At 51.7% G+C, this 461373-nt stretch carries 340 protein-coding genes, 9 tRNA genes, 3 rRNA genes, 9 pseudogenes, 2 riboswitches and 4 other annotated features (2 of these 367 cut by a window edge); of the genes and pseudogenes, 293 read left to right on the top strand and 68 right to left on the bottom strand.

Features of this window, described 5'->3' with window-relative positions:
- Positions 1–682, bottom strand: the 5' portion of a protein-coding gene (locus tag B9T62_RS25840; RefSeq protein WP_087917909.1) for an aminotransferase class I/II-fold pyridoxal phosphate-dependent enzyme. It extends 620 nt beyond the left edge of the window; 682 of the gene's 1302 nt are visible here — the first part of the coding sequence; the start codon lies at positions 680–682; its stop codon lies beyond the left edge, outside the window.
- Positions 683–1535: 853 nt separating this feature from the next.
- On the opposite strand from B9T62_RS25840, the gene B9T62_RS25835 reads away from it, so the two are divergent.
- From B9T62_RS25835 to B9T62_RS25825, 3 genes are all read left to right on the top strand, one after another.
- Positions 1536–2321: a helix-turn-helix domain-containing protein gene (locus B9T62_RS25835; RefSeq protein ID WP_087917908.1), complete on the top strand. Its 786-nt coding sequence runs from the start codon at positions 1536–1538 to the stop codon at positions 2319–2321.
- A gap of 419 nt (positions 2322–2740) precedes the next feature.
- Positions 2741–3490, top strand: coding sequence for a 2,3-diphosphoglycerate-dependent phosphoglycerate mutase (gpmA, locus tag B9T62_RS25830; protein ID WP_087917907.1), 750 nt, complete (start codon positions 2741–2743; stop codon positions 3488–3490).
- A 912-nt stretch (positions 3491–4402) separates the two neighbouring features.
- Entirely contained in the window at positions 4403–4909 is a 507-nt protein-coding gene (locus B9T62_RS25825; RefSeq protein ID WP_157794012.1) for a DUF2569 domain-containing protein, read from the top strand.
- Between the two features lie 107 nt (positions 4910–5016).
- Here the strand turns inward: B9T62_RS25825 and asd are convergent, their stop codons facing one another.
- Both asd and B9T62_RS25815 read right to left on the bottom strand, forming a co-directional pair.
- Positions 5017–5808 (bottom strand): archaetidylserine decarboxylase, encoded by a 792-nt coding sequence (asd, locus tag B9T62_RS25820; protein ID WP_087917905.1) that lies wholly within the window; start codon positions 5806–5808, stop codon positions 5017–5019.
- Between the two features lie 105 nt (positions 5809–5913).
- Positions 5914–7056 (bottom strand): YheC/YheD family endospore coat-associated protein, encoded by a 1143-nt coding sequence (locus B9T62_RS25815; RefSeq protein WP_245864066.1) that lies wholly within the window; start codon positions 7054–7056, stop codon positions 5914–5916.
- Between the two features lie 152 nt (positions 7057–7208).
- On the opposite strand from B9T62_RS25815, the gene B9T62_RS25810 reads away from it, so the two are divergent.
- The 16 genes from B9T62_RS25810 (at position 7209) to wsfD (ending at position 30417) form a co-directional block, all read left to right on the top strand.
- Positions 7209–14312 carry a WIAG-tail domain gene (locus B9T62_RS25810; RefSeq protein WP_087917903.1) on the top strand — a complete coding sequence of 2368 codons (7104 nt, stop codon included), beginning with the start codon at positions 7209–7211 and terminating at the stop codon, positions 14310–14312.
- A gap of 263 nt (positions 14313–14575) precedes the next feature.
- Complete coding sequence (locus tag B9T62_RS25805) at positions 14576–15418, top strand: glycosyltransferase family 2 protein (RefSeq protein ID WP_245864063.1); 843 nt, start codon at positions 14576–14578, stop codon at positions 15416–15418.
- A gap of 7 nt (positions 15419–15425) precedes the next feature.
- Positions 15426–16373 carry a glycosyltransferase family 2 protein gene (locus tag B9T62_RS25800; RefSeq protein WP_087917901.1) on the top strand — a complete coding sequence of 316 codons (948 nt, stop codon included), beginning with the start codon at positions 15426–15428 and terminating at the stop codon, positions 16371–16373.
- Positions 16370–17107: a glycosyltransferase family 2 protein gene (locus B9T62_RS25795; RefSeq protein ID WP_087917900.1), complete on the top strand. Its 738-nt coding sequence runs from the start codon at positions 16370–16372 to the stop codon at positions 17105–17107. Before B9T62_RS25800 ends, B9T62_RS25795 begins: the two co-directional genes overlap by 4 nt.
- Before the next feature lie 71 nt (positions 17108–17178).
- Positions 17179–17910, top strand: a complete 732-nt coding sequence (locus tag B9T62_RS25790; protein ID WP_087917899.1) for a sugar phosphate nucleotidyltransferase — start codon at positions 17179–17181, stop codon at positions 17908–17910.
- Between the two features lie 242 nt (positions 17911–18152).
- A complete protein-coding gene (locus B9T62_RS25785; RefSeq protein WP_087917898.1) occupies positions 18153–20285 on the top strand; it encodes a YDG domain-containing protein in 2133 nt (710 codons plus the stop codon).
- A 585-nt stretch (positions 20286–20870) separates the two neighbouring features.
- Entirely contained in the window at positions 20871–21158 is a 288-nt protein-coding gene (locus tag B9T62_RS25780) for a nucleoside-diphosphate sugar epimerase (RefSeq protein WP_087920426.1), read from the top strand.
- 29 nt (positions 21159–21187) lie between these two features.
- On the top strand, positions 21188–21538 hold the full coding sequence (locus B9T62_RS25775; RefSeq protein ID WP_087917897.1) for an alpha-helical endospore appendage domain-containing protein: 351 nt from the start codon (positions 21188–21190) through the stop codon (positions 21536–21538).
- Positions 21535–21846 carry a hypothetical protein gene (locus B9T62_RS25770; RefSeq protein WP_087917896.1) on the top strand — a complete coding sequence of 104 codons (312 nt, stop codon included), beginning with the start codon at positions 21535–21537 and terminating at the stop codon, positions 21844–21846. Before B9T62_RS25775 ends, B9T62_RS25770 begins: the two co-directional genes overlap by 4 nt.
- A complete protein-coding gene (locus B9T62_RS40285; protein ID WP_087917895.1) occupies positions 21843–22268 on the top strand; it encodes a FliH/SctL family protein in 426 nt (141 codons plus the stop codon). Before B9T62_RS25770 ends, B9T62_RS40285 begins: the two co-directional genes overlap by 4 nt.
- Positions 22269–22437: 169 nt before the next feature.
- Positions 22438–22962: a GNAT family N-acetyltransferase gene (locus B9T62_RS25760; RefSeq protein WP_087917894.1), complete on the top strand. Its 525-nt coding sequence runs from the start codon at positions 22438–22440 to the stop codon at positions 22960–22962.
- Positions 22963–23218: 256 nt separating this feature from the next.
- Positions 23219–23317: riboswitch (purine riboswitch) on the top strand.
- 112 nt (positions 23318–23429) lie between these two features.
- Positions 23430–24767 (top strand): 5'-deoxyadenosine deaminase, encoded by a 1338-nt coding sequence (locus B9T62_RS25755; protein WP_087917893.1) that lies wholly within the window; start codon positions 23430–23432, stop codon positions 24765–24767.
- Positions 24768–25060: 293 nt separating this feature from the next.
- Positions 25061–25630 (top strand): RNA polymerase sigma factor, encoded by a 570-nt coding sequence (locus tag B9T62_RS25750; RefSeq protein WP_087917892.1) that lies wholly within the window; start codon positions 25061–25063, stop codon positions 25628–25630.
- Positions 25630–26847, top strand: coding sequence for a hypothetical protein (locus B9T62_RS25745; RefSeq protein WP_087917891.1), 1218 nt, complete (start codon positions 25630–25632; stop codon positions 26845–26847). Before B9T62_RS25750 ends, B9T62_RS25745 begins: the two co-directional genes overlap by 1 nt.
- Positions 26848–27057: 210 nt before the next feature.
- Positions 27058–28983, top strand: coding sequence for an LTA synthase family protein (locus B9T62_RS25740; RefSeq protein ID WP_087917890.1), 1926 nt, complete (start codon positions 27058–27060; stop codon positions 28981–28983).
- A 9-nt stretch (positions 28984–28992) separates the two neighbouring features.
- Entirely contained in the window at positions 28993–30417 is a 1425-nt protein-coding gene (wsfD, locus tag B9T62_RS25735) for a glycan biosynthesis hexose transferase WsfD (RefSeq protein ID WP_087917889.1), read from the top strand.
- Between the two features lie 724 nt (positions 30418–31141).
- Here the strand turns inward: wsfD and B9T62_RS25725 are convergent.
- On the bottom strand, positions 31142–31900 hold the full coding sequence (locus B9T62_RS25725; RefSeq protein ID WP_087917887.1) for an AAA family ATPase: 759 nt from the start codon (positions 31898–31900) through the stop codon (positions 31142–31144).
- Between the two features lie 203 nt (positions 31901–32103).
- Between B9T62_RS25725 and B9T62_RS25720 the strand changes: the two genes are divergently transcribed.
- The 9 genes from B9T62_RS25720 (at position 32104) to B9T62_RS25680 (ending at position 41020) form a co-directional block, all read left to right on the top strand.
- Entirely contained in the window at positions 32104–33189 is a 1086-nt protein-coding gene (locus tag B9T62_RS25720; protein WP_087917886.1) for a CgeB family protein, read from the top strand.
- Between the two features lie 32 nt (positions 33190–33221).
- Positions 33222–34361, top strand: coding sequence for a CgeB family protein (locus B9T62_RS25715; protein ID WP_087917885.1), 1140 nt, complete (start codon positions 33222–33224; stop codon positions 34359–34361).
- 132 nt (positions 34362–34493) lie between these two features.
- Entirely contained in the window at positions 34494–35987 is a 1494-nt protein-coding gene (locus B9T62_RS25710) for a glycosyltransferase (protein WP_087917884.1), read from the top strand.
- 57 nt (positions 35988–36044) lie between these two features.
- A complete protein-coding gene (gene wecB, locus B9T62_RS25705) occupies positions 36045–37130 on the top strand; it encodes a non-hydrolyzing UDP-N-acetylglucosamine 2-epimerase (protein WP_087917883.1) in 1086 nt (361 codons plus the stop codon).
- Complete coding sequence (locus B9T62_RS25700) at positions 37120–38106, top strand: polysaccharide biosynthesis protein (protein ID WP_087917882.1); 987 nt, start codon at positions 37120–37122, stop codon at positions 38104–38106. The genes wecB (B9T62_RS25705) and B9T62_RS25700 overlap by 11 nt, the downstream gene beginning before the upstream one ends.
- On the top strand, positions 38103–38939 hold the full coding sequence (locus tag B9T62_RS25695; protein ID WP_087917881.1) for a dTDP-4-dehydrorhamnose reductase family protein: 837 nt from the start codon (positions 38103–38105) through the stop codon (positions 38937–38939). Before B9T62_RS25700 ends, B9T62_RS25695 begins: the two co-directional genes overlap by 4 nt.
- Positions 38936–39949, top strand: a complete 1014-nt coding sequence (locus B9T62_RS25690; RefSeq protein ID WP_087917880.1) for an NAD-dependent epimerase/dehydratase family protein — start codon at positions 38936–38938, stop codon at positions 39947–39949. The genes B9T62_RS25695 and B9T62_RS25690 overlap by 4 nt, the downstream gene beginning before the upstream one ends.
- Complete coding sequence (locus tag B9T62_RS25685; RefSeq protein WP_087917879.1) at positions 39946–40662, top strand: glycosyltransferase family 2 protein; 717 nt, start codon at positions 39946–39948, stop codon at positions 40660–40662. The genes B9T62_RS25690 and B9T62_RS25685 overlap by 4 nt, the downstream gene beginning before the upstream one ends.
- Positions 40663–40693: 31 nt before the next feature.
- Positions 40694–41020, top strand: a complete 327-nt coding sequence (locus B9T62_RS25680; RefSeq protein ID WP_087917878.1) for a hypothetical protein — start codon at positions 40694–40696, stop codon at positions 41018–41020.
- Between the two features lie 128 nt (positions 41021–41148).
- On the opposite strand, the gene B9T62_RS25675 is transcribed toward B9T62_RS25680, so the two are convergent.
- Positions 41149–42216, bottom strand: coding sequence for a glycosyltransferase family 4 protein (locus B9T62_RS25675; RefSeq protein WP_087917877.1), 1068 nt, complete (start codon positions 42214–42216; stop codon positions 41149–41151).
- Positions 42217–42422: 206 nt separating this feature from the next.
- Here B9T62_RS25675 and B9T62_RS25670 point away from each other — a divergent pair, with 206 nt between their 5' ends.
- Positions 42423–43163 (top strand): YhcN/YlaJ family sporulation lipoprotein, encoded by a 741-nt coding sequence (locus B9T62_RS25670; protein ID WP_157794011.1) that lies wholly within the window; start codon positions 42423–42425, stop codon positions 43161–43163.
- Positions 43164–43597: 434 nt separating this feature from the next.
- Here the strand turns inward: B9T62_RS25670 and B9T62_RS25665 are convergent, their stop codons facing one another.
- The 5 genes and pseudogenes from B9T62_RS25665 to B9T62_RS25650 form a co-directional block, all read right to left on the bottom strand.
- The gene (locus tag B9T62_RS25665) at positions 43598–44014 is read right to left on the bottom strand and encodes a hypothetical protein (RefSeq protein WP_245864061.1); all 417 of its coding nucleotides are present in this window, start codon (positions 44012–44014) and stop codon (positions 43598–43600) included.
- A pseudogene (locus B9T62_RS25660) lies at positions 44002–44421 on the bottom strand (glucosamine-6-phosphate deaminase); the annotation flags it as partial. The pseudogene B9T62_RS25660 and the gene B9T62_RS25665, both read right to left, overlap by 13 nt.
- Positions 44352–44513 carry a hypothetical protein gene (locus tag B9T62_RS41530; protein WP_342746096.1) on the bottom strand — a complete coding sequence of 54 codons (162 nt, stop codon included), beginning with the start codon at positions 44511–44513 and terminating at the stop codon, positions 44352–44354. The gene B9T62_RS41530 and the pseudogene B9T62_RS25660, both read right to left, overlap by 70 nt.
- Positions 44514–44581: 68 nt before the next feature.
- Positions 44582–44797 (bottom strand): MurR/RpiR family transcriptional regulator, encoded by a 216-nt coding sequence (locus B9T62_RS41525; RefSeq protein WP_342746095.1) that lies wholly within the window; start codon positions 44795–44797, stop codon positions 44582–44584.
- 161 nt (positions 44798–44958) lie between these two features.
- A complete protein-coding gene (locus tag B9T62_RS25650; protein ID WP_087917875.1) occupies positions 44959–45936 on the bottom strand; it encodes a LacI family DNA-binding transcriptional regulator in 978 nt (325 codons plus the stop codon).
- 497 nt (positions 45937–46433) lie between these two features.
- Between B9T62_RS25650 and B9T62_RS25645 the strand changes: the two genes are divergently transcribed.
- Entirely contained in the window at positions 46434–46658 is a 225-nt protein-coding gene (locus B9T62_RS25645) for a helix-turn-helix domain-containing protein (protein ID WP_019908812.1), read from the top strand.
- 225 nt (positions 46659–46883) lie between these two features.
- Here B9T62_RS25645 and B9T62_RS25640 read toward each other — a convergent pair whose 3' ends face one another.
- Entirely contained in the window at positions 46884–47069 is a 186-nt protein-coding gene (locus tag B9T62_RS25640; RefSeq protein WP_087917874.1) for a hypothetical protein, read from the bottom strand.
- Positions 47070–47596: 527 nt separating this feature from the next.
- Between B9T62_RS25640 and B9T62_RS25635 the strand changes: the two genes are divergently transcribed.
- The 18 genes from B9T62_RS25635 to B9T62_RS25545 all read left to right on the top strand — a co-directional run bounded on the left by B9T62_RS25635 (position 47597) and on the right by B9T62_RS25545 (position 77295).
- Positions 47597–48556: a carbohydrate ABC transporter permease gene (locus tag B9T62_RS25635; protein WP_087917873.1), complete on the top strand. Its 960-nt coding sequence runs from the start codon at positions 47597–47599 to the stop codon at positions 48554–48556.
- The gene (locus B9T62_RS25630; protein ID WP_087917872.1) at positions 48556–49404 is read left to right on the top strand and encodes a carbohydrate ABC transporter permease; all 849 of its coding nucleotides are present in this window, start codon (positions 48556–48558) and stop codon (positions 49402–49404) included. Before B9T62_RS25635 ends, B9T62_RS25630 begins: the two co-directional genes overlap by 1 nt.
- 832 nt (positions 49405–50236) lie before the next feature.
- Positions 50237–51967 (top strand): sensor histidine kinase, encoded by a 1731-nt coding sequence (locus tag B9T62_RS25620; RefSeq protein WP_245864059.1) that lies wholly within the window; start codon positions 50237–50239, stop codon positions 51965–51967.
- Between the two features lie 2 nt (positions 51968–51969).
- Complete coding sequence (locus tag B9T62_RS25615) at positions 51970–53559, top strand: response regulator transcription factor (RefSeq protein WP_087917870.1); 1590 nt, start codon at positions 51970–51972, stop codon at positions 53557–53559.
- 112 nt (positions 53560–53671) lie between these two features.
- The gene (locus B9T62_RS25610) at positions 53672–55018 is read left to right on the top strand and encodes an ABC transporter substrate-binding protein (RefSeq protein WP_087917869.1); all 1347 of its coding nucleotides are present in this window, start codon (positions 53672–53674) and stop codon (positions 55016–55018) included.
- A 213-nt stretch (positions 55019–55231) separates the two neighbouring features.
- Entirely contained in the window at positions 55232–60406 is a 5175-nt protein-coding gene (locus B9T62_RS25605) for an S-layer homology domain-containing protein (protein ID WP_087917868.1), read from the top strand.
- Positions 60407–60542: 136 nt separating this feature from the next.
- Positions 60543–62606, top strand: coding sequence for a glycosyl hydrolase 115 family protein (locus tag B9T62_RS25600; RefSeq protein WP_087917867.1), 2064 nt, complete (start codon positions 60543–60545; stop codon positions 62604–62606).
- Positions 62607–62846: 240 nt separating this feature from the next.
- Positions 62847–63407: a DUF6320 domain-containing protein gene (locus tag B9T62_RS25595; protein WP_087917866.1), complete on the top strand. Its 561-nt coding sequence runs from the start codon at positions 62847–62849 to the stop codon at positions 63405–63407.
- A 475-nt stretch (positions 63408–63882) separates the two neighbouring features.
- Complete coding sequence (locus tag B9T62_RS39480; RefSeq protein ID WP_157794010.1) at positions 63883–64362, top strand: hypothetical protein; 480 nt, start codon at positions 63883–63885, stop codon at positions 64360–64362.
- Between the two features lie 414 nt (positions 64363–64776).
- Entirely contained in the window at positions 64777–65793 is a 1017-nt protein-coding gene (locus B9T62_RS25585) for an ABC transporter substrate-binding protein (protein ID WP_211296353.1), read from the top strand.
- Positions 65774–66550, top strand: coding sequence for an ABC transporter ATP-binding protein (locus tag B9T62_RS25580; RefSeq protein WP_087917864.1), 777 nt, complete (start codon positions 65774–65776; stop codon positions 66548–66550). The genes B9T62_RS25585 and B9T62_RS25580 overlap by 20 nt, the downstream gene beginning before the upstream one ends.
- Positions 66544–67296: an ABC transporter permease gene (locus tag B9T62_RS25575; RefSeq protein WP_087917863.1), complete on the top strand. Its 753-nt coding sequence runs from the start codon at positions 66544–66546 to the stop codon at positions 67294–67296. Before B9T62_RS25580 ends, B9T62_RS25575 begins: the two co-directional genes overlap by 7 nt.
- Positions 67297–67511: 215 nt before the next feature.
- On the top strand, positions 67512–69905 hold the full coding sequence (locus tag B9T62_RS25570; protein WP_087917862.1) for an S-layer homology domain-containing protein: 2394 nt from the start codon (positions 67512–67514) through the stop codon (positions 69903–69905).
- 236 nt (positions 69906–70141) lie between these two features.
- Positions 70142–71797: an extracellular solute-binding protein gene (locus B9T62_RS25565; RefSeq protein WP_087917861.1), complete on the top strand. Its 1656-nt coding sequence runs from the start codon at positions 70142–70144 to the stop codon at positions 71795–71797.
- 230 nt (positions 71798–72027) lie between these two features.
- Positions 72028–72933 carry an ABC transporter permease gene (locus B9T62_RS25560; RefSeq protein WP_087917860.1) on the top strand — a complete coding sequence of 302 codons (906 nt, stop codon included), beginning with the start codon at positions 72028–72030 and terminating at the stop codon, positions 72931–72933.
- A 17-nt stretch (positions 72934–72950) separates the two neighbouring features.
- Complete coding sequence (locus B9T62_RS25555) at positions 72951–73838, top strand: carbohydrate ABC transporter permease (protein WP_087917859.1); 888 nt, start codon at positions 72951–72953, stop codon at positions 73836–73838.
- 11 nt (positions 73839–73849) lie between these two features.
- The gene (locus tag B9T62_RS25550; protein WP_087917858.1) at positions 73850–75607 is read left to right on the top strand and encodes a sensor histidine kinase; all 1758 of its coding nucleotides are present in this window, start codon (positions 73850–73852) and stop codon (positions 75605–75607) included.
- Complete coding sequence (locus tag B9T62_RS25545) at positions 75604–77295, top strand: response regulator transcription factor (RefSeq protein WP_245864673.1); 1692 nt, start codon at positions 75604–75606, stop codon at positions 77293–77295. Before B9T62_RS25550 ends, B9T62_RS25545 begins: the two co-directional genes overlap by 4 nt.
- Positions 77296–77543: 248 nt before the next feature.
- On the opposite strand, the gene B9T62_RS25540 is transcribed toward B9T62_RS25545, so the two are convergent.
- Positions 77544–78371 carry a TerC family protein gene (locus tag B9T62_RS25540; RefSeq protein ID WP_087917856.1) on the bottom strand — a complete coding sequence of 276 codons (828 nt, stop codon included), beginning with the start codon at positions 78369–78371 and terminating at the stop codon, positions 77544–77546.
- A 517-nt stretch (positions 78372–78888) separates the two neighbouring features.
- Between B9T62_RS25540 and nifB the strand changes: the two genes are divergently transcribed.
- The 19 genes from nifB to B9T62_RS25435 all read left to right on the top strand — a co-directional run bounded on the left by nifB (position 78889) and on the right by B9T62_RS25435 (position 109214).
- Positions 78889–80265 carry a nitrogenase cofactor biosynthesis protein NifB gene (nifB, locus tag B9T62_RS25535; RefSeq protein ID WP_087917855.1) on the top strand — a complete coding sequence of 459 codons (1377 nt, stop codon included), beginning with the start codon at positions 78889–78891 and terminating at the stop codon, positions 80263–80265.
- Between the two features lie 6 nt (positions 80266–80271).
- Complete coding sequence (nifH, locus tag B9T62_RS25530; protein WP_087917854.1) at positions 80272–81138, top strand: nitrogenase iron protein; 867 nt, start codon at positions 80272–80274, stop codon at positions 81136–81138.
- A gap of 82 nt (positions 81139–81220) precedes the next feature.
- Positions 81221–82684, top strand: a complete 1464-nt coding sequence (gene nifD / locus B9T62_RS25525; RefSeq protein ID WP_087917853.1) for a nitrogenase molybdenum-iron protein alpha chain — start codon at positions 81221–81223, stop codon at positions 82682–82684.
- Positions 82681–84222 (top strand): nitrogenase molybdenum-iron protein subunit beta, encoded by a 1542-nt coding sequence (gene nifK, locus B9T62_RS25520; RefSeq protein ID WP_087917852.1) that lies wholly within the window; start codon positions 82681–82683, stop codon positions 84220–84222. Before nifD ends, nifK begins: the two co-directional genes overlap by 4 nt.
- A gap of 41 nt (positions 84223–84263) precedes the next feature.
- On the top strand, positions 84264–85628 hold the full coding sequence (gene nifE / locus B9T62_RS25515; RefSeq protein ID WP_087917851.1) for a nitrogenase iron-molybdenum cofactor biosynthesis protein NifE: 1365 nt from the start codon (positions 84264–84266) through the stop codon (positions 85626–85628).
- Positions 85618–86946, top strand: coding sequence for a nitrogenase iron-molybdenum cofactor biosynthesis protein NifN (nifN, locus tag B9T62_RS25510; RefSeq protein WP_087917850.1), 1329 nt, complete (start codon positions 85618–85620; stop codon positions 86944–86946). Before nifE ends, nifN begins: the two co-directional genes overlap by 11 nt.
- Entirely contained in the window at positions 86921–87325 is a 405-nt protein-coding gene (gene nifX / locus B9T62_RS25505; RefSeq protein WP_087917849.1) for a nitrogen fixation protein NifX, read from the top strand. Before nifN ends, nifX begins: the two co-directional genes overlap by 26 nt.
- Positions 87309–87878, top strand: a complete 570-nt coding sequence (locus tag B9T62_RS25500; RefSeq protein WP_157794009.1) for a DUF269 domain-containing protein — start codon at positions 87309–87311, stop codon at positions 87876–87878. Before nifX ends, B9T62_RS25500 begins: the two co-directional genes overlap by 17 nt.
- 269 nt (positions 87879–88147) lie before the next feature.
- Positions 88148–88897 carry a HesA/MoeB/ThiF family protein gene (locus B9T62_RS25490; protein WP_087917846.1) on the top strand — a complete coding sequence of 250 codons (750 nt, stop codon included), beginning with the start codon at positions 88148–88150 and terminating at the stop codon, positions 88895–88897.
- A gap of 3 nt (positions 88898–88900) precedes the next feature.
- Positions 88901–90076: a homocitrate synthase/isopropylmalate synthase family protein gene (locus B9T62_RS25485; RefSeq protein ID WP_087917845.1), complete on the top strand. Its 1176-nt coding sequence runs from the start codon at positions 88901–88903 to the stop codon at positions 90074–90076.
- Between the two features lie 1115 nt (positions 90077–91191).
- The gene (locus tag B9T62_RS25475; protein ID WP_087917843.1) at positions 91192–92232 is read left to right on the top strand and encodes a LacI family DNA-binding transcriptional regulator; all 1041 of its coding nucleotides are present in this window, start codon (positions 91192–91194) and stop codon (positions 92230–92232) included.
- Positions 92233–92316: 84 nt separating this feature from the next.
- Positions 92317–94728 (top strand): hypothetical protein, encoded by a 2412-nt coding sequence (locus tag B9T62_RS25470; RefSeq protein WP_087917842.1) that lies wholly within the window; start codon positions 92317–92319, stop codon positions 94726–94728.
- A 180-nt stretch (positions 94729–94908) separates the two neighbouring features.
- On the top strand, positions 94909–96318 hold the full coding sequence (locus B9T62_RS25465; RefSeq protein WP_087917841.1) for an extracellular solute-binding protein: 1410 nt from the start codon (positions 94909–94911) through the stop codon (positions 96316–96318).
- A 33-nt stretch (positions 96319–96351) separates the two neighbouring features.
- On the top strand, positions 96352–97329 hold the full coding sequence (locus B9T62_RS25460) for a carbohydrate ABC transporter permease (protein ID WP_087917840.1): 978 nt from the start codon (positions 96352–96354) through the stop codon (positions 97327–97329).
- Positions 97329–98210: a carbohydrate ABC transporter permease gene (locus tag B9T62_RS25455; protein WP_087917839.1), complete on the top strand. Its 882-nt coding sequence runs from the start codon at positions 97329–97331 to the stop codon at positions 98208–98210. Before B9T62_RS25460 ends, B9T62_RS25455 begins: the two co-directional genes overlap by 1 nt.
- 16 nt (positions 98211–98226) lie before the next feature.
- The gene (locus B9T62_RS25450) at positions 98227–104616 is read left to right on the top strand and encodes an S-layer homology domain-containing protein (RefSeq protein WP_087917838.1); all 6390 of its coding nucleotides are present in this window, start codon (positions 98227–98229) and stop codon (positions 104614–104616) included.
- Between the two features lie 628 nt (positions 104617–105244).
- The gene (locus B9T62_RS25445; RefSeq protein ID WP_087917837.1) at positions 105245–106936 is read left to right on the top strand and encodes a glycoside hydrolase family 13 protein; all 1692 of its coding nucleotides are present in this window, start codon (positions 105245–105247) and stop codon (positions 106934–106936) included.
- Between the two features lie 151 nt (positions 106937–107087).
- Positions 107088–107822: a class I SAM-dependent methyltransferase gene (locus B9T62_RS25440; protein ID WP_087917836.1), complete on the top strand. Its 735-nt coding sequence runs from the start codon at positions 107088–107090 to the stop codon at positions 107820–107822.
- The gene (locus tag B9T62_RS25435; RefSeq protein WP_245864057.1) at positions 107823–109214 is read left to right on the top strand and encodes an MBL fold metallo-hydrolase; all 1392 of its coding nucleotides are present in this window, start codon (positions 107823–107825) and stop codon (positions 109212–109214) included.
- Positions 109215–110217: 1003 nt separating this feature from the next.
- Here B9T62_RS25435 and B9T62_RS39475 read toward each other — a convergent pair.
- Together B9T62_RS39475 and B9T62_RS25425 are read right to left on the bottom strand one after the other, a co-directional pair.
- On the bottom strand, positions 110218–110382 hold the full coding sequence (locus tag B9T62_RS39475; protein ID WP_157794007.1) for a hypothetical protein: 165 nt from the start codon (positions 110380–110382) through the stop codon (positions 110218–110220).
- A 357-nt stretch (positions 110383–110739) separates the two neighbouring features.
- A complete protein-coding gene (locus B9T62_RS25425) occupies positions 110740–111342 on the bottom strand; it encodes a phosphatidylglycerophosphatase A family protein (protein ID WP_087917834.1) in 603 nt (200 codons plus the stop codon).
- 198 nt (positions 111343–111540) lie between these two features.
- On the opposite strand from B9T62_RS25425, the gene B9T62_RS25420 reads away from it, so the two are divergent.
- From B9T62_RS25420 to B9T62_RS39470, 6 genes are all read left to right on the top strand, one after another.
- Positions 111541–112656: a GerMN domain-containing protein gene (locus tag B9T62_RS25420; protein WP_087917833.1), complete on the top strand. Its 1116-nt coding sequence runs from the start codon at positions 111541–111543 to the stop codon at positions 112654–112656.
- A 166-nt stretch (positions 112657–112822) separates the two neighbouring features.
- Positions 112823–113581, top strand: coding sequence for a ribonuclease PH (gene rph, locus B9T62_RS25415; RefSeq protein ID WP_087917832.1), 759 nt, complete (start codon positions 112823–112825; stop codon positions 113579–113581).
- A gap of 1 nt (position 113582) precedes the next feature.
- The gene (locus B9T62_RS25410; protein ID WP_087917831.1) at positions 113583–114209 is read left to right on the top strand and encodes an XTP/dITP diphosphatase; all 627 of its coding nucleotides are present in this window, start codon (positions 113583–113585) and stop codon (positions 114207–114209) included.
- Between the two features lie 250 nt (positions 114210–114459).
- Entirely contained in the window at positions 114460–114894 is a 435-nt protein-coding gene (locus B9T62_RS25405; protein ID WP_087917830.1) for an NfeD family protein, read from the top strand.
- A complete protein-coding gene (locus B9T62_RS25400; protein WP_087917829.1) occupies positions 114894–115829 on the top strand; it encodes an SPFH domain-containing protein in 936 nt (311 codons plus the stop codon). The genes B9T62_RS25405 and B9T62_RS25400 overlap by 1 nt, the downstream gene beginning before the upstream one ends.
- Before the next feature lie 54 nt (positions 115830–115883).
- Positions 115884–116057 (top strand): hypothetical protein, encoded by a 174-nt coding sequence (locus B9T62_RS39470; RefSeq protein ID WP_157794006.1) that lies wholly within the window; start codon positions 115884–115886, stop codon positions 116055–116057.
- Positions 116058–116061: 4 nt separating this feature from the next.
- On the opposite strand, the gene B9T62_RS25395 is transcribed toward B9T62_RS39470, so the two are convergent.
- The 5 genes from B9T62_RS25395 to B9T62_RS25375 are packed head-to-tail and all read right to left on the bottom strand — an operon-like array spanning position 116062 to position 119442.
- The gene (locus B9T62_RS25395) at positions 116062–116697 is read right to left on the bottom strand and encodes a hypothetical protein (protein WP_087917828.1); all 636 of its coding nucleotides are present in this window, start codon (positions 116695–116697) and stop codon (positions 116062–116064) included.
- Positions 116633–117898, bottom strand: coding sequence for an ABC transporter permease (locus B9T62_RS25390; RefSeq protein ID WP_087917827.1), 1266 nt, complete (start codon positions 117896–117898; stop codon positions 116633–116635). The genes B9T62_RS25395 and B9T62_RS25390 overlap by 65 nt, the downstream gene beginning before the upstream one ends.
- Complete coding sequence (locus B9T62_RS25385; protein ID WP_087917826.1) at positions 117895–118611, bottom strand: ABC transporter ATP-binding protein; 717 nt, start codon at positions 118609–118611, stop codon at positions 117895–117897. The genes B9T62_RS25390 and B9T62_RS25385 overlap by 4 nt, the downstream gene beginning before the upstream one ends.
- On the bottom strand, positions 118589–118861 hold the full coding sequence (locus B9T62_RS25380) for a hypothetical protein (RefSeq protein WP_087917825.1): 273 nt from the start codon (positions 118859–118861) through the stop codon (positions 118589–118591). Before B9T62_RS25380 ends, B9T62_RS25385 begins: the two co-directional genes overlap by 23 nt.
- Positions 118858–119442 carry an RNA polymerase sigma factor gene (locus tag B9T62_RS25375; protein WP_157794004.1) on the bottom strand — a complete coding sequence of 195 codons (585 nt, stop codon included), beginning with the start codon at positions 119440–119442 and terminating at the stop codon, positions 118858–118860. The genes B9T62_RS25380 and B9T62_RS25375 overlap by 4 nt, the downstream gene beginning before the upstream one ends.
- 139 nt (positions 119443–119581) lie before the next feature.
- Between B9T62_RS25375 and B9T62_RS25370 the strand changes: the two genes are divergently transcribed.
- The gene (locus B9T62_RS25370; RefSeq protein WP_087917823.1) at positions 119582–120418 is read left to right on the top strand and encodes an aldo/keto reductase; all 837 of its coding nucleotides are present in this window, start codon (positions 119582–119584) and stop codon (positions 120416–120418) included.
- A 112-nt stretch (positions 120419–120530) separates the two neighbouring features.
- Here B9T62_RS25370 and asnB read toward each other — a convergent pair whose 3' ends face one another.
- Complete coding sequence (gene asnB / locus B9T62_RS25365; RefSeq protein WP_087917822.1) at positions 120531–122375, bottom strand: asparagine synthase (glutamine-hydrolyzing); 1845 nt, start codon at positions 122373–122375, stop codon at positions 120531–120533.
- Between the two features lie 246 nt (positions 122376–122621).
- On the opposite strand from asnB, the gene B9T62_RS25360 reads away from it, so the two are divergent.
- Positions 122622–122978 carry a hypothetical protein gene (locus B9T62_RS25360; RefSeq protein ID WP_087917821.1) on the top strand — a complete coding sequence of 119 codons (357 nt, stop codon included), beginning with the start codon at positions 122622–122624 and terminating at the stop codon, positions 122976–122978.
- 225 nt (positions 122979–123203) lie between these two features.
- Positions 123204–123277: transfer RNA gene (locus tag B9T62_RS25355), tRNA-Arg, on the top strand.
- 1725 nt (positions 123278–125002) lie between these two features.
- On the opposite strand, the gene B9T62_RS25350 is transcribed toward B9T62_RS25355, so the two are convergent.
- The gene (locus B9T62_RS25350; protein ID WP_087917820.1) at positions 125003–126880 is read right to left on the bottom strand and encodes an arginine--tRNA ligase; all 1878 of its coding nucleotides are present in this window, start codon (positions 126878–126880) and stop codon (positions 125003–125005) included.
- A gap of 47 nt (positions 126881–126927) precedes the next feature.
- Positions 126928–127145, bottom strand: a binding site (T-box leader).
- Between the two features lie 834 nt (positions 127146–127979).
- A complete protein-coding gene (locus B9T62_RS25345) occupies positions 127980–131312 on the bottom strand; it encodes a DEAD/DEAH box helicase (protein ID WP_245864056.1) in 3333 nt (1110 codons plus the stop codon).
- A 428-nt stretch (positions 131313–131740) separates the two neighbouring features.
- Here B9T62_RS25345 and B9T62_RS25335 point away from each other — a divergent pair, with 428 nt between their 5' ends.
- The 4 genes from B9T62_RS25335 to pstA all read left to right on the top strand — a co-directional run bounded on the left by B9T62_RS25335 (position 131741) and on the right by pstA (position 136034).
- Positions 131741–133168 carry a stalk domain-containing protein gene (locus B9T62_RS25335; RefSeq protein WP_087917818.1) on the top strand — a complete coding sequence of 476 codons (1428 nt, stop codon included), beginning with the start codon at positions 131741–131743 and terminating at the stop codon, positions 133166–133168.
- 85 nt (positions 133169–133253) lie between these two features.
- Positions 133254–134111 (top strand): phosphate ABC transporter substrate-binding protein, encoded by an 858-nt coding sequence (locus B9T62_RS25330; RefSeq protein WP_087917817.1) that lies wholly within the window; start codon positions 133254–133256, stop codon positions 134109–134111.
- Positions 134112–134196: 85 nt separating this feature from the next.
- On the top strand, positions 134197–135156 hold the full coding sequence (gene pstC, locus B9T62_RS25325) for a phosphate ABC transporter permease subunit PstC (protein ID WP_087917816.1): 960 nt from the start codon (positions 134197–134199) through the stop codon (positions 135154–135156).
- Positions 135153–136034, top strand: coding sequence for a phosphate ABC transporter permease PstA (gene pstA / locus B9T62_RS25320; protein WP_087917815.1), 882 nt, complete (start codon positions 135153–135155; stop codon positions 136032–136034). The genes pstC and pstA overlap by 4 nt, the downstream gene beginning before the upstream one ends.
- A 1929-nt stretch (positions 136035–137963) precedes the next feature.
- Here the strand turns inward: pstA and B9T62_RS25315 are convergent.
- A tRNA-Arg gene (locus tag B9T62_RS25315) sits at positions 137964–138037 on the bottom strand.
- A 189-nt stretch (positions 138038–138226) separates the two neighbouring features.
- Here B9T62_RS25315 and B9T62_RS25310 point away from each other — a divergent pair.
- From B9T62_RS25310 to lonB, 7 genes and pseudogenes are all read left to right on the top strand, one after another.
- Positions 138227–139195 (top strand): hypothetical protein, encoded by a 969-nt coding sequence (locus B9T62_RS25310; protein WP_425436604.1) that lies wholly within the window; start codon positions 138227–138229, stop codon positions 139193–139195.
- A 98-nt stretch (positions 139196–139293) separates the two neighbouring features.
- Positions 139294–140643, top strand: a complete 1350-nt coding sequence (tig, locus tag B9T62_RS25305) for a trigger factor (protein ID WP_087917814.1) — start codon at positions 139294–139296, stop codon at positions 140641–140643.
- A 483-nt stretch (positions 140644–141126) separates the two neighbouring features.
- On the top strand, positions 141127–141717 hold the full coding sequence (clpP, locus tag B9T62_RS25300) for an ATP-dependent Clp endopeptidase proteolytic subunit ClpP (RefSeq protein WP_087917813.1): 591 nt from the start codon (positions 141127–141129) through the stop codon (positions 141715–141717).
- A gap of 12 nt (positions 141718–141729) precedes the next feature.
- On the top strand, positions 141730–142983 hold the full coding sequence (gene clpX / locus B9T62_RS25295; protein ID WP_087917812.1) for an ATP-dependent protease ATP-binding subunit ClpX: 1254 nt from the start codon (positions 141730–141732) through the stop codon (positions 142981–142983).
- Between the two features lie 113 nt (positions 142984–143096).
- Positions 143097–144239 carry a flavodoxin-dependent (E)-4-hydroxy-3-methylbut-2-enyl-diphosphate synthase gene (gene ispG, locus B9T62_RS25290; RefSeq protein ID WP_087917811.1) on the top strand — a complete coding sequence of 381 codons (1143 nt, stop codon included), beginning with the start codon at positions 143097–143099 and terminating at the stop codon, positions 144237–144239.
- Positions 144240–144510: 271 nt separating this feature from the next.
- A pseudogene (locus tag B9T62_RS40935) lies at positions 144511–144715 on the top strand (hypothetical protein); the annotation flags it as partial.
- A 177-nt stretch (positions 144716–144892) separates the two neighbouring features.
- On the top strand, positions 144893–146602 hold the full coding sequence (gene lonB / locus B9T62_RS25280; RefSeq protein WP_087917809.1) for an ATP-dependent protease LonB: 1710 nt from the start codon (positions 144893–144895) through the stop codon (positions 146600–146602).
- A gap of 502 nt (positions 146603–147104) precedes the next feature.
- Here the strand turns inward: lonB and B9T62_RS40930 are convergent.
- Positions 147105–147356, bottom strand: a pseudogene (locus B9T62_RS40930) (hypothetical protein); the annotation flags it as partial.
- 223 nt (positions 147357–147579) lie between these two features.
- On the opposite strand from B9T62_RS40930, the gene lon reads away from it, so the two are divergent.
- From lon to tnpB, 26 genes are all read left to right on the top strand, one after another.
- Positions 147580–149952 carry an endopeptidase La gene (lon, locus tag B9T62_RS25270; RefSeq protein ID WP_087917808.1) on the top strand — a complete coding sequence of 791 codons (2373 nt, stop codon included), beginning with the start codon at positions 147580–147582 and terminating at the stop codon, positions 149950–149952.
- Positions 149953–150051: 99 nt separating this feature from the next.
- Positions 150052–150705 (top strand): ribosome biogenesis GTP-binding protein YihA/YsxC, encoded by a 654-nt coding sequence (gene yihA, locus B9T62_RS25265; RefSeq protein WP_087917807.1) that lies wholly within the window; start codon positions 150052–150054, stop codon positions 150703–150705.
- Between the two features lie 166 nt (positions 150706–150871).
- The gene (locus B9T62_RS25260; RefSeq protein WP_245864054.1) at positions 150872–151654 is read left to right on the top strand and encodes a tyrosine-protein phosphatase; all 783 of its coding nucleotides are present in this window, start codon (positions 150872–150874) and stop codon (positions 151652–151654) included.
- A gap of 151 nt (positions 151655–151805) precedes the next feature.
- Positions 151806–153812: an S-layer homology domain-containing protein gene (locus tag B9T62_RS25255; protein ID WP_157794002.1), complete on the top strand. Its 2007-nt coding sequence runs from the start codon at positions 151806–151808 to the stop codon at positions 153810–153812.
- Positions 153813–153916: 104 nt separating this feature from the next.
- Positions 153917–154696 (top strand): YveK family protein, encoded by a 780-nt coding sequence (locus tag B9T62_RS25250; protein ID WP_087917805.1) that lies wholly within the window; start codon positions 153917–153919, stop codon positions 154694–154696.
- Entirely contained in the window at positions 154677–155363 is a 687-nt protein-coding gene (locus B9T62_RS25245) for a CpsD/CapB family tyrosine-protein kinase (protein ID WP_087917804.1), read from the top strand. Before B9T62_RS25250 ends, B9T62_RS25245 begins: the two co-directional genes overlap by 20 nt.
- Positions 155364–155407: 44 nt before the next feature.
- Positions 155408–157240: a polysaccharide biosynthesis protein gene (locus B9T62_RS25240; RefSeq protein ID WP_087917803.1), complete on the top strand. Its 1833-nt coding sequence runs from the start codon at positions 155408–155410 to the stop codon at positions 157238–157240.
- Positions 157241–157266: 26 nt separating this feature from the next.
- Positions 157267–157971, top strand: coding sequence for a hypothetical protein (locus tag B9T62_RS25235; protein ID WP_087917802.1), 705 nt, complete (start codon positions 157267–157269; stop codon positions 157969–157971).
- Between the two features lies 1 nt (position 157972).
- Positions 157973–159010: a copper amine oxidase N-terminal domain-containing protein gene (locus B9T62_RS25230; protein ID WP_087917801.1), complete on the top strand. Its 1038-nt coding sequence runs from the start codon at positions 157973–157975 to the stop codon at positions 159008–159010.
- A 100-nt stretch (positions 159011–159110) separates the two neighbouring features.
- Entirely contained in the window at positions 159111–159740 is a 630-nt protein-coding gene (locus B9T62_RS25225) for a sugar transferase (protein WP_087917800.1), read from the top strand.
- A gap of 1 nt (position 159741) precedes the next feature.
- Positions 159742–160626: an NAD-dependent epimerase/dehydratase family protein gene (locus B9T62_RS25220; protein ID WP_087917799.1), complete on the top strand. Its 885-nt coding sequence runs from the start codon at positions 159742–159744 to the stop codon at positions 160624–160626.
- Entirely contained in the window at positions 160623–161387 is a 765-nt protein-coding gene (locus B9T62_RS25215) for a glycosyltransferase family 2 protein (RefSeq protein ID WP_087917798.1), read from the top strand. The genes B9T62_RS25220 and B9T62_RS25215 overlap by 4 nt, the downstream gene beginning before the upstream one ends.
- Before the next feature lie 384 nt (positions 161388–161771).
- Entirely contained in the window at positions 161772–163097 is a 1326-nt protein-coding gene (locus B9T62_RS25210) for a glycosyltransferase family protein (RefSeq protein WP_087917797.1), read from the top strand.
- The gene (locus tag B9T62_RS25205) at positions 163078–164316 is read left to right on the top strand and encodes a glycosyltransferase (RefSeq protein ID WP_169834435.1); all 1239 of its coding nucleotides are present in this window, start codon (positions 163078–163080) and stop codon (positions 164314–164316) included. The genes B9T62_RS25210 and B9T62_RS25205 overlap by 20 nt, the downstream gene beginning before the upstream one ends.
- A gap of 1 nt (position 164317) precedes the next feature.
- Positions 164318–165397, top strand: coding sequence for an EpsG family protein (locus tag B9T62_RS25200; protein WP_087917795.1), 1080 nt, complete (start codon positions 164318–164320; stop codon positions 165395–165397).
- Positions 165398–165448: 51 nt separating this feature from the next.
- Positions 165449–166471, top strand: a complete 1023-nt coding sequence (locus B9T62_RS25195) for a polysaccharide biosynthesis protein (RefSeq protein ID WP_087917794.1) — start codon at positions 165449–165451, stop codon at positions 166469–166471.
- A complete protein-coding gene (locus tag B9T62_RS25190) occupies positions 166472–167356 on the top strand; it encodes an SDR family oxidoreductase (RefSeq protein WP_087917793.1) in 885 nt (294 codons plus the stop codon).
- A complete protein-coding gene (wecB, locus tag B9T62_RS25185; RefSeq protein ID WP_087917792.1) occupies positions 167344–168471 on the top strand; it encodes a non-hydrolyzing UDP-N-acetylglucosamine 2-epimerase in 1128 nt (375 codons plus the stop codon). Before B9T62_RS25190 ends, wecB (B9T62_RS25185) begins: the two co-directional genes overlap by 13 nt.
- Before the next feature lie 24 nt (positions 168472–168495).
- Positions 168496–169725: a glycosyltransferase family 2 protein gene (locus B9T62_RS25180; protein WP_087917791.1), complete on the top strand. Its 1230-nt coding sequence runs from the start codon at positions 168496–168498 to the stop codon at positions 169723–169725.
- Between the two features lie 134 nt (positions 169726–169859).
- Positions 169860–171206 (top strand): lipopolysaccharide biosynthesis protein, encoded by a 1347-nt coding sequence (locus B9T62_RS25175; protein ID WP_087917790.1) that lies wholly within the window; start codon positions 169860–169862, stop codon positions 171204–171206.
- A gap of 1171 nt (positions 171207–172377) precedes the next feature.
- A complete protein-coding gene (rfbA, locus tag B9T62_RS25170) occupies positions 172378–173256 on the top strand; it encodes a glucose-1-phosphate thymidylyltransferase RfbA (protein WP_087917789.1) in 879 nt (292 codons plus the stop codon).
- Positions 173257–173274: 18 nt separating this feature from the next.
- The gene (gene rfbC, locus B9T62_RS25165) at positions 173275–173829 is read left to right on the top strand and encodes a dTDP-4-dehydrorhamnose 3,5-epimerase (RefSeq protein WP_087917788.1); all 555 of its coding nucleotides are present in this window, start codon (positions 173275–173277) and stop codon (positions 173827–173829) included.
- A gap of 41 nt (positions 173830–173870) precedes the next feature.
- Positions 173871–174866 carry a dTDP-glucose 4,6-dehydratase gene (gene rfbB, locus B9T62_RS25160; RefSeq protein ID WP_087917787.1) on the top strand — a complete coding sequence of 332 codons (996 nt, stop codon included), beginning with the start codon at positions 173871–173873 and terminating at the stop codon, positions 174864–174866.
- A 3-nt stretch (positions 174867–174869) separates the two neighbouring features.
- Positions 174870–175514 carry a YdcF family protein gene (locus B9T62_RS25155; RefSeq protein WP_087917786.1) on the top strand — a complete coding sequence of 215 codons (645 nt, stop codon included), beginning with the start codon at positions 174870–174872 and terminating at the stop codon, positions 175512–175514.
- A 174-nt stretch (positions 175515–175688) separates the two neighbouring features.
- Positions 175689–177872, top strand: coding sequence for an S-layer homology domain-containing protein (locus tag B9T62_RS25150; RefSeq protein ID WP_169834433.1), 2184 nt, complete (start codon positions 175689–175691; stop codon positions 177870–177872).
- Between the two features lie 261 nt (positions 177873–178133).
- Positions 178134–179213 (top strand): IS200/IS605 family element RNA-guided endonuclease TnpB, encoded by a 1080-nt coding sequence (tnpB, locus tag B9T62_RS25145; protein ID WP_087917784.1) that lies wholly within the window; start codon positions 178134–178136, stop codon positions 179211–179213.
- A 171-nt stretch (positions 179214–179384) separates the two neighbouring features.
- Here the strand turns inward: tnpB and B9T62_RS41880 are convergent.
- A pseudogene (locus B9T62_RS41880) lies at positions 179385–179480 on the bottom strand (Rpn family recombination-promoting nuclease/putative transposase); the annotation flags it as partial.
- Between the two features lie 257 nt (positions 179481–179737).
- Here B9T62_RS41880 and B9T62_RS25135 point away from each other — a divergent pair.
- Both B9T62_RS25135 and B9T62_RS25130 read left to right on the top strand, forming a co-directional pair.
- Positions 179738–181252, top strand: a complete 1515-nt coding sequence (locus tag B9T62_RS25135) for a peptide MFS transporter (RefSeq protein ID WP_087917782.1) — start codon at positions 179738–179740, stop codon at positions 181250–181252.
- Positions 181253–181309: 57 nt separating this feature from the next.
- Positions 181310–183532: an alpha-galactosidase gene (locus B9T62_RS25130; RefSeq protein WP_087917781.1), complete on the top strand. Its 2223-nt coding sequence runs from the start codon at positions 181310–181312 to the stop codon at positions 183530–183532.
- A gap of 86 nt (positions 183533–183618) precedes the next feature.
- On the opposite strand, the gene B9T62_RS25125 is transcribed toward B9T62_RS25130, so the two are convergent.
- The gene (locus tag B9T62_RS25125) at positions 183619–184680 is read right to left on the bottom strand and encodes a hypothetical protein (protein WP_245864051.1); all 1062 of its coding nucleotides are present in this window, start codon (positions 184678–184680) and stop codon (positions 183619–183621) included.
- A 131-nt stretch (positions 184681–184811) separates the two neighbouring features.
- Entirely contained in the window at positions 184812–185669 is an 858-nt protein-coding gene (locus tag B9T62_RS25120; RefSeq protein WP_087917779.1) for a helix-turn-helix domain-containing protein, read from the bottom strand.
- 185 nt (positions 185670–185854) lie between these two features.
- On the opposite strand from B9T62_RS25120, the gene B9T62_RS25115 reads away from it, so the two are divergent.
- Both B9T62_RS25115 and B9T62_RS25110 read left to right on the top strand, forming a co-directional pair.
- Complete coding sequence (locus B9T62_RS25115) at positions 185855–188134, top strand: beta-L-arabinofuranosidase domain-containing protein (protein ID WP_087917778.1); 2280 nt, start codon at positions 185855–185857, stop codon at positions 188132–188134.
- A 36-nt stretch (positions 188135–188170) separates the two neighbouring features.
- The gene (locus tag B9T62_RS25110) at positions 188171–189250 is read left to right on the top strand and encodes a M24 family metallopeptidase (protein ID WP_087917777.1); all 1080 of its coding nucleotides are present in this window, start codon (positions 188171–188173) and stop codon (positions 189248–189250) included.
- Between the two features lie 189 nt (positions 189251–189439).
- Here B9T62_RS25110 and B9T62_RS25105 read toward each other — a convergent pair whose 3' ends face one another.
- From B9T62_RS25105 to B9T62_RS25090, 4 genes are all read right to left on the bottom strand, one after another.
- Positions 189440–190840, bottom strand: coding sequence for a helix-turn-helix domain-containing protein (locus tag B9T62_RS25105; protein WP_087917776.1), 1401 nt, complete (start codon positions 190838–190840; stop codon positions 189440–189442).
- Positions 190841–191398: 558 nt separating this feature from the next.
- The gene (gene hpt / locus B9T62_RS25100; RefSeq protein ID WP_087917775.1) at positions 191399–191956 is read right to left on the bottom strand and encodes a hypoxanthine phosphoribosyltransferase; all 558 of its coding nucleotides are present in this window, start codon (positions 191954–191956) and stop codon (positions 191399–191401) included.
- An 18-nt stretch (positions 191957–191974) separates the two neighbouring features.
- A complete protein-coding gene (locus B9T62_RS25095; RefSeq protein WP_087917774.1) occupies positions 191975–193486 on the bottom strand; it encodes an IMP dehydrogenase in 1512 nt (503 codons plus the stop codon).
- A gap of 51 nt (positions 193487–193537) precedes the next feature.
- Positions 193538–194098, bottom strand: coding sequence for a phosphoribosyltransferase (locus B9T62_RS25090; RefSeq protein WP_087917773.1), 561 nt, complete (start codon positions 194096–194098; stop codon positions 193538–193540).
- Positions 194099–194217: 119 nt separating this feature from the next.
- Positions 194218–194320, bottom strand: a riboswitch (purine riboswitch).
- Between the two features lie 296 nt (positions 194321–194616).
- On the opposite strand from B9T62_RS25090, the gene hemA reads away from it, so the two are divergent.
- The 9 genes from hemA (at position 194617) to B9T62_RS25045 (ending at position 208957) form a co-directional block, all read left to right on the top strand.
- Positions 194617–196017, top strand: coding sequence for a glutamyl-tRNA reductase (hemA, locus tag B9T62_RS25085; RefSeq protein ID WP_087917772.1), 1401 nt, complete (start codon positions 194617–194619; stop codon positions 196015–196017).
- Between the two features lie 5 nt (positions 196018–196022).
- Complete coding sequence (gene ccsA, locus B9T62_RS25080) at positions 196023–196847, top strand: cytochrome c biogenesis protein CcsA (protein ID WP_087917771.1); 825 nt, start codon at positions 196023–196025, stop codon at positions 196845–196847.
- Between the two features lie 668 nt (positions 196848–197515).
- Positions 197516–198187, top strand: a complete 672-nt coding sequence (locus B9T62_RS25075; protein ID WP_245864049.1) for a precorrin-2 dehydrogenase/sirohydrochlorin ferrochelatase family protein — start codon at positions 197516–197518, stop codon at positions 198185–198187.
- 56 nt (positions 198188–198243) lie between these two features.
- The gene (hemC, locus tag B9T62_RS40920) at positions 198244–199443 is read left to right on the top strand and encodes a hydroxymethylbilane synthase (protein WP_245864047.1); all 1200 of its coding nucleotides are present in this window, start codon (positions 198244–198246) and stop codon (positions 199441–199443) included.
- A gap of 5 nt (positions 199444–199448) precedes the next feature.
- Positions 199449–200996: a uroporphyrinogen-III C-methyltransferase gene (gene cobA, locus B9T62_RS25065; RefSeq protein WP_087917770.1), complete on the top strand. Its 1548-nt coding sequence runs from the start codon at positions 199449–199451 to the stop codon at positions 200994–200996.
- A 1662-nt stretch (positions 200997–202658) separates the two neighbouring features.
- Positions 202659–203657, top strand: a complete 999-nt coding sequence (gene hemB / locus B9T62_RS25060; protein WP_087917769.1) for a porphobilinogen synthase — start codon at positions 202659–202661, stop codon at positions 203655–203657.
- Between the two features lie 66 nt (positions 203658–203723).
- Positions 203724–205025, top strand: a complete 1302-nt coding sequence (gene hemL, locus B9T62_RS25055; RefSeq protein ID WP_087917768.1) for a glutamate-1-semialdehyde 2,1-aminomutase — start codon at positions 203724–203726, stop codon at positions 205023–205025.
- Positions 205026–205087: 62 nt separating this feature from the next.
- Positions 205088–206527: an RluA family pseudouridine synthase gene (locus B9T62_RS25050; protein ID WP_425436602.1), complete on the top strand. Its 1440-nt coding sequence runs from the start codon at positions 205088–205090 to the stop codon at positions 206525–206527.
- A gap of 993 nt (positions 206528–207520) precedes the next feature.
- A complete protein-coding gene (locus B9T62_RS25045; protein ID WP_087917767.1) occupies positions 207521–208957 on the top strand; it encodes a LysM peptidoglycan-binding domain-containing protein in 1437 nt (478 codons plus the stop codon).
- A gap of 309 nt (positions 208958–209266) precedes the next feature.
- Here the strand turns inward: B9T62_RS25045 and B9T62_RS25040 are convergent, their stop codons facing one another.
- A complete protein-coding gene (locus B9T62_RS25040; RefSeq protein ID WP_087917766.1) occupies positions 209267–209683 on the bottom strand; it encodes a GNAT family N-acetyltransferase in 417 nt (138 codons plus the stop codon).
- Positions 209684–210158: 475 nt separating this feature from the next.
- Positions 210159–210438 (top strand) — a binding site (T-box leader).
- Between the two features lie 159 nt (positions 210439–210597).
- On the opposite strand from B9T62_RS25040, the gene B9T62_RS25035 reads away from it, so the two are divergent.
- The 43 genes from B9T62_RS25035 (at position 210598) to B9T62_RS24825 (ending at position 253076) form a co-directional block, all read left to right on the top strand.
- Positions 210598–213234 carry a valine--tRNA ligase gene (locus B9T62_RS25035; protein ID WP_245864669.1) on the top strand — a complete coding sequence of 879 codons (2637 nt, stop codon included), beginning with the start codon at positions 210598–210600 and terminating at the stop codon, positions 213232–213234.
- A 5-nt stretch (positions 213235–213239) separates the two neighbouring features.
- Positions 213240–214610 (top strand): bifunctional folylpolyglutamate synthase/dihydrofolate synthase, encoded by a 1371-nt coding sequence (locus B9T62_RS25030; protein ID WP_087917764.1) that lies wholly within the window; start codon positions 213240–213242, stop codon positions 214608–214610.
- A 7-nt stretch (positions 214611–214617) separates the two neighbouring features.
- Positions 214618–215994, top strand: coding sequence for a UDP-N-acetylmuramate--L-alanine ligase (gene murC, locus B9T62_RS25025; protein ID WP_087917763.1), 1377 nt, complete (start codon positions 214618–214620; stop codon positions 215992–215994).
- A 208-nt stretch (positions 215995–216202) separates the two neighbouring features.
- Positions 216203–217384 carry a GGDEF domain-containing protein gene (locus B9T62_RS25020; RefSeq protein WP_087917762.1) on the top strand — a complete coding sequence of 394 codons (1182 nt, stop codon included), beginning with the start codon at positions 216203–216205 and terminating at the stop codon, positions 217382–217384.
- Positions 217374–218525 (top strand): GGDEF domain-containing protein, encoded by a 1152-nt coding sequence (locus B9T62_RS25015; protein ID WP_087917761.1) that lies wholly within the window; start codon positions 217374–217376, stop codon positions 218523–218525. Before B9T62_RS25020 ends, B9T62_RS25015 begins: the two co-directional genes overlap by 11 nt.
- 200 nt (positions 218526–218725) lie before the next feature.
- Positions 218726–219904: a glycosyltransferase family 4 protein gene (locus B9T62_RS25010; protein WP_087917760.1), complete on the top strand. Its 1179-nt coding sequence runs from the start codon at positions 218726–218728 to the stop codon at positions 219902–219904.
- Between the two features lie 181 nt (positions 219905–220085).
- On the top strand, positions 220086–221261 hold the full coding sequence (locus tag B9T62_RS25005) for a glycosyltransferase (protein WP_087917759.1): 1176 nt from the start codon (positions 220086–220088) through the stop codon (positions 221259–221261).
- 75 nt (positions 221262–221336) lie between these two features.
- The gene (locus B9T62_RS25000; RefSeq protein ID WP_087917758.1) at positions 221337–222914 is read left to right on the top strand and encodes an SPOR domain-containing protein; all 1578 of its coding nucleotides are present in this window, start codon (positions 221337–221339) and stop codon (positions 222912–222914) included.
- Positions 222915–224464: 1550 nt separating this feature from the next.
- Positions 224465–224710, top strand: a complete 246-nt coding sequence (locus B9T62_RS24995) for a DUF4321 domain-containing protein (protein WP_087917757.1) — start codon at positions 224465–224467, stop codon at positions 224708–224710.
- A 36-nt stretch (positions 224711–224746) separates the two neighbouring features.
- Positions 224747–225355, top strand: a complete 609-nt coding sequence (locus B9T62_RS24990; RefSeq protein WP_087917756.1) for a Maf family protein — start codon at positions 224747–224749, stop codon at positions 225353–225355.
- A gap of 23 nt (positions 225356–225378) precedes the next feature.
- A complete protein-coding gene (gene radC / locus B9T62_RS24985; protein ID WP_087917755.1) occupies positions 225379–226068 on the top strand; it encodes a RadC family protein in 690 nt (229 codons plus the stop codon).
- 39 nt (positions 226069–226107) lie between these two features.
- The gene (locus B9T62_RS24980) at positions 226108–227142 is read left to right on the top strand and encodes a rod shape-determining protein (protein ID WP_087917754.1); all 1035 of its coding nucleotides are present in this window, start codon (positions 226108–226110) and stop codon (positions 227140–227142) included.
- Positions 227143–227200: 58 nt separating this feature from the next.
- A complete protein-coding gene (gene mreC / locus B9T62_RS24975) occupies positions 227201–228082 on the top strand; it encodes a rod shape-determining protein MreC (protein ID WP_087917753.1) in 882 nt (293 codons plus the stop codon).
- Positions 228082–228612, top strand: coding sequence for a rod shape-determining protein MreD (gene mreD, locus B9T62_RS24970; RefSeq protein WP_087917752.1), 531 nt, complete (start codon positions 228082–228084; stop codon positions 228610–228612). The genes mreC and mreD overlap by 1 nt, the downstream gene beginning before the upstream one ends.
- A gap of 79 nt (positions 228613–228691) precedes the next feature.
- Positions 228692–229351 carry a septum site-determining protein MinC gene (gene minC, locus B9T62_RS24965; RefSeq protein WP_087917751.1) on the top strand — a complete coding sequence of 220 codons (660 nt, stop codon included), beginning with the start codon at positions 228692–228694 and terminating at the stop codon, positions 229349–229351.
- Between the two features lie 5 nt (positions 229352–229356).
- Positions 229357–230151, top strand: coding sequence for a septum site-determining protein MinD (gene minD, locus B9T62_RS24960; protein ID WP_087917750.1), 795 nt, complete (start codon positions 229357–229359; stop codon positions 230149–230151).
- Positions 230152–230331: 180 nt separating this feature from the next.
- Positions 230332–231192, top strand: a complete 861-nt coding sequence (locus B9T62_RS24955; RefSeq protein ID WP_157794000.1) for a M23 family metallopeptidase — start codon at positions 230332–230334, stop codon at positions 231190–231192.
- Positions 231185–232027 (top strand): M50 family metallopeptidase, encoded by an 843-nt coding sequence (locus B9T62_RS24950; RefSeq protein ID WP_087917748.1) that lies wholly within the window; start codon positions 231185–231187, stop codon positions 232025–232027. Before B9T62_RS24955 ends, B9T62_RS24950 begins: the two co-directional genes overlap by 8 nt.
- 25 nt (positions 232028–232052) lie before the next feature.
- Positions 232053–233294: an Rne/Rng family ribonuclease gene (locus B9T62_RS24945; RefSeq protein ID WP_087917747.1), complete on the top strand. Its 1242-nt coding sequence runs from the start codon at positions 232053–232055 to the stop codon at positions 233292–233294.
- 61 nt (positions 233295–233355) lie between these two features.
- Positions 233356–233441, top strand: a sequence feature (ribosomal protein L21 leader region).
- A gap of 14 nt (positions 233442–233455) precedes the next feature.
- On the top strand, positions 233456–233767 hold the full coding sequence (rplU, locus tag B9T62_RS24940; RefSeq protein ID WP_087917746.1) for a 50S ribosomal protein L21: 312 nt from the start codon (positions 233456–233458) through the stop codon (positions 233765–233767).
- Positions 233768–233779: 12 nt separating this feature from the next.
- On the top strand, positions 233780–234115 hold the full coding sequence (locus B9T62_RS24935; RefSeq protein ID WP_087917745.1) for a ribosomal-processing cysteine protease Prp: 336 nt from the start codon (positions 233780–233782) through the stop codon (positions 234113–234115).
- 18 nt (positions 234116–234133) lie between these two features.
- Positions 234134–234445: a 50S ribosomal protein L27 gene (gene rpmA / locus B9T62_RS24930; RefSeq protein ID WP_087917744.1), complete on the top strand. Its 312-nt coding sequence runs from the start codon at positions 234134–234136 to the stop codon at positions 234443–234445.
- 171 nt (positions 234446–234616) lie between these two features.
- On the top strand, positions 234617–235357 hold the full coding sequence (locus tag B9T62_RS24925) for a Spo0B domain-containing protein (protein ID WP_087917743.1): 741 nt from the start codon (positions 234617–234619) through the stop codon (positions 235355–235357).
- A gap of 15 nt (positions 235358–235372) precedes the next feature.
- Complete coding sequence (obgE, locus tag B9T62_RS24920; RefSeq protein ID WP_087917742.1) at positions 235373–236683, top strand: GTPase ObgE; 1311 nt, start codon at positions 235373–235375, stop codon at positions 236681–236683.
- Between the two features lie 165 nt (positions 236684–236848).
- On the top strand, positions 236849–238009 hold the full coding sequence (locus tag B9T62_RS24915; protein ID WP_087917741.1) for an SPFH domain-containing protein: 1161 nt from the start codon (positions 236849–236851) through the stop codon (positions 238007–238009).
- 11 nt (positions 238010–238020) lie between these two features.
- Entirely contained in the window at positions 238021–238767 is a 747-nt protein-coding gene (locus B9T62_RS24910) for a hypothetical protein (RefSeq protein ID WP_087917740.1), read from the top strand.
- A 13-nt stretch (positions 238768–238780) separates the two neighbouring features.
- Positions 238781–239557: a zinc ribbon domain-containing protein gene (locus B9T62_RS24905; protein WP_087917739.1), complete on the top strand. Its 777-nt coding sequence runs from the start codon at positions 238781–238783 to the stop codon at positions 239555–239557.
- A gap of 99 nt (positions 239558–239656) precedes the next feature.
- A complete protein-coding gene (locus tag B9T62_RS24900; RefSeq protein ID WP_087917738.1) occupies positions 239657–240094 on the top strand; it encodes an ACT domain-containing protein in 438 nt (145 codons plus the stop codon).
- A gap of 129 nt (positions 240095–240223) precedes the next feature.
- Positions 240224–241510 (top strand): homoserine dehydrogenase, encoded by a 1287-nt coding sequence (locus tag B9T62_RS24895; protein ID WP_087917737.1) that lies wholly within the window; start codon positions 240224–240226, stop codon positions 241508–241510.
- 59 nt (positions 241511–241569) lie between these two features.
- Positions 241570–242550, top strand: coding sequence for a homoserine kinase (gene thrB / locus B9T62_RS24890; protein ID WP_087917736.1), 981 nt, complete (start codon positions 241570–241572; stop codon positions 242548–242550).
- Positions 242547–243434: a prephenate dehydratase gene (gene pheA, locus B9T62_RS24885; RefSeq protein WP_087917735.1), complete on the top strand. Its 888-nt coding sequence runs from the start codon at positions 242547–242549 to the stop codon at positions 243432–243434. The genes thrB and pheA overlap by 4 nt, the downstream gene beginning before the upstream one ends.
- A 4-nt stretch (positions 243435–243438) precedes the next feature.
- Positions 243439–244320: a branched-chain-amino-acid transaminase gene (ilvE, locus tag B9T62_RS24880; RefSeq protein WP_087917734.1), complete on the top strand. Its 882-nt coding sequence runs from the start codon at positions 243439–243441 to the stop codon at positions 244318–244320.
- Between the two features lie 294 nt (positions 244321–244614).
- Complete coding sequence (locus B9T62_RS39460; protein ID WP_157793999.1) at positions 244615–246090, top strand: LysM peptidoglycan-binding domain-containing protein; 1476 nt, start codon at positions 244615–244617, stop codon at positions 246088–246090.
- A gap of 453 nt (positions 246091–246543) precedes the next feature.
- Positions 246544–248101: ribosomal RNA gene (locus B9T62_RS24870) — 16S ribosomal RNA — on the top strand.
- A gap of 414 nt (positions 248102–248515) precedes the next feature.
- Positions 248516–251444, top strand: a 23S ribosomal RNA gene (locus B9T62_RS24865).
- A gap of 135 nt (positions 251445–251579) precedes the next feature.
- A 5S ribosomal RNA gene (gene rrf, locus B9T62_RS24860) occupies positions 251580–251696 on the top strand.
- Together the 16S, 23S and 5S rRNA genes with 7 tRNA genes alongside form the textbook arrangement of a ribosomal RNA operon.
- Positions 251697–252176: 480 nt before the next feature.
- Positions 252177–252251, top strand: a tRNA-Glu gene (locus B9T62_RS24855).
- A 67-nt stretch (positions 252252–252318) separates the two neighbouring features.
- Positions 252319–252394 (top strand) — tRNA-Val (locus tag B9T62_RS24850).
- 24 nt (positions 252395–252418) lie between these two features.
- Positions 252419–252492: transfer RNA gene (locus B9T62_RS24845), tRNA-Met, on the top strand.
- A 5-nt stretch (positions 252493–252497) separates the two neighbouring features.
- A tRNA-Asp gene (locus B9T62_RS24840) sits at positions 252498–252575 on the top strand.
- A gap of 45 nt (positions 252576–252620) precedes the next feature.
- Positions 252621–252695, top strand: a tRNA-Gly gene (locus B9T62_RS24835).
- A gap of 7 nt (positions 252696–252702) precedes the next feature.
- Positions 252703–252779, top strand: a tRNA-Arg gene (locus B9T62_RS24830).
- A 215-nt stretch (positions 252780–252994) separates the two neighbouring features.
- Positions 252995–253076: transfer RNA gene (locus B9T62_RS24825), tRNA-Leu, on the top strand.
- 159 nt (positions 253077–253235) lie between these two features.
- Here the strand turns inward: B9T62_RS24825 and B9T62_RS24820 are convergent.
- The 5 genes and pseudogenes from B9T62_RS24820 to B9T62_RS24800 form a co-directional block, all read right to left on the bottom strand.
- Positions 253236–253589: a tyrosine-type recombinase/integrase gene (locus tag B9T62_RS24820; protein WP_245864044.1), complete on the bottom strand. Its 354-nt coding sequence runs from the start codon at positions 253587–253589 to the stop codon at positions 253236–253238.
- A gap of 819 nt (positions 253590–254408) precedes the next feature.
- A complete protein-coding gene (locus B9T62_RS24815; RefSeq protein WP_087917733.1) occupies positions 254409–255650 on the bottom strand; it encodes a CynX/NimT family MFS transporter in 1242 nt (413 codons plus the stop codon).
- 23 nt (positions 255651–255673) lie between these two features.
- Positions 255674–256695: pseudogene (locus B9T62_RS24810) on the bottom strand (ABC transporter ATP-binding protein); the annotation flags it as partial.
- A 318-nt stretch (positions 256696–257013) separates the two neighbouring features.
- Positions 257014–257685: a FadR/GntR family transcriptional regulator gene (locus B9T62_RS24805; protein ID WP_087917732.1), complete on the bottom strand. Its 672-nt coding sequence runs from the start codon at positions 257683–257685 to the stop codon at positions 257014–257016.
- Positions 257686–257888: 203 nt separating this feature from the next.
- Positions 257889–258044 (bottom strand): annotated as a pseudogene (locus tag B9T62_RS24800) (helix-turn-helix domain-containing protein); the annotation flags it as partial.
- Positions 258045–258828: 784 nt separating this feature from the next.
- Here B9T62_RS24800 and B9T62_RS24795 point away from each other — a divergent pair.
- The 7 genes from B9T62_RS24795 to B9T62_RS24760 all read left to right on the top strand — a co-directional run bounded on the left by B9T62_RS24795 (position 258829) and on the right by B9T62_RS24760 (position 264799).
- Entirely contained in the window at positions 258829–259350 is a 522-nt protein-coding gene (locus B9T62_RS24795) for a MarR family transcriptional regulator (protein ID WP_087917731.1), read from the top strand.
- Positions 259331–260110 carry a Fe-S cluster assembly ATPase SufC gene (sufC, locus tag B9T62_RS24790; RefSeq protein WP_087917730.1) on the top strand — a complete coding sequence of 260 codons (780 nt, stop codon included), beginning with the start codon at positions 259331–259333 and terminating at the stop codon, positions 260108–260110. Before B9T62_RS24795 ends, sufC begins: the two co-directional genes overlap by 20 nt.
- Positions 260111–260133: 23 nt before the next feature.
- Positions 260134–261441 carry a Fe-S cluster assembly protein SufD gene (gene sufD, locus B9T62_RS24785; RefSeq protein ID WP_425436601.1) on the top strand — a complete coding sequence of 436 codons (1308 nt, stop codon included), beginning with the start codon at positions 260134–260136 and terminating at the stop codon, positions 261439–261441.
- Positions 261442–261494: 53 nt separating this feature from the next.
- On the top strand, positions 261495–262892 hold the full coding sequence (gene sufB, locus B9T62_RS24780; RefSeq protein ID WP_087917728.1) for a Fe-S cluster assembly protein SufB: 1398 nt from the start codon (positions 261495–261497) through the stop codon (positions 262890–262892).
- Positions 262893–263213: 321 nt separating this feature from the next.
- On the top strand, positions 263214–263453 hold the full coding sequence (locus tag B9T62_RS24770) for a NifU family protein (RefSeq protein WP_038596501.1): 240 nt from the start codon (positions 263214–263216) through the stop codon (positions 263451–263453).
- Between the two features lie 117 nt (positions 263454–263570).
- Positions 263571–264221, top strand: coding sequence for an aminotransferase-like domain-containing protein (locus tag B9T62_RS24765; protein ID WP_087917726.1), 651 nt, complete (start codon positions 263571–263573; stop codon positions 264219–264221).
- 59 nt (positions 264222–264280) lie between these two features.
- Complete coding sequence (locus B9T62_RS24760; RefSeq protein WP_087920420.1) at positions 264281–264799, top strand: methyltransferase family protein; 519 nt, start codon at positions 264281–264283, stop codon at positions 264797–264799.
- Positions 264800–264802: 3 nt separating this feature from the next.
- On the opposite strand, the gene B9T62_RS39445 is transcribed toward B9T62_RS24760, so the two are convergent.
- Positions 264803–264979, bottom strand: coding sequence for a hypothetical protein (locus tag B9T62_RS39445; protein ID WP_157793996.1), 177 nt, complete (start codon positions 264977–264979; stop codon positions 264803–264805).
- 301 nt (positions 264980–265280) lie between these two features.
- Here B9T62_RS39445 and B9T62_RS24755 point away from each other — a divergent pair, with 301 nt between their 5' ends.
- The gene (locus B9T62_RS24755) at positions 265281–265637 is read left to right on the top strand and encodes an ATP-binding cassette domain-containing protein (protein WP_087917725.1); all 357 of its coding nucleotides are present in this window, start codon (positions 265281–265283) and stop codon (positions 265635–265637) included.
- 23 nt (positions 265638–265660) lie between these two features.
- Here B9T62_RS24755 and B9T62_RS24750 read toward each other — a convergent pair whose 3' ends face one another.
- The gene (locus B9T62_RS24750; RefSeq protein WP_087917724.1) at positions 265661–265909 is read right to left on the bottom strand and encodes a hypothetical protein; all 249 of its coding nucleotides are present in this window, start codon (positions 265907–265909) and stop codon (positions 265661–265663) included.
- 487 nt (positions 265910–266396) lie between these two features.
- Here B9T62_RS24750 and B9T62_RS24745 point away from each other — a divergent pair, with 487 nt between their 5' ends.
- The 9 genes from B9T62_RS24745 (at position 266397) to B9T62_RS24705 (ending at position 274925) form a co-directional block, all read left to right on the top strand.
- A complete protein-coding gene (locus B9T62_RS24745) occupies positions 266397–267065 on the top strand; it encodes a hypothetical protein (RefSeq protein WP_087917723.1) in 669 nt (222 codons plus the stop codon).
- On the top strand, positions 267055–267918 hold the full coding sequence (locus B9T62_RS24740; RefSeq protein ID WP_087917722.1) for an ABC transporter ATP-binding protein: 864 nt from the start codon (positions 267055–267057) through the stop codon (positions 267916–267918). Before B9T62_RS24745 ends, B9T62_RS24740 begins: the two co-directional genes overlap by 11 nt.
- The gene (locus tag B9T62_RS24735) at positions 267911–269119 is read left to right on the top strand and encodes a hypothetical protein (protein ID WP_087917721.1); all 1209 of its coding nucleotides are present in this window, start codon (positions 267911–267913) and stop codon (positions 269117–269119) included. Before B9T62_RS24740 ends, B9T62_RS24735 begins: the two co-directional genes overlap by 8 nt.
- An 18-nt stretch (positions 269120–269137) precedes the next feature.
- Positions 269138–270283: a hypothetical protein gene (locus B9T62_RS24730; RefSeq protein ID WP_087917720.1), complete on the top strand. Its 1146-nt coding sequence runs from the start codon at positions 269138–269140 to the stop codon at positions 270281–270283.
- Between the two features lie 378 nt (positions 270284–270661).
- The gene (locus tag B9T62_RS24725) at positions 270662–270910 is read left to right on the top strand and encodes a hypothetical protein (RefSeq protein ID WP_087917719.1); all 249 of its coding nucleotides are present in this window, start codon (positions 270662–270664) and stop codon (positions 270908–270910) included.
- A gap of 69 nt (positions 270911–270979) precedes the next feature.
- Complete coding sequence (locus B9T62_RS24720; RefSeq protein WP_087917718.1) at positions 270980–271672, top strand: response regulator transcription factor; 693 nt, start codon at positions 270980–270982, stop codon at positions 271670–271672.
- Complete coding sequence (locus tag B9T62_RS24715; protein ID WP_087917717.1) at positions 271656–272822, top strand: sensor histidine kinase; 1167 nt, start codon at positions 271656–271658, stop codon at positions 272820–272822. Before B9T62_RS24720 ends, B9T62_RS24715 begins: the two co-directional genes overlap by 17 nt.
- A gap of 134 nt (positions 272823–272956) precedes the next feature.
- A complete protein-coding gene (locus B9T62_RS24710; protein WP_087917716.1) occupies positions 272957–273316 on the top strand; it encodes a BlaI/MecI/CopY family transcriptional regulator in 360 nt (119 codons plus the stop codon).
- A 10-nt stretch (positions 273317–273326) separates the two neighbouring features.
- Entirely contained in the window at positions 273327–274925 is a 1599-nt protein-coding gene (locus tag B9T62_RS24705) for a M56 family metallopeptidase (protein WP_157793995.1), read from the top strand.
- Between the two features lie 861 nt (positions 274926–275786).
- Here B9T62_RS24705 and B9T62_RS24700 read toward each other — a convergent pair.
- Together B9T62_RS24700 and B9T62_RS24695 are read right to left on the bottom strand one after the other, a co-directional pair.
- Positions 275787–276707 carry an aldo/keto reductase gene (locus tag B9T62_RS24700; protein WP_087917714.1) on the bottom strand — a complete coding sequence of 307 codons (921 nt, stop codon included), beginning with the start codon at positions 276705–276707 and terminating at the stop codon, positions 275787–275789.
- Between the two features lie 242 nt (positions 276708–276949).
- Positions 276950–278005: a glycoside hydrolase family 88/105 protein gene (locus B9T62_RS24695; protein ID WP_087917713.1), complete on the bottom strand. Its 1056-nt coding sequence runs from the start codon at positions 278003–278005 to the stop codon at positions 276950–276952.
- A 125-nt stretch (positions 278006–278130) separates the two neighbouring features.
- Here B9T62_RS24695 and B9T62_RS24690 point away from each other — a divergent pair, with 125 nt between their 5' ends.
- Positions 278131–279039 carry an AraC family transcriptional regulator gene (locus tag B9T62_RS24690; RefSeq protein ID WP_087917712.1) on the top strand — a complete coding sequence of 303 codons (909 nt, stop codon included), beginning with the start codon at positions 278131–278133 and terminating at the stop codon, positions 279037–279039.
- Between the two features lie 113 nt (positions 279040–279152).
- The gene (locus tag B9T62_RS24685) at positions 279153–279560 is read left to right on the top strand and encodes an RrF2 family transcriptional regulator (RefSeq protein WP_087917711.1); all 408 of its coding nucleotides are present in this window, start codon (positions 279153–279155) and stop codon (positions 279558–279560) included.
- A 528-nt stretch (positions 279561–280088) separates the two neighbouring features.
- Here the strand turns inward: B9T62_RS24685 and fabV are convergent.
- Positions 280089–281285 carry an enoyl-ACP reductase FabV gene (gene fabV, locus B9T62_RS24680; protein ID WP_087917710.1) on the bottom strand — a complete coding sequence of 399 codons (1197 nt, stop codon included), beginning with the start codon at positions 281283–281285 and terminating at the stop codon, positions 280089–280091.
- Positions 281286–281455: 170 nt separating this feature from the next.
- On the opposite strand from fabV, the gene B9T62_RS24675 reads away from it, so the two are divergent.
- The 15 genes and pseudogenes from B9T62_RS24675 (at position 281456) to yajC (ending at position 299581) form a co-directional block, all read left to right on the top strand.
- Positions 281456–282430 (top strand): ornithine cyclodeaminase family protein, encoded by a 975-nt coding sequence (locus tag B9T62_RS24675; RefSeq protein ID WP_087917709.1) that lies wholly within the window; start codon positions 281456–281458, stop codon positions 282428–282430.
- A 14-nt stretch (positions 282431–282444) separates the two neighbouring features.
- Positions 282445–282972: a membrane dipeptidase gene (locus B9T62_RS41875; RefSeq protein ID WP_087917708.1), complete on the top strand. Its 528-nt coding sequence runs from the start codon at positions 282445–282447 to the stop codon at positions 282970–282972.
- Between the two features lie 12 nt (positions 282973–282984).
- A pseudogene (locus B9T62_RS41870) lies at positions 282985–283608 on the top strand (dipeptidase); the annotation flags it as partial.
- A 13-nt stretch (positions 283609–283621) separates the two neighbouring features.
- A complete protein-coding gene (locus tag B9T62_RS24660) occupies positions 283622–285748 on the top strand; it encodes a CocE/NonD family hydrolase (RefSeq protein WP_087917706.1) in 2127 nt (708 codons plus the stop codon).
- A 1067-nt stretch (positions 285749–286815) separates the two neighbouring features.
- Entirely contained in the window at positions 286816–289554 is a 2739-nt protein-coding gene (locus tag B9T62_RS24655; protein ID WP_245864041.1) for a beta-glucosidase, read from the top strand.
- A 126-nt stretch (positions 289555–289680) separates the two neighbouring features.
- Positions 289681–291165 (top strand): glycoside hydrolase family 30 protein, encoded by a 1485-nt coding sequence (locus tag B9T62_RS24650; RefSeq protein ID WP_087917704.1) that lies wholly within the window; start codon positions 289681–289683, stop codon positions 291163–291165.
- A gap of 83 nt (positions 291166–291248) precedes the next feature.
- Positions 291249–291680 carry a serpin family protein gene (locus tag B9T62_RS24645; RefSeq protein ID WP_087917703.1) on the top strand — a complete coding sequence of 144 codons (432 nt, stop codon included), beginning with the start codon at positions 291249–291251 and terminating at the stop codon, positions 291678–291680.
- A 100-nt stretch (positions 291681–291780) separates the two neighbouring features.
- The gene (locus B9T62_RS24640; protein WP_157793994.1) at positions 291781–292524 is read left to right on the top strand and encodes a BofC C-terminal domain-containing protein; all 744 of its coding nucleotides are present in this window, start codon (positions 291781–291783) and stop codon (positions 292522–292524) included.
- Between the two features lie 209 nt (positions 292525–292733).
- Positions 292734–293237: a crossover junction endodeoxyribonuclease RuvC gene (gene ruvC, locus B9T62_RS24635; protein WP_087917701.1), complete on the top strand. Its 504-nt coding sequence runs from the start codon at positions 292734–292736 to the stop codon at positions 293235–293237.
- Positions 293234–293857, top strand: a complete 624-nt coding sequence (gene ruvA, locus B9T62_RS24630; protein WP_087917700.1) for a Holliday junction branch migration protein RuvA — start codon at positions 293234–293236, stop codon at positions 293855–293857. Before ruvC ends, ruvA begins: the two co-directional genes overlap by 4 nt.
- 28 nt (positions 293858–293885) lie before the next feature.
- A complete protein-coding gene (gene ruvB, locus B9T62_RS24625; protein ID WP_087917699.1) occupies positions 293886–294893 on the top strand; it encodes a Holliday junction branch migration DNA helicase RuvB in 1008 nt (335 codons plus the stop codon).
- A 39-nt stretch (positions 294894–294932) separates the two neighbouring features.
- Positions 294933–297035, top strand: a complete 2103-nt coding sequence (locus B9T62_RS24620; RefSeq protein WP_245864040.1) for a SpoIID/LytB domain-containing protein — start codon at positions 294933–294935, stop codon at positions 297033–297035.
- Between the two features lie 9 nt (positions 297036–297044).
- Positions 297045–298073, top strand: coding sequence for a tRNA preQ1(34) S-adenosylmethionine ribosyltransferase-isomerase QueA (queA, locus tag B9T62_RS24615; RefSeq protein ID WP_087917698.1), 1029 nt, complete (start codon positions 297045–297047; stop codon positions 298071–298073).
- Between the two features lie 20 nt (positions 298074–298093).
- Positions 298094–299230 carry a tRNA guanosine(34) transglycosylase Tgt gene (gene tgt, locus B9T62_RS24610; protein WP_087917697.1) on the top strand — a complete coding sequence of 379 codons (1137 nt, stop codon included), beginning with the start codon at positions 298094–298096 and terminating at the stop codon, positions 299228–299230.
- 45 nt (positions 299231–299275) lie between these two features.
- Complete coding sequence (gene yajC, locus B9T62_RS24605; RefSeq protein WP_087917696.1) at positions 299276–299581, top strand: preprotein translocase subunit YajC; 306 nt, start codon at positions 299276–299278, stop codon at positions 299579–299581.
- A 637-nt stretch (positions 299582–300218) separates the two neighbouring features.
- Here yajC and B9T62_RS24600 read toward each other — a convergent pair.
- Both B9T62_RS24600 and B9T62_RS24595 read right to left on the bottom strand, forming a co-directional pair.
- A complete protein-coding gene (locus B9T62_RS24600; protein ID WP_245864039.1) occupies positions 300219–301058 on the bottom strand; it encodes a phosphatase PAP2 family protein in 840 nt (279 codons plus the stop codon).
- A gap of 96 nt (positions 301059–301154) precedes the next feature.
- The gene (locus B9T62_RS24595) at positions 301155–301547 is read right to left on the bottom strand and encodes a TIGR04086 family membrane protein (RefSeq protein WP_087917695.1); all 393 of its coding nucleotides are present in this window, start codon (positions 301545–301547) and stop codon (positions 301155–301157) included.
- Between the two features lie 215 nt (positions 301548–301762).
- Between B9T62_RS24595 and B9T62_RS24590 the strand changes: the two genes are divergently transcribed.
- Positions 301763–302539, top strand: coding sequence for a YetF domain-containing protein (locus B9T62_RS24590; protein WP_087917694.1), 777 nt, complete (start codon positions 301763–301765; stop codon positions 302537–302539).
- Positions 302540–302541: 2 nt separating this feature from the next.
- Here B9T62_RS24590 and spoVB read toward each other — a convergent pair whose 3' ends face one another.
- Complete coding sequence (gene spoVB / locus B9T62_RS24585) at positions 302542–304143, bottom strand: stage V sporulation protein B (protein ID WP_245864038.1); 1602 nt, start codon at positions 304141–304143, stop codon at positions 302542–302544.
- 192 nt (positions 304144–304335) lie between these two features.
- Between spoVB and B9T62_RS24580 the strand changes: the two genes are divergently transcribed.
- The 6 genes from B9T62_RS24580 to B9T62_RS24555 all read left to right on the top strand — a co-directional run bounded on the left by B9T62_RS24580 (position 304336) and on the right by B9T62_RS24555 (position 311070).
- On the top strand, positions 304336–304587 hold the full coding sequence (locus B9T62_RS24580) for a post-transcriptional regulator (protein WP_087917692.1): 252 nt from the start codon (positions 304336–304338) through the stop codon (positions 304585–304587).
- A 220-nt stretch (positions 304588–304807) separates the two neighbouring features.
- A complete protein-coding gene (secD, locus tag B9T62_RS24575; RefSeq protein ID WP_087917691.1) occupies positions 304808–306058 on the top strand; it encodes a protein translocase subunit SecD in 1251 nt (416 codons plus the stop codon).
- Positions 306048–306950 (top strand): protein translocase subunit SecF, encoded by a 903-nt coding sequence (gene secF / locus B9T62_RS24570; protein ID WP_087917690.1) that lies wholly within the window; start codon positions 306048–306050, stop codon positions 306948–306950. Before secD ends, secF begins: the two co-directional genes overlap by 11 nt.
- A gap of 152 nt (positions 306951–307102) precedes the next feature.
- Entirely contained in the window at positions 307103–308053 is a 951-nt protein-coding gene (locus tag B9T62_RS24565; protein WP_087917689.1) for a cation diffusion facilitator family transporter, read from the top strand.
- Positions 308054–308082: 29 nt separating this feature from the next.
- Entirely contained in the window at positions 308083–310488 is a 2406-nt protein-coding gene (gene recJ / locus B9T62_RS24560) for a single-stranded-DNA-specific exonuclease RecJ (RefSeq protein ID WP_087917688.1), read from the top strand.
- Between the two features lie 63 nt (positions 310489–310551).
- Positions 310552–311070: an adenine phosphoribosyltransferase gene (locus tag B9T62_RS24555; RefSeq protein ID WP_087917687.1), complete on the top strand. Its 519-nt coding sequence runs from the start codon at positions 310552–310554 to the stop codon at positions 311068–311070.
- Between the two features lie 132 nt (positions 311071–311202).
- Here B9T62_RS24555 and uraA read toward each other — a convergent pair whose 3' ends face one another.
- Entirely contained in the window at positions 311203–312507 is a 1305-nt protein-coding gene (gene uraA / locus B9T62_RS24550) for a uracil permease (RefSeq protein ID WP_087917686.1), read from the bottom strand.
- A 304-nt stretch (positions 312508–312811) separates the two neighbouring features.
- Here uraA and B9T62_RS24545 point away from each other — a divergent pair, with 304 nt between their 5' ends.
- The 14 genes and pseudogenes from B9T62_RS24545 to B9T62_RS24485 all read left to right on the top strand — a co-directional run bounded on the left by B9T62_RS24545 (position 312812) and on the right by B9T62_RS24485 (position 334709).
- The gene (locus B9T62_RS24545) at positions 312812–314995 is read left to right on the top strand and encodes a RelA/SpoT family protein (RefSeq protein WP_087920417.1); all 2184 of its coding nucleotides are present in this window, start codon (positions 312812–312814) and stop codon (positions 314993–314995) included.
- 21 nt (positions 314996–315016) lie between these two features.
- Positions 315017–315460 (top strand): D-aminoacyl-tRNA deacylase, encoded by a 444-nt coding sequence (gene dtd, locus B9T62_RS24540; protein WP_087917685.1) that lies wholly within the window; start codon positions 315017–315019, stop codon positions 315458–315460.
- A 168-nt stretch (positions 315461–315628) separates the two neighbouring features.
- Positions 315629–315784: a hypothetical protein gene (locus B9T62_RS39440; RefSeq protein WP_157793993.1), complete on the top strand. Its 156-nt coding sequence runs from the start codon at positions 315629–315631 to the stop codon at positions 315782–315784.
- A 185-nt stretch (positions 315785–315969) separates the two neighbouring features.
- A pseudogene (locus B9T62_RS24535) lies at positions 315970–316245 on the top strand (DJ-1/PfpI family protein); the annotation flags it as partial.
- Between the two features lie 48 nt (positions 316246–316293).
- A complete protein-coding gene (locus B9T62_RS24530) occupies positions 316294–316758 on the top strand; it encodes a hypothetical protein (RefSeq protein WP_087917684.1) in 465 nt (154 codons plus the stop codon).
- Positions 316759–318091: 1333 nt separating this feature from the next.
- Entirely contained in the window at positions 318092–319345 is a 1254-nt protein-coding gene (hisS, locus tag B9T62_RS24525) for a histidine--tRNA ligase (protein ID WP_087917683.1), read from the top strand.
- Positions 319346–319449: 104 nt separating this feature from the next.
- Positions 319450–321228 carry an aspartate--tRNA ligase gene (aspS, locus tag B9T62_RS24520; RefSeq protein WP_087917682.1) on the top strand — a complete coding sequence of 593 codons (1779 nt, stop codon included), beginning with the start codon at positions 319450–319452 and terminating at the stop codon, positions 321226–321228.
- 64 nt (positions 321229–321292) lie between these two features.
- The gene (locus B9T62_RS24515; protein WP_087917681.1) at positions 321293–322048 is read left to right on the top strand and encodes a tRNA threonylcarbamoyladenosine dehydratase; all 756 of its coding nucleotides are present in this window, start codon (positions 321293–321295) and stop codon (positions 322046–322048) included.
- A gap of 141 nt (positions 322049–322189) precedes the next feature.
- Positions 322190–323488 carry an NCS2 family permease gene (locus B9T62_RS24510; protein WP_087917680.1) on the top strand — a complete coding sequence of 433 codons (1299 nt, stop codon included), beginning with the start codon at positions 322190–322192 and terminating at the stop codon, positions 323486–323488.
- A 205-nt stretch (positions 323489–323693) separates the two neighbouring features.
- The gene (locus tag B9T62_RS24505) at positions 323694–325883 is read left to right on the top strand and encodes a HelD family protein (RefSeq protein ID WP_087917679.1); all 2190 of its coding nucleotides are present in this window, start codon (positions 323694–323696) and stop codon (positions 325881–325883) included.
- 416 nt (positions 325884–326299) lie between these two features.
- On the top strand, positions 326300–326581 hold the full coding sequence (locus B9T62_RS24500) for a CD3324 family protein (RefSeq protein WP_087917678.1): 282 nt from the start codon (positions 326300–326302) through the stop codon (positions 326579–326581).
- Between the two features lie 222 nt (positions 326582–326803).
- A complete protein-coding gene (locus B9T62_RS24495; protein WP_087917677.1) occupies positions 326804–328108 on the top strand; it encodes a replication-associated recombination protein A in 1305 nt (434 codons plus the stop codon).
- 889 nt (positions 328109–328997) lie between these two features.
- Positions 328998–331694: a glycoside hydrolase family 9 protein gene (locus B9T62_RS24490; RefSeq protein WP_245864668.1), complete on the top strand. Its 2697-nt coding sequence runs from the start codon at positions 328998–329000 to the stop codon at positions 331692–331694.
- Positions 331695–331724: 30 nt separating this feature from the next.
- On the top strand, positions 331725–334709 hold the full coding sequence (locus B9T62_RS24485; protein ID WP_087920416.1) for a glycoside hydrolase family 48 protein: 2985 nt from the start codon (positions 331725–331727) through the stop codon (positions 334707–334709).
- Positions 334710–334847: 138 nt separating this feature from the next.
- Here the strand turns inward: B9T62_RS24485 and mnmA are convergent, their stop codons facing one another.
- Positions 334848–335969: a tRNA 2-thiouridine(34) synthase MnmA gene (gene mnmA, locus B9T62_RS24480; protein WP_087920415.1), complete on the bottom strand. Its 1122-nt coding sequence runs from the start codon at positions 335967–335969 to the stop codon at positions 334848–334850.
- Between the two features lie 276 nt (positions 335970–336245).
- Here mnmA and cymR point away from each other — a divergent pair, with 276 nt between their 5' ends.
- Positions 336246–336665: a cysteine metabolism transcriptional regulator CymR gene (gene cymR, locus B9T62_RS24475; protein ID WP_087917675.1), complete on the top strand. Its 420-nt coding sequence runs from the start codon at positions 336246–336248 to the stop codon at positions 336663–336665.
- A 711-nt stretch (positions 336666–337376) separates the two neighbouring features.
- On the opposite strand, the gene B9T62_RS24470 is transcribed toward cymR, so the two are convergent.
- Positions 337377–338258 carry a glycosyltransferase family 2 protein gene (locus B9T62_RS24470; RefSeq protein ID WP_087917674.1) on the bottom strand — a complete coding sequence of 294 codons (882 nt, stop codon included), beginning with the start codon at positions 338256–338258 and terminating at the stop codon, positions 337377–337379.
- Between the two features lie 469 nt (positions 338259–338727).
- Positions 338728–338949 (bottom strand): helix-turn-helix domain-containing protein, encoded by a 222-nt coding sequence (locus tag B9T62_RS24465; protein ID WP_087917673.1) that lies wholly within the window; start codon positions 338947–338949, stop codon positions 338728–338730.
- Between the two features lie 128 nt (positions 338950–339077).
- Between B9T62_RS24465 and B9T62_RS41865 the strand changes: the two genes are divergently transcribed.
- The 6 genes and pseudogenes from B9T62_RS41865 to B9T62_RS24440 all read left to right on the top strand — a co-directional run bounded on the left by B9T62_RS41865 (position 339078) and on the right by B9T62_RS24440 (position 344153).
- The gene (locus B9T62_RS41865; RefSeq protein ID WP_425436600.1) at positions 339078–339254 is read left to right on the top strand and encodes a DUF7667 family protein; all 177 of its coding nucleotides are present in this window, start codon (positions 339078–339080) and stop codon (positions 339252–339254) included.
- 473 nt (positions 339255–339727) lie between these two features.
- A complete protein-coding gene (locus B9T62_RS24460; protein WP_087917672.1) occupies positions 339728–340153 on the top strand; it encodes a MarR family winged helix-turn-helix transcriptional regulator in 426 nt (141 codons plus the stop codon).
- Positions 340154–340774: 621 nt separating this feature from the next.
- Positions 340775–341419 carry an SDR family oxidoreductase gene (locus B9T62_RS24455; protein WP_087917671.1) on the top strand — a complete coding sequence of 215 codons (645 nt, stop codon included), beginning with the start codon at positions 340775–340777 and terminating at the stop codon, positions 341417–341419.
- Between the two features lie 133 nt (positions 341420–341552).
- Positions 341553–341696, top strand: a pseudogene (locus tag B9T62_RS24450) (oxidoreductase); the annotation flags it as partial.
- An 82-nt stretch (positions 341697–341778) separates the two neighbouring features.
- A complete protein-coding gene (locus tag B9T62_RS24445; RefSeq protein WP_087917670.1) occupies positions 341779–342801 on the top strand; it encodes an NADH:flavin oxidoreductase/NADH oxidase in 1023 nt (340 codons plus the stop codon).
- Positions 342802–343394: 593 nt separating this feature from the next.
- Positions 343395–344153: a carbohydrate-binding protein gene (locus B9T62_RS24440; RefSeq protein ID WP_245864667.1), complete on the top strand. Its 759-nt coding sequence runs from the start codon at positions 343395–343397 to the stop codon at positions 344151–344153.
- Positions 344154–344681: 528 nt separating this feature from the next.
- On the opposite strand, the gene B9T62_RS24435 is transcribed toward B9T62_RS24440, so the two are convergent.
- The 6 genes from B9T62_RS24435 to B9T62_RS24410 all read right to left on the bottom strand — a co-directional run bounded on the left by B9T62_RS24435 (position 344682) and on the right by B9T62_RS24410 (position 351611).
- On the bottom strand, positions 344682–344861 hold the full coding sequence (locus B9T62_RS24435) for a hypothetical protein (RefSeq protein WP_087917668.1): 180 nt from the start codon (positions 344859–344861) through the stop codon (positions 344682–344684).
- Between the two features lie 244 nt (positions 344862–345105).
- Positions 345106–346206 (bottom strand): GerAB/ArcD/ProY family transporter, encoded by a 1101-nt coding sequence (locus tag B9T62_RS24430; protein WP_087917667.1) that lies wholly within the window; start codon positions 346204–346206, stop codon positions 345106–345108.
- Between the two features lie 30 nt (positions 346207–346236).
- Positions 346237–347415, bottom strand: coding sequence for a Ger(x)C family spore germination protein (locus B9T62_RS24425; RefSeq protein WP_087917666.1), 1179 nt, complete (start codon positions 347413–347415; stop codon positions 346237–346239).
- Between the two features lie 9 nt (positions 347416–347424).
- Entirely contained in the window at positions 347425–348942 is a 1518-nt protein-coding gene (locus B9T62_RS24420; RefSeq protein WP_087917665.1) for a spore germination protein, read from the bottom strand.
- A gap of 292 nt (positions 348943–349234) precedes the next feature.
- Positions 349235–350941 (bottom strand): GMC family oxidoreductase N-terminal domain-containing protein, encoded by a 1707-nt coding sequence (locus tag B9T62_RS24415; RefSeq protein ID WP_087920413.1) that lies wholly within the window; start codon positions 350939–350941, stop codon positions 349235–349237.
- A gap of 10 nt (positions 350942–350951) precedes the next feature.
- A complete protein-coding gene (locus B9T62_RS24410) occupies positions 350952–351611 on the bottom strand; it encodes a hypothetical protein (protein ID WP_087917664.1) in 660 nt (219 codons plus the stop codon).
- Positions 351612–351893: 282 nt separating this feature from the next.
- Here B9T62_RS24410 and B9T62_RS24405 point away from each other — a divergent pair, with 282 nt between their 5' ends.
- From B9T62_RS24405 to B9T62_RS24385, 5 genes are all read left to right on the top strand, one after another.
- Positions 351894–352982, top strand: a complete 1089-nt coding sequence (locus B9T62_RS24405) for a nucleotidyltransferase domain-containing protein (protein WP_245864037.1) — start codon at positions 351894–351896, stop codon at positions 352980–352982.
- 290 nt (positions 352983–353272) lie between these two features.
- Complete coding sequence (locus B9T62_RS24400; protein ID WP_211296351.1) at positions 353273–355552, top strand: AraC family transcriptional regulator; 2280 nt, start codon at positions 353273–353275, stop codon at positions 355550–355552.
- A 217-nt stretch (positions 355553–355769) separates the two neighbouring features.
- On the top strand, positions 355770–356705 hold the full coding sequence (locus B9T62_RS24395; protein ID WP_087917662.1) for an ABC transporter permease: 936 nt from the start codon (positions 355770–355772) through the stop codon (positions 356703–356705).
- A 15-nt stretch (positions 356706–356720) separates the two neighbouring features.
- On the top strand, positions 356721–357593 hold the full coding sequence (locus B9T62_RS24390) for a carbohydrate ABC transporter permease (protein WP_087917661.1): 873 nt from the start codon (positions 356721–356723) through the stop codon (positions 357591–357593).
- 76 nt (positions 357594–357669) lie between these two features.
- Positions 357670–359331: an ABC transporter substrate-binding protein gene (locus tag B9T62_RS24385; protein WP_087917660.1), complete on the top strand. Its 1662-nt coding sequence runs from the start codon at positions 357670–357672 to the stop codon at positions 359329–359331.
- 157 nt (positions 359332–359488) lie between these two features.
- Here B9T62_RS24385 and B9T62_RS24380 read toward each other — a convergent pair whose 3' ends face one another.
- Positions 359489–359779, bottom strand: a complete 291-nt coding sequence (locus B9T62_RS24380; RefSeq protein WP_087917659.1) for a DUF4003 family protein — start codon at positions 359777–359779, stop codon at positions 359489–359491.
- 155 nt (positions 359780–359934) lie between these two features.
- Here B9T62_RS24380 and B9T62_RS24375 point away from each other — a divergent pair, with 155 nt between their 5' ends.
- Both B9T62_RS24375 and B9T62_RS24370 read left to right on the top strand, forming a co-directional pair.
- On the top strand, positions 359935–363378 hold the full coding sequence (locus B9T62_RS24375) for a glycoside hydrolase family 2 TIM barrel-domain containing protein (RefSeq protein ID WP_087920411.1): 3444 nt from the start codon (positions 359935–359937) through the stop codon (positions 363376–363378).
- 95 nt (positions 363379–363473) lie between these two features.
- Positions 363474–364049, top strand: coding sequence for a hypothetical protein (locus B9T62_RS24370; protein WP_157793992.1), 576 nt, complete (start codon positions 363474–363476; stop codon positions 364047–364049).
- 65 nt (positions 364050–364114) lie between these two features.
- Here the strand turns inward: B9T62_RS24370 and B9T62_RS24365 are convergent, their stop codons facing one another.
- Both B9T62_RS24365 and B9T62_RS24360 read right to left on the bottom strand, forming a co-directional pair.
- Positions 364115–364333 carry a hypothetical protein gene (locus B9T62_RS24365; RefSeq protein ID WP_157793991.1) on the bottom strand — a complete coding sequence of 73 codons (219 nt, stop codon included), beginning with the start codon at positions 364331–364333 and terminating at the stop codon, positions 364115–364117.
- A 29-nt stretch (positions 364334–364362) separates the two neighbouring features.
- Positions 364363–365034 (bottom strand): SOS response-associated peptidase, encoded by a 672-nt coding sequence (locus B9T62_RS24360; protein ID WP_087917656.1) that lies wholly within the window; start codon positions 365032–365034, stop codon positions 364363–364365.
- A gap of 169 nt (positions 365035–365203) precedes the next feature.
- Between B9T62_RS24360 and B9T62_RS24355 the strand changes: the two genes are divergently transcribed.
- The 6 genes from B9T62_RS24355 to B9T62_RS24330 all read left to right on the top strand — a co-directional run bounded on the left by B9T62_RS24355 (position 365204) and on the right by B9T62_RS24330 (position 376006).
- The gene (locus B9T62_RS24355) at positions 365204–365686 is read left to right on the top strand and encodes a 2-thiouracil desulfurase family protein (RefSeq protein ID WP_087920410.1); all 483 of its coding nucleotides are present in this window, start codon (positions 365204–365206) and stop codon (positions 365684–365686) included.
- A 519-nt stretch (positions 365687–366205) separates the two neighbouring features.
- Positions 366206–367363, top strand: a complete 1158-nt coding sequence (locus B9T62_RS24350) for a cysteine desulfurase family protein (protein ID WP_087917655.1) — start codon at positions 366206–366208, stop codon at positions 367361–367363.
- 95 nt (positions 367364–367458) lie between these two features.
- Complete coding sequence (locus B9T62_RS24345) at positions 367459–367980, top strand: PRC-barrel domain-containing protein (RefSeq protein ID WP_087917654.1); 522 nt, start codon at positions 367459–367461, stop codon at positions 367978–367980.
- Positions 367981–367994: 14 nt separating this feature from the next.
- Entirely contained in the window at positions 367995–368204 is a 210-nt protein-coding gene (locus B9T62_RS24340) for a hypothetical protein (RefSeq protein WP_087917653.1), read from the top strand.
- Between the two features lie 253 nt (positions 368205–368457).
- A complete protein-coding gene (locus B9T62_RS24335) occupies positions 368458–372960 on the top strand; it encodes a carbohydrate binding domain-containing protein (protein ID WP_087917652.1) in 4503 nt (1500 codons plus the stop codon).
- Positions 372961–373039: 79 nt separating this feature from the next.
- Positions 373040–376006, top strand: coding sequence for a GH36-type glycosyl hydrolase domain-containing protein (locus tag B9T62_RS24330; protein ID WP_087917651.1), 2967 nt, complete (start codon positions 373040–373042; stop codon positions 376004–376006).
- A gap of 56 nt (positions 376007–376062) precedes the next feature.
- On the opposite strand, the gene B9T62_RS24325 is transcribed toward B9T62_RS24330, so the two are convergent.
- Entirely contained in the window at positions 376063–377676 is a 1614-nt protein-coding gene (locus B9T62_RS24325; RefSeq protein WP_087917650.1) for a response regulator, read from the bottom strand.
- Positions 377654–379384, bottom strand: coding sequence for a sensor histidine kinase (locus B9T62_RS24320; RefSeq protein ID WP_087917649.1), 1731 nt, complete (start codon positions 379382–379384; stop codon positions 377654–377656). The genes B9T62_RS24325 and B9T62_RS24320 overlap by 23 nt, the downstream gene beginning before the upstream one ends.
- 123 nt (positions 379385–379507) lie before the next feature.
- On the opposite strand from B9T62_RS24320, the gene B9T62_RS24315 reads away from it, so the two are divergent.
- The gene (locus tag B9T62_RS24315) at positions 379508–381106 is read left to right on the top strand and encodes an extracellular solute-binding protein (protein ID WP_087917648.1); all 1599 of its coding nucleotides are present in this window, start codon (positions 379508–379510) and stop codon (positions 381104–381106) included.
- A 44-nt stretch (positions 381107–381150) separates the two neighbouring features.
- Here the strand turns inward: B9T62_RS24315 and bglS are convergent, their stop codons facing one another.
- Positions 381151–381828: a beta-glucanase gene (gene bglS / locus B9T62_RS24310; protein WP_245864666.1), complete on the bottom strand. Its 678-nt coding sequence runs from the start codon at positions 381826–381828 to the stop codon at positions 381151–381153.
- Positions 381829–382072: 244 nt separating this feature from the next.
- Here bglS and B9T62_RS24305 point away from each other — a divergent pair, with 244 nt between their 5' ends.
- A complete protein-coding gene (locus tag B9T62_RS24305) occupies positions 382073–383140 on the top strand; it encodes an AI-2E family transporter (protein ID WP_087917646.1) in 1068 nt (355 codons plus the stop codon).
- Between the two features lie 76 nt (positions 383141–383216).
- Positions 383217–383440: a binding site (T-box leader), on the top strand.
- A 98-nt stretch (positions 383441–383538) separates the two neighbouring features.
- Positions 383539–385989 carry a leucine--tRNA ligase gene (leuS, locus tag B9T62_RS24300; protein WP_087917645.1) on the top strand — a complete coding sequence of 817 codons (2451 nt, stop codon included), beginning with the start codon at positions 383539–383541 and terminating at the stop codon, positions 385987–385989.
- A gap of 710 nt (positions 385990–386699) precedes the next feature.
- Here leuS and comER read toward each other — a convergent pair.
- Positions 386700–387551, bottom strand: coding sequence for a late competence protein ComER (gene comER / locus B9T62_RS24295; protein ID WP_087917644.1), 852 nt, complete (start codon positions 387549–387551; stop codon positions 386700–386702).
- 203 nt (positions 387552–387754) lie between these two features.
- Between comER and B9T62_RS40915 the strand changes: the two genes are divergently transcribed.
- From B9T62_RS40915 to B9T62_RS24275, 4 genes are all read left to right on the top strand, one after another.
- A complete protein-coding gene (locus B9T62_RS40915) occupies positions 387755–388543 on the top strand; it encodes a ComEA family DNA-binding protein (protein ID WP_245864035.1) in 789 nt (262 codons plus the stop codon).
- Positions 388544–388700: 157 nt separating this feature from the next.
- Positions 388701–389219: a deoxycytidylate deaminase gene (locus tag B9T62_RS24285; RefSeq protein WP_087917643.1), complete on the top strand. Its 519-nt coding sequence runs from the start codon at positions 388701–388703 to the stop codon at positions 389217–389219.
- A 123-nt stretch (positions 389220–389342) separates the two neighbouring features.
- On the top strand, positions 389343–392081 hold the full coding sequence (locus tag B9T62_RS24280; RefSeq protein ID WP_087917642.1) for a ComEC/Rec2 family competence protein: 2739 nt from the start codon (positions 389343–389345) through the stop codon (positions 392079–392081).
- Positions 392082–392134: 53 nt separating this feature from the next.
- On the top strand, positions 392135–393151 hold the full coding sequence (locus B9T62_RS24275; RefSeq protein ID WP_087917641.1) for a LacI family DNA-binding transcriptional regulator: 1017 nt from the start codon (positions 392135–392137) through the stop codon (positions 393149–393151).
- Between the two features lie 72 nt (positions 393152–393223).
- Here the strand turns inward: B9T62_RS24275 and B9T62_RS24270 are convergent, their stop codons facing one another.
- Entirely contained in the window at positions 393224–394174 is a 951-nt protein-coding gene (locus B9T62_RS24270; protein ID WP_087917640.1) for a sugar kinase, read from the bottom strand.
- Between the two features lie 347 nt (positions 394175–394521).
- On the opposite strand from B9T62_RS24270, the gene B9T62_RS24265 reads away from it, so the two are divergent.
- The 6 genes from B9T62_RS24265 to holA all read left to right on the top strand — a co-directional run bounded on the left by B9T62_RS24265 (position 394522) and on the right by holA (position 400729).
- Positions 394522–395163, top strand: a complete 642-nt coding sequence (locus tag B9T62_RS24265) for a bifunctional 2-keto-4-hydroxyglutarate aldolase/2-keto-3-deoxy-6-phosphogluconate aldolase (RefSeq protein WP_087920408.1) — start codon at positions 394522–394524, stop codon at positions 395161–395163.
- 598 nt (positions 395164–395761) lie between these two features.
- A complete protein-coding gene (locus tag B9T62_RS24260; protein ID WP_087917639.1) occupies positions 395762–395998 on the top strand; it encodes a hypothetical protein in 237 nt (78 codons plus the stop codon).
- A gap of 64 nt (positions 395999–396062) precedes the next feature.
- Entirely contained in the window at positions 396063–396560 is a 498-nt protein-coding gene (locus tag B9T62_RS24255; RefSeq protein ID WP_087917638.1) for a hypothetical protein, read from the top strand.
- Positions 396561–396660: 100 nt separating this feature from the next.
- On the top strand, positions 396661–397209 hold the full coding sequence (locus B9T62_RS24250) for an RNA polymerase sigma factor (RefSeq protein ID WP_087917637.1): 549 nt from the start codon (positions 396661–396663) through the stop codon (positions 397207–397209).
- The gene (locus tag B9T62_RS24245) at positions 397206–398519 is read left to right on the top strand and encodes an anti-sigma factor family protein (RefSeq protein WP_087917636.1); all 1314 of its coding nucleotides are present in this window, start codon (positions 397206–397208) and stop codon (positions 398517–398519) included. Before B9T62_RS24250 ends, B9T62_RS24245 begins: the two co-directional genes overlap by 4 nt.
- 1190 nt (positions 398520–399709) lie before the next feature.
- A complete protein-coding gene (gene holA / locus B9T62_RS24240) occupies positions 399710–400729 on the top strand; it encodes a DNA polymerase III subunit delta (RefSeq protein ID WP_087917635.1) in 1020 nt (339 codons plus the stop codon).
- Positions 400730–400883: 154 nt separating this feature from the next.
- On the opposite strand, the gene rpsT is transcribed toward holA, so the two are convergent.
- Positions 400884–401156, bottom strand: coding sequence for a 30S ribosomal protein S20 (rpsT, locus tag B9T62_RS24235; protein ID WP_087917634.1), 273 nt, complete (start codon positions 401154–401156; stop codon positions 400884–400886).
- A 181-nt stretch (positions 401157–401337) separates the two neighbouring features.
- On the opposite strand from rpsT, the gene gpr reads away from it, so the two are divergent.
- The 10 genes from gpr to dnaJ all read left to right on the top strand — a co-directional run bounded on the left by gpr (position 401338) and on the right by dnaJ (position 413281).
- Positions 401338–402336 carry a GPR endopeptidase gene (gene gpr, locus B9T62_RS24230; protein WP_087917633.1) on the top strand — a complete coding sequence of 333 codons (999 nt, stop codon included), beginning with the start codon at positions 401338–401340 and terminating at the stop codon, positions 402334–402336.
- A 149-nt stretch (positions 402337–402485) separates the two neighbouring features.
- The gene (locus B9T62_RS24225) at positions 402486–403820 is read left to right on the top strand and encodes a stage II sporulation protein P (RefSeq protein WP_087917632.1); all 1335 of its coding nucleotides are present in this window, start codon (positions 402486–402488) and stop codon (positions 403818–403820) included.
- 44 nt (positions 403821–403864) lie between these two features.
- The gene (locus B9T62_RS24220) at positions 403865–404329 is read left to right on the top strand and encodes a hypothetical protein (RefSeq protein WP_087917631.1); all 465 of its coding nucleotides are present in this window, start codon (positions 403865–403867) and stop codon (positions 404327–404329) included.
- Between the two features lie 129 nt (positions 404330–404458).
- Positions 404459–406270, top strand: coding sequence for a translation elongation factor 4 (gene lepA / locus B9T62_RS24215; RefSeq protein ID WP_087917630.1), 1812 nt, complete (start codon positions 404459–404461; stop codon positions 406268–406270).
- A gap of 91 nt (positions 406271–406361) precedes the next feature.
- A complete protein-coding gene (gene hemW / locus B9T62_RS24210; RefSeq protein WP_087917629.1) occupies positions 406362–407534 on the top strand; it encodes a radical SAM family heme chaperone HemW in 1173 nt (390 codons plus the stop codon).
- Between the two features lie 193 nt (positions 407535–407727).
- Positions 407728–408219 (top strand): N-acetyltransferase, encoded by a 492-nt coding sequence (locus tag B9T62_RS24205; protein WP_087920407.1) that lies wholly within the window; start codon positions 407728–407730, stop codon positions 408217–408219.
- A 180-nt stretch (positions 408220–408399) separates the two neighbouring features.
- Positions 408400–409431 carry a heat-inducible transcriptional repressor HrcA gene (gene hrcA, locus B9T62_RS24200; protein WP_087917628.1) on the top strand — a complete coding sequence of 344 codons (1032 nt, stop codon included), beginning with the start codon at positions 408400–408402 and terminating at the stop codon, positions 409429–409431.
- 48 nt (positions 409432–409479) lie between these two features.
- Positions 409480–410067 carry a nucleotide exchange factor GrpE gene (grpE, locus tag B9T62_RS24195; protein ID WP_087917627.1) on the top strand — a complete coding sequence of 196 codons (588 nt, stop codon included), beginning with the start codon at positions 409480–409482 and terminating at the stop codon, positions 410065–410067.
- 73 nt (positions 410068–410140) lie between these two features.
- The gene (gene dnaK / locus B9T62_RS24190) at positions 410141–411988 is read left to right on the top strand and encodes a molecular chaperone DnaK (RefSeq protein ID WP_087917626.1); all 1848 of its coding nucleotides are present in this window, start codon (positions 410141–410143) and stop codon (positions 411986–411988) included.
- A 174-nt stretch (positions 411989–412162) separates the two neighbouring features.
- Positions 412163–413281 carry a molecular chaperone DnaJ gene (dnaJ, locus tag B9T62_RS24185; protein ID WP_087917625.1) on the top strand — a complete coding sequence of 373 codons (1119 nt, stop codon included), beginning with the start codon at positions 412163–412165 and terminating at the stop codon, positions 413279–413281.
- Positions 413282–414034: 753 nt separating this feature from the next.
- Here the strand turns inward: dnaJ and B9T62_RS41335 are convergent.
- Positions 414035–418633, bottom strand: coding sequence for a S8 family serine peptidase (locus tag B9T62_RS41335; RefSeq protein ID WP_169834432.1), 4599 nt, complete (start codon positions 418631–418633; stop codon positions 414035–414037).
- 314 nt (positions 418634–418947) lie between these two features.
- On the opposite strand from B9T62_RS41335, the gene B9T62_RS24175 reads away from it, so the two are divergent.
- From B9T62_RS24175 to B9T62_RS24165, 3 genes are all read left to right on the top strand, one after another.
- Positions 418948–419310: a hypothetical protein gene (locus tag B9T62_RS24175; RefSeq protein ID WP_087920406.1), complete on the top strand. Its 363-nt coding sequence runs from the start codon at positions 418948–418950 to the stop codon at positions 419308–419310.
- A gap of 37 nt (positions 419311–419347) precedes the next feature.
- Positions 419348–419527 (top strand): YfhD family protein, encoded by a 180-nt coding sequence (locus tag B9T62_RS24170; protein ID WP_087917623.1) that lies wholly within the window; start codon positions 419348–419350, stop codon positions 419525–419527.
- 175 nt (positions 419528–419702) lie between these two features.
- Positions 419703–420800, top strand: coding sequence for a GntR family transcriptional regulator (locus B9T62_RS24165; protein WP_087917622.1), 1098 nt, complete (start codon positions 419703–419705; stop codon positions 420798–420800).
- A gap of 111 nt (positions 420801–420911) precedes the next feature.
- On the opposite strand, the gene B9T62_RS24160 is transcribed toward B9T62_RS24165, so the two are convergent.
- On the bottom strand, positions 420912–421985 hold the full coding sequence (locus tag B9T62_RS24160; RefSeq protein WP_087917621.1) for an LCP family protein: 1074 nt from the start codon (positions 421983–421985) through the stop codon (positions 420912–420914).
- A gap of 279 nt (positions 421986–422264) precedes the next feature.
- On the opposite strand from B9T62_RS24160, the gene araD reads away from it, so the two are divergent.
- From araD to B9T62_RS24100, 12 genes are all read left to right on the top strand, one after another.
- On the top strand, positions 422265–422954 hold the full coding sequence (araD, locus tag B9T62_RS24155; RefSeq protein ID WP_087917620.1) for an L-ribulose-5-phosphate 4-epimerase: 690 nt from the start codon (positions 422265–422267) through the stop codon (positions 422952–422954).
- Positions 422955–422981: 27 nt separating this feature from the next.
- Positions 422982–424655: a ribulokinase gene (locus B9T62_RS24150; protein ID WP_087917619.1), complete on the top strand. Its 1674-nt coding sequence runs from the start codon at positions 422982–422984 to the stop codon at positions 424653–424655.
- A 293-nt stretch (positions 424656–424948) separates the two neighbouring features.
- Positions 424949–426439 carry an L-arabinose isomerase gene (gene araA, locus B9T62_RS24145; protein ID WP_087917618.1) on the top strand — a complete coding sequence of 497 codons (1491 nt, stop codon included), beginning with the start codon at positions 424949–424951 and terminating at the stop codon, positions 426437–426439.
- 97 nt (positions 426440–426536) lie between these two features.
- On the top strand, positions 426537–427712 hold the full coding sequence (locus B9T62_RS24140; RefSeq protein WP_087917617.1) for a sn-glycerol-1-phosphate dehydrogenase: 1176 nt from the start codon (positions 426537–426539) through the stop codon (positions 427710–427712).
- 278 nt (positions 427713–427990) lie between these two features.
- Positions 427991–428902, top strand: coding sequence for a methyl-accepting chemotaxis protein (locus B9T62_RS41330; protein ID WP_157793990.1), 912 nt, complete (start codon positions 427991–427993; stop codon positions 428900–428902).
- A 190-nt stretch (positions 428903–429092) separates the two neighbouring features.
- A complete protein-coding gene (locus B9T62_RS24130; protein ID WP_087917616.1) occupies positions 429093–429440 on the top strand; it encodes a PadR family transcriptional regulator in 348 nt (115 codons plus the stop codon).
- Entirely contained in the window at positions 429437–429994 is a 558-nt protein-coding gene (locus B9T62_RS24125; RefSeq protein ID WP_087917615.1) for a DUF1700 domain-containing protein, read from the top strand. The genes B9T62_RS24130 and B9T62_RS24125 overlap by 4 nt, the downstream gene beginning before the upstream one ends.
- Positions 429995–430338: 344 nt before the next feature.
- Entirely contained in the window at positions 430339–431391 is a 1053-nt protein-coding gene (prmA, locus tag B9T62_RS24120) for a 50S ribosomal protein L11 methyltransferase (RefSeq protein WP_087917614.1), read from the top strand.
- 2 nt (positions 431392–431393) lie between these two features.
- Positions 431394–432080, top strand: a complete 687-nt coding sequence (locus B9T62_RS24115) for a site-2 protease family protein (RefSeq protein ID WP_087917613.1) — start codon at positions 431394–431396, stop codon at positions 432078–432080.
- Between the two features lie 761 nt (positions 432081–432841).
- Positions 432842–433606 (top strand): RsmE family RNA methyltransferase, encoded by a 765-nt coding sequence (locus B9T62_RS24110; protein WP_087917612.1) that lies wholly within the window; start codon positions 432842–432844, stop codon positions 433604–433606.
- A 3-nt stretch (positions 433607–433609) separates the two neighbouring features.
- Positions 433610–434947: a tRNA (N(6)-L-threonylcarbamoyladenosine(37)-C(2))-methylthiotransferase MtaB gene (gene mtaB, locus B9T62_RS24105; protein WP_087917611.1), complete on the top strand. Its 1338-nt coding sequence runs from the start codon at positions 433610–433612 to the stop codon at positions 434945–434947.
- A 208-nt stretch (positions 434948–435155) separates the two neighbouring features.
- The gene (locus B9T62_RS24100) at positions 435156–437399 is read left to right on the top strand and encodes an AraC family transcriptional regulator (RefSeq protein WP_087917610.1); all 2244 of its coding nucleotides are present in this window, start codon (positions 435156–435158) and stop codon (positions 437397–437399) included.
- A gap of 690 nt (positions 437400–438089) precedes the next feature.
- Here B9T62_RS24100 and B9T62_RS24095 read toward each other — a convergent pair.
- A complete protein-coding gene (locus B9T62_RS24095; RefSeq protein WP_087917609.1) occupies positions 438090–438974 on the bottom strand; it encodes a carbohydrate ABC transporter permease in 885 nt (294 codons plus the stop codon).
- A gap of 305 nt (positions 438975–439279) precedes the next feature.
- Here B9T62_RS24095 and B9T62_RS24090 point away from each other — a divergent pair, with 305 nt between their 5' ends.
- The 5 genes from B9T62_RS24090 to B9T62_RS24070 all read left to right on the top strand — a co-directional run bounded on the left by B9T62_RS24090 (position 439280) and on the right by B9T62_RS24070 (position 447476).
- On the top strand, positions 439280–440215 hold the full coding sequence (locus B9T62_RS24090) for an ABC transporter permease (RefSeq protein ID WP_087920404.1): 936 nt from the start codon (positions 439280–439282) through the stop codon (positions 440213–440215).
- A gap of 87 nt (positions 440216–440302) precedes the next feature.
- Positions 440303–441838 carry an extracellular solute-binding protein gene (locus tag B9T62_RS24085; RefSeq protein ID WP_087917608.1) on the top strand — a complete coding sequence of 512 codons (1536 nt, stop codon included), beginning with the start codon at positions 440303–440305 and terminating at the stop codon, positions 441836–441838.
- A gap of 105 nt (positions 441839–441943) precedes the next feature.
- Complete coding sequence (locus B9T62_RS24080) at positions 441944–443095, top strand: glycoside hydrolase family 88/105 protein (protein ID WP_087917607.1); 1152 nt, start codon at positions 441944–441946, stop codon at positions 443093–443095.
- 422 nt (positions 443096–443517) lie between these two features.
- A complete protein-coding gene (locus B9T62_RS24075; protein WP_087917606.1) occupies positions 443518–444975 on the top strand; it encodes a glycoside hydrolase family 28 protein in 1458 nt (485 codons plus the stop codon).
- 275 nt (positions 444976–445250) lie between these two features.
- Positions 445251–447476, top strand: coding sequence for a hypothetical protein (locus B9T62_RS24070; protein WP_087917605.1), 2226 nt, complete (start codon positions 445251–445253; stop codon positions 447474–447476).
- A 197-nt stretch (positions 447477–447673) separates the two neighbouring features.
- Here B9T62_RS24070 and B9T62_RS24065 read toward each other — a convergent pair whose 3' ends face one another.
- On the bottom strand, positions 447674–448660 hold the full coding sequence (locus tag B9T62_RS24065; RefSeq protein ID WP_087917604.1) for a Na/Pi cotransporter family protein: 987 nt from the start codon (positions 448658–448660) through the stop codon (positions 447674–447676).
- A gap of 100 nt (positions 448661–448760) precedes the next feature.
- Between B9T62_RS24065 and B9T62_RS24060 the strand changes: the two genes are divergently transcribed.
- The 6 genes from B9T62_RS24060 to B9T62_RS24035 all read left to right on the top strand — a co-directional run.
- Complete coding sequence (locus B9T62_RS24060; RefSeq protein WP_087920403.1) at positions 448761–450137, top strand: class I SAM-dependent rRNA methyltransferase; 1377 nt, start codon at positions 448761–448763, stop codon at positions 450135–450137.
- Between the two features lie 189 nt (positions 450138–450326).
- On the top strand, positions 450327–451337 hold the full coding sequence (locus B9T62_RS24055) for a helix-turn-helix transcriptional regulator (RefSeq protein ID WP_157793989.1): 1011 nt from the start codon (positions 450327–450329) through the stop codon (positions 451335–451337).
- Between the two features lie 151 nt (positions 451338–451488).
- A complete protein-coding gene (locus tag B9T62_RS24050) occupies positions 451489–453270 on the top strand; it encodes an ABC transporter ATP-binding protein (protein WP_087920402.1) in 1782 nt (593 codons plus the stop codon).
- Positions 453267–455006, top strand: coding sequence for an ABC transporter ATP-binding protein (locus tag B9T62_RS24045; protein ID WP_087917602.1), 1740 nt, complete (start codon positions 453267–453269; stop codon positions 455004–455006). The genes B9T62_RS24050 and B9T62_RS24045 overlap by 4 nt, the downstream gene beginning before the upstream one ends.
- Positions 455007–455242: 236 nt before the next feature.
- Positions 455243–458773, top strand: coding sequence for a helicase-exonuclease AddAB subunit AddB (addB, locus tag B9T62_RS24040; protein WP_087917601.1), 3531 nt, complete (start codon positions 455243–455245; stop codon positions 458771–458773).
- Positions 458770–461373 carry the 5' portion of a UvrD-helicase domain-containing protein gene (locus tag B9T62_RS24035; protein ID WP_087917600.1) on the top strand. The gene runs 1464 nt beyond the window's last position, so only the first 2604 of its 4068 coding nucleotides appear in the window; its start codon is at positions 458770–458772; its stop codon lies off the right edge, out of view. Before addB ends, B9T62_RS24035 begins: the two co-directional genes overlap by 4 nt.

Genomic DNA, 461373 nt, shown 5'->3' with positions numbered 1-461373 from the left:
TTCCTGCTTCGGCAGCTTTCAGGATGGCGGCAACGATCTCTTCGCCTTCTTGTGCACCCGGAGTGTAGCCCGTAGGGTTGTTAGGGAAGTTCAGCAGTACAATTGCTTTGCCGCGGTCCTTCTGGGCCAGCAGCGCATCCAGCAAGCCGGCGCTGTTGAAGCTCATGTCCTCGGTGAACAGCGGGTAGTTGATGCATTCGCCCAAACGGCGGATTCCGAAGGTTAATTCGTAGTTCTCCCAGTTCTTGTCCGGATAAATAATGGCATCACCCTGTTCGGTGAACAGGTCGGCGACAATGCTGAGGCCATGCGTCAGCGCGTTGGTTACGATCGGGTTGCCGATGGATTTGTCAGCCAGCGAGGGGTTCTCGCGCAGCATCTTTTCCCGCCATACGGTGCGCAGCTCGGGCTTGCCCGCAGGTGGCGCGTAGCCGTACAGATCCTTGGGACTGTAAGCGGAGAGCTTATCCTGAATGACTCCGAGATGCATCGGCATTCCGCCCTCGGTGGCAATTCCGATCGTTGCATTGTATTTCTTGGCATGAGCTGTCGCTTCGGCGGATTGGCTCAGAATGCCCTCCTTCGGGAAATAAATCGCTTTGCCAAGATTGGAGAGCATATCATATACATGTTCGTTGCCTGCTTTGATGCTTTCGTTCAATTGTCCAGCCAGTGAATTCATCAGTTTCATCCTTCCATGGTCGCTTGGGGATACATACTGTTAACATTGCCTAACATTATATCATCGTGGCTTGCAGCCGTCACTGTGGAAAGCCGCGTTTTTAAAAATACTTTAAGTACATTTCCTTGTGATTTCAGCGGGTGCTTAAGAGGGGGTGCCCGCTTAACTGCACTTCGTACATTTATTCCGCTGAATTGTCTGTGAAAAGTTACTTTAAGTGTATTTCGTACATCTATTTACCTCCAATTGGCTGATTAAGCGCATTTGCAGGAATAATAGCTGCAGTGAATACAATTAAAAGCCAAATTGGCGCCCAGAATGGTATTTTAAATGTATGAAATACATTTATTCTAGTTGTGCCTGTTCATGCAGAGGCTGAAGCGAAGGCTGCTGCTCTTGTGCGGAACAAAGTGCAAAATCCTGCGTGACAAGGTATGATGGAGAAATAAGCTATATTGGTGGAGAGTATGCTTACGAAGTGAGTTTTGCGAAGTAATTCAAGTAGTTTATGCTATCAAAACTTAGGCTTATGCTTACGAAGTGAGTTTTGCGAAGTAATTCAAGTAGTTTATGCTATCAAAACTTAGGCTTATGCTTACGAAGCGAGTTTTGCCGAAGGGATTCTAAGTAGTCTATGCTATCAAAACTTAGGGTTATGCTTACGAAGCGAGTTTTGCGAAGGGATTCTAAGTAGTTTATGCTATCAAAACTTAGGGTTAGGCTTACGAAGCGAGTTTTGCGAAGTAATTCAAGTAGTTTATGCTAACAAAACTTAGGCTTATGCTTACGAAGTGAGTTTTGCCGAAGTAATTCTAAGCAGTCTATGCTATCAAAACTTTTAGGAGGGAAAAATATGCTGCACGCATCGCCGTCCTCTTTTGTAATCCTGCCTGCCTTGGCGAAAATTGTATGTGAACCGGGCTGGAAATGGCAGAAAAGAGAGAAGCCGCTGCAAAATTATGATCTATTCTATGTGTGGAGCGGGGAAGGCACGGTTGTGCGCAATGGGGTGCCGTTTGAGGTAGGTAAAGGAAGCTGCTTCCTGTTCCGTCCGGGAGACCATACCAGCGCGCTACATAATCCACAGAAACCGCTTGTGCTTACATATATCCACTTCGACGTCAGCGAAGAGGTGACGGATATTCCGCAGCCCTACCGCCAGCTGAATGAAACGGTGGAATTTGAACATCTGCTGGCCCGTTACGTCCGGCTCTTCCTTGTGAAGACGTTCGCTGCGGAAGCGGAGGGCCAGCTGATCCTGAAGCAGCTGATGATCCATCTGCTGCGGGAGGACCGCGTGCTGCCGGTGGAACGCAATGTCAGCAATCATCTGGCCGAGATTATCCACGAGGTGGCCAACTATGTCAGCCAGCATCCCGGAGCTTCGCATCGGGTGGAGGATCTGGCGGCACGGGCAGGGCTGTCACCGCGTTATTTCTCGATCAAGTTCAAGGAAATTACCGGCTCGTCCGTACAGTCCTATGTGATCCATGCCCGGATTGAACGGGCCCAGCATCTGCTGCTGTATGCGGGGATGAATGTAACGGAGGTGGCCGATGCGCTGGGTTACCGCGATATTTTCTTTTTCAGCCGCCAATTCAAGCAACATACCGGCAAAAGCCCGTCAGAAATCCGCTGAGTCCGGGTAAATGTTTCAGCTATTTCGTGAGTGGGTATATACCTTTCAACCTGGAGTTTACAGAGAGTTTACATAACGTCTTGGAAGGGGAATAGCTGGACCATGATGATCAGACGCCGGATCTGCAACACGGAGTGCAAGGGTGGAGGCGGAGGTATCTTTAGAAACCGCATGAGACGACTGAGACGGGCAGGTAGCTCCGCTACCGATTGCTGGTTCTAATCACATACAAGCAGCATAGCGAAACCGGAGCCTTGGGGCATCCGGTTTTTTTTCTAACTTCACAGCCATTAGACCACTCCGGCAGCCTTGAAAGTCTGCCCGGGTTTATCTGGAGATACTGCAGGAGTATACTAGCTGTATACAAAGAAGAGGCTGCCACTTATATATCCGCTTATAAGCCAAAGGAGAGTGAACGTATGTATGAGATCGTATTAATCCGGCATGGAGAGAGTGAATATAACCGCCAGAATCTGTTTACAGGCTGGAGTGATCCTGATCTGACGGAACAAGGGGTCCGGGAAGCGAAGGATGCGGGCAAGCTGCTGAAGGATGCGGGTTATACCTTTGATCTGGCTTTTGCGTCGGTGCTGAAACGTTCGATTAAGACACTTGATTATATTCTGGATGAGATGGACCTGCTGTGGATACCGGTGCAGAAATCCTGGAAGCTGAACGAACGGCATTATGGTGCGCTACAGGGGCTGAGCAAAAGCGATACGGCGGTACAGTACGGAGAAGAGCAGCTGCATATCTGGCGCCGCAGCCTGTCGGTGCGTCCGCCGCTGCTGGAGCCGGATGACCCGCGTTATGCGCGCAACGACATCCGCTACAAGGAGGTCCGGCCGGGAGATATCCCGCGCGGGGAGAGCCTGGAGGACACCGTCCACCGGGTCGGTGATTTCTGGAACAAGCGGATTGTGCCGCTGATCCGCAAGAAGGAGCGGGTACTGATCTCGGCGCACGGGAACACCCTGCGCGCACTGATCAAATATATGGAGGATATCGACGAGACAGCCCTGCTGGACCTTAATATTCCCACAGGCGTACCGCTGGTCTACAAGCTGGATGATGATGTGAAGCCGCTCAGCCGCTTCTATCTCGGGGTGCCGGAGGAAGTGCAGGCCAAAGCGCGTGAGGTTGCGAATCAGAGTAATGTTACGGAGTAGCCTGGTGTGTTAACTATATTGCCAAAACATCAGCTCTGCAGATGATCTCTGCAGGGCTTTTTGACGTTTGTGTGACCGTTTTTATTCGAAAAATGAAAAACAATAGGATTGAAGGGCCAAAAAACTACAACTATCTCTATCAGAGAGGCATGTCTAAAGTGGTATATTTCATTATATGTTCTAATTCGACAATATATAACATAATAATCCAAAAGTAGCGGTGGAGGAGATTCCGTTTAAGATTTATACTTTCTAAGTGGAATTTTAGGAAGAGAAATCGTTACTACTTAGTAAACAATACCCCATGTGTTACTCTCCTGACCTCTGAACTAGCATCACGCCACGGAGGCTAACGAATAACAAAGGAAGGTCGTCGTCCGTAATCCTTGTTTCTATTTCAGACTTTTACGGACTGAGGAGCCTCTATTTGCTGTAAACATGCCGTTTTGTAGATCGAACGGACTGAGGAGCCTTTATTTTAGAGAAAATCCTCGGTTTAGAGCCTCTTTTGACAACTTAGCGGCTATACAGTCCGCAAGATTTAGAAATATGGAAGAAATGAGGATATAGCGGTTATGCGGTCCGTTAGGAAGTGGGCTGCTTCAAGTCTGAAGTTTGAAAAGCACCAATGATGCCGTCAGTGAAGTCTTATCCGCAATTACAGTAACAGAGGATACATACAGTAAAGGCTTACGAGGAAGATATTTAGTCAGTTTAAAGAAAGGATTATCCGGTAAGCGTTCCTAACGTGGTATACAGTGTATGCTCTGACACCAGTCCAATCGGAGAAAATGATATCAGTATCAGCCGATCAAAGAAAGCTCGCAGACCCTTCCGTGGGACTGGCAAGAGCCGTTAATGAACAATTAGAAGCCATGGCGGCTTCGCCATAAAATAAGGAGGAAGAGGAAATTGGAAATTGATGTTAAGCAGGAATCCAAAGCCTATATTCCATTTGGCCCTTCAGGTCTCGGGGGCTGGCTGGTGCTTGTGCAGATCGGATTGATCATAACGCTGTTTAGGGTGACGTTACAGCTTCTGAACTATAACCTCCCAAGCTTTAACGCGGAGTACTGGGATGTGCTTACATCCAAACAGGGAGAGCTGTACCATCCACTTTGGGGCCCGATGATTGTATTTGAGACTGCTTCGAATTTGCTGTTGCTGCTGTTCTCTGTCTTTTCTTTGGTGTTGTTCTATCGGAAAAAGGCTACATTGCCCCGCATGATCATTCTGTTATTTTGCGGCAATCTGCTGATAGGGATTATTGATTATATTTTCCTGCTGAATATACCGCTTTTAAGAGAGACAGGCCAAGGAAGCAGCATCCGTGATCTTGTAAGAGCAGCCCTTATCTGCGCGACCTGGGTGACTTATTTCCGGAAATCGGAGCGGGTAGAGAACACATTTGTGCGGTAAACGTAAATTATACAGACTTTTGGGAGAGATTTATAATACAAATCAAAGCCCCGTCCAAGGAATCGCTCGCGAGCCTTAGGACGGGGCTTTGATATTTGCCAGGCGTGTTAAGTAGGAGGCCGCAGCGTACCGAGCAGCTCGCCCATCTTGACCTTCGTATTGGTGCGCAGGCCGGGACGGGGAACAAAGGTACCGCTTTCGAGCAGCAGTACGACGGTAGAGCCAAATTCGAAGTAGGCGAGGTCGTCGCCTATATTCCAGCTGCTGGCGTTGTCGTCGGTATAACGGATGCTGCTGACGTTCATGGCGCCTACCTTCACTACAGCCGTCTCGCCGCTGCTTCCGGCAATATAGGTAATCAGCCGCTCATTGCGGCTAAGCACAGCTTTCATATGTCTCATGCCGAATTCATTCACCGGATAAGCCCGTCCGCGGATATGATCGCTCTCTGCCTTGGTGCCGCTGACAGGAGCATGAATGCGGTGATAATCCGTCGGACTCAAATATAACACGAAGAAAAAGCCCTTCTTGTACAACTCCAGATGGGGAGAATGATTCAGCAGCTCTTCGAGCTTATAATCCTGTCCTTTGACATTCATCAAGGTTCCACAGTTGATGTCGCCCATGGCGGTGATCATCGCATCTACGGGACTGGCCACAACGTCCTCACCAGTGGCGATTGGACGCATGCCCGGCTTCAGACGGCGGCTGAAGAAATCGTTCAGCGTAACATACTGCCGGGGGTTCTTCTCCGCTTCAGCGGCGGGAATATGATAAGTTCGAATAAATACCGGGATAAGAAAGCGGCTGATTCTGCTATGGGAAAGAAAACCCATCACACGGGAAAGCCATCTATGCGAGGATAGCTCAGTCATCAGCCGCAGCAATTGTTTAACCATGCCTAATCTCCCTTCCATAATAGAGCCGACTGCCATCGTCCTTAAGGCCGGACCGTCACCGCTCTGCATTATATTGACATAGAACAGGAGACAAATCAATAACAGTTATGTCTTGACGCCACTTTCCAGCAGGTAACGCGCATACCCCATAGGCCGGCGGTAGCTGTCTTTCCAGGCCTCGGTTAGGCCGGCCTTCTGGAACCCGTAGCGCTGGTCGCGGCCGTTGCATTCAATGAAATACAATCTGCCGTCGCCTGCGATTCCGATATCCAGTCCGATGTCAGCTAGTCCGGGAAGGCTCTGCTCCAGCGCACTGGCTATTCTCAGACTGAGTGCGCCGACAGACATGCGGATGCGGGCCGCCTCTGCGCCGGAGAACACCTTCTCCAGGGCAAAAGAGGAGCTGATCGCTTCCCCGCCCCGGGCGATATTGGAGACAAAGCCGCCCGGGGCTGCCAGCTTGGCGAACAGGCCGGTCAGTTGCCATTCGCCGCCCCAGCCGCGCTGCACGGTAACACGGAGATCAAAGGGCCGGCCGCCGATTTCAGCCAGTTGGATGCGCTCCTGCACCAGGTAAGGTACTGCGGCCAGCCGTGAACGCAGCACCCGGGGCAGGTTCTCCGGGTCAACCGGCAGGGTGATCCAGCGTCCCCTGGAAGGCGAGCGGTAGCTCCAGCTCCAGTGCCGCGGGGTTCTGCGGACCAGGCGCATCACGCCCTGGCCGACACTGCCCCGGCACGGCTTGAGAATCAGATCGTCGTAGGCGGCCATCATGGACCGCAGCCCTGCAGAACCCTTGGCTGTAGCCGGCAGATAGGCGCGCAGTCCGGCATGCTGCTCCAGCAGCGAATGAATTTCGTCCTTGCCATACCGGTTGCAGGCATTGAACAGGAGCGGCCCATGCTGGAGCAGCCGTGCAAGACCCGGACTGTCCTCGGTATAGATCGCCCGGTTATGAATAATTGCGGGTGTGGCGATCAGGGTTCTCTCGTAACCCTTTTCGCTTTTTATATAAGCGCTGCTTAAGCCTGAGTCAGTATCGATGTCACCCAGCTTCAGGAAGCAGGGAGTTAGGCCGTAAGCGGTGGCTGCCTCTTCATAGTTGGCAAGAGACTCCTGTCCTGTTTTGAGCCGGGGAACGCCCCGGTGCATAGCGGCATTTAACAGTATTCCAACGAGCCTGTGCCCCATGTTCGTTCCTCCCGTTTCTTCTGTCGCTTGACCCGCGCTTAGGTCTTCTCTACTCATTGTATGTTTGTACCTGCGTGTCAGGATGGACGAATGCGCGGCGGCAGATGCCCTTTTTTGAAATAGAAGGTAGTGGGGGAAGGGGTGTCAGAAGCCTATGGGGCTGCATATGATGCCTAGAAGAAACATTAGATGGAAGGAGGAGACTGCTTGTGAAGAGTCCCAAAAAAAGGCAGCCGCGCAACTCGAAAAAACGGCTCTATGTGGTGGATAATCCAAATATGAAAGAACTGAGTCTGTTGGAGAGCAGTCCCAGAGGATCAATCAGAAGAGAGGTCGTCCAGTGGGAAGAGGAGCAAGTGCCGTCGCTTGAGCTTGAGCCAGCGGAGACCTTGCAGGTTAGCGGGGTCGAAACAGCGGAAGCGCCGAAGGTAGAGATAGCTGCAGAATCTGTAAATTCTACTGATGCTACAGATGCTACAGATGCTACAGATTCTGGAGTGACATTGGAGACGGAGCCAGGGATTGAGGTTGAGCTGCAGCAGAGCGTGCAGGCTGAAGCCCCGGCTTCAGAGGATATAGCCGAATTCACTGCGGATAAGGAGCGGCTGCAGCCGGTCTATACGGATGATCTGAGCGATGCTGCCGTTACCGGAGCCAAGATTGCCCCGCGCACGATTGACGGCTCCAAGCTGAAATATGGCATTATTGGCACGCCGTGGCTTCAGGATTACGCGGTACAGAGTATAAATATCGCGGACAAGGCGGTAACATCGGCCAAACTCGCTGCAGAATCGATCTCCGGCGAGCATTTGGCGGAAGCAAGCATCAGCGGCAGCAAGCTGCTGGACCACTCGATTGGCGGCGAAAAGCTAAAGAACGGCAGCATCGGCCCGGAAAAGCTGGCCGACCGGATTATCGGAGGCGGCCAGCTGGCGGATAAGGCAATTGAAAGCCGCCATCTGAGCGACTGGCTGATTACATCCGAACTGCTGGAGGACGGGGCTGTGACCGGTGACAAAATCGCCAGCGGCAGCATCACCGGCCGCCATCTCGGGAACGGCAGTATCGACCGCTCCAAGCTGGCTGAGGCCTCCATATCAGCTGACAAAATCGCTGACGGAGAAATCATTGGCGTGAAGCTGGGGGATGCCGTGATCGAAGGGCGTCACTTGACCGAAGGTCTGGTGACGGCGAAGCATCTAGCCCCGGGAGCAATTGGCCGCAGCCAGCTTGCCAACCAGCTGATTGGCAAGGAACAGCTGCAGTCCGGCGCTGTGGACAGCAGCATTCTGGCCGAGGGTGCGGTAGGTTCCCGGCAGTTGGGTGCGGAAGCTGTGAAGAGTCGTCATCTGGCGCAAGACAGCGTGAATGCGGGCCATATTGCGGATGGAGAGATCGGCACCCGCCACCTGACCGACCGCAGCATTACTTATGTGAAGCTGGCGGAAGGCGCAGTGGGCACAGCGCAGCTGGTGGAGCAGGCTGTGACTTCCTCTAAAATTGCCGACCAGAGCATCGTTGCCACCAAGCTTGCCGATGAGGCAGTAACCACACGGCATATTGCCAAGTCCGCGATCCGCGGGCCTCAGTTGGCGATGCAGTCGGTATCTTCGCAGCATCTGCAGCGGGAGGTCGTGGAACATTCGCATCTGGCAGCGGAGGCGGTAGGGTCTGAACAGCTTAAAGGGGGAGCTGTGCAGTCCCGCCATCTAACCGATGGGGCGGTTACAGGAGAGAAGCTGAGTATTTCAGCCGTATCCGCTGAACATCTGGATGCGTACAGCGTGGGCACCGCCAAGCTGGCGGATGGCGCGGTCAACTCCGCGAAGCTGGCAGCTGGCGCAGTGAACGGTCCGGCGCTTGCCCGTGAAGCAGTCAGCGGGGAGCATATTGCCTTCTGCACTGTGGAGGAGCAGCATCTGGCAGATGCCAGCGTCAGCGGCCGTGTGCTGCAGGGCGCGGTCGTCGATGCCGAGCATCTGGCCCCCGGTGCGGTGGAACGCCGCCATCTTGGCCAGAACAGCGTTACCGCATCCGCGCTCCAGGCCGGCTCGGTGTCAGCGGATAAGCTGGCCTCCGGGGCTGTCAGCGAGGTGCATCTTGCCGCAGGAGCGGTGCAGCCGCACCATCTGGCCGATCATGCGGTCACCTCACTGAAGCTGTCGCCGGAGAGCGTGTCGACAGACAAAATCAGCGATATGGCCGTAACCACGGCTAAACTTGCCGAAGGCAGCATCGATTCCGGCAAGCTGGCCGAAGCCGCTGTGCTGGCCGAACATCTGTCTACCGGAGCTGTGGGGGCGGATGCCCTCGGGGCAGGAGCCGTCGAGAGCAGGCACCTGACTCCAGGAAGCATCGGCGGAGCGAATATCCGGCCATTCTCGATCGGCAACGGCCATATTCTACCCGGAGCGGTCTCAAACGTACAGATCCAGGAGGGTAGCATTAGCAGCACGAAGCTCGGGGAAGGAGCGGTCGGCTCCCGCCATCTTTCTCCCGGCAGTGTAGATGGCAGCCACCTGGCGCTGGAAGCGGTGGAAGGCTGCCATATCGGAGCCGGTGAGATCACGATGGCCCATCTGGCCGACGAGACGCGCAGCGCCAAGCTGCTGCCGGAGGGCAGCATCACCGGCGACAAGCTGGCCGAAGGGGCTGTCGAGTCTCGTCATCTGGCGTCGAAGAGTGTGACCGGCGCGCATCTGGCTGCTGGCATTGTGGGGCAGCGCCACCTGCAGCCCGGTATTGTCCGGATGGCCCATCTGGCCGACGAGACGCGCAGCGCCGAGCTGCTGCCGGATGCCAGCATTACGGGCAACAAGCTGGCCGAAGGGGCTGTCGAATCCCATCATCTGGCGCTGGAGAGTGTGATCGGTGCGCATCTGGCAGCTGGCATTGTGGAGCAGCGCCACCTGCAGCCCGGTATTGTCCGGCTGGCCCATCTGGCCGACGAGACGCGCAGCGCCGACCTGCTGCCGGATGCCAGCATTAGCGGCAACAAGCTGGCTGAAGGGGCTGTCGAATCCCATCATCTGGCGCTGGAGAGTGTGATCGGCGCGCATCTGGCAGCTGGCATTGTGGAGCAGCGCCATCTGCAGCCCGGTATTGTCGGGCTGGCTCATCTGGCGGACGAGGCGCGCAGTGCTGACCTGCTTCCGGATGCCAGCATTACGGGTGACAAGCTGGCCGAAGGCGCTGTCGAATCCCATCATCTGGCGCTGGAGAGTGTGATCGGCGCGCATCTGGCAGCTGGCATTGTGGGGCAGCGCCACCTGCAGCACGGCATTGTCCGGCTGGCCCATCTGGCGGACGAGGCGCGCAGCGCCGACCTGCTTCCGGATGCCAGCATTACCGGCGGCAAGCTGGCCGAAGGCGCAGTCGAATCCCATCATCTGGCGCTGGAGAGCGTGACTGGCGCACATCTGGCAGCTGGCATTGTGGGACAGCGCCACCTGCAGCCCGGCATTGTCCGGCTGTCCCATCTGGCGGACGAGGCGCGCAGCGCAGACCTGCTGCCGGATGCCAGCATTACCGGCGACAAGCTGGCCGAAGGGGCTGTCGAATCCCATCATCTGGCGGCGGAGAGTGTGATCGGCGCGCATCTGGCAGCTGGCATTGTGGAGCAGCGCCACCTGCAGCCCGGTATTGTCGGGCTGGCTCATCTGGCGGACGAGGCGCGCAGCGCCGACCTGCTGCCGGAGGGCAGCATTACCGGCGACAAGCTGGCGGAGGGGTCGGTGGGCTCCTCCCACCTGGCTCCGGCCAGTGTGTATGGCGGCCACCTGGCCCCGGCCGTGGTGGAATCCCGGCATATCCGGCCGGGCGGCATCCTCCTCGGTCACCTGGCCGAGGAGGTGCGCAGCGGACGGCTGTTGCGGGATGCTAGCGTCACGGGCGACAAGCTGGCCGAAGGGGCTGTCGAATCCCATCATCTGGCGCTGGAGAGTGTGATTGGCGCGCATCTGGCTGCTGGCATTGTGGAGCAGCGCCACCTGCAGCCTGGCATTGTCCAGCTGGCCCATCTGGCGGACGAAGCGCGCAGCGCCGACCTGCTTCCGGATGCCAGCATTACGGGCAACAAGCTGGCCGAGGGCGCAGTCGAATCCCGTCACCTGACGGTGGAGAGTGTGACTGGCGTGCATCTGGCTGCTGGCATTGTGGAGCAGCGCCACCTGCAGCCCGGCATTGTCGGGCTGGCCCATCTGGCGGACGAAGCGCGCAGCGCCGACCTGCTGCCGGATGCCAGCATTACGGGCAACAAGCTGGCCGAGGGCGCAGTCGAATCCCGTCATCTGGGGGCGGAGAGCGTGACCGGCGTGCATCTGGCTGCTGGTACTGTGGAGCAGCGCCACCTGCAGCCCGGCATTGTCCAGCTGGCCCATCTGGCGGACGAAGCGCGCAGCGCCGACCTGCTGCCGGATGCCAGCATTACGGGCAACAAGCTGGCCGAAGGGGCTGTCGAATCCCATCATCTGGCGCTGGAGAGTGTGATTGGCGCGCATCTGGCTGCTGGCATTGTGGAGCAGCGCCACCTGCAGCCCGGCATTGTCGGGCTGGCCCATCTGGCGGACGAAGCGCGCAGCGCCGACCTGCTGCCGGATGCCAGCATTACGGGCGACAAGCTGGCCGAAGGCGCAGTCGAATCCCATCACCTGGCGGCGGAGAGTGTGACTGGTGCGCATCTGGCTGCTGGCATTGTGGAGCAGCGCCACCTGCAGCCCGGCATTGTCGGGCTGGCCCATCTGGCGGACGAAGCGCGCAGCGCCGACCTGCTGCCGGATGCCAGCATTACGGGCAATAAGCTGGCCGAAGGGGCTGTCGAATCCCATCACCTGGCGGCGGAGAGTGTGACTGGTGCGCATCTGGCAGCTGGCATTGTGGAGCAGCGCCACCTGCAGCCTGGCATTGTCCAGCTGGGCCATCTGGCGGATGAGGCGCGCAGCGCCGACCTGCTGCCGGATGCCAGCATTACGGGCAACAAGCTGGCTGAGGGCGCAGTCGAATCCCATCACCTGGCGGCGGAGAGTGTGACTGGTGCGCATCTGGCTGCTGGCATTGTGGAGCAGCACCACCTGCAGCCCGGCATTGTCGGGCTGGTCCATCTGGCGGACGAGGCGCGTAGCGCCGAGCTGCTTCCGGATGCCAGCATTACCGGCAACAAGTTGGCCGAGGGCGCAGTCGAATCGCGTCACTTGGCGGCGGAGAGTGTGACCAGTGCGCATCTGGCTGCTGGCATTGTGGAGCAGCACCACCTGCAGCCCGGTATTGTCGGGCTGGCCCATCTGGCGGACGAGGCGCGTAGCGCCGAGCTGCTGCCGGATGCCAGCATTACGGGCAACAAGCTGGCCGAGGGCGCAGTCGAATCCCGTCACCTGACGGTGGAGAGTGTGACCGGCGTGCATCTGGCTGCTGGTACTGTGGAGCAGCGCCACCTGCAACCTGGCATTGTCGGGCTGGTCCATCTGGCGGACGAAGCGCGCAGCGCCGACCTGCTGCCGGATGCCAGCATTACGGGCGACAAGCTGGGCGAAGGCGCAGTCGAGTCCCGTCATCTGGCGGCGGAGAGTGTGACCGGTGCGCATCTGGCTGCTGGCATTGTGGAGCAGCACCACCTGCAGCCCGGCATTGTCGGGCTGGCCCATCTGGCGGACGAAGCGCGTAGCGCCGAGCTGCTGCCGGATGCCAGCATTACGGGCGACAAGCTGGCCGAAGGCGCAGTCGAGTCCCGTCATCTGGCGGCGGAGAGTGTGACTGGTGCGCATCTGGCTGCTGGCATTGTGGAGCAGCGCCACCTGCAGCCTGGCATTGTCCAGCTGGGCCATCTGGCGGATGAGGCGCGCAGCGCCGACCTGCTTCCGGATGCCAGCATTACGGGCGACAAGCTGGCCGAAGGCGCAGTCGAGTCCCGTCATCTGGCGGCGGAGAGTGTGACCGGTGCGCATCTGGCTGCTGGCATTGTGGAGCAGCACCACCTGCAGCCCGGCATTGTCGGGCTGGCCCATCTGGCGGACGAAGCGCGCAGCGCCGACCTGCTTCCGGATGCCAGCATTACGGGCGACAAGCTGGCCGAGGGCGCAGTTGAATCCCATCATCTGGCGGCGGAGAGTGTGACCGGTGCGCATCTGGCTGCTGGCATCGTGGAGCAGCACCACCTGCAGCCCGGCATTGTCGGGCTGGCCCATCTGGCGGACGAGGCGCGCAGCGCCGACCTGCTGCCGGATGCCAGCATTACGGGCAACAAGCTGGCTGAGGGCGCAGTCGAATCCCATCATCTGGCGCTGGAGAGTGTGATTGGCGCGCATCTGGCTGCTGGCATTGTGGAGCAGCACCACCTGCAGCCCGGCATTGTCGGGCTGGCCCATCTGGCGGACGAAGCGCGCAGCGCCGAGCTGCTGCCGGATGCCAGCATTACCGGCGACAAGCTGGCTGAGGGGGCGGTGGGCTCCTTTCACCTGGCTCCGGCCAGTGTATATGGTGGCCACCTGGCCCCGGCCTCGGTGGACTCCTGGCATATCCGGCCGGGCGGCATCTTCCTCGGCCACCTGGCCGAGGAGGTGCGCAGCGCCGACCTGCTGCCGGATGCCAGCATTACCGGCGACAAGCTGGCCGAAGGCGCAGTCGAATCCCATCATCTGGCGCTGGAGAGTGTGACCGGTGCGCATCTGGCTGCTGGCATTGTGGAGCAGCACCACCTGCAGCCCGGCATTGTCGGGCTGGTCCATCTGGCGGAAGAGGCGCGCAGCGGCGAGCTGCTGGCTGACGGCAGCATTGCCGCAAGCAAGCTGCAATTTGGCAGCATCAGCTCGGTGCATCTGGTCGAGGGCGCCGTGGGCACGGCAGAGCTGCAGGATGAATCCGTCGATTCAGCCAAAATCAGCTCCTTCGCCATCCAGTCCCGCCACCTGGAAGAAGAAAGTATTCAGGATTATCATCTCGCGTCCGGTGCCGTGAAAGGAACCCATCTTGCCCCCGGCTCGGTGAGTCAGGAGCATCTGGATTTCAGCCCAGTGTTCAGTGCAGGCAAACGGGAGGCACTGCAGCAGTTTGGCATGACCGCTTTTATGTTCAACGGGGATGCTGAAAGTGTCGAGGTGAAGGTAGCATTCGATGAGGGCTTCGGCCATACCGGCTATGTGCTTGTGGCGATGACGAACCAGCCTTACTTCTATGCTTCGCTCAAAAGCAGAGCCAGCGGAGAGGCCGTAATCCAGGTGGTGCGCCTACGCGACACTCCCCATTTCTACGGCGTGATCTCTTGGATCGCCATTGGCCCGCCGATGACCAAACCGCTGGCGGATGACCGGGTGTTTGATTAGGCACGATACCGATGTAGATGTACTTTTACCATTAAAGCTTCAGGTTTGCGTTCATTTGAAACCCGGCAAGCTCCTTTATAGGGAGTCTGTCGGGTTTTTAGTCTGAGGCGTCCCGCAGACCGTCGAATTGTCAGAGAGCCTATTTGTCCATGAAATCTGAACCAGGGGAGACAATGGCCGTTACCCGGCTTACAGGATTACATAAACTGTGATGTAACCCCCAGCCCGAATCCAACAAGCACCTGCAAGAAAGGTGGATGAGCATGAAGCAGAAACGTACTTCTGCCCGCCGCACGGTGCGGCGGGCATCAAGAACAACGCGGCGGACCGCGCATCCGGTGCGGCCTGCCGCTATAGAACCTGTAGCTAATCACCCCGATCCTTATGTATCGGTCATTATCCCGGCAATGAATGAAGCGCAGACAATCGCCAAGGTTATCGCCTCTGCCCGGGCTGTTCATCCGCGCTGTGAGGTGATTGTCATTGTCAACGGCTCTGCCGACAGGACAGCCGAACTTGCTCAATCGGCAGGTGCATACGTGATTACCTATGAGCAGCCGCTTGGACATGATGTGGGCCGTAGTAGGGGGGCAGAAGCGGCCAAAGGCGAGATTCTGCTGTTCACTGACGGGGATATGGTGATCCCGGCTGTCCGGCTGCGTCCCTTCGTGGAGGCTGTGGGGCACGGCGCGGATATTGCGCTTAACCATTATTCCGGTCCGGTCCGCAGCACGGTTCCCCATCCGGTCGTGCTCTCCAAATATGCGCTGAATCTTCTGCTCAGCCGCCCGGATCTGCGCGGCTGCTCCATGACTGCAGTGCCGCATGCCATCAGCCGCAGAGCGCTGGAACAGCTGGGCAGTGCGGTTCTGAGCCGTCCGCCGCTCGCACATGCCCGTGCGGTGCTGGAGGGACTGCAGGTACAGACGGTAGATGAAGTGCCCGTCGGGAAGCTGAATGCAGTCCGCCGCAAGGTGGGCAGAGAGGACCCGCTGCAGCACGTTATCGTCCAGGATCATCTGGCAGCGGTGCAGCTGCTGCTTGAGCGCCGAGGCAGCAGAGCTGGCCTCAGCGACGGTATCCGGCGCAGGGAACTAGTGAGGTGATGAGGCAATGAACAGCAGCATGAAGACATCCGCCCTTGGTCGCGCCGTCGCCCGCCGCCGTCCGGCGGCAGTTCGGGCGGCGGGGCGGCGGTCCGGCACCCGGCGGAAGGGCGTTGCCCGTAGGGGAACCCTGCGCCGCTCCGCGCGCAAGCCGCAGGACAGCCGGGCTGTCCAGGCGCTGCCAGCCGTGCGCGGCTCGCTGTCCGTGATCATCTGCGCACGCGATGAGCAGCATACCCTGCAGCGGCTGCTGGAGCAGGTGGTGCGGCTGCAGCCGGCAGAGATCATCGTCGTGCTGAACGGCTGCAGCGACCAGAGCTTCCAGCTTGCGCGACAGGTGAAGCAGGCCGTGATTGTGCATTGCCCGCAGCCTGCCGGACATGATGTGGGCCGGGCTATCGGCGCCAAGTTAAGCCGGGGCGACATCCTGCTGTTCCTGGACGGGGACATGGTGATCCCTGCCCGGCAGCTGGCTCTGTTCACCGCAGCGGTGGATCAGGGGCTGGATGTAGCCCTGAATAACCTTGATCCGCTGCTGCCGCCATTTGGGCTAGCCGATGATGTGAGCCGCAGCAAGCTTTACCTGAACGATGTGCTGGGCCGCCGTGATCTTGGTGTCAGCTCGATGACTGCAGTCCCACATGCGCTCTCACGCTATGCTCTGAAGACGATCGGATACCGCGAGCTGATGGTTCCGCCGAAGGCCCACGCGATCTCACTGCTTGAGCAGCTGCGTGTCGGAACAGCCGGGACAGTCAATGTGATTAAACACAACCGTCTGCGGCAGGGGAACACCGGCATCGGCAATCCCATGGAGCAGCTGATTACGGGAGACCATGCCGAAGCGCTGCAGGAGATTCTGTCCCGTCGGGAGGCAAGCGGTCAGCCTCCACTGCTTAATGAAACGTTAAGCGAGCAGCGCCGCCAAATGGCTGCCTGGAGGAATGGACTATGACGAAGACCAGCATCATTATTCCGACTTACAATGCTCTGGGTCTACTGCAGACCTGCATAGAGTCCATCAGGGCGTATACGCCGGAGGCTTACGAGATTATTGTTGTCGACAATGCCTCGGACGACGGGACGGCAGATTACTGCCGCACCCAGGGCATCACTTTTCTCTCCCTCCCGGAGAACCGGGGATTTCCTGTTGCCTGCAACCTGGGTCTGCTGCTGGCTTCCGGCGATGAGCTGCTGCTGCTGAACAATGATGTTGTAGTCTCCCGGGGCTGGCTGCACAATCTGAAAGCCGCTCTGTACAGCTCGCCTGCTGTGGGCATCGTTGGGCCTGTAACCAATTATGCGAGTGGCAGACAGCAGGTGCCCGTGCTGTACGAAGGACTGGAGGGTTATCATCAGGCGGCCGTGACCGCCAATCTTCCCAACCCGGCGAAATGGGTGGAGACACGGCGGCTGGTGGGCTTATGTTTTTTGTTCAAAAGAGAGCTGCTGGACGCCATAGGTCTGCTGGATGAGCGTTACTCTCCAGGGCATTACGAGGACGACGATTTCTGCTACCGGGCCAGGCTGAAGGGCTACCGGCTGCTGATCGCAGGAGACTGTCTGGTACATCATGAAGGAAGCGCCAGCTTCAAGGAGATCTATTCCACCGGGCTGCAGGAGCTGGTGGAGCGCAACCGCCGGATGTTTATGGAGAAATGGCAGGTGAATCCGGTTGATTTCTTCTAAGTAGTATAAGGGTTGAACAGCCAAACTGCTGGCCTATGGCTCAAAGACGCAGATAAAGAGGAGGAAAGTAAGTGAAGGGAGTCATACTGGCGGGCGGAACAGGGTCAAGACTATATCCGCTAACCCGGCTTATGAACAAACATTTGCTTCCGGTCGGCAAATATCCTATGGTATGTTACGGTATAGACCGGCTGCGCCGGGCGGGAATCACCGATATTCTTCTGATTATCAGCAAGCAGTCCGCAGGGCTGTACACTGATTTTCTGGGCAGCGGTGCCGCATTTGGCGTATCTCTGACCTACAAAATCCAGGAGGCCGCCGGAGGCATTGCCGAAGCGCTGAAGCTGGCGGAAGGTTTTATTTTTACGGGAGAACGGTTTGTGGTGCTGCTCGGTGATAATCTGTTTATGGATGATCTTACGCCTTACGTGGAGACCTATCTGCTCCAGCAGGCCGGGACGGCCAAGGTGCTGCTGAAGCCGGTGGACGATGCGCGCAGATACGGCGTGCCTGTGTTCGACGCCAAGGATTCATCGCTGATTGCTTACATTGAGGAGAAGCCGAATCGGCCGAAGAACAAATTATGCGTAACCGGCATTTATATGTACGACACCGCAGTGTTTGAGCTGATCGGCAAGGTGTCTCCTTCGAAACGGGGAGAGCTGGAGATTACCGATGTCAATAATTTGTACGCCGCAGTCCGCAGGCTGAGCTATGATGTGCTGAAGGAATGGTGGAGTGATGCCGGCACCTTCCAGTCCCTGAGCGAAGCGGGAGAGAAGCTGAAGGACCTGCTGCCTTAAACGCATAGTGTTGCCCGAAGTGCTCCTTGGCTTTTGCCAAAGGGGCACTTTTGGTGTAGGTCTGACCTTGAGTTGATTCATAAAATATGAATATTTAATATATTAGATTTAATTTTATTCATTGTATGTTACTATTATCTCATTTAGAAAATCATGGAGAATTGGATGCTGATATAAGGAGGTTTCTTGGCAGTGGCCGGCTTGCGTTGAACCTATAAAATATAGTATCTGGGGGACTAATATTGAAGAATAGACCTGCTAAATTTACCCTATCTTCTCTGCTGGCGTTTATTACCTTATTCTCATCCTTTCATTTGGCTTTTGGCGCTGCTGCAACGGCATCGTCCGATATCAAAGGGCATTGGGCTGAGAATGAAATGAATGCATGGATGGACAAGGGGTTCATTCATGGATACCAGGATGGTACCCTCAAACCGGATTCCAACATTATTAGAACGGAATTCATGGCTCTGATTAACCGGTCTTTTGGATTCACTGAGACGGCAAGCATTTCATACACAGACCTCACTCCTTCTAATTGGGCTTATACCGAGGTTGCCAAAGCTAAGAAAGCAGGATATATCCAGGGTTATACGGACGGAACTATAGGTGTTAACAAGTATGTCAGCAGACAGGAAGCAGCTGTTATTATTCATCGTTTGCTGGACCTGGATCTATCCGGAAATACAACGAGTTCGTTCAAGGATTCAAGCAGCATAGCCTCTTGGGCTCAGGTTTCGGTTGATTACATTGCAGCTCAGGGGATTATGACAGGTTATACGGCAAGCAACAGCTTCAAACCAACCCAGTTTATTACTCGTGCTGAAGCTATAGTGGCTTTAGAGCGAGCTCTAAATGTCCGAATGGACACGGATAATGATTCTGCCACACCTGCGGTCACGTCTGCAGCCACCCCCATACCCACGCCTATACCTACAGCCACACCACCAGCCATACCGGCTGTACAAACTTCAGAAGCAACTCCTTTACCGACCTCAACCGCCAATCCTGTCGTCACTCCAACACCAACAAGCACACCAACCAGTGGAGGTATCGCTGATACAACAGCTCCAGTTCTATCGAGAGTATCCGTGGGTCCGATAACCGTTGGGGATAATGTATATGGTGAAAGCAGTGAAGAGGGTTACCTATATCTGGTTCCTAGGGCGACACTGCAGACCATAGCTAGTCTGGATGATGCTGTGAAGGCTACAATGGGACAGCGATCTGCAGTCACAGCATCTGTGTATTCCTTTTTTAGCTCCCAAGGCTTGTCGGCCGGTACTTATGTGGTATATGCCGTGGATGGTTCCAATAATATATCTGCAGCCTCAACCCCTATCGTGGTAGATGGACTGCAGTTAACTATTGCTGCTCCAGCATTGCTGCTGGATACCAAAATGTATAATGGCACTAAAGAAGCAGCAGTCACGGCAAGTTCACTTGTCGGAGTGATGCAGGGAGATCAGGTAGAGGTACATGCCACAGCAACCTATAGCAGTGCCTCACCTGGAACAAATAAAGCAGTAACCGTGGTATATACATTAAGCGGGGCCCATGCCGCGAGCTATATAGCACCCGTTAATTACTCGGTAAATAATGGGAGTATTACAGTTGCCCAGTTGACTATTGAGCTTCCGGACCTGACTCTTGCGAAGTTCAAAGACGGAACAACAACCGCAGCCGTGACCGCAGGCTCACTGATCGGAGTAGTCAGCGGGGAGGATGTTACGGTACAGGCTGCAGCCAACTATGATTCAGCTGATATTGGTACCCACAAAACGATTACCGTAGTGTATACGCTAAGTGGAGCGGATGCAGGGAATTATAAGGCACCGGTCAACTACACCGTGACGACAGGCGAAATTGACAAAGATCGAATCACAAGAACCAAGGTATACGATGGAACCGCAGTTGCAGCTGTGACCTTAGGCCAAGTGTCCGGTATTATTGATGGAGACGACGTAACGGTTAATATTGCAGCGTCTTATACGGATGCTAAGGTAGGTACGAACAAAACGATAATGATAGAGTATACATTATCGGGTGCAGACGCGGGAAATTATTTCCCGCCAACCCCCTATACCGTCCTAACGGGTACAATCACTGCACTACAGTTGGCGGTTTCACCGCCGCTACTTACCGAATCCAGGATCTTCAATGGTTCAACGGCAGCTGCTGTAACGGCAGGCCAGTTAAGCGGGGTGGTTGCAGGAGATGACGTAACCGTTACTGCGGCGGCGAGCTACAGTGATGCAGACATAGGAACCAACAAAACCATAACAGTGGTCTATACCTTATCTGGAGCCGATGCGGCGAATTATATTACACCGGCAAATGATATTGTAACAACAGGTAGAATTACAGCCCCGTAAGGATAAGAACAGGAATAGAGCCGCCTCGTGCTTACGGGGCCACTGAGAAACACATCGCTTCTGTGAGTGACAAAAGTGGAAGCAGTAAAAAAGACGACTTTCATTCTTTATTTTTGAATGAATGGTCGTCTTTTTTGTTCCCTCCCCCATCCGCCATTTCAAGTAACAGGGTCTGTAATGAACATCTAAACTCTGATGTAAGTCCAAATGGGCATGCATGGTGGGGGCGACATGTGTTTAGTAGTGCTAGTTGGCGCTAAGGGACTGCATAGCCTATATTGAGCTCAAAACCGCCGAATCGAAGGGTGTTTGGAGCATATTAGGGCCATGGAGTCCGTAATTCCCGCAATAGTGGCGTCAGCAACGGAGGGCGCTGGGGTCCGTAACTCTCAGCATGATGGGGTTAGCCGTGAACTAGCGGTAGAATTTCCTGCCTGGACCTATGAACTTTAGATGTCTGTATTGGGGTCTGGTCGAAATGCGTGGAAGGTTCAGCCGTCTCCGCTACTTACTGCATAACCCCGCACCGTCAATGCTCCTGCCGCATATGCTGTAGCAGGGCGTTTGAGCAAAGGAGACATGAAGGTGCAGAGTAAAATAACGAAAGTCCTGCAGCACATGGCCCATACGCACGAACAGATGGCGCGGATTCTCGATGCCGAGCGCCACGTGGCTGTCCGTATGTCGCAAATTGTCCATGATCTGCCGGATGCGGAGCCTGATTTTGACGGGATCAGCGGGATGATTGAAAGTACGGGTCAAGTAAACAAGAACATTATTGCTTACTTAAACGCACTAGCCGATCTAGAAGAAGCGATGGCTGAAGGGGTAGGCAGAGTAATCAAGGAACTCAACGGTCAGGAAGAAGAGTAGCCGGTTTCTAAGTGGTAAGGAGGCGGATGATGAGCAGAGAAAAGGCCTATCTGCAAATGCTGGAGTCGACCGCCGTGATCCAGTGGAATATCGCGATGATTCTGGAAGCCAAGGCGGTGGAGGCGGAGAAGGTGAAGCAGTGGACGCAGCATCATATCCACGCTAGAGCGTTCGATTCGCATGAAGAGCAGCTGAAGGAATCGCTTTCGATTCATGAGGTGATCGTGGAGATGGTTGAGGGACTGACCAAGCTGGAGAACGGGCTGTACAGCAACCTTAAGGCGGTACTGGGCAGCGGTGAGGATGGCGGCGGAGGCGAAGGCGAAGGGTTTGGCGGCATGAGCGGCGATGGTTTCAACTTCGGGGATGACAGCAAATGAGCGGCGGGCTGCACTCCGAGCACGCCGTCAAGCTGGAGATGATCCGCTCCATTGCCCGCAGCCAGGCCGCGCTGGCGGCGATTCTGGAGAGTATCGCCGAGCTGACGGGGCAATCGGAGCTTACAGCCCGCAAGCTGAGTGACAACATTCGCGTCCTGAGCGGTTATCAGAGCGCCATGTGCCGGATGATGACCGGCATTTCACTAAACCGCCCGAAAAGGGGGATACCTGCCGCGCCCTGGCTAAGCCGGGCATCCTCCCCAAGGGCAATTCAGAAGACAGGCAGCACAGGAGGAATAGTTAAATGAAGAAGAGCCATAGATTGCAGCGTTCCGGCAGAACGGCCCGCAGACGCCCCTTGCTGCTGGTACGGCGGGCCAAGGTCCGCAAGAAGCTGGTTCGCAGATGGATTGTCAGGAAAACCCGCAGAGGCAGCGGCCTGAAGGCAGGCCGTTACAGCACAAGAGGTTTGCTGCTGAGCCGCAAAAGAAGACTCCGCCGCCGTCTGGCCCGCAGACGCCATAAAGTTCAGCCTGCCGTGCAGGTAATACCGGTAGTGGATGCCCAGCAGGCTCCCCAGGTGATTCCGCTCCCCCCGGAGTTGGGCGTCCCGCCGGAAACGCCCCCGGCAGACGCCTTTCAGCAGGGGTACACCGAAGCGTACAACGTGGGGTTCGACGCCGGTTTCGCCAAGGGCTTCGAGGACGGGCATAAGCATGAGCTAGGCTAGGGCGCTGGCAATACTACCTCCGGCTGTAGCACCCGGCAGCATCTATTGACCCTGTTGCCGGGTCTGCGGCACCTATTCCTTCCATTTGTTCACTGGACTGGCGATATGGTAGACTTCATTACAGAAACTTGAATGAGGTTCTAAATGTCGACAGGAAGGGATGTACACCATGAGCAGCAGGATACGCCAAGCAGTACAGGAAGAGTTGGACGAGATTATGGAGCTTATCGCCCTATGTGTGCAGGTAATGCAGGCCGGTGGAAGTGACCAGTGGGATGAGACATACCCGAACAGGGACATTATCGGAGCGGACATAGCGCAGGGCAATTTGTATATATATCAGGAGGGGGCCGCAATTGCCGGCATTCTGGCCCTAGATGAGAATCAGGCTGAGGAGTATAAGGCTATCGATTGGAGCGTAACCGAAGGGCCGCATCTGTTGATGCACCGGCTGGCCGTCCATCCGCAGGTGCAGGGCAAGGGCATTGCCCGCAAGCTGATTAATTTTGCCGAGGATTACGCCTTGCAGGGAGGCTACACCAGTATGCGTATGGATACCTATGCCAAGAACGAGAAGATCCTGGCGTTATATCCACGGCTCGGCTATGAGCGCAGAGGGGAGTTTTTCCTGAGTGAACGGAAGCTGGCGTTCCCTGTATTCGAGAAGCGGCTTAGTCAAAAGGACAAGCTATAGTTAGGTGGAACGTTACCCTTAGGTATCCATTATTTCCCAGTGTTACTCGCCGCTCTCCCGGTGAGGGCCTAAGTAATAACGGTAGAACTTTGATTGTATATTTGCGTTAAAAAGACTACATACGTCACCTTATATGACATACAAAAGGGATTCCAGTCTTTATTTCGGATGATAATAATCGTGAAAGAATAATTTATGTTAACTATATTGACATAGCTATTGTCCATCCTTTAAGATGAGGTTATTCAGATTGAATTGAATAACCTTTTTTTATTTTCGTATATCCTTAATAATCGGGTTAAGGGTCTCTACCGGGAACCGTAAATTTCTGGCTACGAGAATATGCAGGCAAGCTGAACTTAGGGCAGGGGTCGATCCTCAGATTCCGGGTTCAATTGCGGAGCATATTTTTGTGGCCTTTTTGTGTTATCCAAGATGAAGCTAAGAATGAGGGGGCGTAATAGACGATGGCGAACATCCTGATCAAACATGCGCAGATCGTAACCATGAATAAACAAGAGGAAATCATTACCGGGGACATCCGGATCAAGGATGATCTGATCGTAGAAATGGGCAGCGGACTGGTGCCGCAGGAAGGGGAGAAGCTGATTGATGCCAGCAACCGGACGGTGATTCCCGGGTTCATTCAGACTCATATTCATCTATGCCAGACGTTGTTCCGCGGCAAAGCGGATGATCTGGAGCTGATGGATTGGCTGCGCAAGCGGATCTGGCCGCTGGAGGCGGCGCATGATGAGGAGTCGCTGTATTATTCCGCCATGCTGGGGATCGGCGAATTAATTACCAGCGGCACGACAACGATTGTGGATATGGAGACGGTCAACCATACGGATTTTGCCTTTCAGGCGATTGCCGCAAGCGGGATTCGCGCCCTCTCCGGCAAAGTGATGATGGATCAGCGCGGCGGCGATGTTCCCGAAGCCCTGCAGGAGGACACGGCAGCCTCTCTGCAGGAGAGCGTCGATCTGCTTGAGAAGTGGAACGGGTATGGCAACGGGCGTATCCAGTATGCTTTTTCTCCGCGCTTCGTTATTTCCTGTACAGAACCGCTGCTCAGAGAAGTGCGTGATCTGTCCGCCCGCTACAATGTGAAGGTGCACACCCATGCCTCCGAGAATCTGGGAGAGATTGAGATTGTGCAGGCGATGACCGGCATGCGCAACATCGTCTACCTGGACCACCTTGGACTGGCGAATGACCGCCTGATTCTGGCCCATTGTGTATGGCTGGATGCCGAGGAACGGCGTATCCTCCATGAGCGCGGCGTTCATGTCAGCCATTGCCCCGGCTCCAATCTGAAGCTGGCCTCCGGGATTGCCGACACACCGGGTATGCTGGATCAGCATATTTCACTCAGTCTCGGAGCCGACGGCGCTCCCTGCAACAATAACCTTGATATGTTCAACGAGATGCGGCTGGCCGCGATTATGCAGAAACCCCAGCATGGGCCGACAGCGATGGATGCCCGCACGGTCTTCCGGATGGCAACGATCGGCGGCGCGAAAGCAGTTGGCATGGAGCAGCAGATCGGCAGCATTGAGGTCGGCAAGAAGGCCGATCTGGCGATCCTGAACCTGTACAATTTTCACACCTTTCCATCCTATGACGTAGATCCGATCTCGCGTATTGTCTACTCGGCCACCCGCGCCGATGTGGAGACGACGATTATTGACGGTGAAATTGTGATGGAGAAGGGGATGCTGAAGACGATTGACAAGGAAACGGTGCTTAGAGAAGCGAATGTTTCCATTAAAAGACTGCTGGCCCATACGCCGCTAGGCTGAGCTAGGCCAGGATGCGAGTTCTGCGAAAACGGATGTCCCCTGTAAAGTTGGGGCGTCCTTTTTTGTGCGAATATAAGAATTTATAGGTTCCACGCTATAATTTATCCTGCTCTAAGAGGGAATTTGCCCGGAGGTTGTTAAGGCGGACGGAGGCTGCTGCGATATAGATTAATGTTGGTGTTGTGGATGATTTGGAGTAATCTGGAAATGTATGAATGCCTTGTGCGATCAAAGTAAGGATAAAAGGGAACCCATCTTCTATTTGCGCAGTCATATTAAGTGAGGTGAAGCCAGTGGAGCTGGAGAGTCTTCAATACGCAGAAGAAATGAACGAATCGCAGCTAAGGGAGATCATGAATATTTATGGTGAGGATGTCTGGCATTATATCTACTATTTGACCAAAAACACCGGGCAGGCCGATGATCTGGCACAGGAGGTATTTATTAAATGCTATTACCGGATCTGCACCTACCGGGGAGAGTCATCGTTCAAAGCCTGGTTGCTCACCATAGCGAGAAATACGGTGTTCACGTACCGTAAATCCCGCTTCTACCGCACAAGTCTGTGGGGAGGTGTGCAGCCGTTGGTAGCAGGTACGGAGGAGCAGGAGCTCCCGCTGGAGCAGCTGGGGACAACCCGTTCGGCGGAGATGGAGTATCTTGGAAACTCCCAGGCCCAGGATATCTGGGCAGTGATTATGGCGCTGCCGGATAAATACCGTGAGGTGCTGGTGCTGGACCTCAAGTATGGGCTGACGATCAAGGAAATCGCGGGAATGGCTGGGCTGCCGCAGGGAACCGTCAAGTCCAGACTGCACCGCGCACGCCAGAAAGTGCAATCCAAATTGAGAGGGGCAGAATAATGGAGAGTAAGAAGCCAGAATGGTACGAAAGAGCGGATCACAGTCCTTTTGCACAAAAAAAATTCACAGACGTGCATGCTGATCAGGTTGTACGCGCACTGCACAGGAGAGATGCGGGCCGGAAACCGGCGAGAGCGAAGATGCTGCGGCTCAAAATGACGGCAGCCGCCAGTTTCGTGCTGCTTGCGGGCGTTGCTGCTGTAACCTGGGGCGGGGCAGGCCTGGAGCAGAGCGGCGAAACGGCGAAGCTTGCAGAGTCCCAGCTCTCTAAGGTGCAGCAAGCTGCCAAAGCGCCTGCAGCGGTCACCGAACAGACGATGCTAAAAAACGCCGAGGACAAGGTGGAGGAATTATACGGCAAACGTCTAACGCTGGTGAAGGATAATGAGGGCAGCAGTAAAGACATAACGATGTTCACTATTATAGAGAATAATGTTTCGGCTAATGTTATGGTCGACAATCAAACTGGAAAGGTCAGCTCAGCTAATGTCAGTTCCATCATACCTGTAGCAGAGGTGAAGCCACAGATAATTGAAACGGCGAAGGCCAAACTGAAGCAGTACGGGTATAAAGGAAAAGGGGAAATCAGTGATGTTAACTTGTCTAAGGTATATGACTTGCAATTGGCCAAGAATGCGAAAAGCGCAATATCATTGACTGTTGATAAAAATAAAGCGCATGTTCAATTTATTGATGAAACATTTTACAGCTTAGCGTTATACCTGGAAAACTCACAAGTAAACAAGGAAGCCGTGACGGCTGCACAAAAGGCATTAAAGCAATTTGCGGGAAAACAGGGCGATGAGCTGTTGCGCGGCACACGAAATATCTATAATAAATCGGATACGCTGATGCTTTTGTACAAAAAGTCCTACACGGTAAGATATGATAACAAGACCAAACGGGTTATTGCAGTTTCGGACCTTTCTTCGATGGCGCGAAATAATGAAGATATTGCCAAGCTTACTGCACTGGAGAAGGATCTGCTGAAGAATGGCGGAGCCAAGCTGCGCAGCAAAGTTGAGCCGCTCGCCAAAGGAGTATTCGGGCAGGATATCAAGAATTATAAGCTGGCAAAGGAAGATAATACACGGGTGGGTTACGTTGTTTTCTATACTGCAGGACAACCAGAAATAAGAGTGAATTATGACATTAATTTGAAGATTCTCGAGCTGGAGCAGCTTCCGGCGGGCACCGCCAAAATAACTGCTAAATAAAATTATACTGTCTAAATTTAATGTCTGAATACAGTATCGGCCGCCCCTAAAGGGGTGGCTTTTTTTGTTATGGCGAACAAGCCGATGCCAGCGGTTTTGATTAAAAAATCAAAGCTTGTTATACTAAGCGGATGTGAGATTTTACAGAAAGTGTTATTCTATTTTACGTAAGAAGACATTTGATACTATAAAAGTCTAAGAGGCGATGAGATGAAGGAAAGAAGATATTTTTCAGTCGGGAGTACGTTTTATATTGTAGCGGGGCTGCTGTGGGTCAAGCTGCTGCTGCTGCGGTATTTGTTTTTTGACAACATTGCCTGGGAATGGATCACGGCGGATATTGCGCCAGTGCTGTTCCTGATGGGTATCTTCACGCTGCTGACGCCTGTGCGGATGAGAACGGCGGTCTACTGGATCTTTAATGGACTGCTGTCGCTGCTGCTGTTTGCCGCCAGTGTGTATTTCAACCACTTTGGTTCGGTGCCTACCTATCTGGCGTTGACGGAACTAGGGCAGGTGGGCCAGGTGAAGGAAAGTGTGGAGTCAACGATTCAAAGGGTGGATTTGCTGTTCTTTGCCGATTTGGTGATTATAGGCGGCTACAGCCTGTTCCGCCGCTGGAAGCAAGGGAAACGGTCGTATGGATACCGCAGTAACCATGGCAGGTATGAGCTGTCAAGCGAGCCGTCCAAGGCACGATTCGTCCATCTTACTGTGCTGCTGGTAGCGATCATTGGCGGTTTTGCTCTGTCTGCCTATTCGGTTCAGGCCGCGCGCGACATCACCAATGAACTGGTACAGGCGGAGAGCGCCGGCTTCCTCAGCTATGAGGTGGCAGCGGCGCTGAAGGTTCAGGAAGATAACGGGCTGCATGGTACCGGAGATATCAACGATACGATTGCCCGAATAGATGCTCTGGAGCAGACCTACCCTTACAGCGATAAGACTCCAGGAGCGGCACCGGATGATTTCGGCTCATTTAAGGGTAAGAATGTCATTGTGATCCAGATGGAGGCCTTTCAGAACTTTCCACTGCACGAGTCGCTGGATGGGCAGGAGCTAACACCGGTGCTGAACAAGCTGGCGGATGAGGGATACTATTTCCCGCATGTCTATCAGCAGATCGGGCCCGGAAACACCTCGGATGCCGAATTTATAAGCAATACGTCAATTTACCCCATCGCCACGCTGGCGATGTCCACCGGTTTCGGGGACCGGAAGATTCCAAGCCTGCCAAGGCTGCTGCGTGACAAAGGGTATGAGGCCTACACTTTCCATGTGAACAATGTGGCTTTTTGGAATCGCAATGAGATGTATCCGGCACTGGGCTTTAACGGGTATTATGACAAAAAGTCATTTACCAATGACCATTTCAACTCCTTCGGTGCTTCGGATGAGCAATTGTATCGTACAGCCGTGGAGAAGCTGGCTGCGCTTAACCAGAAGGGCACTCCTTTCTATGCACAGATGGTGACAGTCTCCAGCCACCACCCGTTCAAGGTCAAGGACGAGTTTAAGAAAATCACTATCCCCGACAATCTGAAGGATACCATGCTGGGCGATTATCTGGCAGCCATCAATTATACGGATTATGCGATTGGGACCTTGATTGAGGAGCTGAAGAGCAGCGGACTGTGGGATAACACGGTGCTTGTGATGTACGGGGACCATTTCGGACTGCAGCCCAAGGATGTTCCCGAAGAACAGGTGGAGCAGGCGCTGGGTATTTCCTATGATTCGCGGGTCAGCCGCTTCAACATCCCTTTGATCATTCATGCTCCTGGTATGAAGCAGGGGATGAAGGTGGAGCGGACCGGCGGCCAACTGGACATCCTCCCTACGCTGGCCAATCTGCTTGGGGTTTCGCTTCAGGAGGAAGGATTCACTGCTTTTGGGCATGATCTGCTGAACATTGACCGCAATGTGGTCGGGATGCGTTATTATTCGCCTACAGGCTCGTTTTTTAATGATGAAATTATGTTTGTTCCCGGCAAGGATTTCCAGAATGGAGAAGCGGTATCGCTGGATAAGCTGGAGCCGGTGACAGACTTCAGCCGCTATCAGCAGGATTACGATTATATCCTGAAGCTGATGCGCTTGTCGGATGAATACGTGAAGCTGCTTCCGCAGCGGTAGGAGGAATCAATGAAAAAACTGCTGAAACCCGAGATTCTGGCAGCTGTCGCCGGATGCGGGATCATTCTCTATCTGCTCTTTATTCAGCCGTTTGTCGGAGTTGCCGACAATGGCGATTTCCTGCGCATGATGAACACGGTCGGGTTAAATTATTATGATGCCGCTGAAGCGTACGCGGACCGCTTCTTCAGCTTCAGTCATTCCAGGTTCGCTTATGATGATTTTTTCCAGGGCTTCTACCCCTCCTCGCAGATCCTGCTGGTGCTCGTTCCCAGGCTGATCGGCGGACTGTTTCATGGCAGCTATTTCGATATCCGCTTGCTGGGCACGGTGTATGCATTACTACTGCTGGTAGCCACTTGGCTGCTTGTGAAGCATAATGCCCGCGGGTCTTATGTGACCGGGCTGCTGCTGGGTGCGATGCTGCTGTTCGTTTTTTATGACATTGGATATCTCGCTTATTTCAACTCACTCTTCGGCGAGCCGGTATCACTGGTGTTCCTGCTGCTGACTTTTGCACTCGGATTAAGGCTTACAATACAGGAACATCCTACTTCGAAGGGGCTGACGCTCTTCTTCGTGGCGGTGATCTTCCTGGTCTGCTCCAAAATCCAGAACGCGCCGATCGGCATTGCCTTTGGCCTCATCTTCCTGCGTTTCTCGGTACTACAGGGGACGGGGAACTGGAGAAAACTGGCGCTGCGCTTCGCTGCCGCTATCTGCTTGATTTCAGTGCTGCTGTATGTGACGGCACCCAAGGAATTGAAGCATATCAACCTCTATCAGACGGTATTCTTCGGGATTCTGAATGAATCGCCGGATGTGTTGGGAGATCTGGAGGATTTGGGTCTGCCGGAGCGGCTGGAGGTGCTGGCGGGAACAAACTACTTCCAGACAGATACTGCGATCAAGCAGGACGATCCTTCGCTGCAGGCCGATTTCTATGACCGTGTCTCGCACAAGGATGTGCTGTTCTTCTATCTGAAGAATCCTGGCCGGCTGATCGACAATATGCAGTATGCGGCCAGCAACAGTATGGCTATCCGCCCCTACTATCTTGGAAACTATGAGCAGGGGGAGCAGAAGGCGGGTGCGTTGTCCTTCGCTTACAGCGGCTGGAGCCAGTTTAAGAACAACCATCTCCCGCACAGTCTGGGATTTCTGGCAGGGTTCTACGTGATCTATTACGCAGGGGCATTGTTCCAGTATTTCCGCAGCCGCGACAGGCGCGAAAGGGTTGCGGGAGAGCTGATGATGCTGCTGGGCCTGATTGGCCTGTTCTCCTTCCTGGTGCCGATCCTCGGCGACGGACGGGCGGATATCGGCAAACATCTGTTTATGTTCAACGTAAGCTTCGACATGATGGCTGTGGCCATGGTCGGCTGGGTGGTTTACCAGCTGTCGGCCTGGGCGGCCAACCGGAGCCGCAGATAGTTTTGCGCTGGAAGCTATAGAAAAAGGGTGTCCCAAGAGCCACGGTGGCTGTTGGGACACCCTTTTTTTGCTGTAGTGTGCTGTGCTGTGGGGGCGGGCCGCGTGGCGGGGATAATAAATTCCGCCTGAGGTGGCTGCTTAACCTTAACACAGGAATGGCATTTGCTCTTAATTATGAATAACTTATCTATACCTTTCAAATATTGCTGATGATTAGAACTATTCATAGCCTTCCTCCTAAACTTTGTGAGAAATCCCTGCAAAAGTACATCTTTTCTGGATGATAGCACCGCCGAATCTCAAATCCCTGCAAATGTACATCTTTTTTCAGGCCAAAGCGGCTTTTGGAGTAACCTGATTCTGAAATGCCTGCACATTTGCAGGTATTTTTCTTTTTAGGCAGAAATTCTGAGAAAAACCTGCACATTTGCAGGTTTTACCGCTCGGATATCCTTAACGACTGACTACTCGTACGGTGGCGTTGCGTATTCTCCTACGGACGCGCAGGGGTTTCCCAGAAGCCATGAAGTGGCTGCTTGCGGCGCTCCTCGTTTTTTGAGCAAGATGGACTGAGGGACTTGGATAACGCCCTGCGAACGGACGAACCCATCCCCTTCATGTGGCTGGCCGGGCGGCAATTGGCAACATCTTGACTTCCGTACCCTGACTGCCCACTGAAGGAGCGTTCGGGGGTTCAAACTTTTAGTTCCAGCTCCTTACACTGCTAGTCTCCCAGCAGCTCCTGCAGCATCCGCTCACGGTTGTTCATGAACGCCCGGGTAATGGTGTAATGGTCCGTCTCCTCCAAAGTCACCGGCCGGATGCCTTCGCCGTCCAACAGCCGGATATCTGCACCGGGATAGGACATCAGGATGGGAGAGTGGGTAGCGATAATGAACTGGGAATGCTGCTGCACCAGCTCATGCATCCGCGTCAGCAGCGACATTTGGCGCAGCGGAGACAGCGCGGCTTCCGGCTCGTCCAGGATGTAGAGGCCCCGTCCTCCGAAGCGGTGAATGAACGTGGCGAAGAAAGATTCTCCATGGGACTGCTCATGCAGCGATTTCCCTCCATATGAATCTTTAATCAGTGGCAGTGGCAGTGGTTGCTGCTCTTCATCCAATTGATCAATATAGCTGGCTACATTGTAATAACTCTCCGCCCGCAGGAAGAAGCCGTCCTGTGGGCGTCTTACCCCTCTGGCAATTCTAAGATGCTCATACAGCCCCGAATGGGATGCGCGGGTATTGAACGAGAAATTAAGCGTTCCCCCTTCAGGATTAAAACCCCAGGCAGCAGCAATACCCTCCAGCAATGTGGATTTGCCGCTGCCGTTCTCTCCCACCAGAAACGTTACCTGCTTCTCAAACACAAGCCGCTCCAGCGAACGCACCACAGGCAGCGCATAAGGATAAACATCGAAGGAAGACACTTGTCCGCGAAGCAGCTCGGCGTGGCGCAGGTACAGCATGGCGTTATTCATAGTTACCTCCCGATTTGTGAGTTGTTACCAGTATATCAGGTAGAGCCGAGTGGACAAATTCGGCAGAGGTTCGGGATTCCCGGGCTAAAGACAGGGGACATCAGCCAATTTCACGGGACTCCGGGGCAGATGTCCATGAGGCGGATGCTGACTCCGCATATAGTTATACTGTCTTGAGAATACGACGGGGCAGGGTGAATGCCGTGAAAGCAAAAAGAAGAAAACAGCGCCCGCGGGATTACCGCGACGGGTACTCGCAAGGGTACCGTCTGGGCACGCTTGAAGCCGTGCGGCAGCTGAATAGTCCTGGAGCAGAGGCATGCCGTCCTCTTAAGCTGATGTATGTGCCGCAAGGTTTTGAAGCGATTGATACGGGTGTGATTGAGGCGCTGCAGCAACTGGTAAGCGAGCTGGTAGTCAGCACCCCGGAGAGCATGCTGGAAACGGCCGCCAGGGAAAGGCCGGGTGCAGTGCTCGTGATGAACGGGCTGCATGTGTTCCCTGAGAATCATCTGGAGCAGATTGCCGAGATCAGGAATTTGGGGATTACCACAGCCATTTGGTTTGTCGATGATCCTTATTTTACCCAGGATACCTCGCAGATCTGCCGCTCTTATGACCATGTATTCACACATGAGCTAGGCTGTGTGGAGTTCTATCGTTCGCTGAAAGTGCTGTCCGTCCATTATCTGCCGCTGTGCGTCAATCCGTCCATGTTCCATCCGCGCCGCACGGGTCCGCAATATAACTATGATGTCGTCTTTATCGGGAATGCCTTTCACAACCGCACGAAGCTGTTTGATGAGCTGGCCCCTTTTCTCCGCACCAAAAAAGTGCTGATAGCCGGAGGCTTCTGGGAACGCCTCAGCAGCTATGATCAGCTGGAGCCATCGATTAGCCCTGGGTTTATCCCCCCGGCTGAAACGGCGAACTATTACAGCGGCGCCAAGCTGGTGATTAACATCCACCGCCCTTGGGAGACGGGTCAGGATAACCGCAACAGCTACGGTCTTCCGTCCCGCTCCATCAATCCGCGTACCTATGAGATCAGCGCCTGCGGCACGATGCAGCTTACGGATGTGCGTGATGATCTGAGGAATTTTTACCGGCCGGGATATGATCTGGAGACGTTTGGCTCGGCAGGGGAGCTGCAGGAGAAGATTGACTATTACCTGAAGCACGAGAAGGAGCGGCGGATTTACGCCTTGCGGAGTCTGCGCACCACCTTGCAGAACCATACGTTTATCGCACGCTTGCCCCAGTTACTGAATGTCCTTACGGCACGTTAAGACTTCTATCACAGGATAAAGGAGCGAATATCATGAACAATGATTTCATATTGCCTGCACCGCCGCAGCCTCTGACGCCTGCGGAGCAAGAAAAGCTGAGAGGCCGCCTTATCGGCTTCAAGGGCGGTTACGATGAAGGGTATCTGCGCGGAAGGCTGGCTATTCTCGATGGGCGTGCGGAGGAGGTTCTTCCGGTGCGCAACATTCATGTGATGTATGTGGCATCAGGCAAAGGATATCCCTATTCTCCGCTGGATGATGCTGTGCTCGCCGCCCTGCAGAAATTGACCATCCAGGTCACGGTGACGGATGTGCGGCAGAACTTGATCGAGCTGATAGCCGCGCAGCGTCCCGATCTGGTGCTGGTGCTTGATGGCATGGATCTGCCGCTGGAGCAGATTAACATTCTGCGTGGAGCGGGCATCAAGACGGCAATCTGGCTCACTGACGACCCTTATTACACAGACTTCACTGCTAAAGTCGTCAATTATTACGATTACGTATTCACACTTGAACGCAATTGTGTGGAGTTCTACCAGGAGCTTGGCTGCACCGATGTACATTACCTGCCTTTTGCCGCTCACCGGGAGCACTACCGCCCAACCACAACCCGCTCGCCGATCACCCGTGATGTCAGCTTCATCGGCTCCGCTTACTGGAACCGGGTCAATTTCTTCCGTGAGGTGCTGCCGGAGCTGATGACCTACAATAGCGTAATCAACGGCATTTGGTGGGATCGACTGCCCGAAGCGGCGCTGTATGGTGAGCGGATTGAAGTAGGCAAATGGATGTCGCCTCAGGAAACTGCGTCCGCGTACAGCGGCTCCAAAATCGTCATCAACCTGCACCGCTCCCACATCGATGAGGTCGCCAACAATAATACGCTGTCGATTCCGGCGGTGTCGCCTAACCCCCGCACGTTTGAGATCGCGGCCAGCGGTACGCTGCAGCTCTGTGATGCGAGAGACGATATGGGCAACTTCTACAAGCCAGGCAAGGAGATCGAAACGTTTGACAGCCCCCGCGAGATGATGGATAAGATCCATTATTACCTCAACCATGAGGAGGAGCGCCGGGCTATTGCGCTGGCGGCCTATGAACGGACGCTGAAAGATCATACCTACAACAAGCGTATCGACCAGCTGCTGACAGTGATTTACGGCCCTGCCTGATCGATCTGTGCGGCTGACAGGGGACTGCTGCCGCTGCCTAATATATTGAAGTACCGTTCACGCTAGACCTAAGCAGTTACACACTTTTAGGAGGTGAATGGCCGCGGCCCTTGCAGGGAGCGCCAAAACGCCATGGCCGACAAAGCTACAATCGTACTCTTTTCCCATGTGTCCAACACCCGCAGCATTACGGGAGCGGAGAAGCTGCTGTTATTCTTCAGCCGGGAGCTGTCCGTTTACTTCCATTGTATTCTGGTCGCGCCGGAAGACGGCAAGCTGACCCGGCTGGCCCGCAGCTCCGGGCTTCAGGTAGAACTGATGCCGATCCCGCTGGTGTATGGAATGTACACTCCTTATGGGGGGCTCGAGGCGGATATTGGCAAACTCAAGGAGAGCCGGGAATACCGCGCTCTAAGCGGCTGGCTCGCCGCCCTGCGTCCGGCCTTCATCATCACGAGTACCTGTGTGCATGCCCTGCCGGCACTGGCCGCCAAGCAGCTGAATATTCCGGTCATCTGGAAGATATCGGAGACAATGACGGTTAACGAATACACACCACTCAGCGCAGGCGTGATTGACCGGAACAGCGACGAGATCCTGGCGATTTCTCATACGGTAGCCTCCTGTTTCCCGGAAGACATCCGCCAAGCCAAGGTTACGCAGCTGCCGCCTTCCTGGAATGAGCAGGATCTGATGCAGGACGCCTGGAGCAAGCTGCGCGGAGAACGGCGGCGCGAGCTGCGGGTTCGCCCGGAGGAGCCGCTGATCGGTTATATCTCTTCCTTCATTAATAAGGAGAAGGGATTGGAGCATTTTGTGAAGATGGCGGTGCTGGTGTCTGCTAAGCATCCCCGTGCCAAATATGTAGTGATCGGGACAGCGGGGGACAAAAGCTACTATGACCGCTGTATCCGTAAGGTGAAGCTGGAAGGGCTGCATGCCCATTTCAAATTCGTCGGCTACGAAGACTGCCTGCCCTCTGCTTATTGTGCGATGGATCTGCTGGTTGTACCGAGCCTGATCCGCGAGGGGTTTGGCATGACTGCGCTGGAGGGGATCAGCTTCGGCAAGCCGGTAGTCGCCTATGACTCCGGCGGCCTGAGAGAGATTCTGCATGCTGCGGGCAGCATGCAGAATCTGGTCCCGGCGGAGGATATCCCCGCGCTGGCGGCGCGCACCTCCGCTCTGCTGGCCGAGCCGGGGCTGGCTGAGGCCGAAGCGGCATCAGCGCGCCTGCGCATCAGCGCGCTCTACGGCCCGGGCGCTTACCGCGCCCGGCTGCAAGGGCTGGCGGAGTCGTGGAGCCTCCGCTACTGCACCCCGCCGCCGGTTCAGACCACCGGCGGCCTGCAAGACCCGCCCGCCGCCGCACCGGCGGGCGAGGACCCTGCGCCGGCTGCGCCCCGCAGCAGCCGGGCATCCCGCCGCGCGGCCCTGCGGCGCGGCAAGCTCCGGCGCGGGCGGCTGCGCCACGCCAGCGCCAAGGCCCGGAGGCGGCGGCGCACGCGTCCGGTGGGAGCACGCCGCGCGGCTCTGCGGCGTAGGCGTCGTCGGCGGCTGCGCAGCAGAGCCGCCGGCAAGCGGCGCGGGGCAAGGCGCCGCGCCAAGAGCCGCAAGTCGGGCTAAGCCATGTGCCCGCCCCGGCGGGACTACTCATCAACCAACAGAGCAGGGGAGTGAACTATGAAGATTATGACGATTCTGGGCACTCGGCCCGAAATCATCCGCCTCAGCGTTATCCTTCCGCTACTTGACGAGCATGCAGACAGCCATGTGCTTGTGCATACAGGACAGAACTTTACCGCGAGTCTCAGCGGGATCTTTTTTGCCGAGCTGGGACTTCGGACGCCGGACTATGTGCTGCAGGATAAGCAGGCTGGTCTCGGCGGCCAGCTGGCAACGATGTTCGGCAGTCTGGAGAGCATCCTGCTGACAGAGCAGCCAGACCGGATTCTGCTGCTGGGCGATACCAACAGTGCGCTCTGCGCGCTGCTGGCCGAACGGATGGGGATTCCGGTAGTGCACATGGAAGCGGGCAACCGCTGCTACGATCTGAAAGTGCCGGAGGAGAAAAACCGCCGTGTCATAGATGCCGTATCCACCATTAATATGCCTTATACGCAGCAGAGCAAACGACATCTGCTCAGCGAAGGATTTCCAAGCAACCGCATTGTGCTGACCGGCAATCCGATTCATGAAGTGATGACCCGCTACTCGCCGCAGATCCATGCCAGCGATATTCTGGAGCGGCTGAAGCTGAAGCCGGGACAGTATTTTCTGGTTACCGCCCACCGCGCGGAGAACGTGGATGATCCGCCCGCGCTGGAACAGATCATGAATGGGCTAAATGCGGTGGCTGAGCAATTTGGCCTGCGGCTGATCTGCAGCATCCATCCCCGTACCCGCTCCAGGCTGACCGGACAGCCGATGCACCCGCTGGTGGAATTTCATGAGCCGTTTGGATTTTTTGATTTTGTCCATCTGGAGCAGCATGCCTTATGCGCGATTACCGACAGTGGAACCGTGCAGGAGGAGTGCTGCCTCACAGGAGTGCCAACCGTAACTATCCGCCGCACCACTGAACGTCCGGAGACGGTCGACTGCGGCAGCAATGTAGTATCCGGTGTGGATGCAGCACAGATTCTGCGCTGTGCGAAGCTGATGACGGCGTTCAGTCGGCAATGGGAGGCACCGGAGGGTTATTTGACCCCGGATGTCTCAAGCAAGGTAGTCAAATTTCTGCTTGGAGGGAACCTGAATGTTCTATAATAAACGGATCATGGTCACCGGTGGCACCGGTTCCTGGGGGCATGAGCTTATCAGACAGTTGCTTCCGCAGAATCCCGAGGAAATTATTATCTTCTCCCGCAGCGAGTCGGCTCAGGTAGCAATGAGCCGCGAGTTTGAGGATGGCCGCTTGAGCTTCATTATCGGCGATATCCGTGACAAGGATGCGCTTGTGGCGGCTTGCCGGGGCGTGGATTACATCTTCCATCTCGCTGCACTGAAGCATGTTCCCGTCTGCGAAGAACAGCCCTATGAAGCGCTGAAGACCAATGTGGTTGGCACACAGAATGTGATTGAGGCTGCGGTGGCCAATAATGTGGAGAAGGCAATCTATATCTCTACAGACAAGGCTGCTAATCCGTCCAATTTCTACGGAATGACTAAGGCTATTGGCGAGAAGCTGTTTGTCTATGCCAATCTGCTGGGATCGAACACCCGTTTCGTGACCGTACGCGGCGGCAATGTGTTGGGAACTAACGGCAGTGTGGTGCATCTGTTCATGAAACAGATTAAAGACAAAAGCCAGGTACGCATCACCGATATGAATATGACACGCTTCTTCTTCACACTGCGCGACGCCATTACCCTGCTGTTCAAAGCCTCCGAGATCAGCCTGGGCGGCGAAATCTTCGTGATGACCATGCCCACCTGCCGGATTGTTGATCTGGCCGAGGTGCTGATCGAAGCCTCCGGCAAGCCGGATGTCAGCATTGTGGAAGCGGGTATCCGTCCCGGAGAGAAGATTCATGAGATTCTGATGAGCGACTTCGAGAGCCTGACAACCGTTGTCTATGACGAGCAATATCTGGTGATTCTGCCGACGCTGGATATGCCGGAGCTGAAGGCCCATTACAGCTCTTATCCGCAGGTATCATTCAACAGCTTCAGCTCCGAGGACAATCTGATGAACCAGCATGAGATCAAGGATATTCTCATCCGGGGAGGCTTCCTGCAATGAAGCTGCTAATTCTTGGCGGCAATGGTATGGCCGGGCATCTGCTGGCGGATTATTTCCGCCGACAGGGCCATCACGTCTTCCATACAACCCGGGACAGGAGCGATCTCGGCGGACTGTACGTGGATGCCGACGATATTGCCGGAGTGGAGAAGCTGGTCGATATCGTCTCTCCCCATTGTCTGATCAATGCCATGGGCGTGCTGAACCAATTCGCGGAAATGGATAAAATAGCAGCCTATCATGTCAACGGCTTCCTGCCTCACCGCCTGCAGCGGGCGGCGGATGCCGCAGGCGCACGGCTGATTCACATCAGCACCGACTGCGTGTTCGACGGAACACGCGGCGGTTATACGGAGGAAGATAAGCCGGACGGCACTTCAGTGTATGCCGTTTCCAAAAGTCTCGGCGAGGTACGCGCTCCCGGACACCTGACGATCCGCACCTCCATCATCGGCCCCGAGATCCGGGCCGGAGGCATAGGGCTAATGAACTGGTTCCTGAACCAGAGTGGTGACGTGCCGGGCTACCGCCGGGTCATGTGGAACGGAGTAACTACGCTGGAGCTGGCCAAGGTAGTCGATTCCCTGCTGGAATCGCCGCTGAGCGGCCTGATCCATCTCGCGCACCCGGCCCCGGTCAGCAAATATGAGCTGCTGCAGCTTATACAGGACGCTTTTGGCAAGACGGATACCCGGATTGTGCCGGATGACAGACCTGTGCAGGATCGTACACTTGTGAACACCAGGGCCGATGTGGACATCCGGCTGCCTGCCTATTCAGTAATGCTGGCAGAGCTTGCGGACTGGATGAGCACAGCGGAGCTGTCCCGATGAAAGGGTGCAGGCTGTTGATTACCGGAGCGGGCGGATTCACCGGGCGGCATGCAGTGGATTATTTCCGGGAAGCAGGCGCTGAAGTGACGGCTGTTGTACGCAGGCCGCTGTCACCTGCTCAGGGAGGAGCACCGCCCTTGTTTCCTGCCAATGTACAGACTTATATATGTGATCTGAGCGACCGTCAGGCGGTGGCGCGAATGATCGGGGAGACGGTACCTGAAGCCGTGCTGCATCTGGCCGGAACCAACTCTGTGCCTGAATCCTGGCGGGAACCTCTGCTCTACATGGAAACCAATGTGATGGCTACCCTGTATTTGCTTGAAGCCATGAGGCATGTGCCGGGAAGCCGGGTGCTGGTGGCCGGCTCACGCCTCAAATTCAAACCAGGGTCGGAAGAAGGTCCTCCCCATCCCTACAGTCTGAGCAAAACCATAGAAGAGCTGGTATCCCTGGCCTGGGGCACCTTGTTCAAGCAGCCCGTGCTGCTGGCGGAGCCGTGCAATCTGATTGGCCCCGGGCCATCCACGGGTTTCTGCTCCTTGCTGGCGCGGCATATTGTCAACGCTGAAATGGCAACGGCTGCACAATCGCCGGATGCGGGCGATTCCACTGTTTCTGCGCCGTTCAAGGTGTCTTCCCGCTATGTACAGCGCGATTTCCTGGATGTGCGCGATGCGGTCCGCGCTTATGACTATATTCTCCGCAAGGGAGAAGAAGGCCGGATCTATCGGATCGACTCCGGGCAGACGCGGCAGCTGGGAGAGATCGTCGGGCAACTGCTCAGCCAGGCAACTGCTCCGGTTCCGGTAGAGTGGGGAGCGGAGCAGGAGGCGGCAGCAGCACCGTCTGTGCCTACTGCCTCCGGTCCTCCCGCCGCCGCTGCAGAGGCTGCAGCTGATGACGATCATGCTGCCGTTCTGGGCTGGAAGCCACAGATCCCGCTGGAACAATCGCTTACGGATATTCTGGACTACTGCCGGTCCGAACAGGAAGGAGACATACGATGAACCCGAAAGTGACAGTCGTCATTCCTTTTTACAATTGTCCCTATATTGAAAAGGCGCTGCAGAGTGCGTTCTCCCAATCTTGGAAGCCTTATGAGATCATCGTTGTCGATGATGGTTCCACAGTCCACACAGACCGGATTACGCCCTACCTGCCGCGGATTCATTATCTGGGCAAAAGCAACGGCGGAACTGCCTCAGCCCTGAACTATGGCATTCGGTACTCCACCGGCGATTATATCGTCTGGCTCAGCTCCGATGATTTGTTCTACCGTGACAAAATCAACAATCAGGTTTCGTTTATGGAGGAGAATCGGTTGTTGATCTCTTATACCAATTTCAACACTATCAACGGGCTGTCGCAGCTTGTGCAGTTGAATGCTTCACCTGTTTTTGCCAGCCAGCTGGATTATCTGCGCTGTTTTCTGCAAGGCAATCCCATTAATGGCTGTACGGTGATGTTCAAAAGAGAGGTGTTTGGGGCCATCGGGCTATTTGATGAATCGCTGCCGTACACCCATGATTATGACCTGTGGTTCCGGGCGGTTCTGAACGGCTATGCACCGGTGATGCTGAATCAGTCGCTTACCGCTTACCGCACTCATGAGGGGATGGGGACCCTTAAGCATTATGACGAAATTATGGCGGAATCGGCTGCAATCCGTACACGCTACAGTGGCATGCTTCATGGACTAATCTCCTCTATGGGCGGATAGCGCAGTGCAGCTGTATCCCAGCAGGCCAGCGATGAAGGCAAAGGGATTCACACGCAATCTGCTTGTGCTGTCACGCTGGCAGCAGGAGATCATCCGGCTTAACCATGGAATCAAAGGCAAGATCGTGCCTATCGGCGTAGGCGAGGAGTTTCGCAATCAGAACATCCGTGATCCGGAAGGCCAAGGGCCTGTGATCTCGGCCATTCTGCGGAAGCCGGAGGGGGGATTCACCGGGCACCGGGAGCAGAATTATCTGCTGAAGCAGCAGCTTAATCTGGTGAAGGAGGCCCATCCTGAGGTGCACATTCGTCTGATTGTCCCTCCGGCAGAATATGCCGACTCCGTCTGCAGTCGTTGATGGCCGATGTGCGTTATGAGCTGCGTACCCCTGCAGATGATACAGATGGCATACTACAAAAACGCTCATTCCACCTTACGTGGCCTGAGCGTTTTTGCGCAAATATAAGAATGTAAGGTTTCACGCCCTTAGAAGATCGAAAAAGAGTTCATCATCGCCCGGAAGGATTGGGCATACTGTTCCGAACCAAAGCGGGACACCATGAGCGCCCTCCCTTGCTGGCAGATCAGATTGCGCAGCGGCATGTTATCCATCAGCTCCAGCGCTTGCTGCACGGCAGCTTCGGGATTGCCAAGTGGATAGAACTTCCCGGATACATCATGCACAATAAAGGAGCGGACGCCGTCGGAATCGGTGCTGAGTACCGGACAAGTGCAGCAGACCGCTTCCGCTACCGCATAACCGAACCCCTCGGTAATGGAGGTCGACAGCAGGAATCCGCCCGAGGCGGCAATGGAAGAATAAAAGCCAGGCATCAGGGCATTGGGAATATTGGTGAACACATTTAGGCGGTCGGCAAGGCCGGAAGCCTCCAGCTCATATTCAAATTCAAGAGTTTGCCCTTCTGCAGCCAGAAGTGGATCATGAAACATCCACAGGTGCAAATCCGGTTTGCTGCAGCGCAGAAGCTTGACGACCTGCAGGTATTCCCGCCAGTTTTTATTGACCTCCAGCCTCCCTATCCAGGCAATGACCGGATCAGGGGGAGTTTCAACCTGAACGGGCTGGAAGGTCTCAACATCCACGATATTGGGAATGACATAACGGTTCAGCCAGGGGGACGCACGCAGGAACAGCTCCAGCAAATGATCGGTAGGCGGAATCAGGACAGCATTGCAATAAGAGTGAAGGAAAGGCAGGGCTTCTAAGACCAGCCGCTCGGCATCGGAACGGGTTCCAAGCCCTTGTGCTTCATAAATGATGATTCCGTTATATCCAAGCCGCCGCAGTCTTTCCGTCAGCAGAAAATCTGAGGTAACAACAATCGCGTCATAATGCTGGGTGTGCAGCAATTCCGTAAGCTCATCATCCCGGGAGCGGATAAATACGGGGACCGTTGTCATGTTACGGCTGGCTGTATCTGCAAGATACAGCACATGACTTTCGATACCACTACGCTGCAGACTTTCGCACCGCAGCTTGTTCAAGGTTTCCACCCCTCCGCTGGGCAGGTAGAACGTAAATAGAACCTTCATGATTACCCCTCCTGACCGATAGCCACATAAACGGACAATGGTCGTAATCCATCTGCTGCTGTTTATAAGATACGCGAATGGACGCCCGGTGGTGACGCCAAAAGAAATGCTCTGCCAAATCCTTTCAGCATAGTTTGCTTCCCGTCAGGCCATCCTAACGATTGTACACTGCACATATTACAATTATAGAGATGGAGGATGATTTCATGTTGCGGTCCAGAATCGGTATGACAGTCTCAGCCGCGCTACTTCTTGGCGCAGTAAGCATAACAGGGTGCGGAGTCAACCAGAACGCAGGGAAGACAGGGGTTCAGCCGAACAGTGTCCGGGGGGCGGGGGATGGGAAGATCGGCATTAACTCCACCCGTGGAGATAAGGATATGAACAAGATGGAGATGAGCCGGGATCTCGCCGACCGGATAGCCGCCATGGCTGAGGTTCGCAGCGCCAATGTCATGCTGATGGGCAAAAGCGCCTATGTTGCGGTGATACTGGAGGATGCGGCGGGAGGAATTCATGCCAAGAGCAATATGCCGGGGGCCTTGGGCAGCAACACCCGAGCAATGAACGAAGGCCGCAGCTCTACAATGGATGGGGCGGATATGGGCAGAGGCATGAATGATATGAGTACAGACATGGGCAGAATAAAGACCGGCATGAGCCGTGATATGGGCAATATGAACAACAACATGGACAACAACAATATGAATATGAACATGAACAGCGATGAGGCCATTACGATGAAAATGAAGGAAAAGATCTCTGCAGAGGTCAAGAAATATGCCCCGCAGATTAATGCAGTGTATGTTTCAGCAAACCCAGATTTCGTGGAACGGATGAATGTCTATGGCGAAGAGGCGAGGGCAGGACATCCGCTCAAAGGCTTCGCGAATGAATTCCGTACCATGGTTGAACGGATCTTCCCGATGCGCAGCGACAACCGCTAAACTTGCTGCACATGAATTATGGGCTAGGATTCCTGGGTGCGGCAGAGTTATGCGCTAATGCTTGTTAACAACGGAACGACAAAAGCAGCAGTCCGCCGATCGGGACTGCTGCTTTTCTGTTTCTAACTTATTTGTTCGTTACTACTTAGGTCCCTCTGAGGATTAGAATGCTACACTAGAGATTTCAGAGAAATTAGATGCAAAAGTGCATTTAATTTCAGCTGGAATTCCTGTTATTGGGCAAATAAGTGCGAATCTGCAACTATTTTCGAGTAAAATGATAGTTTAAGGCTCAGAATCCGAAATTAGATGCGAGTTCGCACTTATTTGCTCTAAAACAGAAAAAATCATCTAATTAGATGCAGATTCGCAACTAATTCCGTGGATTGGACTTATGTGGCGATCAGACTTTGATGCTCCTATCCTATTGGGTCCTAAGTAGTAACCGTTATCGCAACTAAATTAAAATGAACCCATAAGGCTTGGTCAATGTCGGCTTTATCCGCTGTCATTGTGGTTGCCAGCATCGTTGTCGTTCCCTGTGAGCTATGGAAGGCCGTGATTACATCCAGCGCCTTGGCATCACTATACATGAAGTCATGGCCGGCTCCGCCGTGAACATGGACATCAATGAATCCGGGAATCAGCAGATCATCAGTCTCGTAATCGCCTGCCGGCCAATGGCTGTAACGCTCCGGCAAGAAGCCCGCTTCGCCAGCGTAGTGAATCTGTTCATCGGATACGGCAACAACGCCTTCTGTAATCAGGCCGCGGGGGGTGAGCACCCGGCCAAAGAGCAGTTCTCCGGTTTCGTTCGTGCGCTCAGGGTTAAGTGTATTTATTTCAGCCATTTGCCTGCTCCTTCATCGACCAGCACAATAACGTTCGGATGGCTCAGCAGCAGTGAGGCCGGACATTGTGTTGTAATCGGACCTTCCACGGCATTGCGGACCGCCTCTGCCTTCTCTTCACCCCGAACCAGCAGCAGAATCTGCCGCGCCTTCAGAATGCCGCCGATGCCCATCGTCACAGCCTGCCGGGGAACATCCTCCACCTTGTCAAAAAAACGCGCATTGGCCTCCAATGTCTCCTCCAGCAGATCTACCACATGGGTGCCGCTGCTGAGGCTGGCATCCGGCTCATTAAAGCCGATGTGGCCGTTGCTGCCAATGCCCAGAATCTGCAGGTCTACGGGACCATTCTCTTCCAGCATCCGGTCATAGGCCAGACATTCTGCAGCCAGATCTGCTGCATTGCCTCGAGATCCAGGAGCGAGGTCGTGTCGCGGATGGAAGCCAGATGGTTCGCCTGCATAGCCTCTACTATCACCGAGAGCGGATTACCGGCCACGATATCCTGGTAGGACGAGCTTCCGTCCTGGGGCGCAGCATCGCTATGGGCATTTTCCGCGGCCAGCTTCAGCTTGAAATCAGGGAAGCCGCGGAATGCAGCACCTTGCAGAAGCGAGTGATCGTTGCCGTACTAATCCCGCACTGCTCCGCCAGCTCTGTGATGCCCATATGCACAATTTCTCCGGGTGAGGCTAATATGCGTTCGGCCAGCTTGCGTTCCAGTTGGGACAGCTTAGCCTGTTCATGCTCAAGTACATGAAGAATGGGTAATGGTGTTGACATGAGACTGCTCCTTTTTTAAATTTGGTAATTTTTTTTATATTTATTATCAATAATTAGAAAATTATTTTCATAATCAGCATAAAATAAATCCCGCCTGAATGCAAGGGGGATCATTCTAATAGTTACATTAAAACGGAGTTGTTTAGACAATGGATGCCCGGCTACACGCTGGAACGTTCGATTAACCGGTACTCCAGCTTGTGATGCACCGGTTCCGTTTCTTCGCCTTGAATCTGACGCAGCAAGAGGCGAAAAGCGGTAGCCCCCATCTCATACAGCTGGTTATCAATCGTCGTCAGACCCAGCAGCCGTCCGATCGGCTGGTTGTCGAAGCCGATTACCGCCAAGTCCTCGGGGATGCGCAGCCGCAGCTTCCGGGCTTCCAGCATCAGTCCGGCTGCGACATGATCCCCGGCGATCAGCAAGGCGCTGGGCCGGCTGTTCAGCGCCAGCAGGCGGTGCAGCTCGGCGGCGCCGTCTTCTTCGGTCCGGCAGCCGAAGGAGATCCACTCCTCATGGACCGGCCAGCCTTGCACTTGGAGGAAGTCACGGTAGGCCGTTTGCCGGATCAGGCTGCTGCTGCCCTGCTGCCTGCCCTCGCAATAGCCGATGGCCGTATGTCCCTTGGCCGCCAGATAATCCAGCCCCTCGCGGAATGCCGCATAATGCTCCACATATACCGAAGAGAACTGCCGCGGGCCATTGTCCTGGCAAGTGAGTATGGGACCGTAACCTGTAAACTCTTCAATAACTTCCGGCTTCAGCGCGGAGGACACGATAACCACGCCGTCGATTTCCTTGTTGCGCAGCATCTCCAGCACATGAAGCTCCTCTTCCGGCTCGTAATTGGTCTGGCAGAGCACCAGCCGGTATTGCGCCAGCAGTGCTTCATGAGCCAGGCCTTCCATAATAAGCGAGAAATAAAATAAGTTAATAAAAGGCAGCACAACCGCAACCACCCGAGTGCGGCCTGTGATGAGATGGACGGCATTCATATTGCGGCTATAGTTTAACTGCTCAATGGTTTGCAGAACGGCGGCCCGTTTATCCGGGCTGACGTAAGGGTGATTGTTGAGCACGCGTGATACGGTTGTAACCGATACACCGGCGATCCGGGCAATTTCTTTAATATTGGCCATATATACAGCAGCCTCCCTGCGTGTCGAATAATAGATCGAATAGATTTATTTTAAAATATAAGAATTTATATGTTCCACGCCATAAATTATCCTTCTATTTCTCGCAGAAACGGATGCCTGAAAGCGATACGTAGTATCGCTGCTTCGGAAGCATACGCTTTGCAGAGGACGGCGAAGCCGTTTTTTCTTATCATAACGATTCCCCCTTTCTGCGAAAAAGACTTGCTATGAAATCCATTCCATAACCTATACTGAGCGTGTAAGGGGTTCCGGACTAAATCGGCGTGACCGCAAGGGCGTGACGGACCGGTAACTATTTTTCCCGATTCACCGAAGCGGATGCAGTGCCAAGAGGTACTCCAAGCCGTTTCTTGGCGTGCCCAGCCCATTTTATGCCCTCTACGGCACCATTAACATTCCCCATACATAATATGTTTTGACTGTATCCCTTTACCTTGTTATACCAAACAAAACCCGAGCAAGGAGGGGTGACACCATTGAAAGGGAACGAACATCACAGCAAATTTCTGTTGACTCATCGTGAGCGCGAAGTTTTTGAGCTTCTCGTCCAGGACAAAACGACACGCGACATCGCTGGCCTGCTTTTTATCAGCGAAAAAACGGTCCGCAATCACATCTCCAACGTAATGCAAAAATTAAACGTTAAAGGCCGTTCGCAAGCGGTTGTCGAGCTGATTAAGCTTGGGGAGCTGAAAATCTAGCTGCCGTTCATCAGGAGCGACACGTTTAAACCTTCTTTCACCTTAGGTGAGGGGAGGTTTTTTGTTGTAATCATACACCCTCCAATTAATCTTAACCCGTAAGAAAAACCCCCTGATCCGGTATTCCCCGGGCGCAGGAGGTCCAATTCAAAATATCTTACAAAGGACGGTGAAACCGTTTCTACTTGTACATCTATATGTGTTCAGATATCTGCTGTAAGTGATTTAGTGGAATTTGACGGTCTTGATGCGGGCTTCTTCTTCATAGGTAAGCGGGCTCGGTAATTGCGGTGTGTGCAGATGCCGCTCCACGCTGTATTCCAGCTTGCGATAATCCTCATCTCCCCAAGCTGTGCTTGGCTGCCACATTCCGGATACCCAGTTCTTAAACTCCTTGATTCCTGCCAGCATGTTCTCCATCCTCCTTGGCATTTCTATCATTGTTCTTCAATTTGGTTACGCTTACATTATAACATACAATCGAAATATTGAAAGGGGTGTCCTCTATAGAAATACAAAATTCACAGATCAGACTATACTTTATAAGGGTTTTGTATTCCGTGAATGGAAAGTGTCTCCTCGGTGCGGACGATTAGTTTCCTAAATAAGATGAACTAAAGAACTACAAAGAGGCGAAAGTGGCGGAAGGGAAGTTTGGAACTGTAGGAGCGTTAGCGACCGCCTTTGTCTGCGGATTTCAACTGCGGACAGCGGCATAAAATCAAGAAATCTGCAGACAACAGCGGCCGGAAGTCCAAACATTCCCTGGGGTCACGATATAGTCCGGATTCATAAATCTTAAGTTCTTATTAAAGCCCTCTGCGCAGAATTGATAAATAGTGAAAGAAAAGCATTCATTCCTCTCCTTCAAGCCTGTAGCAGACCATCTTATAATGAAAGAAAAGTTCCGATACAGTTGGAAGATAGGAGTAAAATTCATGAACAATGCTGCTGCAAAGCAAGCGCCCACAGGTTCTGTGAAAACGGTTCCGTCGAGGAAAAAGCGTGCCAAACGCTGGGAATCGCCGCTCGCCGGTTATCTGTTTCTCTCGCCTTGGTTAATAGGTTTCTTCCTGTTGACTCTGGGGCCGATGATTATGTCCCTCTATTACTCGTTTACGGATTACTCCCTGCTGGCGGCTCCCAAGTGGACCGGCCTTGCAAACTACACCAGAATCTTCAGCGAGGATGATGTCTTTCCGTCATCGCTGAAGATCACGATTACCTTCGTGCTGCTGACCGTGCCGCTGCGACTGATGTTTGCGCTCGGTATTGCGATGCTACTTAACCGGAAGATTAAGGGGATGTCTTTTTACCGGACGATGGTCTACTTCCCGTCGCTGATCGGGACAAGCATCGCCGTATCGATCCTCTGGAAGAATATTTTTAGCCGCAACGGGTTCATCAATGATTTCCTGGCTGTCTTCGGAATCAAAGGCCCGGCCTGGATTGCCGATCCCAAATATGCGCTGGGTACGCTGATTCTGCTGATGGTCTGGCAGTTCGGTTCGTCGATGATTATCTTCCTGGCGGGCCTGAAGCAGGTCCCGGGGGATCTGTATGAAGCGTCTTCCGTAGATGGTGCCAGCAAATTCCGCCAGTTTTTCTCGATTACCCTGCCGATGCTCTCGCCGATTATCCTGTTTAACGCGATACAGACGATGATCAACACGTTCCAGATGTTTACGCAGGCGTTTGTCATCACGGGCGGTGGGCCGGTCAAGTCCACATTTGTCTATGTCATGTATCTGTATGAAGAAGCCTTTACCAAGTTCCATATGGGTTACGCCTCGGCGCTGGCCTGGGTGCTGCTGCTGCTGATCGGGCTGTTCACGGCCGTGCTGTTCGGAACTTCGAAATATTGGGTGTTCTACGAAACGCAAGGAGGCAAGAAATAATGGAAGCAACCAGTTTACGCAAACGCTTGGTTACGCATATTTCTCTCCTGGTCGTCAGCTTGATTATGATGTATCCGATTTTTTGGTGGCTGGGTGCCTCGCTGAAAACCAATGAGGAGATGAGTTCTGCCAATCTGTTCCCGAAAATTCCGCACTGGGTCAACTTCTCCGAGGGTTGGGTGTCGGTACCCAACTTCACGTTCACCCATTTCTATATCAATACCTTTCAGCTTGTCGGCGGGGTGTTGTTCACGAGTGTGGTCTCTTGCAGTCTGGTGGCCTTCGCCTTCTCACGGCTGGATTTCCCGCTGCGCAAAATGTGGTTTGCGATTATGCTCGTTACGTTAATGCTGCCGACGCAGGTTACGATCGTGCCGCAGTATGTTATGTTCAGCGAATGGGGCTGGATCAACACGTACCTGCCGTTCTACATTCCGCATTTGTTCGCAGGCGGCATTGGGGGTCCGTTCTTCATCTATCTGCTCGTCCAGTTTATGCGCTCCGTTCCCAAAGAGCTGGACGAGGCGGCCAAGATCGACGGCTGCTCTTGGTTCAGCATTTATTGGAGAATTATGTTGCCTTTAGTTAAACCTGCACTGGTTACCGTTGCTATCTATTGCTTCCTGTGGAACTGGGATGATTTCTTCGGGCAGATGCTTTATATTAATACCATTGACAAATATACGATCAATCTGGCACTCAAGCTGTTCATCGATTCGCAAGGATCGGTGCCTTGGGGACAAATGCTGGCGATGTCGCTGGTATCCATTGTTCCGTCGGTGCTTATTTTCTTCCTGGCACAGAAGCATTTTGTCGAAGGCATGTCGGCAGGCGCTTTGAAGGGCTAGACGCAAATTCCACCACCCTATAACCGGAATTTAAAGCTGCGATTTATCGCGGCTTTCTTTCAATATAGCGTGCCCAGAGGCACGCGTTATCTAGTTGGTGAAAGTCCAACCCAAGGAGGGGCCAAGCCACCTTTGTAGCTAGGATGCTTGCGCATGGCGAAATCTGTGTGTAAAAGCGCATCGACAAAAGTACCTGTCAGAGATAGGGCGAGCAACGACCCAGGCCGCAACACCAAGTGAATCCTGCCGCGTCGTCAAAAAGGCCCTGCAAAGGGGAAAAGAAGGAGCCGAGTCTCGTGTATTTAGACGAAGGCCAAGGAAACTGTATAGAACTTGGAACCACAGTGAAGAACCTTCCGGCGTATAGGGAACGGCATGGGTTGAAAGATAGCGCAGTGAACTGGGGAGACCCTCCCCTGCACGGGATTATTTTTTTTTTTTTTTTAGAAACCGTAAATAGACGCTCTATAAGCCCAAAAGGCGAAGTGAACCGTCTGCAGGAAGGGAGTCCGAGGGGCTCATAGTACCGAAGAACCTAAGGACAACATAACCTTAGGGAGGGAAGGGGCCCTGCTTTGTTCATGTTTGACCAAGAGGTACGAGTTCGTGAATGCCAAAAGGCTAACGACACGCAAGAAAATGCTCAATAACTCTAAGGGGAAACTAGGTCATGAGGCCAAAGTCAATAGGCTGCATGCCCATGAATGACGAACATCGGAAAGCCGTATGAGGGAAAACCTCACGTACGGTTTGATGAGGAGGGGCTGGTCAGGCCAGTCCTTTACTCTAGAGGAACTAATAGGCTTCATGATAGATAGCAGGAGGATTCCACATGAGGGTCAACCCCTTTAAAACGCTGCGAATTGATGTTGTTTTCTTTTTCGGCTTCGCTCTGATCGTGGCAGCACTGGTCGGTGTGACCGTTCTATACAGTTATATCAACGGGTCCAAAGAAATTGCCGACAACACTTCATATTACCAGCAGAAGCTGCTCATTGAGCTGCATAAGAAGCTGAACACCAACCTTGTGGATATTGAGCAAAGCTCCAATACAGCTGCGCAGAATTTAAGCGACCAGTATGAGACGATGCTGGACGGAACCCAGTATGACAAGGTGCGGGGACAAGCCAGCATTCGCTCGCAATTGAACAACTATGTCTATGGCATGCCGATTCTTCAATCGATCCATGTCTATTCTGATATGACGCCGACTTATAGTGTGCAGGATTATGTGCAGTTTCTGTCGCTTGAGCAGATAGAGCAGGAAGCCTGGTATGAGGATCTCCGAAATTCCGATTATACCTGGCTGAGAGAACGGATCATTAAGACCAATAGCGGGGATACCTCGGTGATCAGCTTTGCCCGCAAGGTCTATAACCGCTTTAACAGGTCTATTGCTGTCATGATATTCAATGTCCGGGTTCCGGCTTTTCAGTCGCTGATTGCCACTGAAGACAACCGCTCCAACCTGGCACTGCTCGATGCCACAGGCAAGCTGATTACAGCTACCGGCGACCCGGGCTTCTTCGTGCAGCATGAGGCGCAGATCCAGGCCCATCTCGATTCACAGACCAATGGTGCCAAACGGACCGGTGACGAATTTCTTGTGTGGTCTTCTTCGCTTGATTCCCAGTGGTCGCTTGTGGAGATTACCTCCTGGAGTCAGATAACAGCCGGAAGCCTGAAGCAGACCCAAATCATTCTGGCTCTCGGAATCGCTACCATCGTGCTGATTCTGCTGCTGGCTGTATTCTTGTCCCGCCAGTTCGTCAAGCCGATTGGCCTGCTGCTGAAGGCAATGAGCAATTTTTCACTTAGTAAACGGACTCCGCTGCCCGGGGATTACAAGAATGAATTTGGCCGCCTGTTCCAGGGATATGAGAAGCTGACCTACCGGATTGAAGTGCTGTATGAGAGCCTGGAGGAGCAGCATGAGCGGCAGCGGGCTGCAGAGATTAAGGCACTGCAGATGATGATCAATCCGCATTTCCTCTACAATTCGCTGGATCAGGTCAACTGGATGGCGATTGAGGCTGCGCAGCCGCAGATTAGCAGCATGCTGGCGCATTTGGGACAGTTTTTCCGGCTTGCCCTCTCAAACAGCGACAGTCTAGTCCCGTTGTCTGAGGAGCTGGCCCATATTGAGAGCTATCTGCAGTTTCAGAAGATTCGCTGGGAGGACCGCCTGGATTACCGTTTTCTGCTTGAGGAAGAGGCCCGAAATCTGTTTGTCCCAAAAATTATTCTGCAGCCGTTTGTAGAGAATGCCTTCATTCACGGTTTCCACGGCAAACAGCAGGCATCGCTGGCGATTGAGGTCAGTATTCAAGACGGCAAGCTGCTGCAGATTACCGTAACAGATAACGGCCGCCAGCTGCAGGAGAACTGGAAGGAGAAGCGAAGCGCCAAAGGCGGGTACGGACTGCGGAATGTCCGTGAACGGATTGTCGCGCTGTTCGGCGATAAATACGGCTTCACGCTGGGCAATTCGCCGGAAGGCGGCACACAGGCTGTCATCCTTCTGCCTGTAGTCTATACACCATCTCTCAAGAGGGGGACTTAAGCATGTGGAAAGTAGTCATCATTGACGATGATTTCCAGGTCGTCAGGGGATTACGCAAAGTAATTCCCTGGGTAGAACTGGATGCGGAATTTGCCGGGGAAGCCATTGACGGGGAGTCTGGCTTGAAGTTGATTGAAGAGGTCAACCCCGATATTGTCCTGACGGATATTTATATGCCTGTCATGAACGGGATTCAAATGATAGAACAGTTGAAAGCTTGGAATTTCGCGGGCCGGTTTGTCATTCTGAGCGGATACAATGATTTCGAATACGCCCGTACAGCACTTCGTCTCGGAGTGGACGATTATCTAACCAAGCCGGTCACCGTGGATCAAATCCGCAGTGTATTATCCGAAACAATAGAGAAGCTGGAAGAGACCTATCTACAGCGGCTGGAGCTTGGCGGGGGTGAGTCCCGGGAACGGCAGGAACCCCTCAGCCTTGGGGAATGGCTGGTAGCGGTTCTGAACGGATGGAGCCAGGAGCCTGGGCTTCCGCCGGCCTCTCTGAAGGAACAGAAGTATACGGTAATGGTGATGGAGGTCTTATGGACAGAACGCATCCGCAGCATCTCTCTGGCGGACTGGAATCTGTTCAAATTCGCCGTGTCCAACATCGTCGCCGAGGTATTTGGCCACGAATGGCCGGAATCCTGCTTCGTCTGGCTGTTCGGCAATCATGCGGCGCTGCTGCTGCCATCGGCAGCGTGTGAGCCGGAGGAAGAAATTGTTCAGGCTGCGGACCGTCTCGGGGAGCTTATTGTCAGCAGCATGAAGACTTATCTGGGGCTGGAGATCCGCTATGGGATCGGAAATGTCAAGGATGGCTGGAGCGGAATCAAAGTGTCCTGTGATGAGGCCATGCAGAGGTTGTTTGAGAAATTGCCGCTGAATTTAAAAAACAACGATCAGGCATCGAGCGGTGGAGAAGCCGACATCTCCAGTGAAGAACTGCAACTGACCGATTATTACCAGAGCATGACCAAGGCGCTGCAGGAAGAGCGGGATGATGAGGTGATGGACCTTTTCCGCCTCTACTTGAATGGCAGGCAGCCATCTCTGCCCGTAGATCCGCTGTTTTACCGCGTGCTGGCGGTCGAACTGTGGACGCTCCTGCACAATGCCATGCTGATGGCCGGACTGCCCGGCAGGAATGAGGACGAAGGGCTGGCTATGCGCGAGCTGAGTGGAATGACCGGACTTCCCAAGATAGAGGAATGGCTGGAGATGCAAATCCGCGGCCTCCGCAAGGCGCAGGCTCCGGCCATCCACGAAAAGCACCGCAAAGCGGTGCAGTTCATGATCGAATATATCCATACGCATTATGCCGAGGATATTACGCTGGAGCTTCTAGCCTCGCAGCTGTATATCTCCAAAAATTACTTGAACCAGCTGTTCAAAAAAGTGACTGGAGAAACGTTCACCAACTACGTGATCCGCGTGCGGATCGAGAAGGCCAAAGCGCTGCTTCTTGACGGTAGCCATCTGATCTACGAGGTCTCGGAGATGGTCGGCTACCAGAATGTTCCCTATTTCAGCACGCTGTTCAAGAAGTATTGCGGTGTCAGTCCCAGCGAGCTGATGAAACGATAGTTTGTAGTGGATATTGAAAGATTTGTGTTCATTACTCTTCTATACGATGAATAGGTCGGGTGTTACTATCGAGCTATAAATGTTGGCTGAGCTGACAGAAGGGGGAAGTACAATGCACAAAATGGCAAAGAAAAGTTTTCTTGCAATCGCTTTAATGGCGATGGTTGCGACGTCTGCCGCTTGCGGAAATAACAGCAATAACGGCGCGTCAACAAATAATACAGAGGGGGGCAGCACAGCTGCTACGACTGCTCCTGCAGCGGGGTCCGGAGGTTCCGGCGAGTCTGTGACACTCACAGTGGCATGGTGGGGTTCCCAGGCGAGACATGACGCTACTTTGAAAGCACTCGACCAATATAAGGCGCTGAATCCCAATGTTACGTTCCAGACGCAGTTTTCCGGCTGGGACGGCTATTTTGACAAACTGGCTGTACAATACTCGGCAAAAAGCGCGCCGGATATCATCCAGATGGATGCGGCTTATCTGAATGACTACGCGGGCAGAGAGCTGCTGGCTGATCTGAAGGACGTCAATGTGGAGAACATTGAATCTGCTACGATGGACGGCGGCAAAGTAAACGGCACCCAATATGCCATGCCGCTGGGCGTTGCCGCACTCGGAATGGTGTATGACAAGACCGTCGTTGACAAGCTAGGTCTGGAAGCGCCGAAATTCGGCTGGACCTGGGATGATTATTACGCCTTCGGCGAAGCAGCCAAAGCAAAGCTTGGCGAGGACAAATATGTGTTCGCCGATCAAAGCGCTGATCTGGTTGACTACACCGCCTACCAATACAGCATGGGCAAAGGCTATATTTTTGACGCAGAAGGCAATCTCAGCATCGACAAGGATACATGGATCGGCTTCATGACCAAGATGGACGAGCTGCGTAAGAAAGGGATACTGACTCCGCCAGACATCACAACAACGGATAAAGAGCTTGATCCGCAGTTGGACAGTGTCATTAACGGCAACGCCGTAGTGCGCCATTTGTTCTCCAACCAGGTAGGCTCCATTGAAGCTCTCAAGCCTGATGCCTTCGGATATGCCTCCATGCCATATGGTACAGAAGCCGGCGGCTGGCTGAAACCGGGGATGTTCTGGAGTGTTAACGCCCAATCGGCCCATCAGGCGGAAGCTGTCAAGTTCGTGGACTGGTTCGTGAACAATGAAGAGGCGGGCCAAACCTTGGGACTGACACGTGGTACACCGGTCAACTCCAAAGTGGTGGAAGCCCTCACGCCGACATTCAGCGCTGCCGATAAAACCTCGCTTGATTTCCTGAATCAGGTAACACCGGATGCGCAGCAGTTCATTAACGACCCTAAAGGCTGGGGCAATTTCAAAACCGATTATAAAACGATCGTTGAAAAGCTGCAGTTTGAGCAATCGACACCAGAAGAAGCTTACGCCGACTTGCTGAAGACCGCGGAACAATACGCAGCGGAAGCGAAGTGAAAGATGTTTGGGGACCGGCTGGCAAACGCGGCCGGTCCTTTTGCGTTTGGCAGCACATCGTGTTAATTGAAGGCATTTGTGTTCTAAAGTGAAAGAATCCTATTCTTTTCTCTCTCATGGGGGGACGGCCAAACCCTTTATAATGAGCACAGTATTCATGATAACGCTTTCTTGATGGAAGCGAAAAATAGTATACGAGGAGGTTAGGTATTGATGAAAGCAAGCAGGTTTGGCAAGGGGAAACGATGGCTGTCTGTGCTAATGATCGCGGTATTGCTATTCGGAATGTATCCGGCGGGAGATCAAGCGGAAGCCAGCCCGGCTGCAGGTACAGCTTACTATATTGACAGCGCAGCAGGTAATGACAGCAACGCGGGCACAGCGGAGAGCAGTCCCTGGAAAACGCTGAACAAAGTGAATAGTTCCGTCTTTCAGCCGGGTGACCAGATATTGCTGAAGTCGGGCGGGGTCTGGTCGAATCAGACACTTGCACCGCAGGGCTCTGGTTCTGCGGGAAGTCCGATAATCATTAACCGGTACGACAGCGGGGATAAGCCGAAGATTAAGGCTAACGGCCAATATTCCGATGCGGTTACACTAAGCAACCAGCAGTATTGGGAGATCCGCAATCTGGATGTTTCCAATACCGCCCCGGTGACTGGCACCTTTGCGGAGTCGCTCGGTGATTTCCGCGGTATTCATGTGACAGGTGCGGAAGCGGGAACCTTGCAGTATTTTCGCATCATTGCCGTAGATGTGCATGATGTCTCCGGGGAAATTGCCTGGATCAGCGGAACCGTACCGGAGACACCGGAGCCGGGAATCCGCTTCAAGACAGGTTGGGACGGTTCGAAGAAGACCGGTGGGATTGTTTTTGATACCACGGTCGCTGATCCCCAGCACCCGCAGCGGGCTACAGTATTTAACGATGTTATTATCGAGAATTCGACGGTTAAGAATACCTCGTTTGGCGGCATTATTTTCAAGCAGTATGCAGGTGATGGCGGTGGGGACAACAGCAGCGGGGTGGCAAGCACCGGCTGGGGCACACGCGAGAGCGAGACCGATGCCAAGTTCACTCCACATACGAACATCATCATCCGGAGCAATTATATTACGCAAAAGAATACGGATTTCGGCTGCAACGCGATGTACCTGACCGGGGTGAGAGGTGCGCTCGTTGAGCACAATGTGGTTGATGGTGCAGGCACCTCCGGGATCGAAACCTATTATGCCGATGATGTGACCATCCAGTACAACGAGGTTTTTGATACCTCGAAAAAAGCGGGCGGAGCGGATTCCAACGGCATCGACCCCGATAAAGGGACGACCAAGATACTGATTCAGTACAATTACGTGCATGACAACGGGGACGGTATCCTGATCTGCCAATTCAGCTTCGGCGACACAATCATCCGCTACAATGTGCTGGAGAGCAATACCCGGTATCCGGTGTATCTGCACTCGGACAAAAAAGCTGTTGCCGAGGTCTACAACAATACGATTTATAATGATGCCAGCGGATATATGATCTATGGCTACGGCAGCTCACTAAATGCCACCTACAACATCCGAAATAATATTCTATATACCACAAGGGCGGTACAGGAATTAACAGTGAGTCCAACAATTACGTATGACAACAACAGCTATTATTCTTCAGCAGGCACGCTCACTCCTCCGGCAGGAGACACCCGTGCCCGGACCGGCAACCCGCAGCTGGTGAATCCAGGGGAGGGAACCTCCGGATCTGAAGCAGACGGACCGGCGCTGGACAGCTTAAGCGGTTATCAGTTGAAGCCTGAATCTATGCTGATTAACCGGGGGCTGAACATTCTGGATCCTGCATCCGGGGCGGTAACAGATTTTGCCGGGCAACTCATCTATAACGGCAATGCCGATCTGGGAGCTTTCGAGTATTATGATTCCTCGCTGACGACTGCCACATTGGCAGGCCGCGTAACGAACAGCGCCGGCAATGGCATGAGCGGTGTTGCGATGAGTGATTCATCCGGCAGCGGTCTTCAGGCTGTCACTGACAACTCAGGCTACTACGTGATTACCGGAGCTTCTGTCGGCAGTGAAATCAATCTGAAGGCGGTGAAAACCGGCTACTCTGAGAATGAAACCGGCGTGTTCACCGTTACCGCAGGCAACGTCATCACCCGCGATTTGCAGCTGACCTCGAATGCGGCAACCGGCTCGGTGGCCGGAAAGGTGCTGGACGGGGAGCTGGGCCCGGCGGCGGGAGTTGCCGTAACCCTTAGTGCGGGGGGAACTACTGTACAGTCGACAGTGAGTGATCTTAACGGAGCATACAGCTTCCCCGCAGTCGAAATAGGGGAGAATTATACGGTCTCCGCTGCCAAAGAAGGCTACAGAGCGGCAGCGGTGTCCGGAATTCAGGTGGAACCTGCACTGCCGACTTCGGTTTCCGACCTTTACGTGGTCAGCAAGCGGTCTGCGATACTTAATGCTTCTGATTTCAACGGACTGGCAGCAGGCGACCCGCCTGCCGCACCTTGGACAGTAACGGCTAACGGAGGCAGCGTTGGCGCCGCCGAGCTGCCCAGCACGACTGACCGAAGCATCAAGCTTACCCGCGGCAGCAACAGCGGCAATACTTCCATGTCACAGACCTTTGCCGCCGGCACGCTGAAAGGTGTAGTCACCTTATCAGCCGATGTGATGAAGCTGGACAATGCAGGCAGCACGAACTGGATCAGCTTGCCTTATGTCTACAGCAGCGCGGGAACGGCAAGCACGAACGTGGGGGTATCGCTGGCTTTTTCCAAAGGGCAAATGGTTGCCTATAAAGGTGGAACCTCGAGCAATCTGATGCCTTATGAAACGAATAAATGGTATAACCTGCGGCTGGTGATGAATACCGGGTCCGGGAAATTTGATCTGTATATCGATGATGTCCTGGTCGTGGAACAGGCGGCCTTTCGCAATAAAATTCCCGACATCGGACGCATTGACTATTATGCCAACAGCTCCAATTATGGAACGGCCTATATTGACAATGTGCGGCTCTATCAAGGTATTCCTTATGAGCGCAATGATGCCGGACTTACGGGTGTGATCGCTGATAGAGGTACGCTCGTTAAGCAGGGCGGAGATTACAGCCTGGAGCTTCCATACTTCATGGACTCCGTGCAGTTGACGGCGGCGGCAAGCAGCCCGAATATCACTTCACTGACTGTGAACGGCATTCCAGCCGTGAGCGGACAGCCCGCAGAGAAAGTGATGCTGGTTGAAGGCAGCAATACGATTCCTGTAGTGGTCACTGCCGAAGATGACAGCACAACAAATACGGTGAATGTGATCATTAACCGTACACCTGCTGCGCTAGACTCTACTCTGCAAAGCCTGCAGGTTGCAGGCAGCGGTGGTGAGGAGCTGCTGCTGTCACCGGCATTCTCCTATGACAGAGACAGCTATACAGTCAATGTCACGGACAGTGTCTACGGGTTGACCGTGACACCGGTTGCCGGAGCACCGGGCACCGAGATCCGAGTGAACGCAATAGTGGTGGGCAGCGCTCAGAGCTCTGCGGAGCTTCCTCTCAGATACAACGTCAGCGAGATTACTGTAACAACGGCTTCGGCGGATGGTACGGATTACAGAAGTTACACCATTACAGTCAACTGGGAAGGAACTTATGATTCCGGTGAAGAAGAAGTTATGGATTCGTCAGTGACTCCAACCCAAGCTGTGTTTGATAAAAATCCGGCGAACAGCCAAGCTGTTGCACTTGAAGTGCAAGGAAACGGCAACCTGCTGACAGCCATTCGAAATGGTGAAACGCAGCTTAGCGAAGCGGACTACACCGTCACCGGCAATGTGTACAGCATAGGAGCTTCTTACCTGCTTCAGCAACCGCTGGGCACGCTGTCGCTGGTCTTCGATTTCAATCAGGGAAAGGATGTCGTCGTGAACATCCAGATTACAGACACTACGGATGGGGGCAGCGGGGGCACCGATCCGGGAACCGGGACTGATCCAGGAGCCGGCACCGATCCGGTAACTGGGACTGATCCAGGGGCCGGCACCGATCCGGGAACCGGGACTGATCCAGGAGCCGGCACTGATTCGGGAACCGGGACTGATCCAAGAGCCGGCACCGATTCGGGAACCGGCGGGAACACTGGCAGCAGCATGGCAGCTGTGCCGGCTGTGTTAGTCAGCAGCGGTAAGCTGACTGTCAGCCCGCAGATCGCTGCAGGTTCGGCAGCGGCTAAGGTCACGGTTACGCAGGAAGCGCTGAATGAGGCGTTTGCTTTGGCGGAGTCGAGCGGCGCTGGTGGCAAACGGGTAATCATTGCGGTGAATCAGGCCGCAGGTGCAGCAGCCTATGAGGTATCGCTTCCCGCCACAGCCTTGAGTGGTGCTGCGAAGGGGCAAATCCTGGAGATTCAAACGGCGGTCGGGGTGGTCGTACTTCCCGGCGGCATGTTGACCGTGGAGCAGGCTGCTCCGGGGACGACGGCAATCCTGCGGATCTCCACAGCAGATGCGGGGGCTCTGTCTGCAGAGATTGCTGCGGCAAGTGAAGGAAGACCGGCGGTTAACCTCAGCCTTAGTATCGGCGGCAAGGAAGTGAGCTGGCAGGATACCTCCGCGTTGATTCAGGTCAGTATTCCATATCGGCTCACCACGGCTGAGTTGCTGAATTCCGAATATTTGACGGTGTGGTATATCGATGAAGTAGGCGTAAATCATCCGGTTACCAGCGGCAAATATGATTCCGGGGCCGCTGCGGTTACTTTTACGGCCCGGCATTTCAGCACTTACGCTGTGGTGATGAACCGTAAATCGTTCGCTGATCTGGGAGCTTCGCACTGGGCGAAGAAGCCGGTGGAGGTGGTTGCGGCCAAAGGAATAGTAACCGGCATATCTGCCGCTTCGTTTGCCCCTGCAGCGCAAATCAGCAGAGCCGATTATGCGATAATGTTGGTCCGTGCCTTCGGACTGGACAGCAGCACGACAGCGGCAGCTTCCGGATTTAAGGATGTGCTGCCTGGCAGCTACTACTACACAGCTGTAAATGCAGCCAACGCGATGGGTATCGCCAGCGGTAATATCGATGGAAGCTTTGATCCTAATGCCCCTATTACCAGACAGGACATGATTGTAATGACTGACAGGGCAATGACTGCGGCCGGAGTTCTTCCTGCGGCTGCCGATGGCAGCAGATCCGGTGTTACGGCTGCTGCGGCTGGAATCCGGGACTTTGCCGCTGTAGCGGATTATGCGGCTGAAGCAGTAAACCGCATGCTCCAGGCCGGATGGCTGCAGGGGAATGGCGGGCTGCTTCATCCCGCAGACACAGCCAGCCGCGCGGAAGCGGCAGTTCTGCTGTACAATATCTACTATAAGCTGTAGCAATAGAACGTGAGCTTAGGAATGTTATATTCGGAGTGGTCAGAAAGCCTTATATACCAGGTTTTCTGACCACTCCACCGCTTCATTCTTAAGTTCATCTTATATGATGATAAATACAATGGGAGATGGAGAGAGTATGAATTCTAGAGCGCTGAGCATATCAGCAGCAAGTCTGTATGATATTCAAACCGGCTGGACACGGCCGATCGAGCATGCCTGGAGTATGATTGCGAAAGACCATGCAGCAGTGTTCGGGCAGGCGGCGGAGCAAGGAAACGCGGCTTCCATCGTGGTGCGCTATGCACAGAAGGAAGATGGCTGTCCAGAGTGGCCGGAAGCGTTCAGCTTCCGGTTCAGCGGCAGCGATGCCACTCCAGTGCTGCATATCGTTGGCCGCGATGAACTGGGAATTATCTATGGACTGCTTCATTATAGCCGTTACGTGCTTGGTGTGGACCCCTTCTGGTTCTGGGCAGAGCTGCCGCCGGTAAGGCAGGACAGCATTCTACTGCCTGCTGAGAATGTTGACAGCCTGCGGCCGAAGGTGCGTTACCGGGGCTGGTTCGTCAATGACGAGGTCTGCCTGATCGGCTGGAAGGAGCAATATCCTCCGGGTGAAGAGGTATGGCAGCCGGTGTTTGAAGCACTGCTGCGCTGCGGGGGGAATATGGTTATTCCGGGTACGGACCTACCGCGGACCGGCATCCATCACAGTCTTGCTGTGGATATGGGGCTGTGGATTACCCATCATCATGCCGAGCCGCTCGGTGCGGAAATGTTTCTCCGCGCGTTCCCCGGTAAGCAGGCCAGCTACAAGGAATATCCCGAGCTGTTTGAGCAGCTGTGGCGGGAAGCGATCCAGCATCAGAAGGATGAGAAGGTGCTGTGGGTGCTCTCATTCCGCGGCCAGGGTGACAAGCCCTTCTGGGAGAATGATCCGGGATTTGATACGCCGGCGAAGCGCGGGGCTCTGATCTCCAGTGTGGTCCGCAAGCAGTATGCAATGGTCAGCGAAGCCTCACCAGCGCCGGTATGCTGCATGGCAATGTACGGTGAGATTGCAGAGCTGTACAAACAAGGGCATATTGAGGTTCCTCCAGGCGTGATTAAGATATGGGCCGACAACGGCTACGGCAAAATGGTCTCACGGCGCCATGGCAATCTGAACCTGCGTGTGCCTGCGCTGCCTTCTGCCGGTGATGATGGCAAGAACGGTGTGTATTATCATGTCACCTTCCATGATCTGCAGGCCTCCAATCATTTGACGATGTTCCCTGCCCCGGCCGCACTGATTACAGATGAGCTGGATCAGGCTTTCACAGCCTGCGCGGACGAATATCTGCTGGTCAATTCCGGCAATATTCTGCCTCATCTGTACACCCTGGATCTGGTCGCTGAACAGTGGGCGGCAGGAACGGCGAATCGGGAACAGCAGCTGAAGGCTTTTATTGGAAGATACTACTCACAACAGCATACAGAGATCGCCGGGCTCTATAGAAGCTACCCGGAATGCACCATTGCCTACGGTCCGAATCCGGATGACCGGGCCGGTGAGGAATTTTACCACCATCCAGCCCGCCAGATCATGGGTCATTGGCTGCGCGGACAGACGGCAGGTGATGAACGGCTGCAGTGGGCCGCTGGAACAGGAACCTTCCTGGAGCAGGTTCGCTGGTTCCGGGAACAGGCTGAAGCGGCCGCTCCCGGATGGGAGGCCCTGAGACGGCAATGCCTTCAGGTTATGGAGACTCTACCGGAAGACGAGCAGCGCAGGTTGAACAATCAGCTGCTGGTGCAAATTGAACTGCATCTCAGCGGCTGCCGGGGGCTGGCTTCCATTTGCAGAGCTTATGAAGCTTATTCCGGTAACCATTATCCGCTGGCCTTCATCCATGCGTCTCATGCTGTGTGGAATTACGGCGAAGGCAAGGCCGCACTGGAGCGGGCCGAGCATGGACGCTGGAAGCACTTCTACCGGGCGGACTGGTTGACCAATATCGATAATACGACCCAGCATGCCGATACCGTCCGCCGATTCGTCCGCATTCAAGGGGACAGCCCAGATATGTTCCTCTGGTACAAGGAGTATCTGATGCCGGAGACCGAGAAGCATATCTATCTGGAAAATACGCACCGCAATCCGCTGTCTGATGATGATTTGGCACGAAGACTGGAAACTGTAATTCTTCAGAACAGTTAGAGCAAACCCAAAGTGAAACGAGGCTGTCCCAAATGCCATGATAATGGCTGGTTGGGACAGCCTCGTTTGGTTGTGGAGTAGAATCAACGTTAGAGCTCGGGATTGACGGTCCACGGAAAGGGGCCGCTGGGAGAATACCAAATGTCCAGTTCAGAACTAGACCCGGGTCCAGTGCCAAGATTTTTCAGAAAAGTTATGATGAATAGGATAAAAATGGATTTGAAAAGAGGGGTTAGTGACATGAAGGGAAATTCACTTCGCGCAAAAACTATCGCAGTTCTGATCATTTCAGTACTATTTATGATCGGCATTTTTGTACCTGTGCTTGTAAATTATATTCTGGACGGGAAATTAACCTGGTCATTGTTCTCCCTTGGAGCGATCGTGATGGCTTGGGTTACCCTAGTTCCGGTTATTATTGCTTCCAAGCACAAAGCTCTATTCGGCCTGCTTGGCTTAAGCTTGACCCTGCTGCCTTTCCTTTATCTGACGGATTATCTTGCGCCCTACGAGAATTGGTTTGAGAATCTGGCTTGGCCGCTAGTAATGATCATATTGCCTGCCTTGTGGTTGATTGTGTTGTTCGCCGAACTGGTAAAAGCAAGCCTGAATCTGAAATTTGCTTTTGTCTTAATCGTGCTGGCGGCGCTGATGGTCGGAATTGACTACACCGTGAGTGAATTTCTGAATGAGCCGGTGGACCAGCCGATGCTTCTGCTGAAGCCAGCTGTAGCTGTGGTGGGAGCTCTCCTGCTGGTCATTGCCCAGTTGCTGCGGCGCAATATGAGATCCGCACAATAACGTCAGAACTGCTCTATAATAGCCTTCCTTCGCCTCCTAGAGGTGAGGAAGGTTTTTTATTATTTAGGAAATTATGAATTGTTAATTCCCTAAGCATCCCTTGATTTGAATTGTCTGAATGCGCATTCCGAAGGACAGCCCGCTTTTGGTGTTACTACTTAGCAATCCTTATAAAAAGATTTGTGCAGATCCTGTTCCATCTTTAGGAGCCGAACAATTAGTTGCGAAACTGCATCTATTTAACCGATTTTTTCCGTTTTGGAAGAAATAAGTGCGAATACGCATCTATTTTAGACTTTTGAGCGTTCAATGAGAGATTTACTCGAAATTAGGTGCAGATCCGCACTTATTTGCCTGCAAATGGACGTTTCGGCTAAATTTAGTTGCAGTTTCGCAGCTAATTACTGGGAAGGCTCCCGGGTAGACTATAAATCCTGGCTGGAACCTGAGTAGTAGCGTTTTTGCCGTTAAGCACTTGCGCATTCCGAAGGAACAGCCCGCTTTTGCCCCTAAGGTTTTGCGGCGCATTCCGAAGGAACAGCCCGCTTTTGCCCTTAAGGTTTTGCAGCACATTCCGAAGGAACAGCCCGCCTGTGCCCTTAAGGTCTTGCGCATTCCGAAGGAACAGCCCGCCATTGCCCTTAAGGTTTTGCGGCGCATTCCGAAGGAACAGCCCGCTTTTGCCCTTAAGGTTTTGCGGCGCACTCCGAAGGAACAGCCCGCCTGTGTCCTTAAGGTTTTGCGGCGCACTCCGAAGGAACAGCCCGCCATTGCTCTTAAGGTCTCGCGCATTCCGAAGGAACAGCCCGCTTTTGCCCCTAAGGTTTTGCGGCGCACTCCGAAGGAACAGCCCGTTTTTGCCCTTAAGGTCTTGCGCATTCCGAAGGAACAGCCCGCTTTTGCCCCTAAGGTTTTGCGGCGCACTCCGAAGGAACAGCCATGCCTGTGCCCTTAAGGTCTTGCGCATTCCGAAGGAACAGCCCGTTTTTGCCCTTAAGGTCTGCATCCCGTCAGGGATAGCAGGCCAAGCCCATGCGGCGTCCAAGCGGTCCCGCAGGGATAAGCGATCCTACACCCCACCCACCTAGTCACAGTACCGCCAGGCTCCTTCGCCAAGCTTGCAGGTGTCCAGAGGGTGCAACCCTTTGGGGCCCTCCCTTGGAAGGGAGGGTTTGGGAGGGATCGATCCTTTTATTTAAATTTAGAAATATACAAAATGCAGCAATGGGTGTAAAATTGTTGTACTCAGAGCTTCCTGGCTATGCATCTAAGGCCATTTATAGGCCGGATTGTGAATTATTGCGCAAAGAATGCTGCACCAAGGGAGTTATTGATAGACTACATAGAAGAAGACGGAGGATGTACAGAGATGAAACGATTGACCCGCAATAAAATGATGAGTTTACTAGTGTTGATGTTAATAGTAGCCATGATTGGGGCCGGCTGCGGCAACAATTCTGCCGATACGGCAAATAGCGCCAATGCGGCGCAAGGAAACGAAGCTGCAAGCCCGCCTGCGGAGGAGACTGCCGAGCCAGTTACCCTGTCACTGGGACTGCTGCCCTCCATTGATGCCATCCCTTTTATCATCGCCAAAAGCCAGGGGTTTGACCGCAGCAACGGGGTGGACCTGGATATCCAGACGTTCAAGAGTGCCAAGGACCGCGATGTTGCTTTCCAGGCAGGCAAGCTGGACGGGCTGAGCGCCGATCTGGTTGCGATCTCGATCTATAATGAAGCAGGCCTTGACGTGAAGATTGCCAGCACGACCTTTGGTGAATTCGATCTTCTGACCGGGAATGATGACATCCAGGAAGTGAAGGATCTCAAGGGGAAATCAGTGATTCTATCCAAAAACACATCCACGCAATATACGGTAGCGATGATGCTGAAGCAAGCCGGACTGACTGAAGCCGATATCAAAATAACTGAGGTGCCGCAGATTCCGACCCGGCTGGAGCTGTTGAAGAATAACAAGGCGGATGCAGCGATTTTGCCGGAGCCGTTCGTGACCATGGGCCAAACGGCAGGTCTGCGCGTGCTTAGCTCGACGGTGACCGCCGGAGTCAATCCGTTTGTGCTTGCTTTCCCGCAGACAGCGATTGATGCGAAGGCAGAGGCTATCCGCAGCATGTATGCCGCTTATGATGAAGCGGTTGCCTATATGAAGTCGCATGACCAGGCCGAATATATTGATCTGATTATCAAGGAAGTGGGTTACCCAGATACGCTTAAGGATGATATCCAAGTACCGGCCTATCTGCCTGCCAACCAGGTGGATGTTAAGGAAGTTGAGAATGCTTTTGCCTGGGCGCGGGAGCAAGGGCTGTTGACCCGCGATATTTCGCCAGAAGACGTGATTTCCGATGTCCAATTCAGCAAATAGCGGATTAAACATCCGCAAGCTCCGTGTAGAATACAGCAGTGGACAACCTGCCTTGGGCGAGGTGAATCTGCAGGTGCCAGAGCATGGCATCGTGACGATCATCGGACCATCGGGGAGCGGGAAGTCAACCCTGCTGCGGGCGGTTGCCGGCTTGCTGCCCCGCTATGAAGGAGATCTGCTGTTTAACGGCGCATCCGTACACCACAAGGAAACACTGATTGGTCTGGTGCCGCAGAATTACGGGCTGCTGCCGTGGAAGACGGTTCAAGCAAACATTGCGATTGCGATGCGGATCACCCGGCGCAGCGAGAAGTCACGCCAGGAGCGGGATAGGCTGGTACGCCATTGGTTGAAGTCGATGGGTATTTCCGATCTGGCAGATCGTTACCCGCTCTCCCTGAGCGGCGGCCAGCAGCAGCGGGTGGCGATCGCCCGCGCGTTCGCTGTGCTGCCGACGATTATGCTGCTGGATGAGCCATTCTCTGCCCTGGATGCGATCACGCGCGAAGCGCTGCAGCAGCTGTTTCTGGATAACTGGCTGGAGCATCCAGCCACTACGCTGTTTGTAACCCATGATGTGGAGGAAGCCATTCTGCTTGGTCAGCGCGTGATTGTGATGCCCGCAGACAAGCAGGACCATCCGGCCATTATTGAGAATGAGACCGTGTTCGGGATGAAACATGAGGATAAACGCAGCAGTGCTGCTTTTTTTGAACAGACTAAGGTTATTCGAAAGGTAATGCAGGAGAAATGGTGAAGACACGTCAGCTCCATCACGTATTGAGACTTTTATTGGTATTTCTGTGTATGAATCTGATCTGGTATGTTGCGTTTCTGCTGATGCACCATCCGATTCTGCCCAGCCCCCTGGAGGTTTACGAAGCCATGTTTCAGCTGGGGGGGCAGGCGGTGGCGCTTAATGTGGGTTACAGCCTGATGCGGATTGGTGCCGGTGTACTGTTTGCCTTAATCCTGGGACTGCTGATCGGCCTCCTCATGGGTCGTTCGCAGACCTGGAATAAGCTGCTGGACCCGGTGGTCTACTTGACCTACCCGGTGCCGAAGATTGCGCTGCTGCCCGTAGTCATGCTCTTCTTCGGGCTTGGCGAAACGTCCAAGATCCTGATGATCATGCTCATCCTGCTCTTTCAGGTCATCATCTCCGTCCGCGACGGCGTGAAGGCGATTCCGGCCAGTACCTATGATGTTCTGACTAGCATTGGGGCGGGCACAGCTCAGAAATTCTGGCATGTCACCCTGCCGGGTGCGCTGTCGGTGATTCTCAGCACGATCCGTATTTCACTTGGAAGTGCGATTTCTGTACTTTTCTTCACGGAAATCTATGGAACAGAACATGGCATGGGTTTCTTCATAATGGATGCTTGGCTGAGGCTTGACTATCCGGAGATGTACGCCGGGATTATGCTGTTCAGTCTTGTAGGATTTGTGCTCTTCCTGCTGGTCGATCTGCTGGACTATACATTTATGAAATGGCGCAACTAGACCTGCGCTATCTGCCTTTCTCTGACCCTTGGGTTGGAGAAAGGCTTTTTAGAATATATGAACTAATAGCTTTCACGCCACGAATTACCCTTCTCTTTCTCTCAGCGACAGATGCCGATGCTTGCAGAGGACCGCGAATCCATTTCTTCTTATGGAAAAATAATCTAATTATCTATATAATGAAATGGATTACAGGTTAAGGAGGATGAAAACTTTTGAAAAGCAATAACACGACCTTTATTCATCAGACGACCAAGGCAGCACTTATTACTACAGTAGCTCTGACTCTAATGCTCCCTGCAGGACTGGCAAATGCAGCAGTTTCATCGTCATCGGCAACTGGAGGTGCAATGTCATCTGCGCCCGCAACTGCAACTACATCCGTATCCAGTGAACCGGCTGTGGAAGGAGCGAATCCGAGCGTGCCGGCTGATCCGGCCAAGGTTAAATTTACGAAGGAACAGGCGATTGCCAAGCTCAAGGAGCTGTTTCCTACAATTAAGGATGCAACCGTATCGAACGTAGAGCTGGGAATCAACAACACGTTTCCTGTTCCCGAATACCAGATGGTGTGGAGCATTCAGTGGCAATATCAGGTGGGAGAAAGGGGATATGGGTTCTCCAGTCAAGTAGACGCTATTACCGGAGACATTATCAGTACATACCTTTCCATACCGGGTGAGGATAACCAGGCGTACTATCCGCCGGAATTTACCGAAGCCCAGGCTTTGGAGAAAGCCAAGGAGTTTATTGGCCGGGCTGCCCCTTCGCTTAAGAGTACCGAAATTGTATACCAGAACAATAATTCCCTGTATTCGTCGGGCAGCACTTTGTTTGGTCCTGTCAACTACAACTTCAGCTTCAAGCTGCTGAAGAATGGCATCCCTTCCGCTTCGAATGCTCTGATGATCACGGTAGACGGGAGCGGGAATATCACCCAGTTTAATAAATCGGTCGAAGCCCTTAAATATCCGTCAGGCGTACCGGCTATTCTTAAAGAGCAGGCTGAGAAGAAATATGACAACAGCTTTGACCTCGGTCTGTATTATGTGCCATTGCGCAATATGAACGGTGCAGCGGACAAGTGGATTCTCGCTTGGCGTCCGATGAACGAGGCCTTGTATTCGATCGATGCCCAGAACGGCAAGTATCTGGATAATACGGGCACCGTGATTCCCGGCAAGGTAGTATTTAGCGAGGTGCCCCAAGGCAAAGACGTATTTAAGCCTGCGGACGTAAACCGTGAGCTTACTGCGGAGGAAGCGGTCAAGCGGGTCCAGCAGGTTGCGACCATTCCGGCAGCACGTAAACTTACCGGCCAGAGCCTTGGCGGTGATTATTCGAGCCCAGCCCAGCAGGTCTGGAGATTGAATTGGGAAGAACCGATGGTCAACTTCGCATCTATGGCTCCATCTCGCAGCTATGCGGAAGTAGATGCTCTTACCGGTGAAATCAGGCAGTTCCAGCTGGAGCAGAACAGTTATTTACAGGAATTGAAGCCGCAGTCAACGGCTGGTGCCAAGAAGCTGACTGCAGAGGAGGCCAAGCAGAAGGCCTTCACTCTAGTGAACAAGATGTATGACAAAGCCGCTTCAACACTTAAACTGGCTGATTACGGGGCTGATTGGAGTCTGGCTCCGGATGACGCCGGCTACCGTTATGAATTTGTCCGTTATTATAACGGTATTCCTGTCAGCGAAGGCAACGTCAGCGTGAGGCTGGATCTGTATGGCAACCTGCTGTCCTACACCTCCTCCCGCAGCTCAGACATCGATAAGTTCAGCAGTTTAGAGACTACTCCCACGGTGAGCAGGGAGCAGGCGCTTGCAGAATACAAAAGCCAATACATGCTGGAGCTGCAATATAGAAGTTACGGAGGTTACATGGGAATTGGCGGCTACACTTCGCCGTCCATTAAGCTGGTCTATACTCCAACAGCAAAGGATGTCCAGAAATCGATAGAGGTGCTGAGTGCCATTACCGGCAAATGGGTAGCCCAATACGGAAATCTGCCATCCACGTCACAGGTTAGTGTTCTGGCTACGGATATTAAGGACCATCCAGCCGAGAAGGCATTGGCCGAATTGGTGAAATACAATCTGCTCCCGCTGGATGCGGAGGGTAAAGTGAACCCGAATGAGGAAATCACAGCCGGTGACTGGCTGAACATGCTGGTCAAAGCTTCGAATCCTTATTATTCAGCCTACAACATGAGAGCGGACAATAAAGCAGTAGCCGGAGTCAATCCTGAAGATCCCAACTATGATGCACTGGTCTTTGCCCTCGAACGCCAGTGGATTAGCAAAGACAGTACCCCTAAGCTGGATGGCAAACTGAGCCGCGAACAGCTCGCTGTGCTGCTGTCATCCTTCCTGAAATACAGCAAGCTATCCGCGTACCTAAGCGCCGATGAAGCTGTAGCGAAGCTCAGCGATGTGTCTCAGATCAGCAACAAAGGCGCTGTGGCCATTGCTATGAAGCTGGAACTGCTGAAGGCAGAGGATGGCAAGTTCAATCCGCAGCAGAACGTCACGAAAGCGCAGGCCGCTTCCATTATCATGAAGCTGGTGGAGCTGCAGGGCCGGACAGACCAGACTATCGGACAATAAGAACCTTATAGTGATGCAGGAGTTTATACGTTAGTTTAAATCAGGGCAAGTTTCCAGATTAGTGGAGGCTTGCCTTTTTGACGTATAATAGAATGCGGATAATCTGGGATGGCTCGCCAGAGAGCCTGCCAGCCAAAAAGGTAAAGAGAAGATACTGAATGTAAAAGCATACCACTCGCTGTGTTAACGCTTTCTTAATACAATGAAGCTACAGAACACAAAGGGAGGTTCATAATATGAGAAACAAAACCAGAGGGTTGCCAGCATTGGCAACAGCAATTGTATTATCATTGGTATTGAGTGCTTGCTCCGGTAACAACGCGGCAAATAACAAGGCAACAGGGGACTCAAGCGGGGCAAATGCCTTGGCAGAAACAGAGAATGGCCCCTTGACCAAATATGATCCTCCAATCAAGCTGCGCTCCACTATGAATGAGACCGGCAAGGAGACGTTGGCACAGGGTGATACGCATTCCAATAATGTATGGACCCGCGGGTATGAGGAAGAGCTGGGTATTAAAGTGTCCTACGACTGGATTGTGGCTGATGCCAATTACAATGACAAGATGAATGTCACGATGGCAAGCGGAGATCTGCCTGACTTGCTGAAGGTAAGCACCGTACAGTTTGAACAGCTGTATAAAGCCGGTATGCTGGAGGATTTGACTGAGGTCTACGACAAATACGCATCGGACTTGGTGAAAGAATATTACAGCGAAGAAGATGGTGCGGGATTGAAGCCGGTGACCAAGGATGACAAGCTGTATGCAATGGTAAGCTTCGGCGGCTCACTCGATTCCTCGGATATGATCTGGATCCGCAAGGACTGGATGGATAAGCTGGGATTATCGGAACCCCAATCGATGCAGGATATTATTCAGATCGCCGAGGACTTTACCTTTAAAGATCCTGATGGCAACGGGAAACAGGATACCTACGGGATTTCTCTGAATAAAGATCTGCCGATTAACGCGTTCCTATTGGGTTACCATGGATATCTTGAGACTTGGACTCAGAACGCCCAAGGGGAAATTGTTAATGGAACCACCCAGCCTGAGGTGAAGAACGGACTTGCCGAGCTGCAACGACTCTACAAAGAAGGTGTCATTGATCCGGAATTTGGGGTTAAAGACTTCGCCAAAGCGATGGAAGATGTCAATGCAGGCAAATCAGGGATATTGTTCCTGCCACAATGGGCTCCATTCCAGGTTAAGGACATGATTAAGAAGGACAAGAATGTAAACTGGGTCCCTTATCCGGTACAATCGATTGACGATCAACCGGCCAAGACACAGAACCACCTTGGGCTTGGCGGTGTTTTTGCAATCCGCAAAGGTTATGAACATCCCGAAGCATTAATCAAGCTGCTTAACTTCCAGGCTGAGAAAATGTTTGGTGAGTCGGCAAAAACAGAACGTGCAAAGTATTTAAACGGGGATACCGGGCTGGGCTTCCAAAATGCGGTAGTGGCCAATCTGCCGCCGAACAAAAATGTGAAGGCTCAGGATGAGGTGGAAATAGCGCTGGAAACGAAAGATACCTCCAAAATGGGACTGGAAGCCAAATTATTCTATGATGATATTATGGCTTACCGCGGTGGCGATTTGGATAAGTGGCATATGGAACGGATCTTTGGGCCTTTAAGCTCACAATCCGTGATCAAGCACTACCGCGATAAGGATCTGATCGTCATGAACGAGTTCATTTATGCACCCACCAAAACGATGAATAGCAAGCAGGCAACCTTGGATAAGCTGAGAGCCGAGACATTTGTGAAAATTATTTATGGAAGTCTTCCTGTGGATGATTTCGATAAATTCGTAACCAACTGGAAAAAGCTTGGCGGAGATCAAATTACCCAGGAAGTGAATGAAGTGGTTAAGGGAAATTAACAGACGAAAGTGCACAGAACCGGGACTGTCCAGTCATGAAGATGACAAAGGGGCAGTCCCGGTTTGTATTTTATTCATAAAAAAGCAGTCTTTTAGGATAGGCATTACGGTCAGGTTACATGCCAGCATTCCCGGCCTAAGGTCAATAGAAGATACTTAATGTCAACACGCTACACTATAAACGCAATTTAAGACTGCTCTATAATCAAGTAACAAGGAGGAGACAGCATATGCATTTTAATCCCAAGCAATTTCTGCGCAATATTCCACTGCACTTCATGATATTGCCGGGCCTCGTACTAATCATTATTTTCAGTTATATCCCAATGGCAGGACTTGTTATCGCCTTTCAGGATTTCTCCCCCATTTCCGGTTTTAGAGAGATTACCTGGAATGGCTTGGACAACTTTTGTTATTTATTTGAGCTTCCTGGGTTTAGACAGGTTGTATGGAACACCATATTTATCTCAATCATGAAGATTGCTGCCGGATTGACTGTGCCGGTTATCGCTGCATTGCTGCTCAATGAGGTTCGTATCAATGGCTTCAAGCGCTCCATCCAAACGATAATCTACATGCCGCATTTTTTCTCATGGGTTATTCTCGGTGGTATTGTCGTGGATGTCCTGTCACCGAGCAGCGGCATCGTCAATATGGTCCTGAAATCACTGGGCATGCAGCCCATTCAATTTCTGGCTGATAATAACTGGTTTCCTTACATTCTGGTGATTACGGATCAATGGAAGGAATTCGGGTTCGGCACGATTATATATTTGGCCGCCTTGACTAGTATTGACCAGTCCCTGTATGAAGCATCGATTATAGATGGTGCAGGCAGATGGAAGCAGACCTGGCACATTACTCTGCCGGGAATACGCCCGATTATGATCCTGATGCTCACCCTTAGTCTTGGCAATGTGCTGAATGGCGGCTTTGATCAGGTGTTCAACCTGTATAATCCCCTGGTGTATGAATCCGGCGATATTCTGGATACGATGATTTACCGGATCGGTCTGCAGGAGGCGCAATATTCGGTATCCACTGCGCTTGGACTGATTAAATCCGTTGTTTCTTTTGCCTTTATAGGGTTTGGTTATTATCTTGCGTATCGTTTTGCCAAATATCGGATTTTCTAAAGAAAGAGGTGGGCTGAATGCACCATACTTCACACGCATATCGTTGGTTTCTCCGGTGCAATTATGTGATTCTGACTGTGATCGCTATACTTTGTCTTTTTCCTATAGTCAATATCCTGGCGATTTCGTTCAGCTCAAGCGCTGCGGTAAACGCCGGGAGCGTAACCCTGTGGCCGGTTGATTTCACGCTGTCCTCCTATCGGTATATGCTTCAGAACCATCAGTTTATTCAATCCTTCGTAACCAGTCTGCTGCGGGTGGTGCTGGGTGTATCCGTCAATCTGCTGCTTACGATTCTGGTAGCTTATCCTCTATCCAAAGAAGCGGCAACCTTCCGTTCCCGGACGGCCTATGCCTGGATTTTTGTGTTTACGATGCTGTTCAGCGGCGGCTTGATTCCCGGCTATTTAATTGTAAAAGAAATGGGCCTGCTCGATAGTGTGTGGGCGCTTGTGATCCCCGGTGCGGTTCCAATCTTTAATGTGCTGCTCATGCTTAACTTCTTCAGGGGTTTGCCTAAGGAACTGGAGGAAGCGGCATGGATGGATGGAGCCGGTCATCTGCGCACCTTATGGAGCGTATATCTGCCGGTTTCCTTGCCGAGTATTGCAACGGTCACCCTCTTCTCGCTGGTGGGTCACTGGAATGCCTGGTTTGATGGCATGATCTATATGAGGAGTCCTGAACATTATCCGCTGGCAACCTATTTGCAATCCATTCTGCAACAGGTATCGCTGCAGACGGAGAATGTCACCTTTGAGCAGGCGGCAATGTTAAATAAGGTTTCTGACCGAACCACGCAGGCGGCGCAGATCTTTTTATCCATTGTGCCGATTCTGGCCATTTATCCGTTCCTGCAGAGGTATTTTGTCCATGGTCTGGTCGTTGGGAGTGTGAAGGGATAGAATCAATAAGGATGAAACGATTACTATCACGGTGGAATCCCAACTCTATTGTGGTGAAGCTGATCGGCGCTTTTCTGCTGGTCATGCTGCCGTTGTCCGCGCTCAGCATATCGATTACCTACTACAGCTCCAACCGGATGCAGGCCGAAGTGGAGAGAGCCAATGAATCTAAACTGCACTTCTACTACAGTCATCTGGGATTTGAACTGCAACGAATGACCGGAATGGTAACGGAATACTCCCTGGATGAAGTGCTGTCAGCCTTCAGCACCCGCATTCCGATTATGAGCCGTTATGAAGTGGACCTCAGCCTGAATAATATTTATACCAAGCTTAAGCAAATCAAGGAAACCAGTCCTTATATCAGTGACGTTGTCTATTATGTTCCACAGATCAACAAGCGGGTCAGTACCAGTAGTGGCATCAGGGATGTGACAAGCGACGAATGGCAAAACTTGCTGAACACCATGGGGAATCTGAACGGCGCCTTATCCAAATACAAGAATGAATTATACCTGCTGCGCAGCAATCCGTATAATCTGGACAGTAATGTTCCGCCTAACTTCCTGCTTGGTTTGAAGCTCTCTTCGGCCGAACTGGAGTCACGGCTGAAAGAATTTGCTGTTTCTGGTGGGAGTGACATCACGCTGGCCTTTGGCGATGGCAATGGGTATGTTCTGTCCTCTTCCGAGAAGACACCAGAATGGCTCCCGAAGGAGAAGCCTCATCCGGTTGAGGAAGCAGTAAGCATCCAGCGGGACAGAGATCAGGACTCCATTTATTACTCTCTTTATGATCACAGCAACAATTTCAGATTGACCGCAAGCATTCCCAATGCTGTATTAATGAAACCGATTCGTATATACTCTCTGCTGCTGCGTCTGTTGACTGTTGTCTCCATAGGGATTGTGGCTCTGTTTTCTTTCTGGACTTACAGGACGATTCACCGACCGATGTCTATCTTGATCAGGGGATTCAGAAAAGCGGAGCAGGGACAGACGGGGATATCCATCACCCATTCCAGGAGGGATGAATTCGGATATCTGTATTCCAGGTTCAACGAGATGCTCAAGCATTTGCATACTTTGATTGAAGAGAATTATGTGCAGCGAATCCGTACAGGCGAAGCAGAGCTTAAGCATCTACAATCGCAGATCACCCCGCATTTTCTCTATAATAGTCTGTTCAGCATTAAGCAGATGGCTGAAGTGGAGAATGTGGAGCTGATTAAGGAATTCTCCGATTATTTGGGACAATATTTCCGCTACATGACCCGTGATTCTGCCCGGGAAGTCACCCTGCAGCAGGAGGTAGAGCATGCGATGGTATATCTGGCCATTCAGCAGATTCGCTTCGGACCCAGAATCCATGCCGAGGTCGAGGAACTGGAGCCGGAATGGCGCGCGATTCAGCTTCCCAGGGTTCTGCTGCAGCCGATGATTGAGAATGTGTTCGAGCATGGACTTAAGCAGAAGAGCAGCAATGGATTGCTGCAAATAAGCTATGAACTAACGGAACAGATGCTGTCCATCAAGATTGAGGATAATGGGGATACAATGGATGAGGATAAGCTGAACCTGTTGAAGCGGCAACTTGCCGTACAGGAGTGGAACCAGGGAGAAATCACGGGTCTACTGAACGTGAATCAGCGGATTCGGATCAAGTTCGGTTCCCGTTATGGATTGGTAGTGGAGAGGAGCCCGCTTGGCGGACTTTGTGTAAGGGTGAATATTCCAGTGAGAGGGGCAGGGCACAAGTGCAGCGAATGATGATTGTGGATGATGAACCTGTCATTCTGGACGGGCTGTATGAATTTTTCTCCAAGGCGGATTTCGCAGATTTGGAGATTCTTAAGGTTTATTCTGCAGCTGATGCCATCGACTGGCTGAATACCGTCAAGATTGATATTGTACTCAGCGACATCTGTATGCCGGGAATAGATGGCATGCAGCTAATTCAGGAAATTGTTGACCGGTGGCCGCGCTGCAAGGTGATTCTGCTGACAGGACATGATGAATTCAACTATGCACACCAGGCGATCCGCAACCCCTGTGTAGTGGATTATTTGCTGAAGACGGAAGGCATGGAGAGAATTCGCACTTCCGTATCCCAGACGCTGGAGAAGATTTCTTCCGAAGAGAACTTTAATTACCAAGCCAAGTGGTTCCGTGACAAGCTTCCCCGTGCTCTGCCCCAATTGCAGCAGCAGCTGATGCTTGATGTTCAGAAACGTACCGAACGGATGGATTGGCTGGGCCTTCAGGATGAGTTCGACGCCATTCAGCTCCCCCTGAGGGCGGCAAGTCTGGTGCTGCCAATGATTCTGCGAATTGAAAACTGGCGAAATTATGAAACCGCTTCAGATCGTAGCCTGATACGTTATGCTGTAGCCAATATTGCTGAGGAATTTCTCGGTGACAAGGCCGAAGTGAAGGCTATTGATCTAGATCCGGGGACGATTGCCTGTTTTGTGCAGCCCAAGAATGATACTGTGCGGTCAGAGAGAGAGGACGAGCTCTGGGTCAAAACACTCCGTTTTGTGCACGGAACCCTGGAATCTGTGCAGCAGGCCTGTGGCAAATGTCTGCAGATGTCGGTGTCCATGATCGTCAGTGAGCAGGCGGTAGCCTGGCAGGAGCTGAATTATACGATGAACCGCCTGCGGCTGGCTATTTATGGCAGCCCTGGACTGGGCATGGAGAAGCTGCTGCGGGTTAATGTAAGTGAAGCCGGACCGAGTTCCGGTCCGGTGCAGAATCCATTGGGCGCCGCAGATTTGCTGCTGGACTATCTGAAGCAGCGGTTGTTGGAACGGGATGCCGACTGGAGCTGCAGCTTTCGGAAATGGATCGATTTAAGCGGAGAGGACGGTCCGGCAGACTCTTTTGTAAGATTAAGATTGCTGTCAGGGCTGAGCGGTACGCTGCTGCAAACCTTGCAGGAGCTGGGACTGATGGAGGAAGCACATCGTACCATGGATTTGTCACGTATGCTGTATCTGAACGTTCATACCCATTGGTCAGAGATTATAGCCTTTTATCACGCATTTTTTGAATGGATATTCTCCAAACGGAGCGACACGTATAAACATGACGAATCCCATATCCTGTCTATGATTCACCAGTACATTAAATCGCATCTGGCCAATGACTTATCGTTGACCCGGATTGCCCGGGAGGTCTCCCTTAACCCGTCCTATTTGTCGCGCTGGTATAAAAAAACAACGGGCAAAGGGATTTCTGATTATATTCTGGAAAAAAAGATGGAGCGAAGCAAGGAGCTTCTCTTGGGAACCGCTTTGAAAATGCACGAAATTTCCAATCAGCTCGGCTTCACCGATCAGCACTATTTTTTTCGTTTTTTCAAAAAAACCGCAGGCTGCACACCGCAGGAATTCCGGGAGCAGCCTGATATGATCCGTATTAAACAACAGGTGGAGATGATATTCACGCGGTAGGTTCTGGCAGTTATGATTCTATCTCCTGTCTCCATATACTGTCTGGTATGACTTGAGACTAAGTATATATTTTTCGCGGGGGCCTGGTAAATAGTGCAACGTTCGAATAGGTGTGAAAAGGTTAGATTTAAGTAGAAACGGATGCATGAAAATAACCCGAAAGAGGGTCACCTTCCGCAACATAAGCAGGACTGCTTACATCGGAGAACAGTGCATCTCTTTCGGGTTATGAGTGTACCGCAGACAGCTTATTTGCCCAGCTGTTTGTCAACTTCCTTAACCGGATTCTCGCCTTCGTTCTGTACCTCTGTTTTGCTGCTGAGCATCCAGCCGCAGGCAGCGATCAGAACCAGAACAATGTAGAAGGTCAGCTTCCACCAGGTGCTGTGGGCGAAATCCTCGGACAGAACACCCAGTGAAGGGTGAGCCAATGTAATAACAGCCAGCTTGACACCGACCCAGCCTACGATGAAGAAGGCAGCTACTTCAAGACCTGGACGGGTATGAAGCAGCTTGACGAAGAAGGAAGCGGCGAAACGCATGATGACCAAACCAATGAATCCGCCAGTAAAGATTACGATGAACTGTCCGCCATCCAAACCACCGATGTGTCCGATTCCGCTTGGAGGAAGAGCCACGGCCAGCGCCACTGCAGCCAGAATGGAGTCTACAGCAAAAGCGATATCTGCAATTTCAACCTTAAGTACGGTAAACCAGAAGCTTGCTTTCTTTTTGTTGACTGCTCCAGCCGTGCCGCTCTCGTTAGCTTCTTCAGTGACATTCTTCCTGAAGAAGAACTTGCGCAAGATATGGTTAAGGGCAATGAACAACAGATACAGCGCGCCGATAGCTTGTACTTGCCAGATATCAACCAGATAGGAGATGATGAACAAGGAACCGAAACGGAACACGAAGGCACCCGCCAAACCATAGAACAATGCCTTTTTCCGTTCCTCATCGGGTAAATGCTTGACCATGATAGCCAGCACCAGTGCGTTATCTGCAGCGAGAAGTCCCTCTAGTGCTACAAGCACCAATAATACCCAGCCATACTCTAATACTAATCCCCAATCCATTCCTTTTTCCTCCGTTTCGAATATGAATCTCACACAATAAATGTCTTCCTTACACAATCATAACCAGATTTATATAAAAAAGACCTTTACCAAAAAGATTAGCCTTTGGAATAAAGGTCTAACCCATTTGGTAAAGGTCTCGCTAACAATGATATATTGCCAATAAAACCGGAGAATATCCTCATATTCTCGTATTGACGATTTTATTTAACAGCTACTCCCCTTTACGGGATGTATGAAATTGTAGGGTTCTGATTACTAAGTAGATCATATACGACTTGAGAGTCATTGTCAAACTGCTTATGCAAACAGGATCGTGGAAACGGAAACATGATAACTAAAGGTTAGGAAACATAACATACGATATGGCGAAACTGCAAACATAAGGAAATACAAGCCTTTTTAAGGGGATTATTAATTGACGGTACCTGCTAATGAAAATATGATGAGACTAATTCAAGCAGGTCAAGCAACTATTGTGTAACTAATCCTAACATGAACTCAGGAGGTGGGAAGAATGAAGCCGCAGCCGTCGTCGTGTCTATCTATGGAAGTAGAGGAAGAGATCAGCCGCCACCCCTGCTACAGCGAGGAAGCGCACCGGTTTTTTGCCCGAATGCATATTCCGGTTGCTCCCGCCTGCAACATCCAGTGCAACTACTGTAACCGCAAATTCGACTGTGTGAACGAGAGCAGGCCGGGTGTGGTCAGTGAGGTGCTTACGCCACAGCAAGCAGAGCGCAAGGTAAAAGGGGTAGCAGGGCAGCTGATGCAACTGTCAGTAGTAGGGATTGCCGGACCCGGTGATCCGCTGGCCAACCCGGAGCGGACATTTGATACGTTCGCCAGGGTGAAGGAGCATGTGCCGGATGTAGCTTTATGTTTAAGCACCAACGGGTTAACGCTTTACCGCCATATTGATCAAATCGTGGAACTGGGTATCCGCCATGTCACGATTACGATCAATGCCATTGATGCTGAGGTAGGCCAGCAGATTTATCCATGGGTGTTTGACGAAGGGGTGCGTTACGAAGGAACAGCTGCAGCGGAGCTGCTGATCAGCCGCCAACTGCTGGGTCTGGAGCTGCTGGCCTCGAAGGGAATTCTGGTCAAAGTGAATTCGGTTATGATTCCGGGGGTCAACGATCAGCATCTTCCGGAAGTGTCCCGCAGAGTCAAAGAGCTGGGAGCTACACTGCATAATGTAACACCGCTTATTATCGCCCCGGGCAGCCAGTATGAGAAGGACGGCCGCAAAGCGCCCCGTCCCAAGGAACTGAACCATCTGCAGGAGATTCTCGGACGTGACGGAATGAAGGTCATGCGCCACTGCCGGCAATGCCGGGCCGATGCCATCGGGCTGCTGGGCCAGGACCGCAATCAGGATTTCGGTCTGGATAGTATGGAAGAAGATCCGACGGTGAATGGGAGAGCCAGAGCGCTGTTCCAGGTAGAGCTGGATGCGAAGATAGCACAGCGGATCAAAGCCAAGCAGGCAAGGCAGGGTCTGCGGAGTGGAGGTCAGACCACCAGGATAGCCGTTGCTACCCGGGGGGGCGACAAGGTCAACCAGCATTTTGGCCATGCCACAGAATTTATGATCTATGATACCGACGGAGCGGATGTGTTGCTTCTGGGTGTCCGCAAGATACAGGCTTATTGCCACGGCAAGGCCGACTGCAACGGAGACAAGAACGCCACCCTCCAGGAGATCATTTCCATATTAAAGGATTGTCGTATTCTTCTCTGCTCCGGGATCGGGGATGCCCCCCGCGCCACTCTGAACAAAATCGGTGTATTGCCGCTCGTCCGCAAAGGTGACATACAGGAAGCCATTCTCGAAAGTGTGAAGTACAGCTCTTATTTTGAAAATATAAACATATCGAAGGGATGATGAACAATGAGACAAATAGCTTTCTATGGTAAAGGCGGTATCGGCAAATCAACGACTTCCCAGAATACTCTGGCCCAACTGGCTACCAAATTCGGACAGAAGACGATGATCGTAGGTTGTGACCCGAAGGCAGACTCCACCCGGCTAATTCTGAACACCAAAGCTCAGAACTCCGTACTGCAGCTGGCTGCAGAAAGAGGCACGGTAGAGGATCTGGAGCTTGAAGATGTAGTGCAGCTGGGATACGGCGATATTCTGAATGTAGAATGCGGCGGACCTGAACCAGGTGTAGGCTGTGCGGGCCGCGGGATCATTACCGCGATTAACTTCCTGGAACAGCAGGGTGCCTATGAAGGACTAGATTTCGTGTCCTACGATGTACTCGGTGACGTAGTGTGCGGCGGGTTCGCCATGCCGATCCGCGAGAACAAAGCACAAGAGATCTACATTGTCTGTTCCGGTGAGATGATGGCGATGTATGCAGCCAACAACATTGCCCGCGGGATTCTGAAGTATGCCAACAGCGGCGGTGTAAGATTGGGCGGACTGATCTGCAACAGCCGGAACACAGACCGTGAGGATGAGCTGATTATGGAGCTGGCCCGCCGCCTGAATACGCAGATGATTCATTTTGTACCGCGTGACAATGTGGTTCAGCATGCCGAGCTGCGTAGAATGACCGTTGCTCAATACAACCCGGGTCACCAACAGGCCAGAGAATACGAGATTCTGGCTGAGAAGATCCTCAACAACAAAATGATGACCATCCCTACCCCAATCACCATGGAAGAGCTGGAAGACCTGCTGATGGAATTCGGTGTTATCGAAGATGAGGAAACGGCTCTTAAGAAGCTGCAGGCTTCCGGCCAATAATCAGAACTGGTTTGGTCAGGCGGGCAAGAGTGGAGAGACGGGCGGCTCGCCGGATCAGTTCAGTTAACAAGGAGGGTTCATTATGGGATTGGATATTGAAGCCAACAAAAAGATGATAGAAGAGATTCTGGAGGCCTACCCGGAGAAAGCGCGGAAGGACCGCCAAAAACATTTTGAAATCAATAATGAAGAGCTGATCAATTGCGGCAAATGTGCGATTAAGTCCAATATGAAATCCCGTCCCGGCGTCATGACCCAAAGGGGCTGTGCGTATGCCGGCTCCAAGGGTGTGGTGTGGGGTCCTATCAAAGATATGGTGCATATCAGCCATGGCCCGGTAGGCTGCGGCCAGTACAGCTGGGGCACCCGGCGCAACTATGCCAATGGGCAGCTCGGCATCGACAACTTCACCGCCATGCAGGTAACGAGTGATTTTCAGGAAACGGACATTGTGTTCGGTGGCGACAAGAAGCTGGAAGTCATCTGCCGTGAGATCAAGGAAATGTTCCCGCTCGCCAAAGGGATCTCGATTCAATCCGAATGTCCAGTTGGGCTGATCGGTGATGATATTGAAGCAGTCTCCAAGAAAATGGCTATCGAGCTGGGGATTCCCATTATACCTGTACGCTGTGAAGGCTTCCGCGGGGTCAGCCAATCGCTGGGTCATCATATTGCCAACGATGCGATCCGGGACTTCCTGATGGGCAAACGTGAGCTTGCCGAGACCGGTCCTTACGATATCAATATTATCGGTGACTATAACATTGGCGGCGATGCCTGGGCTTCGCGGATTCTGCTGGAAGAAATGGGCCTGCGCGTCATTGCCCAGTGGTCCGGGGATGGTTCGATCAACGAGCTGGCGATTGCTCACAAGGCCAAGCTGAATCTGATTCACTGTCACCGTTCGATGAACTATATGGTAACTACCATGGAGAAGGAATATGGAATTCCTTGGCTGGAGTATAACTTCTTTGGCCCTACCAAAACTGCCGAAAGTCTGCGGGCCATTGCAGCCTTGTTCGACGATCACATCAAACAGAAATGCGAAGAGGTCATCACCAAATATACACCGCAAATGGATGCGATTATTGCCAAGTTCAAGCCGCGTCTGGAGGGCAAGAAGGTCATGCTGCTGATCGGCGGACTGCGTGCGCGCCATACGCTCGGAGCCTATGAGGATCTGGGCATGGAAGTGGTGGCTACCGGCTATGAGTTCGCCCACAAGGATGATTATGAGAAGACCTATCCCGAGCTGCCTGAAGGCACCATCATCTATGATGACCCGACCGCTTATGAGCTGGAGGAGCTGGCCCAGCGGCTGGATGTGGATATGATGGGCTCCGGCGTCAAGGAGAAATATGTCTATCACAAAATGGGTATCCCGTTCCGCCAGATGCACTCATGGGATTACAGCGGCCCGTATCATGGCTACGACGGTTTCAAGATCTTTGCGAGAGATATGGATATGACGATTAACAGTCCGGTATGGGGTTTGCTGAAGCCGGGCAAAGCTGGGACAGTTCGTAAAGAGGAGGCAGGCGTATGAAAGACCATCTGAACATTCCTGACCATAACAAGCTGTTTCAGACCGAACCTTATGTGAAGCAGCGTGAAGGCAAAAAGGCCTTCGAAGCGCCTTGCAGCGAGCAGGAAACGGCCGAAGCCCTTGCCTATTCCAAAACCTCGGAATACAAGGATAAGAACTTTGCCCGGAAGTCGCTCGTAGTCAATCCGCATAAAGCCTGCCAGCCGCTGGGAGCGCTGATGGCTTCGCTGGGCTTCGAGAAGACGTTGCCGTTCATTCACGGCTCGCAAGGCTGCACGGCTTACTTCCGCAGCCATTTAAGCCGCCATTTCAAGGAGCCGGCTCCGGCTGTCTCCTCCTCCATGACCGAAGACGGTGCTGTGTTCGGAGGTATGAGCAACCTGATCGACGGTCTGGAGAACAGCGTGGCGCTGTATAAGCCGGAAATGGTCGCAGTCTCAACCACCTGTATGGCTGAGGTCATCGGGGATGACCTTCAGGCCTTCATCTCCAATGCCCGCCAGAAGGGGGCTATTACGGAAGAGCTTCCAGTGCCTTATGCCAATACGCCAAGCTTCGCAGGCTCGCATATCACAGGTTATGACTCCATGCTGAAGTCCATTATCAGCACGCTCTACAAGCGTTCGGGCATTGAGGCGACTCCAGGCAGCGGTGAAGGTACAGGCGAGAAGCTGAATGTCATTCTCGGTTTTGAGCCTTATACCGGAAACTTTGCCGAGATGCGCAAAATTCTGGCCGCTTTTGATACAAAGTATACGTTCCTAGGTGATCACAGCGGGAACTTCGATTCCCCGGCTACGGGTGAATACTCCTATTATTACGGGGGAACCAAGCTTGAAGATGTGCCCAAGGCGGCCAATGCGCTGGGTACGCTCTCGCTGCAGAAGTATTCGGTCAAGAAAACACTCGAATACATCGAAGGCACCTGGAAACAGCAGACCGTCTCCATGTCGGCTCCCATTGGCATCACGGCAACCGACCGTCTGGTTGATGCCATCAGTGAGCTGACCGGACTGCCGATCCCTGCCGAGCTTATCGATGAACGGGGCCGTGTAGTGGATGCCCTGACAGACAGCCATCCTTATCTGCATGGCAAACGGACAGCGCTGGTTGGTGATCCCGATCTGCTGATTGGTCTGATCCAGTTCTGTCTGGAAACCGGAATGGAGCCGGTGCACATCGTCTGCTCGAACGGCGACAACGGCTTTAAGGGAGAAGCGGAAGCCCTGCTTGCGGCCAGTCCTTACGGGGCAGAAGCAACGGTGCACATCGGCAATGACCTGTGGCATATGCGTTCGCTGCTGATTGACAATCCGGTCGATCTTTCCTTCGGCAGCTCCCACCTCAAATACGCCGCCAAAGATGCCGGAGTGCCGCTGATCCGTGTCGGCTTTCCGGTCTTTGACCGCCATCATCTGCACCGGTATCCGGTTATCGGTTATCAAGGAACACTGAACCTGCTGACTACAGTAGTGAATACGATCCTGCAGAATTTGGATGATGACTCCTCCGGCTTCAATCACGATTTGGTCCGTTAAGGTCTGGCAAGCACTCAGTACAGCGAAGGAGGAAGAGGCCGATGGAGCCGATTCGAAAAGATGAGTTCGATTCGCAAGCTTGCGGGAGTCTGACTCCCAAAACAAAGCCCTGTCCGCGTCCCAAGCCGGGCGAAGCAGCTGGAGGCTGCTCCTTCGACGGTGCCCAGATTACGCTGCTTCCCATCATGGATGCGGCACATCTGGTTCACGGGCCGATTGCCTGCGCCGGGAACAGCTGGGAAAGCAGAGGGACGCTCACCAGCGGCCCCTCGCTCTCTCAATACGGGTTCGCTACAGATCTGAATAATACGGATATTATTTTTGGTGGAGAGAAGAAATTAAAAGAGAGCATTGACTATATTGCCGGGCGCTTTGCGCCTCCGGCAATATTTGTATATGCAACCTGTGTTACGGCGCTGATCGGCGAGGACATGGATGCGGTCTGCAAGGAGGCTTCTGGACGGCTCGGGCTGCCGGTCATACCGGTGAATGCGCCAGGTTTCGTTGGCAGCAAGAATCTGGGCAACCGGCTTGCCGGAGATGCCCTGCTGCAATATGTAATTGGCACAGGCGAACCTGAGAAGGAGGTTCCGCTGGGAGTCAATCTGATCGGTGAGTACAATATCGCCGGGGAGATGTGGGATATCGAGAAGCTGATGAACAGTGCCGGGATCACTCTTATGTCACGAATCACCGGGGATGCCAGATACAAGGAAATTACCTGGGCGCACCGTGCCAAGGTCAATATGGTAGTATGCAGCCGCGCATTGCTCGGGCTGGCCAAGGAAATGGAGAAACGCTATCATATTCCCTTTTTTGAGGGCTCTTTCTATGGTGCGAAGGAGACGACCTATTCGCTGCGCCAGATGGCCTTCCTGATGAATGACCGCGAGATGGAGCGGCGGGTGGACCGGCTGACTGAACGCGAGGAAGCGCGGCTGATTCAGGATCTGCGTCCTTACCGCAAGCTGCTGAAAGGCAAGAAGGCGGTGCTCTATACAGGCGGAGTCAAGAGCTGGTCCATTATCTCAGCGCTCAAGGAGCTGGGGGTGCAGGTTGTTGGCGTAGGCACGAACAAAAGCACGGATGATGATGTGCGGCGCATAGCTGACAGAGTTGGAGACGATACCGAATACATTCCTGAAGGCGGAGCGAGCCGGATCATCAAGACGGTCAGGGACCGCAAGGCCGATATTATGATCGCCGGCGGACGGAATATGTATGTAGCGATGAAAGAGCAAATTCCTTTCATAGATATTAATCAGGAAAGACATAAAGCTTACGCCGGTTATGAAGGGCTGCTGCGGCTGGCCAAGGAGCTGACCTATTCGCTGACCAATCCCATCTGGAGGCTGGCATCAAGTCCGGCTCCCTGGGACAAGGAGGAGCCGCCTTATGACCGTTAACCGCCGAATCAAACCGGCTTCAGTCAATCCCCTGAAGATCGGGCAGTCACTTGGAGCTGTGCTTGCACTTCAGGGCTGTTACCGCGCAATGCCGATTGTACACGGCTCGCAGGGCTGCTCTGCATTCTCCAAGGCGCTCTTGACCCGGCATTTCCGTGAGCCGATTGCCGTGCAGACCTCGGCACTTCAGGAGATGGATGTGATCTTTGACGCCAACCGCAACCTGGAAGAAGCGCTGAATCTGGTGCTGAGCAAACATCGTCCTGATATTATCGGCATTATCGGCACAGAGCTGACCGACGTTGCCGGAGTAGACTATCAGAGCATGCTGAAATCCTACAAGCGGGAACGCAATATGCGAGGAGGCCTCGCTTTCTCTGTAACGCTGCCTGATTTCCGGGGTTCGCTTGAATCAGGATTCAGCGTTACCGTTGAGGCGATGATTGACGAGATGATCCAGCAGGTAGGCCACAAGGGCATACGCAATGTGAATACGCGCCAGATTACCCTGCTGCCCGGTTCCTTCCTAACCCCGGGCGATGTGATGGAGCTTAAGGAGATGATCTCCTCCTTCGGCTTCGAGGTGATTGCCCTTCCCGATATCTCGACTTCCTTGTCGGGGCATCTGCTGACCGGCTTCTCCCCCTTAACACGCGGAGGGGTGCCGCTTGATTCTATGCTGCAGAGCCTGCAGTCGGGTCTTACGATTGCCATCGGAGGCAGTATGGAACGCCCGGCCAGAAGGCTGCATAACGCGCTGGGTACCCCCTACAAAGTGTTTGAAGGGGCGATGGGGCTGAAGGCCTCGGATGATCTGCTGCATTTCCTGCACCAGATCAGCGGCGAGCCGGTGGCGCTGCGTTATTGCTGGCAGCGGGAGAATCTGCTCGACAGTATGCTGGATGCCCATTTCCAGTTTGCCGGAATGTCCGCTCTGGTTGCCCTGGAGCCGGATCACCTGCGCTCTGTATCGGGATGGCTGGAAGAGCTAGGAGTGGAGCAGAAAGCTTTGATTACTTCCTACGAGACACCCGTTGTTTCAAGCATGGAGCATGAGGTCTGGATCGGAGATTTGGATGATGCTGAATTCCTCGGCAGAGGTGCGGACCTGTGGATTGGCAATTCGCATGGCATGTCGGGGGCGAATAGAATTGAAGCGGCTTTTATGGCGGCAGGTTTCCCTGTCTGGAACGAGCTTGGAGCCTATATGTCCACCTCGGTCGGTTACCGGGGAGCGCTGGAATGGACGAACAAGGCAGGCAATCTGTTAATGCGAAGGGAGGCGGAGCGCCGTGAGAGTAGCGTTCGCCACAGATGACGGAATCCGGGTAAATGCCCATTTCGGGCAGAGTCCACTATTTGCAGTTTATAATGTCACCAAGAATGGCGGGGAACTGGTAGATCTGCGCAAGCTGTCGGATATCCTGGGCCAGGATGAGGCCGGGAAGATTGACAGCCGGCTGGAGGCGGTGGCTGATTGCACTCTGATTTTTGTAATGCAGATTGGGGCATCGGCAGCTGCCCGGGTTACACGCCGCAAGATTATGCCTGTCAAAGTACCTGTTGGCAGTCTGATCGACGAACAGGTTAAACGGACGGTGGAGATGCTGCAGGGCAAGCCGCCGATGTGGCTGGCGAAGGTGCTGCGCGCGGAAGAGGAGAATGAAAGGGGAGATACCGATGGAACCCATGGCTAATGCGGGTGAAGTGCTGCAAGGTGTTTATGTGGATGAAGCTGCGGCGCCGGGAAGTCGCAACTCGCCCCAGGAGCAAAGGCAGCCGGACCTGGACATGGAGGCTGCCTTCATCCGGCGGCTGTGCCAGCTGCTGGATGCGGACGATTATTTCGGACGAAATGCTGCGCTCCCTCCGTCTGCCAAGATAGCGAAGCTGTTCCTGGCATCGGCGGCAGACCAGCAGCAGTCGGATTTCAACTGTGCCGTTTCCCCCAAGGTACGCCAGCAGGTGCCTCTGCTGTTCCAGGCCATTGCGGGAGTGCTTGAAGAGCGAAGCGGTGCGCTGATCCAGAGCGCCGCCGAGATCAATGGAGAGGGTTTTGGACGGGCGCTGCTGTACAGCGGCCGTATTATTCTTGTATTGAAGAGTCTGCGGGCCGGATTTCCGTTTCCGTTCACCGAGGAGAGCAAGGCTGTCCGTTATGCGGTGGCTTGTGCGGAAGAAGGGCTGGCCTTTATGCAGAAATATAATGAAGCCACAGCGCTCTACGGATCATTCAGCCTGGAGGGCTAACAAGGCCATTTTGCCTCTTATCTCGCTGTCAGCCGTAGTTCGGCATGATTCAGAGGCCTTTTTGCCTCTCATCTCACCGTCAGCCGTAGTTCTGCATAATTCAGAGGCCATTTTGCCTCTCATCTCACCGTCAGCCGTCGTTCTGCATAATTCAGAGGCCATTTTGCCTCTTATCTCGCTGTCAGCCATTGTTCTGCATAATTCAGAGGCCTTTTTGCCTCTGATATTTGAGTACACGTTCAATATTTCAGTCACAGGGGGGAAGACGAATGGAGCAGCAGCTGGCTGGAGAAGTAGAGATGTTGCGGTATGCGCGGCAGCTGAAGCTGCTTGGTGAGGAGGGGCAGCAGGCGCTGAAGGAAGCAACTGTGATGGTAGCCGGCATCGGCGGCCTGGGCGGGACCGCAGCGTTATACCTGGCAGCGGCGGGGGTCGGCAAGCTGATTCTGGCCCATGAAGGAATAATCGTGCCTCCCGATCTCAACCGTCAGATTCTGATGGACCATGATCATCTGGGGATGGAACGGATGAGTACAGCGGTTGCCCAACTGAAGCGGCTGAACCCCCATGTCGAAATCGAAGGCTATAATTCCAGGATTGAGCTGGAAGCGGCCCGGCCTTGGGTCGAGCAGGCGGATATCGTTATCGACGCGCGGTATGATTTTCCTGAGAGATATGCGCTGAACCGCTTGTGCGTCCAGACCGGAACGCCGATGGTAGAGGCCGCGATGTATGGATTCGAAATTTCCCTTACGACGATGATTCCCGGTGAAACGGCATGTCTAGAATGCCTGTACCCTGATATTCAGCAGGATTGGGAGCCGTTAGGCTTCCCTGTTCTTGGGGCTACATCCGGGATTGCGGGTTGTCTGGCTGCGCTGGAGACCGTAAAATGGATTACAAGGGTAGGGGCGGCTTATGCGGGCGTAATGCATCGCTTCAATACACTCGACTTCGCCTGTTACAGCGTCCATGTTACCCGGAATCCGGATTGCGCTTGCTGCAACCAAGGGAGGTAAACCGTGAAAAATCTCAGGCTATGCGACACGACACTCAGGGATGGTGAACAGGCGGCTGGAGTATCATTCACGCGGGCAGAGAAGCTGGAGATTGCAAGGATGCTGTCGGACTGCGGGGTAGAGCAAGCGGAAATTGGTATTCCTGCCATGGGCAAGACGGAGCAGGAAGACATTGCGGCCATCGTCTCATTGGGGCTTCCCATGAGACTTATGACCTGGAACCGGGCGATGAAGGGCGATATTGACAAGGCATGGGCAACAGGGGTGGACTGGAGCCATATCTCCATTCCGGTCTCCGACATTCAGCTGCAGGGCAAGCTGGGGCTGACGTCTGCTGAAGGGCTGCACAAGCTGCTTATAGCGGTAGATTATGCCCGGAAGCTGGGGCTTGCTGTTTCGGTGGGAATGGAGGATTCCTCCAGAGCGCCGATGGCTTTTCTCGTTGAGGTGGTAAATACGCTGTACCAAGAAGGCATCCGCTGGTTCCGTTATGCGGACACCGTCTCTGCCCATCATCCTGGGCAGATGGCGGAGCGGGTGGGCACGCTGCTGGGCGCCGTTCCGGTGGATGTAGAGCTGGAGGTGCATTGCCATAATGACTTTGGACTGGCCTGCGCGAACACGCTCAGCGGCATCGCTGCGGGCGCGGCTTGGGCCAGCACAACGGTCGCGGGAATTGGCGAGCGTACCGGCAATGCGGCGATGGAAGAGGTGGCGATGGCTTGGCGCCACCTGTACGGCGGCGGAATCCAGCTGCGGCCGGAGCTGCTGCAGCCGCTGGCCGACCTGGTCATTGCGGCCTCGGGCCGCAGTGTCGGCGACGGCAAGCCGGTGGTCGGCCCCATGGCGTTCACCCATGAGTCCGGTATCCATGTGGATGGGCTCATGAAGGAGCAAGCCACCTACCAGACGTTTGATCCGGCCGAGGTGGGCAGGGCACACCGTTTCGTGTTAGGCAAACATTCCGGCAGCGGCGGCATCCTGCATGTGCTGCAGCGTCAAGGGCTGGATGCTGGGCCGGAAATGCTCGCCCGCCTGCTGGAGAAGGTCCGCGCATATGCCGAGCTGCACAAAGGCAATGTGCCGGAGCCGCTGCTGGCCCAGTGGCTGCTGGAGGACGGGCTGCACGTGCTGCAGGAGGGTGAACTGCCGGAGCAGGCGAAGAAGGATATTGTGTAAGAAAGCTGCCAAGGCGATAATCATCAATAACAGGCTGACTTGTGAAGGGCGATTTCTGCTCTGACGCGAGTCGGCTTTTTAATATTTCTCGCAGAAACGGATACTGTCTCTTGCAGAGGACGGAGAAGCCGTTTCTTTCTGAGTTATAGGGTAATAATGATGTTACTATGAAAGACCCTGCCTTCCCCCCAAGCGCTATGAACCATTACCGTCGAACAACATAGGCGGCTATAGGGAAAAACTACCGTTAGTTCTGGACTGTTGTTCGATAATCATGGCCTATAGGGAAAAGTGGCCGCTAAATCGCCTATCGAGGACATTTTGGAACAAATAAAGGGCTATTAGTGGTAATAATTCCCTATACACTCATCAGATTCATCATTTTTCGTCCATTAGCGGTAGAAATTCCCTATCGATCCTCTACTCAACTACACTGGATCTAAGCAGTAAGATAATGTTTTACTTTTGTTGCGGGTAAGGAATAAATAAAGCCAGGCTCTCGCGCATTCCGAAGGAACAGCCCGCTCTTGACCTTAAGGTCTTGCGCATTCCGAAGGAACAGCCCGCCTTTGACCTTAAGGTTTTGCGCATTCTGAAGGAACAGCCCGCTTTTGACCTTAAGGTTTTGCGCATTCCGAAGGAACAGCCCGCTTTTGACCTTAAGGTCTTGCGCATTCCGAAGGAACAGCCCGCTTTTGACCTTAAGGTTTTGCGCATTCCGAAGGAACAGCCCGTCTTGACCTTAAGGTCTTGCGCATTCCGAAGGAACAGCCCGCCTTTGACCTCAGCCACAGGCCTGCATCCCGTCAGGGATCGCAGGCCAGCCCATGCGGCGTTCAAGCGGTCCCGCAGGGATAAGCGATCCCACCTCCCAGTGACCTAATCACCGTACCGCTACGCTCGTTCGCCAAACTTGCCGGTGTCCAGAGGGTGCAACCCTTTGGGGCCCTCCCTTGGAAGGGAGGGTTTGGGTGGGATCGAGGTTTGGTTTGGGTGGGATCGATTTTTACTATTGCCTACGATCATTTGATATGATATATTTTTGATGTTGATATTAATCTAAACGTTTAACAAGGTAGTTTGCGCGGCAGGGATAGAGAGATAGGAGAGTCATTATGAGGAAGACCAGTATTAAGGACATCGCTGCTAAGGCCAAGGTTTCCATTGCTACAGTCTCCTATGTGCTTAACGGCACCCGCAATGTCCGTCCAGACACACGACATCGTGTGGTTGAAGCCATTAAGGAGCTGAATTACAAGCCTAACGACATTGCAAAGAGTCTGAAGCTTAACCGTACCAATACAATTGGAGTGATCGCTGAGGATGTGACGGTTTTTAATGCGCCGGAAATTATTGACGGCATCAATGATTTTGGTGACCGCCATGATCTGCATATTCTGCTGGTCAATCTTCGGTTGAATAAACGTATCGGCCGTAATTTTGCCGATATTGAGTCCTACCGCAAGTATGCTGCCGATGCGGTGTCCGAGCTGCTCAGCAAGCAGGTGGATGGGATCATTTATATCGGTGTACATACACGTGATCTCACCGGGCTAATTGACGCAGACGGGAAACCTATTGTATACACCTATGGCTATACACGGGATGATATATCCATCCAATATAACGATGAGCAAGCTTCTTATCAGGCGATGTCCCATCTGATCGCCAAGGGCCACAGCAGAATTGCCATTATCAGCGGGCTGATGGATTCCATTCCGTCCAGGCAGCGGCTGAACGGTTATTACCGGGCGATTACTGACTTTCAGCTACCCTTTGATCCACTGCTGATCAAGATGGGGGACTGGGAGCGAGAGTCCGGATTCCGTCTGACCGGTGAGTTGCTGTCGCTGCCCGAGCCGCCGACCGCAATCCTTTCCATGAATGATGTCATGGTGGTGGGGGTGCTGCAGGCTGCCGACGAAAGAGGCATTAAGGTCCCTGAGCAGTTGTCGGTGATGGGCTTCGACAACAGGGAGTTTAGCGATTATTTACGCCCGCGGATTACGACTATGGAGCTTCCGCTGCACGATATGGGTTATCAGGCCATTGAAAGCTTATACAATGTGATTAATGGAAACAAGACAGAACCTCTGATTATGCCGGAATGCCGATTAATCGAGCGTGACTCCGTTGCTGCTTTACCAACGATGTGAGACAAGACTTAAGGTTTCACATCTGTTTTTTCTGATAAATCTAAACGTTTAGATTAAAGGTAGGATGCGAAAGAGGTGATGGCGATGACGGTTATCAGCAATGCAATATACAGCATTGAGCTTAATGCCCGCGGGACTATGCAAGCTCTGGTGATGCGGGAAGACCCTGTGGCCATGAACTGGGTGATTAATCCCGGTTATCTGCGCGAGACTGGATATAGAGACGAAGATAAACTGTTCGGGGAATGGACGATGGAACTGAATGGGAGAACACTGCGCAGTCTGGACCTTAACCCGAGAGTCAGGCAAGAAGGGGAGCATCGTCTTAGTGTGGAGTTCGACGCTGATCCAGTGCTGCTCACATTCCTGTACACCCTGGAGGGTAAGCGTCTCAGATGGAGCATTAAGCTGTCCAACCGTTCACAGGAGTCTGTGCGTATTAAGGGGCTGCATGTTTGGTTCTCGCTCGCCTATATCATGTTCAGGGATGAGAATGTAATGCGCAATATGCAGGAGTCTTGTGCAGTATTCCCCCATCTGGGCGGAGATTTCACCAAGTTTGCCGCTATCCGCCGCAGTAATAAGGCACCGCATCTGGGAATTTACCAGACGGTGGGCAGCACAGCTGCCGCAGGCTCCTATTGTCGTTATAGTAACCGCTTTCTTGAACAGGTGTCGCCTTCCTTGGACGGCCTGCTGTATCACCGCTTGTCGCTGGTGGAAGACGGAAGCTCCATGCCTTTATCCGCTGCTACTGACTGGATTTATGGTGACGCTTACCGCCCACTCGAGCTGGAACCTGCGCAGACTTCCAACTGGGAATATACCTTTGTTCCTTGCCAGGATCAGGATACGTTCTACCGTCAAGGGACAGCCTTTGGTCATCCCCGTTGGCGTTATACCCCTGTGTTGACAGAGGGCGGTCTTTTTGAAGCTGAGTTGGAGCTGACGGAGGGACAATCGATTCGTGAGATTTATTTGCACAGTGCTCCAACGGGAACGGAGGAGATCCGGCGCGAGGATATTACGGCTCAGGCCACTGCGGTTAAAGGAGGGACGGGCAGCTATACCCTCTCGCTGCAGCGCAGTGTACCGGGAGAACACAAGCTTGAACTGGTGCTTGAAGACGGACGGAGTGATTATTTAGTGTGGAATGTACTGGAGCCCATTGACCGTATACTGGAGAAACGTGCGGAATGGCTGGTTACCAGAAGCTATGGTGGAACGGATGAGTCCGAACGTCCCTATGCTTTCCGGCCGTTATCCAATCAGGGCGAGTCACTTGGCAAGCTGACCTTCCTGCTGATGAAGAACACGATGGCGGCTGCTGTGCCGGAGCAGGTCATGAAATCTGAGATTGCTGCCGTGCTGGATATGAAGCCCCATTGGTTCGAGGACGGCGATCTGAGCCGCCCGCGCACTTTGTATGGCGGGTTCTACCGGATTTATGATCTGGATTACATAGCTCATGTCTTCTACTTGTTATCTAGGATGGATGCAGCCCTGTTGAAGCTGCATCCGCCACAGCAATATCTGGAATGGGCTGCCGAGGTGATGTGTCTGCGGCTGAATCCGCACCGCCATCCCAGGCAGCGGGAGAAAGACGAGGCGGGGCTGAACGGAATTTTCACCCTGTATATTCAGGATTTGCTGCAGACACTTGCGGTGGAAGGACTCGCGGAATGGCAGGGTCAATTGCAGGAGCTGTGGGAGCGTTTCGGCAGGAACCTTGAGACTGAAGTGCAGCAATTCGGGGGAGCGATTACCGAGCACTTCTATGATAACGCCGGCTTTGGCCCAACCTGCGAGACACTTTGCCATCTGGGTCATCTGAATGAAGCCGAGCGTTACGGGCAGCTGATCCTGGCGAATATCGGGTTCAGTAATGATTACAGGGTGCAGAATCCGGACCGTTGGTGGGAAGCCCTCTCTTTCATGATTCACTCCCTGTGGGGAGGACTGGTATCCGGCTCTGCGCGGGTGGCCTACGAGCACCTGGGCAACCCGGAATACCTAGAGGCGGCCTACCGGTCCACAATGGCCGTGTTCCATTGCTACGACTGGAATGTGCGCTCTACGCCCCGCCGTCTTGAGGCGGGAGAAGCCGCTTCTACCTACAGTGTGGCCGCACCTAACCTGAACATGCCTGAACTGTCGAGAAACCGGTTTGGACAATCGGTATTCGTGTCATACAGTGATCCGTTGTTCACCTCTTTGTTCTCCAATGCATCCGGGGATGATTGGGATATGGGAGAAGAACTGGTAGCCTACCTTCTGGGTTTCGGAACGACTGCCTATCTATACAGGGACAGCAGCGGCAAGCTGCGCTGTGTGAATGGATATATTGCCGAGGAAGCAGACGGCTGGACCGTGACAAGTTATGCGGCGTATCCCTCCAGATACGTGCTGCTTGAAGACAAGCTGGAATTTCGTTCCGTCGCAGGCCGACTGCAGCGCAAGGTCAGGCTGCAGGACGGTGTATTCAGCGCTACGTAATTGCGTCGTAAGGCGCGGGCCGAGCGGCACCGAAGAATAGGACAAACCTGATTATAGAATGAAAGGAAGAAATGATATATAGCCAATCAAACAGAAGAAAGAGCTGAGAGGGTTGGTTTTATATAGGCATTTTCTTAATTTCATTTTATATAGAATCATAAGAAAAGGGAGGGCAACAACATGAAGTTTCACAATCGTACTCTGTTTCTGTCACTGGCTTTGACAATGGTCTTCGCTTCGCTTGCCGGCTGTTCCGGCAATGGAGAAAAGAACATAGGCGGCAATACCGCCCAAGCCACAGAAAAGGCCGGGAATGACAAGGAAGCGACGTCTGGAGAGGGAATCACGCTGGAATTGCTGTATTGGGGGGATGACGCACAGAAGAAACTCGTGGAGGAAGCTGCAGAGAAATATACCGCTGACACTGGAGTCAAGATCAATGCTCAGGTGCTGCCGGCGGACGGGACCTTCGATACGTTTATCCAGACCCGCCTAGCCTCGGGTGAACTCCCGGATATCAGCTATATGGGTGAGGGTGATATTCAGAAATATAATGAAATGGGCATTCTCGAAGATATTGGCGACCTGCTTGCTGACGGGTCTATTCCGGAGAAATTGGCAGCGATTACAATTCACTCTCCAGAGCAAAAGGTAATCGGAGTGGGCCTCTCCAACCAGCTTGAGCTGTTGTATTACAGCAAGGCAAAGTTTGATGCGGCAGGGATCGCCTATCCGCCATCCAAGGTTGAGGATGCCTGGGATTGGGCTACCTTCGTGGACAATGCCAAGAAGCTAACCACCGATACCAAGGGCAAGAGTGCTGCTGATGAGGGCTTCAATGCCGCTCTGACTGAGAATTATGGAATTGGATTCACCGCAGGACGCGAGTTCCATCACTTCTGGGCAGCAAGTGCGAACGGCGGCGGCATTGTATCCCCGGACGGCAAGGAGTTCCTGTGGGATTCTCCCCAATCGGTGGAGGGCATTCAGAGGCTGGCTGATCTGATCAACAAGGACAAGGTGGCTTCACCCTTTACGTATTCATGGACTACCGGTGCCGGTTCGGTCATTGACGCGCTGAGCGGAGGTTATGCGATGGCGGTCAGCGGCTCGTGGGATTTGGCCAATATCCAGGGCAATGATGATATCGGCGTCGGTGTACTGCCGAAGATGGAGAGAGCGGTTACGATGAACGCAGGCGCTCCGCTGGTGGTTTACAATACCTCCAAGCATATTGAGGAAGCCAAGAAGTTCTATGCCTATATGGTTAACCCGGAAAATGCATTAGATCTGCTGAAGAGCGGTGCATGGCTGCCTAACCAGGCGGACTGGTACACTGACCCGGCGCTGATTGACAAATGGACAGCCGGGCTTCCAGAAAGCGCCAAGGAAACGATTCTCAGCTATTCCACTACCAAGGATTCTATTGTGCAGTGGCCGGCCTATTATGTTCCCGCTTATCTCAAGATGAATACGGAATACGAGAAATCCATTGACCAGGCACTTTCGGGGGAGAAGAGTGTCAGAGAGATTTACGATGCCATTATGCCAACCATCAAGCAGCTGTGGGAGAGCGGAAAAGTCTCATAAATAGAGCTTATTTTCAAAGAGAGGTTAAGGCTTATGAATCCAGAGAGCAAGACCGGTACAGTACCCTTATCTATCAAAAAGCATGCCAAAGGCGCCACCAAAGAGGCGGTGGCCGGATATTTATTCGCAGCACCGGCGATTATCGGCTTCCTGGTGCTAACCTTGTATCCGATGCTGGCCAGCTTGTTCTACAGCTTCCACAAGATTACGGTGATGAGCGGCGGCCAGGTTATGGAGTGGATCGGACTGGACAATTTCCGTTACATCTTCAGCAATCCCGGCTCCGAGTTCAAGAAGTCAATGACGGTTACGCTGGTTTACGCTTTTATTAACGTTGCGCTGGTCATTGGCTTCTGTCTTCTGGTCGCACTCTTGCTGAACCGCAAGTTTCTCGGCCGGAATATGCTGCGCGCCGTATTCTTTCTGCCTTCGGTCATTCCGATGCTGGCAACTACGATTGTGTGGCAGATGCTGCTGCAGAATCAGGCCAAAGGCGGGCTTGTCAACTGGCTCCTGCTGCAGCTGAACATCCCGCCAATCGATTTTTTGACCGATCCCGTACACATTTTTGAAACGCTATTCATCATGAGCTTGTGGACCTGCGGAGGAACTATCGTAGTGTTTATTGCCACCTTGCAGGATGTTCCCGGTGAGCTGCTGGAGGCGATTGAAATGGATGGGGGTAATGCCTGGCACAAGTTCCGCAAGGTCACCTACCCGACGATCAAGCCGGTGCTCTTTTTTCAATTGATTATGTGCATGATGACCTCCATTCAGATTTATACCCAGAGTGTGGTGCTGTCCAGAAACGGTGCCCCCGACCGGATGACCTATTTCATCAACGTGATGATCTATGACCATTCCTTTGTGCAGGTGGGGATGCGCGGGCTGGCGTCGGCCGAGGCCTGGATCGTTTTCCTTATTACAATGGCCATTACCGGTATTCTGTTCTATTTTCAGGGTGCGCTGAAGAAGGACGATTCCATGGGCACAAGAAAGAGGGTGAGATAATGGACGCATCATCTGCAGCTGTGAAATATACAAGCCTGAAGCGCGCCAAAAGCAGGACCAAGGCGGTGAAAGTCCTGCTCATTCTACTCTCCTTCCTGCTTGCGCTGGTGTTTGCCTTTCCTCTGTACTGGCTGCTGCGCGGCGCTTTCGTAAACCACGCGGAAATATTGGCCCGTCCACCGGTTTTTTTCCCGGGTGCGCCGGGGTTTGACAACTTCCGGCTGGGGCTGGAGCGCATCCAGTTTCTGCGGCAGCTCTGGAACTCCGTTTCGATTGTTGTGCCTTATGTGATCGGAACGGTGCTGACGACAAGCTTCGCCGGCTATGCCTTCGCCAAGCTGCGGTTCCCGCTGCGCGGGCTATGGTTTACGCTGGTCATCAGCACCATGATGCTGCCGAGTGCCGTTACGCTGCTGCCGCAATATTCGCTCTATACCTCCATGGGACTGGCCGGCAAGCCGGCACTTATTATTCCCGCTTTTTTCTGTGCCGGAGGCAATGCATATTTTGTTTTTTTGCTCCGCCAGTTCTTCATGACGATTCCCGGTGAACTGAGTGAAGCAGCCAAGATTGACGGTGCGGGCTATTTCCGTATTTACTCGCGTATCATGCTCCCGCTGATCCGCCCCGCTATGATTGTGGTGGCCTTGTTCAGCTTCATCAACTGCTGGAATGAGTTTTTCTATACCATGATTTATTTGAAGACAGAGGCTGACTATACGCTGCCTATGGGACTGTACATTGTGAACGGAATGCGGATTCCGAATTATGAACAGGTGATGGCGCTCGCGCTGGTTGTTACGACTCCTTGTCTGGTGTTTTTCCTGATTGGCAACAAGTATTTCGTAGAAGGCATTGCATTGACGGGAATCAAGGGCTAATACGAGGAGGTAACTTATGAGCAGGAATACATGGTCCAAGAAAGCTTGTGTGGCAGCGCTGTGCGCTGCAGTAGTGGTGAATGGCGGGATCGTGCCGGCATCGGCGAATTACACGACAGGGTTCGTGCATGAAGGTGTGGGCCAGGATCACGGGGAACCGGTATGGAAAGAGGGCAACAGGATTGCAGCGGAAGAGGTGGATTTCAGCCAGGCCACTGTCGGAGATATGATGAAGGCGATCGAGAGCTTTGATTTTGACAAGTTCAAGCAGGATAACGCCGATCTGCCGTGGCTGGACTCGCTGCTTGTCAATGAAGGCATCATCCCTGACGACAACATGAATGATGAAGCAGGGGCGAACACCCTCTTCAGCCGGGGCAGCGCCTTGTACATGAAGACACAGGACAACTCGAAGCTGGGATTTGCGGGAAGCGTGCATTATGCGGATACGTTGAATCAGGATGTTATGTATACGCTTTCCCTCTCCACGGGTGATCTTACGGAAGAACGTTCTGCACGGAAGAATTATCCCAGCCATGAGAACCAGACTTACCGAAGCGGAGATCTGGAGATTAACCAGCGCAAATTCATTACGAATTACAACAGTGCAGTCACGCTGCTCGAATTCAAGAATCCAACGGACAGGGATGTAAAGCTGACATTGACGGTCAAATCTCCGTTCGTATCCAGGGCAGAGGGAGATGAACTGATAGGGGACCGCGTAGCGGCGCCCTTGATGATCGGAAAGTCCGGCCAGAAGGTTGTGGAGGCGATGTCCTATGTCGACGTGCATCTCAGCGGCACCGGATTGTCCGCGGCGGGCAATCAATTGGTCCGGGAGATTACGGTCCCGGCTGGAGGAATGCTTGAACAGAAAGTGGTCATGGGCTGGCTGGCTGATGAAATTCCCGGCTCCAAAACACAGTATGAAGAGTTCAAGTCAGCGCCTGGAAACAACGAGGCATTCACTGCCCAGGTGCAGGAATACAACAAGTGGTGGGCAGATAATATCCCTTATATTGATGTTCCTGATGAAAATGTGAAGAAGGTGCTGTACTACCGCTGGTGGTGCAACCGCTTTAATATGCTGGAGGCCAACATTCCCGGCAATGACTGGCAGTTCCCGATGAATATGGAGGGCGTACTCGGTTATAACAATGGCATTACAGTCAGCGTTCCGTGGGCGCTGCAGGACTTGAAGTGGCTGCGTGATCCATCCTATGCCTATGGCACCTGGCTGGCGCAAGGGGAATATTCCGAGAATAAGAATTACAAGAACAATCCTGGTCGGCCTAATATCTGGACTTGGGATATGATGCAGAACAGTTCGCAGGTCGGCTGGGAAGCTTATAAAATCTATGGCGGCGGGAAAGAAATCCTGAAGAAATTCGCAGACTTCTCAGCCAATGATGTGAACGGCACCCTGGCTCACTTCAAGGGCAATGATCCGAATCTGGTCTACTACAATCACGGTCCTATGACCGGCAATGACGGCGACACCGTCTCCATGCATTGGAACGGGAACGGCAACAATGCCCGTCTGGATGGCTCTGCGACCACTTATGGCAATGCGGTGGCCACCGCTCAGATGTATCAGCAGCTGGGAGATACGGAGAATGCAGGCCGTATGAATGATACCGCAGGCAAGATTCAGCATACAATTCTGCAGGATATGTGGTTTGACGGCAAGGATTTTGACAGTGACGGTACAGCGGATACGAACGGGGAAGGCAGCTTTTTGCATAAAAAGGTTGTCGGCAATAAGGATGTATTCAATCCGTGGCGGGATAACAATATGTTTGTGTTCAATTTCGGCGTGGTGCCTACGGAACAAGAGGATGGCTATCAGGCCAAATATTTGACGCAGCTGACCGATTATGCCGATCCCAATTATTATCCGATCTTTCCTTTCTTCACGGCTGACCAGAACAGCATCATGAAACGGGTGGAGGATTTCAAGAACGGCAAGACGGATGCCTTCGGCACGGACCAGTTCGCGTGGTGCAATTTCGGCAATTATATCAATACCGTACGCGCTTCCTTGCGTCATTATCCGGTAGATAATATTAACAGCGATACTTACAAAACGTTGTTCGACTGGGGAGCTTGGCTGCATACGGTGGAGCCGGGAAATACCGACCACCTGGATTCCAATGAATTCTTCTGGCTGGAGAATTATTTCTTCGGCACACCGTGGACCCCGGACAATCCTCCGAAACCAAGCGGCGAAATGGTGCGGGCGTGGATTCACCACGATACGCTCGGGATGATGAACTATACCGTCGTTGAGGATATGGCTGGTATTCAGCCGAGAACCGACAGCCAAATTGAGCTGTGGCCGATCAATGTGGATTACGATTATTTTGCGGTGGACAATGTGCGTTATCATGATGCGGATCTATCCATCGTCTGGCAGGACCCGGCCAAATACAGCGCAACTCCTCACTATGAGGGTATTCCGGCCGGCTATTCCCTGTTTATTAACGGTGAGCGTGTCATGACGACCAATGAGATGTCCCATATCATCTACAATACAGAAACTGGCAAGGTGGAGCTCCCAGAAGGCGATGTTGCCGGAGCAGTGGGGGATAACTCCAATACCGAGGTATGGTATCAAAAAGACCAGGCTACCCCTCTCGCGGGCGCAGATGACAGTTCGCTGGCTGCCCATGAGAAGACGGTCGATATGTTCAACAAGGCTGGTGTGGACATCGTTCATAATGGAGAGAACTTTGCGGCTGCTGCCGGAACATCAGTCGAATCGACGTATGTCGAGCCGGGTTCAGCATTGGGCAATCTGGTGGACGGCTCAACCATCGCTTCTATTGCTCATACGTCCAATACCACTTTGTTTGGAGGTTCGCCGAATGCGACGGATACCGTCACATTCCAGTTTGACGGCAGCAAGCCTGTGGACAATGTGAAGGTCTACTTCTATAACAACCGTCTTCCGGATGGTTACGGCACACCCCAGACCTTCGGCGTGGAGTATCTGGATGTGGACGGAATCACCTGGAAACCGGTGGAAGGTCAATTCCGTTATCCGGAGTATGTGGCTTCCAACTATAACAATGTAGAGTTCCGGAAGGTTCATACGGCAGCTATCCGTGTCACAGTGACTCATGCCTCGGAGTTGGCTACAGGCATTAAGGAAATCCAAATCTATGACAATGCGCTAACGGTCACACCCGCTGCGAACAAGGCACCGAAGGTAAGCGTGGATTCTCCGGTGAAGGTGGAACAGAATACCCCGCTGACGCTGGTGCCCGCCATCCATGACGACGGTCTGCCGGGCGGCAGGTTAACCTATCACTGGGAGCAGCTCTCCGGAGAAGGCGAAGTGGAGCTGGATGCTGCGGATCAGGCGGTGCTGAAGGCAACGTTCACCACCATGGGCGATTATGTATTTCGGCTGACGGTTAGTGACGGAGACAAGGATACAGCAGTCGATGTGCCGATATCCGTATTTGTAGCCACGGCTGAACTGTCAGAGCTGGCAGCGAAATTTGCCGACCGCGATTCTGGCAAGCTGATCCGCAATCAAGAGGATTTCACCGAAGCTTCCTGGACAGGACTGCAAGCGGCACTGGCAGTGGCGACTGCCTTGCTGAACGAAGGCAGCTACACACCGGAAGAGGTGAAGTCGGCTACCGATCAGCTACGGGCTGCAATCAGCAGCCTGCGCTACCGTAATGCAGCATTGCTGGCTGTGCCAAGCGCGTCGTATACATCAGCCTGGGAGTCAGTCTATGGCGTTAACGACGGGTATATTCCCTATACGTCATATAGTCTGGGCGACAGTAAATTGGAGACGCAGTACGGTAACTGGGGCGGTTCGGGAGACAGTCACTGGCTGCAGTATACCTGGAGCCAGCCGGTAAGCCTGTCTGGCAGTTCGCTGTATTTCTATGATGATGGCAGCGGGGTGCAGGTACCAGCCGATTACAGCCTCGACTATTGGGACGGAACAGCTGGCAAGTTCGTGCCTGTAACCCATCTCAGCGACAAGGGCAAGGTGAAAGGCGAGTTCAATGCCGTAACGTTCGACGAGGTGAAGACGGACAAGCTGCGCTTAACGCTGGTGAGACAACCGGGTTCATGGACAGGAGTCAAAGAATGGCGTGCGCTGTCTGCCAAGCCTGAGGGGGAAATTGCTGATCCGGGCAGCTTTGGGGAAATTGTCAGCATTGAGCAGATTTCGGTAAATACCACAATAGGGGTTGTTCCCACACTGCCGTCCAAGGTTCTGGCGACCTATGCTAACGGGAATAAGGCAATGGTGGAAGTGCAGTGGGAGGACATCTCGCTTAACAAGCTGACTATTGCCACAGACTTTGTTATTTCCGGCAAGCTTGCCGGATCAGATCTGCCGGCAAGCTGTCGCATCTTTGTTAAGTATGACAAAAGCAGACTGAAGGCAATGATGGATACGGCTGGAGATCCGGGGGTGAACGAAGACCAATATACCGCTTCGCCGGAGCAGTGGGAGGCGCTGCATGCTGCGCTGACCGCAGCCCGGGCCGTTTACGAGAACGGGGCTGCGACAGAAGGTGATATTAATGCCGCCTACATTGCTTTAAGAACAGCTTTTGAAGCATTGCAGCCAGTTGAAGGCCATCATGCGCTGATCAGCGGAATCACAATTCCCGGCGGCGTTGTAGACCAGGCGGCGAAAGAAATTATCGTACCGGAAACGACTACGCTGGAAGAATTGAATGAGGGGCTGACTGTTGCGAAGGGCGTAACCTTTGCCGTATATGAAGCTGACGGGCTGACCTTCGCCAAAGAGCTGCGAACGGGATACAAGATTACAGCTTCGGCAGCGGGTCCAACGGCGGCTACCACCTACACGTTGACTCTGTTCACCGTCTCTCCGGCGGTGAACTGGACGAGGCTGGAAGAGAAGCTAGAGCAGGCGCGGGCGCTGGAGCAGAAGCTCTACACGGAAGCAAGCTGGACGGCGCTTCAGAAGGCTGTGAGTGCCGCGGTTCTGCTGCTGGAGAGCAGAACGGCTGAACAGGCGGAGGTTGATGCGGCGCAGCAGCGGTTGGAGGCGGCAATTAGCGGCTTGAAGCTGCTTCCTACAGCAACACCGGCACCTACAGTGAAGCCTTCACCAACGCCGACGTTGACAGCGACAGCGACACCGACACCTGGCAACTTGTGGTCAGGGGAAGGAACTCCAACATCGAAGCCTTCAGCTAGTGCGGCGGCAACGGCTGTCGTAAGCCAAGGCAGCATTGTATTGCAGGCAGCGGCCACAGAGAGCGGTGGCGTCAGGGCAGTGCTGAGAGCTGCCGACTTTGACGCTGCCGCCAAGGGGATAACCGGCGGAACCTTGACGGTGGCCGTTCATGCAGCGGCTGGTGCGAAGGAAGTGGCGGTAGAGCTTCCACTGCAGTCATTGCTTGCAGCTAAGGAGGTACGCACGCTCAGGGTCGAACTGGGAGCGGCGTCTGTTCTCTTGAATGACAGCTTCCTGAAAGCCTATGCGGACGGAAAGAGCAGCAAGCTTGAGATTGCGGTCAGCCCTGTTGATCCGGCAAGCTTGCCCATGCAGGCAAGAGCGCTGCTTGGTGACAATGCGCTCAGTAACTTCCGGCTGAGTGTGGACGGCACAGTTGTTCCGGCTTCTGTCCTGAAAGGGAAGGGCATCAAGCTAGTTCTGCCTTATACGTTGAAATCCGGCGAGAATCCGCACAAGGTAGTTGCGTATCATCTGGAAGCAAGCCGTGAGCTGGAAGCCGTCAAGAGCAGCAAGTATAACGCCGCTGCCGGAACATTGGAATTCAACCTGAACCATGGGGGAAGTTATGCGGCGGTTTATGTCAATGTATCCTTTAGGGATACTGCCGCTTACGCTTGGGCTACAGACAGCATTGAAGCACTCGCAGCAAGAGGGGCCATTCAGGGAGTGGCGCCGGACAGCTTCAATCCGGAAGGCAACGTCACCCGTGCGGAGTTTATCACAATTCTGATGAACACTTTCGAGCAGGCTGAGCCGGCAGACGCAAGCACATTTAAGGATGTGCAGCACGGGGCCTGGTACGCCGGGCCAGTAGCCAGTGCTCAGAAGCTGGGTATCGTGAAAGGCAAGCCGGACGGCAACTTCGGGGTGAAGGAAGAGATTACCCGTGAGGAAATGGCTGTCATGCTGCACCGCTTCGCACTTATTGAGGTCAGCACCGACAACACGGAGAGTAAGGCTGCTGCAAGCACTGGCGTTGTCTCTGTGGCATTCACCGATCAAGGCCAGGTGTCCTCGTATGCCACCAAAGCTGTGGAATACATGGGCAACAGTGGGGTGATGAGCGGAATGACAGATGGCAGCTTTGCGCCGGAAGGTCAGGCGACCCGGGCTCAGGCGGCAACGGTGATTTACCGGCTGCTTGGTCATTTACAGTAACAAATAGAATAGGGACACAAGACTAAGAAGCGACAAGCAATCCCACCAGCCATAGGACTGCTGATTCAGGAAATACCAACTATTCGTCAGCCTTGACCCAGGAGAGAGCGACCCATGCCGTTGCATTGGCTAATGGGCGCTCTCTCTTTGCTTTAATAAACGCAGACGACAGTCGGCTACAGATGGAATTATCCGTCAGTTGCTGCTGCATGAATGGCTTTCAGATGCCGAATGGCCGAATGCTTGGATGGAAGGTTTGCGTTAATAAAAAGCCTTTAAAACAGTTACTACTTAGGTCTTCGCGAGGATTTAGAATGTAAATCCGGAACGTAATGGCGTAAATAGATGCGAAAGTGGTTACTACTTAGGTCCAGTGAGGAATGATAGGGAAATTCTACCGCTAGTTGGACGAAGGTTGGGCGTTCTGGCGAGCTTATAGGGAATTTTTACCACTAATGAGGTCCTATCCGCTCCGAAAAACCCTCAATGGACGATGTAGTGGTAACTTTTTGCATACATATAGGACATCGGCTGCACAAAAGAATAGTGAAATGTTATCCAGTCTGGCGGATGTGGTTAAAATATACTAATGTGTCCGGAAAGTTCCCGGGGAAGCGGAGGCCAGGTTATGAACCCGAAATGGTGGAAGGAAAGTGTCGTGTACCAGATTTATCCGATCAGCTTCATGGACAGCAACGGAGACGGGTATGGCGATTTGCGCGGAATCCGGTCCAAGCTGGATTATCTGCAGGAGCTGGGTGTGGATGTAATCTGGGTGTGCCCGATTTACAAATCCCCGAACCATGACAATGGATATGACATCAGCGACTATTGCGATATTATGAAGGAATTCGGCACGATGGATGATTTTGACCGGCTGCTCAGCGACATGCACTCGCGCGGAATGAAGCTGATGATGGATCTGGTGCTGAACCATACGTCCCACCAGCATCCCTGGTTTATCGAGTCGAGATCGTCCAAGGACAATCCCAAACGGGATTATTATATTTGGAAAAAAGCCAAAAACGGCGGTCCCCCGAACAACTGGGAATCCTATTTCAGCGGTTCGGTCTGGGAGCTGGACCCGCAGACGGATGAATATTATCTGCATCTCTACTCCAAATACCAGCCGGATCTGAACTGGGAGAATCCCGTGGTAATCGACAAGCTGCATGAAATGGTAGAGTGGTGGCTGAAGAAGGGAGTGGACGGCTTCCGGTTCGATGCCATAGCCCATATTGTCAAAGCCGAAGGCTACCCGGATGCCCTGAATCCAAGCGGTGCGAAGACTGTGCGTGCTTATGAAATGTTCTCGAATCTGGAGGATGTGCACACCTTGCTGCAGAATCTGCATGACAAGGTGCTTTACTACTACGATATTATGACTGTAGGGGAGACATCGGGGCTTGGCCCGGAGCAGGCGCTGAACTATGTCGGCGATGGCAGGCGCGAGCTGAATATGACCTTCCAGTTTGAGCATATGAATCTGGATGCGGCCTCCCCGGCCAGCGGAAGATGGGATACCGTACCCTGGAGCCTGCACGAGCTGAAGCAGATTATGGGCAACTGGCAGACGGTGCTGCATAACCGGGGCTGGAACGCCAACTATCTCTGCAATCACGATCAGCCGCGCTCGGTGTCGCGGTTCGGCGACGATTTATTTTACCGGATTCCCTCAGCCAAAATGCTGGCAACGTTCTATCACATGCTGGAAGGCACGCCGTATATCTACCAGGGTGAAGAGATCGGCATGACGAATGTGGCCTTCGAATCCATTGACGATTACCGTGATGTGGAGACGATGAACTATTATGAAGAGAAACGCAGCAGTGGGGTTCCGGAAGAGCAGATCATGGCTGCCATTCACAAAAAAAGCCGTGACAACGCCCGCACTCCGATGCAGTGGGACGACGGAGACGAAGGCGGGTTCACCACAGGCACGCCATGGATCGAAGTCAATTCGAATTATATGGAGATCAATGCGGCAAGCGCCGTCAAAGATCCCGATTCTATCTACCACTATTACAAGCAGCTGATTCAGCTGCGGAAGAAACATCAGGTGATCGTCTACGGTGAATATGGCCTGCTGCTGGAGGACCATCCCGAGATTTATGCCTATACCCGTACGCTGGAGGACCAACAGCTGCTGGTGATTCTGAATTTTTATGCGCGGGAGCCTGTGTTTGAACTGCCCTCCGAGCTGGCAGGCGGCAAGCCGCAGCTGTTGATTTCCAATTATCCACTGTCCAAAGAAGATGATCTGGGCAGTCTGAAGCTGCGGCCCTTTGAAGCCAGAGTGTATTTGCGGCAGCAGGTATAGTTGTGGAGAGTACAGAGTTGCCTGCAGTGGCACTGATGCCGGAGGGCGACTCTTTTCTTTTTTGAACAAATCTCCAAAAGGGGGTACAATTGCGTTACATTATCATACATAGAGTGTTGCAGCAGGGTTGACCTGCGGGAGGAGAAGTCACATGAGTGAATGGTATGAAGAGAGCTTTGGGGAAGATTATCTGATTGTGTACAAGCACCGGGATTTCGGTGGAGCAAGGCGTGAGGTGGAGATGATGATCAGCTGGCTGAAGCTGGCTCCCGGCGCCAAAGTGCTGGATCTCTGCTGCGGGATGGGCCGCCACTCCTTGGCGCTTGCAGAAGCGGGTTATGAAGTCACCGGAGTGGATCTGTCCGAGCCGCTGCTCTGTGAAGCCCGGGCCCAGGAAGGGGCCGCACAGGTTACCTGGATACGCTCCGACATGCGCGAGCTGCCGCTGGACGGGGGATTTGACGCGGTTGTGAATCTGTTTACCTCGTTCGGTTATTTTGAGGAGGATGAGGAGCAGATTAAAGTTCTGCGCGAAATTCACCGCATGTTGAAGCCGGGGGGCAAGTTTATCATTGATTTTCTGAATCCTGCCTGTGTGATCCGGGGTCTGGTGCCGCATTCCGTGCGTGAGGATGGTGACAACCGGATTGATGAGACGCGCCGGATCGAGAACGGATATGTGAAGAAGGATATTGTGCTTACCTCCATTCAAGGTGGAACTCCCCGCCGTTATCATGAACGTGTGAAGCTGTATTCGCTGGATACCTTCAAACAGATGATATTCGCTGCAGGACTCCAGCTGGAGGCGGTCCACGGCAGCTATGAAGAGGATGCTTATCATGCAGAGGATTCCAAACGGATGATATTTACCGGCGTTAGACCATAAATGGTCTCCGGCAGAAGATTCAGAGGCGGTGATGAGCAGGTGGGCACAGTACAGATCACTTCATGGGACGGAGGCATTCTGCAGGTATCGGTACCGATGGACCCGCCGCTGCGTCAGGTGAACAGCTATATTCTGCCTGATGGGGAAGGCGGTATCACCGTCATTGATCCTGGCCCGCACAGCGCGGAGACGGAGCAGGCCTGGCAGCAGGTGCTGCAGGAGCTGAACCTGGTCTGGACTCAGATCCGGGAGGTGGTGGTGACCCATCATCACCCCGACCATTATGGGCTGGCAGGTTGGATGCAGGAACGCAGCGGCTGCCTGGTGCGAATGACGGAGCGCGCCCACGCGGAAGCTTCCTGGATGTGGGGCGCAGGTCCGCCTGCGGGACTGGATAAGGGGATAGATGGGCGCGGTCCGGCGGTTGGAGAAGCTTCTGGGAACTTGCCTAAGTATGCTGAAGGCAGTAGTGGTGCCGATGCTGGGATTGATGCGGGGATATGGAGTAACCTGGGGTTGAGCTTCAGCGGTTCTGATGCTGCAAGTTGCGGTAGTGGCTACGGGTACGATGAGGCTGCGGACGGTGGGACTGACTGTGGATACGCAGGCGCTGCTGGCAAGGAGAGTGAGGGCGGATATGCAGGCGCTGCAGGCAGGGAGAATGAGGGCGGATATGCAGGCCTTGTTGGCAAGGAGAGTAAGGACAGATTTGCAGGTGCTGCCGGCAGGTTGCCGGGCATTAATGAGGTGCTGCCCCGATTCTTCGCCAGCCATGGGATGCCGGAGCATCTGGCGTCTGAGATCAGGGGACACCTGGAGAGCTTCCTGCCCCAGGTGACGCCGCAGCCGGGAGTTACGTACCTGCATCCGGAGGCGCCACTCCGGATGGGCGGCCGCGACTGGCTGCCGCTGATCACCGGCGGACATGCGCCGGGCCACGTGTCCCTGTACCATGCGGCCAGCGGCCAGTTGATCTGCGGCGATGCCGTGCTGCCGCAGATTTCACCCAACGTCAGCCTGCTGCCCGGCAGCGACCCACAGCCGCTGCTGACCTTCCTTGAGGGGCTGCGCTGCTTGCGCAGCTATCCGGTCAGCATGGCGTTCCCGGGGCATCGCGAGCCGTTCAGCGGCTTCACGGCCCGGGTCGACAGCCTGCTGCGCCATCATGAGGAGCGGCTGCAGCAGGCGGAGGCGCTGCTCGCCGCGGGTCCGCTGAGCGGCTTCGCTGTGTGCGAAGCCTTGTTCCGTGGACGCGTCACCAGCGTCCACCAGCTGCGCTTCGCGATGAGCGAAGCGTTGGCGCATCTGGCGGAGCTGGTGCGCCAGGAGCGCGCGGTCCTCACCGAGTCCAGCAGCGGCATACTGTTTGCCGCTGCGCCACTGCCAGGCTGAGGACCGCCGGCATAGCAAAAGGCCGTGCCGCAAGGTCTCGGGGAATCCTCCCCGTACCTGCGCAACGGCCTTTTTATTGTTAACTGCTGTACTTGGGAGTCTGGGCAGCGGATGCTGAAGCTACTTTCCAGTTACTCTAGCGACTGGCTTCCCGAGAACCCAGCTACCACAGTATCCAGTTGCGCCAACACCCAGCTACTCCAGCAACCGAACTACTCCAGCGTCCTAAGTTACTCCAACACCCAGCTACTCCGGCTACCGAACTACTCCAGCGTCCTAAGTTACTCCAGCATCAAGCTACTCCGGCTACCGAACTACTCCAGCGTCCTAAGTTACTCCAACATCCAGTTACTCCGACTACCGAACTACTCCAGCGTCCTAAGTTACTCCAGCATCAAGCTACTCCGACTACCGAACTACTCCAGCGTCCTAAGTTACTCCAACATCAAGCTACTCTGACTACCGAACTACTCCAGCGTCCTAAGTTACTCCAACATCAAGCTACTCTGACTACCGAACTACTCCAGCGTTCTAAGTTACTCCAGCACCCGCTACTCCGGCTACCGAACTACTCCAGCGTTCTAAGTTACTCCAGCCCCCGCTACTCCGGCTACCGAACTACTCCAGCGTCCTAAGTTACTCCACCCCCCGCACCTGACAAAGAACTTAACAAACTATCCCTAGCCGCTGCGGATTACCTCAGGAAGGAGCGCCGCTGATCTGCCGTATGAGCCTGTTACAGTTACAGCATTACAACCGCTACTTACTGCATTACCCGTCAGACCGAAAATCCGTTACTACTTAGGCCGCGGTGTGCTCAGAGCAGGGTAGACTTAGCTCTGGGTTAGTTCCATAAGTTCGAGCATTAAATTAGTTGCGAAAACGCACTTAATTAGCGTGATTTTTCCGTTTTTCGGGAAATAGATGCAAAAAGGCATCTAATTTGGCCTTCTGAGCGAAATAAGCTTGATTTCCTCAAAATTAGTTGCACAATCGCACTTATTCATCCGTTGGCTGGTGATCCGGCTGAATTTAGTTGCAGTTTTGCATCTATTTGCTCCGGTAGTTCATCCCGCCTCATCTCCTGTTCATCCAGCGCCGACCCGGCCACGTTCTGCGCCTCCAGCCACATCGAGCGTCTAAAGCCACGTCGAGCGCCTCCAGCCACGTCGAGCGCCTCCAGCCACATCGAGCGTCTAAAGCCCGTCGAGCGCCCCCAGCCACATCGAGCGTCTAAAGCCACGTCGAGCGCCTCCAGCCACATCGAGCGTCTAAAGCCCGTCGAGCGCCTCCAGCCACATCGAGCGTCTAAAGCCACGTCGAGCGCCTCCAGCCACATCGAGCGCCTCCAGCCACATCGAGCGTCTAAAGCCACGTCGAGCGCCTCCAGCCAGGTCCCGCGCCCCCACCGCGCCCGCCGCTACTCCGTCGTGCCACCGTCCCGTTCGCCCGCCGCTACTCCGTCGTGCCGCCGTCCCGTCCGCTAGCCGCTACTCTGTCGTGCCGCGCCTCCACGGCCCCGTCGCTACTTCGGCGTGCCGCCGTCCCGCGCGGCCAGCCGCTTGGCGGCGTCCTCGATGTCCTCGGGCGCCTGCGGCAGACCGAGCTCCTGCTCGCGCTCGGCCTGCTTACGGTGTGCGATCCGGCTACTTGCCGCCGCCGCGACAGCGCCCACAATATCGTCCAGATACGTGTGTATCTGGCCGGTAGACTTGTCGTTCAGCCGTTCCAGCACGCCCGGCTTCAGTTTATCGACATACCCATAGTTAGTGAAGCCGATGCTGCCATACACGTTCACAATCGAGAAGGCCAGAATCTCATCCACCCCATACAAGCTCTCATCATGCTCAATCATATCCTGCAGCGGCGAGAACAACTTGCCTTCTTCGGCCAGCACATCGAGCTGGATACCGGTAAGGACCGCATTCTGCACCTCGCGTTTGCTGAGCACCATCTCTACATTTTGAACACACTCTTCCATTGTAAGGTTCGGATAATATTTGTTCTGCAGCAGCATCACCAGCTCTGCGATTTCCTGGATGGTTACGCCGCGTTTATGCAGCCAGGCGTAGGTTGCCTCCGCAACCGCCTTGCTGTTGAGGCTATAAGGTATTTTGGCATCAGCCATGTTCAGTCCCCCTGTTAGTAAGAATATGGTATGGTTGCTGGCTCCTCTTTCTGTACTGAAATTGTACGGTTAGCGGTCGCGTTTGTCCAATCAAGCACCGGGCACAACAATTTAGGATAAGCTGTTGTTATTTTTTGGACAAAGGGCTCGTATACATAGCAGTACAAAGGCTATTCAACCTTGAAAGGGGCAATAACAATGAAATCAAGCAAACCTATCCGCCGCGTCTCCGCAGCTTGCCTGCTGGCAGTTCCACTCGCTTTATCCGGCTGCGGCCTGTTTGGATCAGAGTCCGCTTCCATTGATCCGCCGCCGTCCGCCATGGAGGCGCAAATGCTCGAGGTCAGCGGAACACCTGTCGAAGATGCCGGGGTACTCGGTCCCGTAACCCTCGATGGCACGGAGAGCGTAGCTACCGTGTTGCCGCCTTCAGGCTTGGCCGCCGGTGTGCAGACGACTGTGTTCCTGAAGGATGGGAACGGCCTGCTGGCTCCGGTCTCCCTCTCTTTACCGAAGGGTGAGAAGAATGCCGTGCTGAAGGATTCCCTGACTGCCCTAATCAGCAAGGGGGCCTACGCCAAGTCACTGCCGGAGGGCTTCACTGGCGTGCTTCCTGCCGGGACTGAGGTGGAGAGTGTGACCGTGGATGCGTCCAAGCTGGCTGTGGTTGAATTCAATGCAGAGTTTGCTGATTATGATCCTGCTAGCGAGCGTTCCATTCTCGAAGCTATTACCTGGACCTTGACCGGCCAGGAGGGAATCCAGGGTGTTCAGCTCTGGGTAGATGGCAAAAAACTGACAGAAATGCCCTTGCAGGGCATTCCGCTGGACCGTGCGCTTACCCGCAGTATGGGCATCAACCTGCCGAAGCAGGGTCCGCTGCTGAGCAGCTCGACGGCAGTGACGGTGTTTTTCTCAGCCACATCTCCGCAGGGTCTTCCGTATTATGTGCCAGTTACCCGCTATGTACCCGCAGGTGAAGAACAGCTGAAGGCCGCCTTGAACGAGCTGATCGTTGGACCGGAAGAGGGGGATGGCCTGGAAATGGTGATGACTCAGGATACCCAGCTCGAATCGGTGGAAGCCGGCCAGAACGGTGTCGTAACCGTTGCTCTGAAGGATGATATGTTCGCCGACGCTAAGGATGTGCCGGAGGAATTGCTGGAATCGGTCGTGCTGACGATTGCCCAGAATACGGATGATTCGATGGTGCAGATCCGGTTGAATGGCAAGGAGACTGTAATCAGCTCTAACAATGTGGATTATGGGAAGCCGGTCTCCGCACCGGAATTTGTGAACGAGCTGTCGCTCTAATACAGGCAGGAGAGGGTAAAAGATGCTTTTATGCCTTCTCTTTGTTAGAATAAGGGTTGCTAAGCGCAGGGCAGGATGCAGCCTCTGGTACCAGGGAGGCTGCATCCTGTTCTGCAATCGGACGCATACTAAATTCAAGCAACTTTTAACGTAGGAGGCAGAAATCATGAGATCAAACGGGCGAAACCACGACCAATTGCGGCCGCTGACGATTACAACCCAAACTAATAAATATGCCGAAGGCTCTGTCATTATCGAGATGGGAGATACCAAGGTGATCTGTACCGCCACTGTGGACGAGAAGGTTCCGCCCTTCCTCAAAGGACAGGGCAAGGGCTGGGTGACTGCCGAATATTCGATGCTGCCCCGTGCTACACAGACACGCAACCAGCGTGAGGCCGCACGCGGCAAGCTGACCGGCCGGACGATGGAGATACAGCGGCTGATCGGCCGGGCACTCCGTTCGGTGGTGAATCTGCAAGCCCTGGGCGAACGCAGCATCACACTGGACTGTGACGTGATCCAGGCGGACGGCGGGACGCGGACGGCATCGATTACGGGCGCTTTTGTCGCGATGGCGTTTGCGATCAACAAGCTGGCGGTGCAGCACAAGCTGGCGGTGTTCCCGATTACAGATTTCCTGGGTGCGATCAGCGTCGGCGTGGTGGGCAGCCAGACCTTGCTCGATCTGAATTATGACGAGGATTCCAAGGCGAAGGTGGATATGAACGTGGTGATGACCGGCGGCGGGGCTTTCGTGGAAGTACAGGGCACCGGCGAAGAACGGCCGTTTACGCGCCAGGAGCTTGACCAATTGCTGGAACTGGGTGAGCAAGGAATCTATGAGCTGATTGCCGTCCAGAAGGAAGTACTCGGCGTCATCGCGCTCAAGATTCCAACCGGCCAGCCGGGACAAGAGGCCTAAGATGAACGGGGCCGGTGAGATTCTTATTGTAGCTACCCGCAATCGCGGCAAGGTGCGGGAATTTCAGCATGCTTTTGCTCCACTGGGACTGACGGTGAAGAGTATGTTTGATTATCCTGAGCTTCCCGAGGTGGTGGAGGATGGACAGACCTTTGCCGAGAATGCCTTCAAGAAAGCCAGAACGGTAGGCAATGCGCTGGGATTGCCTGTGCTTGCCGATGATTCCGGTCTCTGTGTCGATGCGCTGGACGGCAGGCCTGGGGTCTATTCCGCCCGCTATGCCGGTGAGGGAGCTTCGGATGAAGAGAACAACCTGAAGCTGCTCAGTGAACTGGAGCAGCTTCAACAGGGCGAGGACACCGGACAGCCGCTGCTCAGTACGGCCAGCTTCGTCTGTGCACTGTCGCTGTATGATCCGGCTACGGGCCAGGAGCTGGCGGCCGAAGGCAGGGCTGACGGCTGGATCACCTCTGAGCCTGCAGGGGGAGCCGGCTTTGGCTATGATCCTCTTTTTTACCTGGCGGAGTATGACAAGACCATGGCTGAGCTGACGCTTGGCGAGAAGCAGAAGATCAGCCATCGTGGGGCTGCGCTGCGCAGGCTCACGGAGCTGCTTGCAGCTAAGTAGTAACGGTTCGGGTTTCAGCCATAATGGAGTCAGGAGTAGCTGTTAACTCCGGGGAATGGAAGCGGCCTGTGCGATTATGCACGGGTCTTTTCTTGTTGTCACAGCCTGCTTTGCGACCCGATTCATATCTTTCCATCTGCTGTAATATAATACAAGGAGCATGTCTGTGCTGATCACCTGGAAAAACTAATGCAACGCGCTGCTGTTTTTTTCGTTATAGTAGTATATAGCGGAAGGAGTGGGTTCACCGATGGTTGTCTGGATGTTTTGGTTAATTGCAGCCGGTGTCCTGTTTGTTATTGAGATGTTTACGCTTACCTTTTACTTGCTTTGGCTTACTGCCGGAGCTTTGGTGGCGGGGCTTGTGTCGTTCGTATATCCGGATGCCGTATTGCTGCAGGTAGTGGCAGGTTCCCTTGTGGCTCTGGTGCTCACGATGTTCTCCAAGCCGCTTTCGGCCCGATTCCGTAATTCCCGGGGGTTCAGGGATAGCGGAACGGATATTGTCGGAAGACAGGGACGAGTGGTGGAGCCGATCGAGCCGGGTCGTTACGGGCAGGTTAAAGTGGGCGGAGATACCTGGAGCGCAACTTCGCTGCAATATCTCGGTAAGGATGAGGTTGTCAGAGTGGTTAGGCGGGGCACTACAATTATTGAAGTAGAACGATGGGGGGAAATGTACTGATGCAATGGGCAATTATAGCAATTGTAGTTGTTGTCGTCGTAGTATTCGTAGCTTTAACTATCAAAATTGTTCCGCAGCAGCGGATCGGGGTCGTGGAACGGCTGGGGAAATTCAACCGGTTGCTTACACCGGGTCTGAATATTCTGATTCCGGTTATTGATCAGGTACGCACGTATCATGATTTGCGGATTCAACAAGCCAACGTGCCGCCGCAGACGGTAATCACGAAGGATAATGTACAGGTGCAGATTGACACGATCATTTTCTACCAGGTAGTAGGACCGGAAGAAGCCACTTATGGCATTTCCGATTATGTCTACGGGGTGCGTAATATCTCCACAGCAACGATGCGGCAGATTATCGGGAAGCTGGAGCTGGATGAAACCTTGTCCGGCCGCGAGAAAATCTCCACCGATATCCGGCTCGCGTTAGATGAAGCGACGGAGAAGTGGGGCGTGCGCATTGAGCGTGTAGAAGTCATCGACATCAAGCCACCGCTCGATATTCAGGAAGCGATGGATAAGCAGATGAAGGCGGAGCGCAGCAAGCGTGCGATCGTGCTGGAAGCCGAAGCAGCCAAGCAGGATATGATTCTGCGCGCAGAAGGCGACAAGCAGAGTAAGATTCTGAAGGCTGAGGGTGACAAGGAAGCCCGTATCCGTCAGGCCGAAGGGTTGCGCCAGGCGCAGGAGCTGGAAGCACTCGGTCAGGCCAAGGCGATCGAAGCGGTTGCCGAAGCCGAGAAGATCCGTATCCAGTTGCTCAGCACCGCTGGGCTGGATGAGCAGGTGCTGGCGTACCGTTCCTTTGAAGCGTTGAGCGAAATTGCCAAAGGACCGGCCAATAAGGTCTTCCTGCCAACAAGTGCTGTCGAAACGCTGGGTAGTATCGGTGCAATTGCCGAGGTGTTCAAAGCAAGCAAAGACGGCAAATAACACGCAGCAATTTACAAAAGGTTGGTTCCACATAAAGTAATAGTACAACTCACGATGGCTTACGAAGCAGGGCTGCACATCCGCAGTCCCTGCTTCGGGGCCATTTGTGTATTTCAAGAACAATTGAAGGAGAGAATCGTCATGACATCAACAGAAATCTCGCCGCTGGTCTCCTGCATCGTATCCCCGGCTTTTCATTTCGACGACTTCAAGCTGGTGGAGAAGTAATCCCTCAGCGGATTCGTCTTAAGATCAGCCTGTAGGCAATGCCTGCAATCAGCAGTAGGGCAGCCCCCGCCGATAGCCAATATTTATCATTTAAGCTGCCTGTCGACAGCGTGAATAATTGGAAGTGGCTCAGCTTATCCGGAGCAAAGGTATTTAGCATATAATAGCCAAGCGGCAGCATATATCCCACGACCACATTATCCGCTAGGGCATAGGCCGCAAAACCCAAGGCCCCGAGGAATACAGCTGTAGCGAAGGTACCGAAAAGATACGGTCCGGCAGCAAACTGGCATTCGTTCAGCTGCATAATGGCGATGAAGCAGCCGATCATGCCCAGCAGTGACGTCAGTGCCAAACCAAGTCTGATGATATAGGTGCCGGTTAATGAAGTATATTTGGATTCAATTAATTCCTTGATGCCGCTGTCCTGTTCAGGCAGAAACAAGGGTGTGCAGAGGATCACTCCCGTCAGTGACACATAGCGTTCCAGGACCATGCTGGAAGCCATGCTGTCCAGATTTTTTATGCCGAACAGCACGGGAGCCAGCAGCACAATGGCAATAGCTAATAGAAGGTTAATGAAGAGTGTCAGCTTTAGCTGCACTTTTGCGATTTGTAAATATTTTCTGCACACGACCATAGATATCCAGCTTCCCCCTTCGTTTCAGCTCATAAATCAGGATTGTCGCCATAATTAGCAGTAGAGAGAACAGCGCGTAGAGTGACCGGTTAAGGGTGAGCGCAGTGAAGCCGTCCTTCATCGCCTGCAGATTGTCCAGCGTGTTGTGTCGAATGCTCAGCTCCGCGCCATAATCCCCACCGAGAAGGTTTTTGTTGGCAGAAATATCCAGAAATCCCCATAAGAACTGAACCGCTATGGCAATGGGGGTATCGGTCAACGTTGTCAGCAGAAATCCGACGGCGGTTGTAACCATAACTGTTGGCAGCAGCCAGGCCGCAATATAGGTAAGAAAGGCCCACAGGTTGACGGAAACATTATTTCGCATCCCATAGCCGATCAGCTGGACCAGCGGAATCAGGGAGAGCAGCACGATAGGGAGCAGCAGCATGAGGATCATGGCCCAGTATCTGCACAGAATCAAGCGGCTGGAACCGAACCTCCGGGAATAGATCAGCTCGTTCATTCTGGCTCTGCGGTCTCTCATTAGAAAAGAAACGGGTACAAATATAGAGAACAGCGCCAGGGTAATCCCCATGTAATCCGAGAACAGCCGGGCATAAGCACCTGTGATCCTGTCCTCTTCAATGAAATTCTGATAATCCGCGAGCTTCTCTTCGTAGGTGATTGGAGCGTTGCCGAATTCCTTCAACCCGTCCAGTGCGTACTTGGATCCGCCGCCAATCAGGTCGTCCACTTCAGCCATCTTTGTGCGGAATGTTTCATAAGAGACTACCAAAGGGATTGCCTTTTCTTCTGCGTTGATATCCATAATGACCTCGGGAGTAGTTCCGGTGATCTCGGTGATGATGTCCGCAACTTGAGCCTGCTCCTTGGCATTCAGCTTCACGTTCTTATAGAAAGCAATCGGGTAGGCAGTATATCCATTCTGCAGATGTTCGAACACAAGGCTGGCGATGGCGCCGGGCATGACCTGCTCGGGAATCTCCGCAGCTTTGCTTCCATAGCTTTTGGCATCCGGAGGAGGTTTCATTAAAGGGTTTATGCTGTTATATTCCGCAGAGCTCTGTGCTTCCCTGATATCTGCTCCGACGGAGTTGCCCAGCTGCGAGAAGTAGAAGAGTACAACGACGCCGATAAATACCAGGTAGATAATGCTTCTCGAAATCTGCCGGCATTCTTTAAAGAACAGGCTCATCATTGCTGCGCCCCCATCTTTTTCATATAAGCATTCTCCAGACCCGCTTCATCTCCCACAAAATCGAGCAAGGACCCCTGGTAGATAATCTGCCCCTTGTCCAGAATCGCGATGTTCTGACATGTCTTCTCGATATCCTCGACAATATGGGTGGAAAGAATGACAATCCGGTCTGCTGCCATCTCACAGAGCAGGTTGCGGAAGCGGATGCGTTCCTCCGGGTCCAGTCCCGCCGTAGGCTCATCCACAATCAGCACGCGGGGATCATGCAGCAGCGCCTGGGCGATGCCCAACCTGCGTTTCATTCCTCCCGACAGGGCTTTAACCTTAAGCTTGTGGCAATCGTCAAGATTGACCTTCTGCAGCAGCATGGGAATACGCTTGGCCCGTTCCGAGCTTGATAATTCAGACAACGTGCCCAGATAATCCATCGCCTGGTAGACAGTCATCCCCGGATAGACCGAGAAATCCTGAGGCAGATAGCCAACCAGCTTGCGGACTTCCTTCGCATTCTCGACGGGGATGCCGCATACGGTGACCGTTCCGCCAGATTTATTCAGCAAGGTCGACAGTACTCGCATAAAGGTCGTTTTGCCGGCACCATTTCTGCCCAGCAGCCCATACATTCCCGTTTCAAAATACAAGGAAACATTGCGCAGGGCTTGTTTCTGTCCGAAGCGTTTCGATAAATTCTCAATTCTGATTTCGGTATTCATGATTTCTTCCCTCCCATAAGTATCCAAGCACCAAATAAACTCCGCACAGGGCAGTCAGAGTAGTGAAATCCAGATGGCTATGCAGCAAGATCAGAATAAGGAAGCTAACACCCACAGTCAGCTGCAGGAGTATGGTTCTTTGGATCAGCGAATGATGTCTTTGCCGTGCCAATGCCTTGTGCTGCTCCTCTGCTTCGATTTTGGCTACATTCGCCCAGATTTCCGCCAGAAATTCTTGTTCACTTTTCAATTGATTTCAACCCCTTTATATTGGTTTTTGAATTTTTTTCTGGCCCTGTACAGGAGGATTTTGATCTGGGGCACCGTTTTGCTCATGGTGCTGGCAATTTCCTTGTAGCTGAAATCCGCTATCGCGAACAGATACAAGGCTGTTTTGTAGTCGCCCTCCAGTTGGTTTAGAGCTTCGTAGATCTGTTTGGTATTCTCCCGATTAGCCAATATCTCTTCCGGTGTGTGCCCGTCGCTCAGCTCATCGGCTAGCTCTGCATCCATCTTGTGTCTGGTCTTGCTGGCTCTTAAGTAATCGATGCATTGATTGCGGATTACCGTAAATAAATAGGTATGGAAGCTGTAATCAGGCCGGTAAGACGCTCTGCGGAGATAAACTTTGACGAAACACTCCTGCACGATATCTTCCGCTGTATACAGATCACGAACGAAGCTGGCCGCGAAGGCGATTGCTTTCATCCGGTACCTCAACACGAGCTCCTCATAGGCTTGTTTGTCCCCTGTCTGGACCCGGGCCATCAGTTCATTGTCGTCAGCCACAATCTCTCCTCCATTCCCGGCCTTACTTACACGTAATTCCACTATAAAAGTTACACCCCAATTTCGCTATGCATGGTTTGTCCTGTTCTTTGCTATACTTATTTTGGGAGGTTTTGCTTCTGAAACGTGTTTTGAGGTTAAGGAAGAATGACCAAATACGAATAGCTTGGAGGGTTAAGCGATGAGTGAAATGAACGGACCATTCTCGGGCGGACCTACGCTGAACGACGGGGCAACCATGCCTTGGCTGGGGCTGGGTGTCTGGCAGACGAAGGATGGCGAAGAGGTTATCCATGCCGTGAAGTCAGCGATTGAGACAGGCTACCGCAGCATTGATACCGCTGCCGGCTATAAGAACGAAGAAGGTGTTGGACAAGGCATCCGCGATTCCGGAGTCCCCCGTGAAGAAATATTCGTGACCACGAAGCTCTGGAACGGTGACCAGGGATATGAATCCACGCTGCAGGCATTCGAGGTCAGCCGCCGCAAGCTGGGGCTGGACAGCCTGGATCTGTACCTGATCCACTGGCCGGTGCCCGGCAAGTACCGTGACAGCTGGAAAGCGCTGGTGCATCTGCAGAAGGAAGGGCTGGTCAAGTCCATCGGCGTCAGCAACTTCCAGATCCATCATCTGAAGGATATCATCGAGGATACCGGTGTGGTGCCTGCGGTGGACCAGGTGGAATTCCACCCGTTGCTGACCCAGCGTGAACTGTTGAAATATACCAAGGAGACCGGCATTCAGCTGGAGGCCTGGAGTCCCTTGATGCAGGGGAATCTGGACCTGCCGCTTCTGAAGGAGCTGGCGGCCAAATATGGCAGAACTCCGGCACAGATTGTTCTGCGCTGGGACTTGCAGCAGGGAGTAATCACCATTCCGAAGTCGGTTCATGCCGAGCGGATTGTGGAGAACGCGGGATTCTTCGACTTCACGCTCAGCGATGACGATGTGAAAGCAATCGAGGAACTGAATGAGGATAACCGTTTCGGACCGGACCCGGACAATTTTAATTTCTAACTAAAAGCTTGTGAACCCTATTCAACATACAACAAACAGCAAGCCGCCGTTGCCGGGGCTTGCTGTTTGTGTTTTGGTCAAATTTCTACAGAGCGGGAATCTCGCTAGAGGATCATTTAATCGAGACGTTGTACGTCTTCAGCCACAGATTGACCTGGGACAGATAAGCGAAGAGCTGCGGCCCGGACATCAGCTGCCCGAACCAGGGCAGATTGCTGGATGATTCCGGTGAAGCGGCGATTTCACGAATCTGGGCAGCGTCAATCAAGCCAAGAATAGGAGAGGAGGGATCATCGAGAATATGCAGCATCTGCTGGCGTACAGCGTTCAGGTAAGCCGGGTTATGCGTCTTGGGATAAGGGCTTTTTTTGCGATAGAGCACATCGTCCGGCAGGATACCTTCCATCGCTTTGCGCAGGATGCCTTTTTCACGGTTGCCGACCGTCTTGATCTCCCATGGAATGTTCCATACATACTGCACCAGCCGGTGATCGCAAAAAGGCACGCGGACCTCCAGGCCGACGCCCATGCTCATCCGGTCCTTGCGGTCCAGCAGCGTAGGCATGAAGCGGGTAATGTTGAGGTAGGACATCACACGCATCTGCGCCTGTTTGCCGGTCTCCCCATCCAGCTTCGGAACCTCGGCTACAGCGTCGCTGTAGCGGTCGCTTAAGTATTCCAGCGGACGAATCCATTCGAATATTTCCGGGGTGAGCAGTTCTGCGCGCATCTTCGGCGCCACCGACCATGGGAAGGTGCCTGAGCTGAGCATTTCCTCACGGTGAAACCACGGGTAGCCGCCGAAGATCTCATCTGCGGCTTCGCCGGAGATGGCGACGGTGGCGTTCTTTTTGATCTCGCGGCAGAACAAATACAGCGACGAATCCACATCCGTCATCCCCGGCAGATCGCGGGAATACAGCGCATTGTCCAGCGCTTCCACCAGCTCAGGCGTATCAAAGGCTACATAATGATGGTTCGTCTTCAGCTCATCCACCATCCGTTTGATCCATGGGGCGTCGGCTCCGGGCTGGAAGGAATGGCTTTTGAAAAACTTGTCATTGTCCACATAGTCCACCGAATACGTATCGACCTGGCCTTGGCCATTGCGGTTGTAATAATCGACCGCCAGTGCGGTCAGCGCGCTCGAATCCAGCCCCCCGGAGAGCAGGGAGCAGACCGGAACATCCGACACCAGCTGGCGCTCCAGTGTATCCTGCAGCAGCTCGCGGACCTTGGCCGCCGTCTCTTCCACGTTGTCGGTGTGGGCGAAGCTCTCCAGCTGCCAATAAGCATAACTCTTCAGGCCTTCGCGGCTGTAGATCATGGCGTGGCCCGGGCGAAGCTCTTTCATATCCTTGTATACGCCTTGGCCGGGGGTGCGGGCCGGACCAATGATGAAGATTTCTGCCAGCCCTTCTGCGCCGATCTCCGGCCGGACCTTGGGATGCTGCAGCAGCGCTTTGGGCTCGGAGCCGAAGACAAACACATCGTCGCCCTGGCTGTAGAAGAGAGGTTTCACACCAAGTCGGTCACGTGCCAGGAACACCTGATCACGCAGACCGTCCCACACAGCAAAGGCAAAAATTCCGTTCAACTTCCCGGCACAATCCGGTCCCCATTCAATATAGGCATGCAGCAGAACCTCAGTATCGCATTGGGTGCGAAACTGGTGTCCGCGCTGCTTCAGCTCTTGTTTAAGCTCAGGGGCGTTGTACAACTCCCCGTTGTACACGATTGCGTACGTATTCTCTTCATGGCGGGTAATCATCGGTTGTGCGCCGTTTTCTGGATCGATTACACTAAGTCTGCGGTGTCCGAACGCGATAGGGCCTGAAATCCAGGTGCCGGCTGCGTCGGGCCCGCGGTTTGCCAGCGTTTCAGTCATTTGGACCAGCAGCTGCGAGTGCTGGGTAAGATCGCCGCGCCATTCAATAAATCCGGTTATTCCGCACATGATGATTCATCCTCTCTTTTGTGCGACTGTTGTCCTTCTTTTTTTTGAAATATAAGAATTTATAGACTATACGCTATAAATTATCCTTCTATTTCCCGCAGAACCGGATACCGCCTCTTGCAGAGGACGGCGAAGCCGGTTCTTCTTGCCATGTAATACAGATATATGCCGAAGGGAGGCATAAAATGTATGTCCTTATCCGAACACTAGGGGAGTAGGAAATTTGCCTGAAGGAGTGGAGTAGGGATGTATTACATAAAAGACGCCAAAATTCGCAGAATGACGGAGTACGACGGAGCGCCTTGCGCAGAGGTGGGCGTGCTGCCCGGCGCGGTTAGCGATCCGGCATTGCTCGTCTACATTGTGGAGGACCAGCGGGAGGACGGGTATGAGATTGTACGGATTCTGACGAATGATGCCGACACGGCTACTGATTGGTTCGACAACAATTTGCATGAGGCGTTTAAGGATGTGTCGGTGAGTGCTTTTACCGGCAGCATTATTATGAGTCCTGAGGATGAGCGTTCGAAGTTTCAGCGGGAGCTGTTTATGTTTGGTGAGTTGAAGAAGCAGCTGGCCGAGCATTTTCGGGCGTTGCCCTGAAGCACGCAGGGAGAGGCGCAGTTAATGTACGCAAGAAGGTAGAGGGTGGAGTGAAAGGCAGAGCAGCCGTTCACTCCCCATTGCGGCTGTTTGACGGATGAATCACAGGAATAATGAAGAATTTTGATATTTTCACCAGATACAGTCTTGAAAAATAATCCGAATGCGGTATAATAGGTAACGTTGCATTAATACATATGATTGTATCGTTTAAGCTTTATATCTGTCCCGGTAGCTCAGCTGGATAGAGCATGCGCCTTCTAAGCGCACGGTCAGGGGTTCGAATCCCTTCCGGGACGTCATGAAACAGCCTTCCTATGGGAAGGCTGTTTGTGCGTTCGGGGGGGTGAACGCTCACCGCCACCGCACGAATGTGCAAACGTTAAGGAGAACCAGCGAAAACCTGCAAATGTGCAGGCTTTTCGCAGAAAGTCTACATATTAAGAAGAATACCTGCGATAGTGCAGGTATTTCAGACTAAATTTACTCCAAAGCCGGTTTAGCGCGAAAAAAAATGTACTATTGCAGGTATTTGAGCATTGGTGGTGCTGGCGGCCAGAAAAGATGTATTATTGCAGGTATTTGAGCATTGGCGGCGCTGGTAGCTAGAAAAGATGTATTATCGCAGGTATTTCGCACATCGCACACGCCCCCCGAGCATATACACGTACGCCCAACCGCTCTCCACACTTACATTTATCCGCCCCTGTATGCCGATCCGCCCACACACATTAACGCTACTTCGCAATCCGCTCACAGGGCGGTATCCCGTGCCGGGACGGTGATGACAGCCTTCCTTCGGGAAGGCTGTTTGTGCGTTCGGGGGGAGAACGCTCACCGCCACCGCACGAATGTGCCATCGCTTTGGGAACCGGCGAAAACCTGCAAATGTACAGGCTTTTCGCATGAAATCTGCGAATTAAAAAGAATACCTGCGATAGTGCAGGTATTTCAGACTAAATTTACTCCAAAGGCGGTTTAGCGCGAAAAAAGATGTACTATTGCAGGTATTTGAGCATTGGTGGTGCTGGCGGCTAGAAAAGATGTACTTTCGCAGGTATTTGAGCATTGGTGGTGCTGGTAGCTAGAAAAGATGTATTATTGCAGGTATTTCGCACATCGCACACGCCCCCCGAGCATATACACGTACGCCCAACCGCTCTCCACACTTACATTTATCCGCCCCTGTATGCCGATCCGCCCACACACTTTACTCCAAAGCCGGTTTAGCGCGAAAAAAAATGTACTATTGCAGGTATTTGAGCATTGGTGGTGCTGGCGGCTAGAAAAGATGTATTATCGCAGGTATTTCGCACATCGCACACGCCCCCCGAGTATATACACGTACGCCCAACCGCTCTCCACACTTACATTTATCCGCCCCTGTATGCCGATCCGCCCACACACATTAACGCTACTTCGCAATTCGCCCTTTGGGGCGGTATCCCGTGCCGGGACGGTGATGACAGCCTTCCTTCGGGAAGGCTGTTTGTGCGTTCGGGGGGAGAACGCTCACCGCCACCGCACGAATGTGCCATCGCTTTGGGAACCGGCGAAAACCTGCAAATGTGCAGGCTTTTCGCAGAAAGCCTACATATTAAGAAGAATACCTGCGATAGTGCAGGCATTTCAGACTAAATTTACTCCAAAGGCGGTTTAGCGCGAAAAAAGATGTACTATTGCAGGTATTTGAGCATTGGTGGTGCTGGCGGCTAGAAAAGATGTACTATTGCAGGTATTTGAGCATTGGCGGCGCTGGCGGCCAGAAAAGATGTATTATTGCAGGTATTTGAGCATTGGTGGTGCTGGCGGCTAGAAAAGATGTACTTTCGCAGGTATTTGAGCATTGGCGGCGCTGGTAGCTATAAAAGATGTATTATTGCAGGTATTTCGCACATCGCACACGCCCCCCGAGCATATACACGTACGCCCAACCGCTCACACACGTTAGCACTACTTCGCAAGGTACGTTCGGCACGTTCTGGCTTCCTTTAGCGGAATCGCGTATTCCTTAGCTGCCTCAGTTACAAACGCTCAGGCGCCGGCAGTCCCAGCACCTCAAGCACCTCGCCAAAGGTATCCCTGAACCGGGAGGTCAACCAGAGCCGGAAGAGAATCGTGGCAGGTTCCCCTTTGAGGATGGGGCAGGCACCGTAAAAGTTGTTGAACAACGTAGCCAGCGTATGGGCGTAGCTGCAGATGGTATTGGGTGTCAGCTCCTGGCTTGCCGTATACAACGTGTCCTGCCACGCTGCCAGCTGTCTCAGCAGTCCATTCTCTGCAGGCTCGGGCAGTGCAGGGAAGGCAAGCAGTGCCGCATCTGCTGGGATAGGGAGCTGTGCTTTGCTCAATACACTGCTGGCACGGGCAAAAGTATACATCAGGTATACGCCGGTGTTGCCGGAGATTTCCGTCGCCTGTTTGAAATCAAACACGATCTCCGTCCCCAGATTGAAGCGCAGCAAGTAATAACGGATCGCTGCGGTGGCTATCTCGCGGCTGGTAAGCCCGCTGCTGTCAGGCCGGGCGTTCTCAATCACTGTTTCCATCCGCTGCAGCAGTTCTGACACCTTGACCCCGATCCCCTGACGGCCAGACATGGCGTAGGAGCTTCTAAGATCGGAGGTGTCCAGGCCCAACTCATCCGCTGAAGCGGGACTGAGTGAAACCACGCCATAGCTCACATGATGAAGCTGATCCGCCTGTTCGGCATATCCCAGCACCTCCAGTGCCTGCTTGACCATCGCTTGCGGATACTCCTGTCTGTAGTCAATGACGTTAATAACGCTGCGCGCCTGTCCATAGGGCTGCTGCTGCCCGGCAGGGCTTGTAGTTGAAACGCCGCTTGTAAACGGTTTGTACAGAAAGTCCTGCTCGAGCAGGCCAAATTTCCACAGATGATAGGCAATATCCTTGGCCGTATAAGTCAAAATCCCGTTCGAACGCACCAGCACCTTATCCTGGTGATGCTCCTCCGATTGTTCTTCCGTCTGCTCCCCGTCACCGCCGGAAACCTTCAGCACCCAGCACCCGGCAAGCTTGCCGGCTGTTTCCTTCACAAACACGGGTGTCTGCTGCAGCAGCTGGAAGGTAGCATTCCAGAATCCGCCTCTTACAATACTGCTCTCCCAGACCAGCAGATCGTAGTCTATGCCGAAGCTGTGCATCTCCTCGACATGCTCCCGGACAATCCGCTCTGCTGTCAGATTGCCAAGCCAGGCTTCGTTGCCCTTGCCTTGCTCCAGCGCATGCAGCATCTCTGTACGTTTGGCTGTCATTTCAGGCTGCTGCGCATACTCCCGATTGACACTGGCATACACATCCCAGCAGTAGTCGCCGAAACGGATATGCTCGCCTTCCAGGGGGACATGCAGTAATCCAACGACCGTATCTGCCAGCTGATTCCCCAAATCATCGACATAGTTATGGACCTCTACCTCGTTGCCTGTTGTTCTGAGCAGCCTGGCCAAGGCATCCCCGATGCAGGCGTTTCTCAGGTGGCCTACATGCATGGACTTATTGGGGTTGACCGAAGTATGTTCTATGGCGATTTTGCCCTGTGCCACTGCCGGATAATCAAAAGAGCGCACCGCCCACTCCCGCCAGTCCACGTATAGGTTCACGAAACCCGGGGCCGCAACCTCGACCCTGCTCAGCAGACCGCCGCAGCAGCCTTGCTGCTCCATTTCAGCCTTCACCAGCCCGGCTATCACTATAGGCGGCTTGCGCAGGCGTTTGGCCAGCTGCATAGCCAGACTGCTGGAATAATCCCCATGCTCCGCGTGGGCAGGCTGCTCCAGAGGAATAACCCCACTCCACTCTCCGTCCCACTCCATGCCCAAGCTACTGCATACGCTGGATATGCTTTTTTGCAGACTTGCTCTAATGACTTCGCTGATCACAGAAATAACCTCCTTCGATAAATGCACACACAAAAGCCCTCATCTCCATAAGAGACGAGGGCTTCAGCGCTCGCGGTACCACTCTTGTTGCTAAACAAGCTGTTTAGCCACCTTACAGGTTAACGGCCTTCTGCCGGAACCTCCTACTGGCTTCAGAGGTCCATCTCACGGGTGCGCTTCATTAGCTGTCCTGTACCGGCTTTCACTCTTCCGGCTCGCTGTAGACTAGAACAAACGTAATTACTCTCCCGATCATCGATTATATGTATTAATTTTTTACAAGTATAACGAATTTAGCGAAAAATGCAACAACTATATAACGGATGAAGCAAAAGGGTTCGAAGCATCCGAGTTGCTTTACCCGATGTCTCCATATTGTCCACCCCGTACGCGGTTTGCTGAAATATTACTATATCGATCCATCAATACGAAGCTGTCTGCTAGTTTAATAGAGGCCAGCCATAAAAGGGAGGAGGGAGAAAGGATGGCTATAGTCTCAACGGGACCTTTGGAGAACAGTCCGGCTCTGGCGTTCGTCCAACACAATTGATTACAGTAAAGATCGTCAACCAGGCTGCTGTCAATCCGGTGCTGTAACCATTGAAGGGTATGTGCTCGGCGGCACCAGAATCCTCTATGTGAGCGAAGTGGTTGTGCTTATGGGCAATGAGGTGTTGACCAGAAATTATTTTGCCGATATAGACGGGCATAAAAGGGAAGACTCCGCAGCCGCTTAAATGACTGCGGGAGCTTCCCTGTTTTATGTGTTTTAGTAAGTGGAGAATTTCTAGATCTCGAAGACTTGCTCCGTGGTGGTTCCATAAGATCGAACCCTGAATTAGTTGCGAAACTGCATCTAAATATAGGGTTTTTTCCGTTTTTGGGGAAATAGATGCGAATTAGCATCTAATTCAGGGGTTTGATCGTCAGTGAACCATTTTAATCGAAATTAATTGCAGATTCGCACTTAATCACCCGATAGCGCACGATACGACTGAAATTAGTTGCAGTTTCGCATCTATTTACTCCGAACGCTCCAGGTAACATTCCGAGTTGAAATCTAGTGGTCAAAATCCCCCGATCCCCAGCCGCTCTGCAATCAAAGCAGCAGCAGCGAGCGGATATCCTGCTCCGTCAAGGTGGACAAGCCCTCCTGTCCGGGCTGGATGACTTCGTCGATCAGATTTTTTTTCTTCTGCTGCAGCTCGTACATCTTGTCCTCGACGGTGCCCTGGGCAACCAGGCGGATGACTTGGACCACGTTCTTCTGTCCCATCCGGTGGGCGCGGTCGGCGGCTTGCTGCTCCACCGCCGGGTTCCACCACAGGTCGTAGAGAATAACGGTGTCGGCACCGGTCAGGTTGAGGCCGGTGCCGCCTGCCTTCAAGGAGATCAGGAACAGGTCGCGGTTGCCTTGATTGAACCGGTCGCACAGCTCCACCCGCTGCGAAGCGGGAGTCTGGCCATCCAGGTAGAAGTATGGCACCCCCTGCACTCCAAGCTCCCGCCCGATCAGGCCCAGCATCTCGGTGAACTGCGAGAATACCAGCATCCGCTTGCCCGAGCTGCGGCACTCCTCGATAATCTCCAACAGCTGCTCGAACTTCGCGGACCCTCCGGTATACCCTTCCACGAACAGAGCAGGGTGACAGCACAGCTGACGCAGCCGCGTCAGTCCGGCTAGAATCTTGATCCTGCTCTGGCCGAAGAAGCTGTCCTTGTTCAGATGCTTAAGCGCCTCCTTCTGGAGCTGGGCGAGATAGGCGACATACAGCTTCTTCTGCTCTGGCAGCAGCTCTGAAGCCTGCAGCGATTCAATCTTGTCAGGCAGCTCCTTCAGTACATCACGCTTCAAACGGCGCAGCAGAAAAGGGCGTGCCCGCTGGGCAACGGTTTCCCGGGGCAGATCATGAAAAGCTTTTTTGCCCGGGAACAGTCCCGGCAGCACGGTGCTGAAGATCGACCACAGATCCTCCAGCGTATTCTCTACCGGTGTTCCGGTTAGGGCGAACCGGTGCCGGGCTTGAAGCACCTGAACGGCCTGTGCGGTCTGGGTGGCATGGTTCTTGATCGTCTGCGCCTCGTCTAGAATCAGGGTATGGAAGCTCCTACCCTTATACAGCTTGACATCTCTGCGCAGCAGTGGGTAGGAGGTGATGATCACATCTGCTCCGGCAGGACTCTGCAAGATGCGGCTGCGCTCCGTTAGGTTCCCGTCAGCAATGACCGCACGCAGCTGCGGCGTGAACTTCTTAAGCTCATTCAGCCAGTTATAGACCAGCGAGGCGGGAGCGACAATCAGCGCCGGTTGACCGCTCTCACGGATGGAGTCCAGCTCAGAGAGCAGAAAGGCGATACTCTGCAGCGTTTTGCCAAGGCCCATATCGTCGGCCAATATGCCCCCGAAACGGTAGTGGGCCAGGGTCTTCAGCCACTGGAAACCATGCTGCTGGTAATCACGCAGCACTGGGATCAGACTCTCCGGCACCGGGAAATCCAGATGGTCCGGGTTCTGCATGTCGGCCAGCAATTGCCGGAATGATTTGCCGATTTTGACAGCATCGCTTTTGTCATAGGGAGATTTAAGATTCAGGCCGTGCAGAACGGGCAGTGACATGGTCGCGCTCTGAAGGTCAACCTGATGGAGACCCAGCTCATTCATGAAGCTGATAATCTCCTGGAACTCCGCGCTCTCCAGCGGCAGCAGCGCCCCGTTCGGCAAGCGGTAATATTTGCGTTTATCCTGAAGCGAATGCAGAATCTGGACAATTTCCGTTTCCGGGATACCCGCCATATCGAATTTGAAGTCCAGCCAGTCCGTCTTCTCATTCCAGCTCAGGCTCGCTTTGGGTGTTGACGCTCCGGTCACCAGCCGTGCTTTAACCGCTGAGGTTGCGTAGATTTCCAGCAGTTCTTCCAGCAAAGGCACGGTATGATAGAGGAAATCATATTCCGCTTCTTCCTCATGCAGCATATAACCGCTCTCTGTAGCTGCGAAGGAGCCCTGTTCCATCAGCTCAAGAATGCGGCGTTCGGCTTCGGTATCACGAATTAGAATCACCTTAGTGCCGCGCGCCTGTTCTTCCAGTGGATTAAGAATAATGTCGCCGTATTGAAACTCCAGCCCGGCGAGCAGGCGGTCTTTGACCCGGTCGAGATAGAGCCTGGCAGACAGCTGGGTTTGCACAATCCGGCTGGCAATACTGTCAGCGATCTGTACTTGACCGAGCTTCTGCAGTCCGGGTATGACCTTGTCCATAAAAGGCTCCATTTGCTCCGGCGAGATTCCAATCCCGTTTCTGCGGGAGGAGCCGAGCAGGACATTCATCTCGGCCAGCTGCCTGCAGCCTGCCTCTGCTACCTTCAGCAGTCTGCCTTCGGATAACACCAGTCCGTAATCCTGCAGCACGGTCAGCTGCTCCAAGCCCTCGATCTGCAGTCGGTACCCTTCCCCATCCGGCTCGAACCCGAAGCGCAGTGGAGGAATATCGTCTGAGAACTGAAGTGTCTCCACCAGCAGATGGCCTTGCTGCAGATAGACACTCGGAGCTGCAATAAGCAGCGGCGCAAGGCTGTTCCAGAGCAGAGGAGGGACCGGCAGCAGCCGATCCCCGCCTTGGTCCGCACGGGTTGACGCATAAGAGCTGATCCCATCGCGGTATAGCTGCTCCTGCTGCCAGGCCTCTATAAGCTTAAGCAGTATAGCATGATCCTCCCTGCCGAAGCTGTGCAGGGCAGGATCATAGCTGAAATGCCTGGAGAAGGTGTAAGGCTCCCCCCGCTGCACATGTTCCAGGAACACTCGGGCCTGCTGTACAATATACATCCGCCCCGGTCCCACCTTAAGCTCGACGCCCAGCATACTGCCGCCATGCCTGTATTGATATGGCTTGCAGATGATCTCCAGGCGCAGCGGCGTACGCAGATCGACGAATCTTCCGGTGCTGCCGGGACGAACCTTGCTGCGCTCGAACAGCCCCAGCATACTGTTCACAATCTGTTGGTCTCTGCTGTGTCCGTCTGCTGCTCTGGGACTGGCGGAGCTTGTGCTATGCGGGGCAGGCCCTTGCGGCACCCGCCCCGCGCCCTTTCTGCCTTCTTTCTGCTCCTGGTTAAGGATAGCAATCAGCATGGCGGCAATGTGCTCGCAGTAACGGCCTGATGCGGATGCCTGAAAGTCAGGACAGGTACATTCTGCATCCACATCATTATCGCTGCGGATATAGGCTTCAAGCTGATAGTTCTCCCCTTCGCCCTGAACGATGGCAGAATATTGGGAAGTGATGTAATTCTCCCCGTAGCTATCCTCTAGCTCTATGTCGTACGCTTCGGACAATTCCACCCAGCCTGACTGATAATACGACAGTCCCTGTTTATAGAAGGAGTCGCCGCAGAGCAGCCTGATGATGCGTTCCGGTACACTGTTGCCCACTTTAGCTTCGCTCCTTTTCCCGGAGAGGGGCGCCGATTCCATGCATGATGAATTGAATCGTCAGCTCAATCTCTTCCTCGTCATTCCAGTATATAGTACCATAGCAAGTTTAAAGTTACATTTGGCGGTGCTTGCGCAGGGCCAGTACATTCAGCAGCATAAACAGGAGTGAGAAGCCGGTCAGCACATATACGTTCAGCGCGATAGCGCTCCAGCCCCGGGTATTCCCTGACCTTGGTGCTGGGCATGTTAAAATTACCATTATTGTAATTAATTAGATTATAAGATGCAATGTAAATCACTTTATTAAGCCCGCGAAAAAAAGCTTGTCAGTTAATATTACCAAAACATTCCTCCGTAACAGATTTCACAATTGTAGACGAAAATTACAGTAGCAGTTACCTAGAGGAAAAGGGTGAATCTAATTGATGAATAGTAAATGGTTAAGCGTTGGCTTGGTATCAGCACTTCTCGTAACAGCGGGTGCAGGCAGTGTTTCAGCCGCTTCCGGTGTGAACAGCGGGAATGGTGCAGCAGTCAAGGTTGCCGTTCAGCCGGCAGTGAAGGCAGGAACGGGTGCATGGACTGTGAACGGCACACCAGTGGTGCTGAGTACCATCGACAGCGGCGGTTACAAGCTGTATTCGCTGAGCGAGCTTGCGGATGAGCTTGGAGCCAATTTAATCATGGGAGCAAACAGCTTCGAACTGAATGACAGCAAGGGGTTACATAACGTACACATCCAACTTGGTTCCAAAAGTTATCAGGTAGACGGTGCTGCACAGGAATTCACTGTCGCGCCTGTAACATTCAATAATAAAACCTATGTTGAGCTGACCAGAGTAGTAGAGGCGCTTGGTGGCGAGCTGCAGGCGGATGAGAAGAGCCTGATGAGCTTTGCGCGTCCGGAAGGCGGGTTTGATGGGCTGAGATGGACCGCCGCAGGCTACCTGATTGCGAACAGCAGTGATGCCGAAGCGGCAACACTGTTCAGATTCAGCACGCAGCCGGGCAATTACGAGGTGTTCTCCTCCAATGAGAGCGCAGCGGATTTTGCCGTATCGAAGGATGGGCAATGGGGCGCTTTTAACGACGGAACCGGGATCTTGAATCTGATGAATCTGAACAACGGGGTCATCCGCACACTGGGAACAGACAACAGCGTGAAGACGGATCTGGTGTGGTCGCAGGACGGCACGAAGATCTTGTTCATCCAGGGTGACAAGCAGGAGAAGATTGCTTCCATCTCTGTAGAGACGGGTGAGGTCAAGTCCGTATTAGCCGACAAGGTAGAGAATAAATCCGAGCTGCGCATTTCCGCTGATGGCAAGGCTGCTGTTTATATCGTAAATGTAACCGGTGTGGCCAAGAATGATGCTGACAGCACAGAGGATTCTCTCACGGTAGACTTCAGCAAGGCCGGGGAGCAGCTGTTCAAGCTGGACCTGACTGCCAAGGATGCGAAGCCGGCTGCGCTGACCACCACACCGGACAACAAGCTGTACCCGGAAATTCTCGCCGATGGCAGCATCGTATACCTGAGCGCTGACCCGGAAGGCAACACCGCCAACACACTGAAGACGATCCAAGCGGACGGCACAATCGTGGACTTTGCTCTGGATGCAGAAGCTACCTGGTCTACTGGAGTTAATGGCGGTCTGGTCGTTTCGGGTTTGACGGCAGATGGCGGTACCATAATCTATTCGATCACTAATGGCGCACGTACCGAGCTGTTCCGCACAGCCGAAGATGTATCTGAAGCAGCAGTATCTCAGGACGGCAGCAAGCTTGCAGTGGTCAGCGGCGGCCTTGTGTGGACAGTTGAGAACGGCAAGGCTACTCAGCTTACGAAGTAACAGCAAGCGATCACAGATCATCGACAGGATGGCTAACAGCCCTCAACCACATTTATCGGCATAGAGCCGGGAGGAGATATTTATCATGAAATTATTGAGAAAAATGACAGTCACAGCGCTTACCGCGGTTATCGCGGTATCCGCAGCTTTTGCCGGAGGCGCAGCTGCAGCCGGTTCCCTGAAAGGCAAAATTACAGTAAACGGTTCTACCGCGCTGCTCCCGCTGACCCTGCAGGCAGCCAAGGAGTTCCAGAAGATGAATCCCAAGGTCAAGATCGCTGCCTCCGGCAAAGGCTCCGTAACCGGACCGCAAGCCGTCAAAAAAGGCATCGCCGATATCGGCGCCTGTGACTGGGATGCCAGCATGGATGTGCCGGGCTTCAAGGCTTTTGACGGACAGGTCGCCAATAAGGTGGCAGTAATTCCTTTTGCGACCATCGTCAATAAAAATGTGGGTGTGGACAATCTGACCACCGAGCAGCTGAAGGGAATCTACTCCGGCAAAATCAGCAACTGGAAGGAAGTTGGCGGTGCTGACGCCGATATCGTCGTGATTACCCGCGCTTTTGGTTCCGGTACACGGGTTAACTACCAGGCTAAGGCTCTGGATGGCGGCGACATTGTCAAGAAAGAGAAGAACTACAAGGAAACCGGATCAAGCGGTGACATGAAAACAGCTGTAGGCACTACGCCTAACGCCATTGGTTATATCGATCTGGTATATGTGAGCGGCGATGTGAAGGCTGTGAAATTTAACGGTGTGGCAGCAACTACCGAGAATGTAATCAACGGTTCCTACAAGATTTGGGCATACGGTTATTACATGACTAAAGGCCAGCCAACTGGTGCTACCAAAGCCTTCATCGAGTACGTACAGAGCAAGAAATTCCAGCAAGGTTCACTTAAAAAGCTGAAGTTTATTCCAATCTCTGCAATGAACTAGGCTTCTCCAACTAACAGTACCAAGGAACGGCAACAGCGGCCAGCCCCGGAAGTCACGCGGGCTGGCCGCTTACAGGAGGGAAAGTATGGGAACATCGGTGACACCAGTCCAAGAGCCGGCCACACTGAACGGCAAGGGCAACGGCCCGGCAGTCAATGCAGACCCGAAACGTCATGGCAGACATCTGCTGAGCAATAATCTGTTTACAATTTATTCTACCTTCAGCATTCTAGCGCTTTGTCTGGTGCTGGGGCTGGTCATTCTATTCATTGGCAAAACGGCGCTGCTGCTCTTCGGACAAATCTCGCCTGCGGATTTCTTCTTCTCCTTCAATTGGACTCCGGAAGAGGATGCGTTCGGTGCGGCAGCCTTTATTGTAAATACACTTTCGCTTACAGCGTTGACCCTGCTGATTGCGGTGCCGGTATCGGTGGGCATGGCGGTGCTCTGCGCCGAAATTGCCCCGCGCTGGATGAAGACCTTCATCCGCCCGGTTCTAGATCTGCTCGTAGGCATACCCTCGATTGTATACGGCTATCTGGGCTTGACCGTGCTGCTGCCGTTCCTGCGCCGGATCAGCGGCGAGAGTCTGGGCGACGGGCTGCTGGCCGCTGCGCTGGTGCTGGCGATCATGGTGCTGCCGACGATTTGCCGGATCAGCGACGATGCGATTGTCTCCGTGCCGCGCAAATACCGCGATGCCGCCTACGCGCTCGGCTCAACCCGGCTGCAGGTGATTATGCGTGTCGTGCTGCCTGCGTCCAGCAGAGGTATCCTCTCGGCTGTTATCCTTGGCATGACGCGTGCAGTCGGCGAGACGATGGCCGTGGTGATGGTGATCGGCAACACGCCGCAGTTGGCGAAATCGCTGTTTGCGCCTACCTCGGTGCTCACAAGCAATATCGTAATGCAGATCTCCAACGTGGAGTTTGATTCCACCTGGAACTATGCCCTGCATATGATGGCTTTCCTGCTGCTGCTGATTTCCTTTGTGATGATCCTGGTGATCCGCATTCTCGGCAGAACAAGGGGGAAGAACGCATGAGCAACTTCTCACGTACCAAATATACGGCACGCGCGCAGCGGAACAACCGCATCGCAACGGCAGCCTTCTATACACTTGGCGTGCTGGTGATGCTGCTGATCTTCTGGCTGCTGTTCACCATCCTCAGCAAAGGCCTGCCTGCCTTGCGCCCGGACTTTCTGATCAAGCAGCCTGAGGAGATCGATGCGGGTGGCGGAATTGGTCCGGTATTGTTCAATTCCTTCTATATTCTGTTTATCTCACTGCTGATTTCGATTCCGATTGGGCTCGGTGCCGGGATTTACATGGCTGAATATGCGCCGGACAATAAATTCACGGGCGCGTTGCGGATTTGTGTGGAATCCTTGTCTTCCGTGCCTTCCATCGTGTTCGGATTGCTGGGACTGGCGATTTTCGCCGAGTATTTTGATGTCGGGCTGACAATCCTCGGCGGCGGCGTCAGTCTGGCGCTGCTTAATCTGCCGATGCTGGCCCGGGTTACCGAGGAGTCGATCCGCGCCGTTCCGGGCGATATTCGCGAAGCGGGTTATGCGCTGGGCATGACCAAGTTCCATGTGATCCGTAAGGTGGTGCTTCCGGTGGCCATGCCGGCCATTGTTACGGGGATCTGCCTGGTGGCCGGACGTGCGTTCGGGGAATCGGCGGTTATTATACTTACCGCTGGACTCAGCACTTCGGGCGAAATGTGGGATTTCAACCTGTTCTCGCCGGGCGAGACGCTGGCCGTACATTTATGGTACGTCCAGTCCGAGGCGATTGTGGAGGACGCGCGCCAGATTGCCGACAAGTCAGCTGCCGTGCTGGTGTTTGTGGTGCTGCTAATCAACGCGGCTTTCCGTTTCCCGCTCTGGCTGGGCAACCGGCGGCGCGGGCATTAGCTAGCGAAGTGAGTTCACTGTGCTGTGATTAACTGTTGGTTCAGGCAGCCTTCCTTCGGAGAGGCTGCCTGAGTTGTACAGTAGGCTATAACCGGGCGATGGCTTGCCGCAGCTAGGCATTTTCCGTTGCAGCAGACCATTCTTTCTTGAAAGCTGTTCATTCAGCAGCCTAGCTACACGCACACATATACGTATGCACGAATAAACGCATCTACCAATACACACACACAAGACACACAAGACACAAGACACAAGACACAAGACACAAGACACAAGACACACATCACACATCACCCATCACCCAACACCCAACACGCAACACGCAACACGCAACACGCAACACGCAACACCCTTACACACATAACACACACAACACACACATACATACGCCCCACCCACACACGTCAGCACTTCAAATCTACGTGTACGCGTAGGCCGTGTGCGAAATACCTGCGATAATACATCTTTTGTAGCCACCAGCGCCGCCAATGCTCAAATACCTGCAAAAGTACATCTTTATCCGGGCTAAACCGTCTTTGGAGTAAAATAAGTCTGAAATACCTGCACAATTGCAGGTATTCTTCTTAATCCGTAGAATTTCTGCGAAAAGCCTGCACTTTTGCAGGTTTTTGTTACTTTGGTTCGAGCGAGAGGGCAGCGTATCGATACTTTGGTGTACGGGTTATCATCCCCAGACCCGCCCCCATCAGCACTATAAACCCGCAAGTACGAGGGCAGATGAAACTGGGGTGTAAGGGGGCGTGTGCGAAATACCTGCGATAATACATCTTTTGTAGCCACCAGCGCCACAAATGCTCAAATACCTGCAAAAGTACATCTTTATTCGGGCTAAAGCGTCTTTGGAGTAAAATAAGTCTGAAATACCTGCACAATCGCAGGTATTCTTCTTAATCCGTAGAATTTCTGCGAAAAGCCTGCACTTTTGCAGGTTTTTGTTACTTTGGTTCGAGCGAGAGGGCAGCGTATCGATACTTTGGTGTACGGGTTCTCGTCCCCGACCGCGCCCCCATCAGCACTATAAACCCGCAAGTACGAGGGCAGATGAAACTGGGGTGTAAGGGGGCAGGTGCGAAATACCTGCGATAATACATCTTTTGTAGCCACCAGCGCCGCCAATGCTCAAATACCTGCAAAAGTACATCTTTATTCGGGCTAAAGCGATCTTTGGAGTAAAATTTGTCTGAAATACCTGCACAATCGCAGGTATTCTTCTTAATCCGTAGAATTTCTGCGAAAAGCCTGCACATTTGCAGGTTTTTGTTACTTTGGTTCGAGCGAGAGAGCAGCGTATCGATACTTTGGTGTACGGGTTCTCGTCCCCGACCGCGCCCCCATCAGCACTATAAACCCGCAAGTACGAGGGCAGATGAAACTGGGGTGTAAGGGGGCAGGTGCGAAATACCTGCGATAATACATCTTTTGTAGCCACCAGCGCCGCCAATGCTCAAATACCTGCAAAAGTACATCTTTATCCGGGCTAAACCGTCTTTGGAGTAAAATAAGTCTGAAATACCTGCACAATTGCAGGTATTCTTCTTAATCCGTAGAATTTCTGCGAAAAGCCTGCACTTTTGCAGGCTTTTGTTACTTTGGTTCGAGCGAGAGAGCAGCGTATCGATACTTTGGTGTACGGGTTCTCGTCCCATCCCGGAACGGGATACCGCCCCAAAGGGCGGATTGCGAAGTGGAGCTAACGAAGGAGATGCATCAACGAAGCACGGGGGTTCTCGCCTCCAGACGCACAAACAGCCTTCCCGAAGGAAGGCTGTCACCAAGTCCCGGAACGGGATACCGCCCCAAAGGGCAGATTGCGAAGTAGAGCTAACGAAGCGAATGCATCAACGAACCACGGGGGTTCTGATCCCCCAGACGCACAAACAGCCTTCCCGAAGGAAGGCTGTTTCGTGACGTCCCGGGAGGGATTCGAACCCCCGACCGTGCGCTTAGAAGGCGCATGCTCTATCCGGCTGAGCTACCGGGACATATTCAATGACTCAAAAGCAAGCAAAAATTATCATATCATATAGAATGGGATAATTCAAACTATTTTTTTGTTACCGAGTGGGTATGCTATAATTTAGTTCTGATTCGTTTCGGATAGCCTTTTAAACTTTAATAACTTAAGGAAAACTGTAAACAGATGAAGTGGAAGATAGCCTGCGAAGGCGAGCATGAACTACATAACTAGTAAGCATGAAGGAGGTGCCCCTATCAAGAATTCGAGTTCCCCGGCCAAAGAGAATATTGTACTGTTCCCGAAGACACTGGATTATTACCAGATTCAGCTGACCGTGATGCTCGAAAGCGAGCGTTACGGGGAGGCGATGGAGCTGCTGCGCTTCCTGCTGCAATGCCAAGGGCAGGAGCAACGCAACTACGACGAATGGCAGTCCCTGCTGGAATGGCTGGAGACCGCCTTCCCTTATGTATCCCGCAACGGGGATGCGGAAGGGGCCGCGCCGCGCGAAGATGAAGACCTGCGCGAAGAGGACATGGCCCGCATTCTGGCCAAGTCCAAGCAGGAGGAGGACGCACAGTATCCGTACAAGCTGCTGCAGCGTATCCAGACTGAGCCGCTGTCCGAGGCAACGATCCTCGCGCTTGAGCAGCTGGCGTATCTAGAGGGCGCGGACATTGACGAAGCCCTGGCCACCTGGCTGCAGGAGGCGCAGGTACATCCGCTGCTGCAGTTCCGCGCGCTGCAGACGCTGCGCCGCCGCGGCATGCAGGGAACACTGCAGCTGAATCGAGGCAGCCAGCCTGCGGAGATCGAAATCGAAAGTGTTCCGCTGAAGAGTGAGGAATTCCCGGTACAGGTGAGCCAGGTACTGGAGCGGGTAGCCGAGCAGGCGGAGGTGCATGAGCCTACGTTGTATTATTTTGCCCAGGAGCTGTGGGGGCAGTTCATCATGTCAATCTACGGGTCGGCGGAATACCGGGAATTGCTGGATGGGGAATATGCGCTGCTGGACATCTGGGCAGGGGCGCTGCACCAGATGGTCTCGGAGAGCCTGAACGGTACCCGACTTGAAGAAGAGACGCGTGGAATGTACGGGATAACGGGTGGCATGCGCTTTCAATTTGAAGCCGCCTACCGATCGCTGAAAGGGTTCGTGAAGACTTCTCTACTTGATAAATAATATAATGTTGTATATAATATAATGGTTATTCTGTGCGTGAATTGCGTGATTATTTTTAGTACACATGTGAACCTATATTTTGGAGGGAAAAGTATAATATGAAGGCAACCTGGGAAAAAATAGAGAAGAACCTTGGAGTTCTTGAAGTCGAAGTAGAAGCTGAACGCGTAACCGCAGCACTCGACAAAGCTTTTAATAAAGTCGTTAAGAAAGCAATCGTACCTGGCTTCCGTAAAGGCAAAGTGCCCCGTCCGATCTTTGAATCCCGTTTTGGTGTAGAAAGCCTGTATCAGGACGCTATTGACATCCTTCTTCCTGATGTTTACGGTGAAGCAGTTGAAGAAACAGGAATTTTCCCGGTAGACCGTCCTGAAGTAGATATCGAGCAATTCGCCAAAGGCCAACCCTTCGTCTTCAAAGCGAAGATCACGGTTAAACCTGAAGTGAAACTGGGTGAGTACAAAGGTCTGGAAGTTCCAGTAGTGAAGGCTGAAGTTACTGAAGAAGAGCTGAGTGCTGAGCTTGCCCGTCTGCAGGAGCGTCACGCTGAGCTGGTTGTGGTTGAAGAATCTGCAGCAGCTAACGGCGACATCGCTGTGATTGATTTTGACGGAACGGTAGACGGTGTGCAGTTCGAAGGCGGACAAGCAGAACGTCATTCCCTGGAACTGGGCAGCAACTCCTTCATCCCTGGCTTCGAAGAGCAGGTAGTAGGAATGGCAACCGGAGATTTCAAGGATGTTGAAGTAACCTTCCCTGAAACTTACCATGCAGAGAACCTGGCCGGCAAAGCCGCTATCTTCAAAGTGAAACTGCACGAAATCAAACGCAAACAGCTTCCTGAGCTGGACGATGAGTTCGCCAAAGACGTCAGCGAGTTCGAAACGCTGGAAGAATACAAAGCCGACCTGAAAGCACAGCTTGAATCCAGCAAACAGGAAGAGCTGAAGGGCGCACGCGAGAACGCCGTTGTCGATAAGGCAGCAGCTAATGCAGAAGTTGAAATTCCATCGGCCATGATCGACACTGAAGTGGAGACTATGGTTCGTGATTTCGACAACCGTCTCCGCCAGCAGGGCATGAACATGGATATGTTCCTCAGCTTCTCCGGCCAGACCCGCGAAGATCTGCAGAATCAGATGAGAGGCGATGCTGAGAAGCGCGTCCGCAACAACCTGGTGCTTGAAGTGATCGCGAAGGAAGAGAAGATCGAAGTTTCTGCTGAAGAAGTAGAACAAGAGCTTGCTTCCATGGCTGAATCTTACAAACGCAGCACAGAAGAAATCCGCAACATTCTGGCAAGCAACGGTTCGCTGGGCAGCCTGAATGAAGAGATTTCGCTCCGCAAGACAATTGAACTGCTCGTTAGCAGCAGTGTAGAAGTTGAAGCGGCTGAAGTGGTTGAAGAAGCTCCTGCGGCTGAAGCCGAAGAAACAAAAGCTGAGTAGTACGCGTACCCGCACATTTAACAGAACGGCCGGCAACAGCGGCCTCCATACAGTTTGTGATAAGGCACGTAGTTTTGTTACGTGCCTTATTTTTATCGGCGGCTGCGCAGAATAGTGATACATAGAGCGGTTTCTTGGAAATATAAGAATTTATAGGTTTCACGCCATAAATTATCCTTATATTTCTCGCAGAAATGGATGCCGCCTCTTTCAGAGCACGGCGATGCCGTTTCTACTTGGCCATGGCTACCTGCTGCCACTTACGGACTCCAAGGAACGAAGAAGGCGCCCGCAGAACGTGAACTTAAGAATTTTACCTGCGGAGTTGGCGTGAAGTCTGTGCACCAGGCTTCCTCTCAACGCTACGGCTTTATTCTTATGTTCATCTAATATGACAGTGAAAAAATGACATGACGCTTTGAACGTGTTAAAATATTTTTGAAACGGAAAGACTAATCTATACAGAGAAAAGAGGTTGGTGGCATGAGTCTGGTACCAATGGTTGTAGAAACGACAAGTCGCGGTGAACGCTCATACGATATCTATTCCAGATTACTGAAGGATCGCATCATCTTCCTGAGCAGTGCGATTAACGATGATGTCGCCAATCTGGTTATCGCCCAGCTGCTGTTCCTGGCGGCGGATGATCCCGAAAAGGATATTCACTTGTACCTCAACTCTCCCGGTGGTTCTGTCACAGCCGGCATGGGTATATATGATACAATGCAATACATTAAACCGGACGTATCCACGATTTGTGTAGGGATGGCGGCAAGCATGGGATCTTTGCTGCTAACAGCCGGAGCACCAGGCAAGAGATTCGCGCTGACCAACAGCGAGGTTATGATTCACCAGCCGCTGGGTGGCGTTCAGGGTCAGGCATCTGACATCTGGATTCACACGGATTGGATTCTCAAGACGAAGGCGAAACTGAATCAGATATATGTAGATCGCACAGGTCAGCCCCTTGGCAAAATCGAACGGGACACAGACCGCGATAACTTCATGAGCGCGGAAGAAGCGAAGGATTACGGGTTAATTGACCAGATTCTTTCTTCACCGATCAAATCTTAAAGGGGTGGTAAGATGTTTAAATTTAATGATGAAAAAGGACAGCTGAAATGTTCTTTTTGCGGCAAATCGCAGGAACAGGTTCGCAAGCTTGTAGCCGGACCCGGTGTTTATATATGTGACGAGTGTATCGAGCTGTGCACGGAGATCGTGGAAGAGGAGCTTGGGGCCGAGGAAGAGTTGGACCTGAAGGATATTCCGAAACCCATGGAGATCCGCAACATTCTGGACCAATATGTCATTGGCCAGGACCAAGCCAAGAAATCCCTGTCTGTAGCGGTCTATAACCACTATAAACGTGTGAACAGCCAGAGCAAGATTGAAGACGTGGAGCTGACCAAGAGCAACATTCTGCTGCTCGGACCTACCGGTTCCGGTAAGACGCTGCTGGCGCAGACCATGGCCAAGATTATCAACGTGCCGTTTGCGATTGCCGATGCCACTTCCCTGACGGAAGCCGGTTATGTCGGTGAGGACGTGGAGAACATTCTGCTGAAGCTGATCCAGGCGGCAGATTATGATGTGGAAAAAGCCGAACGCGGCATTATCTATATTGATGAAATTGATAAGGTAGCCCGCAAATCCGAGAACCCGTCGATTACCCGCGACGTTTCCGGTGAGGGCGTACAGCAGGCGCTGCTGAAGATTCTGGAAGGAACCGTTGCTTCTGTTCCACCGCAAGGCGGACGCAAGCATCCTCACCAGGAGTTCATCCAGATCGATACTACGAACATTCTGTTTATCGTGGGCGGAGCTTTTGACGGCCTGGAACAGATGATCAAACGCCGGATCGGCAAAAAAGTAATCGGCTTCAACGCCGGAGCCGATGGCCAGAAGGAACTGAAGACAGGCGAATACCTGTCGATGGTATTGCCTGAGGATCTGCTGAAGTTCGGTCTAATTCCCGAGTTTGTCGGACGTCTGCCGGTCATCTCCACGCTGGAGCCGCTGGATGAGAACACGCTGGTACGGATTCTGTCCGAACCTAAGAATGCACTCACCAAGCAATATATCAAGCTGCTGGAGATGGACAACGTAGCACTTAAGTTTGAGCCGCTGGCCCTGGAAGCTATTGCCAAGGAAGCGATCAAACGTAATACCGGTGCCCGTGGACTGCGTGCGATTATTGAGAGCATCATGCTTGATGTAATGTACGAAGTACCTTCGCGCGATGATATCAAGGATTGTGTGATTACAGAGAAGGTCGTTCAGGAGAAGGCGCTGCCGGAGCTGAGCGTGAAGAAGGACAAAAAAGAGGAAAGCGCGTAAGCCGCTTGCCTTAACAATACAAGCCTCGGTCTCCACCTTGCTTTTTGCTTGTCCCGCATTGCTGCGGGTGGGGCGAAGCAGGTGGAGCTTTGGCGTTATGGGGGAGAAGAAGCATGTTCTTGAGACACCAGACCCGACCGGTTAATGTAGGCGGGCTCATTATTGGGGGAAACAACGAGGTTGCGATCCAAAGCATGTGCACAACCAAAACCGCTGATGTTGAGGCCACGGTCGCTGAAATTCTCCGGCTGGAGGAAGCGGGCTGTCAACTGGTCCGTGTAACGGTCAACAATGAAGAAGCAGCGGCTGCGATTAAGGAAATCAAGAAACAGATTCATATCCCGCTTGTAGCGGATATTCATTTCAACTATAAGCTGGCGCTGATGGCTATTGAGAACGGCATTGACAAGGTGCGGATCAATCCCGGCAATATCGGCCGCCGTGAGAAGGTAGAGGCTGTTGTCAAGGCCTGTAAGGAGAAAGGGATTCCGATCCGAATCGGCGTAAATGCCGGGTCTTTGGAGAATCACCTGCTGGAGAAATACGGCTACCCGACCCCGGAAGCAATGGTCGAAAGTGCGCTGTATCATATCGGTATCCTGGAGGAGCTGGATTTCCACGATATTATCGTATCGTTGAAGGCCTCTGATGTGCCGATGGCGATCGAAGCGTACCGTAAGGCTGCTGAGGTTATTCCTTACCCGCTGCATCTGGGCATTACGGAATCCGGCACGCTGTTCGCCGGTACCGTCAAGAGCTCGGCGGGCATCGGTGCCCTGCTGTCGATGGGCATCGGCAGCACACTGCGGATCTCGCTGAGCGCCGATCCGGTAGAAGAAGTGAAGGTAGCCCGCGAGCTGCTGAAGACCTTCGGTCTGATCTCCAACGCGGCTACCCTGATCTCCTGCCCGACCTGCGGACGGCTGGACATTGATCTGTTCTCCATTGCCAACGAGGTGGAGGAATACATCTCGAAGCTGAAGGTGCCGATCAAGGTCTCCGTGCTCGGCTGTGCCGTGAACGGTCCCGGCGAGGCGCGTGAGGCAGACATTGGTATTGCCGGTGCGCGAGGCGAAGGCCTGTTGTTCCGCTACGGCAAGATGATCCGCAAGGTGCCTGAAGCGGAACTGGTCAATGAGCTGAAGAAGGAGATCGACGCCATCGTGGTCGCCTACGAGGCGACCGGCGAGATCCCCGGCCGCAGCCATGCCAACCTGGCCCCGCCGGTGCAGGTGGGCACGCCGGATAACGTTTAATCCAGCTATCTAAGATGAACTTAAGAATGGAGTAGTGGAGTTGCCAGAAAGCCTGATGCTTAGGGCTTCCTGGCAACTCCGAATGTAACATTCTTAAGTTCACGTTCTATTATACGAATATATATACTGACAAGCTTCAGTTGTGCGAGCTAATATGCGCTCAGCAATCTGCTGTCAGGTGTGGCGAAGAACGCCCCATGACGTCCCGGGAATCCGGGTGGAATGGGGCGTTTTTGTGTGGTGATGTAACCAAGGATACTTCTCTTCCGTAATTCACTGCCCACTCGGAGACTTGGATCAGCTGCATCCCGAATACGAGGTGCTGGATTGGCGTGGACGTTCATATTTTGCAGACTTTGCTTGTGAAAGAAATGGATAGGCAGAAATTCTGCAACGAGCTGAACCGTGAGACTTTTTTGAGTGGAATGGGATACCAGGTCATCTGTTTTGCTTATGATGATGTCACAGCTTCGCCATTAGCCCCAAAACCGCAAGAGCACTGCTCGGCAGGTTATGATATTTTGCATGATTGGGAGTAAGACTGTTTTTGCAGAGAAATCCTCGCATCGGCGTTTACTAATTACCGAAAAGGCTATACTACCTAATAGTAGCCAAGGCTGTAAAAGGTAGGCCGAACGAATGGAGGATGAAACATGCAACTAGGTATATTGCTGATGGTCGTGCAGCTCTTTTTTGCGCTGGTTATCGGCGTTTATTTTTGGAATTTGCTGCGGGGCCAGAAGACCAACAAAACGGCGGTCGACCGGGAGTCGCGCAAGGAGCTGGACAAGCTGCGCAAAATGCGGATGATCTCGCTCACCAAACCACTGTCGGAGAAGACACGTCCTGCATCGATTGGAGATATTGTTGGGCAAAAGGATGGGCTGCGTGCCCTCAAAGCGGCGCTGTGCAGCGCTAATCCGCAGCATGTGATTATTTATGGACCGCCAGGCGTCGGTAAGACGGCAGCGGCACGTGTCGTGATGGAGGAAGCCAAGAAGAATGTGCTGTCCCCGTTCAAAAATGATGCCAAGTTCACGGAGATTGATGCGACTACGGCGCGGTTTGACGAACGCGGGATTGCCGATCCGCTGATCGGGTCGGTGCATGATCCGATTTACCAAGGGGCCGGAGCGATGGGTGTGGCCGGTGTGCCGCAGCCCAAACCGGGAGCGGTAACGAAGGCGCATGGCGGCATCCTGTTCCTGGATGAGATCGGAGAGCTGCATCCGATCCAGATGAACAAGCTGCTGAAGGTGCTGGAGGACCGTAAGGTGCTCCTGGAGAGCGCCTATTATAACTCGGAGGACAGCAATACGCCGGCTTATATTCATGATATTTTTCAAAATGGCCTGCCGGCCGATTTCCGCCTGGTCGGAGCCACCACGCGTTCCCCGGACGAGATCTCACCTGCGCTGCGTTCGCGTTGCATGGAAATTTATTTCCGGCCGCTGCTGCCTGATGAGATCGCCGTGATTACACGGGATGCGATCCAGAAGATTGGGCTGCAGCCTAGCCCCGATGCTGTGAATATCGTGCGGCAATACGCCACGAATGGGCGGGAAGCGGTCAATATGATCCAGCTGGCCGCCGGACTGGCGCTCACCGAGCAGCGCGATACACTGACCGCTGCCGATGTGGAGTGGGTGGCAGGCAGCAGCCAGCTGCCGCTGCGGACAGAGCGCAGAATCCCATCCGCGCCGCAGGTTGGGCTGGTCAACGGCCTTGCCGTGTACGGCCCGGGCATGGGCACACTGCTGGAGATTGAAGTCTCAGCCGCGCCTGCACTGGAGGGCAAGGGCCGCCTGAGCGTTACGGGCGTAGTCGAAGAAGAAGAGATCGGCGGCGGTTCGCGCACCATCCGCCGCAAGAGCATGGCCAGAGGGTCCGTGGAGAATGTCCTGACCGTGCTGCGCCGGATGAACCTGGAGCCGGACCATTACGACCTGCACGTCAATTTTCCCGGCGGTACGCCGATTGACGGTCCGTCTGCCGGCGTGGCGATGGCGGTGGCCATCGTGTCCGCGATTCGCGGCCTGCCGGTCGACAACACGGTGGCCATCACCGGCGAGATCGGTATCCATGGCCGCGTGAAGCCAGTGGGCGGGGTGATCGCCAAGGTGGAGGCCGCTTTCCAGGCGGGCGCGACCACGGTGCTGATCCCCAAAGAGAACTGGCAGTCGCTCTTCGCCGACCTCGCGCCACTGCGGGTGCTGCCGATGGAGACGGTGGAGGAAGTGTTCCTCCACCTCTTCGGAGCCGACACCGCCGATGTGCGGCTGCCCGCCGTCTCCGGCGAGCTGTTCTCGGCAGCATCTTCGCTGTTGAAGGCCGACGCCTCGAGCGAGTCACCCCAAGCCTAACCGCGCCGCGCCTGCGCCAGCCCGCACGGCGGCTTGACACGCCTATACCCGTCGCGCTGGGCTATTATAGAGGTTCAGAATTTCTTACCCAGCATGCTATGCTCCTTGTGTCCAGAATTCCTGCAATAATACAGCTTTTTTCGTGCGAAAACGGCCTTTGGGGCCTAAAGCCTGCAAAAGTGCAGGTATTTACATCCCCTGCGCTGGTCGCCAGACCCAACCGCCGGAAAGCCTGTATATTTGCAGGAATTCAGCTAACAAGAGGAAGAAGAGAAGAAATTCCTGTACTTTTACAGGAATGTTCTCTCCGGGTGAGTATCCTGACTCTTCGTCAGATAAGTTTTGATCTTGGAAACTGGGAAACGGCGAAGAAACTTATAAAGCGCTCTTCTAGCTCCAGAGTATAGAGTTCCTTCCCGCAGCTGGCCCAAAAGACACAGTTCTTTAAACTGTGTCTTTTTGTTGGCCATAAGGAGGGGAATCAAAAAGCCGTATCACGCTGTTAGGCGAGAATGGATCGTACATTCGTAATGATGCTTGAAAAGAAAACAGAATCCAGATCAACCTGTCCAATAACTTCTGCATTTCTGGCGCTGAGGTCAAGAGACTTGGCTTGTTCGGTTAAAACAACTCCGCTTAGATGCTCTTGTGTCACATTTGAACCGGAAATCGGAATGCCATCAGGAACAGAAACTTCAAATGGATCATTTCTCTTGGTATCAGAAAGTACGATTGCAGGTCGATACCCAGCCTGTTCGTTGCCAGCTCGTTAAATCGCGGATATTGGTTAATAGGAGGACTATTGAAAACCCGCTCATCAGGGCATCCTATCCCTTGCAGCTGTATATCCGGCTGAGCCTCCGTGCCTCACTGGCACGAATCCGCATCGTGATGGGGTTGGTTGGTGTTTTGATGTCGCTTTTGTTAGAATGAGAACATATGATTACTACTTGAGAGCCATGGGAGGTGCGAAAGCGATGATACCTAACAAATCGAAAGGTCGTCGTTTTCCTTTATTGCCGCTTCGAGGACTACTTGTGTACCCCAGCATGGTTCTGCATTTGGATGTGGGGCGCGAGAAATCCGTTCGAGCGCTGGAAAAAGCTATGGTTGAAGATAATTTAATTCTCCTGTGCTCCCAATCGGAAGTGAATATTGAGGATCCGGGTCAGGAAGATATTTTTCGCGTGGGAACGGTCGCCAATGTGCGCCAGATGCTCAAGCTGCCCAATGGCACGATCCGTGTGCTTGTGGAAGGCGTAGAACGGGCTGAAATCCTGCATTACACCGATAATGAGGAATTCTATGAGGTGATGGCGCGCGAGCTGCCGGAGCAGCTGGATGTGGACCAGGAGAGCGATGCGCTGATGCGCACGGTGCTGACCCAGTTCGAGCACTACATTTCTCTGTCCAAGAAAGTCACCCCAGAAACGCTGGCTGCCGTCTCCGATATTGAAGAGCCAGGCCGCCTTGCGGATGTGATTACAAGCCATCTGTCGCTGAAGATCAAGGAGAAGCAGGAGATCCTGGAGACCATTGACGTCAGCAAACGGCTGGAGAAGCTGCTTGATATCCTGAACAATGAACGCGAGGTCCTGGAGCTGGAGCGCAAGATCAACCAGCGGGTCAAGAAGCAGATGGAGAAGACGCAGAAGGAATATTATTTGCGCGAGCAGATGAAGGCGATCCAGAAGGAGCTTGGCGAGAAGGAAGGCCGGGCCGGAGAAGCTGAGGAGCTGCGCACCCAGATGCTGGAGAAGAAGCTGCCGGAGCGTGTGCAGGAGAAGATGGAGAAGGAAATCGACCGTCTGGAAAAGATGCCCGCAAGCTCTGCCGAAGGCGGCGTGATCCGCAACTATGTGGATTGGCTGCTTAGTCTGCCCTGGAGCGAACAGACCGAGGATGACCTCGATATCGTCAAGGCCGAGCAGGTGCTGGATGAGGATCATTACGGACTGGAGAAGCCGAAGGAGCGGGTGCTCGAATATCTCGCTGTACAACAGCTGGTCAAGAAGCTGAAGGGTCCGATTCTTTGTCTGGTAGGCCCTCCCGGTGTAGGCAAAACCTCACTGGCGCGTTCCATCGCGCGTTCGCTGAACCGCAAGTTCGTCCGCATCTCGCTCGGCGGTGTGCGTGACGAAGCGGAGGTTCGCGGACACCGCCGCACCTATGTCGGTGCAATGCCAGGGCGGATCATCCAGGGCATGAAGAGTGCCGGAACCATGAATCCGGTCATTCTGCTGGATGAGATCGACAAGATGGCCGCCGATTTCCGCGGTGACCCGTCAGCGGCGCTGCTGGAGGTGCTGGACCCGGAGCAGAACAACACGTTCAGCGACCATTTTGTGGAGCTGCCGTTTGACCTCTCGAATGTCATGTTCGTGACAACGGCGAACGTGGTGCATAACATCCCGCGTCCGCTGCTGGACCGGATGGAGATGCTGTTCATTCCCGGCTACACGGAGCTGGAGAAGCTGCAGATTGCCAGCCGCTATCTGCTGCCGAAGCAGAAGAAGAACCACGGCCTCACGGAGGAGCAACTGACGATCAGCGAAGAGACACTGCTGCAGATTGTCCGCGAGTACACCCGCGAATCCGGCGTGCGGAATCTGGAGCAGCAGATCGCCGCCTTATGCCGCAAGGCCGCCAAGGCGATTGTCTCGGCGAAGCAGGAGCAGGTGACGATTCTGCCCGGTGACATCAAGGATTATCTCGGAGCGTCGAAATACCGTTACGGGATGGCCGAACTGGAGGATCAGATCGGCACGGTGACTGGACTGGCCTGGACCGAAGTCGGCGGCGACACGCTGCTAATCGAGGTTACGGTCGTGCAGGGCACCGGGAAGCTGACACTGACCGGACAGCTGGGCGATGTCATGAAGGAGTCGGCCCAAGCCGCCTTCAGCTATACCCGCTCGAAAGCGGAGGAGCTTGGATTGGCGCCCGATTTCTACGAGAAAATCGATATTCATATTCACATTCCTGAAGGTGCGATTCCGAAGGATGGCCCGTCGGCAGGCATTACCATTGCTACAGCGCTGATCTCTGCACTCACCAAACGTTATGTCTCCAAGGATGTGGCGATGACCGGTGAGATTACGCTGCGCGGGCGGGTGCTGCCGATCGGGGGGCTGAAGGAGAAATCGCTGGCCGCCCACCGGGCAGGCTATAAGAAGATTCTGCTTCCCAAAGACAACGAGCGCGATCTGAAGGAAATTCCCGAAAGTGTGCGCAAGGACGTGGAGTTCGTGCCCGTCTCCCATATGGATCAGGTTCTGCAGCATGCGCTTGTAGAACATATCGAAATCAGCAGTGAGCCACCGGGTTCGCCAGCAACGCTTAATCACTGATCAGAGCAGCGTAATTTGCAGGCAGTCTCTTGACAGGATGAGGTTAAGCTTCTAAAGTTGTACGCGTACCAGCAAGTAGTGTATTAGAAAGGGAGTCCTATGAAAGTTACCAGTTCCGATTTCATTATCAGCGCCGTCGGCCCTGATCAATATCCAGATGATGGCTTGCCGGAGATTGCTCTGGCAGGCCGCTCCAATGTAGGCAAGTCTTCTCTGATCAACCGGATGATCAGCCGCAAGAACCTGGCCCGCACCAGCTCCACCCCCGGTAAGACGCAGCATATGAACTATTATTTGATTAACGAGATGATGTATTTCGTCGATTTCCCTGGTTACGGGTATGCGAAGGTGTCCAAGACACAACGGGCCGTCTGGGGCAAAATGGTCGAGAGATATCTCTCTGATCGTGATACGCTGAAGCTTGTGCTGCTGATCGTCGATCTGCGCCATGAGCCAAGTGCCAACGACAAGATGATGTTCGACTGGCTGAAGCATTATGATCTGCCTATGTGTGTCGTAGCCACCAAAGCAGACAAGATTCCGAAGACACGGCAGGCGAAGCATATCAAGATTATGAAGCAAGGCCTTGGCTTATTGCCGGGCGATAACTTTATTCCTTTCTCTTCGGAGGAAGGGCTGGGCAAGGAAGTACTGTGGGAGCTGATCGGTGGATATCTGCAGCGTGCCAGTGAAGAGAATGTGGCGGGAGAAGCGAACGATGCCGCTGAAACAGCGGATAGACTACCAGAATAAATCAGGCGAAATCAGGCGGAGCCGTCACATGTAGAGCGGGACTTGCCGCCTGTAGCGCTTGCGGATTTTAATAGAATTGATTTTTGTCAATCATTTCCTAGTGAAATGGTTGTATTTTTTTGCTTAATGTATCATTAATCCATAGAAAAGGACCGATAAAAAGAATATGATAGATACTCACAATCACATTCTGCCATTTATGGACGATGGAGCTGCGGACTGGCAGGCGGCTCTGACTATGGCGGAAGACGCCTGCCGGGATGGAATCAAGACGGTTATTGCTACGCCACATCATGCCAATGGACAATATATGAATCCGGCTGCCGAGATCCGGGAATCAGTGAGGTTGCTGAATGAGCGGCTTCAAGGCAGCGGGATTCCACTGCAGGTGCTGGCGGGACAGGAAATCCGCGTATATGCTGATCTGCTCGATGATCTTGACCGGGGAGAATTGCTGACGCTGGCGAACTCCCGTTACATTCTGCTGGAGATGCCTTCTTCACGGGTGCCCCGCAACATGGAAGAGGTCTGCCATGAACTGGTGATCCAAGGTTATGTGCCAGTGATTGCCCACCCGGAGCGCAATGCTGAAATCGCTGCCGATCCTGCAAGACTGCAGAGAATGATTGAGCTGGGAGCAATTGGACAGTTGACGGCGCAGAGCGTGGCAGGGGTATTCGGGGGGAAGCTGCAGAAGCTTTCGCTGGAATTATGCCGCCGTGGCAGCGCGCAGCTAATTGCCTCGGATGCCCATAATAGCGGCCACCGTCCGTTTGGGCTTAGCGAAGCTTACCGAGTGCTGGAGAAAGAGATAGGGACAGATTTTTGTCACTATTTTCGCAGAAATGCGCAGCAGATTCTTGTTGATCAAGAGATTATTATAGTGGATAATGTAAATGCCAATACAAAAGTTAGTAAATTGTTCTCATTTTTTTCTCGTAAAAGGTGACCTTTCGGCAAATTGGTGGTAGAATGGGTTTTATTGGGGTATTTTTATTTATTCTGTATAGTGAGATAGTAAAATGTTTGCTAGATTCACTATCAAGTAAGCGCAATACCAACATTAAATTACATAATAAGAGGTGGATGAGACAGTGACAATGAAGAAGAAGTTAGTAGTGTCAACGTTGGCAGTAAGTATGGCAGCAGCATCAGTAGCAAGCTTTCCGTTCAGCAGCACAGGTTTGGCTCAGCAATTGGGATTGGTAAGCACAGCATCGGCGGCAACAGTGAGTAATGCGACAGTGAAAGAAAAAATTAAAGCAATCTACTCCAAGCTTTCTGTAACAGATCTGGTATATCTCAATAAGTACAAACAAGAAGTTAACGCAATTGACATGAATACTTACAAAACGATGTTCAAGCCTGTACTCGATAAGATGATTGATAAGGCAAAACTTAGTGATGAAGAAGTAGAAACATCCTTAAACCTGTTCAAAAGTGTTTCGAGCGTAGTTTATGATGTATATGCAAACGACTATAGCGGATTCAATGATATTCGTGTTAACACCAAGAACGTAGATTTGCTCAAGAAGCTGGGTACCGCTGCTGAAGCAGGCAACTTCACTTTCGATGATCTGCTGGAATTCAGCTTTGGAACTAACGGTGTGGAAGCGGAACTGCGCAGACTTGTGGCAAGCAAGATTTCGTCCGGAGATCTTAAGAACATTGATGTGGACTCTTTCTTGGATGAAGCCATCACCAATGTGCTCAATCGGAGAACTGGTGATAATGCATTAACTGTCAGCAAAGTGGTATACGGACTTGGAATTACTCCGGGAGACGTGAAGCTTTCCCTGCAGAACCTGAACGCTACAATTAAATCCGCTAAGCCTGCTGCTAAGCAGCTTGCACTCGCTTACTTAAGTGCTTATCCGCTGACTGTTGATGGCGGCACTAACCCTGGTAATAGCGGCGGCGGTGGCGGTGGCGGCGGCGTAGTTACTACTCCAGCTACTCCAGTCTTTACAGCAGATGGAAGCCTGGATGTGTCCAAGCTGGTTTCCGTAGTTGGCGACAAAGCAACCTTGAAATTGGTTGACGCTGACATGATCAAGGCATTTGATGCTCTGGTAGCAGCTAATGCAGGCAAGACAGGTCTTACGCTTACCCTGAACCTGGGAACAATTAATGCGAAGACTGTAGAAGTTCCATTGTCCAAAGCCATCATTGAAGCAGCCAAAGCTAGAGGTATTGCCAATATCGCGATTACTTTCAATGGTGTAACGATTACTATTCCAGTAGCACAGTTCACTGAAGCTGTAACGCTGACTGTATCCACTCTTGCTGATACTGTATTCACATCAGTAAGCAGCCTGAAGCTGGCTTCCAGCGTATATGAACTTGACCTGACGGTTGGTGGAGTGCCTACAACTACCTTCAAACAGCCAATCACGATCAAATTGCCGCTGAAGAACACAACTGGCCTGGACAAAGAATTGTTGTCCGTTGCTAAGCTGGTATACGGCGCACTGCAATTCCAGGGCGGTGTAGTTAATGGTGAATTCATCATCGAACCACGCGATACCTTCTCTTCCTACGCTGTAGTAGAGAACAAAGTATCCTTCAGCGATATTACAGCTGTACAGAAATGGGCGGGCAGAGAAATTGAAGTTGTAGCTGCCAAAGGTGCCATCGAAGGCATTGGTCAAGGCAAATTCGCACCGAAGAGCAATGTAACCCGTGCTGAATTCTCCAAGATGCTGATCCGTGCATTGAACCTGGAGAATAACTCCGCTGTACAGAAATTCACAGATGTAAGCTCGTCCGCTTGGTATGCTCCTTATGTAGCTGTAGCTGCTGAGAAGGGTATCATCAACGGCCGTGGGGATTCCAAATTCGATCCTAACGCTACCATCACTCGTGCTGAGATGGCTACCATGATCTCCCGTGCACTGAAATCGATCAAGCCTGATGCGGCAACAAGCAGCTCTTCGCTCAGCCAGTTCTCCGATGCTAACAAGATTGCAGCATCACTGAAAGATGGCGTAGCATTTGCAGCAAGCAACAAGCTGGTTATCGGCAATGCTGGCAAGTTCAACCCTAATAACACGGCAACACGTGCTGAAGCAGCTGTAATTATCTACCGTACAATTAACTTCAAGTAAGCACTTATAAGGTTTTGGAGAGCCTCCTCTCGTGGTAGTTGAGAGGAGGCGCTTTTTTAGTCAAGAGTTGAAAGATTACAGAAACCACTTGGAGGGAAATACACTTGTCAGCACAAGAATTAGATCTTCGCGATTATTTCCGGATTGTCAGGAAGAGAATGTGGATGATTATTAGCATTGTTATCGTGGCATGTGTAATTGCTGGAGTATACAGTCTTTATATCAAGAATCCGGTATATGAAGCGTCGACGAAGATTATTGTCAACCAGACTCCGACGCAGTCAACGGTGGGACAGCTGGACCTGAACCAGATCAATACCAATATTCAACTGATTAATACGTACAAGGAAATCATTAAGACACCCGCAATACTGGATGCTGTAACGCAAGATTACCCGCAATTCAACATCACTACGGAAGAGCTGTTGAAGAAGGTTAATGTAAGCTCTGTCAATAATACGCAGGTGATGACACTTGTCGTTCGAGATAATTCCTACCCGAAGGCTGCCGAGATTGTAAATGCCATTTCGCAAGTGTTCAAGGAACGGATCCCCTCCCTGTTCAATGTGCAGAATGTATCGATCCTGAATGAAGCCAAGGTAGACCCGCCTATACAGCCTGGACCGGTAGAACCTAATGTGATTATGAACCTGGCGATTGCTTTTATCGTTTCATTAATGATTGGACTCGGGATTGCTTTCCTGCTGGAGTATCTGGACGATACACTGAAGACCGAAGCCGATATTGAGCGGTATCTGGGTCTGCCAACGATCGCGATGATTACCCGCCTGGGTCAAGATGAAGGCAAGACGAGTCCGGCCGACAGCCATGTACAGCAAGCCAGAAAGGCGGGAGAATTAGATCATGTCACAGCAGCCAAATAAACAACGCCATCTGATCACCGTTACCAATCCGCGCTCTCCAGTCTCGGAAGCGTTCCGCGCGTTGCGCACCAATATTGATTTCTCCTCGATCGATGAGCGGATTCAGGTCATTATGGTAACCTCCTCCGGTCCAGAAGAAGGCAAGTCTACAGTCTCCGCCAATCTGGCGGCAGCCTATGCACAGGCAGACAAGAAGGTGCTCTTGATTGACGGTGACTTGCGTAAGCCAACAGCTCATAAGACGTTCACGCTCAGCAACCGCTATGGGTTGTCATCCTTGCTCTCTCAGCAGGCCGATCAGACCGATGTAATTCAGGACTCGGGAGTGCCTAACCTCTCCATTATGACCTCTGGTCCGATTCCGCCCAATCCGGCAGAGATGATGGCCTCCAACCGGATGAGCATGGTGCTGCAGGAGCTGCGCCAACGCTTTGATATGATTTTGATTGATACCCCGCCACTGTTAGCCGTTACCGATGCCCAGATTGTTGCTTCCAAGAGCGACGGTGTAATTATGGTCGTGAGTTACGGCAAAGTGAAGCGGGATATTGCTGTCAAGGCCAAAGCCAACCTCGACCGTGTAGGTGCCAAGATGCTGGGTGTGGTATTGAACAACGTCAAACGCAAAGCCAGTGAAGGCTATTATTATTACTATTATGGCAACTAATTTCATAGCAGCAGACAAAAATGTTATTTTTGGAGGCACTGAAAATGACAGCGAGAACTAGAGTGTTATTGTTGTTCCTGATCGATATAGCTATTATCTGGTTCAGTATTGTTACCTCGTATATGTTCAGGTTCTATGATGGAATCTCTCAGGAATATATGTCCCAGATGCTGCTCTTTGGATTGATCTCAACGATAACCTTCGGCGGAAGTTTAATCTACTTCGGTCTCTACCGCAGAATGTGGCAGTATGCCAGTATTGGGGAGATAGTATCGGTACTTAAAGCGATTGTAGTAGGAGCAGTTCTCTCGTATGCGATCGCTTATATTGTGCTGCCGCAGCGTGTGCCCTTTGGTATAGAGGTGCGAGTGATGGAGACGATCCTAGTGCTGGTGGGAGGGGTGCGCTTCTTGTGGAGAGTATTTCGCAACGAACGCAGCCGCTACAAAGATACACAGACCCATACGCTGATTATTGGCGCGGGCGATTGTGGCACACTGATTGCCAGGGAAATGATGGGTCCGACGTTCGCCCATACCAAGCTGGTAGGATTCATCGATGACAGCATGAACAAATATCATATGTCGATCCTGGGAATTCCTGTTCTGGGCAACCGTTATGATATTCCGCGGATCGTGAAGGAACGGGAAGTCCACGAGATCATTATTGCGATGCCTTCCGTCTCCCGTACGGAGATCTCCGAGATTATTAATCTGTCCAAGAAGACAGGCGCGAAGCTGAAGATTATCCCAGCCTTGAATGATCTGATTGCCGGCAAAATATCAGTCAAGAAGCTGCGTGATGTCAGTGTTGAGGATCTGCTGGGACGTGAACCAGTAGTAGCCGACATGAACGGGATTCTTGGCTATGTGCATAACAAGATCGTACTGATAACAGGTGCGGGGGGATCGATTGGTTCTGAGCTGTGCCGCCAGATTGCTCCCTTTGCACCAGAGAAGCTGATGCTGCTGGGGCATGGCGAGAACAGCATCTACACCATTGAGATGGAGCTGCGCCAGACGTTCCCTGAGCTGAACCTGGTTACGGTTATAGCAGATGTGCAGGACCGCAGCCGGATGATGGATGTATTCGCTGGCCACAAGCCGCAGGTAGTCTTTCACGCGGCAGCACATAAGCACGTTCCTCTGATGGAGCGTAATCCGTCGGAAGCAATCAAGAACAATGTCTTCGGTACCCGCAACGTAGCCGATTGCGCCGACAAATATGGCATCGAGCGGTTCGTGATGATCTCCTCCGACAAGGCGGTTAACCCTACCAGCATCATGGGCGCCACCAAACGGATTGCTGAGATGTATGTGCAGAGTCTGGATGCCGCCAGCCATACGAAGTTCTCTGCGGTGCGGTTCGGGAACGTGCTGGGCAGCAGAGGCAGTGTGATTCCGGCCTTCAAGCAACAGATCGCTGCCGGTGGTCCAGTCACTGTAACCCACCCTGAGATGGTGCGTTATTTCATGACCATCCCGGAAGCTGTGCAGTTGGTCATCCAGTCCGGTTCCTTCGCCAAGGGAGGCGAGGTGTTCGTACTGGATATGGGAGAGCCGGTCAAGATTCTGACACTGGCCGAAGACTTAATCACCTTGTCGGGCTATACCCCGTATACAGACATCCAGATTCAGTTCTCCGGTATACGCGAAGGTGAGAAGCTGTATGAAGAGTTGCTGACCGACGAGGAGAGTCTAGGGGCCACACAGCATGACCGAATCTTTATTGGCAGACCCAATGTCATTTCCCAGCACCAGCTGGAATTGGAGTTCAAACGCCTGGAACGCGTGCTCAGTGAAGACGGAGAAGCGATTCGTGAAGTCATTAACCAGATTGTACCGATGATGCCCGTTGTTCAAGCCGCTATTAGCTAAGGAATCCAATACCGGAGGTAAGAACCGTGAAGAGATGGAAGAAAATATTAATCTGGATCATATCCATTGTTGTAGTGCTGGGTATCGGCGGACTGTTCGCCGCCAACTATGCCGTAGATCGCCTGATGAATTCGATGGCCGAAGGTTTCGATCTGGAGACGGATGAACCAGACGTTGTCATTGACGAAACTGGAACTGCCCCAACCGAAGCGCCTGGGACAGAAACAACCAGTGAGCCAGCGGCTTCCGCTGACCCTGCTGCCTCAGCATCGGCTCCCCCTAAAGATGAAGACAAAGCAGTAGCAAATAGCCAGAATGACGGAGAAGCTGAAACGGGTGTTGAACCTACAACAGCAGCGACTGCTAAACCAGGAAGTCCGTCGGCCACAGCTAAACCGACAGCCGCGCAAGATGGATATAGCGCAGAGGTTTCCACAGACAAAGCCAAGGATATTAAAGAGAACGTAAGCGTGAAAGAGAAAGCTGATGTAGCATCCATTGTACTTGGTCAATTAAGTGTCTCCGATATCAAGCGGCTTCAGGATCTGGCCAGCGGTGGTTTATCCATTGATGAGAAACGGGAAGCCCGCAGTATTCTGCTGGGTAAATTATCCGATGAACAATATAATGAGCTGTCACAGATTGCCAAGAAATACGGCGTGAGTCAAGGGAAGACGAAAGATCAAGTTTTGGTAGAAGAACAACAAGAATCTAACAAAGGAAGTGAATAACATGTTCAAAGCTCAGATTCCGGCGGCAGCATTGCTGGCCGTAGCCTTAATTGGTGCCGCACCGTTAACGGCATCTGCACCGCTATCTGCTTCGGCAGCTGTAGCCAAAGTCGTTGTAACACCAGCCAAGGCAGTTGAAGTACAGAGCATGAAGGTCAACATGCTGTTTGATGGGGTTAGCTTACAGCCACCGACTGGTCAATACGTATTCATGCACAAGAATACAACTTATGTACCGCTGAGATTTATGTCCTACGCCTTGCAGAAGAGTGTAGCCTGGGATGCCAAGAACCTGAAGGTAACTGTTAGTGAACCAAGTGCTGCAGAACTGGTGCAGATCAAGGAATACCTGACGAATGCAGCGGATAATAATATTGCAGCTGTTACCAACAAGGTTAAGCTTAATGAGATCCCGGCCAAATATGTATTTAATGGGGTAACTAAGACTTTGCCGCTAGGATATTCCAGCTATATCTTAAATGGAACGGTATATGTGCCCCTACGTTACTTATCGGAAGCTGTAGGCCATTCGATTAGTTGGAATCAGCAAAATAAAACGATTACAGCGAATTCTGAAGCTTATCAGGCGTTGCCTTCCAGTACCCCTGAAGTTAAGCCGGATGCTACCGCTAAACCAGTAGCTACACAAGCACCTTCAGCCACTCCAGCCCCGTCACCTGCAACAGGTGGAGCTGCCGCAGGCGGAGGAAGCGGTGGTACAGACAAGCTGTCCTATGAGACCATTACCAGCGAAACGGAAGCCAAGCTGACGGCGCTGCGGTCCCAGAGTGCCGCCACCCTGTTCGATACAGCGCTGCAATATGTTGCAGCGGAAGACGATGCTGCGAAAGCCAGCATCAAGGCCAAAGGCAAGCAGCAGCTCGCTTCATTTACAGCCAGCTTCAATAGTATAATCTCTGACGCTGAACAAAAACTGAACAACAATGGACATAGCACGGCTATTATCAGTGAATACAGAAGTGCATTTGAGAATGAACTGCAGAATGGTTTGAATTCGGCTGCCGGATTAGTAGATTAACAGATAAGAACAGGCTTCTCTTGAATGACGGGAATCGTACATTCAACGAGAAGCTATACATAACTATTACAAGTACCCAAAGGATCAGGTGAACCTATCGATGAGACCCTATATTGTAGTGAAGCAGATGCTGGATTGGACCTTGGCTTTAATTGGAATGCTCCTGTTATGGCCTTTTTTCTTGATTATTTCGCTGATTATCAAGTTAACTTCCAAGGGACCGGTATTGTTCAGACAGAAACGGCTAGGCAAGAACAAAGCTGAATTCTATATTCTGAAATTCAGAACGATGCGAACCGATACCCCCAGTGATATGCCTACTCATTTGCTGCAGGACCCTGATTTCTTCATTACCAAGGTAGGCAAATTTCTCCGCAAAACAAGTCTGGATGAGCTACCGCAAATCATCAATATTCTCAAAGGCGAGATGAGCATTGTAGGACCGCGCCCGGCACTCTGGAATCAATATGATCTGATTGCAGAGCGCGACAAGTATAGAGCAAATGATATCAAGCCTGGACTAACGGGGTGGGCGCAGATTAATGGGCGGGATGAGTTACCGGTTGATGTGAAGGCGAAGCTGGACGGAGACTATACAGATAAGATTTCATTCCGGATGGACTTCCGTGTATTCCTGATGACTATCCTGAGTGTGATTAAGTCGGACGGTGTAAGAGAAGGAGCTTCTGATCAGGGAACATCAACAGGAACTGAAGGAGTAAGCTTATAACATGGAGAAGCGTAAGATACTAATTACCGGCAAAGGAAGTTACGTGGGCACGAGTTTTATCAAATGGCTTGAACAGTGGCCTGATGATTATGAAACGGTAGAAATCTCAGTCAGAGGCGAGGAATGGAATAACCATGACTTCTCCCAATATGATGTAGTGCTGCATGTTGCCGGAATAGCGCATGTTTCTACTGATCCTAAGATGGAAGAACAGTATTATAAGGTGAATCGTGATTTGACTATTGAAGTTGCAAAGAAAGCAAAAAAAGAGGGTGTAAAGCAGTTTATTTTTATGAGTAGTATTATCGTATATGGGGATAGCAGTCGTGAACTAAAAGTTATAGATAGAGAAACGATTCCTAAACCTAGTAACTTCTATGGGCACAGTAAACTTCAGGCAGAGAAAGGAATAATGTCCTTAGAAGATGGCAACTTTAAGATAGTTATCATCAGACCACCAATGATATATGGCAAGGGTTCTAAAGGAAACTATATTAAACTAGCTAAGTTAGCACGGAAATTGCCTTTTTTCCCCAGAGTTGAAAATCAACGAAGTATGTTATACATTGACAATCTTTGTGAGTTGTTGAGATTATTGATTATTAATAGGGATGGCGGAATTTACTTTCCGCAAAATGGCGAATATGTAAATACTAGTCATCTTGTTTCTCTGATAGCAAAGTGTAATGGACGAAATATTAGATTGATAAGAGGGTTTAATATTATACTACTAATCTTGAGCAAGAGAATAAAGCTAATAAATAAGATATTTGGAAATTTGGTTTACAAAATGAATATTAGCGAATATAAAACAAAATATCAAATCAAAGGTTTGAGTGAATCAATTCTGATAACGGAAAATGAAGATAATGGAGATAATAAATGAATAGAATAGTAGATAATAACCTTGTTTCGATTATTACACCAGCATATAATTGCGAGAAATATATAGAAGAGTGTATAGAAAGTGTTAGAAAACAAACATATGAAAACTGGGAATTAATAATAATTAATGATAAATCTACTGATCTTACAGAAAAAAAAATTATAGAATACTGTAAAACTGATAGTAAAATCAAACTACTAAATCTAGAAACAAATATGGGAGCCGCAGCTGCTAGGAATTATGGGATTAAAAATTCAAGCGGAAGATTTATTGCTTTTTTGGATTCGGATGATGCTTGGAAAAGTGAAAAACTAGAAAAACAGATAAATTTCATGTTAATTAATAATTATAGTTTTACATTTACTGCTTACGAAATAATAAGTGAAAAGAAGAGCGATAAAGTGAAAATATTTCATGTGCCTGAGAAAATCGGATATAGAGAATATCTGGGGAATACAATTATTGGATGTTTAACTGTGATTATGGATAAAGAAATTTTAGGTGAAATAGAATTTGAAACTGGCTATTTAGAAGATGTTTTAACCTGGATGAAGTATCTAAAACAAGGTCATTTTGCTTATGGCTTGGATATTAATTTAGCTGAGTATAGAGTTGTTGAAAATTCAGTGTCTAGTAATAAACTTCAGAATGCAACTAGATATTACAATTGCTTAAGAAAGAGGCAGGGATTATCTGTCATGAAAAGCGTCTACTTTCAGTCAGGATATATGTTCAATGCTTTGAAAAAAAGAATATTATGATCATTAATTCTTTTTAAAGAGAGAACGCATATATTTATTTTGATTTCGAAATATAATTGGTCAGTTTATTATATTGCTCTTAATGCCTATTTGTATTTTTCTTGTGACAGGGTCAAAGCTGCCAGATTTAGCTGATATTCGCCCAGTATTGATGTTCGAGCCGTACTTCAAATTTTGAAAGACAGATAACTCAGTTTTTCGCATAACATAACATCTATCTGTCGGGGGACTTTAATTGACGTTCGAAAGAAACTGCTGAAGTTCTAATTTTGTTTATTCTATAACGCCACTGTGTGTTAGCTAGTTTTAAGTGTCTTTCTTTATTTAATGAGGGAGACTTTTTTGAAATGAAGTTGAATTTAGGATGTGGAAAGGAGCTTGTTAGTGGAGAATAAGATATACCCAAAAGTTTTAGTGGTTAGCCATAATGCATTTAGTACAACCTCTAATATGGGGAAGACTATGGCAGCTTTTTTTTATGGATGGGAAAAAGAAAATATTGCGCAAATGTATTTCCACATGGAATTTCCTGATTCAGATATATGTGAGAATTATTTCAGAGTTACTGATTTTGAAATGATTGATTCAATTATAAAATTTAAAAAGCCTGGTGGAGTATTAGGTGAAAATGAAATTAAACTGGATACATCCTCTAATAATCTTGCTACCGGAATTAAGTCTGATATATACAAGATGGGAAAAAAGAAAAAGTCGTATATGTATTCTTTTCGGAATTTAATTTGGGATTCGGGAAAATGGAAAACACAAGAGTTTATAGATTGGATAGATGTTTTCAACCCTGAAGTAGTATTTTATGCTGCAGGAGATTATATGTTTTCTATGAAAATAGCCATTTCAATTTGTGAAATGAAAAATATTCCACTTGTGGTTTTTTTCGGTGATGATTATTATTTTAATAATATTCATAAGGGTTGGATGCTGAACATGTATAATAAAAATAAATTCAGAAATGAATTTATGAATTTATTTTCATACTTAAGCTCTTTTATTGCCGCAAGTGATAAAATGTTGAGAGAATATAATAGTGTCTTTCATAAAGCCGGTTATGCAATTATGACTTCAACAGAAATTAGAGCAGAAGAGATTTCTCACAATAAGACAAATGAGATAAAGATATCTTATATAGGTAACCTGGGAGGAGGTAGATGGAAATCCTTGAGAGAAATAAGTGAGTGTTTGAAGAGGATGGGAATATCATTGAATGTTTATTCTGGAGAGAACAGAAATAGTATCCTAAAAGAATTAAATGAAGAAAATGGAATTTTATTCCACGGATCTATTCCAGCTAATAAAGTCAACGATATCATAAAGTCGAGTACTATTGTTATTCATGTAGAATCAATGGACAATATTAACATAGAAAGAACTCAATACTCGATGTCAACAAAAATTGCCGAGTCTTTAGGAAGTGGTGTATGTATATTCGCTTATGGTCCTAAAGATGTATCTTCAATGGAATATTTAATTGAGAATAAAGCTGCATGTGTTGTTACTGACAAGCAAAATTTAGAAGCGAAATTAATGGAGATTATTAATTGTAAGGAATTAAGAGATGAATATATCAGTAATGCCCTTCGTTTAGCTGTAAACCGTCATAATTTTATGGAAAATTCAGAGTTGTTCTATAAAATTATAACTGAGAGTATAAGAGAAAAAAAGGGGCATGAAAATGAAAATATTACAAGTTAATTGCGTCTATAATAGAGGTAGCACAGGTAAGATCGTCAATGATATCCATAAAGGTTTACAAGAAATTGAGATAGAATCGATTGTTTGCTACGGGCGAGGCCCTAAAACCCATGAGCCTCATATTTATAAAACATCTAGTGAGGGTATGGCTAAACTCAATGCGTTGAGATCCCGTATTACAGGTCTGCAGTACAACGGCTCAGCAATTGCAACGCATAGGATATTAAATATTATAAAAAGAGAAAATCCAGATATCGTACATCTACATTGTATAAATGGTTATTTTGTGAATATATATAAGTTGATTGAATTTTTAAAAATTAATAATATTAACACTGTTTTAAGTTTACATGCTGAGTTCATGCATACGGGTAGTTGTGGCCATGCCTACGAATGTAACAAATGGATGGTTGGATGTGGGGAATGTCCGCAGCTATGGAATGCTACAAAATCGTACTTTTTTGATCGTACTAGTAGAGCGTGGAGAATGATGGAGAGTGCATTCGAAGGATTTAATAAATTGAAAGTTGTAGCGGTATCTGAATGGTTAAAACAAAGAGCAGAGAAGTCTCCAATTATGAAAGATCTTGATTTTAAAGTCATAGGGAATGGAATTGATACTGAAAAAACCTTTTATCCACATGATTTTCGAAATTTGAAAGCGAAATATGGATTATCAGATGAAAGAGTATTACTTCATGTAACAGCTGGATTCAGTTTAGATGAAGATGATATTAAGGGTGGAAGGTATATTGTTAAACTAGCTGAAAAATTAAAAAGAGAAAATATAAAAATAATAATAGTTGGAAGTTATAACTTAAACCTAACCCTTCCCGAAAACATTATAAATGTTGGACGTGTTAATAATCAAATAGAATTGGCTAGATACTATTCTTTGGCTGATTTAACTGTTTTGACAAGTAAACGAGAAACCTATTCAATGGTTTGTGCAGAATCACTCTCATGTGGAACACCTATTGTTGGTTTTAAGGCAGGTGCGCCTGAAACAATTTCATTGAAAAGTTACAGTGCTTTTGTTGACTATGGGGATATCAATTCTCTCGATAAAACTATCAGAGACTGGATACATGTGAAATCTCATTTGACATCCACTGCCATTTCATCATTAGCTAAACAAACGTATTCAAAAGAGAAAATGAACTTAGAATATATAAAGATATACACACAATTATATCAAAATATAATCAAGGAGTCATAATGTGCACATCTTATTAATTGGATTCATTCTTCTAGGCGGATTTGTTATTAATAATACTGTCCAAAGCAAAGCTAAAGAGAAAATCTTAGCTATATGGACAGGAACGCTTTTATTTATTTATGCAGCTCTACGTTCTGTTAGTGTTGGAACTGATATAGAAAGCTATTCATTAAGCTATTTACAATTAAAGTATATTTCTTTTGAAGAGATTTTTATGTCGAATACTATAATCTCGAGAGACCCATTTTTTTACTTTTTCTTAAAACTTCTAACGTATATTAATTCAGATCCTCAATTTATGTTGGTTGTAATTTCTGCTCTAATTACAATATGTATTACCATATTCATTTATAAAAATTCTGTTAATATCATTTTAAGCTGTACATTATTTGTTGGATTAAGATACTATTCATTTACATTATCGGGTCTTCGCCAAGCATTGGCATGGGGAATAATAATGCTTTCGTATAATTACATCAAAGAAAAGAAGCCAGTCAACTTCATATTATTAATAATTCTGGCTGCGCTATTTCACAAAAGTGCATTGATATTCTTGTTAGCTTATCCATTAGCAAGCATTAAAAAATTAGAAATTATAACAATTTCTGTACCTTTTGTATATTTGTTGAATGTTTTAACAAACAATGGAGTTATGCAACTGGTTTTGAAAATCCCTTTCTTCAAGCAATATGAGGATTATGGCGGCTATTTGTTGGGGAATTCTAACAATTCGGGTTCTACTCTAATACTCATATATGTAAGTATTTATGTCATTGCATTTATTTTCCGGAAACAAGTTATTAGTAATAATGATAACATTTACTTAATGTACAATTTAACACTATTAGGTATAACGATCACGATGCTGTCTATTGATTATGAAAATTTATTTAGAATTGGATACTATTTTATATTTCCTATTATTTTATTACTTCCATTGACTATCAATAGTATAGGTGACAAGAAAATGCGTAATATATTAAACGCATTTGTTATACTATTAGTATTTGGACAATATATTCTTATTGGTCCTGGTGCTGGCACAGATAATTATCACTTTTTTTGGGAATGGAATTATTAAATTATTTATGTATTTATTCAAAAAGAAAAAATTAATTTTCAGGAGGAAACAATGTTTAAAAATATTAAACTTCTAATTACTGGTGGGACTGGTAGTTTTGGTAATGCCGTGCTTGATCGTTTTCTTAATACGGATATCGCTGAAATTCGTATCTTTTCTAGAGATGAGAAAAAGCAAGATGATATGCGTAGATTATATAAGAACGATAAGATCAAATTCTACATTGGGGATGTACGTGATTTGGCTAGTGTCAAAAATGCAATGCATGATGTGGATTATATTTTTCATGCAGCAGCTCTTAAACAAGTGCCTTCCTGTGAATTTTTTCCTTTAGAATCTGTGAAAACCAATGTTTTGGGGACAGATAATGTGCTGACGGGTGCTATTGAAATGGGTGTCAAAAAGGTCATTTGTCTTTCCACAGACAAAGCAGCTTATCCCATCAACGCTATGGGAATCTCTAAAGCCATGATGGAGAAGGTATTTGTAGCTAAATCAAATACTGTGAATCCAGAAAAAACTTTAATTTGTGGAACTCGATACGGAAATGTGATGGCTTCTAGAGGCTCAGTTATTCCACTTTTCATTGAACAAATTAAAAACGGACAACCGTTAACTATTACTGATCCTAATATGACAAGATTTTTAATGAGTCTTGAGGAAGCGGTAGAACTTGTAGTATTTGCATTCCAAAATGCAGAAGCTGGAGATATCATGGTTCAAAAAGCCCCGGCTTCAACTATAGGTGACTTAGCTCAGTCGATAAAAGAATTATTCAAGGTTGATAACGAAATTAAAATTATTGGTACTCGCCATGGAGAAAAGCTATATGAAACTCTTCTTACAAAAGAAGAACATGTAGTGGCTCAAGATTTAGGGGGGTTTTATAGAGTGCCAGCTGATAAACGTGATCTTAATTATGATAAGTACTTTGTAGAGGGCAACGAACAACTTCAGCAGATCGAAGATTATAATTCTCACAATACCGAAAGGCTTGGCTTGGAAGAAATAAAGGAAAAATTGCTTAAGTTAGATTACATACAGGAAGAATTGAAAAATTGGAGTGAGAAATAGATGAAAATCCTGGTGCTTGGGGCAACTGGTATGGCAGGACATACAATTTCGATCTATCTTAAAGATGCTGGACATGATGTGACTTCATTTAGCAGAAAAAAGTTTGAATACTGCAATAATATAACAGGTGATGCAACTGATTTCTGTTTTTTGGAAAGTATCGTAGCAAACGGGGATTATGATGTAGTCATTAATGCAATTGGAATTTTAAATGAAGATGCAGATAATAATAAACCTTTGGCTGTTTTATTAAATAGCTACCTACCGAATTACTTAAGTTATATTACAAAAGATATGAGAACAAAAGTCATTCATATGAGTACAGACTGTGTTTTTTCAGGGAAAATTGGCGGATATTCTGAAACTTCTTTTAGAGATGGTGAAACTTTCTACGATAGATCTAAGGCTTTGGGAGAAATAAATAATGGAAAAGATTTAACTTTTAGAAACTCCATCATTGGTCCAGATATAAATGAAAAAGGTATAGGTCTGTTCAACTGGTTTATGAAGCAAAAAGGAGAAATCAATGGATTTACTAAGGCCATGTGGACAGGTGTTTCGACACTAACTTTAGCGAAAGCTATAGAGAAAGCTGTAGAAGAAAATTTAACTGGTTTGTATAACTTAGTGAATAATATAAGTATCAGTAAATTTGATTTACTTGACTTATTCAAGAAGTACATGAATGAAGATATAGAATTAATTATTCCGAATGATGTTCTAGTGATTGATAAATCTCTTATTAATAATAGAACGGATTTTTCATTCGTAGTACCTGACTACGAAAATATGATTATTGAAATGAGAGTTTGGATTGATGATCATAAAGAGCTTTATCCACATTATTTTCATGAAAAGAGAGAAGGTCTAAAGTGCGTAAATTAAAACTAATGACAATTGTGGGCACACGCCCAGAAATAATAAAATTATCAGAAATAATAAAAAAGTGTGATAAGTATTTCGAACATATTTTGGTTCATACTGGTCAGAACTACGACTATACATTAAACGAGGTGTTCTTTGAGGAGCTCGGACTAAGAACACCTGATTTTTACCTTGGAGTTGTAGGTGAGAACCTAGGTCAAACTATGGGGAATGTACTTTCGAAATCTTATGAGTTAATGGTTGATCAAAATGTAGACGCATTACTAGTTCTTGGAGATACCAATTCATGTCTAAGTGTGATTTCAGCTAAAAGATTAAAGATTCCAATTTTTCATATGGAGGCTGGTAATAGATGCTTTGATGAAAATTTACCAGAAGAAATAAACAGGAGAATTGTGGATCACACCAGTGATGTGAATCTCTGTTATACAGAACATGCTAGAAGTTATTTAAACTATGAAGGAGTACCAAAAGAGAGAACATATGTTGTTGGGTCACCTATGGCTGAGGTATTAGAATCTAATATTGACAAAATTAAAAGGAGCAAAGTATTACAGACACATGAACTCGAGAGAGGTAAATACATCTTGTTATCTGCTCATCGAGAAGAGAATATTGATAATGAGAATAATTTCATAGACCTTATGAATGCAATTAATGAAATGGCTGAAATATATAATATGCCCGTTATTTACAGCACTCACCCAAGAAGTAAGAAGTTCATTGAACAACGTAAAATGGAGTTTCATCCAAATGTTCGAAGTTTGCAGCCCTTTTGTTTTTCTGATTACAATAACCTTCAGCTTAATGCATTCTGTGTAGTATCTGATAGTGGAACGATTGCAGAAGAGGCTTCTTTTTTTAAATTCCCTGCAGTATCGATAAGAACAAGCACAGAACGTCCTGAGGCATTAGATAAGGGGAATATAATTATTGGAGGTATTTCAACGGAAGAAGTACTACAATCTGTTGATATGGCAGTAAAGATGAATGCTGATGGAGATTTGGGAGCTGATGTTGCTTTTTATTCAGATAGAAATGTTAGTATGAAAGTAGTGAAGATTATCCAAAGCTATACTGAAATAGTTAATAAAATGGTTCTGAGAAAATCATAATTCAGTTGGAGGCTTAAGATTATTATGCAAGATAAATATATCATCTCTATAATCATACCGACTAAAAATCGTACTGAATATGCTCTCAAAACTGTAGAGCAAATACTATCTATTTCAGACACGGATATTCAATTGGTACTTCAAGATAATAGCGATACAAATGAACTGGAAGAATTTTTAAAACCATTTTTATTTGATTCAAGGCTTAAATACAATTATACCTCCGAGGTACTTTCTTTTGTTGACAATTTCAGCCTAGGTGTCTCTCTTGCAGATGGTGAGTATATATGTATTATAGGTGATGATGATGGTATCAATCCAGAAATAGTGAAAGTAGCACGTTGGGCTAGTAAAAACGATGTAAAGGCAATAAAGCCGGAAGTACAGGCCATATATTTTTGGCCAGATAATGGAATTTCATTTAGAGGGGGAAATGAAAATAGTGGATATATGTCAATATCAAGTATTAGTGGGAATGTGAAAATTTCAAAGACGAAATCAGAATTGGTTAAATTGCTGAATAATGGATGTCAAAAATACCTAGCACTTGATTTAGTGAAATTATATCATGGTTTGGTGAAAAAAAGTTGTATGGAAGAAGTGAAAAGCGAGACTGGAGTCTATTTTGGAGGGTTATCTCCGGATATTTATAGTGCAGTTGCTTTATCAATAGTTATTCCCGAAGTTATCAGTATTAAATATCCATTAACCATATCAGGAATTTGTAAAAAAAGTGGATCGGCTGATTCAGCTACAGGAAAACATACTGGAGAATTAAAAGATGCACCTCATTTTAGAGGTCATCTCGAGTATAATTGGGCTGATGAAGTACCACGTTTTTATAGTGTTGAAACTATTTGGGCGGATTCGTCGCTTGCTGCAGTAAGAGATATGAAAAAAAAAGATTTATTTGATGAATTCAAATTAGAATATCTTACAATTTATTGTTTAATAAAATATAATGAATTTTCTGATATTATTAAGCGTCACTATACTAATAATAGCCGTCAATTATATAGCTATCAACAAAAGAAAAATTTGATATTGGCATATCTTAAAGCTCCAACTCGGGACTTTATTAATCGGGTGTTAAATAGATTGACAAGAAAAAGAGGGGATTTTATCAAGCTATATGATATTAGAGATATAATACAAGCAGAAAAAGCATTTTCTAATTATTTAACTATAGGAGGGTTGAATGTTGAAAGTATTATCACTGAAATGGAACTTAAATATAATGAAATGAAAAATTGAAATTTAGATTAATTTTAGCGGGAAGTTTGTTTCAAAAAGGAATTAAAAGAGGAAATAATATTTTACTTGATTAGGATGAAACTTAAGGGGAATATCTTGTTAAAGCTCTTCAATAGGTGATTGGAGTATCTAAAATGAAAATTGATTTTTTGAAAACTCTGTCTAATGAAAAAGATAAAGTTATGGTGAATAATATCATTGCTTCCTTTTTAATAAAAGGAGCAGCACTTTTAATTTCGTTTTTTAGTCTACCCGCATATATTAAATACTTTGATAACCAAAATGTTCTAGGTGTCTGGTATACAGTTTTATCTGTCTTAACTTGGATACTATCTTTTGATTTTGGTATAGGCAATGGTTTGCGAAACAATTTGGTAGCGGCCTTAGTAAGAAATGATAAATTAGAAATTAGGCGTTATATCTCATCCGCTTACTTTATTATCGGCGCTGTAGTTGTGACAATCACCTTGGTGGGATCCATTTTTTTTAAATTTATTAATTGGAATTCAATATTTAACATATCGGAAACCTTGATCTCGGCTTCAACAATGCTATTTGTTTTAAAATGTGTCTTTTATACTATAATGCTTCAACTTTTTTTTGGGTTAATTTCTTCAATTCTCTATGCACTTCAAAAATCTGCAATTAATAATTTAATTACTTTAATAACGAGTGCGTCGCAATTTGTATTTATTTTGTTCTTCAAGTCAGTTGATATAGAAACTAATATCAAAATGTTGTCAGTAGTATTTCTTCTTTGTGTTAATTTACCATTAATAGTTACCACAATAATTATTTTCTCAACAAGCTTAAAAGGTGCATTTCCCAGTTACAAGTATCTAAATAAACGTATCGCTAACGGGATTTTACAGTTAGGAGGAATGTTCTTTTTAAATCAAATTATGTACATGTTAATTACTGGGACTAATTCTCTACTTATTACGAAGTTTAATGTCCCAGAAAGCGTTGTTGATTATCAAATATATTACAGATTATTTTCACTTCCCGGTATGCTTTTTATGCTAGCTCTTACTCCACTATGGTCCGCCATAACTCGAGCATGCGAGGAAAGAGATGTTGCGTGGATTAATAAATACTTTAAATTATTACATAAATTCGTTATTATATTAATTTTTCTTCAGTTTATCATGATTCCATTTTTGCAATTGGTAATAAATGTTTGGTTAGGGGATAATTCAATAACAGTGGAAATTAATAAATCTTTGATTTTTGCCTTATTTGGTAGTGTGTTCATCTATCAGAGTGTTCTTTCCACTTTTGCTTGTGGGATAGGTGAAATTAAATTACAATTATTTTTTTATTCAGTTGGTGTTGTTTTTAAACTCTTTTTTATTGTTATAGGTATGTCATTGTTTAATGATTGGATAATTGTTGTTTTATCTGATATTGTAATTTTGTTACCTTATTGTTTCTTCCAGTTTATTGCGCTAAAAAGACATTTCTCCATCATGAAACATTAATGTTTCATACCTGAATGCTATATTATTATACTTTAATATTGATAGCTATAGTGATTGAACTAAGAAATTATATAATTCAACTAGTAATCACTTTAAGTGGGGTATGATTTAAACGTATCTTAAACGATGAAGCATGAGTGCGAATGACATAGAACTTCTGAAAGAAGATAATATTCACCAAATCATCACTGAACCAGCTCCATAAGCTTTTCGTGGGCTTAGTTCGGGACTGTAAAGGTAGATCAATCGAAGCCTCGAGTGCTGCTTAAGAAAGGCTGAATTCCCTCGACATTATGTATACGGGCGTTGTCCAGCACGACGACAAACTCGCCAGAGTACGTAGAATATCGGTCGCAAAACGCGATCAGCAATTATTCTTCGCGGTGGATAATTCGTCCTGATTCATTATGAAGTGACGCAAACAGCTTCGCTCCTTGATGCTAGCTATAGGTGGCGATCTTTCGCTTTTGTCTCTTGGGAAACCTGTTATTTTGCACAGACAAATACGCTCGGATTTCTAAATTGCCCAGAGTAGATGATCAATTTTGCTTTGCTCCAACCGATCTTGGAGCTCGGGCAGCGTGAATTTACGGAACTGTTCCTGTTCATCCATGTTAGCTCGGCCAGGGTGCAAGTCACCTTGGTATAACCAAACTTGAGTCGAGTAGGTACTTTGGACACTCCTTTGGTAGTATATTTTTTGCTGAATTTCCGAAGACTCTAGACCCTGAATATGCCTCAGCGTTCAGGTATACTTGGCCTCAAAGACGACATCTCTGGGGTGCTTCTCTGCGTCAACGTGCCGGCGTTGTCCTTCTTGCTTATCTCTTAGCTTCATTGGGGCGGGAAGGACGCGGAATAAATCCAGTCACTGCAACCGATGCTTGCTGTGGTTGTTAGAGTACCCGCTGATAGCGGGAAGGGTTCGACCCGGATCCCTGTAATCTCAGTAAGAAACTAATCGCCTTATCAAATGTAGCCGTCCAGCCTAACGTTTTTATATATCCGGGTGCTTCTCGTGCGATTTTATGGCCTCGTGAGCTGTTCGATTTCTGTTCTGTAGATATTCATCTCTTCTCAAGTCTTTTCTACTTATAAACTCGATTTGAGAAGCTTTAATTTTGAAGGTTTAATCTAATAGATAATATATCCAATAGAAGGAGGTTTTTTAATGAAAGGCATAATCCTAGCAGGCGGCTCCGGCACGCGCCTATATCCATTAACGATGGTAACCAGTAAGCAGCTATTACCGATTTACGACAAACCGATGATCTATTATCCGTTGTCTACCTTAATGCTGGCTGGTATTAATGAGATTCTGATCATTTCTACTCCTGAAGATACTCCGAGATTCGAGAGCTTGCTTGGAGATGGGTCGCAGTTTGGGATTTCTTTGCAATACAAAGTGCAGCCTAGTCCGGATGGGTTGGCGCAGGCTTTTATTCTGGGTGAAGAGTTCATTGGGGATGATTCGGTAGCGATGATTCTTGGCGATAATATCTATTATGGCAATGGGATTCGCAAGCTGCTGCAGCGGGCGTCTACTAAGGGCGAAGGGGCTACCGTATTTGGTTATCATGTGCAAGATCCGGAGCGGTTCGGCGTGGTGGAGTTCGATGCGGATGGCAAGGTGTTAAGTGTGGAAGAGAAGCCGACTCAGCCGAAATCCAATTATGCGATTACCGGCTTGTATTTCTATGACAATCATGTCGTTGAGATTGCCAAGAGTGTACAACCTTCGGAACGGGGAGAATTGGAGATCACTTCGGTCAATGAAGCCTATCTGAATATGGGTCAACTTAATGTTGAACTGCTCGGACGTGGATTCACCTGGCTGGATACCGGGACACACGAGAGCTTGGCAGATGCCTCCAATTTCGTCAGAACCATTGAGGATCATCAAGGCATCAAGATTGCGGCTCCTGAGGAGATTGCCTACATTAATGGGTGGATTACGAAAGAGCAATTATGGGACTGCGGGAATAAGATGAGTAAGAATGGGTATGGCCAGTATCTGATGAAGGTAGCCACCGGCAAAATCCAATACTAAGCAGAAGGTGTGGAATTGATGAAAATTACGAAAACCCATTTAGAGGGAGTACTAATCGTAGAACCGGCCGTTCACGGCGATCATCGTGGATGGTTCATGGAAACCTATAGCGCGACCAAGTTCAAAGAGCAAGGCATCGACATGGAATTCGTGCAAGATAATCAATCCTATTCTGCCACCAAAGGCACGCTCCGTGGTCTGCACTATCAACTGAATCCTAAAGCGCAAACCAAGCTTATCCGCTGTACGCGCGGTGCGATTTATGATGTGGCAGTAGATATTAGAGCAGGCAGCCCTACTTATGGTGAGTGGTTCGGCATTGAGTTGACTGCAGAGAATAAGAAGCAGCTGCTGATCCCTAAGGGATTCGCCCACGGCTTCATGACTCTCATTGAAGATGTAGAAGTACAGTATAAATGCGATGAGCTGTATGCTCCTGAATGTGATGGCGGTATTCTCTGGAATGATCCGGCTATTGGCGTAAAGTGGCCGATCGATGTAACTCCTGTTTTGTCTGCGAAAGACAAGAAGGCACCTTTATTGAAGGATGCTAAGCTTAATTTTGTAATGTAACAGCGGCAGCTGTATTTTAAATAGATCAAGAGGTGTAGGGAATGAGTAGAGAAAAGGTTTTGGTAACTGGCGGTGCCGGTTTTATTGGCGGAAACTTTGTGCAATATATGGTTGATCGGTATCCGAATTATGAGATTGTGAATCTGGACCTGTTAACCTACGCAGGCGACCTGACGAAACATAAGGGAATTGAAGCGAAAGAGAACTATCGTTTCGTTCAGATGGATATTGCGGATCAACCGGCGATCCATGCTCTTTTTGAGGCGGAGAAGTTTAAGTATGTGGTACATTTTGCAGCGGAGAGTCATGTAGACCGTTCCATTACCGACCCGGGAATCTTTGTCCGTACCAATGTGATGGGTACCCAGGTTCTGCTGGAAGCATCGAAGGCTTGTGGAATCACTAAGTTCCTACATGTCTCCACGGATGAGGTATATGGTGAACTGGACTTCGATCCAACGGTGTTCTTCACGGAAGAAACTCCAATTCAGCCGAACAGCCCGTATAGTGCCAGCAAGGCTTCCTCGGATCTGTTAGTACGCGCTTATCACGAAACTTACGGATTCCCGATGAACATTACACGCTGCTCCAACAACTATGGCCCGTATCATTTCCCAGAAAAGCTGATCCCGCTTACGATCTCCAAGGTGCTGAATAATCAGAAGGTACCTGTGTACGGCGATGGCAAGAATATCCGCGATTGGCTACATGTATGGGATCACTGTGCAGCAATTGACCTTGTCCTGCATGAAGGTGTCAGTGGTGAAGTCTATAATGTCGGCGGCCATAATGAGCGAACGAACCTGGAAGTGGTGAAGACGATTATTGCTGCCCTGGGTAAATCGGAGGATTTGATTGAGTATGTAACCGACCGCTTGGGCCATGACAAAAGATATGCTATCGATCCATCCAAATTGGAGCAGCTCGGCTGGAAACCGACCTATACATTCGAGACTGGAATCGCCCAGACAATTGAGTGGTATGTGGACCATTCGGACTGGTGGGAATCCATTCTTAGTGGCGAATACCGGAAGTAACTCATGTTGTTGAGACCTGTTGCCCGATCTACAAGCAGATCAGGCAAGAAGAAGCTATGGCTTCTCTTGCCTGTGTTGCCTCTGCTGCTATTCGTATTTACTGCTGGCCGCTTCCTCCCCTACTCCCAGCCTCCACAGCAAGCTGATGTAATTATCGTACTTAGCGGGGGCGCTGAGCGTGTGGAGAAAGCGGTTGAGCTATATAATACTGGTTATGCACCATTTTTAATACTATCAAATTCTAAACAAGCTAATACTTCACAAGGTGATATGCTGCAGACAGCACTTGCTTTAAAAGTTAATGAGAATGCAATACTTACTGAAGAGGCAGCTACAAGTACTTATGAAAATGCGACACTTACCTTGCCTATTATGAAGGAAAAGGGTTTTACATCAGCGATTGTCGTCTCCTCTGATTTTCATATGCGGCGGGTTAAATTTATCTTTGATCATGTATATAAAAATTCTGCGATTGAACTGACATATGTAAGTTCGGATTCTGGTTATAACTCAAAGGCTTGGTGGAAAGGGGCTTATAATCGGGAGAAGACCTATACTGAGTATATTAAGATGATTGGAAATGCTCTCGGTTACAATGGACCTGAAGCTAAAAAGGTTCTAGATAAAATCAAACGTTGGTTCAATTAACCCCCGGCAAATCTGCCGCGGGGTTATTTATATTACCACCTATACAACCTCCTAACATGCTGTATAATTATCCCTTGGGAGTGCTGCACTTACATCTCTTTTTATGGGAATCGTAGAGAGATTGGGAGGGTTGCGGCGGCTTAACCTATTGGAGGGGCGATTGGGATGAGGGGAATGAGAGTTAGATTAGCGGCAGCATGGCTGATGCTGTTTAGCATGCTGGTTGGGGGAGTGGCAAGTGCGGCTACGGTTGTGCAGCAGACGACCTCCTATGCGTTTGTAGATGTCAAAACCACGTATTGGGCGAATGAAGCGATTGTGAGTATGGCCAAGCAGGGGATTATTACGGGGAACCCGGACGGCTCGTTTAAACCGGAATCGGCGATTACCCGCGAGCAGCTGGCGAAGCTGATTACGCTGACCTTTGGGCTCGACCTGGTCTCGGACGGGACGCAGACCTTCGCGGATGTGAATTCGTCCTCTTGGGCTTATAAATATGTAGAATCGGCGAAGGAGTACCTGACGGGGTATTTCCCTGTGAAGGGAAAACCTTTTTTTGACCCGCAGGCGAATGCTACGCGTGAAGATGTGGCGGTAGCGTTGGTGCGTGCTATGGGACTTGAAACCGATAATGTAGATGCCGAGAATATCCTGGCCTATAAATTTGATGACTATGATGAAGTATCCCCGCAGCTGGCGAAGGAAGTGGCCGTGGCGGTGGACCAGAAGCTGATTCAAGGGTTCCCGGATGGAACGTTTCAGCCGAACAGCCCGATTAATCGGGCGTCTGTAGCGACCTTGCTGTACCGGGTGCTGAAGTCTTCTTATGCTACGGCTACGCAGGATGTGAAGCTGGAGGTCCAGGTTCCCGGGCAGGTCGCTGACAGAACACTGAAGGTGTCCGGCAAAGTAAATGCCGATGCCAAGGTGTACATCAATGACGAGGAAGTCGAGAATGTGGATGGCGCTTTTGCCGAAGCTTATGATCTGGATGGCGGGGAGAAGGTCTATGAATATGTGTTCAAGGCCGTATTGCCGAATGGGCGCTCCAGCACGGTTACCAAGAAGGTAACGTATGCGACTACAGGTCCCCAGCTGACGGTGCAGGCTCCGGAAACAGCGAACCAGCTGAAAGCCAAGATTACTGGTAAAGTGACGGACAGCAGTGATCCATACCCAACGGTGAAGATCAACGATGAATCGGCCACTCTGTCCTATAACGGGGAGTTCAGCCTGGAAGTGACGCTGGAAGAAGGCATCAACCGGATCGTGGTAACGGCTACCAACAAGAATGACAAAAAAGCGGTAGTCGAGAAGCAAATCGTAGTCACTCTGGGCGGACCCGTCCTTAACCTGGACAATATGCCGGAGACGAGCAGCAGCAAGACGGTCACGCTGAGCGGCAAAGCCACTGACAAGAATGATAGCTACCCGAAAGTTTATATGAATGACAAATTGGTCGGCAGCTACGGCTCTTTCCGTGAGGAGGTTACGCTGAAGGAAGGCGAGAATGTTTTTGTGTTCAAAGCTACCAACAGCCTCGGCAAAAGCTCTGCGCTGATCACCAAGAAAATTATCTTCACGGTGGGCGGACCTGAGCTTAAGCTCGACCTCGTGCCTGAGACCAGCAGTAGTAAGACAGTTACGCTGAGCGGGAGTGCCACTGACAAGAACGACGGCTACCCTAAGATTTATCTGAATGACAAGCTGGTGGGCAGCTATGGCTCTTTCCATGAGGAGGTTACGCTGAAGGAAGGCGAGAACACTTTCGTATTCAAGGCGGTGAATAATCTCGGCAAAAGCTCGGAAGTGATCACGAAGAAGATTACCTTCACGGTGGGCGGACCTGAGCTGAAGCTCGATCTGGTACCGGAGACCAGCAGTAGTAAGACGGTTACGCTCAGCGGTAGCGCTACTGACACCAATGACAGCTATCCGAAGATTTATCTGAATGACAAGCTGGTGGGCAGCTACGGCTCCTTCCGGGAAGAGGTTACGCTGAAGGAAGGCGAGAACCCGTTCGTGTTCAAGGCGGTGAATAGTCTCGGCAAAAGCTCGGAGGTCATCACCAAGACGATTATTTTTACCGTTAGCGGACCAGAGCTGAGCCTGGATTACCTTCCAGAGACCACCAGCAGCGCGGAGATCACCATCAGCGGCAGTGCCAAGGACGCCAATGACAGCTATCCCAAAATCTATCTGAACGATAAGCTGGTGGGCAGCTATGGCAGCTTCCGCGAGACCGTTACGTTACAAGCAGGCAGCAATACCTTTGTGTTCAAGGTGATGAACAGCCTGGGCAAAGTAACTACCCTGGAGAAGACGGTAGTGTATACACCAGAGCCGGTGAAGGAGTAGTTCTTGTTCCATAAATAAAAGTCATCGTTAGACGGCGGGGCAGAGTAAATTCTGCTCTGCTTTTTTTGTATATACATGGTCGCCCACGCAATGGATGCTCCCTTTCTTAATCATTTAACCACTAGTTGTCAGAATTCCCCCACTTCTAAAGTGGTGGGATGAATGTCAACGATCTTTCTAATCCAAAGGAAATCAACTTCCATGAATACGAACATTTGTGCTATAATGGATTCGTAAATTCCTGGAAAGGAGTTGCGTAGCATGTTAGTACTCCAAGCGTATAAGTACCGCATCTATCCAAACCCTGAACAACAACAATATCTAGCCAAGGTGTTCGGATGTGTCCGTTTTATCTACAACAAAATGCTTGCGGATAAGATCGAACACTATCAACAAACGGAGAAAATGCTCCGTAATACACCTGCCAGGTACAAGAAAGCATTCCCGTGGCTGAAAGAAGTGGACAGCCTTGCATTAGCGAACGTCCAGCTCAACCTGGAGAAAGCCTATACGCATTTTTTTCGGGATAAGAAGGTTGGTTTTCCTACATTCAAAAGCAAGAAGACGAACAACAACAGCTTCACAACGAACAATCAGAACGGTACGATAGCCATTGAAGATGGAACGATCAAAATTCCGAAACTAAAGACAAGAATCCGAATCAAGGTGCATCGTCCATTCACGGGGCGAATCAAATCCTGCACCATCTCCAAGACTCCATCGGGTACCTATTTTGCTTCCATTTTGGTTGAAACAGAACGAACGCCTTTGCCGAAAGCCGACAAGAAGATTGGCGTGGATCTAGGACTGAAAAACTTTGCGATGACTTCAGATGGTGAAGTGATCGCTAATCCTAAGCATCTTCGTACATCTGAACAACGATTAGCCAAGCTGCAAAAGAACTTGTCGAGAAAGAAGAAAGGAAGCCATAACAGAAATAAGGCAAGGCTGAAGGTTGCCAAGCTTCATGAAAAAATAACGAATCAGCGTAAAGACTTCTTGCACAAAACGTCAACCCAAATGATACGCGATAACCAAGTGATCGTAATGGAAGACTTGCGTGTAAAGAACATGATGCAGAATCACAAATTAGCTAAAGCCATTTCAGAAGTATCGTGGAGCCTGTTTCGAGCGATGCTCGAATATAAGGCAAAGTGGTACGGGAGAACCTTGATGATAGCACCCAAACACTTTGCAAGTAGCCAACTATGTTCCTGCTGCGGCTACAAAAACGCAGAAGTGAAGAACCTTGCTGTACGGGAATGGACTTGTCCTGAATGTGGTGCCCAACACGATAGAGATGTAAACGCAGCTAAAAACTTACTAAAATTAGCCATATAAGATGGCAACGATTGGGCTAGGAACTAGCCTATAAGCTTGGGTAAACTTGGAGCAGTAGCTCTATTGACCAAGAAGCACCCACCTCTTAGGTGGCGTGTAGTTCACTTCCTCAGTGTATTGATTTCCTGCTCCGTTAATCCAGTGGCCTTAGAAATGGTCGCAATATCAAGATTTAATCTCAATATCAATCAGCCCATCTTCAGAGGTCCTGGCGTAAACATCAAAGATAGATTGTTTGTCGAGCGGATCGTCTTTATCAGTGTAAGGAATTTATAAGCGTAGTACAAGCGATTTAAATGCGGAGGATGCACCCCAAGCGAAAGCTCGGGTGCATCCTCTTTTTTTTGTATGGACGGCCACGGTGCGTTCATCGAAGTCTTGATGACGCGAGAGGAGCGGATGCCTCCTCGATAGGTAATAAATGTCCACCTATCCCAACTATCCGCTACCGTTTTACAGAAATGAATCTGCTATATTTTAAAAGGGAAAGCGTTCTCAGAAATACGAAGAAAGAAGGAAGAACCATGAGCGATGAAAGCCATACGAATTTGAATCCCAGAAATATATCGTTGGAGGAGGTACTGGACGACAAGAAATTTTTGGGCCACCCAAGAGGTGTAGGCGCTTTGGCAGCAGGGAACTTTTTTAATTCATTTGCTTGGGGAGCTTTGTACGCGATTTTAATTTTTTATCTCTACAGTCCATACATGAAAGGGTTAGGCTTCACACAGGGTCAGGCTGCATCCATGATTACAGCAATGGGCGCCTGCAACTCCATATTTGGCATATTGGGAAGCTGGCTGGCTGACCGGGTATTGGGCATGCGCAAAGCTCTGATTATTGGCAACATTGTGAAAGGGACAGCATTTGGCGTTTTGGCCATTCCGGCATTCTCCCTGACACAAGGAAGGATTTTTGCATTCATCGCATTGTTTTTGATGGCGCTTCCCATTATGGGGGCAAGCAACGCTTCCTTGACCGGCCAGCTCTACCGCAAATCCGAAAGCGGCAGACGGGACGCCGCCTTTACCATTCACACGATTGCCAACAATATTGCCGGTCTTGTTGCTCCGCTCTTGGTCGGCCAAATCGGAATGAAAAATTTCCATCTGGGCTTCTTGATCGCGGCTGTGGCTGCCTTCCTGTATGGTGCGGTGATTTTCTTTACACAATACAAATATTTTGGACCCTTGGGCGAAAAACCGATCAAGCCTCTTGAAAAAGGGAAATTCAAAACATTATTTACCCGGTTCCTGATCGTTATGATTATCTTTATAGGCACCATTGTGGTGTTGGTCATCAACGATGTGATGTCCTTCCAAGGAGTATTAAACATTATCACTTCAGCCACCTTTATTATTCCGATTGCTTTCCTGACCAATCTCATGAGGAAAGATGATTTAACCGACCGGGACAGAAGACGGCTAAAGCCCTTCCTCAAATTATTCTCAGCCCAGATTGTGATGGCGCTTTGCGGAACCATGCTGACTTCCACTGTGGCGATTTTTATCGATCAGAAAATCAATCGCCATATTTTTGGAATTGAAATTGCTCCAGGATCGGTGGGCACCATTTATACCATTTTTGGCCTGGCCTTGTCCCCCGTCTTTGTCTGGCTGTGGACCAAAACACGGGCCACCCATATTCGCACCACTTATAAATACGGTCTGGGTATATTGTTCTCTGCTTGCGGCTTCGGCTTGCTGACCATACCGATTATTCTGTTTAAGGACCAGGCCCCTTACAACCTGCTTTGGATGGTATTCTATTATCTGTTCCTTACGTTCTCCGACAATCTGGTTTGGCCCATCGGTTCATCGCTTGTAGCCAAATTGTCGCCCGATGCTTACGATACCCAGATGCAAACCGCTTGGGGCCAGGCAGGCACGATTGGAAACGGAATTGCCTTGATTCTGTTCACCTTCTATCAAACGGCCGACGAGCAGGTCAACTTGTTCCCCATTATGACAGGACTTCTGTTTATTACGGCTCTGCTCATCTTCCTCTTTTCCAAAAATATCGAAAAAGATATGGACTAATAAGCGACAGTGTTGACAAATTCACTTGTCAGCACTTTTTTGAAAGGAGTTTTTCCCGTGCCCGTGATCTACCATGAAAGCACCAAGCAATTTCACTTGTACAATGATGAAATCAGTTACATCTTTTGCGTCATGCCGAATCAGCAGCTTGGCCATTTGTATTACGGCAAAAGGATTCAGGACCAGGAGGATTTCTCCCACCTGCTGGAATGGGGGTTTCGCGATATGTCTCCCTGCGTTTTTGAAGGGAACTCCAAGTTCTCCCTGGAACAGGTCAAACAGGAAGTGTCGGTTTATGGTGCAGGCGATTTAAGAAACTGCGGGCTGCATGTTGTCCAGCAGGATGGCAGCAGCACGACCCGTTTCGAGTATTTGAGTCATCAGATCCTCCCGGGCAAGCCTTCGCTTGAAGGCCTGCCTGCAACGTATGTCGAAGCGGACAACGAGGCCGATACCGTACGTGTTTGTTTAATCGACAAGACTCTCGCCTGTCAGGTGGAGCTGCAATATACTCTCTTCAACCAGTTGCCTGTATTAACCCGATCTATGAGAATAAGCCATTCAGGCACAGAGAGAATCCGCCTTGAAACTGCCATGAGCTTCAACCTCGAGCTTCCGGATAAGGAGTATGACCTACTGAGCTTGACTGGTGCCTGGGGGAGGGAGCGGCATATTCAGACTGTCCCTCTGCACCAGGGTATTCAAAGCATATACAGCCTGCGGGGGCACAGCAGCCACAATTATAACCCCTTCATCGGTTTGAAGCGCAAGAATACCACGGAGTTTCTCGGTGAGGCGATCGGATTCAGTTTAGTGTACAGCGGCAATTTTCTGGCTCAGGCGGAGGTGGATACGTTTGATGTAACACGTATAATGATGGGCATTCATCCGCATGGCTTCAGTTGGGCTTTGGAACCGGGAGATAGCTTTCAAACGCCGGAGGCAGTGTTGGTGTATTCGGATAAAGGCATGAACAGGATGAGTCAAGTGTTCCACGAGCTGTATCAACAACGGTTGGTCCGGGGCTTCTGGAGAGACAGGGAGCGTCCCATCCTAATCAACAACTGGGAAGCCACCTACATGAATTTTGATGAGGACAAAATACTCGGAATTGCCCGTACGGCCACTGAGCTGGGAATCGAATGGTTTGTTCTGGATGATGGCTGGTTCGGCGAACGCAATACAGACACGACCTCTCTCGGGGACTGGTTCCCCAACAAGGCCAAGCTGCCCAACGGCATCTCCGGCCTGGCCTCCAAGATTACCGCTTTGGGGCTGAAATTCGGCCTTTGGTTTGAACCGGAAATGATCAGCAAAGCGAGCAAGCTTTATGAGAAGCACCCGGACTGGGTTTTATCCGTCCCTTACCGTCCGATGAGTCCGGGTCGAAATCAATATGTCCTGGACTTGACGAAGGCGGAGGTCATTGATTACTTGGATGAGACCCTCAGCAATCTGTTAGCCGGCTCTGATATCTCCTATGTGAAATGGGATATGAACCGCTCGATGTCCGAGGTATTTTCCCAAGGAAGGGAATGTGATTTTCAAGGAAGGGTATACCATCAATACATCCTGGGGATATATGAATTGTACGAACGGCTGACCGGTAAATTTCCCGAGGTCTTGTTCGAGTCATGCGCCAGCGGAGGCGGACGATTTGATCCGGGGATGCTGTATTACTCGCCCCAAGGATGGATTTCCGATAATACGGACGCCGTCGAACGGTTAAAAATACAATACGGCACTTCGCTTGTATACCCGCTCAGCAGCATGGGCTCCCATGTTTCCGCTGTGCCCAATCACCAGACATCCCGCAGCGTTTCCCTGACTACCCGAGGCGATGTCGCCTATTTTGGTACCTTTGGCTATGAGCTGGATATCAGCCTGTTGTCCGATGAAGAAAAAGCAACGGTTCAGGAACAAATCACCTTTATGAAGAAGTACCGTGGGCTCATGGCGCGGGGGATTTTTTATCGGCTAGCCAGTCCCTTCCAGGGTAATGAAACAGCATGGATGGTTCGATCCAGGGACAGAAACCAGGCAATCGTCGGCTATTATCGCATCCTTACGAAGGTTAATGACGGCTATCGGCGATTGAAGCTTGCCGGCCTGGACCCTCACAAAAAATACCGGATCGCCCATTTTGGCGAACGCGGCTATTTCGGCGATGAATTGATGGAGATCGGCATTGTTTTAAACGACCATACATCTGGCGAGTACCATTCCAAGGTGCCAAGAGGCGATTTTCTTTCCCGCATTTTTATTTTGGAGGCAGACTAGCCCTTGGCCCACTTCTGCAATAAGGAGGTCCCGGAAACCATTTCACTGGTTTCCGGGACCTCCTGTGCATTTCCATATTCAACTATTCACTCCGCAGCAGGCAGCAGGTCTTGAACGGAAAACTCATTGGCCGTGCTGCTCCAGGGCTCCGGGAATGCCCGGTCAGGATAGATTGACTCAAAAAAGGCATAGCCCAGCGGATCATAGACCTTTAGCTCTTCCCGCGTATTAACTGGCCCTCTAACCCCGTCCCAGGTACCGTCCTTGCTTTCGGCCATGACATTAAACCAGATTGTGGTTAGTGTGGCAAAGTACTCCTCGTAATTGGAAATCGCGTAGGTATGGAGCCAGAGGCCGCTGGCCACGGCATGCTCATAGGCGTTGACCAGTTGTCTAGCTAAGGTCTGATCCTCCAGATGGTTGATCCCGATTAAATGAATGGCATGCCCAAATTCATGGGCCAGGATGGATTCATTGAGGTACCGGGTTTGAATCTCCCTATCCCTATACCGCATGATGTTTTTTTCCGACACAGAGGTCGTCGGAATTTGCGGCGTTCCACCGAAGCCTTCCACAGGACGGGTTAAAAAGTCCGCTCCGCCGCGATGCTCCGGTATATCATAGGCGTCCTCCTGCAGACCGTAAATAGCCAGAGAGGCATGAAGTTCCTCCAGCTTCCGCGCGACCTCCGGCCTTTTACTCAACATCACCTCAATCATTTCACAGGCTTGGTCATGCACCTGATAACCGACGCAGGAAGAGGATTTGATGAGAATGCCGGAAGAGGTTCTGGTAAATCTGGTATAGTAGGCTTGCCATTTTTTGATTATATAGGGCTGGTTGACCGGCACTGCGCTTCCCTGCCTGTTCGTAATTTGTCCCACCACGGTAAGCTTGACCCTGCCCAAATCACCCAGCTGTATGGGATTCAGCAGGTAAAGCGTTGTTCGTCGCTTGGACGCCTCATACACACACCTTGTATCCCAAGCCTCCTCATCCTCATTGCCGCAAATAGGCACATTCACCCCATCCAGCTCAACCAAAAAAGCATTTGGATGTTGTGCCCCCTCCGCCTCATCATTCCAAACCAATTCAATCCGGTGCGAATCAATAAATTGGGCAGTCGTTATGTGCAATTCACCGTTCACCACTACATGTGCACCCCCGCAAGAAAAATAATTGGTATCGCTTTCTTTTTTTATGATAACATGATTTCTTTTTCAATACGGTAGCCCAAACCATAGGTTAAGTGGATAACGCAACACAAGGATGGCTCTCTTCATTTTTTATTGTAATGCTTGTTAAAAAATGTTTTCCTGTATTGGGTCGGGGTAATGCTTTCATATTTTTTAAACAAACGCATGAAATATTTTGAATCCTCGTAACCCACCTCCGAGGCGATTTGGACAATGCTCAAATCCGTCTCTGTCAGCAACTCCTTGGCATGCTTCAATCGGAAGGTGATGATTTGCTCGGAAATTCCGATCCCGGTATTCTCTTTGTAAATTCTCGACAGATAGTTTTTGTTGTATTTGAAATGGTCGGCAATTTTATCAATCGTTACGTCGTCAAAAGCGTGAATCCGAATCCAGTCCTGGATCGGCTGCAGGCGGTTGACGTTGACATTTTTCTGGGTCAGTACACTCATGATTTCGGAGGTCACTTCATGTAAAAGGCAGCTTAAATAAGCATTCAGGTAAGTTTCCCGCTTCTTTTCCTGATATAAATCCAGCAATTGATTGAACATGACATGAAAACGCCTGGAATCGATTTTGTTGGTGTGCACGGGCAAGATAATCATTTCATCGGGGTTGTTGTCATTGAGCTCCCGAATGACCTCTGTCTCCGTGTGGATACTCAGATTTATCGATGAGAAATGAAGCCAGTGGAATTTCATACGGCCCTCACAATATTTGATTCCCTTGTGAGGAGTATGCGGCGGAATGACCAATATCTCACCCGATTCTATGGCGTAGGGAATATTGTTGCACTCGATGTAAAGCGTAGACTCGATTGGACTGATGATTTCATAGCTGTCAATGACCCGTTCGGAGTGAATCCAAGGCTGGTTCGTGATGAAAGTGCCTGCGGATAAAAAGGTTGCATGCTCCGCATATTTCTTATCAACAAAATACATGACAGTGACTCCCCTCAACATTAGACATAGCTGCGTGAAATCCATAAGCGGGCAAGTACGTCTCGGCAACATCCCGATAGTAGTAAATATAATCCACCTATTCTTTTTTTCAACTACCGACACTGATTTTTATTTCCTGTACCATTAATCCTGTGAAAGTGATTAAATGTCAAGGAGGAAAGTACATGTCGGTTAAATCCAGTGATCAGGAAACGGTCCAACAAGACATTGAGGCCTTGCACCTGGGAAATTTGAAAACCGTAGAGTTTGATATCGCCTTGCCGACTGAGGGCAAGCATGGCTCCATCATTACCTGGTCTTCAAAAGATGACCGTTGGATTGACGGCTCTGGGAAAGTGCATCAGCCTGAATATGGCAAAGGGGACCGGATCGTTCCTCTAACCGCAATCTTCCAGTACGGTGAGGCAAGGATGGATAAGGTTTTTGAGGTGAACATTCTTGAGGAAAAAAACAAAATCCAGGTTAAAAAAATCTTCCCCGTTCGCATAGAGCAACAAGTGAATACGAGATTTTGCTTGCCCTCCGTTGTGTCTATTCAAACTGTAACCGGCGATGTCATTGCCCATCAGGTCCATTGGCATGGGGGAGCAGAAAGACTATACGCCGAGATTGGGGAGAAAAAAACGGCTGGCCATCTGACGGACACGCTTTACGAGGTAGATGCAACCGTCATCGTCAAGGAAACGGTCGAGAAGAAGAACGTCAAACAGGCCTTGCTGCATGCCTTTCCGGCGAAGAAGGTAAACCTGCGTGGGCCATCGCGATTAAAAACTGCGCAGGATCGAAGACTGGCCTTCCTGTTGAAGGTTGACGATGATCAAATGCTGTACAATTTCAGGAAAGCAGCCGGGATCCATACCCTGGGAGCCCCTGAGATGATCGGCTGGGATTCGCCCGACAGCTTGCTGAAGGGACACACGACTGGACACTATCTGTCGGCTCTCGCTCTGTGCTATGCGTCAACGGGCAACGAGCAGATTTACGGCAAATTGACTTACCTGATTGAAGAATTAAACAAAGTCCAATTGGCCTTTGAAGCAGATCACAGATACCAGTACGGCTTTATCAGCGCGTATTCGGAGGAGCAATTTGATTTGCTTCAAACATATGTGCGCTATCCGGAAATCTGGGCGCCTTATTACACGCTGCACAAAATTTTTGCCGGCTTGCTGGACAGCTATCACATTGCGGGAATCCAACTGGCACTAACCATTGCCGACAAGCTCGGCGACTGGGTATACAACCGCTTGAGCGCATTGCCGCATGAACAATTAATCAAGATGTGGAGCATGTACATTGCGGGCGAGTTTGGGGGGATCAATGAGTCACTGGCTGAGCTCTATACGTATACGGACAAAGAAAATCATATGAAAGCGGCCAAGCTGTTTGACAATGATCGCCTGTTCTTCCCAATGGAGCAAGAAGTGGATGCCTTGGGAGCCTTGCATGCCAATCAGCATATTCCCCAGGTGGTTGGAGCACTCAAGATATTTGAGGCAACCCAAGAGAAGAAGTATTATGATATCGCCCAGTTCTTCTGGCAGTCGGTTGTGAATTCCCATATTTACTCCATCGGCGGAACCGGCGAGGGCGAGATGTTCAAGCAGCCCAACAAGATCGGCGCCCATCTGACGGAGCATACCGCCGAAACCTGTGCGTCCTATAACATGCTTAAGCTCACCAAACACCTATATGCGTATGAAAATGATGTGCATTATATGGATTATTACGAGAGAACCATGCTGAACCATATTCTTGCGACAACCGACCATGAATGCCTGGGAGCAAGCACCTACTTTATGCCCACCAGCCCCGGCGGGCAAAAGGGCTATGACGAGGAGAACTCCTGCTGTCACGGGACAGGCCTGGAGGCCCATTTCAAATATACGGAAGCGGTCTACTTCGAGGACACGGACGCTTTATATGTCAACCTGTTTGTATCATCCGAGCTGTTGGATGCAGACAATGGACTGCATGTGGTGCAAGCGGTTCCTGAAATCTTTACTGGAGAGATCGGGCTGTCCATTCTGGCCTTGAAGAAAACCCGGTTAAAGATCCGCAAGCCTTACTGGCATCAAGGAGCTGTCAAGGTTGAACTCAACGGTGAGCAGGTTACTTTTACCGAAGAGAACGGTTATGTCACCGTAACCCGTGACTGGCGCAAGCAAGATAAGGTAACCGTTCATTTTGCACCGGAGCTGCGGTTGGAATTTGCTCCCGATAAGGACGATACCGCCTCTCTCGCCTTTGGTCCCTATATCCTGGCGGCTGTATCCGACCGCAAAGACTTTTATGAGTTGCCCCTCCGCACAGGAAATGTGCAGGAGAGCATAGAGCGAATCGCGGGGACCAACCGTTTTGTCTTCAAGGAGAAGCAGCTTGAATTTGCCCCTTTGGCGGAATTAAACCATGAGCCGTATCATTTGTATATCAAGACCATTTGACGAGAATGAAATCCGTGGAGGAGTGTGAGAAGGTAAATGAGACGAATTGAAAATCTGTTGAGCACAATGGAGGAGGAAAGCCTTCCGGCCTTGTACATCAGCAATCCCAAAAATGTTCGTTATCTGTGTGGCTTTACTGGTGAAGATTCTGCTTTGCTGGTTACCCAAAAGGAAGTTTTCTTCCTCACAGACGGCCGTTATGTGGAGCAAGCCGCCGGGGAATTGCCTGATCTGCTCCAGCGTGTATGCTGGCGCCAGTCCTTGATGGATGAAGCAGCGGAAATCATTAACAAGCTAGGTTTACCGCTGGTCGGCTTTGAAGGGGCGCATTTGAGCTACAGCGACGGAGAACAGTTCAAATCCTTGGTCAAGGCTGACACACGGGCTGTAATGGGCTGGGTGGAGAAATTCCGTGAGGTCAAGGATGAGGAGGAGCTACGGAGTACCCTGGAAGCTGTACGTATAGCAGACAAAACCTTCATGCATATTCTCAATTACATTCGTCCGGGAGTTTCCGAGATCGATGTGGCGACAGAAATGGAATACTTCATGAAGCGGAACGGCTCGGAGAAGACGGCGTTCCCTACCATCGTGGCATCCGGTATCCGCTCCTCCTATCCCCACGGTGAAGCCAGCCCTAAACAAATCGAGCGGGGCGACATGGTGATACTGGACTTTGGAGCAACCTGCGAGGGTTACGTTTCCGACATCACCCGAACCGTTGCCGTAGGCCAGCCGGATTCACGCCTTGACGATAGCTATTATCTGGTGCTGGAGGCACAAAAAGCAGGACTCGGCGCAATCCGCTCCGGAATGAAAAGCAAGGAGCTGGATTCGATCATCCGGGCTCCCTTTATCAGGGAAAGGATGAATACCCATTTCACTCATGGCGCCGGTCACAGCATCGGATTGGACATTCATGAAGCCCCTTATATCAGCTACCGGTCGGAGCATGAGTTTGCAGAGTATGCCATTATGACGATCGAGCCGGGATTATATTTGCAGGGGGTTGGCGGGGTCCGTATCGAAGACGATGTTCTGGTCCAAAGAGAGGATAGCCGGACATTAAGCAAATCACCGAAGAGCGATTTGATTGTTCTACCGTTTTATAATTAAAGTATCCGAATAAAGGCGAACCGTTTCATAAGGGTTAAATAAGAAAAGACGATATTCATTCTCTATTTCCGAATGAATATCGTCTTTTTTGATGTCTTTTTACGTTAAGCTCCTCCTACTTGGATAAGAGGTTTAATAATAGGGTCGGCTTGCTGAGATGGGGATGGGACTACCAGAAATGCTAAAAAACTAGCAATCAGTACGAGCGAGACTAATTTCTTTTTCATTCATTACCCACACCTTTTTAATAGATTTTTGATAGTTTACTCTTATTTCAGAGGTTGCGTATTCCTCAAAATGTTCAAACAATCCAACGCAATTGATGATAGCCGACTCATTGTTGATTAGTGATGCTTTAATTAAACATTCTCCTAATATATTGAAGCCGCGTGTATACTTATTCTTGTTTAAATAATACTTTGCAAGTTGATAACATAATTGCACCGAGGCATCAGGGATCACTTGTTGGGTGTATATATCCTCTGATTGTTCTTGCACATAAGTAAATATATAGGATTCAAACCGTTGAAGAATATGATCTATATCTACCTTATAGCAATTAGCGACTTCCACAATATTAAGTAATTCTGCGTTAATTTCTGTTGTTCCTTCAATATCTTGAACGTAATCAGGGAGAACGCTGAGATCCCCGGCCCTAAGTTTATTTATGTAAGTGTTTGTTATGGCCCATTTCTGAAACAAGTTTACCCAATGTTGTGTTTCAGGATCTGTCTCCGTGACCCAACTTAGATCAGCATAAGCATAGGTGTACTCCAATGCTTTCTGGTAATCTTTTTGTACATCATAGACATTCGCAAGCAACAGATTGGAATAGGCAATATAGACAAATAAAGGTCTGCTTGGTTTTTTTGGCAAATCTTGAATCGTTTGCTTGCTATTACGCATCAAGTGATATTGAATTTCAGCCTTGTTTCCCATATCTTGTGCATATTCTTGTACTTTATCCCATTGCTTTAATGATCTATAGATATTTGCTATATCCTTCAATGCATCCAACTGATCAACCTCATCCAGCCGAGTAATGAAAGGTTCAAACTGACAGGCTGCTTTGAAATTCTGGCTTTGATCCTGGCTGATGCTTAAGGTGAAGATTCGGTAATGACATAAAGCTAGGCGTTCAGAATACTGACGCCGCTCAGTAGAAGCTACACTTTCATATAACAGAAGTGAGGCTTGACGATGAATACCTTTGGAGTACCAGTCTTCAGCAACTTCCCACAACAGTACAGCATAAGTCAGGTGATCCAGCAAAATATTAACAATCTGACGGATACAGTCCAACTTGTCCAATTCTGCACAGCGATAGATGAGAGGTCTGATTCTTCGCCAGTTTGGTACGGCTTCAATCATACATTCTTGAATATACTGGTTGTAAAAGTAGCCAGCAGGTAAAGAAAGAACCGTGGTCATCCTGTCTAACTGATCGACACCAAATACTTTGTTTCCACTAAAAATGGCACTGACTGTTCCAGGATTCAAGCCAGCTCTTTTTCCTAATTGGCTATAGTTTAGCCCTTCTTGGTGTATGAAGTTCTCCAGCTCTGCTCGAATCGTGGTTGCAGCATACAAGACGAATCACCCCTTAAAGAACAAGATACAATCTATCTATTAGGAAAAATCATCAAATATCCTAATATATTACAATATAGTCTTTAAACCTACACTGGTCAATTCGTTTTTAAGTGTTTTTATTGGAATTTTGTAATATATTAACTTTTTGTGAAAAAAGCAATCACACTTGAGATGAAGTGTGGTTGCTTCGCAGTAATCGGGCAGGGATACGCGCTAGTGCCATGGCTGTTGCGGACCGAGGAGCCTCTATTTGACCAAATCAGGCCTGTTTTTGCTTGTTGCGGACTGAGGAGCCTCTATTTGCTCCAATTGCCCTCGCAAATGCTCGATTTGGTAACAGTAGAGGCTATACAGTCCGCAAGCACCGCTGCAGAAGCCAAAATAACCAAATAGAGGCTATACGGTCCGTTAGCGAAAGCGATCTGCTGCCAACGCAGGCATTATACTATGATAATCAAACTACGCAGTCTTCTCCAGCTGTGCAACAGTACCTAATATCCCCCACATCTCAAAAACAACCCCCGCCAAACCCAGCGGGGGTCACTTCCTTAATACCTACCCCTCCGTATCCACCACCCACACCTCGGGGAGGTTGCGGTATTGGTCGGCGTAGTCGAGGCCGTAGCCGACGACGAAGGCATCGGGGATTTCGATGCCGGGGTATTCGACCTGGACGTCGATCTGGCGGCGGGAGGGCTTATTCAGGATCGTACAGATGCGGACGCTGAGGGTGTCCCGGCTGCGGAAATGCTCCTTCAGATGGTTCAGAGTCAGGCCGGTATCGATCAGATCCTCCACGATCAGCACATGTTTGCCACGGATGTCGGCATCGATATCCTTGCGGATCACAATCGCGCCGGAGGAAGTGGCGCTGGTGCCATAGCTGGAGACGGACATGTAATCAATGGAGAGAGGGATCGTGATCGCACGCATCAGATCGGACATGAAGATCGCCCCGCCCTTAAGGATGCCGATCAGGACCAGCTCCTGGCCCTCATAATCGGCGGAGATCCACCGGCCCAACTCCTGTACCTTGTTGTGGAGCTGGGCCTGAGTGACCAGGATTTCTTTGAGTTTATAAGGAACGATAAGTTTCACCCCATCCTTTGTCATGTTAGCCCTCCTCCCCGATCAGGATGAACGGTCCTTCTCCTTCAGCATCACATCATGCGCTCCGCCTTCTACGATGCTAGTAGAGGAGACCAGCGTAATCTTGGCATGCTCCTGCAGCTCGGGAATCGATAACGCACCGCAGTTGCACATGGTCGACTTGACCTTGCTGATCGTAAGATCAAGATTGTCCTTAAGTCTGCCGGCATAAGGGATGAAGGAATCGACGCCTTCCTCGAATTCGAGCTTGCTCTGTTTGTCTTCGTTGCCGAAGTCATACCGCTGCCAGTTGCGGGCCCGGCTGGAGCCTTCGCCCCAATATTCCTTGACGAAGTTGCCGCCAACCAGCAGCTTGCGTCCCGGACTCTCGTCGAAGCGGGCGAAATAACGGCCCAGCATCACGAAGTCAGCACCCATTGCGAGCGCCAGCACGATATGGTAATCATGCACAATTCCGCCGTCCGAGCAGATCGGCACATAGACTCCGGTCTGCTCATAATATTGCTGGCGGGCGGCAGCTACTTCGATGACAGAGGAGGCTTGGCCGCGGCCGATCCCTTTTTGCTCACGGGTAATACAGATCGAACCGCCGCCAATGCCCACTTTAATGAAATCCGCACCTGCTTTGACCAGATACAGGAATCCTTCCTTGTCTACGACATTGCCTGCACCGACCTTGACGCTCTCGCCGAAGGTTTCTTTAATGTAGATAATCGTCTCAGCCTGCCATTCGGAGTAACCGTCAGAGGAATCGATGCAGAGCACATCCGCCCCTGCTTCCACCAGCGCCGGAACGCGTTCCTTGTAATCACGCGAGTTGATGCCTGCGCCGACAATCAGCTGTTTGTTGTTGTCATGCAGCTCCAGCGGGTATTCCTGGTGGCTGTCATAATCCTTGCGGAAGACGAGGTACATCAGATTGCCGCTGCTGCCTACAACAGGCAGACAGTTCAGCTTATGGTCCCAGATCATGTCGTTGGCTTCGGACAGTGTAATCCCTTCATTGGCATAGATCAGTGAAGCCAGAGGCGTCATGAATTCGGTAATTGGAGTGTTCGGGGGAATCCGGTTCTCGCGGTAATCGCGGCTTGTCACGATGCCCATCAGCTTGCCCGTAGGTTGCCCATTATCCGTGATGGCAATCGTGGAATGGCCACTGCGTGCTTTCAGGTTAAGTACATCCTGCAGCGTATCCTCCGGGCGGAGGTTGGAGTCGCTGACGACAAAGCCTGCTTTGAACTTCTTGACCCGGCGCACCATCTCCACCTGCTGCTCGATCGACTGCGAGCCATAGATGAAGGAGATGCCGCCGCTTTTGGCGAGGGCGATGGCCATGTTGTGATCGGATACCGCCTGCATAACCGCCGAGGTTACAGGCAGATTCATCGTAAGCGCAGGCTGCTCGCCTTTGCGGAATTTGGTTACGGGTGTCTTCAGCGACACATTGCCGGGAACGCAGCTCTTGGTGGTCAGGCTGGGAACCAGCAGGAATTCACTGAATGTTCTGGACGGTTGCTCATAATAAAAGGCCATTTACGCCACTCCTTCGATTGGTTATAACTAATCTATACCCGTTCTACTCCTCTAGACCTGGGACAAAAACCGTACCGGAACCCCGATATCCTCCGCAAGCGTGATATAATGCTGTCCTTTGGCCAGAATCGCCTGGACGCCAACGAGTTGAACACCCATCTCCGCCATCTGCTTGGCAATACAACGAATGGTGGCGCCCGAGCTGATCACATCATCCAGCAGCAGCACGCGGTCACCGCTCCGGAAGCCGTCAAAATAAATATAGTTCTCGTTATAGGCCGTCTCGCGTTTAATACACACTTCGTAGTTGTCGTACAGCTCGGTGCTTAGACGCAGAATGTTCAAGGGTTTCATCAATTTGTAGGCAGCAAGCATCCCCCACGTATGCCCGCCCGGCTCGGGAGAGACGATATAGTCGAAGGCAGGAAACCCAGCGGTGATCTGTTCGGCAAGACTGGCCGTGATCTCACTAATCAGCTCGGGATGAATATAGGTGCCGCGCTCGCCAAAAGGGTAAAGCTTGAAATCATAGGCGGTCTCCTTATTCTTGTAGATCCTCACGTTCTTGGCCTTGCTGATGCTCTCACTAAGCCTTAGGCTGGCTGTGCTCATGGTCCTCACTCCTAAATTTGGGATAATAAAAACCCCGGGCACAAGAGGCGCATACACATGATGAAGACCCTGCGGCTGAACATCACAGCTAACTGCGACATGTGAACCGGATATCTTCCAACTGTGCTTACGCCTCTTGTAGCCTGGGGCAATTTACGGTTGCCTGTAGAAACGCTCAAACCAAATTAATGAGCTTATACAAGAGTTATGAAATTGGTTTGTGTTAGGTTAATTAACTTCATTCGTTTGTTACATGCTACCACCCGTAATAATGTGTGTCAATATGCCGCATATATGTTAACTAATATAACTCAAAAAGAAGTTAGATGATGTGAATAACTCTGGAACAAAGAGGAATATTTTTGTAAATTCGGAGGAAGATGGGGAGTGTATGTCATAAACCGTTCAAATTATTTGTAAAAAGTCTTGAATGCCTGTGATATACTTAACACAGCGTTTTTAGCAATTGTGAATGAGTTCCTACACCAATGAATATAGATTAGGATGGTGAACATACGATGCATATTGTCGTCGTTGGCCTGAATTACCGTACGGCGCCAGTAGCCGTCAGAGAACAGTTCGCCTTTGCGGACCAAGATCTGCCGGAAGCGCTCCATCAGCTGATGAAGACCAAAAGCGTGCTGGAAGGGGTCATTGTTGCCACCTGCAACCGGACGGAAATTTATGTGGTCGTGGACCGGCTTCATATGTGCGGTTATTTCATCCGCAGCTTCATGGAGCAATGGTTCGGAGTACGAAGCGAACAATTCACACAACATATGTATATATATGAAGACGAGCAGGCGATGGCCCATCTGATGCGCGTAACCTGCGGCCTGGATTCGATGGTCATTGGCGAGACGCAGATTCTGGGACAGGTGAAGAGCAGCTTCCTGACTGCCCAGGCTGAAGGAGCTACGGCAACCTGGTTCAATCGGCTGTTCAAGCAGGCGGTGACGCTTGGCAAGCGTGCGCATAGTGAAACCTCAATTGGCGAAAGTGCGGTGTCTGTGAGTTATGCGGCGGTGGAATTGGGCAAGCGGATCTTCGGCATGTTCACCGACAAAAGAGTGCTGATTCTCGGTGCCGGCAAAATGAGCGAGCTGACCGTGAAGCACCTCTACAGCAGCGGTGCAGCCGAGGTGATTGTCGCCAACCGCACGCTGTCGCGGGCGGTGGAGCTGGCGGAGAAATTCTCCGGCAGACCCAGCACGATTGAAGAGGCTCTGCGGCATCTGGATGAGGTCGATATCATCATCAGCTCGACCGGAGCTGAAGGTTATGTGCTGACGGCGGATCAGGTGGCAGAAGGCATGAGACGCCGCCCTTCACGTCCGCTGTTCATGATCGACATCGCGGTTCCGCGTGATATTGATCCGGCGGCAGCGAGTGTGCCGGATGTCTTCTTGTATGATATCGACGACCTGGAAGGGATTGTCGAGAATAACCTGGAGATGCGCCGCAGCGAGGCGGCGAAGATTGAAGTGATGATCCGCGCGGAGCTGGATGACTTCCAGCTGTGGCTGAAGACGCTGGGCGTACGTCCGGTGATTCGTGCTCTGCAGGACAAGTCCAATGCGATTCACGAAGAAACGATGGACAGCCTGTTCAACAAGCTGCCTGAGCTGGATGAACATCAGCGCAAGGTAATCCGCCGCCTGACCAAAAGCATCGTCAACCAGATGATGCATGATCCGATCAATGTGATCAAGGAACTGTCCGGCGGCAAGCAGGGGAATGAGGCGCTGGAGTATTTCTCGAAGATTTTTGCGCTTGAGGAGCAGCTGGAATCGGGAGCTGGCGGGGACAGCTCCACAGTTGCCGCGCCACCTGCCAGACAGGGTGCTGACCGGCCGGCGGGAAGTGAATTCTCTCTGCCCCCAACCGTGTTCTCACCGGCCGGATTCATGGGCGGGTGAACGGGATGCAGCTGCTGAACCTCATATATGATTCTGCTCTGGTGTTATACGCTCTGAGCCTGCTGTTTTATTTCTCGGATTGCCTCAAGCGGAATCCGGGCGGTAAACGGCTGGGCGCAGGGCTTCTTGTTGTTGTTGCGCTTCTGCAATCCGCGGGCCTGTCCATCCGCTTCGTCCAGGAGGGCGGCTTGCCGATCTTTACGCCTTATGACTTCCTGTTCTGGTTCTCCTTCAGTATTGTGCTGACTTCGCTGGGGGTGGCCTTCACCAGGGGCGCGGAGTTTACGATTCTGCTGCTTAGTGTGGCCGGATTCAGCGCTTTCCTGCTGAACCGCTTCTGGCTGACCGCCGAAGACCATACGCTGCAGAGCTGGAGTGCGGTGCATGGCTGGCTGGCGATGCATATTATTTTGGCTAATTTGAGCTTTGCCGCACTGACACTTGGCACTGTGTTTGCGATAATGTACTTATTCCTGCATGCCGGACTGCGCAGCAAGCAGTGGAATGACCGCATCCGCCGTCTGCCGAGTCTGGATACGATGGACAAATACTCCTACACTTCTATTCTGGCCGGAACACCGCTGCTGATGCTCTCGCTGATCATGGCAGGGTTCTCCATTGTGTCAGAGGGCAGGACACCGCTCTTTCAGGATATCAAGGTGCTGACGACCCTGGTGGGACTGGCGAATTACATCATCTATATTGTGCTGAAGCGTTCCGGCCGCCGCAGCGGAGTCGTAATGGCCCGCTGGGCCATCTCCGGCTACGCGTTCATTATCTTGAACTTCCTGCTCAATTCCTGGTCCGAGTTCCATGGCTGGGGCGGCTGAGCTGGGGGATGCGGAACGAATATGGAGGACAGGAATACGCAGGGCGAGCGATAATGATGAAATGGCAGGACTAGTAAGCCGTCTGAATATACGGGACGAATCGCTGGGTTAGCAAGCAGGATGAATTGCTGGTCGGTGTTAGATGAATGAGCTGGATTTTATGCCGAACGAATACGCTGGGCCGTATGCAACAAGGATGATTGGGCCAGTGCGCAGCAGGTTATAGGGAATTTATACCATTAAAACTTGACTAAACGTCGATTGGCTTAAGCTTATAGGGAGAAACTACCGTTAATCAGGAGTTTAGGCGGATCGAACCCAAAAAAACACAGAATTAGTGAACTACATTCCCTATAAGCCGCACTTTTGGCATGTATGGGCTTAATTAAGGGTAGAAATTCCCCATAGCAAGCTGTTGAGTTGGCAAAGTCCGAGTTGGAACTGTGCTGATGAGTGAATGAATGATGCTGGTGAGTGCGTGCAAGATGCCGGTGATTAAGTATCTTTATGATTGTTACCGTTCTGCACCTGAGTAATGTTTGTTTAACTGGCTTAGGCTGATTACAGCTGCTCATAGAGCGAGTTGAGTCTGAGTGAGCGATAGGTCAATTTGCAGACTGATCTGACCAACAATCGCCGGATGCTGCCGATAATACGCGGGGGTGTGGATGTTGAGTGTATATTTACCTATTATGTTGGATTGCAGGGGCAGGCGCTGTGTAGTCATTGGCGGCGGAGCGGTGGCCGAGCGCAAAGTAGCGGGTCTGCTGGAAGCGGAGGCTGCGGTTGTGGTCATCAGCCCTTCCCTCACGGAACCGCTGGCTGAACTGGCGGCACAGGGTCTGCTGGATTATCAGCAGCGGAGATATGCTCCCGGTGATGCCGGGGGGGCTTATCTTCTGTACGCGGCCAGCGATGATATTGCGGTGAATGAAGCGGCGGCAGCGGAAGCGAAGCACCTCGGCATTCCCGTCAATGTCGCGAGTCATGCGGAGGCCGGCAGCTTCATTACTCCCGGCGTTATTCGCCGCGGCCGTCTGACTGTAGCGGTTTCCACCTCAGGTGCGGGACCTGCCGCAGCCAAGCATATCAAGGAAACGCTGGAGGAAGTGCTTGGGGCGGAGCTTGAGCCTTATTTGGATTGGGTACATGCCATGCGCATGGAGATTAAGCGGACAGTGCCTTCGCCAGAAATGCGCGGCCGTCTTCTGCGTAAGCTGGCTTCGTTGGATACACTGACACAGATGAGACAGGAGACGTTCACGGAGTGGACTCCCGCAGCCATTGCCAGCTGGATTGCTGAGAATAGCCGGGGTAACCTAGGACTAGAAACGGAATGAGTGGCGTAATAATATTTTAGCTTCAAGCCAGTAAGGATCAAGGGGAGGAATGGACAATGCGCAAGATTATAGTAGGCAGCAGGCAAAGTGCGCTGGCGCTGACGCAGACAGGGCATGTTATTGCCGATCTGGAGCGGCTGAGCGAGCAGCATGGCTTCGGCTTCACCTTTGAAGTGAAGAAGATCATCACCAAAGGCGACCGTATCCTTGATGTCACACTTTCCAAAGTGGGCGGCAAAGGCTTGTTCGTGAAGGAGATCGAACAGGCCATGCTGGACAAGGAGATCGACATGGCGGTGCACAGCATGAAGGATATGCCGTCCGAGCTGCCGGAGGGGCTGATCAACGGGGCAGTACCCAAGCGCGAGGACCCGCGCGACTGCCTGATCTCGACCGGCGGCGTACCGCTCGCGGACCTGCCGCAGGGCGCACGGGTAGGCACGAGCAGCCTGCGGCGCTCAAGCCAGCTCGCCGCGCTGCGGCCGGACCTTGACATTACGCCGGTGCGTGGCAATATCGACTCGCGTCTCGGCAAGCTGGCGAGCGGCGAATATGACGCGATTCTGCTGGCCGCGGCGGGCCTGGCGCGCATGGGCTGGCAGGACCGCGTCAGCGCGTACCTGCCGCCGGAGGTCTGTCTGCCCGCTGTCGGGCAGGGCGCCCTCGGCATCGAGTGCCGCGAGGACGACGCCAGCCTGCGTGAGCTGCTGGCGCTCTACAACGATGCTGATACCGCGCTGACCGTTGCGGCGGAGCGGACGTTTCTTGGCGCGCTGAACGGCGGCTGCCAGGTGCCGATTGGCGCATACGCGGTGCTTGGGGCGGCAGAGGGAGCGCCAAGCACCGGCTCCGCCACCCGAGGGAATGCCGGAGCGGAAGGTCATTCCGCAGCCGCCGGAGGAGAGGGTACAGCTGAAGAGCGTACCGTATCTGCTGGAGGGAGCGGCGGAGGAGAGGGTACAGCTGAAGAGCGTACCATAGCCGCCAGAGGGAACGGCGGAGTTGAAGGCCACGGCGTAGCCGTAGACGCAGCGGGTGAAGCCGCACCCGGCAAGCAGGCGGCTGAAGGCGCAGGGATCGACATGGCTGCAGAGAAGCCCACCATCACCCTGACGGGGATGGTGGGGACGCCGGATGGCGGAACGATTTTGAAGGAAACGTGTACGGGTACAGATCCGGTAGAGCTGGGAAATGAGGTTGCCCGGCTGCTGATTGCGCGGGGAGCGGAACAGATTCTGGCAGATGCGAGAGGATGAATGGGATGACGGGGAAGGTATATCTGGTAGGTGCGGGTCCCGGGGACGCCAAGCTGATTACAGTTAAAGGAATGGAGTGTATCCAGAAGGCGGATGTGCTGGTCTATGACCGGCTGGCCAGCCCAAGGCTGCTGCAGTGGATGAAGTCCGGCGGTGAGAAAATCTATGTAGGCAAACTGCCGGATCGCCACACGATGAAGCAGGAGGAGATCAACCAGCTGCTGGTTGATCTTGCGCTGCAGGGCAAGACGGTGGTGCGGTTGAAGGGCGGCGACCCGACGATTTTTGGCCGGGTGGGGGAAGAAGCCGAGCTGCTGCGCCGCAATGGCATCTATTATGAGATTGTGCCGGGCATCACTTCAGCCATCAGCGTACCGGCTTATGCCGGGATTCCGGTGACTCACCGTGATTATGCCTCTTCGCTGTCGATCATCACGGGACATGAGAGTCCTGATAAGCTTGACCAATCGATCCATTGGGATAAGGTCACGAACGCCACAGGCACGCTGATCTTCCTGATGGGCGTAGCCAAAATCGGCTATATCAGCGACCAGTTGATCAAACACGGCCGCCCAGCATCCACACCTGTGGCGCTGGTGCGCTGGGGCACGCGCGCCGATCAGCAGACACTGACAGGCACGCTGGAGGACATCGCGGCCCAGGTGGCGGCCGCGGACTTCCAGCCGCCGGCGGTAATCGTCGTCGGCGATGTGGTGCTTCAGCGCGAGCAGCTGAAGTGGGTGGAGGCGATGCCGCTGTTCGGCAAGCGCATCGTGGTGACCCGGGCCCGCAGCCAGGACAGCGGACTGGTCTCGGCCATTGAGGAGCTCGGCGGGGAACCCTACGAGTTCCCGGTGATTGAGACGAGACTGCCGGAAGGCGAAGTGAAGAAGGCCCGGATTGCCGAAGCGCTTGGCGCGCTGGAATCCTATGACTGGGTCTTCTTCACGAGCGCGAACGGCGTCGAGTACTTCTACCGCCACCTGGCGGAGCTGGGGGCGGACGTGCGTGGGCTGCACCGCGCGCGTATCGCAGCGGTGGGGCCGGCCACGGCAGAGGCGCTGGCGCAGCGCGGGCTCGTGGCCGAGGCCCTTCCGCCGCAGTTCCAGGCGGAAGGGCTGCTTGAGGCGTTCGGCCCCCGGCTGCTGCCGGGGCAGAACGTGCTGCTGCCGCGCGGCGATCTGGCGCGCGCGTGGCTGCCGGACAAGCTGAGGGAGCTCGGACTCCAGGTGACCGAGGTGGATACATACGAGACGGTAGTTACCGGCGAGGACGATATTGAACTGAAGAAGCTGCTGGAGGAAGGTCGCATTCATGCAGTAACCTTCACCAGCTCGTCCACCGTGCGCAATTTCCTGCAGATCCTTGGCCGGATGGGCATCGCTGATCCTTTGCCACTCCTGGCGAATGTGAAGATTGCCTGCATTGGTCCGGTAACACAGCAGACAGCGATTGAGGCCGGACTTACACCAGGGCTGATGCCTGAGGAAGCTACCATTGACGCTCTGGTGCAGGAGTTGTGCCGCTGGAATGCCAGTGAACAGCAGGTTTAAGCGCCGCTGGGTTGTAGGTTCTGAGGAAGCTGCTGGTGCAGGGTCCAGGCGTTCCTGGTGAAGTTATGGCTGCTGATTGCAGGTGTACTGATTACGGATGGAGCTAGCACTGCTGAGTATAAACTTTACTGATGGAACTGCTGCTGTCCGGAGCAGGAGTATTTATGGAACTGCTTCTGCTGAGTGAAGGTGTCTGATGGAACTGCTACTGCTGAGCACAAGCGTCTGATGGAACTGCTCTTGCTGAGCACAGGCGTCTGATGGAACTGCTCTTGCTGAGCACAGGCGTCTGATGGAACTGCTGCTGCTGAGCACAAGCGTCGATGGAACTGCTACTGTCGGGTGCAGACGTTCGTTGAAGCTATAAGTAACTTGCTGTTCTGGGGTGGAACGATTAATTTAGTTGCAAATCTGCATCTAATTCTCGGATTTTTTGCGTTTTTGGGGGAATAGTTGCAGATCAGCACCTAATTTGGGATTGGGAGCGAGTTGGCTCTGTTTTAATCGAAATTAGTTGCAGATTCGCACTTAAACACCGGTTTACTGGACATTCCGGAGAATTTAGTTGCACTTTCGCATCTAATTTCTCCGGACGCTCCAGGTAACTTGCTGTTCTGAGTGGAACGATTAATTTAGTTGCAAATCTGCATCTAATTCTCGGATTTTTTGTGTTTTTGGGGGAATAGTTGCAGATTAGCACCTAATTTGGGATTGGGAGCGAGTTGGCTCTGTTTTAATCGAAATTAGTTGCAGATTCGCACTTAAACACCGGTTTACTGGACATTCCGGAGAAATTAGTTGCACTTTCGCATCTAATTTCTCCGGACGCTCCAGGTAACTTGCTGTTCTGAGTGGAACGATTAATTTAGTTGCAAATCTGCATCTAATTTCTCCAGACGCACCAGGTAACGGATAAGAGTGGGCAAACGGTGGATGCTAAAGGTTAATTGAACGAACAGGTTGCTGGAGTGCGGCGGATGATGTGAAATTGAGAGAATGAGTGGCAGCCGGGATTAATGAAATAATTGTTTACTGGAATTAGAGAAGTGAATGGCTGCTGAAATTGGTGTAATGGCTGGTAGCTGGGATTGCTGCATGGACTGGTTACTGGAAATGATGGATATGGCTTGCTGCTGTTTGCCGGAGTAACTGAATGATGCACTTTTGGGTTACAGTTAAGGGTGAGAGTGGACAAAGTCTGGAGCGGTTTCGTTGTGTCGGCAGGTTGCTGGAGAGTGGTGTGATGGGATTATTGGAATAACTGGTTATTGCTGATGAATCGGCTGAATTGCTGTCAAGGCTGCTGATGCATTAGCTGTAGCTTTTACTGCTGGGTTGGATACTTAATAACCTTCCGCGAGCAGCTGCTGGGCCTTGGTATTGGGGTCTTGCAGAACATTATGCGTGCATTCGGTGTGCGTGGTACGCTGCTCATAGACTGGAGTCTTAGGCTGGCAACCCGCTCGGGGAGCGTATTTAGCTGTACAACTAGGCAACAATCCGCATCTGAACATCTGAACGCGTCGCATCTCATCCTTTTTTAACCGGCGTAAGCATCAAGCCATACCCTCAACTCTGACATCAAACATACCGGAATTCGTAACGCACAAGCATGGAGGGATGCTTCATGTGTTTATATTCTATATACAGGAGGAATTTATAATGAGCTTTCCCATTACACGGCACCGCCGTCTGCGCGGATCGGCCGGAATTCGTGGCATGGTGCGCGAGACGGTGCTGAATGTGCTGGATTTTGTCCAGCCGATTTTTGTAACCTACGGTACAGGGGTCAGAAATGAGATCAGTTCCATGCCGGGCGTCTACCATTTCTCATTGGACACGCTAAAGGCGGAGGTGGACGAGATTGCCGCTCTTGGCATTCCGGCCGTGCTGCTGTTCGGAATTCCTGAGACGAAGGATGCCATCGGCTCCTCTGGTTTCGCTGAGGACGGGATTGTGCAGGAGGCTACGCGCCTGATCAAGCAGTGGTACCCTGAGCTGCTGGTGGTGGCTGACACCTGTCTGTGTGAGTTCACGGACCATGGTCATTGCGGCATGGTTCATACGCATACGGTGGATGGCGTTGTGCATGGAGATGTAATCAACGATGCTTCGCTTGAGCTGCTGACACGTACGGCGGTATCGCAGGCCAAGGCCGGAGCAGATATTATCGCACCCTCCAACATGATGGATGGATTCGTGGAGGCGATTCGCGCGGGGCTGGATGATAACGGTTTTGAGCATATTCCTATTATGTCCTATTCGGTAAAATACGCTTCGGCCTTCTATGGTCCTTTCCGTGAAGCGGCGGATTCGGCCCCCCAGTTCGGCAACCGCAAGACGTATCAGATGGACCCCGCCAATGTGCGTGAGGCCCTGCGCGAAGCGGAGTCCGATGTGCTGGAGGGTGCGGACATGCTGATGGTGAAGCCTGCACTGGCGTATCTTGACGTCATCCGCATGATCCGTGAGCAATTTGATCTGCCGCTGGTAGCCTATAATGTGAGCGGTGAATATTCGATGGTCAAAGCGGCTGCGCAGCAGGGCTGGATCAACGAGCAGGCGGTGGTGCTGGAGATGCTGACCGGGATGAAGCGGGCCGGAGCGGATATTATTATCACTTATTTCTCCAAGGATGCCGCCCGCTGGCTGCGTGAATAGGAAGCTTCTCGGCTGAATAGAGCCTATAGACATCATTTAGATAACAAAATGACAGGAGTGGTACAGATGGGCGATATGCCATTGGCACGCCGGGAAGAAGCTTCCCGGACAGCTTTTGACGAGGCCAAGCAATATATTCCCGGCGGGGTGAACAGCCCGGTGCGGGCGTTCAAATCCGTGGGTCTGACCCCGATTTATGTGGACCGCGGCGAAGGCTCGCGTATTTATGATATCGACGGCAACAGCTTCATCGACTATGTCTGCTCATGGGGACCGCTGATTATGGGCCATGCCCATCCGGAGGTAGTCAGAGCGCTGCAGGAGACAGTGGTAAAAGGGACAAGCTTCGGCGCGCCGACCCTGCTGGAGACGGAAATGGCTAAAACGGTAGTGGAACGTGTGCCTTCCGTCGATATCGTGCGGATGGTCAATTCAGGCACGGAAGCCACGATGAGTGCGATCCGGCTGGCGCGCGGGTATACCGGACGCAGCAAAATCCTTAAATTCGAAGGCTCCTACCATGGCCATGCGGACAGCCTGCTGATCAAAGCGGGTTCAGGTGTGGCCACTTTGGGCTTGCCGGACAGTCCGGGTGTGCCTGAAGGGGTAGCGGCAAATACGATTACCGTTCCTTATAACGACCTGGATGCGGTCAAAATCGCCTTCGAGCGCTACGGCAATGAGCTGGCCGCAGTAATTGTGGAGCCGATTGCTGGCAATATGGGCGTTGTGCTGCCACAGCCAGGGTTCCTGGAGGGCTTGCGCAAGGTGACTACGGGCTACGGAGCGCTGTTGATTTTTGATGAGGTAATGACCGGGTTCCGTGTCAACCGCAGCTGTGCGCAAGGCTTGTTCGGCATTACGCCGGATCTGACCTGCTTCGGCAAGGTAATCGGCGGCGGGCTTCCGGTGGGCGCTTATGGCGGCCGCCGCGAGATTATGGAGCAGATCGCACCTACCGGGCCGATCTACCAGGCAGGCACGCTCAGCGGGAATCCGCTGGCGATGGCGGCGGGGCTGACCACGCTGCGGCTGCTCACGCCGGAGGTCTACGACCGGTTGGAGCTTCTGGGGGCGCGTCTTGAAGCAGGGCTGAAGCGCAATGCGCAGGAGCTGGGAATTCCGCTTACCATTAACCGTGTAGGTTCCATGGTATGCCCATTCTTTACCGCAGGTCCGGTAACGGACTTTGATACGGCGCGGACGAGTGATCTGGAACGGTTCCGCCGGTATTTTGGCGGAATGCTGAACCAGGGCATCAGCGTGCCGCCTTCGCAGTTCGAAGGCATGTTCGTCTCCGGTGTGCATAGCGAGCAGGATATCGATGATACGATTGAGGGACATTACAAGGCCCTCAAAGCACTATGAGTGCTGGCGGCGGAGGCCGCTGGACCCGCCCTGAACCCGGGGCGGGCAAGGGCAACGGCCCCGTGGACGGCAAGAGCAACGGGGCGGGCAAGGGCAACGGCCCCGTGGACGGCAAGAGCAACGGGGCGGGTAAGGGCAACGGCCCCGTGGACGGCAAGAGCAACGGGGCGGGTAAGGGAAACGGCCCCGGAGCCGGGAGCGGCTCCGGCACAGGCGCACCGCGTGCCGCGGGAGGCCGCTGGGCAGGCCGCCCGGAGGCGGGCGACAGCGCGGCCAGGCCGCAGGGAGCCGGCAGCGGCTCCCGTGCGGAGGGCCTGCGCGCCGATGGCCGCTGGACAGGCCGCCCGAAGCCGGGCGGCGGCGCGGCTGGCGCGCACACGGCTTCGGCCGGCTCCGCTGCGGAGGAGCCGCGCGTTCCGGCCGCCGCTCCAGACGGCGGCGCCTGGACCCGGCGCGGGGCATGGCTGGAGGTCATGCCCGGCAGAGCGGCCCTGGCCGGCGGAGATGCGGCCGAGCGGGAGGCAGCCACGGACCGCTGGCTGCTGGAGACGGTGCGCATGCCGGCCAAGCTGCATGCGCGGCTGCGCCGCGAAGGCGGCGTGGAATGGAGCGGCGACCGGCTGAGGCTGGCGCTCTTCCCGGAGCGGGAGGCAGGCATCGAAGTGCTGCCCCATGCCAAGCGTGCGGAGGTGCTCTATGAGGATGATTTCTGCCTCGTGGTGCACAAGCCTGCCGGGATGGGCATTCACCCGGACGGCAGCGGCAAGCCGGAGGCAACGCTGGATCACCTTGTTGCCGCACATTATGCAGCTTCCGGCGGCGGTGTGGCCGTCCGCCACATTCACCGTCTGGACAAGGACACGACGGGACCTGTCCTGTACGCCAAGAACGAATTCGCTCAGCTGGCGCTCGACGAAGCGATGCGCGACAAAACCGTCTCCCGGCGTTACGCCGCCATCGTACAAGGTATCGTGCCATCCTCGCTGAAGGTCATTGACGCTCCGATCGGCCGTGACCGGCATCATGCGGCGCGCCGCCGGGTATCGCCCGGCGGCCAGTCAGCGCTGACCCGGATCACCGGGCTTACGCCGCTGCGCGGCGCATCCCTGCTGCGGGTGCAGCTGGAGACCGGCCGCACGCACCAGATCCGCGTCCACCTGAGCCACATGGGCCATCCCCTGTTCGGGGATGAGCTGTATGATGGCCCGGGGTGGGACTCCGTGCCCGCGCCGTCCGCACAGGTGCGTCCGGGCGAAGAAGGCCTCGGCGGGCGCTTCAGCCCGCCTGTGCCACGCTCCGGCGGGTATAATATCCCCGCCGCATCGACCCCTCCCGGCCGCGCCGGAAGGAACGGGCAGCCGGGAGGACCCGGCTCGGCCCGCCAGGCGCTGCACGGCGAATCGCTTGCCTTCACCCATCCCTGGACCGGGGAACGGCTGGATGTGAGCGATCCGTGGCCGGAGGATATGAAGCGGCTGCTTCAGCGGCTGTCCGGCAAATAAGGGACGCTGCTTTAATTGCGCAAGCAGCTTGAAGGGACCGAAGCGTAGCCATACTGCCGCTTCGGTCCTTTTTTCCCTGCGTATCTGCCTGCTCAATTCGTCAGCTTAAACTCCCTAATCGTGCCTACACTGCTACTGGCTAATTTTAGTTGCGATAGTATGCCTGATTTACTGGGATTTAGAATGTTGTCAGGAGTGTTCCGGGCAAATAGATGCGAAACTGGTTACTACTTAGGACTCCGTGTGATAAGAACACTTCAGATTCAGTTCCATGATAGTCTCATATGTCCAGACCAAAGAATTAGTTGCGAAACTGCATCTATTTAGCCGTTTTTTTCTGTGTTGGAGGAAATAAGTGCGAAAACGCACCTAATTTCGGATTTTGAGCGTAATAAGCTTGCTGTACTCGAATTTAGTTGCAGATATGCACTTATTATCCTGATAATGGGTGTTTCGGCGGAAATTAGTTGCAGTTTCGCATCTAATTACTCCGAAGGTTCCAGGGCAACACTCTAAATCCTGGCTGAATCCTAAGCAGTAACCACTTTTGCAGCTAAATTAGTGGCACCAGCTTATTTGACCAACCTCGCTTGAACGCACCCGCCCGTATAGCCTCAGCCGATAAGTAACCCGCTTAAAAATCCCGAAACGTAAGCCTCTGCACCTAAACTATCCAACCTCCGCACTTAAGTAACCTGCTTTCCATAACTCGCAGCGGCATCATAGCTGGCTCTATGAACCAGCCTCCCTTTTCGTGCGGAGTAAAGCATGTATCCATATCCAATAGCCGCAGCTTTCATAGAATAGTTTGTTCAGAGAGATTGCTTGGCGCCTGTACCCCAGGCCTTGTCAGTAGCAAGGTCCTGTCCGTTCTGATGTCCAAAGTTGTCATGCCTCGCGGTTTGGAGCATATACATGTGGGGAGTAACATTTTGGGCTTATGCTCTGGGTTTGTCTCAGGGTTAGATTATGCCACGAAGGAGGACATATCCCGTGTTTGACCAGTCCCACGGCTTGCGGTTTGATATTTATGAACGCATTCACTTATCGGAAGAGCTTCCGGGAATAGCTGAACTGGAGGAGGTGGAGCTGATCCCGGATATCCAGGTCATTCAGCGGGAGGACCGGGCTGAGCTGTATGGCCAGCTGCTGCTTACCGGATTGTACCGGAGCGAGGAGGACCGGACCCAGCGTCTGGAGCATGCCATCCCCGTTGAAATTACAGTCCCGCTTACCCGGGTCAGCTCGCTTGAAGACATAGGGGTGGAAATTGAGAATTTCGACATCGACCTATTGACAATGCGCACGGTGAATATTACAGGCGTGCTCTCCTTACGGGGAATCGGCGGGACGGAGGTTCAGCCAGGTCGGCAGCAGGAGGAATACACCGCCGCCTACACGCCAGCAGAAGAAGAGCGTGTGCTGGAAGCCGGGGTTGACCCTGTGAAGGATGAGAGTGAGAAGCTCTATGAGAACTTTGTATGGACCTACGGCGAAGGGACGGCGGAAAGCTTGTCCGACGAACGCGAGCATGGCGGAATTCCGGCAGACCCGCTGGTGCTGGGCGGTATCGTGAATGCCGGGCCGGCAGTTCATATCTCCTCGGCGCAGTCCAAGGAGAAGGAGCAAGAACCCCGGCTGCGCACGCACAGCCTGGATAACCATTCAGGGAATGCGAAGGCGGAGCTGACCGACTATTGGAACAAAACCGAGCAGTGGAATCAGCCGCCACAAACAGCACAAGATAGCCAGGAGACAGCGAAAGGTCAGACTATTCCTGCAGCTGTGCCTGCTGCGATCGAGCAGGAGCAGCCGCAGCCGCTGGCCCAAGCCGTGCAGCCGGTCCAGGAAGAGATCGTTGACAACTTCACCGCTTCCAGGGAGAGTGCAGATATCGCTGCCGTGCATGCCGTTCAGCAGGAGGAAACGTTCTATTCCGCCGAAGCGGAGGAAGCGAATGTGGAGTTCACGCAGGAGAATGTCAGCTCCCCGCTTGCTAATGAACCTCTGGCTGGCGACAACTTCTCAGCCCAGGAAGTACTGCCTGCCGAAGAGAAGCAGGACCTTAAGATCGCGTTGGGCAGCAAACGCGAGGAGGAGCTGCAGGTTCAGGAGCCGCTTACCTTCTCTTCGTTACTAAGCTCCAGCCGCTCCCGCAAGGAGCAGCAGGATACGCTGCTCACCGAGGAGACCGCAGCAGTAGCGGCAGTGGTTTCCGAAGTCGGTAATGACACGGAGTGGAAGACGCGCTTCATTGCCGGAGCCGAGGGTACCAATCTGTTCCGCAAGGTGCGTCTCTGCATCGTGCAGCGTGAAGAAACACTGGATACGATTGCGGAGAAGTATCAGCTCAGCGCCAGGGAACTGGTGATGTACAACCGTCTGGCCGGACAGAATGTGGAAGAAGGTCAGGTGCTATATATTCCGTAGGCGCAGACCAGTTGTGCTGCAGCTTATTGAGCACAAATAGCCCCCAGAGATTCAGCGGGGGGCTATTTGTGGTATAACTTAGACATACAATTTATGGAAGTGGCTGATGAAGAAGTACTTCATGGATGTAATGGTCAATGTCGTTTTGCTCAAATAGCCTAGGATTATGGGGAAAGTCAGTTGAATTTATTGCTGGATAGCCTCAAAGTATCAGCAGTATTCGGACTTCCTTACTTGTCTTGCTACTATCTGCCATAGTCATCCGATCCGCTCATTTGATTCTCTGCAATCCTTCCACCTGAACAGCAGCTACAGCTGTTTCTGCAGATAATATTTCGTATGTCCCGCATGCGGACAATCCTTGATTTCTCCGAAGATTTCATAGCCCTGCTTCTGATAGAAGCCTGGTGCTTGCCAGCTCATCGTGGTCAGCTCGCTGACCTTGCAGCCCTGCTGCCGGGCCTTCGCCTCCAGCGTCTGAAGCAGCACCGCGCCAACTCCGCTTCCCCTGTACGCCGGGTCTACCGCCAGCAACTGAACCTGCAGCATATTCCAGACGATAGTCCCGGTGACCCCACCAACATATTCACCATTCTCATAAGCGGCAAAAGATAAAGCGGTGCGATCATAGGGCGGAATGCCAGGTTCCTTCTTGGCGCTGTGCCGCTCCAGCAGGGCAGATAGCAGGGGCTGATTGTCGTCGCTGTACATAGCTTTTATTTCCATTTCAATTCCTCCTCGGGCAGATGGGACAATGATGACTACTTATAGGGAAACTTGACCACTAATAGGTATCATAATGTTGATTTTAAGCTATATATAGGGAATTTTGTACCGCTAAACCTATCATATCCGTCTCCAAATGGCCTCGTCAGACGAATTAGAGGTAGCTTCTCCCTATAGTGTGTGCAACGGACACGCAGGTCAATAACTAACGGTAGTTTTTCCCCATCGCTCCCCTCGTCTATCGCCCATATCCCACCGTCTATCGCCTCTAGTTACTACTCACCTCCCATCAGGCGTATTGCTCCTGCCCTCGCCCTCGCGAACCCGCTCCTCGCCACCGTCCTCGCGATCCCGCTCCCGATCCTCCCGTATACTCCTCCAACCGTTCTGCCACTACACCCGGTCACCCACCCATAAATCCATCTCTCAGGTTGACTAGGGAAGGCTCTAAAGGTATGATGGAATAAGCAATATTGAAAAGACTGGGAACGGGAAGAGTAGGCGGTCAGCCCTTCAGAGAGCGGATAGGCAAGTGGTGTGAGATCCGCAGGAAACAGCCCCCGAAGTCGCCCCGGAGTTGCCCCTCTGAACTTTGTCTTCACATGAAGAACGGAGTTAGGATGTGGCCGGCTGCAGCCGTTACCCTGCATTGAGTGTCGCGCTGAGTCTGGAGCCGCAAGGTGAGAGGCATGGTTTTATTTTTATTGGTGCGAAACAAAGGTGGTACCGCGAAAGAATGGCCTTTCGTCCTTTGAGGGCGAAGGGCCTTTTTGTATTCCCGGATAACGAAATTTAGCAACTACTAAATGTTATTTATGGAGGTTTAGAACATGGCTGATCATGATCAGAACAACGTAAAGACCGGGCTTCAGGAACCGGCGGAGACTGCCGCAGGCCAGGGAACCACAAGCGATATGCCTACCACCTATGATCCGAAGGCGGCAGAGCAGAAATGGTATGCCTACTGGATGGAGAATGAATTCTTCAAGGCCGGGCAGCGTCCCGATGCTACACCTTACAGTATTGTGATCCCCCCGCCGAATGTAACGGGGATGCTGCACATTGGGCATGCGCTCGATTTCACCTTACAGGATATTCTTATCCGTACCAAACGAATGCAGGGCTTCGACACCCTGTGGTTGCCGGGAACAGACCATGCTGGGATCGCAACACAGACCAAGGTGGAGCAGAAACTGCGCCAGCAGGGGATTTCTCGTCATGATCTGGGACGTGAGAAGTTTCTGGAGCAGGTATGGGACTGGAAAGACCAATATGCGGAAACCATTCATGAGCAGTGGGCCAAAATGGGCCTCTCCCTCGACTACTCCCGCGAGCGGTTTACGCTGGATGAGGGCATGTCCAAGGGCGTGCGCGGGGTTTTTGTGAAGCTGTACAACAAAGGCCTGATCTACCGGGGCAAACGGATCATTAACTGGGATCCGGCGGCCCGCACGGCTCTGTCCGATATCGAGGTTGAATACAAGGAAGTTAACGGACACCTCTACCATTTGAAATACCCGCTCAAGGACGGCAGTGGATCGATCACCGTAGCGACCACGCGTCCAGAGACGATGCTCGGCGATACGGCAGTAGCGGTGCATCCCGAGGATGATCGTTACAAACATCTGATTGGCCAGATGCTGGTTCTGCCGATTATCGGCCGCGAGATTCCCATTATCGCTGACGATTATGTAGACAAGGAATTCGGCAGCGGCGCGGTTAAGATTACCCCGGCGCATGACCCGAATGACTTCGAGATGGGTCAGCGCCACAATCTGCCGCAGATCAATGTCATGGACGAGGGCGGAACGATGAACGAGGAAGCCGGACCTTACCAGGGCCAGGACCGCAGTGATTGCCGCAAAGCGATTACTGCAGATCTGAAGGCGCAAGGAGTGCTGGTTTCGATCGAGGACCATGTGCACCAGGTAGGGCACAGCGAGCGTTCGGGGGCAGTGGTTGAGCCTTATTTATCCACGCAATGGTTTGTCAAAATGCAGCCGCTGGCTGAAGCAGCCATCCAAGCGCAGAAGGATGGCAGCGGTGTTAACTTTGTGCCGGAACGGTTTGAGCGAACTTATCTGAACTGGATCGAAAATGTACGTGACTGGTGTATCTCCCGTCAGCTGTGGTGGGGTCACCGCATTCCAGCGTGGTATTCCGAATCCACAGGCGAAATTGTTGTGGCGTATGATGAAGAAGAAGCACGCCGGATCAGCGGTCTGGAAGATTTGAAGCAAGACGAGGATGTGCTGGACACCTGGTTCAGCTCGAACCTGTGGCCGTTCGCCACACTGGGCTGGCCGGATGAGAGCAGCGAAGATTACCAGCGCTACTATCCTAACAACGTGCTCGTAACAGGCTACGATATTATTTATTTCTGGGTGGCGCGGATGATCTTCTCAGCACTGGAGTTCACCGGGCAGAAGCCGTTCTCCGATGTGCTGATGCACGGTCTGGTGCGGGATGCAGAAGGGCAGAAGATGTCCAAATCGCTCGGTAACGGAGTGGACCCGCTGGAGGTTATTGAGAAATACGGCGCAGATGCGATGCGCTATATGATTTCAACCGGCAGCACCGCTGGTCAGGATTTGCGATTCCGTTGGGAGAAGGTAGAGCAGGCGCGTAATTTCGCCAACAAGATCTGGAATGCATCGCGCTTTGCGCTGATGAATCTGGAAGGCGTAAGCTTCGCGGATATTGACATTACAGGAGAGCTTAATACTGCGGATTACTGGATTCTGCACCGCCTGAACGAAACTTCCCGCGAGATTACGCGTCTAATGGACTCGTACGAGTTCGGCGAGATCGGCCGCCAGCTCTACAACTTCATCTGGGATGATCTGTGTGACTGGTATATCGAGTTCGCGAAGCTGTCGCTCTACGGTACGGATGCCGCCGCCAAAGCAAAGACACAGTCGGTGCTGGCTTATACGCTGGACCGCACCCTGCGCCTGATTCATCCGTTCATGCCGTTTATCTCCGAGGAGATCTGGCAGCATCTGCCGCATGAAGGGCAGACCATCACGCTTGCGGCTTGGCCGGAATACAGTCCGGCGCTGGAGAATCCTGCGGCAGTGGCTGAGATGAACCTGCTGATGGACGTTATCCGCTCCGTACGCAATATCCGTGCTGAAGTGAATGTGCCGATGAGCAAAAAAATCGAGCTGATCGTCAAAGCGAGCAGCGAAGAATCGCTCAGCATCATCAGCCGCAACGATAGCTACATCAGACGTTTCTGCAATACGTCCTCCTTCAGGGCGGGCCTTGACCCGGCCACGCCGGAGAAGGTGATGTCTGCTGTGGTGACCGGTGCCGAGCTGCTGCTGCCGTTGTCCGGACTGATTGATATCGACCAGGAAATTGCCCGTCTTGAGAAAGAAGTACAGAACCTGAACAGCGAAGTGGAGCGCGTGGAGAAGAAGCTGGGCAATCAAGGCTTCGTCGCCAAAGCGCCCGCCAAAGTCATCGAAGAGGAACGGGCCAAGCAGGCGGATTACTCCGCCAAGCGTGACAAGGTGCTGGCCCGCATCGCAGAGCTGAGAGGATAAGAGAAATGGAAGACATGACTACGGGCACCGCCCCCCTCAGTACCTATGCCGAAGCAGTGGACTGGATCAAGAGCCTGATCCCCTTCGGAATCAGGCCGGGCCTGGAGCGGATTACCCTGCTGATGGAGCAGCTGGGCAATCCGCACCGCCGGCTGAAGTTTATCCATGTCGCCGGAACGAACGGCAAAGGTTCGACCTGTGCTTTTCTAACCAGTGTGCTGTTGCAGAGCGGCTATTCCGTGGGGACGTTTACGTCCCCCTATATCACGAAGTTCACCAACCGCTTTCAGGTCAATGGTGAAGATATCCCCGAAGAGACACTGACCGAACTTGCGAATCTGCTGCACCCGCTGGTTGAAGAGATGGCACGGACCGAGCACGGTTCTCCTACCATGTTCGAGGTCATTACCGCCGTGGCACTACTCTACTTCGGAACGAAGGCGTATCCTGATATTGTCGTATGGGAGACGGGGCTTGGGGGAAGGCTGGATGTAACGAATCTCGTAACTCCGGTAGTGTCGGTCATTACGAATGTAGGGCACGACCATACTGATATTCTGGGGGATACACTGGAGCTGATCGCCAGAGAGAAGGCCGGGATCATTAAGCCTGGTGTTCCGGTAGTCAGCAGTGTCACTCAGCCGGAGGTTATTGCTGTGCTGCGGGAGAAAGCTGCGACGTCAAGCTCGACGCTCTATCTCGCCGGTGAGGATTTCCATTATGAATCCGGCGGAATAGAGGACGGTCTGCAGCAGATTAGCTTCAAAGGCCCCTTCCGTAATCTGGATCTAAGTATTGCCCTGAAGGGCGAACACCAGCTCAGCAATGCCGCCGGAGCCATGATGGCACTCGAGGTGCTGCGGCAATATATGGCGTTTATGCTGGAGGATGAAGATCTGCAGGCCGGATTCCGCAACACCTCGTGGGCGGGCAGGCTGGAGCAGGTTCATGCCTCCCCGCGGATTATTGTGGATGGCGCACATAATCCGGAAGGCGCTGAGAGTCTGGCCGCAAGCTTGCCGAAGTTCTATAAATACCACAAATTAAATTTGCTGATGGGGATGCTGGCAAATAAGCATCATGAATCCTATTTCAAGCATATACTGCCTATAGTGGATACACTCATCCTGACCGAACCGGATTTCCGCAATCCGATGGATGCGGAGGAACTGAAGGCGATCGCAGAAAGACTGCGCGAGAAATACGCCAAAACTGATTTGGCAATTATAGTAGAACGTGATTGGGGCAAAGCGCTGCAGCTGCTGAAGTCGATTACAGCGGATGACGACCTTGCGGTTGTGTCCGGTACACTGTATTTAATCTCTGACGTACGCGGTACACTTTTGCAGCAACCCGATTCTGAAAAAGGCTGGTGACGAACTGTTGGATACTACTGAACGTGTGCATTTTATAGGAATTGGCGGCTACGGGATGAGCGCGATTGCCCGGGTTTTGCTGGAGATGGGATATACGGTTACGGGCTCTGATGTAGCTGCCCAGGAATTAACGGATAAATTAATAGCCAAAGGTGCCAAGGTTTATATTGGACATACTGCGGAGCAGGTAAAAGGTGCCGATCTGGTAGTCTACTCGACGGCGCTGTCGAGTGACAATGTGGAATGGGTAGAGGCGGAACGGCTGAAGATTCCTATTCTGCACCGTTCCCAGATGCTGGCCAGGCTGCTGAATGAACGCAAGGGCGTAGCGGTTGCAGGTGCCCACGGCAAAACTACCACCTCCTCGATGATCGCCCTGGTTATGGAAGAATGCGGCGTCGACCCTACCTATATCATTGGCGGCGAGATTATGAATGTCGGAACTAATGCCAAGGCGGGGCAAGGGGAATTTGTGGTGGCGGAAGCGGATGAGAGCGATGGCTCCTTCCTGCAATACCACCCATGGCTCGGAATCGTCACCAATATTGAAGCCGATCATCTGGAGAATTACGGCGGAGATTTCAATAAGCTGAAGGCTGCCTATGTGCAGTTTATGAATCAGCTGCGCGAGGATGGTACGGCTATTGTGTGCTGTGATGACGAGAATGTGATCTCCCTGCTGCCGGAAGTAACCGGCCAAGTGACCACCTTCGGCATCCATTCCAAGACGGCGGATTACACCGCAACGGACATTGTGCTGGGCGACCGCCAGCTGACCTTTACCATGAATGCTTATGGCGAAGTGCTGGGGCAGATCGAGCTGTCCGTACCGGGTCAACACAATCTGTACAATGCGATGGCTACTGTTATTGCTTGCCTTAAATCCGAAATTCCGTTCGAGCAGATTGCAGCTGCGATCGTGAAATTTCACGGGGCGAAGCGCCGTTTTCAGGTACTGGGCGAGGTGGATGAGATTCTTGTCATTGACGATTATGCTCATCACCCTACCGAGATTCAGGCGACGATCAGTGCGGCCAAAACAACCGGCAAAAGAATTATTGCCGTGTTCCAGCCCCAGCGTTACACCCGTACCTTTTTCCTGCTGGATGCGTTTAGCCGTGCCTTCAGTGAAGCGGATGAAGTGATTATTACTGACATCTACTCCCCAGCCGGGGAGAAGCAAATCGAAGGCGTCACCTCTGCGAAGCTGGTGGATCTGATTGTGCAGAACAGCAATGCAGGAGCACGTTATCTGCCGACCAAAGAGGATGTTCTGGCCGATTTGAAGCCGCGTCTTGCACCGGGCGATTTGGTCATTACAATGGGAGCCGGCGATATCTGGAAAGTTGGGTACGCTCTGGCCGAGGAACTTAAGAAACGTTAACTGGATGGGCGCAGCTCGTGCGGCAATACATTTAATAGGGTAGCACTCCTGCGGGTTTTATCGGATCAGGTCACTGATTGGATAAATATCCGCCGGGTGCTTTTTTTTGCTACCTGAAGCTGGTATAGAATCCAATTGCCGAAAGGTGCCGGGGATGCTATAGTGCTGTCAAAAGAGATTGATTCTTCGAGCATACGGTGGTGTAGTCATGGGCTTTCAGCCTGATATTAAGACAATGATCTATTTGTTTATATTCGGGAATATATTCACCCTGCTGCTGATTACCACTTACCGGATCAGCGCTGCCAGAGAGACGGCCTCGACCTTCTTCATTGGTTCGAAATGGCTTCAGCTGTTCTACTGGTGCTCGCTGCTACTGTGGGACACGTTGCCCCGCGGGTTGATTATCCCGTTTACCAATCTGCTGATTCTGCTTGGCGGAACACTGGAAATTACAGCGCTGCTGCAGATGATGGACATGTTTGGCCGACGGGTGAAGCTGTATTATCTTGCCCTTATGGTTGGCAGTACACTCAGCTACGGGGTGATCGCAGTATTTTTTAATCATTCAGCACTCCGGATTACCTCGGTGTCCTTCTGGTCCATGCTCTTTTTTCTGTATCCGGCTTACCGTCTGGCCTTGAATCCCAAGGGAACTCCACTTCAGCGCATTCTGGGGTGCTTCTTTGCCGTGTTTGCAGTGATTATGCTGGGACGGGCTGTAGTAGCTCTGCTGATTGTCCCTGACATGAATGTATTTACCGTAAATCTCTCCCAGAGCCTGTATTACCTTGCCATGTACCTGATGCTTATTGTAGGGACGGCGGGATTCATTCTGCTCTCCAATGAACGTTCGCATGAGAAGCTCAAGCGGCTGGCTGCTTATGATGAGCTGACCGGCGTCCTCAGCCGCAGAGCGTTTCTGCTGGAGTCGGAGCTGAAGCTGGAGCAGGCGGTTAAGAAGCGGGTGCCTATTTCCCTGCTGCTACTGGATCTGGATAATTTCAAGGTGGTGAATGATACGTACGGGCATGATATGGGGGATGAGGTGCTGCGCATGTTCGCCCTTACGGTTGAAGCCAACCTTGGCAATGACGATTTGTTCGGCAGGGTCGGTGGAGAAGAGTTCGCCATTCTGCTCTATGGTCTGGACGAGCAGGGCTGTGACGACAAGGCTGAAACGCTGCGCAGGGCTGTGCAGTCATCCTCTGTGGAGCAGATTCCATCCAGCAGCACGGTAAGTATCGGGGCCATTACCCTTGTACCCGGTCCGGAGGTATCCTTCAATACACTGTACAAGCAGAGCGATCAGGCACTCTACCGGGCCAAGCAGGAGGGGCGGAACCGCACCGTACGTTACCGCAGGGGAGAGGAATGTTATGAGCTTTGAGCTTCATCAGCCGACGCTGCTGATCTGTTTGTTTCTGGGTAATTTCTTTATGGTGCTGCTGATTCTGGCTTACCGTTCCCGTTTCTCCCGGGATCGTATCTATATGCTGTTTGTGGCCTCGAAATGCATGCAGCTGGGGATTCTGCTGCTGCTGCTGCTGGAAGCCCGGATTCTGCCGCCGGTTCTGCCGCTTGTGGCCTTGCTCTGGCTTGCAGCCGGAGTTGTGGAGACGATGGCTATCTTGCTGCTGGTGGGTATGTACAGCCATAAGATGATGGAATATTACCGGCTGCTAAGCGCAGCCGCTCTGTTTCTGCTGCTTGCCTTCGTCATATGGCAAGGCCGCTTTACGGTGGCTTCGGCAGCCTTGTCCGGCAGTCTGCTGATGACCTACCCGGCGTACATCCTGCTGGTACGAATCCGGGAGACAGCACTGCAGCGGGCGATGGGCTGGCTCTACGCAGTGGTTGCCCTGGCTCTGGCAGGAAGAGCACTGGTGGGAGTGGCATCTGGTTATCCAGCCATCGCCGCTCTGCTGCATTTGTTCTTTTATACCGGAATTTTCTTGCTGATGTTTCTGGGCACCTCTGGATTTATGCTGCTGTCAAGAGAGCAGGCCTACGCCGAGCTTACTAGAGTTGCTACGTATGATGAGCTGACAGGGATCTTGAACCGCAGATCCTTTGTATTGCGGGCGCGTCCTTTGATTGCGGCGGCAGCACTTCAAGGCGCTCCTTACTCGTTCCTCCTGCTTGACCTGGATCATTTCAAGTCTGTGAATGATACCTATGGGCACGACACCGGGGATAAAGTCCTGCGCGACTTTGCCGCCAGAATCGGACAGCAGCTGCACAACGGTGAGCTGTTCGGCAGATTTGGCGGGGAAGAGTTCGCTATTCTGCTGCACAGGGCAGACATGCAGGCCAGCAGCGAGACGGCGGAACGGCTGCGTGCTTCTTTGAGCGGAGCTGTCATTAATGGGGCGCAGCTTCCTTATTCTGTGAGTATCGGCGTGATCACCGTAGCGTCGGGCGAGCGTATGTCCTTGAATTCGCTCTACAAGCTGAGCGACACCGCCCTGTACCGGGCGAAGCAGCAGGGACGCAACCGTGTCGAGCGAAGCGAAGCCGGAGGTGCTTGAGGACGGGGATTACCCGGCTTAAGCGTTAAGCTTGCCAAGGGGTCAACCCATGGTATTGCCTTGTGGCGATAAGCTGGGAATAAAATTTTCTCCAATAACCAAAAATCGACAAAACTACAAGTTACTTTGGGGTAATATATCTTCAAAGCAGAGAATCCACATAAATTGTAGTGAAATAGAGAATAGGAGTCGACGTTAAGATGGAGAAGTTACTATTTATATCTGCAGAGAATCCGTTTCCGCAGGACAGTGGAGGCAAGCTGAGAACGGGCAATATTCTGGCGATCCTACTGGCGAAATATGAAGTGGACCTGCTGACTTATCATAGCAGCCGGCAGGCACAGGCAAGCGAACCCCTGCCGCATCTGACTATTCGCGAAGTTAAGCGTACCGTGAGCTACCGCAAAGCGATGCTGCGTTCCTTATACAAGTGGCGGAACTGCTCTTATATGAGTCATGCAGATCTGGATATGAAGGATGAGATTCTTGCCCTCTGCAGAGCGAATGATTACCGGCAAGTGTTTATTTCCCATAGTCTGCTTGGCAGCTGCGCCGATATTGTCAAGCAAGTGCTGCCCCAGGCAGTGGTTGTCACCGATGCACATAACTTCGAGAGTGGCCTGTCCGCGCAGCTGGCGGAGAAGAAGAAGGGACTGAGCGGATGGTTTTACCGTATGAATGCTGTCTGGACCCGCTCGGATGAACTGAAGCTGATGGATAATACGAGTCTGCTCTTGACTACCTCGGAGCAGGACGGCTTGGCGTTTAAGGCTCTTTCTTTCAGAAATGCGCAAAAAGTGCATGTAATTCCCAATTTTATCCGTATTGAAGATTACGCAGGGACAGCTGGTACAGACAAAGAGAACTGGATTATTCTTCCGGGTAATATGAACTATTTTCCCAATGTGAACGCAGCGCTGTATTTCTACCGTGAGATCTACCCGCTGGTCAAAGCCAAGGTTCCGGATATCAAGTGGTATATCGTCGGACGTGATGTGCACCCGGAGGTTGCTGCGCTGGCTGAGGCGGACCGCTCTATCGTTATTACCGGCTACGTGGACAGTGTGGCGGATTATATCCGCCGGGCGAAGGTGGTCATTGCTCCCCTGAAGGAAGGCAGCGGCACCCGGCTCAAGATCCTTGAAGCCTGGGCGCTGAAGACTCCGGTTGTCTCGACGTCCAAAGGGGCGGAAGGGCTGCTGTACGAGCACAATATCAATCTTATGATCGCCGATGATCCTGACGATTTCGCGGCTAACGTTACCCTGCTGCTGTTGGACAAGGAGCGGAGGTTTGTGCTGGCGGAGCACGCCTATCAGACGCTGTTGAAGAATTATGAAGCCGGAAGTGTGCGTGAGAAGCTGCTCAGTCTGGTATGAATGTCAAAAATACAATATTTTCTGCCATAAATCGACAACTTTTTTAAATGAAATGGGGTACTATTGAACTGCATCTAAAGTTACAGAGTACAAATTGGCGGGATGCTAAATGTCCTGCTTTTTTGATATGTAAATTACATACTTTTCATCATTTCATATAAAGAATCAAGGAGCCGAAGTTATGCGTGAACATATGCTGTTTATCTCAGCACGAAATCAGAATAACCAGGATATTGAGGGCGACATCAGAACAGGGAACCTGCTTGCCGTGCTGCTGGAGAAATTTGCAATTGATCTGCTGGTTTACGGGGATTGCACCTCTGCACCTGCCGTTGAAGGAGTGGCTGGTCTTAAGGTTCATACTGTGAAACGCCATGTGACTCCCCGCAGAACGATGTTGCGTTCACTCTATACCTTGCGCAATTACTCTCCCTTCAGCAACGCGGACCGAGACATGAAGGCGATGCTGGAAGAGCTGTGTGGTGCTACGGAATACAGCCATGTGTTTATCGCACACAGTCTGCTGGGGAATTGCATTGACAGGGTTCGTCAGATGCTGCCGGAGGCGGTGATTGTTACAGACGCCCAGCGTTCTGAGAGCGCGTTGTCTGCTGGACAGGCGGCTGTGAAACGGGGGATCAGCAAGCCTTACCATAAGCTGAATGCCGCATTGGTGCGCAGGGATGAGAAGAGACTGATGAATAAAACAGGTCTCCTGCTTGCCACCTCGGAATGGGATGCATTGTCTTTCAAGGCGCTCTCCTTCGAGGATGCGGCCAAAGTACATGTGGTGCCTGTCAGTATTGATATGAAGGAATATCCGCCTGTTCCAGATGCCCACAAAGAGAACCGGATCGTGCTCCATTGGAATCTGAATACCCAGCAGGGCAAAAATGCAGCCCTGTTATTCATCAAAAAGCTGTATCCTTTGATTAAGGAAGAGGTGCCGGATGTGCAGTGTTCTATTGTTGGGGAGAATCTGCATGCTGACATCCTATCGCTGGTGGATAAGGATGCTTCGCTTACTATTGCCGATAGATGCAGCACGGAAGCTGTATTGCGCTCCAAGGTTCTAATCTCGCCGCTGCTGGAAGGCTGCGCCTCACGCCTCCATATTCTCGAAGCCTGGGCGCTGAAGACGGCGGTCGTTTCGACAGCCAGAGGGGCTGAAGGGCTGAACTGCGAGCATAACCGTAATATTCTGCTGGCGCACAGCTCGGCAGAGATGGCCGCTCATGTCGTAAGACTGCTGAAGGAGCCGGAGCTTGGCGCACTTTTGGCTGACCGTGCCTATCAGACCTTGCTGAAGCATTATGAGGCCAGCGAGGTTAAGGCCAAGCTTCTAAGCCTTGTATAATTTATAAAGCCCCGCATATTGGCCTGCTGCCTATCATATCTATTTCTATAGATTAGACGAGGTGAGGTGTGAGGGTTGAATAACGGAAGAATGACATTCCGGTTTAATGCTGACAAGGACAAGCCGGTTCCTGCCGTACTGGAACACCGCCGGGACAGCGGCTTAGGGAGCAGGGACGAGCAATATAGTACGAATTACAATGCGGATCTTAATACGGAGTATCGAACGGACCAAGATGAGGAATATCGAGCGGTGTCTGGAACGGAGCGGAGTGACGTTTCTTGGGTGGGGTCCAATGCGGATTGGAGCAGGGATCATAGAGCGGAATCCCGTGTGGACCGAAGTATGGAAGAACGTTGGGATCAGAGGACAAAAGCCAGTGCGGATCGAAGTGCGGAAGATAGGGCGGATCTGAGAACAGAATTTATTGTGGATCGAAATAGGGAAGATAGATGGGATCAGAGGACAAAATCCAGTGGAGGTAATTCGGAGCCACCGCGGATGAATTGGCGGGAACCGCAGCAGCCCAAGGTTAGAACTTCCGAGGGGTTGGACCTGCATCCAGTACTGCTTGAACCCGATGCCAAGCCAGATGTTGAGGACCCGCCCCGCGCTGAATATGCCTATTCACGTTATTCCCCTATGTATGCGGCCGATGATGAGATTGATGAGGATTGGCTGTCCACCGGGAATCAGTATCTCCCGCAGGCTGGTCCGGGGCAAACCAGGGGAGGCTGGCCCGCAGCGGGTGCGGACGGTTCCTACCATACCCGCCGGCCTTCGAATATATGGAAGTTTGCGGTGTCCGTAACCGGCGCACTTGGCATAGGGCTGCTGCTCGGATATATGGTGCTGTCGTTATTCAGCGGCGGCAATACGGACGGAGGCGCCGGAGCCGCGATAGCGGGCACACTGGCTGCAGTGGATCCGGCAGCCGGAACTGCGGAGGGCGGCGGTGAGGGAGCCGAGGCGGCTGACCCCGCCGGTGCCGGCACCTCAGGGCTGCCGCTGGAGGAGACCGCTGATCCGGCGGCAGGCCGCATCGGCGTGCAGGTTGGAGCGCAGAGCTACTACCTGCTGCAATACGGGGTGTTCAGCACGCCGGCCGGGGCCGAGCAGGCGAAGCAGGAGCTGCTGGCAGCCGGACTGGCGGCCAGTCTGGACCCTGCCGACGGCAACCGGGTATACGCCGGGCTGTCGCCGGACCGTGAGCAGGCCAAGCTGCTGAGCAGCGGCCTGAAGAACGAGGGCATCGAGCTGTACGTACGCGAGGTGGCCCTGCCTGCAGCGGAGCAGCTGCGGTTTGGCGGGACCGCTGCGACGGTGAGTGGCTATTTTGCCGTCAGCGGCGAGCTGTTGAGCGAGCTGAGCAGCCAATCCGCTGCGCTGCTTGCAGGAGGGCCAGGCACAACGGACACTGCTGCCGTGAGCGACTTGCACCTGCAGTGGAGTGAGTCTGTCAAGGCACTGGAGCAGGGATTGCCTGCCGAAGCACAGGCGGTGTGCGCCGAGCTGGAGAAGGCCGTCAGCCGGGGCATCTCGGCATTGACCGAATATAACAAGAACAAGGCCCAGGGCCTGCTGTGGGAGGTACAGGAAGCGATGATGAGCTTCCTTGAGGGCCAGAAGCAACTTATGGCCGTAATGGCCTGATCCAGGTGGCAGAATGAAGCCAGAGAACACCCGTTTCGGCATTAGCCGGAGCGGGTGTTTTGTCGTAGCGCTGCGCCCCCAAGCCCCCAAAGTATGTTCACCTTTTGAGAGGCTCCTGCATCTCATCTAGCCATCCAGCGTCACTCTCACCAACCAGCTTCCGTCCCCTCACGCGAACTAACTCGTCCTCATTTTGTCTCACTAAGTAGGCCTCCCAGCACCATCGCACCAACCAGCTTCCGTCCCCTCACGCGAACTAACTCGTCCTCATTTTGTCTCACTAACTAGGCCTCCCACCACCATCATACCAACTAGCTCCCGTCACGCCCGTCGGCCTAATCAGTCATCAATTTGTCTGACCTAACTCAGCCCCCCTCACCAACCAGCTCCCGTCCCCTTACATAACCTAACTGCCTCTCATCACTTCACCCCACCCTAGCTCCTATTACTAGCCCATTGCAGCTCTACCTCATCAGCGATTTTAGTGGAATTCAGTTTACTGTGGTCTGATCGCCAACCTGAGCGGAATATCTGTGATGGTGAGCTTAGGCTGCCTTCGTAGACATGTTATAGGGAACTCCTACCACTAGTTGGCCTCAGAACGATGCTTAGAGTAGATTATAGGGAACTTCCACCACTAAACAAGTCATTTCAACTCCGAAATGGCCTGAACAGACGGAATAGTGGTAATTTTTCCCTATAGGTTAAGGTAGCAGAGTAGGGGGCGGAATCTAACGGTAGTATTTCCCTATAACTACCTACGTGTTACTACTTATAACTAGCCAAAATTCATGGGAAGGCAGGGGTTCTAAATAGATGCGAATGTGGTTGCTACTTAGGACCCCTAGCCCTCTTCGCTCGTAACCCTCGCTTCGATTTCAGACGGTTACGGACTCAGGAGCCTCTATTTGCTGTGAATAGGCCGTTTTGCAGGATTAACGGACCCAGGAGCCTCTATATCACAGAAAACCCTCGCTTTAGAGCCTGTTTTGACGACTTAGGGGCTATACGGTCCGTAAGACGTCAAAAGATCGCAGATAGGAGGAAATAGGGGCTATACGGTCCGCTAGAATACAGGTTACCTAGTTCAAGGGCTTGGAGTCTCGCGGGGTCCTAAGTAGTAACCGAATGTGCAACTTAATTCAAGTGAATTACCAGCTAACGGGTGAGTGCTAATCTGCAACTAATATCGAGTAAATCAGGTATAATCTTCTCAAACGACGAAATTAGATACCTTTTTCAAACCGCACATTCATCTTCACTGCAATCTCAATAGTCAGACTCCACAGTCACCCCCCGCACCATCCCGACAACCACTGGCGAGCCGCCTCTTCAGCTAAGACAAACGCCCAAGTCTTCCAAAAGTTGAAGCTGAATATAGTTTCAGAAACTAGCATTTGCGTAATTCCATGCTGTTTCTGATCACTGTTCATGCCTCGATTTGATCAGCATCCTTGGTAATCATTCCCTGGCTGGATTTTACGTTTGTATTGATCTCCGTTTCACCGTATAATAATTAAGGTGTCAAAAAATGGCGAGGGAAGACTGAGATGAAGAAAAAAAATGTGGGTACACTGCTGTTATTTCTTATTCTCGGCTGGCTGGCCGGGGCGTGGATCGCCAAGCTGTTGCAGCCTATAGAGGCTCTGTCTTTTCTCACGAAATCGACTGTTCTAAAATGGTCGCCGCAAGCCGATTTGGACATTATAACCTATGACATCACTATTCAATTGAAATTGTGCTTGCTCAGTCTAGCAGGTATCATTACAGCGGTATGGCTATACCGGAAGGTATAAGTACAGTCGGACCGGCCAGGAAGGGACGTTATTTACGTGCATGATGTAAGCTCACGCCTTATTATTCTCGCTTCGGGTTCACCGCGCCGCCGTGAGCTGCTGTCGCAGCTCGGACTGCCGTTTCAGGTGGTCACCAGCGATGCCGATGAGAGCACGCCGCCCGAATGGACGCCGGAAGAGATCGTGCGCGCCCTGGCTCTGCGCAAAGCGCAGGCGGTGATTCCTGCTGCCAGCGCGGAGCGCGGAGCGTTAATTATCGGCAGCGATACGATCGTTGTGCTGGAGGATGCCGTCCTTGGCAAGCCGGTCGACGAGCAGGACAGCAAGACCATGCTGGCCGCACTGCAAGGCCGTACCCATAAGGTGTACACGGGTGTAGCCTGCATAGGACTGCCGGAAGGCCGCGAAGTCGTCGATCACCGTGTCACCAGTGTAACCATGAGAGCGATGTCCGATGAGGAGATTGCTGCCTACATAGCTACCGGGGAGCCGGCTGACAAGGCTGGCTCTTATGCTATTCAAGGGCTTGGCGCCACGTTGGTGGACCGCATTGAAGGCTGCTATTTTAACGTAGTGGGACTGCCGTTGTCACTGCTTGGCGAGATGCTCCAAGGGTTCGGGATATCACTGCTGGACCGTAAGTAAAGAGCCCGGAAAGAGGGATAGGGATGGAGTCGCAATCAGTAATGCTGCGGGACCTCCCCCATGAAGAACGACCACGAGAGCGCATGATGCAATATGGGGCGGAATCATTAAGTCAGGCAGAGCTTCTGGCCATTCTGCTGGGTACGGGAACACGCCGGGAATCGGCTATTCATATGGCCCAGCGGGTGCTGGGACAAGCAGGCGGCCTTCGTCAATTGGCAGACCTGAGCATTGAAGAATTGATTGATATCAAAGGCATCGGCCCCGCCAAGGCCGTGCAACTAAAAGCAGGCATAGAGCTGGGAAGACGCATGGCGAATTCCCGGCTTACCGAGCCGGTCATTATCCGCAGTCCGCAGGACGCCGCGGAGATTCTGACTGAGCAGCTGCGTTATTTGCAGAAGGAGCATTTTGTCTGTCTGTTCCTGAATACGAAGAATCATGTGGTGGGGCAGGAGACCTTGTCCATGGGCAGCTTGAACGCCTCCATTGTCCATCCGCGTGAAGTATTCCGGGCAGCCATCAAATGCAGCAGCGCGTCCATTATTTGTGCACACAATCACCCCAGCGGTGATCCGACGCCGAGTCCCGAGGATATTGCGCTGACTACCAGATTACTGCAGGCGGGCGAGATCGTCGGAATCGACGTGCTGGATCATCTGATCATCGGGGATAGCCGGTTTGTAAGTTTGAAAGAGAAGGGCTTCATGTAATATAATAGTGCAGATTTACTAGGAAAAGGAGAATACAGCATGTTAGGTGGTTTCACGAAAGATTTAGGGATTGACCTGGGGACAGCGAATACGCTTGTCTATGTACGCGGCAAAGGCATAGTTGTAAGAGAGCCTTCCGTGGTGGCTATTAACACAGATACCAAAACCATTGAAGCTGTAGGCGAATCCGCCAAAAAAATGATCGGCCGCACACCCGGCAACATTCGTGCGATCCGTCCGATGAAGGATGGAGTTATTGCCGACTTCGATACAACGGCTACCATGATCAAATATTTCATCCGCCAAGCCCAGAAGCAGCGCTCGATGTTCCAGCGCCATCCGAATGTGATGGTCTGTGTCCCTTCCGGCATTACTGCGGTCGAGCAGCGTGCCGTTGAGGATGCAACCAAGCAGGCGGGAGCGCGTGAAGCCTACATCATTGAGGAGCCGTTTGCAGCAGCCATCGGTGCGGATCTGCCGGTATGGGAACCAACCGGAAGTATGGTGGTGGATATCGGCGGCGGTACAACCGAAGTGGCGGTAATCTCGCTCGGCGGGATTGTAACCAGCCGTTCCGTACGTGTGGCCGGGGATGATGCGGATGAAGCGATTATCCAGTACATCAAACGCCAGTATAACCTGATGATCGGGGAACGGACCTCGGAGCAGTTGAAGATGGATGTGGGCTCTGCCATGCCGCTTGAGAAAGCAGAGACGATGGAAATTCGCGGACGCGATCTGGTAACGGGACTGCCGAAGACCTTGACGATTACTTCCGACGAGGTATGTGAAGCGTTGTCCGATACAGTGAATGCGATTGTAGAAGCGGTTAAGGTTACTCTGGAGAAATGCCCGCCGGAGCTGGCAGCCGATATCATGGACCGGGGCATCGTATTGACCGGGGGCGGCGCACTGCTGCGTAACCTGGATAAGCTGCTGGCCCGTGAAACCGGAATGCCGGTTATCGTAGCTGAGAATCCGCTGGATTGCGTTGCTATCGGTACAGGCAAAGCCTTGGAGAATATTCATCTTTTCAAGAGCCGCAGCGGCACCGGACTGCGCTACAAGCGCTAATATCTGCAGAAGTTGCGAACGTCAACCCCTGTTGTGGGAGAAATTCGGTTGTTAGAGGGTGTTGAAACTGTTTAAGCTGTTTAACAATAAACGTCTGTTCATTATGCTGATTACCCTAGTGCTGTTTATCGTGGTAATGGGTTTCAGTCTGGGGCCGAGGAAGGTCCTCTCCTGGCCTGAGAGCTTTCTCAGAGATACAACCGGTTTCGTGCAAAAAATGTTCTACAAGCCCGCTGGATATGTAGCGGGCTTGTTTGAAGATATCGGAAACCTTAAAGATCTCGCCAAGGAGAACGAGGAGCTGAAGATTCTCGCAGCCCAGTATGCGCGGGACAAGGCGACTTATAATTTCATCGAAGCACAGTATAAGTTGCTGCAGAAGCAGGTGCATTTTACTGCTGCACAGAAAGCGCAATATGATTACGAATACTGGACGGTTCAAGTCGTAGGCGAGAGCACCGAGCCCAACAACAGCTCCATTGTCATTGACCGGGGTTCGAATGAAGGCGTCAAGCTGAATATGCCTGTGATTTCTGACAAGGGGCTGGTCGGGATTGTCAGCCGGGTCAGCAAATTCACGGCTACCGTGAAGCCGCTGACCATGATGGACCCGAATGATCCGAACTCCCAGCCACCGATTGCAGCTACGGCCACCAATAAAGAGACCAAATCCTTCGGCATGGTGGAGAGCTACGACCTCAAGACTGGCCGGCTGCTGATGAAGCGGATTCCCCCTGGTGATCCGATTAAAGAAGGCGATACGGTTGTTTCCTCAGGCAGCGGTGGTCTATACCCGCGCGGCTTGATTATCGGGACGGTGGATAGCGTCGACATTGGCGAGTATGGTCTGACTTCTACAGCAATTATTAATCCGGCAGCCGGGTTCCAGGACTGGAAGCTGTTGACGGTCGTTGCTTCCCATCAGGAGAGTGAAGAATAGTGAACATGCGCAGATCCGTTCTTATCCTGTTGCTGTTCCTGCTCTTTATCCTGCAGGGGACGGTGCTGCCTTGGCTGATCCCCGATATTTGGCAGATGCGGATTATTCCGAATCTGGTACTGGTGGCCATCCTGTTCGTGACGGTATATCACCACCGACATACCGCGCTTTTGCTGGGGCTTTCTTTTGGAATGCTGCAGGATGTAGTGTTCTATGGCCGTATACTCGGAAGTCATTCGTTCACTATGGGGCTGTCGGCTTATCTGATCGGTCTGATCTTTCAGCTTCCACGTGCCCCGCTTCCGCTGATGATGTCGGTTGTACTGCTGGGCAGTCTGCTTGCCGACAGCATGCTGTTCGGGATCTACACGGTGTTTAACCTCAATCAGGAGCCATACAGCTGGGCGCTGCTGAATCATATGCTGCCGACCATGCTGGTTCATTTCGCGATTGCGCTGCTCTTTTATGTTCCGCTGCGCAAGCAGCTGGAGTTGATCAAGAAAGAGGCCGCCAAGGAGGAAAACGCCTGAAGCAGAGGGATTTTCTTCATTGGCCAAGCAGGAATTAACAAGGCGCAGCACGAATGAATCAAGATAGGGGGACAGGCATATGACAGTAAAATCCAAGCATGTAAGGATTAAGGGCATCAAGGACGGCTTGGTATTCCTACTAGACGACAAATGCCCCTTTGAAGATCTTCTAAGCGAGCTGCGCTACAAGCTGGAACACAGCCATCAGAATATTCTGGCCGGACCGATTGTGCATGTGGACATTAAGCTGGGCGAACGTGTGGTAACAGAGGAAGACAAGGATGCGGTACTGGACATTCTGAGGGGGCAGGGCAATCTGCTGATCCGATCTGTGGAGTCGCTGCCGGTTCCCGGCGTTGTGGATCAGGACGCGCTGTTTCTGATGAGCGGCATGCTGCGCTCCGGTCAGGTGCTGCATCATACGGGCAACCTTCTGTTTCTGGGTGATGTTAATCCCGGAGCGACGATCACTTGCTCAGGTGATATATATATACTGGGCGCCCTGCGGGGCATGGCCCATGCAGGTGTCGAGGGCAATGAAGAGGCCATTATCGCAGCTTCGCTGCTGGCACCGACCCAACTACGGATCGCTGATATTATCAGCAGGCCACCGGATGAATGGGAGACTCGGGAGAGCAGTATGGATTTTGCCTATTTATTAAACGGAGCCATGCAGATTGACAAGATTCATAATATAGTCAAATTACGTCAGGGTTTAAATGTGTTTAAAGGGGTGTAGCCTTCATGGGAGAAGCGATAGTCGTAACCTCGGGCAAAGGCGGAGTTGGCAAAACGACCACAACAGCCAATATAGGAACCGCTCTTGCGCTGCAGGGCAAAAAAGTATGTCTCGTCGATACTGACATTGGACTGCGTAATCTGGATGTGGTTATGGGGCTTGAGAACCGGATCGTTTATGATCTGGTGGATGTGGCGGAGGGCAGATGCCGCCTGAACCAGGCTCTGGTTAAGGACAAGCGGTTCGATGAATTGTATATGCTTCCGGCAGCCCAGACGAAGGATAAGACGTCCGTTACACCTGAGCAGGTGAGGGATATCATTCTTGAGCTGAAGAAAGAATATGAATATATCCTGATCGATTGCCCAGCAGGAATTGAGCATGGCTTCCGCAATGCGATTGCCGGTGCCGACAAGGCCATTGTGGTCACCACGCCAGAGCATGCGGCCGTTCGTGATGCTGACCGTGTGATCGGACTGCTGGAGCAGTCGCATGTGGAATCGCCGAAGCTGGTAGTTAACCGCATTCGGCCAGGCCTTGTGAAATCAGGCGATATGCTAGATATCGAGGATATCCTGCAGGTGCTGAATATTGACCTCATCGGGATTGTTCCCGATGATGAACTGGTGATCAAGGCGGCCAACAGTGGCGAGCCTACCGTTATGAACCCCGATTCGTCCGCAGCTATCGCCTATCGAAACATTGCCCGCCGCATTCTGGGCGATGCTGTGCCGCTGATGCAGCTGGACCGCAAGCCCGGAGCCTTTAAGAAGCTGAAGAAGTTTTTTGGCATGGCCTAGTTTGATTACAGCACTTATTACCTTTATTGCTAATGGAAGTCTCGGCCGCAGTTACCTGCGGTGGCGGGGCTTTTTTTATATATATCCTGCTTAACCTGTCCGCCTGTGTGGGAGCTTGTTCTAAAGCGCCTGTCCGCGCTCATAAAATGAGAGTAAAACAAGCCCCCCGGAGGGATGGACATGGAACAGAAATTAGATATTAAACGCCGCCGTGAGCAGCGGATTCGCAGTCTGCTGGAAGAAATGCCGGAAGCAACACCACCCGGAGGATCGCCGCTGTTCGCCAAGCCGGTGAAGGCCTCCGGTTATGAGGAATGGAACGCCAGGCTGGGAACGGAGCCGCCCGGAATGAACGAGCCTGATCCTGAGCGGATATGGAAGCAGCGGAAGCGGGACTGGGAAGGACCGGAGGATGGCGGGAGGCCGCGATTTACGGCCGGTTTTATCCGCCGCACAGTGGCAAGTCTGGTCGTATTTAGCGCAGTCTGGGGAATATTCAATGTCCAGCAGCCATGGTCACAGCGGGTACAGGTATTTGTGACTGGCGCTTTAAGTGAAGATATGGATTTCGCTGCAGCCAGAGTATGGTACGAGGAGCATTTTGACGGGGCACCAGCGTTTATTCCGATCTTTGGTGATAAGGAAGTGCCAGCAGAGAAGGCTCAAGCCCCCCATGAGCTGAGTGCTCCGGTCGCGGGTGAATTGCTAAGTAGCTATGATCCTGTGCTGCAAGGGGTGCAGATCAGACCTGTGAGCGATTCGGGCGGTGGTGTGACGGTGAAAAGTATAGATATGGGGCGTGTACTCTCTGTCACGAAACAGCAGGAAGGCCTGCGGATTGTTGTCCGGCATACCGGTGATCTTACGGCTGAATATGGCAACCTCAGCGGGACCAAGCTGGAGAGTGGTGATTGGGTACAGAGTGGTGATACAGTGGGCTGGATGCTGGAGACGGAGTCGGCTGAATCCCCTGCACTTTTTTTTGCGGTGATGAAAGACAAGACTTATATTGATCCTACAGAAGTGGTATCGTTTGATTAGGATCTTCGGCATTGACCTGTCGCTGCATCCGTTGTTTATCATGATTATGCTGCTCTCCGTGTTCACTGGGCAGTTTCTGGAATTGCTCACCTTATTCACCATCGTGTTCATTCATGAGCTGGGGCATGTGGCTGCAGCGCTGCTTGCCGGAATTACTGTCAGATCAGTCCAGCTGCTGCCGTTCGGCGGTGTGGCTGTTATGGAGGACCACGGCCGGCTCACTGCGGCCCGCGAGATCGGGATCGCGCTGGCAGGGCCGCTGCAGAACGCCGTAATGATCGGGCTTGCACTGGCAGTCGGACAGGCAGGCGCAGGAAATCCGGAATTTATCAGCTATTTTATTCACGCGAATGCGATGATCGCGCTTTTTAATCTGCTGCCGGTGCTGCCGCTCGATGGCGGCAAAGTGCTCCAGGCTGCCTTCAGCCTGTTATTCCCCTATTATTTCACGCTGCTGTGGAGCGGAAGGATTAGCATCGCGGCCAGCTTGCTGGTCATAGGCTATGCACTTGCACCGTTGGCTGCCGGTGGGGGAGCCGGATTGAACCTTCTCCTCATTGGGGCATTCCTGCTCTATTCCAACCTGACAGACCACCGCAATCTGCCATACCGATTCATGGCTTTCTTGATGAACCGGGAGGTTCAGTATGAGCGGCACCTGCTGTCGGGGAAGGATGCAACCCCAATTGTTGCCTTCACTGCGAAACCTTTGGAGGCTATCCTGCGTCTATTTAAGCGTAATCAATATCATTTTATCGAAGTTGTAAACAGTGAAGGACGTATTGTTGCTGTTCTGCCGGAGCAGCGTTTGATATCTTCCTATTTTGGAATTTAAAACAGAGGTCACCAGAGGTGAAGCCATGAGACAAATGATCGTTCACTGGTCGCAGCACATAACCCAGATGGCTTTTCTGGAGAACGGAAGGCTGGTGGAATATGCGGCTGAACGTGACCAGCAGCAAGGCCTGGTAGGCACGTATTACAAAGGTCGGGTTATGAATGTACTGCCGGGCATGCAGGCTGCTTTTGTCGATATCGGACAGAAGAAGAATGCTTTTTTATATGTGGATGATGTCCTTCATCCCCACCTGGAGAAGCAGCCGGAGGTGAAGCCTTCGATCGAAACACTGCTGCAGCCGGGTCAGGATATCGTGGTTCAGGTGAGAAAAGAGCCGCGTGGCGGCAAAGGCGCAAGAGTTACAACGCATTACACCTTGCCGGGTCGCTGGATGGTGTACATGCCTTTTGCCGAATATGTCGGCGTATCGAAGAAGATCAGCCGTGAAGCCGAACGGAATCGGCTGAAAGCGATTGGTGAGCGGCTGCGCCGGAAGGAAGAAGGGCTGATTATGCGCACAGTTTCCGAGGACGAGCCTACGGAAGCCGTTGAGGGCGATCTTGCCTTTCTGCGTGCACAGTGGGATAACATTACCCGCCGGGCGCTGGAGGCAGACGCTCCTGCCCTCCTGCACCGCGATCTAAGCATCGTTCAGCGCTTCATCAGGGACGCGTTTCATCCGCAGACGGATGAGCTGATTGTTGATTCGGCTGAAGCGGCCAGAGAAGCAACCTCCTTTTTGGATGAGATGGCTCCTGGAGCGTATAAGCAGGTGCGGCAGTATACCGGAGCGGAATCCATTTTTACGGCATACGGAGTTCAGGAGCAGCTGCACAAGAGCTTTGGACACAAAATCACGCTGGAGGGCGGCGCTACTCTGGTTTGGGACGAGACGGAAGCCCTTACTGTGATTGATGTCAATACAGCGCAGTACATAGGCGGCCATTCGCTTGAGGAAACAGTGACCAATACGAATCTGCTGGCGGCAGAGGAGATTGGGCGTCTGATCCGGCTGCGCGATACCGGCGGAATCATCGTCATTGATTTCATTGATATGGAGCTGGAGGCTCACCGCAGGCAGGTGATTGCGAGACTGGAAGGCGTAATCAGCCGGGACCGTACCAAAGCGCATATCCTGGGCTGGACAAGGCTCGGCCTGCTGGAAATGACACGCAAGAAGGCCAGGCATGACTCTGCCGGGTTCGCTCCTGCCACCTGTCCATGCTGCGGAGGCAGCGGCAAAGTGGGTCAATGGCAGGAGTAGGTTGACTGCCCGGCATAAGTATGATAATATCTTCAAGTATGTGTTTGGTCATTAATCCCTGCACATGCTGTAACCGCTCCGATCGGGTACACAAGCGCAGCTCCTTTTGGGAACTGCCACCTAGACTAGGCGAGTCTGAGACATGAGGAGGTGCAAGTACAATGTATGCAATTATTGAAACTGGTGGTAAGCAGTATAAGGTCCAAGAGGGCGATGTTCTGTTCATCGAGAAGCTGGTAGCTGAAGACGGCGCAAGCGTAACGTTTGACCGTGTCTTGGCTGTTTCCAACGAAGGTGGTTTGACTGCAGGAACACCGCTGCTTAGCGGCGCTACTGTAACAGCCAAAGTTGAGAAACACGGTAAAGGTCATAAGGTTGTAGTTTACAAATACAAACCTAAGAAGAACTACCACAAGAAGCAAGGTCATCGTCAACCGTACACTAAAGTAACTATTGAGAAGATTCAGGCGTAAGAAGGTGCGTTAATGATTAACGTGCGGATTACACGGGCTTCTGCTCAGGGTGCTATTGTCGGGTTTGCGGTGAAAGGGCATGCGGATTATGCCAGGAAGGGCAGGGATATCGTCTGCGCGGGCGTTTCGACTGTAACGGTCGGCACCGTCAATGCGATTGAAACCTTGACCGGAGTGATTCTGGATACATCCATGAAGGACGGTTTCTTAAGCGGAACGCTGGTCCCTGTGGACAACCCCGAGACATCGGCTCAAGTTCAGCTGCTGCTGGAATCCATGGTCGTAATGCTTGATGATATCGCTAAATCGTACAGAAAATACATTCAGATACAGGAAGTTATTCTTTAAAAAAAGGAGGTAGACAACATGTTGAAGTTGGATCTTCAGTTATTCGCATCCAAAAAAGGTGTAGGTTCCACAAGAAACGGTCGTGATTCCCAATCGAAACGTCTTGGCGTGAAACGTGCTGACGGCCAGACCGTAACAGGCGGCAGCATCCTGGTCCGTCAACGCGGAACCAAGATTCACCCTGGAACGAACGTTGGCATCGGCAGTGACGATACACTATTTGCGAAAGTGGACGGCGTTGTGAAATTCGAACGTCTAGGCCGTGATCGCAAGAAAGTTAGCGTCTACCCAGTTGATGTTGCTCCGGTAGCAGCCGCACTGGAAGCGTAAGCTTACGAAACCATAACAACAGTGAAGCCTCCGGCATGAGTGCCGGGGGCTTTTTTTGGAAAGATAAGAATGTATATGTTGATGAATTAAAAGGAAATCCTGTGTTATACTGAACAATGGAAAATATAAACGAAGTCATGAATCTTGCGAACTGAGGGACGGGGAGAAGGAATGAAATCCTGGAAAAGTGTGATCTGGGCTGTCATGTTAACCGTAGCGTTTCCTTTAGGTTTCTTGTATTGGCAACCTTCCTTAATGACTTGTCTGCTGCTTGGACTGTGGCTTGCGGCGGCAATGGCATACAGCTTCACCCGCATCAGGCGTCATTATGAAGAGGAACTGCAAGTACAGGAACGAGCTCTGCAGCAGGCGGCCATTCGTACTCTGAATCACCACCGGCACGATTGGATGAACGACCTGCAGATCCTTTACGGATATATCCAGCTGGGCAAGCCTGATAAATCAGTAGAATGTGTGGGAAGAATAAAGGAACGCATTGCGCTGGACAGTCGTATTGCCAAACTTGGCATACCGTCACTGGTGTTCTACATTCAATCGTTCCGTACCTACCGAACCAGTCTGGAGCTTGAAGTTGAGGTGGCGGAAGGATTGCAGCTGGAGGACAAGCTCAGCCCTGACAAGGGGGAGGAGATGACCTCGGTGATTATGCAGACGGTACGGGCTTACCAGTACAGCGGATTGGTGTCGCAAGGTGAATCGCGTAAGCTTCGGCTCAGCTTCACACAGGATGAGGGAGACGTTCTGATCTCTTTCGAAGGCGAGGGGGAGCCTGGCAATCCCGAGCTGCTTCAAGGGCAAATTTATAATATAGTACAAGGAAAAATTATGAAGGCAGAGCAGTTCAAGCCAAGCAGTGCTTATGTTCAGCTGCGTCTGCCGCTTGAAATGTGAGGAAGGTGAAATATTATGTTCGTAGATAAAGCTAAGATTTATGTAAAAGGCGGCGACGGCGGAGATGGGCTGGTAGCCTTTCGCCGGGAGAAATATGTGCCAGAAGGCGGACCTGCCGGCGGCGATGGCGGCCGCGGCGGCGATGTGATATTCAAGGTGGATGAAGGTCTGCGCACGCTGATGGATTTTCGCTACCAGCGTCATTTCAAGGCTGACCGCGGTGTGAAAGGGCGCAACAAAAGCATGCACGGGGCCAACGCCGAGCATATGATTGTGCGCATTCCTCCGGGAACCGTGCTGATTGACGATGATACCGGTGAAACGATTGCCGATATGACCCGTCACGGCCAATATGTGGTTGTAGCACGTGGGGGCCGTGGCGGCCGTGGCAACACCCGCTTCGCCACTGCGGCGAATACTGCGCCGGAGCTTGCCGAGAACGGTGAGGAAGGCCAGGAGCGTTATATCGTGATGGAGCTGAAGGTTATGGCTGACGTCGGGCTTGTCGGATTCCCGAGTGTGGGCAAATCGACCTTGTTGTCCGTAGTATCTGCAGCCAAGCCGAAGATCGGAGCCTATCATTTCACAACCATCACGCCGAACCTGGGTGTAGTGGATGTAGGGGACGGCCGCAGCTTCGTGATGGCCGATCTACCGGGTCTTATTGAGGGAGCGCATGAGGGGATTGGACTTGGGCACGAATTTCTGCGCCATGTTGAGCGTACCCGCATTATTATCCATGTCGTGGATATGTCCGGCTCCGAAGGACGCGATCCTTTTGAGGATTGGGTTAAGATCAATGACGAGCTGAAGCAATACAATGCCGCACTTACCGATCGTCCGCAGATTGTGGCAGCGAACAAAATGGATATGCCGGAGTCTGAAGCCAACCTGACAGCCTTCCGCGAGAGCGTCGCTGCGCTGCGTCCGGAAATTGAGATCTTGCCGATCTCATCCTTGACACGCCAGGGCATTCAGGAGCTCTTGTACCGGGCTACGGATGTACTGGACAGTATCCCGGCTGCACCTGTGGTTGAAGAAGTGGTTGAAACTACAGAGCGGAAGGTTTACAAGCTGGAAGCGGAGGAGGACGATTCCTTCATCATTACCCGGGATAACGAAGCTTTTGTGGTCAGCAGCCCACGCATCGAGCGGATGATGAAGCGGATGCAGCTCACCACGCATGATGCTATCCTTAAGCTGGCCCGCACCTTGCGTCACATGGGCGTGGATGCAGAGCTGCGCAAACGTGGAGCGGTGGAAGGAACCATCGTCAGAATCGCTGATTTCGAATTTGAGTTTGTAGAGAACAGCAGTTACTATTAACAGCGCTTAGCCTTAAAGCACCGAACTTGGCTCCTTCCTCCTTAGGGAGAGCCAAGTTCGGTGCTTTTTTGCATATCGTTAGTATCCCCGCTGCAAACAAATCTTTCTTTCATTGGAACTATTCACTACAATAAAGAGTAAAGTACGACGAAAGAAGGGGTAGGCATGGCAATGATTGAAGTAGTGAAATACGACGGACCTCCCGGAGTGTTCGCCTGGAAATATCCGAATGAAGAAATGGGAACGTGGACGCAGCTTATCGTCAATGAATCCCAGGAAGCGATTTTGTTTAAGGACGGCAAGGCACTGGATTCCTTTACCGCTGGCCGTCATACGCTGAGTACAGCCAATATCCCCGTGTTGTCCAATATCGTGAACCTGCCCTTTGGCGGCAAATCGCCATTTAAAGCAGAGGTATGGTATATCAATAAACTGAATTCCATGAACGTGAAATGGGGCACCAGTGCGCCACTGCAGCTTCAGGACCCCAAGTACAAAATCATGATTTCCGTCCGCTCCTTTGGCCAGTTTGGGGTGAGGATCGATGATCCGCGCAGATTCCTGCTGCAACTGGTTGGAACGTTGCCGCGGTTTGATCAGGAAACACTGGTCAGTTATTTCCGGGGTCTGTTGATGTCCAATATCAATGAGCTGATCTCATCCTATCTCGTGCGTAAGGAGATCAGTATTCTGGAGATTAACGCCTACGTGGGCGAAATCTCGAAGCACATTCAGGGACGGCTGGCAGCAACCTTTCTGGAGAGCGGCCTTGAGCTGAACAACTTCTACATTGACTCGATCAATATTCCGGAGGATGATCCGGCTACGCAGCGCTTGAAGGAGGCCTTGGCCAAAAAAGCAGAGATGGATATCATTGGCTTCACCTACCAGCAGGAGCGGAGCTTCAATACACTGGAGGAAGCTGCCGGAAATCCTGGCAACCTGGGTGCCGGCATGATGAACACCGGCATGGGGCTGGGCCTGGGCATGGGATTTGCCGGACCGGCGCTTGATATGGTTAACCGCATGACGCGGGGAATGCCGCTCGGTGGGATTACCGGAACGGGCCAGGATTTCAGAGCCTGCGACTGCGGCGGAATGAACCCGCCGGACGCCAAGTTCTGCAGCAGCTGCGGGCGCAGCCTGCAATCGGCGGAGCCGGCTGTGACTGCCGCAAGCTGCCGCCAGTGTGGGCATACGCTGACTGCCGGGGCCAAGTTCTGTCCCGAGTGCGGAGCAGGCACAGTGGTCAAATGCGGCGGCTGCGGGCATGAACTGAAGCCAGGCCAGAAATTCTGTGCAGAGTGTGGTACCAAAGCAGGCTGAAGGAGGAAATCATGAGACAGAGACGATCGTATGCAGCCATCATTACCATTATTTATACAGCAGTTATTCTGTTGACCCTAGTCTCTTTCTTCCTGCTGGGGTTCTCAGAATCACTTGTCCGGTTCGTGATTTCACTGGCCGCTGTACTGCTGGGAGAGAGTATAACCTACGGATACAGTATCTATTGGCTGCGGACTGCTGCAGGGGGAGGCGGGAAATCTCCGGTACTGATCAGCGGAGCGTACATTATAGCCATTTATATAGCGGTTGTGCTGCTGCTGGTGGTTATCCTGGATAGGCTGCTTCATATCCCGGCTGCCGGCTATGCCGCCGCGCAGCTGCTGGTTATGATAGCGGGAATATCAAGTCTGGCGGCCACTGCATTCTATGGCAGGAACGCCACAGCCCAGGAGAACAAGGCTGAAGGAGCCAGCCGGAGCTTTCGTCGACACCGGGATGAGCTGGAGGAGATCCGCCGGCTGGCGCGCTCCTGGAAGCACACTGGTGCAGAGAGGCTGCTGAAGCTGCTTCATGGACTGGAGGAGAATTTTAAATACAGCGATCCGGTTTCGAATGCAGCTTTATATGCCACTGAGGATTTGCTAAGACAGCAAATTTCGCTGCTCCACGATCAGGTGGAGCTGCTGCTGGCAGCTGGGGAGCCGCAGACGGATTGGGAAGAGACTTTTGGCGAAATGGCAGACAGTATCAATGCCACACTGCAGCGGAGAAATCGGGAGCTGGCGGCACTTAAATAGGAGGAATTAAGCAATGAACGGATTGAACCTGCAAGGACAGCCGGATGCTCCCGAAGGGAATGCGGCTGTCTATCATATGAAATATGACCGGACCGCTTTTGATTACATCACCTTGGTGTCTGGTTATTTATTTATGCCCTTTGGGCTGGTGCTGGCCCTGATCCGGCTGTTCAGCACTCATTATAAGAACTACCGTAAGGCCTCGAATTATAATCTGTTGTCCCATGTATTTATTGGCGGGTTCATTCAGCTGGCCGTTTTCTCGTATCGGGATATTCAGAAGGGTGAATATGAGACTGCTGTGCTGATTATGCTGCTTGTTATGCTTGCTTTGCTGTTCCTGCTGCCTGCTTATGGGCTGGGCACTGTGGCGGCGCGGGCGAAATATAAATTTTCGCTGCTGACCACTTCCTATATTGGGCTGGTGACAGACCAGCAGATCAGACATATTGGCACCTTGTCCGCGCGTACCGCCCAGAGTGAGAGCGATGTGCGCCGGGATGTGCTGTATCTGAAGAATAAAGGGCTGTTGCCGCATGATATGGTATTTTCCGAGCAGCTTCAGGGTGCTCCTTACGCAGCTGTGCCTCCGACTCCATCCCCCTCTTCCGGACCATCTGGTTTCGAGTCTGCGCAGCGGGCGCATCAGACTGGCGCGCCGTCATCGTCTGCAGTACCTCCGCAACTGCCTAAATCGGTGCGCTGTCCGGGCTGCGGTGCCCAGAATACGGTGTATCCGGGACAAGCGAAGAATTGTGACTATTGCGGGACTACCATTCCGTATACCTGATGCGAGTGCGCTTCCAATGAAAAGTTATTGCTTTTTAACGCTTAAATCCGATATAATGTCCACTATCAAAACACAAAAGTCTTTGGGGTGAGGACGTTCGTGAAAGAACGCTATTATTTGGTCCGAGAGGACATTCTGCCTGACGCGGTGCTGAAGACCATGCAGGTGAAGCAATTACTGGAAGCCGGAGATGCCAAGACCGTCCATGAGGGTGTTGAACAGGTTGGACTGAGCCGCAGCGCATTCTACAAGTACAAGGATGGCATTCATCTGATCCATCAGCTGGAGCGGGAACGCATCGTGACCTTTTCGCTTGATCTGGAGCATGAATCCGGCATGCTGTCCAAGGTGCTGGCCGCTGTCGCAAGCCATGGGGCCAACGTGCTGACCATCCATCAGAGCATTCCGCTGCAGGGGCGGGCAAACGTAGTGATATCCGTGGAGATTTCACATCTGAGTGAAGAGCTAGGGGGTATGCTGGATAGCCTGAAGGAGATGCCGGGCGTGAAACGGGCCTTGATCGTCGGACAGGGATAATGGTATGTCGGGCGGATCATATTTGGAGCTTGGTAACTTAAGCAAACTTTGGTATAAGCTTACGAAGTGAGTTTTGCGAAGCAATCCAAGTAGTCTATGCTACAAAACTTTAGGAGGATACAGATAAAGATGAAGCCGGTTAGAGTGGGATTGCTGGGCCTGGGAACAGTGGGAGCGGGCGTTGTCCGCATCGTGGAAGGAAATCAGGAGGATCTGAGCAGCCAGGTGGGCTCCCAGATTATCATAGAGCGTATTGCTGTCAAGAATCTCGACAAACCCCGTGATATTGAAGTGGATGCGGCCAAAATCACTACAGATCCGTGGGAGGTCATCCGCGACCCGGAAATCGACGTTATTGTTGAGGTGATGGGCGGCATTGCCGGCACGAAGGAATATATCCTTGAAGCGCTGGAGCGCGGCAAGCATATTGTAACTGCGAACAAGGATCTGATGGCGCTGCACGGCTCGGAGATTCTGGCCAAGGCGCAGGAGAAGCAATGTGATGTTTTTTATGAGGCCAGTGTGGCCGGCGGCATCCCGATCATCCGTACCTTAATTGAGGGCTTCTCCTCGGACCGGATCATGAAGATTATGGGGATCGTTAATGGCACAACCAACTACATATTGACCAAAATGAGCCAGGAGGGTGCGACCTATGCCGATGCGCTGAAGGAAGCGCAGGAGCTGGGGTATGCGGAATCCGATCCGACCTCTGATGTGGAGGGGCTGGATGCCGCGCGCAAGATGGCGATTCTGGGCACACTGGGCTTCCGCACGAATGTGGAGCTTAGCGATGTCAGCGTCAGCGGAATTTCCGGAGTGAGCAAGGAAGATATCGCTTTTGCCAAAAGACTGGGTTACGAAATGAAGCTGCTGGGGATCGCCGAGCGCCAGGATGAAGAGTTCAGCATCAGCGTCCAGCCGACCATGATCCGCCAAGGCCATCCGATTGCATCCGTTAATGGCGTGTTCAATGCTGTTTATGTATACGGTGAAGCAGTGGGGGAGACGATGTTCTACGGTGCGGGCGCGGGCGCTATGCCTACGGCAACCTCGATTGTCTCCGACCTGGTCGCGGTGATCAAGAACCTCAAGCTGGGTGTCAACGGGCTGAAGCATATCGTACCTTACAAGCAGAAGAAGCTGAAGAGCGATGAGGACATTTATTATAAAAACTTCCTGCTGCTGCATGTAGATGACAAGGCGGGAGTATTGGCCAAAATCACTCAGGTCTTCGCCGACTGTGACGTCAGTCTGGATTCGGTGGTACAGCAGGCTAACCCGAACAATCCCAATGCGGAGATTATTATTGTTACCCATGACGCCAGCAAAGCTAGTATGAACAAGGTGCTGCAACAGTTTGAAGAGCTGCATGTGATCAGCCGGATCAAGAGCCACTATCGGGTGGAAGGATAATTTCATACCCAACGAGCAAACAGCGTTCAGTCAAAATATACTAAGGAGAGTCACCCGTTATGAGTATTTACGGAAGGTCTAGAGTCAAAGTGCCTGCCAGCACCGCCAATCTGGGTCCCGGCTTCGATACACTTGGCATGGCTTTGTCCATGTATGCCTGGATCGAGATGGAGGAGGCGGAGGAGACTGTAATTCACCTGTATGGTGATGAAATGAAGGGGCTGGCGCTGGATAAAAGCAATCTGCTCTATCAGGTTGCCCAACTGGTCTTCGCGGAAGCCGGCGTTTCCGTGCCTGAGCTGGCCATCTCCATGTATTCAGAGATTCCGCTCACCCGCGGTCTGGGAAGCAGCGCTTCGGCGATTGTCGGCGGGATGGCAGCAGCGAATGCGCTGATTGGCTCGCCGCTCAGTGATGCGGTGCTGTTTAACATGGCAACCAAGCTGGAGAAACATCCCGACAATGTGGGGGCCTCATTGTTTGGTGGCATCATCACGGCGATCTGGGACGGCGAAGTGGCCGATTATGTGAAGCTTGCGCCGCCTTCCGAGCTGGAGGCGCTGGTGATTATTCCAGAGTTTGAGCTGGCTACTACCAAAGCGCGCGGAGTGCTGCCGACCGAGATTTCTGTTTCAGATGCGGTGTATAACATCAGCCGCACATCGCTGCTTACGGCAGCACTTGCCTCCGGCCGGTTCGACCTGATCGGCAAAGCCATGCAGGACCGTCTGCACCAGCCTTACCGCGCAGCGCTAGTACCCGGGATGGAGAAGCTGCTGGCGGAGGCTCCGCAGCATGGGGCGCTCGGGATTGCCCTCAGTGGAGCGGGACCAACCCTTCTCTGTCTGGTGGACCGCAGGGAGAAGCGCAAAGATGAGCTTGAAGCCTTTCTGGTACAAACAATGGCTGATCAGGGCATTCCTGCCCAGACCTGCTGGCTGTCGCTGTGCACTGAAGGTGTAACAGTAGAGCTGACGGGAAGAAACGGGATGCACAACGATTCGTTTTTGGATATGATAAAAGGAGAACTGCAGTCATGAAATCGATAGCTGTCTTGCCGCAGGGCTCGGTCTCACACGAAGCGCTGCTGCATCTGTTTGACGGTGAGCCTGTCAGAGTTGTGCATCACAAGCTGATATCCGATGTCTTCCTCTCTACATCAAACGGAGTCACCGATTACAGTGTGATTCCGATTGAGAATACGATTGAAGGTTCGGTCAGCCTGCATATTGACTGGCTCATTAATGAAGTGAATCTGCCGATGCAGTCCGAATGGATATTCCCATCCATCCAGAACCTGATCGGTCATCCTCTGGAATTTACCGATGCAGAGGGCAGCAGGGATTACAGCGGCATGGTGAAGATTCTTTCCCATCCCGTGGCGATGGCGCAATGCCGCCTGTTTATCCGCGAGCATGCCCCTTGGGCAGAGCTGGAATCGGTCGGGAGTACCTCGGAAGCTGTGGAGCTGGTGAAGGACAACCCTGGCAAGGGCTGGGCAGCCATCGGCACAGCCCTTGGGGCAGCTACGCATGGTCTGGAGATTGTTGACCGCCAGATTACCGATCATTCCAACAACTTCACCCGTTTCGTGCTTGTAGGGTCGCAGAAGCTAGAGCTGGCGCGGGCAAGCAGTGGAGTCAAGACCAGTGTGCTGGTGACGTTGCCGGAGGATTTTCCTGGTGCGCTTCATCAAGTACTGGCTGCATTTGCCTGGAGGAAGCTGAATCTGTCGCGGATTGAATCACGGCCGACGAAGAAGAAGCTGGGAACTTATTATTTCTATATTGATGTGCTGGAACCGATAGAGTCGGTCCTGCTCCCTGGCGCTATTGAAGAGATCAACGCGCTTGGCTGTCAGGTACGGATTCTGGGCTCGTATCCCACATACACCTATGAGGATGAGAAAGCGGAGGTGCAGTAAATTCATGGCAGACCAATGGATCTATCTGGATGGACAACATGTAACAAAAGAAAATGCAAAGGTATCCGTGTTTGATCACGGTTTCCTGTATGGTGACGGCATATTCGAAGGAATCCGCATCTACAACGGGAATATCTTCAAATGCAGCGAGCACCTGGACAGATTATATGATTCAGCAAAGTCGATTCAGCTGGAGATCCCGCTGACCTATGATGAGATGCTTGAAGCTATGGCGGAAACCATCCGTTTGAATGATATGCGCAACGGCTACATCCGTCTGATTGTTTCACGCGGCCCCGGCAATCTGGGTCTTGACCCTCGCCGCTGTCCCAAAGCGAGTGTAATCATTATCGTGGAGCAGCTTGCCATTTACCCGGAGCAGGCCTATCTCAACGGTTTGCGTGCTGTGTCCGTCTCCCAGCGCCGCAATCTGCCGGATGCCCTGAATCCAAAGATCAAATCGCTAAACTACCTAAACAATATCCTGGTCAAAATCCAGTCCAATCTGGCGGAAGCCGATGAAGCGATTATGATGAACGCCCAGGGCTATGTAACGGAAGGATCAGGCGACAATATTTTCATCGTCAAAAGAGGGGTGCTCTATACGCCTCCATGTTATTTGGGAGCTCTTGAAGGAATTACCCGTCTGGCGATTATTGAGCTCTGTGAGAAGCTGGGCTTCAAGCTTAAAGAAGAACCGTTCACCATGCACGATGTTTATATTGCTGACGAGGTGTTCTTCACCGGAACAGCAGCCGAAGTTATTGCTGCCCGTGAGATTGACGGACGGATTATCGGCGACGGGCATGCAGGTCCGATTACACTCAAGCTGCTTGAGGAGTTCCGCAACGTCGTGGATCAAGACGGCTACAAGGTATTTGAATAAGATTGCTGCATAGACTCACTTAAGAAATAAGAACCTTTCACGCTTAGCATGAATGGAGTGCCGAAGATCACGGCAGCCGTTTATCCTTTTGTGTGGGAGGTTTTTTTTTGCTGATAGGGATGTCAATCGCCCATGGGCTGCATAAGATGTAGTAACGAAGGAGGCGGCTGTACCGCATATAACCAGCTTAGAGGGGAATGCTCCGCTTCAACCAGGCGTATGAATCCGCCGGCCGCTTTCTGCACGGCTATGGCGAATGACATACTCCAACAACTATTAGGAGGTTAATGCCGCGTGAAAATACACATTGTCAAAACAGGCGATACGCTGTATGCATTATCGCAAAAGTACGGGGTGCCGCTGCAGACTATAATCGATGCCAATCCGCAATTCAGCAATCCGGATGTGCTTGCTGTCGGGGATAAGGTGAAGATACCTGCTGCCACCGTCCCGGTACCGGACAACAACAGCATCTACTATAAGCATACAGTCAAACAGGGAGACAGCTTGTGGAAGCTGTCCAAGGCATGGGGAGTGTCATTGAAAGAAATGATTGATGCGAATCCTCAGTTGAAGAATCCCAATGCGCTAATGACCGGCGAAATTGTGAATGTTCCCAAAAAACCGGCCACATCTCCGACCCAGCCGGGGTACTCGCCGGCCAATGCTCCCGATAAAACAGCAGTAGGCGGAAAAACCTACACCGGTCCAAAAGAAGAAATGGTAGCTGAGGCAGTCAAACCTGTTCCAAAACCTGAACCTAAACCTGAACCTAAACCGGCCCCAGTCCCAGTTCCAGTCCCAGTTCCTGCGCCACTTCCTGCTCCGGTACCTGAACTTGTTTCGCCAGCTGCCAATATGCCCAATATACAGCCCGAAATGGCTCCAATGAAGGAAACCATTCATTCTGAGATGCAGAGTCTGTTCGTGCAGATTTCTGTTCCTGCCCAGGAGGCCGTCTCCCAGTATGAAATGCCTAAGACAGAGAAGAAGCCTTCCGGATGCTCGGATGGCGTAATGTCTGCTTATGAGCACGGAGGATATCCTGGCCTGATGCAGCACCCGAATTTCAACGATTGCCCGCCTGCCTATCCGCTTTATGAGTCGGCATCGATGATGAATAACAACATGGCTCCTGCTTATGTGCAGCCTATGAGTTATGCACCGGAATGTATGCCTCCCTATTATTATTCGGGCAATGTCTCTCCAATGTGGTATCAGAATAATGCGCCTGCACAAGTGGAAGGGGTATCCTACGAGGGAATGCCGGTGAATCTTCCTTGGCCAGATTGTGGCTGCGGAGAGAACATGTATACCCAATCGGTTCAACCGTATAGTTATGAGATGCCTATGTATAACGGTTATCCGGTTTATATGAACCCGGGAATGATGGCCCCTTATGGCATGCTTATGCCTAATCAGGGGATGATGGCTCCGTCTATGCCTGTATCCGCTTATGATGGATCCGTGGCCGCAGGGATTCCTCCGTATCCGCAATTTCCCGGCATGGAGAACATGGGGCTTCATACCCGTGTTCCTGAAATTCAGGAGCCTCAGCTTGCGGAGCAACTGGTAACACAGCCGGCTCAGGCAAATACGGCTGAACCCGTGAAAGCTAAGAACGGTACTACTAAGAAGACCGGGGCCAAGGCCAGAACCTCCAGCTTGAGCAGTAAGGCCGGAAGCTTGGGATCCCAAGCTCGGAGGTCCAATTCAACTGGGAGTAACGGAGGAACCAAAAAACGTAAGAATCCATGGACTTCAAACTAATTCGCTAGCCAACCTTAGCTGCATCAATTTAATATGCTGACCTGTTACTTAACGGGTCAGCATATTTTTTGTTTTGGGTAGAAAAAAAGATTGCTTTTGACATAAGTAACGTGTTATATTATAAATCCAGCCGCAGAATGAATAATATTTTGTCGTCTGGTGAATGTTAATACGGAGCAAGTAAATAAATTGCTTTTGAAATTAAGTGTTGCAATTGTCCGAATAACATGATATATTATAAGAGTTGCTGGTGACGCAAACATCGCCAACAACGAGAACTTGATCTTTGAAAACTGAACAACGAGTGAGTGGGATTTTACGAAAGTGAAGTCCAAAAGAAGATGAGTTTCACGCAAGTGAAGCTTGTCGGTAGAGAATGCAAATTCTCGTCAGATGTTTCAAAATGAGCATATCGCTCTTTTCAATACTTTATCGGATCTATCCGATAAAACCAATTTGGAGAGTTTGATCCTGGCTCAGGACGAACGCTGGCGGCATGCCTAATACATGCAAGTCGAGCGGAGTTTTGTTGAAAGCTTGCTTTCAACAGGATTCAGCGGCGGACGGGTGAGTAACACGTAGGCAACCTGCCCCTTAGCCTGGGATAACTACCGGAAACGGTAGCTAATACCGGATAATTCCTTGGTTCTCCTGAACCGAGGATGAAAGGCGGAGCAATCTGCCCTTAAGGGATGGGCCTGCGGCGCATTAGCTAGTTGGTGAGGTAACGGCTCACCAAGGCGACGATGCGTAGCCGACCTGAGAGGGTGAACGGCCACACTGGGACTGAGACACGGCCCAGACTCCTACGGGAGGCAGCAGTAGGGAATCTTCCGCAATGGGCGAAAGCCTGACGGAGCAATGCCGCGTGAGTGATGAAGGTTTTCGGATCGTAAAGCTCTGTTGCCAGGGAAGAACGTCCGGTAGAGTAACTGCTATCGGAGTGACGGTACCTGAGAAGAAAGCCCCGGCTAACTACGTGCCAGCAGCCGCGGTAATACGTAGGGGGCAAGCGTTGTCCGGAATTATTGGGCGTAAAGCGCGCGCAGGCGGCTATTTAAGTCTGGTGTTTAAACCTTGGGCTCAACCTAAGGTCGCACTGGAAACTGGGTGGCTTGAGTACAGAAGAGGAAAGTGGAATTCCACGTGTAGCGGTGAAATGCGTAGATATGTGGAGGAACACCAGTGGCGAAGGCGACTTTCTGGGCTGTAACTGACGCTGAGGCGCGAAAGCGTGGGGAGCAAACAGGATTAGATACCCTGGTAGTCCACGCCGTAAACGATGAGTGCTAGGTGTTAGGGGTTTCGATACCCTTGGTGCCGAAGTTAACACAGTAAGCACTCCGCCTGGGGAGTACGGTCGCAAGACTGAAACTCAAAGGAATTGACGGGGACCCGCACAAGCAGTGGAGTATGTGGTTTAATTCGAAGCAACGCGAAGAACCTTACCAGGTCTTGACATCCCTCTGAATCTGCTAGAGATAGCAGCGGCCTTCGGGACAGAGGAGACAGGTGGTGCATGGTTGTCGTCAGCTCGTGTCGTGAGATGTTGGGTTAAGTCCCGCAACGAGCGCAACCCTTATGCTTAGTTGCCAGCACGTGATGGTGGGCACTCTAAGCAGACTGCCGGTGACAAACCGGAGGAAGGTGGGGATGACGTCAAATCATCATGCCCCTTATGACCTGGGCTACACACGTACTACAATGGCCGGTACAAAGGGCTGCGAAACCGCGAGGTGGAGCGAATCCCAACAAAGCCGGTCTCAGTTCGGATTGCAGGCTGCAACTCGCCTGCATGAAGTCGGAATTGCTAGTAATCGCGGATCAGCATGCCGCGGTGAATACGTTCCCGGGTCTTGTACACACCGCCCGTCACACCACGAGAGTTTACAACACCCGAAGTCGGTGGGGTAACCCGCAAGGGAGCCAGCCGCCGAAGGTGGGGTAGATAATTGGGGTGAAGTCGTAACAAGGTAGCCGTATCGGAAGGTGCGGCTGGATCACCTCCTTTCTATGGAGAATCGTTTCCTGAGACGGAAACATTCGAACAGAAGCGTAAGCTTCTATAGAACCTTCGGGTTCAACACACTCACTCGTTGCTCAGTTTTGAGAGTTTAAGCTCTCAAAAAAGTATCATTTCCAGAACTTGCTTGTAGCCAAGTGGTTACGGAAAATGATATGATCTTCTTCCGGGGTTAAAGCCGGAGCAAGAACAACTTGATCCTTGAAAACTGGATACCGAAACGAATTTGCGTTTAGAACATCTTTTAGCTATAACTTGTGCAAACAAGTGAATTAGTTATTAGCTGGAAGCGAAGGTTTTGGATTGTGAAGCGACCTTTGGCTTTGAACAGAGTAGCGAACGGATTAGTCCGGTAGCGCTGTTCAAAACAAGAGGAGCGAACAAGCCAAACACCGGAGCGCTGGTTAAGCTAATAAGAGCACACGGAGGATGCCTAGGCGCCAGGAGCCGACGAAGGACGTGGCGAACAACGAAACTGCCTCGGGGAGCTGTAAGCAAGCTTTGATCCGGGGGTGTCCGAATGGGGAAACCCAGCTGTGGTAATTCGCAGTTACTCCTCTCTGAATACATAGGAGAGGTAGAGGCAGACCAGGGGAACTGAAACATCTAAGTACCCTGAGGAAGAGAAAACAATAGTGATTCCGTCAGTAGCGGCGAGCGAACGCGGAACAGCCTAAACCTAAGAGCTTGCTCTTAGGGGTTGTGGGACGTCTCACATGGAGTTACAAAGGAATATAGTAGGCGAAGAGGTCTGGAAAGGCCCGCGATAGAGGTAAAAGCCCTGTAGCCTAAACTGTATTCTCTCCGAGACGGATCCCGAGTAGTGCGGGGCACGTGAAACCCCGTATGAATCCAGCAGGACCATCTGCTAAGGCTAAATACTACCTGGCGACCGATAGTGAAACAGTACCGTGAGGGAAAGGTGAAAAGCACCCCGGAAGGGGAGTGAAATAGAACCTGAAACCGTGTGCTTACAAAAAGTCAGAGCCCGTTTTAGGGGTGATGGCGTGCCTTTTGTAGAATGAACCGGCGAGTTACGTTTACCATGCAAGGTTAAGGTGAGAAGCCGGAGCCGCAGCGAAAGCGAGTCTGAATAGGGCGATTTGAGTATGGGGGCGTAGACCCGAAACCGTGTGATCTACCCCTGTCCAGGGTGAAGGTGCGGTAACACGCACTGGAGGCCCGAACCCACGCATGTTGAAAAATGCGGGGATGAGGTGGGGGTAGCGGAGAAATTCCAATCGAACTCGGAGATAGCTGGTTCTCCCCGAAATAGCTTTAGGGCTAGCCTCGGTATAAGAATAGTGGAGGTAGAGCACTGATTGGGTGCGGGGCCCGCAAGGGTTACCAAGCTCAGTCAAACTCCGAATGCCACATATTTATTGCCGGGAGTCAGACAGTGAGTGCTAAGATCCATTGTCGAAAGGGAAACAGCCCAGACCATCAGCTAAGGTCCCCAAGTGTGTGTTAAGTGGGAAAGGATGTGGAGTTGCACAGACAACCAGGATGTTGGCTTAGAAGCAGCCACCATTGAAAGAGTGCGTAATAGCTCACTGGTCGAGTGACTCTGCGCCGAAAATGTAACGGGGCTAAACACACCACCGAAGCTATGGCTAGATACAATGTATCTGGGGTAGGGGAGCGTTGTATATACGTTGAAGGTATACCGTGAGGAGTGCTGGAGCGTATACAAGTGAGAATGCCGGTATGAGTAACGAAAAGATCAGTGAGAATCTGATCCGCCGAAAGCCCAAGGTTTCCTGAGGAAGGCTCGTCCGCTCAGGGTAAGTCGGGACCTAAGGCGAGGCCGAAAGGCGTAGTCGAAGGACAACAGTTTGAAATTACTGTACCACCGTAATCCGCTATGAGCGATGGGGTGACGCAGGAGGGTAGTGACGCGGACTGATGGATGTGTCCGTCTAAGCAGTGAGGCTGATGTGTAGGCAAATCCGCACATCGTGAAGGCTGGGCTGTAATGGGGAGCGAAAATGTTAGTAGCGAAGGTCATGATCTCACACTGCCAAGAAAAGCCTCTAGCCAGGAGAAGGTGCCCGTACCGCAAACCGACACAGGTAGGCGAGAAGAGAATTCTAAGGCGCGCGGAAGAACTCTCGTTAAGGAACTCGGCAAAATGACCTCGTAACTTCGGGAGAAGAGGTGCCTCGGTAGGGTGAATAGCCCGAGGGGGCCGCAGTGAAAAGGCCCAAGCGACTGTTTAGCAAAAACACAGGTCTGTGCGAAGCCGTAAGGCGAAGTATACGGGCTGACGCCTGCCCGGTGCTGGAAGGTTAAGGGGAGCGGTTAGGGGTAACCCGAAGCTGTGAACCGAAGCCCCAGTAAACGGCGGCCGTAACTATAACGGTCCTAAGGTAGCGAAATTCCTTGTCAGGTAAATTCTGACCCGCACGAATGGCGTAACGACTTGGGCGCTGTCTCAACGAGAGATCCGGTGAAATTTTAATACCTGTGAAGATGCAGGTTACCCGCGACAAGACGGAAAGACCCCATGGAGCTTTACTGCAGCTTGATATTGAATTTGGGTACGATCTGTACAGGATAGGTGGGAGCCTTAGAAGCAGGAGCGCAAGCTTCTGCAGAGGCGCCGTTGGGATACCACCCTGATCGTATCTAGGTTCTAACCTAGTGCCCTTATCGGGTACGGGGACCGTGTCAGGCGGGCAGTTTGACTGGGGCGGTCGCCTCCTAAAGAGTAACGGAGGCGTTCCAAGGTTCCCTCAGAATGGTTGGAAATCATTCGCAGAGTGCAAAGGCATAAGGGAGCTTGACTGCGAGACCTACAAGTCGAGCAGGGACGAAAGTCGGACTTAGTGATCCGGTGGTACCGCATGGAAGGGCCATCGCTCAACGGATAAAAGCTACCCTGGGGATAACAGGCTTATCTCCCCCAAGAGTCCACATCGACGGGGAGGTTTGGCACCTCGATGTCGGCTCATCGCATCCTGGGGCTGAAGTAGGTCCCAAGGGTTGGGCTGTTCGCCCATTAAAGCGGTACGCGAGCTGGGTTCAGAACGTCGTGAGACAGTTCGGTCCCTATCTGTCGTGGGCGCAGGAAATTTGAGAGGAGCTGTCCTTAGTACGAGAGGACCGGGATGGACGTACCGCTGGTGCACCAGTTGTTCCGCCAGGAGCATGGCTGGGTAGCTACGTACGGACGGGATAAGCGCTGAAAGCATCTAAGCGTGAAGCCCCCCTCAAGATGAGATTTCCCAACTAGTAAGACCCCTTGAAGACGACGAGGTAGATAGGTTGGAGGTGGAAGTGCAGCAATGCATGGAGCTGACCAATACTAATCGGTCGAGGGCTTATCCACATCTTAAAACGCAGATTTGTTTCGGATTCAGTTTTCAGGCGATTAAGCCTGAAAGATTTTAAGCTGCATGTCTTTTCTGTAGTCGGTTATTTTCCTGAAGGAATTCGGGGGAGTAGCACGAGCGAAAAAAACCCGTTTGGTGGCGATAGCGGAGGGGTTCCACGCGTACCCATCCCGAACACGACCGTTAAGCCCTCCAGCGCCGATGGTACTTGGACCGAAGGGTCCTGGGAGAGTAGGACGCCGCCAAGCACATGAAGACCACTGTTGATTATCAACGGTGGTTTTTTTGTTTGCGATGACACAAACTGCTTTTGAATTAAACCGCCGACTCCCTGCTTACGCGAATTGAGGAAAGACGGTCTTACAGTTCATCACTATGTGCTCTCTGCTTCCCGGGAACGCCTGTTATCCAGGTTGAAGGGGCGGAAGGGTCCTGGGCTGCCCCGCAGATCGATAGATGCATCAGCGGCCACCAGCATCTGGTGTTTGAAGAAAGGCTGGATACTGAGCATTTGAACATTCAAAAGTGGCAGAGATAATAGCCGGTAAGCATAACCTAACTTTGCTGCGAGCTGCAAAAGGCAAGATAAGAAGGTATCTGCAGCGGTTGAGCGTACAATACAATCACAATCGTTTTTTTAATAAATAGTAGTTTTCAATAAAAGTATTGTTATTTATCGATAAACTTGGTATAATATTTTTTGTTGTCAAATGAATATTTGTTCATACGGCCCGTTGGTCAAGGGGTTAAGACACCTCCCTTTCACGGAGGTAACATGGGTTCGAATCCCATACGGGTCACCATTTTAAATTAATAATCATTGTAATTTTTGCCGAATCATGTTATGATAATTAAGTTGCTTCTTTACATGGAGGCTTAGCTCAGCTGGGAGAGCATCTGCCTTACAAGCAGAGGGTCGGGGGTTCGATCCCCTCAGCCTCCACCATGAAGCTTCTTATAGAAGTACTGACGCGGGGTGGAGCAGCCCGGTAGCTCGTCGGGCTCATAACCCGAAGGCCGCAGGTTCAAATCCTGCCCCCGCAATATATGGAACCGTGGTGTAGTTGGCCTAACATGCCTGCCTGTCACGCAGGAGATCGCGGGTTCGAATCCCGTCGGTTCCGCCATTTTTTACTGAATTAGGATTTACAGGTTGGCAGTACATACCGTGTGCGGACGTGGCTCAGCGGTAGAGCATCGCCTTGCCAAGGCGAGGGTCGCGGGTTCGATTCCCGTCGTCCGCTCCAATTTTTTGCGCCCTTAGCTCAGCTGGATAGAGCGTTTGACTACGAATCAAAAGGCCGGGAGTTCGAATCTCTCAGGGCGCGCCATTAATATTCAATGTTCACTTTACATAACCTATATTTTGCCGGTGTGGCGGAATGGTCAGACGCGAACGACTCAAAATCGAGTTCGCAAGACGAGGATTTAACCACTGATGCCTTGGTATTAATGTATTTATTAAAATGTGTTTGAAAAGTTCTCTCCTGTAGTCCTCTCCTTTTTCTTAGAGGAAGAACATAAATGCAGATGAGATATATAATGTGCCGATGTGGTGGAATTGGCAGACACGCCGCACTCAAAATGCGGTGCCGAGAGGCTTGCCGGTTCGAGTCCGGCCATCGGTATACCAAAGGGGTTATAAGATTGCTTTTCGGAGCAGTGTTGTAGCCCTTTTTTCTTGCACCCATGTTTATATTTTCAAGCATTCGCTCATTGTCTGCGCAGATGAGATTTTTGTGCTGTACTCCAAGTGGGAATATATATTTGCCGTTGTTGCATAATCACTATGTCCCAACCATTCCTGAACTTCTTTCATGCCTAACGCCATTCGCTAATAATAAACTGGCGCAGCTATGACGGAGGTCGTGATACCGGATGCGCCTAAAACCATGTCTCTTCAGCAGAATGGGAAAATGCTGTGTAATATAACCAGGCTTAATGCGCTGCCCCAATGCATCGACATAAATGTACTCCAAGTAGTCGGTGCGGTAAGTATTGCCATAAGATGAGCGATGAGCTGCTTGTTGTTCCTTCATACGGATCAGAAGCTCGTAGAACGTGTCCACCAGTGGCAGCGTGCGGCGACTAGCTTTGTTCTTGGTACGAACTTTCTCAATTTCAATGAACTTGCCATTCAACGTGCCGGATGTAACTGTATGCTTAATTGTAATGGTTCGATTCGATAAATCAATTGCTGACCCCAATACCGTGACGTTGGCCGGGCAGAAGTATCATAATCCCCTTCCCTGGTTATGGCGATTCATCCCACCACAGGATGATTTTAGCCGGAGAAGTGGTCGCTCAAGCCCCGTTTTGGGACTGTCACAGCGCTTCTGCTTCGTCGCTTCTGGTTTTCACAGAGGAGAAAGGAACGTACTTGAAACAAGCATTATGAAGTTTTCAAGGATCAAATTGTAATCAAGGAAGTAAATATATGATGATTGCTTCCTGTTATATAAATGGGGATTAGGAGAGAAAAGGGCAACTGTTCCTGAAAACTTTCTCAAAATAGATTAAAATAGAGTGTGTGAAAACAAGAACTGGCCCTGTGTAGTAAGATACACAGAGCCAGTCCCTTTTTTATTCGTAGTGACTAAGATCAAAGCGACGAACTACCATGATCTAGGCAATCGTCATCTGCTGTTTGCACGCCGGTTCCATTTCGTTTTGCGTACTTAATAATAACTGGCTCATAACGAGCAATTAAATGCTGATAACCTCCATCAGAACAGGCATAATATTGGGCTGGGAAATTCGTATATTGGCAAGTAAGGCTTTCAGCAACGCTCTCTAATTTTTTTGAGCTCGCTTTCTGTAAATGATGGGAGGGCAGCAAAGCCTTCTTTACTTGGCTCGAAGCCGGCGCAGCACAAACACACCAAAGTGCGTGTCTGTATACTTGTCTTTCATGTTAGGATGAATGTGAATCATGTGTTTAAATCCTTTCTATCATGGTCCTACTTCGCAGAACCAACAAATTGATCCCTAGCCGCACCCAGACCAAAGATACCGAGTAGAGCAGAAGCGCCAACCAATAACAGGAGTGGAACGCTCCAACTATGAGTGGCATCATGCAAGTATCCAATCAGCGCTGGGCCAATTGCTGCTAGTAGATATCCGATGGATTGGGCCATGCCCGATAATTCAGCCGCCTGATGGGCACTTTGGGTACGCAAGCCGAAAAACATCATGGACAAGCCAAAGGCAAAGCCCGCCCCAATACCAAGAATAATAACCCAAAACAGAACCAGATGGATACTGCCATAGAGAAGTCCAAGTGTTCCGATCAAAAGCAGAATCGTTGTAATAACCACTAACAACCGTTGGTTAGGCATGCGTCCAGCTATAACAGGAACGATAAATGCAAAGGGGAGTGAAGCCATAATCAGAATCGAGAGAAACCAGCCGGATTGACTTGAACTGATGCCTTGATCTTTTAGTATTTCAGGCAGCCATGCCACCAGCACATAAAAAATGGTCGATTGTATTCCCATAAAAAGAGTTACCTGCCAAGCCAACGGAGAGCGCCATATATTGATCTGATGGTTGTTCCCTGCGCTGCTGGCAACAGCGGCTGGTTTCGCTGGAGCCTTGAGTTGCGGTATCCAAAAGAGAATGGAGATGACGCTAAGTATCCCCCATACTCCCAAGGCACCTTGCCAGTTTAAGCCTGCCCCCACAGCTAAGGGAACACTAATGCCGGAAGCAATCGCCCCGCATAGATTCATGGAAACAGAATAAACCCCTGTCATAGTACCCATTTGCTGCGGAAATTCCCGTTTAATCAGGCTCGGTAGTAATACATTACATATGGTAATAGCAAACCCCAGAACTGCGGTTCCAACATACAAGGTCACCGCCCCGGATAATGAGCGAACAGCGATACCGATGACCAAAAAAATAAGGGAAATCAGGATAATACGTTCTACACCATATCTGCGTCCTAATTTTGGTACAAAAGGTGATAACAATGCAAATGCAATCAGTGGAACTGTGGTAATCAGGCCTGCTAAGGTATTTGAAATATGCACGTTCTCCCGAATAATACTGACTAATGGTCCCACCGATGTGAGGGGAGCACGCAAATTCGCTGCGATAAAAATAATTCCTACGATCATGAACCAGAATGTCGCTTGCTTGCGAATGCCGGTACTGGATATTTCATCCTGTTTTTTTAACAATTGTTCTGGTGAACTCATAAGGGTTCCTCCTACGTTTTAAGTTAATTAATCGTCAATTTCATCCATGTGGAGGAAGTACCCTTAAGAGGGAATGTATTGTACATCACCAAACTGTGGGTGATAAAACGACTGTAATGTCCAACAGCGGCAAGCAATGCTTCGTGCTTTCCTTGTTCTTCAATGCTATATGCGGTACGACCACAATTTGATCTGCTCTCTTTATGGTTACCAGACGGTGAGCAATCATCAAAGTTATTCTTCTTGCTGAAAGCTCAGCAAGAGAATGCTGAATTGAAGTTTCCGTTTCGGTATCCAGTGCAGAGGTGGTCTCGTCCAGGATCAGGATTGGCGAATTCTTGAGGAACATCCGTAAATAGCCAGTCGCTGTTTTTGTCCCCCGGACAATCTACCCCACGTTCTCCGATCACTGTATCCATCCCTTCAGGTTGTGCATGGATAAAGGCCTCTAGTTAAGCCCGGTGAGCGGCTTCCCAGATTTCGTCATCAGCGATATTCTCACGGATGCTTCCGGAAAATAAATAGACATCCTGTCGGACAATCCCGATATTGCTCCGAAGGCAGGAGAGGGTAATATCGGTGATGTTCATTTCATCAATTCGTATGTTGCCTTGTGTAACTTCATAAAAGCGTAGCAGCAGGCTGCACAGGGTCGTTTTTCCTGCACTGGATGGGCTTACAAAAGCTACTGTCTCTCCAGCACGGATCTTCAGATTAATATTGTTGAGAACCGGAGCGAAGCCCTCATACCCAAATGGGATTTCCTCAAATGCAATTTTGCCTTGCAATGATCCAGCATCCACAGTCCGACATGATTTTAATTGCCAGCAACTTGGCCACGCGGTATTTGCCATTGTTTACAGCGAATAGTGCCTTTTCATACGAAGGCTTGCACCACGCAAATACCACCTACATTTTTCCCCACTCGCATATTAAAATCAGCCAGATCAAAAATAGCCTTCAATGACGTTTGCGTCATTTTGCGGTTAAAATACAAGGCCAGCACGACTAAAAGGGGAATAATTAAAGAAGTCAACGAGCAAAGGACGAAGGAACAAGGGGGGAAGGCCACCTACTCACGCGAAACGGTTGAAGCCCCAGCGTATCCTGTTACATGCAGTCATGAACAACTGAAGCTAGACCAATCCAAAAAAATGAGGTGTGGGAAGACTGAATTGGAGGTGGGGCTTTTTATGCCTTTTTGGAGTAGGCCCAGCTGAATTCACCTGGGACCAAGGCAAGGTCACAAGATTAGGCTCTGCTCCAAACGTAACTCTTGGCACATAAGCGGGCATGCCCTACCCATGTTAGGTTTTTTGCAAAATTTCTGGACTAGTCGTGTCCGTGTATTTGAATGCTTCATTTAGCACAGTTTAGCACGGGCCTTTTCAATGTATAAACGAACAGCCTCCTCGGCTTGATGGCAATCCTGATTGGCAATGGCTTGATAAAGCAGGTCATGAGAGTCGTGATAAAAAGCCACATTTTTGAAGTCCTTCGTTTCCAAAACCATGTTTTGCAGCGCCTCGGAAATATGATTGTACAAATTCGCCATCAATTGGTTATGTGAAGCAGCAATCACCATTTTGTGAAACTCGACATCCCAGTGAGCATAAGCTTTGAGATCATGCTGGCTGGCTGCTTGTCTGCACTGATCCAAGCATGCCCGAATCGCCTCCAAATCTTCTTCGCTTCTCCTGAACGTAGCCAGGGCAGCAGCCTCTCTTTCCAATGCATATCGGACCTCCAGGCTCTCAAGCTTATCGGTATGCTGAATCACTTTTTTAATCACTGACCCCAAAACACTTGAGGAGCAGACATAGGTTCCATCTCCTTGTCTGGTCTTCAGCAGACCCGCATATGTTAAAGCCCGAATGGCTTCCCTCAAGGTATTACGGCTGACTTGAAGCTGTTCCATTAGCTTGGGCTCTGGAGGAATACGCATCCCTACTTGCCATTCGCTGTTTTCGATCTTCCCCTGGATCTGGTAGGCCACCTGTTCCACCAAGGTTAAACGTTGAGTTTGAGTTAACAATAGCATCACTCCTTTACGAAACGTAGGATGTTTGGTATTTCGGTGTTATTATATCAGATTAACTTTGACTTGGAAAGATGAAATTGATAATGATTATCATCAAGTTTTTTCAGGGAATCCAATTGAAAGGTAGATAAAATTATAGTATGTGAATAAAAAACGGACAGGCCATGTGAAGCTTACTCCACATGGCCTGTCCATTTTTATTCATAACGACTAAGATCAAAGCGACGAACTGCCAGGATAAAGGCAATTCTCAACTGTTGTTTGCAATCCTCATCCATACTTCCATTTCGTTTGGCATATTTATTAATAACTGGCTCATAACGAGTGATCAACGTGGCTTCTGCCTCTTTGTCACCATTCTGCGCTCAATGGAGCAGAGTAGAAGTACTATTCATGTTTATCCTCCTTTTATCATCCAATTGCAAAATATCAGCGCTGTATGATAAAGCGGGAGAACTGCGACAAGCAAACGAGCCTTTACTTCTCCATGATGCTTTTAAGCTTCACCAGAACGTTTGATTTCATTTTGGAAACAGCTTGTCTGCGGTAGCTGAATCCGCCGATGGACTGCTTAAGCGCCCAAGGTGCATTCGATCTTGAACCGGGCGGTATACAGTTCGATGATCTCGGTCGCCTTCAGGGTCAGATCGGTGCTAGCTAGAATGGTGCATCTCCCGTTCAGCTTCACCAGCACAAACCGCAGTTCTTGTTATACTCTTTGGCCCCATAGCAAATCCAGACACAGGTAACTGACCGAGTGTCCGAAGAAATACGCTCCATTGGCGGAATTCTCCAATTCCTGATGGAGCTTCTTGACTCCGGGCATTCGGTTGGCTTCCTTACCTTGTATGCAGCCGTCACCCACCAAGACCACCTTGTCGTTACGGTACAACAGAGGCGCGTGAGCTCGCACGACCAAAAGCCAGACGGTGCGAAGGGCGTCTAGCGACCAGGCGGAGGAGCGAAAGAAATGAAAAGCGCCTCCAGAATTGCGTCACACTGAACATAATTGATATTGATTATCAATATCAATTATGTTAATATAATTTTGTTCACAAGTGAACAAAAAAGAAAAACAATCTATTGCTGACACTGAACTTGGTCTGCAACTACTACAAGAGAGGGGAGATTGCGAAATTGGAGTTTCAAAATCATTTTAAAGGTCATCTTTACGAGCAATATATTAGAATGCTGCATCTGAATGAGCTGTATACTGAACAAGAATTTAACTCGTTTCGGCAACAGGCCAGAAAGTACCAGATTGACATGCTCTCCAACAATATTACTAGTGTACACGTTATTGATTGCATTGGTGATTATGAACCGATAAATCATACCGGAATTGTGGAGAAGATGGGGTTGTCCAAAGCTAGCATTACTAAAATTAGTGCAAAGCTGCTGGAAATGGGCTTCATTATGAGAAGTCAACTGAACAACAATCGTAAGGAGATTTACTTTAGTTTAACGGATAAGGGAAGACACGTTTATCATTTGCATAAAGAGCTGCACAAAGAAAAAGAAGAAAGGTTTTACCAATTCATTGAATCCTATTCAGAGGCTGAGCTGCAGACTATTGGAAAATTTATGAGTGATTTGGTGGCGCGTGCCGAAGAATACTCCGAAGGGAAGTTTACGATAAATGACGACATTAAAGATTGAGGAATTAAGATCCAAGATTGAAGGGAAAGAAATTTTAAAAGGGCTCACACTGGAGATTCATGGCGGAGAGATTCATGCGATTATGGGGCCTAATGGGACGGGAAAAAGTACGTTGGCTTCAGCTTTAATGGGCCATCCCAAATATGAGGTTACTGGCGGCAAGGTGACATTGGACAATGAAGACCTTCTGGAGATGGAGGTGGATGAGCGTGCCCAGGCAGGCTTGTTCCTCGCTATGCAATACCCAAGTGAAATTGCTGGCGTGACCAACTCGGACTTTCTCAGAAGTGCCATCAATGCACGGCGTGAAGAAGGCGATGAGATATCCTTAATCCGTTTTATCCGTGAAATGGAGAGCAAAATGAAGGGGCTGGAGATGAACCCGGAATTTGCGCATCGTTATTTGAATGAGGGATTCTCCGGCGGTGAAAAAAAGCGGAATGAGATTTTGCAAATGATGCTGCTTGAACCCAAGTTTGTGATCCTGGATGAAGTGGATTCCGGGCTTGATATTGATGCACTGCGTATTGTGGCCAATGGCGTAAATGAGATGCGCAGCCCGGATAGAGGCTTTTTAATCATCACCCATTATCAACGACTGTTGAATTATATTACCCCGGATTTTGTGCATGTCATGATGCAAGGCCGGATAGTTAAATCTGGCGGTCCGGAGCTTGCCCACCGTTTGGAGGCTGAAGGGTACGATTGGGTGAAAGAGGAGCTTGGGATTACGGATGAGACGGTAGGCGAGGAAGTTTAAAAGCTGAAGAGGAGGAACAGCACGTGGATATACAAGCTAGAGTTTCAATGAATGTGGACGATTTACGCGCATGGTCAAGTGCTAAGGATGAACCTCGTTGGCTGATTGAACGCCGCGTTCACGCACTCGAACTGGCAGGGACGCTGGAGTTGCCTAAAGTGGAGAAAATCAAGCTTGAAAAATGGGATATCTACGAAAGTGGAGATTACAAAGCTGAGAATGCGTGGTCAGGTTTGGAAGATGCGCCGGAGGTTGTTCGAGATTTGGTTGCTTCTCCAGTGAAAGGCGGACTAATCGTTCAGTTCAATTCGGATGTAGTGTATACGAAATTGTCCGAGAGCTTAGCCGCCCAGGGAGTAATTTTAACGGACCTGCATACTGCGGCAAAAGAGCATGAGGAGTTGGTTCAACGTTATCTCTTTCAGGCAGTGAAGCCGGAAGAGCATAGTTTATCTGCTGCACACAGTGCCTTATGGAGTGGTGGCGTTTTTCTATATGTCCCGGACGGTGTAGAGGTTGAAGCGCCCATTCAAGCGATCTTTCTTAACGATACAAGCGGTGTGCGTTTTGCTCCACACATCTTAATTGTGGCAGGGAGCAACAGCAAGATCAGCTATGTGGATCATTGTATATCGAGCAGAGATGATATCAAGGTTTTGCATAACGGTGTGGTAGAGGTGTTTGCAGGGGCAGGCTCCAAGGTGCAGGTCGCTTCTGTTCATCAGCTTGCTGCAGCAACAACGGACTTCACCCAGCGGCGTGCGGTTGTGCTTGCGGATGGCGGTGTAGAATGGATTGTCGGCGAGATGAATAATGGCTATACCGCCAGTGATACCAAGACATTACTCCAGGGCAACGGGTCCATCTCTGACACTAAGGTGATTGCGATAGGCTCTGGGGACCAGAAATTGAGTTATACTACGCAAGCCCAGCATTTTGGTAGAAGCTCGGTGAGCCAAATGATCACACGCGCAGTAATGCGTGAAGAAGCTACAGCCATTATCAACGGGATTACAAAAATTGAAAAAGGTGCAACCAATTGTGATGGTCAGCAAACAGAACGCGTGCTTATGTTAAGTCCTAAAGCGCGCGGCGATGCCAATCCGATCCTGCTGATAGATGAGGATGATGTAACCGCCGGTCATGCTGCATCCGTGGGGCAAGTAAATGCGGAACAAATCTATTATCTGATGTCGCGCGGGATATCACGGAGTGAAGCCGAATATCTTGTTATTTTCGGATTCCTCGCTCCTGTCATTTCGGAGATCCCGCTGGAGGGAGTGCGTAGCCACCTGCAGGATGTAGTGGAGAAAAAGCTTGGCAGATCATAGGGAATCAGAACCAATCAAAGTGAGTCTTATGAAGGTTAAAAGGAGTGATACTAATGGCTAAAAAAGCGCCGGATATGGGCGAATATAAATATGGGTTTCGCGACGAGCACCAGTCTATTTTTCAATCTGGAAAAGGTCTGACTGAAGAGATCGTCCGGGAAATTTCCCGAATCAAGGAAGAGCCGGAGTGGATGCTCAATTTTCGGCTGAAAGCTTTGAATCAATTCTACAAAATGCCGATGCCTCAATGGGGAGCGGATTTGGCCGGGCTAAATCTTGATGACATCCAATATTACGTTCGCCCTTCTGAAAAACAGGGAAAGACCTGGGAGGAGGTTCCTTCCGAGATCAAAGCAACCTTTGACAAGCTGGGAATTCCTGAAGCGGAGCAAAAGTTCCTGGCGGGCGTATCCGTTCAATACGAGTCGGAAGTAATCTATCACAGTATGCGGAAAGAACTGGAGGACCAGGGCGTTATTTTCCTTGATACGGATACTGCATTAAAGCAATACCCCGAAGTGTTTAAGCAATATTTTGGAACGATCATCCCTCCCGCCGACAATAAATTTGCGGCGCTTAACAGTGCGGTTTGGTCAGGCGGCAGCTTTGTATACATTCCGAGGGGCGTTCAATGTGAGGTTCCTATACAAGGGTATTTCCGTATTAATTCTGAAAATATGGGCCAATTCGAGCGGACATTAATTATTGCCGAAGAGGGCAGCTTTGTCCATTATGTTGAAGGATGTACAGCACCTATTTATAGTACCAGTTCTCTGCATAGCGGAGTTATTGAAATTATTTGCAGGAAAGATTCCCGTGTCCGTTACACGACAATCCAGAATTGGGCTCCTAATATCTACAACTTGGTAACCCAAAGGGCTGTGGCAGAGGAAAATGCCACAATGGAATGGGTGGACGGCAACATCGGCTCCAAGGTAACCATGAAGTATCCGGCTGTAATATTGAAAGGACGGGGAGCCAAGGGGTCCATCCTGTCTATTGCCGTAGCCGGTAAAGATCAGCATCAAGATGCCGGCGCGAAGGTAATTCACCTTGCTCCCGAGACAACATCTACGATTATATCCAAATCCATCAGCAAGCAGGGTGGCAAAGTAAACTACCGGGGATTGTCCAGCTTCAGCCGCGATTCCGCAGGATCCAAGTCCAATATTAAGTGTGATACGTTGATTTTGGACAACCTGTCATCATCAGATACAATTCCGTACAATGAAATTAAAAACGATCAGATTACTTTGGAGCACGAGGCAACAGTATCCAAAGTGTCCGAGGAACAATTGTTTTACTTAATGAGCCGCGGGCTTACAGAACAAGATGCCACACAAATGATTGTAATGGGCTTTATTGAGCCGTTTACCAAAGAATTGCCGATGGAATATGCCGTTGAAATGAATCGGCTGATTCAATTTGAGATGGAAGGCAGCATCGGTTGATTCATTAATTTAATAGATCAAACCTTTATCACTCTTTAAAGAAGTACGAGGTGTTAGTAATGAAGAAAAATAATTCGGACAATTCAGAACTAGCTCAAATTACCCGAGAGATACGGAAACTTCAGTTCTACTTCAATATGCTGTCAGGATTGAGCGCAAGTTGTGGTGTGATGATACCTTTAGACCCTATTTATACGCTTATAAGGGAACTTTCGGATCAAGAGGCCATTCTTAGGCAAAAAGCAAAGGATCACTCAGACTATCTAGGGTGAAAAAAAGCTTGAATTGACTGTTGGTAAAACAATGAGAGGAGCTGGCATAATGGAGGAGAATGGAATTTTATTCGATGAAGTATCGGAAGTGCTTCTCAAACTACGTCCTTTCTTACTGCGAGACGGTGGAGATGCTGAACTGGTCGAGGTTGAGAACGGTATAGCCAAATTAAGATTTTTGGGAGCTTGCAACGGTTGCCCAAGTGCTACGATTACGTTAAAGGCTGCTATTGAGCGCGCAATTCTTGAGGAAATCGATGATATTAAAGAAGTTGTACAAGTATTCTAAATTCCTTTTAACAGAAACGAATTTAAAAACATCCTTAAGATAAACGCTCTACAGAATTAGCAAAGAGGCTGTTATACAAAAATCCGCATAGAAGGTATCGTCGGAAAGGAACTCTTCATGGGTTCCTTTTTCAATAATCATACCGTTCTTCATCATGAGGATGACATCCGCAGAATTTTATCGTGGAAAGCCGATTTAGCAATAAGAGGAATCTTAGCACCTTTGAGAGAATGGATTGCTGACAGACATAATATCACTAACCAAACTCATTTTGTGAAGGAAAACATCTTAATCACAAACGGCTCCCAACAAGGGCTTGATTTAGTAGGGGGAATTTTCCTGAATAAGGGCGATATTGTATTATGTGAAAGTCCCACATATACGTCTGCCTTATCTGCATTTAGAAGTTATGGATGTGACTTTCGAGATGTCACCATTGATTCCGAGGGAATGGTTTTGAGTGAAGTTGAAGCTTTAATTGCCCAACACAGTAATATTAAGCTTATCTATATCATTCCAAACTATCAAAACCCAACAGGAACAACTTGGAGCTTAGAGCGCCGCAAGGCTATTGCAGATATTGCAGCTAAGAACGGAATTATCATTATTGAAGATGACCCCTATAGTGAAATGGGGTTTGACGGTTCTCGCATTCCTTCAATCAGCCAATTTGATAAAAACAAAATCGTGATCACACTTGGTCCCTTTTCCAAATCTTTGTGTCCCGGTCTACGCGTCGGCTGGAGGCATAATCTTGTCTCAAAATGAAAAGAAAAAGACTTTCGGCATATGCCGAAAGTCAAAGGCGAAGGAAGGGAGGCGGCATAGTGAATGCGTTTATATTAGTGATACCGCTCTTTTTTATAAGGTTTGGTCTATTAGGAATGATAAACAAATCAGCTTTAAGTCGTGCCGCTTTCTTTGCTCCATTAGAAGGAGGAGAAAGAGTTGCCTACTTTTTTTACCAGGTATCGAATTTTTTTATTTTCTTGTATCCGCTTTTTTTGAAGATACAAACAAAGCCGCCAAAGTTTTTTATTGGCTTGTTCATCTACATCTTAGGCATTGTTGTTCTTATAATTTCTACTATTGCATTTGCAAAACCTAACCGAAGCGGGTTAAATGCAAACGGCATATATAAGGTTTCTCGTAACCCAATGTATATAGGGTATTTCATGTATTTTTTAGGCTGTGCAGTCTTAATACATTCAATGCTGCTATTTATTACTCTACTTATTTTTCAAATATCAGCACACTGGATTATTCTTTCGGAAGAAAGATGGTGTATCAAAAAATTCGGGAGCGAATATGTAAGTTACATGAATAGAGTAAAACGCTACTTTTAAGGTTCAGAGCAGGGTGTCCAAATGGGGGATGGTGGAGAAGTCCACATCGTCCGGCTCCGGCAGCTTGCAGCGGCGGTGGACGAGTACCCGAACACTGTCTCCAATCAGGTCGCCCATATGCTGCTTCAGGCCATGCCAGGGCATCGTCTGCAAAAAATGCTCGGCAATGTCATGCTCCACTTCTTGTAGCCATTCCTCCCAGGAGGTGGAAACAGCGGTATGGGCTAGCTGGGCGATGGCGGCAGACAGTTCATCGTATCGTAGGAGGTCAGCCTTCCGGCCAGTTCGGCAGGGTCAAGCTGCTCCAAATTCCATACCGCAGGAGTCGGTTTGCCTGTTGTTTGGGTGACATCAAACAGATGGTTTAATACCGGGCTTCGGGGCAGTAAAGATACGGAAGCGATTAGGCATCCAGCACATGATTTTATTAACGAATTGAATAGGAGATTTGATACAAATTTAATGGGAAAATAGCGAGGATATTTCGACAGGGCAATGGCAAAGACTTGCTATCTCAAGAAGTTTCGTCCGGGAAGCAGACGTTATGGTATTTGATGAACCAACAGCAGCGTTAGATGCTAAGACAGAAAGTGAAGTCTTTAAAAATATGGTAAACAAAAAAACAGATAGGATTAATATAATTATTACTCATAGATTCACTAATATAAAAAATATTGATCAAATAGTTGTTATACACGAAGGCAAAGTAGACGCTGTGGGTGATCATGATTTTCTGATGAGCAATAATAAAATATATGCGGAGCTGTATGACATTCAAGCAGACAACTATAAAGGATTCATTAGAGAGTCTGCTATTGCAGGTGAGTTGTTGAAATAATAAATAGATGCTTATGCAGTATATCAATAAATCACTACATCAATTCTTTGAAGAGGCTTATAGCTTCTTGTTAGTACGGTGCCGCTATATACAATATCAGCAATTTCAATATATTCTTTTTTCAACAAACTCCGAACTGCTGCTTGAACGGTATTAATACCCAATCCGTCCCCTTTATCTGCGATGGCTGATGCGGTTAAATTTCCGCCATCTCGCCAAAAAACCAACAACACATCTTGTTCTTTTTGAGTGATTCTAGGCAGTTTTTTCATTTCATTCACCTTTCATATAGTTGGTTGTGTTTATTATAATTGCCAAATTACAATATATCAATCTAAAAATAGTGACATCATATTTTTTTATTCTTAAAATTTACTGTTTTGTTGTTGGATCATTTAAGGGATATGCATGATATTTCTTGGATGGCCAAAAAACAATCAAGGATCGATTAAGGCGCAAAATAATATCATACAGACCACATTTGAGGTTCGTTTACCGCAGGACACTAATAAAGTAGAGAAGAATAGCTAAGCACAAACCATTTATTTAAGAAAAATTTAAGATCTACACACCTAGATTTTTAAGTTGTTCAGTCTATACTTTGTACCAAGAAGAATAGGAAGAACATGGAAGTGAAGAAGAAGGAACGTGGCAAGCTAAAGAACAGGAAATCCAAATTAGTAAGAATATCAGTATTCGCAATTGTTCTTCTCGGAGGGCTAAAATGTAGGATTACATATTAAAAACGGAGGTGTCTTAGTGAAAAAAATCTTAATGATTGTATTAACTATAACCATTTTGATTGGAGGAAGCCTCTACTTCCAAAATCAAAGTAGCTACTCAGAATATGTAAGCATGCAGAATGATAAAACCATCTCAGAGGAATTAGCTACTGTAGATAATAGTCCGAAGGATGTAAAAACAGAGAATGAGAATCCGGGCAATGAGGAGCCCCCAGAGGATGCAACGATAGATGATAAAAGGACTTTTGAGGATATTGCCTTGGACAAACGTCTTGATGAAGAGAGGAAAAAAAATGAAAAATCTTATCGGGAGAAAAGAATCAAAGGGTCATCAATTAGGCCAACAATAGAAGTTCCGTCTCATTCTATCGAAGATATAATAGGCATCTACAAAACTGTTGAAGCATACATGAGAGAAAATCCAGATCGGTTTCCCGAACCAGCGGACGATGGCACCAGGGGAAACACTGATGATCCGAGAATCCAACATATCCTATATGCAGGAGAAAAATCAGGTATCATAGCAGGATTCGAAAATGAAAATCTGGTGGCATGGGAAGTGAAAAAGCTGGACGGAGAATATACCAACCTCCTGTTAGGGAGAAAGTCTGCGGGAGAGGAATGGCAAGTTCTCTCGGAAGGAGACGTATATCAATTGAGAGAGGAAATTAGCGATGGAAATTAAAGCGGAGAATGTAACAAGAACATTTGGAATGAAACGGGCAATCGATGAACTAAATTTTACTTTGCCTGAAGGCGTGTACGGGCTTTTGGGAGATAATGGGGCAGGGAAAAGCACCTTGATGAGAATTCTTGTGGCAATCGACCATCAAACTAGTGGTAAGGTTACCTTTAACGGCAAGGATATCTTCCATATGAACGATGACTACCGGAATCTAGTGGGATATATTCCCCAGGATTTCGAGGTGTATTCCGCGTTTACGGCAACGGAATATCTGGAATATATGGGAGCACTGAAGGGTTTGTCAAAAAAAGAACTGAAGCACAAAGTTCCAGAGGTATTACAGTTTGTCAACCTGGAGAAAGTTGCTAATAAAAAGGTCAAAACCTTTTCCGGAGGGATGAAAAGGCGGGTGGGCATTGCCCAAGCCATTATTAACGACCCGAAGATATTAATTTTTGACGAGCCCACCGCTGGGCTTGACCCCCATGAGCGAATCCGTTTTTCAAACATCATAAGCGAAATGGGACAGGATAAGATCATCTTGTTTTCTACCCACATTATTTCGGATATCGAAGCAATCACCACCAATGTGATCATCCTAAATCAGGGCAAAATTAAAGAGCAAGGTAATGTGCAAAAGATGTTATCCGAGATTAAAGGAAAAGTGTTCACGGAGGAGATGGACAGAGAGCGACTGGCCTCCTTTAAAAAGGAGCACCTAATCGTACGGATCCGGCAGGAAGAAAACGTTGTTAATGTACGTTACTTGGGAGAAAAGGAATCAGGCGCAATCGTATGCGAGCCCACGCTGGAAGATTACTACATCTACTTAGGGAGTGGGAGCCATGCGTAATTTCATTCCATTAGAACTGAAAAAAATATTGAATAAAAATACAGTGATTATCAGCCTACTTTTTCTCGCAATTATTCTGATCCCTTTGTTTCAAAGCGCCAAGAGCATCGATGTCTTGGATGATGAGGGAACCATACATAGCGGTCTTGGGGGCTGGGAAATTTTAAGGGAACGCACGGTTGAGGGCACGATGACGACGGATTATTTGTTACAAATGAAACAAAACTACGAAAACAGCGTGGACAAACCTTATATTGAGGGCGAAGTGGATACAGACCGCAAGCTGGGAAAAAGATTGACTTTTCCTCACGATGCGCTGCACTGGGAACTGAACTTTCCATATGAAAAGTACCGTGTGCTCGATAACAGCTTAAATTTAACGGATGAGCAGCTCGCTAATTTTTATATGGATTGGAAGGGCAGTTTTACCGAATATTTATCCAATGAACAAAATCTATTTCCGTATACAGAGAAACAAATCGAAATCATATCCCAGAAAATGCAAAAAGTATCCACCCCCTTTTTATTCAAATACGATAGTGGCTGGGAATACCTGAAAATAGGTTTATTAAATACGATTTACCTTTTCTTTATGTTCTTGGCCTTTATCCTATGCGAGGGATTCTCCAAAAACAGCAGCAAAGGAATTGACAAGGTGACCTTATCCACCAGGGAGAGCCGGAGGAAGCTGATCAGCTATAAGCTTGGTGCCGCCTGTGTGTTTTCTACGATAGCCTATTTTGTGTATATTGCGATCGTACTGCTGTTTATTACTGCAGTGTATACGCTGCACGGCTGGGACTCTTCGGTTCAAATTGGGACGATTACATTTTATTCCATGAATCAGCTTCAAGAGGGGTTACTCTATATTTTCATGGGATACTTTTCCACTCTTGTCGTGACGCATCTTATCCTGTTTTTGTCCTTAGTTTTTAAAAGAGGGAGACTGGTATTAGCACTTTCACTGATTTATTTTTATCTCGTCAATACTTATCAGATGGGGAGTGTGGCGCTGATTGAACAAGTGATGGTCTTCATGCCCCAGAACTTTATCAATAATCTTATAGGCATAGAGAAATTATATTTTGTGGGTAATACCGTGTTTCCTTATGTTTTTGTCGCCCTGTTTCTGGGTACTGTGTACATTCTCTTATCTCGAATCGCTATCTCTATATGGATGAGAAGATATTATTTACAGTAGAGGAAGGTAGGTGAAATAATGAGCTATTTATCAAAATTAAACAGAAGTAAAATCCTAAACATAAACGTATTCGGTTTTTTGTTGGCATTGTTTCTGATACTTACCTTTTACAACTTAGACACCATCAAAACAGGTTATTTAAATCAGGCCAGATATGAGGTAACTGATGGGACGGAATACCGGAATATCTATCAACCGTTGGTATTGGATGAAGTTGAGATTAATAAAATTTTGGAAAAATACAGAGAACTTAGCCTACCAGAAGACAGGAATACAGCAGATGTTGCAGATTTGCCAGCCTTGGATATGATTATCCAGGTGTATGGCTGGGACTGGACTGGAATACGGGATGTCTCAGCAGAACAATTCTATCAGGACAGGGCAGACATCATCAGAAGTGCACAGGAGGATGCGGGGAGTTCTAGGGAAGGAAATAGCAACGGGACTTTTGCAGCAGCTTCTCTCTCCGAACCTATCCGGATGGGTTATGCCGAGGGCTGGAAGAACGTTAACTCAGGGATGAGCCAGTGTGTTTTTATTGTCCTGGTTCTCCTTTCCATTATACTGGTTCCAATTTTTAATGAAGACGAGACCTTGGGCGTGGACGGACTGGTGAAATCCACGAGGTTTGGGAAACGTAAGCTGAGTAGGATACGGATTATCAACGCCTTCCAACTCTCTTTATTGCTGTATCTGGCGGCGGTGGCGATTTACATTACGCCTATATTCTTTATGTACGGTTTACAAGGAGCGGATTTGTCTATACAAAGTAGTCCCCAATTTTTTTTATCAATGGTTGAGGTGAATTATTTCGAGCAGTTGTTGATCAACCTGGTCATTGGATATGTGGCAATCTCCCTGATGACAGGGATTACCTTATTGATCAGCGTATTAGTTACACAGGTTTATACTGGCTACGCCCTGTTATTATTCACCATAGCCATATCTTACGCTATTCAGATGAGCGAGGTTTTCTTTCTGAAACATTACGTGGGCAATTTTCTGCCCATGCAGATAGCCAAGTTCAACAGCTATTACACAAGTTTTGAACCCTATGGAGGTATTTCTACAATCATTGCCGTTCCTTCCATTACTGTTGCAGTTTTATTTATGCTCCTACTATTTTTGCCAAGATGGATTAATAAAATGAGGTTTACTTCTTAAATTGAGCATGATGCATAAAGTTAAAAACACATCAAGGATAAAAAAATGAAGTGAAGTTCAGAAAGAAGGTAGTGGATGTATTCATTTTTTATTTTATGCGAAGCTGGATCAGAAAAAGATGGTATTAGCAAAAACGGTTTAGGACCTACGTGCTGAAAGCGCAGGAAGGTGGTTTTTATTCGCTGTCATGTAGACCATGGAGCCTTTGTTTATGGACCCTACCTAGCCAGTAATCCTTCTCAGTGGTCTTGCTCAATATGATCTCAGTTAATATTCACATCCATAAACTAACCGATTCCTAACTTTTGTTTTGTTATAGTAGGGACATAGAGGTTGCAACCCTATAGAAAATAAAACAAATAACAGGAGGATATTACAATGATTATAACAAAAAGGGTTAAAACTATCGGTGTTTCAGCAATGGCCTTGATGGTGGTTGCGTCAATGTCTACGGCAGCCTTTGCGGCAAGTAATGACAAGAACGAGATTGAAAAGCACCCAGCGATCGGAGCACCGGGAGATGCGATCCAAGTCTATGACATAGAGAAGAATGAGTATGTCAACCCGGATACGATTGAAGACTTCGGAGAAAGTGTTGAAGCAGTACCGGCAGTAAAAGCGAAATAGGGATAATGCAGCGGCCAATTTATGGTCGCTGCACTTTTTCTTATAGTAGGTAAAGGAGTGTTTTGCTAAATGAAATTACTTTTAGTTGAGGATGAAGAAGAGTTATCCGCCATTATATCAAAAGGTTTGAGGAAAAGTGGATATGCAATAGATCATGCCTATGATGGGGAAGAAGCTCTATATCTTTATACAGTTAATGAATATGATTTGATTATTCTGGATCTAAACCTACCGAAGTTGGATGGATTAGAGGTCTTGAACACCATACGTAGCAAGGACAACTTCGTCAAAGTACTTATTTTATCTGCTCGTAGTGATGTGGAAGACAGGGTGACAGGTTTAGATTTAGGAGCGAATGATTATTTAATTAAACCTTTTGATTATAAAGAACTAGAAGCTCGGATACGGATGCTGTTAAGAATGTCCTTCACACAGAAATCAACCGTGCTTGCATGTGGAGAGCTTAAACTAGATACGGTCTCCAAAACAGCATCTTACCAAAAATCATTACTTTCATTAACTAAGAAGGAATTTGCTATACTGGAGTATCTTTTCCTTCATCAAGATACTGTGATAAGCTCAGAGCAACTTATAGAGCATGTCTGGGACAGTGAAGCAGATTTGTTCTCCAACGCTTTGAAATACCATATTCATTCTTTAAAAAAGAAAATAAATGAATCAGGATGTCAGGTGGAGTACATTAAAAACATTAGAGGCCAGGGATATATTTTAACGGAGGATAACCATGGGGCTGCTGAATAAGGTTTCAATTAGAATGAGAGTTACCCTATTGGCAGGGGGGATCGTATTGGCAACATCCATGTTGTTAACCTTGTCGAGCATTTATAATGCACAGGATAAATTTACGCATCTAAATGCCGCGTATAAAGCGATTGAAGGACCGCTTGTACGAACGGAGGACAGCGACTCGGTACAAGCAGAATCCAATGACTATGAATTCCCACCGGAAGGACTTATCTCCGTTCCAGCCGTTGCAGCAGTCCAAGCCCAAAAGCAGTTTGATAGTTGGAGTTATATCTATTTAATGATTGTTTCTGGTATAGGAATGATCGTTACTTATATCGTTGCAGGCAAGGCATTGAAACCTTTACAGGACCTAAATCATTCCATCATCAATATTACAGAGCATAATCTTGAAGAAAGAATACCTGTTTCTGTTGCAAATGATGAAATTGGAAGCTTGGCCAACTCTTTTAATGCGATGTTAGAAAGACTGAATGAATCGTTTCTTCGGCAGAAGCGTTTTTCTGCAAATGTATCACACGAACTGAAGACTCCTCTTTCGATCTTGAACGCAGGTATACAGGTTCTGCAATTGGATGATGAGCCTGCAGTTGAAGACTATAAAGATACTATAGAAATGGCAGAACGTAATATAAAGCGTCTGATGAATATTGTAGATGATTTATTTGTTCTGACCCATGAAAGCAATATGGATGATGTGGATGAGATAGAGCTAAAGAAATTATTTATACAGATAGAAGCTGAGTTGCAGCCATCCTACAAGGACAAAAATATTCATGTTACGTATGAGTTTGAATGGGATACGATGAAAGGAAATACCACGATCGTATATAGAGCATTTTTTAATTTGCTTGAGAATGCTATGAAATACAATGTCATTAATGGAACCATTGTAATCAAGACATGGACAGCAGATCATATGGGCAAAATGAGTATTTCTGATTCTGGGCTAGGGATTCCATCAGAGGAAATTGATGAAATATTCGAGCCTTTTTATAGAGTGGATTCGTCGAGATCACGCAAGATTGCTGGAGCAGGCTTAGGACTGTCCATAGTGAAAGCGATTATTGAGAAGCACGGATGGGAGATAGAAGTGGAAAGTACGGTGAATGCAGGTACACGCTTTGTTATTTCGGGCATTAGCTGATATATAAGTTAGTGTGGATATGCAATTGAGGAAATGGGGCAATCCATCGGATGGGTAATATTGACATTGTTAGACTACCGTGATAGTATGTGGTTGTATTAGACTACTTGAATAGTCTGTGGAGGGGGTTTTTTATGGAAATCAAACTGTTTGATTCAGAGCTCAAAGTCATGGATGTCTTGTGGAAAGAGGGGGATGTAACCGCAAAACAGCTTGCGGCCATTCTAAAGAAACAAGTCGGATGGAACAAAAATACAACCTATACAGTTATAAAGAAATGTATTGAAAAGGATGCAATTGAACGGCTGGAGCCTAATTTCATCTGTCGTGCTATTCTCCCCAAAGAGCAAGTGCAGGCACAGGAGACCAAGGAATTGATCAACAAAATTTTTGATGGCTCGGCAGATTTGCTGTTTGCTTCCCTTCTGAGCAGGAAGAACCTGTCGCAGGAGGAAATTGAACGGTTAAAGCGACGGGTCAATGAGCTGGAGTGAGGATTTCGCTATGAGTGTTCTGGATAAAAGCCTCTCAGCCGCCGTCTTGATTATTGCCGTTGTTGTGATTCGATCGCTTGCCCTGAACAAACTGCCGAAAAGGACTTTTCTTGTTCTCTGGGGAGTGGTAATCTGCCATCTGTTGTTTCCGGTTTCAATTGCTTCGCCTTTCAGTCTGTATACGGGGATTGACCTGCTGGAACAAGCATTCCTGAAATCCAATGGTTTCAATCGGGCTGCTGCATCGGCCAATACCGATCTAAGTCATGGTACAGAGCAGGGCATAGCAATAGGCGAACCAGGAGCATCGTTGTCTCTTGTTACAGTGTTTTGGCTGTTAGGAATGTGTGCTTGTGTATTGTTCTTTGCAGTGGGTTATATCAAGAATCGTAGAGAATTCCAGACCTCTCTACCTGTGGAGAAGGAATGCTGCACCCGGTGGCTAAGCGAACATCCTACATCGCGGTCTGTACAGATCAGACAATGCGATTTAATCCAAACTCCACTGACCTATGGGGTATTCCGGCCTGTGGTGCTTCTACCGAGCATAACGGACTGGACCGATGAAACTAAATTACAATATATCCTTACTCATGAATTCGTGCACATCCGGCGTTGTGACGCGCTAACCAAGCTAATCTTGGCATTCGTTGTTTCTGTCCATTGGTTCAATCCCTTGGTATGGGTAATGTATGTGCTGGTAAACCGTGATATTGAAATTTCCTGTGATGAAGCTGTGGTGAAGTCCTTCGGGGTGTCCCATAAATCTGCCTATGCCATGACGCTTATCAATATGGAGGAGAGCAAAAGCAGGCTGGGTGCGCTATACAGCAGTTTCAGCAAAAACTCTATTGAAGAGAGGATTGTGTCTATTATGAAAATCAAAAAAACTTCCAGCATGGGAGTGGCCATAGCTCTGACACTTATGATTGCTGTTCCTGTTGTATTCGCCACTGACACGGTCGGGGTGTCCAACCCTGAACAAACTTCTTCTGAACAGGTTGCTGTAACTCTAACCAAAGATGAGGGAGGTTCGTCTATGGTCAGTACGGATGGTGGTGAAACCTGGATGAATGAAGTGGAATTTCAAAAGCTCTATCCTGTGCATGAGATTGAATGGTGGACATATGATGGGTATAAAGCGTGGCTGGAGCAGGAGAAAGTCGCTCTGCAATCCTTGGTGAATGCTCCTGGGTGGTCACAGAAGCGGGTAGATGACGCTATAAAGCTGTATGAAGAAACACTTGAGCTCATTAAAAAAGGCAGCAAGTTTTCCAAACTAGTTGAGGGTGATGATAATGTGGGTTACGCAGAGGGTTCTCTTTATCCTGTGGATTCAGCAGGAATCGAAACCGAATCTGCAGCAACAGCCACGATGTATAGCAACCCTGAATCGACTGGCACAACGGCTGCAGCCGATTCCATTGATCCTGCTGTTAGCTATTCGTGGGTAGTAAACCTTGAAAATGGGGATACGAAAGAATTTGTTTATGCTACCAAGCAGGAACTCAATGCGGCGGTAGAGGCCTTTTGCGACGAGCAAATAAAAGCTGGCAGAATGGAACGGCAGGAGGTTGAGAATATTATGGAAGAATTGCAGCCCATGTAGCTGAGCTGCAAATCGTATTTACAAGTGATAATAAGGCTGATCTAGTCATGGACTTGGTGGATGGAAAGCTAATCTACTGAGTCTAACCATAAATCTTATACCTATAAACCCTAGACACTATCAGTCTGGGGTTCTATGTGTTCTTATTGGAACATCAGTAAGGCTGCCGATGTACTCAGAAGTCTGGAGAAAAGTAGCTGATGAAGTAGAGTAAGAGTATATCTAGAAGTAAAAGTAGAACTAAAATTAAATAGTAGGGTTTGAGAGTAAATAGAGCAAGTGTGTGAGGATAATGACCCGCGGTAGAAGCAGCGAGCCAACTTAACTGTATTTCGTGCAGCTATTTGCCGTGAAAGTAACTGTGAAATGAATATAGTTGTATTTCGTACAGCTAAATTCTCATATATGCCCCTGAAACGCCGTTTCCTGAGAAAGTAGCTGTACAGAATACACTTAAAACGTCATTTTGCGGAAAATCGGTTGATTTAGATGTACAAAATACAGTTATAGATCTAGGTTGCTCCAATTCTGGTGCTAGCAGAGCCAAATTATGCTGAGGCTACTAACTAACTAATTAACCATCTAACCATATAGCACCTGAGCACCTAAACAGTACCTGCAGTTGCAGACAAAATAAGCAGAGAGGGCGTCCCAGCATCCATCTAATGGTTGCGGGGATGCCCCTCTGCTTTTAGCTCAACGGGGCGCTGCATAGTTCCAAGCGAGCCGTGTTGCCTAGGATCATTCGGAGCAAAGAACGCTCAACATACATGGGGAACGCAAGGTTCCTAAGCAGTGACCGAAACCGCGCCTAAATCAATGGTTCGGAATCAGCCTCCCCACGGAGCGGAGACTTCAACCTTAAGGCAGCTTATTGCCTGCCGCACGGTACACCTCGTACCATTCTTGGCGGGTCAGCGTGACCTCCGAAGCCCGGGCGATGTCGCGCAGGCGGTTCGTGTTGGTAGTGCCGACCACGGGCTGCATTTTCGCCGGATGCCGCAGCAGCCAAGCGATAGCGATGGCTGTATTGGTGACCTCTTTTTCCGCAGCCAGGCGGTCAATCACGGCATTCAGCTCAGGGAACTTCTCGCTGCCGAGGAAGACACCTTCAAAGAATCCGTACTGGAAGGGGGACCAAGGCTGGATCGTCATGTCGTGCAGGCGGCTGTACTCCAGGATTCCGCCATCGTGCACGAAGGACGCAGAGTTCGTCATGTTCACATTTAAACCGGAGTCGATCATGCCGGTGACTGTAATGCTCAGCTGGAGCTGGTTGAACAGCAGGGGTTGTTTGACATGTTTTTTCAGCAGCTCAATTTGCAGTGGATTCTGATTGCTGACACCGAAATGGCGCACCAATCCCTTACGCTCCAGCAGATCGAAGGCCTCGGCTACCTCCTCTGGTTCAAACAATGTATCCGGCCGATGCAGCAGCAGCACATCCAGATAATCGGTCTGAAGCCGCTTCAGGCTGCCTTCCACCGACTGTACAATATGCTCCTTGGAGAAGTCGAAGAATCCGTCCCGGATACCGCATTTGGACTGGATCATCATCTGTTCGCGCAGACCCGGGCTATTCTGGAGCACCCCGGCAAATACTTCCTCCGCTTGTCCACCCGCATAGATATCGGCATGGTCAAAGAAATCAATCCCCACCTCCAGCGCGCTTTGAACATGTACATCGGCCTCCTTGGGCGACAAATCCGCAATCCGCATACAGCCCAGTGAAATTTCCGAGACGTCTATGATACCGTTTGCAACACTGATTTTATTTACCATAATGACTTCACTCCTTCAGATGTAGGTAGAAACTCTCATCGAGCGAACTATTTATAATAGAAGCTACAACACAAAGACAATATCACAAAAAGCAGCGCTAAGCGAATCCCAATGATCCCTCCGGCCATTAGGAAACGTCTGCTGCTGCTCCTGCAACAATAAAGTACTTAATGTATGCAACGATAAGGTAACTTAATATTCGGGTAGGAGAAGAAGTTGCTTGTTGGGCATCGCTCCTTCATTTATTCCCGCATCGCCTCCGCCAGCAGCATCAGCACCAGCCCCTGGCCATAAAGCGATGGATAACAGGGGATTTCATTGTAGGCCTGAAGGCTGGGCATGACCGGCGTGCCGCTGGAGACGCCGGTGACCTCGCCGGTAGCGAGAATCGCAGCGGTTACTCCCTGCACCGCATTAGCGGCGTTCTCTCTACAGGCATCGTCGAGCAGATTCATACGGCAGGCTTTGAGGATGCCGGCGGCGATCCCGGCACTGCCTGAGGTTTCGGGATAGAAGTCCGGCTGATCCATGACGGTGGTCCACAGTCCGTCCGGCCGTTGGCAGGCGATGACAGCCTCCATCATGCGGCGGTAGCGTTCCCTAATGGACGGTGGAATCTCCACCAGACCTTCCAGCTCCTGCAGGATCATCGGTGTGCCGACGGCGATCCAGGCATTGGCCCGTGTCCAGCGGGCGGCGGACATGTGATTCCCCGCGATGCTGTTCCAGCCATGGAACAGGATTCCGCTGGTTTCGTCCTGCAGCAGCTTCAGATGCAGCTCCAACTGGTGCACCGCTTCAGTGGCATATACGGTATGTCCGGTTAAACGGCCCAACCGGGCCAGGAACAGCACAGCCATAAAAATCGTATCCGCCCACACCTGCTCGGGAAAGCTGGCATTCTCGGTAACCGTATGCTCGAAGGCTCCTTCCCGTGTCCGGGGAGCTTCGTTCAGCATCCATGCTCCAACCCTTTCCGAGGCTTCCAGGAAGACAGGGCTCCCGGTGTGGCTATAAAGTGCAGGCAGAATGGCAAAAGGAGCCATCGAATTAATAACCTTCAGCTGCTCAGATTTATGAAGCTGAAGATTAGCCCATTGCTCCAGCTCAGCCAGCACTTCAGGTTGCCCACATTGTTCATAATATTCCAATATGGAAATGACTCCAACACCGGGCACCCAATCCCAATGTCCAATGTCCATGCCCCAGTTGCCGGAATGGTCCAGAAGGGCATAACGGTAGACTCTATGGGCATAATCCTCCAGCATATCCCGTGATGGAAACGCAGCACTATTCATGCTTATCCTCCTCTAAACTCTGTTATACTTGCATTATATAACCTGATTTCTGTGAAATCTTGGCCGATTCTCTTATATATTTTGGGGAATTGTGTACTTGGGAAAAGGCGGCGGTGGAGCGAGTGATGAGCGAAGTTCAGCATATAGAGCAGCACCAGTCCTATAGCGTAGATGAGCTGACCAACAGCGCGTTGGCCGATTTTGCCGTGCAATGTGTGTTTCGCAGCAGTGAGATTACGCAGCCTTATCCCCATGTGCATCAGGGGTATGAATGGTACTTCTGTCTTGGCGGAAACGGCAGGTTCATTGCCGGGGAACGGGTGTACCGCATGAGTGAAGGCAGTCTGGTGGTGGTCAAGCCTGCGGTTCTGCACACCCCGCGGCCGCTGGCGGGCGAGACCTTTCAGCGGATTGTGCTAACCATTGACAGTGATTATCTGCAGGGGCTGTACCGGATGCACGCCCACCTGGAGCAGCAGCTTCAGCGCTGGCTGCCGGGAGACGGCAGCGATTCGGTTCATACCGAACTAGGCACGAGGCAACTGCCAGAGGTGCAGGAGATACTGCTGGAGCTGGAACGGGAGCTTGCGGATCAGCGCGAAGGATATCCGCTTGCGGTGCAGAGTCTGCTGCTGCGATTGTTCGTTGCGCTGATCCGGCAGGCAGCGGCAGCCGCTCCAGTGCCGCAGGAGGAGATGCGGCGGAAGCAGCTGGTGGAGGAGATGCTGGGGTACATTACCCGGATGTACAAGGAGCCCTGCTCTATCGATGGGATGTGCCGGCATTTCCATCTGTCCCGTTCGTATCTGCAGCGTCTATTCAAGCAGGAAACCGGATTTTCAATTAACGGCTATTGGATTGCTTGCCGGATTAACCGGGCTAAGGAGCTGCTGGTACAGCACCAATCACCGCTAATTGAAGTGGCCGTAGATTCCGGTTTCCAGGATTTATCCCACTTCTGCCATATGTTCAAGCGTGTGACGGGAATGACGCCTGGCCGCTACCGCGCGTTAAGCCGTAGGCCTGATGCCTGATCAGTCGTGGTGGCAAATCGTGTTAAGAAAGAGGGGCATAGGTGGAACGCTTGACAATACCTGCAGATGAGCGCTATCATCGAGCAATAAAGTCTATGATCGAGGTGGAAAAGATGAAATTCTCAAAAGCAACCGACTATGCGTTGCATTATATGCTGTATCTGGCGGCGACGGGCTCGGATAAACCGATTGGTGTGGTGCAGCTGGCGGAGAAGCAAGGGGTGTCCCCCACCTATCTCTCCAAAATCCTGACCAAGCTCGTTAAAGCAGGTCTGATTGAATCGGCTTCAGGAGCCAACGGCGGCTACAGCCTTAAGCGCAAGCAGGAGGAGATATCCTTCCTGGATGTGATCCACGCGATTGAAGGCACAGCCTCCTTGTTTGAGTGCGGATTGAAGCACGGACCGGGGTGTCTTGTCCAGCAGGTTATGGTAGAAGCCGAGGAGCGGATGGAGCAGTATCTCAGGGACCAGAAGATCTCCGTGCTGGCTGAACAATACAGTGCGGCGCAGGCGAAGTAACGCCGTTCGGTCTTGAGAGAGGGGAAATCAACGACTCCGCTCAAAGGTGCTTCTAATAAGTTGAGAAACCATTGATTTAGTTGCGAATATGCATCTAAATCAATGGTTTTTTCTGTTTTAGAGGAAATAAGTGCGAAAAGGCATCTAATTTCGGCATTTGAGCGTACCAGGCTTGATTTACTCAGGATTAGTTGCAGATTTGCACTTATTCGCCTGCGGACTGGCAATTGGAATGGAATTAAATGCACTTTTGCATCTATTTCCCCCGAACGATCCAGAGCGAAAGACAAAATCCTCGTTGAACTCAAGTGTTGGCCCAAACGTTGACCCAAACACTGCCTCAAACCCTGCCTTAAACACTGCCCTAGTGGCAACTTATTACGCATTTGAGCAGCTGCAACTTAAGAACATAAGCTAAACAAACAAGCCAGTCTCCCGAACTTCGGGGACTGACTTGTTTAAAAGTAAGAAGGCAGAAACGCTTGCCGTTCCATTAATACGGCAAAGCCGTTTCCTTCTTAAGTGTTATTATTCCTTAACCAAATTCAGAATTTCCACATCAGGATCGGACTCGGCTTCGTAGTCGATGCCCTCGCTCTGGAAGCCGAACAGCTGGAAGAAGTCGCGGCGGTAGCCTTCCAGATCGGACAGCTCACTGACATTATCCGTGCTCAGCGCTTCCCAGCGCTTCATAACCTCTGTCTGCACATCCTCGCGCATCTCCCAGTCGTCGATGCGGATCAGCGAACCGTCCAGCGCCGGCGCTGCGCCTTCCGGATACAGGTGCTCGGCGAACAAGCGGTACATCTGCTCGATGCAGTTCTCATGCAGCTCTTTATCCTTCATCACTCTGTACAGGGCTGAGATATACAGTGGCACTACAGGAATGGCCGAGCTGGACTGTGTGACCAGCGCTTTGTTGACCGAGACGAACGCGCGGCCGCCCTCAGCTGCGAGTTGGCTGTTCAGCTCTTTCGCGGTCTGCTCCAGATGGTTTTTGGCTTTGCCGATGGTGCCTTCACGGTAGATGGCATGAGTAATCTCCGGCCCTATGTAAGAGTAGGCAACCGTTGTAGCTCCCTTGGCCAGCACTCCGGCTTCGGATAACTGGTCGATCCACATTTTCCAGTCCTCGCCGCCCATTACCGCGATAGTCTGGCGCAATTCCTCTTCGGTGGCAGGCTCAATGCTGGTCATCGATACTTCCCCGGTGTGGAAATTCATCGTTTTATTCGTATAAGCGGTTCCGAGCGGTTTGATGACGGAAGAGAAGGTCTCCCCTGTGACCGGATGGGTCCGTCGCGGCGAAGCTACACTGTAAATCACCAGATCCACAGTGCCATATTCGGCCTGAATCAGTGCGATAGTTTGGGCTTTGATCGCATCGGAGAAGGCATCGCCAACAATGCTGTGCGATTTCAAACCTTGCGCGGCAGCCTGCTGCTCCAGAGCGGCAGAGTTGTACCAGCCCGCTGATGCGGTACGTGAGCCTTCGGCAGGCCGATCAAAAAATACACCGATCGTATTCGCGCCTGCACCAAAAGCGGCGGCAATCCGGGAAGCCAATCCATATCCGGTAGAAGCGCCGAGGACCAGTACATTCGCCGGTCCGCTGATTTTCTTCTGGGCTTTAATATAGTTTACTTGTTCCTCTATTTGTTTGGCACACCCGTCCGGATGAGCTGTTGTGCAGATGAATCCGCGGGTTTTAGGTTGGATAATCATCAAGGAATTCCCCTTTGCTTTAATTTTAAGCTTATTGTGACTACCACCTGAGTATAGCAAATATTTAGCCGGAAAGATAAGTGGTCTGGTGATCTTCACCAGGTGGCACGCTGTAAAGAGGTCACCAAAAGGGTTATGATAGACAGACAAAGCTAAGGAGGATCAGCCGAATGTTAGTTATCAGTCAAAAAGAGGTTGTAGAGCTGCTGTCCATGGAAGGCTGCATCGACGCGATGGAAGCGGTGCTGGCCGACCTGGCCACAGGACAGGCTATGCAGAGCTTAAGGCAGATGCTGCCGCTTGCGGAGGGCAATCTGCTTGGACTTATGCCAGGTTATTTGCGTCGTGATGGCTTGGCTGGAGCCAAGCTGATTACCATCTCGCCCGGTAATCACAGCCGGGGGTTGCCGTCCCATCAGGGTGTAGTCACCTTGTTTGACGCTTCCAGCGGCGTGATCAAGGCCATTATGGATGGACAAAAGATCACCGCGATCCGCACAGCCGCCGTAAGTGCGGCCGCCACACGCCACCTCGCCCGAGCGGATGCAGAGGTGCTTGCCATCCTGGGGACGGGCGAGCAGGCAGCAAGTCACCTCGAAGCGATGCTTCAGGTACGCGAGCTGCGCCAGGTCCGGATCTGGGGACGGACCCCGTCCAAAGCCGCCGCCTGGCAGGCGGAGATGTCATCCAGATTCAGCGTGGAGATCACTGTGTGCGCCACCGTCCGCGAGGCGGTTGCCGGAGCGGATATCATCTGCGCCGTTACAGCCGCCACGGAGCCGGTGCTGCTCCGGGAGTGGGTGAAGCCGGGCGCACATATCAATGCGGTGGGCGCTTGCCGGCCCACCGACCGCGAGCTGGACAGCGAACTGGTGGCGCAGTCCAGGCTGTATGTAGATTCGGTAGAGTCTGCCGCCGGCGAGTCGGGCGATTATCTGATTCCGTTGGCAGAGGGAGCCATCCCGCAGGATCATATCGTCGGCGAGATCGGCGCTGTGTTCAGCGGACAGCTGACCGGGAGAGCAACAGACAGCGAGATCACGCTGTTCAAGTCGCTCGGCCTGGCTGTCGAGGATCTGGCGGCGGCACAATATATTTATAATAAAGCATTGCGTTTACAACGGGGAACCGAAATTGCATTTTGAGGGGCGCAGCAGCCATGAAAAGCGGACAAGAAGGATTCTATGATTTCAAGCTGACAATGGAAGAGGAATCAAGGGCCAGCAAGCTGCATGAGGAGAACATTAATATCGACCTGCTGTTCCAGGGGCCGCTGTCTCCGCTGGCGATTCCCGCCGCAGTTTCGGACAGAATCAAGGCGCTCTGCGAGCCATACCGGGAGGACCCTATGCTGTACAGCAGCTTGCCCGGGCAATGGGTAACCAAGCTGGCGGCCAGCGGTGAGATTCCAGAATATCAATCCGAGTGGGTTCAATCCGGAATTACGGCAGGCAACCGCCAGCTCAATCTGCGGGATACCGCAAGTATGATTACGAGCATGGGCGAGGTCCAGCTGCAGTTTGATTCGGCGGATTGGCTGGTCAAAACGTTGAAGGCGGACGACATCCGTGCGGCCAAGCGCGAGGGCAGGAAGGCCGGGATCATCTCGGCGCAGGAGACGGACGCGCTTGGCACGAACCTTGCGCAGCTGGATGATCTGCATCATTTTGGCCTGAGAATGCTGTAATTAACCTATAACAACCAGAATCTGATCGGTTCAGGCTGCATGGAGCCGGCGAATGGCGGCATTTCCAGATATGGCATCCGTTTTATCGAGCGGCTGAACAAGCTGGGGATTATCGTAGATACAGGACATTGCGGCAAACAGACCACGCTGGACGCTTGCCGGTATTCGCAGACGCCTGTGGTGGCTTCGCATACCGGGGTAGAGGCGATTTTTCCACATGAACGCTGTAAAAGTGATGAAGAAATACTCGCCATCGCCGGAACGGGCGGCGTGATCGGGATTTTTGCGATGCCATGGTTTGTGCATTCCGACCCGAACCACACGACGATAGACCATGTGCTCGATCATATGGATTATGTGGTCAAGCTGGTGGGTGTGGACCATGTCGGCATTGGCACCGATTGGCCGATGAGTGATGTGATGTGGGCGCTCGTTTATTTCAAGGAGCATATTGCGCCGAAGCTTGGTTTTGCTCCCGGAGACGGGCCTTCGACAGAAACGGTTGCCGGACTTGAGAAATACAGCTACTTCAACAATTTCACCAGAGGTTTGGTTGCGCGAGGGTACAGTGACGGGGAGATCGCCAAGCTGATGGGTGGCAACTGGCTGCGTGTGTTTGAACAAATTTGCGGATAGGAGACTTGCACAGATGAGTACATATTTACACAATACCTCCTTCAATTTCTATTGCTCCGGGATCTATACCGGCAAGATTCATTTCACAGAACAGCAGGTGATGCACGCCAAGGTAGACCTGCGCAGAAGAACACAAATGCAGGACAATGTGTTGGATGGTTTGGTAAGTTATGTGCTGCCTCTGCAGAAGATTCTGGAGAATATCGCTGTATATGCGAAGACGGAATGGGTGAAGGAAGAAGTTGTGCTGGAGAACGGTGCTGTTTATCAAAAGCATATAAGCTACGAGGCCATGATCGCGGGAACCCTACGGACCTCTCAGGTATGGGCGCTGCGCAATCAAACGGCGCTCGATATCGTCACACTGGATGGGGAGATCATCGCTTTTCTGACGCCTAACCGCTATGGCATGGAGCTGATTATCAAGGATGGTTATGAGCAGCTGACACCGCTCACCGTCTATCAGGACCCGCTGCTCTCGCAGGCCGAATATGGCATAAACGACCTGGGCACCTTCCTCATTCCGATGCGGGACGGGGTACGACTGGCTACGGATGTTTTTCTGCCCGATGGCATTCCGGCCGGGACTGGGCTGCCCACCATTCTGGTCAGAACCTGTTATGACCGCAACGGCAAAAAGGATGTTTTCCACAGATGGGCCAACAAAGGTTATGCTGTGGTGTCGCAGGACGTGCGCGGCCGGGCAGACTCGGAAGGCGAGCTGATTCCCTTCTATTATGAGCGGGATGACGGGTATGACACGATTGACTGGATTATCGCCCAGGATTGGAGCGACAGCAACGTTGGCATGTGGGGCGCGTCTTACCTGGGAAATGTCGTGGTGGCGGCAGCGACCAGCGGCCATCCGAATCTGAAGGCGGTTGTGGACGAGGTGAACGTCGGCTCGCCGTTTGTGGATACGGTGCGCAAGGGCGGAACCCTCTGCTCCTGGCCGCTGCTGTCCTGGACCTTGGCCCAGTCGGTAGGGACGCGGACGGATTTTGATATCTTCGGCGGTATTACAGTAGACCCGCAAGCTGCTGTGGATGCCCGTCCGATCAAGGATATTCCGCAGCAGATGATCGGCAAGGCCTCCGGTCCGTGGGACCTGTGGAGCCGGCATCCCGAATATGACGACTTCTGGCGCAACTGCACCTTCACCGAGCGTGGCGATCAGGTGCGGGTACCAATGTATGTCATCTCCGGCTGGTATGACGGCGACAGCGCGGGAGTTTCGGAAACCTGGAGAATGCTCAGCCAGCACGATGTTCCCGGCCGCAAAATCAGGCTCGGCGCCTGGGAGCACGGCCCGAACCGGGCCAGGGACTATAAAGGTGTAAGCTTCGGCAACGATGCTGTAGTCTATGACTATGATGTATCGGTGCTGCGCTGGTTCGACCATTATCTGAAGGGGGTTGCCAACGGTATTGACCAGGAGCCGCGGGCTTCCTATTATGTGGTCGGCGAGAACCGCTGGAGAACGTCGGAGGACTGGACGCCGGTCGAAGCGCTGAATTCACTGTTCTATCTGTCCTCCGGAGGACGGGCCAACTCGGCCAGCGGGGACGGCAAGCTGCTGCTGGTGCCGGAGGAGCATTCCCCCGAAGATACCTTCAGCTATAATCCGCTGGACCCGCTGGATGACAGCGGGGAGAGGGAGCCGGAGAATCTGCGGAAGTACGAGCTTCGTAATGACATCCTGGTCTACACCAGCGAGGTGCTAAGCTCCGACCTGCTGGTGGCAGGGGAGCTGTCAGCCGTGATTTATGCAGCCAGTACAGGCCTCGACACCGACTGGGCGGTTTCGCTCAGTGAAGTGAATCCGCAGGGAGATTCGCTGCGTTTGTCCAATTATATTGTCCGGGCCAAATACCGGCATGGATTGGACCATCCGCAGCTGCTGGTTGCGGGTCAGGTGGAGGAATATGATATTTTTATGCCAAACATCGCCCACCGCTTTGCAGCAGGGAACCGCATCCGGTTCACCGTAACTTCTTCCAGCAAAAACGTGGCTTTCCCAAACACCAACACTGGCAATAATCCATACGAAGACACCGAACCGCTGACCGTGCAGCAGACGCTGTATCACAACAGCCAATACCCGAGCCATGTAAAGCTGCCGGTGATTGTGGAGCACTAGACTACTGATATAATTGTGGAGCACTAGACTACTGATATAAATGAATATGAGCGTCATCAAAACTCTGGGCTATGAATAGAGCTGCCGGAGTTTTTGGCGTGGCCGGGAGAAGGGGATTTCGCTGGCTGGTTGAATCTTATTTCGGTAAAATGGACTCTGCCACTCTATCGGCAGGTTTCTGGAGGGGCCATCACGAAGGAAAGACGCCCCAGCTGCCCAATCGGCCACTGCTTCACCCGGCTTCTACATCGGTACTTGTACCGCCCACAGCTCCCATCCTCCATCCTCCCATCCCTATCGTCATTTCCCCCTTATTCCCGCCAACTTAGCAGGATCGCATCATCTTCCAAATATAAGAAGCCCTGGTGGCAGATAGAGTGGATTGTGGGCGTATAGTCTGAGATTTTGTAATAAAGTTACAAAAAAATCATCAAATCAATGATAGTATTACAAAAATGTAACTATAGTCCTCTATTCAGTAACAAGATAGTCACAAAAAAGCGGTATTAAGTGTGAATATATGGAATTTAAGCAGAAGTGTAACTAGGTCCGGATTCCTACAAAATGTGCTCAATTCAGTTCCTAATCTGTATGAAGCAGGAAGTTATCTATGATATGTCTGGCTGTGATTGGCTAAGGCTTGTTCGTTGACTTGTATATACAGACTGAGATGAAACCGTTAACGTAATTCATCTCTAACCGTTATGCCAAAGAATCTACATCTAAGGAACGGATTTCCTCCGCAATGAAGCGAGATAGACCAAAGGGAGCAGAAGGGACTTTTCAGCGTTCCTGATCCCTCAGGACAGTAAATACAAGAGCATAAAGCCGCATTTATATACCTATTTATGGATTTAGAGTCATTATATTTAAATATTTACCTATATTTATTCGGATGTTTTTTGTTAAAAATCACGGTAATCTTGGACGGGGCATCCAGAGAACGCTCGTTTGGCCAAACGGGGAATGAACCGGAAGCACAGGAATCGCAAGTTCAGCTTCAGAGAAATTCAATACAAACAAACCCGCTTAACGGATAAATGCGGACGGAAAGAGGTACTACTCAGGTGAAACTTAATAAACAATGGGCAGCGCGGCTCGTCAGCTTAAGTCTTGTGGCTGCCGTTGCTGTGCCTCCGCTTCAGGCGGCCGATGCAGCAGGTGCAGCAACAAATGCTGCGGCAACTAAAACTACAGCAACTACAGCAACAACAGAAGCAAGCAATATGCCATGGATGAATACCGCTCTCTCTGCAGAGGAACGCACCAAGTTGCTGCTTGAGGCCATGAGCCTGGAGGAAACAGTTGATTTCATCACAGGAAATGTAAACAACTATTATGGCTTCTATAATGCAGGCAATGAGAAATTTGCCATCCCGGCCCTGACGATGGCTGACGGGCCTGCAGGTGTGCGGATTGCCAATCCGGATGTTCAGGACAAGCAATCGACCGCACTTCCGGCTCCGATTGCCCTGGCGGCAACCTGGGATACGGATATTGCACAAGCCTACGGCGATCTGCTGGGCGAGGAAGCCTTCAATACTACACATAATGTGCTGCTCGGACCGGGTTTTGATATTGCCCGTGTGCCTTGGGGCTCACGCAACTTTGAATCGCTCGGCGAAGATCCGCTGCTCCAGTCGAAGCTGGGGATAGCCTACGTCAACGGGATTCAGAGCCATCCGGTGCTGGCCGTCGGCAAGCATTTCCTGATGAACAATCAGGAGACCGAACGATTCACCACCAATGTCAAAGTCAGCGAGCGGGCGGTTCAGGAAGTGTATACACGTCCGTTTGCGGCAGCTTTTGAAGAAGCCGATCTGGGCTCAGTAATGTGCTCGTTCAACTACGTCAATGACCAGCAGGCCTGTGACAGCAGCGAGCTGCTGACCGGTACGCTGCGGGATAAACTGAACTTCGGAGGGTTCACGATGTCCGATTATGGTGCGAATCTGTCGACAACCAAGTCGGCGCTCGCTGGCCTTGATCTGGAAACACCGGGTTATCCTTATGGCAAATGGGGAGATAAGCTGCTTCAGGCCGTTAAGGACGGTGAGATCAGTGAAGCCAAGATCGACGAGATGGCTACTCGCATTCTGGTGCAGATGTTCCGCAAGAATCTATTTGACCAGACTGTGGAGAATAACCAGATCCCGGCTAAGGCGCACGGGGCCGAGGCTCGCCAATTTGCTGAAGAATCCATGGTTCTGATGAAAAATGAGCAGTCCACCCTGCCGCTGAATGCCAAGAAGCTGAAGTCTATCGCAGTCATCGGACCGGATGCCGACAATGCCTCTGCGGCTGGCGGCGGCAGCTCATTGGTCAATCCGACCTATACGGTGAGCCCGCTTGCGGGCATCAAGAACCGCGTTGGCTCCAGTGTGAAGGTCAGCTATGCGGCTGGTAGTGATCCCATCTCTGCTGGTGATGTAGTATCCGGTCCTTCGGCGGTACCTTCCTCCTTGCTGACACCCGCAGAAGGGTATGCGAGCAAGGGCAATGGATTAACCGGTGAATATTTCACTAATACGGATCTGGAAGGCAAGCCGGAGATTGTCCGTAAGGACAATCAGGTGAATATGAACCTTGGCTTCTATAATTATGAAGGGTTCAATGCCCAGTCCTCCAAGCTGAAGCAGCTGCCAACCAGCCTGAATGCGCTGATGTCGGCACGTTGGACAGGCAGCATTACAGCTCCCACTACAGGCGTTTACAATTTGTCACTGACCAGCCGTGGCTCAGGCAAGCTGTATCTGGACGACAAGCTGCTGTTCACCAATGTGGGCGAAACGATGGAAACCACCTCACAGAAGGTATCGTTGACCGCAGGCGAGGTGCATAAGCTGCGGATTGAATACCGGACCGACTGGTCTGATCAAAGCGGGCGCGACAAGGGCGGCTTCGTTCGTTTCGGCTGGACGCCTCCTACAGGTGTAGTGGATGACCAGATCAAAGCGGCGGTCCAGACCGCCAAGGCTGCCGATGTGGCGGTGGTGGTTACACGCACATATGACAGTGAAGGATACTTTGACCGCTCCGATCTGGATCTGCCGAACAATCAGGAGCAGTTGATCCGTGAAGTGGCCAAAGCGAATCCGAACACGGTTGTTGTCCAGATGAGCGGGCGTGCCGTTCAGATGAATAGCTGGCAGGAGCAGGTGCCTGCCATTGTACAGGCCTGGTTCGCTGGGCAGGAGCAGGGTAATGCAATAGCACGGGTCTTGTTCGGTGATGTTAACCCATCCGGCAAATTGCCGGTGACCTTCCCGGTGGATGAGCAGACCACACCGATCTCCACGGCGGCACAGTTCCCTGGAATTAACGGGGTTGGCGATTACAGCGATGGCATCTTTGTCGGCTATCGGGGATATGACCAGAAGGGTCTGGATGTGGCTTATCCATTCGGGTATGGCTTGTCCTATACAAGCTTTGGTTACACCAACCTGAAGACCAAGGCACAGACCAAAGGCAAGAATCAGAAGCAGACGGTTGAAGTGTCACTGAACCTGCGCAATACCGGCCAAAAATCCGGAGCTGAGGTAGTTCAGGTCTATGTCGGTCAACTTCCGACCACGGTAGAAACGCCGAAGAAGCAGCTGGCAGGTTTCGCCAAGGTGGACCTGAAGGCAGGCAAACAGCAGAGAGTGACGGTTGAGCTGGATGCCAAGGCCTTATCCTACTGGGATGAGAATACAGACCAGTGGGTAATGCCAAGCGGCAAGGTGCCGATCTATGTGGGCAGCTCTTCGGAGGATATCCGCCTGACAGGCAGCGTTACGATTGCAGGAAGCCAAGCCAAGAAATAATGGCAGCCTGATCGCATATTATATAACCAATAAGATAGCAGGAAGTCCGGGTATAGTTCTCCCGGGCTTTCTTTACAATAGGGACGGCGTAGCCGTTTCTTTCTCATATCCGGGAGGTTGCAGTAGATGTTGAAGTCTTTGAATAAAAACAAGAACATAATCATATCCGCCCTCCTGGCAGTTGCTCTGTTGCTTGTGCTGGTCATCATTTGGCGGACGGAGGCAGAATCCGGTACTTCCAGCCAAGCCCGTGCCTGGCTGACCACAGCCGACCAGTCCCATCTGTTGACCGAGCAGACACCGCTTGTTTTTGGAACAGGCGGAGAGAGCGGCGGGCTGAGTGTGGATGTGAACCCACACCTGCGATACCAGACGATGGATGGTTTTGGAGCGGCGGTGACCGGTTCCTCAGCCTATCTGATCAATGAGAAACTGAGTGGGAAGCAGCGGGAGCAGCTGCTGAAGGAGCTGTTCACAGACAGTGGAATCGGAATGAGCTTCGTCCGCCATACGATTGGAGCTTCGGATTATTCCGTCGATGCAGGAGGCCAGCCTGTAAGCTATACCTATGACGATATAGAGTCAGGTACTGACTATGAGCTGGAGCATTTCTCGGTAGAGAAGGACCGGGAGGTTATCACCTTGCTGGGCGATATTCTGCAGCTGAACCGTGAGCTGAAGGTCATGGGCACCCCATGGAGTGCGCCTGGCTGGATGAAATTCGGCGAGAACAAGACCATGAACGGCGGTTATCTGGATTACAATGACTCCGGTATCTATGAAGCCTATGCCAATTATTTCGTGAAATATCTGCAGGCTTATAAGGAAGCGGGGGTTCCCGTCTATGCCGTAACCGTCCAGAATGAGCCGGGTTTCGCCACTGCGGATTATCCCAGCATGAACATGGGCGAAGCGGAGCAGGCGCGGTTTATCCGCGAGTATCTGGGGCCGGCACTGGAGAAAAGCGGGCTTCAGACCAAGCTGCTGGGCTTCGACCATAATTGGGACAAGGGAGCCGATTATGCCAGAGCACTGCTGAGTGACAGCGGCACGAATAAATATACAGCGGGGACAGCTTATCACTGCTACGCCGGTGAGCCTGAAGCAATGAGCGAAGTACATGACGCTTACCCGGACAAAGGAATCTACTTCACGGAATGCAGCGGCGGCGGCTGGAGCGGTGATTTCGGGGACAGCCTGAGCTGGAATATGTCCAAGCTGATCATCCAGTCTCCCCGCAACTGGGCCAAGTCCGTGCTGTTCTGGAATCTGGCGCTTGATCCTGAGGGAGGGCCGGAGAATGGCGGCTGCGGCGATTGCCGGGGCGTCGTAACCGTTGATCCGCAGACAGGGGAGATCAGCCGGAACGTGGAGTATTATGCGCTGGGCCATGCCGGAAAATTTGTCCGACCAGGGGCGGTGAGGATCGATTCCACGCAGGTTGAGGGTCAGCTGGAGACGGTTGCCTATGAGAATCCTGACGGTTCAACGGCCTTGATTGCTGCAAGCCCAGGCGAGGAGGCGGTTTCTTTTACAGTCCGCTACCGCTCGGAATCCTTTCACTATACCTTGCCCGCGAAATCGGCGGTTACCTTCACCTGGCAGGGCTGAGAAACTGTCCAAGCAACCTTTCACCTCCTCTTCTCGTATGGTAAATATGCACAATTCTATAGGGTTGAGGTTCTGCTGAGAATGTGGGTCTCGCAGAGCTTGCGCAGGAGCTTGCCCAGGGGAAGCTTGCGGAAGGGAATTTCACAGAGCGCAGAGGGCGGATATCGCTGCCCCGTTTCCGGGCGGAGTATGGCTTAGAGCTGAAGCAGGCTTTCCAGGCCTTGGGGATGAAACAGGCTTTTGATTCGTCCCGCAGCAATTTCACGGGAATAGCAGACATTACAGCCCCGATTTATATCGGGACAATCGTGCACAAAACCTATATCGAAGTGAATGAACAGGGAACGGAAGCGGCGGCCTCCACCCTTGTCGGCATGAGAGCGGGCGCGGCTCCGTCCAGCATTGAACCGTTCGAGATGAACGTCAATCGGCCTTTCCTCTATTTAATAGAAGACAAGCTGAGCGGAGTCTGGCTGTTTCTCGGCACGATCAACAATCCGCTGGATACGCAGTAAGGATCTAAGGATTGCTTAAATGATCACTTTTTGCGGAATAAGCGCATAATTTATCCCTTCACAGGTCACAATAGGAAAAAAATAGAATGAAGGGATGAACGTGAACGCATTTCGCTTAAAGAAACAGCTATGGCGGCGCTGGAGACGTTGGAAGAAGGCCTTGTGGATCGGGGCTGCCTGTTTGGGCCTCACCTTTCTGGCCTGGCGCAGCCTGCAGGTGCCGGAAGAAATCAGCGAGCTGCTCAACAGCCCGGCTCCAGGAGTTACAGAAAGCCTGGACCACATCCAGGCAGCGGACGAACCGGCTGCTGCTGTGTTCAAGCAAGACGGCATCGGCAGTCCAGAGGCTGATCCAGCCGAAGCGCAGGAGCAACTGCTGCAGGCGATTGAACAGAGCGGACAGAGCCGGACGGTCCATTTGAAGATCACTTATGTGACAGGTGAGGAGATCCAGACGCTGGCAGGACGCAGAAATCCACAGCAGCAGAAGCAGTTGATTGTCGAGCACGCCGCCTGGAGCGGCCGCATCGGCCCGGAGGGTGACCTCTGGCTGGAGCAGAGGGTGAATGATCTGTCCCCGCTGACGAAACGTGAGGCCTATATCGGTGTGGATGAGCAGGGCAATCTGACCTTGTTCAAAGGCCCGCCGGTGGATCAGAAGGTGATGAAGACTTTTTTTCAAATGGATATGGGTTCGATGAAATCCGCGCTACCCGAAGAGATCTGGAACCAGCTGCAGGATGGCATCCGTGTGCAGGATATTGAGGAATATAACAGTGTGCTGTCGACTTTCAGCGATTATGCACGGGATACCGCCGAGCAGGTCATGCAGAGCAAGGAATGAGCAAGAAGAAACACAGGTTGTCTTGAAGCCGTTGCCCTGCGGCCGGGACAGCCTTTTTTGGTTGAATCTAAGAAAATATATCTTTTGTTCTCCCGGAAGAGCTATTTTTGCTATAATAGTTTAGAAAGAATACATATGTTCGCTTTACAGCGATGCAAATGGATGAATGCGGTGCAGGGCTTGGCCGCTGGCAGAGGAGAGATCAGATCTTGCGCATTCTGGGAATTGACCCGGGGCTGGCGATTGTCGGCTTCGGTTTCATAGATAAGGAAGGCAACAAATTAACACCCGTGCAATACGGCTGTATTCAGACCGAAGCCCATACGCCGGAGGCGGAACGCCTGCTGCATGTGTACGAAGGCATGGTTCAGCTGATCGACAAATACCAGCCAGATACGGTAGCGGTGGAGAAGCTGTTCTTCAGCCGCAATGTGACAACAGCGCTGCCGGTGGCGCAGGCGCGCGGCGTGCTGATTCTGGCCGCTGTGCAGCGCGGCCTGCCGGTCGCGGAATACACGCCGATGATGGTCAAGCAAGCGGTTGTAGGCTACGGCAAGGCCGAGAAGCGGCAGGTGCAGGAGATGGTGAAGCTGCTGCTGAAGCTGTCGGTTATCCCGAAGCCCGATGATGTGGCGGATGCACTGGCGGTGGCGGTATGCCATGCCCATTCGACCAGTCTAAATTCCAAGTTAAATGAGGTATTGCGCAAATGATAGATTACTTAAGAGGAACGATGGCTCATTTGGAGTCAGAATATGTGGTGCTGGATGTGCAGGGGGTTGGATACCGGGTCTTCTGCCCGAACCCGTATCTGTTTGCCAAAGTTACCGGAGAGCAGACCATCTATATCCATTATCAGAGCCGCGAGGATGCGACATTGCTATTTGGCTTCCCGACTCGTGAGGAACAGCGGCTCTTCCGCAAGCTGATCGAGGTGAGCGGCATCGGCCCAAGAGTAGCGCTCGGCATTCTGACCGGCGGTACGCCGGACCAGCTGATCACTGCGATCTATCAGGAGAACCTGACCTATCTGACCAAGCTGCCCGGCATCGGGAAGAAGACGGCACAGCGGATGATCCTGGATCTCAAGGACAAGCTGGACGGCTTAAGCGCAGCCTCGATGCAGACAGGATTGTTCGCCGTTGCAGCGGAGGAGGATCAGGCTGCTGAGGGTCTGTCTTGGCAGGAAGCAAGGGAAGCGCTGCGGGCGCTGGGTTATACCGAAAGCGAGCTGGACCGGACTTGGCTGGCGCTGAAGAAGCAGGGTGCGGAGGCGGAGCCAGTGGACGTATTAATGAAGAAGGCGCTGGGGCTGCTGTATCTGGCGAAGTAGCCTGTGCTGAGAATGGGGAGTGAGAAGGATGGATGACCGGATTATCTCAGCCAATCTGATGATGGATGAACAGGCGGCGGAGCTGAGTCTGCGCCCCAGATATCTGGCTGAATATATTGGACAGAACCAGGTCAAAGAGAACCTGAAGATTTATATAGAAGCTGCCAAAATGCGCAGCGAAGCGCTGGACCACGTGCTGCTCTACGGCCCTCCGGGTCTGGGCAAAACCACGCTGGCCAACATTATCGCCAATGAGCTGGGCGTTAACCTGCGGATAACCTCCGGTCCGGCGATCGAGCGGCCGGGTGATCTTGCTGCCCTGCTGACCAATCTGCAGGAAGGTGATGTGCTGTTCATCGATGAGATTCACCGGCTGCACCGCACGGTGGAAGAGGTCATGTATCCGGCGATGGAGGACTTCGCGCTGGATATCATGATCGGCAAAGGGCCAAGCGCCCGCTCGGTCCGGCTGGATCTGCCGCCGTTCACGCTGATCGGCGCCACCACCCGGGCTGGTCTGCTGTCGGCGCCGCTGCGCGACCGCTTCGGCGTCGTCAGCCGCCTGGAATTCTACACGATGGATGAGCTGAGCTACATCGTGGCCCGCAATGCCGACCTGCTCGGCATTGAGATTCTGGGCGATGCCGCTGACGGCATTGCCTTGCGTTCACGCGGGACTCCGCGGATTGCGAACCGGCTGCTGAAGCGTGTACGCGACTTCGCGCAGGTGCGCGGCGACGGGATCATTACGCCGGAGATTGCCGCAGAAGCGCTGAAGATGCTGCAGGTTGACCCGCGCGGGCTGGATAACATCGACCACAAAATGCTCCATTCGATGATCACCGGCTTCCGCGGAGGACCGGTGGGGCTGGATACCATTGCAGCCACCATCGGCGAAGAGAGCCAGACGATAGAGGATGTGTATGAGCCTTATCTGTTGCAGATTGGCTTTCTGCAGCGCACACCGCGCGGCAGAGTGGTTACCCCCGCAGGCTACCTGCATTTGGGGATTCCACTCCCGCCGCAGCCGAACTAAGCCAGAGAGACAACAGCAATTTTCTAAGGAGGCATACAGATGACACAGGCCAGACCGAAATGGACAGACAGGATTCTCCGCAGCAAGGGCTGGATGGCAGCTGCATTTGCTGCCGTATGCGTATTGGCACCGCTGGTGGATGCCAGTGATGCCATTGCTGCCGGGACGATCAGAGTTGTGCTCTATGCCGATATCGGCACGAAATATAAATCAACCGTACCACTGGTAACGCTGCAATCGGAGCAGGGCTTCTCTCTTGGCACAGGCAGCGCGCCGCTGCTGAATGTTCCGGCCAAGGCCCAAGCCCGTGCCAGTCTGGACGGCTTCCGGGTGAAGGTCCTGGAAACCACGCTCTGGACAGAAGCGGCGGATGCGGCCAAGAAACTGCAGTCCACTTCGGATAAACCGCAGCTGTTCACGATCTCGAAGAACGGGGCGAAAGTCTACCAGTTGTACACAGGGGTGTACGCCAGCGAAGCGGCGGCCAAGACTGGGGCAGACCGGGTAGCTAAAGCCGGCCTGTCCATTCCTGCGGGTCAGCTTCCTGTGGTAGCTGGGATGAAACATCTCTCGGCGGGGACCTTCAGCTCGCAGGATGGTGCGGAAGCTGCGCTTGCCGAATATAGAGCAGCAGGGCTTGACGCTTGGCTTGTGCTGCCGGCCGGACTTTCAGCCAGTACCCCCTATAGTGTCTGGGTAGGTGAAGCGGCCAGCGACAATGAGCTGGCTGTCCTTCAGGCAGCCGCAGCCGCAGCGGTTCCAGGGCGTGTTCTGGTAACCGTTGATGGCTCATCGTCCGCCTTGATCGTCCGCCAGGATGCAGGTCTCAGCCTCAGTAGTGAGGTGCAGGCCCCGCACTATCTCCTCGCGGGCAGCGAGCCCAAGTTCATTGCCGGAGGGAATGACGCAGGCATTCAAGTTACAGAGAAATCCAAGCGGATCTATCGCGGCAATATGGAGCTGAGCAGCCTGAATGGCTCGCTCGCGGTAATTAATGAAGTGTCGTTGGAGCAATATTTGTATGCCGTGGTCGGCGGGGAAGTATCGTCCAGCTGGCATGAAGAAGCACTGAAGGCTCAGGCAGTAGCTGCCCGCAGCTATGCGTTGTCTCAGGGGACACGTTTTGATGTGGCGAACGTGGTCGATACTACGCTTAGCCAGGTGTATAACGGGATCGGTTCGGAAGCTCCCAGCATTATCAAGGCTGTCGATGCCACGGCCGGAGAAGTGCTGAAGAGCGGTGACAAAATTGTAGAAGCTGTGTTCTCCTCCAATAGCGGCGGAAAGACGGCTGATCCTTCGGAGGTGTGGGGCAACGGAGGCAAGATGTTCGTCAGCGTGCCGAGTACCGGAGATACGGCAGCGGTAGTGAGTGCCAAGAAGTGGTATTCCCTCTTGCTCAGCAACGGAGTTTCCGGGTATGCGCGTGAAGACAACATCAAATTAACCGGCAGCAAGACTGCCGCAGGGCTGGAATACGCCACGGCCACCACGAAGGATGTCAACATCCGGCCGTTGCCGTTGATCGAGAGCAGTGTCAGTGGGGTAGGCAAGCTGAATCCGGGCGAGAATGCAGTGGTGCTGGATATAGTGTATGAATCCGGCAGCTACAGCTGGATCAGGGGCCCTTACACTTCCGCTGAGCTGCTCAAAAGCCTGCAAGGCAAGGTCACCGGCACTCTGCCCTCCTCCATTCTGAATCTGCAGGTTACGCAGCGCGGCCCATCGGGCAGAGCGGTTCAAGTGAAAGCCAACGGCGAAGTTCTGAAGGTGAAATACCCGGATATGTTCCGTTCCGCGTTCAACGGATTGCCAAGCACATTGTTTGATATTGTACCTGCCGGAAGTTATACTGTATTAGGTGCTGACGGGGCTACCGCAAGTATCGGCAGCTCAACCAGTGCCGGGGTACTCTCCGCAACCGGCAAGGTGACGGCAGGCGGCAAGGGAACCGTAGTAATGGGCATGGATGCCGCAGCCAGAGTCGTTTCTGGCAGCACAGGATTTCTGTTTGTCGGCCAGGGCTACGGCCATGGACTGGGCATGTCCCAATGGGGTGTCAAGGGCATGGCGGACAGCGGGTATGATTACAGACAAATATTGCAACACTATTATAATAACGTTACTATAGTTAAGGAATGAAGACAGGACATGGATGTAGAACTTTATGACTTTCATCTGCCGGAGGAACTGATTGCCCAGACTCCGCTTTCCGACCGCAGCTCCTCCAAGCTGCTGCTGGTCAACAAGGAGACCGGGCAGACGGACCACCGGCATTTCAGCGATATTGTGGATTATCTGCAGCCGGGCGACACACTTGTTCTTAACGATACAAGAGTAATTCCCGCACGGCTGTTCGGAACCAAGGAAGACACAGGTGCGAAGGCAGAGGTTCTTCTGCTGAAGAACCTGGGAGAAGACCGCTGGGAAGCCCTGGTGAAGCCTGGCAAGAAGCTGAAGACCGGGGCCGTCATTATCTTCGGTGATGAGCTTCGCGCAGTGGTTGAAGGTGAATCGGATATGGGTGGACGTACGCTGAAGTTCAGCTATGAGGGGATCTTTAATGAAATTCTCGACAGGCTGGGCAATATGCCGCTTCCGCCCTATATCAAGGAGGCTCTGGATGACCGTGAACGGTACCAGACCGTATATGCGCGCCATGAAGGATCAGCGGCAGCTCCAACGGCGGGCCTTCATTTCACCGAGGAGCTGCTGGGGCAGCTGCAAGACAAGGGCGTGAATATTGCCTACATCACGCTGCATGTGGGACTGGGCACCTTCCGTCCCATGTCGGTGGACAAGGTTGAAGAACATGTGATGCACTCCGAGTATTTTATGCTGTCCCGCGAAACGGCTGAATTGCTCAATGCCGCGAAAGCAAGAGGCAGCCGGATTGTAGCTGTGGGAACGACCTCCTGCCGGACACTCGAAACGGTTGGCAGGCAATATGCGGGCGGACCGCTTCAGGAATGCAGCGGCTGGACCGATATTTTTATTTACCCGGGATACCGGTTTAATGTTGTGGATGCTCTGATTACGAACTTTCATCTGCCGAAGTCCACGCTTGTGATGCTGGTCAGCGCGCTGGCAGGCCGGGAAGCAATTCTGGCCGCTTATGCGGAGGCGATTGAAGAGCAATACCGCTTCTTCAGCTTTGGCGATGCAATGTTTATTTATTAAGATTTGAGGATGGTTAACTAATGGCAGCAATTACTTATGAACATATTAAGACCTGTAAGCAATCCGGAGCACGGCTCGGAAGAGTCCATACCCCCCATGGTGTCATTGAGACGCCTGCATTCATGCCGGTTGGTACCTTGGCAACAGTTAAGACGATGAGTCCCGAGGAACTGAAGGAGATGGATGCGCACATCATTCTGAGCAACACCTACCATTTGTTCCTGCGTCCGGGCCATGATATTATCCGCGAAGCCGGCGGCCTGCACAAGTTCATGAACTGGGACCGGCCGATTCTGACCGACAGCGGAGGGTTTCAGGTATTCTCGCTGAGCGAGATGCGCAAGATCACCGAAGAAGGCGTTCATTTCCGTTCCCATCTGAACGGCGACAAGAAATTCCTGTCTCCTGAAGTAGCGATGGAGATCCAGAATGCGCTTGGCTCCGATATTATGATGGCTTTCGACGAATGCCCTCCTTATCCGGCAGAATACGATTATATCAAAAAATCACTCGAGCGCACCTCGCGTTGGGCGGAACGTTGCTTGAAGAGTCATGCTCGTCCTAACGATCAGGGACTGTTCGCAATCGTCCAGGGAGGCATGCATGAGGATCTGCGCCGACAGAGTGCGGCTGATTTGACTTCCATGGATTTCCCGGGGTATGCTATTGGAGGACTCAGCGTTGGAGAGTCCAAGCAGCTTATGTATGAGGTGCTGGATTATACGCTTCCCCTGCTGCCGCAAGGCAAACCGCGTTATCTGATGGGTGTAGGGTCACCCGATGCGCTGTTGGAAGGTTCGATCCGGGGTGTGGACATGTTTGACTGTGTGCTGCCGACCCGTATCGCCCGCAACGGCACGACGATGACCAGCCAGGGAAGACTTGTTGTCCGCAACGCGCAATATGCCCGTGATTTCGGGCCGCTTGATCCGGAGTGCGATTGCTATACCTGCCGGAATTATTCCCGTGCGTATTTGCGTCATCTAATCAAAGCTGACGAGACCTTCGGTTTGCGGCTCACAACCTATCATAATTTGCACTTCCTGTTGGAATTAATGCGTAAGGTGCGTGAAGCCATCATGGAAGATCGACTGCTTGATTTCCGCGATGAGTTTTTTGCAAAATACGGATTGTATGATAATCTTAAAGGCTTTTAGGGCAGTGTAATCATGCTTTACAGTTATTTGAAAGGGGGGAGAAAGATGTTTCAATTAGCACAATCAGCGACTGGTGGAAGTATTCTAGGCCTGGTGGGTCCGTTTGTCCTTATGTTTGTTGTATTCTACTTCTTGCTGATTCGTCCGCAACAGAAGAAGACCAAGACAAGAAATCTTATGCTGAAGTCTTTGAAGAAGGGCGACAAGGTAGTTACCATTGGAGGTCTTCATGGTACAATCATGGAGATTTCGGATGACATTTGTGTCTTGCGAGTTAACGATGTTACCCGTTTGACTTTTGATCGCGGTTCCATCAGCCATTCGATTCAAGATGCAGACAGCAAGGAATAAGCCATTTCTCGGCAATACATAAAAGCGGTGTCACTCTATAATAGGGTGACACCGCTTTTTTCTTGCGCATTCCGAAGGAACAGCTCGCTCTTGCCCAAACGGTCTTGCGCATTCCGAAGGAACAGCTCGCTCTTGTCCTAAGGGTCTTGCGCATTCCGAAGGAACAGCCCGCTCTTGCCCTAAGGGTCTTGCGCATTCCGAAGGAACAGCCCGCTCTTGCCCTAAGGGTCTTGCGCATTCCGAAGGAACAGCCTGTTCTTGCCCTACAGGGTCTCGCGCATTCCGAAGGAACAGCCTGCTCTTGCCCTCAGGGTCTTGCGCATTCCGAAGGAACAGCCTGCTCTTGCCCTACAGGGTCTCGCGCATTCCGAAGGAACAGCCTGCTCTTGCCCTTAAGGTCTTGCGCATTCCGAAGGAACAGCCTGCTCTTGATCTACAACCCCGGCCGTGCATCCCGTCAGGGATAGCAGGCCAACACCAGCGGCGTCCAAGCGGTCCCGCAGGGATAAGCGATCCTCCCACCATAGCCTCCTAATCACAGTACCGCCAGGCTCATTCGCCAAACTTGCAGGTGTCCAGAGGGTGCAACCCTTTGGGGCCCTCCCTTGGAAGGGAGGGTTTGGGAGGGATCGATCATTTATTGTGTATCACTAACCCGGCTCTGCAGCAGGACGGAGTTCTCTTTGGTACGCAGCGTAAGTCTGGCCAGCTGAACCCCCAGCGATGTAGCCAAGACGGCCAGCAATGAGCCGCCAATCATATCTGTCAGCCAGTGAATGCCGAGATAGAAAATGCCAAATACTATAATGGCTGCGGTAATGCCTGTGATCACCATCCAGCGGCGGTTGCCCGAACGGATCGCCAGCAGAGCCATCGTTACGGATATAGATGTATGGAGGCTTGGGAAACAGTTGTTCAGCCCGGAGAGCGGCCTGTATTCCTCTTCAAACCGGGGGAAGACCTCCAGCATTACGAATTTGACACCAGCTGGAGCATAAGACCATACCTCATCTACAGGAAAATAAAGATAAAAAGGAATCGCAATTGCATAATTGATGATAATAGCGTAGCAGGTGGCGTACAGCATCACACGATTCTTGCCCAGGGCATAGACGCCAAGGGAAGCAGCGAGTACAGCCTGAAGCATAAAAATATAGAAGAAAACGATAATGGGAGTCAGCCATGGAGCGTAGAACAGCTCCTGCAGCTTCTGGACGAAATGCCCCTCAAGTCCATAAATAAAGGAAGTATAGTCGGAGGATAAATTCATCTCTCTCTCCATATTAAGCTCATATTTATTCAAGGCAAGCACACCAAACATACCGGCAAACAGCAGCAGGAACTTGTAGGACGAGAGAAGCTCCCTTCCGGTATCCACCAGCGCCATCAGCGGATTGCGTCTGGCCCCCAGCCAGATTAATAGAATGACAAGTACAACCGTATACAGTACAACGTAATTCATTGATTGGTACAGCAAAACAATCGAAGCCTCCTTGAACCCTTTGGATGAAATCAGATGAACACAGTTTAACATATATTCAAGGAATGATTTCAATTTTAGAGAATTAATATTTTAGTTCTTTTGTAAATTTACGCCAAACATTCCGCCAAGTGCGGCGATGGCGGCGGCCGCCAGAATCCACAGCAGATCTGACCCCGACCATGAGCTGTCCAGCGCCAGGAAGCCGACCAGCAGAACAATGATGCCGTAGAAGGCTCCGGTTAGGCTGCCATGGTACCAGCCCTTGCTGAGCGCCCTGCGTCCTGCTGCCAATCCGCCGAATGCGGCGGCAATCCCATGAACGATATAAGTATACATTGAAAGATCCTGTTCTTCCAGCCCGCTGCCCCATAGCAGTAGAGAAAGCACGAATGCCCCCAGCAGCATCCAGAGAAAGGAGCGGCATAAACCGGATAATACAGGATTGGCTATTCTCCATGAGAACAGGCGCCGGAATAAATACATGGTACAACCCCCTATAAATTTGATTAAGCTTTATTATTCATTCTATGGGATGGCTTGCCCCAATAGTACAAGAACTGCCTGTACTATTAATTTACCATTAATTAATCTGCAGACTTCCGCATGCTCCCTGCTCTGGGCGGTCAGAATAGGGTTACATTCATCCGCCTGCCGAGCCAGACTCAAGGGTGAGAAGCAAAAGGAGGGAGCGAAGCTATATGTTCCAGCATATCACCGCCCACATTTTTCTGACCGTGCTGATGTATTTCTTCATCTTCCTGAGCATGCGTATTATGGGGAAGCGTGAAATCGGGAAATTGTCAGTATTTGATCTGACGATTTCCATTATGATCGCCGAGATCGCTGTATTTGTAATTGAGGATATTGAACGTCCGATTTATGACGGGGTTGTACCGATGGCTACGCTGGTGCTGATTCAGGTGCTGGTAGCTGAGTTCAGTCTGAAGAGCCGCAAGCTGCGGCTACTGATGGACGGCAAACCGAGTATACTGATCTCTGACGGCAAGCTTCACCGTTCAGAGATGCGCAAGCAAAGATACAATATAGATGATCTGCTGCTGCAGCTGCGGGGCCAGAACATAGACAGTCCGGCCGATGTGGAGTTCGCCATACTGGAGACGAGCGGACAGCTGACCGTGATTGAGAAGAACAAACGGATGTCCTCCTCTAACCAGGCTGGCAACAGCAGCGCCAACGCTTCGGATACTTCGGGGGATGCTTCGGAGCCAAGCGGAAATTCGGATAGTGGACAGGGCGTCAAGCTGCCGGCCCATAAGATCCGATATGAGGGACTGCCGATACCGCTGATTATGGACGGCAAGGTGCAGGACGATAATCTGGAGATGATCGGCAAAACCAGATTTTGGCTCAGAACGCAAATCCGCCAGAAGGGAGTTTCTGACTTTCGTGACGTTTTTTTGTGTTCCATCGATCACAAAGGCAAGGTGTATGTGGATCGCTTGAGTTCCAGATAAGCTTAAGACCTCCAGCGTTTGATCAGAGGCAGACGCTGCATGTCCTGCCAGGAGATCAGGCCTGCCAGCAGGCAGATCACCAGATACAGCAGCATACCCGCGCCTGCAGCGCCTATGAAACGAACACCTTCTGAACCGGTAAAGGTGAAGGAGGAGTACATATAACGTATCCCTGCACCCGTAATGATCATGGCGCCTAGGGTTTTGAAGATATCCCCGACCCTGAGCGATAGGGAAATCAGCTTAATGACACTGTAGCCATGGAGAATAGTCACAAGAATGCTGTTGACCATAATCGCCAGAATCGCCCCGTAGATGCCATATTCAGGCCGGGAGGCCAGGAGCATAATGATTGCGATTTTGACGGCGGCGCCGATCAGATTGTTAATCAGTGCCCGTCCCGGGCGGTCCATGGCCTGCAGAGCCGCCTGCAAGGGTGCTTGCACATAAAGGAACACGGCGAATGGTGCCATCATACGCAGCATGGGGGCGGTGTCCGCGTTGCCATAAAAGAGTGTGCAGAGCGGTACAGCCAATATATACATAACGACAGCAAAAGGGGCACCGGTGACAAGCGCAAGCCGGAGGGCCTGGTGCATCCGTTTGTGAATGGTAGGCAGGTCCTTGCGGGCGGCGGCCTCCGACAAGGAAGGGACCAGTGACACAGCAAGCGAGGAGCTGAGCACGCCGGGCAGCAGCAGCAGCGGAATGACCATCCCTTGTAAGGAGCCGTACTGCGCCGTTGCCGCTGCAGCTGCAATGCCCGCCAGTGCCAGGCTGCGCACCGTGATAATGGACTCCAGCAGATAAGAGAAGGAGCCTACCAGCCGTCCGGCGGTAACCGGAATGGAAATGCGCAGCAGCCGCCTCAGCAGTGCGGGCTGACCGGGAGCAGGAGAAGATGGGATGAGCGGATTTTCCGTCAATGCAGTTAAGGGGGAATTTGCGGTATTCTCCAGCTTATCTCTGTGGAGGGTACGGAAATATTGCCAGAGCAGCACCAGCATCCCGCCCACCTCGCCTACAGTAACCCCCAGCATCGCCCCTGCCGCCGCATAAGCTATACCCTTGGGAAGCAGCAGCCAGGAGAACCACAACATAAAAAAGATGCGGATCATGGTTTCCAGTATCGATGACATAGCCGAAGGGATCATATTCTGCCTGCCCTGGAAATAACCACGATAAATGGAGGATACGGCCACGATTCCAATCATTGGGGTCATGGCAATAAATGTATAGTAGACACGGCTGTCTGTCAGAATAGTCGTAGATACCCATGAAGCGCCAACAAGCGCGACCAAGGTAAACAAAGTAGCCAGTCCAACACTCAAGGTGAGCCCCATTCGGAGGATCTGCCGCGATTTGTCTGGCCGGTCCTCGCCTTCAGCTTCTGCAACCATTTTGGCAATGGCCAGCGGAATCCCGCCCGTGATTACTGTAATCAGCACCAGAAAAAAAGGATAGGCAAGCTGATACAGCCCTACTCCCTCGGCACCGATGATGCGGGGCAGGGCAATACGTGTAATAAATCCCAGCATGCGGTTAATGATACCGGCAGCCAGCAATATCAATGTTCCCTGAATAAAGCTCTGCTTCTTCTTCAATGGGCACTCCTTCTTCCCGGATGGTAATAGAACGCGCCTTAACTTGTCTCTTTTAGAGGATATGCTGCACCCCACTCCGGACATGCCTCGTTTCTTGGCGGCAACTTTTTGGGACAGAAGGAGGAAAGCAAGAAATGAAGTCGAATATCTTAGGTTAGTATGCTATACGAGCGATCTTGGAGGTGTCACCACGTGGAATCGCAACTTTGGAATCATGACAAGCTTAGCGCAGAAATCGAAGCCATGTGCCGCAGTAAAGCGGAGGAGTTCAGGCTCCTCGGCTATGAGTATGTAACCGGACAAGATATCTGGGATTGCATCAGCAGGAGCTATGCCAAAGAGGGAACGCCCCCGCTGCACAAGCTGGTGAATGATATCTATTCTTTGAAGGCCAACAGCTATATGAATTATTTAACGATTGCCGCTTACCGGGGACAGGGCTAAATCCAAGGAATGATTTTCTTTTGCAAACGGGTGTATAAAGCGGTAAAGTGATATATAGAAGGATAACTCCAAATCCTATCCAAACGGATGGCTTGCGGCAGCGCAGGGCGGCCGTTTCTTTGTGTGAATATAACCTTGTCAATGCTGGGATGAATTGACGGTCATTTCTCACGTGGCTATAATAGGAATATTGAGTAATGAAAGGGGAACTAGCTAGAGCATGAAGAGACTTATGAGCTTTATCATTACCGTGGCCGTCTTGACTGGCGTCATGGTATTTTCTACTCCGGGACTGCTGGACAAGGTCCATCTTGGCCTTGACCTGAAGGGCGGCTTCGAGATCCTGTACCACGCTGAGCCAATGGAGCAAGGGGGAGAACTGACCCGGGCTTCCTTGATCAAGACAGCGGAGAGCCTGGAGAAGCGGGCCAATGCGCTCGGAACCAGTGAGCCGGAGGTGACTACGGAAGGAACGAACCGCATCCGTCTGAAGATCGCGGGCGTTACAGATGAAGTTGAGGTTCGCAAGAAGATGAAAGAGCCTGCGGTTCTGACCTTTCGCAGTGCGGCTGAAGGCGATGCTGCCGAAACCTACAGCAAGATTGAGCTGGTGGGCAGTGATTTCGTAGAGAATGGCGCAGAGATTGGCCGGGACAATCTGGGCCGTCCGGAAATTAGCATTAAGATGAAGGATAAGGATAAGTTCGCCGAAATCACCAAACGTTTGCTAGGCAAGGAATTGGCGATCTATCTGGATGAGAATCAATTGTCCGCGCCTCAGGTCAATTCAGAGATCACAGCCGGTTCTGCATCGATCACCGGCAACTATACGGTAGAATCAGCCCGTGAATTAGCCGATACGATCAACCTGGGCGCTTTGCCGCTGAAGCTGACCGAGAAATATTCACAGAGTGTAGGCGCAACGCTTGGTAAACAGTCTTTGGATCAGACGCTTATGGCCGGTCTGATTGGTTCCCTGATTATTTTGATCTTCATGATTGGCATGTATCGCTTGCCTGGACTCCTGGCCAGCTTTGCGCTGATTTTGCATACATGGCTATTGATTCTGGTCTTTGTCGTAGCCGATTTCACCTTGACGCTGCCGGGGATTGCCGCATTTATACTCGGCATCGGGATGGCCGTCGATGCCAATATCATTACCAATGAACGGATCAGAGAAGAAGTGCGCAGCGGAAAGAGTATCCTGTCTTCCGTCAAAGCAGGCAATAAATCCTCATTCCGTACCGTTATGGATTCGAATATTACAACGATCATCGTAGCAGCTGTCATGTTCGGCTTTGGTACGGGTGCAGTTAAAGGCTTTGCACTGGTGCTGATTGTAGAAATCGTGCTCAGTATCGCCACGAATCTGTATTTCTCCCACTGGCTGCTCACCCTGCTGGTCAAAGCGGGCAAGCTGAACAAGCCGAAGAGTTTCGGAGTAAAGGAGAGTGATATTCGTGCGCTTTAAGAAAGAGCTGGATTTCGTACACCTGAGTAAATATTTCTATATTTTCTCGATTGCACTTACTGTAGCGGGTTTGATCTTCCTGGCTGTGCTTGGTCTGAATTACAGCGTTGATTTCAAGGCCGGTTCCAATGTCGACATCGCGCTCTCCAAGAATCTGACAGCTGATCAGATCCGTCCGGCTATCGAAGCTATCGACATTTCCCATGAGCCGAGCATTTCAATTGGAGATAAGCGCGTCAATATCCGTTATGAACAAGAGCTGACTGAAGATCAGGATGAAGCCATCAAAGCGGGAATTCTTAAGCTGGATGACAAGGCTTCCTTCGAAATTAACACTGTAGATACCGAAATGGCTAAGGAATTGGCTCGCAACGCGATCTATGCCGTTCTGATCTCATGTCTGGGGATCATCTTGTATGTCAGCATCCGGTTCGAGTGGCGGTTTGCATTGGCAGCGATTGTAGCTCTGGTCCATGATGCCTTTATGGTCGTTGCCGTGTTCTCGATCTTCCGTCTGGAAGTGGATTTGACGTTTATCATTGCCGTTCTGACTATTATCGGTTATTCGATTAATGATACGATCGTTATCTTTGACCGGATCCGCGAGAATCTGCGCTTCGGCAAGCAGAAGACCTATGAGGATCTGAAGATACTGGTCAACAAGAGTGTAGCTCAGACCTTAATGCGCTCGTTGTATACTGCATTCACGGTATTTATTGCCGCGTTCTTCCTGCTGATTCTTGGCGGAGAATCGATCAAGATGTTCTCGCTAGCGATGGTTATCGGCTTGTTGTTTGGAGCGTACTCCTCCATCTTTATTGCAAGCCCGCTCTGGCTGTTGCTGAAGAAACGTCAGAAACAGCCTGTGAAGAGCAGCCCTGCAAAAGGCTAATCCGAATCCGGTTCATACATTTCAGAGCTTCCCGAAAGCCGCGTCAAAGGCGACGCGGCTTTCGAAATCTTATCAAGCTGAAACGGCTGTATTCTATTTTATATGCTCCAAGATATATGCTATATAAAGTGCAGTGGTAAGGAGGGCCCCGTATGAATGAGAAAGTATCCGCATCAAATGAAACGGTTGCCTGGACAGGAATACTTAGTGACGTAACACTTGCTGTTGTTAAGGGCAGCTTCGGTTACATTTCCGGCAGCAAGGCCTTGTTGGGAGATGCCTTGTATTCTGGAGCAGATGCCGCAGCCAGACTGGCAGAGATAGGGCCTTGGCGTCCGGCGGAGACCAAGCAGAAGAAAGCACGTTCCCTGGATCAGCGGAGCAGCAAGGAGCCGGTCTTGGGCGTTGCGATCTCCGTGCTGATTATGATGGGTGGACTGCAAATTATATTCTCGGCCATTCGTGACTTAACCTCAGGTCATTTATCCATGCCTGGCCAGCTTGCACTTATAACCATCATTGGCTCTATTCTTGTGAATGAGGCAGTCTTCCAATATCAATACAGACATTTCAAGAAACGCTGTGATGGCAGCCATGCCGCTTATGCGGACAGCCACCGTTTCACCCTGTATACCTCCATCACCGTATTTGCTGGAATTACGCTCTCCATGGGTGGAGGTTACTTCCATCCGCTGCTCTATATGGACCCGATTGCGGCGTTGCTGGCAGGGTGTATGATTCTTCGCAAGGGATATACGCTGATCGCAAGTTCAATGAGCGGCAAGAAGATCCAGGAGCTGCCTTTCGAGGAAGCCGCCGGCTTCATTGAAACCGTGGAGCGGGTGCAAGGAGTCATTCGGGTGGAATATCTGAAGGCGCTGGAAGAAGGACGTTACGTTAATCTTCAAGTTAAAATCAGCGTAAACCCACGCATTACCGTTATGGAAGCGCAGGACATCTCCGAGTGCGCCCGAAAGCTGCTGCAGCACCGGTTTGTCCATGTGGGCGAGGTTCATATGGATGTGGTGCCCTATGATCCAGGTTATCCTTACAAAAGCAACCACGAGCTGGTCGATAATGATATCCCGACTCTGCTTCAGTAGTCTCTAAGGCGAGAGAAAGGGGAAATTAATTGCTTCATTCAAAAACAAAATGGCATTCTCCGGCAGCCGATTCCGATACCGTGCGGGAGCTGGCCCGGAGCCTTTCTATTTCTCCGCTCCTGTCCTCCCTGCTTGTGAACCGAGGCATGGAAACGCCGGAAGCGGCCTTGCTATTTATGGAAGGCGGGGCAGAAGAGCAGCATGATCCTTTCTTGCTCCAGGGAATGGCTGAAGCGGTTCCGCGTATCCGTAAGGCGCTGGAAGAGCAGGAGCATATCCTGGTCTACGGCGATTACGATGCCGACGGCGTGTCAAGCACCGCGCTGATGATCCACCTGCTCCGGCATTTGGGCGCTTCTTTTGACATTTACATTCCGCACCGCTCCAACGAGGGTTACGGGCTGCATAATCATGCGCTGGACTGGGCCTTGCAGCAAGGCGTTTCACTGATTATTACCGTGGATACGGGCATCAGCGCCTATCATCAGGTTGCTTATGCCAATCAGCTGAGGATGGATGTGATCGTAACCGATCATCATGAACCCCCTGAGCTGCTGCCTGATGCCTATGCGCTGATCAATCCCAAGCTGCCGGGTTGTCCTTATCCCTTCAAGGGATTGGCTGGCGTTGGAGTGGCCTACAAGCTGGCGCAGGCCTTGCTTGGTTCTGATGTGCCGGCCGAGTGGAGTGAAATCGCCGCAATCGGTACGGTTGCGGATCTGATGCCGCTGCTCGGTGAGAACCGTGACATTGTCCGCAGTGGATTGCGCAGCATGCGCAGCTCGCGTTTCCCCGGCATCCGCGCTTTGCTGGATGTCAGCGGTGTGGCGCTGGGTACGGTCAGCGCAGTGAATATTGCTTTTGGCATGGCCCCGCGGATCAATGCCAGTGGACGTCTGGACCATGCGGGCCGGGCGGTGGCGCTGCTCACCACCGAGTCGGATGACGAGGCCGGCATATTGGCCGGAGAGCTCGATCTGTTGAACAAGGAACGCCAGCTGGTGGTTGAGAGAATTGTAACGGAAGCCACAGCCAAGCTGGAGCTGCAAATCACAGAAACGGGAGTGCCGGATATTATTGTGCTTGCTGATTATGACTGGAATGTGGGAGTAGTAGGCATTGTAGCCTCCAAGCTGCTGGACCGCTACTATCGTCCGGTAGTGATCCTAGATATTCATCCCGAGACCGGGATGTGCAAAGGTTCTGCCCGCTCGATTCCCGGTCTCGACATCTATGAGGCTTTGCATTCTTGCTCAGACCTGATGGAGCATTTCGGCGGACATCCGGCTGCGGCCGGTATGAGTCTGCACAAGGACAAGGTTGATGCTTTTGCAGCAGCCTTAAACCAATATGCTGCTGGAGTGCTTACCGAGGACCATTTGGTCCCCGTGTCTCCGGCCGATGCCGAGGTTCTGCTATCTGAGCTGTCATTAACCGCTGCAGCCGAGCTGGACAGGCTGGCGCCATTCGGAATGTCTAATCCGCAGCCGCGATTTATCGTGCGCGGAGTTACGGTCAAGGAGACACGCACGATGGGGCAGGAGAGCAAACACCTCAAGCTGGTGCTTCAATCCGGGTCTAGCCGGATTGAAGCCGTTGCTTTCGGCAAAGGCTCGCTGGCAGGGGTGCTGCCCGCAGGAACCGTGGTTGATGTATTGGCCGAGCTGTCGGTAAACGAATGGAACGGGTCACGCAAGCCGCAGCTGATGCTGCAGGATCTGGCCGTTACCTCGATGCAGCTGTTCGATCTTCGCGGAGCTACCGATGCCGAGCGGCAGGCGCTGAAGCTCAAGGAGCTGCTGATGCCTGCCGGCGGCAGTCCTTCACATGCTGCTGCCGTCTTCCGGGATGGCCGTGTAGCCCCGCAGAGCGAATTAATAGGCATGTCGCTATGGGTGTATGATAAAGAAACCGGGATCACGCCCGCAGGCCATCCGCCATCCGGACTGCAGCTGGAGAATGAACAAGTGTCCCTGCTGTGCCTGATGGATGTGCCGGAAACCCCCGAGCAGTTGGATGCCCTGCTGCGCGCTTTCCCGAGTCCGGACAATATTGCCCTGCTGCATACCGTTCGGGACAGCCGGGAACGGCTGCAGATGCCGACGCGCGAGCACTTCAAAGCGTTGTATCAGGGACTGGCCCAGATTGCACCCGCTCCTGTACCGGAGCAGGAGGTACTGCGCAGGCTGAGCCGCCAGTCTTCGCTCAGTGTACGGATGCTGGGCATGATGCTGGATGTGTTCGAAGAGCTTGAATTCATCGAGCGAAATAAAGGAACCGTGGCACTTAGAAATCAGCCTGCTGCCAGAAGCCTGACCGCATCGCGCCAATATGCCCGGTTGGGACAAGCGGCAGAAATGGAGCGCTATTTCCTGGAGGGCAGTCTCGCAGAACTGCAGGACTGGCTTCAGAACCTCCGGCTTGGCGCATCCTGACCCTATTCAGAAGAGAAAGAAACGCTTTATAGCAAGCAACACCACCATTAGGAGATGATGAGTTTGGATTTCAAAGACATGATTCGCGTGATTCCTGATTTTCCGCAAGCGGGAATCAGCTTCAAGGATATTACCACCCTGCTCAAGGACGGCGAAGGCTACCGTCAGGCGATCAATGAGCTGAAGGCACTTGTGGCCCATCTCAAGATTGATGTAATTGCCGGACCGGAAGCCCGCGGCTTCGTGGTAGGGGCACCTCTGGCTTATGCGCTTGGCGTAGGTTTTGTGCCGATCCGCAAGAGCGGCAAGCTCCCTTATGAGACGATTGAAGTAGGCTATGACCTGGAATACGGCAAGGACACGCTGGCTGTCCACACCGATGCGATTCAGCCCGGACAGAAGGTGCTGATTGCCGACGACCTGCTGGCTACAGGCGGAACCATTGCAACTTCAGTGCGTCTTGTAGAGCAACTGGGTGGAGTAGTGGTTGGCGCAGCATTCCTGATTGAGCTGGTGCAGCTGCATGGCCGCAACAAGTTATCCGGCATTGAAGTGTTGTCTTTGCTGAATTATGAGGATTAATTTGCCGGAACTTGTCTTTTCCCGGGAAATAATCCGATAAACATCCTTTTGCATCATACCAAAAAGGCTGCTCCCATCCGTTGCCGGATAAGAGCAGCCTTTTTATGTAATATTAATCTTATTATTCACATTCTAATGCGCGGATTTCTCATTCTTTTCTTCGTTGGACCAGCCCAGCACTTCAATCAGCTTGATGAACAAGGCCAGCACGATGCCGACAATGGTAGCCAGTGCCATCCCGGAGAGCTGTACGCCACCCATTTTAAGTGTAGCACCGCTGATTCCTGTTACAAGCACAAGTGAAGCCATAATCATGTTGGTCGCTTTGGAGAAATCAACCTTCTGTTCTACGAATATACGCAGCCCTGAAGCGGCAATAACTCCAAACAGCAGCAGGGAGACACCGCCCATGACCGGCAGGGGAATGTTGGCAATGACGGAAGAGAAGGTACCTGAGAATGACAGCAGAATAGCGATAATCGCAGCACCGCCAATGACATATACCGAATAAACTTTGGTCAGCGCCATGACGCCGATATTCTCGCCATAAGTGGTATTGGGTGTGGAGCCGACGAAACCGGAGATAATGGTGGAGATTCCGTTACCCATCAGGGAACGGTCCAGGCCGGGATCTTTGGCCAAGTCTTTGCCGACAATATTGCTTGTCACCAGCAAATGGCCGATATGCTCGACGATCACGACCAGCGACACAGGAACAATCGTCAGAATCACATTCCAGTCAAAGGAGGGAGTAATAAGCGTTGGATGGGCGAAGAAGCTTGCTTTACTGATAGATTCAGTATTGACCAGTCCCATCACATAGGCGAGACCGTAACCGGTAACAATACCAATCAGAATGTGAATGATTTTGGGGAAGCCGCGGAATACAAGGGCACCGAGCACAGTCACACCCATAGTCACCATGGACAAGAGAATGGCATTGCCGTCTGGCGTCCAATCTGCAGCTCCATCTGTTGAGATCAGACCGGCCATACCTGCAGCAACAGGCACCAGTTCAAGACCGATAGTGGCTACGATCGCACCCATAACTGCTGGAGGGAACACGACATCAATCCAGGAGGTACCGGCATAACGGACCACAACGGCAACGAGTACAAAAATAATCCCTGTGACGATAAATGCGCCCAAAGCGAGCGAATAGCCATGCATATGATCATCCTTATGATCTGCCAGCACGGCTAGCACCGGGGAGATAAAAGCAAAGCTGGAGCCGAGATAGGCGGGAATCTTACCGCGGCAGATAAATATATACAGCAGGGTTCCGAGGCCGTTCATCAACAGAATCATGCCGGGGTCTACCCCGAACAAGTTGGGAACCAGCACTGTACTGCCGAACATGGCGAACAAATGCTGCAGGCTTAGGAGGAAACCCGGACCCATAGGCAGTTTTTCATTAACTTGAATTTCGCGTTGCAATCGATTCACTTCTCTTTCATGTCTGATTTAGGGTGGGCAGGCTTCGAACCGCCTTTACTAGATTAAATAGAACGCGGCCTTTTTACAACAACAATTTCACTTGTGACACGAATTTGTCCCATCTTGTGGTCTTTACGGCGACAGAATGCCATGCGGTGGCAAGTGTTGACGTAATCCATCGTAAGCGTCATAATTATAGACAACTTTAATCTGAGCGCGAAGGCTCGAGGAAATGATGGAACCTGCAGAATGTGCAACCCGTGCGGGTTCATTTTATTATAGAAAGGAAACGGATACGACGAGAATGGGCATAGAGCGATTAATGGATAAGGCTGGCGCCTATATAAAAGCTAAAGATCTTCTCCGCATCCGGGAAGCTTATGAATTTGCCGATCAGGCTCATCACGGGCAGGTCCGCAAGTCGGGGGAGCCGTATATTCTGCATCCGCTTGCGGTCGCAGATATTGTCGTCAATATGCAGATGGATGTTATCTCCATCATTGCAGCGCTTTTACATGATGTAGTAGAAGATACAACGGTTTCTCTAGAGCAGATCCGGGCGGAATTTGGCGATACCAGTGCCATGCTCGTTGATGGTTTAACCAAGCTGGAACGCATCCGCTTCCGCTCCAAGGAAGAGCAGCAGAATGAGAACTACCGCAAGATGTTCATCGCCATGGCTCAGGATATCCGGGTCATTGTGATCAAGCTGGCAGACCGTCTGCATAACATGCGTACCCTGAAATATCAGTCGGAAGAGAGCCAGCGCCGGATTTCCTATGAGACACTGGAGATTTTCTGTCCGATCGCCGACCGTCTGGGGATCTCTGCGATCAAGTGGGAGATGGAGGATATCGCTCTGCGTTACCTCAACCCGCAGCAATACTACCGCATTGCCAATCTGGTGCACAAGAAGCGGGCGGAACGGGAACAGTTTATCGAGAGTGTCATTGGCCGCATCCGCTCCAAGCTGGACGAAATGGGCATTGAAGGCGACCTTTCGGGCAGACCGAAGCATATTTACAGCGTCTATAACAAAATGAGCACCAAAAACAAACAGTTCAACGAAATTTACGATCTGCTGGCGATCCGCATCATCGTGGAGAACATCAAGGACTGTTATGCCACACTTGGCATTATTCATACCCTTTGGAAGCCGATGCCGGGCCGTTTCAAGGATTATATTGCCATGCCCAAAGCGAACATGTACCAATCGCTGCACACGACAGTTGTGGGTCCCGGAGGCGAGCCTACCGAGGTGCAGATCCGTACCTGGGAGATGCACCGCACGGCGGAATACGGGATTGCTGCGCACTGGGCCTATAAAGAAGGCAGCAACAACAACAATGCCAACCCGGAGAACCGGATGCCGTTCTTCCGCGAGATTCTGGAGCTGCAGCATGAAGCCAAGGATGCGGAGGAATTTGTCGAATCGCTGAAGATGGACTTCTTCTCCGATCTGGTGTTTGTCTTCACTCCAAAGGGCGAGGTTATTGAGCTGCCGGTAGGCTCGGTGCCGCTTGATTTCGCCTTCCGGATTCATACGGAGGTGGGCAACCGGACCATCGGTTCCAAGGTGAACGGACGGATCGTTCCGCTGGACCACAAGCTGAAGACCGGGGATATCGTGGAGATTCTGACCTCGAAGCATTCCTATGGGCCCAGCCGCGACTGGCTGAAGATCGCCCAGTCCTCGCATGCCCGCAGCAAGATCAAACAATGGTTCAAGAAGGAGAAACGCGAGGAGAATGTCGAGAAAGGCCGCGAAGCGATTGAACGCGAGCTGAAGCGCCTGAATGTCGATATCTCCGAGTGGAGCTCGGACGACAAGCTGATGGAAGTGGCGAAGAAGTTTTCTTTTAACGATATCGAGGATATGCTCTCGGCGGTGGGCTTCGGCGGGATTACTGCCGCCCAGATCGCCTCCAAGCTGACGGAGAAGCTGCGCAAGGAGCAGGAGGACGCTGCCAATCATCTGGAGCTGACTTCCGAGATGAAGGAGATCAAGTCATCCGGGGAGAAGCGCAACCAGCCGACCAACGGCGTACGTGTCAAAGGGATTGATAACCTGCTGGTTCGTTTCGCACGATGTTGCAATCCTGTGCCCGGCGATGACATCGTCGGTTATGTAACTCGTGGGCGCGGCGTATCTGTGCACCGGGACGACTGTCCGAATATTCCAGGCGACGGCGATGGCGAAGAAGCAGCACGGGTAATCGAAGTGGAGTGGGAAGGCAGCATGGAGGCCAACTACAGTGTGGACATTGAGATCACGGGCCATGACCGCAATGGTCTGCTCAACGAGGTGCTGCAGGCGGTGTCCGAGAGCAAGACCAATATCTCCGCGGTGACCGGACGGTCCGACAAGAACAAGATGGCGATGATCCATATGACCATTCTGATCCGCAACACGGATCATCTGCAGTCGGTAGTGGACCGGGTCAACCGGGTGAAGGATGTCTATACCGTCCACCGTATTATGCAATAGAGCAAGGAGCTGGAGAGTACAATGAGAGTGGTTGTGCAGCGCTGCAAAGCGGCCAAGGTTACTGTGGACGGCACCGTGACAGGTGCGGTCGGGCAAGGCCTGATGCTGCTGGTTGGCGTCACTCATGGAGACACCGAGAAGGATGCTAAATATTTGGCGGACAAAATTGCCGGGCTGCGTATTTTCGAGGATGATGCCGGCAAAATGAATCACAGCGTGACCGATACTGGAGGGGCCATTCTGTCCGTCTCGCAATTTACCTTATACGCGGATACGCGCAAGGGAAGACGCCCGAACTTTATGGCTGCGGCCGCGCCTGCCGAAGCGGAGCTGCTGTATGATTACTTCAACGGCCAGCTTCGAGCGGGAGGCCTGCGGGTGGAGACCGGCATCTTCGGAGCGATGATGGATGTCGAATTCACCAATTGGGGGCCGGTCACTCTTATTCTGGACAGCCAAGGATAAGCCGGAATACAGAACAACCTAAAGTTACTATTGTCTGCTGGAGGATGCCTTAAGCGGGGTTATGACTACCCCTTGCTTAAGGCATCTTTTTGTCTGTGCCGGATAGTGCTTCTGGTGGCTGGTTAGACTAGTGGGGATGAATATTACAGGAACAAGGGGTTCTGCCTAATGAGATTCTCACAGAAAGCATGGGTGTGGCGGAGTCTTCCGCCGTTTGCCGCCGGAAGTCCGGCTGAGGCCAGTGCATCAGCCAGAAGCAATGAAGATCCGCAGGACCAGCCGGTACTCAGAGGGCGCAAGCGTATTTTTCTGCCGCGCAGCTGAGGCTGGAAGAACGCGGTTTTTCGTGTGTGAGCGGGGTACAACTTTGCAGACGGTGGTTAGAAGCAGCCCTTTGGGGGGTAATAGAACTACGAGAACAGAACAAAACGGAAGGGAGCAGTTAATCTCATGAGTAAAGTTGCTTTCTTGTTAGCGAACGGCTTTGAAGATTCTGAAATGAAGGTACCAACCTGCGTTTAAGCGAGGAAGTCCTTGAGTTCGTGAAAGCGGTAAACTCGGCGAGTAAGCTGATCGCCTCCATCTGCCACGGTCCGCAGATTCTGATCAGTGCGGAGCTGCTGGAGGGTCGTACGATTACGGCTTATCCGGCCTTAAAGGACGATATCGAGAACGCAGGTGCGACCTTCAAGGATGAAGAAGTGATTGTCGAAGGCAATTTCATTACTTCACGCACACCAAAAGACGAGCCCGCATTTGTGCGTGAGCTGCTCAAGGTGCTCTAATATAGTTTTGCGGGTTCCACTACAAAACTTACACGGGAGGGAATAACAATGACTAAAAGAATTCAGGCGTATTTCAGAACCGAAGATGAAGCGGTAGGCGCGCAGACCTCGCTGATCGCGTACAATCTGGAGAATTCGGAGGTATCCCGGCTAACCGATCCGCTCAATACGAGCAGGTCGCAGGGCCGCAACATTCTGCTGCCGCTGGTGCCTTATAACAACGCTTCGACGGGAGGCGGTATTATGGGAGCGTCAGGTGCCTCCGGTACGGTAGCGAATGCGGCGTTCGCCCCTGGGCTGGTTATTCCCGATGCGGCAGGGCACAGAGATCTTGCCGAGGACAAAGGCCCGGTAGACGACGACGTGAAGGTGCTGAACAGTGAAGAGGTAACCGATGGCGATTTGGATGATCTGCATTATGTGATGGATCTCAAAGTCCCTGAGGCTCAATTTGATGAGGTTGTGCGCACCTTGCGCGGCAAACACGCTTTTGTCGAAGTGTTCGAATCATAAGACACTCTGACGGAACAGGGTAGCTGCTCTTATGGTTATAAATCCCCGGCTCAGCTTATGTAGAGCCGGGGATTTTTGCGCTGCACTGTGCTGCGTTCCGCGCCGCTCATGACATGTAGATGCCAAGCTTGGATTGAGTATTTACTATTTAGTATTGAGTATTCTACATTTGGCTGATATTATAGACTAAGTTATCGGCGGAGTAACACAGACAGAGAATGGGACATGATAATTGAAGCGCTTTCTCATCTGTAATACAATTGTAATATTACTATCATGATTCCTTAATATAGCGGGTTTATAATAAAGACATGACCCCCTTTTTTATAATATATGATGATGGACCTGCAGCAATCGGCTGCAGGTCACTTTTTTTTAAATATAAGAATTTATATGTTTCACGCCATGAATTATCCTTCTATTTCTCGCAGAAACGGATGCCGCCTCTTACAAAGGTCGGCGAAGCCGTTTCTACTTGTTTGCCTATTTTTTGCGACTCTTTAGGTTCCAATGATGAATTAGAATGATGCTCTGGAACGTTCGGAGCAAATAGATGCGAAAGTGGTTACTACTTGGGTGCAGCGAAGAAGTATAGGGGAATTCTACCACTAGTTGGTCTCAGAATGGTGATTCGATGGGGTTATGGGGAGTTTTCTACCGCTAATTAGGTGCCATCACTTAAGTAATGCCCTCGAAGGACAAAATAGTGGTAACTTTTCCCTATATGTCATGAAAACCGAACACTAGCTAGGAATTAACGGTAGATCTTCCCTATAGCCAACTACGTTTGGACTTCGAACTTTGGAAGCACCACAGAGCGGAGTCTTCGAGAGTTCTCACTATATCTTGACAGGCGTAATAATCATTTTTTAACTCCATTTCATTTAGTTCCTTGACTTTAGCGCAGTGGTTCAGTAGAATCTAACAATATACGGAATGTTATAGTGTTTTGATGACGGGAACAAGTACTCCGAAGCCCACAACCACAGAGAGGAATCCCAGGCAGATTGGCTGTTATCCTTACCACAAGGATTCAACCGTCCATGTCCGCCCAGGCTGCAAGGATTCTGTTGATGAACGGACGAATGACCTCCCCGAGAACGCACGGCGAAAGCAGGCAGGAATTGTTGCCCCATTAGTAGCCGTTTGCGCGTAGGCGGGCGTTAACCGCTTAGAGCGGATATAGGGCGTGCCCTGATCCGGAATGTGGGTGGTACCACGGGTGTATTATTGGTTATGATAATCCCTCGTCCCTGTTTGTTACAAACAGGGCGGGGGATTTTTTGCTTTTTTTACAGAAAATGATGGGGTTCACGTTCAGGAGGGATAGGCTGTGGCTAAAGAAAGATTCGAGAAACCAACCGGTACACAGGATGTGCTTCCGGGTGCGGTAGAGAAATGGCAGTATATCGAAGGCAAGGCCAGAGAATTATGCCGCCGGTTTAATTACCGGGAGATCCGCACGCCGCTGTTCGAGCACACTGGATTGTTCGAGCGTGGGGTAGGAGAAACTACGGATATTGTGGAAGGCGAAATGTACACCTTCAAGGATAAAGGCGACCGTGATCTGGCGCTCCGTCCTGAAGGCACGGCAGGCGTTGTGCGTGCTTATGTGCAGAACAAGCTCTACGGCGAACCTGATGTCAGCAAGCTGTATTATATTGGGCCAATGTTTCGTTATGAACGTCCACAAGCCGGCCGGTACCGCCAGTTCCACCAGTTCGGGATTGAGGCGTTTGGCGCGGTAGACCCGGCGATTGATGCCGAGGTGATCTCGCTAGGGTACCAGTTCTATCAGGAACTGGGGCTGAGCGGTGTGAAGGTGGAGATCAACTCCGTAGGGAATGCGCCAAGCCGCGCGGCTTACCGCGAGAAGCTGCTGGGCTTCCTCAGACCGATGAAGGACGATCTCTGCGGCGACTGCCAGCGGCGGATGGAACGCAATCCACTGCGTGTCCTGGACTGCAAGGTGGATCAGGCGAAATTCACAGATGCTCCCTCCATCCTTGATAGTCTGGATGAGGAATGCACCACACATTTTGCCAAAGTCAGAGCGTATCTGGATGGGATGGGCGTGGATTATTCCATCAACACACGTCTGGTGCGTGGACTCGATTATTACACGCATACAGCGTTTGAGTATAAAGCAGCCGGAATCGGGTCGATTGATACCGTAGGCGGCGGCGGCCGGTACAATGGTCTGGTTGAGGAGATCGGCGGACCGGATCAGCCGGGTATCGGCTTCGGGATTGGCCTGGAGCGGATTCTGCTGATTCTGGAGAACCAGCAGGTGGAGCTACCTGCAGCGAAGCCGCTGGATGTCTATCTGGTGGGTCTTGGCGAAGCAGCCGATCTGGAGATTTCGAGGCAGCTGTTCATTCTGCGCAGCCAGGGGTTCGCGGCAGAGCGGGATTACCTTGGCCGCAAGATGAAGGCACAGATGAAGTCGGCCGACCGTATGTCGGCGCGATACACAGCAATTCTGGGTGAGGATGAGCTGAGCAGCGGCGTAATTGCCGTGAAATCGATGGCTACGGGCGAGCAGCGCACTGTGAAGCTGGAAGAGCTGGGCCAGGCGCTGGTATAAGTGTAAGGCCGCCGCAGGGATATCGAAGCGTCCCACAGTAATTCAGAGCAATAGATCAGAGAAGTAGAGACCTGTATTTCTAACCATGAAGGGGTATGATAATAATGCAAAGAAGTCATCATTGCGGACAATTAACGCCGGAGCAAATCGGCCAGACAGTCATTCTGAACGGCTGGGTCCAGACCCGCCGCGACCTGGGGGGCGTGCTGTTTATTGATCTGCGCGACCGCAGCGGCATTGTCCAGACCGTGTTCAACCCGGATTATTCCGGTGAAGCGCTGCAGATTGCCGACAAGGTGCGTAGTGAATATGTGCTTGCTGTCAAGGGAACCGTTGTGAAGCGCGACGAAGAGACCGTTAACCGCAATCTGCCTACCGGGGAGATCGAAGTCCGCATTACCGACATTGAAGTATTTAACTCGGCGAAGACTCCTCCGTTCTTCATTGAAGACGGTGTTGAGGTCGATGAATCGCTGCGGATGAAATACCGTTATCTGGATCTGCGCCGTCCGGAGATGCTAAAAACGCTTCGTCTGCGCTCGCAGGCCTCCAAGATCTTCCGTGACTTCCTCGACAACGAGGCTTTTATTGAAGTCGAAACACCAATTCTGACCAAAAGCTCGCCGGAAGGCGCGCGTGATTATCTGGTGCCAAGCCGGGTGCATGACGGCGAATTCTTCGCTCTGCCGCAGTCGCCGCAGATCTACAAGCAGCTGCTGATGGTTGGCGGCGTGGAACGCTATTACCAGATTGCCCGCTGTTTCCGCGATGAGGACCTGCGCGCTGACCGCCAGCCGGAGTTCACCCAGGTCGACATCGAGACCTCTTTCCTCTCCCCGGATGAGCTGCTCGGCATGATGGAGAGGCTGATGCAGCGTCTGTTCAAGGAAACGGTCGGCGTTGATCTGGAGCTTCCGTTCCAGCGTCTGACCCATGCCGAGGCGATGAGCAAATACGGCTCTGATAAGCCGGACCTGCGCTTTGGGCTGGAACTCGTGGAGATGAACGATATCGTCGCTTCAAGTGGTGTGAAGGTATTCGCTTCCGTCATTGAGAAGGGCGGAGAAGTCAAATGTCTGAACGCCAAGGGCTGCGGAACTTGGTCCCGCAAAGAAATCGATGATCTTGGACCGTTCGCAGCACGTTACGGGGCTAAAGGACTGGCCTGGATTCAGGTCAAAGACGGCGAGTTCAAAGGGCCGATTGTGAAATTCTTCTCCGAAGAAGAAATCGCAGCCGTGAAGGAGCGGACAGGTGCTGAAGAAGGCGACCTGTTGCTGTTCTCGGCAGATACCCGTAAAGTGGTTGCCGATGTTCTGGGCGCGTTGCGCGTCAAGATCGGCGGACAACTGGGCCTGATCGACGAGAATGTGTTCAAGTTCGCCTGGGTCACTGATTTCCCGCTGCTGAGCTACGATGAGGACCAGAAACGTTATACGGCTGAGCATCATCCGTTCACTCGCCCACGGGAAGACGATCTGCACCTGTTCGAAACTGATCCGGGAGCGATCCGTGCCCAGGCTTACGATATTGTCCTGAACGGCTATGAAGTGGGCGGCGGCTCACAGCGTATCTACAAGCGTGAAGTACAGGAGAAAATGTTCGACGCGCTCGGCTTCACGCCTGAGATGGCTTACGAGAAATTCGGCTACCTGCTGGATGCCTTTGAATATGGCACACCTCCGCACGGCGGGATTGCCTTCGGCCTTGACCGTCTGGTGATGCTGCTGTCCGGCCGCACCAACCTGCGTGAAACGATTGCCTTCCCTAAGACGGCGAGCGCAACTGACCTGCTGATGGACGCTCCTGCACCTGTTGAGCCGGAACAGCTGGAGCTGCTGCATATCAAGCTTGTCCCGAAGCCGGAAAAAGAGAAGAAATAACTAATAAACGGGCCCGGCGGAGCGGAAGCGTACTCCGCTTGGCTTTTGAAAGGAGGCGCGCTCTATGTTGAATCAGTTCTCACGCACAGAGCTTGTCATTGGACCGGAAGGTCTGGAGATTCTGAAGAACAGCACGGTGGCCGTGCTTGGCATTGGCGGCGTGGGGGCCATGGCGGTTGAAGCGCTGGCCCGTGCTGGTGTAGGCCGCCTGGTTCTGATTGACAAGGACACGGTCGACATCACCAACGTGAACCGCCAGATTCATGCCCTGACTTCAACGGTTGGACAGCAGAAGACCGAATTGATGGCGGAGCGGATCAAGCTGATTAACCCGGAATGTGACGTGGTGCTACTGAACATGTTCTATACGGAAGAAACCTATGAGGAGCTGTTCCAGCATAAGCTGGATTATGTACTGGACGCTTCCGATACTATTGTCTACAAAATCCATCTGATCAAGGAATGTCTGTCCCGGGGAATCCAGATGATCTCCAGCATGGGAGCGGCGAACAAGATCGACCCGACCCGCTTCCAGGTAGCGGACATCTCCAAGACGACGATGGACCCGATTGCCCGCATCATTCGACAGCATCTGCGCCGGGAAGGTATCAAAAAGGGAGTGAAGGTGGTCTTCTCCACCGAACCTCCGATGAAGCCGCGCCAGGATGTTACCGAGCAGATCGTCCCGGCGAATGCACCGGATCGACGCAAGGCGAAGCAGCCCCCGGCCAGCATCTCCTTTGTGCCGCCGGTGGTAGGCCTGATTATGGTCAGTGTGGCTGTCCGCGAGCTGCTGGAGACTGGTGGAGTCAAGCTGTAGAAGACAAGCGCAGCCTGGCTGCAAGAATAACAAGAGTAGGCTAGAAGCTATAGAGAAGGGCGTGCCGCCGAATTCCGGCTGCGTACGTCCTTTTGCTATGATTAAGGAAGAAGAATGAAGACCAGTGGAGGTTTATGTGTTATGAAATCGAATGTTTGGCGCAATAGTGTGGGGCTGGAGCCCGGGCAGGATTGGAAACGGGAATGGGCCGCAGGCATCCTCTCCTATTTCGCCTCTGTATATATTGTGATGGTCAACGCAGCCATTCTGCATGATGCAGGCATGCCGCTGCGGGCAGGGATGGTCGCTACGCTGCTGACCGCTATTACCGGCTGTCTGCTGATGGCCTTTGGCGGCAAAACGCCAATTATCGTAGTGCCGGGGATGGGCATCAACGCTTTTTTCACCTATACGCTGGTGCATTCCATGAAGCTCGACTGGCGCGAGGCACTTGCTGTGGTGGCCGTTACCGGGGTGTTGTTCGCGATTGTGGCGTTCACTTCACTCTACCGGATTCTCAGCGACGCCATTCCCCATAATCTGCAGCATGCCATAACTGTGGGCATCGGGCTATTTCTGACCTTTATCGGGCTGCAAAAAAGCGGGATTGTGATCGCGCACCGCACGACCTTTGTGGCGATCGGCCATTTCAGCGATCCCGCTGTGATTACCTCCTGTGTGACGCTGCTGCTGGCCCTGGTGCTGTTCATCCGCGGCACGCGCGGCGGACTGCTGATCAGCATGTTGGCAGGCACGGGACTGGCTTATCTACTGGGCGTGGCCGAGGCGCCGAAGACGCAGGAATCCGGGCATGTGTTCACAGGCTACAGCGAGGTGTTCACAGGCATGGACTGGGGCGGAGCAGCCACGCTGGTGTTCTGGATTGCCGTATTCCTGCTGCTGCTGATTGTCGTATTCGAGAATATCGGACTGATTGCCTCCCAGACACTGATGGCAGGCCGCCCGGAACGCTTCAAAAGCAGCCTGCGTGCGCTCTCCGTCGCCAACATCGCAGCCGGGCTATTTGGCAGCAGCCCGGTGGTGGCGGCCGCAGAGTCGACGGCAGGCATCGCTGCAGGCGGACGCTCCGGCCTGACGCCGCTGGTTACTTCTATGCTGTTCGGTGCAACCTTCCTGTTCATTCCGCTGGTGGCCTATATCCCCGACAGCGCGATCGCACCGCTTCTGATTGTCATCGGCGGTCTGATGGTGCAGAATGTGCGCGAGATGGACCTCAGTGACATGACCGAGCTGTTCCCTGCCTTCCTGGTCATGGTGATGATTCCCTTCACCTACAGTATTGTGGACGGGATGGCATTCGGATTCATCACTTATCCGGTGGCCAAGCTGGCGATGGGCCGAGGCAAGGAGGTTCCACCGGCGTTGTATGGCATCGCGGGTCTGTTCGTGGCCAATTTTATCCTGCATGCGCTGCTATAGGACAATTTTTGATAAATATGGTATTCAAACCACCATTGTGCTACAATGAATATCCTTTTCTTGAAATATAGAAAGTGAAAATAAGGAAGAGGTATTGGCCTAAGCACTACAGCTCATACAACTAGGTCTATGCTTTCGAAGCGAGTTTTGCCGCGAGGCAATTCTGGGAGCTATGCTCCGCAAAACTTTTAGGAGGTAACTGAAATTGGAGGACAACTTTCAAAGTGCCTATCAAGAGGAAGAAGACAGGCTGAACCACGCGCTGGTAGAGATTGACGCTACCCTGGAGAAACTTCGCAGTACCCCGGTATATACGGGTCACGATTATACCGAGCAGGTACTGGAGGACTCCAGGGAGCAGAAGCGCAAAGATCTTGCCAAGCTTAGGCAGGAGCCTTATTTCGGACGGCTTGATTTTCAGGGCAAGGATGAAGAAGAACGAAAGGCGCTGTATATCGGCAAAATCGGTGCAGACCGTGAACAGGTAAGCGACCGGCCGCTGGTGATTGACTGGCGTGCTCCGGTGGCGAGCCTGTTCTATTCGTTTACCGGGGGGACGGAGCTGGCCTCCTATGAAGCGCCGGAGGGGTTGATTGAGGGGCTGGTGTACCTCAAACGCAATGTGGTGATCCGCAAGCAGATTCTGGAGCGGGTTGCAGATACCTACAACCGGGACAGCGACGGACCGGCGGTGTCGGATGAGTTCCTCGTCTACCGGCTGGGTGAGAACAAGGACAACCGGCTGCGGGATATCGTCTCGACGATCCAGGAGGAGCAGGACAAGATTATCCGGGCCGCGAAGAACACAGCGCTTGTTATTCAGGGCGTGGCAGGCAGCGGCAAAACTACGGTTGCGCTGCACCGGCTCGCTTTTCTGCTCTATCAGTACAAGGATCAGGTGTCGGCGGAGCGGATGATTATCTTCGCCCCTAACCGGATGTTCCTGGACTATATTTCCGATGTGCTTCCTGAGCTTGGTGTAGGCAATATCATGCAGAGCACCTTCCCGGATTGGGCGGCCCAGGTGCTGGAGATTACGCTTCCCGAGCAGGATGCGGCAGAGACGATGAACCGCTGGTTCGAAACCTCCGGCAGCATGCCGGTCATTACTGAGGAGACGCCGGGGCGCTTCAAAGGGTCCACCGTGCTGATGGAGATTATCGAGTCCAGCATTAAGCTGCTTGAGGGCGGAGCCGTACCAGAGGATGATTTCATTCCCTGGGAAGGCGCTGTGCTCAAACGGTCGGTGATTCTGCATTGGCATAATGAAGAGTATGCACCTTATCCGCCTGGCAAGCGCAAGGAACGGGTGATGGCGCGGATTCACCGCTGGATTGAGATGGAGCTGAAGAAAAGCCCGTCCGCTGCAGCGCTGAAGGAGCGCAAGAAAAAAGGCGCCCAGCGCGAGAAGGCCTACAGCGCCAAATGGCCGAAATACGATCCGCTGAATATATACAAACAAATCTTCCGTGCGGTGAAAGTCCCTGCGGATTGGCCGGAAGGTCCGCCGGTGCTGATCCCGGCGGCTGTGCTGAAAGAAACGGCACGCGAGCTGAAGAAGGGGATTCTGCGCGAGGAGGATCTGCCTCCGCTGCTGTACATTCACTATCTGCTGAACGGCAATGAAGGCAAGGACCGCTTCGATCATATAGTAATCGATGAGGCGCAGGACTTCTCGCCGTTCCAGATTGCGGTGCTCGACCTGTATGTGAAGGGCCATTCCTTCACCATTCTGGGCGATCTCTCCCAGGGCATTCATGCCTACAAAGGTGTACATGCCTGGGAGGAGATGCAGTCGCTGTTCGCTCCCGAGCATACGGCTTACCATGCGCTGACGCGAAGCTATCGCTCCACCATGGAGATCATCGAATTCGCCAACATCATTCTTTCTGCTGGTGTGAACAGCCCGCTGCTGGCGGTGCCGGTCTTCCGCAGCGGCAACCCGGTGCGGCTGATCTCTTATGCCGATCATCTGACGGCCGCTGCCGGTGAAGACCCGCGTTCCCGTGCGGTTGCCGCCGCGCTGGCGGCGCTCTCCGGCCGCGAGTACCGCACAGTGGCTGTGCTGACCCGCAGCCTCCGCGAGGCGCAGGAGCTGCACGCTGTGCTTGTGCAGGAGCATGCCGACATCCATCTGATTGACGGCAGCATGACGTCTTACCAGGGCGGCCTGTCGGTGCTGCCGGTGTATCTGTCCAAGGGGCTGGAATTCGACGCCGCTATCCTGGCGGATGCCGATCAAGACCACTATGGACCGGCCCCCTGGGATGCCAAGCTGATGTACGTTGGCTGCACACGCGCCCTGCATGAGCTGTGGCTGCTGCATAACGGCAAGCTGCCGGCTTATGTTCAGGCTACGGAGGACGTCACCATTAATGGCTGGCCGGAAGCCTAGCAGGCAGCGCAGAGCGGGCACTTCAGTGCCCCGAACCTTCTGGTGGAGAACAGTTATAACTGTTCTTGAACTTGTATGTGCCCCCTGGTTATGGCTTAATAATAAGTGTCCGGCCGGGCAAGAACACTTCTGGAAGGAGGCTGATTGAAATGATTTCAGTATACGAGGTGGTTTCCGTCTAACGACGGAAGCCCGCTTGCTTAGGAGGAGGCCGAGAGGCCTCCTTTTTTACAAATGACTAGCACATAAGGAAAAATTAAACTAAGAACATAGACGCTATCCGCAAGATTTTATATAATGAATTTATGGTTATTACCAAAATATGAGCAGAGGAAAGGAGGCAGGTGAAGTGATTACTATTACTACAGCATTGGACGCAGCTAGTGGAACACACCTGTTGAAGGAGGAAATGGCAAGTGAGTTATGTAAATGGGAAGGATGTGCTCCCCCCGGGCTTGCTCGAAGAGCTTCAGGGATACATTCAGGGTGAATTGCTATATATCCCCAAGAAGACGGAGCAGCGGGTAAGATGGGGAGAGAACAGCGGTACCCGGCAGGAGATTGCCAGCCGCAACGAGGAGATTTTCAGCTCGCACCGCAGCGGCTGCAGTGTAGCAGAGCTTCAGGAGAAATATTATTTGTCGGAAGAGAGCATCCGCAAAATCATATCCAAAATGCGGCTGGCGCTGAGCCGCTAGAATCCGCCTTTGAATAAAGAGCATGGCTCCCGTCCCCGGAAGACGAGATCATGCTCTTTGTTGATGGGCGGCCTTACTTGGAGATTGTGCGGCGGCAGGGCAGCAAGGCAGCAAGGCAGCAGGGTAGGATGCCAAACAGGCTTCATGGCCCCGCAATATGGTATGATAGAAAGAGTGAATTCTGCAAGCCTACAAGAACACAAGCAAGGAAGTGGAAGGATAATGGATTTATTTTCTTTCGGGGAGGACACCGGGAGCGGACGTCTGCTGGCAGACCGGATGCGGCCGGAGAATCTGGATGAATATATTGGACAAGAGCATATTATCGGGCGCGGCAAGCTGCTGCGCAGAGCCATCGAAGCCGATCAGGTGACTTCGATTCTGCTGTATGGCCCTCCGGGCTGCGGCAAAACGACACTGGCCCACATTATATCCCACCATACCCAAGCGGAATTCGTGCGCCTGAACGCCGTGGAGGCTTCGGTGAAGGAGGTGCGTGAAGTGATCGAACGCGCCCAGAGCAATAAATCGCTGTATGGCTCGAAGACGATTCTGTTCCTGGATGAGGTTCACCGCTTCAACAGCTCGCGCCAGGATGCGTTGTTGCCTGCGGTGGAGAAAGGGACGATTACGTTTATCGGTGCCACCACCGAGAATCCCTTCCACTATGTCAACGGCGCTTTGATGAGCCGCTCCACGCTGTTCCAGCTGGAGCCGCTGAACAGCGAGCACAGCCTGATCGCGATGCGGCGGGCACTGGCCGACAAGGAGCGGGGGCTGGGGTTCATGGCGCTGCAGGCGGACGAGGAGGCGCTGCAGCATATCGCCACGATGGCGAACGGCGATATCCGGCGCGCGCTGAACGCGCTGGAGCTGGCAGCGCTGACCACCGCGCCCGAGGCGGACGGCAGCGTGCATGTGACCCTGGAGGTCGCCGAGGAGTCGATCCGGCGGCCGCTGGTGAAGGCGGACGAGTCGACACAGTATGACGTGGTGTCCGCTTTTCACAAAAGCATCCGCGGCTCCAGCGACGCCGCCCTGTTCTGGTTCCTCTACGCCGTAGAGAAGCTCGGCATGGACCCGATGACCTTTCTGCGCCGCCTGATCGCGGCCAGCAGCGAGGACATTGGCTTGGCGAACCCGCAGGCCATGGTGCAGGCGGTCAGCGCGCTGGAGGCCTACCGCAACAACGGCTGGCCTGAAGCGAAGCTGAACATCGCCCAGGCGATCCTGTTCGCGGTGGAGAGCCCGAAGTCCAACGCGGTGTACACGGCGATCTCCAAGGCGATGGCGAGCATCGAGGAGATCAAATCGGCGGAGGTGCCGCATCATCTGCGGGACACGCATTACAAAGGCGCAGCGGCGCTGGGCCACGCCGGGTATCAATACCCGCATGACTTCCCCGGCCACTTCGTGAAGCAGGATTATCTGCCCAAGGCCATCGCCCGGAGAGTATTCTACCAGGCAACCGAGCAGGGCAACGAGTCCAAGATCCGCCACAATCAGGCTTTGCGGCGCGAGCAGTAGCGCGGAAGAAGTTGAACGTAATGAGTTACTATTTAAGATGAACTTAATAATGGGGGAGTGAAGGCCAAAGCTTGTGAAAGAAGGTTCAAAAGGCTCACCCGGAGAGAAATTCCTGCAATAGTGCAGGGACTTTCTCTCCTTTTTTCTTTATTCGTTGAATTCCTGTAATAGTGCAGGTTTTCCGGCAGTTGGGTCTGCTAACCAGTGCTGAGGGCGTGAATTCCTGCACTTTTGCAGGCTTGGGTTCACTAAGGCTGTTTTTGCACGACAAAAACTGTAGAATTGCAGGTATTTTGGGCAGGAGGTGACTATATACGTCCTGTTGAGATGGAAGCTGGCAGGCCTGCGGTGCTGCAGTGGAGTTCCTTCCTTATTGATTCGGTTACCACTTAGGTCCCCGTGAGGGTTGAGGATAGTACTCCGGAACTCTTATCGGGGTGCTCGATTCTGCAACTATTTCTGAGTAAATAGATACGAAACTTGTTACTACTTAGTCCACTTTAGGTCCAGCGAGAATCTATAGGGAACTTATACCGCTAATTGGACGGAAGTAGAGGCCTAAGTAGCAACGGAATCAGAAAGTATAGGAGCAGACAGGCAGGAGCCGGTCTTTTTCGAAATTAACAAAACTTTCTAAATTTAATAGATTATTTACTGTAAAATTATAGTATTTTTAATTTGAGTATGGTATATTTTGACATAGGGTGACACATACCCTGCAAATGATCCCGAAAGTGAGGTGAAGCGTCTGTTTTATGAAATTCGCCGAGTCCAAACCCTGGGGAGGTGGGCGAAGCGAATCAAGTTCTTTTTTCTTGCAGATTGGCTGAAGAGAGGAGAAAGGGAAATGAGCAAATGGGTAATGAAAAGCGGAATTTTATCTTTCAGTATGTTGTTAACGCTTACATTAGGGGCGGACGTTCTGATTCATCCCGGGGTGACCCAAGCAGCGGCTGCAGATTACAATTATGCCGAAGCGCTGCAGAAATCCGTTTATTTCTATGAAACACAAAGATCTGGCGCACTGCCGGAGAACAACCGTGTGGAATGGAGAGGGGATTCGGGACTCAGTGACGGGGCCGATGTCGGCCACGACCTGACCGGAGGCTGGTATGATGCCGGTGACCATGTCAAATTTGGTCTGCCGATGGCTTATACCTCTACCATGTTGGCGTGGTCGGTCTATGAATATAAGGATGGTTATCAGCAGTCCGGACAGCTGGAAGAGATCTTGGACAATATCCGTTGGGCGACCGATTATTTTGTCAAGGCGCACACCGCCCCGAACGAACTGTGGGGACAGGTGGGCAACGGTACGGCTGACCACAACTGGTGGGGGCCGGCCGAAGTGATGCAGATGGCAAGGCCTGCTTACAAAATCGATGCAGCACACCCCGGATCGGACCTGGCGGCGGAGACCGCCGCAGCCCTGGCTTCGGCGTCCATTATTTTCAGGGATTCCGACGCAGCGTATGCGGACAAGCTGCTGCTGCATGCCAAGCAGCTGTATAATTTTGCCGACCAGTACCGTGGCAACTACTCGGATAGCATCACCGATGCCCAGCAGTATTACAAATCATGGAGCGGGTATGCGGATGAGCTGAGCTGGGGCGGCATTTGGCTGTATCTCGCTACAGAGGATGAGGCCTATCTGGACAAAGCGATTGCCGCCAGTGATCTGTGGGGAACCGACCAATCGGGGAACTGGGGGTATCAGTGGACCCAATCCTGGGATGACAAGCATTATGGCGCTCAGCTATTGTTGTCCCGCATTACCGGCGATCCTAAATTCATCCAATCCACGGAACGCAATATGCAGTATTGGACGACAGGTGTAGGAGGCAGCAGCGGTGACCGGATCACCTATACACCCGGCGGGCTTGCGCATCTTGATCAATGGGGCGCACTGCGCTATGCGGCCAACCACGCGTTCCTGGCCTTCGTGTATTCGGATTGGGTCAGCGATCCGGCGAAGCAGGCTACGGCGCGTTCATTTGCCGAAAGACAGATTACGTATATGCTGGGCGATAATCCGCGGAACAGCAGTTATGTTATCGGCTACGGCGATAATGCGCCTCAGCACCCGCACCACCGGACTTCGCATGGCTCATGGGCGGACAGCCAGACTGTTCCGGTGAATCACCGTCACATTCTGTATGGGGCGCTTGTCGGCGGACCCTCCAAGACCGACAGCTATACGGATTCCATTGGCGACTATGTTTCCAATGAAGTGGCGACGGATTACAACGCGGCATTTACAGGGGCACTCGCCAAAATGATGCTGCTCCACGGTCAAGGGCAGCAGCCACTTACGGCGTTCCCTCCGGCGGAGACACGCGACGATGAGCTGTTCGTAGAGGCCGGGATCAATGCCAGCGGCAGCAACTTCGTGGAAATCCGCGCGCTGCTGAACAACCGCTCCGCCTGGCCGGCGCGGGTGACCAATCAATTAGCCTTCAATTATTATCTGGACCTCAGCGAAGCCGCTGCGGCGGGATATGGCCCTGAGGACATTACGGTTACAGCCGGAGGCTACAACCAGGGAGCCGTTGTATCCCAGCTTCTGCCTTACGATGCAGCCAATCATATCTACTATACCAAGGTGGATTTCAGCGGGACCCCCATCTATCCAGGCGGCCAATCTGCTTACCGCAAGGAAGTTCAGTTCCGTATTGCGGCTCCGCTGAACACGGCGTTCTGGAATAATGCGAATGACTTCTCCTTCCATGGTATTGCAGCAGGTGGTGCATCCCCTGTGAAGACGGCGAATATCCCGGTGTTCGACAATGGAGTGCAAGTATTCGGCGAGCTGCCGTCCGGCGGAAGCAATCCAGGAGAACCGCAAGTCCCCGCACGGCCGACGGGCGTAGTGGCGGTGGCCGGTGACACTGCGGTTCAGCTGACTTGGAATGCCGTAAACGGAGCTTCCGGGTATACCGTTAAGCGGGCAACAACCAGCGGCGGACCTTACACTGAAGTAGGCAATGTGACTTCAACAACCTACAGTGACAGCGGGCTTGTCAACGGAACAAGCTATTATTACGTCATCACTGCTTCTAACAACGTAGGAGAGAGTCTGCCTTCGGTGCAGCTTAGTGCAAAGCCGAGTGAGACGCCTCCTTTACCTACAGGTGCCTTGAAGGTACAATACCGGACGAACGATACGAATGCCGGGGATGCGCAGCTGCGGCCCCAGTTCACAATCGTGAATACGGGAACAGAGGCCGTAGCACTAAGCGGGTTGAAGCTCCGCTATTACTTCACGGTGGACGGAGACAAACCGCAGCAGTTCCACTGCGATTATGCAGTCCTGGGCAGCGGCAATGTCAGCGGCAGCTTCGTGAAGCTGAATCCATCCGTAACAGGGGCGGATTATATGCTGGAAATTTCTTTTGCTGCGGGTGCTGGCAGTATCGCTCCGGGAGCGGACAGCGGCGAGATTCAGATCCGCACCAATAAGACAGATTGGACCTCGTACAACGAGAGTGACGACTATTCGTACAGCGGGCTCCAGCAAGCTTTTGCCGATTGGGATAAAGTAACTTTGATTCAAGACGGAACACTTGTGTGGGGCATAGAACCATAATCTATCTACGAGAGGGAGCTTACCCATATGATGAAATTGAGCTTAATGAAGAAGCCTATTTCTGCAATGTTAGCCCTAGTCCTTTTACTCTCACTCACGACTAGCCTATTTACTGTTAGGCCCGGCACAGCCAAAGCCGCTTCAGCGGAGGAAACAAGGTTCCTGCAATTGTATGCACAGCTCAAAGACCCGGCGAACGGCTATTATTCGGCGGAAGGCATTCCTTATCATGCGGTAGAGACGCTGATGAGCGAAGCGCCCGATTACGGGCATATGACCACCTCGGAGGCCTATAGTTATTGGATGTGGCTTGAGGTGTTGTATGGGAATTACACGGGCGACTGGAGCAAGCTCGAGTCGGCTTGGGACAACATGGAGAAATACATTATTCCGGTCAATGAAGGCGACGGGAAGCAGGAACAGCCTACCATGAGTTATTATAATCCGAATAGTCCGGCTACTTATGCAGCAGAGCATGCACAGCCGGATCAGTATCCAAGCCAGCTTAGTGGCAAGTACGCGGCAGGCAAAGACCCGCTGGATGCCGAGCTCAAAGCAAGCTATGGCAACAACCAGACCTACCTGATGCATTGGCTGGTCGATGTGGACAACTGGTACGGCTTCGGCAATCTGCTGAACCCAACACATACAGCCGCTTACGTAAATACATTCCAGCGTGGTGAGCAAGAATCCGTCTGGGAGGCGGTACCACATCCATCCCAGGACGACAAAACCTTCGGAAAGACAAATGAAGGCTTCATGAGCCTGTTCACCAAGGAGACTAGCACACCTTCCGCACAGTGGCGCTACACCAACGCTACCGATGCCGATGCCCGGGCCGTTCAGGCCATGTATTGGGCCAAGGAGCTAGGCTACAATAACAGCGTATATCTGAATAAAGCCAAGAAGATGGGCGATTATCTGCGCTATGGCATGTACGACAAGTATTTCCAACAAGTCGGCAGTGCAGCCGACGGCACTCCTGCGGCCGGTACCGGCCAAGATTCCAACCAATACCTGCTCGCTTGGTACACCGCATGGGGCGGCGGGCTGGGATCGACGGGCAATTGGGCCTGGAGAATCGGTGCAAGCCATGCCCATCAAGGCTATCAGAATGTCGTAGCGGCCTATGCCTTGTCCAATCCGGACGGGGGGCTGATTCCGACTTCTGCAACAGCAGGCGAAGATTGGGGCAAGTCCCTAAAGCGCCAGCTGGAATTCTATAACTGGCTACAATCCAGTGAAGGCGCCATTGCCGGTGGGGCAACTAACAGCTACAACGGTTCTTATGCCGCATACCCAGCCGGAACCAGCACCTTCTACGGTATGGCCTACGATGATGCTCCTGTATACCATGATCCACCATCCAATAACTGGTTTGGAATGCAGGCCTGGAGTGTTGAACGTGTAGCAGAGCTGTATTATATTCTCGCTGCCAGCGGCGACACCACTTCCGAGAACTTCCAAATGGCGAAGAAGGTTATTCAGAAATGGGTGGACTGGTCCACCGATTATGTCTTCGCAGGTGAGCGTCCAGTGACGGATGCGGAGGGCTACTATCTGAACAGCCAAGGCAACCGCATCCTGGGAGGAAACAATCCTGATGTGGCAACGGTCTCCGCACCGGGCGAATTCTGGATTCCGGGCAATGTGGAATGGCAGGGTCAGCCGAACACCTGGACCAGCTTCAGTCCTTCTTCCAGCAATACCAACCTGAAGTCGATTACCAAGAGCCCAAGCCAGGATACAGGCGTGCTGGGAAGTTATATTAAAGCGCTTACGTTCTATGCCGCAGGTACAGAAGCCGAGCTTGGCAGCTACAACACGCTGGGCGGAGAAGCACAGCAACTGGCCAAATCTCTGTTGGATACCGCTTGGGGCTACAATGACGGCATCGGCATTGCAACCACCGAGCAACGTGGTGATTACTCCCGTTATTTTACCAAAGAAGTGTATTTCCCAAGCGGATGGACCGGCACTTTCGGTCAAGGCAATACCATCCCGGGATCGTCAACCGTAGCCTCTGATCCGGCTAAAGGCGGAAATGGAGTCTACGCCAGCTATACAGATATCCGTCCCAATATCACTAACGATCCTGCCTGGGCGTCCCTCCTGGATAAATACAATACGTCCTACAACAAGGTGACGAAGCAATGGGAGGACGGTGCGCCGGAATTCACCTATCACCGTTTCTGGTCACAGGTGGATATGGCAACCGCTTATGCAGAGTACGACCGTCTGATCAACAACAGCAGCGGACCAGTAGAGCCGACAGCACCGAAGGCTCCAACTAAACCGACAGCCGTCGCTGGTGACAGTAAAGTCGATTTGAGTTGGAACAATGTATCCGCTGCAGACAGCTATACGGTGAAACGTGCCGCAGCCAGCGGCGGTCCTTACACTGCTGTAGCAACGGTGACGCAGGCTGTTTACAGCGACATTTCAGTAGTGAATGGAACCACCTATTATTATGTGGTCAGTGCCTCCAACAGCATTGGCGAGAGCGCGAATTCGCCTGAAGTCAGCGCCACACCAACTTCGGTACCGGTGCCGACTGTAGGCGATCTGGTGGTGCAGTACCGCACCAATGACACGAATCCCGGCGATGGCCAGTTCCGCCCGCAGCTGCGGATTGTGAACAACGGCACCACGGCGGTTGCGCTTAGTGATGTGAAGCTGCGCTACTATTATACGATTGACGGTGAGAAAGCACAGCAGTTCAATGTGGATTATGCCACCGTGGGCAGCAGCAATGTGCTGGGCTCATTCGTCAAGCTGACCCCGGCTAAGACCGGAGCGGATTATTACGTGGAGGTCTCCTTTAGTTCAGGCGCAGGAACACTGGCCCCAGGTGCCAATACGGGAGAGATCCAGCTGCGGATCAACAAGACGGATTGGAGCAATTACAGCGAGGCTGACGATTATTCCTACGACCCGGCCACAACCTCGTTTACAGACTGGAACCGTGTACCCCTGTACTTGAATGGGACGCTTGCTTGGGGACTTGAGCCTTAAGGCCTTCAGTGCTCTGAGATAGGATAATCTGCTGAAAATATGAAATGGGGACGCTCCTCAGCCTAACAAACAGGCTGGAGGGGCGTCCCCTTTCTTCTATGACAACCGAACTGTATCGCTAGTGAGCTTAGATCACACTTAAGCCTGCTCTACAGGCACAACCTTCTCGGCGTATTCAATTGTTCCTCCGCCCAGACACAGCTCACCTTGATAGAAGACAACGGCCTGGCCGGGAGTGATCGCTTTCTGTGGCACATCGAAGGCTACATGCACCGTTCCGTCCTCGCGGGCTGTGACCGTCACCCCTTGGTCCGGCTGGCGGTAGCGGAACTTGGCGGCACATTTCAGCGGCTGCGCGCCTAGGGCGCTGCCGTCCATCCAGTTGACACCGGAGGCTACCAGCCCAGTGGAATACAGGCTGGGATGCTTGTCCCCCTGCACAACATACAGGGTGTTGGTACTAAGGTCTTTCTCGGCGACGAACCAAGGCTCGCCGTTGCCCGAGCCGCCGATGCCCAGACCCTGACGCTGGCCGAGCGTGTAGTACATCAGCCCATCATGCGGGCCTTTGACTTCCCCGGTTGTGATATCGACCATGCTGCCTGACTTGGCCGGCAGATATTGGCTGAGGAACTCGCGGAAGTTGCGTTCGCCGATGAAGCAGACGCCGGTGCTGTCTTTTTTCTTCGCGGTTGAGAGACCCGCCTCCTCGGCAATTCTGCGCACCTCCGGCTTGGGCAGATGACCGATTGGGAACATCGCCTTGGAGAGCTGATATTGATTCAGCGCGTTCAGGAAATAGGTCTGATCCTTATTCCCGTCCACGCCGCGCAGCAGCTTGAAGATACCGTCTTCCTCGACAACACGCGCATAGTGGCCTGTAGCGACATAATCCGCACCCAACTGCAGCGCCTTGTTCAGGAATTCCCCGAACTTGATCTCGCGGTTGCACATGACATCCGGGTTCGGAGTCCGCCCAGCCTTATATTCGTCCAGAAAATAAGTAAATACTTTATCGAAGTATTCCTTTTCGAAATTAACGGTATAGTAAGGAATATCAATCTGCTCGCAGACACGGCGGACATCCTCGGCATCGCTCTCGGCTGTGCAGACGCCGAATTCGTCGGTATCATCCCAGTTTTTCATAAAAATGCCGATTACCTCATAGCCCTGCTGCTTCAGCAAAAGCGCCGTAACCGAGGAATCGACTCCTCCGGACATGCCGACAACGACACGTGTATCCTGAATTGCTTTTGTCATTGTAATCACCATTTCTGTGCACAAAATACCGGAATTCATGAAACACCCGGCTCAAAAGGTATTATAACACAACTGTCCGCCGCAAACCGCTCCTGAAAGTGCCAAATTCCCGCAAAACGCTGATCCTACTGACAAAATGTCCATCCGGGGTGAACAATCCACTAAAAAGTTACGTTTTGTTCTCCAAATCCGGCAGCAGATATGATAACATAAACTAAGAGCAAGCATCGGAATACCTAGATATGATCGTTCCACTAAACCGAAAGAGGTGCCCCTTTGAAAATATCGACAAAAGGACGTTACGGATTAACCATTATGATGGAGCTGGCGCTGAAATTTGGCGAAGGCCCAACCTCCCTAAAAAGCATCGCTGAAAAAAACGGACTCTCCGAGCATTATCTGGAGCAGCTGATTGCGCCGCTGCGCAACGCCGGGCTTGTCAAAAGCATCCGTGGAGCCTACGGCGGCTATATCCTGGCCCGTGAGTCCGCAACCATTACAGCCGGAGATATCATCCGCGTGCTGGAAGGCCCGATCTCCCCGGTGGATTTCACGGAAGAGGATGATCCCGCCAAACGCGACTTATGGCTGCGGATCCGCGACGGCATTGCCGATGTGCTGGACTCCACCACGCTTTCCGATCTGATTAACTTCAAAGAGGAAACGCATGCGGATAATTATATGTTCTATATCTAATTGTAACTTGCTCTATTGTTGCTAAATATGCTGTTACATCAACGTTTTAGCCTCCTTATGGAGGCTTTTGCTTTAGGTGAAATCCCATAAAAAATCACGTATCCTGCAAAGTGCTCATATTTAGGACATCAGAGAAGTGGTTTTTTATTTTTTGATCAGCGTTCATCTGCATCTTCTGAGTGACTTTAATCAGACGTGCCATGCGTCCGCGCATGTGCTGCGGATTGAGCGGATAACCATCGGCTCTGCTAAATAAAAAATGGTTGGCATCATCTATCGGGACGATTCTTATTGATTTAGTAGTCTTCGGCGTAGTGAGTTCGTATACTTCGAAGCAGTTAAGATATCAGTGATTTCAGCTCTATCTAAGTAGTTTTCCTCAATGAGTTGATCCTTATTTTCAATTTCTTCAACCGTTGTTACTTTCACCGGTATAATAGCATCAACGGTTGGGTTCTCTGCTTGATGCTATGAGCGCGGTCAGCGGCGCAAAATCTCAAAATTGGTCGGAAATGCTTAAGGAAAATGAGACTAAAAGGAACGCAAAAATCTCCAGACTCCATCAAGATAGCTGGTGCCCATTTTGTTCGGGAGAGATTTGAGTTTAGAGCATACATAAAATGACCCGTCAGGCAGTAGCCCGACGGGATTTTCTTTTTGCCTTCACGTCTTTTTTGAATGCATCAACTATTTGACGAAGTTGGCTACATATTACAATGGAACTCTTGATATACATCTGGATAGAGCCATTGTGAATAGATCCTGGTCGAACACATGGTATTGTCGATTTTGATCAAGCAGCCAATTCGCAAAACCTGCAGCTGTTCGATAGTTATCAAAATCTTCAGAATTAACCCCATACTCAGCTAATTTAATCATTATTGCGTATTCCTCATCCGATAATTGAATGCCCAGTTGAGAAAGTTGTCTCTGACGGATTCTTCGTGCAGAATCATCTTGTATTATCCGGTGTTTATTGGACACTTGTCCTTCATGAGGCCGATAGTACATTAAATTGTGAGGGAGATTCGCGAATTTCGCGCTTGAGGAAAGCCTGTTCCACAGTTCGTAATCCTCTGCATGAGGGTAGTTATAATCATACCGAATCCCGAGACGATCTATCGAACTTCGGCGCATCATAACGGAAGGGTGTAGAATGCAGCATTGAAATAACAGCCAGACCTTAATTTCTTCGTGATGCATAGGATTTAACTTGACAGGCCCGAGATAGTTCGTTGTATATCCTGTTCCGCAAATATCTATGGTGGGATTCTGGTCCATAAAATAAGACTGAACTTCCAAGCGATTTAGTGCTGCAACGTCATCGCTGTCCATACGGGCGATGTACTCACCTTGGGCCAGATCGAGTCCTTGATTCAGCGAAGTGACAATACCCATATTCTCAGTATGAAATATCTTTTTTACTCTAGTGTCTTTTATTTCATGTACAAATCCTGCTGATCCATCTGTTGATCCGTCATCGATTATTATCAATTCTAGGTCGTTTAGCGTTTGCAACAAGATTGTGTTAACTGCTTCTTGTAAATAGATTGCGTTATTGTATACCGGCATAATTACAGTTATCCTTGGCACCCAGCATCCCCCCTAGTTCGGTATGTCTCATCAATACGTTATGATGAAACAAACTAATAAGCGACAGGAGGAAAGAAAAAAGGCATATGGTCGGTGTGTATTTGCTTACACGATAAACTCCGTAAACACTGGACTCCGCAGCATGCCGGATTTAGCCCAGTTCCTCATACTCACGGCCCGAAGCCTGGGAACCAAGAGTAAAAACTCCTTATTCTCACCTATTTGGAAGTGATTTAATGGAGTTAGGTAATGAATTCTACTGAACTCACAAAATAAATTGTTGCTTCATCATATTCTGGGGTCAACTTATCAAGAGTCATTGGTTTCGGATCTTCAAGTTGTATCACTTTCATTTTTTGAATGCGTTCCCCATCCATTCGTTTTTCAGCAATCAGACGATATCTGTTTTCCTCGACCTTTTTTCAACTTGCCATAATAAATCCTCCCTTAGTTTGCCTCCAACAGCCTTTTAAACTGACGGGGCATCTTCGTCTTCTATGTACTCAATGAGTTCTCCGGTGCTAACCTTGAGGTGCTTACACAGCTTGTTTAGCGTCTCCACATCCAAACGCTTCGATGTGTCATGATATAGACCAGACACCGTATTGATCGCAAGGCCCGTCTCCGCTGCAAATCCTCGGATAGTCTTATGCTGCCGATCCATAATCTCTTTGACATGGCTGATGATCACGGACAAGTCTCCTTTTCCAAAAGTATACAGCAGCAAAATAAATGTATCAACTAGCTCATGCGCGTATCAACTTCCTGATACGTCTTGCCTATGATGTATTAGGATGCTAATACAAGGAGCGATGATCTATGTTGCCCGTACACTTACGCCTAGCGGAGATATTCTACATTAATATGGCCGGACCGCTTACCATAGAGGAAGCAAAGGAGTTGCAGTATTGTCTCCGGGAAAACGCACGATACTGCTGGGATTGCCTCATGATCGATAACCAATCTAGGCTGACGGGAAGGGTGCCGAAAATGTAGAGGAAAAAATAACGAAGAAAATAACAATTACGGCGAATGACTTCGAATGGAAGCGATTTTTAAGCTCTAAATTTAACGATATTAATTGTGAATATTGAGTGCTGAATATATCCGAATAGGTGCGAATATCAAAATAAGATGTTTTATATATAATTAGAATTTCGTCTGATTGGTTTAAAAAAATTCGATGGATTCCACTGGTTGGAGATACACAAGAACACTTCAAAAAAATAGATTATAATGCCATTAAGCATATAAATTAGGCTATACATTCTAAGGAAATTCCAAATATTGAATAATTGTTCGACTAAAAAGCGGCTAACCAGATTAGCCGCTCTTAGTGTTAATCAGGAGTCATCGTGGAAAGCGATAATCCTTTCAAGTGTTATATGTGTTTTGACCGTCCCGTTTAAGCTTGATACAATAGGATAGACTATGTGTTAATACTCTTGTATAGATTGGGGGGTCTAAAATTGCAAAATAAAAAAGACCTTTTAGATATATGGTTGTCTTTGTCTCAAATCTATTCCAATGTAACTGACAAATTGGAACAAGCTCTGCTGCAAGAATATGATTTATCTTTGAAGGAGTTTTATGTATTGAATTTCATATCTAAGTCAGAGGATAAAGAATTACGATTACAGCAACTTCAGGAGAGGGTGGGTTTAAGTCAAAGTGCCACCTCAAGGCTCGTAGTAAGAATGGAAGCCAAAGACTGTGGCGCTCTGGAAAGACATATATGTGAGGATGATCGGCGAGGTATTTATACTCGAATTACGGAACTAGGCGAAAATAAATATCAGCGTGCACTACAAACCTTTAATCAGGTTCTAGAATCAGAACTTCAAAAAGAAGATTTGAAGTCGGAATTTCAAAATATTACTCTAAAATTGTTTTAAAACGTTATTTTTTCACTATATGAAAGGTACTCACAGAAGATTCTATGAGTGCCTTTTTATTAGCTCACTTCATTCATTATTTCTGTGTGATGCTTTTCGTAATAGCACAGAGAATTGTTACTACTTAGGACCCTGCGAGGGTATAGAAGGTTACTCGAGAAGGTTATGGGATCGCGCTACCTTAACCCAAAACACTCCCCCTTCTGGTAACCCACGTCCTAGCGGACCGTATAGCTCCTATTTCCTCATTTCTGCGCTGGTTTGGAATCTAACGGACCGCATAGCCTCTATATCGGAAAAACAGGCCCTAACTAGTGGTTTTTTGCCTGAATAGAGGCTCCTGAGTCCGTTAGACCTGCAAAACAGCCTTTTTTCAGCAAATAGAGGCTCCTGAGTCCGCAATAATCTGAAATTTAAGTGCAGGTTACTGGCGACGGCCTTCCTTTGTTATTCTTAGCCTATGACGTGCTTAAGCATTCGGTTACGGCTGAAACTATTGGTTTTGTCGTGAACAAGCCAGCCAATGTCATGATCAATGACGTTATTGTTGCCCTTACTGCCCAAGAATGGTGATATTCAAGTTAATGGGGAGTGGAAAATTCACTAATGAGGAGTGATTAGATGAAGGTTTTGGTGGTAGGATCAAATGGACAAATTGGACAACGCCTCATCCAACTTTTGAAAGAAAGCAAAAAGCACACAGTCCGCGCGATGGTTCGAAAAAAAGAACAAGCCGATGTATATGAAAAACAGGGCGTCGAAACGGTTCTTGCGGACTTGGAAGGGACGCTTGACTCCATTGCAGAAGCCGCCAAGGGCTGTGATGCCATTGTGTTTACGGCTGGCTCGGGTGGAAGAACGGGAGACGATAAAACGCTATTGATTGATCTGGATGGTGCCGGAAAAACAATTGATGCGGCCGAAAAAGCAGGCATTGAAAGATTTATCATGGTCAGTGCAATTCAGGCGAATAACCGAGAGAACTGGCATGATAATATCCTCCCGTATTATGCAGCGAAGCACTATGCGGATAGAGTGCTGGAAAGCAGCAGTTTGAACTACACAATCATAAGACCTGGGATTCTTTTGAATGAATCCGGTACGGGAAAAGTGTCTGCTGCTGAGAATATCACCTATGGAAGTATCCCTCGTGAAGATGTAGCTCATGCCATTTTGGCTGCTTTGGATGAGAAGCACACCTATAAGCGTGCGTTTGACTTGATTGCCGGTGACGATTTGATTGACGATGCATTGAAAAAAGTCTGAAAATGAGGTTACAGTAAGGATCCGAAATATAAAGAGTTATTGACACCATTCACATTAAAAAACGGAGTCACTTTGAAAAACAGGGTAATCCAGCGCTGCCAAGCGAGGGGGAGCACCTTTGGATATGGTTAGTGCGTTTGGGGAGACGACGAAACGTGCGATAGAAGCAGGGTTTAACGGTGTTGAAATCCACGGAGCGCATGGCTTTCTCATTCAGAATTTCTTTTCTCCGTTTTTCAATCAACGGACAGACCAATGGGGAGGAACTCTTGACAAATGAAATAAACATGTTATTGTATATGCGTGTGCATGCATTTTGTTTGCTTATTTTACTTCAAAAAAAGAGAGGAGTCTTTCTCATGAAAGATATATTTAGTCCCTATACAATTAAAGGTTTGGAATTGAAAAATCGTATTGTGATGTCACCAATGTGTCAGTACTCGGTTGACAACAAAGATGGTATTGCCACAGATTGGCATTACCTGCATTATGTTAGCCGTGCGGTAGGCGGCGCCGGTTTTATCATGATTGAAATGACAGATGTAGAGCCGGATGGCCGTATCTCCGATTTTGATCTTGGTTTGTGGTCAGATGAACAGATTCCTGCTCTCAAACGGATTGTAGAAGCTTGTCACAGTTACGGTGCCAAAGTGGGGATCCAGATCGCGCATGCCGGACGCAAGGCGGAAGATGCTGAAGTTCCTGTAGCGCCATCTGCCATTGCATTTGATGAAAATTCAAAACAACCTCGTGCACTTACGACAGAAGAGGTTAAAGGAATGGTGGAGAAATTCCGCACTGCTGTAGCTCGCGCTGTCAAGGCTGGATTTGATACCATCGAACTTCATGGAGCACACGGTTATTTGATTCATCAATTCCATTCTCCGCTTACAAACAAACGGGAAGATGAATATGGTAAAGACCTTACCCGATTTGGTCGGGAGATCATTCAGGTAGCCAAGGCCGAGATGCCTGAAGACATGCCTCTCTTGATGCGTATTTCGGCCAAGGAATACGTTGAGGGCGGATATGGCATTCAGGAAAGCATTGCTTTTGCCAAGGAATATCAAAAAGCAGGGGTAGACATGTTTGATATTTCATCCGGCGGTGAGGGACCCATAGCTGCATGGGGCAGACCAGGAACTCACGCAGCGTATCAAGTCCCCCTGGCAAAAGATATCAGAAAAGCTCTGGATATTCCGGTGATGGCCGTTGGAAGACTCGATGATCCAATTTTGGCGAATGCAGTTATCGGAAATGAAGAAGCTGATCTGGTTGCTGTGGGCAGAGGGATGCTGAGAAATCCTTATTGGTCACTGGAAGCCGCATCAAAATTGAGAAAAGAAACTGCAATCCCTACACAGTATACTACAGGATTCTAAGACCGACTGTATGCTGCATAGGCTTATACGATATTATATGAAAAGGAAATAATAACAAGATGACAACAACTCGTGTTTTAAGCATTCGAAAAAACAACCATGCAACGGAGGGAGCTCCAACCGCACGATGTATTAATTGAAGTGGATGGTCTGAGAATTGCCTTATTTCTTTGATTCTCCAAGCTGGAACACCAAGAAGGAGATAACGGTCAAAGCTATTCAGCAAATTGCAGCGAAATTCATTATGGACTCGCCTAAAGATATAGCTTTTTAATAAAATCCCTTGAGGCGAATGTCGATTGCCTTTAAGGGATTTTTTTTGCGATAATTCCCTCTATTTGGACTTTTTATGACAAAATATACCATTACTTAATATATAAAATATGTTACTTATTTACTATTTACATATAGTTCAGCTAAAGTTATTGTATTAATGGGAAAGGAAAATATTAACTTTCCGAAAATTACAATTTTGTTTCAAAGTGTTAAAGGAGGGATGAAAGAACAATAAAGTGTACAAATGTATGTCTTCCTTGTCGGCTCAGACTCAGGTGTGAAAATTTAAAATTAGAGGAGTGAGAACTGTGAAAGCAATGAAAAAACTATTTGCTGGATTGATGATGTTTACTCTGATTTTTGGTTTATCCTTTGTTGGATCGGCATTTGCCAGCGGTGATGAGGTCAAGCTTATTGACTCGGATGTCAGCGTTATTTATAAACCTGGATATGTCGGATTCAGCGGCAATATTGAAGTTGCTAATCTGGGACCCGTGAAGAATGTGATTGTCCATTACACGACAGATAACACAAATTGGCATGATACGAGTGCGTATTATGTAGGGCCGACGGATGTAAACCATGAGAAGTGGCGTTTTAGCATTTCCACAAATGGTTCTACAACAGATCATTCCGAGTTGAAGAATCTGAGCTTCATAAAATTCTCAGTCAAATACGAAGTGAATAACCAGACCTATTGGGATAACAACGGGTCAACGAATTATTACAATGAAGTGAATAGTACAGTTCCCCTAAGATCCGTGATTTTGGGATCACCCCATGTGCTTAACGCCAATAGTACTCTGAGCAATGGTGAATTTAGCGGAAATATCTATGTGAAAAACCTGAATCCGACGAAAACAGTAAAAATACTGTACACAACGGACGATTGGGCAACGACTCATGAGGGCTACGCCACTTATAATGGCTCCTTGAATAATTTCAATAGTGTTGAAAACTGGAACTACAGTTTCAATGTTCCGGGTGCTACAAATGTTAAATATACGATTTCGTATATAACTGGCGGGCAAACGTATTGGGATAATAACTATGGCCATAATTACGAGGTATTCTAATTCATTTTAATATACAGTTAATAGCAGGATCACAGGCGGCTTATTATTCCGCTCTGTGATCCTTTTCTCTGTGGAGACCGTTTTTCAATTCCGGTTGAAATTAGAAAAGTCTCAATTATAAATGATGAAAACACAACAAATCTCATTTGTAGTAGTCATTTATCTCAAAGGGACTCTGAGCACTGGGTCGGATCATTGATGAACGAATACAAGTATACGGTACTCGATTTGGGGCGTTTGACGAGTAGCCTAACAATGAAATCGCAGAGGTGCAGGCCCAAATTGACGCTCTGCAAAAATAATATACCCAACTCACGGGGTCTCGCCAAAGCTGGCGGGGCTTTTGGTGTTGAGGAGATGGAGGGAATAGGATGGATGAACAACGGATCAGGGAGATTGTGTGAGAGGAAATAGCTGCTCAGAGATCTGATACGGTAACCATTACAGTTAATTCGCAGGAGATCGGCAGAGCAGCCGTAAAAGCGATTAATGGACAACAGCGCAAAGCTGGCAATCACCGATTGATGTTTAATCTTTATCAATGAGTTCAAGCTTCTCAAGGATCTTGACCGTTGTTAAAGCTGACAACTTAATAGCCAGTTCTATATTACCAGTCAGAACTCCTTCATCTTCCAATGTGCTTTTATTCTGGGAAAATACTTCTTCAGTTACTTCGTCTATGAGTCTAATGACCACTTCTTTATTCAAAATGTTACCTCCTTTCTTCTAAAATCAAGCCAAGCAACCTACGTTAACCTTTAACTATTCGACAGGATGGGAGGTTTTTCCTCTGGAACACCAGTTCTAAAATCATCAAAAGGAGGATGAGCTTGTAGTGATGTTGGTAAAATAGCAGCTAATTGAAGAGACTTGAGTAGGTATTCGGTCTTTTTCGGTTGAGTTGCTTTTTTCTATTCCGTCAATCGACTTTAAAGAGAGAAGTTTTTGGCATCTATACCGGAGTTGATCTATTCTGTTGTCTCCATTTCCCGACGATAAGCAAGAGCAAGGGGAGACCGATCATATTGACGGGCAGCACGAACGGCACCCAGTAACGGTTCAAGTAATGCCCAGTTGCCTCCGTAACATTTTGGGGAATTAACGCAAACACAAAAATGACCGGAGCAATGAACCAGAGCATGACCCTCCAGTTGCGGACACGCAAAAATTGGGCGGTTCCATAGCACGCGATGAAGAGATAAACGGACAATTTGATGAACACGCTGGCGATCCATATCACGACTGGAATGGCGTCGAAATTATCAATAAAACCGAATAATGAGATTTTTTTGGTCATTTCGAAAAAAGGGTACCACATCGAAGGGGAAAGATTGACTCCGATGACAAAGATGATCATCATCGTGGTTATCAATACAAAGAAAGTTGCGGTCATGGCTGCTCCGAACGCATAAGGCGCTCCTTTGCGTGGCTTATTCATAAATGATGCGAACATGAGATATTCGACGGAATGACCGAGGTATGAGGCGGGTGCCAGCGCGCCGCTCAGTATTCCCTTTATTTCGCTATCTGCATAGACCGGAAGGATGTTCTTCCAGTGAATGTTGTTGAGGCTCGCGATCAGGACAAGGCAGATCATTAGCAGAATGATCGGACCTAGAAACTCGCTGCAACGGCCGATGCCTTCGATCCCGCCATAAGCCGCATAGACGATCAACAAGACCATCAGGAGCATGACCGCTTCTATGGGCGTCCCTTGAAGCAGCATGATTTGGACCAAATCGGAAAATTGGCGGAGAACGATTGGAATGATTGTATACCATTGGACCAAATAGATTACGACCACAGCTTTTCCAAGCCAAGTACCGAGAATGGTTTGACTGTATTCGATTAAAGTCTGTCCGGGGTAGAGATGCGCGGCTTGTGTTACCAGCCATGTGACTAGCAACGCGATGCATCCGGCCGCGACAATGGAAATCCACGCGTCCTGTTTCGCGGCCAGCAGGCTTGGGGTAAGTGTCATGACCAACGTCATCCCCAAGTCCATGCTCGTGATCATCCAGAAAACCTGGATACCCGTTAATTTCATCTTCATGGTGAACCCCTTCTTTTCGTTTGGTGGTGGTTAGTCCGTTTTTCTTAAATGTGCGGGTGCTTGCGTTTTGCCCATTCGTTTGATCTTGATGTTAACATCGGCGGTCACGGGAACAACGGGATAAATATCAGTCCACTTATTTCTTATTTTTTTCCAAACATAAGGATGCTCAATGTGGATTTCCTCTCCAATCCCGAAGATATCTGACTTTAATTTTTTTTGCACATGCGCTAACATACTCTGTATCTCGGTTTGGATTTGTTTAGACAATTCTGTTTCCAAGAGTCTCATATTATTGCTTCTGCTAAAGTCCAGACTCGTATCATTATCGATCACTCGGACCGCCGCATGAAAATTGACCCATACTTCTGGAATTTCATTCCTTACGGAAGTGTGAATCTTCTTGCCGCTTTGCATCAATTCGACGCCTATGGTCCCCTTATATTGTTCGTCTTCCGGTTCCAATTGCAGAGTGAACCTCATCTGTTGGGTTCCTCCCATCCACCAACGCAATAGTTTCAATTCAGCGGGGGCCAGAAATCCGGACAATTTATTTCCCTGGTAAACCGCAGCTCGGTCGATTGAGAAGGTTTCCCTATCGGTGCCTTGATGAATAATCCTAATGGCGGCGGTCACCGGCGATCTCCCTTGCGAAGATAGTGCATTAAGAAATTCGTCCATTTTGACGGCAAAGCTAACTTTGCTGGATTGGATTTTGTTGATGCCGATACCTGGAATGAGCTCTAGCTGATAGGGCTCGTTCAAAATTTCTTTGGCTGTGCTTCCATAAGCCGTCACCACATAACCGTTGTATCGGCTCTCGGGTAACCGGGTATACGTATCGAGTACTTGATTTAGGCCATGCCGAGCACATTCTTCCCCAATCACGATGACTCCTCTGTGCCCGAAATAGATGACACGAGACAATTGCTGCTGCAATCGCCCCGTAGCTTCCGACGCGTTGCTGCCTTTGGCGGAGATGACGATGACTGATTTCTTGCCGCTCCCCCCGGCCTGCACGGCACTGGGAATACCCGTGGGAAGGGCAATCTGCAGGGTAATTTCGAGCTGTCCATCATCGGTGATATCGAGTCCGCTGGCCATGACCAATGCAAGATCGTCCATCTCTTTGCGGTCCCAGCAGCCGGTCATCAATCCGAGGAAGACGAGAATAATCAAGCATCTACATGCCATTAAAGCTCTGGTCATTTTCTTTGCTCACTCCAGTCGTTGCTTTGTATGATGATGCCGCCTTAACAACATCCGCCACGGGGCTCTGAATAATGCATCTGCTAGTCCGGAGAAGCTAAACGGTGCGATCGGCGTCATATAGGGGACACCAAAGGAATTCATGTTCACCAGATGGATCAAGACGGCAATCAAGGACACTACAACACCGTATAAGCCAAAACTTGCGGCGAAGAGCATGAGTGGAAACCGCATAATGCTTATCGCCTGGCTCATGCCAGGATTGGGAATGAGGAAAGAGGAAATTCCTGTAATGGATACGATGATGATTTGGGGAGCGGAAATAATGCCTGCTTGAACGGCAGCCTGCCCGATGACAAGCGCACCCACGATACTAATGGTCTGGCCGACGGGACGGGGAAGACGGACCCCTGCCTCGCGGAGCGCCTCAAACGTCGTTTCCATGATCAAAGCCTCCACTATTGCCGGAAAAGGCACGACTTCCCGTGCCGCTGCAAGGCTCAAGGCCAAGCTTGTAGGGATCATTTCGTGATGGAAGGTCGTAACCGCAATATATAAGGAAGGGAGCGCGATCGCAAAAAAAGCGAATAGATACCTCAGCCATCGCAGCATCGTAGCGTAAATGAAGTTCATATAATAGTCCTCCGCCGTCTGAAACCCGAACCAGAACGAAATGGGCAGAACGAGAACCATCGGCGAACCATCAATGAGAAGGACTACCTTGCCTTCGACCAGGGAACCCGAAACTAAATCGGGCCGCTGGGTCGACTGAATGACGGGAAAGGGTGAATTGGGATGATCGCTGATCAATTCCTCAATATAGCCGGATTCCAGTATGCTGTCCATGTCGATGCTTGATATCCGTTTCTTCACCTCTTCGACTACGCTCTGCTGTGCTATATGCTCAATGTAGACAATCGCCACGTCGGTCTGGGAAAGTCCTCCTACACAGAGCTTCTCCGTCTTCAGCAGGGGCGTGCGGATTCGATGGCGAATGAGGGCGAGGTTGATGTCGAGCTTTTCGATAAATCCATACTGCGGACCGCGAATGACGGCCTCTGAAGTCGGTTCCTCCAACTGGCGATACAGCTTGTCTTTGAGTCTAAAGGAGAACGCCTGCGTGAAGGATTCAACGAATAAGACGACTTCTCCTTTGACGATGCGTTGAACAATTTCATTCATGTTCAAGGCGATTTGGGGTTGGACGATAGAAGCTAATTTAAATTTCAGTTGTTCATAGAGCTGGAGAGGGCTGTCAATAGAAACGGATTCATGCAGCATCAAGGGCTCCAAGAAACCGATGTCCCAAAGTTGATTGTCGACCAAGACATCAAAATAAACGACCATGCTAGGGATGGAGCCGAATATATGTAGCCTGCGCACCACAAAATCGGAGCAATTGGCGAACAATTGATTGATGACCGATTCGTTGTCGTCCAACTTATCGGATATCTTCGATTCGATTGCATAATCAAGTTCCTTTAGTTTTTTTTCGAACGGATCAGATACTCCTTTTTTCGCTTTCATATTCCACCCCTTTCCAAATTAACCTTCCCTATCCTCTATTGGATTATTCGAAATAAAGCACACTAAAGAACAAGAAATAGGGCTAACTCTCAGGTCTTTTTCAGACCTTTTGAGATAGCCCCTTGGCGGGTTGAAGGGTATACTTTCCTGATCGTCGAGCATACTTTTGGCATAACTAACGAATAAATGCGAAAGGACGTGAGCAGATGAGATTTTTTGGAAAGGCCGTCGGCTTTTTATTTATTGTCGCTTTATCAGGAGTGGTCCTTTATTATGCCGTCTCGACAGGCGGTTAAGCAAAATATTTGGTGGCGATTTTTTCTGCTGTTCGAGTGGCAAGTGCCTGTGTCGTCAGCGTCGGATTCGGACCGCCGATTCCATTGAAATGCACGCTGTTATCGGCAATGAACAACCGCTTGACTTGAAGAGTCTCACAGTTCGTATCGGTGACATATCCCATCCGCATCGTGGATTCGAGATGGAGCATGAAGCTGAAGGGTAAATCCGAACGGATAATCTTTTGGGCCCCGGCTTGGCGCAGCGTTTCGGAAGCATATCTGGCCAGTTGATCACGCCTTTTCAGCGTCTTGGTGCTAGGGGTATAATGAATGACCGGAATCGGACCGTTCTCGTCTTTCAACAGCGGATCGACCTCCACCCTGTTGCGATAGAGAGTATCATCATCCGTAAGGAGCAGCATACTCATCGTCCGGGTATAGTTCATCATCAGCTCTTTCAGCTGAGGTCCAACGACCCGGCCGCGAATATCCCACGGCGCTCCCGGCTCCGGCGGGTTAAGGGCGTCATATCCCGCTTCGCTGAATCCGTATGTCAAATAGGACATCAATCCTGGGCTTAGGCAAGAAATTTGAAAGATTCCGATTCCTGGGATATCGACTCGGGCTCCCGAGGTATGACCCACATACGGATACACAGACGGCATGCCCATAATACTCATGAGATCTTTTTCAGCAAAAACGCCTGCAACCCAGTCGAAGCAATGATTGGTTAACCCTCTTCCTACCCATGCGTTGTGAGGCAGCCCGGAATTCAGCCAAAGGCGCGGCGATTCGATGCATCCGGCAGCCATAACAACTGTTCTGGCCGTCAACTCGCCGATTTCTCCTGTCCATGTATCCCGAAATTGCACGCCTGTCGCGCGAAGTCCTTCTTTCGGATCTTGCGCCGTTAAGATTCTGATTACGAAGGAATTGGGCCGAATCGCGACGTTACCGGTTTTGAGAGCGAGCGGAACGTAGCTGACAAGGGTACTTCGTTTGGCGATTCGGTCAACCGAAGGACCGACTGAGCATCCGTTCATGCAATTCCCCTTCAAAGTGCATCCTTCCATGTTGGATAGTTGCTCCAACGAGTAATTGGGATCCATCAGATGTTCGTTGGTCGGCAGAATAGCATTCGGATTTGGGCGGTATCCCGGAGTCGTAACGTTAAGAGTTGGATTAAGCGGCCATCCTGCTTTTTTGGCGCCATAGTAAAAAAGCTCTTCTTTGGGCGTTGTAGGCGCGAACTGGACAGGCAGTGTGGCTTCGACTTTCTCATAATAGGGAATCAGCTCACGGTAGCTGATCGGCCAAATATTATCAACCGCAGCGGGAAAAGCGCGCGGCGACTGACCCCAATAATGTTGGGTCGTTCCTCCTACTCCCGATAGCTGCCAGACGTCACCTTTCTGACGCATGACCCGGTGCCAAGGCGTGCGGCGGCGATCGGCAGGCCCAAAGCGAAATACACCGGATACCACATCGTTCATGTTGTTTTCATACGCGTTGTAGATCTTCTTGTATATCCCCACATCCAAATCATTATAGTCGGAGCTCCATTCCTTGCCGCGTTCGCTATTTGGATTCTGCCATTGTTTGTTTCCGTACCAGGGTCCGGCTTCAAGTACCAGCACCTTCAACCCAACTTCCCCGAGCTCCTTGGCCGCGACAGCGCCTCCGCCGCCAGACCCGATGATGATTACGTCGGCATCGTACATCTCATCTGCATTATACAATAGTGGATTCCCCTCCTTTTCGCTCAATAGTCAACAAATAACCGTGTAGGGCGCGATACCCGGGAACAACGCCAGGGTATCCCACCTGTTTCCAGCTAATCGGAAAATATTCCAGCCTCCGTTCCGTGGGGGTCGCAAGCCGGGTCGTCCCGTAAGCAGACCACTCCGAGTAATTTCCGAACATCGTCTGCCTGTTTAGAAAATCCACCATAAACCGGAGAAAACCTCCATCGTCTCGGTAGGGGGGCGGCAAGGTTCCCAGATCAACATTCAATTGTTCCAGCATGGCGAGTACCCGAATCCGATCAGCCTGGGAAAGTGAGGAGAACGGACTGCACCCCCACTTCGAGTAGTTAGGAGCATGCTGCGACTGTCCCGAGGCAACGAATTGAACGGCGCCTGCATTGAGCATCATGGCGGTAGAAGCGGATAGCGGAACGACAGTCAGATGGAATCCTAGAGCAAGTGAAAGGCTGTGATCCAATTCCCAGATCATATACTTGTGAATGCATAAATCAACGGCACCTGCCGATGGCTCTGCCCCGAACACGCAAGGCACAGCTGTATGTGGAACGATCGCTTCAACAAGCGCTAGGAACGTTGCGAAGGTATGGGCATCGACGGTTGCGGCATAGTCTTGGGCTGTATGCATAATTTATCCCCCTTTATGAAAATAGAATTTATATGTTTTGTCAGCCTATAGAATTCCGTATGGATTATATCTATTCATCACGATTCTTATTAAGACACTGCGAAATTTTCAGCATTAACGCAACTTCGGTCAGCACCGCCGCAATTAAATCGGAGATGTTTTGTTGGTATAGATTGAATATAGATAAAGTCGGGATACTTATTATAACAATCTGCTTATAGAATAAAATCAATAAGGGGAATAAATGCTCATCTTATGGTGGAATGGAGAGGGGAAAGGGATATGGATATGGATGATGTTAATAGACAAAAGATTTTAATTAAAAATGAAAAACTTATCAGCATGGTTATTGAACGTGCTAAGAGAGATTTTCCTGAGGATATTGCAATCATTGGGCTTACAGGTTCTTTTAGTACCGGAGATTTTCATGAAAAAAGCGATCTTGATTTAATTATAATTAATAACGAGAACCAAGGCTGGGGTATATCTTCGTGTTTTATACTTGAGGATATTGGATACGATATTTATTGCACTCCATGGGAAACAAGAATAGAAGATGCAGCGAATCTCGAGAGTCAGAATATTTCGTGTCTGGTAGATTTACAAATACTATATTGTGCCAAACCCGAATATATGGAAAAGTTCAATATGTATAAACAGAGAGGGCTCGATACTTTAGCAAAGCCTATAGGGAAAGAATGTATCAGCAGAGCGAAAAAGTGCATAGACCAAGCAAAACAGGAATATGCGAATGCATTACTTTCTGAAGATATAGGAAGCGTAAGGTATGCTTCATGCGAAGTTTTAAGTAATCTGGTCATTGCTCTAACAAATTTGAACAATACCTATTTTAAACGGGGACTTAAGAGATATCTGGAAGAAATGGGTACATATCGTTATATTCCTGAACATTTTGAAATTATATATATGGCTGTGATAGATGCCAAGACTATCGATGAAATCAGAAGTGCATCCTATACATTTCTGAAAAGCATCAATGATTTATACAATAAAATGTATAAGGATTTTGTGGTGCCACCTGTCCCGAACTATGATAATTTGGGGGGCACCTATGAGGAATTGTGGTCCAACTACCTCAATAAGATGTTAGCAAGTGTAGAATTAGCTGATAAATCTTATGCCTATCATGCAGCAATGGGCATACAAAATTTTCTTGATGAAATGACGGAATCAAGGGGAACAAAAAAGTTTGATTTAATGCAGTATTTTGATTCAGATCATCTTCATTTATTTAAAGATCAGTTTCTGCAGGCCATGGATGAATATCTGGAAGAATACAACAGGGTAGGGAGGAAAGTCGAACAATACGATACTTTCGAGCAATTATATAATCGATATATGATGGTGTAGCTGTTTCGTAGCTTATTAAAGATATCTAATCATCCAATAATTCAGGAAGGTTTCAAGCTCTAAGCTTGAAGCTTTTTTGTTTGCGAAACATGACCTCCATGTTCTTATCAGGAGTAGTCCAGTGGGCTGAGTATTTAGTTAGAAGAGCCCCTATTCATAAGAATAGTTAAGAATCGTCGAAGAGTGCACAAACTGTACATTGAGGTTCAAATTGTACATATGTAGCCTCCATAGGGTCCGTGCTATGATAAAAAATGTACAAAAAGAAAAGCGATGTAGGGGGATTAGAATTGAATTGGAGAAAGGGAAACTTCACTCGAAGTGTGGCGTTTCGATGGATCGTATCGTACGCCGTGATCCTATGCATACCTGTCATTCTTAGCTTAATCGTATATAGCCAGACAAGAGGAATCGTGAAATACGAGATCGAACGGGCAAGCAGCGCCATGCTGCAACAAGTTAGATATATCGTGGACGCGGAGCTGCTTCAAACGGAGAGTCTAGCCGCGCAGCTGTCCATTCATCCGGACGTTCGGAGATTGCTGACTTCGCCCGAGAAAGAAAGCGCTTACCATATATATAAGATGAAACAAGAATTGAACAAATTACTAGCCACGAACGATTTTATTAAGGGGATTTATCTCTATTTGAAACCTCTGCAGTCGGTACTCTCAAGCGAAACCTATATAAACGACCATGTATTTTACGAGATGAAGCATCAGACCGACACGTTCGCTTACGAGGACTGGCTTGAGTTGATAAACCGGCCTCAGTCGGGAGGTTATGTGTTGCTTCCGGTTGAGAACCAAGGGAAAATCGCAAATACGCCCTCCTACATTCGGTCATTGCCATTGCAATCGGGTAACGTTCCGGCGGGTACGCTTCTCATGCCGCTCAATACCGAGAAGATTATGACCATGCTCGAAAACATCGATTGGGTGGAGCAAGGCCAAGTGTTCATTATGGATACGAATGATCAAATCTTGTTTCAGAACGCAGAAGTAGCGATGATTGAGCCTTCGTCGATTCAGGAGTGGAACGACCGTGGGACAGGGACCTTTACTTACACCTTCCAAGGAATCGAGTCGATGATTACGATCGAATCGTCCAATACGACGGGGTGGAGGTACATTAGCGTGTTTCCGACCGACGTCTTTTGGGAGCACGCCAGGGACATTCAGACTATGAACATCTTAGGGCTTTTGCTTTGCTTTGCAATCGGCGGCACGGTGATTTATTATTTCGCTCGTAAAAACTACGATCCGGTTAAACAATTAATGAGCGTCTTTTCCCGGAGCCCGTTGCCGGGAAACGGAGCGCACTTGGACGAGTATTCGTTCATTCGGAGAAGTGTGCTCGAGACCATTCGAGAGCGGGACGACATGAATAATAAACACGTTCAGCAGCTTCGAGTTCTGCAGGATTACTACCTGGGAAGGTTATTGAAAGGTCAAGCGGACCGGAACGTCCCGTTAGCAGAGCTGGCGAAGTCTCATAATTTGTCTTGGACGACCGATCGTTTTGCAGTGCTGTTGTTCTATATCGACAGCGATGAGGGGGGAATAAAGGATATAGCCTTATCGCAGTTTATTGTGTCCAATATAGTCGCAGATTCGGTCAAGGACCGCTTAACGATTCATTTCACGGATGTGGACGGTATGCTCGCTGCGGTCGTGAACGTCGATCTGGATAATGCGGAGCAATGGAAGGACGATATAGAGGACGATTTGGCGCAAGCTCACGAATTCATCAAGGTCCGGTATAAGTTTCGCTTCACGACGGTGGGGAGTGAGCTGCAAACCGGCTTGGACGGCGTACATCAGGCATTTCTTCAAGCCTTGGAAGCCCAGGAATACCGTATCGTGCTAGGGGAAGGGATGTTGATCTGGTACGGGAATATAAAACCGAGCGAAAGCAGTTACTTTTTCACAGTGAACGACCAGATGATTCTGATCAATTTCTTGAAGGCTGACGAGTTCGATAAAGCGAAGCGGATGATCGACGACGTCATACAACAAGCGTTCCAGAGGGAAGCGTCACATGAAATCGCGAAGTGTGTCCTGGTTGATGTAGCAACGACGCTGATCAAGACGATTCCCGACCAAGAGCAAGCGAGCATCGCATGGGATGAATGGCGTCCACTTAAACGACTGTTGTCATGCTCCACGAAGATGGAATTCCATCAAGAGATTCTCGACATATTTGATCGGGTATGCAGCGTGCTTCGCAGCAAGCAGAACGTCCAGACGAGCGCCGGAATCGGCGAGAAAGTTATCGAGTTCGTGCAGGAGAACTATAGTGACAAGGACTTAAGCGTGTCACTGATAGGAGACCAATTTCGGCTGACACCGCAGTACGTGTCCCGGTTGTTCCGCGAACAGACGAGGAAGGTGGGACTCCACGACTATATTAACCAGACCCGCGTAGAAGCCGCCAAGGTGCTATTACTAGAAGGGACCAGCATTGACGAGACAGCAGCCCGGGTCGGATTCGCAAGCAGTCATGCGTTTATTCGTGTATTCAAGAAATACGAGGGCATCACGCCCGGAAAATACAAGACGATCAAGTAACTGGATAAGAAACAGAATGTCAAAGATAGGAGGCATTAAGGTGTTTCGGGAAAAGGTCCATTCGTTTCAAATTGTCACTCGTCATTTCCTAGTTATGTACATCGTTTTCGTTATTGAACATTGATGGCTGAAGACGCCTCTTATACATTGATGGAGTGACAGAGCATCAGGCTCGAGTCCTGCTAGGGTAAATTCTTCGGAAGGAAGTGATAACGGAATGACAGCTCAAGCGCAAGTCAAGGCTGTAGATACAACGCCGCTTTGGAGACACGTCAAAAAGGAATGGAAGCTGTATTCGTTCCTAGTAATACCCGTAATCTACTTCATCATCTTCAAGTACGCGCCGATGATCGGGAACATTATCGCTTTCCGGAAGTATAGAGGCGGACCGAATATCTTTGGGTCGGAATGGGTCGGGTTTACGTACTTTGAGATGTTTATGAAGGATCCGACGTTCTGGAGAGCCTTCTTCAATGATCTAACCCTAAGCGTGAGTTATCTGGTGGTCAAATTTCCCGTTACCTTGATATTCGCGCTGCTCCTGAACGAATTGCGGAACATTAAGTGGAAGAAATTCGTGCAAACGGTTTCATATTTACCCCATTTCATATCCATGGTCATTGTGGCGGGGATGGTCAAGGAGATTGTTTCCTTAAACGGACCGATCAACAGTGTTTTGGCTTCGCTAGGCGTGGACAAAATCTCGTTTATCTCATTGCCGGAATGGTTTCCGGCGATTTACGTCACCTCCGGGGTCTGGCAAAGTCTGGGCTGGGGAACGATTCTGTATTTGGCGGCCATGACCGGCATCAATACGTCACTCTATGAAGCGGCAAAGATCGATGGCGCGAGCCGATTACGGTTAGCGATGCACGTCACGATTCCCGGCATTCTACCGACGGTTATGGTGCTCTTGATCTTGGATATTGGCAGTATCCTAGGTTCGAATTTCGAGAAAATCTTACTCTTATACAATCCTCTGACTTATGAAACGGCGGACGTCATCTCTACATATGTTTACCGAATGGGTATCACCGGCGGCAACTTTAGTTATGCGACGGCGGTCGGATTGTTTGAAGGCATTATTGGACTAATTCTGGTGACGACTGCAAACGCAGTATCGAAGAGGACTACGAAATCCGGCTTGTGGTAGAAAGGGGCAGATCAGGTGAAACGAAATTCAACCTTTAGCACGTTCAATATTGTAAACACACTATTTATGATTCTGATTGTCTTATTCACGTTATATCCGTTCGTCTACCTTGTGGCGCAGTCCTTCAGTTCTGAAGCAGCCATCTATGCCGGCAAGGTGACCATCTTTCCGGTGGAATTCACGACCAAGACCTACGAAGTCATATTAAGCAAACCTGACTTCTTCGGTTACTACTGGAATACGGTTGTTTATTCCGTGATCGGCACGTTTATCGCAGTGGCCGCGACAGCTGTCATGTCCTACCCGCTTTCGAAAGATAAGCTGCGCCTCAATAAATTTTTTATCCCGTTCGTCCTGTTTACGATGTATTTCGGCGGCGGTCTGATACCGAACTACATCCTGATTGCGAAGACATTAGAGATGAGAGATACGATCTGGGCCATTGTCATCCCTGGGGCAATCAGCGCCTTCAATGTCATCTTGATGAAGACTTTCTTTGCCGGCTTGCCATACGAATTGGAAGAAGCGGGGCGTGTTGACGGTCTGGGCGTATTCGGGATCTTCACAAGAATTATTCTTCCTTTATCGAAGCCAATCCTGGTAACGATTATGTTGTTTGTTATGGTCGGCATATGGAACAACTGGTTCGGACCTTCACTCTATTTGCAGTCGAAGGAGAAATGGCCTGTCGCGTTATATCTGAAACAAATTATCGACAACGCGGTCAGTCCGACCGAAATCGGAGCCACGTCCGATCAGACCAGCCAAATCGCGGCAAGCATCAAATCGACGGCTATGGTACTCACCTCGTTGCCCATTATCTGCATATATCCTTTCGTGCAGAAGTATTTCGTGCAAGGGATGATGATCGGGGCCGTCAAGGGGTGATCGATATATTCGGAAGAGGCTGCAGCCGATTCCGTTATATATATATAAGCTTGAACCAATAAAGGGAGGCAGAACTATGAGATTCAGTAAATCATTTATAATGGTATTGCTGGCGTTGATGCTCGTATTCATGACGGCATGCACGTCCAATAACAATGGCGCTTCGGGCAACAATACGCCAGCTCCATCGGAAGACGGAGCAACAGCCGAGGCGCCGGATTACGCCTTTGGGGAAGACCAGACGTTCAAATCCAATGAACCGGTGTCCTACTCCATGATGTACAGCGACCATGAGAATTATCCATATAAAAAGGACTGGAGACTCTGGAGCGCGATTCAAGAAAGAACGAACGTGACCTTTGATTTGTCCATCACGGCCAGAACGGAATATGAGAATCAAAAGTCTTTGCTCGTGAACAGCGGCGATGCGCCTTACATTATTCCCAAGACGTATGATGAATCCGCTTTCGTGGCAACGGGCCAGATTGTACCTGTCAGCGATTGGGTGCAATATATGCCGAACTACATGAAAGCCGTGAAAGATTGGGGAATGGAAGATGATCTGAAGGCCAAGCTGAAGGATGACGGGAAATATTATGTCCTGCCAGGCATGTGGGAGATCGCTGGCGGCGGTTATTCCTATATCATACGCAAGGATGTGTTTGAAGCGGCGGGAGTGGACGTTGAGGGCCAACAAGGGAACTGGACGTACGAGGATTTCTATGCAGCCATGAAGAAGGTTAAAGAGCATACCGGCGCGGCATACGTCATCTCCGATCAATTCAAGGGCGAATCGGCTCTGAACATTGCCGCCGTCCAGTATGGCGTCACCGGGGGATGGGGGCTGTCCAACGGTTTGAACTACGACCATGATAAGCAGCAGTTCACATTTGCCAATGCGTCAGATGACTTCAAGAACTATCTTGGTTATTTCAATAAATTGATTACCGAAGGCATTATGGATCCTGAATCCTTCACACAAGAAGACGACGCAGCTCAAGCCAAGTTCTTCAAAGGTGACACCTACGTAATAAGCGGAATCTATCAGGTACTGGCGGATTTCAAGAGCAAAATGCAAGACAAGAACAGCGAATTGTATATGATAACACAACCCGGCGGACCGAAAGGAAAGCTTCAGGTCGAGTCTTCCCGCCTGGAGAACGGAATCATGATCAGCAAGAATGCACTTGATGATTTAGGTGAAGAAGAGTTTATCAAGATGCTCCGTTTCATAGACTGGTTCTGGTATTCCAATGAAGGTCAAATGCTCAGCTTGTGGGGGGTAGAAGGTGAAACGTATACCCTTGATGCGGACGGAAACGTTGTGCTGAGCCCGGAAATCTATTACAACGGAATGAACGAAGGCGCTACGAAGCAGCTCAACGCAGATTTCGGCTTCGCCGGGGGGATGTTCGCATACGGTGGCTCTGAGAAGCTGAGAATGTCTAAGATGACCGACGGTGAGAAGGACTTCGTGACCCGTGTCCAGTCGACAAGAGAGTCGCGTAAGCTGGCACCGCCGATCATGGCCTCGCCGGAGGAGAATGAACAGATGAAATTGATCTCGACACCGCTTATGGATTACGTCAAGACGATGACATTAAAGTTCATTACCGGCCAAGAAAGCTTTGAGAAGTGGGATAACTATACCTCTCAGGTTGAAGCGAATGGCAGCAAGCGGTTTACGGACATGTCAAATGATATTTTTCAGAAGACTAAGAGTTTGTTAGGTTATTAATTTCTGACAGCAAGCGAGCAGCAGGCAAGGAGCACACACTAGAAAGAGTATCCCGGCGGTGATACACCGTGGGATACTCTTTCTGTCTATAAGGATAAAGCAGGCAGTTGACGGGGCCTCTAATTCGAAGAAGATGCTGCAGCCGATGTGGCCGCAGTTACGGCAATGGCGGCGTATCAGCAAGCCGCTTCTCCTTGTCCGCAGTAAGGGAGAGCAGGGCTGCAATGCTGATTGCCGAATTCCCCCGGAAAGAAGAGAACAGCTTCGTATTTCTCTTGATCAGCTCATGACTTTCGCTAATCGCATCGCAGTCCGCAGGTTTATCCTCCACCGCATACAGTAAAGCGGCCAGGCGGTTGACCATCGCATTTTGCCAGACAAAGGTCTTTTTGGTCTTCTGCGCGTTGGCAGCGAACAATTCGAGTCTTGCTGTATATTGCTCTTTCATAAGAACACTCCTTTAGAAATTTATCCCTATTAACAACTATATACAAGAGATTGCTTTTTTCATAGAGAGGGGAAACTATCAGAATGAATTTATGGGTTGGTTGGTTTATACTGGAACAGAAGAATCCAATACCTACGAAAGCGAGCTGTTGCACCCTGAATACGAAATTACTTTTTAACGACGGATGGGAATTTGCCAAAAGTGGTCTGGACGTTACGGAGCCTGCCGGGTTAACCTTCGAAGCGGTGGATCTCCCTCATGATTGGCTGATCTATAATACATTGGCACTTTATGAGAACGGTATCGGCTGGTATCGCAAGAAATTGATCTGGACACAGTCTGATCGGGAGCTCCTGCTCTGCTTCGACGGCGTGTACATGGATTCTTCCGTATACATAAACGGTCAGCTTGCAGGCGAATGGAAATACGGATACTCTTCCTTCGAACATGAGATTACGGACGCGGTCATCGAAGGGGAGAATGAAATCGTCGTGAAGGTCGTGCACCAGAGTCCAAACAGCCGATGGTATTCGGGAGCAGGCATATACCGGAACGTCTGGTTGAAGGAACGGGACAGAAATCACATTCTCACTGACGGTATATATGTCTCGACCAGGCAGCAAGGCAACAACTGGTTGGTAGAAATCGACACAGACGTACAGATTGAGGAAGACGTACTTATTTCGCATAATATTATCTACCAGGGCCAGACGGTCGCTGCCGCTTCGCAGCGGATAACCGCCAGCAGCGGCTCCATTACGAAGAACCGCCAAACGATAACTGTAGACAATCCCTTGTTATGGAGCACGGAAGAGCCGACTCTGTACCAGATCGTCACGCGAATGAATCGAGTAGCGAGCGGATCGCCTGAGGGACAGTGCTCCGAAGAATTGGAGGCGATTACATTGCCTCTGGGCTTCCGGAGCATCGTTCTCGACCCGGAGCAGGGTCTTCAGGTGAACGGGAAGAAGCTGAAATTGAACGGCGTCTGCGAGCATCATGACTTAGGTGCTCTGGGAGCGGCTTTTAACATTCATGCGCTGCGAAGAAGATTTGTGATCCTGAAAGAAATGGGCGTCAACGCAATCCGCACGGCGCATAATATGCCGGCTCCGGAGCTCATGGATCTGGCGGACGAGATGGGACTGTTCGTTGTCACGGAGGCGTTCGACATGTGGGAACGGTCCAAGACACCTTACGATTACGCAAGATTCTTCCAGGATTGGGCGTATCTTGACGTGAGAAGCTGGGTATTGCGGGACCGGAATCATCCGAGCCTGCTGATGTGGAGCATCGGGAACGAGATTTACGACACACATGCAGATGAGCGAGGTCAGGAAGTTACCAGAATGCTCATGGAATATGTTTTGGAATTCGATCCGAAGCAGAATGCCCGGGTTACGATCGGGTCGAATTATATGCCGTGGGAGAATGCGCAGAAGTGCGCCGATATCGTAAAGGTTGCCGGCTACAATTACGCGGAGAAATATTACCGCAGGCATCATGAAGAGCATCCGGATTGGATCATCTACGGCAGCGAGACCGCTTCAGTCGTCCAGAGCAGAGGAATTTATCATTTCCCGTTCGAGAAATCGATTCTTGCCGACGATGACGAGCAATGCTCCGCTCTCGGGAACAGTTCGACAAGCTGGGGAGCCAAATCGGCGGAGGCCTGCATCTTGGCAGAGCGGGATACGCCGTTCTCTCTGGGCCAGTTCCTATGGACCGGATTCGACTATATCGGGGAACCGACGCCGTACCATACCAAGAATGCCTATTTCGGCCAGATCGATACGGCTACGTTCAGGAAAGATTCCTATTATATCTACCAAGCTGCCTGGACCGATTATAGAACGCATCCAATGGTGCACCTCTTCCCGTACTGGGATTTCAATGACGGGCAAATTATTGATGTTCGTGCCTGCTCGAACGCCCCCAAGATCGAGCTGCAGTTCAATGGGACTACGATTGGAACTCACGAAATCGATCATAAGCATGGAACGCAGCTTGTTGGCTGGTGGAAGGTTCCTTATGAGGAAGGGGAACTCAAGGCTATCGCCTATGACGAAACAGGCAAAGTCATAGCAACCGATGTTCGAAGATCCTTCGGGGATGCGAGCAGAATTCATCTCCAAGCGGATAAAGAGGTACTTACGGCGAACGGTACTGATTTGATTTTCGTAGAAATCGGTATGTTGGACAGTGAGGGGAATCCGGTAGGCAATGCGAACAATCGAGTGCATGTTGAGGTGACGGGGGCAGGCCGATTGCTTGGGCTTGATAACGGCGACAGCACAGATTATGATCCGTACAAAGGCAAGAGCAGAAGATTGTTCAGCGGTAAGTTGATGGTGATGATCGGCGCGATGCTGGAGTCAGGCAAGATCCGAATCGAAGTATCCTCTGAGGGGATGCAAACCGAGGTGGCGGAATTCGAAGCTCATCCTGACCAAGACGGAATTCCGCAAGGGATTTCAGCGAACGTGAGAAATCAAGAGTTGCAGTGTGTAACAGGGGACTGCAATGAAATTCCGCTTCGCAAGATCGAAATCGTCAGTGACTCGGGGCAAGAATTAGATGAAATTACCAAGGAGATTACTGTTCGAGCCAAATTATGGCCGGAAAATGCCACATATCGAGACGTCGAATGGCGCGCCGTAACGGACGAAGGCATCGAATCGAATATTGCCAAGGTGGAAGCGAACGGACTTGAGGCGAAGATCTCCGCTATCGGCGATGGTGCTTTCCGTCTGCGTTGTACAACTAAGAATGGCACGGACAAGACGAAGTTTATCTCCCAGTTGGAGTTTAAGGCAACGGGTCTAGGAACAGCCTACAAGGATCCTTATGGATTCATCTCGGCCGGACTTTACGATTACGGCAAAGGCGATGTCGCGAACGGCAACGAAAGAGGCGTAGCGACGAGCAGAGATGGCGAAACACACGTAGGCTTCCGCGATATCGACTTCGGTCCATATGGCTCCGATACCATCACGATTCCGATCTTCGCTTTATCCGACGAAGAATATACGATGCAGATTTGGGAAGGGATGCCTGGCGAAGAGGCCAGCTCAGTAGTTGCCGACGTGATTTATCAGAAGCCGTCCCAGTGGAATGTATATCAAGAAGAAACGTATCGCCTGACCAAGAGACTCCGCGGAATTACATCGATGTGCTTTGTGCTCCGTCAGAAGGTGCACATCAAAGGATTTTCCTTTGAACGTCAGAACCGGGCTTTTGAACGGAATTCGGCGGTTTCCTGCGATCGAGTTTATGGGGATACGTATACCTTCACGGATGATCGTGTGGAAGGCATCGGCAATAACGTCTCGCTTGAGTTTACAGATATGGAGTTTACCAGCGAAGGAACTACGAAGCTGGTGGTCAACGGGAGATCGATTATCGACAAGAATACGATCCATATCCGGTTCGCCGGCGAGAACGGCGAAAGCAATCAACTCGTGGAGTTTGAGAAATCGGATGGGTACGAAGAACGGTTGTTTGAATTGGAGCAGGTTGCAGGGTTGCAAAAGGTGACATTCATCTTCCTGCCGGGGAGCAACTTCGACTTCGACTGGTTCCGCTTTATGCGGGGTTAATATTTATTGCAGCAGCTCCTTCCTTGGCTGGATGCCCAGGCTGCCACCACTTTTAAATAATGTGGTTCATCGACGATCAGGAGGTTCAGGATGATTTGAAGAAGGTAATAATGCTGGTTGCTATGCTGCTTACAATAACGGCTTGCAACAGCGGCAATGATGTGGCTGATCAGCTGGAACCTGATACTTTTTCCAAGCAGGATATGGCCATCTACAAGGTAGATAACACCAAGGGACGGGTCAGCTATGGCATGAGCCGCAAGGATGCGGAGAAGGTGCTGGGCACCGGGGATGAGGCGACTACTAACACCTATACATATGATTCGGGTGTGGGTGTGCTCTATAGGGATGATAAGGTCGTAGCCATCACGCTGAAAAGAGAATCCCAGGGGGTATACAGAACAGCCCGGGGAGCGGAAATTGGCATGTCCACAACGCGTATTACAGAGTTATATGGAGAGAAACACGCCATAAACGGGACAGGGAATTACCAGGAGTACCATTATGATACGGAAACCGGGCAATTCCTGGATGAAGCTGCGTTACTGCAGAACCCCGGTTCGAAGGAAGCGCTCAGAGCCAGGCATATATTCTCAGCAGCGTATGATGGAGACAATAACGCCATTGAGCTTTTCTTGATCGATGGCCTGGCGGCCAGAACTCTTAAATAATGAAATAACCCGGCAGGTCTTCCATAAGCGGAGATTTGCCGGGTTATTTAGCTTCTTAACGAAGGTTAAGAAGAGCTATCCTTGGGGTGAACCAGCACAGATGTGAGTAATAAAGAGAGCAGTACAATCAGGCCCAGACCCACGATTTGAAAAACATTATTGAAAGGTTCCCGAAAAATAATATATTCAGTGACGATATTAACCAGCAAGTAGTACATGATTTGGAACAAGCCCCAAAATACCAATAGGGTTATGATCCATTTCCTAACTTGTTCAGACATCATAAGCACCTCCTCGTAGTGAGTTGAAGTCTCTATCCAAGTTCTTCCGTAAGCTCGCGGTAATTATTGCGCACATTGCCCACCGCTGCTGAAACCGGATAAGCGCGCATCTGCTCGGAGGCATATGGCTTCAGCAGCTTCTGCAGAGCGGGGAGATCCTGGTTGTCCCGGCGCAGCCACTCCTGCTCGTCTTCGCGGCTGAGGATGACCGGCATCCGGTCATGAATGTCTGCCATCAGCTCATTGGAATCGGTGGTGATGATGGTACAGGTGCTCAAGCGATTGCCCTGCGGGTCCATCCAGATATCATACAAGCCTGCCATGGAGAAAATACCGCCGTCACGCAGAACGATCCGCATCGGCTGCTTGCCGTTCTCCTGGGGCTTCCAGTCATAGAAGCCGTCAGCGGGAATCAGGCAGCGCCGGCTGCCCAGCAGACGTTTGAAGGAGGCCTTCTCCAGCAGCGACTCTGCCCGGGCGTTGATCATCCGGCTGCCGCCCTTGTCATCCTTCGCCCAGGAGGGCACAAGGCCCCAGCGGAGCAATCCCAGCCTGTTGCCGGAAGAGCTGCCGACTACAGCTGGAATGAACTGTACAGGAGCAGCGTTATAGGTGGGCGCATAATGGATAATCGCACTGTCTCCGGTCAGGTACCGGAACATCAGCTCCTCCATAGTTACAGTGACTGTGTATCGTCCGCACATCTGTAGTCCTCCTTAAATTTCCGGAATATAGGGTTATTTACAGTTTAACATGATAGTTCTTACCGTGCATGCGGCTGCTGCCTGGCAGCTGTTTACAGTGTTATCCCCCCATGATATGCTCAGGGCAGTCTTAATACATGGAGAACACAAGCGGAAGGGTGATTACCCGGTGATACTGGTAAGCTCTTGCCTGGCAGGGATGAAGGTAAGATATAATGGTACGGATTGCTTGGACGAGACGATAGCAAGACTGCTGGAGGAACAGAAGGCGATGGCCGTCTGCCCTGAATTGCTGGGGGGATTCTCCACGCCCAGGGAGCCTGCCGAAATCGTGGGCGGGGACGGCGGAGATGTGCTGGCAGGCACAGCCAGAGTCATGGACCGTTCGGGTGCGGATGTAACCGAGCTGTATCTGAAAGGGGCATATGTGACCCTGGAAATGGCCCGCAGCGCAGGCGCCACAGCTGTTGTGCTCAAGGAGAACAGCCCTTCCTGCGGCAGCAGGCTGATTTATAACGGAACGTTCAGCGGCACGAAACAATCCGGGCATGGGGTGACGACGGCGCTGCTGCGGGCGAACGGCATCAAGGTGGTGTCAGAGGCCGAACTGGAGCGCTTGTTCCAGACAGAACAAAGTAAAGGTACTATTTAGGTTAGATGCGAAACTGGTTACTATTTAGGCTCCCATAGAAAAGGAGCATCAAATGTTGATCGCCACATCAGTCCAATCACGAAATTAGTTGCGAATCTGCATCTAATTCACGGATTTTTCCCGTTTTGAAGCAAATAAGTGCCATAATACACTTAATTTCTGATTCTGAGCGCTGAACAAGCAATTTACTCGTAATTAGTTGCATATTCGCACTTATTTACCTTCTAACAGCCGTTTTCGTTGAAATTAAGTGCGTTTTCGCATCTATTTCGGTGAACTGGACATGAGAGACTATCATGGACTTAAACAGTTTCATTTGCTGCTCATCCTTCTATTTATCACAGAAAAGGATGCCGCCTCTTGCAGCGGACTGCGAAGCTGCTTCTGCTTGGCTGGAATAACGGGGTAAATGTTACATTATTGTGTTCTTTATGCTGTGGAAAAGTCATAAGCGCAGCGTTATAATCGAATAGTCGTGAACGTATACGGTCTATATCCATAGAAGCGGAGAAACTAGTTATGAAATCAATCTATCTGGACCACGCTGCTACATCCCCGGTTCATCCGGAAGTGGCGCAGGTCATGCTTAATATAATGTCAGAGCCATACGGCAACGCGTCCAGCGTTCATCTGTTTGGGCGTTCGGCCAAAAAAGTGCTAAACGGAGCACGCGATTTGATCGCGGGCTTTTTGGGCTGTTCGCCGGAGGAGTGGATCTTCACCGGCGGTGGCACAGAAAGCGACAATCTGGCGCTGTTCGGCGCAGCTAACGCTGCCGCAGCGGCCTCCAAAGGGAAACATATCATTACCACAGCCATTGAACATCATGCCGTGCTGCATACCTGCCGCGAGCTGGAGAAGCTGGGCTTCACGGTGACTTATCTGCCGGTAGATTCTACCGGGAGGGTCTCCGTAGAAGACGTAGAGTCGGCCATTCGCCAGGATACGGTTCTGATCAGCGTGATGTTTGGCAATAATGAAGTAGGAACCGTTCAGCCGATTAGAGAGATTGGACAGCTGGCTAAGGAACGGGGCATTCTGTTCCATGTCGATGCGGTGCAGGTGCTGGGGCTGATTCCGCTGACTCTGCGCGAGTTGCCGGTGGATTATATGAGCTTCAGCGCCCATAAGATCAACGGCCCGGGCGGAGTAGGCGGATTGTATATCCGGCGCGGGGCTCCGCTGCATCCAAGGCTGCACGGCGGGCTGCAGGAGCGCAGCCGGCGCGCGGGAACGGAGAACCTGGCTGGTGCAGCCGGGTTCGCCAAGGCGGTCGAGCTGGCGGTGCAGGGTATTGCAGGGCGGGGCAGCAAGTCGATGGAGCTTCGGCAGTGTATGCTGCTGGAGCTGGACAGGCTGCTGGGTCCGGAGGGCTACAAGGTCAACGGGAATATGCAGCATTTTCTGCCGAATATTCTGAATTTGAGCTTCCCCGGAGCGAGAACGGATGTGCTGCTGATGAACCTGGATATGGAGCAAATCGCCGCCGCCAGCGGCTCAGCCTGCACGTCGGGATCACTGGAAATTTCCCATGTTCTGCAAGCGATGAAACTTCCGGCAAATCTTTTGCATTCTGCGATTCGATTTAGCACTGGTTTGGGTAATACTACTGAAGAAATGGAGTACGTTTCCCGAAAAATTGAAACCATTGTGAAACGCCTGCGTATGAGTGACTAAGTGTTGCCTGCGCCCGCGCGAGCTTCAGGATTCGGGGGCCATCCGGCCACCCTGGGAACTCGTAATTACACTCAAAGTGAGGGGAATAGGCAGCCATGAAACTCCAGGACATGATTGGACTGGCTGTACGTGATGTCGAAGAAGGCAATGAGGTCGGCAAGATTGTCGATATTTTGCTGGATTCAAATTGGAAGATTACGGGTATTGAACTGGAAAGCAAATCTTTCTTCAACAATCATGTGAAAGTTGTGGCATGGGAGGAAATTGTCGCTTATGGCGAAGATGCTGTGATGATCCGCAGTGAATCGTCCGTAGAGAAGACAGAATCCGAGCAGATTGCCCATACTTTTATATTGGGTAAAAACAAAATCAAGGATTTGCAGGTCTTAACTGCAACCGGAACGATAATTGGAAGAGTCTCTGATGTTTATTTTGACCAAAAGATGGGAAACACAATAGTAGCGCTGGAAATTAGTGATGGACTTGTCACCGATTTGATCGAAGGCCGCAAATGGCTGCCTTGTTCTGACGAGATGTCTATTGGGGAGAATGCCGTCATGGTTCCCGCAATGAGCGAAGAACGGCTTCAAAAAGCCATTAATATTGTTAACGGATAGGTGGAATGTATGATATGAAATGTCCAAACTGCAACTCCAAGGATATCGGCAAGATTGGTTCTCACCAGTTCTATTGCTGGGGCTGTTTCATTGAACTGACGGTTAACGGCGAGAAAATGTCCGTCTATCAGGTGGAAGAAGACGGAACGCTCAGCTCGCTTGACGATCTGTTCTCCGGTGAAGAAATTGCCCAGGATTACCCTCATATCCACGCCTCCTCCTGAAACGGGAATCCGCTGTTTTAGGAACAGAACTACATAACGGCTTGATGCGCCTTGACTAACTGCTGCTTGATGCGGCGGGGGAGTCTGGGTGCTTTTTGCGTTTCGGAGTATTCTATATCCATCGCTGGGAGAAGACGTTGCATCTTTGTTATCAATGCTAAGGAATTGGTATATAACCTTACAGGGGACAACTCTATACTGAGAACAGACCGACCAGAATGCAAGGACGGAATTCTCTCAAGGAGGAATATCAATGTACCGGAAACTACAAGCCATTGTTCTGGTTATAGGCCTCATGGCCACCATGATCCCCGTGCCCCCGGCCATTCAGGCCGCAGCAGCAGTGGATTCGCCAGCTGTGGTGACGGCATTCAAGGATGTGCAGAATCACTGGGCTAAGGAAGCGGCGGCGAAGCTGGCTGGAGAGGGGCTTCTGTACGGATATGAAGACGGCTTATTCCATCCGGACGCTGCCATTACGCGGGCCGAGCTGGTGGCATTGCTGAACCGTGTCTTTCAATATGCGGATACAGGGACTGCTGTCTTCACAGATGTAAGCGCATCCGCTTGGTATGCAGATGCACTGGCGAAGGGAGCGCAAGCTAGAATCGTGACCGGCTATGCCGATGGCAGCTTCAACCCGGGGTCTTCTGTCCAGCGACAGGACAGCTTCCTGATGCTGAGCCGTGCCTTCCGGCTGGAGCAGATGCCGGAGGCAGTTCTCAGCACCTTTCCGGATCAGGACCAGTTATCCGGCTACGCAAGAGCGGCAGCAGGCACTATGGCCGTTAACGGTTATATCAGCGGAGATGCCAACAGCCAGCTGAAGCCTCAGGGCACATTGACCCGTGCCGAAGCCGCTGTGATGATATCCCGGATGATCGGGTGGGTAAGTGCGGATTCAGGCAGGTTCGCTCCCGGTGAGGTCAAGGGCAATGCGGTGGTGAACCGTTCCGGCGTGGAGCTGCAGAATACCCGGATCTCCGGTGCACTCTATGTCACCGAGGGTGTAGGGAATGGTGAATTCACAGCGGAGCATATTGCGATCACCGGAAATACCTGGATTACGGGCGGTGGCGTCAATTCGGTCATTCTCAAGGGTTCCGAGCTGGCCGATATTACGGTGGACAAAAAAAGCAGCCCTGTCCGCCTTCTGCTTAGCGAAGGCACAACTGCTTCCGGCGTTAAGGTTAAGCACCCCGCAGTGATTGAACTGACGGCTGATTCCGCTGTTGCGAAATTAACCATTGAAGCAAGTGCAGCGGGAACTACCCTCATCAACAAAGGAACGATTGCGGAACTGGAAGTGGATGCCGAGGGTGTGCTGCTCAATGGTGAGCCGCTGGCCAAGGGTACACGTCTGCAGCTGCCAGCCAGTCCGGCGGTCAGTACAGCGCCTACATCTGTACCGGCGGTGGTTAACGGAGGCACAGGCTCCGGCGGCTCAGAATCGCCAAGCACAGCGGCTCCTACAGCTGCGAGCACACCGGAGCCAACACCTGCGAGCACAACAGCACCAACGCCTGCTCCAACGGCTGTAGCTACCGAACCTCCGGTGCAGGCCGATCCGTGGAAGCTGGTGTGGAATGATGAATTCAACAGCAATGTTATTGATACCACGAAGTGGAACATCGAGGACACAGGTACGGTGTACAATAACGAGCTGGAATATTACCGGCCGGACAATGCCGCGATTGAAGAAGAGAGCGGCAACAGCGTGCTTGCGCTGGAAGCGAGAAGCGAAGCATATGAAGGCCGCGATTACACCTCAGCCAAGCTGACCTCCAAGCTGAAGGGAGACTTCACGTACGGCAAATTCAGCGTACGGGCGAAGCTGCCGATCCAGCAGGGGATGTGGCCGGCTATTTGGATGATGCCTACCGATGAATTCCATCAATATGGACCGTGGCCAGGCAGCGGCGAGATGGACATTATGGAGCTGACGGGTCCCAAAGCCAGTGATCCGGAGAATGCAGACAAATATCCAAGAACTGTTCACGGCTCCTTGCATTACAATCTGCCCCATGAGGTCCAGACTGAGGAATATGTGCTTCCCGAGGGTCAGACCTTTGCCGACGAATACCACGAATACACGCTGGAATGGCTTCCGGGACTGATTCGTTATTATGTGGACGGGGAGAAATATTTCGAAACGAGCGACTGGGGAACCCAGGCCCTGGGACAGCCGGACTTTTATACCTATCCGGCACCTTTTGACCGCCCGTTCTATATGATTCTGAATCTGGCTGTCGGTGGAGACTGGCCGGGAGATCCGCTCAGCGATTTCGTATCGGACAAGATGTTCGTCGATTATGTGCGTGTCTATGAGTATGCGGATCTGGAGAACTGGCCGGATGTAACCGGACAACGTCCGGAGAACAGCGGCTCTTCAGAGCCTCAGCGTCCAGCATTGCCGGACGGGAATCAGATCTATAACGGAGCGTTCGCAGAAGGGGTGGACAGCACAGGCTTGCCACAGAATTGGCAATTTATTGAGAATGAAGGAGGCCAGGGCAGCGTAAGCGTTATGGAGGACCCTGAGAAAGGCAGTGTCTCCAAGGTTACCGTGGATGACAAAGGGACGGTGAATTATTCACTGCAGCTGACCCAGATGCCGCTGCTCCTGGAGAAAGGCAAATCGTACAAGGCCACCTTCGAGGCTAAAGGCGATGTGTCCCGGCCGTTCATGAGCAAGCTCACGCAGTTTGGCGGAGCCTGGAAGGCTTACTCCGGTGAGCAGAATCTTCAGCTGAGCGAGCAATGGCAGACCTATGAATACTGCTTCACAATGAAGGACCCTTCGGACAACAATGTCCGCTTTGAATTCAATCTGGGCCAGAATGCCGGAGCCGCCTATTTCACCAACGTAAGCGTAGTTGAGATTGATCCGATTGTGGAGGAGCGGACAGCGCTGGCCGACGGCAACTGGATCTATAACGGCAACTTCGATCTGGGCAAGGACCGGATGGAATTCTGGCAAATCTCAGCTGTGCCTGAAGCGGGTGTCAAGGCTGGTGTGACCAATACACTTGCATTCCCGCAGATGGAGCGTTGGTTCCGTGCTGAGGTCTCGCAAGACGGGTTGGAGCCAGATGCCGTGAAGCTGTTGCAGGAAGGACTTCCGCTAACCCCAGGCGGGACCTACCAGCTGACCTTTGATGCCAAGGCGAGCAAGGAGCTTGTGCTTCAGGTCGCCATGGATACGGCAGCAGAACAAGGCGGTTATCCCGACGGAGCCGAGATGAATCTCACAACCGAAGCGGCAAGCTTCAGCAAGCGTATCCAGCTGAGCGACACTGCCGCAGCGCATTCCACGCTGTCGTTCCTGCTGGGCAGCCATGCCGGCGAGGTTCAGATTGATAATGTCCGCCTGGTTCAGATCAAGAGCCCGGCAAGCTCGGGCGGATACATCCATCTGCAGGCAGACCATTATGATGCAGCCGCAGGTACCGAGCTTGTTCCAAGCGCCGAAGGTGTCAGAGATTTGGCTGTGCTGGATGAAGGGGATTATGCCGACTACAAGGTGAAGATTACTCAAGGTGGAAGCTATGTACCTATGCTTCGTGCCGCAAGCATTCTGCCGGATTCAGAGCTTGCTGTCACCCTGCTGGACGAATCCCGGCAGCCGGTCGTTACAGCAGTCACGTATGGGCAGCCCGTCGGCAACACAGGAGGTTTGAATGTCTACCGTACCTTAACTTCCGAACCGCTGAGTCTGACGGCAGGAACCTACTATATCCGTATATCCGGGCAGGGTTACCACCTGACCTGGCTGGACCTGACGCGCGAGATGGCAGCAGACGGACGTTTCGAGAGCGGCAGTGCAGAGGCTTGGACGCTGTTCAAGAAGGACTGGGTCGATACCGATCCGGTCAAGGATACTGTAGCTTCTGTAGTATATGGGGAGCTGAAGGTAAGTCTTGGCGGCACAGGCGATGAGCCATGGAATGCGCAGGTCAAGCAGTCCGGTATCCCGCTGGAGAAGGGGAGAACCTATCAGCTCAGCTTCAATGCCCATTCCAGTATGGCTCGAAGCATCCTTGCCCTGGTTCAGCATGATGGAGCCACTGACAACAACTGGACCACGTATTTGGAGCAGCCGGCTGTGCTGGGTGAAGAGGATGCCTACTATGAATACAGATTCACAGCAAACGGCAATGAGCCGGCATCCGTTCTGCAGTTCAGCCTGGGCAGGATTGATGAGGTGCTGGGTGCCCACGATGTGTATCTGGATAACATCTCACTCGTCCAGATCAACCCTGTGCTGGCAGGCCAGCCGTATGAAGGCGAGTTGCTGCCTAACGGCGACTTCGCTGCCGGTATTCAGGGCTGGACTACTTATACGGCAGACAACGGACAATTGGCGATCTCAGCGGCAGAAGAGAAGCTGAAGATTGATCTGGGCACCGCAGGCAGCAATTCCTGGGACCGTCAGGTCTACTATGAAGGCATTGAATATACCGAGGGCAACCGTTACACGTTGACCTTCAAGGCCAAGTCATCCACAGCACGCAAGATGAACATCAGCATCGGATGGCTGGACGCGGCCAATAACTACACCTGGCACAGCTATACCAGCGACGTTGTTGATCTTGGCGGTGACGAGCAGCTGTACACCATCGGGTTCAACGTGGAATCTGTCGGGACCTCCATCGGGCGCATCTCCTTTGAGCTGGGCAATATCGATGGCGAGGCTGCCGGCAGCCTAACAGTCCATATTGACAACATCAGCCTGATTGACAATGGAGCAATCTAAGCATAAACAGCAGGCACGGCTGGACCCGAATGCATAGGGACCAGCCGAACCTGTGTCCAACATTAAGAGGAGGGTTCTTATGTTAACTTATTATACCGCCAGAGAACACGATGCTAATCCCGACGCCCGGCTCCGCGAGCTGTTTCAGGAGCTGATCTCACCTGAAGACAAGGTGGATGCGATCTATGCCGATGCGAAGCAGCTCGCGGTTATCGGCGTATCAGGCTTGTCCCGCAAGACTCCAGCTGTTCTGGAGCTGATGAAGCATCCGGAGACGGCTTCCGTTCTGCTGAGACTGGCTGCAAGCGGAGAATCTGTGCTGGTCCGGTTATCCGGCAGAGAGACTGTGCTGTACGTGTGCGGTGAACAGGTGCAGAAGGCCAGCCTGCCTGTGGGTGACGCCGGAGAAATTTGGGGCATTCTGGGTGCAGGCAATGTGAGTGCAGGTTGGCTGAATGAGCAGGGCGAGCATGTGATCGATCTGCTTGCCCCATCACCCGGTCCCCATTTCTATGTTAACTTGCTGCTGGGCAACCGGATCGGCTATGCGCATCCGCTGCAGACTACTCCCAAAAGCGTAGTGGACCGCTTCGGCGGAGGCAGCTTCCGCTCACACGCCGCCACACAAGTGTTGGCCTCACGCTGGGATATGCGCCAGGAGGAGAATGGATTCCCGGCCAACCGCCAGTTCTACCTGTTCGAGAACAACCGCCAGCTGTTCTATTCGGCTGAGCCGGAGGAGGCTGCCATTGTGTCAGCCGAATGCCGCCATTCGCAGAACCAGACCGTGATCACTTATGTCACTGCCTGCGGTCTGGAAATTATCCGGACGATCTTCATCCTGCCGCAGCAAGAGGGACTGCCGCTGGCCACCGAGGTGCAGCGGATAACAATCCGCAATACCGGAGCTGCAGCAAGATCCCTGCGCCTGGTGTATACCGGCATGTTCGGTTCTGCTGCTCCCGGCGCCCTGTTCGAGGATGTGCTCTACAGCAACGTTATTCTGCAAGGCGGGGTACTGCGGGACAAAAACGGCGCTTTGGCCGCCGTCAGCCCCGACTATTATCCGGAGAACGGCAGAAAAGACCTCAGATTTCATACCATGCTGCTGCATCAGGCTGGTGAAACCGGGTTCGCTACTGAATTCTGCGTCAACTACAATGAATTTGTCGGCAACGGAACGCTGCAGCGGCCGCAAGGCGCGCTGAAGCTAAGCAGCCGGCTGTACCGCAAGGGACCGGGATTCTTTGCCGTTGCCGCTCAGCTTGATATTGCCGCCGGGCAGACGGTACTGGCTGACCATTTCACCGGTCTTGTCTCTGACAAGGGCAATGCGCAGTGGGACGAGGAGGTATTGGCCAGAGAGGTAGGACAGTTGACCACCCGTTTCTCAGATCCCGCAGAGGTAGAGAAGGCGCTGGAGCAGAGCCAGGCATTTGTGCGTGAGTACAGCGGGTTCCTGCAGATCCATTCAGAGAATGAGGATTTCAATACCTATGTGAACCGTAATCTGCCGTTTCAGGTGCTGTACCAGTCCTTCGTGTCACGTTCGTTCTGTCAGACGCAGAAGGGCTACCGCGAAATTGGCTTCCGGGAGATACAGGATTTGTATGCCTCGATGTATTATTTTGTCGGCATGGGCCAGGGAGAGCTGGTACGCCAGCTGCTGAAGGAATGGACCGCCAATGTGTTCGAATTCGGCTTCGCCAATCACAATTTCTTCTGGGTAGGCAAGGAGCCAGGCAAGTGGTCGGATGATGCGCTCTGGCTGGTCCAGGCGGTGTACCGTTATGTGAATCTGACAGGAGATACAGGCTTCCTGGATGAAGAATGTACCATCGCCGGTAGTGTGCCTGAAGCAACAAGGTCGGTATATAAAACCCTGCAGGCGATTCTGGTCTATTCCGGCATGATCTCAGTAGGCAAGCACGGAATCCCGCTGCTGGATTATGCGGATTGGAACGACTGTCTGAAGCTGGATGATACCTGCATCAACGGGCCGGTGAAGGAGGAGCGTTACCGCAAGCAGCTGGAAAAGGGCGGCAGCTTCGGTGATCCGCTGGAGAGCGATTATTCAGAGAGTGTGATGAACGGCTTCCTGCTGAAGGTTGCCATGGACCAGCTGCTGGAGCTGGCAGAGCGCAAGGGCGATACGGTCTATGCCGGAGAGCTGGAGGAGCGGCGCAGTACCCTGCACAGCAATCTGCAGCAGCATGCCTGGAAGGGTGATTTCTTCGCCCGTGTATTGTTCAACCGCTACCCGAATGGCGAATATTCCTACCTGGGTGCAGGTGGCGACGGATTGTCCGCTGACCCGCTGACCGAAGGCTCTTACTTCCTCAACTCCTTCAGCTGGAGCATACTGGCAAACTGCGCTACAGAGCAGCAGATCACAACGATGCTGGATGTGATTGAACGTACGCTGAAGACTGCCTCCGGTCTGAAGCTGGTCACGCCGGCTGCGCTTGGCAAGGTGTCGTCTCACACTGCCTCAGATGAATATTTCCCTGGAGACCGTGAGAACGGCGGCGTGTTCAAGCACGCCTGCATGATGGCAACTACAGCGATGTTCAAGGCAGCAAGGAATGTTGAGGACACAGCGCTGGCTGCAAGACTTGGGCAGCTCGGTTATTGGCTGCTAGATATCACGCTGCCATACCGGACCCTGGAGGCGCCGTTCGAAATTTGCGGCAATCCCCGCTTCTGCACCCAATATAACAACAGCGAGACGGGGGAGAATATCGGTCCGATGCTGAGCGGAACCTCAACCTGGCTGACGTTGTCCTTGCTGGAAGCCCTGGGCATCGAGCACCGGGAAGGCGAAATAATGATCGATCCGATTCTGCGAGAAGAGGAGCAGGGGCTGGAATTCGTGCTTAGGCTTGCGGACAGCTCTTACCGGATAACTGTAAGCAAGCCTGAGGGCTTCCGGCGTTCCCGGAGCAGCCAGGCGAGCGTGAAGCTTAACGGAAGCCAGCTGTCTCAGCCTGTCATTCCATTGCAAGAGGAACCGGGGGTTCATGAGGTCGTTATTTCCTTCAGCTAACTGATGTTTGCCGTGCCAATCGTATCATAGGACAGCTTAACTGCAGGGACCGGGCCTTAATTAGCCCGGTCCCTGTATTCTTGCGGAGTCATATGACTGTATTCCTTGAACAGCTTGATGAAGTAATGGGCATTGGAATAGCCAAGCGCCGTGGAGATTTCGTATACCTTAAGGGGGGTATGGGTCAGTAGATAGGTAGCTTTCTCCATCTTGGCAGCACTGATATAGTCACTGAGGCGTTTTCCCGTTTCTGCCTTGTATATCTTGGAGAGGTAGACCGGATGCAGCTTCACTTCTTCTGCAATTGCATTCAGGGACACATAATGCAGATTGAGATCAATATACTCATGGATCTTCTGGATCAGCAGCGAACGGAAATCCTTGCGTTCACTGTCGAAATGCTCCCGCAGGAGCTGAAGCATCCGCAGTGCCCAGTCCAGCAGCTTGTCAGGGGTATGGAAGCTCCGGCTGTCCAGCAGTCCGTTCCCGGCGATCTCTCCCAGCATCCGGTTGTTCTTATGGGCGAAATAGTAGAAGGCGGTCTCCATGTACAGCTTCACTTCCTGAATATGCTCCTGTGAATGCTCATTGTCGGTCGCCAGCTCGGCATGAATCGTCCGCACCTTCAGTTCAATGCTCTCCCAGTTGCTGGACTCCAGCAGATGGAACAAGGTAGGCGGCTCGTACAGAGACTGAAGCACCGAAATCTGTGTCAGTCCCTCCTGATCGCCCACACTGAGGAAGATCCCTGTATCATGGCTGATATGCTGTCTGATCATGGACACTGCAGACTGATACAGGATGTACAGATTGAGCGGGAATGCTCCCCAGCCTGTGGTAACGACCGAGATTCCGCCGCCGATAACCGTGCCGACATTCTTCTGCAGCTGGTAAGCGGTTTGCAGCAGATGGCTGTGCAGCGTGCCCAGTTCTTCCGCCGAAGCTGCCTGCCGCGGCTGCAAGACGAGCACCAGATAGTCATGGACATCCTTGCAGGACCAGAGCGCGAACTGTTCCTGGAACAGCTCGCTTGCAATATTGACAATGGCATATTCGAACAGCATCATACTATTCAGGTCATGCTGCTGGAAATAATCCTCCAGGCGAACGATCACCAGAGCAACCGGCTGTTCCAGGTTGAAGTTCAGCTTGATTTTGTTCATCTTGGCCAGCAGCTGCGGGCCTGAGATCTTCCGACCCTGCAGAATATCGTTCAGCAGCCTGTCCTTCAGCAGGGGCAGATGCTCGTTGAACGTCTGCATCGTCCGCTGCAGGGAGGACCTGTCCTCCCAATCCTGGCGGATCTCCAGGAGAAGCTGCTCTATAACTTCAACCAGTGCCCCATTGGCGATGGGCTTCAGCAGATAGGCGCTGGCCTGCTGCTGGAGCGCTTTGGTAGCATATTCGAACTCGGCGTAGCCAGTCAGCAGCACCACCTTGACATGCTTCCACTCCTTGCGGATCTGTTCAATGAGCTGCAGCCCTGACATTTCCGGCATATTAATATCGGTGACGATGATATCTATCGGATGCTTGCGCATGATCTCCAGCGCTTCGAAGCCGGAATAGGCCTTATGGATATGCTCGAACTGCAGCTCTGCCCAGGAAATGGAGATCGATAAGTCATCTACGACATAAGGCTCGTCGTCAACCAGCAGGATTTGATGCATCGTGTTCCTCTTTCTTCTGAATATGCAGGGTAACCTGTAGCCCGCCCTGTTCAGATGCTGTAATCAATAGCGTAGATGCCTCGCCGAACTGATGCTTCAGCCGTTGCTGTACGTTCCAGAGTCCGCATCCGCCGTCGGCGCGCTCCGGTTCATGAATCTGCTGCCAGAGGCCGGTGATCTGGTCCGGGCTCATCCCGGCTCCATTATCCTCTACGGAGATCAGAAGCTCCATATCGCTCCGCGAAGCGGTAATGGCGATAAAGCCGAGTCCGATCTTGCGCTCAATGCCGTGTATAATGCTATTCTCGACCAGCGGCTGGATCAGCAGCCGGGGAATCTGCTCGTTCATCAGTTCGTCAGGAATCTCAATCTTATATTGAAGCCGTTGCTTCCTGAGATTCTGGATCGCCAAATAGTTCTCCAGCAGCTTGATTTCCTCGCTGATGGTAGTCATGGAGTGGTCCATCTTGGTGATATAACGGTAGTATTCACCAAGGTTAAGCGCCATGGCCTCAACCGACTCCGTATCCCCGATGCTTGCCTTGCTCTTCATGAAGAACAGGCAGTTATAGAGGAAATGGGGATTAATCTGGGATTGCAGCTGCTTCAGATGGGCATCCTTCGTGCGCAACTGCTCCAGATATACCTGCTCAATCAAGGCCTGCAGCTCGGCGGCCATATCGTTGAACTCCTGATGCAGCTGCGTGAATTCATTGTTGCTCTTAACCTGAATGCGGGTGGACCAGCGTCCGTCCTTCATCCGGTTCAGTGAACGCAGCAGCAGGCTGATCGGACGCTGAATCTGGCGGTACATGATCAGGGAGACCAGCAGGCTCATTGCCAGCAGTACGCCAGTGGCCACTGTGAAGGAATATTTGCTGCTCTGGATGGGCTGCAGAATCTGCTCCAAGGGTGAATAATGGACCACCATCCAGCCCAGGGTAGCCGAGGGAACAGCACTTACAAGGTAACTTTCGTCTGCCAGCTGGACTACAGCGGTGCCAGCCTGTGTATCCGGCAGGGGAACCAGATGGTCTGCCAGCTCCTGATCGGTATGCCGGGTATAGAGTATCCCGTGGTCGCGGTGGTACAGGAAGATATCTCCGCTATTCTCCGCCTGATAGGCTTCGAACATCTTCTCCATATTGGCTGCAGGGAAGCTGATCTCGGCGATCATCCGGGCTTGTCCGGGGCTAGTGATCCGGTTGGCCTCACTGAGCAGCAGCCGGAACCTTCCTGTACTGTCTCCGGACCCGGACGGAGGCTGATATTCCCAGCCAGCCGGCAAGGGGCGGGCGAGCAGACCGGTATCGAACGCCAGAGAAGAGTCGGGAGACAGGGTCTCGCCCCGCTGCACATGATAGAGCAGCAGCTGGTTCTCCCAACTGCTGGAGCCGGCCTGCAGCGACAGCTTCTCAAGTACGGTCAGGATCGTCTGATTGGGTTCTATCAGATGGCCAAGCTGCTGAATCTGTCCGTAATCACGGATGGTCGGATCACGCTGGAGAGCGTAGAGGCTCCCGGCCAGCTGATTGATATTGCTGTCGATCTGTGAGGTGAGAAACTCCAGATGGTTCAGGTCGGTGGTCTCGATCTGATGCGTAATAACCTGTACATCCTTGCGGTATGAGATCCCATACAGAGCGAGTGTAATTGTAATCAGTGTAAACAGAATAGCCACCATTTTGACAAACAGGTTAGCACGCATCGGGTAAGAATCATCCTCTTCTTCTTCAGCTGATAATAATAAAAACTATAGCATAGTTATAGTTTTTATTTGTGCTATACTTTTCAAAAACAACCGACATCATAGCGTTATCAGGAGGGTGTAATGCGGTTACGTGTACTGCTTGTCATGGTGCTGGTCATATGCGGAGGCTGCTCCTTCGGTAGAGACGGCAAGCTCCGGCAGAATCATATTTCCTCACAAGTTGAGGTTGGAACAGATAAGGGAGAGATATATTTTGACGAGAAGCAGGCAAAATATGTGCCGGCCGTCGAACTGTTTACCGTAGCTGCCGTTAATCCCGACCTGGCCTTCATGGAAGGAGAAGATCTGGAATACAATGTCCATACCCGCTGGGCGGAGGAACGGCTGGGCATTCGAATCCGGTACCTCTGGACATTGCCCGGATCTTCTGAGAACTTCGCCAATAAGCTGCGCCTGGAGCTGGCCAAAGGCAAGCTGCCGGATATTGTTACCACCCGCGACCGGGAGATTATTCAGGAACTAATTGATTCCGGGCAGTTCCGGGAGGTAGGATCGCTGTTCGAACAGTATGCATCCACCGTGTGGAAGCAGGCTATGAACGAACAACCCTCTGTCTGGGACTTCTATGAACGGGAGGGGGAGAAATACGCCATCCCGATTCTCGATTATGAATACAATTCTGATCCCTTGTTATGGATACGCACCGATTGGCTGAAGAAACTGGGTCTTCCGGTTCCCGCCACCATCGCCAAGCTGGAGCAGGTGATGGAAGCCTTCACCCGTAGCGACCCCGACGGGAACGGCAAGGCAGATACCTTCGGCCTGACACTTGGCTTCCGGAATGGCGCAAGCACCTGGATGGGAGACAGCAGCTGGATCTTCGGAGCCTTCGGCACCATACCTGAGCAGTGGAACCGGCAGCCGGATGGCTCGCTGGCCTACGGCTCCACCCAGCCAGGCGCCAAGCAAGGTCTGGCGCTGCTGAAGAAATGGGTGAAGGCCGGCTACGTGTCCGGCAACAGCTCATGGCTGGACGAGGAAGGGGCAGCCGCCCTGTTCACCTCGGGTAAGGCGGGAATCATCGCCGGGCCTTACTGGATGAGAGGCTGGCCGTTGTCTGTGCTGACGGACAACGAACCGGAAGCTTCGTTCCAGGCCATCGCCATCCCCTCCGGACCGGAGGGACATACCGGACGGAGGGGGACGCTTCCCGACAATGGTGCCATTCTGATCAACAAGAAGATGAAGCATCCGGAGATTTTTTTCAAATACCAGAATTACTTGTTCGACTATTACGCTACCGGGACAGGGGAGTTCGCCACTGGATTCGCCAAAGGGTACGATTGGGCAGAGGTGGACGGCAAGCCGGAATCGGACCCGACCCTTCTGCCGTTGGGAGGCGTGCGTGTCTCCTCTTACACTCTGACCTTCGACGGGGCCCGTATCCCTTCGCAGGTGGTGAAGGCAATCCCGGACGATATCCTGCCGGTCTTGTTCCAGCAGCAGGGAGCGTCCATGAAGGACCAGTTCACCGGACCGCCTACGCTAACCATGCGGACCAGCTGGGAGCTGCTGCATATGCTGGAGCAGAAGACGTTCCAAAAGATTATTTTTACAGACAGCCCTCTGAGTGAGTTCGATGCCTTTGTCGACCTGTGGTCCTCGTATGGAGGAGAACAGATTACGCGGGAAGTCCGCCAATGGAAACAGGCTGAGTAGAAGGAGCCGCAGGCTTAGTCATAGCTGCAGTCTTCATAACGCGCTCAGTTGCTGGTATACTTCACCCAGTCGTAATAAGCGTATAGCGGATTAGCGCCGTTATAGGAGCCCAGCCAGGAATCCACACCGGTGCCGTTCCACAGATTCATCATGATTTTGCCGGGATTGGTCGGAATATTGCTGGTTGCGGTATGCTTCAGCACCCCGTCCACGTACCATTTAATGGAGCCGGGCTGCCAGTCAAAAGCATACGTATGATATCCCTGGGAAGCGTCAAACCCGAGGTTCACCACCTTCTCATGGCCTCCTACCCCGTTCGTGAAGTAATTAAACTGCACCTTGGTGGTGTCTTTGCCTAGGAACTCGATATCGATTTCGTCCCAGGCGGTTCCTTCCGAAGGTCCGGTGTAGGTGAAGAATGCGGTGACCACCCCGATGTTCTTGACCGGCTTCATGTTGACCTCGTATTTCCCGTAGCCGTATTTGTTCGTCGAGCGGTACTCTGCCCCGTCGAATTGATTGTTGGATGGACTGGTTAAGGCCAGCCGCAGCTGCCCTGCACTGGTAAAGGTGGCATTGGCCGCCCGCCAGGTACAGTTGAACATGCCGCCGTTGGACCAGCCGTCCGCTTTTTGCCAGGTGCTTGCATTGAAATAAGTAAGAGGTTCATTAAACACGGTCGCTGCGGATGCCGTCGGTGCGGCAACAAGACAGCCTGCCATCACCAACGTCAAACAGCTCCTCCACAATCTGGCTCTTCGTGTCATGGATATTGTTCCCTCCTGAAAGCGTTTTAACTGCGCCTTAAGCTTACAAAATGCAGGGTGGGGCGTACATAACAAGTTATCAAGATGGATACCAAATAATGAAGCTGCCGGCTGTCCACAAAAATGCGGTTATTTTGCTCTGCCCATACATATACTTATTTACAAAGCCAGTCCATATGTACCGCAGGAGGTAAGCCGCATGGAGCAATGGTCTCAAAGTAAATGGTTCCGCTGGATGATCGGAGTGCTGCTCTCGCTGATCATTTTATATTTTGTATGGCTGCTCCGTCCGATGCTGCAGGGTGTGTTTCTGTTTCTAAAAGCAATTCTGGCCCCGTTCCTGGCCGCCATGATCATCTCGTATGTGCTTAATCCTGTAGTCAGCATGCTGGCCGGACGCAAGATGCCGCGCAGTGTTGCTGTGCTGCTGATATATGCCGTGTTCCTGACTTCGATTGCCGTGATCTTCATGAATCTGATTCCGATGTTTATTGAGCAGCTGGAGGAGCTGAATGAGCATCTGCCGGAGATGACGCTGCATGCCCAGGGGCTAATGCGCAATATGAATTCCAGGCTGATTCCGCCGGGGATTGAGACCGGGATGAACAATTGGTTTTTTCAGCTGGAGGACCGGCTGGCCGTCGGAATCTCACATTTTCTCGATAATATCGGCTCTACCATCAATGTGCTGTTTAATGCCTTTATCGTGCCTTTTCTTGTGTTCTATATCCTGAAGGATTTCGATGTGTTCGAACGTGCCGTCGTCTCCTGTCTGCCGCGCTCCCGGCGCAAATCGATTGTTACGCTGCTAAAAGATATCGACAACGCGCTGGGCAACTATATCCGCGGGCAGTTTCTGGTCTGCATCATCATCGGGGTGCTGGCCTATATCGGTTATGCCATTATCGGGATGCCGTATGCCTTGCTGTTCGCCAGTGTGGTGGCGGTCTTTAATATCGTGCCGTATATGGGGCCGTTCCTGGGAGCTGCCCCCGCCATCGTTATGGCCTCCACCATCTCGCTGCGGCTGGTGCTGCTGGTTGCTGTGGTGAACACGCTCTGTCAGATGCTGGAGAGCAATGTGATCTCCCCGCAGGTGGTGGGGCGCAAGCTGCATCTGCATCCGCTGCTCATTATCTTCGCGCTGCTGGTAGGCGGAGAGGTGGCGGGAATGATCGGGCTGATCCTGGCTGTGCCGTTTTTTGCCGCCTTTAAGGTCGTAATCCAGCACTTTATGGCGTATTACATCAAGCGAAAGCCCATCTAGCAGGCAAATTCATTGACTGGAGCCTGTACTATTGGTTATAATGTTGTGGAATATTGCGATATCTAATCGTGAATATAGTGGATCGATGATGAGGAGTAGTAGTTCGTGAGACCGTCATTGCAGAGAGCCGGCGCTAAGGTGCGAGTCGGTAGGGCGGACCGGAATGAACTCACCTTGGAGTAATGGCGTGAACCGCCATCGCCTCACCCCCGTTAAAGGGTGCAAAGTGAGTAGCATGATGAAGCATATCTGCTGCTAACTAGGGTGGTACCACGGGATCTATAACCTCTCGTCCCTAGCGATAATACGCTAGGGATGGGGGGTTTTTTAACGTAATTAAAGAGTGAACTGCTAAAACCTGCAATTCGTTGCAGCAACACCCCAAGGAGGAACACAAGATGAGCGACAATACAGTACACTCGAATCCCGGTACAGGCTACCGGGCCCAGACCATTGAGCCGAAATGGCAGAAATTCTGGGATGACCACAAGGTATTTAAGACAAGCGAGGAAGCAGGCAAGCCGAAGTTCTATGCGCTGGACATGTTTCCTTACCCATCAGGTGCAGGGCTGCATGTAGGCCATCCTGAAGGTTATACGGCCACGGATATTGTTTCCCGTTATAAACGGATGCGCGGCTACAACGTGCTGCACCCGATGGGCTGGGATGCGTTCGGACTTCCGGCTGAGCAATATGCGATGGACACCGGACAACATCCGCGTGAGATTACCTTCAAGAATATTGATAATTTCCGCCGCCAGATCAAGTCACTGGGCTTCTCCTACGACTGGGACCGCGAGATCAGCACGACCGATCCGGAGTATTACAAATGGACGCAATGGATCTTCATCCAGCTGTACAACCTTGGACTGGCTTATGTAGCAGAGGTATCGGTTAACTGGTGTGAAGCGCTGGGTACGGTGCTGGCGAACGAAGAGGTTATTGACGGCAAAAGCGAGCGCGGCGGCCACCCGGTGGTGCGACGTCCGATGCGCCAGTGGATTCTGAAGATTACGGAATACGCTGAACGCCTGCTTGAAGACCTGGAGGAGCTGGACTGGGAAGAGAGCATCAAGGATATGCAGCGCAACTGGATCGGCAAGTCTACCGGTGCGGAAGTAACCTTCGGGATTGAAGGTTCTACGGAGAGCCTGCAGGTATTCACCACCCGGCCGGACACCCTGTTCGGGGCCAGCTATTGCGTACTGGCGCCGGAGCATAAATTGGTCGAAGCCATTACTACCGAAGCCCAGCGGGCTGCGGTGGCGGAGTACCGTGACAAGGCTGCCCGCAAAAGCGATCTGGAGCGCACCGACCTGGCCAAGGAGAAATCCGGCGTGTTCACCGGTGCCTATGCGGTCAATCCGGTAAACGGCGCACAGGTGCCCATCTGGATCGCTGATTACGTGCTTGCCGGATACGGCACAGGCGCGATTATGGCGGTTCCGGGCCATGATGCCCGCGACTGGGAATTCGCCAAGCAATTCGGCCTGGAGATCATTGAAGTGGTGCAGGGCGGCAACATCGCGGAAGAGGCTTACTCCGGAGACGGGCCACATGTGAACTCTGACTTCCTGGACGGCCTGGAGAATACCGAAGCCATCGCCAAGATGATTGCCTGGCTGGAGGAGAAGGGAAGCGGCACAGGCAAGGTGACCTACCGCCTGCGCGACTGGCTGTTCAGCCGCCAGCGCTACTGGGGTGAGCCGATACCGATCCTGCATCTGGAGGACGGCACTATGAAGACTGTTCCGATCGACCAGCTGCCGCTGCTGCTGCCGGATGTGGACGCGATCAAACCTTCCGGCACCGGGGAATCCCCACTGGCCAACGTGACGGAATGGGTGGAGACGGTTGACCCGGAGACTGGCATGAAAGCGCGCCGCGAGACGAACACGATGCCGCAATGGGCCGGCAGCTGCTGGTATTACCTGCGGTATATCGATCCGCACAATGACCGCGAGCTGTGCTCTCCCGAGAAGCAGAAGGAATGGCTTCCGGTGGATCTGTACATAGGCGGTGCAGAGCATGCGGTGCTGCATCTGCTCTATGCCCGCTTCTGGCATAAGGTGCTGTATGATATCGGCGTAGTCGAAACGAAGGAGCCGTTCCACAAGCTGGTTAACCAGGGCATGATCCTCGGCAACAACAACGAGAAGATGAGCAAGTCGCGCGGCAATGTCATCAACCCGGATGAGATTGTGGAAGCTTACGGCGCGGATACGCTGCGTGTGTATGAGATGTTCATGGGGCCGCTGGAGGCAACCAAGCCTTGGAATGAAAAAGGGGTGGAGGGCATACACCGCTTCCTCTCCCGCGTATGGCGGCTGTTCGTGGGTGAAGACGGCGCGATCAGCGCCAAGATCACAGCGGACGGCGGCAGCGATGAGTTCAAACGTACCTGGCACAAGACGCTGAAGAAGGTCACCGAGGATTTCGAACACCTGCGTTTCAACACGGCGATCAGCCAGCTGATGATCTTCATCAACGATGCTTACAAGCAGGATACGTTGTCCCGCGAAGCCGCTGAGCAGTTCGTGCAGATGCTGTCGCCGCTGGCGCCGCATATTGCCGAGGAGCTGTGGCAGCTGCTGGGCCATGAAGGAAGCATCAGCTATGTAGCTTGGCCAACCTATGATGAGACTTGGACTGTGGATGCCGAAGTCGAAATCGTGGTGCAGGTGAACGGCAAGATCGTGCAGCGCGCCCTGATCCCGCAGGACATGGGCAAGGAGCAGATGGAAGCCCACGCGCTGGCGCTGCCGAATGTGAACACCGCTGTAGCCGGCAAAACCGTCCGCAAAATCATTGCCGTACCGGGCAAACTGGTGAATATTGTAGTGGGGTAACCGGCTGTAGCTGCGGGAACGCGGCGAATGGTGAGCGATGGGAAACGGCGGGAACGCTGTGAGTCGTGAATGATGGAAGAGCAGCGAGAACGCGGTGAATTGTGAACGATGGGAAACAGTGGGAACGCGGCAGGCCATGAATAATGGCAAGTGGCGGGAACGCTGAGTAAGTGAGAACGGAATAAATAGGTCAGCGGGAACGCGAAGAACGCACCCGCAGCAACGGAGCAATCCGTGCTGCGGGTGCTATTTTTTTGACGGCATGCTGATAGGGGTGGGACGGCTTGCGTGCGCGAGTCTGCCAGTGATTTTAGGTAGCCAATCTACAATACATTTGCTCAAATCATGCGATGGTGGTCAGTGAAGCTCGAAACGGATATCTCATTTAGTTGCGAATGTGCATCTAATTTACGGATTTTCTCCGTTTTGGAGGAAATAGATGCAAATAAGCATCTAATTTGGCATTCTGAGCGAAATATGCTTGGTTTACTCGAAATTAGTTGCGGATTCGCACTTATTCGACTGCCAACTTACGATCTGGCTGAATTTAGTTGCACTTTCGCATCTATTTACTCCGAACGTTCCAGGGTAACCCTCTAAATGCTCGCTGGGATCTAAGTAGTAACATAATTGTTAATAAATTGCTCCGAAAGTGAAGAAACCATCAGATTAGATGCAGTATCATACTTGACTAATTAGCAGTTATGCAGCTAGCGGTCCAGAGGAGACTGGACAATGCCGCCATGCCCGAACAAGGAATCCAGCCGCTCGACATCCTCGTCATATTTATCGTGGGTGGTGGTGATCAGCCGTTCGAATACGCCTTCGAGGCTGATGCGCAGATGGTTCAGCGCTTCAGCGGTAATGCCGCCGCGCACGGCTACCCGCTCCTGAAGCTCCTGCGGCGTGAAGTCGCCTTCGGTCAGCAGCTTGCCGGTTCCCAGCAGCATCTCACCGGCCAGCCGGCTGACCAGCTGCTCCTCAATTCCAGTGGCTTCAACAGCTGCTTCAATCCAGCGTTCAATGAAATAGCTTAGGAACGCAGGGCCGCAGCTGGAGAAGTCTGATGCGATCCGGGTATGCGTCTCGAGAATCTCTGCAGGTACTCCGATGAAGGACAGCAGTTGCAGCAGCGTGCGCCTGTCCTCCTTATTCATTCTGTTGCCGAAGATGCAGAGAGAGGTTCCGCTTTTGACTCGGTGTGTGATGCTGGGAATGACCTTGGCAATCTTGGACGGTAATACGGCCTCCAGGTGGCGCAGCTGCACCGGGCTGGTAATCGAAACCACAATCTGCTCGCGGCGCAGGCTGGCGGCAATCTCATCGGTCAAGGTCTTGAACTCCATCGGCTTCACACACAAGAACACAATATCGCTTCCGGCTGCCGTCTCTTTATTACTCCCGCAAATGGAGAGGCCGGGGTGGCGTTCGGCCAGCTGAAGCAGCTTGCCTGGGCTGCGGTTGCTGGCCAGCACATCACAAGGCGCAAGCGCACCGGAAGAAAGGAAGGCGTCGATCAGCAGGCTGCCCATACTGCCTGTTCCGATAAATCCTACTTTCATTCTAGGGTCCTCCTTTCTAGGGTTCATTTGATTGATCAAGCTTGTATCTCCCATGGAAGCGGGCCAAGCATGCAAGGTAGAAGGGCATAGCCGCTTCTGCCTCCATGAATTCTCTTCGTTAAGTGTATGCAAGACAGACTTGGACCCATGACAGGTTTAGTGAAAAAAAGTGGAAGAAGATTTCAGATTAGGAGGAATACAGAATGATTAAAACTTCAGTCTTGTATGGCATCGCTGCGGCGCTGATTGGCGGAGCTTTGATCTGGACGGCAGGCAGCGGCAGTGACAGCGGCATTTCGGGCTGGGAGACGGTGAACTCCGAGATGGAACAAATGGTTGGTCTTGCTCCTGCCGACGAGGGTGCAACAGATGAGGCGTATACGAAAAAGGCGGCAAACCAGGGTGAGGTTACGGGTGCCGCTGCTGGCCAGAAAGGCGGACCGGCAGGCGCAGGTACAGCTGGAAAGGACACCGCAGGTGGAGAAGTCATGGCGCAAGGTAGGCAGACCGGCGAGGCGGCGGGGCAGGCGGAAGCGGGCGTGAACGGAGGCGGCCAGGCAGGTGCGGGTGCTGTAGCGGGTCAGGTGTCATCGAACGGAGGTGGTCAGGCAGGTGCGGGTGCTGTAGCGGGTCAGGTGTCATCGAACGGAGGTGGTCAGGCAGGTGCGGGTGCTGTAGCGGGTCAGGTGTCATCGAACGGAGGCGGACCGGCAGGTGCGGATGTGGAGGCAGGTCAGGCGTCAACGAACGGAGGCGGTCAGGCAGCGACAGGTGCAGCAGGAGGTACGGCTGATCAGGCAGGTAAGGTGAATGTAAATACGGCAGGAACAGCCGAACTGATGGATCTGCCTGGCATCGGCGAGAAAAAAGCAGCCGCCATTATCGAATACCGTACCAGTAAGGGACCGTTCCGCAGCCTGTCTGATCTGGGCAAAGTCAAGGGCATTGGTACCAAGATGCTGGAGAAGCTAAAAGCTGAGGTAGTGTTCTGAGTGTGCTCCTGACCATCTGTGGCCGAATTTGAGCAAATAAGAGCCATAGAGTCCGCTGTCAATGTTAACCCGAACCGCAACCGTTGTCCTAGTGCAAAATTGTGCGGTTGTGCTACAATGATTAACAACTAATTTCAACAGAAGATGGAGATTGATGATGAGCGTAGCCTACCGGAAGAATTGGGATACTTATTTCATGGATATTGCCTGCATGGTCTCAACCCGCTCGCGTTGTCCGCGCCGTCATGTTGGCGCTGTGCTGGTACAGGGCAAGAAGCTGCTTGGCACTGCCTACAACGGCGCGCCGATGGGCGTTCAGGACTGCTCGGAAGCCGGCTGCATGGTGTCGGAGCAATATGAGCTGGAGATCACGGACGGAGTGGAGACGATGGTGAAGAAGCAGCGTTGCATCCGCACCATCCACGCCGAGCAGAATCTGCTGCTGTTCACTGACCGTAGTGACCGCGAGGGCAGCACAGTATATGTTACCGATGAGCCTTGCTGGACCTGTGCCAATATGCTCGCCAACAGCGGGATCGTGGAAATTGTCTACTATCGTCCATACCGCAAGGATATGGAAAAGGTAAGAGCGATGATGGCAGCCAAAGGCATTGTGTTTCGCCAACTGGAGAGCTATGAGCCGCCGCAGGAGACCATGATTACTGTGTTTGAGTGAACAGAAATCGGCAATTGAATACTTGCAAGCCGGGGAAGAACCTCTGTATACGCCTGTTTGGCGTTTGCAGAGGTTTTTTGCTGTTTCTCCGGTTACTTGCAGCATAAAGAGAGGAGAAGGAAGATGAGGGAGAGACTGCTGCTAAGCTTTACGGTGTGCTGGGTCTGCGGCAGCACAGCCGCCTGCCTCTATTCAGGCGGAAGACTGGCCCTGGCTGCCGCCGGTGTATTGCTGCTGCTCGCAGCAGCCGCAGCATGGGCAGGCTTAGGCTGGAGGTATACAGCTGTACTCGGTATGGCCGTCATAGCCGCCTGCTTGTATTGGGAGTGGAGCGAAGGGCGCAATATAAGCTCGCTGCCCGAAGCACTGGGACGATCGTCGGCCCTGCTGAACGAAATGCCGGTGAGGGCGGAAGGCAGCATTGTTTCTACGGTGGAGCGGGATGGCGACCGCGTGGACTTCATCGTGAAGCTGTCCGGCATTGCCTTGCTAGGGAACAGCGGGAACGCAGCTGATATTCACCCCACCGCTTCAAGTCAACAAGAGGAAGCGGGAGAGGGGGGCAATATGACTTCGCTTGATGGTGAAAAGCTTACAGTCCAGCTGAAGCTGCAGGCCGAGTCGGAGATTGATATCGCTGGACAGTGGCAGAGGGGCGACCGGGTAGCGCTCAGCGGTGCTGTAGAGCTGCCGGGCGAAGCGCGAAACTTTGGCGGTTTTGATTACAGGGCTTATCTGGCTACCCAGCATATGCACTGGCTGCTGAAGCTTGACGGGACGGCGAGCGCGGAAGTAACCCCGCCGGAAGGCTGGAGTCCGGCGATGCTGCTCCGCTGGACTGACCAGGCCCGTAGCGCTATGGGTGCGAAGCTGGGCCAGCTGTTCCAGCCGCGCCACTCCGGGTACATGAAGGGGCTGATCATCGGCTTCCAGGATGACCTTGACCCGGATATTTTTCAGCAGTTCTCGCAGCTGGGCCTGACGCATATTCTGGCAATTTCGGGAATGCATGTTGCTGTCTATGTCGGTGCCCTGCTGTTCATCTGGAAACGCTGCCGCCTGACGCGGGAAACAGCGCTGACGCTGACTCTGCTGCTTGTTCCAGTGTATGTGCTGCTGTCCGGGGCAGGCCCCTCTGTCGTACGCGCAGGACTGATGAGTATGATAGCCCTCTACGCTGCCCGGGTGCAAGTGCTTGGAGACGGGCGCAATATTCTTTCCGCTGCTGCGCTGGCCATGCTGTTGTGGAATCCCTATCTGCTGCTGAGCGTCAGCTTTCAGCTGTCTTTTCTGGTCACGGCCGGACTGATGGTCTACGTTCCGATGGTTAACCTGCTGCTGCGGAAGCTTCCGCTGATGCTCAGAAGCGCGGTATCGGTCACTGTTGTGGCCCAACTGGTGTCTTTTCCGCTGACGATTTATTATTTTAACCAATTCTCGCTGCTGTCCTTTGCGGCCAACCTGCTGCTGGTTCCATTCATTACCTTTGTGGTCCTGCCACTCGGAACTTTGACGTTGCTGTTGAGTGCATGCTGGGAGGGAGCGGCAGGTAAGGTGGCTGATGCAGCGGAGCTGCTCAACAACTGGACCTTTGTTCTGGTGGAGTGGATGAACGGTTTCCCGGGTGCTGTGCTGATCTGGCGATCGCCTTCCCTGTTGTGGATCTGCGGCTATTACCTGCTGCTGTATGGGCTGCTGGCTGTTGCCAGGCTGCGGATTGAAGCGCGTAATGTCCCGCAATACATGGAGGACGAGACAAGACCGCTGGATGGGAGTCAATGGGCGGAGAATGGACAGATGAGGGCGGGCATCAATGGACATGGGGAGCTGAGGAAGGCGGCAACAGGCTGGCGTGGCAAGGTTCTGCAGTTGGCACCGGCAGCTGCGCTGGCCGTTCTGCTCTGCCAAGGCTACCGCAGCGAGGAGTTGAACGGAGCGGGGCATATCAGCTATCTGGATGTGGGGCAGGGCGACAGCATTCTGATCACCACACCGGATGGGGCTAATATTCTGGTGGATGGCGGAGGAACGGTAAGCTTCGGTGCCAAGGAGCCCTGGCGTATCCGCCGCAGCCCATTCGAGGTGGGGGCCAAGACACTGGTCCCTCTGCTGAAAAAGCGCGGCATTCACCGTCTGGATGCGGTGGTGCTGACCCACGCAGACCAGGACCATGCCGGAGGCCTGCAGGCTGTGCTGGAATCAATTCCTGTCTCCGCACTGCTGTTTAACGGAACGCTTACCGACCGCGAACCTTACCGGAAGCTGATGAGGACGGCGCTGGCGGCCAACATCAAGCTGTACAGCGTCCATCAGGGGATGACGCTGCGGCCGGATTCGGCGACGGAGCTTGCTGTTCTGTGGCCCCCACCGCCTCTGCAGAATCAGCCGCAGGCAGACTACGATGTGGAGAAGATACCGGTACTGGAGGAGCAGAATCATGGCTCTGTGGTGTTCCGGCTGGAGCTGAACGGACGCAACTTCCTGTTCACCGGCGACATGGATGAGGAGGCAGAGGAGGAGATAATCCAATCCGCGGCCTTAAGCGGCATAAGCCAGGCACCCCGGGCCGATGTGCTGAAGGTGGCCCACCACGGCAGCAAGACTTCCACTGGGGAGGCATGGCTGGAGTTCTGGCGTCCGGCGGCCGCTGTAATCTCGGCGGGAGTCAATAATTCCTATGGTCATCCGAACGGTGGAGTGCTAGACCGGCTGGCAGCCGGCCATACCGCCGTATTCCGCACTGACCTTCAGGGGGAAATCCAGCTGAACATAAGCAAGGGTGAGCTTACTGTACGGTCCAAGCTTGGAGCAGCTCCCGCTCCTGCTGCCGTTGATTTACTGGTAGATAATTTAGTAAATTAACGCTATACTTTTTTTATCATGAGTTTGGGGTAGAAAAGAGTGGAGCGGAAGAGATGAAGAAGCTGACAATAGAAGATGTGGCCCAGAAGGCGGGCGTGTCCAAGAGCACGGTCTCGCAGTTCCTGAACCAGCGTTATAAATATATGAGTGAAGCGACGAAGAACCGGATTGCCGCCGTCATTGAAGAGCTGAACTACCAGCCGAACGGGCTGGCCCGCAGCCTGAAGCAGAACCGTACTCATATGGTCGGCATTATTGTGGCCAACATCGATTATTCCTTGTCAATTCAGTGTATTCGGGCCATAGAGAATGAGCTGCAGAGCCGCGGGATTCAGGTCATTATCTGCAACACCGATGAGAATGCGGATAAGGAAAGCAAATATGTGGAGACGCTGCTGGCACGCCAGGTGGACGGACTGATTATTTTTCCGACAGGCAATGACCACTCGGCCTACAGCCGACTGATTGAAGCAGATTATCCGCTGGTGTTCATGGACCGGCTGGTCGACGGCGTCACCACGCAGAGTCTGCTGCTGGATAATGAAATGGCCGCCAGAATCGCGATCCGCGAGCTGGTGCGCAGCGGGCATGAGCGGATTGCGCTGCTGTCACTGCCGCTGGGCGAACATGCGATCACCCCGCGCAAGGAACGAATGAGCGGCTACAAAAAAGCGATGGAGGAGGCGGGCCTCCCGCTCCGCGAGGACTATATCTGCGCCGCTCCCAAAGAGGAGCTTGCCGCCAGTCTGGAGCGTCTGCTCGCCCTGCCGCAGCCGCCCACGGCGCTGCTGGCCTCCAACGACATCTCGCTGGCCGAGATTCTGAAGTATGCCAACCGCCGGAGCATTGCCATCCCCGCACAGCTGTCGGTAATCGGCATTGATGATGCGGAGTTTGCCCATATCTATAATCCCGTCATCACAACGATTCGCCAGCCTGCTTATGAAATGGGTATGCAGGCTGCCAAGATTATGCTTGCCTGCATAGAAGAGAGTGGAACGTCGATGCCTATCACCTACCGTTTCCCTCCTTCGCTGCAGCTGGGACAGTCTATCCGGATCTGCACCTAAATAATAAGGCCGCCCGCAGCAGAACTGCCGGGCGGCCTTATTATTATTGTGTCATCAGCCTTTGCATTCAGCCTAAGCCTTCTGGTTCATGAATTGCTCAAGACCCGCTCGTGTTGGCAGTCCGTCCATATCACCAGGGGACATCACGGCCAAAGCTCCGATGGCATTGCCGCGTTTAACAGCTTCCGCTACCGGCAGCTTCTCCAGCATTGCACTGATTACGCCTACAGCGAAGCCGTCTCCGGCGCCAACCGTGTCAACCACCTCGTCCACCTTAAAGCCCTGTACGTAGCCTTCTTGGTCCTGGGATTTGAAGTAAGCGCCATCCGGACCCAGCTTGATGACAACAAGCGAAACCCCGCACTCCAGGTAGTAGTCAGCAATGGCCTCGGGAGTATCCAGACCGGTAAGAGTCTTGCCTTCACTGAGTCCCGGCAGGAACCAGTCACAGCGAGTAGCCAGATCATTGATCGTATTCACCATGGTTTCGGTGTCAGGCCAGAGTGTAGGGCGAAGGTTCGGGTCCATGGAGACCGTCTTGCCCTGGCTCTTCATGAAGTCCATGGCCCGGATGGAGAATTCTCTGCAGGTCGCCGACAAGGCTGAAGAGATGCTGGTTACATGAAGATGGCCCGCTGAGGCGAAATAATCCTCATCAAAATCCGCCAGACTAAGCTTGGAGGCTGCGGAATTTTTGCGGAAATATTCGACCTTGGGATCGCCAGTGACTACCTTCGATTTGATCAGCATGCCTGTGGAGAACTCCTTGGTGAAGGAGATGGCCGATGTATCAATCAGTTCTTTATTCATGGCTTCAAAAATAAACTTCCCGAAATTATCCTCCCCCAGCTTGGTCACATAACCGGTAGGGTGCTCCAGTCGGGACAAGCCGGTGGCTACATTGCTTTCTGCGCCGGCCAGCGCTTTGGAGAACGAAAATACCTCATGCAGAGGTCCGGGTTCATTGGCATAGAACATCGCCATCGGCTCGCCGAAAGTAACGGCATCCAGTTGTTTGCTCATAAATATCTCCTCCTATGGGTGAAATGTAACCCCTATATAATGACTAATAAATTGAAATTATCATATAAAACGGTTTTGTACAATAACTGATTGATCTGGAACAGCGGATAATCAAGCGAATAATGAAATTTGTGAGGACAAAAAATCCTTTTAGAATATACGATATATCCACTTTCGTACGATAATTGTCCATATGTTTCAGACAAATATATATTGACTGTTCGCCACATGTTTATTACTATTTTAGTAACGGTATTTGCTATGAGGTTAGTAAAAAAAGATAAATTAATTTATCTAAATTTTATTGTCTATCTTGCCATCGATCTATCCAAGAGAGGGAGTTTATGATGAAGAAACTAAAAGTTTTGCAAAATGTAATGTCCGTAGGTGTTGTGGCTGTAATCCGCGCGGATAACGCTGAAGATGCATTCAAGATGTCCGTGGCCTGTATCGAAGGCGGACTGAACAATATCGAGGTAACCTTTACTACACCGGAAGCGGATGTAGCCATCAAACGTCTGGTTGCTGAATACGGTGACCGTGCGGTAATCGGTGCCGGTACGGTGCTTGATCCGCTGACAGCCCGTATCGCCATCCTGGCAGGGGCGGAGTTCGTGGTCAGCCCGTCTTTTGAAGAAGAAACAGCCAAGATGTGCAACCTGTACAGCATTCCTTATATGCCTGGCTGCATGACACTGGGTGAGATGAAGGAAGCGCTCAAGCTGGGCGTAGATGTGCTTAAGCTGTTCCCGGGCAGCGCCTTCGGAGCAGATTTCGTCAAGGCTGTCAAAGGGCCAATGCCACATGTGAACATCATGCCTACCGGCGGCGTGGATCTGAATAATATGGACAAATGGATTGCGAACGGCTGTATTGCAGTAGGGATCGGCGGCAATCTTACCGCTCCGGCCAAAGAAGGCCGTTACGACCTTATTACTGAGCTGGCTGCTAAATATGTAGCGAAGTTCCAGGAGATCAAAGGCAACTAGGCCAAGTAGACGCCATAGACTGCTATACCGCAGATATCATTTAGGAGCAGGCCGTACCGCTGGAGCATCAGCCGTACGGTCTGTTTGGCGTACTCTCTTCCCGTGGACTACAAAGCCGCAGCCGCAGCTTGTGATGGCTTCTGGCCTGCCAAAAGTATAGAATGGGCACAGATCAACTAAACTGATTCTATAGAAGCTACCGGCTGCCAGTAGTACGTTTCATAAGTTCCTTTCCAGTTCCCCCGTTTCGATAGAACAAAACTTGTGGCGAAGGGCCAGGAGGCTCACTCGGAGAGAAATTCCTGCAAATGTACAGGTATTTCCTCTCCTTCTCCCCTTGTTCGCGGAAAACCTGCAAAAGTGCAGGTTTTCCGGCGCTTGGGTCTGCGAATCGGCGATGGAGACGTAAATTCCTGCACTTTTACAGGCTTTGGGTACCGAAGGCGGTTTTTGCACGAAAAAAACTGTATAATTGCAGGTATTTTGGGCAGTAAGCGAGTGTATGTGGACCGCTTGTTTGCAGATCAGGAGCATGCCGGGTAAGGACTTCTGAAACGTTGTGCTAGTATCCATACCATGAATCCGGGGAGTGAGCCTTATGCCTGATCACCCTTACCGGGTGCTGCTTCAAGCGGCCAGTCAAGAGGAAGCCCAATATGTAGCGATCATGAGCGGCTATAAAGGCTGCAAAGTGACGGAAGGCCAAGTCTACCGCCTGCTGAGAAACCATAACAATCCGCAGTTGTTTGAGCACGGAGAAGCCTATGTGGTCGATGATGACACCAAAGACAATTATTCCGTCTTTCTGCTGTGCCGAACTGCGCTGTATAAATAACAGCTGCTGTTTCTTGCAGACGCTGAAACGGGTACCTTCCATAGAAGGAGGGTGCCTTTTTTTCTTGTCGTATAGTATAGCTGTGCGCATTCCGCAGGAACAGCCCGCCTTGGCGGTTAAGATCTTGCGCATTCCGAAGGAACAGCCTGCTCTTGCCCTTAAGATCTTGCGCATTCCGCAGGAACAGCCCGCCTTGGCGATCAAGCTCTTGCGCATTCCGCAGGAACAGCCCGCCTTGGCGATCAAGGTCTTGCGCATTCCGAAGGAACAGCCCGCCTTGGCGGTTAAGGTCTTGCGCATTCCGCAGGAACCGCCCGCCTTTGACCTTCAACTCCGGCCGAGCATCCCGTCAGGGATAGCCGGCCAACATCAGCGACGTCCAAGCGGTCCCGCAGGGATAAGCGGTCCTACACCCCAGCCTCCTAATCACAGTACCGCCAGACTCCTTCGGCAAACTTGCGGGAGTCCAGAGGGTGCAGCCCTTTGGGGCCCTCCCTTGGAAGGGAGGGTTTGGGAGGGATCGAAAGTATTTGAATCATTCGCCCTTCCCCTGTATGCTTAGGAAGGATTATTCCGGTGTTTTTATAAAATAAAGATTACAGGCTTGCAACAATTTCGCAGTCTTGCGCGTCAGTAAGATTGCATAGAGAGGGGGAACCTTCGTGGTGGAGCAGGGACTCATCAGAGCCGCTCAAGCGGGCGATCGCGACGCTCTAATCACCCTATTGCGGGAAATAGAAGGACATGTATATAAGACGGCCTTTTACATTTTGCATAATGAACAGGATGCGCTGGATGCATCCCAGGAGGCCTTGATTCGGGTATATACCAAGATTAACTCCTATGAGGAAAAGGCTCAGTTCAAGACATGGGTTCAGCGTATTGTGACCAACATATGCATTGATAAGTTCAGGAGAACCAAACCTACAGTATCTATCGATGAACATGAAATGGACTTCAAAGATAAACATAATGTAGAACGGGAAGTATTGTCCTCTTATTTGGCTGAGGATATCCGCGAGGCAATCGGCCAGCTCCCTGAGCATCACCGGACGGTGATTGTGCTGCGGTATTTGCAGGATTTTTCTTACAACGAAATTGCAGATTGTCTGGATCTCCCCCTGAACACGGTGAAATCATACCTGTTCCGGGCGAGGCAGCAGCTGCAGAATAGACTTCAGGAGTATCAGAAAGGTGGTGTATCAGGATGACTTGTACGGAGGTGACGGAATGGATGCACCGCTATTTGGATCATGATCTAAGCCAGAGCGAGATGATTGAGATGTTTCGCCATATCGATGACTGTCCTTCCTGTGCGGAAATCTTTGAGCGCCTGAACCTGCTGTCACAGCAGTTGGAGCAGCTGCCGGATGTCAAGGCACCTTTCAGTCTGGTGGACTCCATTATGCCACGGCTTGACGCATTGGACCGCAGTGTCCGTGAGCAGGAGGAGGAAGCTGCCTTGCCGCCGGTTGTACCGTTCGCGCGCAGTGACAAAGGCTTGAACAGCGGCAAATCGTCCAGAGGCAACTCCATGGCTGCACGGACAGGCATTGGCGCTGTAGCGGCTGCATTTATACTCGGAATAGCGATTTTCAATATGCCTGACAAAATGCCGGATGCCCAGGTGGACAGCCTGATGAATTCATTTACAGAAGAAACGTCTTCTGATGGAGCGCAGAGCAGCCAGTTGAAGCAAGACACAGCAGCGGGAAACTCAGCTAATTCTGCTGCAGGCGGCACGGAAGCGGGCTCCGCCGATCAGCGGGAGGCCTCATCGGAGGAAACACAGCAGCCATCGGAGGTGCCTCCGACACAGGAGGCTGCCATGGAATCCGTGGTTCCGGATGAAACGCCGGCGGCACGTGAGACCGATGCGCGGTCCGCGACGCAGGAGGCTCAGAAGAGCACTGCGCCGCCGGTCAAAAAGAACCAGAAGACGCCACCGCCAACCGCTGAGCCGCGCAAGACGAAGACGCCGTCTGCGACAGACAGTCCTGTCGTTTCGGCAGACCAGTATGCCGCCGGTGACAGGAATCCCGCCGCCAATGAGAGCGACCCGTCAAGCGGTGACTATGACAGCGATGGTGCGGCCGATCGGGACATGATGGAGCTGCTGCCGGCAGCCCCTTCATTGATGACCTCCCCCGCCTCATGGACCTCGCCGGATGAACGCTATGAAGCGGTGTTGGAGAATCAGCATCTGAATATTTACAGTACAGTGCCAGAGGCAGGCCAGGAGGGCAAACAGGTGCTCTCTTCGCTCCCGATGCAAGGCACGTGGGTGTCAGGAGAATGGTCGGCGGACAGCCGTCAGTTCATTTATGTGACGCGCCAGAATGGCAAGAATATCTCGGAGGTCTACATGCTGCCTGCCGGGCAGACAGCGACACCGGCTGCGCTGGAGACTAACCCGCAGGCCACGCCTGATCCTGCCGCGTCAGCCACACCGGCAGGGACGGCGACTTCAGCGCCAACGGCCACGCCGGGAGCAAGCCCTTCCGCATCACCCGCAAATTAATCGGTAGTTTCTCAAGCGGAATGGAACTTTTTATAGAGCGGCGGAATAGACTATAGCGAGCGGACAGGAACAGACAATAGAGGATTTGCAGAACATCGGTATGACCGTCGGATGGGAAGTTTCTAGAGCTTCTTTCCCCGTCGTTTATATAGATGCGCCGCTGAAACGGAGGAATTTTGGCCCTGGCTGCCAAGGTTTCTCCGTTTTTAGCATGTGCGTATGTGGACAACCTGGAGGATGTCTATGGAGAAGATAGATGAGTGAGCGGTGCTATATTTCGCTGATAAGGCTAACTGTATTTGGTACAGCTATTTTCGCCAAAAAAGGGCCGAAAACGACTTTAGCTGTATTTGGTGCAGTTATTTTTCGTCAAAACACGGTTATGCAGCCAAATGAAAAGATATAGCTGTACGGAATGCAGTTATACATCTTTTGGTCTTCCAAATCGCTTAAATAACTGCGCAAAATACAGTTACCTCCACCCGGCTGCTGCAAGTTTGCTGCCGTCCGCTACGGCTTACGGTTAGTTACTGCGACTTACGGTTAGCTATAGCGCACTAGTGCTCTAGTGCTTAGTGCTCTAGCGCCCTAGTGTGCCCTAGTGTGCCCTAGTGTGCCCTAGTGTGCCCTAGTGTGCCCTAGTGTGCCCTAGTGTGCCCTAGTGTGCCCTAGTGTGCCCTAGTGTGCCCTAGTGTGCCCTAGTGTGCCCTAGTGTGCCCTAGTGTGCCCTAGTGCGTCCTAGTGCGTCCTACTGTGCCCTAGCCCTAGTGCACTAGTGCGCCCCTACTGTGCCCTGTTGCTCTACTGTGCCCTGTTGCTCTACTGTGCCCTGTTGCCCTACTGTGCCCTGTTGCTCTACTGTGCCCTGTTGCCCTACTGCGCCCTGCGCCCTAGTGCACCCTACTGTGGCCTGCCTACTGCGCCTGCGCCCTAGTGCACCCTACTGTGGCCTGCCTACTGCGCCTGCGCCCTAGTGCACCCTACTGTGGCCTGTGCCTAGTGCGCCATACTGCTACTTACTGTGACCTACAGCCCCGCCCTTACCAACCGCTATCTGCCTTTAACTATTGTTGCTTCTCAGACATCACCGGATTACGGGCTATAGGTTTCTTCAACGCCGTTTTTTTGTTACAATAAGGACTCTTGGATATACCGGGTGAAATGAATGAATCAATGAAGGAAGTGGCGGGATGGACGCCAAAACGGCGGCAAAAGAAATCAAGCAAGGAAAAATCTCTCCGCTCTATCTGCTGTATGGCAGTGAGAAGTTTCGGATGAATGAGTTCGCATCGATGCTGGAGGAGCAGCTGATTGCCAAGGAGGACCGCGATTTCGCCGTAATCCCCTTCGACCTCTCCGAGACACCGGTGCAGGCAGTGGTGGAGGAAGCAGAGACGGTGCCATTTATGGTAGAACGCAAGCTGCTGCTGGTGCGGGATGCGTCCCTGTTCACGGCGGGCAAGGAGAATGCCAAGCTGGAGCACCGGATCGATGTCCTGAGCGAATATCTGCAGCATCCGGTGGACTTCAGCGTGATCGTGTTTATGGTCAATAATGACAAGCTGGATGAGCGCAAAAAAATCGTCAAAACCGTCAAGGCCGCCGGAACGGTGCTGGCCTTCAATCCGCTCGGCACCGAGGAGCTGCTGCGTTGGGTGGAGAAGGGCATCCGCGAACGCGGCTGCACGTCTGCGCCGGGTACAACGGAGCTGCTGATCGCAAGCGCAGGCACCGGGCTGCAGAATCTGTCCGCAGAGATGGACAAGCTCTGCCTGTTCGCAGGCCAGGGCGGAACCGTCAATGCGGCGGCGGTGGAGAGTCTGGTGCACCGCGGCACGGAGCAGAATGTGTTCACGCTGGTAGAGGACATCGCCAACCTGCGCCTGGATAAGGCGCTGAACACCTTGTACGAGCTGCTGAAGCAGCGCGAGGAGCCGATCAAGATTGCCGCGCTGATCTCGCGGCAGTTCCGGATTATTCTGCAGGTCAAGGACCTGTCAGGCCACAGTTATTCCCAGGGACAGATTGCATCGCAGCTGGGACTGCATCCCTATGCCGTCAAGCTTGCCGGCGAGCAGGCGCAGAAGTTCGAGATCGGGCGGCTGCGGCAGATCCTCAGCGCGCTGGCCGATCTGGACTACCAGATGAAGACTGGGGCAATTGATAAGGTGCTGGGGCTGGAGCTGTTTATGCTGAAGCTAGGTGCCTGATCGTCAATACGCTTGATAATAAAAGAACACCCCGTTGCCTGTGAATAACAGGAACGGGGTGTTTGCATGCGCAGCAGAGGGCAGAACACAAAAAAACCTAACCGTATGCAGCATAGCGGTCAGGTTCTTTATTCGCTCATTATGAATGTCGCCCTTAGGCTTGCGCCGTAAGAGCGTTCAATTTCTTAGCCAAGCGGGATTTTTTGCGGGCAGCCGCATTTTTATGAACCAGACCTTTGGAAACGGCCTTGTCCAGCTTTTTGGAAGCAGCTTGGAAAGCAGTCTGAGCAGTTTCAACTTCTGTACCTGCCAGCGCGAGATCAGCAGTTTTCACAGCTGTACGAAGCGCAGATTTCTGAGAAGCGTTCAGTGCACGGCGTTTTTCGTTCGTTTTGACGCGTTTAACCGCGGATTTAATATTTGGCATTACATTCACCTCCTGTAAGACATACAAATCTCAATAATTCACAACTTCAAATATCTTAGCATGACCAGGTCCAAAATGCAATACTTTAACGTTTCAAATTAACCCTTCCCAATGCTGCATAAACATTACCCTTCTCTCGCACACTATCAGCAAAAAGGAATTACAGGAGGCTGATATAGCAATGTCACTCGATCTTCAGCTCTACTCAGTACGCACCGACCTTGCGTTGGAGTCCAAAGAAATGGCCCAAGGTCCGCAGAGAACGCCGATTCCCGGCGTTAACGAAGAGGTGGAAGAAGCAGACGGGATCAAGGTTACGCGGCTTGCAGTCGCCACTGAGGCCGGTTCACAAGCGATTGGCCGGGCCATCGGCAATTATGTAACGCTTGAGGTGCCCGCGCTGCGCGGCGGGGATAGCGGGCTGCAGCAGAAGGTGTCCGAGACCTTTGCGTATGAATTCGAGCGCTTCTTGCTCCGGATCGGGATCGGCAAAGAATCCTCTATTCTGATCGTCGGGCTGGGCAACTGGAATGTTACCCCGGATTCGCTCGGACCGCTGGTGGTGGAGAACTCGCTGATCACACGGCAGTTCTATGAGCTGATGCCTGACCAGATTTCGCCCGGCTACCGCAAGGTGAGCGCGATTGCTCCCGGCGTGCTGGGGCTGACCGGAATTGAATCCAGCGAGATTGTACAAGGCATTGTAGACCGCACCAAGCCGGATGTGATCATTGCGATTGATGCCCTTGCTTCCCGTTCGCTGGAGCGGATTAATACAACCATACAGATTGCTGATATCGGCATTCATCCCGGATCGGGCATCGGCAACAAGCGGCGCGGGCTGACCCGGGAGATTCTGGGGATTCCCTGCATCGCCATCGGCGTCCCTACCGTTTGTTATGCTTCCACGATTGTGAACAATGTACTGGAAATGATGAAGAATCATTTCGGCCAGGGTGCCCCCACCAAAGAAATCATGGGCATGCTGGACGATATCTCTGAGCAGGAGCGGCTGTCTCTGGTGAAGGAAGTGCTGGAGCCGCTGGGGCATGATCTGATCGTGACCCCGAAGGAAATCGATGAGTTTATTGAAGTGATTGCCAATATCGTAGCTAGCGGACTGAACGAAGCGCTGCATGATGCGGTTGATCCTGACAACGTCGGAGCTTATACGCATTAATCTCTGCCGGTTTAACCAGGGGAGTCAGGTCGCGAGAGCGGCCAGGTCCTCCTTTCTGTCTTCTCTTTCATTTGCGGTTCTAGCGAATGAGTTCTGCTCATAGATTTGGAGTATAAGAGATTTCAGGGTTTAAGGAGGACATGACAACTATGAATAAAAAATGGTTCCAGTTATGGAATATCGGACGCCTGCGCGGCAGGGTGCTTGATGTTCTGTCCCTTGGCAAAACAATGCTGCTGCTGGCCGCAGGTTCACTGGTGTTCTTTATGTTGCTGGGAGCGGGCGGGCTGGCCGGCCAGAAGCTTGGCTCTTCGCCAATTCCTTCTATGAAGGGGCTGGCCGCCTCGCTCTCAAGCGGATTTTTTATGGATATACTGGGCATGGAGGTGCCGCATCTGCCGCAGGGGAAGGAGCCTTCCGCTTTATCGGGCAAAAAGATTTCGTCCTTTGCGCTCCAGCTCCTGACCAGTGTGAACCCGAATGATCCGAAGAGCCTGCTCGCCCCGGAGGTGCCGGGCCTTGCGGCTGACGATCCCTTCCTGCTGCGGAGCGGCTCCGGCGGAACCGGCGGCGCTCCGGCGGATTACCACCCGGGAACAGATGAGCTGGCTCACGATGAAACGGACCCGGGTCATGTTCCCGAGGCAACCGATGCGGTAGACCAGCCGGACCAGCCGGCGGAACCTACGCCTGAGCCGCTGCCGACCGATCCCCCTCTGCCGGACAAGCCGGAGAGTGGGCCAGGTGCATCGCCGGGTAGTGGAGAAGCTGCTGCGGACACGTCAATCAAACGGATTCTGATCTATCATTCCCACCCCCGGGAGGCCTACAACCCTCTGCTCGGCGCGACAAGCGACAATCCAAGCTCGGCTGTTCCGTCTAAGAATGTAATGCTGGTGGGGACTTATCTCTCCCAAAGATTGGAGCAGCGCGGCATCGGCGCGATTCATGCCCAGGATGACTATGCAACCGAGGTGCCCGACTACAGCTGGAATTTCTCTTATAAATATTCGCGGCTGACGGTCAAGGCGGCAATGGCGGAGAACCAGGAACTGAGCCAGATGATCGACATTCACCGCGATTCGCAGCGCCATGGCAAGACAACCGCGGTGATCGGCGGGGAAAATTATGCCCAGGTGTATTTTATCCTCGGACATGCGAATAAGAATTGGAAGAAGAATGAGGCGTTCGCCAACCAGATTCATCAGCTGCTGGAGAAGAATTATCCCGGCGTATCGCGCGGTATCTGGGGCAAATCGGCCGGAGGCGGCAATAACGGCGAATACAACCAGACCCTGTCGGATAAAAGCGTGCTGATCGAGGTTGGCGGCATTGATAATTCGGCGGATGAATTGAAGCGTACAGCTGATATTCTGGCCGATGCCATCGCCGATGTGTACTGGAGCAGCCAGGACGCGGAGAAGGTGGACGCACCGGACCAAACGGCAGCGAAGACGAAGGAGAAGACAGGCGGCAATCAGTAAGGCAGGAAGCTGACAGGCATCTGATTCTTAAGGGGGGAGCAGTTATGTCGCGTTTTGGTAAAAAACTAGTTGTATTGGGCATCTGGGCAGGCATCGGTATCCTGCTTGGCATGCAGTTCAGCGGCGGGAGCGGAGTTAAGGTGTCGGAGCTGCTGCCGGGAACGGGACCGATGCCTGGAGTACAATCCGGGCAGGTCCAGCCCAGCGGCTCAGGGCAGGAAGTAGGCGGCACGGCACAAGGCGGCCAGAAATATGTCTATGTGCCAATGGTCGTAGATCCTGCCACAGGCGCTTATACAGCCGTTCCGGTGCAGCCGCCTGCCGCCGGGGAGCTGCCCCAGCAGGAGGCTGGCAATTACAGCACGCTTACACCGGAGCAGCTGCTGGTTCCCGAGGAGCAGTCGCCAACGGTGGATGTGCTGGCGGACAAGACGGCCGGTCTGCTGCAGCAGGCCTCGCAGAAAGGCATACGCTGGGTCGTCAGCTTATTCGATTCAGCCGCTGAATAAAGGCTTGATTCCCACAACCAGCAGTCAGCGCGGGCCGTTTCTGCGGGCTTCGGCCGGGCGGGATTGATGGAGCAAGCTTGTACTGCTATAATAAGAGGATTAATATCAGGCTGTCTGTGGGGGTAAGGAATGACTGACGTACAGAAAAGACAACAACAAATCCGCAATTTCTCGATTATTGCCCATATAGACCATGGTAAATCGACATTGGCTGACCGTATATTGGAATACACGGGAGCACTCAGCTCGCGTGAAATGCAGGAGCAGGTGCTCGACCAGATGGATCTGGAGCGTGAGCGCGGAATTACAATCAAGCTGCAGGCGGTTCGACTCACCTATCGTGCAGACGATGGAATTGATTATTACCTGAATTTGATCGACACACCGGGGCACGTCGACTTCACTTATGAAGTCTCGCGCAGCCTGGCCGCCTGTGAGGGCGCGCTGCTGGTCGTGGATGCAGCCCAGGGCATTGAAGCCCAGACGCTTGCCAACGTGTATCTGGCGCTGGACAACAACTTGGAAATACTGCCCGTATTGAACAAGATCGATCTGCCGAACGCAGACCCGGACCGGGTCAAGCAGGAGATCGAGGATGTGATCGGACTGGACACCAGCGAAGCTGTAATGGCTTCCGGCAAGTCCGGCATCGGGATCAAGGAGATACTGGAGCAGGTTGTGAAGCAGGTTCCGGCTCCAACCGGTGATTCGGAGGCGCCGCTGAAGGCGCTGATCTTCGATTCGCATTTTGACCCTTACAAAGGCGTTATCGTCTATGTGCGGGTGATCGACGGCAGCATCCGTGCCGGTTCTAAGATCAAGATGATGGCCACCGAGAAGACCTTTGAGGTCATCGAGGTTGGAGCGTTCATGCCGCGCATGACGATCGTCAATGAACTCAATATCGGTGATGTCGGCTTCATCGTGGCCGGGATCAAGCATGTTGGTGACACCCGTGTCGGTGATACTGTAACAGATACCAAGAATCCTACAGCAGAGCCGCTGCCTGGTTATCGCAAGATTAATCCGATGGTCTACTGCGGTCTGTACCCGATTGAAACTTCGGATTACAACGACCTGCGCGAAGCGCTGGAGAAGCTGCAGCTGAATGACGCTTCCCTCAGCTTCGAGCCGGAGAGCTCCAGCGCGCTGGGCTTCGGCTTCCGCTGCGGCTTCCTGGGCCTGCTGCATATGGAGATTATTCAGGAGCGGATCGAACGCGAGTTCAATCTGCCGCTGATTACAACCGCGCCAAGCGTTATCTACCGGATTATGCTGACCAACGGCGAAACCTTGCAGATCGATAACCCGTCGCACTATCCCGAGATTGGCACGATCGATTACATTGAAGAGCCTTATGTCAAGGCAGCGATCATTGTGCCCAATGATTTCGTAGGAACGGTTATGGAGCTGTGCCAGAACAAACGCGGCGAGTTCATCAACATGGAATACCTGGATACAACCCGGGTTACTATCACTTATGAGATTCCGCTCTCGGAGATCGTCTATGATTTCTTCGACCAGCTGAAGTCGGGCACCAAAGGATATGCCTCCTACGATTATGAGGTGTGCGGTTACCGGCGCTCCAATCTGGTCAAGATGGATATTCTGCTCAACAATGAGCAGGTCGATGCCTTGTCCTTCATCGTCCACCGGGACCGCGCCTACAACCGTGGCCGGATCATCTGCGAGAAGCTGCGCGCGATTATTCCGCGCCAGATGTTCGAGGTGCCAATCCAGGCTTCGGTAGGTACCAAGATCGTGGCGCGCGAGACCGTGAAGGCGATGCGCAAGAACGTCCTTGCCAAATGTTACGGCGGCGATATCTCGCGTAAGCGGAAGTTGCTGGAGAAGCAGAAGGAAGGCAAGAAGCGCATGAAGCAGGTCGGCAGCGTTGAGGTGCCGCAGGAAGCCTTCATGGCTGTGCTGGAAATAGACTAGCTGTGAGCAACCACTGCAAGGGAAGCCTGAGGGCTTCCCTTTTCTGGCTTTTATGCCCGATATCATTTCTAACTAATAAAGGAGACAGCTGATGACAACACATACGAATGGCCGTCCCCCTGAGGCTATATACATCCATATCCCTTTTTGTACGAATAAATGCTTCTACTGCGACTTCAATTCCTATGTCCTGAAGGATCAGCCGGTGATGGATTACCTCCGTGCGCTGGACCGGGAGATGGAGATGACGGTCCAGGCAACACCGCCCGGCGTCATTAAGACCATCTTTGTGGGCGGCGGAACGCCAACCGTGCTGAAGCCGGATGAGATGGCCTATTTCCTGGCCTCCATCCGCAGACATTTCCCGCAGTGGGATGAGCAGATTGAATTCACAATGGAGGCGAACCCCGGAACAACTGCCCCCGACAAGCTGGCCGTGATGAAGGCGGGCGGCGTGAACCGGGTCAGCTTCGGCGTCCAGGCCTTTCAGAATGAGCTGCTGAGCGGCATTGGCCGCATTCATGATGTGGACGATGTGTACCGCAGCCTGGAGAATGCGCGTGCGGCGGGCCTGGACAACCTGTCCATTGACCTGATGTTCGGCCTGCCGAACCAGAGCGTAGACATGCTGAAGCAGAGCATCGCCAAAGCACTGGAGCTGAAGCTGCCGCACTATTCCATCTACAGCCTCAAGGTGGAGGAGAATACGCTGTTCCACACGATGTTCAACAAGAACCAGCTGCCGCTGCCCAGTGAGGAGGACGAACTGCAGATGTACCTGCTGCTGATGTCTTCTATGGAAGCTGCCGGGTATAACCAATATGAGATCAGTAATTTCTCCAAGCCCGGCATGGAGAGCAGACATAACATCACCTACTGGCGCAACCAGGATTATTACGGCCTTGGAGCCGGAGCGCATGGTTATGTGAAGCGGCAGCGGCACGTCAATGTGAAGGGTGTGAATCCTTATATTGAAGCCTCGAAGAGCGGTCTGCCGCGTCTGAATGCTTTTGAGGTGACCGAGCCGGAGGCGATGGAGGACTTCATGATGGTCGGCCTGCGGCTGCGGGAAGGGGTGTCGGATGAGGCGTTCCGGGAGCAGTTTGGCAAGTCGCTGCTGGACATTTTTGCGAAGCCGTTGCATAAAATGGTGAATGCCGGACTGCTGGAGCACGACGGGGGCACCTACCGGCTTAGCAAGCAGGGAATCCTGTTTGGGAACGATGTATTCGGCGAATTTGTCGGCGCGCTGACAGAGGTTTAATTTTTATATAGAAGAATGTATAGCTTGCACGCCATAAATTATCCTTCTATTTCGCACTGAAACGGATGCCGCTCTTTCAGAGGACGGCGAAGTCGTTTCAATTTGAAATAACTCTTGAATTGTAATTCACTCTGTTGTATATTTATTCATATTATTAACAGAGGGGTGATTCAGAGTGCTTGCCAAAACGGAAATGATCCGCCATACGTCTCCCGAGGAAGACGCCAAAGTAATATGCAGAAATGCTACAGCGCAAGATGTTGAACCGCTGTACCTGATGATAGAGGAATATGCTCAGCGCGGTATCATGCTGCCCCGTTCACGGCAGGCGCTGACTCGCCAGATCGATCAGTTTGTAATTGCGGAATTGGACGGCAAGTTTATCGGCTGCGGCTCGCTGTTCAGACTGGGCAGTGATCTTGTAGAGATCCGGTCCATCGGCCTGCGGGATGAAGGCAAAGGCAAGGGCGTAGGCTCCAAGATTCTCAAGAAGCTGCTTGAGGAAGCCGCACGGCAGAAGATCCCGAAGGTGATGGCTTTGACCTACGCCGTTGATTTTTTTGTCCGCAACGGGTTTGAAGTGGTGCAGAAGGAGATCTTCCCCGAGAAGGTCTGGACGGACTGCATCAACTGCAAGAAGCAGAATGCCTGCGATGAAATCGCCGTACTGAAGATTCTCGGTTAAACCGGCAGGCGGGCATGGCCCGCATAGCTTAAACATAAGACCATAGCAAAAGCTGAATGATAGGCGCCAAACTGACTTGACAATGGCAAGGTCAGTTTGGTATTTTTGTATTAGCGGTTAGCACTCATCTAATGCGAGTGCTAACGATGGTGAGCAAAATGCCGAATGGAGGGAATACTAATGTTAACAGAACGCCAAAGAATGATACTTAATGCTATTGTTGATGATTATATCTCCTCGGCTGAGCCTGTTGGCTCGCGCAGCATCTCCAAACGGGGTGATGTAGGCTACAGCCCTGCTACTATACGCAATGAAATGGCCGATCTGGAGGACCTGGGGTATCTGGAACAGCCCCACACTTCGGCAGGCCGGATACCGTCCCATAAAGGCTACCGTTATTATGTGGACCATCTGGTGCCTTGGAATTCCGCCGAATCTGCCGAGATGGGCACGATCCGCGCTTTTTTTGCCGAGAAGCTGAATGCGATGGAGCAAGTGATCCAGCACGCCGCAATGGTGCTCTCCAATATGACAAATTATACTTCCATCCTGCTGGGACCGGAGGTCTTTCATACTTCACTGCGCCACTTTCAGCTGCTGCCGCTGGACGACAGAACCGCTGTAGCGATTATCGTCACCAGCACCGGACAGGTGGAGAACCGGACCGTAAGCATCCCGCCGGAGATTTCCGTCTCCGAAATGGAGAAGGTGGTCAATCTGTTGAACAGCAAGCTGGTGAATGTGCCGCTCTACAAGCTGAAGACCCGGCTCTACTCCGAGCTTGGCGAAGAGATGCAGCGTCATATCTCTCATTATGAAGAATTAATGCAGGTGCTCGACACTGCGCTGGAAAGCGATCAGGAGCAGCGCATCTACCTCAGCGGGGCTACGAATATGCTGAACCAGCCTGAATTCAAGGATGTTGACAAGGTGAAGCACATTCTGGATCTGCTGGAGGAAACGCCGACACTGCTGAAGATGCTCTCGCCCGCCGCCGGCGGTCCGGGGATCCAGGTGCGGATCGGTACAGAGAACGACCATGAGGCTTTTGCCAGCTGCAGTCTGATTACAGCCACCTACTCCCTTGACGGGCAGCCGCTGGGCAGCATCGGCATTCTCGGTCCGACCCGGATGGAGTATGCGCGGGTGATGGGAATTCTGGGCATTTTATCGCGGGATTTGACAGCGATGCTGGCACACTGGTATAAGTGAACAGAGCGATAATGGTTTACGGAATGATTCTAAGGAGGTGAAGACAACTTGAAAGAGGAACAAGTTCAAGACACTAATGAAATTAAAGATCCTGCGATAAATGAAGAGCAAGCGGCAGAGGAAGCGGAAGCAGCCGGTGAGGCTGAGTCCGTAGCTGCCGAACAGGTCGGGGAGGCTTCGGCTCCCGGCGCAGACGCCCAGCGTCTGCAGGAGCTGGCGGATGAACATCAGGCGCGCGCGCTGCGTGTACAGGCTGATTTCGATAACTTCCGCCGCCGCACCCAGAAGGAGAAAGAAGATCTGGCCCAGTATGCCACCTCCAAGCTTGTAGCTGAATTGCTGCCGGTTCTGGATAATTTTGAGCGTGCGCTGCTGACTACTCCCGTCAATCCGGAATTTGAAGCTTTCTCCAAAGGCGTAAACATGATTTTCCGCCAGCTGGAAGGTGTTCTGAAGGCAGAAGGACTTACGGCAATGGAAACGGTAGGACAGCCTTTTAATCCTGAATACCATCAGGCTATTATGCAGGTGGAGAGCGAGGAGTACGAGGAAGGTATCGTGACGGAAGAGGTCCAGAAGGGCTATCTCCTGAAAGATAAAATTCTTCGTCCGGCCATGGTCAAAGTCAGCAGCTAGTCTGTCTATATAGACCGGGATCTTATTCTAACGGAGCCAGGCTCCACACAATTTATTGAGGAGGCAAATTACAGTGAGTAAAGTTATCGGTATTGACCTTGGAACCACCAACTCCTGCGTTGCGGTTATGGAAGGCGGCGAAGCCGTAGTTATTCCTAACCCAGAAGGCGCGCGTACAACCCCTTCGGTTGTAGGCTTCAAGAAAGACGGCGAGCGGATCGTCGGCGAAACGGCTAAACGTCAAGCGATCACCAACCCTGACCGTACGATCAGCTCGATCAAACGCCACATGGGTACTGCCCATAAAGAAAGCATCGATGGCAAGGATTATTCCGCACAGGAAATTTCGGCCATGATTCTGCAAAAGTTGAAATCCGATGCCGAAGCTTATCTGGGACAAACTGTAACCCAAGCGGTTATCACCGTTCCGGCTTATTTCAATGACAGCCAGCGTCAAGCTACCAAGGATGCGGGCAAAATTGCCGGTCTGGAAGTGCTGCGTATTGTGAACGAACCAACAGCTGCCGCATTGGCTTACGGTCTGGAGAAATCCGAAGACCAAACGATCCTTGTCTATGACCTTGGCGGCGGGACGTTTGACGTATCGATCCTTGAGCTGGGCGACGGCTTCTTCGAAGTTAAGGCTACCAGCGGTGACAACCGTCTGGGCGGCGATGATTTTGACGAAGTGGTCATGAATCATCTAGTGTCCGAATTCAAAAAAGAACAGGGCATTGACCTGAGCAAGGATAAATCTGCTGTACAGCGCCTGAAGGATGCTGCTGAGAAAGCGAAGAAAGAACTGTCCGGCGTGTTGACTACTACAATCTCCCTCCCGTTCATCACTGTGGTTGACGGCGTTCCGCAGCACTTGGAGCTGAACCTGACCCGCGCGAAATTCGATGAGCTGACTGCCGGTCTGGTAGAACGCACACTGGGACCAACCCGTCAGGCTTTGACCGATGCTGGCATGACACCTGCTGACCTGACCCGCATCGTGCTGGTAGGGGGCTCTACCCGTATTCCTGCCGTACAGGATGCGATCAAGAAGCTTACCGGCAAAGACCCTCACAAAGGTGTAAACCCGGATGAAGTGGTTGCCCTGGGTGCTGCCGTTCAAGCGGGCGTACTGACCGGTGACGTGAAAGACGTTGTACTGCTCGACGTAACTCCACTGTCCCTTGGTATCGAAACTGCAGGTGGCGTGTTCACGAAGATGATTGAACGCAACACTACAATCCCAACCAGCAAATCACAGGTGTACTCCACCTTTGCCGACAATCAGCCAAGCGTGGAAATTCACGTGCTGCAGGGCGAACGCCAGATGGCGAACGGCAACAAGACACTGGGACGCTTCATGCTGGGTGACATTCCACCGGCTCCGCGCGGTGTGCCGCAAATCGAGGTTACGTTTGACATTGATGCCAACGGTATCGTTAACGTATCCGCAACAGACAAAGGTACCAACAAGAGCCAGAAGATCACTATCACTTCTTCGAGCGGTCTGAGCGATGCCGAGGTTGAACAGATGATGAAGGACGCCGAGCTTCACGCTGAAGAAGACCGCAAGCGTAAAGAACTGGTGGAAGCGAAGAACAGTGCTGACCAGCTCGTGTACTCGACAGACAAAGTGATCAAGGATCTGGGCGACAAAGCCGATGCTGCCGATGTAGAGAAAGCCAATGAAGCCAAAGACAAGCTGAAGGCTGCACTGGAAACCGACAACCTGGAAGAAATCACAGCCGCTACAGAAGTGCTGACAGAGATCGTACAGCAGCTGTCTGTGAAGCTGTATGAACAGGCTGCCCAGGCTGAGCAGGGTGCTGAAGGCGACGCTGGTGCTGCTGAAGGCAATGCCAGAAAAGACAATGTAGTCGACGCTGATTATGAGGTTGTTGACGACGAGAAGAATCAAGGGTAACCTTAAACGATACGTGCAAATAGTATAAGGATGATTGGCCTCCGGCTGATTCATCCTTGTATGGGCCAGAAGGGAAGGTCAAACCGGGGCATCCCGTGCTTTGGCTTTCCTTTTGACATGTTACAGGGGAATTATAGAAGCATAGTATAGTATGGATGTGCGGAGGTGAAGGCAGTGGCAGATAAACGTGATTTTTATGAAGTGCTTGGCGTTGGCAGAGATGCTTCAGAGGATGAGGTGAAGAAGGCGTACCGCAAGATGGCGCGCCAATATCACCCGGACGTAAACAAGGCAAGTGATGCAGAGGCTAAATTCAAGGAAGTCAAAGAGGCTTATGACGTGCTGAGCGACGGCCAGCGCCGTGCCCAATATGACCAGTACGGGCATATTGATCCCAATCAGGGAATGGGCGGCGGCGGCGGCGATTTCGGCGGCGGCGGCCTAGGCGATATCTTCGATATGTTCTTTGGCGGCGGCGGTCGGCGTGATCCGAATGCCCCGCAGCGCGGCGGGGATTTGCAGTACACCATGACCATTGAATTCAAGGAAGCGGTGTTCGGCAAGGAAACCGATATTACGATTCCGCGTACGGAGACCTGTGATACCTGCTTTGGCTCCGGAGCGAAGCCAGGCACGAAACCACAGACCTGCGGCGTATGTCACGGCAGCGGCCAGCAGGAGTTCGTACAGAACACACCGCTGGGACAGATGCGCAACCGCCGTCCCTGCTCAGGCTGCGGCGGCGCCGGCAAGATCATCAAGGAGAAATGCCCAACCTGCGCCGGCAACGGCAAGGTTAAGAAGCAGCGTAAGATCCATGTACGCATTCCCGGCGGCGTAGACGACGGTGCACAGCTGCGGATGAGCGGCGAAGGTGAAGGCGGTCTGCGCGGCGGTCCTGCGGGCGATCTGTATATTGTCATCCGCGTGAAGCCGCATGATTTCTTCGAGCGTGAGAACGACGATATTATGTGCGAGGTTCCGCTTACGTTTGCGCAGGCGGCGCTGGGCGATGAGATTGAGATTCCTACCTTGACCGAGAAGGTCAAGCTGAAGATCCCGGCCGGTACACAGACCGGAACGTTCTTCCGGCTGAAAGGCAAAGGCGTTCCGCGCCTGCGCGGCACCGGCCAAGGCGATCAGCATGTAAGAGTGATCGTCGTGACTCCAAGCAAGCTCAGCGAAGAGCAGAAGGATCTGCTCCGCCAGTTTGCCTCCCATAACGGGGAGAACACACATGAGCATGAGCAGTCTTTCTTTGACCGTGTGAAACGAGCGTTCCGCGGCGATTAAGAAAGATTAAGAGACCCTGTAGCCAATAATGGCTTCAGGGTCTCTTTGTGCTGGGCTGGTGCTGCAAGGTGGAACGCCCGCTTGGATGTACGCAGTGATGCACGCAGTGATGCACGCTGTGATGAACGCTGTGAGTATGCCTGTTTGAACTCTGCTGCTAATCAGATCAAATGTCCGGTATCGCCCGCCCGAGCGTATTCGGCCCATCATGTGCTAACCTCGCTTAATCAACCAGCCTTAAGAGTAATGTTACTTTGCAATCCATGCAGTGCAGCAAGCGATGAGGAACCATTGATTTAGTTGCGAAAACGCATCTAATTTACGAATTTTTTGCGTTTTGGAGCAAATAGATGCAATAAGGCACTTAATTCAGGCGTTGGAACGTAAGGGGAGTGATTTACTCGAAATTAGTTGCAATATCGCACTTAATTGCCTTCTGACAGGGGTTTCAGCTAAAATTAGTTGCAGTTTCGCATCTATTTGCGTTGAACGTTCCAGGGTAACATTCTATATGCGTCTGGAAGCAAGGAGTAACCAGAATTCACTGTTAATTTGCCAGTGGATCAAAACCCGGTGAATGGAGCGTCCCAAAAAACATCTGAGTTAACTTGGCTCCGGGGGCGGATACACGCTGAGCGGCCTAACGCGAAATTAAAGGCTGAAAGCACAAACAGGGACTGTCTCATCCGTAGAATCATCTACTTCCGAGACAGTCCCTGTTAATTATCCAACAGAATCAATCAGAACTGGTGATTAAGATCTTAAATCATCCAATACACGGTGGAGAATCGCAGCGGCCTGCGCCCGTGTCAGGGTGCCTTTGGGATTGAAGGTATTAGACCCTTCACCCTGCAGATAGCCTTTGCCGACCGCATAGGCAATCGCCTGTACGGCTTGCGGCGAGATGGAGGCCGCATCGCGGAAGACGGTGCTTCCCGCTTTGGTAAGATCGGCATCCAGTGCCTCGGCCAGAATAACGGCCGCTTCCTCACGCGTCAGCACGTCCCTTGCGCCGTTCTCTTTAATACGGCTCGACCAGGTATCTTTGCCTTCAAGTAATCGGTCGAACAGCGTCAGCAGCTCTGCCTGATTAAGGGAATCGCCCGGCTTGAAGCTGCCGTCCGTTCCTTTACCGGCTACAATGCCATGGGCTGCGAGTACTTCAACATCTTGTTTCGCCCAGTGGCTGGCGATATCCTTGAAGGTGGTGTTGAAGGAGGCTGCACCATAGGTGCCGTCGCCGGTGATCACAAACTGCAGCACATCTTTCTTAGGCAGTGTACCTGCCTGCAGATAGGACCATGTATTGTCTGCTGCTACCTGGTAGGCTGCTGTTTTGCTGACATTGCGCAGGCCATCCTTGTTCAGCGCCAATTGAACGCTGACAGGTGTTTGGGTTGTCCAGCCGTTCTTGATGGTCAGCAGGGAGGAGCCGATATCAATGAGGGCAGTACTGCCCTTCACTGCTGCGGTATCCGTACCTGCTTGCTGAGACAATGTCACGGTCAGTCCGCTGGTGGTAATGAAATCACTCACCGCTGCAGCCGGCAGCAGCAGCGCGAATTCCCCGCCTTGCAGCACAAGCCCATGCCCGGAAGTCTTCAGTGTCTCTGCGAGTGCAGCAGAGAAGCTGATCCCTACCTGAGCATATTGGCTAAACTTCACATCGCTGAGATCAATTACAACGGATCCTGCTACCGGAGTCTTCAGTGCAGCTGTGACAGCTGCTTCGGAAACTTGATAGGAGGCGGCAGGCAATCCGCCAGCTGCATCCGCTGTTACGGTCAACTGACCTGACTTCAGGAGTGAGCTGCCGCTGGTGGTTACACCCGATGGAGAATAAGGGTTGTAAGGTGATTGAGGTACTGGTGTTGCCGTAGGAACAGGGGTAGGCTCCGGTGTCGGCTCTGTAGTCGGTGCCGGAGTCGTAGTCGGCTTAACCACCTTTACTTCCACGGTAGACAAACCGGCAGGGACAGTCGCTGTTACCCCATCATTCCAGATCAGTACATCTGATAGTACAAATGAATAAGTGCCTGCCTTCTGTGGAGTGAACACGAACTCGGCCAAGCTGCCGGATCCGCTGTACGCCCCATCGGTAAGATGCACGCCGTATTGCTGTACATTGCGTCCATCCGCAAGCTTCAGCGTGCCTGAATATTCACTCAACGGCACACCAGGGAACTGAGCTTCCTGATAGGTAGCCAGCTGTACGCTTGGAACAATTACTGGTGGATCAAGCTCTCCACTGTATGCGAGGTTAAATGAAGCTCCATATACAGCATCTGTTGCAGAGAAACCGATGCTTACAGTAACAGGCTTGCCTACCTCTACTTCAGGGGAGGAGACAGCCGGAGTAACTTTTACGGCATCGGCACCCGTATTATACCGCAACAGCTGAGCATAATCCGCTTGTCCGTTGCCGGCATAGTCATACACATAAATGTAGAATTCATTTAAGCCTTCTGCCAGCGGAACCTCAATGCCAAACTCTCCGCTCGGAGCTATGAGTCCATTGGCTTGCAGTGCTTTTCCATCCTCGCCTTCATAGATGGCCGCAACCCCAAACAGCTTATTCGGGTCATCTCCGGGAGCCAGTAGATCAACCAGCAGGTCAGAAACGATCTTGCCAGTGACTAATCCGGTTCGCGGCTGATTGGTTTCTGCCGGCAGCTCATTCAGCGTAATACCTGAAACGACCGGACTTTCCGTGTCAATGATGATGAGAGCCGCTTCATCCTCCAAGCGGATGCCGTCATTCAGCACCGGTGTAACTGTGTAGTAACCGTCCTCAAGCTTCACCTTCTGGCCTGAGGCGGCACCGGTTACCGTTCCGTCCCATTTCAGATATTCGTAGGTGCCTTTATAGAATGTTTCGCCGGCAGCATATACGTCGCCTACAACAGTAGCCGGATCAGTAAGCGAAGCCACTTCAAGATGAAGGTTCTCTACGGTCTCGTTGACCGCGAAGGAGAGATCTGCCTCATCAAGGATTCCGTCTCCGTTCGGGGAGAACAGACCCAGCTCGGTGCTCAGACCGATGTCGGTGACGGGAGCCAGCTCATAGCTGTCGCCGACAACTACACTCAGCGGCAGAATGAGTGATTTGGATTCATTCAGACTTAGGTCAGGGTCCGCCCCTGATTCGGTCAGGAGGACAAGCGCTTCATACACCCCTTCCTCCGTCCCTTCAGCAATATTTAGCGAGAGGTCGAATGGCTGGCTGGAGCTTACCTTCTGGCCTATGCCCGCCAGCGTAACACCCTCGTCTTCCGCAAGCCATAGGGCACTTACGTCATACTCCTGAGCTTGCTTTGACAGGTTATCCCAATACACCGTTTTGGTAACGGTTGTTCCTTCTTCCTGAAGACCGAAGGACAGCAGTCCTGTGCTGTATTTGTCATACGGCCGATCTTCGGGACGGCCGGTATCCAGGAATTCCACGGTGTGGGCAATCGCCGGAGCATGGATTGTTTTGGGCAGATTGATCAAGCCCGCACCCTGGCCGTTCAGTGGATAACTAACATCGTCACGTGTGGTCAGCGGAGTTGCGTTATTGGACAACAAGGCTTTGATCTGGTCCGGCTGCAGTTGACCGTTCCAGTCCAGCAGCAGTGCTGCCGCTCCCGCTACATGCGGGCTGGCCATGCTGGTGCCGTTAAACTTGCTGTAACCGGTCTTGCTCTCCCAGACCGGTACGGAGGACAGCACGTTCAGACCTGGTGCCACTACATCCGGCCGGATCACATAGTCGGGAAGTGCCGGGCCTCTGGAGGTGAGGTCAGCCAGTCTGATTTTGGTATCATTCTGAAACTTGAAAGTAAGGGTATTGGTGCTGTCACCCAGTTGGCTCTTGATAGCTGCACCATCCGCCTTGGTAATGCCGTAGGTAGGCACAGACTCAGCGTTCAGGTCGATGCCGGGAGTCAGCTCGCCTGCGCTATGATTGGCAATCAGCAATCCGGCTGCACCTGCTGCAGCAGCATTCTCGGACTTCAGAGCAAAGGTAAGCACGCCGCGGTCAACAAGCGCAATCTTGCCCTTCACGTCCACTGTGCTGAAATCCTCTGCAGAGCCAAGGCCGGCAAAAACAATCGGCAAACCACTCTGCTCCTCGGTAAACGGCTCGGAGTTGACTCCAAGGTTGCCGTAGAAATCAGGAAGCGTGCCATAAGAGAAGACTGGCACAATAGCCGGGGTGGTGGTGGCACCAACGGAGATGCCGAGGTGCGAACCGCCCGGTGCTCCTACTGTTCCGGCACCGGGGCCGGAGTTGCCTGATGAGATCGAGACGGACACACCTGCGAGCACGGCGTTATCCACCGCAATGGAATCCGGGGAATATTGGTGGTTATAGGCGGAGCCAAGCGAGAGGTTGATGACATCGACATCATTCTGTACAGCAAGCTCGATGCCCTTGATAACATCGTCATTTGAGCCGCTGCCATAAGGGCCGAGAACGCGGTAGGCGTAAATGTCCACTTTAGGAGCGACGCTCTTGACGATACCGGATACATGGGTACCATGCGAAGTTTCGTATGGATTGCCGTCTACCGGCAGGTATTTAGGGTCAGGTTTAGTCTCAAAAGGGTCATTATCATTATCGACAATATCATAGCCGCCCTTATAGGAGCCTTTAAGGTAAGGATGATCATAATCAATCCCTGTATCGATAACGGCTACTTTAATACCATCACCTGTAATGCCCTCCTTGTTCAGCACATCCGATCCGATCAGATCGCCGTTGGCAATCGGCTCATCGTCCGCTGCCGGGCCTGCGGCCGGCAAGGCAGGGCTCTCCGTCTCCAGGGCGTGTACGGTCTGGTTGGGATAGACCGCCTTCACTCCTGGCAAGGACAGCAGTTTGTCCACTTGGTTGCCTGGAAGGGTAACGGCATAGCCATTAAAAATCTCGGTGTACTCATGGCCGGTTGAAGCGCCGATGCGTGCAGCAGCCGAGTTGAAGGCGGTATGCTCGGAGCGGAGAATATTCCGCTGCAGGGAAGGTGAGAAGCTTTTGGCGGCTGAGCTCTGGGCTTCTGCGACCTTGGCTGGAATATGGCTGAGCTCTACAATGACTGTTACAGGCTCGGAGGACTGGCTTGTGCCTGCATAATTCTGCGGAAGAATGGAATGGGAGGAAGAGGGCGGCAGGCCGGTAAAGGATTTATCGGAAATATCTGCAGGGAAATCTTTAGGGACAAGCTGTGGAGTAAATCCGGCCGAATCTGGCGGCGGAGGCAGAAAGGAAGCAGCATTTGCAACGGTAGGTACGGAAGGGAATACAATGGATACTGCCAAACCAAAGCTTGCAGCACCCAGGCCGAATTTGCGGATGGAATCTTTGAACATGTTCTTAATCCTCCCCAGCATCTTTTTTGGTATTGAATTAGCCTTGTTGAAGCTTGTTCACCCCTCCTTATGCAGAGTAGCTTGGTTATTATTGGTAAATACATGAAAATTACATTAATCTTACAAGTTTGAAGGAGATTGATAAATACTACTTTTGAACCATATTGAGTGTGGGGAGAAGAAAAAAATGTCGAAACCCGAGCAGAAGAGTAGGTTATTAAACGAAGTCGCATAAAAACCAAGTCATTCAGGCACTATAACTAAAGGAATTCAGCGAAAAACAAGATAAAGTTGGAAGTGGAGATGGAATGGTGATGGCGGAAAAAAGTATACTGGCCTACTTCAAAAGCCCGGAGGAAGCTGAAGGGGTCTCCCGAAAACTGCAATCCCTGCGTGTGGCTGAGTTATCGATTGATCGGTTCAGCAGATTTGGCGCGGCGCATGCAGAGGCTTCGGGAATTAACCCGGTGACAGGCGATATTGCGGGCATGGCCTCGCTGACAGCCGAGAGCGCATATACGGGTATCCTGAGAGCGGCGGACACCAGCGCGAGCGGAATGAGCCATGGCGGGGATGGAGGGCCCACAGGAAGAAATATCCTGCTGACCGTTGTGGTGAATGCCGAGACCTATGAGCAGGCGCTGGAGCTGATTGAAGAAGCCGGAGGGACGTTCTGAGCGGCCATAGTACTTAAAGACAGAGGAGCTGGAGAAGATGGATAGAGAAAACTCGAAGATATTCAGCAAAACTGAAAAAATGAAAATGCTCTATGAAGCGAAGGCTGAGGATGTGGAGTTCTCTGCGGCAGAGGCGGATGGGGAGGATCTGGAAGCACAGGCGCGTTCCATAGAGGCGGACAAACGGCAGCTGCATCAGATTCTGAAGAAAAAATAACAGCGATACACCTAATCACAGATGTTCCTGCAAGCTTACATTGTGGTTAAGATTTGAACCCCGCTCTGCGGGGTTTTTGGTTTGAAGTAGCAAAACTCAAATGGTACATGTACATACAAGTGGGTTGTGTTATAATAACTTGTATTATTCCATTTGAACAGCCTGAGGTGTACCCATGACTGATAAACCGTTACCCAAATATATGCAGCTCAAAAAAGAACTGCTGTCACGCATCGAAGCCGGAGGACTGAAGCCGGACGACCAGATGCCTTCCGAGCATGAGATCGCCGCCCAGTCGGGCATGAGCAGGCAGACGGTCCGCCAGGCGTTGGGCCAGCTGGAGAAGGAAGGCTGGTTGTACCGGCTCCAGGGCAAAGGGACGTTCGTGGCCCGCCAGGAGACGCGCCCGCTGCAGACCAGCAGCATGATAGGCATGATGACTACGCATATCTCCGACTATATCTTTCCCCATATTGTACGCGGCGCGGAAGCGCAGCTGCGCAGCTGCGGTTACAGCATGATGTTGTCCAGCACAGACAACGACAAGGAGAAGGAGCGCGAGAATCTGGAGATGATGCTGGGCCAGCCGTTCAAGGGACTGATCATCGAGCCGACCAAAAGCGCGCAGGGCAATCCCAATCTGTCTCTGTTCCTGGCGCTTGAGGTTCATCATATCCCGTTCATTATGATCAACGAGCGGTATCCCGAGCTGCACTGTCCGTGCCTGAAGCTTGATGATGAAGCCGGTGGGTATCTGGCCGCAGAGCATCTGATCCAGCTTGGACACCGCGGAATTGCCGGCTTCTTCAAGACGGATGACCTGCAGGGTGCGAACCGGCTGAAGGGCTTCATGCGCGCCTTTCACAAGCACCGCCTTCCGCTGGCTGCTGATACCGTCGTGCACTATACGTCGGAGCAGAAGCTTACCGTCCCGTATGAAGCGGCGCTGCGCATGCTGCACAGCGGGACAAGGCCGACGGCCTTCGTCTGCTATAATGACGAGCTGGCCGTGCTGCTGCTGGAGGCAGCGCGGCAGACCGGCCTGAGTGTGCCGGATGATCTGTCGATCATCGGCTTCGACGATTCGACGCTGGCTACAGCCACGGAGGTCAAGCTGACCACCATCCGCCATCCGAAGCAGGAGATGGGAGTACAGGCGGCAGACCTGCTGATGGAGATGATCCAGCGGCGGACGGCGGAAACGCCAAAGGACATCATCTACAAGCCTGAGCTTGTGCTGCGCAGCTCGACGAAAGCACCGGCGGGTGCGTAGCGTAGCTGATACGGCTCAAACAGAAAGGACCCGATGCCAAGAAGGCGCATCGGGTCCTTTCTGTTGCTTACCCAGACAGGCAGGATTACTGCCGCGGGGGGGGGGGAGGCGTTAATCTTCTCCGGAGGCCGGACGCAGGTCGGCAGACGCCGCCCTAGGGTCCAGCCAACGCTCAATCAGCTGATGGGTTTCTTCAAGGTCGTTCTCGTCCAGCAGATAATACCACTGGTCCGTATGGCTTCCTTCGCCCTTCAACATGTGACTGGTGATCTGCGGAGTCATTCCGTCCATGATAATCCGTTTGGCAAGATCGAGAATAAATTCCGATTTCATGTTTGTTTTGAAATTGCTGCCGGCCACGCCAAGGATGCTCTGAATATTGACAATATTATCGAAGTTCTTCATTCGGTCCAGGACAGCTTTGAGGAAAATTCGCTGCCGCTCTGTCCGCTTGAAGTCGGAATCCTCGCGGTATCTTACATACATCAACGCTTCGTGGCCGGAGTAGATCGGTTTATTCGGTTCTATTCTAAGCTTCTCATGCTGAGGATTCTTGTTCTCAATTACCTTGGTAATCGGCAGCTCCACTCCACCAAGCTCATCAACCACCTCCGTTAATCCATTGAAATTAATTGTTGCGAAATATTCGACGGGCGCATCCAGCAGATTGCCGACCGTGTCCACACTCATCTGAGGCCCGCCGTAAGAATGCGCGGCATTTATCTTGGTGTTCTTCCGCGCGCCCTTCACCGTCTCGGCCCCGATGATCTTGGCATAAGAGTCGCGCGGAATGGAAACGAATAGCGCCCGGTTGTCCTTGGGCCTGATCACAGTATAGATAATGGAGTCGGAGAGGCCGTTCTCCTGTCCGCGCTGGTCAGTGCCGAGCAGCAGGAGCGAGAACGGAGTGTTGCTGTCCTTAGCTGTCAGTAGCCCGGAATTCTCGTTGTCCTTCAGTTCAACGTAAGATTTATCGAGTGCCGGCGCGACGGCAGGCGCTACTACATGATCGAAGCCGAAGCCGATCAATTGCTCGCGGAATATATAACCGGACAAGCCCGCCAGCAATACACAAGCGAGGATAGAAAACCAAATCTTTTTCTTGTTGCTGCGTTTCTTTCTTTTGGCGCTGTTTTTGGCTGAGCGGTTTAGAGGTGAAGGTTGAACTTTTGGATTCTGTTTCATGGAATAGGCTACCTTTCTATTCGTTCTCGGTTATAAAATGATAATTCGTTCATTCGACAACTAATTTTACTATACTTTTACAATATGAGGAAAGTGCCGAAAGGTATTGACAGGTTATAGAGTCCCTCCCAGGGGGTTGCCAGTAAAGGTGTTGTATTCGTTTGTATGTACCTATGTAGACGATAAACAAAAAAATATAGATTAAATGTACGTACAAGTGTATACTAGGAATGCAAAGCCGGATATAGATCAAACCTGACATTATAGGGAGGATTACGAATGCTCGAACAATTAAAGCAAGAGGTGCTTGAAGCCAACCTGGACCTGCCCCGATACAACTTGGTTACGTTTACATGGGGGAACGTCAGCGGGATTGACCGGGACAAGGGTCTGGTAGTAATTAAACCGAGCGGTGTGGAATACGACAAGCTGCGTGCCGAGGATATGGTTGTGGTCGATCTGGAGGGCAATATCGTGGAGGGAAGCTTTAAACCGTCTTCGGATACAGCGACACATCTGGTATTATATAAAGCTTTTCCGAATATCGGCGGGATTGTGCATACGCATTCGCCTTGGGCGACGGGCTGGGCACAGGCCGGCCGGGGAATTCCTGCGCTGGGTACAACACATGCGGACTATTATTACGGTGAAGTTCCTTGTACGCGTCCCATGACAGAAGCGGAGATCAAAGGCGCTTATGAGCTGGAGACAGGCAATGTGATCGTGGAGACGTTCAAGGATCTTGACCCTGACATGCTTCCGGGTGTGCTGGTTCATTGCCACGCTCCGTTCAACTGGGGTAAGAACGCGCATAATGCGGTCCATAACGCCGTAGTGCTGGAGGAAGTGGCGAAGATGGCTACCCAGAGCTACCAGCTGAACCCGAATCTTACGCCGATGAGCCAGCATTTGCTGGACCGCCACTTCCTGCGCAAGCATGGAGCGAATGCCTACTACGGACAAAGCTAAACATTAATATAAGAGGAGAGTGTTCATATGAGCAAAAAATACGCCATCGGCGTTGACTACGGAACTCAATCCGGGCGCGCTGTGCTGGTTGATCTGGCTGACGGCACCGAGGTTGCCGACCACGTAACGCCTTATCCGCATCATGTCATTGATGAGTTTCTGCCGGGTACCGGCAAGAAGCTGGAATATGACTGGGCGCTGCAGCATCCCTCCGATTATATCGAGGTACTGAAACGGTCCGTGCCTGAGGTCATCCGTGAATCGGGGATTAGCCCCGCCGATGTAGTCGGGCTGGGAATCGACTTCACTGCCTGCACCATGCTTCCGGTCAATGAACAGGGCCAGCCGCTGTGTCTGACCCCGGAATACCAGGAGAACCCGCATGCTTGGACGAAGCTGTGGAAACATCATGCGGCCCAGGACGAAGCCAATGAGATCAACCGGATTGCCGCAGAGCGGGGAGAGAAATGGCTGGCCCGTTACGGCGGCAAAATCTCCTCTGAGTGGATGATGGCCAAGGTGTGGCAGATTCTGAACGAAGCACCGGAAATCTATGATGCTGCAGACCAGTTCCTTGAAGCTACGGATTGGGTGATCTCGCAGATGACCGGCAACATTGTGCGCAACAGCTGTACAGCCGGCTATAAGGCGATCTGGCATAAAGCCGACGGCTACCCTGACAAGGAATTCTTCAAAGCGCTTGATCCGCGTCTGGAGCACCTGACCGATACGAAGCTGCGCGGCGACATTGTACCGCTAGGCACGAAGGCCGGCGAGCTGACTGCCGAAATGGCTGAGATGATCGGTCTTGCCGCCGGAACCGCTGTTGCTGTCGGCAACGTGGATGCCCATGCTGCCGTGCCTGCAGTTGGTGTAGTTACGCCGGGCAAGCTGGTCATGGCGATGGGAACCTCAATCTGCCACATGCTGCTGGGAGAGACCGAACGCGAAGTAGAAGGCATGTGCGGTGTGGTCGAAGACGGGATTATTCCCGGCTATTACGGTTATGAGGCCGGACAGTCGGCGGTGGGCGATATTTTTGAATGGTATGTGGAGGAAGCTGTGCCGGCGTATGCCAAAGAGGCTGCGGCTGAAGCAGGCATGAATATTCATACCTGGCTGGAAGAACGTGCTTCGGCCTACAAGCCGGGTCAGACCGGTCTGCTGGCACTCGATTGGTGGAACGGCAACCGTTCTGTATTGGTTGATACGAACCTGACCGGATTGCTGCTGGGCTGCACGCTGCTGACCAAGCCGGAGGAAATCTACCGTACGCTGCTGGAGGCGACCGCTTTTGGCACACGCAAGATCGTCGATGCCTTCCATTCCAACGGTGTGGCTGTTGATGTGCTGTATGCCTGCGGCGGACTGCCGCAGAAGAACCGTCTGCTGATGCAGATTTATGCCGATGTCACCAACCGCGAGATCAAGGTGGCGGCCTCGAAGCAGACTCCGGCACTCGGAGCGGCCATGTTCGGCGCGGTGGCTGCGGGTGCGGCCAAGGGCGGTTACGATTCCATTGTTGAAGCTGCTGAGAAAATGGCCCGTGTACGAGAAGAGTCCTACCTGCCGATTCCCGAGAATGTGGCTGTGTATGAGCAGCTGTTCCAGGAATACTCCAGACTGCATGATTATTTCGGTCGCGGCGAGAACAATGTCATGAAGCATCTGAAGGCAATCAAGGAAGAAGTGACAGAATAGGCGGCGCTCACAAAACTGGGAACATGCTTTCGAAGCGAGTTTTACCGAAGCAGATTCATTGTAGCTTATGCTAATAAAACTTTAGGCGTATGCTTTCGAAGCGAGTTTTACCGAAGCAGATTCATTGTAGCTTATGCTAATAAAACTTAGGCGTATGCTTTCGAAGCGAGTTTTACCGAAGCAGATTCATTGTAGCTTATGCTAATAAAACTTAGGCATATGCTTTCGAAGCGAGTTTTACCGAAGCAGATTCATTGTAGCTTATGCTAATAAAACTTTAGGAGGAAAAAAACATGCTAACCATCAAACCTTATCAATTCTGGTTCGTAACCGGAAGCCAGCATCTGTACGGACCGGAAACTATCGAGGAAGTGGCTGCCCACTCCCGCGAGATCACGGCAGGCCTGAACGCGAATGAAGCCGTACCTTATGAAATTATATTCAAACCGGTGCTGACGACAGCGGACGAAATCCGTAAGCTGGCGATTGCCGCCAATAGCGACGAGGATTGCGCCGGGATCATTACTTGGATGCACACCTTCTCCCCGGCCAAAATGTGGATCTCCGGCCTGTCGCAGCTGCGCAAGCCATTGCTCCATCTGGCTACCCAGTACAACCGCGATATCCCTTGGGATTCGATTGACATGGACTTTATGAATACGAACCAGTCCGCACACGGTGACCGCGAATACGGCTTCATCGGCGCACGGATGGGCATTGCCCGCAAAGTCATCGTAGGCTACTGGGAAGACCCTGAAGTGGTTGGACGGCTGGGCGGCTGGATGAACACTGCGGTTGCTTTTAATGAGAGCCGGACGCTGAAGGTGGCCAGATTCGGAGACAACATGCGTTCCGTAGCTGTTACGGAAGGTGACAAGGTTGAAGCACAGATCAAGCTGGGCTGGACCGTGGACGGCTACGGGGTAGGCGATCTGGTAGAACGTGTGGACGCTGTTACCGAAGCACAGATCGATGATCTGATGGCTGAATATGCCGAAGCCTATGATTTTGCCCAAGGTGGAGACCAGGAGGGTGCAGTACGTGACTCCATCCGTTACCAGGCTCGTATTGAGCTGGGAATGAAAGCCTTCCTGGAAAAGGGCGGGTATACAGCATTCATCACTACCTTTGAGGATCTGCATGGCCTGAAGCAGCTACCGGGTCTGGCTGTTCAACGTCTGATGGAGCAGGGCTACGGCTTCGCCGGTGAAGGCGACTGGAAGACAGCCGCGTTGGTCCGCCTGATGAAGATTATCGCCAGCAACAAAGGCACTTCCTTCATGGAAGATTATACTTATCATCTGGACCCTGCCAATGAGCTGGTGCTCGGCTCACACATGCTGGAGATCTGTCCGACGATTGCTGTCGACAAGCCTAAGCTTGAGGTGCATCCGCTGGGGATCGGCGGCAAGGAAGATCCGGCCCGCATGGTCTTCAACGGCCGCTCCGGGGACGCGCTGAATGCCTCCATTATCGATATGGGCAACCGGTTCCGTCTGCTGGTCAATGAAGTGGTGGCCGTAGAACCTTCTGAAGCGATGCCGAACCTGCCGGTTGCACGTGTATTGTGGCAGGTGCAGCCAAGCCTGAAGGCAGGCGTGGAAGCCTGGATTCTGGCCGGAGGTGCGCATCACACCGGATTCTCTTATGTAGTTACCACAGAGCAGCTGCTTGATTTCGCCGAAATGGCCGGGATTGAATGTGTTGTGATCGACAAGGACACGAATACCCGTGCGCTGCGCAACGAGCTGCGCCTGAACGATATCGCCTGGAAGCTGCTTTAAGCCAGGATTTATAATATAACCTTACATGCGTGCCGTGCTCCCCTGGAGTACGGTACTGCTGTTTATCAATAGGGATACAGAAAGGATGAGTTCATCTATGAGTGATATTCTGCATGTGATCAGAGCGGCAGCAGCTGAAATCGCAGGAGGCGCCGCCTTCGCGCTCCCTGAGGCCATTCTTGTAGAGGCTGGTGCGCTGAAAGAGGTTGCCCCGTTTATTGTGGAGCAGGGCTGGAAGACACCGCTGCTTGTTGCAGACCGGATCACCTATGAAGCCGCAGGAGCCCGGCTTGCCGAAGCTTGTGAAACGGCTGGGGTTCCGCTGCAGATCACCTTGGTGCTGGCGAATGCGCAGGGAGATGTGATTGCAGATGAAGCCTCTGTGGTGCAGGTGCTGCTGGCTATTCAGCAGCATAAGGCAGATGGCGTCGTGGTGGCCGGTTCCGGCACCTTGCATGATGTGGCCCGCTATGCGGCTTACACCGCGGCTATCCCGTTTCTGTCGGTACCTACCGCCCCGTCCGTGGACGGCTTCACCTCCAATGGCTCGCCGCTGATTATCCGCAGCAACAAGCTAACCATTCCAGCGGCGGGACCAGTGGCCATCTTTGCCGATACCGATATTCTGCGCGCCGCGCCGGGTCCGATGATTGCTGCGGGCTTTGGGGATATGCTCGGCAAGTATACCTCTCTGTTCGACTGGAAATACGGACGGCTGACCGCAGGGGAGCCTTACTCTCCCGAAGTGGCTGCCATTACAGAACGCGCTCTGCTGGCTTGCGTGGAGCATGCCGAGGAGATTGGACGCCATACCGAAGCCGGTATTCAGGTGCTGACTGAGGCGCTGATCGAGTCCGGGCTGGCGATCCTGCTGTTCGGACAGTCGCATTCGGCGTCTGGCGCAGAGCATCATCTGTCCCATTACTGGGAGATGGAGTACATCCGTACCGGGCGGCGCCAGCTGCTGCACGGGGCCAAGGTTGGTGTAGCCTGCGCCGAAATCTCCACACTGTATCATGAATTGGCGAACACATTGGGCCAGGAGAGCAACAGCCAGTGGGAGCTGATTCGGGAGGAGATCCGCGGGCTGCCTACGCCTGAGCGGATTCGCCATCTGCTGAAGACGGTACAAGGCCCGTCAACGATCCAGGAGCTTGGCGTAGAGAAGGAGCTGCTGCAGCGCAGTCTGGCCGAGGCACATCTGATCCGCATGAACCGGCATACCCTGCTGCGTGCGCGGAACGAAGGTACAATCGCGGTGGTGGCCGAATAATCCTTCCCCTTCTTGCAATAGGGATAATTATTGCGGCGGCTTTTCCCTAAGGGGAGAGGCCGCTTTTTCACAGAGAATAACCGGCTTAATCTAAAAATCAGCGGTTGACTATACGAGTGAACAGAGCGGAGGGTCGGAGGGATTCGTTGAGCTGAATAACCAATCCAAATTTTTTATTTTTTCGTATCAATTTAAGCAGTTACAACCGGTGCCTGTTTAACCGATATAGATTGTATTAAATAATTGTTTAAAGTTTAATTTTGTGGAGGTAAATAATCATGGGGATCATTCATTCTCAAGAAGTTACTGACGAGCTTGTTGTGCGGTCTTTGGAAAAATATCTGGCAATCATCCGTTTTGACCTGAATCGCCGTGTAGCTTATGTGAATAAAGTTTTTGCCGGTTCGATGGGATATCCAATGGAGAAGATGTATGGAATGCACCATAAAGAATTATGTTTTCCAGAATTCGTAAACGGTGCGGAATATGAGCTGTTCTGGGAGAATCTGATGGGCGGCAACAGCTTTCAGGACAAGGTTGAGCGGATGGATGCGGACGGAAATACGGTGTGGCTTGAAGCAACCTATATGCCGATTTTTGACCAGGAGAATGCTAATGTAATTGGTGTATTCAAGGTTGCTACCAATATTACCGGCCGGCAAAATACGATGAGTGCAGTTGTGGAGCGGATGAAGGAGATGGCGGACAGTCTGAACCAGCGTGCGGAGACTGGAATAGAACGCAGCCGGGAACTGCTGGTCAGCATTGATGCCATAGCTGAAGTCTCTCTGGAGAATACCCATATTCTCGCCCATCTGCAAAAGCAGGCGGAATCTATCCATGGGATTGTGCAGACGATTGGCGGTATTGCTTCACAGACGCAGCTGCTTGCCCTCAATGCTGCCATTGAAGCTGCGCATGCCGGGGAATATGGCCGTGGCTTCGACGTAGTGGCCAAAGAAGTGCGTAAGCTCTCCGTGATGGTGCAGGATTCCATTATTGAGGTGCGTGACAGTGTCCATGCGATCTCCAAGGAAGTAGAGAAGATCTCCGGCGGCACCAATCAGGTTCAGCTCAGCATCAAGGAGAGCCAGCAGCAGATCCAGGTTGCGCTTGATGAATTCACAACGATTGCCTCTTCGGCACAAGAGCTTGATACCCAAGCCCAAGCCGTAATGGAAGCAATCTGACAACAACGCTTGCGGCTTAGGCCTTAGAATGGATAAATGAATAATGGCAGTACATATTGTGAAGCACGAACCTTTATGGTTTGATGCTTTTTTTTTATATATAGGCAGGCATCGGTTTCTACTTGTATTGAAAAACACTACCTTGACTCGCACAGTAGTGTGTCCTATAATGTGGAAGCGGGAGGTTGTTATGGAAATGACGGATTGGACCTCACAGGTCCGCAGGGGAATTATGGAGTTCTGCATCTTGCTGCTGGTCAGCAGGCAGCCGCGTTACGGCTATGAGCTGGTGACGCTGCTGGAGAAATGGGAGCAGCTGGCGATTACGGAAGGGACGCTGTATCCTCTTCTGCGCCGGATGCAGAAAGACAATTATCTGGAATCGTTCTGGCAGGGATCGGATTATGGTCCGCCGCGCAAGTATTATAGTTTAACCGCCGCTGGGGCCGTTCTGCTGGAGACTATGTCTTCAGAGTGGAGCCTGCTCTCTTTTGCGGTAGATCAAATTCAGTTGTATAGAGGAGAAGATCATTTATGAACCGGGAAGCAAGAGAATATCTGAATGCATTTCATCATCATCTTCATCCATTGCCGGAAGCAGAGCGCATGGATGCGGTCCGTGAGATTGAGAGTCATATTGAAGAGAGCCTCTACAACGGTCAGGGGGAGTCAGAGATTCTGGCAAGACTGGGCAACCCGCGCAAATTAGCCAAAGCATATGTCAGTGAACAGGTTATCCAGGGAAAAGACCGCTCCTTCGCGGCAATGATGATGCTGATCAGATTCTATTGCTCTACAGGCCTCTTGAGCATTATGGTAATTCCTTTTCTGGCTACCATTGCCTTCGGATTCGGACTTTCGGCTGTTTTGTCCCTGCTGGCAGGGGTATTGCGCACACTTGGTGTCCCTTACATAACCATGAATATCGGAAATGATATACAGGTTCCAAGAGAGTACAGCATGCTGGTTGCGGTAATTCTGGCAGTGATACTGGAGGGGATCGCCTATTACAGCTGGATCTATTTGCGTAAATACATAACTTACATTTCGACAGAATACCGCAAGCTGCTGCCAGTACAGCGGACGATCTAGAAGTTTCTATTAGGATAAGGAGGGTGGGACCTTGTGGTTCCGCTCTTTTTTATTGTATAGGAAATTATGATTTACTTTTGTTGTAGATAAGGTATGTGTAAAGTTGGGAATAACCACCGTACCGCCAGGCTCATTCGCCAAACTTGCAGGTGTCCAGAGAGTGCAACCCTTTGGGGCCCTCCCTTGGAAGGGAGGGTTTGGGAGGGATCGAATTTTTGGGAGGGATCGACTTTTATCCGCAGTTTGGCGCTGAGACCGGGAGAAATGGTATACTATGTATTGTTTCAATCAGAGGCCCGGCTATAATCTAAGCTGCACACCAATTTTAGGAGGATTCACAAACGATGTTATGGCATGAACTAACGATACATACAAGGGAAGAAGCGCAGGACATGATCGCCAATCTGCTGTATGAAGCAGGGGCAGGCGGAGTGTCCATAGAAGAGTCCGGCACACTCAACAAAACAAGGGATACCCGTTATGGGGAGCTGTACGATGAGCCGCTGAACGATATTCCCGAGGGAGAGGCCGTGATCAAGGGGTATTACGCGGACACCGTCGCCATGGAGGCGCTTATTCTGGAGCTGGCCCCCCAGGTTGAGGAGCTGCGCCAATATGGAATTGATCCGGGGAAGGCGCTGATCTCCTGGAAGACCGTAGATGAAGAGGAGTGGGCCCATGCCTGGAAGCAGTATTTCAAGCCGCTGCGGGTCTCGGAGCGTCTGACCATCAAGCCTACCTGGGAGGAGTATACACCGGAGAGTGCGGATGAACGGATTATCGAGCTAGACCCGGGAATGGCCTTCGGCACCGGAACCCACCCGACCACTGCGCTCTGTTTGCGTGCGCTGGAGAAGCATATCAGCGGCGGCGAAGAGGTTATTGATGTAGGTACAGGTTCCGGGATTCTTGCCGTAGGCGCCGTGCTGCTAGGCGCGAGAGCGGTGCTGGCCTTGGATCTGGACCCTGTGGCTGTAACGAGCGCACGTGAGAATGTGGCTTTGAACAGGCTGGAATCGGCCATCATGGTGAAGGAGAGCGATCTTCTCTCGCTGCTGGGAGGCGAAGGGGCTGCCGATACGCCGGCCGGAGAGATGTGGCCTTCGGCAAGACCGGGCTTTGCCGCAGAAGAGGAGACGCCATCAGCAGCCATGGGTAGCGGTATAGGGGTAACTCTGCCGGTGAAGCTAATAGTGGCCAATATTCTGGCAGAAATTATTGTATTATTTACCGATGACGTCTACCGTGCACTGCAGCCTGGGGGGATCTATATTACCTCAGGGATTTATAAAGATAAAGAAGAGCTGGTTGCCGGGGCGCTGCAGCAGTCCGGTTTTGAGATTATGGAAATTTCCCGTGAGGAAGATTGGGTGGCCTTTACAGCCGGAAAGAGGTAGAGATGGAATTTTTACAGAGCATTATTCGCATTCCGCTGGAGCAGCTTCCTTTTTTTCTGGTTACTCTGCTGATAGCATTTACGGTTCATGAGTTCAGTCATGCTTATTTTGCCAATAAATTTGGTGATCCCACAGCCCGGCTGCTGGGACGGATGACCCTGAACCCTGTCGTCCACTTTGATTTCTGGGGTATTATTCTGCTGGTGATTGCCGGATTCGGCTGGGCCCGTCCCGTGCCGGTTAACCGCGACAACTTCAGCCGTCCCCGGCTGATGGGCGTTATTGTTTCCGCTGCCGGCCCGATCAGCAACCTGTTGCTCGGTATTCTCGGCTCGTTGATCTTCGGTTTGCTGCTGGCGACCGGAACAATGAATTCCATTACCAACGATCAGCTATACAAGGCCGTCTATTGGTTCTTTAGTATCTTCATTCAGCTGAACCTGTTCCTGTTTCTGTTCAACCTGATCCCACTGCCGCCGCTGGACGGCTACCGGATTGTGGAGGATCTCGCTCCACGTCCGCTGCGCGGACGACTGCAGCAATATGAGCAATATTCGATGCTGATCTTCCTGCTGATCCTGTTTATTCCCGGACTGCGTACCTATACGATTGATCCGTTGAATATTTGGGCCAGCGAAATGTTTGCAACGTTCGTGAACTTCTTCTTCAAGCTGTTTGGCGGGGCCTGAAGCCGGATGTCAAGTCTGGTCTACCTCTTCCAAACGTTGTATGATAAAATTTGATTACTGCTTAGGTCTCCGTAGGACGAGAATACAGAAGATTTAACTTCGCAGTGGTTTCCTAAGTCCGAGCCATTGAATTAAATGCAAAAGTGCATTTAATTTGCCGATTTTTCACGTTTTGAAGCGAATAGTTGCAAAAAGGCACCTAATTCTGGCGTTTGAGCGCAGAAGACTCGATTTGCTCAAAATTAGTTGCAATATCGCACTTAATCACCTTCTGAGAGAGGTTACAGCTGAAATTAGTTGCACTTTTGCATCTATTTGCGTTGAACGTTCCGGAGTAATATTCTAATCTTCGCTAAGGCCTAAGTAGTAACAAAATTTGTATGTATTAAAGCGTAATAAGATGCAGTGGCGGCGGCAAAATCCTGGGTCTGCAGGCGTGCCGCCGTTTCTTCTTGATGTATAGGAAATTATCTTGCGCATTCCGCAGGAACAGCCCGCCTTTGACCTTAGCCCCCGGCACGCATCCCGTCAGGGATAGCGGGCCAGCCCATGCGGGCGTCCAAGCGGTCCCGCAGGGATAAGCGTTCCCCCCTCCCAGCCGCCTAATCACCGTACCGCCAGGCTCATTCGCCAAACTTGCGGGAGTCCAGAGGGCAGCGCCCTCTGGGACCCTCCCTTGGAAGGGAGGGCCCCAGAGGGTTCGACGCTGGTTTGGGAGGGTTCGATAATTATCGATAATTCAAGGACAGGATGATGAAAACATGCAGCGGTATTTCGTAGCACCGGAGCAGTTCGCAGAGGGTGCAGTCAGAGTCGGCGGTGAAGATGCCCGCCATATTGCCAAGGTGATGCGCGGGAAAGAAGGAGACAAGCTGATTGTCAGCGATGGCGTCTCCCGGGAAGTGTTGGCCGAAATCACCCGGATTGAAATCGGGGAAGTCACCTTGAATATACTGGAAGCGCTGGAGATGACGCATGAAGCGCGGATCTCGGTAACGGTGGCCCAGAGTCTGCCCAAGGCGGACAAGATGGAGACAGTGATTCAGAAATGCACCGAGATCGGAGCGGCGGCGTTCGTGCCGTTTCTGTCGGAGCGTACTATTGTGCAATACGATGAACGCAAGGAGAGCAAACGGCTGGACCGCTGGCGCAAGATCTGCAAGGAAGCGGCTGAGCAGGCTCACCGCAACATTGTTCCGGCCGTAGGGGCACCTGTGTCCTGGAAGCAGCTGCTGAAATCCTTTGCTGATTATGATGCGGTCTACTTCTGCTATGAGAAGGAAGCCGGCCTGCAGCTGCGCAGCGCGGTTGCGCCTTGGCTGGCCGGGCTTCCGCCGGAAGCAGGCGGCAAGGTGCTGGTTGTGGTCGGGCCGGAAGGCGGATTCAGCGTGGAGGAATATGCTCAGGCCGAGGAGGCTGGAGCCGTGTCTGTAGGACTGGGCCGGCGGATTCTGCGTTGTGAGACAGCGGGCATGGTAGCCGCGGCCTGTATTTTATATGAGTCAGGAGAAATGGGGGGAGCTTAAGGAATGTCATCTGTAGCATTTTATACGTTGGGCTGCAAAGTCAATTTCTATGATACTGAAGCCATCTGGCAGCTGTTCAAAAATGAAGGATATGAGCAGGTTGATTTCGAGGGTTCCGCCGATGTCTATCTGATCAACACCTGTACGGTAACCAATACCGGCGATAAAAAAAGCCGCCAGATGATCCGCCGCGCGGTGCGCCGCAATCCGGAGGCGATCGTTGCGGTAACCGGCTGCTACGCGCAGACCTCGCCTGGTGAAATCCTCGACATTCCAGGTGTCGATCTGGTCATCGGCAATCAGGACCGTGACCAGATAATGACCCATGTCAAGAATATTCAGCATTCGCGTCAGCCGGTGAACGCAGTGCGTAACATTATGAAGACGCGTGAATTCGAGGAACTGGATGTACCGGGCTTCGCAGACCGCACGCGGGCCTTCATGAAGATCCAGGACGGCTGCAACAACTTCTGCACCTTCTGCATTATTCCCTGGTCACGCGGTCTCTCGCGCAGCCGTGATCCCAAGAGCATCGTGGCTCAGGCGCGTCAACTGGTGGAAGCGGGCTACAAGGAATTTGTGCTGACCGGCATCCATACTGGCGGATACGGTGACGACCTGGAGAATTACCGGCTGTCCAATCTGCTCTGGGAACTCGACGGGGTGGAAGGGCTGGAGAGAGTACGGATCAGCTCGATCGAAGCCAGCCAGATTGATGACAAGCTGCTGGATGTGCTGAACCGTTCGCCGAAAATGTGCCGTCATCTGCATATTCCGCTGCAGGCTGGACATAACGATGTGCTGAAGGGGATGCGCCGCAAATACACCACTGAAGAATATATGTCCAAAATTATAGCGATTCGTCAGGCCATGCCTAATGTCGGCATCACCACCGACGTGATTGTCGGCTTCCCGGGTGAAACCGATGAGATGTTCCAGGCTGGCTACGAGTTTATGAAGGCAGTCAATTTCTCGGAAATGCATGTGTTTCCCTATTCCAAGCGGACCGGAACGCCCGCAGCACGAATGGAGAACCAGGTGGACGAAGAGGTCAAAAACAGCCGTGTGCAGCTGTTGATTGATCTGTCAGAGGACATGCAGCTGTCCTATGCACGCCAGTTCGTGGGCCAGACGCTCAGCGTTATACCCGAACGATCGGCTAAAGATGCGCCGGGCCGGGAGGTCCAGCACGGCTTCACCGACAACTATCTGCAGGTGCTGTTTGCAGGCGATGATTCCCTGCAGGGCGAGCTGTGCGAGGTGAAGATTACCGAGGCCGGCATCAATGAATGCAAGGGCGAGCTGGTTCGTGTCAGCCGCTCCGGGCAGCCAGTCCGATAAGGATACTCGCAATATGATGAAATGCTCAGCAGCGATTCTCCCGTCAGTTCAGGGGGGAATCGTTGTTTGCTGTTTATGACTCTTGATCGGGATGCCCGCCACCTCGATAAGATGGAGAATGTATTGTGCACACGTGAAAAAGGGTTTGGATTTCACCTCTTGAAAGCGCTATAATTGAAAATGATTACATCGTTGAAGGAGTTTACCTATGAAAAAAGGCAGGATGTTCTATAAGATTTTTATTCCTATTCTAGTATTGGGCATCGGCCTGGTCATCAGCTTCGGCAGCTATATTTATTTGACGACCATTCAATCGGTTATTGATAGCGTTGCCAGCGGCAAGCAAAGCCTGATTACCCAAATCAAAAATACGCTGGAGCAGAAAATCGAAACGATAGAGTTTGCTTTCAATACTTACAGCACTACCAGCTCATTCAGTGAGGTAGTCCAGAATCCGATTACAGAGCAGGATTTCCAGGCGTACCGAAATATCAATTCCCAGCTCAACTATATCGCTAGCATGGGGATGGACGGCGTGGATTACTCGCTGATCAGTCTGGTCCAGAACTGGAAGATTTCCAACGGCAAGCTCTCCTATTTAACAGCGGAAGAGCGTGACAATCTGTATAAGAGCTATATCGACAACCAGAGCCGGGGATTGTTCTGGGTCAAGACGGACAAGGGCATCCGCTTCGTAAATACGCTTCCGGTATTCTCGCAGACTAAGCAGGCAATTGTCTTATCGGATATTTCACTGCAGACGCTGCAGCAAACCCTGCAGACGGAGGACAACACCGCAGTGTTTATTCTGAACCGGCAGGGTGAACTGCTGTATGAATCGGAATCCGGCAAAGCGCTGCTGACCGATGGGCAGCTGCGTCACATTACCGAGGTCGCGCGAAGCGAGAGTCAGACAGGAACGGTTGCGCTGAATAAGGTCAATCACCAGGAGGTTCAGGCCCTTTATGCGAAATCTTCCTATAATAATTGGATTTATGTAACGCTGCTCGACCAGCAGGAAATCTCTGATGCTCTGAAGACCACCCGGTTCGGCTTAATTATGATGGGTGTGGTGATCACACTGCTGATTGTCGTGGTGGCCTACGTGATCTCCGTTTATTTCACCAAGCCGATCCGCCAGATTCAGCGCAGGTTGCCGGGTAGTGCCCAGCCGGTCCCAAAGGATGAAATTGACTGGATTATTACATCAATTGATACCATTCTGTCGGAGAAGGAAAGTCTGGAGGGCTTGATTCAGTCTGAAATGCCCCAGCTGGAAACCCAATTTATACTGAACCTGTTCCGCAGCCGGATTACGGCGGAAGAACAGGAGCGCAATATGCGGCGCTTCGGCTATGCTCTGACAGCGGACACAGTATATGCGACCCTGCTGATCCAGCTGGATAATTACGGGGAACGGCAGGCCAGCGACAAGGATCTGCTGCTCGTAGCGGTCAACAAGCTGGTGGAGGAGCTGATTCCCAAGACGCGGCGGATGATCCCGATCCTGCTGAATGACCGTACCCAAGCGACCATTCTGATCTTTGAGGGACAGAACGAACAGGAGAACCGGAAGCAAATCCTTGCCGATGCCAAGCTGATCATCAAGACAGTCAGGGAAATCCTGAAGCTGTCGGTCAGCATAGGGATCAGCAAGCTGTACAGTGATTTATTACACAGCAAGGAAGCCTGCGAGATGAGCAAGCAGGCGTTGCACCACCGACTGAATCTCGGTAAGGAATCGATTATTTTCTATGAGGATATTTCGATGGTGATCTCCGGACCCGTGCTGCTGCATTATCCGGCGGAGCTGGAATCGCAGCTGTTCGACGCCATCCGGTTAGGTGATGAGGAGCAGGTATCGCGCTCCCTGTACCCGCTATTGGGGGAGATGATGAAGCACAGCAAGAATCCGATGAATTTCGAGGTGACCCTGATCCGGTTCGTGAACAATCTGATACAGCTGGAGCAGCTGATCGGCGTGGAGGTGCTGCTGACCCAGGATAATTATGCGCTGTATCACCGGCTGCTGGATATCCGCAACCCGGAAGAGATTGAACGCATCCTGGTGAAGGAAGTCATCCAGCCGATGGTAACCAGCATGAAGGAGAAGACCACCCGCCAGTTCCGCTGCCTATCCGAGCAGATTGCAGCCATCGTTCGTGCCGAATACGACCAGGATCTGTCGCTGGAATTGATCGGTGAGCGCCTGCATTACAGTCCGAACTATTTGAGCAGCATCTTTAAGCGGGAATTTGGCATGACCTTCAGTGAATACATCATGAGCTACCGGTTGGAAATGGCCAAGAAATGGCTGGTGGAGAGCGACATGACGATCAAGGAGATGGCTGAACGCCTGCAGTACCATAACCCGCAGAATTTCATCCGTTCCTTCCGCAAGAAGGAGCATGTGACGCCAGGCGCATACCGGACCATGAAGCAGGACAAATAAACAGCTAACCCTACGTCAAATGAGAAGATCCCAACAGGGCAGCCATGGAATAGTCAAGAGGCTGTCCCAAAAGTAGAATTTTCTACGATTGTGAAATCCGTTCATTTTAAAAGCCGTAAAAAGACAGCGAGCAGCGATTCTCCCGTTATTGGAGAATCGCTGCTCTATCGTTTTTGGTCATTGGCAACTTGCTTCAGCAGGTTGTGGGCAAGCGAAAGCCATCCGACCTCAAGCGTCACTTTTTCGATCCCTCGAAGCAGAAATCTTTGGAATCCCCGGTTGTTCTTCAGTCCATGGTATATTGAATGTACAAAGAAATCGCCTTTTTAAATGGTAGTGGTACCTCCATTTTACCAAAGGGCGATTTCTTTTTGTGATTTTAAAGAGAATTGTAGAAACTTTTCCTGCCTAAAGCAGCGGAGAGGACAGAACGATTGTGGAAAAGCGGCAGCGGTCGCCTTTGTCCCCGGATTTTCACCGCTAAGGAGAATAAATAAAATCTGGGGACAACAGCGATTGGAACAACGGTCCGTTCGCGGAGCGTCTGCACCAAGTGCACACGTCAATCCTACTCAAAAACAACAGGGGCTATCCCAAGCAGCCATGTGATGGCTTACGGGACAGCCCCTGTTGCTTTGTTCTTTGTTAAGCGGCCAAGGATTGCACATGAGCCTCTTTTGCCGAAGTCTGCTAGCCTTTGACTGCACCCAGCAGGGCACCTTTCGTGAAATGCTTCTGCACAAACGGATAGGCGATCAGCATGGGAACAGTAGCGACCACAATAACCGCCATTTTGATCGTCTGGGCCGGCGGAATGATATCGACCGAAGTGCTTTCTGCCTGCATGCCGCTGGAGACAATGACAATCTGGCGCAGCAGCACCTGAATCGGCCATTTGGTGGAATCCGTGATATACAGAATCGCGGTGATGTAGGTATTCCAGTAAGCCACTCCATAGAAGAGGGAGAGGGTGGCAATGGACGGCAGCGCCAGCGGCAGCATAATTTTAATGAACACGCCGAAATCATTGGAGCCGTCGATTTTGGCCGATTCCTCAAGACTGTCCGGCAACGCCTGAAAGAAGTTGCGCATGATAATCAGGTTGAAGGCATTAACGGCTACCGGGAAGATCAGCGACCAGTAGGAATCAATCAGATGGAAATATTTGACGACCAGGAAGGTGGGAATCATTCCTCCGCTGAAGAGCATGGAGAACACGACAATAAAGTTGATGAAATCCCGTCCATACAGATATCTTCGCGACAGGCCGTAAGCCATCAGCGCAGTAAGAATCATGCTGACGACGGTTCCAACCAGAGTGACAAGGATGGACACGGTTAATCCTTTAAAGATAGTTGGCGTTGACAGGATATAACGGTAAGCATCCAGAGAAAAGGTGGTCGGGAAGAGAATAAACTTCTTCTCCACTACTTCCTGTGTTGAAGCAAAGGAACTGGCAAATACATTGACAAAGGGTAAAAGACAGATGAGGGCAATGAGTGCCAGCAGGGTGGTATTGACTATGGTAAATATCCGGTTGCCCATAGTTTCTTTTTTAAATGATGATTGCGCCATGCAGTTATCCTCCTTGTAATCGTTTCAATGAAACTTTATCAGGGGCCTTGTATTCCGTATATAATCATTAGCTTAGGCTTTGTTTCGGGAGGAAAATGTGGGCAGAGTGCCCCATGATCCTTATATATGATCGTAATCATCACAAGGGGCTATGGGCTGGAGAACCGTATAACAGCGCGGTTTACAGAGCGGCAGTAACTAATGATTATATACGTAATAAGCAAATCTCCGTAATCTGGGAAGCGTTAAGAAACGCGATCAAGGAGGCCGATCAGGTGAAAGAGGCAAATGTCACCGGGGTACAGATGAAAGCACCACCGGTGAGAATAAAACGAACGGCGCATAGCCTGCTGAGTCTAAAAAGGCACAAGCTGTTGTATCTAATGATACTGCCGGGATTTCTCTATTTCATTATTTTTAAGTATCTGCCCATGGGCGGGCTAATCATCGCCTTTCAGGATTATCAGCCGTATCTGGGCATCACGGGAAGTCCCTGGGTCGGGTTCAAGCATTTTATCCGCTTGTTTACCGAACCTACCTTTTTAATGCTGCTGCGTAATACACTGATTTTGTTTGCGCTGAACATCGTGATCTTTTTCCCGCTCCCGATTATTCTGGCGCTGATGCTGAATGAGGTCCGGCACAAGATGTTCAAGAGTGCCATCCAGACGATTATCTATATCCCGCATTTCCTGTCATGGGTCATTATCGTCTCGATTTCCTATGTATTCATGAATGTGGACGGCGGGGTGCTGAACGAGATCATTGCGGCGCTCGGAGGGCATAAGATCAGCTTCCTGACCTCTCCCGAATGGCTGCGCACCGTGTACATCGGGCAAATCATCTGGAAAGAGCTGGGCTGGTCGACCATTATCTATCTGGCAGCCATTACCGTAGTGGACACCCAATTGTATGAAGCCGCTGAAATGGACGGGGCAGGAAGATTGCGCAAAACCTGGCATGTCACCTTGCCAGCCATTCGTCCGGTCATCATTACCCTGCTTATTCTGAAGATCGGTCATACGCTGGACCTCGGGTTTGAGCATATGTACCTGCTGATTAATTCCTTGAACCGAGAAGTTGGAGAAATTTTTGATACTTATATTTACACCGCCGGACTCAAGAACGGCCAATTAAGCTTCAGTACGACCGTCGGACTGTTCAAGGGAGTGGTGGGTCTGGTGCTCGTCGTTCTGGCGAACAAGCTGGCCAAGAAGGTCGGGGAAGACGGCGTATATTAAGCTCTGCAATACTCAGAATTCATGCCCCTGCCACCAGCGGGGGTGGAAGATACAGCAATACTATTACGAATAAAAGGGGTAGTGTTCATGAGTCGCAATTACAAGAAACTTGCAGCCTTGATGCTGTGCAGCGGTCTGGTACTCTCAGCATGTGGTGGAGGAAACTCAAATACTAACAGTCAGGCGCAATCGGCTAAATCGGGGACAACAGCGGAGGCAGAGAACGTTAAGGCCAAGATTACCTGGCTGAACCTGCTGCATACAGCATCACCGCCAACGGATAAGGTGCTTAGCAAAATTGAAGAAGCAACCCATGCGGAAATCGAGTTCTCCTGGGTTCCGGATGCCTCTAAGGAAGAGCGGATTAACACTTCTCTGGCTTCGGGTTCGCTGTCGGATATTGTTACACTGACCATCCTTGATAATTCTTCGGTGCGCAACGCGCTGAAAGCGGGCATGTTCTGGGAAGTGAGCCCTTATCTGGACGAATTCCCGAATCTGGCAGCCATCTCCCAGGATACCCGCAACTCGGCATCCATTGAAGGGAAGCTCTACGGCGTACCGTTCCAGAAAGCCAAAGCCAGAAACGGCGTCATTATCCGCAAGGACTGGCTCGATAAACTGGGAATGGCGGTTCCGAAGACTACAGCCGAACTGCTTGAGATTGCGAAAGCGTTTACCGAGAAGGACCCTGATAGCAACGGCAAAAAGGATACAACCGGCTTTATGGACCGCAGCGACCTGGTGTACGGAGCGTTCAAAACACTGGGCTCCTACTTCGGAACACCGAACGTTTGGGCGGTGGATGATGCCGGCATCATGACACCGGAGTTCGAAACGGAATCTTACATTCAAACCATGGATTATATGAGAGCCTCATTTGAAGGCGGCTATATCAACCAGGATTTTGCGGTAACCGCCAAAAATGACCAGCAGCAGAACTTTGCACAGGGGAAAGCCGGGATTTATGTCGGCGCATTGTTTGACAGCAAAAATCTGCTGAACATGTCCAAAGGTATTCAGGACAATATGGAACTAGTTATGGTTAATGACATCACCTCGACCGGCAATGAAGCAGACCGTGCGATCTGGGCGGGGACAAACGGAATCGGCGGATTGCTGTCCTTCCCGAAATCGGAGGTCAAGGATGAGAAAGAGCTGAAGCGGATTCTGAAATTTGTGAACGATATCATGAATGATGATGTCTATGCCCTCATGACCTACGGTATCCAGGATGTGCATTATACGGTAGATGCGGACATGGCGGTAACGATTAAGGACACCGATCTGTGGCAGCAGGAAGTGCAGCCGTTCTCATCATCCCGTCCGAAAGAAGTTGGATACAAAATTCATGATGCCGATCCGCTTAAGGTGGAAGCCGAGAAGCTAATTGAAGAAAATGCAAACTATGCTGTACTGAACCCTGCCTATTCACTGGAATCCGAGACGAACACTACACAAGGCTCAGAGCTGCAGAAGATTGTTACGGATGCCACCTATAAATATATCCTCGGAAAAATCGATCTGGCAGGGTACAAATCCGAGATTGAAAAGTGGGAGAAATCCGGAGGCAGCATGATTATTTCCGAATACGAGGCAGCTTATAAAGCCATAAATCCTTAAAGAATGTAAGCTCACAGCATGTATGACAAGAGTATAGCTTAGGGGTCCTACCCGCTGATGGAGGCGGATAGGACCATATTTTATTCAACCGGGAGGAAGGAAGATATGGCGAACACCAAAGCAAGCACTACGGCTGGTTGGGCTGTACGGATGGCGGATTCCATCATGGAACGGACGCCTAGACTGTATGAGGACAAAGGGTACCACGGCAAGTGGTCTTATGATTACGGAGTGATCCTGAAGGGCTTCGAGCTGCTGTGGAGACAGACAGGGGAAGCTAAGTATCTGGAGTATATCCAGAACAATATGGACAATTTTATCGGTGAAGACGGCTCTGTAAACGGATATCGCCTCAATGAATACAATATCGATCATCTCAATAACGGCAAGCTGCTGTTCGTCCTCTACCAGGAAACGGGGCAGGAGAAATATAAACAGGCCGCGGCCCTGTTAAGAGCGCAGATTGCAGGCCATCCCCGGACTTCGGAGGGTGCATTTTGGCATAAACAAATTTATCCTTACCAAATCTGGCTGGACGGGTTGTACATGGGCTCCCCGTTCTATCTGGAATATTTGCTTGCCTTTGAAGAAGGAAAGGGCCTGGAGGATGTGACCCGGCAGTTTATTCTGTGTGAGCGCCATACGAAGGATGAAGTGACGGGTCTCTTATATCATGCCTGGGATGAACAGCGAATACAGCCTTGGTGTGATCCGGTAACAGGCCTCTCCCCGAACTTCTGGGGCCGATCGCTCGGCTGGTATGTGATGGCGCTGGCGGATGTGCTTGCTATGCTTCCTGCCGATCACGGGGATTACAAGACTCTGGCACGTATTTTGAACGACACGCTGGCTGCCTTGCGGAAGTACCAGGATCAAGAATCCGGGGTATGGTATCAGGTTGTCAATGAGGGTGGACGCAAAGGCAATTATCTGGAGGCCTCCGCTTCCAGCATGATTACCTATGCGATAGCCAAGGGCATCAGGCTTGGTGTGCTGGATAACAGCTGGCTTGAGACGCTGGACCACGCCTATCAGGGGCTGATCGCGGAATTTGCGCTTGTGACGAACAGCGGCTGGGTCAACCTGAACAAAAACTGCCAGGTCGCCGGACTCGGCGGGGATGACCGGAGAGATGGCAGCTATGCCTACTATATCAGTGAGCCGATCATCACCAATGATCAAAAAGGTCTTGGCGCGTTCCTGCTCGCTTGCGGGGAATACGAATTCCTGCAGCGTCCGGCTGCCGTGAAGGAATAGGTAAAGACTATTGTCTTTCACAATAGGAAGGAGCATGGGAATGATTTCAGAGCAGATGAAGACCGGTATCATACAGAATCCAATACTAAGGGGCTTCAACCCTGATCCTTGCCTGGTACGGGCAGGAGACATGTATTATATCGCGGTATCCTCTCGATAAAATATATCAGGTATAGCAAGAAAGTATAAAAATTGAGGAAATAGACATCTAAAACGAAAGAAATTTAAACTTGCTTGAACTATAATTGGTTTGACATTATGAAGGACGTTGCTGCTTAGGCCTCCGTAGGAATCCACCACCGATTTAGATGTGATAACGGTTACTTCTTAGGGGAGTGTTTGGGTTAAGGTAGCGTGGCCACATCCCCGGAGGGTTCTAAGTAGTAACCGAAATGACTAGATTACCGGGGAGGGAAACATTGATGAATAGAAATCAGAATTTGGAGGAGTACCGACTTCCTGAGCTGCCGCAGATTGCCCCGCAGAATTTCAGCATTGCCGATTATGGAGCTGTCGGGGATGGGGCGGCGCTCTGCACCGCCGCTATTCAGGAGGCGATCGATACCTGTGCCGCTGCGGGAGGCGGTAAGGTACTGATCCCTCCGGGAATATGGCGAACCGGGCCCCTCACCCTCCGCAGCAGGATTAATCTATACGCCGATCGAGGAGCGCTGGTGTTGTTTGACTCTGACTGCAGTCTGTATCCACTGGTTTCCTCTCAATATGAAGGCGTTGCGGACTGGCGTTGCCAGGCGCCGTTGGACGGGGAAGGGCTGAGTGATGTAGCGATTACGGGTGAAGGCATATTTGACGGTGGAGGCGAAGGCTGGCGACCGGTGAAGCGGTTCAAGATGACGGACGCCCAGTGGGATCAGCTTATTGCCTCAGGGGGAGCGCTTGATCGGGAAGCCGGCATCTGGTGGCCATCCGCTGAGGCGATGGAAGGAGAGTCGATTTACCGAACGCTGCAGCAGCAGGGCGACACGGCCATGGAGTCATATTTGCCGATCCGTGCGTATCTCCGGCCAGCGCTGCTCAGCTTGCGGAACTGCCGCCAGGTGCTCCTGGAAGGGCCGACCTTCCAGAATTCGCCCGCATGGTGTCTTCATCCATGGGCCTGTGAGCAGGTCACCGTCCGAAATATCCATGTCCGCAATCCGTGGTATTCGCAGAATGGGGACGGTCTGGATCTGGATTCATGCGCGTATGCTCTGGTGGAGCATTGCCGCTTCGATGTTGGGGATGACGCGATCTGCCTGAAATCAGGAAAAGATGAAGAAGGGCGAAGATTGGGTTTGCCTTGTCGGTTTATCACGATTCGCGGCTGTACGGTATACCATGGGCACGGCGGAGTGGTGATCGGCAGTGAAATGTCTGGCGGAGTCCATGCGGTCAGGATCAGCGACTGCCTGTTCATCGGCACAGACATTGGACTGAGGTTCAAAAGCGCCCGGGGAAGAGGCGGTCTTGTAGAAGACATCGTTGCGGAGAACATCTCCATGAGCGGAATTGTACATGAAGCTGTATCCTTTCATATGTTTTACGCAGGGACTGAGGGTTCGGAGGGCTTCGATAAGCAGAGCTATCCGGTTACAGAGGAAACCCCTGAATTCCGGAATATTACACTCCGGAATATTAACTGCCATGGAGCGGCAACTGCACTGCTGATCAACGGGCTGCCTGAGCAGCCGCTTGCCGGACTTACTGTGGAGGGTTTGCGCGCGGCAGCGGTGCAGGGGATTGTCGGACGTTATGCCGAAAGCTTAACACTGAGTGAAATCCGTCTGCAAACGAAAGAAACGCCGGCTATCCGGCTCCATGGATGCGGGAATGTCCAGCTTATAGACTCGGAAGGGCTGTCCATTGAGGACGGGGCATAGTGGTGATGCCCTTGCGCTTCATATGCTGGATGCTGAACCGCTCTTCTTCAATATAATAATAGAAGAAACTACCCGGAAGCGTCCGGGTGATCGAATGAATAATCTCGCTGGTTTTGACTAGCGGGATTATTTATATTTGAATTTTGAGGAAGAAGTCCCCCTGCTAAATTGTGAGCGACTACCAGCTAATTTTGAAATAAGGTAAACTATGGGCTGTTTAATGTCGATATAGTGGAAGAGTGTGGAAAATAACTGATAGCCTAAGGAGAGAACTAATGACTGTGTACAGGAAAATGACGAAATTGCTGCTCATCATGGTGCTGATTGCCACTGCTGCTTTTCCGGTAAGCGTCTTGGCAGCTGCAGGCGATATTAATTCGATTGAATTTGAGAGCTCGGCAAAAGTGGAACTTATCGTAGGCCAAACGCCGAAGCAACTGAAAGTATATGCTAATGTGGAAGGCTCTTCTTCCAAAAAAGATGTGACAGGCGCCGTAGTTTGGGAATCCTCCAATACGGGTGTGGCTAAGGTTGTTAATGGCCTGCTGACTCCGGTGGATACCGGGATAGCAGTGATCAAGGCCTCATACAATAACGCGCTGACTACAGTAGAAGTATCGGTAACGCATTCCTTTAAGGAATTGAGCCTGGTGCACACCTCGGCAGGTATCTTTAAATTGGGTGACAGCGGCGACAAGCTGCTCGTGAAGGCCAATGTTACCGGCGGGCAATCGGCAACCGCAATCAAGGATGTCACAGCCGACGCGGAATGGAGCAGCTCCAACAGTGCAGTGCTGAGCATCACGGCTGGCAAAATTACGCTGGCAGGTGAAGGCACATCAATAATTACCGCCAAATACAAAGGGCTGACGGCAAACTTCAAAGCAGTAGTTCAGTTGCCTTACTCGGCCATTGTGCTTAAGAAGGACAATGTTGAGATCAAAGAGCTTGAGCTGCTGATGGGCGACCAGCCGGTTGCTGTGTCTGCCATGACCAAGGCGGGGGCAGATACTGCTGAGAATAACATTTCCGCAGACGCGGAATGGTCCTCCTCCAATGAGAATGTGGCTACGGTAGAAGACGGCCAGATTAAGGTAACGGGGGCCGGCAAAGCCGTTATCACCGCAAGTTATCTCGGTGTGTCGAAATCGGTGGATGTCTATGTCCGCGCTCCTTATGAAGCGCTGCTGCTCACACCGGCAGGCGATCAGGCCCTGTTCATGGGTGAAGGTCTTAAGCTTAAGGCAGAGGTCAGAAACGCCGTCAACTCCACGTTGGATGTATCGGCAAGCGCCGTCTGGAGCTCAGACAACCAGCTGGCGGCAACCGTTGCGACAGCGAACGGGGCGGCAGAGGTGACTGCCAAGGCTGTGGGAACTTCTACTGTGAAGGCAGAATATATGGGAATAAGCAGAAGCTTCAAGGTAACCGTACACCCTACAGTGACTGAGCTAAAGGCTGACAAAACAGAGCTGAAGCTGTTCACCGCAGAATCCGCAGCTCTGCCGAAGGTGAGCGGTACGAAGCTGGACGGTACAACGCTTGATTTAAGCGAGGAAGTGGAATGGACCTCAGCCAATGAGGATGTTGTAATGATCAAGGATGGCAAGCTTACCGCAGGTAAGCCAGGTACAGTCAAATTGACTGGCAAGTTTAAGACTGCAAGTGTAACTGCGGCTCAAGCCGGCATCCGTGCCGCAAGCGTTGAGTTGCAGGTTGAAGTGCAGGATAAAGTGCTGATTCTGCTTGGACCGGATGATAATTTCGTAGTGGTTACCGGTGAAGAGCAGCCGCTTCCCCAGATCAATGCTGTGATGGAGAACGGCGATGAGCGGAATGTTTCGGAAACGATTGAATGGGAGCTGTCGGGGGCGAATGCGATTATCAAAACCACAGCTAAAGGTAAGGTGGTTAAAGGTCTGGTCAAAGGTTCCGCTGCACTGAAAGGAACTTATGCCAACAAAACAATCACCATCCAGGTTACCATTGAGCAGAAGGTGAACAAGCTGGTCGTGGAACCGGCCCAGCTGGAGATGAATATCAAAGGCTCCAAAGCAATCAAGGTGACGGCCTATTATTCGAATGGCAAGACAGGAAACGTCTCCTCCCTGATGAATTGGGAGTCCTCCAATCCGGAGGTAGCCACTGTAAAGGGAACCTCAGTCAAAGCGGTAGCCGAAGGCAACGTGGTTCTGAGCGGCTCCTACCAGGGCATTGCCGCCACTGTGAAGATTACGGTAGTGCCCAAGCTGAAGAAGCTGACGGTAAGCGAAACCCGGCTGAAGTTGGCTCCGGGCAGTGTACAGAGCGTGATCGTTACAGCGATTTATGACACAGGCAAGACAGCTGTGGTGACAGGCAGTGCAGCCTGGACAAGCTCCAAGCCGGGTGTAGCCAGAGTAACCTCCTCCGGCAGCATTACCGCCGTGAGCAAGGGAACCTCGTCGATTAAAGGCAAGTTCGGCGGCAAAATTGTAACAGTAAACGTAACGGTTAAATAGAACTAAACCGTAAGAAGATCCGCCGATGGGCTGCAGAGCCGGTCGGCGGATTTTTGCGGATTAGAGAATTTAGAGACTCTGCAATGGCTTAGCTGTTCATGCAGAAGTGATATCCGTATTAGATGTGCAGCATGGTTTGAAGTATAATAATACAGCGATAGCCGGATGCCGGTTATGGAGCAGCGCCGGCAGCGGGATCAGGACTGGAGGCGTGCCTCCAGCCTGGACCACACCGGCAGGTAGCAGAGCGGCAGAGCGCCCAGCGAGCAGACGACATTGAAGATCGTCTGCGCATGGGCGATCCGGGCCGCGGGGCCGCCGCCGATCCAGGCGGTGACCTGCTCCAGCGGCCCGATCAGGGGCAGGAACAGCAGAGCGCCGCCGACGTTAAGCGCCACATGAGACCAGGCGACAAAGACGCCGGAGGGCGAGCCGCCGATCGAGGCGATCACGGCTGTTACGCAGGTGCCCACATTGGCGCCAAGCACAATGGCGATGCCCAGCTCCGGCGGCATCGCGCCTGAAGTGGCCACGCCCATCGACATGGCGATGACGGCGGCGCTGCTGTGCAGCATGGCGGTCAGGCAGGCCCCGGCCGCCAGCCCCCATAACGCGCTGGTAGCCGCGTGGTCCAGGAACCACTGGAACAGGCCGCTCGTCTGCAGGGCGGGGCCGATGGACTGCATGACCGCGATGCCCCACAGGACAAGCGCGAACCCGGCCACCGCCAAGCTGATGAACTGCAGCGGGCTGCTGATCCGCCGCCCGGCTGCTGCCAGCCGCTGCGGTCCCGGCAGCTCGCCGGCGACGACGGCGGCGGCCCACAGGCTGAGCGAAGCGGCCAGCAGCGGCGCGGCGGCCGAGCTGAGCTGCAGGCTGATCAGCTCGGTGGTCAGGCAGGTGCCGATGTTGCTGCCGAGAATAATGCCCAGCGTGCGGGCATAGGTCAGCAGCCCGGCATTGACCATGCCGATCGTCAGCACCGTAACAGCGGTGCTGCTCTGCAGCAGCGCGGAGAGCAGACTGCTGGCGATCAGACCTTTGACCGGTGTGGAGGTGGCTTTATTCAGGCTGCTCCGCAGCAGCGGGCCTGCAAGCTTGGACATGGCGGTCTCCATCAGCTTCATGCCGGCCAGAAAGATCACAAGACCATATAGGATAGGGAACAGCAGATCACGGATCATAGGACAGGCTCCTTTGGACGGGGGTTGTACACCAATATATGAAGGCAATGCTAAGGACATGTATACAAACTATTTTGAAGAGAAACAGGAGTTGAAGATATTGGCATCGGTTATTCTGGACAAAAACCGCAAAAAAAGATTGGAACAGAGCCATCCGTGGGTCTTTGCAGGGGAGATCGCTTCCGTAGAGGGAGAGCCGCAGGCGGGCAGATTGGTAGAGGTGCTTAATCACCAGAAGAGATACCTGGCAACCGGATACTACAACCCGGCATCACAGATTACGGTCAGAATTGTGTCGCAGGCTCCGCTTGCAGCGATGGATACGGCGTTCTTTATTGAACGGTTCACCCAGTGTCTGGAGCACAGACAGCGTTTCCTCCCGGGTGCGGATGCGTACCGGCTGGTTTACGGAGAAGCGGATTTTCTGCCGGGGCTGATTGTAGACCGTTTCGGCGAGATTCTGGTGGTGCAGCTGCTGACGCTTGGTATGGATAAGTGCCGCACCGAGATCATCGAAGCGCTGGTGCAGGTCATGGCGCCGCAGGGAATCTACGAACGCAGCGATGTCAGTGTGCGCGGGCTGGAAGGCCTGGAGCAGACAACCGGCGTATTGTACGGTGACTGTCCGCGCCATGTGACCGTAAGCGAGAACGGGCTGAAGCTGACCGTCGATATTGAGGAAGGCCAGAAGACCGGATATTTCTTCGACCAGCGCGAGAACCGCGCTTCGATTGCTCCGCTGATGAAGGGCTGGGGCGGACGCAGCGGAATTACGCTGCAGGAAGTGGAGGCCGAGGACGGCTCCTTGCAGCAGCTGCCTGTGAACAAAAGCGGCAAGCCGGTCAGCTTCCCCTATTGGGATGGGGCAACGGTGCTGGAATGCTTCGCGCATACCGGCAGTTTCACACTGCATGCCTGCAAATACGGCGCCAAAAAGGTTACCTGTCTGGACGTCTCTGCCCATGCCATCGAAAGCGCGAAGGTCAATGTGGAGCTGAACGGGTTCACGGATCGGGTGGAATTTGTCGTGGACGATGCCTTTGCCTACCTGCGCAATCAGGTAAAAGGGCTGGATGAGCGGACAGAGCGGGCGACCGCTTCGGGCGCAGCCAAGGCGGATACAGCCAAGCCGATGACGGCGGGCGGTGGCCGGAGCTGGGATGTGGTGATCCTGGATCCGCCTGCTTTTGCCAAGAGCAAGGGGGCAGTGGCAGGGGCGGTCCGCGGATACAAGGATATCAACCTGCATGGCATGAAGCTGGTCAATGAGGGCGGCTATCTGGTAACAGCCAGCTGCTCGTACCACATGCAGCCGGAGCTGTTCCTGGAGACGATTGCCGACGCGGCCAAGGATGCGGGCAAGGTGCTGCGCCTGATCGAATGGCGGGCCGCTGGCAAGGACCATCCGCAGATTCTGGGCGTTAATGAAGGCCATTACCTGAAATTCGCCATTTTTGAAGTACGGAGCAAGAAATAGAGCAAGCCTGCAAACGGCTATGATCAGAAACCGGCAGTCTCTTGTTAGTTGAGAGAGTGGCGGTTTCTTTGAAATATAAGAATTTATAGGTTCCACGCTATAATTTATCCTTCTTCTGTTTGCCATTGATAATAGTTCTCAATTGCGACTATAATGGATGTATCGCATGAAGAGAGAAGGCTGAACACATTGCAGAATAAGGATTGGACTCCATCTGAAACTATAGATGCCCACAAGACGCTGAGTGGTAAAGACTTCAACCATACCTTCCGTATCGACAGAGGTGATTTCCAAATTACTCTACCCGAATCTATAGGGCGGGGAAGCTGCCGAAGTCTGCTTGCACCCGGCTGTATCCAGATGTCGGATTTCGACCTGCAGTTTAACCGCGACATAGAAGCCAATGGCGAATTCATGATGCCGCGCACCGAATTGGTATTCTGCCTGGGACAGGGGATCGAGTGGGGCACATCGCTGAAGGGTGAGGATTTCCAGATCTGCACCGGGGAGAGTGCGCTGCTGCATGGCGGAGGCCGGTCGGAGAACTGTGTGTACCATAGTGATACCGAATACCGGTTTCTCAGCATTGATATGAGTCCTGAGCATTTTGTGCGCTTGACCGGAAATGAAGAGCCGGGCAGGATAGCCAGTGACGGGGCGTTGTTCAGCAGGAACAGTATTACTCCCGAAATGACCCTTATTCTGAAGCAGATTGCCGACTGCTCCTACGGTTCAGGCATGCGCGAGCTGTATCTGGAGGGCAAAATGCTGGAGCTGCTTGCCGTCTATCTCAATGAGTCGATGCATGGCAGACAGCAGACTCAGCGAAGCGTTAAGCTGTCCAAGGAGGATATGCGCAGCCTGGAGCTGGCGAAGGAAATCCTGCAGCGTGATTATCTGCAACCGCCTACCCTTGCCGGACTGTCCAGGATGATCTGCCTGAATGAATTCAAACTCAAAAAAGGCTTCAAGGAAATGTACGGCTATACTGTCCATGCCTATGCCATTGAGCAGCGGATGCAGAGTGCACGCCGGCTGCTGGAGAAGGGAGATATCTCAGTCAGCCAGGCAGCTGCCAGCGTAGGGTATGGCAATGTCAGTCATTTTGCAGCGGCCTTCCGCAAAAGATTCGGTGTGTCTCCGGGAGCCTTCGCCAGCGGAGGCAGGCGAACATCAGCCCACAGGCAGCAGCCGTCGTAAACTCCCTTTTTGGGCAGGAATAATCCCATACTTGGTAGAGCGGCGCTCTTCCACCACGTACACTTATGCACAGAGAATCATTCTCAGTGCATTTTTTGTGTGCGCTAAAATTAGGAGTGGAGGGAACGCTGTGAGTAGAACCAAAACCGGCATGCCCCGGCTGCTGGAGATCGCCGGAGAGAAACGGGGGCTGCTGCTCCTTGCCGGAATCTTGTCCTCAGCCAGTGCCGTGCTGATGCTTGTTCCGTTTATTTCTGTATATTTCATCCTGGCGGAGCTGCTGCGCCATGCCGCTGCCCCGGCCCAGGCGGATGGAGCGCTAATGATAACCTGGGGCTGGATTGCCCTGTATGCGCTTATCCTCGGCCTGGTGCTCTCTTATGCCGGAATAATGTGTTCACATATTGCCGCTTTCCGTATCCAGTATCAGCTGCGGATCAAGATGACGGAGCATCTGGGCAGGCTGCCGCTGGGATACCTGACAGGCACCTCAACGGGAACGGTCAAAAAAACGCTGGAGCAGAACGTGGACAAGGTGGAGAATTTCATTGCCCATAAGCTGCCTGATCTGATCAGTGCGGTAGTGACCACGGTACTGATGATAGGCGCGATGTTCTGGCTCAGCCCGCCGCTTGCGCTGGCTTGCCTGCTGCCGATTGCCGCCGGCTTCGCCGTCCAGTCGATGCTGATGACAAGCCGCAAGGGCAAAGCCAGTGCCAAGCAGTATTATGACTCTCTGGAGCAGATCAATGCTTCTGCCGTTCAATATGTGCGCGGGATGCCGGCAGTTAAGGTGTTCGGGCAGACGGTGCATTCCTTCCGTAAATTTTACAGCGATATGGTAAGTTACCGTGATTACTGCCTGCAGTTTACCGACCGTTATCAGAACGGCTATATTCTGTTCAAAACACTGCTGGTTTCGCCGTTTACATTCATCCTGCCGGTAGGCGTGTTTCTGCTGGACGGTTCCCCGGATGCGATATCCTTTGCGCTGGTGCTGCTGTTCTTTCTGGTCATGGCCCCGGGCGTGTCTACACCGCTATTCAAGCTGATGATGCTGGCTTCCAGCACCAGGGATATCGGTGAAGGCGTAGAACGGATGGACCGTCTGCTGGCGCAAACGCCTGTGCCGGAGACTGCTATTCCCCAATCGCCGCAGAGCTATGAGATTGAATTCAGCGGGGTCACCTTCTCTTACCATCCCGACGGAACTGCAGCGGCAGCGCTACACCAGGTGTCCTTTCGGGCGGAGCAGGGCAGGGTAACCGCACTGGTCGGTCCTTCAGGTTCAGGCAAATCGACTGTGGCCAGCCTTGTGCCGCGGTTCTGGGACCCTCAGGCCGGCAGTATTACCATCGGCGGAGTGGATATCCGCAACATGGCGGTGGCCGAACTGATGAACACGGTTGCCTTTGTGTTCCAGGAGACTTTTCTGTTCTATGATACGTTCTATGAGAATATTGCCGTCGGCAAGCCCGGAGCGACGCTGGCTGAGGTGCAGGCTGCTGCGCGTGCCGCCCAGTGCGATGACTTTATCACCCGGCTCCCGCATGGCTACGATACTCTTATCGGTGAAGGCGGCGTTTATCTGTCCGGCGGGGAGGAGCAGCGGATCGCCGTTGCCCGGGCGATTCTGAAGAATGCGCCCATTCTTGTGCTGGATGAAGCGACCGCTTTTGCCGACCCGGAGAATGAACACAGGATGCAGCTGGCCTTAACGGAGCTGATGCGCGGCAAAACGGTGCTGGTCATAGCCCACCGGCTGAGCTCTATCCGCGAAGCGGCCCAGATCTTGGTGCTGCAGGAGGGAGAAATCATTGAACGCGGCACACATGACTCCCTGCTGCTGCGGCAGGGGCAGTATGCGAGGATGTGGGAAATCTATACGGATGCCGGAGAATGGCATATAGAGAGGGCAGGTGGTTCTAGATGAAGCTGCTGCATAATATAACAGCCGGGAACCCCGGACAACTGGTGAAGCCTGTGTTCTATTCAGTGCTGGCCAATCTGGTCAGTGTGCTGCCGTTTGCGCTGATTATTGAAGCCGTCCGCCTGATTTTTGCGCCTTATATCACACCGGGAATGCTGCTGCAGACCGAACGGCTGTGGTGGATCTGCGGAGGACTGGCAGGATCGATGCTGCTGCTCTTTCTGAGTGAAATACCCGCCTATCGTTCGGCTTACCGGGGGGCCTACCATGTCGCGGCCCAAGGTCGGGCAGAGCTGGCTGAGCATCTGCGCAAGCTGCCGCTGGGTTATCTGACACGCCGCGACCCCGGCGATCTGGCCAATATGATGATGGGGGATTTCACGCTGGTGGAGACAGGCATCTCCCATCTGCTGCCCCAGCTGGCCGGCGCTTTCGTGCTGCCCTTGGCCGCGCTGGCCGGATTGCTTGCGCTGGACTGGCGGATGGCGTTGTCCATGTTTGCTGCGTTGCCCCTTGGCCTGCTGATTATGTACTCAGCCTCGAAGCTGCAGCGCAGACTGGGTGCTTCACATATGGAGGCGAGACTGAACGCAGCCAACCGGCTGCAGGAGTACCTGAATGGCATCCAGGTGATGAAGGCCTACAACCTGACAGGGGACCGATTCGTCCGCCTCGAACAATCCTTCAAGCTGCTGATGAAGGAGAGTATCCGGCTGGAGGCGGTGTTTGGCCCGATTATCATGACTGCGATTGGTCTGCTGCGCGCCGGTCTGACCCTGCTGGTGTACGTCGGGGTTCATCTGCTGCTCGGCGGTGAGCTGGGCGTGCTGCAGCTGGCGGTCTTCCTGATTATCGGCACACGGATCTACGATCCGCTCACTACGGCGCTGACCAATTATGCCGAGTTCCGCTACAATGAGCAGGCCGGCGAGCGTATTGTGCAGCTGCTGGAGGAGCCAGTCATGTCAGGAAGCACGGACCCGCTGCCCGCAAGGCGCGGCATCCGCTTTGAGGAGGTAACCTTCGGCTATGGCGGTCAGCCTGTGCTTAAGAATGTCAGCATGGATCTGCCGCAGGGCAGTCTGACTGCTATCGTAGGCCCATCGGGCAGCGGTAAAAGCACTGTGCTGCGCCTGATCTCCCGCTTCTATGATCCCGGGGAAGGAAGGGTATTGATGGCAGGCCGTGACCTGCGCAGTATAGACCCTGAGCACCTGCTGAAGGAGGTGGCTGTAGTCTTCCAGGACGTGTATCTGTTCCAGGATACGATTGGCCGTAACATCGCTTTTGGCCGGGAGGGGGCCACCGGAGAGGAGATCCGCCAGGCGGCCGAGCTGGCCCGCTGCCATGATTTCATCATGCAGCTGCCGCTGGGTTATGAGACTCCGGTCGGAGAAGGCGGCAGCACCTTGTCAGGGGGAGAGAAGCAGCGGATATCGATTGCCCGGGCCATCCTCAAGAACGCCCCAGTGGTGCTGCTCGACGAAGCGACCGCTTCACTGGACCCGCAGAATGAGGCGGATATCCAGAAGGCGATTCAGGCCCTGATCGCGGGCAGGACGGTGATTGTCGTTGCCCACAGGCTCAAAACCATCGCCGGTGCGGATAATATCCTCGTGCTGGAGGACGGCTGTCTGGTGGAGCAGGGCCGCCATGACCGTTTGCTGGCCCTTGGCGGCTTGTACGCCCGCATGTGGAAGCTGCAGCAGGAGTCGACAGGATTCCGTATATCCTCCTGAGAGAAGGATAACAAGAATTATAGGGGAGGGCTCTGTAAATAGGGATGATCCGGGTGGAAGCTCCGTCCGGATCATCCCTATTGTGGTTTCCAATCATTTGAAAAAAGTGGCAAACGTATGTTCCGTACCTGTGAGTTATGGTATAATGACAGGACGAAAATCCCGCAGGATTTAAGCGGCGGGTGCAAAGGTTCAGAGTGCTTATACCTCTCCCCTCTCGGAAGGAGTCATCATTTATGACGGTTACATTTTTGCTGGGCCGCTCGGGCAGCGGCAAGACCACACACATAGGGAACAGGATCTCCTCCTCCCTGGAGCAGGAGCCGCTGGGACCGCCGATTATTCTGCTTGTTCCCGAGCAAGGCTCCTTCGGCGCGGAACGTGGGCTGTTAACTGCGGGCCATGCCAAGGGCAGCGTACGTGCGCATACCCTCAGCTTCTCGCGTCTCGCTTTCCGGGTGAAGCAGGAGACCGGCGGCAGCGGAGCATTGCCGATCAGCGAAGAAGGCAAGAAGATGCTGCTCTATCGGATTCTCAGCCGCCGCAAGGATGAGCTGAAGCTGTTCGGCGCATCAGCGGACCGTCCGGGGTTCGTGGAGCGACTAAGCCAGCTGCACACGGAGATGAAGCGCTGCTGTCTTGGAGCCTCTGATCTGGAGGAGCAGCTGGCTGCGCTGTCAGGTGCGATCCAGGGCAGCCCGATTCTGGCGGGCAAGCTGGGTGATCTTCATCTGGTGTTCAGCGATCTGGAGCTTGAGATGTCACAGCTCTATATGGATGGAGAGGACAGGCTGGCGGAGCTGGCTGAGCATATACCGGAGTCCGGTTATATCCGCAGTGCGGAGATTTGGGTGGACGGCTTCCACGGGTTCACCCCGCAGGAATTCGTAGTGCTGCGTGAATTGATGATTCATGCGCCCCGGCTCACCATTTCGCTTACTCTGGACCGAGTCTATCCTCCGCTGCTGCCGCCGCATGAGCTGGAGCTGTTCCATCCGGCTGCGGTAACCTACATAAAGCTGCGTGGAATAGCGGAGGAGACCGGACTGGAGATTGCAGATGAGCTGCTGGCTCCGCCGGTGCTGCCCCGTTTCAGCAGCAGTCCGGTGCTGGCCCATCTGGAGCGCGGGTTCGACCGCCGTCTTCCTTGGCATGGCGGCAAGGAGCAGGTTGAGGCCGATTTAGTCATTGGCGCTGCCGCTTCACGGCGGACGGAAATGGAGAGCGCGCTGCGTGAGATGATAAGGCTGGCCAGGGATGAAGGCGCCAAGTACGGAGAAATGGCTGTGTTCATGCGCAATATTGGGGATTATGAGCAGCTGGTAGCCCCGCTTTTTACGGATTACGGAGTGCCAGTGTTTCTGGATCAAAAGGTGGGCGAGCTACATCATCCGCTGGTGGAGTTTATTCGCTCTTCCCTGGATATTGTGCGGCGGCGCTGGCGTTATGAGGATGTGTTCCGCTGCGTGAAGACGGATCTGCTGCTTCCGCTCGACGGCAGTGTCACACGTGAGGATATGGACATGCTTGAGAATTATGTGCTGGCCTGTGGTATTCAGGGCTACCGCTGGACGGATGGCCGTTCTTGGAGGGGAATTCCGAGTCTCTCGATGGAAGGAGAGCGAGTGGTTGATGAACAGCTGCTCTTCAAGGTGGAAGAGTGCCGGGCGTTAATTACAGGACCGCTACAGGCTTTCGAGCAGCGGGTCAAGAAGAGCCGCAGCGGGCTTCAGCTCTGTACTGCGGTGTATGAGCTGCTTCAGGAGACCGGTGCCGCGCTTAAGCTTGAAGCGATGAGTGCCGTGGCATTGCAGCGCGGACTGCCGGAGCAGGCCCGTGAGCACAGCCAGCTGTGGGATGCCGTGCTGGATCTGCTGGACCAGATTGTGGAGATGATGGGGGCGGAGAAGCTTGATTTTGAGCTGTTTGCCGGACTGCTGGAGACCGGACTTGCCGAGCTGAAGCTGGGTCTGGTGCCTCCTGCGCTGGACCAGGTGCTGGTCGGCAATATGGATCGCACGCGCGCTTCCGGCGTGAAATATGCCTTTCTGCTTGGATTTAATGAGGGTGTGGTTCCAGCTCAGTTTACGGAAGACGGCATTCTGTCCGAAGGAGAGCGCCTGCTGCTGGAGAATGCCGGGATGGAGCTTGCTCCCGGAGCTTCACGCAAGCTGCTGGATGAACGCTATCTGATCTATAATGCGCTTACTGCGGCCAGCGACAGATTATGGGTCAGCTATGCCCTGGCAGACGATGAGGGCAAGCCGCTGCTTCCGTCCGAGGTAATCCGCCATCTGCGCCGGATGTTCCCGGATGCCGCCGAGCAGGTGCTGCCGGCATTTCCGGCAGCACTGTCGCCTGAGGCCTCTGAAGACGCCGTACAGGCCGGAGATTCTCTGCATCTGGGTTTCGTAGGCCAGCCGCAGCAGAGTCTGAACCTGCTGCTGATCCAGCTGCGCAAGTGGCGGCAGGGAGGGCAAATCCCGGGCATGTGGTGGGATGTGTATAATTGGTTCGCCGCAGACCCGGACCGTAGAGCTGAGCTGGAACGGCGAATAGGATCGTTGTTCTACCGCAATGAGGGCACCCGTCTGAAACGTGGAACAAGCCTGCGGCTGTATGGTGGCACCACGCTGCGCGGCAGTGTGTCGCGGATGGAGAAATTCGTCGGCTGTGCCTTCTCCCATTTCGCTTCCTACGGCCTGCGGCTGAAGGAACGCCAGCTCTACAAGCTGCAGGCGCCTGATATCGGGCAGCTGTTCCATGCCGCCCTGAGCGATATGGCGAAACGGCTGCAGGATCAGGGACGCGGATGGGGCAGCCTTAGTGCCGAGGAATGCCGCCGCGAGGCGTCGGAAACGGTGGAGAGGTTGTCTCCGATGCTGCAGGGCGAGATCCTGATGAGCTCCAAGCGCTACGGCTATATTTCCCGCAAGCTGAAGAATATCGTCGGACGGGCTACGGTCATTCTGGGCGAGCATGCCCGTAGGGGCAGCTTCGAGCCGGTCGGGCTGGAGCTGGACTTCGGACCCGGCAAAGAGCTGCCGCCGCTGAGAATCACGCTTCCGAACGGCTGTATCATGGAGGTGGTGGGCCGGATAGACCGCGTGGATATGGCGGAAGGCCAGAACGGTGTGCTGCTGCGCGTCATTGACTATAAATCCAGTCAGAAGGACCTTAAGCTGCACGAGGTTTATTATGGATTGTCTCTGCAGATGCTGACCTATCTGGATGTGCTGCTTACCTATGCGGAGCAGTGGCTGGGCCGTCCGGCGCTTCCTGCCGGAACGCTCTATTTCCACGTGCATGATCCGCTGCTCTCTTCGCCGAACGGGCTGAACCGTGAACAGGCTGAGCAGGAGCTGCTGAAACGCTTCAAGATGAAGGGTCTGCTCTCCGCAGACCGTGAGGTGATCTCGCTGATGGACACCACCCTGGACAAAGGCCATTCCTCCATTGTACCGGTGGCTCTGAAGGCGGATGGCAGCTTCTATACGAATGCCTCGGTGGCAACGCCGGAGCAGTGGGGCCAGCTGCTGACTTCTGTGCGCAGCACAATTTCAGAGATCGGTACCCGGATAACGGAAGGGGATGTGGAAATTCAGCCCTACCGGATTCAACAGGAGACGGCTTGTACATTCTGCTCCTTCCGGCCGGTATGCCAGTTCGACGAGGCGGTGGAAGGCAATAGCTATAACAATCTGGGCAAACCGGGCAAGGACGTGATCTGGGACCTGCTGTCCCGGCAAGGAGGAGTGGAATCGTGAACTTAAAGGCAGTAAAAGAAAGCAAGCCGGAAGGAAGCAAATGGAGTGATGACCAGTGGCGCGCCATTGCCGAGAGCGGCGACGATATTCTGGTGGCGGCAGCGGCAGGGTCAGGGAAGACGGCCGTGCTGGTGGAACGGATTATCCGCAAGATCAGCCGTGAGGAAACCGGCTTCAGCGTGGACAGGCTGCTGGTGGCCACCTTCACCAAAGCGGCGGCCGCCGAAATGCGGCAGCGGATCCGTGAGGCGCTGGACCAGGAGCTGGAGCTGCAGGGCGACAACGAGCATCTGCGCCGTCAGCTTGCCCTGCTGGGACGTGCTTCAATTACAACCCTGCATTCCTTCTGCCTGGAGGTTATCCGCCGCTATTACCAGCTGATTCCAATCGATCCGGGCTTCCGGATTCTTAATGAGCATGAAGCGGAAATCATGCGTCAGGAGCTGCTGGAAGAATTGCTGGAGGAGAAGTACGGCGAAGCTGGGGACAACGGCGAGGATAGTGTGTTCATCCGGCTGGCCGATTGGTTCAGCGGAGAGCGCAGCGACGATGCCGTGCATGCGCTGGTGCAGCGGCTGCATAATTTCGCGCGCAGCCATCCGTGGCCTGAGCAGTGGCTGCGGGATACGGCTGCTGAGTTCTCGCTGCCGGATATCGCGAGCCTGGGCCGCACGGCTTGGGTGCAGAGTATCCTGCTGGAAGCGAAGCTGACGCTGGAAGGTGCGGCAAGCCAGCTGCTGCAGGCGCGGGAAATCGCGCTGCAGCCGGGCGGGCCGGCTCCGTATGCCGACAACCTGACGGCTGATCTGGAGATGGTTAACGCTCTTCTGGAAGCTGTGGCGCAGCAGAACTGGCCGGAGCTGTATGATATTTTCATGGAGGTTCAATTCGGCAAGCTGAAGGCCTGCCGCAAGGATGCCACCGATCCCGGACTTCAGGAGACCGTCAAGGAACTGCGCGACAACGTCAAAAAAAGCATCCTTGAGCTGCAGAAATCATTATTCGGTCGTCCCGCAGACGTCTATCTGACAGAGCTGCACGAGGCTGCTCCGCTGATGGAGGAGCTGGCAGAGACTGTCATTGAATTCGGCGAGCGCTTCCGGGCAGCCAAAGCAGCCAGAGGAATGGTTGATTTCAACGATCTGGAGCATTATTGCCTCCAGATTCTGCGGCATCCCGATTCCGAGCCTGGTCAGCCGCTGCCTTCCGATGCAGCGATGGAATACCGCGCCCAGTTCGATGAGGTGCTGCTGGATGAGTATCAGGATACGAACAGTGTGCAGGAGGAGATCGTACGGCTGATCTCCCGTGAAGAGCCGGGGAACCGCTTTATGGTCGGCGACATGAAGCAGAGCATCTACCGCTTCCGTCTGGCGGAGCCGGGGCTGTTTATGGATAAATACCGCAGCTTCGGCGCGGTGCGCGGCGGTGTGCGGAGCGGAGGCGCTGTGATTGACCTGGCGCGTAACTTCCGCAGCCGTCTGGAAGTGGTTCATGCGGTCAATATGATTTTCCGTCAGGTGATGAATGAGAATGTGGCGGAATTAACCTATGATAAGCGTGCCGAGCTGGTGTACGGTGCCCATTTCCCTGGTGCGGAGGAGAAGGGGCCGGATCTTAATTTCGCTCCCGAGCTGCTGCTGATCGACCGCGGCAAGCCCGCTCCCGGTCTGCCTGAGGAAGCTGCAGCAGAGGGGGAGCTTCCCCAGCAGGAGAATGAGGTTGTCGAGAGTGAAACGGCGCAGCTGGAGGCGCGTGCGATTGCCCGGCGCATCTCGCAGATGACGGGAATGACCGGAGCGCCGCCACTGATGATCTATGACAAAAACGCCCAAGCCAACCGTCCTGTAGGATATGGCGACATCGTAATTTTGCTGCGCTCGGCTAGAATATGGACTCCGCTGATGATTGAGGAGCTGCGGCTGGAGGGCATCCCGGCATTTGGAGACCAGAACAAAGGGTATTTTCAGGCAACGGAAGTAGAGGTGGCCTTGTCCCTGCTGCGTGTGGTAGACAATCCGCGCCAGGATATTCCGCTGGCCGGTGTATTGCGCTCTCCTGTTGTCGGTCTGAATGAGGAGGAGCTGGCCGCTGTGAGACTGTGCAGCCAAGGCACCTTCTATGAAGCGCTGCTGGCAGCGTCGGAAGAACCGCAGGCACAGAGCGGCGATAGCGAGGTGGCAGCAACTGCCGAGAACGTGCTGGATTTACCAATCCTTATAGAAGGTGACGGTTTCGCCAGCCTGGATGTGATCCAGGAGGCCTATGAAGCAGAGAAGGCAAGCGGCGTAACTCCGCAGGTTGCGCCCGCCCTGCGGAAGAAGCTGCGGCATTTCCGCAGCCAGCTGGACAGCTGGCGGGATTCAGCCCGCCAGGGCAGCCTCAGCAATTTGATCTGGCGGATCTTCGGGGAGAGCGGTTATCTGGAATGGGTTGGCGGCTTGCCGGGAGGAGTCCAGCGCCAGAACAATCTCAGAGCGTTGTATGACCGGGCGGTCCAATTCGAGAATGACACCTCGGCCCGCGGCTTGTTCCGTTTTCTGGTTTTTATCGCCAGACTGCGTGACAATGGCGGCGATCTCGGGGTTGCCGGGAGCGGC

Source organism: Paenibacillus donghaensis (assembly GCF_002192415.1).
GTDB classification, from domain to species: Bacteria; Bacillota; Bacilli; order Paenibacillales; family Paenibacillaceae; genus Paenibacillus_AQ; species Paenibacillus_AQ donghaensis.
The sequence above is the reverse complement of the archived record's forward strand: the minus strand, read 5'-3'. Positions and strand labels throughout refer to the sequence as shown.

Coding starts and splice junctions, on each gene's coding strand:
- B9T62_RS25835 (WP_087917908.1), top strand. CDS start 1,536: ATGCTGCACGCATCGCCGTCCTCTTTTGTAATCCTGCCTGCCTTGGCG.
- gpmA (WP_087917907.1), top strand. CDS start 2,741: ATGTATGAGATCGTATTAATCCGGCATGGAGAGAGTGAATATAACCGC.
- asd (WP_087917905.1), bottom strand. CDS start 5,808: ATGGTTAAACAATTGCTGCGGCTGATGACTGAGCTATCCTCGCATAGA.
- B9T62_RS25815 (WP_245864066.1), bottom strand. CDS start 7,056: ATGAGTAGAGAAGACCTAAGCGCGGGTCAAGCGACAGAAGAAACGGGA.
- B9T62_RS25805 (WP_245864063.1), top strand. CDS start 14,576: ATGAAGCAGAAACGTACTTCTGCCCGCCGCACGGTGCGGCGGGCATCA.
- B9T62_RS25800 (WP_087917901.1), top strand. CDS start 15,426: ATGAACAGCAGCATGAAGACATCCGCCCTTGGTCGCGCCGTCGCCCGC.
- B9T62_RS25795 (WP_087917900.1), top strand. CDS start 16,370: ATGACGAAGACCAGCATCATTATTCCGACTTACAATGCTCTGGGTCTA.
- B9T62_RS25775 (WP_087917897.1), top strand. CDS start 21,188: ATGAGCAGAGAAAAGGCCTATCTGCAAATGCTGGAGTCGACCGCCGTG.
- B9T62_RS25770 (WP_087917896.1), top strand. CDS start 21,535: ATGAGCGGCGGGCTGCACTCCGAGCACGCCGTCAAGCTGGAGATGATC.
- B9T62_RS40285 (WP_087917895.1), top strand. CDS start 21,843: ATGAAGAAGAGCCATAGATTGCAGCGTTCCGGCAGAACGGCCCGCAGA.
- B9T62_RS25760 (WP_087917894.1), top strand. CDS start 22,438: ATGAGCAGCAGGATACGCCAAGCAGTACAGGAAGAGTTGGACGAGATT.
- B9T62_RS25755 (WP_087917893.1), top strand. CDS start 23,430: ATGGCGAACATCCTGATCAAACATGCGCAGATCGTAACCATGAATAAA.
- B9T62_RS25745 (WP_087917891.1), top strand. CDS start 25,630: ATGGAGAGTAAGAAGCCAGAATGGTACGAAAGAGCGGATCACAGTCCT.
- B9T62_RS25740 (WP_087917890.1), top strand. CDS start 27,058: ATGAAGGAAAGAAGATATTTTTCAGTCGGGAGTACGTTTTATATTGTA.
- wsfD (WP_087917889.1), top strand. CDS start 28,993: ATGAAAAAACTGCTGAAACCCGAGATTCTGGCAGCTGTCGCCGGATGC.
- B9T62_RS25725 (WP_087917887.1), bottom strand. CDS start 31,900: ATGAATAACGCCATGCTGTACCTGCGCCACGCCGAGCTGCTTCGCGGA.
- B9T62_RS25715 (WP_087917885.1), top strand. CDS start 33,222: ATGAACAATGATTTCATATTGCCTGCACCGCCGCAGCCTCTGACGCCT.
- B9T62_RS25710 (WP_087917884.1), top strand. CDS start 34,494: ATGGCCGACAAAGCTACAATCGTACTCTTTTCCCATGTGTCCAACACC.
- wecB (WP_087917883.1), top strand. CDS start 36,045: ATGAAGATTATGACGATTCTGGGCACTCGGCCCGAAATCATCCGCCTC.
- B9T62_RS25700 (WP_087917882.1), top strand. CDS start 37,120: ATGTTCTATAATAAACGGATCATGGTCACCGGTGGCACCGGTTCCTGG.
- B9T62_RS25695 (WP_087917881.1), top strand. CDS start 38,103: ATGAAGCTGCTAATTCTTGGCGGCAATGGTATGGCCGGGCATCTGCTG.
- B9T62_RS25690 (WP_087917880.1), top strand. CDS start 38,936: ATGAAAGGGTGCAGGCTGTTGATTACCGGAGCGGGCGGATTCACCGGG.
- B9T62_RS25685 (WP_087917879.1), top strand. CDS start 39,946: ATGAACCCGAAAGTGACAGTCGTCATTCCTTTTTACAATTGTCCCTAT.
- B9T62_RS25680 (WP_087917878.1), top strand. CDS start 40,694: ATGAAGGCAAAGGGATTCACACGCAATCTGCTTGTGCTGTCACGCTGG.
- B9T62_RS25675 (WP_087917877.1), bottom strand. CDS start 42,216: ATGAAGGTTCTATTTACGTTCTACCTGCCCAGCGGAGGGGTGGAAACC.
- B9T62_RS25670 (WP_157794011.1), top strand. CDS start 42,423: ATGTTGCGGTCCAGAATCGGTATGACAGTCTCAGCCGCGCTACTTCTT.
- B9T62_RS25665 (WP_245864061.1), bottom strand. CDS start 44,014: ATGGCTGAAATAAATACACTTAACCCTGAGCGCACGAACGAAACCGGA.
- B9T62_RS41525 (WP_342746095.1), bottom strand. CDS start 44,797: ATGTCAACACCATTACCCATTCTTCATGTACTTGAGCATGAACAGGCT.
- B9T62_RS25650 (WP_087917875.1), bottom strand. CDS start 45,936: ATGGCCAATATTAAAGAAATTGCCCGGATCGCCGGTGTATCGGTTACA.
- B9T62_RS25640 (WP_087917874.1), bottom strand. CDS start 47,069: ATGCTGGCAGGAATCAAGGAGTTTAAGAACTGGGTATCCGGAATGTGG.
- B9T62_RS25635 (WP_087917873.1), top strand. CDS start 47,597: ATGAACAATGCTGCTGCAAAGCAAGCGCCCACAGGTTCTGTGAAAACG.
- B9T62_RS25630 (WP_087917872.1), top strand. CDS start 48,556: ATGGAAGCAACCAGTTTACGCAAACGCTTGGTTACGCATATTTCTCTC.
- B9T62_RS25620 (WP_245864059.1), top strand. CDS start 50,237: ATGAGGGTCAACCCCTTTAAAACGCTGCGAATTGATGTTGTTTTCTTT.
- B9T62_RS25615 (WP_087917870.1), top strand. CDS start 51,970: ATGTGGAAAGTAGTCATCATTGACGATGATTTCCAGGTCGTCAGGGGA.
- B9T62_RS25610 (WP_087917869.1), top strand. CDS start 53,672: ATGCACAAAATGGCAAAGAAAAGTTTTCTTGCAATCGCTTTAATGGCG.
- B9T62_RS25605 (WP_087917868.1), top strand. CDS start 55,232: ATGAAAGCAAGCAGGTTTGGCAAGGGGAAACGATGGCTGTCTGTGCTA.
- B9T62_RS25600 (WP_087917867.1), top strand. CDS start 60,543: ATGAATTCTAGAGCGCTGAGCATATCAGCAGCAAGTCTGTATGATATT.
- B9T62_RS25595 (WP_087917866.1), top strand. CDS start 62,847: ATGAAGGGAAATTCACTTCGCGCAAAAACTATCGCAGTTCTGATCATT.
- B9T62_RS25585 (WP_211296353.1), top strand. CDS start 64,777: ATGAAACGATTGACCCGCAATAAAATGATGAGTTTACTAGTGTTGATG.
- B9T62_RS25580 (WP_087917864.1), top strand. CDS start 65,774: ATGTCCAATTCAGCAAATAGCGGATTAAACATCCGCAAGCTCCGTGTA.
- B9T62_RS25575 (WP_087917863.1), top strand. CDS start 66,544: ATGGTGAAGACACGTCAGCTCCATCACGTATTGAGACTTTTATTGGTA.
- B9T62_RS25565 (WP_087917861.1), top strand. CDS start 70,142: ATGAGAAACAAAACCAGAGGGTTGCCAGCATTGGCAACAGCAATTGTA.
- B9T62_RS25560 (WP_087917860.1), top strand. CDS start 72,028: ATGCATTTTAATCCCAAGCAATTTCTGCGCAATATTCCACTGCACTTC.
- B9T62_RS25555 (WP_087917859.1), top strand. CDS start 72,951: ATGCACCATACTTCACACGCATATCGTTGGTTTCTCCGGTGCAATTAT.
- B9T62_RS25550 (WP_087917858.1), top strand. CDS start 73,850: ATGAAACGATTACTATCACGGTGGAATCCCAACTCTATTGTGGTGAAG.
- B9T62_RS25545 (WP_245864673.1), top strand. CDS start 75,604: ATGATGATTGTGGATGATGAACCTGTCATTCTGGACGGGCTGTATGAA.
- B9T62_RS25540 (WP_087917856.1), bottom strand. CDS start 78,371: ATGGATTGGGGATTAGTATTAGAGTATGGCTGGGTATTATTGGTGCTT.
- nifB (WP_087917855.1), top strand. CDS start 78,889: ATGAAGCCGCAGCCGTCGTCGTGTCTATCTATGGAAGTAGAGGAAGAG.
- nifH (WP_087917854.1), top strand. CDS start 80,272: ATGAGACAAATAGCTTTCTATGGTAAAGGCGGTATCGGCAAATCAACG.
- nifD (WP_087917853.1), top strand. CDS start 81,221: ATGGGATTGGATATTGAAGCCAACAAAAAGATGATAGAAGAGATTCTG.
- nifK (WP_087917852.1), top strand. CDS start 82,681: ATGAAAGACCATCTGAACATTCCTGACCATAACAAGCTGTTTCAGACC.
- nifE (WP_087917851.1), top strand. CDS start 84,264: ATGGAGCCGATTCGAAAAGATGAGTTCGATTCGCAAGCTTGCGGGAGT.
- nifN (WP_087917850.1), top strand. CDS start 85,618: ATGACCGTTAACCGCCGAATCAAACCGGCTTCAGTCAATCCCCTGAAG.
- B9T62_RS25500 (WP_157794009.1), top strand. CDS start 87,309: ATGGAACCCATGGCTAATGCGGGTGAAGTGCTGCAAGGTGTTTATGTG.
- B9T62_RS25490 (WP_087917846.1), top strand. CDS start 88,148: ATGGAGCAGCAGCTGGCTGGAGAAGTAGAGATGTTGCGGTATGCGCGG.
- B9T62_RS25475 (WP_087917843.1), top strand. CDS start 91,192: ATGAGGAAGACCAGTATTAAGGACATCGCTGCTAAGGCCAAGGTTTCC.
- B9T62_RS25470 (WP_087917842.1), top strand. CDS start 92,317: ATGACGGTTATCAGCAATGCAATATACAGCATTGAGCTTAATGCCCGC.
- B9T62_RS25465 (WP_087917841.1), top strand. CDS start 94,909: ATGAAGTTTCACAATCGTACTCTGTTTCTGTCACTGGCTTTGACAATG.
- B9T62_RS25460 (WP_087917840.1), top strand. CDS start 96,352: ATGAATCCAGAGAGCAAGACCGGTACAGTACCCTTATCTATCAAAAAG.
- B9T62_RS25455 (WP_087917839.1), top strand. CDS start 97,329: ATGGACGCATCATCTGCAGCTGTGAAATATACAAGCCTGAAGCGCGCC.
- B9T62_RS25450 (WP_087917838.1), top strand. CDS start 98,227: ATGAGCAGGAATACATGGTCCAAGAAAGCTTGTGTGGCAGCGCTGTGC.
- B9T62_RS25445 (WP_087917837.1), top strand. CDS start 105,245: ATGAACCCGAAATGGTGGAAGGAAAGTGTCGTGTACCAGATTTATCCG.
- B9T62_RS25440 (WP_087917836.1), top strand. CDS start 107,088: ATGAGTGAATGGTATGAAGAGAGCTTTGGGGAAGATTATCTGATTGTG.
- B9T62_RS25435 (WP_245864057.1), top strand. CDS start 107,823: ATGGTCTCCGGCAGAAGATTCAGAGGCGGTGATGAGCAGGTGGGCACA.
- B9T62_RS25425 (WP_087917834.1), bottom strand. CDS start 111,342: ATGGCTGATGCCAAAATACCTTATAGCCTCAACAGCAAGGCGGTTGCG.
- B9T62_RS25420 (WP_087917833.1), top strand. CDS start 111,541: ATGAAATCAAGCAAACCTATCCGCCGCGTCTCCGCAGCTTGCCTGCTG.
- rph (WP_087917832.1), top strand. CDS start 112,823: ATGAGATCAAACGGGCGAAACCACGACCAATTGCGGCCGCTGACGATT.
- B9T62_RS25410 (WP_087917831.1), top strand. CDS start 113,583: ATGAACGGGGCCGGTGAGATTCTTATTGTAGCTACCCGCAATCGCGGC.
- B9T62_RS25405 (WP_087917830.1), top strand. CDS start 114,460: ATGGTTGTCTGGATGTTTTGGTTAATTGCAGCCGGTGTCCTGTTTGTT.
- B9T62_RS25400 (WP_087917829.1), top strand. CDS start 114,894: ATGCAATGGGCAATTATAGCAATTGTAGTTGTTGTCGTCGTAGTATTC.
- B9T62_RS39470 (WP_157794006.1), top strand. CDS start 115,884: ATGGCTTACGAAGCAGGGCTGCACATCCGCAGTCCCTGCTTCGGGGCC.
- B9T62_RS25395 (WP_087917828.1), bottom strand. CDS start 116,697: ATGGTCGTGTGCAGAAAATATTTACAAATCGCAAAAGTGCAGCTAAAG.
- B9T62_RS25390 (WP_087917827.1), bottom strand. CDS start 117,898: ATGATGAGCCTGTTCTTTAAAGAATGCCGGCAGATTTCGAGAAGCATT.
- B9T62_RS25385 (WP_087917826.1), bottom strand. CDS start 118,611: ATGAATACCGAAATCAGAATTGAGAATTTATCGAAACGCTTCGGACAG.
- B9T62_RS25370 (WP_087917823.1), top strand. CDS start 119,582: ATGAGTGAAATGAACGGACCATTCTCGGGCGGACCTACGCTGAACGAC.
- asnB (WP_087917822.1), bottom strand. CDS start 122,375: ATGTGCGGAATAACCGGATTTATTGAATGGCGCGGCGATCTTACCCAG.
- B9T62_RS25360 (WP_087917821.1), top strand. CDS start 122,622: ATGTATTACATAAAAGACGCCAAAATTCGCAGAATGACGGAGTACGAC.
- B9T62_RS25335 (WP_087917818.1), top strand. CDS start 131,741: ATGAATAGTAAATGGTTAAGCGTTGGCTTGGTATCAGCACTTCTCGTA.
- B9T62_RS25330 (WP_087917817.1), top strand. CDS start 133,254: ATGAAATTATTGAGAAAAATGACAGTCACAGCGCTTACCGCGGTTATC.
- pstC (WP_087917816.1), top strand. CDS start 134,197: ATGGGAACATCGGTGACACCAGTCCAAGAGCCGGCCACACTGAACGGC.
- pstA (WP_087917815.1), top strand. CDS start 135,153: ATGAGCAACTTCTCACGTACCAAATATACGGCACGCGCGCAGCGGAAC.
- B9T62_RS25310 (WP_425436604.1), top strand. CDS start 138,227: ATGAACTACATAACTAGTAAGCATGAAGGAGGTGCCCCTATCAAGAAT.
- tig (WP_087917814.1), top strand. CDS start 139,294: ATGAAGGCAACCTGGGAAAAAATAGAGAAGAACCTTGGAGTTCTTGAA.
- clpP (WP_087917813.1), top strand. CDS start 141,127: ATGAGTCTGGTACCAATGGTTGTAGAAACGACAAGTCGCGGTGAACGC.
- clpX (WP_087917812.1), top strand. CDS start 141,730: ATGTTTAAATTTAATGATGAAAAAGGACAGCTGAAATGTTCTTTTTGC.
- ispG (WP_087917811.1), top strand. CDS start 143,097: ATGTTCTTGAGACACCAGACCCGACCGGTTAATGTAGGCGGGCTCATT.
- lonB (WP_087917809.1), top strand. CDS start 144,893: ATGCAACTAGGTATATTGCTGATGGTCGTGCAGCTCTTTTTTGCGCTG.
- lon (WP_087917808.1), top strand. CDS start 147,580: ATGATACCTAACAAATCGAAAGGTCGTCGTTTTCCTTTATTGCCGCTT.
- yihA (WP_087917807.1), top strand. CDS start 150,052: ATGAAAGTTACCAGTTCCGATTTCATTATCAGCGCCGTCGGCCCTGAT.
- B9T62_RS25260 (WP_245864054.1), top strand. CDS start 150,872: ATGATAGATACTCACAATCACATTCTGCCATTTATGGACGATGGAGCT.
- B9T62_RS25255 (WP_157794002.1), top strand. CDS start 151,806: ATGAAGAAGAAGTTAGTAGTGTCAACGTTGGCAGTAAGTATGGCAGCA.
- B9T62_RS25245 (WP_087917804.1), top strand. CDS start 154,677: ATGTCACAGCAGCCAAATAAACAACGCCATCTGATCACCGTTACCAAT.
- B9T62_RS25240 (WP_087917803.1), top strand. CDS start 155,408: ATGACAGCGAGAACTAGAGTGTTATTGTTGTTCCTGATCGATATAGCT.
- B9T62_RS25230 (WP_087917801.1), top strand. CDS start 157,973: ATGTTCAAAGCTCAGATTCCGGCGGCAGCATTGCTGGCCGTAGCCTTA.
- B9T62_RS25225 (WP_087917800.1), top strand. CDS start 159,111: ATGAGACCCTATATTGTAGTGAAGCAGATGCTGGATTGGACCTTGGCT.
- B9T62_RS25220 (WP_087917799.1), top strand. CDS start 159,742: ATGGAGAAGCGTAAGATACTAATTACCGGCAAAGGAAGTTACGTGGGC.
- B9T62_RS25215 (WP_087917798.1), top strand. CDS start 160,623: ATGAATAGAATAGTAGATAATAACCTTGTTTCGATTATTACACCAGCA.
- B9T62_RS25205 (WP_169834435.1), top strand. CDS start 163,078: ATGAAAATATTACAAGTTAATTGCGTCTATAATAGAGGTAGCACAGGT.
- B9T62_RS25195 (WP_087917794.1), top strand. CDS start 165,449: ATGTTTAAAAATATTAAACTTCTAATTACTGGTGGGACTGGTAGTTTT.
- B9T62_RS25190 (WP_087917793.1), top strand. CDS start 166,472: ATGAAAATCCTGGTGCTTGGGGCAACTGGTATGGCAGGACATACAATT.
- B9T62_RS25180 (WP_087917791.1), top strand. CDS start 168,496: ATGCAAGATAAATATATCATCTCTATAATCATACCGACTAAAAATCGT.
- B9T62_RS25175 (WP_087917790.1), top strand. CDS start 169,860: ATGAAAATTGATTTTTTGAAAACTCTGTCTAATGAAAAAGATAAAGTT.
- rfbA (WP_087917789.1), top strand. CDS start 172,378: ATGAAAGGCATAATCCTAGCAGGCGGCTCCGGCACGCGCCTATATCCA.
- rfbC (WP_087917788.1), top strand. CDS start 173,275: ATGAAAATTACGAAAACCCATTTAGAGGGAGTACTAATCGTAGAACCG.
- rfbB (WP_087917787.1), top strand. CDS start 173,871: ATGAGTAGAGAAAAGGTTTTGGTAACTGGCGGTGCCGGTTTTATTGGC.
- B9T62_RS25155 (WP_087917786.1), top strand. CDS start 174,870: ATGTTGTTGAGACCTGTTGCCCGATCTACAAGCAGATCAGGCAAGAAG.
- B9T62_RS25150 (WP_169834433.1), top strand. CDS start 175,689: ATGAGAGTTAGATTAGCGGCAGCATGGCTGATGCTGTTTAGCATGCTG.
- tnpB (WP_087917784.1), top strand. CDS start 178,134: ATGTTAGTACTCCAAGCGTATAAGTACCGCATCTATCCAAACCCTGAA.
- B9T62_RS25135 (WP_087917782.1), top strand. CDS start 179,738: ATGAGCGATGAAAGCCATACGAATTTGAATCCCAGAAATATATCGTTG.
- B9T62_RS25120 (WP_087917779.1), bottom strand. CDS start 185,669: ATGTATTTTGTTGATAAGAAATATGCGGAGCATGCAACCTTTTTATCC.
- B9T62_RS25115 (WP_087917778.1), top strand. CDS start 185,855: ATGTCGGTTAAATCCAGTGATCAGGAAACGGTCCAACAAGACATTGAG.
- B9T62_RS25110 (WP_087917777.1), top strand. CDS start 188,171: ATGAGACGAATTGAAAATCTGTTGAGCACAATGGAGGAGGAAAGCCTT.
- hpt (WP_087917775.1), bottom strand. CDS start 191,956: ATGACAAAGGATGGGGTGAAACTTATCGTTCCTTATAAACTCAAAGAA.
- B9T62_RS25095 (WP_087917774.1), bottom strand. CDS start 193,486: ATGGCCTTTTATTATGAGCAACCGTCCAGAACATTCAGTGAATTCCTG.
- B9T62_RS25090 (WP_087917773.1), bottom strand. CDS start 194,098: ATGAGCACAGCCAGCCTAAGGCTTAGTGAGAGCATCAGCAAGGCCAAG.
- hemA (WP_087917772.1), top strand. CDS start 194,617: ATGCATATTGTCGTCGTTGGCCTGAATTACCGTACGGCGCCAGTAGCC.
- ccsA (WP_087917771.1), top strand. CDS start 196,023: ATGCAGCTGCTGAACCTCATATATGATTCTGCTCTGGTGTTATACGCT.
- B9T62_RS25075 (WP_245864049.1), top strand. CDS start 197,516: ATGTTGAGTGTATATTTACCTATTATGTTGGATTGCAGGGGCAGGCGC.
- hemC (WP_245864047.1), top strand. CDS start 198,244: ATGCGCAAGATTATAGTAGGCAGCAGGCAAAGTGCGCTGGCGCTGACG.
- cobA (WP_087917770.1), top strand. CDS start 199,449: ATGACGGGGAAGGTATATCTGGTAGGTGCGGGTCCCGGGGACGCCAAG.
- hemB (WP_087917769.1), top strand. CDS start 202,659: ATGAGCTTTCCCATTACACGGCACCGCCGTCTGCGCGGATCGGCCGGA.
- hemL (WP_087917768.1), top strand. CDS start 203,724: ATGGGCGATATGCCATTGGCACGCCGGGAAGAAGCTTCCCGGACAGCT.
- B9T62_RS25040 (WP_087917766.1), bottom strand. CDS start 209,683: ATGGAAATAAAAGCTATGTACAGCGACGACAATCAGCCCCTGCTATCT.
- B9T62_RS25035 (WP_245864669.1), top strand. CDS start 210,598: ATGCCTACCACCTATGATCCGAAGGCGGCAGAGCAGAAATGGTATGCC.
- B9T62_RS25030 (WP_087917764.1), top strand. CDS start 213,240: ATGGAAGACATGACTACGGGCACCGCCCCCCTCAGTACCTATGCCGAA.
- B9T62_RS25020 (WP_087917762.1), top strand. CDS start 216,203: ATGGGCTTTCAGCCTGATATTAAGACAATGATCTATTTGTTTATATTC.
- B9T62_RS25015 (WP_087917761.1), top strand. CDS start 217,374: ATGAGCTTTGAGCTTCATCAGCCGACGCTGCTGATCTGTTTGTTTCTG.
- B9T62_RS25010 (WP_087917760.1), top strand. CDS start 218,726: ATGGAGAAGTTACTATTTATATCTGCAGAGAATCCGTTTCCGCAGGAC.
- B9T62_RS25005 (WP_087917759.1), top strand. CDS start 220,086: ATGCGTGAACATATGCTGTTTATCTCAGCACGAAATCAGAATAACCAG.
- B9T62_RS24995 (WP_087917757.1), top strand. CDS start 224,465: ATGAAGAAAAAAAATGTGGGTACACTGCTGTTATTTCTTATTCTCGGC.
- radC (WP_087917755.1), top strand. CDS start 225,379: ATGGAGTCGCAATCAGTAATGCTGCGGGACCTCCCCCATGAAGAACGA.
- B9T62_RS24980 (WP_087917754.1), top strand. CDS start 226,108: ATGTTAGGTGGTTTCACGAAAGATTTAGGGATTGACCTGGGGACAGCG.
- minC (WP_087917751.1), top strand. CDS start 228,692: ATGACAGTAAAATCCAAGCATGTAAGGATTAAGGGCATCAAGGACGGC.
- minD (WP_087917750.1), top strand. CDS start 229,357: ATGGGAGAAGCGATAGTCGTAACCTCGGGCAAAGGCGGAGTTGGCAAA.
- B9T62_RS24955 (WP_157794000.1), top strand. CDS start 230,332: ATGGAACAGAAATTAGATATTAAACGCCGCCGTGAGCAGCGGATTCGC.
- B9T62_RS24945 (WP_087917747.1), top strand. CDS start 232,053: ATGAGACAAATGATCGTTCACTGGTCGCAGCACATAACCCAGATGGCT.
- rplU (WP_087917746.1), top strand. CDS start 233,456: ATGTATGCAATTATTGAAACTGGTGGTAAGCAGTATAAGGTCCAAGAG.
- B9T62_RS24935 (WP_087917745.1), top strand. CDS start 233,780: ATGATTAACGTGCGGATTACACGGGCTTCTGCTCAGGGTGCTATTGTC.
- rpmA (WP_087917744.1), top strand. CDS start 234,134: ATGTTGAAGTTGGATCTTCAGTTATTCGCATCCAAAAAAGGTGTAGGT.
- B9T62_RS24925 (WP_087917743.1), top strand. CDS start 234,617: ATGAAATCCTGGAAAAGTGTGATCTGGGCTGTCATGTTAACCGTAGCG.
- obgE (WP_087917742.1), top strand. CDS start 235,373: ATGTTCGTAGATAAAGCTAAGATTTATGTAAAAGGCGGCGACGGCGGA.
- B9T62_RS24915 (WP_087917741.1), top strand. CDS start 236,849: ATGGCAATGATTGAAGTAGTGAAATACGACGGACCTCCCGGAGTGTTC.
- B9T62_RS24910 (WP_087917740.1), top strand. CDS start 238,021: ATGAGACAGAGACGATCGTATGCAGCCATCATTACCATTATTTATACA.
- B9T62_RS24905 (WP_087917739.1), top strand. CDS start 238,781: ATGAACGGATTGAACCTGCAAGGACAGCCGGATGCTCCCGAAGGGAAT.
- B9T62_RS24895 (WP_087917737.1), top strand. CDS start 240,224: ATGAAGCCGGTTAGAGTGGGATTGCTGGGCCTGGGAACAGTGGGAGCG.
- thrB (WP_087917736.1), top strand. CDS start 241,570: ATGAGTATTTACGGAAGGTCTAGAGTCAAAGTGCCTGCCAGCACCGCC.
- pheA (WP_087917735.1), top strand. CDS start 242,547: ATGAAATCGATAGCTGTCTTGCCGCAGGGCTCGGTCTCACACGAAGCG.
- ilvE (WP_087917734.1), top strand. CDS start 243,439: ATGGCAGACCAATGGATCTATCTGGATGGACAACATGTAACAAAAGAA.
- B9T62_RS24815 (WP_087917733.1), bottom strand. CDS start 255,650: ATGAGTTCACCAGAACAATTGTTAAAAAAACAGGATGAAATATCCAGT.
- sufC (WP_087917730.1), top strand. CDS start 259,331: ATGACGACATTAAAGATTGAGGAATTAAGATCCAAGATTGAAGGGAAA.
- sufB (WP_087917728.1), top strand. CDS start 261,495: ATGGCTAAAAAAGCGCCGGATATGGGCGAATATAAATATGGGTTTCGC.
- B9T62_RS24770 (WP_038596501.1), top strand. CDS start 263,214: ATGGAGGAGAATGGAATTTTATTCGATGAAGTATCGGAAGTGCTTCTC.
- B9T62_RS24765 (WP_087917726.1), top strand. CDS start 263,571: ATGGGTTCCTTTTTCAATAATCATACCGTTCTTCATCATGAGGATGAC.
- B9T62_RS24750 (WP_087917724.1), bottom strand. CDS start 265,909: ATGAAAAAACTGCCTAGAATCACTCAAAAAGAACAAGATGTGTTGTTG.
- B9T62_RS24740 (WP_087917722.1), top strand. CDS start 267,055: ATGGAAATTAAAGCGGAGAATGTAACAAGAACATTTGGAATGAAACGG.
- B9T62_RS24735 (WP_087917721.1), top strand. CDS start 267,911: ATGCGTAATTTCATTCCATTAGAACTGAAAAAAATATTGAATAAAAAT.
- B9T62_RS24730 (WP_087917720.1), top strand. CDS start 269,138: ATGAGCTATTTATCAAAATTAAACAGAAGTAAAATCCTAAACATAAAC.
- B9T62_RS24725 (WP_087917719.1), top strand. CDS start 270,662: ATGATTATAACAAAAAGGGTTAAAACTATCGGTGTTTCAGCAATGGCC.
- B9T62_RS24720 (WP_087917718.1), top strand. CDS start 270,980: ATGAAATTACTTTTAGTTGAGGATGAAGAAGAGTTATCCGCCATTATA.
- B9T62_RS24715 (WP_087917717.1), top strand. CDS start 271,656: ATGGGGCTGCTGAATAAGGTTTCAATTAGAATGAGAGTTACCCTATTG.
- B9T62_RS24710 (WP_087917716.1), top strand. CDS start 272,957: ATGGAAATCAAACTGTTTGATTCAGAGCTCAAAGTCATGGATGTCTTG.
- B9T62_RS24705 (WP_157793995.1), top strand. CDS start 273,327: ATGAGTGTTCTGGATAAAAGCCTCTCAGCCGCCGTCTTGATTATTGCC.
- B9T62_RS24700 (WP_087917714.1), bottom strand. CDS start 276,707: ATGGTAAATAAAATCAGTGTTGCAAACGGTATCATAGACGTCTCGGAA.
- B9T62_RS24695 (WP_087917713.1), bottom strand. CDS start 278,005: ATGAATAGTGCTGCGTTTCCATCACGGGATATGCTGGAGGATTATGCC.
- B9T62_RS24690 (WP_087917712.1), top strand. CDS start 278,131: ATGAGCGAAGTTCAGCATATAGAGCAGCACCAGTCCTATAGCGTAGAT.
- B9T62_RS24685 (WP_087917711.1), top strand. CDS start 279,153: ATGAAATTCTCAAAAGCAACCGACTATGCGTTGCATTATATGCTGTAT.
- fabV (WP_087917710.1), bottom strand. CDS start 281,285: ATGATTATCCAACCTAAAACCCGCGGATTCATCTGCACAACAGCTCAT.
- B9T62_RS24675 (WP_087917709.1), top strand. CDS start 281,456: ATGTTAGTTATCAGTCAAAAAGAGGTTGTAGAGCTGCTGTCCATGGAA.
- B9T62_RS41875 (WP_087917708.1), top strand. CDS start 282,445: ATGAAAAGCGGACAAGAAGGATTCTATGATTTCAAGCTGACAATGGAA.
- B9T62_RS24660 (WP_087917706.1), top strand. CDS start 283,622: ATGAGTACATATTTACACAATACCTCCTTCAATTTCTATTGCTCCGGG.
- B9T62_RS24650 (WP_087917704.1), top strand. CDS start 289,681: ATGTTGAAGTCTTTGAATAAAAACAAGAACATAATCATATCCGCCCTC.
- ruvA (WP_087917700.1), top strand. CDS start 293,234: ATGATAGATTACTTAAGAGGAACGATGGCTCATTTGGAGTCAGAATAT.
- ruvB (WP_087917699.1), top strand. CDS start 293,886: ATGGATGACCGGATTATCTCAGCCAATCTGATGATGGATGAACAGGCG.
- B9T62_RS24620 (WP_245864040.1), top strand. CDS start 294,933: ATGACACAGGCCAGACCGAAATGGACAGACAGGATTCTCCGCAGCAAG.
- queA (WP_087917698.1), top strand. CDS start 297,045: ATGGATGTAGAACTTTATGACTTTCATCTGCCGGAGGAACTGATTGCC.
- tgt (WP_087917697.1), top strand. CDS start 298,094: ATGGCAGCAATTACTTATGAACATATTAAGACCTGTAAGCAATCCGGA.
- yajC (WP_087917696.1), top strand. CDS start 299,276: ATGTTTCAATTAGCACAATCAGCGACTGGTGGAAGTATTCTAGGCCTG.
- B9T62_RS24595 (WP_087917695.1), bottom strand. CDS start 301,547: ATGTATTTATTCCGGCGCCTGTTCTCATGGAGAATAGCCAATCCTGTA.
- B9T62_RS24590 (WP_087917694.1), top strand. CDS start 301,763: ATGTTCCAGCATATCACCGCCCACATTTTTCTGACCGTGCTGATGTAT.
- secD (WP_087917691.1), top strand. CDS start 304,808: ATGAAGAGACTTATGAGCTTTATCATTACCGTGGCCGTCTTGACTGGC.
- B9T62_RS24565 (WP_087917689.1), top strand. CDS start 307,103: ATGAATGAGAAAGTATCCGCATCAAATGAAACGGTTGCCTGGACAGGA.
- B9T62_RS24545 (WP_087920417.1), top strand. CDS start 312,812: ATGGGCATAGAGCGATTAATGGATAAGGCTGGCGCCTATATAAAAGCT.
- dtd (WP_087917685.1), top strand. CDS start 315,017: ATGAGAGTGGTTGTGCAGCGCTGCAAAGCGGCCAAGGTTACTGTGGAC.
- B9T62_RS39440 (WP_157793993.1), top strand. CDS start 315,629: ATGAGATTCTCACAGAAAGCATGGGTGTGGCGGAGTCTTCCGCCGTTT.
- B9T62_RS24530 (WP_087917684.1), top strand. CDS start 316,294: ATGACTAAAAGAATTCAGGCGTATTTCAGAACCGAAGATGAAGCGGTA.
- aspS (WP_087917682.1), top strand. CDS start 319,450: ATGCAAAGAAGTCATCATTGCGGACAATTAACGCCGGAGCAAATCGGC.
- B9T62_RS24515 (WP_087917681.1), top strand. CDS start 321,293: ATGTTGAATCAGTTCTCACGCACAGAGCTTGTCATTGGACCGGAAGGT.
- B9T62_RS24510 (WP_087917680.1), top strand. CDS start 322,190: ATGAAATCGAATGTTTGGCGCAATAGTGTGGGGCTGGAGCCCGGGCAG.
- B9T62_RS24495 (WP_087917677.1), top strand. CDS start 326,804: ATGGATTTATTTTCTTTCGGGGAGGACACCGGGAGCGGACGTCTGCTG.
- B9T62_RS24490 (WP_245864668.1), top strand. CDS start 328,998: ATGTTGTTAACGCTTACATTAGGGGCGGACGTTCTGATTCATCCCGGG.
- B9T62_RS24485 (WP_087920416.1), top strand. CDS start 331,725: ATGAAATTGAGCTTAATGAAGAAGCCTATTTCTGCAATGTTAGCCCTA.
- mnmA (WP_087920415.1), bottom strand. CDS start 335,969: ATGACAAAAGCAATTCAGGATACACGTGTCGTTGTCGGCATGTCCGGA.
- B9T62_RS41865 (WP_425436600.1), top strand. CDS start 339,078: ATGTTGCCCGTACACTTACGCCTAGCGGAGATATTCTACATTAATATG.
- B9T62_RS24455 (WP_087917671.1), top strand. CDS start 340,775: ATGAAGGTTTTGGTGGTAGGATCAAATGGACAAATTGGACAACGCCTC.
- B9T62_RS24445 (WP_087917670.1), top strand. CDS start 341,779: ATGAAAGATATATTTAGTCCCTATACAATTAAAGGTTTGGAATTGAAA.
- B9T62_RS24440 (WP_245864667.1), top strand. CDS start 343,395: ATGAAAAAACTATTTGCTGGATTGATGATGTTTACTCTGATTTTTGGT.
- B9T62_RS24430 (WP_087917667.1), bottom strand. CDS start 346,206: ATGAAGATGAAATTAACGGGTATCCAGGTTTTCTGGATGATCACGAGC.
- B9T62_RS24425 (WP_087917666.1), bottom strand. CDS start 347,415: ATGACCAGAGCTTTAATGGCATGTAGATGCTTGATTATTCTCGTCTTC.
- B9T62_RS24420 (WP_087917665.1), bottom strand. CDS start 348,942: ATGAAAGCGAAAAAAGGAGTATCTGATCCGTTCGAAAAAAAACTAAAG.
- B9T62_RS24415 (WP_087920413.1), bottom strand. CDS start 350,941: ATGTACGATGCCGACGTAATCATCATCGGGTCTGGCGGCGGAGGCGCT.
- B9T62_RS24410 (WP_087917664.1), bottom strand. CDS start 351,611: ATGCATACAGCCCAAGACTATGCCGCAACCGTCGATGCCCATACCTTC.
- B9T62_RS24405 (WP_245864037.1), top strand. CDS start 351,894: ATGGATATGGATGATGTTAATAGACAAAAGATTTTAATTAAAAATGAA.
- B9T62_RS24395 (WP_087917662.1), top strand. CDS start 355,770: ATGACAGCTCAAGCGCAAGTCAAGGCTGTAGATACAACGCCGCTTTGG.
- B9T62_RS24385 (WP_087917660.1), top strand. CDS start 357,670: ATGAGATTCAGTAAATCATTTATAATGGTATTGCTGGCGTTGATGCTC.
- B9T62_RS24380 (WP_087917659.1), bottom strand. CDS start 359,779: ATGAAAGAGCAATATACAGCAAGACTCGAATTGTTCGCTGCCAACGCG.
- B9T62_RS24365 (WP_157793991.1), bottom strand. CDS start 364,333: ATGATGTCTGAACAAGTTAGGAAATGGATCATAACCCTATTGGTATTT.
- B9T62_RS24360 (WP_087917656.1), bottom strand. CDS start 365,034: ATGTGCGGACGATACACAGTCACTGTAACTATGGAGGAGCTGATGTTC.
- B9T62_RS24350 (WP_087917655.1), top strand. CDS start 366,206: ATGAAATCAATCTATCTGGACCACGCTGCTACATCCCCGGTTCATCCG.
- B9T62_RS24345 (WP_087917654.1), top strand. CDS start 367,459: ATGAAACTCCAGGACATGATTGGACTGGCTGTACGTGATGTCGAAGAA.
- B9T62_RS24340 (WP_087917653.1), top strand. CDS start 367,995: ATGAAATGTCCAAACTGCAACTCCAAGGATATCGGCAAGATTGGTTCT.
- B9T62_RS24335 (WP_087917652.1), top strand. CDS start 368,458: ATGTACCGGAAACTACAAGCCATTGTTCTGGTTATAGGCCTCATGGCC.
- B9T62_RS24330 (WP_087917651.1), top strand. CDS start 373,040: ATGTTAACTTATTATACCGCCAGAGAACACGATGCTAATCCCGACGCC.
- B9T62_RS24325 (WP_087917650.1), bottom strand. CDS start 377,676: ATGCATCAAATCCTGCTGGTTGACGACGAGCCTTATGTCGTAGATGAC.
- B9T62_RS24320 (WP_087917649.1), bottom strand. CDS start 379,384: ATGCGTGCTAACCTGTTTGTCAAAATGGTGGCTATTCTGTTTACACTG.
- B9T62_RS24315 (WP_087917648.1), top strand. CDS start 379,508: ATGCGGTTACGTGTACTGCTTGTCATGGTGCTGGTCATATGCGGAGGC.
- bglS (WP_245864666.1), bottom strand. CDS start 381,828: ATGGCAGGCTGTCTTGTTGCCGCACCGACGGCATCCGCAGCGACCGTG.
- B9T62_RS24305 (WP_087917646.1), top strand. CDS start 382,073: ATGGAGCAATGGTCTCAAAGTAAATGGTTCCGCTGGATGATCGGAGTG.
- leuS (WP_087917645.1), top strand. CDS start 383,539: ATGAGCGACAATACAGTACACTCGAATCCCGGTACAGGCTACCGGGCC.
- comER (WP_087917644.1), bottom strand. CDS start 387,551: ATGAAAGTAGGATTTATCGGAACAGGCAGTATGGGCAGCCTGCTGATC.
- B9T62_RS40915 (WP_245864035.1), top strand. CDS start 387,755: ATGATTAAAACTTCAGTCTTGTATGGCATCGCTGCGGCGCTGATTGGC.
- B9T62_RS24285 (WP_087917643.1), top strand. CDS start 388,701: ATGAGCGTAGCCTACCGGAAGAATTGGGATACTTATTTCATGGATATT.
- B9T62_RS24280 (WP_087917642.1), top strand. CDS start 389,343: ATGAGGGAGAGACTGCTGCTAAGCTTTACGGTGTGCTGGGTCTGCGGC.
- B9T62_RS24275 (WP_087917641.1), top strand. CDS start 392,135: ATGAAGAAGCTGACAATAGAAGATGTGGCCCAGAAGGCGGGCGTGTCC.
- B9T62_RS24270 (WP_087917640.1), bottom strand. CDS start 394,174: ATGAGCAAACAACTGGATGCCGTTACTTTCGGCGAGCCGATGGCGATG.
- B9T62_RS24265 (WP_087920408.1), top strand. CDS start 394,522: ATGAAGAAACTAAAAGTTTTGCAAAATGTAATGTCCGTAGGTGTTGTG.
- B9T62_RS24260 (WP_087917639.1), top strand. CDS start 395,762: ATGCCTGATCACCCTTACCGGGTGCTGCTTCAAGCGGCCAGTCAAGAG.
- B9T62_RS24245 (WP_087917636.1), top strand. CDS start 397,206: ATGACTTGTACGGAGGTGACGGAATGGATGCACCGCTATTTGGATCAT.
- holA (WP_087917635.1), top strand. CDS start 399,710: ATGGACGCCAAAACGGCGGCAAAAGAAATCAAGCAAGGAAAAATCTCT.
- rpsT (WP_087917634.1), bottom strand. CDS start 401,156: ATGCCAAATATTAAATCCGCGGTTAAACGCGTCAAAACGAACGAAAAA.
- gpr (WP_087917633.1), top strand. CDS start 401,338: ATGTCACTCGATCTTCAGCTCTACTCAGTACGCACCGACCTTGCGTTG.
- B9T62_RS24225 (WP_087917632.1), top strand. CDS start 402,486: ATGAATAAAAAATGGTTCCAGTTATGGAATATCGGACGCCTGCGCGGC.
- B9T62_RS24220 (WP_087917631.1), top strand. CDS start 403,865: ATGTCGCGTTTTGGTAAAAAACTAGTTGTATTGGGCATCTGGGCAGGC.
- lepA (WP_087917630.1), top strand. CDS start 404,459: ATGACTGACGTACAGAAAAGACAACAACAAATCCGCAATTTCTCGATT.
- hemW (WP_087917629.1), top strand. CDS start 406,362: ATGACAACACATACGAATGGCCGTCCCCCTGAGGCTATATACATCCAT.
- B9T62_RS24205 (WP_087920407.1), top strand. CDS start 407,728: ATGATCCGCCATACGTCTCCCGAGGAAGACGCCAAAGTAATATGCAGA.
- hrcA (WP_087917628.1), top strand. CDS start 408,400: ATGTTAACAGAACGCCAAAGAATGATACTTAATGCTATTGTTGATGAT.
- B9T62_RS41335 (WP_169834432.1), bottom strand. CDS start 418,633: ATGTTCAAAGATTCCATCCGCAAATTCGGCCTGGGTGCTGCAAGCTTT.
- B9T62_RS24175 (WP_087920406.1), top strand. CDS start 418,948: ATGGCGGAAAAAAGTATACTGGCCTACTTCAAAAGCCCGGAGGAAGCT.
- B9T62_RS24170 (WP_087917623.1), top strand. CDS start 419,348: ATGGATAGAGAAAACTCGAAGATATTCAGCAAAACTGAAAAAATGAAA.
- B9T62_RS24165 (WP_087917622.1), top strand. CDS start 419,703: ATGACTGATAAACCGTTACCCAAATATATGCAGCTCAAAAAAGAACTG.
- B9T62_RS24160 (WP_087917621.1), bottom strand. CDS start 421,985: ATGAAACAGAATCCAAAAGTTCAACCTTCACCTCTAAACCGCTCAGCC.
- araD (WP_087917620.1), top strand. CDS start 422,265: ATGCTCGAACAATTAAAGCAAGAGGTGCTTGAAGCCAACCTGGACCTG.
- B9T62_RS24150 (WP_087917619.1), top strand. CDS start 422,982: ATGAGCAAAAAATACGCCATCGGCGTTGACTACGGAACTCAATCCGGG.
- araA (WP_087917618.1), top strand. CDS start 424,949: ATGCTAACCATCAAACCTTATCAATTCTGGTTCGTAACCGGAAGCCAG.
- B9T62_RS24140 (WP_087917617.1), top strand. CDS start 426,537: ATGAGTGATATTCTGCATGTGATCAGAGCGGCAGCAGCTGAAATCGCA.
- B9T62_RS41330 (WP_157793990.1), top strand. CDS start 427,991: ATGGGGATCATTCATTCTCAAGAAGTTACTGACGAGCTTGTTGTGCGG.
- B9T62_RS24130 (WP_087917616.1), top strand. CDS start 429,093: ATGGAAATGACGGATTGGACCTCACAGGTCCGCAGGGGAATTATGGAG.
- B9T62_RS24125 (WP_087917615.1), top strand. CDS start 429,437: ATGAACCGGGAAGCAAGAGAATATCTGAATGCATTTCATCATCATCTT.
- prmA (WP_087917614.1), top strand. CDS start 430,339: ATGTTATGGCATGAACTAACGATACATACAAGGGAAGAAGCGCAGGAC.
- B9T62_RS24115 (WP_087917613.1), top strand. CDS start 431,394: ATGGAATTTTTACAGAGCATTATTCGCATTCCGCTGGAGCAGCTTCCT.
- B9T62_RS24110 (WP_087917612.1), top strand. CDS start 432,842: ATGCAGCGGTATTTCGTAGCACCGGAGCAGTTCGCAGAGGGTGCAGTC.
- mtaB (WP_087917611.1), top strand. CDS start 433,610: ATGTCATCTGTAGCATTTTATACGTTGGGCTGCAAAGTCAATTTCTAT.
- B9T62_RS24100 (WP_087917610.1), top strand. CDS start 435,156: ATGAAAAAAGGCAGGATGTTCTATAAGATTTTTATTCCTATTCTAGTA.
- B9T62_RS24095 (WP_087917609.1), bottom strand. CDS start 438,974: ATGGCGCAATCATCATTTAAAAAAGAAACTATGGGCAACCGGATATTT.
- B9T62_RS24090 (WP_087920404.1), top strand. CDS start 439,280: ATGAAAGCACCACCGGTGAGAATAAAACGAACGGCGCATAGCCTGCTG.
- B9T62_RS24085 (WP_087917608.1), top strand. CDS start 440,303: ATGAGTCGCAATTACAAGAAACTTGCAGCCTTGATGCTGTGCAGCGGT.
- B9T62_RS24080 (WP_087917607.1), top strand. CDS start 441,944: ATGGCGAACACCAAAGCAAGCACTACGGCTGGTTGGGCTGTACGGATG.
- B9T62_RS24075 (WP_087917606.1), top strand. CDS start 443,518: ATGAATAGAAATCAGAATTTGGAGGAGTACCGACTTCCTGAGCTGCCG.
- B9T62_RS24070 (WP_087917605.1), top strand. CDS start 445,251: ATGACTGTGTACAGGAAAATGACGAAATTGCTGCTCATCATGGTGCTG.
- B9T62_RS24065 (WP_087917604.1), bottom strand. CDS start 448,660: ATGATCCGTGATCTGCTGTTCCCTATCCTATATGGTCTTGTGATCTTT.
- B9T62_RS24050 (WP_087920402.1), top strand. CDS start 451,489: ATGCCCCGGCTGCTGGAGATCGCCGGAGAGAAACGGGGGCTGCTGCTC.
- B9T62_RS24045 (WP_087917602.1), top strand. CDS start 453,267: ATGAAGCTGCTGCATAATATAACAGCCGGGAACCCCGGACAACTGGTG.
- addB (WP_087917601.1), top strand. CDS start 455,243: ATGACGGTTACATTTTTGCTGGGCCGCTCGGGCAGCGGCAAGACCACA.